The sequence below is a fragment of the Flavobacterium amylolyticum genome (assembly GCF_048284335.1).
GTDB lineage: Bacteria > Bacteroidota > Bacteroidia > Flavobacteriales > Flavobacteriaceae > Flavobacterium.
Genome location: NZ_JBLVPG010000001.1, coordinates 922,746 through 1,384,118, shown reverse-complemented (window position 1 = coordinate 1,384,118; position 461,373 = coordinate 922,746). Strand labels below are relative to the sequence as shown.

The window sequence follows — 461,373 nt, the reverse complement described above, 5'->3', positions numbered from 1 at the left end:
CGCCTTTTCCTGTAATTTGAAAGTCGTTTTCTCTACTTCACAAATAATATTCGTCTTCCCTTGAAACAATCCTTTTACCGCTGCCGAAGGTCCTGAAAACTCCGTTCCTGCAATAGGATGTGTTGCTATGAAATTTCTTCTCTTAGGATGATTGACAACCGCTTCGCAAATAGGAGTCTTAGTAGAACCCACCTCAAAAACAATTGTATTTTCTCCTATTACATCCAAAACTTTTGGCAAAACAGTCAATGCTACATCAACAGGAACCGAAACGATTACAAAGTCTGCATCAACTAAATCTTCAAATGTAGCACCGCCATCAACAACTCCTAAAGCTACGGCTTCCGCCAAATGACCTTCGTTAGTGTCAATTCCATAAATTTTGGCATCCGGATGCAGCGTTCTAATGTCCAATACCATCGAACCGCCTATCAATCCTATTCCTATTACAAATACTTTCATTTCTTGTTTTTTAGTAGCTAATCCTGCTATTCGTTTCAATCTTTTCCTTTTATAAAAAAAGGAAAAGGATTTTCTCTGCCATCAGGGCTAGGGCATCTCGTTTTTTAAAATTTTCTTTAAACGAATCTATTAGTTCTACATTACGCAAATCTATCAATTGCTTCTTGTACTTTTTCTTCTTTTACACACAGGGCAAATCGTATGTATCCTTCACCATTACTTCCAAAAATGGTTCCCGGCGTAATAAAAATAGATTTTTCATATAAAATTTCATCTATGAATTTCTCAGCCGATGTGATTCCGTCCGGCAACTTTGCCCAAACAAATAATCCAACTCCTTCCTTATATACTTTACAGCCTAATTTCTCCGCCAGTTGCTCAGTAAGGATTCTGCGTTTTCTATAAATCGCATTCATCGATTCAAACCAAGCCTTGTCACTTTTCAAAGCTTCAATTGCTCCTTTTTGAATACCGTAGAACATACCGCTATCCATATTGCTTTTTACTTTTAGCACAGCATCTATACAAGCTGTATTTCCTAAAACCATTCCAACTCTCCAGCCTGCCATGTTAAAGGTCTTACTCAAAGAATTCAATTCTAAACCCACTTCTTTTGCGCCTTCCACTTGTAATAAGCTTATCGGATTGTCGTTCAAAACAAAGCTATACGGATTGTCGTTGACTAATAATAGCTGGTGTTTTTTGGCAAAAGCCACCAATTTTTCAAACAACTGCAAACTGCCTCTTGCTCCTGTTGGCATGTGCGGATAACCCAACCACATGATTTTCACTTTCGACAAATCCAGTTTTTCCAATGCTTCAAAATCCGGTTCCCAATTATTTACTTCTTTTAAATCATAATAAACGGGGACTGCTCCCACTAAATTCGTCACCGAAGTATACGTTGGATACCCTGGATTGGGAATCAGCACCTCATCGCCTTCATTCAGGAAAGCCAGTGAAATATGCATAATTCCTTCTTTGGAACCCATCAAAGGCAAAATTTCGTTAGCTGGATTTAATGCTACTTGAAAGTTATTTTGATAAAAATCAGCCATGCCTTTACGCAATTCCGGCAATCCTTGATAACTCTGATATTGATGCGCATTATCATCTTGCATTGCCAGAACCACTGCGTCAACAACCGCTTGTGATGGTTGCAAATCCGGACTTCCAATTCCCATATTGATAATTGGTTTCCCTTCGGAAGCCAGTTGCCTCACTTCCCTCAGCTTTGAGGAGAAATAGTATTCTTCAATTATATCCAGGCGTTTTGCTGTAGTAATCATGATTTTATTTTTTTATGGCCTTGTCGCTATCCGAGTTTCTTCTTCTACGCTTTATAGTTTTGTGTTTTTATATTCGCCTAATACTTTGAAGTACTCTGCCATGATTAACAATAGTGATTTTGCTTTGGCATAATCCTCGTATCTATCAAAAGTAACATCCACAAAAAAAGAATATTTCCAAGGTGTTTCTATTTTTGGTAACGATTGAATTTTCGTTAAATTCAATTTGCAATCACTCATTACATTGAGTACTGCGGCCAAACTACCGCGCTTGTGATCCAATTCGAATTTAATGGACGCCCTGTTAATTTCGTTTTCTGGAACAAATGAATTCTCCTTTTTTATTATCACAAAACGAGTCATGTTGTTCTTAATCGTTTGAATTTCCGGAGCCAAAATTTCTAAATCATACATTTCGGAAGCCGTTCTACTGGCAATTGCAGCAATTCCTTTCAACTGCTTTTCCTGAATTCTACGCGCCGTTTCGGCAGTATCTTTGTCTTCGACTAATTTTATATTCGGATATTTTTTAAGGAATTCCATACATTGCAAAATAGCCATTGGATGGGAATGCACTTCTTGAATATCCTCTATTCTCTGACCCTTTAATGCCATCAAATTTTGGTGAATTCTTAAATAATGTTCTCCTATGATGTGCAAATTATTTTTATCAATTAAAGCGTAATTTGGTATAATTGGACCTGCAATAGAATTTTCTATTGCCATAACCGCCTGATCGGATTTACCTGACAGCAAATTGTCTACTAATTCTTCAAAAGACAAACACTCGTCAACAACAACCGCCTGATTGAAATATTCTTGAGCAACCTGATGGTGAAAAGAACCCGCTATCCCCTGTATTCCAATTATTTCATTCATTTTACAAACTTTTAAGCAAAAAAAAATCCCGATTTTCATCGGGATTGTATATTTATAGTATCAATTTAATTTTATAATCAAATAACCATACAACAATCCCTTACCACTTTCCAGAAGAAATAATAAGAGTTGCTAAAATAAAATCGGTTATTCAACATACTGTTGCTTTTTTGTATTTATTACTCTGCGAATGTATACATAATTTCCAGCTATCCAAAAAAAAAAGCTGATTTTGTTGAACAAAAAAAGGATTCGCTAAAAAACTGGCTATTAATTATGTAATAATTAAAAAAAGGCTTTTAAAATATTTTTTAGTTAGTACCCATTTAAGGTTTTAAGAAACTAAAACTCTATTTCTCAAAATTAAGCTTTAAATTAAACTACTAATTTTTCCGAAAGCCATTTTTTTCCTTCAGAAATTCGGGTTACAACCATTGCCGAAACCAAATCTCCATTCGCATTCAGCAAGGTCGCCATTGGGTCTACTAAGGTTCCCACAATCATTGCAGCCGGTAAAGCTTGCTCCATAGGAAATCCATACACCGTTATTGCCAAGATTTCTCCTATATATCCCCCGTTTGGAATTCCGCCTTCTACAACCGAAACAATTACTGTTATTCCTAGTGCCATCAGCAACGTATTTGGATCGTTGAAATCTTTGCCAAACATCGCAAAAATAACTGCAATTTTTATAATAGACGACATACTCGACCCATCTTTATGCAGAGGCGCGCCTAATGGAATAACTACATTACTGATATGACTCGGAATATTCATTCGTTCCGCTCCCTCCAGATTAGCCGGAATTGTCGCAATACTGCTGCAAGTTCCCAATGCGGTCAATGATGGGGTTATATTATTTTTCCAAAAAATACGGAATCCTTTTCTTCCTCCAGCCATAAAAGCATATAGACTAAAAAACACTACGAAATAAAAAGCACAAACCGCATAATAAAGCCCCAAAGGCTTTGCATAAGCACCAAATAATTGTGGTCCAAAAATCCCAACCTGATACGCAAAATAAGCACCCAGTCCTATTGGCGCTGTTTTCATAATCATATGCAACAATTGTTTCATCACTTCGTTTCCTGAATTCAAGAACCTACTGAAATCTTTCCCTTTCTCTCCGGAATTCAAACTGGCAAATCCTATTAAAAACGAAAATATAATGAGTGCTAACATATTTTTACGTGATAGCAATTCAAAGAAATCATTAGCAGTAAGCAACTGTGTGATTTGAGAACCCGCTGAACTTACCTCTACAGCTTCTATAGGCAGTTTAGAACTAATTATATCCTGGTGAATAGGAAAAAGCAAAACACCGATAATCATCAAAATAGCTGAAATCAATACCGTGCTTAGAAAAACGCCCATCACAATTCCAAATAATTTTCCGAGTTTTTCTGTTTTTTCTAAATTGGCAATTGAGGATGCAATGGTAAAAAATATCAAAGGAATGATCGCCGTAAACAATAAATTTAGAAATATATCGCCCAAAGGCTTAATCACTTCTACTCCTTTTCCAAAAACCAAACCCAATATACTTCCTGCCAGAATTCCGCCAAGCAGCAATAAAATACTTTGGTAGTTTTTCCAGAAACTACCCGACTGTATATTTTTTAAATTCATATTTACATAGTTTAAGGTAAATATATAAATCTAAAAGAGAATATCCTCTTGCTTAGTCAACTTTGATGAAGGCCTTTTATATATTGCTTTATAAAAACAATAAATCAATACTTTTTCTGTTTACTTTTGCAACAAAATATATTCCATGTCAATAGAAGTTAATAACATATCCAAAAGTTATGGTGCCCAAAAAGCACTAGATAACATTTCATTTTCCATTAATAAAGGAGAAATTGTTGGTTTTTTGGGTCCAAATGGAGCTGGAAAATCGACTTTGATGAAAATATTGACTACCTTCATCACTGCCGATGCAGGCATTGCACTAGTAAATGGAAATGATGTAAACACCCAACAAAAAGCGGTTCAGCTTTCTATTGGCTATTTACCGGAACACAATCCGTTGTATTTGGATTTGTATGTGAGGGAATATTTGGCTTTTAGTGCCGATGTCTATAAAGTAGCTAAATCCCGTATCGAAGAAGTAATTCAACTGACCGGTTTAAGCACCGAATGTCACAAAAAAATAGGGCAATTATCCAAAGGATATCGGCAACGTGTAGGCCTTGCCAATGCGTTATTGCACAATCCCGATGTTTTGATTTTGGATGAACCAACAACTGGTTTAGACCCGAATCAATTAATGGAAATTCGGAATGTGATTAAAACCGTAGGGAAAGATAAAACTGTTTTCCTCTCCACACACATCATGCAGGAAGTCGAAGCGATTTGTGATCGTGTGATTATCATCAATAATGGCAAAATTGTTACCGATAAAAAATTGGATCACTTAATTTCAGACGATAAAGAACAAGTTATCGAAGTAGAATTTGATTATAAAATAGAAGAACAATTAATTGCCAAAATTGAAAATCTTGTTTCTTATAAAAATACCCACGACATGATTTGGGAATTAACTTTTAAAGCTGACAAAGACATGCGCCCAGCTGTTTTTGATTTTGCGAATGCAAACGGTTTGAAAACGCTGCAAATCAACCAGAAGAATAAAAATTTAGAGGCTGTTTTTAGAGAGATTACAAAGTAAATTATTTATAAAAAAGCTCGTTTAAACTGAGTTTAAACGAGCTTTTTATGCTAATACCGTAAAATTAAAAAACCTTACTCGCTATTTGTCGAATATTTTCTGATTTTCCCATAGAATAATAGTGTAATACTGGAACTCCGGCTGCCTTCAATTCTAATGATTGTTGGATAGCCCATTCGATTCCTACTTGTCTGATATCCGCATTATTTCTACATTGATCTACCGCATGAATTAAATCTTCCGGCAAATCAATTCTAAAAATTTGTGGTAATACTTGTAAGTGTCTTTGCACTGCAATAGGTTTGATTCCCGGAATAATAGGAACCGTAATCCCCATTTCTCTGGCTTTGGAAACAAACTCGAAGTATTTCGCATTGTCAAAAAACATTTGGGTCACTACATAATCAGCACCTGCCTCTACTTTTTCTTTCAGCCTTTTTAAATCTGAAATTAAGGAAGGAGACTCCAAATGTTTTTCTGGATACCCAGCAACTCCAATGCAAAAATTAGCTTTGTTGTCAACATCCATTACATCGTGCAAATATTTTCCACAATTCAATTGGTTGATTTGTTTGACTAAATCAACGGCAAAATCATTACCTCCTTGTTTCGGAATAAAATATTGCTCATCTTTCATCGCATCTCCACGCAAGGCCATCACATTATCAATTCCCAAATAATGACAATCCACCAATAAATATTCTGTTTCTTCTTTGGTAAAACCACCGCAAAGAACATGAGGAACTGTATCTACCGTGTATTTATGTTTTATGGAAGCACAAATACCTAGTGTTCCAGGACGCATTCTGGTCAATTTTTTATCAAGTAAACCATTGCCTTTATCAACATAAATATACTCTTCCCGAGAAGTTGTTACGTCTATAAATGGTGGTTTAAATTCCATTAACGGATCAATATTGTCGTATAATTCCTGAATGCTTTTGCCTTTTTGGGGCGGAATAATTTCAAAGGAGAATAAAGTTTCTCCTTTGGCGGCTTCTATATGCTGTGTTACTTTCATCTTAAATCTTAAAGTTTGAATGTCGAAAGTCACGTCCTTTTGACTTTATGACTGTGTTTTTAATCTGCTACATTCGGGTTCAACCATTTCATAGCTACTTCTGTTGGTATGCTTCTTCGTTTGGCGTAATCAATAACTTGGTCTTCTTTTATTTTTCCAAGTCCAAAATACCTGCTTTCGGGATTTCCAAAATAATACCCAGAAACGGATGAAGCGGGCCACATTGCCATACTTTCGGTCAAGGTCACACCAATTTCGTCTGCAACATTTAGTAATTTCCAAATCGTTGGTTTTTCTAGATGGTCTGGACAAGCTGGATACCCTGGAGCTGGACGAATTCCTTTGTAATCTTCGGCAATCATTGCCTCTGTACTCAAAGCTTCATCTGATGAATACCCCCAAATTTCTTTACGGATTTTTTCGTGTAAATATTCCGCAAAAGCTTCAGCAAAACGATCCGCCAATGCTTTTACCATTATCGAATTGTAATCGTCTAAATCTCTTTCGAATTCAGCCGCCCATTCATCAACACCAAAACCGGTAGTCACACAAAATGCACCCATATAATCGATTTTACCGCTGTCTTTCGGAGCAATAAAATCAGATAAGGCAATGTTCGGAGCACCTTTCGTTTTCTGTGATTGTTGACGTAATGTCAAGAATTTCTCTAACACTTTCCCATTTTCATCACGCAATTCAATGTCATCATCATTCACCTGATTTGCTGGGAAAATTCCATAGATCCCTTTCGCAGTCAGTTTCTTTTCTTTTAAAATAACGTCCAACATTTCATTGGCATCAGCAAAAACGGAAGTTGCTTGTTCACCAACAACAGTATCCGTTAAAATAGCTGGGTATTTTCCGAACAATTCCCATGTTCTGAAAAACGGCGTCCAGTCAATATACGGAACCAAAACATCCAAGTCGACTTCAATTGTTTTTACTCCAATAAAATTAGGCTTCATTGGGGTGTAAGTGTCCCAATCTAATTTTAGTTTGTTGACACGAGCTTGCTCAATAGTCAAGAAGTTTTTGTCTCGCGAACGATTCAAAAACGTCTCTCTAAAAGCATCATAATCAGCTCTGATGTCGCTTGCATATAGCTTTCTATCTTTGTTCAATAAATTTCCGGCAACCGTTACGGCTCTCGAAGCATCATTTACGTGAATAACCGTTTCTCTGTATTGCGGTGCAATTTTCACAGCAGTATGCGCTCGTGAAGTGGTTGCTCCACCAATCATTACAGGAATTTTTATGTTTCGCTTGTCTAATTCTTTAGCCAAATAGACCATTTCATCAAGCGAAGGAGTTATTAATCCGCTTAATCCAATAATGTCAACATTGTGCTCAATTGCTGCTGCAATGATTTTCTCCGGCGCAACCATCACCCCTAAATCTATGATTTCATAATTGTTACAGGCTAAAACAACCGAAACAATATTTTTTCCAATATCATGTACATCTCCTTTTACAGTCGCCATCAAGATACGACCTGCAAAACTGGAGACCCCATCTTTTTCAGCTTCAATGAAAGGCAGCAAATACGCTACTGCTTTTTTCATTACTCGTGCTGATTTTACCACTTGCGGCAAAAACATTTTACCTGAACCAAATAAATCTCCAACGACATTCATTCCCGTCATCAAGTTGATTTCGATAACTTCGATAGGTTTGGTAGCTGCCAATCGGGCTTCTTCCACATCTAGTTCTATAAATTCATCGACTCCTTTTACTAACGAATGTGTCAATCGTTCCTGAATGGTTCCCGAACGCCATTCCTGTACCGCTTTTTCAGTACTCTTTACATCGCCTTTTACATTCTCGGCAAAGTCCAACAACCTTTCAGTGGCATCATCACGTCTGTTTAGAATTACATCTTCAACACGTTCCAAAAGATCTTTTGGAATTTCATCGTAAATAGAAAGCATTTCAGGATTCACGATTCCCATCGTCATTCCGTTTTGAATAGCGTGGTACAAGAAAACCGAGTGCATCGCTTCCCGAACCGTGTCATTTCCTCTAAACGAAAACGAAACATTACTTACTCCTCCACTAATATGTGCATGCGGAAGATTTTCTCTAACCCATTTCGTACCTCTAAAGAAATCCAATGCGTTATCGCGGTGTTCTTCCATTCCTGTTGCTACTGGAAATATATTCAAATCGAAAATAATATCCTGCGCCGGAAAACCAACTTGATTTACCAAAATATCATACGAACGTTGGCAAATTTCTACGCGGCGTTCGTAATTATCAGCTTGTCCCGTTTCATCAAATGCCATAATAATTGCCGCAGCACCATAGCGCTTAATCAACTTAGCATGATGAATAAATTGTTCCTCGCCTTCTTTTAAAGAAATCGAGTTTACAACACTTTTTCCCTGCACCACTTTTAGCCCCGCTTCGATGATATCCCATTTCGAGCTATCAATCATGATTGGAACTCTAGAAATATCAGGTTCGGCAGCGATTAAATTCAGGAATTTTGTCATGGCATATTCGCCATCGAGCATTCCTTCATCCATATTAATATCGATGATTTGCGCGCCACCTTCCACTTGCTCTTTGGCAATGCTCAATGCTTCTTCATATTTTTCTTCCTTGATTAATCGAAGGAATTTTCTAGAACCGGTAACATTGGTTCGTTCCCCAATATTTACAAAAACGCTTTGTGGCGTAATGATTAAAGGTTCTAATCCCGATAATACAAGGTTTCTTCTCTTTTCTGCGTGTGCCATTTTGTTTTATTTAATCCTTGCACCGTTTCAAAAACCGTGTAAGTCTAGCTTTTTTTATTTATTTCTACCTTTTTTAAAAACGTGTAGTTCGTTTTGTTTCTTTTTATTTTGGGCGTGACCCAAGGGTCGGGCTATTCGTTGCAAGTCCTCGACTAATTCCGTCCCGATAGCTATCGGGACGGAATTAGTCTGTGGGCTTTTCACTGCTATCCCTCACGCGGACACTGTTCAATTCAACACTATTTATATCCAACGGATCAATTCCATTGCTGCAAAATAGTTCGTTCCTACGCAACTTTTGTGCTTTTTTCGCTAGCGCGAGCGTTCCGCTCGTGCCCATTCTAAATTACAATTCTATTGTCAAACTTTTTTATCTTGCCTTTGTTTGTGGGCACGAGCGAGACGCTCGCGCTAGCCGATAACTAAACTAGTATTATGTTAGACACGATAAATCGCGTCTCTACGTTTTACATCGTCGCTGTCGAAACTCTGGGTTTATACTCCTTAGCGATATCAGCGATCAATTTGATGTGTTCTGGGGTTGTTCCGCAACAACCACCTATGATATTTACTAAATTATCGTCTAAATATTCTTTGATAAAGGCTTGCATCTGTTCTGGCGTTTCGTCATACTCTCCAAATGCGTTTGGTAATCCTGCATTAGGATGTGCTGAAACATTAAAAGAAGTGTTTTGTGAAAGGGTTTGCAAATACGGTTTTAATAAATCGGCTCCTAAAGCACAATTGAAACCTACACTCAACAAAGGAATGTGCGAAACTGAAACCAAAAAAGCTTCTACGGTTTGACCTGAAAGTGTTCTTCCTGATGCATCCGTAATGGTACCGGAAACCATGATAGGAATATCAATATTGCGTTCGTCCTTAACTTCTTCAATAGCGAAAAGTGCTGCTTTGGCATTTAACGTATCGAAAATGGTTTCTACTAAAAGCAAATCACTTCCTCCGTCAATCAAGGCTTCTACTTGTTGTTTGTACGCAATGCGCAAATCATCAAAAGTTACTGCTCTATAACCCGGATCATTTACATCGGGCGACATGCTCGCCGTCCTGTTTGTTGGTCCAATTGAGCCTGCTACAAATCGAGGTTTCTCTGGATTTTTGGCTGTAAACTCATCGGCTACTTCACGAGCAATTCGTGCCGATTCGAAGTTGAGTTCGTAAACAATATCTTCGAGATGGTAATCTGCCATTCCGATGGTGGTTCCAGAGAACGTATTGGTTTCAACAATATCCGCTCCTGCTTCAAAATAAGCGGCGTGAACAGCACGTATCGCTTGCGGCTGCGTGAGTGACAACAAATCATTGTTTCCCTTTAAAGAATGTGGAAAATCTCGGAAACGTTCCCCTCGAAAATCTTCTTCCGAGAAATTGTACCGTTGTAGCATGGTTCCCATAGCTCCATCGAGTATGAGTATGTTTTCTTTGATAGCTTCTTGAATGCTTGACATAACTTTTTATTTCTTGTAAATCGCGATACATATCGGGATTTATACTTTTGATTACTAACTCCAAAAGCTCACTATATTAGCTTTTTAGCCCCGAGTGCAGCGGCATCTTTTTTTTCTGGTGTTCAGAAAAAAGATATAGCGGAAAGCGGGAACAATATTGGCAAAAAAACGCCAATTGTTTGCTTCTGATACTGAAATTAATTCAGTAGGCTAAATATCGATATGTTGTCAAGAAAAGTTTTGAGAAATACTAAGTGAGTATTCGTGTGTTATCTATCTTAGATACTGAAACTGGTTCTGTATAAAGTAGAATGTAGCACCTTCTTTAAAGATAAAGGGTTGCTAAGGTTTCATTGGGTCATTCCCTCCGCCTTTCGTGATAACTGTCAATAAATATAGGAACACTGCAAAGTAAAGACAAAGCGCTAATACTTGCAAGTATTAGCGCTATATTTTTTAACTAGTTTCTAGTAAGTTGTTAAACAATGGCTTTGACTACAGCTTTTGGAGCCTCTTTACGAGTTCCGTCAAATCCGTCCACGCCAGAAACTGTAGTATATTTTAATACATATTTCTTACCTGGATTAATGATTTGGTAGGCTGCCTGACACATTAATGTTGCTTCGTGAAAACCACAAAGAATCAATTTTAATTTCCCTGGATAGGTATTTACGTCACCAATGGCAAAAATTCCTGGAATGTTCGTTTGATAATCTAAGGCATTGTTAACTTTAATAGCATTTTTTTCAATGTCTAATCCCCAGTCTCCGATAGGGCCTAATTTTGGCGTTAATCCAAAAAGCGGAATAAAATAATCTGTAGGAATGGTTCTGTGGGCTCCATTTTCTTCAATATCAATTGATTCTAAATGTTCGGCTCCATTTAAACCAACTACTTCTGCTGGCGTTATCATTTTTATTTTTCCTGAATTTTTTAATTCCTGCACTTTTTCTACAGAATCTAAAGCACCTCTAAATTCATTTCTTCTATGAATCAGAGTCACTTCGGAAGCAATATTAGATAAGAAAATACTCCAGTCTAAAGCGGAATCACCACCTCCAGCAATTACGACTCTTTTGTCTCTGAATTTTTCTGGATTTTTAATGAAATACTTGATTCCTTTGTCTTCGTAAAATTCGATGTCTTCAATTAATGGTTTTCTAGGTTCAAAACTTCCTAACCCACCGGCAATTGCTACAACCGAAGCATGGAATTTTTTTCCTTTATTCGAAGTCACAATAAAACTTCCGTCTTCTTGTTTTTCAATGGTTTCTGCACGTTCACCCAGCGTAAAACCAGGCTCAAATTGTTTGATTTGTTCCATTAAATTATCCACTAAATCACCCGCTAATACTTCCGGAAAACCTGGAATATCATAGATTGGCTTTTTAGGATACAATTCAGATAGTTGTCCACCTGCTTGAGGCAAGGCATCTAAAATATGACATTTTAGTTTTAACAATCCTGCTTCAAAAACGGCAAATAAGCCAGTTGGTCCGGCTCCTATTATAAGTATGTCTGTCTTAATCATTTTTTTTTCTTTATGTAATTATTTAATCCAAAGTAACGATTGCTTTTTACTGCTTTAAATGATAAATATCATTCGTTCTTTTGCAATGCTTTTATTCTTTATTTTTTAACGACTCGGTTATTTCATTCATTTTCTGCACTTTTTCCTCGAAATTCCCCTTGAGTGTTTTGCGATATTCATTTAGGTTTTCGACCATTTTATTGATGTCGTCTGGAATGATTTCTTCAAAAAGCTCCCGTAATCTTTTGGCTGTTGTTGGCGATTTTCCGTTTGTTGAAATGGCTATCTTGACATTTCCTTTAGTTACAATTCCGCCCAAATAATAATCGCATAAATCTGGCGTATCGGCAATATTGCAAATTAAGTGTCTTTTTCGACACAAGTCGAATACTCTTTTATTTACTTTCAAATCATCGGTACAGGCAATTACCATGTGGCGTTTGCGAAGCATCCAGCGATTAAACTTTTTATAGGTCAATTTTACCGAAGGATGTTTTTGCACTAGCGTTTCTAGTTCCGGTAAAAACCTTGGCGCCACAACCTCAACATTTGCATTTGGACTCGATTTCAACATGAAAGATAACTTTTCTAAACCCACATTTCCTCCACCTACAATCAACACATTCAGGTTGTGTAGTTTTAAAAAAACAGGATACAATTCATTTCTTTCCATTATTATGTTATTTTCCTCTCTACTGCAGAAACCTCTTAATTCTCTTGAGATGAGTCAACAAAGATTGTAATAATTTATACTTTATTTTTATACGATTTGCTTCCTACGAACTCCTCGTAAAATCCTTTCAACTTATTACTTTCTTTCACTACTTCTCCAATAACTATTATCGCTGGTGAACTCAAATTGTTCTCGGCAACAACTACTTGAATATTATTTATAGTTCCAACTCCAATTTTCTCATTTACAGTGGTTCCGTTTTGAATAATTGCAACAGGCGTTTCTCCTTTGGATTCCTTTTGAAATAAAGACACAATCTGTGATAGTTTACTCATTCCCATCAAAATTACAACTGTTGCTGATGATTGTGCTGCAAGCGCTACGTCATCTGACAAATTCCTATTAGAAGTAGTACCTGTAATAACCCAAAAACTTTCGGACACTCCTCTTTTTGTCAAAGAAATTCCTTGATAAGCTGGAACTGCAATCGAAGATGAGATTCCGGGTACTACAAATGTAGGGATTCCAAAACTTTCTGCGAATTCAATTTCTTCACTTCCACGTCCAAAAATAAAGGGATCGCCACCTTTCAATCGAACGACATTTCCATAGGTAAGCGCATTGTCTACAATCAACTGATTGATTTGGTCTTGCGTATATTCATGGCAGCCTTTTCGTTTCCCTACAAATATTTTTATAGCATCTTTGGGTGCATGAATCATTATTTCATCATTGGCTAGTGCATCATACAAAACCACATTCGCTTCCGCCAGCGCCTTTACTCCTTTCAGAGTAAGCAAATCTGGATCGCCAGGACCAGCGCCTACTAAAGTTACTTTGGGTTGAATTGTATTATGCATCAGCTAAATCTTTGGCTCTATATTTCTCTATTGTATCAAAAAACGCAACGCCTTGTTGGATGTATTTTTGTGCAAATTCGGCAGAAGGCTCATTATCTTTAATTTGATAAACCAAATCTTTAAAGCTTGAGTCCAATTCTATTTTTTTGCTATCGATAAAAACAGTATCAAACAAATCGATAATTCCAGCATGGTGATTTGTTTTTTCGTTTTCAGCCAATAATATTGCTTTGGCACCGTTTACAAAACCGGCGTAGGATAAATAAATCGCGTCCGACCATTTTTTATCTTCGAAAGCTTCCTGTGCAAAAGTCATTTTATCTTTGGCTTCTAATATTAAAGTAGCCACTAAATCAATTACTACACCTGCACATTCTCCTACTCCAACTGCTTTTACGTAGTTATCAGCATTTCCCCAATCAACAAAATCAGCCTCGGTAAGGTTTGTTATATCCGCTAATGGTTTCAAGAATTCGTAGAAATATTTTTCTCCTTTTGCATCGTAATAATTCAAGAATGATTGTCCGTTTCCATTCGCATCAAAGTCATTTAAGATAAAACGCAACGCATCAGGTCCTCTTCTACTTGGAATTTTGATTACTTTATCAGAAAATCTTCCGTTTCCATTTCCTAGATTTCCTCCGCCCAATAATACCTGAAGTGCTGGAGCAACTAGTTTTCCTGCATTAATTGACATTCCTTGGAAACCAATTTCGGACATATTGTGTTGTCCACAAGCATTCATACAACCGCTAATTTTAATGGCGATTTGTTGGTTGTTGCTGTATTGTGGATATTCCGTTTTTAATACTCTTTCTAATTCATCCGCGATACCAGTACTGCTTGCGATACCTAAATTACACGTATCCGTTCCTGGACAAGCCGTGATATCTCCGATCGTATCATATCCTAAAGCAACAAAATCTAATTTGGCTAATTCTTGGTAAAAGAACGCTAGATTTTCTTCTTTAATATTACGTAAAACGATGTTTTGTCGTAATGAAAAACGCAATTCATTAGCACCATAGTTTTTAATCAAATCGGCTAATAATCGTGCTTTATCTGTATAAAAATCTCCTAAAAGTACTTTAATACCAATAGCTACATATCCTGCTTGTTTTTGTACAATCACATTTGATTTTTTCCAAGCTTCAAAAGCTTCCACATCCTCAATTGTTACTGATGGCACTGCCAACAATGGTTCTGTAATTACTCCTTCAAATGCAGTAGTGTCTATTTCGTAAGTATGAAAAGGCAAGGCTTTTTTCTCTTCGTCAACCAAACGTAAAAACTCATCACGCCCTAAGTCTTTGATTAAGAATTTCATACGTGCTTTCAAACGTTTTGCTCTTTCTCCGTAACGGTCAAAAACCCTGATTATACCTTCGGCAGTTGGGATAATTTGGTTCACCGGTATAAATTCTGAAAGCAATTCAGCGTGACTTGGTTGAGAACCTAAACCTCCGGCAAACATTATTTTGAACCCTTTTTCACCATTTACAATCTTTGGAATAAATCCTAAATCATGCAAATAACTCAAAGCGGTATCTTTATCAGAAGAGGAAAAGGAGATTTTGAACTTACGTCCCATTTCTTGACAAATTGGGTTACGCAATAAATATTGAAACAAACCATGCGCATAAGGCGATACGTCAAAAGGTTCGTCAACATCTACTCCTGCTAATTCGCTTCCAGTAATATTACGCACGGTGTTTCCACAAGCTTCTCTCAAAGTGATATCATCTTTGGCTAATTCTGACCAAAGTTCAGGCGTTCTGTCTAAACTCACATAGTGAATTTGAATATCCTGACGGGTTGTAATGTGCAAACGTCCCGTAGAATATTTATCGGATACTTCGGTAATACGCTTCAATTGCTCGCTAGTCACTTTTCCGTAAGGTAATTTAATGCGAATCATTTGCACGCCTTCTTGACGTTGACCGTAAATACCACGTGCCAAACGAAGACTGCGAAAACGCTCATCGTCAATTTGTCCACTTCGGAAGGAATGAATTTTTTTCTCTAAATCGATAATCTCTTTTTGGACAATCGGATCTTCTATTTCGGTTCTAAAACTTTGCATCTTTTTTAGCTTTTAGCTATTGGCTTTGGGCTTTTAGCTGTTAATCTATATCTTTTAACTTATTTAATTTTTTAGCATAAGCTAAAAATTATTTTATAAAACCAACTCCTGCTGTTGTATTGGTTGCAGCATCTATTAAGATGAAGGCTCCGTTAGATTTATTATCCGTGTAAGCATCAAAATAAATGGCTTTGCTCAATTTGATAGTTACTTCTCCAATTTCGTTTATAGCTAATTGAGTCGCTGGAGTTGTTCCTGAATAATCGGTTGCGATTACATTTTTTACCCCATCAATTTTCGCCAAAACTCTATTGCTATTGTGCTGTACATAATATTTTGCACCTGGGACCAATTTTTTACTGTCCATCCAACAAACAGTTGTTGTGATGTCTTTTTCAATTTTAGGAAGTTCATTCGATTTTACAATCATATCCCCTCTGGTTACATTGATATCATTTTCCAGTTCCAAAGTAATAGAAGATCCTGCTGTCGCTTCATCAAATTGTTTGTCAAAAAAATGAATATTTGTTACTGTAGATTCTGTTAAAGAAGGAAGCACCGTTACAGCATCCCCAACTTTGATAGTGTTCCCGTATAATTTTCCTGCATATCCTCTAAAGTCATGGTACTCTTCCGTTTTTGGTCTAATTACTGTTTGAACAGGAAAACGTGCGATTCCGTTTTCATAGATATCATTTGGTTCCAATGCTTCCAAATGTTCCAAAACCGTCTGTCCAGTGTACCAAGGCATATTCTCCGATTTATCGGCAACATTACCACCATTGATTGCACTTAGCGGAATGTAACTTACATTTTGTTCTTTGAAAGCGCTTTTTGCATTTAATGCCTGAAAGTCTGCTTTGATTTTGTTGTATACTTCTTCTGAGTAATCAACTAAATCCATTTTGTTTACCGCAACAATAACGTCTTTTACTCTCAATAGATTATTGATAAAAAAGTGACGGTACGTTTGCTCAATAACTCCTTTACGGGCATCAATCAAAATGATTGAAACTTGTGAAGTTGAAGCTCCGGTAACCATGTTTCGTGTATATTCTACGTGACCCGGAGTGTCGGCAATGATGTAGCTCTTCTTGGCTGTCGAAAAATAAATATGCGCCACATCAATCGTGATCCCTTGTTCTCTTTCGGCAACTAAACCATCAGTAGCCAATGAAAAATCTAAATAATCGTATCCTTTCTGTTTGCTGCTTTTTTCTATTGCTTCAATCTTATCTGTAGTCAACGATTTTGTATCGTACAATAATCTCCCGATTAAGGTACTTTTTCCGTCATCTACACTTCCTGCTGTTGCTATTTTTAAAACTTCCATTCCTTATTTTTTATTTGAAGTCTAAAAGTTTAAGGTTTTCAAAACACCTTATGTAAACTTCTAAATTTGATTTTTTTATTTTAAATATTGAATTTTAAATTTTAAATGTCTCGGAACAATTCATAATTTATAATTCATAATTGTTTCCTAAAAGTACCCTTGTTGTTTTCTTTTTTCCATCGCGGCTTCAGAACGTTTGTCATCAATTCTGGCTCCTCTTTCAGAAATAGTCGAAGATCTAATTTCGCCAACTACTTCTTGAATCGTTGCTGCATAAGAATCAACAGCTGCTGTACAACTCATATCTCCAACAGTTCTAAAACGAACAATTCTTTCTTGAATTTCTTCATCTTCTTCTTGGTAAACAAATGGAGAATGCGACCAAATCATACCGTCTCTCAAGAATACTTTACGCTTGTGTGAAAAGTAAATCGATGGAATTTCGATTTGCTCTTGTTCGATATAACTCCACACATCCAGTTCCGTCCAGTTCGAAATTGGGAAAACACGAACGTTTTGACCATTTTCAATTTTTCCGTTTAAAATATCAAACAATTCCGGACGTTGGTTTTTTTCATCCCATTGGCCAAAATCATCCCGAACAGAGAAAATACGTTCCTTCGCTCTTGCTTTTTCTTCATCACGACGCGCACCACCGATACAAGCATCAAATTTAAACTCTTCGATTGCATCCAATAATGTTGTCGTTTGCAAACTATTTCTGCTGGAATATTTACCCGATTCTTCTACAACTTTCCCTTCGTCAATAGCATCTTGCACATTACGAACAATTAATTCCAATCCTAATTCTGCAACCAATTTATCTCTAAAAGCAATAGTTTCTGGAAAATTATGACCTGTATCAACGTGCAACAATGGGAAAGGAATTTTCGCAGGAAAAAAAGCTTTCTGTGCTAAACGCACCAATGTAATCGAATCTTTTCCACCAGAGAAAAGCAAAACCGGTTTGTCAAATTGAGAAATTACTTCTCTAAATATGTATATCGCTTCGCTTTCTAAAGCGTTTGTTTTTAATATGGTACTCATTATTTTAATTTAAAGATTTAAAGGATCGAAAAAATTAAAGATTCAACAATCCTTTATAATTTATATTCACAATTACTTTTGGTGTAAACCACATTCTTTATGGCTGGATTCCCACCACCATCTGCCTGCTCGTATGTCTTCATCTGCAGTAATTGCTCTGGTACATGGAGCACATCCTATACTTACAAACCCTTGTTTGTGTAGTACATTTTGTGGCACATTGTTTTTTTCTAAATAGGCTTCTACTTCTATCAAAGTCCATTTTAACAATGGATTGAATTTTATAATATCAAACTTTTCATCGTATTCAAAAAGATCTAAGGCATTTCTGTTTTCAGATTGTTCCGCACGTAAACCAGTAATCCAGATGTCATTCCCTTTTAATGCTTTGGTCAACGGCGCCACTTTTCGAATAAAACAACACTCTTTTCTATTCTCTACCGATTCATAGAAGCTGTTTGGACCTTTTTGATTTAACAACTCTTGCACCGCATTTGTTTCTGGGAAATAGGTCTTAATGTCTATTTTATATTTTCTTAAAGTTTTATGAAAAACATCATACGTTTCCTGAAATAATCTTCCTGTGTCTAAAGTAAAAATGGTAATTGGCAAATCATTTAGACCAATTAAAGCCGTAATCACCTGATCTTCCTGACCAAAAGAGGTAGAAAAAACTACGCTATCCTTATATTCATTGGCTAAAAAACGAAGCGTTTCCTCTATGGAAAAATCTTTGGTTTTATGCAATAAAGCTTTTACTGTATCTGTGCTCATAATTCTGTTTTTCTTTTACAACAATTTTGACAAGGTTCTTAAACTCAAAATAATAATTAAAATACCTACCAAAATCATCATGGGTTTCCTTTTAATTTTATTGACTAATAAAGCGGCGATTGGCGCGGCAATCACACCTCCTAAAATTAAACCTATAATAACCTGCCATCCTTGGATTCCTCCAAAAATCATAAATGTAATACCACTAGCAAAAGAAACCGCAAATTCAGCTGCATTCACAGAACCAATTGTGTATCTAGGATTTCTACCGCGTCCTAATAATGTAGAAGTAACAATTGGCCCCCATCCTCCACCTCCAACAGAATCCATGAATCCTCCAAAAGAAGCCAGAATATTCAATCGCTTCGTTTTCTTTTTAATAATGTTTTTTTGCATTGCCTTTCTGATAATTATAACCGCCAAAGCAATCATATACACCGCAATAAAAGGCTTTATTGCATCTCCATCAATTACATCTGATAACAAATAAGCTCCAGTAATCGAACCCAAAACTCCGGGTATCAACAAATGTTTTACTAATTTTTTATTGATATTTCCAAATCGATGATGCGAAATAGCAGAAGCACCGGTTGTAAACATTTCGGCAACATGAACACCTGTACTACTGATGGCTGGTGGAATTCCATACGCTAATAAAAAAGAAGTTGAAGTAGCTCCGTAGCCCATTCCTAAAGTCCCATCTACCAGCTGTGCAAAAATCCCAATGCAGAAAAAGATTAAAAATTCTTGATTCAACCCAGCAATCAAACTATTCCATGAAAATTCAGCGTGATGATTGTAAACCAATGTAGCAATTAATCCAATTAATAAGGCAACCGGAATAATAACCCACAAACGTTCTTTAAATGTAATTTCAGGTTTTAAGGAGACCCTATGTTCTACTGCTTCTTTATTCATATTCTATGGAAAATCAACTTTTATTAATAATTATCTATTACCCTATAGGAAAGCTAGATTAGTATGCAAAAATACTACTTTTTGCTTAACTACAAAACTTATTTAAAAAAATGTTTGTTAAAATGCAATATCCGCTAGGGTATTGTTTTCCAATATCATCAGGGTATTGTCTCGCACTTCGGTCATTAATTTCCGAACGGCGCAAGTAGTTTCATCGGCACAGTCTGCACAAGGCTCATAAAAATTATGGCTGGCACAAGGAAGTAACGCAATAGGTCCCTCTAGAGTGCGATACACATGGGCCATATTTATTTCCTTAGGATCTTTTATCAAATAATAGCCTCCGCCTTTTCCTTTTTTGGCTCCTAAAAAACCAGAATGGCGTAACAGTAGTAAAATACTTTCTAAAAACTTAATCGAAATAGTCTCGCTTCTTGCTATTTCAGCAATTTGTATCGGTGTTTGATCTTTCTGGCGTGCCAAAAAAGTCAATGCTTTTATTCCGTATTTAGTTTTCTTTGAAAGCATAATTGATTTTTGATTGAAATAAATGATTTCTGATTTTTTATGGTTTCAAATCAAAAAAACCATACCCTTTTTACAACAACAAAAATATACTTTTTGAATGAAGAATGGTGAATGTAGATTAACGATTGTTGTTGGATGAGAAATCTGCAATTTAAAATCGTCTATCTACATTCAAAAATCTTTATGAAAGCGCTTGTTCCAAATCAGCAATTACATCCTTCACGGTTTCCAATCCAACAGAAACACGCACTAAACCATCGGTAATACTTACCGCTAAACGTTCCTCTACAGATAATTTACTGTGTGTTGTTGATGCAGGATGTGTTACAATGGTTCTCGTATCGCCTAAATTTGGTGATAAAGAGCATAGTTTTAATTTATCCAAAAAATTTCTTCCGGCTTCAAGACCGCCTTTTATTTCAAAAGCAACAATGTTTCCTCCTAAAAGCATTTGTTTTTTGGCAATTTCATATTGCGGATGCGATTTCAAGAAAGGATATTTCACTTTATTAACCTGAGGATGGCTTTCCAGAAATTCAGCCACTTTCATGGCATTTTCACAATGCCTGTCCAAACGAATCGCTAACGTTTCTAAACTTTTTGATAATACCCAAGCATTAAAAGGCGATAAAGAAGGGCCAGTAAGTCGAGAAAACAAATAGATTTTCTGAATCAATTCTGCATCACCAACAGTTATTCCTCCCAACACTCTTCCTTGACCGTCCATTAATTTTGTAGCGGAATGCACCACTAAATGCGCACCCCACTTTATCGGTTGTTGCAGATAAGGTGTAGCAAAACAGTTATCAATTACCAAAATCAGATTGTGTTTTTTAGCAATAGTTCCTAACAGTTCTAAATCGATAATATCAACAGCCGGATTGGTAGGTGATTCAGCAAAAAGAATCTTTGTATTTGGAGTAATAAAACTTTCAATCGTTTCTGGCTTATTGATATCAAAATAGGAGGTTTCAATATTCCATTTTGGAAAATAATTGATGAATAAAGAATGTGTCGCTCCAAAAACACTACTGGAAGAAACTATATGATCACCCGATTTCAATAAAGCTGCCATGGTTGAATACACTGCTGCCATTCCTGAAGCAAAAGCAAAACCAGCTGCAGCACCCTCCATTTTACAGACTTTGTCTACAAATTCATTCGTGTTTGGGTTGCTGTAACGGCTGTAAATATTTCTGTCTTTTTCCTCAGCAAAAGAAGCGCGCATGTCTTCGGCATCTTCAAACACAAAACTGGACGTTAAGTACAAAGGCACAGAATGCTCTAAATATTGCGTTCTTTCTAATTGGGTGCGGATGGCTAAGGTTTCAAAACCAAATTCTTGTTCGTTCATTCTAATTGTTTAAAAAGTTTAAGGATTAAAGTTATTGGAGTAATATTTCACCAATCATTTTATCCAAACTATAATGGTTTATTGTTTAAAACTACTTTATAGTGTATCGTCGCTGTTGGCTCTAATGTTTTAGAAACCGAACAGTATTTTTCGAAAGAAAGCTGCGCTGCTCTGGCTGCTTTTTCTTCATTAATAGGCCCCTCCAAAAAGAAAACCACGGTAATTTCCTTGAATGGTTTTGCTTCTCCTACTTGTACCCGTTCCCCTTCAACCTCAGCCTTAAAAGAGGTGATTTCTTGTCTTTGTTTTTTTAGAATCGAAATCATATCAATGGCGCTGCAACCTGCAACACCCATCAATACTAACTCCATTGGACTTGCACCCATGTCATTCCCGCCAAATTCAGGTCGGCTATCAACGTTTACTATATGCCCACGCTCGTTTTTTAATTCAAAGTGGAAATTGTCATTTACTCTGTTTAATGTTATTTTCATCTTGTATTTTTTTTATCTGAAATCAAAAATCATTAATCTGCAATCTTAAAGTATTACCCTTTATCCGATAATCTCAAAATATCCCCAAAAACACCTCTCGCCGTCACGGCTGATCCTGCGCCTGCGCCTTGAATCACAATTGGTCTGTCGCCATACGATTCCGTATAAATTTCGAAGAATGAATCAGAACCTTTCAATCCTCCCAAAGCGGTATCGGAAGGTACCGAAACTAATTTCACTTCGAGATCACCTTTATCATTTTGCAAATCACCCGATAATTCACCTATGTATCGCAACACGTGGTTTGGTTTTTGGTCGGCCTTTATTTTAGCATAAATTGGGTCGAGCTCCGTCAGTTTATTTAGGAAATCAGAAACATCACCTTCACGTAAATGTTCTGGAATTAAATTCTGAATATTAATCTCTTCGAACTCATTTTGCAAGTCTAATTCTCTTGCTAAAATCAATAATTTTCTACCAACGTCGTTTCCACATAAATCTTCTCTTGGATCGGGTTCCGTATACCCATTGTCAATAGCTTCCTTTAAAATCTCGCTAAACGGAGCATCTTTGGCAGAAAAATTATTGAATAAATAACTCAATGTTCCTGAAAAAACACCCTTAATTTTCGTAATATTCTCTCCTGAAAGGTGTAGTAATTTAATAGTATCAATTAAAGGCAATCCCGCTCCAACATTGGTTTCATAAAGATAACTCTTTTGATTATCTGCCAATACTTTTCGCAATTTTTTATAAAAACTATAACTTAGTGTATTTGCAACTTTATTAGATGAAATCAAATCAAAACTGCTTTCTACTAAAGAAATGTAGTTCTCGACAAATGCAGTGCTTGCGGTGTTATCAATCGCAATTAGATTCTCCAAGTGATGCTCATTTGCATACGCAATCACATCGTTAATGGTATATGAAAAGCCGTTATTCTGGATTTCATTTTTCCAATTTGGCGTTACTCCATTTTTATTTAGAAGTACATTACTTGAATTGGCGATTGCAAAAACATTCAATTTGATGTCTTTCCTTTTCTCAATGGCTGCAGCAGATTCCAATATTTGGTTAATCAATGTTCCACCCACTAATCCGTGACCAAAAATGGCAATATTAATTTTCTTGGAAACTCCAAAAATCTCTCCATGAATTACGTTTAAGGCTTTGTGAAGTTGTGATTTTTTCACCACCAAACTCACATTTTTACCCGTAACCGTATTATTGAAAAGTATGGGAACAATTTTATTTTTTATCAACGCCGTGTAAGGCTTATGAAACGTACTTAAATCCTGACCAATGATAGAAATTACCGAAACATCATCGGTAACCGTAATTTTATTGACATCTTTCGAATAAAAATCATTTTCAAACTCTTTTTCCAGTTCAATCATGGCTAAAGTAGCTTTATCAGCAGCCACTACCAAACCAATTCCTCGTTCAGAAGAACCTTGAGAAATGATACTTACGCTGATATTATTGTCACCCATCACTCTAAAAATTCGTGCATCAACACCCGTTTTTCCAAGCAATCCTCTTCCCTCTAAATTCACTAAAGAAACATTTTCAAGCACCGAAAGTGTTTTAATCCCTTCTTTATTAGAATTGGATGTAATTAATGTCCCCTTATTTTCGTGGTTGAATGTATTCAAGATACGAAGCGGAATGCTTTTTTCTAGCAACGGAATTATAGTTTTGGCATGAAGAATTGTTGCACCAAAATTGGCTATTTCATTCGCTTCATTAAACGATAAATGATCGATTTTTTTTGCATCAATTACTAAATCCGGGTTGGCAGTATAAATTCCGTCAACGTGCGTGTAGTTTTGAAGCTCATCTGCATTCAAATAATTAGCAATTAATGAAGCCGTATAATTACTTCCATTTCTACCTAAAGTAGTGGTGTCATTATTAGTGTTGGAGCCAATAAAACCAGTAATTATATTTACTGTTGTACCATTATTTTGCTTGAAATAATGGATTACATTTTTCTTCGAAATTTGCTCCAAAGGTTGGGCATCGCCAAATTTAGAGTCGGTTTTTATTAATTCACGTGTATCGGCGAAACGAGCGTTTATTCCTTTTTCAACCAATATAGCTGTCAATAATTTTGCAGAAAGCAATTCTCCTTTTGACAAAATCTGATCTTTAATTTTATTGCTGTAATCCCCAATTAAACTTACTCCTTCAAATAATTTTTCTAAAACATTGAATTCCTCCGACAAGTCTACTGCATGGTATTCATCTTGTTGGTAGGATTTAAATCCTTCAAATAACGGTTTGTAAGCACCGTTTTTAGAAGCCATTTTTAAAATTTCGTCCAACTCATCTGTAGCGTTTCCTCTTGCCGAAACCACTATTGCAATTTCCTCTCCTTGACTCACTTTATCAACAATAATAGCAACTACTTTATTGATTCCCTCACCATTCGATAATGATTTCCCTCCAAATTTTAATATTTTCATTCTGTTCGTTTTTTGGCTTAGAATAAATCCTGAAGCAAATTGTCTAATTGTTTGTATTCTATCAAAAAAGCATCGTGGCCGTGAATGGACACAATTTCTTGATAGGTGACATTATTTTTATATTTTTTTAATTCCTCGTAGGTTGCTTTATTTTCATTTGCAGTAAAAAACAAATCTGAATTGATGCCGATGATATGAATATCAGCTTCAATTTTTGACGTTATTTCTTCAAATGAATTTCTTTTTCTGGTAATATCAATAGTTTTCAGCAATTGATTCATCATTTTATACGACGAAATTTGAAAGCGTTTTTGCAATTTTTCGCCATGATGCAACAACCAACTTTCTATATTGAAAATAGCTAATTCGGCATTGGTGGTTCGCTGAAATTTTGCTGCAAAAGATTCTGGAGTTCGGTAACATAACATGGCATGAATTCTGGCATCTTCAATAGGTTTTGAAGAATTATTCAATATTTGTTCCTGTAAAAAGCAATTGGCTATCAACCAATCCGTCGATTTCCAATCGGTTGCAATCGGAATTAAGTGTTGGGTTATTTTTGGCTCCAAGGCCGCAATTTCCCATCCAATCCCTCCTCCTACGGAACCACCAATAATTGCATACAGTTGTTTTATTTTAAGAAAACGTAAGCCTTCAATAAAAATTCTGGCAATATCTCTGGCATTAAAATCCGCGTAGTTTTCAATGATAAAATCATCAAAACCATTTCCTGGAACATTAAATGCGAGTATTGTATATTTAGTAGTGTCTATCGTTTTATTTACACCAATTAAATCGTTCCACCATCCGTTTTCTCCCACAACTTGGGAATTTCCGGTTAAGGCATGATTTACCAAAACGATTGGAGCGGTATGCAAAGCGGGACCAAAAACTTGATAACTTAAGTTTAAGGCGTCATGAAAACCCCCACTTTCGGTGGTGAAATTTTGTATAGTACTAGATGTTGGTTTATTTTCCAATTTCAAATCTTTTATGATTTTTGATTTGTGTCTGGAAATATTAGAAAGAAAGCTAGAAGTGAACTAGAAGAATTCTTAGTGTTATCTTTCCTTTAGATTCTGAAATGATTCAGAATAAAGGTAGAATGCAGCACCTTCTTCGATAAATCGAAGGGTTGCTAAGGCTTCATCGGGTCTAATCCCTCTGCCTTTCTTTATAACATTTCAATACGTTTTTGAACTTAAAGATGCAAATTAACTACTATTTTTTTTAACAACCAAATTTTCAAGCAGATTCATTTCTCGATTGGAATTAAATAAAATCCAGAAATTACAAATACATTATTGTTATTCTGACGAAATAGAAAGTATCCCAAATGTTTTTTCTATCTCGTCAAAACAACATATTTTCGTGCTTTCTCCAGATTCCCAAAACCGAAAATAAATTCCGATTTCTTAAATAAATAATGTTTCATTCTCTTTTGAATACATTAGAAAAAGCAATGAATTAGGCACTTTTTTTTGTGCCAAAGCGTCATTCTTAGAAATCTCGAATCTAGGATGAATCAATTCGTTTTTAGAATCGTACTCATTTTCGTTTTTTCTTCTGAAATTAATACTTCTTAATAACTGAAATGTCTTTGGAAAATACTTTGTTGTGCTCATAATTTTTTAGGTTTTAGGTTTTTAAACTCTCTCTAGGTTTCATTATATTTATTATTTTAAAATTTGAAATACGTTGATAAAACAAAAAACCCTTTTAGATCTGTATCCAAAAGGGTTTAAAGTCGTATTATAAACTTACACTTTTGGAATCAACAGACGTAAATACCCATAATGGCATTAACACAAATCATTGTAGTGACTGTTAAATTATTTATTTTCTGGTTTTTTAGGTTATTCATTTATGCTTTTATTACTGTAAAAATTCATTCTATTTACTTGTATTCAAAAAAAAAGCTTCCCTATTTTAGGGAAGCTTTTGCTATATAATTTTAATTTAAAACTATACAATAAACAACCCACAGGATTTTACCTGAGTGACTTTAAAAAAAGAATAGTTATTAAATTTCATCTTTGTATTTTTGATAATCAAATTTGCAAAATATTTTTTAAATATCCAAGTAAGTTTCAAAAAATAACAGTATAAATATTTTAATTCTTATTTTCTTTAATGAATGAAATGATGAAAAGATTTATACTCAAAAAAAAGTTAAGAATAATATGCAATTCAAAATGGTTTCATACATTTGCACCCGAATACAAGAGGAAAAATTTGAACTGATTGCAACCTCTTCATAATGAAATCAATTCATTATGAATACTGAAATTTTTTCAGTAGAAAAAATGCTAAAGCAGGAACCCTCCTTTAGTCCTTTTCAGCAATTATTTTTTCTCGCTTAATTTTAAAATAATAATTATTATGGCCTATTTATTTACGTCAGAATCTGTAAGCGAAGGACATCCAGACAAAATTGCAGATCAAATTTCAGACGCATTAATTGATAATTTTTTGGCATTTGATGCTGACTCAAAAGTAGCATGCGAAACTTTAGTAACTACCGGTCAGGTAATTTTGGCAGGTGAAGTAAAATCAAATACCTATTTAGACGTACAACAAATCGCTCGTGATGTAATCAAGAAAATTGGTTATACAAAAAGCGAATACATGTTTGAAGCCAATTCTTGTGGAATTCTTTCGGCGATTCACGAACAATCTGCTGACATTAACCAAGGCGTAGACAGAGCAAATCCTGAAGAGCAAGGTGCTGGTGACCAAGGAATGATGTTTGGTTATGCAACTAATGAAACGGAAAATTTCATGCCGTTGGCACTTGATTTATCTCATAAATTACTGCAGGAATTAGCCATTTTAAGACGTGAAAATAACGAAATTACGTATTTGCGTCCAGATGCAAAATCACAAGTAACTTTAGAATACAGCGATGACAACAAGCCAACTCGTATTGAAGCTATTGTAATCTCAACACAACACGATGATTTTGATGAAGAAGCAACAATGCTTGCAAAAATCAAAAAAGACATTATCGAAATATTGATTCCAAGGATCATTGCTAAAAATCCGGCACATGCGCATTTATTCAATGACACAATTCAATACCACATCAACCCAACCGGGAAATTCGTAATTGGAGGTCCTCACGGAGATACTGGATTGACAGGAAGAAAAATCATTGTGGACACTTACGGTGGAAAAGGCGCTCATGGTGGCGGTGCATTCTCTGGAAAAGATCCAAGTAAAGTGGACAGAAGTGCGGCTTATGCAACCCGTCATATCGCTAAAAACTTAGTGGCAGCGGGAGTTGCTGACGAGATTTTAGTACAGGTTTCCTATGCCATTGGTGTGGCAAAACCAATGGGTATTTTTATCGATACGTACGGAACATCAAAAGTGAATTTGACCAATGGTGAAATTGCCAAGAAAGTAGAAGCTATTTTTGATATGCGTCCGTACTTTATTGAACAACGTTTAAAATTAAGGAATCCTATCTATAGCGAAACTGCTGCTTACGGGCATATGGGACGTACTCCAGAAACGGTTACTAAGACTTTCTCTGCACCAGGTGGAAACGAAAAAACGGTTACTGTTGAATTGTTTACTTGGGAAAAATTAGATTTTGTTGACCAAGTTAAAACAGCATTTGGACTTTAATACGTTAGCATTTTATATTTAAACCCGCAATTCGATTGGATTGCGGGTTTTTTTTAGCCCTGATGGAAATGGAAATCCTTTGCTGAAAAAGATTGCAATATACAGTGGGATATTAGTTCCTACAAATTATACTTTAAAGAGAAGATCACATAGCGTGGCTGTACAATATATTGTGAGGTTCTGGTCGCAAACTGGCTGAAGTTATCGTCATTTAATGCAGTCGTATTCATTAAATTTGTTCCGCTTACTTTATATTCTAACTTGCTGCCTTTCTTTTGATAAATCAAGCTCGCACTTAAAAAATCATATTCATTATTGACCGTTTTAGTGTTGTTGTAATAATGATAAAATTCATACTCAGCCACAAAAGAAAAACTGTTCAGGAAAAAATAATCCAGTCTTGCAAAGGGTTTTTCCGTGTAAAAAATAGCATTATTATAATCATTCGTTACTACATTATATCCTAATTCCAGATTGGGCATATTCTTGTAATTTGTTGACGCTTTAAAAGTATAGTTTTGGGTAAAACTCTCGTTTGTTGATAACACATTATTTTGGATGTTATTGAATTTAGACCAATTAAGAGAAGCTCCAAAAGAGGCTTTGTAATTCTTCAAAAAGGAACGTCCGTACGAACCATTTCCGGACAAGGTTTCATCAGCAAAATCAGAATTGAATGGGGATGACGTTTGATTGACTCCGTTGAAAACGGCTCGGGTTTTTATAGCGTCTACCCTTTTAGAATACGTGGCAAAAGCAGTAATGTTCTCAAAATTGAACATGTTGTATTTAAAGTAACGCAACGAATGCACTTGTGCGATCGCGTTTTCTAAAAATCGATTTCCTTTGGTCAAGCTGTTATAATTGGAGAAAATAAATCCTTCGGCGAGTTGATTGATATCCGTAAAATTATTGGTGTACGAAAAATTATAGGTTAATGTTTCTGCTTTTTTAATTTGATAAATCGCTAACAAGTCTGGCAATACTCTGAAGAAATTTTGACTGTTACCGGTCCCTAATTGCTCATTTGTCATGTTATAACTATGCAAGCTCGCTCCGGGAGTAAAAGTAAATTTTCCACTCAAAATCTTATAATGCAATCCCAAAAAAGTATCATTGAAATTGTAATTCACATCATTTACATTGGCAGTATTTTTTAAATTATTGACTGTTTCGTTATCCAAAATTTGAAAAATACCAGAATTAAAATTTTGATAAGAATACGTATTTCCTAGCGTCATATTGATGTTGCTTTTTGGGGTTATCATATAATAATAATCCAATTTAGCATCCAGCTTGTTGGTTTTTACAAACCGACTTTGGTTGATGTCATTTCTATTTTGTCCCGAAATATATCCAGCCAAACTAAAGGGTTGTGATTGCAAATTAGCCTTGTAAAATGGATCTTCCTCTTGATACAAATGCTGCATTTCGAAAGCAAAAATATTTTTATCGCTTTGCGTGTAATACAAACTAAGATTCTGATTGAACGAAATTGGCTGTTGTCGTTTTACCGTATTTATATTTTCTGTATTGGCATTATTGTTGACAATAGATTCCCTTAATAACGAATTATTCTCGTCCTGTTTGGACAATTTAGCCAATATATCATAATCAAACTGAAACTTAGTAGTTGGTTTATAACTCGAGCTCAATTTGAATAATCCCAAATTACTTTTTTGATTTGCCGTTTCTTGACGATTTTCGGTAGAAAGAATTTCAGAAGAATTAGGTTGTAAAATATTCGTTTGCGATTTTGTTTCTAAATCCGTTAGCGAAGAGGAAAGAATCCCAAAACCACTTAAAGTCCACTCTTTATTTACATTGTAGGAGAAATTTGTAGCTCCAAACCTGGATTCAATTTCCTTGGCTCGGTTATTTCTAAGTAATGAAATTCCCAAATCATTTGAAGAAACATTAAAACTGGAACCGCCTTTTTGCATCATGCCTCTAAAACCACCCGTGAATTTAAAATAATCCTGAACGGTCAACGGCAATTCCCCAATATTATTAAAATTCGTAATTACGTTGATGCTGTATTTTGGGTTGTAATAAAACAATTTTGGATTTATTAAATAACGACTTTCTTCATGCGCTACTCCAATTGCTGCGGTCATATCCCCAAACCAGAAATTTTTCTTTCCTGATTTAAGTTTAATATTCATCGCAATATTATCCTGATTATTCTCTACTCCTTTTAACGCGCCAATTTCGCTATAGTTGCGTAACACTTGAATTTTATCAATGGCATCTGCCGGAATATTTTTCACCCCCAACTTGGTATCTCCATCAAAAAAGTCTTTGCCTTCTACCATTAATTTAGACACTTTTTTCCCTTCAACCTCAATTTCGCCATCAGCGTTGACCTCTACACCGGGTAATTTCTTGAGAATATCTTCTAGTTTCCGTTCCGTTCCAGATTTAAAAGAATCCGCATTATAAACAATAGTATCGCCTTTTATCGAAACAGGCATTTCCCGAACAATTTCAACACCATCCAATTCAATCCCGCCTTCTTCAAGGGTAATGTTTTTAAGGCTATTCTCTGAAGCAGTAATAATCTCCAGCTCTTTATTTTGCATTCCCAAATAACTAATTTTTAAACTATAGGCTGTATTTGGTTTTAAAGTAAGAAGAAACTTTCCCTTATCATTTGTTATGGCATAGGCATCCATTGTCTTTGTGGCTTTATTTACCGCCATCACATTGGCCATTTCAAGACCAACTGTTTTTGAATTAGTTATAAAACCTTCCAATTTAACGGATTGTGCAAAGGAAATTGAGGCAATAAAAAACAGGGCAACTACTATTGTATTTTTCATTTAATAAATTATAGATGAAATCGTATTGTAATGATTATAAACTCTAATTTGGCTTACTTTTAATTTCCAATTCTTATTCTCATTCCTCCATTTTCACCACGTCCTTGGTTCATGTCTCTGAACTCTTCCATTTTTTTCAATACAGTTTCATCAAATTCTTTTTGAGTCGTTACTTTTCCTTTTGTTGCTGCTTTTATTTCGGTTTTAACTTTAGGATTCAGAACCACTTTCGAACATAAAATAACTGTTTTACCGTCATTTACTTCTAATATTAAACCTGGTAATCCCCAATAATTTTCCGGCCCTTGATTCACTGGAATTTCTGGCGTATACCAAGCCGTAATGATCGTTTCTTTAGGCATCTCTAATGCATCCAAAAGACTTGTTTTCTTATTGGAATCTACTGATTTCGGGATTGCGATATCTTCTTTTTTGGGTCTGAAGTTCCTAAAATCTGTTTTGCTTGCAACACGTACAGCAGTGGCCTTAAAACAATTGTACCCACCAATAACGCGGGTTTCTACTTCCATTTTCCACTGTAAGTTAGGCAAGGAGTCCTTTATCAGAAACTCTTTCCCCATAAATTCTTTATCAATGGTATAGGATTTCTCTTTTACATTTTTATAATAGGTTCCTCCACCGCCCGTCATAGACATCATCATGCGCATTCCACCAGCACCTTGACCCGGCGTATCTAGCTTTTCTTCTTCTTTGTATATCGAAGCCGATTTATCAAAATTAAGAATAAAAGTTTTTTCGAACATTTTTTTCATACTTTCCTCAATCCTTTTTTGCATGTCAGGAGTCATCTCTTTATTGCCTTCCATGCGTGTTTTAAAATCGGAGGTACTTGTTTTAGATTCGTAAATTGCCATTCCTTGAAATTCCTGAGCATGAAGTCCCATAAATGATACGACTGTTACAACTAATGCGAAAATTACTTTATACATATTATTGGTTTTAAATAAATAAGACTGGGAAATAGTATTTTTGTTACAAGGATTCTGTTAAAATAACAGTAAGACACCCCTAATTATATTAGGTTTAATCGTAATTTCGCTTTTATGAAGAAAGTAATGCTATTGCTAATTATCGCTTCGTTTTCTGTCGTATCAAGTCAGAACCAAAAATTAACTGCTCATAAAATCGATTCTATTCGTTTTGATGGAGATCAGTTTTTAGGATACGATCCTTTTGGTTTTTATTATACCATTAAAAATAATGTCTTTTCTAAAATTAACACGATAGGTACTTTAGAATATAAAAATATTTCTTTGGGCAAGATCTCAAAAGTTGACTTACAAAACCCATTAAAAATTGTTTTGTTCTACGAAAATTTCAATACTGTTGTTATATTAGACAATCAATTGAATGAAATTCAAAAAATAAATTTTTCAGAAAATACAATTCCAATTGTAGCTACTGCTATTGGAATCGCATCAATGAATCAATTGTGGATTTATAACAGTATGAATCAGCAACTGGGACTGTACGATTATTTAAACAAGGAGTACAAAACCATTTCAGTTCCTTTTGTAGGAAGCATCCAGAATTACTCTTCAGATTTCAATTTCTTCCATTGGGTTGACACTAAAAATAATTGGTACACTTGTGATATTTTTGGAAGAATAACAATCAAAGGTAAAATTCCTGATTTTGAATCGATTGCAATTATAAATAAAAATCAGTTTATGCATTCGAAAGACTCCCGTTTGTTTCTGCAGGATTTTGAAAAAGGTAAAAAAACTGAAATTGAAATTTCAGAAAAAACGTTTAAAAAATTCTATTACAAGGACCAAATTTTATCTATTTTTACATTCGAAGGAATTACAAATTATAAAATCATAATACCGTAATGCACATAGCAATAGCAGGAAACATTGGCTCTGGAAAGACAACTTTAACGCGCTTGTTAGCGAAACATTTTAAGTGGGAACCACATTATGAAGACGTTGTCGACAATCCGTACTTAGATGATTTTTACCATCAAATGGAACGTTGGTCGTTTAATTTACAGATTTATTTCTTAAATAGCCGTTTCCGTCAAGTGATGCAAATCCGTGAAAGCGGTAAAAAAATCATTCAGGACCGAACTATATATGAAGATGCCCATATTTTTGCACCCAACCTATATGCCATGGGCTTGATGACCAATCGTGATTTTCAAAATTATTCTTCGCTATTTGAATTAATGGAATCTACGGTTAAAGCACCTGATTTATTGATTTATTTAAGAAGTTCTATCCCTAATTTAGTCGGGCAAATACACAAAAGAGGCCGTGAATACGAAAACTCAATATCCATTGATTATCTAAGCCGTTTGAACGAACGCTACGAAGGTTGGATTCAAACCTATGACAAAGGAAAACTATTAATCATTGATGTGGACAACATTAATTTTGTTGACAAACCCGAAGATTTAGGAACTATTTTTAACCGCATTGATGCTGAATTGAACGGATTGTTTTAGAACGCAGACTGCACAAATAATTACAGATTTTCATATATAAAAATGCCTCGCAATTGCGAGGCATTTATTATTTAACAACAAAAGATTTTATTTCACAGCATCAATCTTAGTTTGAACTTCTGCATCAGTTCCTTCATAACTCTGGATAACCACTTTACCGTTTATTATTGTTTTAATGGTCGCTTTTACTTTTCCATCAACATTCGTTTTTTCAATAGTAACTTCTTTCGAAATAATTTCAGTTACCGCTCCTGAAACATTCATAAATTTACACGTTTTACTGTCACATCCTTTCGCCAGACACTCTTCTTTCGACATTGACGTACACATTTCAGTCGAAGTGCAACACGCTGCTTTGCCGGAAATAGTATGACTTCCGTTTCCTAAAATTGGAGCTATTACAAGCCCAATCAAGCACGTTAATTTAATTAAGATATTCATTGATGGTCCAGAAGTATCTTTGAACGGATCACCCACGGTATCTCCTGTTACTGCTGCTTTATGCGCATCAGAACCTTTATAGGTCATTTCTCCATTTATTAAAACTCCCGCCTCAAAAGATTTTTTTGCATTGTCCCAAGCACCACCGGCATTGTTCTGAAAAACAGCCCAAAGCACTCCAGAAACAGTAACTCCGGCCATGTAACCGCCTAACATTTCAGCGATTAATTGATTATTATCTCCATAAACTAATTTACCCAAGAGAACAATAGCGATTGGAAACCCAATAGTCAAAATTCCAGGTAACATCATTTCGCGCAAAGCAGCCTTGGTAGAAATATCAACACATTTAGCATATTCTGGTTTTCCGGTTCCTTCCATAATTCCTGGAATCTCCCTGAACTGGCGCCGTACTTCATACACCATATCCATCGCTGCTTTTCCAACGGAATTCATGGCCAAAGCCGAGAAAACTACAGGAATCATTCCGCCCACAAATAACATCGCTAAAACAGGTGCTTTAAAAATATTGATTCCGTCAATTCCAGTAAAGGTTACATAAGCAGCAAATAAAGCCAGTGACGTTAATGCTGCCGAAGCAATAGCAAAGCCTTTTCCGGTTGCGGCAGTCGTATTTCCTACAGAATCTAAGATATCTGTTCTGGTGCGCACTTCTTTTGGTAATTCACTCATTTCGGCAATTCCTCCAGCGTTATCAGATATGGGCCCAAAAGCATCAATTGCCAATTGCATGGCAGTTGTGGCCATCATTGCGGATGCTGCTAAAGCTACCCCATAAAACCCTGCAAAAGCATAAGAAGTCCAGATTGCTGCAGCAAATAATAAAACCGTTGGGAACGTAGAAATCATTCCGGTTGCCAAACCTGCAATTACGTTTGTCCCAGCTCCGGTTGACGATTTTTGTACAATAGCCATAACGGGTTTTGTACCCAAACCTGTGTAATATTCTGTTACCGATGAGATAACAGCTCCAACCACTAACCCTACGATTGTGGCATAGAACACACGCATAGATGAAATTTCTTTAGTCCCTTCGCCAAAGAAATCCATTTTCATCGTTTCCGGCAACATATATTGTACCAAGAAGAAACACGCAATCGCTGTTAATATAATAGAAACCCAGTTGCCTATATTTAATGCTTTTTGAACTTGTGCTTCTTTAGCGTTATCATCTGTTATTTTTACTAACATTGTACCGATAATAGAAAATAAAATACCAAAACCAGCGATTGCCATTGGCAATAAAATAGGTCCTATTCCGCCAAAAGCATCTTGAATATTTCCGCCCATGTCTTTGATGACGTAATTTCCTAAAACCATGGCTGCTAAAACGGTTGCTACATAAGACCCAAATAAATCAGCACCCATTCCGGCTACATCTCCTACATTATCTCCTACGTTATCTGCAATTGTCGCCGGATTACGGGGGTCATCTTCTGGAATTCCAGCTTCTATTTTTCCCACTAAATCAGCTCCAACATCGGCCGCTTTGGTGTAGATCCCACCGCCAACTCTGGCAAACAAAGCGATAGATTCTGCTCCAAGAGAAAATCCGGCTAATGTTTCCAATACAATGGTCATGTCTTCTGTAGAAGTCCAAACTCCATTCATAAAAAAGTGAAAGAAGAAAATAAAGAAAGTGGTCAATCCTAAAACAGCTAAACCCGCAACACCTAATCCCATTACGGTTCCACCACCAAAAGAAACTTTAAGAGCTTGCGGCAAACTAGTGCGTGCCGCTTGCGTAGTTCTAACATTGGTTTTTGTTGCAATTTTCATACCCATATTCCCCGCTAAAGCCGAGAAAAAAGCACCAAAAATAAAAGCCACAACTATTAATATATGCGTAGTAGGGACGATAAATGAAATTCCGGCTAAAACAATACTTGCACCAATTACAAAGAAAGTCAATAACCTATATTCTGCTTTAAGAAAAGCCAAGGCTCCTTCGTAGATGTAATCCGAAATCTCTTTCATCTTACCGTCACCCGGATCTTGTTTTAAAACCCATGCTCGTTTTGTAAACATAAATGCCAGTCCAATAAATGCCATGGCTATTGGCAAATAAATCATTATTGTATTCATAATTTTGGTTTGGTTTTTGGTTAAAATCAATAGTGTAACAAAACGAATTTAAACAAAAAAGCAATACTCTTAACAGAATATTGCTCTTTTTGTAAAAATTATGGTATAAAATTATTTAATACTAAATAATCCCTCTGGTTTATTTTCGATTTGATTAAAACGCTCCGTACATTTTCTGATTATTTCATACGCTTCATTTACATCTCCCCAACCGCCTACATCAACTTTTTTGTTTTCAAGATCTTTGTACACTTGGAAAAAGTGTTCAATTTCTTTTAATAAGTGTGGATTCATATCCGACAAATCATTTAATGAATTCCAGATTGGATCAGAAACCGGCACACAGATTACTTTTTCATCTGGCCCTTTATCATCTGCCATGTGGAAAACACCAATAGGCTTAACCTCCATCACACATCCTGGAAAAGTAGGTTCATTTACCAAAACTAAGACATCTAATGGATCTCCGTCTAATGCTAATGTTTCTGGAATAAATCCATAATCAGCCGGGTACATCATCGATGAGAATAACATTCTGTCAAAACGCATTCTTTTTATTTCGAAATCATATTCGTATTTATTTCTACTTCCTCTTGGTATTTCGATTAAGACATCGAAAGTTGTTAATTTGTCTGCAGTCATTTTAGTTTTTTCTTATCTATAATTATGGTTGCAAAAGTAAGGAAACTATACGATTACACAATACGAAATTTATGTTATCTCTTGATTAAATTTTAACATACCGTACTTTAATAAACCACCGTTCTATTTCGTTTTTTCAAATAATGGTGCCACAAAAGATACGTTGCAAAAGAACGATACGGACTCCATTTCATCGTGTGTGCTTCCATGGCGCCTTTATCGTGAATACCTAACAATTCTTTTATCGTATTGACAACCGCAATATCTCCTAACGGTAATAAATCCGGTACTTGCAAACAAAACATCAAGTAAATATCGATGGTCCAGTTTCCTATTCCTTTGATCTTTATGAGTTCCTCGCGCACTTGCTCCGCTGTTTTAGCTGGCAAACTTTCCAAATCAATATCTTTATTTAGTATTGCTGTTGACAATGCTTTGATATAAGACGTTTTTTGACGGCTTACGCCAAGACTTCTAAAAACCTCATCCGATAAATTAAGGAGTACCTCAGGCGTTATGCTTTTTTGGCTGGCTTTTATTTTTAGAAATGTGGCTTTAGCTGAATCTATAGATACTTGCTGCTCCAAAATCAACAATACCAAAGTCTCAAAACCTTGTAGCCTTACAGGAATGGCTGGCAATCCGTACTGCTCAATAATTGATTTAAAAATGATGTCTTTTTCTAAAAGATAGTCGATGGCTTCTTGCATAATCTAATATTTTTTTAGCCCAGATGGAAACGGCATCCTTTTTATAAAGCGATTTTTATTCGCCTTATAAAAAGATATAGTGTACAGCTGGAATAGCTCCTAGAAATTAAACCCAAACGACCCTTTTACAGTAAAACGATTCGTATCCGGTGTATTGAGATAATTGCCTCTCCAAGCGAAATCGATGCGAAAAACTTTAAAAATATTTCCAATTCCGGCGCTGTATTCCCAATACCCTTTTTCGGGTGCGTTGTAAACTAAACCCGAAGCATTGATCGCTCTGTTCTCCTCTGATATACTGCCGTAGACTCCTTTTACCGAAACAATTTCTCTCCAATTGAGTTTTCGCATAAACGGAATTCTGGAAAAAAGTCGGCCATTGAAATTATGATTCCACTGCAAAGTCGCGTATTGATCCGACAAGAATTCGTAAAAATTAAGATTGCTAAAGGTATTTTCAAGGATGAAAAAAGTTTGATTCCCCGGAATCACACTCATTAATCCCAAAGGAACTGTCCCAAAGGTTTTCCCTACTTCCATAATGATATTGGTCCTTCCCAGTGGCCCAATAATAATAGGTTGCTTGTAATACAATTGTATTTTGTCGTATTTAAAATCGCTGTTTAATAGTCCTTTAAAACCATGGCTGTAATTGACAAAAAAGCGACTGTAGGGACTGTCTACATTTTCTCTTTCAACAGCAAACCCAATGGTTTTTCTTTTAGGAGTATATTCCACCTGAAAGTTAACTTCGGACTGTTTCACATCGCTTTTTATCACAGCATTTTCAATATCCGTATAATAATCCAAACTAAAAGTTGGCGATGCGGATTCTAAGGTACGATATGATATTCCGGTTTGAAAAATTAAATTTTTAATCGGCTCAATTTCCACCGCAATATTACTGAGGTTGATATTCGTCAATTTTCCATTATTTCCTGATGAAAACACAGACGAGGAAGCAAAACTTCGGCCTAAAATATCGTAGGTAGTCGTCAGACTCGCCCCAATTTGTTCAATATCGCGCCTGTTGCCTCCCGACAAAATGATTCTTTTCTTCTTATCGACCATCCATTTCCCAGAAAACCCATATTTGAATTTCTCATCCTTAAAGCCATACGCCGTGTAGCCTTGAATACGCCACGTATCATTTGTTCCAAAATACGTTCTCCCCCCCGCTCGCAATCGAATCCCTTCTACTTCGTTATAACCAAAAGTTGAAAAAAGAGGCCCATAATCAAAATTTCCAAACTGTAAAAAACCACTTGCCAAAACCTGTACTGTACTGTAAATTTGTTTAAATCTTTTGACTGTTTGCAACGTATCGAGCATTTTATAAACGCCTAATTCATCCTTAGTTAAATTCTCAAAACGGTTTTCAGTCCAAAATTCCTCAGACTTATTATAAACATCGGCATCCATATAATTGACCTCATCTTTATAAAAAGAAACTGGTTTTTCTATATTAAACTTGTGATTCCTATAATAGGAGGTTCGTTTTCCGTAAACACCTTTGGATTTTTCTTTTTTATTTAAGGCAAAGTCCGACATCAAATAATCCTTAGTTAACAAGAATACAGAATCACTGACCACTTCAAATTCCTGTTCTAAATAAATGTCTTTTACCCAATTGATATTAGCGCTTTTGGTAACTGCCATATTAATTTTCTTAATGGCAAAGGTGGAATCATTAACCCAAAAATCACCTTTAAAAGTAAGTTCATTTTTACGTCGGGGATAAAAGACAATATTATAGCACCATTTTTTATCAATATACGCACTGTCTTTCAACACATAATTGTATACATCAATCCCTGTTTTAGATAACGGACTGGTAAAACTTTTGTCAAAAAAAGTTAAGTAGTTATTGTAGATGTCGTAATTAGAATATAAATCTTTTACAAAGGTTAAAATTTGTTGGTTCCCATTAAAACCGGATGTTTTACTGGCTTTTATTTTTTCTTTAATTTTCTTCAATTTAGTATCCCCGTATACATCGTTCAATGATTCGTTAACAAAAATGGGTAAATATGTTTTACCAGTAATTTTTGAAGTGTCCATTTGATTAAAGATAAACTCCATCCCTTTAAAGAGAGTACTTTTCATGAAAGCACTATCAATAGAATTCATATCAAATTCTATTTTCTCATATTTCTCCATTTCGTATTGGTCAAACAGGCACAAGCCATTTTGACGTTTTCTTTCCCAAATTTTTCGAAGAATATCAAGAGCAGGATTATTCTTTTTTGATGTTTTACCGGCAAAAACCATTACTTCATTCAAACTTTCGGCTTCGTTTAGCTGAATTGTTAAATTGTAGTTCACTAATTTTTCTAATGTTATTTCTTTTTCAGAAAACCCAACGGAAGATATCAACACTGTACTATGTGTTTTCCTTGATTCCAAATAAAACCGACCATCCTCATTGGCAACAATTCCTTCACTTGAGTTTTTAAAAACTACATTAGCGAAAGGAATGGGTTGATTTCCTTTATCAACCACAACTCCGCTTATTTTTGTCTGTGCAAAAATCGTGTTCGCAAAAACAAACATAAAAAACAACAAAAACAAAAAATTATTTTTCATAGTCATTCAAAAAAAAACTCCATCAAATAGAAAATTGATGAAGTTTCAAATATAGTTAATTAGAACGTTTGATAATACGGTATTTAGAATCCCAATTGTTAATTTTTATCTAAAACCAAATGCATCAAAACGACTATTTTTTATACATTACTTTTTTAACTGCTTTTACAACATCACCTGCATTTGGCAACCATTCTTTAAGCAATACTGGAGAATACGGTGCTGGTGTATCCGCCGTTGTGATTCGTTGAATAGGCGCATCTAAAAAATCAAAAGCACGTTCTTGAACGATATACGTAATTTCAGAAGCAACACTTGCAAAAGGCCAGGCTTCCTCCAGAACTACCAATCGGTTTGTTTTTCTAACCGAAGTTAAAATTGTCTCATAATCCATCGGACGTACCGTTCTCAAATCAACAATTTCACAAGAGATCCCTTCTTTCGCTAATTCTTCAGCAGCGATATGTGCTTCTTTGATAATTTTTCCAAAAGAAACGATCGTTACATCCGTACCCTCACGTTTAATATCTGCAACTCCAAGTGGAATGGTATATTCACCATCCGGCACTTCCCCTTTGTCACCATACATTTGTTCTGACTCCATGAAAATAACAGGATCATTGTCTCGAATAGCTGCTTTCAACAAACCTTTAGCGTCATAAACCGTAGAAGGAACTACCACTTTAAGACCAGGAGTATTCGCAAACCAGTTTTCTAATGCTTGAGAGTGTGTCGCTCCTAACTGTCCTGCCGAAGCCGTTGGACCACGAAAAACGATTGGCACATTAAATTGCCCACCGGTCATCTGACGCATTTTGGCAGCATTGTTTATAATTTGATCAATCCCTACTAAACAGAAATTAAAAGTCATGTATTCTACAATTGGTCTGCATCCGTTCATGGCAGATCCTACTGCAATCCCTGTAAAACCAAGCTCAGCAATAGGAGTATCGATAACTCTTTTCTCACCAAATTCAGCAAGCATTCCTTTAGATGCTTTATAGGCACCATTATATTCTGCAACTTCTTCACCCATTAAGTATATGGACTCATCGTGACGCATTTCTTCACTCATCGCTTCACAAATGGCCTCTCTAAATTGTATCGTTCTCATATTATATGTTGTATGTGTCTAATTTTCGAAAAGCAAAAATAAATATTTTAAACCACTTAAAAGCATAAATTACTTTAAATTAATCAGGATTTATAGGGATAATTTTTAGGAGCTATTTCCGGCTCTCCGCTGTATCTTCCTGTGGCTAAAGGAACCACAGGAAGGATGCCGCTACTATCCTGGCTACGAAATCGAAATAGTAATCAAAAATATTATGCGCGCATAGTATATTATTCGAATTAATATTTTAAATTTGTAACAGAAATTACGAATAATTAAATATATAAGTATGAAAATATTAGTTTGCATCAGTCACGTTCCTGATACTACTTCAAAAATTAACTTTATCAATGGCGACTCTGAATTTGACACCAATGGGGTACAATACGTAATCAATCCAAATGACGAATTTGGTTTAACCCGTGCCATCTGGTTTCAGGAACAACAAGGCGCAACCGTTACCGTTGTCAATGTTGGAGGACCAGAAACCGAACCCACTTTAAGAAAAGCATTAGCGATAGGTGCTAACGAAGCTATTCGCGTCAATGCCACACCTACTGACGGATTTTTCGTTGCCAAACAACTTGCTGAAGTCATCAAAAACGGCGGTTACGACGTAATCATTGCCGGAAAAGAATCTTTAGATTATAATGGCGGAATGGTTCCGGGAATGATTGCCGGAATTTTAGGATACAATTTCCTGAATTCTTGTACCAACTTGACTGTTGAGGGAACTAACGTAAAAGCCGTTCGTGAAATTGACGGAGGAAAAGAAACCGTTGCTACTACTTTGCCATTAATCATTGGTGGACAAAAAGGATTAGTTGAAGAAAAAGACTTGCGTATTCCAAATATGAGAGGAATTATGACAGCCAGAAGTAAAGTATTAACAATCTTAGAACCAGTAGATGCTACGGTAACTACAAAAGCGGTAAAGTTTGAAAAGCCGGCTCCAAAATCAGCGGTACAATTAATTGCTGCTGACAATTTAGATGAATTAATTAATTTATTACACAACGAAGCGAAAGTAATCTAACCATTATAAAGCCGAATGTCTAAAGTCAAAAGGATATAAGTATACACTGATTTCCCTTCATGCCTTTGGATTTTAAAACTTTAAGACTAAAATAAAAAATTATGTCAATACTAATATATGCGGAATACGCAGAAGGAAAATTTAAAAAAGTAGCTTTTGAATTAGCTTCATATGCAAAAAAAGTAGCTGAAACTCTAGGAACAACAGTTACAGCGGTGACTGTAAATGCTGGGGATGTTTCGGAATTATCAAAATACGGGGTAGACAAAGTATTAAAAGTAAACAACGATAAATTATCCGGATTTACAGCTAAAGCATACGCTGATGTGATCAAACAAGCTGCTCAAAAAGAAAACGTAAAATTAGTTTTACTATCATCCACTACCGATAGTATTTACCTTTCATCTCTTGTTGCAGTAGCTCTAGAAGCCGGATACGCTTCAAATGTTGTTGGATTGCCCGTTTCAACCTCGCCTTTTCAAGTAAAAAGAAATGCTTTTTCAAACAAAGCGTTCAATATCACTGAAATTGCTACAGACGTAAAAGTGCTTGGACTGGCTAAAAATTCATACGGTGTTTTTGAAAATGCTTCTACCTTAATCCAAGAAGATTTTAATCCAACCATTGGAGAAAATGATTTTGGAGTAAAAGTAGAATCCGTAGAAAAAGGATCCGGAAAAGTTTCTATTGCGGATGCAGACATTGTAGTTTCAGCAGGTCGTGGACTAAAAGGTCCCGAAAACTGGGCGATGATCGAAGAATTAGCTTCTGTACTTGGAGCCGCAACAGCATGTTCTAAACCGGTTTCTGATTTGGGATGGAGACCTCATGGGGAGCACGTAGGACAAACGGGAAAACCGGTAGCAACAAATCTATACATAGCTATAGGAATTTCTGGAGCAATACAACACATTGCCGGAATCAACTCTTCTAAAATTAAAGTAGTAATCAACAGTGATCCGGAAGCGCCATTTTTTAAAGTAGCAGACTATGGAGTTGTAGGCGATGCTTTTGAAATTGTCCCTCAATTGATTGAAAAATTAAAAACTTTTAAAGCGCATAATTCATAATTCTAAAAATTCTCTTTAAAAATAATAGCTGCCAAAAAATAAGATATTCGTATCTTTGCTTTTGGGCAGCTTTTTTGTGTACTTTTTTTCATTAAAATCGCACCCTTTTTATCAAAAAAAGTACTTTGTACTTTCCCATAACAACAATTATGAGCTTAGTTAAATTATCCATAAAAGGAATTTCATACAGTCAAACTCAAAACGGAGCTTACGCTTTAATCTTGAATGAGGTTGACGGCGAAAGAAAGTTGCCTATCGTCATAGGCGCTTTTGAAGCCCAATCCATTGCAATTGCATTGGAAAAAGAAATAAAACCGCCACGTCCTTTGACACATGACCTCTTCAAAAATTTTGCGGAACGTTTCGAGATTATCGTTAAACAGGTAATTATTCACAAACTTGTTGATGGTGTTTTTTATTCCAGTATCATTTGCGAAAGAGATAAAATAGAAGAGATTATTGATGCACGAACTTCTGATGCGATAGCTTTGGCCTTGCGTTTTAATGCTCCCATATTTACTTATAAAAACATCTTGGATAAAGCCGGTATATATTTGAAAGCAAATCCTTTAGAACCCAATAAAGACTCTCAGGAAATTGATGATGTCCTTTCTAACCCAGATACATTTGGTCGTGAGGAAGAAAGCAATCAATCCGGAACAACTTATTCCAAACATAGCCTACAGGAATTGAACGAACTATTGGATCAAGCGGTATTGCACGAAGATTACGAAAAAGCAGCAAAGATTAGAGATGAAATTTCGAAGAGAGAATCGTAATTAAAGCTTGATTTGTTATCTCTTGACTAAAACTAGCAGTCATTTTACGTTTTAAATCAATTGATCTTAGATAAAATACGATTGAATTTTGTATTACCCTTTGCTATCCATTTTTACTTACAACTGATATAAAACCAATCTATGAAAACAAAACTTACCCTTGTTGCCGCAACCTTATTTATCTCGACAGTAGTATTTTCTCAAGACTATTATTTACATTGTGGCAAAATTCTAAATACAGTATCCGGTAAAGAACTATCGAACCAAACGATACTTGTTTCTAAAAACAGAATCTTAAAAATACAAGAGGGATTTGTATCTAAAGCCAAACCTGAAGACATTGAAATCGATCTTAAAAATAAATATGTTTTACCAGGCCTTATCGATCTACACGTACATATTGAAGGAGAAAATAACACTAAGAGTTACATGTCTAAATATTTAGATAATGAGGCTGATATTGCATTCCAAGCCGTTCGCTGTGCTGAAATCACGTTACTAGCCGGTTTTACAACCGTACGGGATTTAGGAGGAACCGGAGTAAATATATCTATAAGAAATGCCATTAATAAAGGAATCGTAAAAGGCCCAAGAATATATACTGCAGGGAAATCCATTGCTACAACTGGCGGACATGCGGATCCAACCAATGGAAGCAATAGAAAACTGGTAGGCGATCCAGGACCACATGAAGGCGTAATTAATTCTCCGGAAGAAGCAGTAAAAGCAGTTCGAGAACGCTACAAAGAAGGAGCTGATGTTATTAAAATTACAGCTACAGGCGGAGTTTTAAGTGTTGCTAAAAGCGGCAAGAATCCTCAGTTTTCTTTAGACGAAATAAAAGCCATTACTACAACTGCCAAAGATTACAACATGCTTACGGCAGCCCATGCTCATGGCGATGAAGGAATGCAACGCGCCATTATAGGTGGCATAAAGACCATAGAACACGGTACCTTTATGAGTGAAGAAACAATGGAGTTAATGAAAAAATACGATGCCTATTTAGTACCAACCTTGACTGCGGGAAAAGAAGTAGAGAAAAATGCAGAAATAACTGGTTTTTATCCTGACATTGTAGTGCCAAAAGCTAAAGAAGTGGGACCTCAACTCAAAGCAACATTTGCAAAGGCTTATAAAAAAGGAGTCAAAATTGCTTTTGGAACGGATGCCGGGGTTTTCCCGCATGGTATAAATGCAAAAGAATTTGGCTATATGGTTGAAGCTGGAATGCCTCAACTAGCAGCGATACAATCAGCAACTATTACTAATGCCATGTTATTAGGTATTGGAAATGAAGTGGGACAAATCAAAGAAAACTTTTATGCGGATATCATTGCAGTCGACGAGAATCCTTTGAACACAATCAAAACACTTGAAAATGTTGTTTTTGTAATGAAAGACGGAAAAATATATAAAAATTAAATCCATTATATAATACTATAAAAAAGGCAAAATGAAGCAATATTTAGATTTAGTGCAGCATGTAATGGAAAATGGTTGCCAGAAAGGAGATCGCACAGGAACAGGAACAAAAAGTGTCTTTGGGTACCAAATGCGTTTTGATTTGAATGAAGGTTTCCCAATGGTCACTACCAAAAAGTTACACCTGAAATCTATTATCTACGAATTGCTTTGGTTTTTAAAAGGCGATACAAATATTAAGTACCTTCAAGAAAACGGGGTTAAAATTTGGGATGCTTGGGCTGATGCCAATGGCGATTTAGGACCTGTTTACGGACACCAATGGCGCAACTGGAATAGTGAAGAAATTGATCAAATCTCAGAATTGATTATAGAACTAAAAACCAATCCTAACAGTCGCAGAATGTTAGTTTCGGCATGGAATCCTTCGGTTCTTCCAGACACTACAAAATCATTTGATGAAAATGTAGCCAACAACAAAGCGGCGTTGCCGCCTTGCCACGCTTTCTTCCAGTTTTATGTTTCTGAAGGCAAATTATCGTGTCAGTTGTACCAGCGAAGTGCTGACCTTTTCTTAGGCGTTCCTTTTAACATTGCTTCCTATGCATTACTCACCATGATGATTGCTCAGGTTTGCGACTTGGAACCAGGCGAATTCATCCACACTTTTGGTGATGCACACATTTACAACAATCATTTTGAACAACTCGAATTGCAATTGTCTCGTGAGCCAAAACCATTGCCTAAAATGATTTTGAATCCCAATATAAAAGACATCTTCGCATTCAATTTTGACGATTTCACGCTCGAAGGCTATGAACCACATGCCTTGATAAAAGGCAGTGTTGCGATATAACGCAATAAAAAAACGGTGTTTTAGCTAAACTACTAAAACACCGTTTTCATTTCCTGCAAACTCATTCCATTTGAAAGAATCTGCTTCTGGCTCATTTACGAATGTGCCATCAATAACGTATTTGAATTCATAGGCTGCATCTTTGTTTACATCGAATACTCCTTTGAAAGTACCATTTTTCAATTTACTCAAAGCACCTTCAGCAACATTCCAATTATTGAAATCTCCCACAACAGAGGCTTCACTCGCTTCTTTAGCCGCTACAGAAAAAGTAACTTTACAAACTGGCTTTGTTTTTATAAATTGTTTTTTAATTGCCATAACTAATTCATTTATAGGTTTATGAAACAAAGTACGTAAAACATTTCGGACTTTCAACAAGCTTTTAGAAGATTTAATGTAAAACTACAAACTATGTTAATTTTTAAATAATTTAATAATTTAAACAACGCAATATTTACTATTCAAAAAAGAGAAAACGTTTTCTCTATAAATAATCCAGAGCCACAATACTGACTTTCCAAAATAAATTTTATCTTTATAAACTAAAACTGAATCGATGGAAAAAGAATTACACGAACAATATGAGTATGCGAGAAGAAGAATAAAGCAAAAAAAGCGCCTGTATTTTCATTTTGTTCTTTTCGTTTTAGGAAGTTTATTACTTTTTGTGGCACACAATTTCCTTGATAGTATTGTAGTCTCCAATTGGTATCTTTGGATAATTACTCTATGGCTGTTCCTATTTATATTGCATTTTATAAAAATTTTCATCACCGATCGTTTTATGAATAAAGATTGGGAAAGAGAGCAAATAGACCGACTTGTCGCTTTGCAAAAAAAGAAAGTGGACCAGTTAGAGACACAAGTATCTAACGACGAAAACAAATAATAGCACATCAGTTATGATAATAATGATTGCGGCCGTAGCCGAAAACAATGCACTTGGAAAAGACAATAAATTAGTCTGGCATTTACCAAATGATTTTAAACGATTCAAATCACTTACAACAGGCCATCATATTGTAATGGGCAGAAAAACATTTGAAAGTTTTCCGAAACCATTGCCTAACAGAACGCATATTATAATCACCCGACAAAAAGACTATCAAGCGGAAGGATGTATTATTGTTGACAATATTGAAAAAGCAATACAAACCTGTCCCAAGGAAGAAATTTCATTTATTATAGGTGGTGGTGAAATATATAAATTAGGACTTCCTTACACGGATAAAATAGAAATTACAAGAGTACATAACAACTTTGAAGCTGACGCTTATTTCCCAGAAATCAATGAAGAAGAATGGAAGATGGTAACATCTAATTTTAATGAGAAGGACGAAAAACATCTCTTCGATTACACCTATCAGACTTTCATCCGAAAATAAACAAAAAAACATCCTTTTTACGGGATGTTTTTTTTAACCATTGATTTAGAGAAATGAACTACTCTTGAAAGAGTATTTGATAACATAAAATAAAAATTACAAATACTAGTAACACTCCAGAAATGGAGATTATAATATTTGATGTTTTTTGAGAATACATCTCAAAAAAACCTTTAGTACCAAATACCACGAAGGTACTAAAGACGAAAAAAATTAAAATTTCCAAAAACAAATTTAATCCTAAGAACGTATGTTGCGCTTTAACTACAATACTGCTATGTAAAACAATATTTTCAAAACAGCTAACAAGAACAAATGAGATAATTAGCGCTAAAAATATCCATTTGATTTGGTTCATTGATTCTCTTTTAATCATCTAACATGGTTATTTTCTTGAATAACAAATTTGTATAAATAAAACTGGAGTTACAATACCCACTTTTAGTGATATTTCAAATAAAAGTGAATTTTATTCTTTTGGTTGTTGCGGTACTATTAAATCGAAACCACTTTTTTAAAATAGCACTAAACTTAATTCTAATTTTTGAAACTCATTTTTAGTTGATCAAGTTTATCTTATATTTGTACAAACTAAAAAAATGTCAGAAAAGATAACACCCTATAAAGATTCTACCTTAGGCAAAAAAGAACAGGTTGCACAAATGTTTGATACTATTTCCGGAAACTATGACAACTTAAACCGCGTCATTTCTTTCGGTATTGATATAAAATGGCGTAAAAAAGTATTGCAAATAGTTTCAAAGTCAAACCCGAAGATTATTCTGGACATTGCTACTGGAACTGGAGATTTAGCCATTTTAATGGCACAAACCAATGCTGAAAAAATAATTGGGTTAGATATTTCAGCCGGAATGCTGGAAGTAGGCGAAAAGAAAATTATAGCTAAAAATCTTTCAAACACTATTGAAATGATTTTAGGTGATTCTGAAAACATGCCCTTTGAAGATAATTATTTTGATGCAATTACAGTTGCTTTTGGCGTTAGGAATTTTGAAACACTCGAAAAAGGATTAGCGGAAATTTTAAGAGTTTTAAAACCAAATGGCGTGTTTGTAATCCTAGAAACCTCAGTACCAGACAAAACGCCTTACAAACAAGGGTATACGTTTTACAGTAAGAATATCCTCCCATTAATAGGAAAATTATTCTCTAAAGATAATGTCGCTTATGGGTATTTATCAGAATCCGCAGCTGCATTCCCTTATGGCGAAGCTTTAAACAATATTTTGAAGAAAACTGGGTTTATAGATGTTGTTGCTTTACCACAAACTTTTGGTGTGGCTACGATATATTCTGCATCTAAAAAATAACACTCCACATTTTCAACTCCAATATGAGAAAAATAATTGTCTTACTTTTTTTTGCTTTTATTCTAAAGGGATACGCTCAGAACTCTAAAAATATATTTAGTAATGATCCCATCATCAATTTGGAAAATTTTCAAAAAAAAAGGGTCTACTATGGGTTCTATTTAGGATTCAATTCCTACGATTTTAAGATCGATTATAAAACTCAAACCCCGGATATTTTTGTCAAAAAAACTACTGGTTTCAATGTTGGGATTATTGGTGACTTAAAACTTCAAGAATACATTAACTTGCGATTTGAACCCGGATTGTATTATACTAAGAGAGAATTATTTTACCCTAATTTCACAAACAGCGGCGATGCGCTCAGGGAAGTTAATAGTACCTATATTCATTTACCTTTGCTACTAAAGCTTTCCTCCCTCAGAACTGGAAACATCCGTCCCTATGCCTTGGGAGGATTATCGGCTACTTTAAACTTGTCCAGCAATTCAAAATTGATGGATGATAATTTACAGCAACGTTTTCGAGTAAAATCATGGACTCCTAATTATGAGTTGGGTTTTGGAATCGACCTTTTTTCAGAATATTTCATCTTTTCACCATCAATAAGAGGGGTATTTGGATTAAATGATGAATTAATCCGAGACAACGATCCTAACAGTCCTTGGACAGGAAATATTGAATCGCTAAAAACCAGAGCTATTTTTATCAATTTTTCTTTCCATTAAATCTATTAATGCATTGTGTCTGCTGGAAGCTGGTATTACAAAAACATCAACCTCTACAAAACTCACTTAAAACGATCGCAGTGGCAGTAGCAACGTTCAGACTTTCTGTTTTTTGAACATGCCCAAAACGAGGAATTGCTAATTTAATTTTTACTAATTTTTCAAGTTCTGCTGATATTCCATTGGCTTCATTGCCCATAATTATAATTCCTTTTTGTGGCAAAACAGTTTTATAAATGTTAGCTCCATCCATAAAAGTACCAATTACTGGTAAATCTGTTTGTCCAACAAAAGTGTTCAAATCAATATAATTCACATTGACTCTAGCTATAGATCCCATAGTGGCCTGCACCACTTTTGGATTATAAACATCCACCGTTTCTGTTGAACACACAACTTGTTGTATTCCAAACCAGTCACACAAACGCAATATCGTCCCTAAATTTCCAGGATCTCTGATCGAATCAAGAGCCAAAATCAAAGGTGCTTCAAGTATTGGCTTTTCTTCAGGAATTTTGAAAATTGCTAAACAAGAATTAGGCGTAGCCAACGCACTGATTTTTTTTAAATCAGCTACTTGAATAACCGTTTTCATAAGATTAGATACTGCTTCAAAATCATTTTTGGTAGTATACAAATGTTCCAATTCAAAATTAGAATCCAGCAATTCCTGAATTCCTTTTACGCCTTCGGCAAAAAATAATTTAGTAGCTATTCTATATTTTTTTTGCTGTAAACTCGTTATAAGTTTTATTTGGTTTTTACTAACCATAAAATAATGTACTTTTGAATTAAATATTTTAGAACACTTGAAAAAAATTTCCACAAAAATAACAGCATTTATTCTAATTGCAACACTAATTTGTGCTTGCAATGCTGTAAAAAGAGTTCCAGAAGGCAAATTGCTACTTACAAAAAATGAAATTTCAGTAAATAACAAAACTATTAAAGACGAAAACGTCATTAATCAATTGTATCAAAAACCAAATAGTACTTTGCTGGGGTATCGCTTACGATTGAATCTTTACAACTTAGCCAATCTAAACCCAGACTCAACCTATCAAGCAAAATTTGCTAATAATCCAGAAAAATTTAAAAGAAAATCAAAATGGCTTTCTGAAAAACAAGTAAATCGGCTGGGCAAATCATTCTGGTATCGTGGGATACATGATTTCTTGAAAAGAACTGGAGAACCTCCCATAATCATTGATAAAGAAAGAAGTGATAAATCACTACTGCGATTGAATTACTATTATTTCAACAATGGTTATTTTAATGTAAAATCAGCTTACCAGATTGACACTTTAAGCATTAAAAAAGCTAAGATTAAATACGCGATCATTCCTGGAAATGCGTACTTTTTAGATTCATTACGAACAAGTATTCTGACCCCAGCGTTAGACTCTTTGTACCAAACTAATAAATCCAGCACCTTTATAAAATCCGGACAACAATATAAAACCGATGATTTTGAGAATGAAAAAAACCGAATTACCACTCATTTTAGAAACAATGGAGTGTATTATTTTCAACCCAATTATGTAACTTTTGACATTGATACCATAAAAAAAGTAAATCAGGCGAATATCAATTTGATGATTAATAATTACTCGTATCAGGAAGGCGATTCTACCAGAACGGAACCTTTCAAAATATACAAAATAAGTGATGTAAATATTTATACCGATTACTCTCCCAGTAATAATGCGTTAAAGATTACTGATAGCACCACTTATAAAAACTTTCATCTTTATAGTCAGGAAAAATTAAAATACAAACCAAAAGCGATAACAAACGCTATTTTCATAACAAAAGGAAGCTTGTATGCCGATAATAAAACCGTTTTAACAACGCGCTACTTGAATAATCTTAAAATATTCAACTATCCATCCATACAATATGAAGTTGATAAAAGAGATACTACTGCTCAGTCTTTGATTGCCAAAGTCTATTTGACACCAAGAAAAAAATATAGTTTCGGAACAACCCTGGATGTTACCCACTCAAACATTCAGGATTTTGGTATTGGTTTGAGTGTGTCTGAGACTATAAGAAACGTATTTAATGGTGCGGAAACTCTAGAAATAGCAGCGCGGGGTAATGTAGGCTCATCAAAAGATTTAGCGAATCCAAGAAATAATTTTTTCAATGTTTCTGAGTATGGATTGGATTTAAAACTAAACATCCCTCGTATTTTGATGCCGTTTAATACCGATAAAATTATCGCTAAAAGCATGATCCCTTCCACACTTATTACCGTTGGTTTTGCAAAACAAAGAAATATAGGATTGGATAAAGAGAATTTTACAGGAGCGCTTTCTTACAATTGGACTCCCAAAATAAATCATACCGCAAGATTTGATCTTTTTAACACTCAGTTTGTACGCAATCTAAACCCTAAAAACTATTTTAATGTATATGGATCTTCCTATAATGCATTAAATGAATTAAGCAAAGAATACAATACAAATCCTGCTTATTATAACAATGCAACAGATAAAGATTTGCTAGTTGAACAAGGAACGATTGGTTTTACAAATGATGTCCTTACTGGTAATGGGTCCTTTCTAAAACCATTAGAACCTACCGATATTCAAGCCGTAAGAAGTATTGAGGAACGAAGAATGAGACTTACAGAGAACGATTTTATTTTAGCCACCAGTTTTACTTTTTCAAAAACAACAAAAAAAGATCTAACTGATAATACTTTTTATCTTTTTAAAACTAAAATAGAATCTGCAGGAACTCTTTTATCTGCTTTTGCAAAAACGACCAATCAGAAAAAAAACTTCAGTGGGAATTATGAAATATTCAACTTGGAATATTCCGAATATATAAAAACAGAATTTGATTATATTAAACATTGGGATCTATCCAAAGAAAAAATATTCGCATTCAGATCCTTCTTTGGAATTGCCATTCCCTTTGGAAACTCAAATTACATTCCTTTTTCAAGAAGTTATTTTTCAGGCGGATCCAATGACAACAGAGCATGGCAACCTTACGGTTTAGGACCAGGAAGCAGCGGTGCTTTGGATGATTTTAATGAAGCAAACATGAAAATTGCTATTAGCGGCGAGTTTCGATTTAAACTTCTAGGCAGTTTAAAAGGCGCTGTTTTTGCTGATGCGGGCAATATTTGGAATGTACTGGATAATGTAGTCGATGAAAAATCAACATTTACGAGCTTTAGCGACTTAAAAGACATGGCATTGGGTACAGGTTTTGGAATCCGATACGATTTGAGTTTTTTCGTAATTCGTTTTGATTTAGGATTCAAAACCTACAATCCGGCCAATGAAACTAACAAAAGATGGTTTAGAGAATACAACTTTGCAAACTCCGTTTTAAATTTTGGAATAAATTATCCGTTCTAATGCTAATTAATTCTTATTTTTGCAAAACTAAAAACTAAAAAAAACAACTAAAAAAAGTACAATGGCACACAACATAAAACCAGGCGTAGCTACAGGAGATCAGGTTCAGGAAATTTTTAATTATGCTAAAGAAAAAGGATTTGCACTTCCGGCAGTAAATGTTACGGGATCAAATACTATCAATGGTGTTCTTGAAACTGCCGCAAAACTAAACGCTCCGGTAATCATTCAATTTTCTAATGGTGGAGCACAATTTAACGCTGGAAAAGGACTTTCGAATGTAGGCGAAAAAGCTGCTATCGCTGGTGGTATAGCTGGTGCATTACATATTCATACTTTGGCGGAAGCTTACGGAGCAACTGTAATTTTACATACCGATCATTGTGCAAAAAAATTATTACCTTGGATTGACGGTTTATTAGATGCTTCAGAAGCACATTTTGCTAAAACTGGAAAGCCATTGTTCTCCTCCCACATGATTGATTTATCTGAAGAGCCAATCGAGGAAAACATCAAAATTTGCAAAGGCTATTTAGAAAGAATGAGCAAAATGGGAATGACACTTGAAATCGAACTTGGAATCACAGGTGGTGAAGAAGATGGTGTAGACAATTCAGATGTTGATAGTTCAAAATTATACACCCAACCGGAAGAAGTTGCTTACGCCTATGAAGAACTTTCTAAAGTAAGCCCAAGATTTACTATTGCTGCTGCTTTTGGAAATGTTCATGGGGTTTACAAGCCCGGAAATGTGAAATTGACTCCAAAAATCTTGAAAAACTCTCAGGATTTTGTTCAAAATAAATTCAACACAGGACACAATCCAGTAGATTTTGTTTTCCATGGTGGTTCTGGTTCTACATTGGAAGAAATCAGAGAAGGTATTAGCTACGGTGTCATAAAAATGAATATTGATACTGATTTGCAATTTGCATTTACGGAAGGTATTCGTGATTACATGGTTAAAAATATTGACTATTTAAAAACTCAAATTGGCAACCCAGAAGGAGCTGATGTACCAAATAAAAAACATTACGATCCAAGAAAATGGTTGCGTGAAAGTGAAGTTACTTTCAATACAAGACTTGAGCAAGCATTTGCTGACTTGAACAACGTGAATACATTATAAAAATAGTGGTCAGTTTTCAGTTTTTAGTGTTCAGTTCTCAAATGCTGATAATGGAACACTAAAACTGATTACAAAACACTGGATACCTAATTACTGAACACTGAATACTTGAAAAATGGCTTGGTTTAAAAGAAAAGAAAAAGGGATTACTACTGCTACCGAAGACAAAATGGACATTCCAAAAGGGCTTTGGTACAAATCTCCAACTGGAAAAATTATTGATGCCGACGAACTAGCTCGGAACTTATTTGTAAGTCCCGAAGATGGTTTTCATGTTAGAATAGGGAGTGCCGAATATTTTCAGATCTTATTTGACAACAATGAATTTGTTGAACTAGATAAAAACATGACTTCTAAAGATCCTTTGCATTTTGTGGACACTAAAAAATATGCAGACCGATTAAAAGATGTAATGGAGAAAACCAAACTTAAGGATGCAGTGCGCACAGGAGTGGGGAAATCTAAAGGAAAAGATGTGGTGATCTGCTGTATGGACTTTGCCTTTATTGGAGGATCCATGGGAGCTGTCGTGGGAGAAAAAATCGCAAGAGGAATTGACCACGCTATTCAAAACAAGTTACCATTTGTAATGATTTCTAAATCTGGTGGAGCAAGAATGATGGAAGCTGCTTATTCATTAATGCAATTAGCTAAAACATCTGTAAAACTGGCTCAGCTAGCCGAAGCAAAACTACCTTACATTTCATTGTGTACAGACCCTACAACAGGAGGAACAACTGCGTCTTATGCCATGCTGGGAGACATCAACATTTCTGAACCCGGAGCACTCATTGGATTTGCCGGACCTAGAGTAGTAAGAGACACTACTGGTAAAGATTTACCGGAAGGCTTTCAAACTGCAGAGTTTCTTCTTGAACATGGTTTCTTAGACTTTATTACACCCCGAAAAGAATTGAAAGACAAGATTAACTTGTACATCGATTTGATTCAAAATAACAATATCAGATAAATGAAAATCCCGAGCAATCGGGATTTCTCATTTAAAATAAATAAATATTACTTTAACCCGATAGTACCAAAAACAGCTTCCAAAAATAGTAGAAACAATTTGTTACATTTTTATTGAGATTACGTATTCGGAAAACAGCATTTTCACTACGAGCATGAATACAACTCTGATTACATTCCAGTTCTAATGGCCTCTACAGGGTCTAATTTAGACGCAGCGATAGCAGGAAGTATTCCAGAGATCAATCCTATTATTGCGGCCAATCCGGTTCCTAAAATAATATTTCCCATCCCCAAGACGAATTCAAAATCTAATGCTTTCGTTAAAACTACCGAAATAATCCAAACTAATAAAAGTCCAATTACCCCTCCGATAACGGAGAGGATAACCGCTTCAAATAAAAACTGAAACAATATAAACCTATTTTTGGCCCCTAGCGATTTTTGAATTCCAATTAAGCTAGTCCGTTCTTTTACAGAAACAAACATGATATTAGCTATCCCGAAACCACCCACTAGTAATGAAAAACCACTAATCACCCAACCCACAAGATTCATTTGACCCAAAATACCATCGATAAGATCCGTGAAACCAGAAAATACATTAATAAAAAAATTATCTATTTCTCCTGCTTTTAAACCTCTAAAACTCCTTAATTTTTGAGAAATCTCGCCTTTGTAGGCCTCCATATCTACCCCTTTTTGTGGTTTTAAAATAATAACATTAGTTAGAGAAGTATTATTATCTCCATACAATTGTCGAACGAAGTTTACTGGAATATAAGCTGATGTATCATTACTGTCACCAAACAAACCGGAGCCTTCTTTTTTTAAAACGCCAATTACGGTAAAGCGTTTTCCATACAAACGTACATTTTTACCAATAGGTTCCGATTCTTCAAACAAGGATTTTGCAATTTCGTTTCCTAAAACAATGACCGTAGCACCCGAATTGGCTTCAGATTCATTATAAAATCGTCCTTTTTCAAATTCTAGACCCTGTATATCGATAAACTCATGAGAAACTGGAACAATATTCACATCACTAACCGTCTTTGAATCATACTTGATGGATTCCCTTCTAGTAAATATTTGGTAGCTCATTTGCTCCGTATTAGTCATCGCCCCTTTCATATACGTGTATTCATCGTATTTTACATTAGGGAACTGCTCTCTTTTCCATTGCGGAATATCAGAAGGGCCAAAAGAAAACTTCATCAAGTAAATGGTGTTTTTATCTAAACTACTCAAATCTTTAGTGATTTTTCTATCTAAGGAATCTACCGCCGCAAGTACTGCTATAATCGAAAAAATTCCAATTGTAACGCCTAATAAAGAAAGCAAGGTTCTTAACTTATTATTTTGCAAGGCACTCATAGCAAAACCAAAACTCTCTTTTAATAATCTTAGGTAAACTAACATACAATCTATTTTGTGTTAAAGTAAAATTCTATAAATATTATTCAAAAACCTAATGAATAATTGTTTGGTTATACTTATGGTCTATTATTTTTTATCCATCCATGAAATTGCAATAAAATTTACAATTATCTCAATTTCAAATGGCTTAATTTTAACATTAAAAAACTATTTTTGCATTTTATAATTATAACTACATAATGAGCACAACTAAAAAAATTCAATCGGCATTAATCTCAGTCTTTTCGAAAGAAGGATTGGAACCTATAGTAAGACAACTAAACAGTCAAAATGTTACACTTTATTCTACTGGAGGAACAGAGGATTTCATAAAAAATTTAGGGATTCCTGTAATTCCTGTTGAAGATGTGACTTCTTACCCTTCCATTTTAGGTGGTAGAGTAAAAACATTACACCCAAAAGTCTTCGGAGGAATACTAAATCGCCAAGATAATGAGAGTGATGTACAACAAATGCAAGAGTTTAACATTCCACAAATTGATTTGGTCATTGTTGACCTATATCCTTTTGAGAAAACGGTTGCATCAGGAGCTACTGAAGCAGATATAATTGAAAAGATAGATATTGGTGGTATTTCTTTAATTCGTGCTGCCGCAAAAAATTTCAAGGACACCGTAATCGTAGCGTCGGTTGATCAATACCCTTTACTACTAGATTTGATTACAGAGCAAAATGGCGCAACAACTTTGGAAGACAGAAAATTATTGGCTACAAAAGCATTTCATGTTTCGTCCCACTATGATACTGCTATCTTTAACTACTTCAACAAAGATGAAACCATTTATAAAGAAAGTATTGCCAATGGCCAAGTTTTAAGATATGGTGAAAACCCACATCAAAAAGGATTTTTCTTTGGTGACTTTGACGCGATGTTCAAAAAAGTTCATGGAAAAGAATTATCGTACAACAACTTATTGGATGTAGACGCTGCGGTAAATTTGATTAATGAATTCAAAAATGACGGTCCTACATTTGCCATATTAAAACACAATAACGCTTGCGGGCTAGCATCAAGAGCAAGCATTACCGAAGCTTATTTAGCCGCATTGGCGTGTGATCCTACTTCCGCTTTTGGAGGTGTTTTGATTTCCAATACCAAAATTGATATTGCAACTGCCACAGAAATAAACAAATTGTTTTGCGAGGTCGTAATTGCTCCGGAATATGATGATGAAGCTACGGCTATTTTACAAGAAAAGAAAAACCGAATCATATTAGTGCAAAACGAGGTTGCATTACCGCAAAAACTAGTACGAACTTGCTTGAATGGGATTTTAGTTCAGGAAAGAAACAACATCACTGACAATAAAGAAGCCTTAAGAACCGTTACAATACATACGCCTACAGAACAAGAAATTCAAGATTTAATATTTGCGTCTAAAATTTGTAAAAACACAAAATCCAACACGATTGTTTTTGCTAAAAACGGCACACTTATTGCTTCTGGCACAGGACAAACATCACGAGTTGATGCCTTGCTACAAGCTATAGAAAAAGCTAAAAATTTTGGATTTGATTTGCATGGAGCGTCAATGGCAAGTGATGCATTTTTTCCTTTTCCCGATTGTGTGGAAATAGCTAAAAATGCCGGAATAACTGCCGTAATTCAGCCTGGAGGCTCAATAAAAGACGAATTGAGCATCAATTATTGCAACGAAAATAAAGTTGCAATGGTATTTACAGGAACTCGTCATTTTAAACATTAATTTGTTTAACTTTGTCCGTCACAAATTTATAACTTTTAACCCTTAAAAAACTTATGGGATTTTTTGATTTCATGACCGAGGATATTGCGATAGACCTTGGTACCGCTAATACTTTAATCATTCATAATGATAAAGTCGTAATTGACAGCCCTTCAATAGTAGCTCGCGATAGAGTTTCGGGCAAAATCATTGCTGTTGGTAAAGAAGCCAACATGATGCAGGGTAAAACACATGAAAACATTAAAACAATAAGGCCTTTAAAAGACGGTGTAATTGCTGATTTTGATGCTTCAGAAAAAATGATCAGTATGTTTATAAAAAGCATACCAGCATTGAAAAAAAGAATGTTTACTCCAGCATTAAGAATGGTTGTTTGTATTCCATCTGGTATCACTGAAGTAGAGATGAGGGCAGTTAAAGAATCTTGTGAAAGGGTAAATGGTAAAGAAGTATATTTAATACACGAACCTATGGCAGCAGCTATAGGAATAGGTATTGACATTATGCAACCTAAGGGAAATATGATTGTTGACATCGGTGGGGGAACAACTGAAATTGCAGTAATCGCTCTAGGCGGAATTGTTTGTGACAAATCAGTTAAAATTGCCGGCGATGTATTTACCAATGACATCGTTTATTACATGCGTACCCAACACAACCTTTTTGTTGGAGAAAGTACTGCTGAAAAAATAAAAATACAAATTGGTGCCGCAATAGAAGATTTAGAAACTCCTCCCGAAGACATGTCAGTTCAAGGTAGAGATTTACTTACCGGTAAACCGAAGCAAGTTGAAGTTTCGTATAGAGAAATTGCCAAAGCACTTGACAAATCGATACAACGAATTGAAGATGCTGTAATGGAAACTTTATCTCAAACACCCCCAGAATTAGCGGCCGACATTTACAATACCGGTATCTATCTTGCTGGTGGGGGATCAATGCTTAGAGGTTTAGACAAAAGAATTTCGCAAAAAACAGATTTACCTGTTTATATTGCCGAAGATCCATTGAGAGCTGTTGTAAGAGGAACAGGTATGGCACTTAAAAATATCGTGAAATTTAAAAGTATCCTTATAAAATAACCAAAAAATAAATTCTAAATTCCAATTTTTACTTTTGATTATTAAAAAGAAGAATTTAGAATTTACTTTTTTTTGAATTATTTAATATTTAATTTTATACAATGCAGCAAATATTTAATTTTATTTTTAAAAACAGTAACAGAATACTGTTTTTGCTGCTTTTGGGTATCTCGTTATCACTCACGATTCAATCCCATTCCTTCCACAGAAGTAAAATAATAAGTTCCGCTAATTTTTTAAGTGGTGGTGTTTATGAAAGGGTGAATAATCTAAATGAGTATTTGAATCTAAAAACTCAAAATGATGCACTTGCTATTGAAAATGCTAAACTAAAAAGCCTTCTATTTAATAGTAAAGACACTACTGCCGTTAAAACATTAGACAGTTTAAAAGGCGTAAAACCTGAAGACATACTAGTGTCAAAAGTGATTCACAATTCTTATAATGTCTATGAAAATTACCTCACATTAAATTCTGGCGAAATAGACGGCGTGAGGCCAGATATGGGAGTGATTAACAGTTTAGGCATCGTAGGGATAATTGAAAACACCTCCCCAAAATATTCTACTGTAATAAGCATCCTGAATAAAAGATCTCAAATCAATGCCAAAATTAAAAAATCAGATCATTTCGGTTCGTTAAACTGGAATGGCAAGAGTACTGGCTTTGTTCAATTAACAGATCTTCCCCGATTAGCATTAATAAAAATTGGAGACACTATTGTGACCGGAGGACAGTCCGTTATTTTTCCAGAAAACATCAACATTGGTACTATCGCTAAAATTTACAGAGACACACAAACCAATTATTACACACTGGATGTAAAACTTTTTAACGACATGACAAATTTAGGCCATGTTTACATCATAAAAAGTAAAGATCGTGAAGAAATTACTAATTTAGAAAAAAAAGAAAAGGATGAATAGCACCTTGTTAGTCAATATTTTCCGATTTATTCTGTTGTTAGCACTTCAAATCATTATCTTCAATAACATGAATTTCTTGGGCTATATCAGTCCATTTCCATATATACTATTCATAATACTGTATCCTGTAAATGGAAATAAATCAGGCTTGGTAGCGGCTAGCTTCTTGCTTGGACTTATCATGGATCTGTTTACTAATTCCGGAGGAACACATGCGACGGCATGTTTAGTTTTAGCTTATATCAGACCTTCCATCTTTAAATTTGCATTTGGTCTGAGTTATGAATATCAAACCATAAGATTAAATGATGTTCTAACACCGCAACGCTTTTCATTTATATTACTTTCGGTAGTACTACATCACTTTACCTTATTTTTATTGGAAGCATTCCAATTGACCTTTATACTAGACACTTTAATAACTACATTATTAAGCACTGTATTCACAATCGTTATTTGCATTATCATAATATACCTCATTAAGCCAAACAAAAGATGAGAAAAGTCTTGTTGCCTTCCTTAATCATTCTTGCTACTACTTTACTTGTAATGCGAATCTTTTATTTGCAAGTGGTTGACGACACTCTAAAATTAAAATCCGAAAATAACGCTATTAAAAAAAAATATGAGTATCCGGAACGGGGCTATATTTATGACCGCAAAGGAAAGTTATTAGTTGCTAATCAGGCTTCTTATGACATCATGGTAATACCTCGAGAAGTAAAAAAAACAGATACTTTAGAATTTTGCCAGTTGCTGAATATTACTAAAGAAGATTTTATTAAAAAAATTGAAAAAGCGAAGGTTTACAGTCCACGCTTACCGTCTGTTTTTCTATCGCAGTTAAATAAAAGCGAATTTGCAGCTTTTCAAGAGAAAATAAGAAAATACGAAGGATTTTATTTTCAAAAGCGTTCTCTTCGTGATTATGAAGTTGGTTTTGGCGCTAATGTTTTTGGATTTATTACTCAAGTAAACGAAAAATTAGTTGAAAAAAACCCATACTATAATAGTGGTGATTTAATAGGAAGACAAGGTGTTGAAGAGAGTTATGAAGATCTTTTACGTGGAGTAAAGGGAGTAAAGTATTTTCAGAAAGATAAATACAATCGTGAAATTGGCTCCTACAAAGATGGAAAATACGATACTATTGCAGTTCAAGGCGAAGATATCAATCTAACAATAGATGCTGAATTGCAAAAATATGGTGAGGAATTAATGATCAATAAAAGAGGTGGAATTGTTGCCATTGAACCTAGGACGGGAGAAATTCTGGCATTGGTTACTGCGCCATCTTATGACCCTTCTATATTAGTGGGGAGACAACGCTCAAAAAATTATACTGAATTATACCGTGATTCCATTGCAAAACCGCTATATGATAGAGGTTTATTAGCCGAGTATCCTCCTGGGTCACCTTTCAAAATTTTAACCGGACTTGTTGCATTGCAAGAAGGTGTAATAGATGCAAACACAACCGTTAGTTGCAACCGTGGTTTTAGCTATGCACGAGGGCGATTCATGCGATGTCATTGTAGAGGTGGTAGCCTTCAGTTGCATAGAGGAATTTATGAATCTTGTAATTCCTATTTTGCTACAGCTTACATGAAAACAATAAACAAATATACTAAACCCGCACAAGCGGTAGATGTTTGGAGTAACCATATAAAAAGTTTTGGTCTAGGACAATTTATGGGCTATGATCTACCAACTGGTAAAAAAGGAAAAGTCCCCGATTCAAAAACATACAAACGCATATACCCGAATGGCGGATGGAGAAGCACCACTATCGTTTCTAATTCAATTGGTCAAGGTGAAGTCGTGATGACGCCTATTCAGTTAGCTAATATGATGGCAACAATCGCTAATGAAGGCTATTATTTTACCCCTCATATTATCAAAAGAATAGAAGGCCAAAGCATTGATAAAAAATTCACAACCAAGCATGTAACTACAATTGAGAAAAGACACTTCAAACCTATAATTAGTGGTTTATTTGACGTTTACAATATGGGAACCGCAAGTGCTCTTAAAGTGGAAGGAATTGATATTTGTGGCAAAACAGGAACGGCAGAAAATTTCGCTAAAATTGGTGGTAAAAGAGTCCAACTTAAAGACCATTCCATATTTGTTGCTTTTGCTCCAAAAGACAATCCTAAAATTGCTATTGCTATTATGGTTGAGAATGGAGGGTTTGGTGCAACAATAGCAGGACCTATAGCAAGTTTGATGATTGAAAAATACCTAAGACAAAAAATTACCAGACTTGATTTAGAAAAAAGAATACTTGCAACCAGCCTACAAAGTCAATATGCAAAATTAGGCGGACTTTCTGAAGCGGTAAAATTACAATTAAGAATTAGTGATTCTCTTCTAAAAAAGAAAACAATAATTCCCAATTTAAAAGTAAAAATTGATTCCACCAAAGAGAAAAAACAAGTTATTTAATTCAGATGAAAAATCAAAGTGTAACAAATAATATTGACTGGATAAGTATAATCATTTATGCCTCATTAGTTATTATGGGGTGGTTGAATATCTATTCTTCTTCTTTATCTTCAATGGAAGACACTTATGAAAAACAATTAATATTTATTGTACTTACCATTCCCTTGATTTTCATCGTACTCTCAGTGGACGGGAAATTTTATGAGAAATATGCAAGTATCATATTTGGTGTTTCACTACTATCACTTGCGGGATTATTTTTATTTGGAAAAACAATAGCTGGACAACGCTGTTGGTATGCTATAGGAAGTTTTACAATTCAACCTTCTGAATTTGCAAAAGCAGCAACAGCATTGGCTTTAGCAAAATATTTAAGTGACACCCAAATCAATCTTAAGGATGTAACCAGACAATGGCAAGCATTAGCTATAATCTTACTACCGGTACTACTAATTCTACCACAACCCGATCCTGGAAGTGCCTTAATTTACAGCATATTTATCATCGTTTTATATCGTGAAGGTCTTCCTGCTTGGTATGTATGGACTGGTTTTGTAACTATTCTTCTATTTGTCCTAACGTTAGTATTAGAACCACAATATGTAATTCTCATTGGATTTATCATTTTGTTAATCGTACATTTCAAATCTCGATTAGGTGATAGAAATATCGTTCTTAGCAGTATACTTTTTGTGCTAATTTCTGGATTTGTCTTATCAGTAGATTATGTGTTTGACAATGTGTTCAAACAACACCACAGAGATCGATTCAACATACTTTTAGGAAAAACCGTAGACATGAAAGGGATTGGATACAATACCAATCAGTCAGAAATTGCAATTGGTTCTGGAGGTTGGATTGGAAAAGGATTTCTCGAAGGCACCCAGACTAAAGGTGGCTTTGTACCGGAACAACATACCGATTACATATTTACTACAGTAGGAGAAGAATGGGGATTTGCGGGTTCATTAGTGGTTATCGCTCTTTTTACCGGCTTATTTCTTAGAATAATTTATTTGGCTGAAAGGCAAAAAACAAAATTTAGCAGGGTTTATGGCTATTGTGTTGCCGGTATTTTGTTTACACATTTCTTTGTAAATATTGCTATGGTAGTTGGAATTTTCCCAACGATTGGAGTACCGTTGCCCTTCTTCTCTTATGGAGGTTCCGGACTATGGGGATTCACTATTTTACTATTTATTTTTATCAAAATGGATGCTAATAAAGTAAACGAGTGGTAAAATTATATCTAAAGATTTATTTTGCTTAACATCAAAACACCTTTGTAAAGCTTAGTTTACTTTCAATAAATTAAACGTTAAATATAGCTTTCTGTTTTAAAAAATTAGCTAGCTTCAATAACACCCTTTTGCTAGTTTAATATAAACAGTTCCTTATTACATTCATAATGGTTTGAGTTAGATGATAGTTTAGTTGACTCAGTTACGATGCATGCACAACAAGAACTGGCAGAACAAAATCATCTATAGCAAATTACAATTAGTCCCTACTATTTACAAAATAGAAACGCCCAAGAAATTATTTAAATTTCTTGGGCGTTTCAGCTTACTATTATTATCTATTATAGATCTAACTTAAGATTTTGCCAATTTATCTTTTTTGATTTTAACCGGAACACTCTTTTTAGAAATTGCTTTTGATTGCAAATCATCCAAAACATTTAAGGCTTCCTCTACATAAATATCTTTAGATAGCGCTTCATGCCATCTTTCTCTCTTTTCTTTCAAAGTTATATCTTTACTCATGGCGTCTGCTTCATAAGGCAATGAAGTAAATGTTAATGCATTCTTATAGTCTATAATTGGTTTGTATTTTTTAGCTTTCTCTTCAATTTCTGATTGAGCGATTTTAAATTTATCAATATTCAAACTATAAACGTTTTCTTCACTTCTACTATCAATCCATTTTGCATTTTCTTCTATTAACTGAAATTGCGAATTTTCATTAATCCTGTTCTTACTATTAATGATCGCTTGGCTAAAATTAGCATTATTGTTCCACACGGTATAATCAGCCTGATCAATTTTGTCCCAAGGCATCGCATTATCAACATCACGCTCTCCCATTTTTAAATAGGCATAACGATCTGGCATAACAATATCGCTACGCACTCCTTCTAATTGTGTTGAACCCCCATTAATTCTATAAAATTTTTGGGTAGTAGTTTTAATGGCTCCCAAATCTCCAACGGAACTACTCCTTACAAATTGATTTAAATCAATAACATTTTGAACTGTTCCTTTACCATATGTCTGTTTACTACCAATAATAATTCCTCTTTTATAATCCTGTATGGCAGCAGCCAAAATCTCAGATGCGGAAGCAGAAAAACTATTTACCATAATTACCAAAGGACCGTCCCACTCTATTTTTGAATCTCGATCATAAAGCACTTCTTTTTTTCTACCGGCAGATTTAATCTGAACGATTGGCCCTTGCTCAATAAACAATCCTGCAATATCGACCACGGTAGATAAAGATCCACCACCATCATCCCTAACATCAAGTACAATACCGTTAACTCCTGCTTTTTTCAATCGATCAACTTCAATGGCAATATCTTTTCCCGCATCTCTCCCATTAGTGTTCTCAAAATCAATATAAAATTTCGGTAAATAGATAACCCCGTATTTCAATCCATTTTTATTTACAATACTCGATTTTGCATACGTTTCTTCTATTTCTACAATATCTCTAACAATAGAAATAACTTTAATTGTTCCATCCACTTTTTTAACGGTAAGACGTACTTCGGAACCTTTAGGTCCTTTAATTTTCTTTACAACGTCATCAAGGCGCATCCCAACAACATCAACAGCTTCTCCATTTCCTTGCGCAACCTTCATAATTAAATCTCCTGCCTCCAGTTGTTTTCCTCTCCAAGCTGGTCCTCCTGAAATAAGCTCAGAAATTTCAGTTAAATCGTTTTTCTTTTGAAGACGAGCGCCAATTCCTTCTAATTTACCACTAATACTCACATCAAAGCGCTCTTTTTCTTCAGCAGCAAAATAATTGGTATGTGGATCAAAACGAGCGGTAATTGAATTGATATAAACCGAAAACCAATCGTTTCTATCTAAATCCTTTATAAATCCAAAATATTCATCTAAGGATTTTACCGAACTTTCTCTGGTTTCTTTTTCTAAAACATCAAAAGACTTGATGCTGTAGTTTGTATCATTTTTCTTTTTATCCTGTTCTAATTTTTGTTTATCAATTAGAGATGATAGTGTTGATAATTTAATTTGCTTGCGCCATTTGTCCTTAAGTTCAGTTATATTTTTTGGGTAAGGAGCCTTCTCATAATCTATATTAAAACTTTCGTCAATAGTGTAATCAAAAGGAGTACTTAATACCTCTTTATAAATTTTAGTGCTTTCATTCATTCTTTTCATCAAACGATCGTAGGTTAAATTAAAGAATGACAAATCTTTATTCAACAACTGGTCGTCTAATTGCAACTCGAATTTTGAAAATTCTTCAATATCAGCTTGCATAAAAAAACGTTTGGAAGGATCCAACGCCTCTATATAATCTTTATATATTCCTTTTGAGAAAGCATCGTCAATTGTTGCAGGACTGTAATGCCCTTTTTCTATAACAAAGGTCAGTAACTCCAAAAGCAGTTTGTCTTTTTCTGGATCTGCCGTTTTTGAAGTATTCATTTTAAAGGCAAACAATGTCACCGAAATACATACGACAACAAGTATAATTTTATAATTTCTTTTCATAAAGTTAAGAATAGTATTCATGAATTTTTATTCTAAGTTACGGTAAAAACTATGCCAACAGCAGCGGAGTCTCCATAAATTTTTGTTAAAGATATAAAAAATGTTTTTTTTTATTATGCGAAATGTATCAAGATAACATATTTTTATCTTTTGTTTACTGAATCCCATTCGGTGTCATTACATTTGCCATCAAAATCATAAAAATCAAACTTTCTTTGCTAAATAATGAAAAAAATAAAACCCTTAATTTTAATAACTAACGATGATGGTGTTTCAGCACCTGGTCTTAGAGCATTAATTTCAGTTATGGCTGAATTAGGAGATATTGTTGTGGTCGCACCAGATACACCCCAAAGTGCCATGGGTCATGCCATTACTATAAACAGCACTTTATATTTAAATAAAATCTCAAAAGAAAACGATCCCTTTCTTGAATACAGTTGTTCCGGAACACCAGTAGACTGTGTAAAACTTGCGGTCAACGAAATTTTGAAACGAAAACCTGACCTGTGTGTCTCAGGTGTTAACCACGGTTCAAATTCTTCTATAAATGTAATTTATTCCGGAACAATGAGTGCCGCTGTTGAAGCAGGAATTGAGGGAATTCCAGCTATCGGTTTTTCGTTGTTGGATTACGATTGGAACGCTAATTTTGATGCTGTAAAATCTTTTATTCACAAAATTTCAGTAGAAGTTTTAGAAAACGGCCTGCCGGAAGGGGTAGTTTTGAATGTTAATTTCCCCAAATTAGAAAAAAAAAACATCAAAGGAATTCGGATCTGCCGCCAAGCAAAAGCTATTTGGGTAGAAAAATTCGATAAAAGAAAAACACCTCAAGGAAGAGATTATTACTGGCTTGCAGGTGAATTTGTAAACCAAGACAAAGGAGAAGATACGGATGAATGGGCCTTAGAAAATGGATTTATATCGGTTGTACCTGTTCAATTTGATTTGACAGCACATCATGCTATACAACAACTTAATACCTGGAAATGGAATGAATAAAAAAGATTTACTACTCGGCTTTTTAATAGGTTTTGCCACGACACTCTTTGGTTCGTATATTTTTATCACTTTTTTTACTGAATTCAAGTTTATTGCGGGGATCCAAATTATGAAATCACAAGGAAATTTGGGAAAAATAATCACATTAGGATCTATACTTGCCTTACTGACCTTTGGAATTTTGCTAAAAATAAATAAAGAAATAATGGCGCGTGGAGTAGTTTTGGCTGTAATTGTCTTGGCGATACTCACTATCTTTATTTGAATTTACTTTTGTTCTCGAAAAAGCAGGGGACGTTAAATATGATTTAATCCGTTTAAATTTTCTAACCGAAAAAAAATGAAATATTATATAATTGCAGGAGAAGCTTCAGGTGATTTGCACGGCTCTAATTTGATGAAAGAACTATATAAAAAAGATCCTACTGCCGAAATCCGTTTTTGGGGTGGTGAATTGATGCAAAGTGCTGGAGGGACATTAGTGAAACATTACCGAGAATTAGCCTTCATGGGTTTCATTGAAGTGATTTTCAACCTTAAAACCATTCTGAACAACATCAAGATATGCAAAAAAGATATTGTAGGGTTTCGGCCCGATGTTCTTGTTTTTATTGACTATCCAGGTTTTAATTTACGAATTGCAAAATGGGCCAAAAAATTAGGTATGAAAACGCACTATTATATTTCTCCTCAAATTTGGGCTTGGAAGGAAAGTAGAATTACAGAGATTAAACGCGACATTGATAAAATGTTTGTGATTTTGCCTTTCGAAAAAAAGTTTTACGAAGACAAACATCATTTCCCAGTAGAATTTGTAGGACATCCATTAATTGATGCCATTCAAAATCAACCTAAAATAGACCCTTTTATTTTCAGGAAAGAAAATTCATTAAACGACAAACCAATTATTGCTATTTTACCCGGTAGTAGAAAACAGGAAATTACTAAAATGCTCTCTGTAATGCTAAGTATTGTCCCTGATTTTCCAGACTATCAATTTGTAATTGCCGGAGCTCCTAGTCAGGAATTTTCTCTTTATAACACTTTCATTACTCAGGAAAACATAAAATTTATCTCTAATAAAACCTATGATTTATTGCGTAATGCAACAGCTGCATTAGTTACGTCAGGAACTGCTACACTTGAAACAGCACTTTTTAAAGTTCCAGAAGTAGTATGCTATAAAGGAAGTTGGGTTTCGTACCAAATTGCGAAACGAGTCATTACACTCAAATACATTTCTCTAGTAAATTTAATCATGGATGAAGAAGTTGTCACCGAGTTAATTCAAGAGCAATGCAATACAAGACGCATACGGGAGGAACTTCAAAAAATACTAAAAACCAACAATCGCAATACGCTTTTAGAAAAATATGCGTTATTAGAAGAGCAATTAGGCGGAATTGGGGCTAGTGAAAAAACAGCCACCCTTATTGTTAGTGATTTAAAATAAATCTTAATTTACTTTAAATTCTAAAATCAACTAAAAACAAACCCTTTTGAAACGTTTCCTGTATCTTTTATTGCTTGTTACTTTTTTTACCGCTTGTAAATCTACCTCCTCAATTGAACCTTCAAAAAAAGGCGCTACGAAAGAAAAATCATCTCGGTCCGATAAGAGAAAAAATAATCAATTAGCAGAACAATTAATAAATTCAGCCGCTGAAAATATTGGTACAAAATATAAATACGGGGGCACTACTAGTACCGGTTTTGACTGTTCCGGTTTGATGTATACTGTATTTCGTTCAGAAAACATAACCTTACCTCGCAATTCGTTTGAACAATCAAAAATAGGGATCGTATTAGATAAAAAACGAGATCATGCCCAAAAAGGAGACTTGATATTCTTTAAAACCAGCAAAAAAACACACATAAACCATGTAGGAATAGTGATAGAAGTCACAGATGAAGAAATAAAATTCATACATTCCTCTACTTCAAAAGGAGTAATTATTTCCTCAACTAAAGAGCCCTATTATAAAAAAACATTTGTTCAGATCAATCGAATACTTTAGCAATTAAATAGGCCCTAACCGAAATGGAATATTTAACTAAACAGATGCTCTAAAAATAAATCTATTTCTTACTAAAATTACGTACTTTAGGGTTATGAAAGTACTACGATTCCCTTTAGCAAGAATAACAATCGGGTTTGTATTAGGGTTGCTTTTCGCACATTACGTACAACCTTCTATTTCGTCAGTTTTCACTATTCTTTTAATCTCCATTATTCTTTTTGGAACACTGTACTTTTTCTCTAAAAGCAAAGGCTCCATTTATTTTGGTATTGGAACTTATCTTCTGTCTTTTATTATTGGTATTTCTAACCAAATAGTTCATACTGATTCTTTTCAGAAAAGCAATTACATTCATAACTTAGAAATTTTTGCACGACCCCTTTCAATTTCTATTACGATAAGAGAAAAACTAAAAAGTAATCTGTTTAGCGACCGATACATTGCCATTGTAAACCGTATAGATGGAAAAGAACAAACCGGAAAGATTATACTAAACATTCAAAAGAACAGTTCAAAACACGCAATTAAAGCAGGGAATTCTTTACTGATTAAAGGAATGCTAACGAGAAACAAACCGCCAAATAATCCTAATCAATTTGATTATAGTAAGTACCTGAAAAACAAACAAATTTATGCACAACTATATGCCAACGTTGACCAAATAAAAATTAGTACTGAAAGTGAGAAAAACATCTGGTACTATTCTTCTCAATTAAGAACTAGAATTATTAAAAATTTAGAGAAAAATAACTTTAAAAAATCCGAGCTGAATGTAGCTATTGCTTTAATCATGGGACAACAACAAGATATTGCTCCAGAAATTATTCGGGATTATCAATATGCAGGAGCCGTTCATATCTTATCCGTATCGGGATTACATATTGGATTTATATTGCTTTTTGTAACATATATGCTACAAGCAATTCCAAACACAAAGCGAGGTTCTTTTATCAAGTTACTCGTCATTCTCCTCTCCTTAGCCATGTTTGGAATCATTGCGGGTTTAGCGCCTTCAGTGGTTCGATCCGTAACCATGTTTTCCTTTGTAGCCATTGGAAATCATCTCCGGAGAAGTGTAAACATATACCACACTTTATTAGTTTCTGCGTTGTTGATTTTACTTTTTGAACCTTCTTTTTTATTTGATGTTGGTTTTCAATTGAGCTATATCGCTTTGTTTTTTATTGTTTGGTTACAGCCACTTCTGGCTTCGATTTGGTTACCTAAAAACAAAGTTTCAAACTACATCTGGAATATTCTAACCGTTTCTATTGCTGCACAAATAGGTACTTTACCACTAAGCATTTATTATTTTCATCAGTTTCCGTGCTTATTTTTTATAACCAATTTAGTTATTATTCCAGTATTAAGTTTCATTATGATTTTAGGAGTGCTTGTCATGCTTATGGCTGCATTCAACCTTATTCCTCCTTTTCTTTCTGACCTATTGGAATCAAGCATTTACTGTTTGAACAAAATTATCAACGCAATTGCTTCCTTCGAACAGTTCATCATTCAGGACATACCACTTCATTTTTATTTTTTACTGAGCGGTTATACATTACTATTTACAGTAATCATTTGGTTTAAAAAACCAAGCTTTAATAAATTGATTGCAGTCTTAATTTCCATAATTATATTACAACTTTCTTATTTTAAAATACATTGGAAAATCCTAAACGAACAGGAACTACTGGTTTTTAACAGCAAAAACAGCACTTTGATTACAGAAAGGAAAGGTGAACATATTTTACTATATGCCAATGACAGCCTTTTAAATACTGCTCAGCAAAACCGCCTTTTAAAATCCTATCGCATCGCACATTTAAGCACTTTATTACAAAAACGACAACTTTCTAACTTTATCTATTTTAATGGAAAAAAGATTTTTGTTTTAGACAGCTCCGGACTTTATCCGGAAAACAGCGCCCCAGATATTATCCTATTGACACAATCTGCTAAAATAAATTTAGATCGTATGTTACAAAAGATGAAACCAAAATTAGTCATTGCTGATGCATCCAACTTTAAAACCATTCAAAAAAAATGGAAAGCCAGTTGTGAAAAACAAAAAATCCCTTTTCACGCAACTGGTGAAAAGGGATTTTATAGATTGAATTAAACTTTTATTTTTTAAGAAAACTATTGGCTACAGCTAGCCAAGCGGAAGGTCCACCAGCGACGTAACCCGTACTGCCGATGCCTTCAAAACTCACTTTGCCTTCTTTTGTGACTCCATTTGCTAATATAATGGTTGGAAATCCTTGAATTCCAAAAGCCATTTGTAATTCGTTATTTTGCTTTTTTATCTCCGGCGTTTGTAGTGCTTTCCTTGGATAATCTAATTCTACTAAAACCACGTTTTCCTTGGCCCAAGCTGCAAATTCAGGTGTTCTCAACACTTCTTTCTGCAAACGGATACACCATCCACACCAATCGCTTCCGGTGAAAAATAACAATAATGGTTTTTTAGTTTCATTCGAAATTTCCATTGCCTTATTGACATTGGTCTCCCAAACTAACTCCTGTGCTTCGGCTGCAAATGATCCAGCAAAAAGTAATACGGCAACTATAATTTTCTTCATACCTATAATTTTAGTGATTCTAAATTCAAAAATGATGCCTAAAATTTATCGAACACCATGCATCAACTTTTTAATAACAGGAGTCATCGCAACAGAGAATAAAGCAACTACAATGGAAATTATAGTTAACATCCAGAAGAAGTAACTTAATCCATGTTCATTGGCTATTTTATCAATATTTTCTCCAAACATACCTGCACCTTTCATACCGATTGCTACTGCTAAATACCAAACACCAAACATGAAAGCAATCATACGAGCTGGAACTAATTTACTTACATAAGATAATCCTACCGGTGAGATACACAACTCTGCCATGGTATGGAAAAGATAGACTAAGATAAGCCAGATCATACTCACTGAAGCTGTTTTTGCTCCCGCTTCGATTCCACTTGCGCCAAAGGCGACACAAGCCATTCCAAGGGCTAACAATCCCATTCCGATTCCATATTTTAAATTTGCAGAAGGATTGTATTTGCTTTCCCACCATTTTGAAAATAATGGTGCCAAAGAGATAATGAACAAGGAGTTTAAGGTAGAAAACCAAGTTGCAGGAACTTCTGTCAAGGCAGTCGTTACTTTGTCAATTTTTAATGTTTGTAAAGTTGCATCTGATAATGTCAAATATCCAGCTGTGTAATAATCTTTAGTCAACATCCAGATTGCTATAACCCAAATAATAATAAAACTGATGCTCAGAATAATATTTGCAAGGGCATAAAACTGGAAGGTTTGTTTAAATAATAAAATTAAAACCCAAGTAATAATGACCAATGGTAAAATCGTAATCAAGGAATTCATTACTAGAAAAACCACGCTCCAATTACCTGTTAACACCCGATCTGTGTAATCATTCGCAAAAATGGTTAAACTGTTTGGAGATTGTTCAAAAATTGCCCAGAAGAAAATTGTCAAAAATGCAAAGAAAGTTACCGCTATTAATTTTTCCTTAGTAATTTTAGAATATTGGGTAAACCTATAAATCAACAATATAATAAAAACAACTAGTGCTGAAAGTATCGCAATAGCATTACCATCTTTTCCAAGGAATGAAAAAATATTTACTTTGCCCCCAGATATTTTGGAAGCAGGATCATTCACAAGCCATAATAACGCTAATATAGAAGAAAAAGCAATAGCTGCTAATTGTATTGGTGAAAAAGGATTTCTTTTATCCGTATCCAAAGCTTCTGCTTTCGCCTTGCTTTCTTTGTTTGGTTTTAAACCAATGTCTCCAAAGATATTTTGAGACAACCAAAACTGTAACATTCCGAAAAACATAAAAATCCCGGCTAAACCAAAACCATACGTCCAACCTACTTTTTCTCCTAAATAACCACAAAGTAAAATACCAAAGAAAGCTCCGGCATTTACACCCATGTAAAATAAAGTGTAGGCACCATCTTTCTTTTCAGGACGGTCTTTGTACATTTCAGACACGATTGATGTCATGTTTGGTTTAAAAAAACCATTCCCAAAAACCAATAATACTAATCCTAAATAAATAGAAAATTCTGTTTCAACAGCCATAGAAGCATGTCCTAAAGTCATTAAACTGGCTCCAACAACAACAGCCCATCTAAAACCAATTACTTTATCGGCAAAATAACCACCTAACATTGTGGATAAATAAACCAAACCAACATAGGATCCAAATAAAGCAGAAGCATTTTCACGAGTCCATTCCCAACCGCCATCTGTAAAGGAAGCTGTTAAAAATAATATCAGTAAAGAACGCATTCCGTAGAATGAAAATCGCTCCCACATCTCTGTGAAAAACAAAACGAATAATCCCGCTGGATGCCCTAATACGGTACTTTTAAAAAATTGATCTGTAGTATTTTCACTCATATTATTAATTGTTTAATTCTTTATCTACTCCGTGCATTAATTTTTTTATTACTGGCGAAAGTACCAATAACAGCAATCCGAAACCTAGTCCTGTATAAAACAAGTATTCAAAAAGTACTAAGTAACTCTGTTTTGCTAAGTTCAAATCAGGTGCTGTACCATTTGAAGTATCGACAGAAGCGATATTAGCCAAAATGGAAGCAATAAATTCGGAACTGGCTGTTGCTAAAAACCAAACGCCCATCATGAATCCCACAATTTTTGCTGGTGATAATTTAGTCACTGCTGAAAGGCCTACTGGTGACAAGCACAATTCCCCACAAGTATGCAAAAGGTACGTAAGAATCAACCAAATCATGGCTACTTTTCCCATCCCTGACAAACTAATTCCTAAAACCAAAGACCCAAAACCTAAACCTACCAACAGCAATGCTATTGAAAATTTCACGGCAGTATTTGGATTGTATTTCCCTAATTTTACCCACAACCAAGCAAAAACTGGTGCTAATAAAATTATAAACAAGGCATTAAAACTTAAAAACTGGCTAGCTGTTATGGTATACCCAAAAACCGTTCTGTCTAAAATGCGATCTGCAAATAAATTTAATGAAGTATATGCTTGTTCAAATAATGCCCAAAAGATAATCGTAAATACGATCAAAATGGTTAAAGCCATTAATTGCTCTCTTGCTTTTTTATCCAATTGAGTAACGGCATAATAGACTATATAAACGAACGAAACAGCACCGGCAACCATCAAGGAATAAGAAACCACTTCATGACGTTGCACCATTTGCCAAAAAATTAATGCCGAGGAAGCACTTAGCAAATAAATTAGCCATTCGCTTTTGACCCCGAATACTCTTTTTTCTAAAATTTCAGGCACGGTAGTTTCCCCTTTCCCCATTAATAATTTCCTTCCGGAAATAAAAGTCACTAATCCAAAAAACATTCCGACTCCAGCTGCTGCAAAACCATAGCTCCATCCATACGTTTCTCCAAGCCAACCACATATTAATGTAGCCATAAAGGATCCTAAGTTGATCCCCATGTAAAACAAAGTGAATCCAGAATCTCTTCTTTTATCACCTGTTTCATACAACTCCCCTACTAAGGAAGAGATATTGGCTTTTAGAAAACCTACCCCAACAATTATTAAGGATAATGAAAAATAAAATATTTGCAAGGCTGTTTCGTCCCGCGTAATCTCGCCAGTAATAGATTGTGTTGCGGCATTTCCTTCGTACGCCATCCCTATATGACCTAGCACCAGCATAATCCCTCCAAAAACAATCGCTTTTCTAAATCCTAGATAGCGATCCGCAATAAAACCGCCTAAAACGGGTACTGCATACACCAAGGCAGCGTAACTCCCAATCAGTAAATTTCCAGAAGTATCCGAAAACAAATGGTATTTTGTCAGATAAAAAATCAACAGGGCTTTCATTCCGTAGAAAGAAAACCGTTCCCACATTTCGGTAAAAAACAATATAAAAAGCGCCTTTGGATGTCCAAAAAATTCTTCCTTATTCAATGCATCGTTCGTCATAAAGCGCTATTATAAATTTTCTTTGATAAAATTAGTCATTTTGGTATACAATTGAATTCTGGTCTTTCCGCCATAAATCCCGTGATTATTGTCCGGGTAAATTTGAGAATCAAATTGTTTGTTGGCTTGAATTAAGGCTTCCATCATTTGCATGGAGTTCTGAACATGTACATTATCATCTCCTGAACCATGTATCAAAAGAAATTTTCCTTTCAATTTATCCACATGATTTATTGGGGAATTATCATCGTATCCACTCGCATTTTCCTGTGGTGTCTGCATGTAACGTTCTGTATACACACTGTCATAAAAACGCCAGTTTGTAACCGGAGCTACCGCAATTGCCATTTTGAAAATATCATTTCCTTTCATGATACAGTTAGACGCCATAAAACCACCATACGACCAGCCAAATATACCAATTCTAGCTTTATCAACAAATGCGTAATTTCCTATTACTTTAGCAGCGTCAATTTGGTCTTCCACTTCGTATTTCCCTAATTGCAATTGAGTCACTTTTTTAAAATCAGCACCTTTAAAACCCGTTCCTCGTCCGTCAACACACGCCACAATATACCCTTGTTGGGACAACATCATAAACCAATAATCATCTGTACTGTTCCACTCGTTATTCACTTGCTGCGAACCCGGACCAGAATATTGGTACATGAAAACAGGATATTTTTTTGCAGGATCAAAATCTTTAGGTTTAATCATCCAAGCATTCAGCTCATTTCCTTTTGCGGTTTTTAAAACAAAAAACTCTTTTCCAGGTAAATTATAGCTTTTTAGTTTTGAAGCTAATGCTTCATTGTTTTCAATGACTTGAACTTGTTTTCCAACTTTAGCTTCGTTTAATGTATACGTTGTAGGCTGAGACGCACTAGAAAACGTGTTGATGTAGTATTGAAAATTTGGACTGAAAGTTGCTGCATTCGTTCCTGTACTTTGTGACAAACGCACTTTGTTTTTTCCATCAAGTCCTATTCGGTATACATCTCTATTGATAGATCCGTTTTCTACAGACTGATAGAAAACCGTATTTGTCTTTTCGTCTAAACCATAATAATTCGTCACTTCCCATTTTCCTTTGGTAAGCTGGTTTTTCAATTTTCCGTTTTTATAATATAAGTAAATATGATTGAAACCGTCTTTTTCGCTGGTCCATATAAAACTGTTGTCTTTCAAGAAAGTCAAGTTATCCGTAACATCAACATACGCTTTGTCTTTTTCGTTCAAAACTACTTTTGCAGTTCCTGAATTACCGTCGATAAACAACAAATCCAAATTATTTTGATGACGATTAAATACTTGCGCAGACAATGAATTAGCGTCATTTGTCCATTTCATTCTGGCGATATAAAAATCAGTGTAATTCCCCAGATTTACTTTTTTTACTCCATTCGAATTTACATCATAAATGTGTAGAGAAACCAAAGCATTCTTTTCACCGGCCTTTGGATATTTGAATGTTTGCGTCGTTGGGTATAACTCTTTTCCAAACATAGACATTGAAAATTCCGGCACCTGACTTTCGTCAAAACGAATGTAGGCCACTTTTTTACTGTCAGCACTCCAATCAAAAGCTTTTACAAAAGCAAACTCTTCTTCGTAAACCCAATCTGTAATACCGTTAATAATGCTGTTTTTTTGTCCGTCTGTAGTTATTGGAGTCGATTTATTAGTAGCTAAATCATATACATACAGATTATTTTCTTTGGCGTACGCTATCTTTTTTCCATCAGGTGAAAAAGTAGGTTCCTGCACGGGAGAATCAAATAATTTTTTCAATTTTTTACTGGCTATATCGTACAAATAATAATCCGCAGTAAAGGAGTGGCGGAAGATTTGATTCGTATTACACGCTAGCAAAATCATTTTTTCTGAAGCATCAAACGTGTAACTGTCAATCCCGTTTGAAAGATCTTTGTGGGATTTTGTATCTATAAGTGTCGCTACTTTTTTTAAAGTTGCAAAATCATACAAATCAATTTGCATACTTCTGGACTGGTTGTCTAAATTCAATACCGTGTATTGATTTGTATTTTTCATAGACTGTAATTCATCCATTCCTTTGGCTCGAAATGTGCCGTTGTAAATTTCATCAATTGTGATTTTTTGCTGACCAACAACAGTAAAACTCAGGAATAAAAATAATGCAATAATTTTTTTCAAGTACATGATATTTATTTAAATATAAAAACCGTCAATTTTAGTGAAAAATTTACAATAATTTCACATTAAATGTGTTAAATCTTAAAAACAATATTTTAAACCCTCTTTTATTGAGGATACTATCATAGTCAATAAAACCGCTAAAAGCGTATCTTTGCAGGTATACATACTATAATCTATTGAGAATGAATAAGGCCATTAACGGATTTTCTAAATTATCCAAAGAAGAAAAAATTAAATGGATTGCCACTAACTATTTTTCAACACCTGTAGAAGCCACGGCCTTGTTGAAAAACTATTGGAATTCTGATGAAAAAATACAGAAATTACACGATGAATTCATTGAAAACACGATAACCAATTTCTACATTCCGCTAGGAGTTGCTCCTAATTTTCTAATTAATGGAAAATACTGTACCATTCCTATGGCCATTGAAGAAAGTTCTGTGGTTGCCGCTGCCGCAAAAGCAGCGAAGTTTTGGTCCACCCGCGGTGGGTTTAAAACAACCGTAATCAACACCGAAAAAATTGGACAGGTTCATTTCATTTATAAAGGTGAGGTTTCAAAACTGAATTTATTTTTTGCACAAAACAAAAATAAATTTTTCTCAGAGACAGAACTAATTACAAAAAACATGCAAAAACGCGGTGGCGGCATTTTAGACATTGTTCTAAATGACAAAACTGATTTATTACCCAACTACTTTCAGCTTCATGCTACTTTTGAGACTAAAGACAGCATGGGTGCTAATTTTATAAATTCATGTTTGGAACAGTTTGCTAAAACCTTAAAAGAAGAAGCACACGCCTATGATTTATTTACTGAAACTGAAAAAGAGATTGAAGTAGTCATGAGTATTCTCTCGAATTATGTCCCTAATTGCATTGTGAGAGCGGAAGTTTCATGCCCAATTGCTGATTTAGAGGACAAACACATTCCGAATCCTCAAGAATTTGCTGAGAAATTTATTCAAGCCGTTCAAATTGCCGAAGTTGAACCCTATCGAGCTGTAACACATAACAAAGGAATCATGAACGGAGTAGATGCCGTAGTTTTGGCAACAGGAAATGATTTCCGTGCGGTCGAAGCTGGAGTGCATGCCTATGCATCCAGAAACGGAAAATACACAAGTCTATCCCATGCCAAAATCGAAAATGGCATTTTTACTTTTTGGTTAGAAATCCCACTAGCATTAGGAACAGTGGGCGGACTTACTTCCTTACATCCATTGGTAAAATTGTCCTTAGAAATGCTAGAAAATCCAACAGCCAAAGAACTAATGCAGTTTGTAGTCGTGGCGGGTCTGGCACAGAATTTTGGTGCATTACGCTCTTTGACAACTACAGGAATTCAGGAAGGGCACATGAAAATGCACTTAAACAACATCATCAACCAGTACGAAGCCACTGTTGAAGAACGGGTTTTAATTCATAAATATTTCAAAAAAAATACCGTTTCTCATAGCGCCGTGGTGACTTTTATTGAAAGTTTAAGAAAATAACTTTGATTGTCGACAACCCTATCAAAGTTTATAACCCTGGCAGGGATTAAAATAAGAATAATGAAAAAAACATTCTACAGTAACGGAAAACTTTTAATAACAGGAGAATACTTGGTTCTTGATGGAGCCAAAGCCTTTGCATTGCCTACAAAAATGGGACAAAACCTCATTATAGAAGAGGGAAACAATCAGGAAATCGTCTGGAAAAGTTATGATGCTGACGGTAGTATTTGGTTTGAAGATACCATTCTATTTTTGGACATTTCAAAGAAAATAAATCCTGAAAGCGAATCGGTCAAAGCCATACTGACTAACATTCTACACGAAGCTTTCTTACTTAATCCGGACTTCATTACTAATTCAAACGGATACACCATTTCCACTGAACTTGAGTTTCCTAAAAACTGGGGCCTGGGAACGTCGTCAACTTTGATAAACAATATTGCTCAATGGCTGCAAATTGATGCTTTTACATTGCTTAAAAACAGTTTTGGAGGAAGTGGTTATGATATTGCTTGCGCACAAAACAACACTCCTATTATATACCGTCTGAATCAAGGTAATCCAACTGTAGAAAAGATCGCTTTTAATCCTGAATTTAAACAGCACTTGTACTTTGTGTATCTCAACAAAAAGCAAAGCAGTAAAACCGCAATAGCAGCATACAACCTGAACAAAAAAAACAACCTGGCAGCGACTATTGCTACAAATGATTTAATAACTTCTGAGGTTAACACAGCAACTACCCTTAAATCTTTTGCCGAGGCAATAGAAAAACATGAAGCTCAAATGAGTAGAATTCTAAAAATTCCTACGATAAAAGAATCTTTATTTTCAGATTTTGATGGAGCAATAAAAAGCTTAGGTGCTTGGGGAGGTGATTTTGTATTGGTAATTACTAGGGAGAATCCTGTAGAATACTTTACTGCAAAAGGATACTCTACCATTATACCATACACTGAAATGTTACGTTCTTAATCACCGTATTTATACCTTATTAATTAGTAAGTTCATCCTTTTTAAAAAAGAAACACAAAAGTAAAACCCCGATACATTCAGTAGATTGTATCGGGGTTTTTTATTGTGATTCTTACTTTCTTTAGTTTAGTAATTGAAATCTTGCCTGTTATCTTCGATTTTAGCGTTTCCTTTCAATGCTGGAATCACTCTATTTACTTCTGATGCATTTTGAGCTTTCAATTTAGCAACATAAGGAGCGTGACTTTTTAACGCGGGTGCATTTACTGTACTTGTATTTTTAACTACATAAACACCCGTATTACCTTCAATTGGAGCAGATACTTTATTTGCTACTAAAGCAAATGCATTTCCAACTACTCTTGGTTCAGGGCCTACATTTGGCAAGGTTGTATTTTCCATTGTTAAACCAGTAGCTTGTTGTACTTTTCCTCCTACTGCTTTAGCCATTGCTTCAAGTGAAGAACCAGTCATTTTAGCTTTAATTAATTCCGCTTTTTTCTTATTTTTAAGAATTTGTTCTACATAAGGTCTGGCAACTGAAACCGCTACTAAACCAGATTGATCAATACTTTTTACTTTTGCAATAACGTGTCCTACATTAGCTACTTCAAATCTTTTTACAGCACCTTCTTTAACTCCTTTTTCGAAAGCCCATCTTACAATAGCTCTTTGATTTCCTAATGAACCAAAATTCTCATCCATACCTTTAACAGTAACTGGAGTAGCAACAGTAAGTTTCATTTCTTTGGCTACTTTATTAAAATCTTTATCTACAGCATCCATTTCAAATTTAGTTGCTTGCGTAAATATTTTATCAGAAGTAGCTTCAGAAGCTTCAATTTTTTGCGCTACTGTAGCCAAACGAATTCCATCTTGTTTGTCTGTAATTTTAATAATATGAAAACCAAAATCAGTTTCAACTAAACCAACTTTACCAATACTGTTATTGAAAACAAAATCATTGAAAGGTTTTACCATTTGATTGGGACCAAAATAACCCAAATCACCACCTTGTTGTGCTGATGAATCATCAGATGCGGTGAAAGCCAACATTAAGAAACTGTCTGGATTTGCGTTCACTTGCGCTAAAAGACTTTCCGCTTTTGCTTTAGCTTGTTCTTTGGTTCTCTTTTCCTTTTGATTTGGAACTTGTGTTCCTTCATAGCCAATTAGAATATGACTTGCTTTAGCATTAACTCCTGATTTCATTCCCATAGATTTTGAAATGCAATAGTATTTACCAAACATGTATGGTCCATAGACTGCGCCTGGAGCAAGGTTGAATAATTTATCAGCATCTACAGCTGGTAAATCTTTCTTAGCGATGTACGTTGAATCATAAGGAACATCTGAATTTGAATTCACAAATTCTACTGTATTAGCAGTTGCTCTAAACCCTGGCAACGTATCGTTTTTACCTGTAGCTTGATTGTAAACAACACTTCCTGAAAGCAACGCGTTTATTTTGGTTTTTATTTCCGCTTCATCAGTCTTAGATGCTTTGTCTTCAATCAAAACATATTCTACTTCACGAGATTCGTCTGCTTTGTATTTTTTTTCATCTTTCTTCATGAAATCCACAATTTCTGCATCAGTCACTTTTACCTCACTGTCTTTAATTGTTGAATATAGACCCGCTACATAAGCAAAATTCACTGTATTCGCTTCCATTTCATATTTCATCTTCCCTTCGCTTTCAGTTGTATAAACTGCCGCTTTTATCATTGTATTATACATTTGATATTTGGCGTTTAAATCAGCGTCTTTTTCTCTGTCTTTTAAAAACTGAGCTTGTGCAGGATTTGCTTTAAAATATTCTTTGAATTTAACAACATCAAATATCCCGGCAGCATTTAAAAACAATGGATTACCACCAATATTTTGATCAGATTTCAATACTTCTAATAAGTGTTTTTCACCTACTCTAAGCCCTAATTTTTCAAATTCAGCACTTAATAAAGCAATAGAAACTTCTTGTTCCCATACTCTGTTCGCTGCTTCAGTTGACGTAATACCTTGTGTACTTTTTTCAACATTACTTACTTTGACTCTAAAATCTTCAAATGAAATGTCTTTTCCATCAATGCTTCCTACATCTTTTGAGGTACTGTTGAAACCACCACTATTGAATATATCGCCTATGATAAATGCTAATAAACAAAACCCGATAACAAGTATCAGAAGAAGTGAACGTTGTCTAATTTTTTGTAAAACTGCCATTTTATTGTTGTTAATTTTTATATTCAGGTTGCGAAAATACAATTATCTAATTAATAATTATACTAGTAGCGTTTTATTTTACAAGAAATTTTATTTTCTTAAAAAAAATTACTCTTGCACCGTCATTTTTACTAATTCTATTTTCTTATTTGTGGCTTCTTCAATTATAAAATGATAGAGACCTATGGTAATCGCATCTCCTTTTTGAGGAATTTCCTTTGTAAAATCGACAATAAATCCACCAAGTGTCCCATAAGAATCACTCTCAGGAATGGCAAACTTATAAGCGTCATTCAGGTAGGCTACATCCAGTCGAGCAGAAAGTACATACACCCCATTTTCCAATTCTTTCTCAATCAGTTCTTCATTGGAATCATGCTCATCCTCGATTTCGCCAAAAAGTTCTTCCACAATATCCTCAATAGTTATAATTCCTGACGTCCCACCATATTCATCTAAAACAACAGCAACACTTTTTCGTTTTTTGGTAAGCAAATTCATGGCATCTTTAATAAAAATTGTTTCGGGAACAAATTCTACCGGAATCACAATTTCTTTGATATTGTTAGGCTTTTTAAACAAGTCAAAGGAATGTACGTACCCTATAATATCGTCGAGCGAATTTTGGTACACCACTATTTTAGAATACCCTGTTTCTATAAATAATTGCTTCAATTCTTCGATTGAATCGAAGAGATCAACCGCTATTATTTCGGTTCGAGGACTCATCACATCCCTAGCCTTAACTCCTGAAAATTCTAGCGCATTCTGGAACATTAGTATTTCAGAATCTACTACTTCATTACCCTCAAAAGTACTCATTTGCTCCGTAATATAATTTCCAAGTTCAATTTTACTAAAATAAAGCTGAATAGTATCGCCCTGTGTTTTGAAGAATTTTTTTAAAATAAAATCTGAAATACAAATAAAAAATATGGAAATAAAATAGAACACTTTATAAAAAAGAAAAGCTGGAACTGCTAGAAATTTGAGTAGTGAATTGGCATAAATTTGAAAAAAAACTTTAGGAAGAAACGCTGCTGTAACCAAAATGATTATTGTAGAAATCAAGATTTGCACAACTAGATTCAACCAATCTGAAAAAAAATATCCCTGCATTGCCAACCAATCCATCAATACATCACCCATTAAAAAACCATAGACAACCATGGCTATATTATTGCCTATAACCATGGCAACAATAAAATTTGTGGGCTTTTCAGTAAGTTTTGTCAGTATTTTAGACAAAAAATTATCCTGCTTTTTTTCAATTTCAAGATATATTTTATTGGAAGATACGAAGGCGATCTCCATTCCTGAAAAAAAAGCACTTAGTATTAGACACAATATGATAATACTAATTTCCATCAACTAGGAATTTTTATTGCGATCTTCGAATTTTTTTGCAAATTTTCTTCTAAAAAAGAACATGAAAACTGCCAATCCAGCAATCATAAAACTCAGCCAAGGAGTTCCTAAACTAGGATCGTTTACCTTTGTAAAGCCATCATAAAGGAAGTAAGCTCCAAAAACAAGATAAACGTATTGTGTGTATTTTAGGTAATTCATAGTATAGTATTTTATTTTAATCGTTCGTTTCTACTTCGCCGGTTATTTTTTGAGAATTAATCACCTTAAAGTCTTTACTAAAATCTATTCCCTGTCCGTTTGACACTCCTTTTGGATCCGTAAATTTAAACTTTCTTTCGGTAAAAAACCATTCGTTTTTTTGATCAAAGTACAACTGCTCTGTTTCGAGTACTTGACCGTCTTCGGTGAAAATCTTTACTTTTCCTTGTAAATCAATAATGTTTGTGAACTTGTAAGAAATTGCATAATTGGATTTAATAAATGTTTTTTTGGCTTTTTTATCATATAAAGTAACATCGATCCCTTTTGGAAATTCCGTAAATGGAAAATCAACACTAGCGTAATCCAACATTTTTGAACTGATTAACACGGCGGTTATTCGGCCAGAATCCGTGTATTTTAGATTTACCATATCGGCATCACTGCTGGGAACAAATTCAGAAAAATTAATTTTCTGCACTTCTTTAAAATTACTTTCACATCCAAAAAACAGTGTCACAGTAAAAACCGTGACAACTAATTTAAAACCATATTTTTGGAATACCGTCATACGCTGAACTTACGAAAAAGCTTTAATGAAATGCGTCCTTTTAATTGAATTTTCTTTTGACAAACCATTGCTCGTTAAGTGAAAAACTAACACTAACATTTGCATAATTTTCTTCGACTAAATTTGATGCTGTAGTTCCTCTTTTACCAAATTCCAGTCCAACATTCACATTAGAAAATGTCCCTGTCAACGGCAGCCCTACTCCCACAGTCAAGGCCATATCATCAATAGGTTCAGAATTAATCACTAACCCGGTGTTTTCAAATCTAAAACCACCTCTGTATGTTACTCTTTTGCCATAACTTGTGAAGGAATTGTAATTTGGCAAATAATACCCTCCAATACTATACTTTGAATGCTTTTCATAAGTAACATTACCCATTGCGTTGTAATTGTTTCTTAAAGAACCAGCCTCCTGAAAAGTATATCCTATTCCAACCAACCATTTCCTCGCTTCACCAAAACCTGCTCCTGCAGCATACTTGCTAGGGATTTTCAAACTCGTTTCTGTTTTCATATCATCCAGAACATCAACAACGGACAAATCAAAATTTGAATTATAGAATACGGTAGCAATGTTTCTGGTGTTTTGGGAATTTAAAGTACTTTCCAGTGAATAATTTAAGCTACTAAAAAAAGATACTTTTTTGTAAATTTTGGCTTGGTACATCATCCCAATATTGAAATTAATTCCAGACAAATCAACTTTATTTAATTCTCGTGTACCAATAGGGATATCAGTAATAAACTCTAAATTATTGGTCTCAATTTTTCCAAAATTATAGTTCACATCGGCACCAATACTAAAATCGGGAGTTATTTTATAGCCTAAGCCAAGAAAAGCCTTATTCAAACCACCTGTTCCATTAAAACGTTGGTTATTTTCAGTGAGTGATCCTGGTGATTCAATTTTATAACCTACAGATGAATAGGGAATCAATCCAAAACCAAGTCCAAACTTACCTAAAGGCAGTCCTACTGCCAGATAATCTAAAGTTGTTCGTCTCGTATTTGCTGATTCCGTTTTATTTTTCAATTCTGTAGTAGCATAAGTTCCTCCCAAAGTAAATGTGGTCAGTTTCAAACTTGCATAACTTGCAGGATTCTGTAAGTTCATGTGAATACTATCTTGTTCAATAGCAATTCCTCCCATAGAACGATTTTCAAGAGTCCCTTTGAACCTTACATCACCTATTCCGTAAAAAGAATACGGAGACGATGTCCCTTCCTGAGCAAAAGTTACTAATGATAAAAGCAAACATGCACTTATTATAATTTTTTTAATCATTTTTGATTTTATATTGAAATGTTTGGTTCAAACTTTCTAAAAGAAAATTTGAATTGGCAAATATGGTATTTTTTAATCGTTTAGCCAAAAAATCTGTGTCCCCACCCGTTAAAATTATTATAAAATTTAAATACCTTAGTTTATATTCCTCAATAAAACCATCAATCTCATAAACCAGCCCATTGACCACTCCGGAATGAATTGATTCAGCCGTTGATTTTCCTATAAAATGCTCCGGATTACAAAGTGTCAGCAAAGGAAGTTTGGCAGTAAAATTATGTAATGCTTCGTACCGCAATCGAAGCCCCGGAGCAATAGCTCCGCCTAAATAATTATTCTCCTGATCAATAAAATCATATGTAATGCATGTTCCTGCATCAATTACCAGCCGGTTTTGATCAGGAAACTGAAGCGTTGCGCCCGCAGCTAAAACCATTCTGTCAATTCCCAAAGTTTGTGGCGTCGCATAGTTGTTTTGAAACGGAAAAGGATCTTTATTGGAAATAAAATGTACATTAAGCTCTTTTTCGAATACTAAAAATGATTGTTTTTCGACCTCCGTAACTGAGGAAACAACCAATTCACTTACTTTTTTAAACTTTTTCAAAATATTTTTAATATTTTTTTCTAGTTCTATTTTCGTGAAAACAAAAATTTCCAAAAGCATAGCGTCCTCAAAGACAGCTGCTTTAATTCTTGTATTTCCCACATCGACTACTAAATTCATAATTGATTTTTTGATGGTGCGAAGGTACGAATTGATTTTTTTTAAAAAATGTTTTGGATAAACTAAAAATCATTCTATATTTGCACCCGCAATAGCGAGGTACCTTAGCTCAGATGGTAGAGCAATGGACTGAAAATCCATGTGTCCCTGGTTCGATCCCTGGAGGTACCACAAAAAATTTCCCTAATCCTTTAATGAGGCTTTAGGGATTTTTTGTTTTTGGACCTATTCGACTACTGATAATTGCTTAGATCTTTTATTTGTCCTGTTTTACAACACAAACAATACTCTTTTACAGACCATCATTCAATATTATTTTGTCTATCAGCTACCGTGTTTAAAATAACCCTCTTGAAATATCAAAAATATTTTCTACTCATTATAAAATTAACGTAATTCCTGCTTTAGAATTACCTTGTGCATATTCCAAGAAATAAAAAACAATGAATAATACTACGCAGATTTCCCATACTTTTATATATTTACTAAAACCCAGGTCTCACCTTTATTCGATCAACACAATTAAAATTTGACACAGCACTACTTGTTGCAAATATTAGAAACGCGGCATCAAATAAAGTTTAGCTACAAAATTACAATTATGAGAAAACTTTCAATTTTACTGATTTTTATCACTACTCTACAATCTGCCATTGCTCAAAATGGGAAAGAGGCTATTAACCTGACGGATCTGTTAAAAATTAAGACTGTTGGAAATGTAACGCTCACTAAAGACGGGTCAAAAGCAGCCTTCACTGTTACCGTTATTGAAGCTGATGAAAACAACAAGTTAGATTACAAGTATCTGACCCAAATCTATAGTGCTTCTCCATCAAATACCTCACCCCCTTTACAACTCACTACTTCTAAAGAAGGTGCTACAAAACCTGCATGGAGTCCTGATGGGAAACAACTGGCTTTTACTCGAATGATAGACGACAACTCCCAAATTTTTATTTTATCCACTGAAGGAGGAGAACCTATCCAATTGACAAGCCATAAATATGGGGCAAACAATCCCAAATGGTCCCCTGACGGAAAAAAAATAATGTTTTCTTCCAATATCTCATTTCAAGAACTACTCAAAGATTCTACGTTAAACAAATCTTTTTCAATACCAACTTGGACAATGGAAAAACCAGGTTTTGACAAAAATGAATATTTGTTGCCTAATAAAGCCCGATTAGACCCCGACGGAAGTTTATCTGAAATAAGAGCTTATTTGGATAAAAATGCTACGGATAAAAAAGCTATTGTACTCCATAAATTAAACTTTCAAAATGAGTCAGTTATTTCTTCCGAAATGAATTTCACTCACTTTTTTGACATTAATACCACTGCAAACGCCAAACCCCGTTTATTAACAAAAGGCTTTTATAGTTTCACTAATGCTGAATACACACCAGACGGCAAACAAATTGTGTTTTCGGGAAATATTGATAGTACAGAGAACCCAGACCGTTCATTAGAAAGCGAAATTTATATAGCGGATAGTGATGGTGGTAATTTTAAAATGATTTTAGGCGAAAAAGATAAAAAATACAGCAACGCGTCTGTATCACATTCTGGCAAATGGCTGGCTTTCCTCTATAGCAACACCTCTTTTATATCTGTCCCTACCTTAGCAATTATACCACTTAATGGAACCCAAAAGGACATCAAAACCTTTCCTTTCGACCGCAACAAAACAAATCTTACCTGGAGTAAGGATGATAAATACCTATACTTCACAGGACAAAGTAATGGAGGTAACATCCTGAATAGGCTCAATATAAACACCAAAAATATAGAGCCGTTATCCAGTAGCGAAGTTGGTATTACAAGTTTTGATATTTCAAATAACACTCTTGTTTATTCTAAGACACAGGTATCAAATCCTTCTGAGCTGTATTTTTCAAATACTAATTTCAAAAAAGAAAAGAAGGGAAGCGATTTTAACAACTGGCTACTAAATAAGAAATTATCCTTTCCAGAAAAGAAAACTTTTATCAATGATATAGGAATGACAATTGAGTATTGGGTAATGAAGCCTACCCAGTATCAAGAGGGAGAAAAATATCCGTTATTGTTAGAAATTCACGGCGGCCCCTCAGCTATGTGGGGACCAGGAGAAGAAAGCATGTGGCACGAATACCAATATTTCTGCAGTAAAGGGTATGGTGTTGTTTACAGCAATCCAAGAGGTTCCGGCGGTTACGGATTAGATTTTTTAAGAGGTAATGTCAATGATTGGGGCAAAGGCCCTTCCAGCGATGTACTTACGGCTCTTGACAAAACGATAGATCAAGGCTGGGCTGACCCATCTAAATTATTAATAACAGGAGGATCGTATGCCGGCTATCTTACAGCATGGATTATCAGTCATGACAATCGCTTTAAAGCCGCCTGCGCACAACGTGGTGTTTATGATCTTACCACCTTTTTTGGCGAAGGAAATGCATGGAGACTCGTTCCAAATTATTTTGGGGGTTATCCATGGGAACCAAAAGTCAAGGAAATTCTAATACGAGAATCCCCTTTAACCTACGTTGAAAATATCAAGACACCATTTATTATTTTTCATGGAGGCAACGATCGTCGAACGGGGTTTGTTCAAGGAGAAATGATGTTTCGCAGTCTTAAAGTATTAGGCCGTCCTGTCGAGTATGTGGTACACCCTGGCGCAACACATGAAATTACCAGAAATGGGGACAACCGACAGCGAATGGACCAAATGTTACGAACATTTGAATTCTTCGAAAGATGGTTAAATAAAAATAAAGACAAGTAAAGTACACCTATGAATTTTATTCCAAAAGGCATGTCGATCAAAATGCATGCTTTCGCAAAATAGAAATAATTCTTTTAAAGGAATTCTACGTTCAATGGATACTATCGAAAAAAATAGACTGTTCAATTAAACCCATTTCTACTTATAAGCGGAGTAAATTTAAATAGTACGAATTGAAAATCAACTTACCCTTTAAAACTAGCGGATAGCAAAGTATTCATTGGCTTTTTGGATTAATAATGTACCTTTGGTTTTAAACATTTCAAATGACAAAATCACAATTTCAAAATACATCTGATTGGATTGACGCGGAAAATGCTCAAGATCCAAATATTGAAATTTATCAATCTTTACACTATCCGAAGGAATTATTATATTCTAATCGAATGTACCAAAGACTAATATCTTTTTATCCTGAAGCGTCTGAAGAAGTACAGATTGCTTCCAAAGCGCAACACATTTGCCGATGGGAAGTAGCACGAGAAACTTATCCAATGGACCGAGTGGGTTATTTAAAATGGCGTGAGGATCTAAAAAAATTCCACGCTAGCACTACTGCCATAATTTTAAAAAAAGCAGGCTATTCCGAGAAATTCATTGCACGTGTAACTTTCCTAATCGAAAAAAAATTACTCAAGAAAGACGCCGAAACACAGCTATTGGAAGACGTAATCTGCTTGGTGTTTCTAGAATACTATTTAGACCCTTTTGTTCTTAAACACGACAGGGAGAAACTAAAAAATATAATTCTTAAAACTTGGAATAAAATGTCTGAAAAAGGACATCAGGAAGCTCTAAAGATCAACTTCAGCACGACAAACTTTCAATTGATAAAAGAGGCTCTGGGATTGTAATTCGATTTCTATATCTAAAGAACAGCAATATCCACACACACCCTTTCCTTTAGAGAACATTAAAAACTGTATTCATTTCTCGCATATAGACATCGCCTTGACACTATTAACACAGCTTGTACATAGAGGAGGCACGGGTTACAAAAATCAAAAGGGGTTATTCCATGAGCATCAAAAAATTGGTCTATTACATCCAGTTTCGATGCTGTACTTCAATTACACTTTTACCACACCATCATTTCACATAACCCTTTTTGCAAAAATGCAATTTTAACTTCCGTAAAATATATTTTGTAGACAAAATGATTTCAAAACCAAACTAAGACCTTCAGGAAAGTCTTTATTTTAAAAGTCATAAAATTTATCAAACACCCATAGTTTTCTCAATAAAAATGCACCTTTCATAAAATTAAACCAATTTTATTGTGTAATTCTCTTTTGTATAGTTGCAAAATTACTATATTTATGCAAAATTTATATACATGGAGATTTTAACCTGCCCGAAATGCCAAAATAACCATATTATAAAAAGCGGCATCATCAACAGCAAACAAAGGTATTTGTGCAAAAAATGCAATTATTTTTTTACGGTAAATAAAATAGGAAAAAAGATTGACGATTACTATGTTACAAAGGCACTACAGCTTTATCTTGAAGGCTTAAGTTTTCGTGAAATTGAACGAATTATCGGGGTTTCCCATGTCACTGTGAGCAATTGGGTTAAGAGCTATAATATAAAAAAACCATCTCACGCCAATTACCATCCTACTTATAAGATTTTTAGTCATTTAGAGCTGGTCGAATATTTAAAAAACAAACAATTACTTTCCGGAGCTGGTATGATTATAACGGAGCTCGGGGATAAATTTATGCTCATAAAATGGGAGCGATTCAAAGATTAACTATAGTAATTTACACTAAAATATATCGTTTTTTTTTTCTAGAATTAAATAACTCAATTTGGCACTTTATTAACCAACCATTTAATACCCAAATTCTATTTATGAAAAAAATATTTTTTACTGCTGCAATATTATTATTGTCTCTGGAAGGATTTTCGCAAGGCTCCACCGATTACGGTAGCGGAATGAAATTCAATTTGAACGAAGATGGTTCAAAATACATGCGCTTCATTGCCTGGAACCAGATATGGTTTCGCTCCAGCCAAATGAATCCAGGAACAATGATAGGAGGCGAATCGGCTTCAACTGGAACGGATATAGGAAACAGGCGGTTGCGTTTTCTAGCCTATTCCCAAATATCAAAAAGATACATGATTGTGACCCACTTTGGTATCAACAATCAAACCTTTACCAATGGAGGCGCTGCAGGATCTGCAGGAACTGGAGGATATGGAGCCGGAAAAAAACCAGGGATATTTTTCCACGATGCCTGGAACGAGTACGCGTTAGTTTTACCTGAAAAAGACAAAAAATTCAGTATGACTTTGGGTGGAGGATTGCACTATTACATGGGATTATCGAGAGCCACAATGGCCTCTACATTAAACTTTTTAACTATTGACGCGCCTATCTTCAACTGGCCATTAATTGAAAACTCCGATCAATTTGCCCGACAAATGGGCTTATTTGCCAAGGGTAAATATGGAAAACTAGAATACAGGGTAAGCTATAACAAACCATTTGCAACCAACTTAGCGCCTACAAATGTAACTTCGGCTGAAAATGCCGTAGCGGTTGACAATAGTGGAAATACAAAATGGTCAAAAGCAGGATATTTTGAATACCAATTTATAGATCAAGAAGCTAATGTACTGCCGTATAAAGTGGGAAGTTACCTTGGAACTAAAAAAGTATTTAACATCGGTGCTGGTTTTTACACTGCTCCTGATGCAACTAAGTCTTCCGTTAACAACACTATTAGCAAACACAACATCAATCTTTTTGCGGTAGATGTTTTTCTTGATTTACCGGTTGGAAAAAAAGAAAACAAAATGGCCCTTACAGGATACAGTGTTTTTTATGATTATGATTTTGGACCCAATTATTTACGTAATGTAGCCATTATGAATATTGGCTCTGTTGACCCTAACTTTACAGGAAACAGAGCAATGGCTGGTCCTGGAAACGCACAAGCTACTATTGGATCAGGAAATATTTGGTATACTCAAGCAGGAATTTTGTTGCCCAGCAAAGCAGCCAAACCAAAAGTACGCGTACAGCCATTTGGAGCTTTTACGTACAAGAACTTTGATGCTTTAGATCAGTCCAGCACCCAATTTGACCTTGGAACGAACTTCTTCCTAGATGGGCAACACGCCAAAATCACGGCACAATATTCAACAAGGCCGGTTTACACTACTCCCTCAACTATCTCAGGATCTAAAGGGGAATTCGTAGTACAACTACAAATTTATCTATAAACTAATTCTAAAAAATAATTTATGAGTACTAAAGGAACAAAAGGAATATGGAAAGTCATTTCCGCATCCTCAATGGGCACAATGATTGAATGGTATGATTTCTATATCTTCGGAAGTTTAGCAGTTGTAATTTCAACAAAATTTTTCCCTTCAGACAATCCTACTGCAGCTTTTTTATCTACATTGGCAACATTTGCTGCCGGATTCGTAGTGCGCCCGTTTGGAGCTCTTTTCTTCGGGAGATTAGGCGATTTAATTGGTCGAAAATACACTTTCATGGTTACGTTGTTATTAATGGGTGGTGCAACATTCTTGATAGGGTGTATCCCGAGTTATGAAACCATTGGGTTTATGGCTCCATTATTAGTATTAATTCTTAGATTACTTCAAGGTCTTGCGCTGGGTGGCGAATATGGCGGAGCTGCCACTTATGTAGCTGAGCACGCACCAGTAGGACAAAGAGGGTATTGGACTTCTTGGATTCAAACTACGGCAACGGTTGGATTGTTTATCTCTTTGATGGTTATTTTAGCTACGAGAAATATTCTTACTCCAGAACAATTTGACGAATGGGGATGGAGAGTTCCATTTTGGGTTTCTATAATCATGGTATTTGTTTCCTATTTGATTCGAAAAAATATGGACGAATCACCCGTGTTTGCTAAGGCCAAAGCGGAAGGAAAAACAAGTACAAATCCATTGAAAGAGAGTTTTGGAAATCGTTACAATTTGAAATTTGTATTATTAGCATTATTTGGTGCTACTATGGGCCAAGGGGTTGTTTGGTACACGGGCCAATTTTATGCTATGAACTTCATGAAAACAGTAATGTCTATTGATTCATCACAAGTCGATACTTTACTAGGAATCGCATTAATCCTTGGCACACCATTTTTTATTCTTTTTGGTTGGTTAAGCGATAAAGTTGGTAGAAAATACATTATGATGGGTGGTATGCTACTCGCCATCCTATTGTACAGACCTATTTACAAAAGCATGTACGAAACCACATCAGTAAAAAATAAAACTGAAATGGTAGAAAAAACAACTCTAATCACTGAGTTGAAAGAAAACAAGAAACAAACTATGGATTCTATCTACACCACAAACAAAGAGTTTGCTGATGGAACCACTTTGCTTGAAGTGAAAACCGTATCTTTAGAAAACGGCAAGGCTATGATTGTAGATGGTAAAGCTAAAATAGAAACTAAAACAACTCTAAAAATCAACACAGCCGATGAATGGGCTTTGATCTTTTTAGTATTCATACAAGTCTTGTTTGTAACTATGGTTTACGGTCCTATTGCAGCATTCTTAGTTGAAATGTTCCCAGTTAAAATTAGATATACTTCTATGTCATTACCATATCACGTAGGAAATGGGATTTTTGGAGGGTTACTTCCTGCCATCTCGACTTATTTTGTTATCAATGCAAAAGAGGCAGGTGATCCGGAATTTTATCTTGAAGGGCTCTGGTATCCTATCGTTATTGCTTCCATCTGTTTTGTGATTGGAATGGTTTACATTAAAAACAAAGACAAAAACGCTCACATTTAAAAAACACAACTATGAATCAAATAAAAAGACTTTTAGGATTAGTCTGGATAGCGTTAGCAATCGCCGCTGCCTATTTTTGCATCTTCACCTTTGGATTACCAAAATTTGTATCCGGCAAGCAAGAGGATTTAGTATTCGGAATAATCATCCTTTTCATCCTTACGCCATTAATCGTTTTAGGATTAGGTACCTTTGGGTATTATGCCTTGATGGGAGATTACGATGAAAAAAACAATTAATTAAATCATTTCCAAGCAAACAATCTCTGCATTCATTTGTAGAGATTGTTTATTTTTTATACAATGAAAAAAAGACATGAACAAAAGTTGGTTATTCTTTCAGTGTTAATTCTATTAGCATTGAACATTCCGCTTTTGCTATTATTTGACAGTTCGAAACCTCTCTTTGGTTTCCCCATAATTTATCTTTACATTTTTTCGGCATGGTTGTTTTCAATTGCTATTACGTACTTAATTATAAAAAGGTATTATGAATAGTATTTGGCTTTTATTGATTTTAGCACTGTATGTCTCGATTTTATTTTACATAGCACATTGGTCCGAAAAAAGAAAACATTCTAAATGGACAAACAATCCTTATGTGTATTCTTTCTCATTAGCCGTTTATTGTACGGCCTGGACCTACTATGGCAGCATCGGTGTAGCGGCAGATACTGGATTGGGCTATTTACCTATTTATTTAGGACCCATAATTATTATACCCACTTGGATGATAATCCTGAAGAGAATTATTCGAATTTCGAGAGTAAATAAAATCTCAAGTATTGCAGATTTTATTTCTTTACGATACGGAAACAGTAGATTTTTAGGAGCATTAGTCACTATGGTTTGTATTTTTGGAATAGTGCCTTATATTTCTTTACAACTAAAATCCATTTCAGACACTTTTCATATTGTCAGTAAAACCCAATCAAGCGAAAATATTTTTACTGATACTACCACTTATGTTTGTATCGCTCTAGCATTATTTGCTTCGTATTACGGGACACGTTATGTTGACGCTTCCGAAAAAAGACGCGGTATCGTAACCGCCGTAGCCATGGAATCTATTTTGAAGCTAGTTTTCTTTTTAATGATTGGTATCTACGTCACTTTCTTTGTATTTGATGGATTTGATGACATTTACCAAAAAGCGGTTGTGCTTGAAAATTTCGAAAAAAAGAATACCATTGGAAGTATTACGGATGGGATTAACTGGTTTTTTCTGTGTGTGTTATCTATGTTTGCCATTTTTCTTTTGCCTCGACAGTTTCACGCAGCTATTGTTGAAAACAATAAAGAGAGTCACATCCGCACAGCAATGTGGCTTTTCCCATTGTATTTATTGCTTTTTAATATCTTTGTTTTCCCAATTGCCTGGGGAGGAAACATTCTTTTTGAAGGCCAAGGATACAATTCCGACACGTATTCCTTATTAATTCCACAATATTTCAATAATAACACACTAACTGTTCTAGTGTTTTTGGGAGGATTTTCGGCAGCCATATCAATGATTATCGTATCCTCTATTGCATTGGCAACCATGTTAAGCAACAACTTGTTAATTCCGTATGGATTCATAGGTTCACTTCAGAATTCTTCACAGGAAAAAAACAACAAGCGGATCTTAATTAGCCGAAAAATAGGAATTTTTTCGCTTATAATCTTGGCGTATGCCATTTATAGGATTTTCATTTTGGAGTACTCTTTGGTGTCCATAGGACTGGTTGCTTTTGTCGTTATAGCCCAACTGGCTCCTTCTTTTTTTGGAGCAATATTCTGGAAAAGAGGCTCTAAGAAGGGAGCCGTAACAGGAATTATTCTTGGCTTTCTAACTTGTTTTTACACGCTGTTAATTCCGTACGCTGTTGGGATAACTGAATCCACAAGCCTGTTTATTCAAGAAGGACCTTGGGGTGTTGAATTGCTGAAACCTTTTCAACTTTTTGGATTGGATTATTTAGAACCTATTCCCCATGCTGTTTTTTGGAGTTTGCTAATTAATATGATGAGCTATATGGCTATTTCCGTAAGTTTCAAGGGAAATTACAGAGAACGTAATTATGCTGAAATGTTTGTTGATATTGACAAATACATTACCAACCACGAAAATGCTTTTGTATGGAAAGGAACCGCTTACATCTCCGATATTCAAAAAGTGTTACAGCGATTTCTTGGTGAAGAAAGGACAAAACGTGCGCTTACAATATTCAATTTAAAATACAATATTGATAAGAATATTACCACCGCCGATGCACGTTTTATAAAGTTTGCAGAAAATCTATTGACCGGACATATTGGTACGGCTTCCGCCAAAATATTAATCTCCAGTGTAGTCAAGGAAGACAAAATAAGCCTGCCAGAAGTACTTCGAATTTTAGAAGAATCCAAGGAAAATATCATTATCAATAAAAAGTTAACTGATACTTCAAATGAATTAAAAAAAATATCCGAACAGTTGAAAAATGCCAATCAGGAACTGGTCAATAAAGACATTCAAAAAGACGAGTTTCTAGACACCGTTACCCATGAATTAAGAACCCCAATCACCGCAATACGTGCCGCAAGTGAGATTCTTCATGACGATGATGACATTCCGGAAGAACTGAGAAAACAGTTTTTACAAAACATAATATCCGAATCGGATCGCTTGAATCGTTTAATTGATAAAATTCTGGATTTAGAAAAATTCGAAACCGGAAAACAAAAAATTTATTTGTCTAAAAACAACATCACAAAAACCATTAAAAACACGCTGGATTCGCTGAATCAATTAATTAAAAACAAAAACATTAGTATTGAATTCGATGATTCTAATAAAGAAATAAAAGCCTTTTATGACGAAGAACGAATCATTCAGGTTATTCATAATTTAATATCAAATGCCATAAAATTTTGTTCTGAAACCGAGGGAAAAATAGTGATTTCCATTCATGAAAACAGAGACTATATTGAAGTCAAAATACACAACAATGGTAAGGGAATTAACCCCGAAGACTTTGAAGCCATTTTTGACAAATTCTTTCAGTCCAGAAACCAGAATGTAAAAAAACCAATAGGGAGCGGATTGGGTTTAGCCATTTGCAAACAAATAATTGAACATCATAAAGGCAAAATTTGGGCAGAAGAAAACATCACGGAGGGAGCCTCTTTTATCTTTAGACTGCCCAACTATAATACAACCGCAAACAGTTAAAAAATGAAGAAGATTTTAATAGTAGACGACGAACCAAACATTGTAATGTCACTGGAATATACTTTCAAAAAAAACAATTTTGAAGTTTTCATAGCGCGAGATGGTCAAGAAGCATTAGATATTTTGAAAAATCAATTACCCGATGTGATTATTCTGGATGTCATGATGCCAATGGTAGATGGTTTTGCCACATTAGAACAAATAAAAAAAGACGTCCGTTTACAGCATTGTAAAGTCATATTCCTGTCAGCAAAAAACAAGGAAATAGACATCGAAAAAGGACTTTCATTAGGCGCTAATTTATATGTGGTCAAACCCTTCTCCGTCAAAAAATTAGTAGAACAAGTTCAGGATTTAATTCAATAAGAGCCAAATTCAAACCATGAAATACGAAGATATTTATACCCAAAGCATAAACCAACCAGAAAAATTCTGGGCAGCTCAGGCCGATGCTATTGAATGGTACAGTAAACCAAAAACTATTTTATCGAAAGATAAAAACGGATACTCACTTTGGTATAACGATGGTGAATTAAACATTTGTTACCTTACATTAGACAAGCATGTTCAGGATGGACATGGGGATCAAGTTGCTTTTATTTATGACTCTCCGGTAACACAAACTATTAAAAAATACACCTATTCGGAAGTAAAAACCGAAGTAGCAAAACTGGCGGGAGGGATGCAATCACTGGGATTAAAAAAGGGAGATACCGCCATAATTTACATGCCAATGATTCCTCAAACTGCTTTTGCGATGCTGGCTTGTGCGAGAATTGGGGTAATCCATTCAGTTGTATTTGGTGGTTTTGCACCAAATGAATTGGCCATTCGAATCGATGATTGCAAACCTCGAGCAATTATTACGGCATCATCAGGAATCGAAGTTGATCGGTTAATTGCTTATAAACCATTGGTAGATGAAGCCATTGCACTTGCTTCACATCGCCCAAAAAAAGTAATTGTTTTTAACCGAAAATTAGGGGCCCGAATTCCGTTTAAAAAGTACGATGTGGATTATGACGCGTTGGTTTACGGGTCTGAAGAAACGCCTTGTATTCCTTTGAACTCCAATCATCCGCTCTATATTTTATATACTTCAGGAACTACGGGCAAACCAAAAGGAATTGTAAGAGATACCGGTGGTTATGCGGTTGCTTTGAAATTTTCAATGAGACATATTTATAATGTAAAGGAAGCTGAGACCTTCTGGGCTGCTTCAGATATGGGTTGGGCAGTAGGCCACAGCTACATCCTTTACGGGCCGTTATTGAATCGGAATACAACCATAATTTTCGAAGGAAAACCAATCAAAACTCCAGATGCAAGTACGTTTTGGAGAATAATTTCTGAACACAAAGTAGGTACGATGTTTACGGCGCCAACTGCCATTCGAGCCATCAAAAAAGAAGATCCTGACGGAATATTTATTAAACAATACGATTTAAGCGCACTAAAAAATCAATTCTTGGCCGGAGAACGTTGTGACAATGCCACTTTAGAATGGTATCAAAAACACATCCCAATACCGGTAATTGACCACTGGTGGCAAACTGAATCGGGCTGGCCAATGATTGCCAATTCACTTGGTATTGAAAAAATGCCCGTCAAATCCGGGTCAGCAACAAAAGCCGTTTGTGGTTATGACATTCGGATTTTTAATGAAAATGGAGAAGAATTAAATGCAAATCAAGAAGGTTTAGTAGTCGTGAAATTACCATTACCTCCAGGCAACTTGTTGGGCATTTGGGAAAACGAAACGCGTTTCAAAGCGAGTTATTTTAATAAATTTGAAGGATACTATCTCTCCGGAGATGGCGGTTATAAAGATGAAGATGGTTATATTTTTATAACCGGAAGAACGGATGATGTAATCAATGTAGCTGGACACCGCCTCTCAACAGCGGAGATGGAAGAAGTTGTTGCTTCACACTCATCTATTGCGGAGTGTGCTGTTATTGGAATTCACGATGAACTAAAAGGGCAAGTTCCTTTGGCATTAGTCGTAGTTAAATTGGGTGAAAAAATCGAACACTATCAATTAGAACATGAGATTATTAAACTGGTTCGACAGCAAATAGGAGCTGTAACTTCCTTAAAAAATGTAGTCATCGTGCAGCGACTACCCAAAACGCGTTCCGGAAAAATTCTTAGAAAACTAATGCGTAGTATTTCTGATGGTGCTGAATTCCAAATCCCATCTACTATAGATGATGAATCCATTGTAGCAGAAATCACCGCCACACTAAAAAAGTATAAAATAGGTATTTACAACATATAAAATTTATCCACAATCATGAGCTATTATAAAATTAATAATTTAGAAGAATACTTCAAACATTACAAAAAATCAATTCGCGAGCCTCGAAAGTTTTGGGATAAAATTGCTTCCGAAAATTTTACTTGGTACCAACAATGGGATAAAGTAGTTGATTTTAATATGGGAGATGCCGAAATTAAATGGTTTACCAATGCCAAGGTCAATATTGTAAAAAATTGTATTGACAGACATCTGGCCAAAAAAGGAGATAAAACGGCTATCATTTTTGAACCTAATGACCCAACTGAACAAGCGGTACACATTTCGTACAATGAGTTGCATGAACGGGTTTGTAAAATGGCAAACGTATTGCAAGAACAAGGTATAAAGAAGGGAGATCGAGTTTGTATTTATCTCCCAATGATTCCTGAATTAGCCATTACTACTTTGGCTTGTGCCAGAATTGGTGCCATACACTCGGTTGTTTTTGCAGGATTCTCTGCCTCGGCAGTGGCAGCTAGAATAAATGATAGCCAATGTAAAATGGTTATTACCTCTGATGGCGGATATCGTGGCAACAAAACTATCGATTTAAAATCAATCGTTGACGAAGCCTTATTGAGTTGTGCTTGTGTAGAAAACGTCTTGATTGTAAAAAGAATCAACACGATCATTCCTATGAAAGAAGGCCGTGACCAGTGGCTGCAGCCACTTTTAGACCAAGCATCAGATAATAATGTGGCCGAAATCATGGATGCCGAAGATCCTTTATTCATCCTTTATACTTCTGGTTCAACTGGAAAACCAAAAGGAATGGTACACACTACAGCGGGTTATATGGTATATTCCGCTTATACTTTTAAGAACGTTTTCAACTATGAAGAAAATGATATCTTTTGGTGTACCGCTGATATTGGCTGGATTACCGGACATTCCTATATTCTGTATGGCCCGTTATTGAACGGTGCCACCACAGTGATATTTGAAGGCGTTCCTTCTTATCCTGATTTTAGTCGTTTTTGGCAAACCATCGAAAAGCATAAAGTTACCCAATTTTATACGGCCCCAACAGCCATCAGGGCTTTGGCCAAGGAAAGTATCGAATACGTACAGCGCTATCAACTAGATTCTTTAAAAGTAATTGGTTCCGTGGGAGAGCCTATTAATGAGGAAGCTTGGCACTGGTACAACAACCACGTAGGAGATAAAAAATGTCCTGTTGTAGACACGTGGTGGCAAACAGAAACCGGGGGGATTATGATTTCGCCCATTGCTTTCGTAACCCCTACGAAACCTACCTACGCTTCCTTACCATTACCGGGAATTCAACCTGTTTTGATGGATGAAAAACGAAACGAAATTGAAGGCAACCAAGTTACCGGAAGTTTGTGTATTAAATTCCCTTGGCCAGGAATTGCAAGGACCATTTGGGGCGATCACCAGCGGTATAAAGACACTTATTTCTCTACTTTTCCCGGTAAATATTTTACAGGAGATGGTGCTTTACGCGATGAAGTAGGGTATTATAGAATCACCGGTCGCGTTGACGATGTCGTTATTGTTTCTGGACACAATCTGGGAACTGCGCCTATCGAAGATGCCATCAATGAACATCCAGCAGTTGCCGAAAGTGCTATTGTAGGTTTCCCACATGACATCAAAGGGAATGCTTTGTATGGTTTTGTAATTTTAAAAGAAACTGGAGAATATCGAGACCGAGAAAATCTTAGTAAAGAGATTAATCAACACATATCCGATCACATAGGACCAATTGCCAAACTCGACAAAATCCAGTTTGTTTCTGGTTTACCCAAAACCCGTTCCGGGAAAATCATGCGCAGGATACTGCGTAAGATTGCCGAAGGTGATTATTCTAATTTTGGCGACACCTCAACCTTGTTGAATCCTGAAATTGTGGAAGAAATTAAAGAGGGCAAAATTTAGATTTTAATTTTAATTGTGGTTGAAAACTGCTTCATTTATGGAGCAGTTTTTTTTACATAAAAAAAGCTGTCTTTTACGACAGCCTTTCAAATATTAAAACAAACACCATTTATTATTCTTTGATGAACTTCATCGTTTGAGTCCTATTGTTTTCATCGTAGGCCTTTACAAGATAAAGTCCTTGATTCAAATCACTAACAGAAAATTGATGTCCTGCCGATTGATCTCCATCAAAACTTTTTAGCAACTGTCCCGTTACTGAAAAAACATCTACTTTAGAAGTTGTTTCAGTTAATGTAAAATAGCTTGAAGTTGGATTTGGGTACAACAAAATCGTTGGCGTTTTTTCATAATCCACTATTGCCAAAGCTGCTGTTTTATTTCCATAAATTCGGTATCCTCCTGCTGAGATTGTTATTGGATCATTGACATTAGTAACGGTAATCGTAGTGTTATCCATCAAATTATACCACACCCCTGTATAAGGAAATCCAGCAGCCACATTTTGAGTGGTTACATTAAAATTAGCTAAGATCAATACATCTTTGAGTTGGCTTGACGCCAAAGCACTATTAGTAATTTTGATATTTGGATACAAAGAACTGGTATTCGCTATGGTCGCTGTTCCTGAAAAAACAGCCTCTACAGTTTTCATAGTAATCATTTTAGCCCAATCGTTATAAATTGCACTTCTGTTTGTATCACCAAGCCAATTACTGGCCCATTGTGGTTGGGGTTTAGTATCTAACTTACAATCTCCTGAGATTGCATCTGAAGGTGAATTTACACTTCCATTATTACACGTAAAAATAGACGATTCCCACCCTAGTTCTCCAAATTGCCAAATCATTTTTGGTCCTGGAACCAACAATGAAACAGCCCCTAAGGCAGACATTCTTGACAAGGCTACATTTAATGTTTTGACATCATGAGCCGCATTTGCACTATTACCAAATTGCAAATTTTTATACATCAGGCGTTCCTCATCATGACTCTCAGCATAACCCATAAGTCTATTCGTTGTAAATCCATGGCTGGAACTATTCATACGGGAAATATTTCCTGTATAGCCCATAGACAGTTCATTGTACTGACTGGTCATTATTCCCCACATCATAATACCTTTGCTTGGTGTTTCGTTCAATCTGTAATTGGCCCAAAGTTGTTCTTCATCATCATTCCCTAAATGTTCAAAAATAGCATAATGTGTTGGATCTAAACTCCAAGAATAATCGGCATACTTTCGCAATACATCCACTCGGTCTTGTTGTTTAACTCCGGTACAGGCTTCTTGTCCTCCGGCTACATTTGCAGGGCAATTCTGTGTAAACCCTTTGGTTAAATCCCAACGAAGGCCATCAATTTTGTATTCCTCAACCCATTGTTTAATAACACGTTGCACATAGTTTTGCGTTCTGGATTGTTGGTGATTAAAATCCTCCCCTACACTATAACTGTGCATCGCTGCAGTATTGAAATATGGATTTTCAACCGAAGGAGAACCCCAACCATCCCCATCAGGATCATTCATCCACATGCGCAGCATTGGGTTTCTTCCAAAAGCATGGTTCAATGCAACATCAAAAATAACGGCAATTCCGTTTTGATGGCATAAATCAATAAATTCTTTTAACTTTTCCGAAGTACCATAAAATTTATCTAAAGCCATGTGAAAAGAGGTATTGTATCCCCAACTTTCATTACCTTCAAATTCCATTACAGGCATCAACTCAATCGCATTTATTTTCAAATTTTTGAAATAATCAATTTTGTCAATCAAATTTTGATAGCTTCTATTGGCATCAAAATCACGCACCAACAATTCATAAACTACCAATTTCTCTTTGGCAGGCTTTACAAAATTAGTGGTTGCACTACTCCAGGCGTAAGGAGTTTTTCCTGTTTGCAAAACGGTAACTTCTCTTTCCTGTCCCACCGGATAAACTGGGAGATTGGGATAAGTCGATGCCGGAATATAAGGATCATCATTAGGAGACAAAACAAGTGTCGAATATGGATCGGCAGTTTTCACTAAAGAAGGGGTTCCTGCAGTAGGGGTTGCATCAACTACCCAATACTGATAGGTGTAATTTGTTCCAGGAACCAATCCAGTTAATTCTAACCAGAACTTGCCTGAACCAGAGTCCTTTTTCATCGCAAAAGAACCTGCAGGCTGCCAGTTGTTGAAACTTCCTGCTACATATACAAAATCTTTTAAAGGCGCATCCAGCACTAAAGTCGCTTTTGTTGCATCACCCGTATTGTAATTTATTCCGTCCAATAATCCCGCAGACATCGCTTCATTAACTGTACCCGGATTAACAAGTGCACTGAACTTTTTAGTAATTACGGTTGTTCCCTGAGTAACCTGCAATTCGTAATTTTGATTCCCGGTAATACTAGTATGATTGAAACTATAACTGGATGTACTAGTATTGGTATTGATAGTGTTTCCGTTTGCTTTCAATACATAGCTTGCATTTCCACCGGTATTAGTAGCAGCAATACTCAAACTACCTCCTGAAGCTATAATTGTTGCGCTATTTTCTGCAGGTGCTGTTAGGTTAACTTGATACGCGCCGACTTCAACAAAGTTGTCTTGGGATTTTTTATCTCCTGTTCCATCCTTTGCTTTAACAAGAAATCCTATTCTCCCAATTCCGGTTCTGTTATAAAAGGCATTTGGAGTAAATGTTTTAGTATAGGTATCTGAGGCTGACGTGTAAGTAAACCTATTAGCCTCGTTAGAAGCGGTCCATGAACCATTTGTTGGACAGTCAACGCTATTGGCATCATTGATATCTAAAGACCAAGTCCATAAATATAAAGAATGATCAGTAATTCCCCAACTTGCTTCATTTACACTACTTCCAGCAATAGTTATCGTAATGGATGTTGTTTCTTCAAAGGGATTAGGACTTATAGTGCTAGTTACTGTTTGTTGCTGAGCCAAGGAGATCAGTGACCAGAAAAGTAATAATAAAAGTATAGTTTTTTTCATAGCTATTTGGTTTTATAAAAAAAGGGCTATCCATGAGATAGCCCTACTAACAGTAAAAAATACTAATTTTTTGTAAGCGAATATTTGTAATTTCTAGGAGAACTTAAATCCAAGGTAATGGTATAATTTCCAGCAGAAGGAACTTTGATGTTATCGCTATTCAATTCTAATGTTCCATCAGCACCTTTATCACCATAATTAATGTCCCAAGCATTATTTGCTCTAAACTTCATCTCTTTTTGAGTAAGATTAGCAGTAAGAGTCCATACTTTAGTGGTTTTGTTGTAAGTCATAGCAGTACTATTGTCCCATCCTCCTGGAGTTCCATCTCCTATGATTCCCCATACAGTTGCTGTTGCTTTGTATGTTAATTTCTCTGTATCAACTACAATTTGATAATAACCAGCAGTTGGAATTTTAAAATTAGCGCCCTTTGGATCTAAAGTTCCAGCAGTTGCTCCAGCACCAAATTCACCTTTCCATTCCGGAAAGCTTGTAAACTTATATTCAGCGTTAGCATCATTAAAATTAATATACCCTTCAAAATCTACTTTCCCAAATCCTGAAGCAGAAAGTTGAGGAGACGTAGCGGGATCCCAATCTTTAGGATAACCTGAAGCAGCTGCATAACCACCAGGAACCCATAATTTAGGGCTTTCTGTGGTATAAGCGGTAACAACGATCCCTATTACACTTGAATACATGGCAGGTAAAGTTCCGGCAGTAGCTTTCACTCTCACTTCAAATTCAATTGGAGAAAAAGGAGTCGCTTTTAATACCAATGCAGCTCCATTCAAAGACTCTACAGAAACAGAAACTTGATTTTCCGAAGGCAATGCACTTCCTATTTCTTTAGGCGTTTTAAATTCATTTCCTTTTTTGTCCATTTCAACTACATAATTCACTTGAACATCTCCACCAAAATTAGCCGATTTCCAAGTAAAACGTTCTGCTTGTGCAGTGGCATTTTCTGGTTTTAACACATACCGCGCACCCGCGGTTGGAGCGGTCAACATTGGAGAATCTATTCCTTCGATAACAGGTCTGTCCTGTACATCTTCAACGCTGCAAGACAAAGCAACTATTGCAAATAAAGCAAGTATTGATTTAGTTATATTTTTCATTTGTATTGATTTTTTAAAATTATTTAATATCCTGGGTTTTGTTTTAATTTATTATTTGATGCTAACGCTGTAGCAGGAATTGGAAACAAATCTCTAAACGCTTGCGTTGGAGATCCACCAGCAGATCCTCCTTTGAAAGGCCATAAGTACCCTCCACCAGAAAATTTACCAAAACGAACTAAATCCGTTCTTCTTTGTCCTTCCCAGTGCAACTCTCTAGCTCTTTCATCAAGAATAAAATTCAAGGTTAAATCTCCTTGAGTAACCGAAGCTCCTTTGGCTCTTGTACGCAATGCATTTACGTATGTTGCTGCAGTTGGCAATGTCCCACCAGCTCCTCTAACAGCACATTCAGCATACATTAAATACGCATCCGCTAAACGGAAAATAGGAAAATCTGAATCCGAGAAATTCCCTGCTTTATCTGATCCTTGTACACCTTTTACATCTACATTTCTAAATTTTTGAATGGCATATCCATCGGTAAAAGATCCAATGTTTTTGATTTCTTTAGTTTGTCCATTTGTATAAAATTGTCCACGGGTATCCGTTGTATTGGGTGTGAATTTATCTACAAAGGCAGCAGTAGTTCTAATTCCAGCCCATCCACCATTAATTCCAAATTCACTCGCATTCATACTTCCTCCTACTGGCGCATGCGTTAAGAATGTTGTTCCTCCATAAGTTTGGGTGTGAATACCATCAAAACCTATAACAAATATGAATTCATTTTGAGCTCCATTCTTGTCATTGTCAGCAAAAAACAATTGGTTGTAATTGGTATGCAAAGCATACCCAGACCCAATCACTTTAGTGATTAATGGTACTGCTCCTGCATAGTTATCCGTTCCTATATATACTTTAGCATTCATATACAATTTTGCTTGAAGCATCCAAGCTGCAGCTTGATCTACGCGATATGCTTCATTTGCTTTTGGCGCTTTCAATTCCCCAGAAATTGCTGTTAATTCCTCATCAACAAATTTGTACAATTCAGCTCTTGTAGCATATTCCGGGTAAAAAAATGTGCTTGGTGAATTTTCAGTAACTAAGGAACCACCACCAAACAAATCGATTAGATGCCAGTAGGTTAAGGCGCGTAAGAAACGAGCCTCGGCTCTGTACGTTTTAATCTCCGCTATTAAAGCAGCATCAAGGCCTCTAGAGGCTAACTTTTCATCAGTAGTTTGTCTTAAAAACTCATTACAGTTTACAATTTGAAAAGAGAAACGTGCAAAAGTAGCTGTGATAAAACGATCCAAAGAAGTCCATGTTTGTGAATGCAGGTCTTTGATAGTTCCATCATTCCAGCCTATAACCGCTTCGTCTGTAGTTAATTCCTGCAGTAACCAAAATCCTCTTATATATTGACTTTCTCCTTCATCAATTCCAGAGATATCTGGAGATCCGGCTGCGGTTTGACCTGAAGTGGCAAATCCCGCATATAACTTAGCTAGATTTTGTTTGTACGATTCTGGGGTACTAAAAAACTGTTCTCCCGGAATGGCATTGGCACTCTCTGGAGCTTGGTTCAAATCATCTGTACAGGATGGGAATACCATCACCAACAGTAACAAAGAAATACCCAATAATTTTATTTTTGTCTTTTTCATTTTCTTGTTATTTGTATTAGAAATTAACGTTTAAACCTAACGTGAAAGTAATTGGTCGTGGGTATAAATTTCCATCAATACCTCCAGAAATTTCTGGATCTAATCCTTCATATTTGGTAATTACCAAAACATTTTGAGCTGACAATGTCAATTTAACTAATGAATTAGAATTCTCTTTTTGATTAAAAGTATAGCCAACACTTACGTTGTCTAGTCTAATAAAAGAAGCATCTTGAATGTAATAATCGGATTCAAATCTTTTGGTATCCGTCGATTTAAAATTGGTTTCTAAAACATTGGCAACACCATTCGCTAAATCTGTATCTCTAATTAAAATATTATTAAAAGAACCTTTACTAGAATCTACATTGTTGTAATTGTAATTACCCCAAGATCCTCTCCAGTTCATTCCCATATCAAAATTCTTGTAGGTAACACTAGTATTAAAACCATAAAAAACATCGGCTGCGGGTTTGTGAAAACGGTATTTATCTTGTTCCGTTATAATCCCGTCTTTGTTTCTGTCGATATAAATATCGTCTAATGGTTTACCGTTTGCATCATAAGCTTGTTCATATACATAAAAGGAACTTGGCGCATACCCTACTTGATGGTTTTGAATAAAATTTCCGGTTGCTCCTTCATAACCTCCTACATTAAGGCCTGGAGTGTTAGGCAACGCTGTGGTTAATTTCGTAATTTCAGAATTTTGGAAGGTTATATTTCCTCCGATTCTCCATTCAAAATCTTCTGAACGAACAGGAATTACTTCTGCAGCAATTTCGATTCCTTTATTTTCTATTGTCCCAATGTTATAATTGTCAAAATTAGAAAATCCGAAGAACGAAGGATTTTGTGTTTTTAACAATAAATCTTCTGTAGTTCTCTTGTACAAATCAACACTACCAGTAATCCTATTGTTCACAAATCCAAAATCTAAACCTGCGTTAAGGGTCGTAGTTTGCTCCCACTTCAAATTACTATTATACGGCTCTGGTCTATAAGTCGTGTAAAATTGATTTCCAAATTGGTATTGAGCAGCTGTATTAGACGCTAAATAAAATGGAATAGCGGGATAACTTACCCCAATATCTTGTTGACCTGTAATACCCCAACCGCCACGAAGTTTTAGGGTAGAAATACTAGCAATATCTTTCAAGAAATTTTCTTCATTTACTTTCCAAGCCAAAGCAACAGCAGGGAAATTTGCCCAACGAAATTCAGGTGTGAATCTCGAAGTACCATCTCGTCTGTAAGACAATGTTACTAAATATTTATCCGCAATACTGATGTTTGTTCTGGCAAAAAACGATTGCAAGTTGATACGTGAAGGAAAATTAGGATCGATAGTAGTATTTTTACTTTCGAAATTATAATTTTTAGCATATAGTGACTCTCTAAAATCTTGATAAGAATACCCTCCAGTAACATCAAAAACAGTATTGATAGACTCAACTTTTTTGTTGTAATTTAAAAACAAATCCATCAATTTATTAAAACGCGATTGCGATTTTTCAAAAGTATTATTAAATCCCGAGCCTTTCAAACCATTACGATAATCCGCAGCGATAACCTCATTATAAGTACCCCTCAGTTGATCGTAACCAAAATTAGCCACGGCTTTCAATTCCGGTAAAAAATGCATTTTATATTCAGTTTGAATATTTCCAATACTTCTGTATGCATTACCCGTTCTATTGATTTGATCAATCATAGCCAATGGGTTTGTTCCTGCTAATTGATTGATTTCAGTAGGAGACGTATACCATTGAAAAAAGGTACCATCAGGATTTCTTACTGCTTGTGTTGGGTCAAAACGAATAGCCGCACCAATTGCATCACGATTACTGTAAACACTATTAATAAGAGAGGTATTGTTATTCAATTCGATTTTCAAATGATTGTCTAGAAAGTTGCCTGTAATACCAATACCAAGCGTCGTTCTTTCCATATTATCTTTTTTCAAGATACCATTCAAGTTAGTATATCCTACAGAAGCTCTGTACACTACATTATCAGAACCTCCACTTAATGCAATGTTATGATCTGTACCAACAGCGGTTCTGTATATCTCCTCTTGCCAATCGGTATCTGCAGCACCAAGTAAAGCTTGTTGTGCCGCGTTACCATTTGCAGCTATAAAATCTCTGAATTGCATACTCGATAAAGCATCCACTTTGTTCGTGATTTCAGATACCTGAAAATTTCCGTTGTAATTTACTTGTAAATCGCCCGCTTTTCCTTTTTTGGTAGTAATAATAATTACCCCATTCGAAGCACGAGAACCATAAATAGCTGTAGCAGAAGCATCTTTCAATACTGAAATAGATTCGATATTGTTCTGATTGATAGTTGTCAATGGATTTCTACTTCCTTCTACTCCACCAGCCGCTACTGGCACACCATCAATTACATATAAAGGATCATTATTTGCTGATAATGAAGACCCACTTCTAATTCTAATAGTTGCCCCTTCTCCAGGAGAACCACCTCCATTAATAATTTGCAAACCGGCAACTTTACCTTGGATCATTTGATCCGCAGACGTTACAGGTCCTTTATTAAAATCTTTTGTAGTCAGAACCGTTACAGCACCTGTTGCGTCTTTCTTCTTAACGGTACCGTAACCCACTTGAACGACTACTTCTTGCAATTGATTCGCGTCTTCCTGCAAGGATACATTTAATGAATTTTGAGCAACATAATCTACAACAGTATTTGTGTAACCAATGTAAGAGAAAACGATTTTATCTCCACTTTTTACGTTAGACAACTGATATTTTCCGTCAAAATCAGTAGAAACACCATTTGTGGATCCTTGCACATTTACATTTACACCCGGAATAGGCTGCCCTGATGTTTTATCAAGAACAGTCCCACCAATAGTCTTCTGAGCCAGAATACTAAAAGGGAGTAGCAGTACTAAAATTAACAACTTTTTATAAATTGTTTTCATACTTTTTGTTTAAATTAATTTAATTTTTATTGAGTTTTTAAGCTTAACCATTACTTCGAATGTTAAATTTATGTAAATTTTGTCACCTCCGACAAGAGCCCTTTTTAATTGCGTTACGAAAACGTAATAGTGTTGAAAACTTTCTGATTTATTTAATTTTTTATTACTTTAATTACCATTTGTAAAATTAAATTTTATCTTTATTACGAAATAAATTAATACCACATCTTATCATGAAAAGGAAAATCACCCTCAAACAAATTGCAAAAGAATTAGATGTTTCCATTTCTACCGTCTCCAAATCATTACGAAACAGCTTAGAAATAGGCGAAGAAACCAGACTTAAAGTACAGGCTTTCGCCAAATTCTACAACTACAAACCCAATAATATTGCGCTGAGCTTAAAAAATAGAAAAACCAAAACCATAGGAATTATTATTCCTGAAATTGTGCATCATTTTTTCTCTACAGTGATTAACGGAATAGAACAAGTGGCCAATGAAAATGGATACAGTGTCATCATCTGTTTATCTGACGATTCATTTGACAAAGAGGTGCTTAACATGGAAATGCTTGCTAACGGCAGTATCGACGGATTCATTATGTCTCTTTCGAAAGAAACCCAATTCAGAGGCGATTTTCACCACATTACTGAAGTCATCAATCAAGGAATGCCTGTAGTCATGTTTGACCGTGTTACCAATGATATTCTTTGTGACAAAGTCATCATCGACGATCAATCGGCAGCTTATGAAGCAGTTCAGAGTTTAATCGATAAAGGACGAAAAAAAATTGCCTTAGTGACTACTGTAGATTATGTGAGCGTAGGTAAACTCCGCACTGACGGCTATATTAAAGCCCTTCTGGACAATGATATTCCTTTCAATGAAAATTTGATTATCAAAATAGAAGATGTTGATACTTGTGAAATCACGATTGGAAAACTACTGGAAGACAAAGCCATTGATGCTGTATTTGCTGTAAATGAATTATTTGCCGTTACCATAATAAAAACCGCAAACAAAATAGGACTAAATGTCCCGCGAGACTTAGCAGTTATTGCCTTTACTGATGGCATCATTTCAAAATATTCAACTCCTACAATTACTACTGTCAGTCAAAGCGGAATAAAAATGGGTAATAAAGCGGCAAAAATGCTTATTGAAAGACTCGAATCTGAGGAGGATGAAGAAGACGAAAATTACAAAACCGAAGTTATTGAAACGCATTTGATAGAAAGAGAGTCAACCAATTAGCTATTTTATTCCGAACTACAACCTTGTAGTGAAAAAAGTTATCTAATATTTGTTTCTGAAAAACAAAAGATTGAAATATATTTTTATATTTACCCCTCAAGGCTTTAACTTTTACTTCGAAAAATAAGATAAGTTTTGATAAGCATAGCGCTTATCGTATTAATTTTTTAAATTACGATAATGGAAAAGCGTAAATTAAGTTTCTGGGAAATTTGGAACATGAGTTTCGGTTTTTTAGGAATACAATTTGGTTTTGCACTGCAAAACGCAAACACTTCAAGAATTTTTGAAACATTAGGTGCAAAAGTTGATGAAATCCCTATTTTATGGATTGCTGCTCCTGTTACCGGCTTAATTATCCAACCCATAATTGGTTATTTTAGCGATAGAACTTGGACCAGATTAGGCAGACGCAGACCTTATTTTTTGATAGGAGCCATTTTATCATCGATAGCCTTGTTTATAATGCCCAATTCGCCTTCGTTGTGGATTGCCGCGGGCACATTATGGATGATGGATGCCTCAATCAACATTTCGATGGAACCATTTCGCGCCTTTGTGGGGGATAACCTACCCGAAAAGCAGCGTACTTTAGGTTTTGCTATGCAAAGTTTTTTCATTGGATTGGGTGCCGTTGTCGGCTCCTTACTTCCTTACATTTTCACAAATGTTTTTGGCGTAAGCAACACTGCTGCTGAAGGAATCATACCTGACTCTGTAAAATGGTCCTTCTATATAGGAGGAATTGTTTTTCTATTGGCTGTATTGTGGACTATTTTTAAATCTACTGAATATTCTCCTGCAGAATTAGAGGCTTTTGAACAAAAAGACAAAGACACTAAAGAAGTTGCTCCAATTGAAACTGAGTTTGAATCCAAAGCGAATATCAAAAGACAATTCAATCTAGGACTTGTAATGACTTTATTAGGAAGCATCATTTCGTTTATTATTTACGAAAACCAACTTACCAAAGAGCTCTACATTTTATTTATCGGGTTAATTGTTATTGGAATCTTATTCATGATTACGTCCCGACTTAGGGTTGTTCAAATAAAAAATGGTTTCACCATCATCATGACCGATTTATTGAATATGCCGACTACAATGAAAAAATTGGCTTGGGTCCAATTCTTTTCTTGGTTTGCACTTTTTTCTATGTGGATTTACACTACTCAAGCCGTTACACAGCATATTTTTGGAACAACGGATACGACTTCAAAAGTATATAATGATGCTGCCGACTGGGTATCAGTCCTTTTCACGGTTTATAATGGAGTAGCCGCTGCAGTTGCTTTTTTATTGCCTGTAATTGCAAAAAAAGTAGGGGTTCGATCCACACATTTACTAGCATTGTGCTCCGGTGGTGTAGGATTACTTTCTATTTATTTTATTGGAGACAAATATTTATTATTAATTCCAATGTTAGGAGTTGGTATTGCATGGGCCAGTATTTTATCAATGCCTTATGCGATGTTATCGGGCGCTTTACCAGCAGCAAAAATGGGATATTACATGGGCGTTTTCAACTTTTTTGTAGTTATTCCTCAAATTGTTGCCGCAACAATATTAGGTTTTATTGTCAAACAATTTTTTCAAAACGAACCTATTTACGCTTTATTAATTGGCGGAGTATCGATGATATTTGCCGGTTTACTTACCCTTAGAGTAAACAACAGAACAAAAATTGAAATTCATGAATAATAGAAAAGCATTCATATTTGACCTGGACGGAGTAATTGTTGACACAGCAAAATACCATTATCTAGCGTGGCAAAAAATCGCAAATGAGTTAAATATTGAATTTACACTGGAACATAATGAATTATTAAAAGGAGTAAGCCGTGTGCGCTCTTTGGATATTATATTAGAATTAGGAAAAGTGGAAGCTTCGCAAGAAGATAAAGACAGATGGTTGGTTCAAAAAAACGAGGAGTATTTATCCTATTTGGTCGATATGGATCAAAGTAAAATTCTTCCTGGAGTTTTTTCCGTTTTAAAATTTTTAAAGGAAAAAAATCAACCGATCGCTTTAGGATCTGCTAGTAAAAATGCCAGACCCATTCTTGAAAAGACCGGATTACTCTCCTACTTTGATGCTATTGTCGATGGGAATGATGTGACCAACGCAAAACCTGATCCGGAAGTTTTCCTGATAGCTGCAAAATTATTACATATCGAACCAGAGAACGCAATTGTTTTTGAAGATTCAGTGGCGGGAGTTCAAGCAGCTAATATTGGTAACATGACCAGTGTAGGAATAGGTGACTCTGGTATTTTACATGAAGCAAAATACATCTTCAACGATTTCACAGCAATTGACATCAACTTCATAGAAGATTTAATTAAAGAATAGAGTCAAAAAGAATTAAGAAACAAGATTCAAAAAAGTAAAAAAGAACAAAATTGGATCCGAATCACAACAATCTTTAAATTTTTAAATATATTGAATCTTTAAATTAGAAAAAATGAATCAAGATTATATAAAACCAGACAATTGGTCTATCATTGAAGAGGTATTTGATACCGAGAGCATAAAATCATCCGAAAGTCTTTTCAGTATTGGTAATGGTGCCATGGGACAGCGGGCTAATTTTGAAGAAAATTATACTGGAGCAACATTTCAGGGAAGTTATATTGCAGGAATCTATTATCCAGACAAGACTAAAGTAGGATGGTGGAAAAATGGATATCCAGAATATTTTGCTAAGGTTTTAAATGCTCCAAACTGGATTGGAATTGACATTGAAATCAACGGAGAAAAACTAGATTTGAACAACTGTTCAGCAGTCAATAATTTTCGCCGTGAACTGAATATGAAAGAAGGGTGGTACCATCGTTCTTTTGACGCGACTTTAAAAAACGGAACCGAAATTTCCGTAAATGTACGTCGTTTCCTTTCTTTGAACCTTGATGAAGTGGGCGTAATTAATTACGAAATCACACCCTTAAATAAAGATGCTAAAATAGTTTACAAACCCTATATCGATGCTGGGGTGACTAATGAAGATGCCAACTGGGAAGAAAAATTCTGGGAACCACTGGACGTCAAAAAGTCAGGAAATGAAGCTTTTGTAACGGCACAAACGTTCAAAACACATTTCAAAGTAACTACTTTTATGCAAAATAGCATTTTGAGCAATGGTGAAAAAACGGCTATTTCTCCCTCTAATATTGATGCAACTTCTGATAAAATTCAATTTAGTTACGATGTAATTGTGGCGCAAGGCCAAAAATCATCTATCCAGAAAATTGGTGGTTACACGGTTTCTTTAAACCATGAAAACACCATTGCTGCTGCGGAGAAAGTGATTCAATCCGCATTAGCATTAGGATACGAGAAAATGTTACAGGACCAGATCGATGCTTGGGCAAAAATTTGGGAGATGTCAGATATCACCATTGATGGCGATGTAAAAGCACAACAAGGAATCCGTTTCAATATTTTTCAATTGAATCAAACCTATTTAGGGAAAGACAGTCGATTGAATATTGGACCAAAAGGATTTACCGGAGAAAAATACGGAGGTTCTACTTATTGGGATACAGAAGCCTATTGCATTCCGTTTTACATGGCGACCAAAGATCAGGAAGTGGCTCGTAATTTATTGACCTACCGTTACAATCAATTGGACAAAGCCATTGAAAACGCTGCCAAATTAGGATTTACTAACGGAGCTGCTTTATATCCAATGGTAACAATGAACGGTGAAGAATGCCATAACGAATGGGAAATTACTTTTGAAGAAATTCATAGAAACGGAGCCATCGCATTTGCTATTTACAACTTCTACAGATACACTGGTGATTACAGTTACATTCCTGAAAAAGGACTGGAAGTATTAATAGGAATTGCGCGTTTTTGGCATCAAAGAGCCAATTTTTCGACTCATTTAAACCAATATGTGATTCTTGGCGTTACAGGTCCAAACGAATACGAGAACAATGTAAACAATAATTTCTACACGAATTATATTGCAAAATGGTGTCTGGAATATACCTACGAACAAATTCAGAAAGTATCTCTGGAATATCCTTCGGATCACAAAAGAATTACGGAAAAAGTAAAGATTTCGGATTCCGAATTACAATCTTGGAAAAAAGTTTCGGATAATATGTATTTCCCATTTTCGGAAGAACATAATGTATACTTACAACAAGACGGTTTCTTGGACAAAGAATTAGTTCGCGTAGCCGATTTGGACAAAAGCCAAAGACCCATCAATCAAAAATGGTCTTGGGACCGAATTTTACGTTCGCCTTACATCAAACAAGCCGATGTTTTGCAGTGCTTCTATTTCTTTGAAGATCATTTTTCGAAAGAAGAACTGAAAAATAATTTTGAGTTTTACGAATCTTTTACCGTTCACGAAAGTTCACTTTCGCCTTGTGTACACTCGATCCAGGCCGCTTTATTAGACAAAATGGATATGGCGTACACGTTCTATTTGAGAACTTCCCGTCTTGATTTAGATGATTACAATAAAGAAGTGGAAGAAGGCTGTCACATTACATCGATGGCAGGAACTTGGATGAGTATCGTGGAAGGTTTTGGCGGAATGAGAATTAAAGAAGATACGCTTCATTTTTCTCCAAAAATTCCAAAAGAATGGGAAGGATACTCGTTTAAAATTAATTTCAGAAATCAAATTTTGAAATTAGCGATTAATCATACGGAAACAACTTTTTCAATTGATGGTACCAAAGAATTGAACATCATAGTAAATGGTCAGCCTATAGTTGTTAAGTCTGAAAATTTAGTTACTATATAATAAACAATTGCTAGAACTTGTAGTTAATTCTATCATTTGAACCCTAGCCTAGTCAGGCTTATTAACAATCCCAATAAACATTGGGATTGTTTACTTGATAACACCACGTAGCAGTATTTTTGTATTGTTCCAAACAATAATTCCTTGAAAAGCACATCGACTTTATTTTAATATTGTTTAAAAATTTAATAAAATGTATTTCACAATGAATAAAATTATTCCTTTACCGTTCCTAAATAAGAGCTTTTTAAAAAAAACAACCTTATTCCTTTTTTTTATGTCTTTCACTATAAACGCTCAAATAGATAAAATTGAACCTCCCTTTTGGTATGCAGGAATGCAAAATCCAGAGCTGCAAATTTTATTTTATGGCAAAGACATAGCGCAATATCAAGTGACTGTTTCCAATGGAATAAAAATAACCAATGTAAAAAGAACGGAAAATTCCAATTACATTTTTGTTACCATTGACACCAAAAAAGTGGCGGTATCAGATTTCGTTTTTACTTTTAAAAACAACAACAAAGAAACATTCACACAAAAATATAGCTTGCGCCAAAGAAGAGAAAACTCCGCGCAACGCAAAAGCTTTGACTCTTCGGATATGATGTATTTATTGATGCCGGATCGCTTTGCTAATGGAAACAGAAATAATGACAGTGGGGACGCTACCAAAGAAAAATACAATAGAGAATTACCCGGCGGAAGACATGGTGGTGATATTGAAGGAATTATAAAAAATTTAGATTACATTTCTTCACTTGGCGCAACAACCATATGGAGTACACCGCTTTGCGAAGATAATGACGCTGCTTTTTCGTATCACACGTATGGTCAATCCGACGTTTACAAAATAGATCCCCGCTATGGTACCAATGCTGATTATGTTCGATTGGCTGCCGAAATGCACAAAAGAGACCTTAAACTGGTGATGGATTATGTGACGAATCACTGGGGCATTGAACACTGGATGATGAAAGATTTACCTACAAAAGAATGGATCAATCAATTTGACACATATACCCAAACCAATCACAAAAGAACGGTGATTCATGACACTAATGCTTCAGAAATTGATAAAAAAATCACAATTGACGGCTGGTTTGTTCCATCAATGCCCGATTTAAATTTGAAAAATCCTTTGACTTTAAAGTACCTGATTCAAAATGCGATCTGGTGGATTGAATATGCTGATTTGGACGGTTTTAGAGTAGACACTTATAATTATTCAGATCCTAAAGGCATTGCCAAATGGACCAAATCGGTAACGGATGAATACCCAAATTTTAATATTGTTGGGGAAGTATGGATGCAAAGTCAAGCGCAAATGGCCTATTGGCAAAAAGACAGTAAAATAGCTCAAATTCAAAATTATAACTCGTATTTACCAAGTGTAATGGATTTTACATTATATGAGGCGACCACTAAAGTTTTCAATGAAGATGAAGGTACATGGGACAAAGGAATGGCGAAATTGTATGACAATTTTACGAATGATTTTCTGTATCCAAACATCAATAACATCTTGATTTTTGTCGAAAATCATGATACCAATAGGATCAATCAAACCTACGGAAACGACATTAGAAAATACAAAATGGCAATGACTTTGATGGCTACCCTTCGTGGAATTCCACAATTGTATTACGGAAGCGAAATAGGTATGGCCGGTGATAAAAACAAAGGGGATGCTGCTATTCGTCAAGATTTCCCTGGCGGTTGGGAAGGCGATCAAAATAATGCGTTCATCAAGGAAGGAAGAACTCCGGGACAAAGCGACTATTTTGATTTTACTTCTAAATTATTTAATTGGAGAAAAACAAAAGCGGCGATTCATTATGGAAAAATGACACATTATATCCCGGAGAATAATGCCTACGTTTATTTTAGATACAATTCCGATGAAACGATTATGGTTCTAATGAACAACAGCAATGAAACCAAAACTATAAATACACATCGTTTCAAAGAAAACATAAAAGACTTTAAAACAGGAAAAGACGTGATTTCTGAACTTACATTTGACGTTACAAACGAAATTATAATAGAACCTAAGTCAGTTTTGATTTTAGAGCTAAAGTAATTTGAATCCTATCAAACAGCTAAGAAACCAAATCATTTAATGCTAAAAAAATGAAAAAATATTCAATCCCACTTTTACTATTAACCATGACAATAATAAGCAGTTGCTCCAGTACACAAACCGTTGCCGAGAGTACCAAAACGCCTTTCGTTTGGGAAGGAGCGAATGTTTATTTTCTAATGACGGACCGTTTTAATAATGGGGATACTTCCAATGATATAAACTTCAACAGGACCAAAACAACCGGAAAACTTCGTGGTTTTGAAGGTGGCGATATCAAAGGAATTTCTCAAAAAATTGACGAAGGCTATTTTGATAAATTAGGAATAAATGCCATTTGGTTTACACCAGTAGTGGAACAAATTCACGATGCCGTTGATGAAGGAACGGGTTTGAGTTATGCTTTTCATGGATATTGGGCAAGAGATTGGACGAACTTAGATCCTAACTTTGGAACCAAAGAAGATTTGGCTGCATTAGTTCAAAAAGCACACGCGCATGGAATTCGAATCATTCTTGATGGCGTCATCAATCATACCGGTCCCGTAACTCCCGAAGATACCGTTTGGCCAAATGATTGGGTGCGAACAGGACCAAATTGCGATTATAAATCGTTTGAAAACACAACCGCTTGTACGCTGGTTTCTAATCTTCCGGATATAAAAACAGAAAGCAATCAAAATGTGGAATTGCCTCCTTTTTTAATCGAAAAATGGAAAAAAGAAGGACGATACGAACAAGAAACTAAAGAATTGGATGCGTTTTTTGCACGTACCGGTTATCCAAGAGCACCAAAATATTACATCATCAAATGGTTGACGGATTATATTGTAGATTACGGAATTGATGGTTACCGAGGTGACACCGTAAAACACACGGATGAAACCGTTTGGGCCGATTTTAAAACCCAGTGTGATTATGCTTTTAAAAATTGGAAGAAAAACAATCCAACAAAAGTTTTAGACAACAATACTTTTTACACGATTGCTGAAGTGTACAATTATGGCATCAGCGGCGGACAAGATTTTGATTTTGGAGACAAAAAAATAAACTATTTTAAAAATGGTTTCAACAATATGATCAATTTCGAATTCAAATGGGATGCACAAAAAGACTACGAATTTATATTCTCCAAATATTCAAACAAGCTGAACAACGAACTAAAAGGATACAGTGTCTTGAACTATTTATCCTCGCATGACGATGGTGGACCATTTGATGCACAACGCACCAAAACCATAGAAAGCGGAACAAAATTATTACTGAGCCCTGGACTTTCTCAAGTGTATTATGGAGATGAAAGTGCCCGTTCCTTAGTTATTGAAGGAACGCAAGGCGATGCAACATTACGTTCCTTTATGAATTGGGAGGCTATCAAATCAAATCCTGAAACTCAAAAAACACTGTTGCATTGGCAAAAATTAGGTCAATTCAGAAAAAATCATCCTTCAATAGGTGCGGGAATTCACATGCAAATTTCGGCTCAACCGTATGTTTTTAGCAGAACTTTCTCTAAAGGAGATTTTACAGATAAAGTAGTTGTTGGATTGGATTTGGTAATTGGTACAAAAGAACTTGCTGTTGATTCAATTTTCGCAGACGGCACATCATTAAAAGATGCCTATTCTGGAAAAGAAGCAATTGTTTCCAATGGAAAAGTGACAATCAATACTGAATTCGATATTGTTTTATTAGAATTGAAAAAATAATTTTTAAAATATTTTAATCCAAACGCCTTTAGAAATGAAGGCGTTTTTTTTATGTTTACCTTTACCAAAAAACAAGAGGCAATGCTCAAAATTGGACATCGTGGCGCAAAAGGATATGAACCCGAGAATACCTTTGTTTCGTTCCAAAAAGCACTAGACATGCAAGTGGACGGCATTGAACTTGACGTGCATTTGAGTGCTGATGGCGAAATAATCGTTATCCATGACGAAACTATTGACCGAACGACCAATGGAAAAGGTTTTGTAAGTGCATTATCTTTGCGTGAATTGAAGGCTTTTCAAATTGAAGGCAATGAAATTCCAACACTAAGAGAGGTTTTTGATTTGGTTAACCAAGATTGTTTTATCAATATTGAACTCAAAAGCTATGAAGTAACAGATAAAGTGGTTTCACTGATTGAAAAGTATGTCTCTAAAAAAGGCTGGAAATACGAACGATTTTTAATTTCCAGTTTTGATTGGAACGCGTTGCAACAAGTGGCGTTTTTAAATGATAAAATTCCCATTGGCGTTTTAACGGAAACCGACTTAGACTTGGCTTTGGCTTTCGCCAAATTCATTCAGGCAAAATCCATTCATCCAAATTTTCATTTATTGACAAAAGAAAACACGGCAAAAATACAGGAAAAAGGATTACAAGTTTTTCCTTGGACCATCAATGAATTAGAAGACATTCAAAGAATAAAAACCTTCAACGTAAACGGAATTATCACTGATTTCCCAAATAGAATATGAACCAGAATTTCGATATAATAATAGTAGGCGGTGGCGCGGCAGGTTTTTTTACAGCGATTAATATTGTGGAGAAAAATCCAAAACTGAAAGTTGCAATTTTAGAACGTGGTACAGAAGTGCTGAATAAAGTTCGTATTTCTGGTGGTGGAAGATGCAACGTAACGCACGCTTGTTTTGAACCGAACGAATTAGTGAAGTTTTATCCGCGTGGCGAAAAAGAATTGCGAGGCCCATTTCATCAGTTTTGTTCTGGTGATACGATTGAATGGTTCGAAAAACATGGCGTAGAACTCAAAATCGAAGCAGACGGACGCATGTTTCCCGTTTCGAATTCCTCACAAACGATTATTGATTGTTTCCTGAAAGCCACACAAAAACTGGGAATTGCAGTACTTACGGGACAAAGTGTGCAATCTATTTTCAAGAAAGAAAATGAATGGAAAATTGAAACCCAAACTGAAAATTATCTTGCCGAAAAGCTAATTTTAGCCACAGGCAGTAATCCTAAAGTATGGGAAATGTTACAGAATTTTGGACACGCAGTTATTAGCCCAGTTCCTTCCCTATTCACTTTTAACATCAAAGATACCAGAATAAAAGAATTACCCGGAGTTGCGGCACAAGTGACTGTAAAAGTAAAGGATACCAAACTCAGCTCAACAGGACCGTTGTTAATTACCCATTGGGGAATGAGCGGACCTGCGATTTTGAAACTTTCCGCTTGGGGTGCCCGAATCTTGCATGACAAAAATTATCAGTTTACCATTTTCGTAAATTGGTTGAATGAGGAAGACACTGCTGATGTCGAGAAAAAGCTAAAAGACTTAAAACAAGAACACGCTAAAAAATCAGTTTCTAAAAAATCCCCTTTCGAATTAACCAATCGATTATGGGAAAGTTTGGTGCTCGCTTCCGGAATTGAAGTGGAAACCAAATGGGCCGATTTGTCTAAGTTACAATTACAAGATCTTGCGAATCAATTGACGAATGGGACTTTTCAAGTGAATGGAAAAAGCACGTTTAAAGAAGAATTTGTGACGGCAGGTGGCATTGATTTAAAAGAAATTAACTTCAAAACAATGGAAAGCAAATTGCATGAAAACCTTTATTTTGCTGGAGAAATCGTGAATATTGATGCCATTACCGGTGGATTTAATTTCCAGAATGCGTGGACAAGCGGATTTATTGTGGCAAATGCAGTTTAGACCAAAGTCATTACAGTATAAAAACTTTAATTAAGAGAACTTTAGTTTTTGATTAACATCAATTTATTATTCCATTTTCATTTTCACCAAATGATTTGAATATGTTTGTAATCAAAATATTACGAATGATTAAAAACTACTTTTTTGTTTTCTTACTTTTTTTTGTACTTCAATCTGGTTTCTCACAAACCGAAAAATTAATTCACGGGAAAGTTTTACACCAAGAATTTCCAGTAGAAAAAGTTGAGGTTGCTAATTTTAGTTCTAAAAAAATCACCCTTACTAATGCATCAGGTGAATTTTCTATTTGGGCAAAATCGGGTGACGAACTCATTTTTATTTCGAAAAATCATGATGTCAAAAAATTTGTTTTAGATGAAAGGACCATTAGCAAAAACAACCTCTTCATTTTATTAATCTTAAAAGCGGAACAATTAGAAGAAGTGGTAATTACAAAAATACCAGCTATAAAATTAAGTACAGATAAAGCGTATGAACAAGGCAAACTTGATAAACTCGCCCTAGAGAAAGCCGCAAGAGCTTTGAAAAATCCTGGAGTTTACCAAGGAACTATCGAAAATGGAATGGATTTAATGCGAATTGGCGGAATGATTTTAGGACTATTCAAAAAAGAAAAAGAGGAAGTTCCAGAAAATGAGCCACAAATTGAATTCAAACAATTGGCAAGAAGCTGCTGTGATGAAAAATTTTATCTTCAAACTTTAAAACTAAAACCAGATGAAATAGCGCTTTTCCTCGAATTTTGTGATGCAGATCCAAAATCAAAAGTAGTCCTCGAAAGCAACAATGTATTAAGTGTAATGGATTTTTTGCTTTCGAAAAATATTGAATTTAAAAAACTGTAACCTATAACTACCGATTCAACCACCAAATACTTCCATTTAAAACGGCGGAAAATTCCATAATGAAACACATCAACTTTTAGTTGCGAAAGAAACTTAAATTTTGAAGGTATAATTCTCTTTCAAAAACTAATAAAAACCAATTCTATTGATAGACTGCCCTCAAAAGTTTAAATAAATTTATAAATAACTTTGATAATAATACAAGAGCTAAAGCATAAAAAAGTAAAGTTGTAATATTTACACAAAAAAACTTAAGGCAAATGGACTTTAATTGATAAAATTTACTGTTATGTATTACGTTAACTCTAGTCAATCAGAAATATAAAAAATCTCAAAAAATTCTAATTCTCTTTCAAATCCTATTAAAAATCTTTTAATGACTTGAAACAAATTTGAGTCCGATAATAGAACTGATCAAAGTGGTGATAAAGAAAATCCTCCAGAAATCAGCCGGCTCTTTAAAAACAAATATTCCAACTAGTACGGTTCCTACTGCTCCAATTCCAGTCCAAACCGCATAAGCCGTTCCGATAGGCAAAGTTTGTGTAGCTTTGTAAAGCAATACCATACTTATTGTCAAGCAAATTAAAAATCCGCCCAACCACAAGGTTGCTGTCATACCAGTACTTTCTTTGGCTTTACCCAAACAAGTTGCAAAACCCACTTCAAAAAGTCCCCCTATAATTAATAAAATCCAGTTCATGTTAATGCTTTAAAATTAATACTGAAGGAACACCACTCAACCAACTGCTTCTGGAATCTACCAGTTGTTTCCAACTTTCCAAGCTTATTAGCATTAAATCCTGATGGTCCAAAAATTCTATTTTAATAGCTTCATCAGTAATTAAACCTATGTTATTAGGGTATTTTTGTTCTAAAGAATCAATAGCACTTTTCATCACAAAATTAGTTTCTACATGACCATTTACGTCCAAAATAATAATTTTAGAATTGTTATTGTAAATCAATTTTTGCACATAATCAATCAAAAAGGAATCTTCAGGACTGAAAATTGGAATAAAAACATGGTTTACATGCTGTAAATCTTTGTCTATCAAAATTCCTATTGGCATCTTGGTTTTAGAAATAATCTGTCTGGTTCTTTCGTCAAAAGGGGAGTTTTCAAACAACCCTTCTTTTCCGGTAAACTTATCAATCAATCGATCCGGATTGATGATTCTAGTTGTAAAACCAATTACTTTTCCAAGAATGGTACCTTCAAATATTGATTTTCCCAGGCCTATAAGCAATAAATCGTAATCCCCTTGGTTGGCAACTTCTGCAATTTCGGTCTCAATATCAAGTGTAGCTTTGAAAATGGTCGTAATGTCCTGATTCAACAGTTGTGATTCTTCTACAATTGGATAAAAACTATTTTTTTCTTTATCTTCCATATTAAAAGTATGCACCTCATCACTTAAAGATAAATGCATCACCGTAATACTGGATTGGCCTTTTTGTTTCTTTATAAAACTGTTCGCTAACCGCAATAAGGATTTCCCCTTTTCATTGTTGCCAAACGAAATTAGAATTCGGTATTTATTGTGGTTTGTTGGCTCTACAATTTCAATACCATCTTTTGTTTTAAAGATATAATTGATTAAATCTAAAGCGGGTCCCGTCATAAAAGTAGTGACCAAAGCCATGATGACCATCATGGTAAACACTTCAGGAGTCAAAACTTTGAGTTCTAAGCCTATATTTAAAACGATCAATTCCATCAGTCCTCGAGTATTCATCAAGGCGCCAATCGTCAAACTGTCACGCCAACTCTGGCCTACAAATTTTGCTGCTAATGCACTTCCTAAAAATTTTCCGACTACCGCCACTAAAATAATAAAACCGGTAACTTTCCACAAATACGGATCATTAAGAAGACCAATTTCAGTTTTTAAACCCGTGAATACAAAAAACAAAGGGAGTAACAGAATCAAGGCAACATCTTCTACTTTTTCAATGAATATTGTTCTTAATTTAGGGACATCCGGCATAATTGCACCTGCCATAAACGCACCAAACAACGCGTGAATACCGATAACCTCCGTTGCATAGGATGACAAAATCAATACCAGAAAAAAGATTGCCACAACCGGTTTTACAATACTGTCTTTAGAACCATATAAATCGCCAATTCGTTTCAAAAATGGTTTCACAATAAAAATCATGGCAACAACATAAAGTACTGCCAGCATAATAATATACAACGAACTCACAAAAGTCCCTGCTTTTACAATTGCAATTACTACCGCCAAAATACACCAAGCAGTAATATCATCGGCAGCAGCACACGTAATCACTATAGAACCTAATTTAGTTTTATGAATTCCTCTTTCCTGAACGATTCTGGCTAATACCGGAAAAGCAGTAATACTTAACGCAATTCCCATAAACAAACTAAAAGCTAAAAACGTAACTCCCTCAGGGGCAAACCGATTGTACACAAAATAAGCCAGACCAATCCCGAGTGCAAAAGGGATTACTATACTGGCGTGACTAATTACTACCGCTTCATTGGCTTTGTTTTTCAGCACTTTCAAATCGAGTTCCATGCCGATAACAAACATAAAAAGAATCAATCCTATCTGACTTAAAAATTTTAAATTTCCTAACGATTCAACAGGAAATAAAGCGCTGGAGAACTCCGGAAAATACAATCCCAGTAAAGAGGGTCCAAGCACAATACCCGCAATAATTTCGCCTATTACGGATGGCTGTCCAATTTTTTTGAAAACCCATCCAAAAAAACGGGCAACAAGAATTATTGTAATTATTTGTGCTAAAAGTATAGCCAACGGATCCTGAAAATTATGTTGCATAGAAGCTAAAAAATCATTCCAAGAACCATTGCCGCTCTCTGGCGAAACTATTGTTTCTGTTGCTTCTAAGTTTTTCCCTTTGGTTATAATCCAGTACATTAATGCAATAAAACCGCCAGTAACACTCAAATAAAATATTGTGTTTTTATAATTCTTCATATTAGTTTTTATATTGACTTTCCCTTCTTTCAAGAAACAAAGATGAGAAAATCAAATGTATAATTTATATGCCACAAAATTATTTTATTGTAAAATATAATATAGTAGAAATTGCCTCATCAACTTAACAAAAAGTTTAACTCAAAACAAATGATTTCTAGCGGTTTTGACTACCTTTGCGGCTGTTAAATATGAAATATGATCAAGTGGTTCAGTTTGGGATTTTGGGAATTAATTGCTCGAATTGTCCTTAGAAATAGAGTTTTAATGTTATCCATAATTATAGCGATAACAGCTATTTTAGCACTGCAGTGGAAAAACATTCACTTCGCGTTTACCGAAGCCAATTTATTACCAGATGACAATATTGTAAATATTGAGTACAACGCCTTTTTAAATAAATTTGGGGAAGAAGGAAATCTAGTCATCATCGGGGTAAAAGATAATGCCATATTTACTCCAAAAGCATATGCTTCGTGGAGTAAACTGATGAACACCCTCAAGGATGACAAGGCGGTAGATTTAGTTATTTCGTTAAATGACTTAAAGAAATTACAAAAAAACGATTCGCTGGAAACCTTCGAATTAGTGCCTTTTGTTGACCAAAGTAAAACCGTTGACCAAGCCTATCTTCAAAAGATTAAAAAGGAACTCTTCAATGATTTGCCTTTTTATGAAGGATTGCTTTTCAATAAAAGATCCGGATGCATTCGCTCTGCCGTTTACATGGATAAAAAAATTGTAAACACGGCAGCCCGAAAAGATTTTATCCTAGATAAATTAGTTCCCGCAGTCGAAACATTCGAAAAAGAAACCGGAATCGACCTACGTGTTTCCGGAATGCCTTATATACGGACGCTAAATGCAAAAACCGTCACTGATGAAATAAGCATCTTCATTGGAGCCTCATTATTAATCACCTCATTGCTTTTCTTTTTCTTTTTTAGAAGTTTCAGGGCGACGTTAATATCAATGATTATTGTCATTATTGGGGTAATGTGGTCTTTCGGGTTTTTAGGATTATTGAACTACGAAATCACGGTTTTAACCGCTTTAGTTCCATCTTTAATCATCGTTATTGGAATCCCGAATTGCATTTTCTTGACCAATAAATACCATCAGGAATATAAAATTCACCACAATAAAGCCAAAGCATTACAGCGTGTCACCACCAAAGTAGGAATGGCAACCTTGATGACGAATCTTACCACGGCTATAGGTTTTGCTACGTTTGTGGCTTCTAACAACCAATTATTATTAGAGTTTGGGGTCGTGACTTCCATCAATATTATGGCACTTTTCTTTTTGTGTATCATTGTCATCCCTATTTTTCACAGTTATATTCCGGCTCCAAAAGAGCGCCACATTGAGCACCTCGACCGCAATTACGTTACCGTTTTCATGGATTGGATTCTGAGAAACGTAAAACACAATCGCTTTTCCATTTATGTCGTTTCGGTTATTCTTTTAGTGATTAGTATCGTAGGCATCTATGAAATGCGCATTTCAGGTAGTTTGATAGAAGACATGCCTAAAAAAGAAGCCTTTTTTGAAGACATTGTTTTCTTCGAAAAAGAATTTGACGGGGTGATGCCGCTGGAAATAATGATTGACACCAAACGCAAAAAAGGAGTCATGAAATTGTCTACGCTTAGGCGAATGGATGAACTGGAGGAAACTATTGATGAAATCCCTGAATTATCAAAACCCATTTCGATTGTCAATTTAGTTAAATATTCCAAGCAAGCCTATTATAACGGAAATCCGGACTATTATGAATTGCCTACTTCGCAAGAACAGTCCTTTATTTTGTCGTATGCTAAAAATGCCACAAAAAACTCAAAAGATAATCTGATGAAAAGCTACGTGGATTCGACTGGACAATTTGCCCGAATCACCACTTTTATGCGCGATGAAAACGGTGATAATATTGCCAAAATTGAAGCTGAAATCCGTAAAAAAGCAGCTAGAATTTTCCCTGCTGATCAATACAAAGTCACCATCACCGGAAAAGCACTGGTTTTCCAGAAAGGAACTGGTTACCTGCTGGACAATTTGCTTTCATCGCTGGCTTTCGCCTTTTTCTTAACCGCGCTTTTGATTGGTTTTATGTTCCGTTCGTTCAAAATGGTGTTGGTTTCTATCATCCCAAATTTATTGCCGTTAATGCTAACCGCAGGAATAATGGGCTTTCTGGATATTCCGCTGAAACCGTCAACGATATTGGTTTTCGGAATTGCATTTGGTCTTTCTGTGGATGATACTGTTCGATTCCTGTCGCAATACCGTGAGGAATTAAAGAAAAACAACTGGAAAATACGCAAATCAGTTTATGCCACATTTACGGATGCCGGCTTGAGTATGTTCTATACTTCTATCGTGTTGTTCTTTGGATTTTCGGTATTTATGTTGTCCAGTTTTGGAGGAACGATTGCACTTGGCGGTCTGATTTCACTGACATTATTATTCGGGATGCTGTCTAATTTGATGTTACTGCCGGCTTTGGTATTGACCTTAAACAAAACACTGGCCAACGAACAGGATTTCATCGAACCCAAAATTGACATCATTGAACCTAGTGATGCTGAAATTGACGAGTTAGAGAAAAATAAGTAGCAGTATTTGGAGCTTTTTCGCGCTATTCGTTACAATCTTCCTGTTTTTTAAAGAAAAAAACAGGAAGGATTTCCACTCCTATCGGGGCTAGGGAATTGTGGAAATTAGAAACTTTTTTTTTCAAAACTTACCCGACAACTTGTAATTTCGGCAATAGAGAAAACTTACATATAGGAGCTGAACCTAGCGCGATTTTTCCTTCGTAGAAATGACAAAAAAGAAATAGAATAACAAAACGATGCAGGAAATTCACCCTAATATTTCTGAAAAATTCTAAATATTGCCATTCGTTTAGCCCCGATAGTAGCGGCATCCTTTTGCTTTTTCCTTTAAAAAGCAAAAGATATAGCGAATAGCGGGAAATAGCTCCTGAATACCCTATTTCTCACAATGACAATTACAAACAAATCCTTTATATTTGCAGTTCGATAAGAAGACACTATTTAATATCAATTATACACATAAAATGAGACATACAAAAGTTAAAGACTTACTAAACAGCACTACAACGCTTCATGAAGTGAATGCAAAAGGATGGGTGAGAACTTTTAGAAACAATCAATTTATTGCCTTAAACGATGGCTCGACCATTGATAATATACAGTGTGTGGTCGATTTTGAGAACACGCCAGATGAAACCTTGAAGCGAATTACGACTGGAGCAGCCATCTCAGTAACGGGAACTTTGGTGGAAAGTAAAGGTGCTGGACAAAAATTTGAAATTCAGGTCGCTCAACTGGAAATCCTTGGAGATTCAGATGCAGAGAAATTCCCGATACAACCTAAAAATAAACCGAGCTTGGATTTCTTGCGTGAAAATGCGCATTTAAGAGTGCGTACCAATATGTTTGGAGCGATTATGAGAGTACGTTCAGTATTGTCATTTGCCGTTCACAGTTATTTTCAGGAGAAAGGTTTTGTGTATGTAAATACGCCAATCATCACGGGTTCGGATGCCGAAGGTGCGGGTGAAATGTTTAAAGTGACCGCTTTGCCATTTGACGGAACGCCAAGAACCGAAGACGGAAAAGTGAATTATAAAGAAGATTTCTTCGGGAAAGAGACGAACCTTACGGTTTCGGGACAATTGGAAGGAGAAACTTTTGCCATGGCTTTGGGTCAGATTTATACTTTTGGACCAACCTTCAGAGCCGAAAACTCCAATACTTCACGACACCTTGCGGAATTTTGGATGATTGAGCCAGAAGTGGCATTCAATGATTTAAATGACAACATGGATCTAGCCGAAGATTTTATTCAATATGTAATCAAATATACATTGGACAAATGTCCGGAAGATTTGAAATTCCTGGAAACACGATTGTTAGATGAAGAGAAATCGAAACCAGTTGCGGAGAGAAGCGAAATGGCTTTACTTGACAAATTAAACTTTGTTTTGGAAAACAATTTCAAACGTGTTTCATACACGGAAGCAATTGATATTTTAAGAGATTGCACGCCAAATAAAAAGAAAAAATTCAACTATATCATCAACGAATGGGGTGCTGATTTACAATCAGAGCACGAGCGTTACTTGGTGGAAAAACACTTTAAATGTCCGGTAATCTTGTTTGATTATCCGGCAAATATCAAAGCATTTTACATGCGTTTGAACGAAGACGGAAAAACGGTTCGCGCAATGGATATCCTTTTCCCGGGAATTGGAGAAATCGTTGGCGGTTCACAAAGAGAAGAGCGTTTTGATGTTTTGGTCGAAAAAATGAAAGCCTTAGGAATTGATGAAGAAGAATTGTGGTGGTATCTTGATACCCGAAGATTCGGATCTGCTGTTCACTCCGGTTTCGGTCTTGGATTTGAAAGATTGGTATTGTTTGTAACTGGTATGACAAACATTCGGGACGTAATTCCTTTTCCAAGAACCCCAATGAATGCGGAATTTTAATAAAAAGTTGATTTGTGGATTTGGTTATTTGTGGATTCGATGCCAAATAACCAAATAAACGAATACCCAAATAAACTAACATGCTAAAGCAATTCTTAAATTTAAAATTATCACAGAAATTATCTCCTCAACAAATTCAGTTGATGAAGTTAATTCAATTGCCTACGCAAGCTTTCGAACAACGTTTATTGGAAGAAATGAACGAAAATCCAGCTTTGGAGGCCGGAAAAGAAGAAGAGGATTATGAAAAGGATGAGTTCGAAAACGAAGATTATGATGATTATGATGATTCGGAATCGGATAGAATTGAAGCCGAAGACATCAACATTGACGAATATTTAAGCAACGATGAAACTCCGGATTATAAAACACAGGCCAACAATTACAGTGATGACGATGAAGATCGCGAAACACCTTTTGCCGCACCAGTAAGTTTTCATCAAGATTTAATCAATCAATTGAATACCTTTATTCTCAATGATGAAGAACGCGAAATCGCTGAGTTTTTAGTAGGAAGTATTGATGACATGGGGTACATACGTCGCAGTGTTCCTGATATGGTAGACGACATGGCATTTACCCAAGGAGTCTATACCGATGAAAAAATGGTAGAAAAAATGCTGCAGGTCATCCATGAACTGGAACCATCAGGCGTTGGCGCACGAGATCTACAGGAATGTTTGTTGTTGCAATTAAAACATAAAACACCAACCGAATCTGTGGAATTAGCGACAGATATTATCGAAAACCAGTTTGATGCGTTTACCAAAAAACATTACGATAAGCTGCTACAAAAATACAATGTTTCCAATGAGCAACTAAAAAAAGCCATTCATGAAATAGAAAAACTGAATCCAAAACCAGGTGGTTCTTTTACCGGAAATAACAAAGTGACGGAAAATGTAGTGCCTGATTTTGCCATCCGTATTGTAGATGGCGAGCTGGAACTGACCTTAAACGGACGAAATGCTCCTTCGCTGCACGTTTCTAAAGAGTACCAGGAAATGATGCAAACCTACAAGGATTCCCGTGATAAATCTACACAGCAGAAAGATGCGGTACAGTTTATAAAACAAAAACTGGATTCGGCCAAATGGTTTATCGATGCGATACGCCAACGTCAGGAAACGCTTTTTGTAACCATGAATGCAATTATGCATTATCAGGAAGAATTTTTCCTGGATGGAGATGAAACCAAGTTAAAACCAATGATCTTAAAAGATATTGCCGATATGGTAGGTCTTGATATTTCGACGATTTCACGCGTGGCCAACAGCAAATATGTGGAAACGCCTTATGGCACGAAACTAATTAAAGAATTCTTCTCGGAAGCGATGAAAAATGACCAAGGGGAAGATGTTTCTACACTGGAAATCAAGAAAATACTTCAGAATACGATTGAGGAAGAAGACAAGAAAAAACCACTTCCAGACGACCAATTGGCGGAAATCCTTAAAGAAAAAGGCTATCCAATTGCAAGAAGAACGATTGCAAAATACAGGGAACAACTCGATATTCCGGTGGCGAGAATGAGAAAGAAAATGTAATCTGGAATTTAAAATACTAAAAAGGGGAAATTTGTTTTGAAACAAGTTTCCCCTTTTTTTATGGAGCAAAATTGCTGATTTACAGGGTGTTAAATATCACTAAATGTAGGTATTGTGTAGGGAATTGAAAATATAGATATTGCAAATTACGGTTTAAGAATAACTACAATACTAATATTCAATAGTGCTCAACTAAAAAATCAAAAAAAGCATGAAAATAATAAAAAAGAGAGTTAGAAATATCGAAAATTACTTATCAACAGTTAGAGATAAAGAAGAATTCCATATTGCGTTTTTAGATTTTGACAATAATATTAATAAATTAAATCAAATCGGATTCACTAACAATTTAAATATTGGAGAACAAGTTTTACCCATAATTTCAGGTCCAATTTCAAGGTTTAACTCTAATGGAAAACAAAATATTAGGCGAGATTTACCTAAAGAGGAAATTTTTATTGAGAGATATTGGAATAGACGAGATTACCAAGGCAATGAACATCCTGAATATTACTATATTAGAAGAGAAAGATATCCAAGAGAATTAGTTCCACCACCTTGTGAAGAATTATTAATACATTCTTATAATGATACCAAAATAATTGTTTCAAAATCATTTATTAAAAATGAGGCGAATTTGTCAGACATAAAACATACTTTAAATCTTTTTCTTGAAATTTTTGGAGAATGCGACTTGCTAAGAGAAAACTACGCACCTTTTTTATATGAAAATGTAACAAGATTAAACTGGAAAATTTTTCCAAGAGGAGAATATCCTTGGGAAACAGTGAGAGAAATTGCAACCGAAAGAATAGAAAGACAACCAAGAGGAAATAGACCCGTAATAAGTAATAGGTTAGAAAAAATAACATCTCACATTCCAAATTTTGTTGCAGTTGGTCAGGGTGGTTTCTATGATTATGTTGTATTCGGTTTCCCTGTAAAAAATATATTTATTTTAGAAAGCATCAAAAATGGTAATGCAACATATGTTTTCGACAAAAATTGGGAACAATTATCACAAATGACAAAAGCAGATATTTTAAACAATCAATTACAAATCGAAAGAATATTTCATAAACCTGGATGGGAAACAAGAGTAAATGAAATTTTGAATTAAAAATTATCTTTGAATCTATAGCAAACTAGTCAAAGAAAGTCCGGTGAATTCCAAAAATCAGCCGGACTTTTACTTTTATAATAAATTCTACTTCTCCTGATCTTTCCGCATCGCATGATAATACGCAGCACGACTCAACGGCTCGTACTCTTCGGTTTCGCCTAACATAACCAGTTTATCATTATCGGTTTTACGGAAACTGTAATTTGCCAGATTTCCGGTGCGTGTACATACGGCGTGCACTTTAGTCACATACTCGGCTGTAGCCATTAATGCGGGCATGGGACCAAAAGGATTTCCTTTGAAATCCATATCCAATCCGGCCACAATGACACGAATTCCCTGATTAGCCAAATCGTTGCAAATTTTAACAATTTCGTCATCAAAAAATTGTGCCTCATCAATGCCTACCACATCGCAACCTTGCGCCAAAATAGCAATATTTGCGGCAGCAGGAACTGGCGTAGAACGAATTTCATTAGCATCGTGTGACACCACCATATCATCATGATAGCGTGTGTCAATTTCTGGTTTGAAAATCTCTACTTTTTGCTTGGCAAACTGCGCTCTTTTCAGACGACGGATCAATTCCTCGGTTTTACCCGAAAACATAGAGCCACAAATGACTTCGATCCAACCAAATTGCTCTTTATGATTTACTGTATTTTCGAGAAACATTTTGTATTTTTCTGGCTTAAAAAATGAATAGTTTTTATTACTTTGTAATAGACAAACCGACTTAAAAATTGTATACTTTTACGTCGTTCCAAAAGTATAAAATATATATCAAATCGGAGATTTGCGAGCACTTATTTAAAAAAATAAAAAACGCGTTCACAAAGATTCCCATTTCTGGAGGTGATATAAAAAGAAATACAAAAACGCACTAAAAAGACCTGCCTAACCCCCTATAATTTCAACAGTTATGAAAAAAAAATTGGAAGCCGATTTAATCAGCATTGCACACAGAATTTTACAGCTAAAAAATAAATCTGATATCAATCAATTATATCTGGAAACGCAGAAATTATACGAAAAACTTTCTGTCTTGCGATTTGTAGAAGACCATTTCAGTGAAGCAAAACCAACAATTGGCATTCAGGAAATTAGCAGCCAAATTGAAACTATTTTTAACAAAACAGAATCGGTTGAACCGGAAGCAGAAAAAGCAATCGAAGCAACTGTTACCAAAGAAATCATTGGAACTCCCTTGGAACAAACGAAAGAAACGACTCCTTCAACAGAACAAGAACCAGTTGCTATGGAAGAAGAAATAGAAACTGAGGAAATTCCTTTAGAAGAAATAATTACCGAGAAAACTATTGAAACGCCTTTGAAGCAAACTGAAGCAATACTTTTGGAGAGCGATAAAGAAGAAGAAACAGCAGTCGAGAAAGAAATAGTTCCTACTACGGAAATGAAAGTGGAAGACAAAACATCAGAACCTGAAACTCCTTTTGAACCTGCTTTTGAATTATCCCAAGAAAAGGAAGTACAGACGGAGTTAGAAGTCCCAAAGAAAACGGAAGCTGTTCAAATCTCTTTTGAAGATTTATTAGGAGGGAATTATCATGACACTTTTTTTGTAAAAAAACAACAGGTAGACAATATCCCGACGGCCATTGTAATTGAAACTCCAAAAGAAGTCATACAACCGCAAGAACAAAACCCTGAAACTGCACAAACAGTACCAACCGAAAAAGCAGAACCAAAAATAGTTTCGCTAAATGAAAAATTAGCCAAAGGAATCAACATCGATTTAAACGATCGCCTTGCTTTTATAAAACATCTTTTTGGCAACAGTAGCGAGGATTACAACCGTGTGTTGAATCAGCTCATCACATTTGACACATTTTATGAAACAAGAGATTTCATTCAGGAAATGGTCAAACCAGATTACAACAACTGGGAAGGGAAACAAGAATATGAGGAACGCTTTATGGATATTATAGAGAAAAAATTCTTGTAAATTTCTTTGAACTTTTCTAAATATGCCTTTCAACGAATACAAATTTAACCTGAAATTTGTATTTAATTATTTATCTATGTCAAAATTATACATTGTTCCTACGCCCATCGGCAATCTCGAAGACATGACTTTTCGAGCCATTCGGATTCTTAAAGAAGTCGATTTGATTCTTGCAGAAGACACCCGTACGAGCGGAAAATTGTTGAAGCATTTTGAGATCGGCACGCACATGTACAGCCATCACATGCACAACGAACACAAAACCATTGAGAATTTAATTTCGAGGTTGAAAGCCGGAGAAAATATCGCTTTGATATCAGATGCGGGAACTCCTGCGATTTCTGATCCTGGCTTTTTATTGACTCGCGCTTGTGTTGAAAACGGAATCGATGTGGAATGTTTGCCAGGCGCCACGGCGTTTGTTCCAGCATTAGTCAACAGTGGTTTACCCAATGACAAATTTGTTTTCGAAGGTTTTTTGCCTGACAAAAAAGGACGCCAAACCCGATACTTAGCATTAGCGGAAGAAACAAGAACAATGATTTTATATGTTTCTCCCCATAAATTAGTAAAAACTTTAGCAGAATTCATTACCTATTTTGGCGAAGACCGTCAAATATCCGTTTCTCGAGAATTATCCAAATTGCACGAAGAGAATATTCGCGGGACCGTGAAAGAAGTGGTCGCTCATTTTGATAAAATAGCGCCAAGAGGGGAAATAGTCGTTGTGATCAGTGGAAAAATAATCACTAAAGAACCTAAAAAAAGTAAATTTTCAGAAGAAGAATAACCCATAAAAATACCATGAATTTAGAATCCTTTTTAGAAAAATTAAAGCAGACACCAGAATCTATCACTTTTATAGAAACCATCGCAACAATTGAAGAAAACTACGACTTTACTCCAACGGCGTTTGAAAACGGTTTGCAACACAATGCGGCTGGAGAAAATTCAGGATCTTGCAAGTTGTTTGCTTTCGCTGAAATTCAAAACCTACCAGAAGCAGCGACATTAGCCTGTTTTGGAGCCTATTATCACGAAGATGTTTTAAAAAATCCAAACGGAACAGATCATCAAAACATTCGCAATTTCATGAAAACCGGATGGGATGGAATTGCATTTTACGGAAGTGCTTTAGTATTGAAATAAAATAGCTAAACCGCTCATTCGCCAATGAACGGTTATTGCTTTTTAGAGTTACTAAAATCCTATTTTCAAAATCGAAAATCCTAAATTAATATGCGTTGGACCCTAAAACCAAAACCTTCTGAAGATACCGTTCAACATTTAGCGAAAGCATTAAATGTAGAAGATTTTGTGGCCACATTATTAGTACAACGCGGCATTGAAACTTTTGAAGATGCCAAACGGTTTTTTCGTCCGAGCTTAGATGATTTACATGATCCATATCTAATGAAAGATATGGAAAAAGCAGTTTCTAGAATCGAAAAAGCAATTGAAAATGAGGAAAATATTCTTGTTTTTGGCGATTATGATGTCGATGGAACCACTGCAGTTTCACTCGTCTCTTCCTATTTAAAAACCTATTACCCAAACGTGGCGACATACATTCCGGATCGCTATGATGAAGGTTATGGGATTTCATTTAAGGGAATTGACTTTGCTGATGACAATGGATTTTCACTCATCATTGCTTTGGATTGCGGTATAAAATCCATAGATCATGTGGCTTACGCCAAAGCGCGACATATTGATTTTATCATCTGCGACCACCACAGACCGGGAGATTTTTTACCAGAAGCCGTTGCCGTTCTCGACCCGAAACGAGACGATTGCAACTATCCTTATGATGAATTGTGTGGTTGTGGAATAGGTTTCAAATTGATTCAAGCTTTGGCCATCAATCGAAACCAGACCATCGAGGATTTGATTCCGTATCTGGATTTAGTTTCGGCTGCCATTGCTGCTGATATCGTTCCGATGACCGGAGAAAATCGGGTGCTGGCTTATTTTGGATTGCAAGTCATCAACACCGACCCAAGACCGGGAATCAAAGCAATAATTCACCAAATCAAAAAACAAATTTTAGACATTACCGATGTTGTTTTCATCATCGCACCCAGAATAAACGCTGCCGGACGCATCAAACACGGGAATCATGCGGTAGAATTATTAACCGAATTTGATTTTGAGCAAGCCAAACAATTTGCTTCCGAAATTGAAGCGTATAATTCAGAACGAAAGGATTTAGACAAATTAATCACCAAAGAAGCCTTACAACAAATTGAAACCAATCAAGAGAAAGAACGGTTTACTTCGGTAGTTTTTCAGGAAGATTGGCACAAAGGTGTTATTGGAATTGTCGCTTCCCGATTGATTGAAACGTATTATCGACCAACCCTTGTTTTTACAAAAAGTGGCGATAAATACGCGGCTTCGGCACGTTCTGTAAAAGGATTTGATGTGTATAATGCACTCGAAGCCTGTACGGAATATTTGGAGCAATTTGGTGGACACATGTATGCGGCCGGAATGACTTTAGCGGCAGAAAATTATCAGATCTTCAAAAACGCTTTCGAAAAAGAAGTCGAAAGAACCATTCATCCGGATATGTTGACACCAGAAATTGCGGTTGATGCCGAAATTGATTTTGCTGACATTACGCCCAAATTAATCCGAATCTTGAAACAATTTGAACCGTACGGACCACAAAATATGACTCCCATTTTCCTGACCAAAAACATCAAAGACACCGGTTATGGGAAGCCTCTTGGACAAGACGACGAACATTTAAAACTTTTTGTCAAACAAAACAACTCCGAAGGTATCGCAGCAATTGGTTTTAATTTGGGGAGTAAAATCGAATTGACTGCCCATCAAAAACCTTTTGAAGCCGTGTACTGCATCGATGAAAACGAATGGAAAGGGAAATTAAGTGTACAACTGCGATTAAGAGATCTTAAATAATAGATTACGATTATATGAAAAAGAAGGATCCGTATTCTGCACTGCGTTTTAAAGAATTTAATATTTTTTTGTTATTGCGTTTTGCCATGGTATTTGGCTGGTCCATGCAGTTTATCGTCATTGAATGGGAAGTCTACAGTTTGACCAAAAATCCATTATCGCTAGGAATCATTGGGTTAATGGAAGTCATTCCGGCAATATCGATGGCACTATTTGCTGGGCATATTGTCGATCAAAAAGAGAAAAAAGGATTGCTTTTCAAATGCATTTTAGGGTTTTCAGTCATCAGTTTAGGTTTGTTTTTATTTACGTGGCCTCCTTTTATAAAAGATTTTGCTACCCAAACTATTTTATATTCCATTTACTTTTTCGTGTTTTTAGGAGGGTTGGTGCGTGCTTTTCTTGGCCCGACGATATTTTCTCTTTTGGCACTGATTGTCCCTAAAAAAGAATATCCTAATGCTGCTACGTGGAGCAGTTCGGTTTGGCAAATAAGTTCGGTTTTAGGCCCTGCAGTAGCTGGTTTCTCGATCAATTGGATTGGCGTTCATTGGTCAATGTCCATCGTTTTGGGTTGTTCGCTACTTGCGTTAACCGCTTTAACCCAGATTGCAACGAAACCAATTTTAAATCCAAAGATTGGGGAACCCATTATGGAAAGTTTAAAGGAAGGTGTAAAGTTTGTTTTCAATAATAAAACGATTTTAGGCGCCTTATCACTGGATATGATTGCCGTCCTTTTTGGAGGAGCTGTAGCGTTGTTACCCATTTTCGCACAAGACATTTTGAAAGTAGGGCCACAGGGATTTGGTGTTTTGAGAGCCGCTCCGGCAGTTGGTGCTTTTTTGATGCTAATAATCTCCGCTTATATTCCTTTTACCAAAAATGCCGGTATGAAACTGCTGTCGGCAGTTTTTGCGTTTGGTATTTGTATTATTGTTTTTGGACTTTCGTCTATTTTTTGGTTATCCGTTGCAGCTTTGTTTTTAAGCGGTGTTTTCGATGGGATTTCGGTGGTGATACGCCAAACTATTTTGCAATTGAAGACTCCCGATCACATGCGAGGACGTGTTGCCGCAGTCAATTCTATTTTTGTAGGTTCTTCTAATGAATTGGGTGCTTTTGAAAGCGGATTAACCGCAAAACTGATGGGAACTGTTAGCGCAGTGGTCTTTGGTGGAAGCATGACACTGATCACCGTATTACTTACCGGAGCCGTTTCGCCTACTTTTAGAAAACTGGACTTGCAAAAAGACATTGAGGAACACGAAAAGAGCGAATAATAAATAGATTTAAAAAAGAATACACTTCCTGTAACCATATAGTAAAATAATCTCAAGATTACTTACCGACTTTTTTATATCTTTTTTATGTTTTATTATTTAGAATAAATATAAATAATACGTATTTTTGTTTCAAACTGATGACAGATGCAAGAAATAAAACAAATATATCATAACAATTTAGGCACAGCTTTCTACTGGAGAAAGGATAATGATGTGGTACTAGACAAAGTCCAACTAGTTTTTAGAGAAACGGGTTTTTATTTTACCCAACAGGAATTACAACTATTTAAGCGCTGTATTGAGGACAGTTATATCCAAAATAAATGTTGCGACGATTGTGAACTAAAAAATAAATGCCATAAATTTTTACTAAAAACACCTTGCTCCCAAATTGATTTGGCCGTTTCGATGGAAGAATTAGACGCCGTAAAAGACTTGGTGGAAGGGACTTTGTTTAAAATAAATCTGGATGCTTATTTGTACGGAGAGGGAATGAATTAGGGTTTAATACTTTTTGATTTCGAAATTATCGCCATCAAAAACGCCATAAGTAAAATATGTAATCCAGTCACCTAGATTGACATACTCGGCATTTTCTGCTACGGTTACTTTCATAGGCAAATGACGGTGGCCAAAAATAAGGTAATTATAATGTTTGGTTTCCAGTTTTCTTTTGGAATAGAGAATCAGCCATTCGTTGTCTTCGCCAAGAAAGGTCACATCTTCATCGCCAGAAATCAGTTTGTTTTTTACGGAAAGGTATTGCGCCAGTTTCACGCCAATATCCGGATGAAGCCATCTAAAAAGCCATTTGAAAAACGGATTTGTAAATATTTTTTTCATGCGTTTGTATCCTAAATCACCCGGGCCTTTTCCGTCACCATGGCCAATAAGGAATGTTTTATCTCCAAAAGTATATTCTTGATTGTCATGAAACACAGGAATATTCAATTCTTTCTGGAAATAATCGGTCATCCATAAATCATGGTTCCCTACGAAGAAATAAATAGGGATCCCTGAATCTCGGATTTCGGCCAATTTGCCTAAAATACGGACAAAGCCTTTTGGTACTACCGTTTTGTATTCGAACCAAAAATCAAATAAATCGCCCAATAGAAAAATAGCTTCAGCATCACCTTTTACCTCATCAAGCCAAGCCACAAATTTTTGTTCTCTCGGAAAACTCAATTCGGGTGTTGGTGCGCCAAAATGTTGATCGGAGGCGAAATATACTTTTTTGTTATTGAGTAATTGCATGGAGTTACAGTATAGATTTCATATTATCACTGGCAAACCATTCGGCGAAAGAAGATTCGGTTTCTTGTAATTTCAAAGAGAAAAGAGTGATTCCTTCCGGTAATCGGCTACTTATTCTTTGTGAAAAATCAACAACCATGTTTTCGCTCGTGGGTTGGTAGTCTACCAAAATGACGTGGTGTCCGCGACTTATTAATTCGTTTGCCAATTCGACATGAGGTGTTGTACCGTTGAAAACAGTCGCATGATCAAATTGATCTACTATTTCTTCTGTTACAATTTTTTTTAAATCTGTGAAGTCTATAACCATTCCAAATTTTACATTAGAGCGATCTGCAATTGGAGTTCCGATTACCGTTACTGACAATTTATAACTATGCCCGTGAACATTTTTACATTTCCCGTCATAGCCATATAAGGCGTGTCCGGTTTCGAAACTAAATTGTTTTGTAATTCTGATATTGCTCATCGGAGTATAATTTTGGTGCAAATTTAGCAAATTGATATGAGAAATAGGACGTAAATCTTTCCCTCCCCAAAGTGGAGGGAGATAGGATGAAATTATTTTGTTTGTAATCCGAATTTGATAGTTCCAAATACTCTAGCCCTGATGGAAACGGCATCCTTTTTATAAGGTGATTTTTCTTCACCTTATAAAAAGATATAGTGAACAGCAGGAAATAGCTACTGAAATAAATTCAGAATAAATCCTGAAAAATTACTTTTTGAATTGGGCCAATGCTTTTCTGGTAAAATCAGACAATACCAATTTACCCGAAATTGCGGCGCGTTCCAGCAACAATGCGTCCCATTGTTGTGTTCCTTGCCAGAAAACCTTTTTCATTTCCAGTAAAGCTTCGGGATTGTAACCGGATAATTTCCTGCTGAAATCAGCTATCGCGGCATCAAGTTCTACAATGGTTTCAAAGGTATTGGCGTATAATCCTTTAGCTGCCGCCCAATCAGCGGTTTTCCATTCGTGAGCTGCGAGCGTCATTTCGGCCATTGCCGTCTTTCCGATTTTCTTAGAAACTACCGGTTCTATTACAAAGGGACCAATGCCGATTGCCAATTCTGATAGTTTTATTGAAGCATTTTTTGTGGCCAGTGCGTAATCACAGGCAGAAGCAATTCCTACTCCGCCACCTACTGCTTTACCGTGAATGCGACCCACAATAAGTTTGGAACACGAACGCATCGCATTGATTAAATGTGCAAATCCAGAAAAAAATTGTGTTCCTGCTGCTTCATCCGAAACAGCCAAAAGTTCCTCAAACGATGCTCCTGCACAAAAAGCCCCTGAGCCTTCGCTTTGTATAACTATAACCGAAACGGCTGGGTTCGTACTCAAAGCATTGAACTCACTGGTTAAACGATTTAACAATTCTCTTGGAAAAGAATTGCTCGCAGGATGGCCAAATGTAACGGTTGCGATTTTATTTTCGATTGTTGTGAAGAGCGAACCTGCTGGGTTTTCTGATACCATAGTGGAGATTTTGATGTAAAGTTAAAAAAAGTAAAGGAGGTTTTAACTTTTTTTCAAATAGAATGGATTTGTAATTTGAAATTTGCTTTTTGGAAAATTTAAATGTTATATTTGCGCTCTAGTTTGGGGGATTAGCTCATTTGGCTAGAGTGCTTGCCTGGCAGGCAAGAGGTGACCGGTTCGAATCCGGTATTCTCCACAAAACAAAACCGTAAAATCTTTTAAGTAAGAGTTTACGGTTTTTTATTTTAAAAAATTGTTTGGTGCAGTTATGAGACTGCAACAAACTATTTTGGATATTCAATTTTCCCTACTTGACGCATCACGCGTACAATTTTAGCTTTTCGCCTGTTAATGTACGTGGAAGAACTTGTCGCCGAATATTTTCTTGGATTGGGTAAAATTGCTGCAATTCCAGCTGCCTGCATCGGCGTAAGACTAGAAGCATCCTTCCGATACCAATGCTCAGTAGCAGCTTGTGCTCCATAGACCCCATTCCCCATTTCGATACTATTCAAATAGACTTCCATAATGCGTTCTTTTCCCCATATAATTTCAATTAAAACAGTAAAATACGCTTCTAATCCTTTTCTTAAATAACTTCGGCCTTGCCAAAGAAATACGTTTTTGGCCGTCTGTTGCGATATTGTGCTTCCACCCTTTATTCTTCGGCCTCGTTCATTGCTTTTATACGCTTTTTGCATGGCTACAAAATCAAACCCGTTGTGTTTCAGGAAAGTTCCATCTTCACTGGCAATCACGGCTTTTTGAAGATTCATTGAGATATTTTCAATTGGTTCCCAGTCGTGGCTAAAGAAAACTTCTTTTCCAGTTACCTTATTTTCAATTGCACGAATTACCATTAATGGGGTAAACGGAACGGGTATAAATTTAAAAAACACCACAAAAAACAAAGATAGTCCAAGGAACCACAAGAAAATTTTGAATAAAAAACGAGTTAGTGTGCTCATAAAAGAGGTTGATTCTTTTTTAATTGGTTGTTTTGATTTTCTTGGTGTTATTTTCGTTGCCATTATACTAAATCTGCTAATTCTGTTCCAATTAAACTTCCTATCGCCACTCCCATTCCACCCAATCTCACGCCACAATAGACGTTATCGGATATTTGTGAAACAATAGGATTCTTGCTGTTACCAATACCCATGATGCCACTCCAACGGTGTGCAATTTGGAAATCCTGATGCGGCAAAATTACTTCTTTTAATAATTGTTCCAATTTTTTTTGGACGATTTCTGTTTGCCCAAATTCGGTTGTGTTCTCCGTTTCAAAATCGAGGTTTCTACCTCCGCCCAATAATATTCTGTCGCCAATATTCCTGAAATAATAATATCCTTTATCTAGGTGAAAAGTTCCTTTTATATCTAAATTTTTAATAGGCTCTGTTATTAAAACTTGAGCTCTTGCTGCTTTAACGGCTCCATTAGTCAATCCATTTGCAAAACCGTTCGTCGCAAACAGTATTTTTTGGCTACTAAAACTAAAATCCCCAAGTGCCACTTCCACTCCATTTCCTTTGTCTATATAAGAGGTAACGGTTTGTTGGTTTAGAATTAAAATATTTTTAGAAACTGCTTCTTTCAACAACGCCTGCATCATATTTCCGGTATCAATCTGTGCTTCAAAAGGATTGAAAACCAAATATTCTTGTATTCCGCTAAACCCAAAACGATCTATTTCCTTGGCAAAAACATCGGCTCTAAATAGTGGTTTTAAAATCTCATTGATGAAAGGTAATTTCCCTATACAATCCCCGTAACAACTATCATCGTCTTTTAAAAACAACTCATATCCGCCATATGGCTTGAAATCTATTGTGTCGTCCCCCAATCTTTTTCGCAGTAATTGCAGTCCTTTCCATCGTTTTTGAACGAGTTGCATCACTTCTTCTTCAGAATGGGATTTTAAATCATCGATAATTTCTGAAAGGCTTCCAAAACAAGCAAAACCGGCATTTTTAGTACTTGCGCCTTGCGGCAACATTCCTTTTTCTAACACCAATATTTTACTCTCCGGAAATCTCTCGCGCAAGCGTATTGCCGCATGTAAGCCTACAATACCACTTCCAACGATCGTATAATCTACCTCCGAAAACCAAGTTTCCAACTCCCAATAGCTCAAATCCATTTCGAAATATTTTTATAAAAATAATATTTTTTTTAGTTTTATTCTGAATTTATTTCAGAAGCTAATCCTCCTATCCTTTGCGCTCATTAATTTTTTAAAGGAAAAAACAAAAGGGATTTTAACTGTACCTAAAAATCAATGCTCTTCAGTAAAATAAAAATATCGAAATATAGTCAGGACTAAAAGCAAGTGTTAAAAACGAAAATCATCAGATTAAATTGGCTAATTTTAGCAATCGAAAAAATCAATTTTTACAATGAAAAAAATATTATTTATACCCTTATTAATGATGAGTTTAACTGCAATGGCACAAAACGTAATGACTCCAGAACTGCTTTGGAAATTAGGAAGAGTAACCCCTTTAGGCATTTCCAAAGATGGGAAAAATATAGTGTATAAAGTAACTATTCCCTCTGTTCAAGAAAACAAATCGGACACAAAACACTACACTTTGCCTGTAAAAGGCGGAAATCCAACCGAAGTAAAAGATACAGCAGCCCTATTAAAAGACAAAAACAGTTCTCCGGACGGGAAACATATTGTTTACAATCAAGAAGTAAAAATGGAGAACGTTCACGGAAAAGATTTTTATCCTGAACTAGAAAAATCAGATGTTCAAATCTACAATGGGTTAAATTACCGTCATTGGGATACTTGGAACGAAGGCAAGTACAACCATGTTTTTTACAGAGAAAACAAAGAAGGCGCTGTGGGAATTGACATTCTAAAAGGTGAAAATTTTGACAGTCCTCAAAAACCTTTCGGTGGCGATGAAGATTACATCTGGTCACCAGACAGCAAAAGCATCCTTTATGTTAGCAAGAAAAAAGCAGGAACTGAATATGCTGTTTCTACCAACACCAATATCTTCGAATACAATCTGGAAACTGGAAAAACCATCAATAGAACCGAAGAAAATTTAGGATATGATTCTGCTCCACAATTTTCTCCGACAGGAAACCTAACTTGGTTGCAAATGAAACGAGACGGGTATGAAGCCGATAAAAATGACCTGATGGTGAGTTTTAAAGGAATAAAAACCAATCTCACAGCAAACTGGGACGGAACGGTAGACAATTTTATTTGGAGTGCCGACGGACAAAAAATATTTTTTGTTGCTCCTGTAGACGGAACCAAACAATTGTTTGAAGTTAATTTTCCGGGTCTGACTAAAATTGCAATCACCGTTCGCCAAGTCACTACCGGAGAATTTGACGTCAATGATTTAGTTGGTTTTTCTGGTGACAACATTATTGTAACGAGAACTGATATGAATCATGCTGCGGAAATTTTTTCGTATAATTTAAAGAAAAGCACGTGGAAACAACTGTCCAATGTCAATACAACAACCTATAATTCTTTAGCGTTAAGCAAAACCGAAAGAAGGTATGTAACCACTACAGATGGCAAAAAAATGTTGGTTTGGGTCGTTCTTCCTCCTAATTTTGATGCTTCAAAAAAATATCCAACCCTATTATACTGCCAAGGTGGACCACAATCTCCATTGACACAATTTTATTCTTACCGATGGAATTTACAGTTGATGGCCGCTAATGGCTATATTGTTGTTGCCCCAAACCGTCGCGGTATGCAAGGCCATGGTGTAGCATGGAATGAGCAAATTAGCAAAGACTGGGGCGGACAAGTTATGAATGATTATCTATCAGCGATTGATGATGTGGTTAAGGAAGAATATGTTGATGCAACTCGTTTAGGATGCGTTGGTGCCAGTTACGGAGGATATTCGGTTTTTTATCTGGCTGGAATTCACAACAACCGATTCAAAACGTTCATTGCCCATGATGGTGTTTATAATACCCAAAGCATGTTTGGGACTACCGAAGAAGTTTTCTTTAGCAATTGGGATTTTGGTGGTGCGTACTGGGAAAAAGACAATGCAGTTGCTCAAAAAACCTACACGACGTTCAACCCAATGACCTTGGTAGAAAAATGGACTAAACCTATCTTAATTATTCAAGGTGGAAAAGATTTTCGTGTCCCAATAGGACAAGGTCAAGAAGCTTTTCAAGCAGCACAATTACGCGGAATAAAAAGCAGATTTCTGTATTTTCCAGAAGAAAATCACTGGGTACTAAAACCGCAAAATGCTCAGGTTTGGCAAAGTGAATTTTTCAAATGGTTGAAAGAAACCTTATAAAATACTTTTTAGACAAAATTGCAAACCTCACTTTTCAGTGGGGTTTTTTGTTAGCATTAAAATATTTTGAATAACTTAACTTTAAACACTTTTGTAATTTTTATCTTTGGAAAATGGAAAGCAAAAAAAGTTATATTCCGATAAAAATTTTTATAAGTTACCTGATATTGGCACTTCTTTTCGTGAGTGTTAGCTGGTTTTTATATACTGAAAACAAAAAATTTTCTAAAACTGAAAAGAGATTTACAGAGAAAAGTAGTTCAATATTGAAAGTTAGTAATTTATTATCTGACTTATACAAAACGGAGAGTTTAGCCCGCATTGCGGTTCAGTCTGAATCAGCAAAAGATTTTAAAAATTACGTTTTTAAAACCGCTTCTTTAAAAATGGATATTGATTCTTTGAAAACATTAGTCTCTACTCCATATCAAAACCAGTTACTCGATAGTGTTAAATATTTATTGTCTGAAAAAACTAAAAACATTCAGCAACTAAAAGCTATAAAAAACAAAACAGAAGATGAGCTTGCAGTTAGTAATGCAATTAATAATCTCACAAAGATGGAGTCTTCAATGAGAAAACTTCAATTAGAAGATTTTGTAAAAGATCCTTCATCAATGGGAGTATATGAACGCAACGTACTCAAGAAATATGTAGCCTATTTGAATCAAAATATTCCTGATGACAGTACCAATACATTAAGTAAAAAAGCATCCGATTCTATACTATCAGTTTCAAAGATGCTATTAAATGAGGTGCAAAAAGAAACAGCAAAAAAGAAACAATTATTAAATCAGGAGGAAAACAAATTGCTGGAAAACGAACTTTCAATATCCGATCAATTGAGAAAAGTACTTAGTACTATAGAACGGGAAATCATTCTAAACACAACCGTAAACTATCTCGAAAGAGAAAAATCCTTAAAAAAGACAAATCAAATCGTTACTACTGCAGCAATAATTGGATTACTGCTAACTTTATTTTTTTTAATTATAATCTTGAATGACTATTCAAAAACACAATCGTATAAAAAACAATTGGAGGTGGCCAATTCAAAAACTAAAAAACTATTAACCAGCAGAGAGCAACTTATTGCTACAGTAAGTCATGATTTAAAAACACCGTTGAGCACCATTGTTGGCTATACGGAATTATTAGGCAATTCTGATTTGACTAACAAGCAATTGTATTATACTAAAAACATCAAAGAATCCTCAGATTATATTGCACAATTGGTTCAGGATTTATTAGATTTTACTCAAATAGAAGCGGGGAAAATCACCATTGAAAAAATTCCGTTTTCCCTTTACAAAATCCTTAATGAGGTTGGGAATAATATCCAATCGGTTTACAGACAAAAACCTATTCGGCTGCATATCGAAATTGATCCAAACCTTAAACAAAGAATCGTTGGAGATCCATTTCGATTGAGACAAATTCTCTCTAATATCATTGGAAATGCTTTCAAATTCACCGAGAAAGGATTCATAAAAATTCAAGCCAAGATAGATCATGAGACCAATACAATAGCGGTACTTATTGAAGATTCCGGAATTGGAATTGAAGAAAAAAATCAGCAATTAATTTTTGAAGAATTTACACAAGCAGATGAAAGCATTGAAAAAAAATATGGCGGAAGTGGTTTAGGACTTACTATTTCTAAAAAAATGACTGCTATATTAGGTGGTCAATTGCATTTAAAAAGCGAATTGGGAAAAGGAAGTGTTTTTGAAATACTGATTCCCTTAAAATTTGACGATACGCTGATTCAAAAAAAATCAAACAACCATCCAGCTAAAAAAGAATTAACCGCTATTATCATTGATGATGATGAAAGTTTATTAAAGTTGACAACAGAAATTTTAAGGCAGCATCAGTATCTTGTTTACCCTTTTAACAATGCAAATGAAGCATTGGATTGGATTAAAACCTCTGTTTTTGACTTCATTATTACTGATATTCAAATGCCCGTTATAGACGGATTTTTATTCTTAGAAACCCTGAAAAATACGTCTGAGTACAATTATGAAAATCAACCTGTGATTGCAGTAACGGGAAGAAATGATTTGGATTTAGAACATTACAAAAAAGCTGGGTTCATAACTGTTATCTACAAACCTTACTCGCCAAAAGCGCTACTAAAAACCATAAAAGCAGTTTTAAATAAAAGCGAAATTCCTATTGAATCGCCTGTACCAATTAATATCACAGACGCAACAAAACCGTATTCATTAAAAGCCCTAAAATCATTCTTATCGAATGACAATGTTGCTTTGAAGGAAGTATTAATATCTTTTATGACTAGTACAAAGGAGAATTTAGAATTTTTAGAGCAAGCAGCATTAGCTATTAATTATGCCGAAATTAAAAATATCGCTCATAAAATGAATCCTATGTTTAAGCAGATAAAAGCCTCTGGTATTATTCCAATTTTAGACAAATTAGAATTAAAAGACTGTACCGTAATAGAAATGAGCACTGGTATTATTGATCTAAAAAATAAAATTTCAGCCCTTTTTGTATTACTAGAAAAGGAAATAAACTAATTGATACCGTACAATTTCAATTTATTATATAAGGTTTTCCTATTGATTTTGAGCAATTTTGCAGTTTCTGTTTTATTGTTGTTAGTTTTATTCAACGCTTCTTGAATAGTTTCTTTTTCGTTTTTTGACAAAGAAAATTCGGTAGTTATTTTCTCTTCATTTTGAAAAAACTCTAACGGTAGTGTTGTTTTTTCTATAAAATCTCCTTGTGATAATAACGTAGCCCTTTTAATGCAATTTTGAAGTTCCCTAAGATTTCCAGGCCATTTGTACTTTTGAAAAATAGTCATTACCTCCGAAGAAAACCCAATAACATTTTTATTTAATTCTAGATTTGATTTTTCAAGAAAAAAATCTGTAAAAACCATTAAATCTTCATTCCTTTCGACTAGCGAAGGTGAATGAATCGAAAACTCATTAATTCTATGGTATAAATCCTCTCGAAAATCACCTTTTTTAACAGCTTCACGCAAATCTTCATTTGTGGCAGTAATAATCCTGATATCCACCTCTATTTCTTTAGTACTCCCAACGGGTTTAATTTTTCGTTCCTGCAAAGCACGTAAAAGCTGAATTTGGTTTTCATAAGAAAGATTCCCTATTTCATCCAGAAAAATAGTTCCTCCATTTGCCGCTTCAAAAAACCCAATTTTGTCCTGTATTGCACCCGTAAAAGATCCTTTGATATGACCAAAAAACTCACTCGCGGCTAATTCTTTTGGAATTGAACCACAGTCAACGGCAATAAAACTAGTGTTTTTTCTAGAACTGTTTTGATGAATACTCTTTGCAATCACTTCCTTTCCCGTTCCGCTTTCGCCGATAATTAAAACCGACATATTTGTCGGACTTACCAATTGAATATATTCAGCAAGTTTTTGGGAAGCTTGAGAAATGCCCTGAATAAATTTAGTACTAACATCGTTTGCAATCAACTTTGTATTTTTGATACTGGAGATCCTTTTTTCGGGTTCTTTGTGATGCGCAATTTGCAAAGCATTTGTGATAACCAGCAACACTTCTTCCGGATTAAAAGGTTTAGAAATATAATCCGCTGCACCATTTTTGATTGCTTTCACAGCTGTACTCACATCAGAATACCCTGTCATTAATAGAACCGGAACATTAGGATGAGTTAATTTAATTTCAGACATTAGTGTGATTCCATCATAATCAGGGAGTCTTAAATCCGTTATGATGAGATCAAATTCAGTACTTTTTATTTTTAATTTTGCTTCTTCAGCAGAAAATGCTGTTGTTACTTGAAAAGATTTTTTTATAAGAAATTTTTCTAATAATTTACAAAAGGCAACATCATCCTCAATCAATAAAATCTTAGCCATTAGTTTTTTATCTTTAATGCTAAAATAAAGTTATTAAATTTGTATTGTCATAATTTTTTGCAAAAAAAAAGAGACTGTTAAAAACAATCTCTCTCCTTAAAAAAAACTCAACTAAATTATTTATTTATCATGTTCCCACTGGCATCTGCATAAACAGTAGCTTTCTGGTCTCCAACTGTAACTTCTAGCTTGTGCTCTTTTTTTGCATTTACATACGCCTTACCGATAATGGCTCCAGGATGTGCTGTTTCTAATGCTTTTTTTACTGCTGCCGGAACTGCTTCTACCTTTACTTCAGTATACTCCTCTTGAATCAATGAGGATTGAGTTACGGGATTTTGAACTGGAAGTGTTGTTGCATAAATTGATAAACTTCCTAATACGATTGCTGCTGATACCATTAATTTTTTCATAATATTTATTTTTAAATTATATTTTTATTTTTGAACTTTTATTTTATTTTTGAATCCAGTTTCCGGTAGCATCTGCAAAAAGGTTTCCTTTTTTACCCGCAATAGTTACATCTAATTTGTATTCTTTCTTTGCGTTTACATAAGCTTTGTCAAGAATTGCACTTGGATATGCCTTTTTAAAAGCCTCTGTTATTGTTACTGGAACTTCTTCAAGTTTCACGTCAGTATATTCCTCTTGAATTGTTAATATTTTCTCCACTCCATTTGCTACGGGAGCCGTAGTTGCGTATGCTGATAAACTTCCTAAAACGATTGCTGCTGATAAGATTAACTTTTTCATAATATTCTTTTTAAATTATTCATTTGTTATTGTTGTTTAGTATAAAGGAATAATCATACCGTTTTTCAAACACCACCATCAATAGCGTTAAAACCTTTATATACAGTGTTTTGAAAATATAAAATGATTACTTAAATTGGGAAAAGTGTGTATATTTGTGTGTGATATGTGTAATTTTTACCCGGCTTTATTACCCATCTGAAACCATTTCAAACAAAAAAACCTTGCATCACTGCAAGGTTCTATAACTTAAGGCTATTATTTTTATTCTGGATCGTTCATTTTAAAAGTATCCATAAATGCTGTTGTATACTCTCCAGCAATATAACGAGGATCATCCATTAACTGTCTGTGAAAAGGAATAGTAGTCTTTATTCCTTCGATTACAAATTCATCTAAGGCCCTTCTCATTTTACTAATGGCTTCTTCTCTAGATTGTGCAGTTGTAATCAACTTTGCAATCATAGAATCATAATTAGGAGGTATTGTATATCCTGAATAAACATGAGTATCTAAACGAACTCCGTGTCCTCCTGGCATATGTAACGTAGTGATCTTCCCTGGAGATGGACGAAAATCATTATAAGGATCCTCCGCATTGATACGGCATTCTATAGCATGTAATTGTGGCAAATAATTTTTTCCTGAAATAGAAACACCAGCCGCTACGAGAATTTGTTCCCGAATCAAATCGTAATCTATAACCTGCTCTGTAATAGGGTGTTCTACCTGAATACGAGTATTCATTTCCATAAAGTAGAAATTACGGTGTTTATCTACCAAAAATTCTACCGTTCCAGCACCTTCATACTTAATATATTCTGCCGCTTTTACTGCTGCTTCCCCCATTTTCTGACGCAATTCATCAGTCATAAATGGAGATGGTGTCTCTTCTGTCAATTTTTGATGACGCCTTTGTACAGAACAATCTCTTTCAGAAAGATGACAAGCTTTTCCATAAGCATCCCCTACAACTTGAATTTCGATATGACGAGGTTCTTCGATTAATTTCTCCAAATACATTCCGTCATTTCCGAAAGCTGCCGCAGATTCCTGACGTGCATCTTCCCAAGCTTTCAATAAATCTTCTTCTTTCCAAACTGCTCTCATCCCTTTTCCACCACCACCAGCAGTTGCTTTAAGCATTACAGGGTAACCAAAGTCTCTCGATAATTGCAAGGCTTGATCATACGATTCTAAAATTCCTACTGAACCTGGAACACAAGGAACACCCGCTTCAATCATAGTCGCCTTAGCTGAAGCTTTGTCTCCCATCCTATCAATCATCTCAGGCGATGCTCCAATGAATTTGATACCATGTTCTTGACAAATTTTAGAAAATTTAGAATTCTCAGAAAGAAATCCATATCCTGGATGTATTGCATCTGCATTGGTAATTTCGGCAGCCGCAATTATATTCGACATCTTCAAATAGGATAAGTTGCTTGGAGGTGGCCCAATGCAAACTGCTTCATCAGCAAACTTAACATGTAGACTTTCGGCATCAGCAGTAGAATAAACAGCTACTGTTTTGATCCCCATTTCCTTGCAAGTTCTAATTACGCGTAACGCAATCTCTCCTCTATTTGCAATTAATATTTTTTTAAACATCTTATTTTATATTTTAAATTTAAAATTCCAATAGTCAAAATTCAATTTACAATTGGAATTTTGGCTATTGGAATCTCAAAAATATTATGATGGATCTACTAAGAATAAAGGTTGGTCAAATTCAACTGGTGACATATCGTCAACCAATATTTTTACAATTTTACCAGAAACTTCGGATTCAATTTCGTTAAATAATTTCATAGCTTCAATTACACAAAGAACATCCCCTTTAGAAATTGTTTTACCTACTTCAACAAACATGGGTTTATCCGGAGATGGTTTTCTATAAAAAGTTCCAATGATTGGTGATTTTATAGTGATGTAATGAGAATTTTCTACTACTGGAGCTTCAGGTGCAACTGCTACTGGAGCAATTTGCTGTGGCGCTACTGCTTGTTGAAGCGCCCCTTGAGCAGGCATTTGTTGAACATACGTGGTTTCTGTTACATTTCCTTCTAAAGTAGTTCTGATAGTGATTTTTACATCATCCATCTCTAACTTAACTTCTGCAACTCCTGAATTTGCTACAAACTTGATTAGATTTTGAATTTCTTTTAAATCCATAATTATTTGTTTTTAGTTTAAATTTATTTTTTGTCGTATGCCCATTTTAGATAAATAGATCCCCAAGTGAATCCTCCTCCAAAAGCAGCTAAAATTATAGTGTCTCCTTTTTTGAATAAATGTTCAAAGTCACTTAGTACTAATGGCAAAGTAGCCGAAGTTGTGTTTCCGTATTTTTCGATATTCATTAACACTTTTGAATCTTCTAAATTCATTCTGTTAGCCGTTGCATCAATGATACGTTTATTCGCTTGATGAGGAACCAACCAATTTACATCTTCATTCGTCAAATTATTTCTTTTCAAAATTAATTCACTTGAATCTGCCATATTGGTTACCGCATATTTAAATACAGTTTTTCCGTCTTGGATAATATTGTGTTTATTGTCTTTTACGGTTTCAAAAGAAGTTGGGTTAAGCGAACCGCCTGCATCGATTTTCAAAAAATCTCTACCAATTCCGTCACTTCGCAAGTATTCGTCTTGCATCCCTAAACCTTCATAATTAGGCTCGAACAAAACTGCACCAGCCCCATCGCCAAAAATAATACAGGTTGATCTGTCCGTATAATCAACAATCGAAGACATTTTATCTGCACCAATAAGGAGTACCTTTTTATATCTTCCGGATTCTATATAGGCTGCAGCTGTAGACATTCCGAATAAGAAACTTGAACATGCAGCCTGCAAGTCATAAGCGAAAGCATTTGTAGCTCCAATTTGAGTTGCCACATACACACCTGTAGAAGCTACTGGCATATCCGGTGTTGCAGTTGCCATTATCAACAAATCTATTTCTAATGGATTTATATTAGCTTTAGCCAATAAATCTTGAGCAGCTTTTATGGCCAAAAAAGAAGTTCCCTTATCTTCGTCTTTTAGGATTCTTCTTTCTTTTATTCCTGTACGAGAGGTTATCCACTCATCATTGGTATCAACCATGGCTTCAAGAGCTTTGTTCGTTAGTACAAAGTCTGGAACATAGGCTCCAACAGCGGTTATTGCGGCTGTAATTGTATTCATCGTATGCGTTGATTTCTAGTCAAATGTTTCCATTTGAAAATTTTTTAAAAGACTTGAAAATTACAAAAAAAATTCCATTCTCTTTGATTTGGAACTTCTTATTTAATTAAATTATAGACAACAAAAAAACTCTCACGATGTGAGAGTTCGAATATCATTTACAAAAATGTATTAAGCAACAGCTACAGATTTATCTATAACAACTTGCCCTCTATAGTACATTTTACCTTCATGCCAATACGCTCTGTGGTATAAATGCGCTTCTCCTGTGATAGGACAAGTAGCGATTTGTGCTACAGTAGCTTTGTAATGTGTTCTTCTTTTATCTCTTCTTGTTTTGGAGATTTTTCTCTTAGGATGCGCCATTTTACTATATTATTTATCCGTTAATAGTTGCTTTAATTTGTCCCATCGCGGGTCAATATTTTCTTCTTCTTTATTTTCTTTTTTTTCTTCCTTTACTGTAAGTTCATTGAGCTTAGTCAAGGCTTCAGTCTTTAAACTTCCGTCTTTTATACCTGGATGAACACGCCTTAGCGGGACTGACAACACAATCATTTCATAAATATATTGCGCTACATCTATTTCAAACTCCCCATGAGGTAAAATTAATAATTCCTCATTGTCATTATTATACTCTTCATCAAAACGAACGATTAATTTCATCTTCCCTTTAATAGGCAGATCAAAATCCTCACTTGTCAGATCACACGGCACATTTACAACACCTTTATGCTTAAAACTCAACTCTAACAGCGTACTTTTTTTCTCTAAAACTACATTTACTTTGATATTTGAATCTTGATATTCATTATAATCAAAGATTTCAAAGAACGCATTACTGATTTGATACTCAAAATGATGTTTCCCTAGCTTTAATCCTATAAAAGGAATTAAATATTCTTTTGTGTTCTTCATTTCAACAACAATTTGCCCCTAAACTTCGGGAGTGCAAAGATATAAAATTATTGCAAATCTAATAATGTTATTCACTTTTTTTTGTTCACAACTGCTTTTCTTTTGTTTTCAATGGTTTCGCACTGATTTCGGCATGTTGATTTCTCGAATGATAAATATCGATTGCCAGATACACTGCCTCTTTAAATGAATTGAAATCTGCTATTCCCTTCCCTGCTATATCGTAAGCCGTACCATGGTCAGGCGAGGTTCTTATTTTATTTAATCCCGCAGTATAATTCACTCCTTTACCAAAAGACAATGTTTTAAAAGGAATCAATCCCTGATCGTGATAGGTTGCTATAACCGCATCATATTTCTCGTATTGATTACTACCAAAAAAACCATCCGCAGCAAACGGTCCAAAAACTAATGTTCCTTTATCAAATATTTTTTTTAAGGCTGGTTTCAATATCAGATCATCCTCTGTTCCAATAACTCCTCCATCGCCACAATGCGGGTTTAACCCCAGCACAGCTATTTTAGGCTTATTAATACTAAAATCTTGAATCAACGATTGCTTAATCGTTTCAATTTTTTTCCTTATTAACTCCTCTGTAAGATGCGAAGCCACTTCGCTTAAAGGGATGTGATCCGTCAATAACCCCACTCTTAAATTATCCTGAACCATCAACATAAGAGCATTGCCCTCTAATTCCTGATCCAGATAATCAGTATGACCCGGAAACTTAAATTCCTCAGATTGTATGTTGTATTTATTTATTGGCGCTGTTACCAGCACATCAACAAGCCCCTCTTTTAAAGCTTTAGTAGCAGCAACAAATGATTTTATTGCATATTCTCCAGCTTTCGAATCATTTACTCCTAGATTCAAATCCACACCTTCTCTCCAAAGATTCAAAACATTAATCTTGCCAGGGACAATTTGATCCAGCTTATCAATGCCATGCAATAAGGAAGTCGATTGAAAACCTTTTTTCACAAAGGACAATAACTTAACATTCGCAAAAATAACAGGAGTACACAACTCTAACATACGCATATCCTCGAATGTTTTTAAAACAACCTCGCTTCCAATACCGTTTAAATCTCCAATAGAAATTCCTACGATTATATTTTCTGCTTTTTTCATCATGACGTAACGTTATTTATTGCTAATTTTGAAGTGCAAATTTAGTAAAATAAAACAAGAAATGTTTACAGGAATTATAGAAACCCTTGGCACCGTCCAAGAAATAAAAAAAGAGAAGACCAACGCACACATAACGATGAATTCATCAATTGCCAGCGAACTTCGAATAGACCAAAGTGTCGCCCATAACGGAATATGTCTTACAGTAGTTGCCATAAAAGATACTTTTTACACGGTAACCGCGATAGACGAAACCATAAAAAAAACAAACTTATCAGACTGGAACGTCGGCGACAGTGTCAATCTGGAAAGAGCAATGAAATTAGGCGACCGACTTGACGGCCATATTGTTCAGGGCCACGTGGACCAAACCGGCATCTGTATCGCTACAGAACAAACAGAAGGTAGCTGGTATTACACTTTTGAATACGACGAAAATCTCAACAACATCACCATCGAAAAAGGATCAATTACCGTAAACGGAGTAAGCCTAACAGTAGTGAACTCAAAGAAGAATCAATTCAGTGTCGCTATCATTCCCTATACCCACGAACACACCAATTTCAAACACTTCAAAGTAGGCACAAAAACAAACCTTGAATTTGATGTCATCGGGAAATATGTTTCTCGATTGTATATCAACAAATAACAACCCTATTCTTAAAGCAAAAAACTCCAATTTAGATTGGAGTTTTTTGCTTTAATTTGAAATTATAAATACTATAAATTCCAAAAAGTGAAGCCAATACAACCAATACAAAAATATGCATATCAATAGAAACAACGGGAATTTCTTCCCCAGGTGGTGGTGGTGGTGGTGGTGCAACTTGAGCAAAAGTATTAAAAATACCCAGCAAAAATACCGTTGCAATAAAAAATATATTTTTTAAAAACTTCATAAAATTTAGAAAAATATAAAGATACAATTAATCTTATAAAACATTTTTAAAGAGATGCATTTCCTTGTAAAATAACCACATAGTTTTAACAAAAACAACAGAACGTATAATAAATGGGTGTTTTAGTGTAAAAAAACACTGTAAATTTAATATAAACAAAAAAAATCTTTCAAAAAATTGAAAGATTTTTTTATAGTGGTCCCACCTGATCCACATAAAACCCTATCAATTTTTATCGTATTTTACTGTATTTACTAGGCTTAACATTTGTAAATAGTACCTTAACAACAAATTTAAATCAAACAAAATTAGACCAAATTAAAAAAATTCGTCCCCTCATTCGTCCCCTATTATAAATTTATATATATTTGTTTCTATGGGGAAAGCTAAATTTATATTAAAAGAACCGAATTCAAAAACAGATACTTTAATCTATCTGATATACAATTATCAATATTCAAGATTTAAGTATTCAACTACAGAAAGAATAAATCCTAAATTTTGGAACCCAACTAATCAACGGTGCAAAGAAACAAAACAATTCCCAGAATACCCAGAGTTTAACACAAGGCTAGACAAAATCGAAAACGCCATCAAAAATGTATTTAGAAGACTACTAAATGATGCTATTCAACCGAATAATACTTTATTAAAAAAAGAAATCGAAAACGAATTGAGCGACCATCGTTTGAAACCCAAAAAGAAATCTTTTCTATCATTTGTTGAAAGCTACATAAAAGAAAGCGCTTTAAATAAACGTGAGGGAACTATAAAAGTTTACAATACTACTTTCAAATACTTAAAAGAATATTCTTCAAAATACAAAACTATTGATTTTGAAAATATCACTTTAGAATTTTACAATCATTACACTGCATTTCTCGCACAAGAACATTTATTATCAGCCAATACAGTCGGAAAACATATCAAGACTATAAAGTCATTTATGAATGAAGCTACTGAAAGAGGTATAAACGAGAATCTAGAGTTTCGAAAAAAGAAATTTAAGACTATCCGAGAAGAATCAGACACCGTTTATTTAAGTGTTAAAGAACTTCAACAATTTGAAAAATTAAAACTAAGTGCAACTCCTCGATTAGATAAAGTAAGAGATTTGTTTCTGATTGGGTGTTATACCGGTTTGAGATTTTCTGATTTCACACAGATACAACCCGAAAATATAAACAATGACAACACAATGCTTTTTATTAGAACTCAAAAAACGAGTGAGCGTGTTGCAATTCCACTGCACAAAACAGTTAGAACTATATTAAAAAAACACAACAACAAACTGCCTAAAGCATTTACTAATCAAGTAACAAATACCTATCTGAAAGAGGTCGCAAGTTTAGCAAACATAAAAGAGCTAATAGAAACCACAATAACCCGTGGAGGAAAAATTGAAAAATCAGTGTTGCCAAAATTCAAACTCATTTCAACACATACCGCTCGAAGAAGTTTTGCAACAAATTTATATATTGCGGATATTCCTGCTATTTCCATAATGAAAATAACGGGGCACAAAACGGAGCGTTCTTTTATGCAGTACATTAGAATAACTCAAGAACAAAACGCAGATAAACTATTAACACATCCATTTTTTAATTAAATCTTCTTTAGCTTTTGTACTACAAAAAATGTAAAAAAATGTAAAAAATTGTAAAAAATTGTAAAGGGGTATTTTCTAAACCCCACATATTTGCGCCATTATAAACTTAAATACAGTAAAATAATGGCAAATTTAACATTCCACACATTCGAGTTATCAGACTTCGAAAACGCATTTAACAAAGCTTTTGAAAAAGCAATCAAACAATTTATAAATCCTCCCGTATCTCAAGACAAGGATTTAAAATCAAGAAAAGAAACCGCTAGGATTCTAAACATTTCATTACCTACTCTTCATCTTTTTACCAAAGAAGGAATTATTCGAGCTTATCGAATTGGAAACCGAGTTCTATTCAAACAACAAGATATAGAAAACGCTTTGAAAGTTATTGTTTCACCTAACAAAAAAGGACACAATAATGGAAACTAATAAAAATGATTACTCAGTTATTGTGTTTTTAGAGCATGAAACAAAGCCTAAAAAATGGAATTATGTTCATAAATTAAATGGCTTCTCTATGTTTCTAAATAATTCACATCCAACTTGGAAATATATGAATGTTTACGAACGTAGAACAAGTAAATTTCTTAAACAATTTCACAAAGGAAACTTCATCCCTCCGTTTTTATAGACCTTTTTTTTTAACCTTTAAAAATAAGCACCTTCAATAAAAACCTTTAATAAATAACCTTTTAATGGTTTTAATTAATGTGCAACGATTCAGATTATGATAGTCAAAAACACATACGGCACTAGCGTTGCTTTTTCGGTTCGAGAGTTCGGCATAATACCCAAAGATGAGTTTACGGGTTCTTCACTTCAAAGAAAGAAACAAGAACCTAAACCAAAAATAGAAAAGAAACCAAAGCCAATAGACCATATTAAAAAAATGCGGTCTCTATCTCGTAAGTCAAAACAAAAAATCAGAAAGAAAATAATATGTTTTGCTAGATGCTACAAACGATTAAGTTTTGTTACTCTAACTTTTTTAAACAAAGTAACGGACGAACAAGCGGTAAACTTATTACGCAAGTTTGTAGATAACGTAAAAAAGAGAAGTGAGAACTTCCAATACATTTGGGTAGCTGAAAGACAAACCAAAAATGATTTTTTCAAGGGGAATATTCATTTTCATATGATAACCAACAAGTATTGGAAAATTGAAAAGTGGTGGAATTATTGGCTTGACCTACAAAAGAAAAATGGCATACTGCCGAGAGACGAGAACTACAAACCCTCTTCAGCATTTGATGTTAGGCAGTTAAACTCAAATAATATTCGCTCTATCGCTTCGTATGTAACAAAATACGTGACTAAAAACAGTGATAAGTTCGATTGTCAAGTATGGAATTGTTCAAGACAAGTATCAGAACTTTATACTGATTTTTACACTGATTCTAGTTTTGTAGATGAATTTAAAAAGCTAGATGCCGTACTCAAAGAATTTGAAGTAAAAGACCATAGCAATAGAATGATTATAAATATAAAAATGATAAACCTAAACAGACAAACATTACCACTGTACAAAAGACTAGACGATAAAAATAAAGCAATACCAAACTAAAACATTATGAAAAACAATAAATCAAATTTAAAGAAACTGCCAAAAGGAGTAAAATTCGCAACAATCAATTCATATGATTCAGAAGATATTATTTTAGAAAAACATATCGCAACATTAATTTATAACGGATACTCAAAAAACCAGATTTACAAATCACTTTCTAACCCTGAAAATGACGCAGATATGGAATTTATTGGAATTGTCGCCCAAGAAATGATATGTAAATTTATTGAATTAAATCCTGAATTTGCTATAATTCTTAAAACATAAGAACAAATCGAAAGAATTTTTAAAATCACTTGAGATAAAATAATTGCGAAATTTCGTAACAGTTCCATATATTTGAAGAATCATCTAAATTGATAACTATCAATTGTGATAAGATCTCTTTAAACAAATAAACTTTAAATGAAAATAATCTCATTATTTAATAATAAAGGCGGAGTAGGAAAGTCAACTCTAGGATTTCACTTAGGTTATGCTTTAAGTGAAATGGGTAAAAAAACCCTAATGATTGATTTGGATCCTCAGTGTAACTTAACAATCTGCGGGATAGAAACTGAATATCTTCATGAAATATGGGCTGAAGAGGATGACTATATTGAAGATTTCGAAAAGGCATTTAGAGAAAATCAAGAAGTTTTAAAAACACCACGAAGTATTCACTTTTTGCTAAAACCTACAGAAGACGGTATTAGTGATTTCGAAATTCTTCCTCCCACAGTTCAACTAAATGAAAATTTAGATTTAATACCTGGGAGATTATCTATTCATAAGTTTGAAAACAAGTTAGCTGAAAGATGGAGTGGAGCTTATCAAGGAGACAATCTTGCGATAAGAACAATAACTAAGATTAGAGAAATATGTAATTTGTATAACAGCCAAAATAACTATGAATATATTATAATAGACACATCTCCAAGTTTAGGAATCTTAAATAAAACTATAATTTCAACAGTAGATGGTTTTTTTGTCCCTGCACAACCAGACATGTTCAGTTTATATGGCATACGAAATATTGGAAGTTCATTGGATTTATGGAAAAGAGAATTTGAAACGATATATAATTTAATTTCAACAGACAAACGCAATAAATTTCCTGAAAAATTTGTACAATTTTTAGGCTTTACAATCTATAATGCAAAAAAATATACTGGATATAATGAATACGATTTAGCTAAAGCTCACTTTTCATATGTAAATCAAATACCTGATGTTATCAAAACCTATATTAAAGAACCAAATAGAGAATTATTAACTAATGAAGAACTGAAAACACCAATTGGAAAAAGCGCAGTAATACATTCACACAACACATTTCCATCAGTTTCGCAAGCGCTAAATTGCCCTTTATGGAAAGTTCCAGAAGTCTATTCACATTTAGAAAAAACAAATAAACAGTTCCTAGCTGATAGACAAATTGAAGTCAATAGAGGCTTCAATAATCTTTATCGAGAAACTAAAGATAAATATATTGAATTCGCAAATTCTCTATTGTTAAGAGTTGAAAAATTAAACTAATTTATCTATGGAAGGAGTTAAAGAAACCGTTGAATTATATAAAGATAAATTATTTGAGTTTGAACAATTCTTACCAAGTGTTCTTGCTTTTTTTGAGAAACACAGAAAACTCAACCGCAAGCCTTTGCCTATAATCCATTCTATAAAATCCAGATTTAAAGATCCAGAACATTTAGAACAAAAATTAATTAGAAAACATAAAAGTGGAAAAATAATAGATACAAATAATTTGTTTACAGAAATAACAGATTTCATTGGGGTTAGAATTCTGCATCTGTATCAAGATCAGTTTATTGATATCCACAATGCAATTCAGGAAAAAATTGACAATGGTGATTGGCTATATGTAGAAGCTCCAAAAGCAATGACTTGGGATCCAGAATCAGTTGAGTTTTTTACCAAACATAATATTGAAACAGAAGTAAGGGACACTTTTTATACTAGTATACATTATTTGATAAAACCCAATAATCCAACCGCTGTAGTTTGTTGTGAAATTCAAGTAAGAACATTATTTGAAGAAATTTGGGGAGAAATTGACCATACAATTAACTATCCAACAGCAACTGAAAGCATCGCGTGTAAAGAGCAGTTAAGAGTCTTATCAAAACTTGTGTCAACGGGAACTAGGCTCGCAGATTCAATATTTAGAAGTCACAGTGAATATATTGAAAAAGAACAAAATTAATTCAAAATTTTAACTTCTATGTTTTGAATTAGAATATAATCTATAAAAACACTACTTGCTTAAACCAATCATTTGTTGTTCTTATAAATTTACAAAAGCCTCTTTATTGAGGTTTTTTTTATTTACTATTCTAAACATTTCTAATACAACACTTGAAAATCAAGAATAATTCGTCCCCTCATTCGTCCCCTGAAAATAAAAAAGCCTTACAAACGCAATGTTTATAAGGCTTTTTAAACTTAAGATGTGGTCCCACCTGGGCTCGAACCAGGGACCACCTGATTATGAGTCAGGTGCTCTAACCAGCTGAGCTATAGGACCGGTTAAGAGTGTGCAATATTACCACTATTTTTCATTTGCTCCAAATATTTTTGACTTAGATTTTAATATAGTTTAATTATTAATTAATTTTAAACACAAACCAACTGAATATTAGAATACTACCCATTTACCTGTACTTAAATTATTTTATTTCCTGACACAATTCAATCAGAACGCCATTCGTGCTCTTAGGATGCAAAAAAGCGACTAACTTATTATCAGCACCAATTTTAGGAATTTCATTCAAAACTATAAATCCTTCGTTTTTTAAACGCGTAATTTCGGATACAATATCTTCAACATCAAAAGCGATATGATGAATCCCTTCTCCCTTTTTTTCTATGAACTTAGCGATAGGACTTTCTGGATTGGTAGCAGCAAGGAGTTCAATTTTATTGGGTCCATTCCTAAAAAAAGAGGTGGACACTCCTTCAGTTTCTACATCTTCAAATTTATAAGCTGGAGATCCTAAGAGTTTCTCGAAAATTAAATTTGACACTTCTAAGTCTTTAACAGCAATACCTATATGTTCTATTTTTCTCATCATCTATACTATCAATTCAACGTTTATTGTAAGTTTAATCAGCAAGCTTCAGCAATAAAATTTACTTGACGTAAAATTAAACATTAAAACCAAAAAAAGGCAGCCATTCTAAAAAGTTAGCAAAATTTAATCAGTCATAATAATTCATTAAAAAATTTCGATAGCAAGAATTATAATTGTTATTTTGTACATTCTAATTATGATTTGATATGTTGAAAAACAATTTAAAATACACCTTTTTTTTATTGCTTTTAATTCTTGTTGGATGCGCTAAAAGAGGCTCTATAACAGGTGGTTTAAAAGATACTATTGCACCGGTTTTGAAAATGAGTTTCCCAGAAAACTTCAGCACCAACTTTAAGGGAAGTGAAATTAAATTAGTGTTTGATGAAAATATTAAACTTAAAAACCTGAATAAACAATTAATCATTTCTCCTCCAATGAAAAATGAACCGTTGATTTTACCTACAACGGCGAGCAAAACGATATCAATAAAAATAAAAGACACACTACAACCAAATACCACTTACAGCTTTAATTTTGGCCAAAGCATCGTTGACAACAACGAAGGAAACCCCTTCAATCAATTCAAATACGTGTTTTCTACAGGCGACTATATTGACTCTTTAAGCCTTGGCGGAACGGTAAAAAGCGCTTATGACAAAGAAGTGGAATCATTCGTTTCGGTTATGCTTTATGACATAAATGACACTTTTAAAGATTCGGTAGTCTATAATGAGAACCCAAGATACGTGACTAATACTTTAGACAGCCTGAAGACTTTTCGTTTTGAAAATTTAAAAGCTGGAAAATACCTCCTTGTAGCTATGAAAGACTACAACAGCAACAACAAATACAACCCAAAAACAGATAAAATTGGATTCAGCAAAGAATTTATTATTATTCCTAACGATACCATTTATGAGTTGGAATTATTTAAGGAAACACTTCCATTTAAAGCTTTCAAACCAAGCCAAACGTCCGGAAATAAATTATTAATGGGATATGAAGGTAAAATAAATCATGCTAATGACCTACCGAAAATAACCTTGAAAAATAACAGTGACATCTTGTCTACGATCATTACTAAATTCCCAAAAAAGGATTCTCTTCAAATCTGGCACAAACCCATTAAGGTCGATTCATTAAATATAGTTCTTGCCAAAGACAAATACCAAACCAATTTCACCTTTAAAGTAAAAGATCAGAAAAAGGACACCTTAAGTATCTCTGCTATACAAACCAGTTCCTTAAACTTCCGAGAACGATTTACTTTAGAGAGCTCCACTCCATTAATTCGTATTGAGAATTCTAAAATAAATTTGATCAACAATGCCAAAACCATAGTGCCTTTTACCACTGAATATGACGAATTTAATCAAAAACTATATTTTGACTTTAAAAAAGAACCTTCAGAAAATTACACTTTTGAAATTTTGCCTGGAGCGTTAACCGATTTTTTTGAAAAGTCAAACGATACTTTGACCTATAAACTAAATACAAAAAGCTATTCTGAAACGGCAAATCTAAGGGTGCTATTACAAAACGTAAAACAATTTCCCATCATCGTGGAACTCGCTAACTCCAAAGGTGATATTTTAGCCTCTGAATATTCGGAAAATGGCACTACAGTCGATTTCAACTTACTGGAACCTTCTGTATTTTCGCTTCGGGTAATTTATGACACCAATAAAAATAAGGAATGGGATTCCGGTAATTATTTAGAAAAGCGTCAGGCTGAGGAAGTAATCTATTCTTCTAAAGAAATAAATCTACATGCTAATTTTGACTGGGAAGAGATATTTGACTTGAGCTTACCCTATAGCCCGGAACCTAAAAAGAAAACAGAAAAGATAAACTAGAGCTGTATCTTTTTTATTTCAAAAGAATCTCTGTCGTTTAAAAAACCTAATTTTTGTCGGGTTTCTAACATTTTTTCTTTGTCTAATACTACTGTAAAAACACCTTCAGACTCTTGCGGTTCTAAAACATAATTTCCGAGAAAATCGATCGCTTGTGAGTGTCCTATGTATTCATAACCATTCGCATCGGTTCCTATTCTATTAACACCAATTGCATAACTCATATTTTCTATTGCCCGTGCTTTCAATAAAGCATCCCAAGCATTAGTTCTTATTTTTGGCCAACTTGCAACATAAATCACCAAGTCATAATCTTCAGAATTTCTGGAAAATACAGGAAACCTCAAATCGTAACATATTTGAAGACAAATTTTCCAGTCTAAATAATCAACAATCGTTTTTTGGGTACCACTAGTATAAACTTTATCTTCGCCCGCCAATGTAAACAAGTGTTTTTTATCATAGCACTGAATTGCCCCAGAAGGAAAAACAAATACCATTCTGTTGTAAAAAGTATTATTTTCCTCTATAACTAAGCTTCCTGTAATGGCACTGTTTCTAGCTTGCGCCAAAGCCTTTAACAACACAATCGTTTCACCTTCCATTGTTTCTGCTACAATCGATGGGTCCATCGTAAAACCGCTGGTAAACATTTCTGGAAGAACGATTAAATCAACCTTCTCAGTAATGGCATTTATTCTAGCCTCAAAATAATCACGATTTGACTTTGGGTTTTCCCAAACTAAAGGAGCTTGAATCAGGATAATTTTCATTTTACTTTATTTTTTATAAAAATAAGAAATATCACAATACCATAAGTTCATTATATTAGCAAAAAATAATTTTATGAAAAATACATTCATTATATACTCGCTACTATTTTCTATTTTTATTTTTGGACAGGAAAAATCAGGGGCAAAAGAATTTTGGGAAAATCTACAAAACCAATGTGGCAAATCATTTGAAGGAGAAATACTAGCAGGCGCAACCAATGATACTTTTAGAGATAAAAAATTAGTGATGCACATTCGCAGTTGTGATACAAACTCAATTCGAATTCCATTTTTTGTAGGTGAAGACAAATCTAGAACTTGGGTATTGACATACCAAAACGACCGTATTCAATTGAAACACGACCACCGCCACGAAGATGGATCCGAAGACAAGGTTACACAATATGGTGGAACAGCATCTAATTCTGGTTCCCCTACGCTCCAATTTTTTCCAGCTGATCAAGAAACAGGTACTTTAATACCAAGTGCTTCTGCTAATGTTTGGTGGATTACTTTAGATGAAACTTCTTTTACCTATAACCTAAGACGCATTGGTTCAGACCGATTATTTACTGTAAAATTTGATTTAACAAAAACAGTCCCAACGCCCTCTGCACCTTGGGGATGGAAAAACTAAACATTCATAAATTAACTATTTATTTATAAAAAAACGCATTCAACTTTGACATTGAATGCGTTTTAAATTATTTTTTAATCTTTAGAATCTAAAGTCTAAACAAACGTATTATCCTTTCAAACTTGCTGATAAATATTCTCTATTCATACGAGCAATATTCTCAAGAGATATTCCTTTTGGACATTCCACTTCACAAGCTCCAGTATTAGTACAATTACCAAAACCTTCCGCATCCATTTGGCTTACCATGTTCAAAACACGATCAGTAGCTTCAATTCTTCCTTGTGGTAACAACGCATATTGAGATACTTTTGCAGCAACAAATAACATTGCAGAGGAGTTTTTACAACTCGCAACACAAGCACCGCAACCAATACATGAAGCCGCATCAAAAGCATCATCAGCATCTTTCTTATTGATAGGAATCGTATTTGCATCGATGGTATTTCCGGATGTGTTTACAGATATAAATCCTCCAGCATGTTGAATCCTGTCAAAAGAACTTCTGTCAACCACTAAATCTCTAATTACAGGAAAAGCTTTTGCTCTGAATGGCTCAATAAAAATAGTATCACCATCCTTGAACATTCTCATGTGTAATTGACAAGTAGTAACACCTCTGTCTGGTCCATGAGCTTCACCATTGATGTACAAAGAACACATTCCGCAAATTCCTTCACGACAGTCGTGATCAAATGCAACAGGCTCATCTCCTTTCATGATTAATTCATCATTCAAAATGTCAAGCATTTCAAGGAATGACATATCAGGCTCAATATGATCTATAGGGTATTCAACTATTTTACCTTCTGCAGCGGCATTTTTCTGGCGCCATATTTTTAATGTAAGTTTCATATTTTTAGTTTGAAAGTCATAAAGTCGAAAGTCGAAAGTCGATTGACATGGAGCCACTAGACCTTGGGACGTTAGACATTAGACTAAATTATTTATAACTTCTTTGAACTAATTTCACGTTATCAAATACCAGCGGCTCTTTATGCAAAATCGCTTCGCTTGGTTTTCCAGTATATTCCCATGCTGCTACGTAAGCAAAATTCTCATCGTCACGTTGCGCTTCACCTTCTTCGGTTTGGTATTCTTCACGGAAATGTCCTCCACAAGATTCATTACGATGTAAAGCATCTTTAGCAAATAATTCTCCTAATTCAAGGAAATCTGCAACACGAGTCGCTTTTTCCAATTCTTGATTCAAACCATTCGCATCACCAGGAACTTTAACTTCTTTGTAGAACTCATCTCGCAAAGCAGCAATTTCTACAATTGCTTCGTTTAATCCTTTTATATTACGAGCCATACCCACTTTGTCCCACATAATTTTTCCTAATTTCTTATGGAAATAATCAACAGAATGTGTTCCTTTATTGTTCATGAATCTTTCGATCTGATCTTTTACTGCTTTTTCAGCAGCAACAAATTCTGGCAAATCTGTAGATATTGTTCCCATTTTAATATCCGGTGATAAGTAATCTCCAATAGTGTATGGCAATACAAAATACCCATCTGCTAAACCTTGCATTAATGCCGAAGCGCCAAGTCTGTTTGCTCCATGATCAGAAAAATTTGATTCTCCAATTGAGAAACAACCAGGAATAGTTGTTTGCAAGTTATAATCAACCCAAGTTCCTCCCATAGTGTAATGTACCGCTGGGTAAATCATCATTGGAGTTGCGTATGGGTTTTCATCTACGATTTTCTCATACATCTGAAACAAGTTACCATATTTATTGGCAACCACTTCTGTTCCTAATTTAATAACTAGTGCAATGTCTTTCTCGTCTAAATGCTTGATTCTAGCTTGATCAACTCCATATCTTTGAATAGCTGCAGCGAAATCTAAATAAACAGCTTCTCCTGTTTTATTTACTCCAAAACCAGCATCACATCTTTCTTTAGCAGCACGAGAAGCAATATCTCTAGGTACTAAATTTCCAAAAGCTGGGTATCTTCTCTCTAAATAATAATCTCTTTCTGCTTCAGATAAATCCGTTGGTTTCTTTTTCCCTTCACGAATTGCTTTAGCATCTTCTAGTTTTGCAGGAACCCAAATACGACCGTCATTACGCAATGATTCTGACATTAATGTCAATTTCGATTGGTGGTCTCCAGAAACTGGAATACAAGTTGGGTGAATTTGTGTGTAACAAGGATTTGCGAAGAACGCCCCTTTTTTGTGTATTTTCCAAGCTGCTGTAGCGTTGCTCCCCATCGCATTTGTAGAAAGGAAAAAAACATTTCCATACCCGCCAGAAGCAATAACAACAGCATGAGCTGAATGTCTTTCGATTTCTCCAGTAACTAAGTTACGAGCAATTATTCCTCTTGCTTTTCCGTTTACGATCACTAAATCCAGCATTTCGTGACGGTGGTGCATTTTTATTTTTCCACGACCTATCTGGCGATTCATTGCTGAATACGCTCCTAATAAAAGTTGTTGCCCTGTTTGCCCTTTTGCGTAAAAAGTTCTAGAAACCAATGTACCTCCAAAAGAACGGTTATCTAACAATCCCCCATATTCACGGGCCAATGGAACACCTTGTGCCACACACTGGTCAATAATATTGGTAGAAACTTCAGCTAAACGGTGCACGTTTGCCTCACGAGCACGATAATCGCCTCCTTTTACTGTATCATAAAATAAACGGAAAGTTGAATCTCCATCTCCTTGATAATTCTTAGCAGCATTGATTCCTCCTTGTGCAGCAATTGAGTGCGCACGACGTGGTGAATCTTGAAAACAAAATGCTTTTACGTTATATCCTAATTCTGCTAATGTTGCTGCAGCAGAACCTCCAGCAAGACCTGTACCAACTATAATTACATCTAAATTACGTTTGTTAGCAGGGTTTACTAAATTAATATGATCTTTATAATTTGTCCATTTGTCCGAAATTGGACCTGTAGGAATTTTTGAATCTAATGCCATTATAATTTAATATTAATGATTAAAATGATGAAATAATGCAATGAAAATGAAACCAAAAGGAACTACAATTGCAAAAGCATATCCTAATGTATGCAAAGATTTTGAATATTTGTTATTAAAACCTACAGACTGAAAGGAAGAATTGAAACCATGCCATAGGTGCAAAGACATCAATAAAAAAGACAAACTGTACAATCCTGTTCTAACGGGACTTTCAAATTTTTCTGCTAATTCATGAAAATATCTAGTTTCATTCAATGGATTAAATTCTACATATTTATATACCATTTCAGGAACCCAAAAATCGTAAAAATGCAAGGCTAAAAATGCTAAAACAACTGACCCGGAAACAATCATATTTCTTGAAGCCCAAGAAGAATTTGCCGCCCCATTGTTCTTTGCATATGCAATTGGTCTGGCACTTCGGTTTTTAAAATCCAAAACAAAACCCATAATAAAGTGAAAAACAACCCCCACAATAAGAATTGGCTGAATTACAAACTGAACTAATGGATTATTTCCCATAAAATGAGAAATCGAGTTGAAAGTGTTTTCACTAAACACTGATGTCATATTGATAAAAAAATGCTGTGCTAGAAACAACATCAAAAAAAGTCCTGAAAGTGCCATAGCTACTTTTTTTGCTATTGACGATTTCAATAATGCAGATTTTGCCATAAGATTTATATAATTTGTTTTAAAAAATTATACAAAAATAGAGCAATTTGACAGTAACTACAACCTTTGCGCTGTTATTTATAATGATTTTAAAGTGTTTTACGCAAATCCTCACACAATCCCTAAATATCAAACACAAATCTAGAAACGATGTAAAATTAGTGAAATAAAAAAATAAAAAAAGCTTAAATAAAAAAATAAAATAAACTAAAATCAACCTTACTATTCAAAAGCAAAAATAGTATTTAAGCACTCTGTATTAATAATTTATAAATCAATCTCCACATCTTTAATTACTCTCGTGCGAAATTAAAACGTTTAAAATATAATAAAAAGCACTTTCCAGACTAAAATTTCTTTTACCAAAACAGAACTCTATATTAACTGAATTTGGTCATATATTGCTGCACCATTAAATCTGTATTTTCGTTACGCAATTTTTGCTCTAACTGAATTGGAGGAGAAGCTCTTTCTAAACAATTCTTAACCGCACAGGTTTCACAAGTAACCCCGACAATCTGTTTTTTAATGGAGTCATTTTCCATAAACTTGAATTTTTTCTTTACCGCCGGAGTGATTAATATCCCTACCGAAATACTACGAATACAATCTACCTTAAACGGATCGGGTGTTGCGGATGAAAAAACAAGATATTCATTTTTACTGTTTTCATACTTGGAGATCTGCGCATCAAAAAAGTGGTTTTTCTTTTGTTTCAAAGATTCCTCGATCGTACGTATCGAAACCCATCTTCGACAGTAATGCTCATTCATTTCATTCGCGTGCGGTTCCTGCTGATTGGTAATGTGTAATTCCTTTTTTATTTGATAGGTATCCGTACCTATCTGATGGGACAATCGTAGGAAAAAGAGGTTTTTCAGCTGAAAATCTTTTGGCAAAATATTAGTCAGCCTTTGGTAGAACGATTCTGGCGAAACATTAAACCCGCTCATCAAAGCAACCATCTCCTGGGGTTTAGGGTCTGTTTTGGACAAAAATAAATTCAGTTCATCTATCAGTTTTTGCCTTGGAATAAGTAATGCGCCGGCAAAATACGAAGCGTAAAAATTATTCAGAACCTGATCAAAATTATCAAATTTAATCCAACTGAACGTGTATAGCCTTTCGGTAATTTCAAGATAATTATAGGCAATTTCTTTTGCCAAGATAAAAGCTTTCTGAGGTTCGTCAATATCTAATGAAAGCAGTAACGTTTTACTTTTTGGCACAAAAATCGATCTCAAGTCCCCCAATTGTTCTTGTTCCGAAAAAATAAGTTCTTTGATAGTATACCCATATTCCTCCATTAAGATTGCGGTTAATTCTTCGATAGAAATTTTGGCATCAACATTTACATGAAACGCTTTAGAAAACTGCAACACCTTCTGTTCTAAATCTTCAAAATAGTTGGTATGTGCTTCTTGGTACGAACGTAACGAAGCCAAAAAGAAACTCTCTCTTGTCAAATTATAATGCTGCGCAATTTCAATAATCGTACTGATAAACGCATTGACTTTTGCAGGAGCATTAGCAATAATATCGATAAGATCATTTTCCTGAATCCCAAAAATCTCCAGAGGTATCTCTTTCAGAATCCCAGATTTCAGGATTTCCCCAATGGGTGCCAGATTATTATCCAGTTTCAACGAAACCATATTGTCATAGGAAACATCCAGTTTTTCAGACAGCAAAATAATTTTATCCGTTTTAGGATATTTTTTTCCTTTTTCAATTTCGTTCAAATACGATTTTGAAAGGTCTGTGATTTTTGCTAAACCAAATAACGACAGATTCTTATTGGTTCGAGCCTGCTTCAGTTTTAATCCAAAAATTAACTTGATATAATCCTTTTCTATATTCATATCTCAAAGATATGCTAAAAAAATATTTTCGCCAAAAAAAATATTTTACATTTTTAGCGTACGTTCGCTTGTTTTATAAAAAACTTTTTGTAACATTGTCTTGTAAAACATTTTAACCATGAAAAATAGTATTGAAACAACCGAAAAATCGTTACAGTTTTCTAATGAAACTAAAGAGTATTATCCAGCAATTTTGACGGATGCCGCTACTGATTTAATAACGGAATTGCACCACAGATTCAATGACAAAAGACTTTTTCTATTAGACGAAAGAAAAAATCAACAGCAATTATTTGATGCAGGCGCGTTACCAACTTTTCCTTCTGAAACAAAAAGCATCCGAGAAAGTAATTGGGAAGCTGCAAAAACTCCAGAGGATTTATTAGACCGAAGAGTCGAAATAACCGGACCTGTCGATCGAAAAATGGTAATTAATGCACTGAATTCAGGTGCAAAAACGTTCATGGCTGATTTTGAAGACAGCACTTCTCCTACTTGGAGCAACTTAATGACGGGTCAACAAAATTTGAAAGACGCCGTGAATAAAACTATCACTGTTGAAGACACCGTAAAAAATAAAAAATACAGCCTAAATGACCAAACTGCCGTACTGATAGTTCGTCCAAGAGGATTGCATTTGCAAGAGAAAAATATTTTGATTGACGGAGAACAAACTTCGGGATCGCTAATTGACTTTGGGTTGTATGCTTTTCACAATTACAAGCAACTTATTGAAGACGGATCAGCTCCCTATTTTTACATTCCAAAACTGGAACATTATCTGGAAGCGAGATGGTGGAATGAAGTTTTCGAATTCACACAGGAATATTTAGGCGTAAAAAATGGGACATTCAAAGCCACGGTTTTAATCGAAACCATAACTGCCAGTTTTCAATTGGATGAAATCATTTTTGAATTAAAAGATCATATTGTAGGTCTTAATTGTGGACGATGGGACTACATCTTCTCGTACATCAAAAAACTAAGAAAAAATCCCGCTTATATTGTTCCAAACAGAGATCAGGTGACAATGACTGCGCCATTTATGAGTGCGTATTCCCAATTGGTGATTCAACGATGCCACAAACGCAACATACACGCAATTGGGGGAATGGCAGCACAAATTCCGATAAAAAACAACGAAGAAGCCAACAAAATAGCTTTCAACAAAGTAATAGCCGATAAAGAACGGGAAGTTAAAAATGGTCATGATGGCACTTGGGTTGCGCATCCGGATTTAGTTTCGCTTGCCATGACAGTATTCGATAAAAACATGCCGACTAAAAATCAGATTCATGTAAAAAGAGAAGACGTACACGTTACTGAAAGCGATTTACTCGAAACTCCAAAAGGTACTATTACTGAAGAAGGCGTTCGGAAAAACATCAGCATTACCGTTTTATATATCGCTTCATGGCTCAACGGACAAGGCGCAGCAGCGTTGCATAATTTAATGGAAGATGCTGCTACTGCAGAGATTTCGAGATCTCAATTGTGGCAATGGTTACAAAACGAAGTGGTTTTAGACAATCAAAAAGTGTTGAATGAAAAGTACTATCACCGACTGGCGATGGAAGAATTTGAGAAAATCAGAAAGCTTGTTGGAAACGAAAATCATGAAAAAAATAAATACAGACTGGCGGAGCAATTATTAGACATTCTGGTCGTAAACGACAATTTTATCGAGTTTTTGACCATTCCCGGTTACAAATACATTTAAAAAAAATTGCAATATCTATTAACAAACAACCAAAAAAAAATGAAAACTACAGAAACAAGAATTCAAGAATTAGTTACTGACTGGATTACGAACCCCAGATGGAATGGCATTGAGCGACCTTACACTGCTGAAGAAGTGGTGAAATTGCAAGGTTCTTATCAAATAGAACATAGTGTTGCCAGAATTGGAGCCAATACTTTATGGAACAAACTAAATGCTCAGGATTTTGTAGCCGGACTTGGCGCGCTAACCGGAAACCAAGCCATTCAAGAAGTAGAAGCAGGATTAGATGCGATTTATTTGAGCGGTTGGCAGGTAGCTGCTGACGCAAATGTAGCCGGCGAAATGTATCCTGACCAATCTTTATATCCTGCTAATAGTGTTCCATTGGTTGTAAAACGTATCAATAATGCGCTATTGAGAGCAGACCAAATACAAGTGGTTAACGGAACCGCTGACAAAAAAGAATATCTGGTTCCTATCGTTGCAGATGCCGAAGCCGGTTTTGGAGGAAACCTGAATGCTTTCGAATTAATGAAAGCGATGATTGAAGCGGGGGCTGCCGGAGTTCACTTTGAAGATCAATTGAGTTCTGCCAAAAAATGTGGTCACTTAGGTGGAAAAGTTTTGGTTCCTACACAAGAAGCCATCAACAAATTGATTGCGGCACGTTTAGCAGCTGATGTAATGGGAACACCAACACTGATTGTTGCTCGCACCGATGCAGATGCTGCCAACTTACTAACTAGTGATATTGACCCACGAGATGCAAAATTTATCACCGGTGAAAAAACTGGAGAAGGTTTTTTCTATGTAAATTGTGGTGTGGAACAAGGAATTGACAGAGGATTGAGTTATGCACCTTATGCTGATTTAATTTGGATGGAAACCAGCAATCCAGATCTTGATTACGCAAGAAAATTTGCCGAAGGAATTCATGCGAAATTCCCGGGAAAAATGTTGGCTTATAATTGTTCCCCTTCTTTCAACTGGGCTGCCAAATTATCCGTTGCCGAAATGGAAACGTTCAGAGAAGATCTTGCCGCTATGGGATACAAATTCCAATTCATCACATTAGCCGGATTCCACGCATTGAATACTAGTATGTTCGAATTGTCTAAAGCCTACAAAGAAAGAGGAATGGCAGGCTATTCTGAATTACAGGAAAGAGAATTTGCTTTACAAAAATACGGTTTCAAAGCCGTAAAACATCAAGGCTTCGTAGGGACTTCTTATTTTGATGCGGTACAAAACACCGTGACAATCGGAAAATCTTCAACCACTGCCATGAAAGATTCTACAGAAGTAGCACAGTTTTAGAAAAGTAACATCCATAAAAAAACACGATTTCATCTGAAATCGTGTTTTTTGTTTTTAAAATAAAAGATCCGTTTATTTCGATTCTATAATTTCAAGATCCGTAACGACTTTCTGTTTTCCTTTTTGAATACTGATTGTATTGACTGAAACCGGAAGGTAAAATTTACCATTTTTAGCTGGTTCTAATTTTAATTTTTTATCTTTCTTTTTCCAATTATCTGCTGTTGCTTTCGTTATCGAAAGATCATAAACCTGCTTGTTCAATCCTTTTACGGCTTGCACTTTCTGAGAATAAACGACTTCTTTGAAGCTGTTTTCAATTTGTAAAAGCACCTCCGATTCCTCATTCAAATAATACCAAATCTCTGCTTTTGGTTCTGAAGCCTTAGCCCAAGAACTCCAGCTGTTGCCCCATTCTCTTGATTTTTTTATCTTTTTAAGTTCAAAAACATGAAGATTTTCTGCTATAATTTTATCATTCAATTGTTGCAGTTGATCCAAATTGACTTTATAAATAGAACGACCATGAGTTCCCACCACTAAATCTTTTGCTTTCTTTTGAATCACAGCATCGTGAACCGCAACGTTTGGAATTCCGCTAGAAAAATCATCCCAGCTCGTTCCTTTATTTAACGAAACATACAATCCGTTATCCGTTCCCAGATACAAAACATTCTCGTTGACATTATCTTCCACAATTACATTCACTGGACTTGTTGGCACATTATTGGCTAAATTTTTCCAGGTTTGACCAAAATCATCTGACACATACACATAACTAGTGAAATCATCATTTCGATAGCCGTTTAAAGTCGCATACACTCTTTCTTTCTTGTGTGCCGAAGCTACAACTCTGGAAATCCATCGGTTTTGAGGTAAATTTCCGGAAATTTTGTTCCAAGTCGCACCGCCATCTTTCGAAACATGAATTAATCCATCATCACTTCCGGTATAAAGCAAACCAAACTGCAATGGGCTTTCACTAACAACAGCAAGTGTTCCAAAAGCGACATTGCCTTCTTTCACTCCTTGCGTCAAATCAGGCGAAATAGTAGTCCACGTTTGTCCTTGATTCATCGATCTATGCAAGAAATTAGATCCCATGTATAAAATATCTTGGTTGTGCGAAGACAACAAAATAGGCGTTTGCCAATTGAATCGAAATGGTTTTTCGTCCTTTTTTGGCTTTGGCGAAACATACTCCCGTTTGTTATTGGCGCGATCAATTCGGTAATAATTTCCAAATTGAAACCCTGTAAAAACAATATTAGAATTCCTTTTGTCGATTTGAGTTTGCATTCCGTCTCCTCCCATCAAATTTTCGTACGGATATTTTCCGGTTTGATACCATTCTGAAGAGTATTTATAATCACTTGGTCCAACCCAAACCCCGTTATCTTGCATCCCGCCATAGATATTATACGGTTCCTGCTCATCGACATTCACCGCATAAAACTGACTTACTGAATGTGAATTACTTTTTACCCAATGCACTCCATCATCATACGAAATATTCAACCCGCCGTCATTTCCATTAATTAAATGCCCGGATTTATTTGGGTTCACCCAAACGACGTGATGATCTGCGTGAACATTCTCTTCGCTTATGGAGGTGAATGTTTTTCCGCCATTATTTGATTTTATAATGGGCACACCCGACAAATAAATTTTATTGACATCGTTTGGATCAACAGAAATAACACTGAAATAATACCCGTATGAATAAAAGAAATCATCAATAAAATCTTGATGGGTCTTCGTCCAGTTTTTTCCTCCGTTACTTGATTTGTATACTTCAGCTCCAATAACTTCTGTTTCCGCTAAACTATTTATCGCATCCAAAACTACTTTGGCAGCTTCATTCGGTTGCAAATATCCGTTTTGAACCCAGTGTTTTATATTTTCGGCTCTATATTTTTCGGTTAATCCATAATTCTTTAAAATAGAATTCAAACTTTTATTGGGTAATTTCAAGAATTCATCTCCCGGCACAGAAAATGCAGCCGGTAACGAATTACTTTTTTGGGTTCCTAACGGTCTTTTAAATTGGTTATCCAAAATAGCGTACACGTGATTATCATCATACACCGCTAAACCAATTCTCCCAACACCTTCGCCAACAGGAAATCCGCTTTCGGCAGTCGAAAAAAGTTTCCATGTCAATCCCGCATCTTCACTTTTATAAATTCCCGAAGTAGCGCCGCTCCCTATAAAATCCCACGCTTTCCTGTCTTTACTCCAAGAAGCCGCAAATTGAACCTTGAAGTTTTTTGGCGAAACAGCCACATCTATAATTCCGGTTTCATCGTCTATATAAAGTGTTTTATTCCACGTTTTCCCGCCATTTGTCGTTTTGAAAATTCCTCGTTCTTCATTTTTAGAATACAAATGACCCACTGCGCCCACTACAACCTCCTCAGGATTTGATGGATTTATCAGAATTCTGCTGATGTGATGGCTGTCGTGCAATCCCATATTTTGCCAAGTCTTTCCTTTGTCATCTGATTTCAAAACTCCAATTCCGGCGTAAGAAGATCGAGACGAATTTACTTCCCCAGTTCCTACCCAAATCGTTCCTCGTTTCCAGTCTATCGCGATATCACCTACATTTTGCGTAGGCGCCGCATCCATAACCGGCGAAAAACTCATTCCGTTATTATTCGTGTACCAAAGGCCGCCCGAAGCGTAACCCACATAAAACTCAGTAGGATTTTCCGGATTTACATCTACATCCACCACTCTGCCACTCATCACCGTTGGTCCCACATTTTCGAAAGCAACATGCTGAAAAAGAGATTGTTTCTCCATTGTTTTTTTGGCTTCCAAGGCTTGCTGAATTGCTTCAGTAGAAACTTGTCCCCAAGAGATGCTTTGTAGAATAAGGGCCGAAAAGAGTACTATTTTTTTCATGTAAATTGATTTGAATTGGAAAATTAATCATAAAAATAGTTATCTGAAAATTTTATAGTGTAATTAACATCCGTTTCTCTCAAAGTTACTATTTTTGAATATTCAATATAACAACTGAATTGTTATCAAATGAGCGTAGCGAGAAACGATTTCAAAACCAACACTAGCGCTCTGCGAATAACACTTGACCCATAAAAATCAACACATGAAATACCATCAAATTGACCGAGATTTATTTATAAAAAACAGAGCAAAGTTTATGGCTCAGATGAAGCCAAATAGCGTTGCCATTTTCAATTCTAATGATATTTATCCCGTTTCTGCAGATAGTACGTTGCCATTTGCACAACACCGTGACATCTTTTATTTGAGCGGAGTCGATCAGGAAGAAAGCATTTTATTGCTTTTCCCGGATGCGCCTTACGAGCACCAAAGAGAAATGGTATTCTTGAAAGAAACCAGCGAACACATTGCTATTTGGGAAGGTGAAAAACTGACTAAAGAGCGTGCTTATGAAGTAACAGGTATCAGAACTGTGTATTGGCTACAGGAATTTGAAAAAGTTTTATTCGAAATAATGACGCATGCGGATACCATTTACATCAATACCAACGAGCATTATCGCGCTACTGTAGAAACTGAAACGCGTGAAGCCCGTTTTGTAAAATGGTGGAAAGAGAAATATCCGGCACATGCTGTCGCAAAAAGTAATCCAATATTACAACGCCTTCGTTCTGTAAAAGAAACTGAAGAATTGGATTTAATCCAAAAAGCCTGTACTATTACGGAACTTGGTTTTAGAAGATTATTACCTTTTGTGAAACCAAACGTAACCGAATACGAAATCGAAGCCGAGTTGATTCACGAATTTGTTCGGAACCGTTCCAGAGGTTTTGCCTACACGCCAATTATCGCTTCCGGGAACAATGCCAACGTGTTGCACTACATCGAAAACAACCAACAATGCAAAGCCGGTGATTTAATTTTACTGGATGTAGCAGCCGAATATGCCAACTATTCGAGTGACATGACGCGTACCATTCCAGTTTCAGGAACGTATACCAAAAGACAAAAAGAAGTGTACAATGCCGTTTTACGTGTAAAAAATGAAGCAACCAAAATGCTGACAACAGGAACACTTTGGAAACAATACCATATCGAAGTGGGGAAATTAATGACTTCAGAATTACTAGGTTTGGGGCTTATTGACACAGCCGACGTACAAAACGAAAAGCCAGAATGGCCCGCATATAAAAAATATTTTATGCACGGAACATCGCACCACATGGGATTAGACACGCACGATTACGGAATCCTGACCAAGCCCATGCAAGCCAACATGGTGTTCACCGTAGAGCCTGGAATTTACATCCCTGCCGAAGGTTTCGGAATCCGTCTGGAAGACAACATTATCGTTCAGGAAAGTGGCGAACCATTCAACATGATGCGCAACATCCCAATTGAAGTGGACGAAATCGAAGAATTAATGAACAGTTAGTTCCATAAAACATACAACCAAATCGGTTTACAGCAATGTGAACCGATTTTTTTTTGGGCGCAACCCAGCCTCCGTAAACTCCGGCTGCGTCGGGCTATTCGCTGCAAGTCCTCGTCTCGTCAAAAAGACAAGACTGTGAGCTTTCCACTATTATCCCTTGCGCGCTACAACGAGAAAATCTGTAATTCCAAAACACGAATTCCAAAATTCATGGTAAAGCTGTAACTTTATAATCACCCTTCCGACTTATTTAAAACAACAACTATTTTTTAAAACATATACAATATGTAATTTAAACCATTAAGTAATTAAGAAAAATTAAGCTCTGATTCTTAATGAAACTTAATTCCTTAATGTAAAAATTTTTAAATAAAAACTTAAAACACAGAAATCATGCAAGCACACGAAATAGACTACCACATTTACGGCGAGGAAATGCAATATGTGGAAATAGAATTAGACCCACAGGAAATTGTAATTGCCGAGGCAGGAAGTTTTATGATGATGGACAATAATATCCAAATGGAAACCATTTTTGGAGACGGTTCCGAACAAGAAAACGGATTGTTCGGTAAACTTTTAAGCGCAGGAAAAAGAGTTCTGACAGGCGAAAGTCTTTTTATGACAGCGTTCATCAATCAAAACAATACCAAAAGCAAAGTTTCATTTGCATCGCCTTATCCAGGGAAAATTATCCCAATTGACTTAACACAATTTGGCGGAAAATTCATTTGCCAGAAAGACGCTTTCCTTTGCGCTGCCAAAGGTGTTTCTGTTGGAATCGAATTCTCTAAAAAACTCGGTCGTGGATTGTTTGGTGGAGAAGGTTTCATCATGCAAAAAATTGAAGGCGACGGTCTGGCGTTTGTACATACCGGCGGAACATTGGCAAAAAAAGAATTAGCAGCAGGCGAAATCCTAAAAGTGGACACCGGTTGCATCGTAGGTTTTACCAAAGATGTTGATTATGATATTGAGTTTATTGGCGGCATCAAAAATTCTATTTTTGGAGGCGAAGGTTTGTTTTACGCCACGCTTCGCGGTCCGGGAACAGTTTATGTACAATCCTTGCCTTTCAGCCGACTTGCGGACAGAATCATAGCATCTGCACCAAGAGCAGGCGGAAACAGTCGTGACGAAGGTAGTTTATTAGGTGGATTAGGGAGTTTGCTTGATGGAGATAGACGATTTTAGTATGTAATTTAAACTTTCCATTTCTCGAAATAGCAAAATAATAACGGCTTTCAAAAATGGAAGCCGTTATTGTTTTTATTAAGAGAAACCATGACTTTTTATATAAGTCTCTCTATTGAATTCTTTAGTAATATTTTCAATATTTAATTTAACAAAATAGAGTCTTCCAACCTTATTCATTTCTATAATAACATTCTTATCGATAATATTAAATAAATTTTTTAATTTATTCTCTCTATCATGATCATTCTGATAAAATACACATATTTTAGCTTTTTCATTCTTATCAAAATCAAGAAATTTAAATAAATCTTTAATATATTCTCTATCAGATTCGTCTAAAGAATGTCCAATTATATAAAAAACCGCTTCATTAAGTCGATTTGTTCTGTCTAAAGGAATTTTAATGAATTTTTTATTAGAGTTTTTCTTTATTCTCTGATAATATTTAGCAAAATCATATGCTTTGGCTAATTTAACATCTTCAGGAATTTCACTGACTCCAAAAACTAAATTTTGAATTTCGCTATTTTCATGCATTTCGCCATGTAAATAAACCACTTTTGACTTATCAATACCATAAAATTTTTCTAAGGTTGGTGTATAATTAAAAGTATATATTTCATTGATTAAATGAAAAGGAATAATTTGATCATGTGATTTATTTTCATAAAATACAGCTAATACATCAATAAGATATTGATTAAAAATAATTATAAAACTCTCAAATGAACTTGACAAATCACGCAATACATGCCCGATTTTAATACCTAATCTCCTTTTATCTAAATACACATCAGGAATACTAAAAAGTTCTTTATCATCATATTTATGCTCAATTATTCCAAATAAACAAAAATCAGAATAATTTATTGGCACATCTCTATAATTATTAATTTTTTTAAATTGGGGGGTTTCTGATTTAAGTAAAATTGATAATTGTTTCAAAACATTTTCAACTTCAACCTCAAAATCAATCCAGGTTTCTATCTCTATTACATTTTTAAAATATTTGTACCATAAATTATTATGTAATGAAACTTTCAAATCATTAATTTTATCTACTTCAAATTTAAATTCAGCAACTTTATAATTTTCAACTATTAACTTGTAATCAATCTGATTTTCATCTTTAAAAAACGAGCCAAATAAATCTTCAAATGAGATGTCTTTTGAAAAATTATTTCCCTCAATAGTTTTCATTATCGACATAAAATGTCCATACTTTGTTGGCAAATGATGAAATAAATCAAATCCATTTCCTGTAATTAAAATTTTGGCCATATTTATAAATTGCTTTTCTCAAATATACTATTTTTAATAAAATTGTTTACAGGAATTGCTTACAGGAACTTATATTTCTTAAATAGTTAAAAAAATAAAATGCTACTTTTGTAGACTAAATTTCCATTTTGAAACAAATTCTCTTTAAAAACACTAACATCTCCTATTCCGATACCGGGAAAGGAACCGCTATTGTCTTGCTTCATGGTTTCTTGGAAAACAAAGGCATGTGGGATTATTATATTCCGGAGTTTGCTAAAAAAAATCGCGTCATTACTATTGATTTATTGGGACATGGCGAAACGGAATGTTTGAGTTACGTGCAAACGATGGAAGATAATGCCGATGCCGTTCACGCAGTTTTATCGGAATTGCGCATCCGGAAAGCCATTTTTGTCGGGCATTCTATGGGCGGCTATGTTGCTTTGGCTTTCGCCGAATTGTATCCTGACACCATAAAAGGATTGGTTTTATTAAACTCAACGGCTAGAGCCGACAGCGCCGAAAGAAAAGTAAATCGGGACAGAGCCATTAAAGCGGTAAAACAATCTTTTATGAATTTTGTTTCACTTTCTATCGCTAATTTATTCAGCGAATCTAACAGAGAACGACTTTCATCAGAAATTGAAAGCGTAAAAAAAGAAGCTTTAAAAACACCGCTGCAAGGAATCGTTGCGTCACTGGAAGGAATGAAAATAAGACACGATCGGGAAGTGTTGTTGCACCTTACACCCTATCCAAAATTATTAATTCTGGGCGAAAAAGATCCTGTTTTAAATTACGAAGAAACCAAAGAACAGATAGAAAACACTGCAGTAAAACTGGTGACTTTTCCGGACGGACACATGAGTCATATTGAAAACCAGGACCAATTATTGATTGTATTGTTGGCTTTTTTTAAAAGCATCTAAATCATTCCTGATTTCAAATACCCTTTTTCAACCAATTCGCTTTTGTCTTTCAAGTGGTGCATTTTTCCTTCTTTCATTAACGCTAGTTTTGTGGAAACCTTAATCACATTTTCATAATTATGATCCGTGATAATAATACCTTTTACACTGGACATTTCTGTAATTAATTCATTTATTTTTTCAATCATTATGGGCGACAAACCATTGTAAGGCTCGTCCAGCAAAACAAATTTTGACGTATTATTCAGGATTAATTTAATTTCTAAATACCGTAATTCTCCGCCCGACAAATGCTTTATTTTTTTATCTAACATCGATTGAATCATTTCATCGGCATAAAATTCCTGCAATTTATCTTTGGTAATGGACAATAGAATAGTCTTTTTTATCGAAAATGAATTTGGAATAAAATTATCCTGAGGCAAATAACTGATTTCATTTAGCAACTCATTGGTTTTTGATTTCACGACGCCATCGACCCGAACAAATTTAAAATCGGCAGTTACAATTCCAAAAATGATTTTCAATAAGGTCGATTTTCCAGAACCATTTCTTCCTAAAACACCAATGATATCTGTGGTTTCACATTTCAAATACACATCGGAAACTATGATTTTTCCATCATATTGTTTTTGAACACTGTCTACTTCTAAAATATTTTTAGTCATACGAGTTTCAGTACTACATTAATGAATAAAATCAGCACCATCGAAAAAACAAAATTCATCAGAAAACCATACACAAACAATTGCATTTTTGAAATTCCGTTGTTGTAATAAAACAGGTATTCATTTTTTGCATTTACTTCTTTTATCAAAATACTGATGAAGAAACCAAAAATAATAAGCACATATTTGAAGGTTTCAAATCCTCCAAAAATCCATGCCAAAGCGCTTATTGACACGTTTATCGTCAAAGTGCTTTTGTAAAATTCAAAGATGTTGGCTAATTTTCTAATTGTGAATTCTATTTAAATTATTTTCTCTTCAAAAGGAATACTCTCGTCTAAAATTTCGCTCAATAAAAGAACCATTTGTTCTAAATAATTACTCAAAATTTCTTCATTTATAATCGAGTTCATTTCTTTGTCTTCTTTAAAATTAAACGGAAGAAAACCTGCCTTTAAATTCTTAAAAGAAATAATTCCCGCTTCAATTGGCTTACCTTTAGCTTCATGCTCATACATGTAAGCATACGCCAGTACCTGGATAATTTTATCGCTTTTAATATCTTCAGTCAGTCCTTTCCAAGATTTCAACGTGACACTTGCTTTCTCTACTTTACCCGTTTTGTAATCGATAATTCGAATGATTCCGTTACGCTCTTCAATTCGGTCTACATTTCCTCTTATCAATACCGGAAAAGGTAAATTAGGATGATTTAAAGTACGTTCAAATGTTTGTTCCAAAGCTAGAATTTTTATCGCATCGCCGCTCTTAATACTTTCCAGTTCGACTTTCAAGAAATTCGAAACATTACGTTTGGCGACTTCAAACGCCAATAAATTTCTTCCTTTTTTGATTTCGCCTTCTTTGTACACCAATTTGAATTGCTTCAAAACCTCAGCGTCAATTTGTTTGAAACAATTTAAAATAGCACTTTCCGAAATAAATTTATCAATGAATGGTTCGTATAAAACCTTCAACGTTTCGTGAATAATCGTTCCCAGCGTATTCAAGGCAATATTTTCTTCGACTTCTTCGACTTCACTGATGCGCAAAATCTTCTGGAAATAAAACTGAATCGGATTTCGGATATAACTCGTCAATGCCGATGGCGAAAAACCTTTTTCAGCAATCTCTTTCAATCGTACCATCACACTTTCGGATTTTGGAATTACCATCGGCTGATACGCCGTTTCTGGTAAAACTGCATTGTAGATTTCGTGCGTTAGTATATGATTTTTTTGCTTTTCGACTTCCAATTGCGTTATGAATCGGCTTTTTTCTCCCGCGTCTAAACCTTCACTTTCGGTATTATACAGTAAATAAATGTTTTTGGCACGTTGTAATAAATGATAAAAGTGATACGTATAAATAGCGTCTTTTTCTTTGAAAGTCGGCAATCCTAATTCGCGTTTCACATCATATGGAATAAAGGAATTTTGTGATTTCCCCGCCGGGAATTTCCCTTCATTCATTGAAGTGACAATAACGGTATCAAAATCCAAAACACGACTTTCTAACACGCCCATAATCTGCAAACCATTCAACGGTTCGCCTTCAAAAGAAACTTCTGCCAAATCAATTACTTGTTTGTAAATCGCATAAAGTGTTTCTATTTTATCAATGTGTTCATGCTTCGAATAATAATTAATTAGTTTATTAATGACTTTAAAAATGGCAAAAACAAAAGACTTCGTAACTTTTTCTTCTTCGTTATCGTTGCTTAAATTTTTTTTTATCGTTTGCAATAATGTAGAAATCGTTTCTAATACCGGAATAGAACCATTTTCCCATTTTTGAAATAGCAACAGAAACAACTCGCTTGGAATTGCATTCAATTCCATCAATTTATGATGGGTGATAAATGTGTAATTATTTTGATTAATGATTTTAACTAATACATTCGTACTTGCATACGGCTCCACCAAAGGATGCGTCAAAATATCCAAAACATCTTTGTAATACAACACATAGCTTTTGGCATTTCTAGACAATGCATTCGTATGCATTTTGAATAATTTAGCAATCAAAATCTGTGCTGGATTGTTCTTGCTCGAATACCCCATCGTTATATTCAAAGCCCCAACAGTTGACGGCAATGAATACAAAAGCGGAACCAAAAGATTTTCTTCACCAAGAACAATCGCCACTTTATCAAGTTTCCCTTCCGGATTTGTATTGATGACATTTTCAATGATACTTCCGGCTATTTTGGCCTGACCAATTGTTTTGGGTGTACCAATTACCTGAATGTTTTTAGTCTGTGAAAAATCATCTACAATCCACTCAAACGGATGCTGTTTGTAATGCTTCCAGGTTTCTTTGAAACGGCGTACAAACAGTCCTGCATCGTGATACGGATCGTTTAGAAAGGTTTGGTCTACATCCCAATATATTTTGGCCTGATCAGAAGCGATAAGATGCTGGATTATTTTTTCTTCGGCAGCATTCAACGCATTAAAACCGGCAAAGACAAATTGTTTGTCTTTGACAGAATCTATAAAATGATCCATATTTTTTACGGCTTCCCGATAAATAAGCCCTTGATATCCGATTCCTTTGTTCAGTAAATGAGTATAAAGGGATTGATAATAATTAGGAAGTAACTTCCAAAAATCAATATATTTCTCTAACAAAGCAGTTTTATTTTCGACTTCAATTCCCCATTTTTTGATATCTTCAATATCCTTCAAATACGAAAGAACATGAAGTGGTTCTAATAAATAGCGGTCTATTTCATTGAAGTCCTGTAATAGTGTTTTGGCCCAATTGGCAAACAATTCAAAGGATTGTTGGTTTGCTTTATCAGTAATAGACAAATAAACATCGTAGAATTCAAATAATAATTCTATAGGATCTATAGCTCGGATACCAGCTATGTTTTGAACAAAATCTTCAATACTTATAATTTCTGGAGAAAGAATATTAGTGCTAACTTGATTTCTCAACGCTTCAATCAGAAATATTTTGGCTCGTTTATTTGGTAAAACTACAATGGTATTCGAAAGATTCTCTAAATAATTTTCAATTAAAACCGAAGCTATTTTATCTAAAAAAGAAATATTTGTCATTTTATAAAAATAAAAAAAACGCCCCGATAAATCGAGGCGTTTTCTAAAAAAATTTTGAAGAAAATTATTTTTGCAAAATAACTTCTGTTCTTCTATTTTTTGCTTTACCAGCAGCAGTTTTGTTTGTTTCAACCGGAGTTCCTTCACCAAAACCAATAGCGTTTAAATTCTCAGCTTTAATACCTCTTTCTAACAAAGCATCTCTAACAACGTTAGCTCTATCTTCAGAAAGTTTTTGATTGAAAGCATCTGAACCATCACTATCTGTATGTCCTTCTACACTGAATTTAGCATTAGGATAATTTTTAAGGATGTTTGCCATTGCATCTAATCTAGCTGGAACATCTCCAACTTTGAAAGTAGCTTTACCTGAATTAAAATAGATTGCTCTAGCTTGAATTTTAAGATTGTCTAAAGCTTCAGTAGTTACTTCAGGACATCCTCTGTTGCTAGCTGGACCAGCTACAGTAGGACAATCGTCATCTTTATCTAAAACACCATCTCCATCAGTATCTGGCCATGGACATCCGCCATTTTCTTTAGGACCTGCAACTGTAGGACATTTGTCATCTTTATCAGCGATTCCATCTCCGTCAGCATCTGGACAACCATTTAATGCAGCAAGACCAAAAACAGTAGGACAAGCATCATTTTTATCAGCTACTCCATCTCCATCTGTATCAGGACATCCGTTTAATGCAGCTAATCCAAAATCATTTGGACATTCGTCAGCACTATCTTGAATTCCATCTCCATCAGTATCAGGACAACCATTGAATTCTTTTAAACCTGCAACTTCAGGACAAGCATCATCTTTATCATAAATTCCGTCGCCATCAGTATCTTTTCCACCAAATTTGAAGATAAGACCTGCTGAATGTTGAAAATGTGATGGTGCATCTGGAACACCAGCTGCATCTTCTCTATCTCCAAAAGATTTTTTATATCTTGTAGAAAGTTCTAGTCCAACATTTTCAGTAAACCATAATGTTAAACCAGCACCCGGATTTAAAGTTCCGTAACTGCTATCGCCAAAGAAAGTGTAACCTCCACCAACAGATAAAGACGGATCAATTATTTTTGAGTTAATCAAGCTCATAAAACTGTACTTGATAGTTGCATCCACACCGTAATACATTAAATCTCCAGGATTAGAAACTACATATCCACGAGAATCATGACCAACAGCATTTGGAGCAAATCTCACATACTTATCAATTTTGTTAACCGAACCAGAAAGTCCGAATGAGAAATTATCCCCTACATATCTAGATACACTAAGGTATGATACTGAAGGAAGAACATTCCAATTGTTTTTAACGTCAAATGGTTGAGAAAAATGGCGGTCTGCCCAATTTCTTCCTCCCCCAGCACTAGTTCTAGTGTCAACGGCATTAACTCCAAAAGAGATAGCCCATGGATTGTTACTGTCTTGTGCGTGAGAGCTTAAACCCATCACCATCATCACAGCAACTAAAATTTTGTTAAGATGTTTCATACTTAATTTTTTTAATTACAATTTAGTTAATTAGAAACAAAAGTAGTACGTAAATTTTAAACTACAAAATGAAATGTTAAAAAAAACTTATAAACTGAGTGAAAAGTGGGAATTATACAACATTTAACATTCTTCCAACCGCAATAAATGCATTTATTGCCTGATCTAAATGCGCTGTTGTGTGAGCAGCAGAGAGTTGAACTCTGATTCTAGCCTTATCTTTAGGGACCACCGGGAAAAAAAAGCCTACTACAAAAATCCCTTTTTTTAACAATTCATTTGACATTTCTTGTGATAATTTTGCATCATATAGCATTACTGGAACTATTGCAGAATCACCATCAATAATATCAAAACCAGCTTTTTTCATTCCCGCTTTGAAATAATTAGTATTCCATTCCAATTTATCTCGTAAAACAGTATCTCGCTCTAATATCTCAAAAACTTTTATGGAGGCCCCAACAATGGCCGGTGCCAATGAATTTGAAAACAAATACGGTCTGGATCTTTGACGCAATATTTCAATGATTTCTTTTTTGGCTGTGGTATATCCACCCATTGCCCCACCAAGTGCTTTTCCTAATGTTCCTGTAATAATATCAACTCGACCCAGCACTCCTTTGGCTTCGAGAGTTCCTTTTCCGGTTGCACCAATGAATCCAGCGGCATGACATTCATCAACCATGACCATCGCATCATACTTATCCGCTAAATCACAAATTTTATCTAACGGCGCTACTACTCCATCCATAGAGAAAACACCATCGGTAACTATTAATTTGAAACGTGCTCCAGCTTCCGTAGCCTTAATCAGTTGTTGCTCCAAATCATCCATGTTGCTGTTTTCATAACGATACCGTGCCGCTTTGCACAAACGAACACCATCTATGATAGAAGCGTGATTCAAACTATCTGAAATTATCGCATCGTTTTCTCCTAATAATGGTTCAAAAACACCTCCATTCGCATCAAAAGCCGCTGCGTAAAGAATCGTATCTTCGGTACCATAGAATTCTGCTATCTTTTTTTCTAAAGTTTTATGAATATCCTGAGTTCCACAAATAAACCGAACCGATGACATTCCGAAACCATGGGTGTCCAAAGCGTCTTTTGCAGCCTGAATCACTTCGGGATGGGATGACAATCCAAGATAATTATTAGCACAAAAATTCAAAACCGTTTCTCCTGTCGATATTGTGATTTCTGCACCTTGTGGTGAAGTAATGATTCTTTCTTTTTTGAAAATCCCATTGTCTTCAATAGTTTGCAATTCTGACTCTAAGTATTCTTTGATTTTTCCGTACATTTTTTCTTTATTTGTTTATGCTATAATTTGATTCATTCTCTTTTTAAGTTACAAACTTACTACATCGATTTCTTTTCCTATATAAATAAGTGCTTTTTTTACCACTTTATACCCCATCAATTCAATTGCAATTTGATAATTCTCCAACTGTAGCTTGTATTTAGGACGGTGTATTCCCGTTTTATAATCCAATAAAAAAACCTCTCTATCTTTAGTCATAACCATTCGGTCAGGCTTGATCGTTTTTCCTACTTTTTGAATAATTGTTTGCTCATTCAAAACTTCATTTCCTTCAGCAAAACAAATTTCTAATTCACTGTGATTTACAATTTCCAGAATTGTATTCAACACTGTATCTTTTTGAGCAAAAGTTATCAATCCATTTTCAATAGCCTTTGTAATTGCCAAATCAACATCGCCTTTAGTTTTTACAAAAGAAAGAATTTCGTGTATCACATTTCCATATTCTATAGCGTCCTGTTGGAGTGTGCCCCACATTAAAGCTTCACGTTGTGCAATTTTTATATTCTTTGGATTCAGAATTTCAGCAACTAGAGGAATCGTTTTTGAAGTATCGATGTGATGCTCTAAAGCAGATAACTTCGTTGCATTTCCAAACTCATATTCTAATTTATTTTCATCAAAACTACCTTTATTCTCCAAATAATTAATAAAAAAGCCACACATATTATTCTTTGGAATTTCTCCTTTACTGGATAAATTCATATTCGAAATTACATACAATTGTTCCTCCGCTCTAGTCAAAGCCACGTACAAAACATTAATATTATCTAATAATTCTTCCTGTTTCTTTTGATTGTAAACCTCAGCAGCTTCGACTCCAAATCCTTCTACGGCTTTACTATTGTCAATCAACACTTTTGGCAAACCAAAATCCTGTTCCTCGGCATTTAGCCATAACTTATCTTTGGGTTTTAGACTATAATCTTCTTCTGCAAAAGGAAAAATAACCACCGGAAATTCTAATCCTTTCGATTTATGAATCGTCATAATCCGCACTGCATCGGTCCCTTCCGGTGACGGAATACTGAATTTCTCTGCATTTTTATCCCAGAAATTCAAGAAATCCGAAATTCCTGCTTGGTTGCGAATATCACGCTCGAGCACAATGTCCAAGAAATATTGAACATAGGCGTTACTTATTTTTGGATTTAGGAATTTTGAAATTATAACCTCAACCGCCTCATACAATGATTTTTTTCTAATGTTTTGAAACGAAAGCGAAAAATCAAAACTCACCAACCACTGCTCGAATTCCGTTTCTTGAATCAATGCCATTCCTTGAGCAATAAAATCAGGAATCGGTAATTTATCCTGATTATGCTGCGCTAAATATTGAAGGAATTTTGCTTTGGATTCCAAATCAGAACTATTCTTCAAATATTTCAATAAATGAATAATCAACCGAACTTCGGTGGCATTTTGAATCATGAGGGTTTCCGATGACAAAAGCGGAATTCCTTGCTCCGTCAAATAATTAGCAATCGCAATTCCTTGACTCCTTTTTCGGGTAAGAATCACAATATCTTTGTATTGAAATCCTTGTTGTAGTGATTTTTGAATGACATTTAATGTTGCCAAAACATACAGATCAGTTTTATCCAATGTTTCTTCATCTTCTTCCGAAGTTTCCACTTTTGGGATAAAAGAAATATTTACGTAGCCGCCAATTTTATCATTTGACTTTTGGCGGCTGTGATTTTCATACAAATCTTTGTAATCCAAATGTTCGAATTCATTGGATAACAATTTAAAAAAATCATTGTTAAATTCAATTATCTGCGAATAGCTGCGGTAATTTTTATCTAAATGCTCCAGAACTTTCTCCGGATTATTGAATGGATTCAGGTCTTTACTCAATTCAATAAACTGTTCTGCCTTTCCGCCACGCCATCTGTAAATGGATTGTTTTGGGTCACCCACAATCATCAACGTGCCTTTTTCGCCGTCAATTTCACTAGAAGTAGCGTTGTCGATAAGCGGAATCAAGTTTTGCCATTGCATTTCAGACGTATCCTGAAATTCATCAATGAAAAAATGACGGTAGCGTTCCCCCAATCGTTCGTATATAAAAGGTGCAGGCTGGTTTTGGATCTCCCGATGAATAATCGCATTGAATTCTGAAATAGAGAGTACATTTTGCTCTTCTTGAATTTTGGCCAATTCATTGCTGACGGTATTTAGCAATGACAAAGGAGTAATGTTTTTCAGGAACGCTTTATAGAAATGTATCTTCTCGAAGGCACCATAAACCCTAGCCACTATTTGCAAAAATTCAGGAATTAGATTTTCAATAATCGCACGATCTTTAGCCGTTTTATTAATAGCAATATCATCAAACTCATGAAAAGTTTTATTCTTGGGATTGAACTTTCCCTGTTGAATACTATTAATATGGTTTGGAAAAGTACCTCTGGAAAAGGATTTTACATCAATTCCGTTGTTATCAATTAGAGTCAATGCTTCTTCTGCAAAAACAATAGTTTGTTTTACTAAGTCTTTGCAAGCTTCAGACAGTTTGTTTTTGATTTCGACAAATTCAGCGATGGATTTATCTTGAAAATGGGTGATTTCGTTTCGGTTATTTTCATTAAGAACCAAACGTCCGGTTTCGAGAATTTCACGAGAAATATCCCAAGATTTGTCATCATCCGTTTTCTCCATCGTGAAATCGATGAGTAGCTTTGTCAATGTTTCATCTTCTCCCGCTTGTGCGATGATGGCATCGACAGCTTCTATCAATAAACTTTCGGTGTCTAATGTAACTTCAAAAGTCATGGGCAAATTCAAATCATGGGCAAAAGCCCGAATTACTTTATGGGTAAATTTATCAATGGTCGAAATATCAAAAGCGGCATAATTATGAATAATATGCTTGATGATTTGCTGTGATTTGGTTTTGATTTCAATAATGGAAAGTTCCGTATCTATGGCTAAATCCTGCATTAAATCCTGGGCTTTTGAACTTGGTTCGGCTTTTGCAAATTCAGACAAACTGCCTACGATTCGGCTTTTCATTTCGTGTACCGCTTTGTTGGTAAACGTAATGGCGAGAATGTTGCGATAAGCGTCATTCTTTTTGGCAACAAGAATGATTTTTAGGTATTCTTTGACAAGCGCGTAGGTTTTTCCGGAACCTGCCGATGCGTCGTATATAGAGAAGGAAGGTCTTTGCATTACGATTTTAGATTTCTGATTAACGATTTTAGATTTCTGATTTAGAATTAGCGATCTAATTTCCCAAATCCCCTAGCCCTGATAGCGGCAACATCCTTATGTGGCGGGGTTCGACACTTAAGATATAGCGAATAACAGGAAATAGCTTCTAAAAACACAACAATTTCTAGGTAACTTTTAAAATTTGTTTGTATAAAACTTAAAAGTAGTATTTTTGCAGCATGGAAACAAATAGACAGAAAAAAATAGGTGGGGTGATCCAAAAAGATTTGGTTGACATTCTGCAAGGTGAAGTGAGAAAAAACGGAGTAGCTAATTTAATTATTTCGGTATCCAAGGTTGTTGTAACTTCAGATTTATCAGTGGCTACAGTGCATTTAAGCGTTTTTCCTCAGGACAAAGCAAAAGAGATTTTAGAGGCGGTGAAGTCCAATTCTAAAACAATAAAACATGATTTATCACAGCGTGTTCGTTTACAATTAAGAAAAGTACCGAATTTAGTTTTCTTTATCGACGACTCTTTGGACTATATTGAAAAAATTGACAATGCCTTAGCCAATAGAGACAATCCTATAGAAAACAGAGACCTTTTGGACAAACGCAGATTTCAATAAAACTTGAATTTCCCCCTTTACATCGCCAAACGTTACATTCGCAGCAACAGTAAAAATAATGCGATCAATATCATCAATCGGATTGCCAGCATGGGAATTATTGTTGGTGCCATGGCTTTGTTTGTAGTTTTATCTGTTTTTAGCGGGTTGAAAGTTTTTAGTCTTTCGTTTACGAATGACATTGATCCTGATTTAAAAATAAGCAGCACTTTAGGAAAATCTTTTTTAATTGCTCCAAATCAGGATAGCCAAATCAATAAAATTGAGGGTTTGGTTTCCTACACCAAAATCATTGAAGAACGAGTTTTATTTACTTTTGACGGTAAACAGGAAGTTACGTATTTAAAAGGCGTTGATTCTAATTTTAGCAAAGTAAATGCTATTGAAAAGAAACTTTTTAACGGACAATGGCTTAAACCAGATACCTATCAAGTGGTGGTTGGTTACGGAATTGCCCAAAAATTCTCGATGGGATTACTTGATTTCAATCGTCAATTGGAAGTTTTAGTTCCAAAACCAGGAAAAGGTGCAATTGAAAATCCGGAACAAGCTTTTAATAAAACCGATCTAATTCCTGTTGGGATTTATGCCATCAGCGAAGACCTTGATTCTAAATATGTTTTTGCCGATTTAGGTTTAGCACAAGAATTATTGGAGTACAAAACCAATCAGGTTTCTGGAATTGAAATCAAAGTGAAAGCTGGCGCTGATGAAAGTGCTATTACTGACGAACTTCAAACTATTTTCAATAATAAAATCACCGTAAAAAACAGGGCACAACTCAATGAATCGCTGTATAAAATGTTGAATACTGAGAATATTGCGGTGTATTTAATTTTTACTTTAGTTATTGTTGTGGCACTTTTCAACTTGATTGGCGCCTTGATTATGATGATTTTAGACAAAAAAGGAAACTTGAAAACCCTTTTTAATCTGGGAACGGAAATCAAGGATTTACGGAAAATATTTTTGCTTCAAGGCACTTTGTTGAGTGTTTTTGGCGGAATTATTGGACTGATTTTAGGAATTATAATTGTGTTACTGCAACAACATTTTCAACTGGTTATGATTACTCCTACACTGGCGTATCCTGTAGTTTTCTCTCTTGAAAATGTATTGATTGTTATGGGAACGATTGTCTCACTTGGTTTTATTGCTTCGCTAATTGCAAGCAGTCGTGTGAGTAAAAAGTTATTGGAGTAAGATTTTTGATTTCAGATTAAAAAATAAAACAAAAATTCCACTAATTTACACGAAATAACTTGTGCAAATTAGTGGAATTTTTGTTTGAAATATTTAGTTAAACAACCTCATAACCCGCATACGCTTCTTCGATTTCATTCAAAGCGGCGAACAACTCTTCCGGTCTATCTAAGGTTACTAATTGTTGTTTGTGGGGTTTAAAAGAATGAATCCCTTTGAAATAATTGGTGTAATGAGGACGCGTTTCCACAATTCCCAATCTCTCTCCTTTCCATTCCATTGCCCAAGTGAGGTGGTTTCTCACAGCTTCGACCCTGTCTACAACAGTGGGTTTTGCTAAATGTTCTCCCGTTTTGAAGTAATGTTTGATTTCGTCAAAAATCCAAGGATAACCAATGGCAGCTCGACCAATCATGATACCATCGATGCCGTATTCGTTTTTGTACTGCAATGCTTTTTCGGGTGAATCAATGTCGCCGTTTCCAAAAATAGGCATCGTAATTCTGGGATTATTTTTTACTCGTGCAATGTGGGACCAGTCAGAATGGCCTTTGTACATTTGGGCACGAGTTCTGGCGTGGATGCTCAAAGCGGCTACGCCAATGTCTTGCAAACGCTCTGCAACTTCATCAATATTAATGGAATTATCATCCCAACCCAAACGAGTTTTTACAGTTACAGGCAAATGCGTGCTGTCGATAACAGCTTTCGTTAAACGAATCATCAAATCTATATCTTTTAAAACACCGGCTCCGGCGCCTTTACAAACGACTTTTTTGACAGGGCACCCAAAATTGATGTCTATTAAATCCGGGTTTACAGCTGAAACAATTTTGGAGGACATCGCCATGGCTTCTTCATCTCCGCCAAAAATCTGGATTCCGACAGGGCGTTCATAATCGAAAATGTCTAATTTCATTCGGCTTTTGATGGCGTCCCGAATTAATCCTTCGGAAGAAATAAATTCCGAATACATCATATCGGCACCATGGGCTTTACACAACCTGCGAAAAGGCGGATCGCTCACATCTTCCATAGGCGCGAGAAGTAAAGGGAATTCGGGTAATATTATGTTGCCAATCTTGACCATCTTCATGTATTTTGGTGCAAAATTACGATTTTTAGATGAAAGGATAAAAGAAGAAAGAAGAAAGACTTAGTATTAAACCGATTAGTTTGCGAATTCGGGACTTTGAAACTGTTGAATTTAGCTTATATTTGCAGATTAATTGTCGCTGTTTGGCGATTGCGTGAGGGATTGCAGCAAAAATCCTTTTCCTTTTTTCTTTAAAAGGAAAAGATTGTAGCGGAAAGCCCGACCCTTGTGGTCACGCCCTGAAACAATTCAGGGTAAACCAAAATAAATTTGATACCAACGGAAAATGAAACATATACGGAATTTTTGCATTATTGCACATATTGATCACGGGAAAAGTACGCTTGCTGACCGATTACTTGGCGCAACACAAACGGTAACCGCTCGTGAAGAAAAAGCGCAATTGCTTGACAACATGGACCTAGAACGCGAACGTGGTATTACGATTAAGAGTCACGCGATTCAGATGGAATATACCTATAAAGGACAAGAATACATCCTGAATTTGATTGATACTCCGGGACACGTGGATTTTTCGTATGAAGTTTCCCGATCGATTGCGGCTTGCGAAGGTGCGCTTTTGATTGTAGATGCAGCGCAAAGCATCCAGGCACAAACGATTTCGAATTTATATTTGGCTTTGGAGAATGACTTGGAAATTATTCCCGTTTTGAACAAAGTGGATTTACCAAGTGCCAATCCAGAAGAAGTAAGTGACGATATTATTGATTTACTGGGATGTAAATTAGAGGATATTATTCACGCTTCGGGTAAAACTGGTTTTGGTGTAGAAAATATATTGGCAGCCATCATCGAAAAAATTCCACCTCCATCAGGAAGTGTTGACGAACCGCTACAAGCGTTGATTTTTGACTCGCATTACAATCCGTTTCGAGGAATCGAAGTTATTTTCCGTGTGAAAAACGGACAGATTAAAAAAGGCCAGAAAATTAAATTTATGGCTACCGGAAATGAATATTTTGCGGATGAAATTGGTACTTTGAAATTAAATCAAGTTCCGAAACAAGTCATTTCAGCGGGTGATGTTGGCTATTTAATTTCTGGAATTAAAGAAGCAAAAGAAGTAAAAGTAGGCGATACGTTGACGGATGCAAAAACGCCAACAACAAATATAATTAAAGGTTTTGAAGATGTAAAACCAATGGTTTTTGCGGGAATTTATCCTGTGGACACCGAAGATTATGAGGAGTTGAGAAACTCGATGGAAAAACTGCAGTTGAACGATGCTTCCTTGGTATTTTTACCGGAAAGTTCAGCCGCTTTGGGATTTGGTTTCCGTTGTGGATTCTTGGGAATGTTGCACATGGAAATTATCCAGGAGCGTCTGGAAAGAGAATTTAACATGACTGTAATTACTACCGTTCCCAACGTTTCGTATTTGGCTTACACCAAAAAAGATCCTACTACGCCACTTATCGTAAATAACCCTTCGGACTTGCCGGAGCCTTCTCGTTTAGACCATGTAGAAGAACCGTTTATTAAGGCAACTATCATTACCAAATCTGATTATGTGGGGAATGTAATGAGTTTGTGTATCGAAAAACGTGGGTTGATTACCAATCAAACGTATTTGACTACAGAACGCGTAGAGTTGACTTTTGATATGCCGTTGGCAGAGATTGTATTTGATTTTTACGACCGTTTGAAAACTGTTTCTAAAGGATATGCCTCGTTTGATTATACGCCAATTGGGATGCGAACTTCTAATTTGGTGAAAGTGGATATTTTATTGAACGCCACCATTGTGGATGCTTTATCATCCTTAATGCATGCCGACAATGCGTATCACATTGGTAAAAAAATGTGTGAGAAATTAAAAGAATTAATCCCGCGCCAGCAATTTGACATTCCAGTGCAAGCGGCTATTGGGGTAAAAGTAATCTCTCGTGAAACGATAAAAGCGTTGCGTAAAGACGTTACCGCCAAATGTTATGGTGGAGATATTTCCCGTAAACGTAAATTATTGGAAAAACAGAAAAAAGGTAAAAAACGCATGAGACTGGTTGGAAATGTTGAAATTCCGCAAGAAGCGTTTATGGCGGTGTTGAAGTTGAACGATTAAAAATTATTCTAAATTCTGACCTGAGCAAAGCAAACTGGCGAAGCAATTTTAAATTATAAATGGAACCTGACGATGTGAAAATTGTCAGGTTTTTTTGTTTCTATTTATTCTTCAACCATTCAAACAATCGTTTTGCATCTTCGAATTTAAACAATTGGGTTCCTTCATTCATCGTTGCTGCCGATCCGCAAGCAACTCCCCAACGGATTACTTCTTTTAAGCTTTTATTTTGCGAAAGCGCCCAAACCATTCCGCCTACCATACTGTCACCGGCACCCACAGTACTTTTTTTTGCAACATTAGGAGCAGGGACAAATTCATAGGAATCTTTGGTAACTAAAACTGCGCCTTGCGGACCAAGTGAAACAACTACGATTTCGGCGCCGCCTTTTGCAATGATTTGTTTGGCGGCTTCGTTTACTTCTTCCAGTTCCAATCGCTCCACGCCTATTAATTTTGCCAGTTCTCCAACATTGGGTTTGATCATATAAACACCAATTTCTAACGCTTTTTGTAATGATTCACCAGAGGTGTCCACAATTAACTTAGCATTTGATTTTTTTGCAATTTCTGCAATTTTTTGATAAAAATCTACTGACAAACCTTCATTCAAACTGCCACTGGCAACTAGGAATTTTAGTTTAGTATTAGCTATAGTTTCTAATATTCTTTTGCTTTCTTCGGTAGTAATTTTTCCGCCTGTAAACCCAAATCGGTATTGTGAATTGGTGTTGTCATCTACTGCGACAAAACTTTCTCTTGTCCAGGTTTGGACTTCGATTGCTTTAAATTCAACGGCTTCTTTACTCACCAATTCCTCCAGCATTTTACCCATTGGTCCACCAGAAGTAAAGACTGCTAAAGACGTCCCTCCTAGGCGGGAGATCGCCTTAGAAACATTGATTCCTCCACCTCCAGCATCATACCGAGGCTCATCACATCGTATTTTTTGTTCTGGTACTAATCCTTTAAAATGAGTGCTTTTATCTAAAGCAGGATTAACGGTAAGGGTAACGATATCAAATGTCTTCATTTTTCACGAATTTAATACTCTAAAGGTCGGATAAAATTGATAGAATTTGATAGAATTCAAGGCGAATATTTCTTTGTATATTTGCAACCTCAAAACAATTAAAATAATGATCGAAGATAAAACCCCACAACGCACAAGTATTGCTCAATTAGGAGAATTTGGATTGATAGACCATTTGACAAAAAACTTTGAAATCAACCAACCTTCGACTCTAAAGGGAATTGGGGATGACGCTGCCGTTTTGGATTTCAAAGATAAAAAAGTAGTCGTTTCAACAGATTTGTTGATTGAAGGTATTCATTTCGATTTGGCTTACATGCCACTAAAACATTTGGGCTATAAAGCGGTTGTTGTTAATGTTTCTGACATTTGCGCGATGAATGCCAAACCAACACAAATCACAGTTTCTATAGCGGTCTCTAATCGTTTTCCTTTGGAAGCATTAGATGAATTATTTGCAGGAATAACGCATGCAGCACGTGAATATAATGTAGATGTTATAGGTGGCGACACCACTTCTTCCCAAAAAGGATTAATCATCAGTATAACAGCTCTTGGCGAAGCTGATGAAGAAGAAATCGTTTATAGAAACGGTGCCAAAGAAACTGATTTATTAGTGGTTACAGGCGATATTGGAGCTGCTTATATGGGGTTGCAAGTTTTGGAAAGAGAAAAACAAGTTTTTCAGGTAAATCCAAATTCACAACCAGATTTAGATGCGTATACCTACCTAATAGAACGTCAATTAAAGCCAGAAGCGCGTAAAGATGTTCGTACTTTATTGCACGCTTTAGAAATAAAACCAACATCAATGATTGATATTTCTGATGGACTCTCATCGGAGATTATGCATTTGTGCAAGCAGTCTAAAGTGGGTTGTAATTTATATGAGGACAAATTACCAATCGATCCACAGTTTATTAACGTTTGTGAAGAATTCAACATCGATAGTACTACTGTTGCTATAAACGGAGGCGAAGATTACGAATTGCTTTTCACCATTGCTATGGAAGATTTTGAAAAAATAAAAGGAAATCCAAATTTCACGATTATTGGCCACATGACACAAGAAAGTGAAGGAATTCATTTAGTTACTCGGGCCAATACCAAAATTGCTTTAAAAGCGCGTGGCTGGGATGCTTTGAGTGAATAAAATCTCTTAATTAAACAATAAACGACACTTTTCAGTGTCGTTTATTGTTTGATTTAAAAAAGCAGGCCTCTTTTCTTTGCCTCCCGGACTAAATCAGCATCACTCCCGTGCTCTATTTTTAATAATTCTTTTAAGTTTAATTTTCTTCGTTCTATTGCTCCTAATGAAATTGGTATATATTGAGGTATATCATTCAACTTAGTCCCCTTTGAAATATGAAATAAAATTTGCTCATCAAATTGATCAATTTCGATAACATCTTCTTCTGCTTGATTTAACATTTTTAAAACCGATTGGCTATAATACTTTTCATCTTTTATAACTTTATCAAAAGCAAAAAGCAATTCATCAAATGTTAAGTCATTTTTAATAACCAGTCCATTTGGGTTTATCGTCTTGATGATGGTCTTTATCTTCAATAATTCAGTGTACATGGTAAGCAAAATAATTTTGCAACTGGGCATATGTTCTGATAATAGCTTTGCTAAATCCTCACCAGAATAAATATTTTTTTCTTCGTAAGCCGGCATACTAATATCTAAAAAAGCGATGTCAAATGTATCGTTATCTGGATTTGTGATGATGTGGTAGGCTGATTCACAATCTTTTGCTTGCGTTATAGAAAACTCAAACTCTTCAGGATTATATCTTGTTATTGCGTTTTTATACCCTTCAATAATAAAAGGATGGTCGTCAACTATTAATATTCTATTTTTTGTTATTACTTTATCAACTGAATCAATCGCCATTTTTGTATAGGTTCTAGGTTTATTTTTATTAGACTGGGATTTTAATGGTGAGAACTGTTCCGTCGCCTTTTTTTGATTTTAAATCAAAAAATCCTTCACATTCCTGGGTTCGAGAAAGTATATTTTGGAGTCCAATCCCTTTTTTTGCAGTTTTTACATTAAAACCAATACCATCATCACTTATTTTTAAAACCAAGTTATTCTCTTCTTTTTTTAGTTCGATTTTAATACTACTGGCATTGGCATACTTGTTCACATTTTGAAGGGATTCCTGAAGAATACGGTACAAATTAATTTTCACCGCGTTACTGACCAATTCCCATTTTATGGTTGAATCGATATTCGTTGTTAATTTTGATTTAAATGTCTTTTTTTGATCTTCAAATAAATCATCTACAATGGCAACAAAGTTATTGATTAATTCTGATTTTTCTCTATTCAAATCATGAGATATTTCCCGAATGTCCTGCTCGATATTTTTCAACTCTACTAAATAAGTGTTTCGTTGATTAATTGCAATTTCATCATTGAATTTATTTAAACCGTCCAGATTCATTCGGATGCCAAACATCCTACCCAAAACTCCATCATGGAGCTCTTGTGCTACTCGCTTCTTTTCTTTAACCCTATTGATCTCTATAGTACTTTGCTGCGAAATCATTAAATTATAAATTTCTTCATTCGCCTTTTGTTGCTCTTGCTTGAATAGCAACTCTCTATTTTTGGTTTTTTGGTTTTTTATAATAAATAGGAATAAAACAAGCATCGCTAATCCGCTGAAAATATATACTAAATTTCTGTTTGTTTCTACTAAATCAGTATTTTTACTCTTTATTTCCTCTGTTTCATATTCTATACGGGTGAATTTCTCTCCCATATTACGTTCCGATTTTTGTAGACTATCATTAATTTTAATATATTCTTTAGTGTAAATTGAAGCTTTTTTAGGATTAATTATCGCCAATTGTTTTAAAGAAGCTAAAACATTTCGATAATTTTTAGAACTTCTTGCTATTACAAGTGCTTCATTGGAAAATTTAAATGCCTTTACAGTATCTTTCCTATAAGCAAAATATTCCGCCAAATGAATTTTATTTGTAATTATCCCTGCCGTTAATTGTAAACTATCTCTAACCTTCAAAGATTGATAAAAAAGATCTGGAAGTTGATCCCATTCTTTCAATTTAAATTTAGAATAAGCTAAATTATCTAATAGCATTGCATATATAAATGGCTTATCATTTTTCAAGTTAACTTGTTTTAAACCATATTGAAAATAAGATTTTGCCTGTTTATGTTTATTCATGTTTTGAAAAACAAATCCGAGATTGTTTAATGAAGTAGCTTTGGATTGAAATACTTTTGAAATTAGTGTGTCATTTATACTTGCCAAGGCTTTATTATGAAACTCAATGGCTTTACCATATTCCTCACGTTCATTATAAATTATTCCTAGAAGATTATTTGAATCGTATAAAACATCACTAACTTTTTCGCCTCTCACTACTCTTAATGCGCTAAACGCTTCTATTTCACTACCAGAAAAATCTCCCTCATTATATTGCAAAAGTGCTTTGTTTAATATCGTCTTCGCTAAATTATATTTATCTCGAATAGATCTGTACATCTTTTCAGCCTTAGAATAATATATAAAAGCGCTATCAGAAACCACTTGAGAGCTATAATAATCTCCTAAATATGTATATCCTTTAGCCATATCTTTAAGATCATTATTATTTATTGAATTCTCTAAAACTAAACTGACAGTTTTTTTATATCCTTTCCAATCATTCATATTATAATAACGATTGGCTACTTTAAACAAATCTACCCTACTAATAGAATCATCTTGCTGATTCAAAATAAGAGTTAGTGCTTTTTGGTTATACTCTTGTTTCTTAACCAGGGATAGTTGATCATTATTGGCCATTGACAAATATGATGCGAGACTATCCTCTTGGTAATTAATTATGGAGTTTTCTTTTCCTTGCTTTACACAACCATGGAAAACAAACAAAAAAAAAACAAATATGTAATAGATTTTTTTCAATATACTTTTATGAATTTCATCAAAAATAACAAAATAAAACCATCGAGAATAAAAAAAGGCTGTCAAAAATTTGACAGCCTTTTTATTTACTTAAAAAGTTTAAAATAATGACTCTAAAATTAGTCTATCTTTTTATTTCCTCCAGCTCCTTGATTACCTGTTAAATCAATTTTTTTATTTCCTCCAGCTCCTTGATTACCTGTTAAATCAATTTTTTTATTTCCTCCAGCTCCTTGATTACCTGTTAAATCAATTTTTTTATTTCCCCCAGCTCCTTGATTACCTACCAACTCTACATTACCATTATTATCAATTGTTACAACAGGATCTGTTTCAGGTGTTGTAAAAGAAGTTAATACCATTATTAGAGAAAATAATCCGATTGTTAAAATTGCTTTTTTCATAATTTGGGGATTTTATGTTGTTGTTTGATTTTGTTTGTTTATGAACTCAGTTTCGCTGAATTCTTTTGTAAAACTACACAGACAACTTGATTTTTTCCTACAAAAAAAGACGTTTATGGTAGAATGCATCCGTTTGATAGTGGATGAACATCAAATTTAAGTAGGTAGCTGATTTTATATTTCTAAATAATTTCCGTTAGCAAATTCGGAGATAATAAGATCGATATTGACCTTATACGATTTAGAAAAAGGAAGTTTTTCAGTACTATTTTTAATATAACAGAGAGAGTTTCCACTATGAATTCTGGAAATATAGTTACGGTTCACAATATAACTATTATGGATTCTTATAAATGGATACGACAATGCGCCTTCAAAATGTTTCAATGTTTTAAAAGCAGTTATCATTTCTCCATTGTTTAGATAGATATCTGTTGAATTATTATCCGCTCGGAGATAACTTATGTCTTTTGCATCAATATAACGATAATCTCCATAAGACTTAATACATAAAGTCAACGAGTGCCCCGGACTTACTGTTTCTAGCTGTGGCAGACATATTGGTTTTTCCTCCAAAGTTATTGATTCGTTCAAGTCTACCTCATCTTCAACTTTTGCTTTATTTAATTTTAAAATCAATTTTACAAAATCGATTCGCACCAATGGTTTCAATATATAGTCTGTCACTCCATGTTGTATTGCCTCAAAAGCCAAATTTTTTTTACTAGTTGTCACAATAATTTTAGGAATAACTTTTAAATACCTGTGCAATTCATTGATAAGCGACAATGACAAATTACTAGCTTTGTTTACAGGATCAATTTCGAGAAAAACTAATTGCGGAGTATGCTCTAAAATAAGGTTTAACCCATCTGAATAATTATTTGCGGATGCCAAGAAGATAAGTTCTGAAAAACTATCAGCAATGCCTTTTGTTTTCAAAACACCTTCTGGATTGTCGTCAATAATAATGTACGAATAATTCATCAATGGCTTTTCCAGGAATTATTAGGCATAAATCATATATCCAAAATAAAAAATACTTTGGATCATTAAATTACTATTATAGTCTAGGGAAACTACTTATGCAAAAGCATAAAATATCAGACAAAAATGCTTGTTTAACATTCTAAAAATAAGCATTTAGCCTTTTTTATGTGGCTGTTGTTGATATGTTTTTAACAAATGTTGATACATTAAGATGAAATGCAAATATATCCGATTAAGAGCATTGGAGTTTTTTGAAAGAAATTGAAAATAAAAATTTATTTAAAAAATTATCCCAAAAAAATCTTCATTGTCAATCCTATAAAACGTATAATTTAGGAGTTGTAATGCCTCCTAGATCAAAAAAATACCTTATTTATCGATGATTTTTATATCAAAAATAACTGTTTCAAAATTAAATGCAAAAAACATTTTTTTTACAAATTTATCTTACTTTTATCGAAAAAAAACAACGCTATGAAAAAACTATTCACTTTAATGTGCTTATTCACTTATTTATTTGGTTTCAGCCAAGAAAATGAACCAACAAGTTTTAAGAAAAATGAAATTAAATTAAATGTTGCCTTTTTGGTTGCAGGTGGTTTCGAAGGAACTTTTGAAAGGATAATTAGCGAAGAATCTGCTTTTGGAGTTTCTTTATTTTTTCCTGTGATTGAAGACATTGAACCAAACTTTAGCCTGACCCCGTATTATCGTTATTATTTTGGAAAAAAACCTGCAGCTGGATTTTTTGCAGAAGGATTTGGAATGTTGAATTCTTATGATAGTTATATTTATAATGACAATTCATTTAATTCAGACATAGAAACCCGAACTGATTTTGCGCTTGGCTTTGGACTTGGGTCTAAATGGATTACCAAAAAAGGATTTCTTTTTGAAATAAATGCAGGTGTTGGACGAAATTTATTTAACAGCTCTGATACCGACTACGAAATTGTTGGTCGCGGTGGCGTAAGTTTTGGTTACCGATTTTAAAATAATAAAAAAAGGCTTCTCGATTCGAGAAGCCTTTCGTATTAAACAAACGATTTAATACATAATCGAGTTTACTTATTTATTACATTTTCATCAACCAGTTTTTTATTGAAACCTCATTTTCTATAATTGATTTCAAGTCTTCGATCGCTACACGGTCTTGTTTCATCGTATCTCTATGACGAATCGTTACCGTTTGATCTTCGATAGTTTGATGATCTACCGTAATACAAAATGGAGTTCCCAATGCATCTTGTCTTCTATAACGCCTTCCAACAGCATCTTTTTCATCATACGCCACGCTAAAATCCCAACGTAAATCGTCAATGATTTTATGCGCGATTTCTGGCAGTCCATCTTTTTTTACCAATGGCAAAATTGCCGCTTTAGTTGGAGCCAGAACAGAAGGCAATTTCAGAACCGTTCTTGTGGAGCCATCCTCTAATGTTTCTTCTTTTAATGAAGTTGCAAAAACTGCCAAAAACATCCTGTCCAATCCTACAGAAGTTTCCACTACATAAGGCACATAATTTTGATTCAATTCGGCATCAAAATACTGAAGTTTTCGGCCTGAAAATTGTTCATGTGCTTTCAGATCGAAATCGGTACGAGAGTGAATCCCTTCCAATTCTTTGAATCCAAAAGGAAAATTAAATTCAATATCAGCAGCTGCATTGGCATAATGTGCTAATTTTTCGTGATCGTGGAAACGGTAATTTTCTCTTCCTAAACCAAGTGATAAATGCCATTTTAAACGAGCTTCTTTCCAAAATTCATAATGCTTCATTTCTTCACCTGGACGTACAAAAAATTGCATTTCCATTTGTTCAAACTCCCGCATACGGAAAATAAATTGTCGGGCAACAATTTCATTTCTAAACGCTTTTCCGGTTTGTGCGATTCCAAAAGGAACTTTCATTCGTCCTGATTTTTGGACATTTAAGAAATTTACAAAAATACCTTGAGCCGTTTCCGGACGCAAATACAAATCCATTGCAGAATCAGCTGATGCTCCTAATTTTGTACCAAACATCAAATTGAATTGACGCACCTCAGTCCAATTTCTGGAACCTGATTCCGGACAAGCAATTTCCAATTCTTCAATTAATGCTTTCACATCTTCCAAGTCTTCGTTGCCAAGTGAACGCGCCATTCGCTCCAGAATTTCTCTTTCTTTAGCTTTATATTCAATTACACGGGCATTTGTAGTTATAAATTCCTGTTCGTTGAACGCATCCCCAAACCGAGTTCTTGCCTTTTCGATTTCTTTGACTGCTTTTTGATTCAGCTTTTCGGCATAATCTTCAATCAAAACATCCGCTCTATATCTTCTTTTTGAATCTTTGTTATCAATCAATGGATCATTAAAGGCGTCTACGTGACCTGAAGCTTTCCATGTAGTTGGGTGCATCAATATTGCCGCATCAAGACCTACGATGTTATCGTTCATTTGAACCATTGCTTTCCACCAGTATTCGCGTATGTTCTTTTTTAACTCTACTCCGTTTTGTGCATAATCATAGACTGCACTTAAACCATCGTAAATTTCGCTTGACGGAAAAATAAATCCATATTCTTTTGCGTGCGAAATTACATTCTTAAATAAATCTTCTTGTTTTGCCATAATGATGCAAAAATATAAAAAGTGAACTTAAAAAAAAGAAAATTGTTAAAGATTGAAGCATTGATTTGTTTATTTTTATAAATAAATCCCTGATTAGATGTTTGAAAGCCTTATAAATTTATTTTTTCCAAAAGTCTGTTCCGGCTGTAACTCCTTTCTACTGGTAAATGAAAATGTGATTTGTACGGTTTGCAGACACGAGATTCCACTGACCAATCACCATTTGAACCCTGAAAACGATGCTTTCAAAAAATTTTACGGACGGATTCCGGTACAACATACCTCGGCATTATTTTATTTCCATAAAAAAGGAATTGTCCAAGAACTTATTCATAATTTAAAATACAAAGGGCATGAGGAAATAGGAACAATTTTAGGCGAATGGTATGCTCAGGATTTAAAGAAAATCAAATTATTAGAATCGGTAGATCAGATTATTCCAGTTCCATTACACCGAAAAAAGTTAAAAGAAAGAGGATACAATCAAGTTACCGCTTTTGGAAAAGCACTTTCTTCGGTTTTAAAAGTCGGATACAATGATTCACTGTTGATTAGAAAGGTATATTCAAAAACCCAATCTAAGAAAAATTTATTAGGAAGAACCGAAGGAATCGAAATGATTTTTGATGTTGTGTTTACTAAAAAAGACTACAACAAACATTTCCTGTTAATTGATGATGTTATCACTACCGGAGCTACATTAGAAGCTTGTTCCAAAGTTTTACTTAAAATCCCCGGTGCCAAAATTAGCATTGTTTGTATGGCGATGGCGCAATCGTAACTCGGGACTAAATACATGTATTCAAAATCGAGTTACAATTTAAAGCATGAAGTTTTTTAGCACTCATGAGTTCTCTTAACTTTTATTCTACAAGGAGCTCCAGGTACCTCTTAAGAAGTAGTAGAATTTTTCATCCGTCTTTTGGGCGACTAAAAAGTTTAAAGCGAGAAGCAGCACGCGCAAAAACGAACTGACAAAGTGAATAACTCCTGAAAACAAGTTTGTTACCAGTTCAAACAGCACGCCATCAAATTAATTTAATGAAATTATAACCAAATAGAATTTCCGTTTCCAAAGTTTAATGTTTAAATTTGAATAAAAATTTTTATAAATCATTTAAACAATCATATTATGGCTTTTGAATTACCACAATTACCTTATGCGTATGACGCATTAGAACCTCATATTGATGCGCGTACAATGGAAATTCACCATTCTAAACATCACAATGCGTACACAACCAATCTAAATGCTGCAATTGTTGGTACAGATATGGAAGGCAAGACAATTGAAAATATATTGATTAATCTTGATATGAAAAACGCAGCTGTTCGTAACAATGGTGGTGGTTTTTACAACCACAACTTGTTTTGGAACGTAATGACTCCAAACGGAGGCGGACTTCCTACTGGAGATTTACTAGTTGCAATTGAAGCTGCTTTTGGAACTTTTGAAGAATTTAAAGCAAAGTTTAGCAAAGCAGGAGCAACACAATTTGGTTCTGGATGGGCTTGGCTTTGCGTTCACAAAGGCGGTAAAGTAGACGTTTGCGGTACGCCTAATCAAGACAATCCATTAATGCCCGGTGTAGGTTGTGCTGGAACTCCAATTTTAGGAATGGATGTTTGGGAACATGCTTACTATTTGCATTATCAAAACAGAAGACCCGATTATATCGAAGCTTTTTTCAATGTAATTAACTGGACGGAAGTTGCTAGAAGATATGCCTTAGAGAAATAATCTTTTCTCTTTTACACAAAAGCGCCGATTTCAAATTTAGAAATCGGCGCTTTTTTTATGGCATTTCTTCACTTTATTCCAATAAAAAAGGTGGAATCTCTTCCACCTTTTTTGCCCCAAATCTACCATAAATTTAACCTACTAATGTTATGGTGAGTCAAAATTATACTAGTTCTTCGTTGCTGCCAAATAAATTAGATGAATAACTTAGAAAACCGATTAAAAACCAATCAGTTCCAATTATTAATAGGCTCTTGCATCTTTCCCTTCATAAAAATTCATGAATGCACGATTTACCACTCGGTTGCCTCCTGGAGTAGGATAATCACCGGTAAAGTACCAATCTCCTAAATTTTTTGGACAGGCAGTATGCAAATCATCTACCGTTTGAAATATTATTTTTACTTCGGCTTTTATCTCCGGAGAACTTAACATTTGTGCAATTTTATCCGAAACTTCTTGTGGTTGAAAAGGTGCGTATATTGCTGTTACATAATTGACCACTTCAGTGTCATTGAAGTTTTCCTGTGCTTTACATTTCACATATACTTCATCAACAATATGGTACAAGTTTCTTTCTTTTAGCAATTCTAAAGCGGCTTTGAAAGCTACTAATCCTTCTAATTTTGCCATGTCAATTCCATAACAATCCGGATAGCGTATTTGTGGCGCAGAGGACACTACAACAATTCGTTTTGGATTCAAACGATCCATCATTTTGATAATACTCATTTTGAGGGTTGTACCTCGAACAATACTATCATCGATAATTACTAAATTATCCGTTGGCTTTATCACACCATATGTAACATCATACACATGGGCAACCAAATCATCACGGCTACTATCCTCTGTAATAAATGTTCTTAGTTTTGCATCTTTAATCGCTACTTTCTCGGTACGTATTTTTACAGACAGGAGCTCTTGTAATGATTCCTTAGTCAAGGTATTTCTATTCTGAAGAATATAATTGTTTTTTCTTTGATTCAGGAAATCTTGAGCTGCTTCTACTAAACCGTAGAAAGAGGTCTCGGCAGTATTTGGAATATAAGAAAAAACAGTATTGTCCGTATCCTCATCAATAGCGTCCAAAACAGCGGGTAAGATAAGCTTCCCTAATGTTTTTCTCTCCTGATATATTTCTGCATCACTTCCTCTAGAGAAATAAATTCGTTCAAAAGAACAGGCTTTTTTTACTGTTGGAGGAAGAATCTCTTCCATTGAAACCGTGCCATTTTTTTTAATTATTAATGCCGTTCCAGGTTCTATTTCTTGTACTTTTTCGAAAGGCACGTTGAAAACGGTTTGTATAACCGGTCTTTCAGAAGCAACAACAACTACTTCATCATCTTGATAAAAATAAGCGGGACGTATCCCGGCAGGATCTCTAAAGACAAATGAATCGCCATGTCCTAAAAGTCCAGCCATAGCATATCCCCCATCTAAATTTTTAGAAGAACGTCTCAAAATTTTAGCAATATCCAAGCGCTCGGCAATTACAGGAGAAGCTTCTCTTTTAGACAAACCTTCTTCTTTACAATCCTGATACAACTGCATCACTTCTTTGTCCAAAAAATGTCCTATTTTTTCCATAACGGTCACTGTATCTGCCATTTCTTTTGGATGCTGACCCAATTCTACCAAATTTTGAAAAAGTTCTTTCACATTGGTCATATTGAAATTCCCTGCCAATATCAGATTACGATGCATCCAATTGCTCTGACGCAAAAACGGATGAACGCTTTCGATACTATTTTTTCCAAAAGTTCCATAGCGCACATGGCCCAAAAACAACTCTCCTAAGTACGGAATATTCTCTTTTTGAAGCGCTACATCATCCGCATACTCCGGATGAGCTGCCATCTCCTCATTTATTCTTTCATTTATTTGTTTAAATACATCTTGAATGGGCTGCGAATGATTGGATCGCACGCGACTAATATACCGCTCCCCAGGTTCAACATCCATTTTAATACTTGCAAAACCTGCTCCGTCTTGCCCGCGATTGTGCTGCTTTTCCATAAGGAGATACATTTTTTGTATTCCGTAAAAAGCCGTTCCGTATTTCTCTTTGTAAAATTCAAGCGGTTTGAGTAGTCTAACTAGTGCTATTCCACATTCATGTTGTAAAGCGTCGCTCATTGTGTTGTTGTTTGTTGTTGTGTTATTCTAAAAATGAATTTGACTAATTTGTATGTATGACAATAATCAAACCAGATGCTATACCTTATATTTTTTTAACAAAAAAAACCCCGTTTCCGAGGTTTTCATGCATTATAATTCTATGTCAAACTGTGTCAATGATTTGAATTGTTGCAATCTTGACACAACTTCCTCTTTGTTTAAATTAACCATCCGTTCCGTTCCAAATTTCTCAACACTAAAGGAAGCTAAATTAGAACCGTATATAACCGCATTTTTCATGTTCTCAAAAGATATGTTTTCACTCTGTGTTAAATATCCTGCAAAACCTCCTGCAAAAGTATCTCCTGCTCCTGTTGGATCAAAAACTTCTTCTAATGGCAGTGCTGGTGCAAAGAAAACTTCTTTATTATGAAACAAAAGTGCTCCGTGTTCGCCTTTTTTAATTACTACATATTTAGGCCCCATATCCTGGATCTTAGCAGCCGCTTTCACTAGTGAATATTCTCCCGAAAGTTGTCTTGCTTCTTCGTCATTGATTGTAATTACGTCAACACGTTTCATCACATCCAATAATTCGGGCAAAGCACAATCCATCCAAAAATTCATAGTGTCTAGCACTACTAATTTTGGTTTCGTTTCCATTTGGTCAATTACACTACTTTGTACTAATGGATGTAAATTTCCTAGCATCACTATATCGGCATTTTTAAAATTCTGAGGGACTTTCGGTTGAAAATCACCCAAAACATTAAGTTCCGTTGCCAATGTATCTCTTGAATTCAAATCATTATGGTAAAGCCCGCTCCAAAAAAACGTTTTCCCACCTTTTACTACTTCAAGTCCAGAGATATCAATGTTTCTTGCTGTTAATAAATCTAAATATTCTTGTGGAAAATCATCGCCAACTACAGAAACTATGGCAGATTGTAAATTAAAAAAAGAAGCCGAAAGTCCTATATAAGGTGCAGCTCCACCTAAAATTTTATCCGTTTTACCAAAAGGCGTTTCTATGGCATCAAAAGCAACGCTTCCAACAATCAATAATTTATTCATTTTATGAGTTTCGAATTAAGGCGCAAAGATAGTTTATAAGTTGTAAAATTGCAACGGGTCTCAATTGTAAAATTTTACTAATTTAAACCATTCGCTTTTTAATAATTTACATTGTAAATAATTAAAAATCTCATTATTTACAATCTACAGATCTAATGAAAATGTCTTTATTTCAACCAGGAAATAATAGCCTCATTTTCTTGATTCACTGCATAATCCAAAGCCGTTTTTCCAAAAATATCCTTTTGATGCGTATTGATTTTATATTTCAACAAAATTTCTACACATTTTTCCTGACCAAAAGTGGCAGCAAAAAACAACGCATTGGCCTTATTATAATTTACTAAATCTGGACTCGCTTTGTGTTCCAACAACAATTCTGCTAAAGAAGAATACCCTTTGAAACACGCACCCATTAAAGCAGAATTACCAGAGGAATCCTGAATATCTAAATTTGCTTTTTGCGAAATCAAATAGGCTACAACATCATAATTATTATTGTAAACAGATAGAATAAGTAAACTATAACCAGAAGAATTTAATGAATTTATATCATTCCCTTCTTGTACAAAGCTTTCAATCGTTTTTACATCATTCGTTCTTGCCGCATCAAAAACAGCTGTGTTTTGCGCATTCAAAAAACCAGAAATTAAAACTACTAATATGGAAATTATTTTTTTCATTTTTTTAAAATTTAAATAACAAAGGAGCGCTAAAAAACGCTCCTTTGTTAATTTTTCTTACAATTATTGCATCATTAAAGTTTCTATCTCTTTACGATCCATTTTAAGTTCTTTTGCTAAACGCATTCCGTATTCACTGTCCGCTTGGTAAAAATGAGCAATCATTTTAGCAACAATCACTTTATTTTTCACTTGTTTCAATGCTCCAGATAAATTATAGATTAACGCATCTTGATCTTTTTTAGAAAAACTACGATACAAATCGCCTGCCTGAGCAAAATCATTTGGTTTCGAAATTTTTGCTTGAGCTGTTGTTACGTTAACAAATTCTGACTTTGAATATTTAAATTTCACATCATCCTTTACCTCCGGTTTATTCGTTGAAGGCTGATAATTTACATCACCCGTTTGAGGACGCAATGACATATACCCATTTTCATTGTATGTTGTAACTGCATTTTTAGGCATGTTTACAGGGATTTGTTGAAAATTGCCTCCTAAACGATGGCGTTGTGTATCAGAATACGAGAACAATCTCCCTTGCAATAATTTATCTTCGGAAGGCTCAATTCCCGGAACCAAAATTGCAGGCGAAAATGCCGCTTGCTCTATTTGTTGAAAATAATTGGAAGGATTTTGATTCAAAGTCATCGTTCCTACTTTGATCAGTTTAGCAATTTTTTCAGGCCAAATTTTAGTAGGATCAACAGCATTAAAATCCAAAGCCAAAAAATCTTCTTTTTTCAACATTTGAACATACAAATCCCATTTTGGAAAATTCCCTTTTTCAATTTCATTGCGCAAATCCAAAGTGGCGTGTTCAATTTGTGTGGATTGAATTGCATTGGCTTCGGCTTGCGATAAATTACGCACTTCTTGCTGTGGAACCCATTTGTATTTTACATAAGTCACTTCGCCTTTCGCATTTACCCATTTGTATGCATGTACTCCATTGCCTTCCATTTGGCGAAAATTTGCAGGAATTCCATAATCAGAAAATACCCAAGTCAACATGTGTGTTGATTCTGGAATATTGGAGAAGAAATCGAATACTCGATTCGGATCTGATGCGCCATTTGTTATTGGGGACGGTTTAAAGGCATGGACCATGTCTGGAAACTTCATCGCATCACGAATAAAAAAAACAGGCAAATTGTTTCCTACTAAATCATAATTCCCTTGTTCAGTGTAAAATTTAACAGCAAAACCTCGAGGATCACGGTACGTTTCTGGAGAACCCGCTTGGTGTGTTACAGTTGAAAAACGAACCAGTAAAGGTGTTTTTTTACCTGCTTTGTTTAAAAAATCTGCCATAGTAACATCCGAAAAATCAGAAGTTGCCACAAATTCTCCAAAGGCACCAGTTCCGCGAGCATGAACCACTCTTTCCGGGATACGTTCGCGGTCAAAAGCAGCTAGTTTTTCAATCAAATGAATATCTTCAAGCAGGACTTGCCCGTCTTGTCCAATGGTTTTTGAATTTTGATTGTCTCCTACCGGAGCTCCGGAATTTGTTGTCAGCGTTTGTCCAAATGTTAGCTGAGTTATCAATACTGCTATTGATAAAACGAGTACTTTTTGTTTCATAAAACTATTTTTAATTTATTTATTATTGCAAAAATATCTACAAAAAACATATTGACATAACTGAAAGTTTATATCTTTGTCATTGACAACATCTATATATATGAACATTCAACAATTAGAGTACATAATTGCAGTAGATCGCTTAAAAAATTTCACAAAAGCAGCCGAATATTGCAATGTCACCCAAGCAACATTAAGCACTATGGTCAAAAAATTAGAGGCTGAGCTTGGAATAATTATTTTTGATCGAAAAAAAAACCCAACGGAGACAACCGAAATTGGAATAGAAACGGTTGAAAACGCCAAAAAAGTAGTCCTTCACAGCCAGCTTTTAAAAGACAATGCTAAAAAGATTAATGGCAAAATTGAAGGGAAGATCAGAATTGGAATCATCCCCACAATTGCGAATTCTTTACTACCAAAAATTATAAAACCTATTTTAGAAAATTATCCTGATTTAAAATTAGAAATATCAGAATCAACAACTAATACCATTACAAAACAATTGAAGGAAGGCCAGCTTGACATGGGAATCGTGGCAACACCTTTGCAGGAGCCAGAAATTGAAGATATCATTTTGTTTTATGAAACTTTAATGGTGTATGGCGATATTGACCCCGGACAAAACTATATTTTACCTGACGAAATAAGAAATCATAAAATCTGGCTTTTGGAGGAAGGGCATTGCCTAAGAGAGCAATTTATTAAATTATGTTCTCTAAAGAAAAAAGAGAAAATGATTGGGAATTTAAAATTGGAAGCCAGCTCATTTGACACTTTATTGAATATGATTGACGAGTTTGGCGGATTAACTTTGATTCCAGAATTATATTATAATACCCTTTCCTCCGAAAGGAAACAACAAGTCAGTTTTTTTAATGCTCCCATTCCAGTGCGGGAAATGAGTATTATTTACCATCGCCCGTATGCCAAAATCCGAACAATAGAAGCGCTTGCCAAAATTATCCAAAGCACAATAAACAAAAACTTAATTTCAAATAAATACAAAAAAAGCGAATTAGCCATCACTCAAATTTAACGATCACTCACTCGTACTTTCATAAAAAGCATCTATAGAAAGTTGTTTTTGCATTGAAGCCATCACCGCTAACGCATCGCATCTTTCGTTTTGGATATGGTTATTATGTCCTTTGATCCATTTAAAATCTACTTTGTGTTTTCTATAAACAATTAAAAAACGTTTCCACAAGTCAGCATTTTTCCGATCTGCAAAGCCTTTTTTTTCCCAGCCCAAAACCCATTTTTTTTCTACTGAATCGACCACATATTTAGAATCAGAAATCACCAATACCCTAGTATTTGGATTTTTTAGTTTTTCGAGACCCACAATTACTCCCAGCAATTCCATTCTGTTATTTGTCGTTCGACGAAACCCTTCATAGAATTCCTTTTTATAGGGTTTTCCAACCCATTCCATAACTACTCCATAACCACCGTTTCCTGGATTACCCTTAGCAGCCCCGTCTGTGTAAATGTGTACGTCGTGAGAATTCAAAATTATAAATTATGCGTTAATAGTCTTTCAATCACTTCCGGAAAATACTTTTGTTCCAATTCATGAATTTTTTGGGCAACTTCTTCAGGAGTTTCATGTCCTGATAAAATTATGTTTTTTTGAAAAAGAATGTTTCCCTCGTCATAATTTTCATTAACATAATGAATCGTAATTCCGGTTTCTTTTTCTTTATTCCCAACAATTGCTCTGTGAATATGCATTCCATACATCCCCTTTCCTCCATATTTTGGCAACAATGCAGGATGAATATTTATTATCTTATGGGGATAGGCAGTAATGATATTTTCAGGGAATTTTAATAAGAATCCCGCTAAAATTATCAAATCAGGTTGAATTACATTTACTTTTTGTAGTACTTCGCCTTCAAAAAGTTGTTCTTTTGAGAAAACCTCTGTTGGTAAATCATAGTTTTTGGCTCTATCTAGCACACGAGCAGTTGGGTTATTTGTAAAGACCGCCACAACACTTCCTGTTTTTGTTTTTTCAAAATACTTTATGATGTTTTCAGCATTAGTACCCGATCCAGAGGCAAAAATCATAATTTTTTTCATAACCTAACATGTTTTAATGGTACAAAAAAAGGCATAAAAAATGAAAATAAATAACATTGCACCAGCTTTGTTAAAATAAATTTCATAAATTAGATCTCACATTTATTAACTAAATAGTTGTTTTAAAATAAAGTTTTTTATTTTTGCCAACAAATTAAATTCTAAAATTAAAGATTATGTCAGACATTGCATCAAGAGTAAAAGCGATTATCGTAGACAAATTAGGTGTTGACGAAAACGAAGTTGTAACAGAAGCAAGCTTCACTAATGATTTAGGAGCTGACTCATTAGACACTGTTGAGCTTATTATGGAATTCGAAAAAGAATTTGACATTCAAATTCCAGACGATCAAGCAGAAAACATCGCTACTGTAGGTCAAGCAATCTCTTACATCGAGGAAGCTAAAAAATAATAAAGTACACACCCGTTTACAGTTTTGTAAACGGGTGTTATTATTTTTTTTAAAATTAAATTCGAGATTGTATTTCAATCAAAATTATATTTATTGTATTACCCATGGCTCTTTTGTAATAGTTATACAATAAAGAAAGCATGGGTTTTATTTGTTTAAAGAACACAAAAATAAAGAATTTATGGTATTAAGACGAGTTGTTGTAACAGGTTTAGGCGCTCTCACACCCATTGGAAATAACATTGAAGAATATTGGAACGGGCTTATTAACGGCGTTAGCGGTGCAGCTCCAATAACCTATTTTGATGCTTCAAAATTTAAGACTCATTTTGCCTGCGAATTAAAAAACTTCAATGCAGAAGATTTTTTAGACAGAAAAGAAGCCAGAAAAATGGATCGCTATGCTCAATATGCAATGGTTTCGTCTGATGAAGCTGTACTTGATGCTGGTTTTAATTTTGAAAAATTAGACAAAGACAGAGTAGGTGTTATTTGGGGTTCTGGAATAGGCGGACTGGAAACGTTTCAAATTGAAATGTTGAACTTTGCAGCTGGAGATGGAACACCAAAATTTAATCCCTTCTTTATTCCAAAAATGATTTCTGATATTGCGGGTGGCCATATTTCAATAAAATACGGATTTAGAGGTCCAAACTTCACAACTGTTTCTGCTTGTGCTTCTTCTACAAATGCTATTATTGATGCGTTCAATTATATCAGGTTAGGCCATGCAGATGCTATGGTTACGGGTGGCTCTGAAGCTGCAGTAACAATTGCCGGCATGGGTGGTTTCAATGCCATGCACGCTTTATCAACAAGAAATGATGATCCTAAAACAGCTTCTAGACCGATGGATAAAGACAGAGATGGCTTTATTTTGGGCGAAGGCGCTGGAGCATTAGTACTAGAAGAGTACGAACATGCAATCGCTCGTGGTGCTAAAATTTATTGTGAAATAGGCGGTGGCGGTATGTCAGCAGATGCGTATCACATTACTGCTCCGCATCCTGAAGGACTTGGCGCTAAAAATGTAATGTTAAACTGCTTGAGAGATGCTGGTTTACAAGCGACTGATGTTGACGGTGTAAACATGCACGGAACTTCAACACCTCTTGGTGATATGGCAGAATCTAAGGCGATATTACATGTTTTTGGCGAACATGCTTATACCATGAATTTAAATTCAACTAAATCCATGACGGGCCATTTACTTGGAGCAGCTGGAGCGGTCGAAACAATTTCTTCGATCCTTTCGTTAAAACACGGAATAGTACCTCCTACAATAAATCATTTTACTGATGATGAAAACATAGATTCTAAGCTCAACTTCACATTTAATAAAGCGCAGAAAAGAGAGATGAATGTGGTTATGAGTAATACTTTCGGTTTTGGAGGTCACAATGCTTGTGTATTGGTAAAAAAATTAGAACTTTAATTCTATATGCGTATAATCAAAAAAATATTTTCAAAATCCCGTTCTCCAGAAGACGGGATTTTTTTTGATTCTATTCAGAAAATTTTAGGGTTTTCTCCTATAAATCTTGATTATTATAAAAAAGCATTTACCCATAGATCCTCCAATCGTCTTGATGTTTTAGGAAATCCAATCAATTATGAACGATTAGAGTTTTTAGGTGATGCAATGCTAAGTGCGGTTATTGCTGCCCATTTATTCAGTAAAGCCCCAGCAGGCGACGAAGGTTATTTAACAAAAATGCGTTCAAAAATTGTTAGCCGAGAACATTTAAACGAATTAGGCAAAGATCTAAATCTAGTACAATACATAGAAAGCAAGGTACCACTGCAGCATTTTGGCGAAAACATACATGGAAATATCTTTGAATCATTAGTTGGAGCAATATACTTAGACGGAGGTTATGCGTATTGCGAAAAATTCATTCAAAAGAGAGTTATCATTCCCTATGTAGATATTGCCAGACTTGAAGGAAAAGTAATAAGTTATAAAAGTTTAGTCATAGAGTGGTGCCAAAAAGAGAAAAAAATATTTCATTATGATATCTTTGAGGACAATGCCATTGATGGACAACGCTTATTTGGTGTCAAACTTAGTATTGACAATAAAGTGATTGCAAAAGCAAGAGCTACCTCTAAAAAGAAAGCCGAAGAAAAAGCATCCCAACGCGCTTATTTTGCATTTCAAGAAAAAATGGATAGAAAATAACTTCATATTCATAAAACTATATCGTTTTCGTTCATAAATTAACAAAAACATCCCGTTTTGGGGAGTTGATACTTCAGTAGAAATACTATATTTACAACTTATTTTTTCATGAAATGGCTATTCATAAACTGGATCTTGGCGAATTTGACGAAATAGATTACTATCTTATTGCCATTCATACTTCCTTAGAGGACTATCGATTGGCATTTTTTATTAATCAAAAGTTGCCTGTAAATCTAAGTAAAAGCGACGATGAAATTCAAATCAATATAAAAGAAGGAGAAACTAATTTTTCCAGATTTTATTATAACAATATCGAAAGTACCATTTCCTGGAATTTAATTCAAAATAAAAACGAGGTCGTCCAGTATAAAAAAGGAAACGCTACAAATCTATTTTCAGATGTAACCATGGAAGTAGCTACAAAAGTCTTTTTACTACCTGAATTTAAAAAAGTGGATTATTTTTTGAAAATAGAAAATAACGGCGATACGATGGATGTATCCAAAATTCAGCTCCTATTAAATACCATAGACAGCATATCAACTGTTTACATAGTAGATACAAATAAAATAAAATCTAAAAACAATTTAATTTTTTAATACAAATGCTTACAAACAAAAAAACTAAAATTGTAGCCACACTTGGGCCAGCATGTAGTACAAGAGAAATCATTAAAGACATGATTGACGCCGGTGTGAATGTGTTTCGAGTAAATTTTTCGCATGCGGATTATGAAGATGTGAAAGAGAAAATAAATCTGATACGAGGTCTTAATGAAGAATTTGGCTACACAACAGCAATTCTGGGTGACCTACAAGGTCCAAAACTTCGTGTAGGAATTATGGAAGAAGGAGTTGTAGTGCGAGATGGTGACCTAATTACATTTACCACTGCTGAGGACATCCTTGGGACCGCTAAAAAAGTATTCATGAAATACAAAAACTTTCCAAATGATGTAAATCCAGGGGAAAGAATTTTACTTGATGATGGTAAACTAATCTTTGAAATTGTTGAGACTGATAAAAAATCAGAAGTTATTGCAAGAGTAATTCAAGGAGGAGAATTAAAATCTAAAAAAGGCGTTAACTTACCCAATACAAAAATATCACTCCCGGCACTGACGGAGAAAGATATTGCAGATGCTATTTTTGCGATTGGCCAAAACGTAGACTGGATTGCCTTATCATTTGTAAAAACACCAAGAGATTTACAAGACCTACAGGAATTGATTGCAGAGCATTCTGAGTATAAAATTCCAATCATTGCCAAAATAGAAATGCCGGAAGCGTTAGAAAACATAGACAAAATTGTTGCCTATTGTGATGCATTGATGGTTGCTCGTGGAGATCTAGGTGTTGAACTTCCTGCTCATGAAGTACCTTTAGTCCAAAAAGAATTGATTCGCAGAGCTAAAACAGCTCGTATTCCTGTAATTGTGGCTACACAAATGATGGAAACAATGATCACCAGCCTTACGCCAACTCGTGCAGAAGTGAATGATGTGGCCAACTCAGTGATGGATGGTGCAGATGCAGTGATGCTTTCCGGAGAAACAGCAACTGGAAATTATCCCGTTCAAGTAATTCAAAAAATGGCACAAATCATTGAAGCGGTTGAAGATTCTCCACTGATTCAAGTACCCCAAAATACCCCACAGATAAAAACCAAACGCTTTATTACTAAAACAATATGTCATCACGCTGCAACCATGGCTAATGTAATCAAAGCTAAAGCAATTTGTACCTTGACAAATAGTGGCTATACCGCATTTCAAATTTCAGCTTGGAGACCTAATGCACATATTTTAGTGTTTACCTCAAACAAAAGAATCCTTACTCAACTTAATTTATTATGGGGTGTAAAATCGTTCTTCTATGAAAAAACAGTAAGTACTGATGATACAGTAACGGATATAAACGAAATTGTACGACAAAAAGGTTTTGTACAAAAAGGGGATTATCTTATTAACTTAGCAGCTATGCCAATTAAAGACAAAGGAATGGTTAATACCTTAAGGGTTTCTGAAATAGAATAAAAGCCATTTAAACAAATATTATAAATCCGTCTCGTTAGATAAACAAGACGGATTTATTGTTTTTCAGAAAATAAAAAACTCTATTTACTTCGAAAAATTTAAGAACAATTAAACAGTCTTCTGCAAAATAAAATTTACATTTGAATAACAAAAATTATATCAACCATGAGTTTTAATTCAAAAAATCCATTTTTAAATAACAAAACTTTTTCGGCTGCAGTCTCAAAAAAAGAGGAAATACATCAAGCGACGATTATTGATTATAACGACGAGATGACTTTATCAGGCACTATCAATAAGAGTTTAATCTTATTTCTACTCCTTACCGCTTCTGCAACAGTAATCTGGTGGTTAACGTTTAATGGCATGAACCCGATGGTTCCGGCCATAGGAGGCGCTATTGTTGGGCTCATTCTAGTAGTGACTGCTGCATTTAAACCACAATATTCTCCGTATTTAGCTCCCGGCTATGCGGTGTTTGAGGGTTTATTTATAGGTGGGATTTCTGCTATATTTGAAGCGATGTATCCCGGTATAGTACTCCAAGCCGTTGGAGCAACATTTATAACTTTTATGATTTGTCTGGGACTGTATAAATATAAAATTGTAAAAGTGACAGAACAATTCAAATCAGTAGTTGTGGCTGCTACTTTAGCCATCGCAACGTACTACCTTATATCGTGGATGTTTTCCCTTTTCACTAGTTTTGAACCGGTACATTATGGCAACTCCATGATGAGTATTGGAATTAGCGTTTTTGTTATAGTGATTGCGGCTTTAAATTTATTTTTAGACTTTGATCGCATTGAAAAAGGTGCTGAACAAAAAATGCCGAAATTTATGGAATGGTATGGAGCAATGGGATTAATGGTTACCCTGGTATGGCTATATATTGAGTTTTTACGATTACTTTCTAAATTGAACAGTAAAAACTAATAGCATGGTTTCATTAAAAAAGTAAAAACCTTTCTAATTGGAAAGGTTTTTACTTTTTTATGCAGCTTTTTCAAAAGCAATGTAATGACTTAGCTGTCCTTTAATATTGAAAACCGGAAATCCCTTTATCAAACAGGCATAAATATCTCCGTTTTTTTTATAATTCATAACCGTTTTCTCAAATGGCTCCTGGTCTGCTATTGCCTTACGGATCTCATTTGAAATGGTTAGATTTGTGGCCTTTCCTTGAAACATTTTTGGACTTTTCCCCAAAACTTCGGCTTCCACATATCCATTCATTTTTTCTATGTTATGTGAAGCAAAAACGATCTTAAATTTAGCATCTGTAACAATTATTACTTCTTCTTTAAGGCTGTTTCTTAAATCCCAGTTGTTATGAATCCACCTGTTTTGTGAAGCAATTGAATTGAGCTTGTTTATATCCAAAAAAAATTTTTTTACTGCTGTTAAAAAATTATTGTGAAAATCCCAGCAATAAACGGGAACCGTTTTAACACTCAAGCTATTGTGATACAAAGCTATAGCATCTTCATATTGTTTAAGATTAGTCATGATTTTTCTATTTAAAAGTCAAATGTAATTTTATTTACAAATATAAAATAACAATTATAAGACTTTAACCATTGTTGAACGCACCAAACACTAAATTAAAAATCAAATTTTAATTGCACCACAACAAATTTCTTCTCCTCAGTGTTTAAGTTACTTAATGATATTCCTAGTAAACGGACGGAATCCTTCATACGCTCCTGATATAGTAATTCCTTTACGATTTCTAAAATTAATCCTTTATCTGAAATAAAGTAGGGTAACGTTTTACTTCTAGTTTGTTGCGTGAAGTCACTATATTTGATTTTTAAAGTAATCGTTTTTCCTGCTATACTGTGTTTTTTTAATCTTTTTTCTAAGGTAGTCGCAATACTTTCTAATTTTTCTATCATAAAAATTTCAGATGACAGATTCACATCAAAAGTGTGTTCCGCAGCAACTGACTTTGTAATCCTATTAGATTTCACTTCACTATTATGAATTCCTCGAACCACGTTAAAATAAAAATTACCTGATTTCCCAAAATGTTTTTCCAAAAACTCTAAGGACTTCCCTTTTAGTTCCACTCCTGTAAAAATACCCAACTGGTACATTTTTTCAGTGGTAACTTTCCCTACGCCATGGAATTTCCGAATGGGTAATTCTTCCAGAAATAAAATAACTTCATCTGGAGTGACAGTTTTTTGTCCATTAGGTTTATTGAAATCACTAGCGATTTTTGCGACAAACTTATTAACCGATATTCCTGCCGAAGTAGTCAAACCTACTTCATTGAAAATACGTTGCCGTATTTCCTGAGCCAATAAAGTAGCACTTGGGTTTCCTTTTTTATTATTAGTAACGTCTAAATAAGCCTCGTCGAGCGATAATGGCTCTACCAAATCCGTATACTCATAAAAAATCTTTTGAATTTTATCCGAAATTTCCCTATACCGATCAAACCTTGGTTTTACAAAAATAAGTTCGGGACAATTTTTCTTGGCCATTATGCCACTTATTGCACTACGAACCCCGAATTTTCTGGCTTCATAACTCGCAGCAGCCACTACACCGCGATTTTCAGATCCTCCCACCGCAATAGGCTTACCTCGCAATGATGGATCATCCATTTGCTCCACCGAAGCGTAAAAAGCATCCATGTCAACGTGTATAATTTTTCTATTTGGAATTAATTCCTGCATGATAAACAAATTATTAATCGCTCCTTTTTCGACTCTCTTGTACCAACTTACAAATCTTTAGGCACTTCAGTATGTAAATAATTTTTGACTACAATGGATTTTTGCTTCTCTTCTGTGGGGAAAAAGAAACTTAAAGGTCTTGATTTAAAATGGATCCAAATAGAAATCATCACAAATCGTAATTCAAATAATGAGATGGCCCTAGAACGGAATGCAAGACCTAAAGAAAGACTGAAACTAACCATAAAGTTAACCAATCCCATTATTCCTATTCCGAAAATTCCCCAAAACAACATGGAATCACTTACTTCATAATTTGCTCCATATAATCCCAACGCTAAGTTTCCGCTACCAAAGGTTATATGCCTGACATCAAGGTTTAATCCCAAGAACAACCCAATCGAAACGGTACTCCCCATGAATATACCAAACCAAAAATTAGAAATAATACCAGCCCATCTTTTTTCATACAGTTTAGCTAGCTTCAAAGTGCTAGTTTTTCCAAAACTCCTTTTTAGCCAGGGATGCTCTATAATTCTGAAATAAACTTGATTGTGTTTGTCTCTGTTAGCTACACTCCCCGAAATAATTCCTGATAGAAACAGGAATACTCCTGCAATAGCAGCGTGAAAAATAGCCAATGAATGTATTGGACTTAAATCAATAAGCAACCTTTCCCACTTGGATGCGGCAATATTATAATCTAAAAAACAATCAATTAACCAAATGCCAAGTAATGATATTGGAAAAGCCATTATTACATTGCCTACAAAAGCAATGAACTGAGAGCGAAAAACACGTGCAAAAAGAATAGAAAAAGCTTTATATTTTTCGGAATCCTTACCTTGTTTTAAACCCCCTTCTTCAAGCGCTTTAATCAATGCCGAAGCCGTCATGGCCGGTTGCTTTGTTGCTAGAGTAAACCCTAATAGATAAATAGTGATAAATCCCAGAGCGTAGTTTACGCTATAAAGAAACGCATGTCCAAAAAAACTGGTATCCACCTTAGCAAGCATTACTTTAATAACACATAAAATACCCACTATCAAACCACCTCCTAATGCCGTTCGGAACATTTTAAAATATTCATGACGGTTTTCTGTAATATAATGTTCTCCCGTTTTAGCTGTATGCTGTGTTATTTCATACGATATCAATTGTGTGCTTTCACCAATGAATTTGCGAACATTATTCTTGTAACAATTGTATTTTATCAACTGCAACATTAATGCAATTGCATTACTCCTTTTTTGTTCCTCTTTATCTATTATTAACAACGGAATTAAATGCTTTAATCGATCTAATTGTTGCCTTATTTTTAATAAGTTTTGATTTACACGAAGCGAAATCCCATACTTTGAACTGTTATGAAACGCTTTGTCGACAAAACTTTCACATTGTTTATGCAAAACTAATAACTGAGCATAAGACAAATCATGTGAAGTAATAAAATGATTATCTGAATTTCTGATCTTATCTTCCAGATGAAATAATTCTTTTTCATAAGCAGAAAATGGGCTTGCATAATCATCAAACTCGGGTACCATTTTGATTACATCCGTTTCCATAGCCCGCCCACTAATGCGCTGAGTGATTAGGTACATTGCAAACAACAATTCTGACAAAGCTGAATTTTGTACCGGATTTTCATAAATGGATTTAAATTTTAGAAGACTGTATAATTCTTCCAACTGACCAACCGGAATCTTGTTCATCCAGATCGTATCTGTAGCTAAATAGAATACCTGATTAAGAATGTATTCTAAAGTATTTATTTGAGGCTGATAGGGCAAAACCTTCGCGAAAATTCTTTTTTTGACTTCAAAAATAAAATCTACATCTTGTAGAATAGCTGCGTCAGATAGTATTTTATTGAACTTTTTATCTTTTAAAATTTCTTTAAGGTAAATGGAAAGCTGTTTGCGACAAGAATAATTTTCTTTTAGAAAAGAAATAATTTCTTGTAAGTCTACCGTTTCTACTTTTTTAGCTTTCAACGGGCGAATGAGCCTTATCAACTCAATTAAGGGTACTAAACTGTCATTTGTTTCTCGCCAAGATTCTGCTTCACCAAAAAATTCAGTTAGTATTCCTGCTGGTGTTGACTTTGATTTTACTTTAAAAAATTCTATCATGACTCCATTCAATTTTTGTAAAAATACAAATCAAAAAAGAACTTTCAGCAACTTACTCATAAAATAGCGATTACAAAAAACCACGAAACTTTTAGTTTTTTATTTTAAATTGTTATTTTCTATTGGTTTAGAGAAGACTATCCAAGTCAAAATTTAAATTCTAAAAATAGGGACATAAAGCGTAAACCCAAAAAGTAAAATATTTGATACCTTTGAGCAAGGCATTCATCCTGTAAATTGAAAATAGTAGACTAAAAAACTTCTTTTTAATATAAAAAAGCGATTACAGAAGCTTTTCCCAATACAATTTTTATCCGTGCAAAACCAAAGCTGATTATCAAAATGAATGTTCAAGATATTTTAAAAACAACAAAGAAATGATTGAAATAGAAAGAAAATTTTTAGTTAAAAACGATTCGTTCAAAAAAGAAGCTTTCGCAGAAAGTCCTATTGCACAAGGTTATTTAAGTTCCGTTCCAGAGCGAACAGTACGTGTACGCATAAGAGCTAATAAAGGATATCTGACTATAAAAGGCGCTTCTAATAGTAATGGACTCTCTCGTTTTGAATGGGAAAAAGAAATTCCTGTTACCGAAGCTAAGGCACTATTGCTTTTATGTGAAAAAGGAGTCATCGATAAAACTCGTTTTGAGATAAAAAGCGGAAACCATATAATCGAAGTGGATGAGTTTCATGGCGAAAATGAAGGATTGTTAATCGCCGAAATTGAACTTGATTCAGAAACCGATGTCTTTGAAAAACCAAATTGGCTCGGGCAAGAGGTAAGTGGAGACGTACGGTACTACAATGCCTATATAAGTACTAATCCTTTTAAAAAATGGTAATTATTTTGCCATTATTTCTATGGTCACTTGCATTCCTCCGCTACTTTTATTAGACGTAATATCCATAAATGCACGTTTTGAAAGATCAATTTCTCTAGACTTTACAAAAGGTCCTCTATCTGTTATTTCGACAACCACAGATTTTCCGTTCTTCTCATTAGTCACCCTTACCTTAGTCCCAAAGGGCAACTTTTTATGTGCTGCCGTATATTTATTATTATCAAATTTTCGGCCACTAGTGGTTCTCCGCCCATTAAACTTATCCGCATAATAAGAGGCATGAGCCTCTTTCTTGAAAGGTTTGAAAACCGCTAATACATTAACCAGAGAATCTATTCTTTTTTCTTCAATATCAGGTGCCATTTTACTCTTTTTGATAGAGTCTCTTTGAAAGGAAGCTTTTTGTCTATCGCTCATAGAAGTTTGACTACTGACTAAGCTAATGACTGCCAGTAAAAAAAACAAAGTAATTGATTTTTTCATATATATTGTATTAGTTGAATCTATTTTACAAAAACCATACCTAGATAAAAAAAGCTCTATTTCTAGAGCTTAATTCGTTTTTTATAACCAGATATTCCATGGAATTCTACTCAAAATAAGGACTAAACCTAAACCATAAAAAATTGAAAAGGTTTTAAATTTTGATTCACTCGAAATTATTTTTTTATGTTTAGACCAACCTATTGTAATTAATACAATTGCAATAATATTTATTAATGGATGTTCCAATGAAGTCAGACGTAATGCCTTATCCGCCATTTGTCCTAAAGAAGCGAAACCTAACGGGGATACAAAATATAAAATGACACCAATCAATAATTGGATGTGGATTGCTATTAAAGCAAACAATGCAATTTTTCGATCTTTTGAAGCGAACTCTTTTTTAGAAAACAATCCGATGAAGGAGTTAACCACTGCAACCACTAATACCAAAAGCGCTAAATAAGCCCATCCAGAATGAAATTTTTGAATAAAATCGTACATAAATAATATTTTTGTTTTAACAAATATAAGAAAAAAAGGCATAAAAAAACCACGCTTTTCAACGTGGTTTTAAATATTCAATAGCTTAAAATACGCTTATTTACCAAAAATGTATCTAAGTGTGAATTGTGCTTGCCAAACATCAAAAGTTGAAGCATTTTTCTGGAAAGTATCTTTAATTAAAATTCTACTACCATCAGCTTCTACTTGAGTTGCTAATTGGAAAAACGGTACATTCACAGTAGCTGTTCTGTAATTCAAGACATTTGCATTAGTCACCCTTTGTGTAACTCCCCAATCTTTATTAATAAAATTGGTAAAGTTTAAGATATCTGCTCTGAATTGGAAATTGTTCTTTTTTCCTGCGATTGTAATATAAAAATCTTGAGTTGCTGATAAATCCAAACGATGTAACATAGGTAAAACCCCTCCGTTTCTCTGTGCATACTGCCCTCTTCTTGTAGAAAGATATTTATCTTGACTGATGTAAGAATCATACGCTTGTTGTTGTTGCGCTTCAGTATATGTAGTTACAACATTAACTCCATTTACAACATTTGTAACTGGCAATGGTTGAAAACGAATCTCATTTCCATTTTTAGGAACGTAAATCAAGTCATTATTGTTTACTCTATCTCCATTCATATCTCCTCCGTAAGAGTAAGAAAATGGTCCTGCTTGCTCTCCGATATACCCTAAGTTGATTGAAGTCGCCGCACCAACATTTTTACCATATTCGATTTTGTATCCTAAAATACCAACTAATCTATGTGGTGTGTTGTTGTTAGACAATGCTAATGGTAAATTGTTATTTCCATTTACAGATCTAGCACCAGTCCATGAACCAGAAGCAATAGAACCTGGAGATAATAAATCGTTAGCACTTGAATGTGTGTAAGCAAAAGATCCCCAAAGACCTTTTTTGTATGGATACTCTAATTTAAAAGTTGTAGAATAAAAATATCCTCTATCCGTATTAGTTAAAACTACCGCACTTGAAACATTGTCATTTACACGAACACCCGCATCCGTACGCGCATATCTTGGTCTGTTATCCGGACCACTGAAAGTTCCAACAGGCGCATCAAAATTACTGTTGTAATAATGGATCGCATTAATATTTCTTTGAAAAATCCCTTCTATAGTACCTACAAAACCTAAAGGAAGTTTTTGATCAACTGCAACATTGGTTTTCCAAACTTGAGGAAACTTAAATTTTTTATCGGTGAAAGCCAATTCAAATGTAGTTGGAAGAGTTGGTGTATTTGGAATAAAATAATCATTAGGATTTGGAGTAAAACCATATCCTCCTGATGCTAATGCTGTACCACTCACGTCAACAAATCCTGTAAGTACTCCATTATTACCAATCGCATTCGATAAATAAACAGAAGGTGCTCTACCGGTAAACACACCACTACCTCCACGAAGAAGCGTAGATGAATCACCGTTTAAATCTAAATTAAAACCAACTCTAGGCTCTAACAAATACTGTGTTTCAGGCATCTCCCCAGTATTAAACTTTTGCCCTTGTGCAAAAGTTAAAGCAGTAACTGCTGGATTTTCAAGAGCCGTATCAGCAAACCAAACTGCTGAAGCACGAAGACCAACTGTTAATTTGAATCTATCACTCAATTTCATTTCGTCCTGAGTATACAAATCTAATTTATTAGACTTAAATACTTGTAATGGTTCTTGAGCTCCCGGCAATGCAGAATATCTAAATTGGAAACGTGCAGGAAGTGCTGTTGTAGATGGCGCTCCTCCAGTATTTGCTGATTGATTAGCTGCTGCATAAAAATCAGTTAATGAATTAAATACATAAACACCATTAGAACCAGAGAAAAACAAATTACTTGATTTGAAATGCTCAAAATTAGAACCAAACAATAAAGAATGTTTACCTATAGTTTTGGTCAAATTATTGGTAAAGTGTAAAGTAGAATAAGAAAGTTTATTACCCTGTGTAAATGGATCTAAACCTGCAGAAATAAATGTGTTTGATCCATTTAATATATCAATTGTTGGGAACAAACCTCCACCTTGTAATGCTCTATCTTCAATTTGTTTGTCGTAACCCGCAATAAAGTTATTGTACCAAGAATTACTTAATTTACTGTTTAATTCTAAAACTGCTGATCTCGTATTATCTTGAATAACGTATCCGCTATTTTTGAAGGACATAGCAAGCGGACTTGTTCTTCTGTTTCCAAAACCTAATGAATTTGAGTTTGATGTCAACTCATCAGAATTTGAGTTATGAAAAACATAACGAGCCGTCAATTGATGATTGCTATTAATATTCCAGTCAACTCTGGCAAGGAATTTTTTTGAAATTCTTTCTGCATCATAATTTTCCCAAGGCCCAGTCGTGTAATTAAACTTGTCTCTTAAAAAATTAGAAAGTGTTTCCATTTGCGCATAAGTAGGCGCCGAAACTTGAGCACTTGGTTGTGGTGAACCTGTAGAAGTCCAAGTGGTAGCCGGGCTTATGTTTTCTATAGTTTCAAAATTTCCAAAGAAAAATAATTTATCTTTAATGATTGGTGCACCAATTCTGGCTCCCCAAATCTTTTCTTCAAATTTTCCAGGAATTACTGTTCTTTCTCCTGCTTTAGTTCCTATAAAGTCTTTCTTATTGCTTCGGAATGAATGGTAAACTGATCCTTCCACTTCGTTTGTTCCACTCTTAGTAACTGCATTTATTCCAGATCCTAAAAATCCTGATTGACGAACATCATAAGGAGCTATACTTACTTGCAATTGTTCGATTGCATCTAAAGAAATAGCTGTTGAACCTGTTCTTCCTCCTGCTTGTGAATCACTACCTAAACCAAAACCATTATTAAAAACAGATCCATCAATAGAAAAATTGTTTAATCTTGAATCTTGTCCTCCAAAAGTACCATTACTACCCGCATTGGCATTGTACTTTGTAATTGAGTTTATAGAACGTGCGCCTGTTACCGGTATAGCTGTAATTTCTCTATTTGTGAATTGTTGAGATGCTCCAGTTCTACCTTTATTAAAATTTCCTTTAGATTTTGTAGAAACAATTACTTCATTCAAAGCATTTGATTCTTCTTCTACTACAACATTTACAGTTAAATTATTTCCTAAAGGTGCATTGATTTCAGTAATTTCTGTTGTTTTATAACCTACGTAAGTTACTTTTACGGTGTAAGGACCACCTGGTCTAATTCCTTGAACTGCATACCCTCCATTAGCACTTGTCGTAGAAAAATATTTCGTTCCTGTAGGCTTATGAACAACCTCAACTGAAGCTCCAGGAAGAGTTTCTCCAGAATTTGATTTAACAGTACCAGACATAGCAGAACTAGTAACCTGCGAATGACCTACAACTGATAAAAAAATAATCAAAATAAAAATAATTCTTTTCATTTTTGTTTTTTTGTTTAGTTTATTAATTTTCAGCAAAAATAAAACATTTTTGCTTTAAAAAGTTAACATAATGTTAAGGATATCCTTTTTCAAAATAGGAATTTTAACTTTAAATGATTTTTCTTGTTTTTTGTTAAAAACTCCTATTATTAGGTATCATATTAATTTTTTATTAATTTTTTCATAAAAAAAGTTGAAATTTTACCTTAACTCACACTCCAATTTCTTCTAAAAAAGGATTACAACAGCGTTACTTTTACAAAAAAAAGCCCTAATTACTTAAAATCAGGGCTTTTGAATCTCATATGTTCTCATGAAAAGATCAAAAAGTTTAAATTACATTAAAAATTATTAAAAACAGTGATTAAAAAAATCCTATTTATTCAATAAAAAATGGTTTAGTAAAAAAGCCGTAGAACTATCATGGCTTTTAACTGTTTTCGTGTTAATTTCTTCTAAAATTGAATTCGCTAATTGTTTACCCAATTCAACTCCCCATTGATCAAAACTAAAAATATTCCAGATAACCCCTTGTACAAAAATTTTATGTTCATAGAGCGCAATCAGAGAACCTAAAGTTTCCGGGGTAAGTTTTTGAATCAAAATAGTATTGGTAGGTTTATTACCAGAAAAGACTTTAAAAGGCAGGAGAAATTCTGCTTTTTGTGCGGCAAACCCTTGTTGCTCAAATTCAGCTTGAACTTGCTCTTTTGATTTTCCATGCATTAACGCTTCTGTTTGTGCAAAAAAGTTAGACATTAACTTATCATGATGATCATTATCACCGTATAAAGGGGTTACAAAACCTATAAAATCCGCTGGGATCAACTTTGTTCCTTGATGAATCAATTGAAAGAATGCGTGTTGGGCATTAGTACCCGGCTCTCCCCAGATGATAGTTCCTGTTTGATAATTTACCGGCTTCCCATCGCGACCCACGCTTTTACCATTGCTTTCCATTGTACCCTGTTGCAGGTAAGGCGCTAGTTTTTGCAGATACTGTGTATAGGGAATTAAAGCTTCGCTTTCTGCCCCAAAGAAATTATTATACCATATACTCAATAAGGCCAAAATTACTGGCATATTTGTATCAAAATCAGTGGTTTTAAAATGATCATCCATTTTATTGGCCCCTTTTAAAAGTCCATTGAAATTGTCATAACCCACCGCTAAACTTATCGTAAGTCCTACTGCACTCCATAGGGAAAACCTACCTCCAACCCAATCCCACATAGGAAAAACATTGTCAGGATTTATCCCAAAATCTGTTACTTTTTGAATATTTGTAGAAACTGCAACAAAATGCTTAGCCACATCTTCTTGTTTTGCAGACTGTAAGAACCATTTTCTGATTGTCTCAGAATTAGTTAGGGTCTCTTGTGTGGTAAATGTTTTAGAAACAATTACAAAAAGAGTAGTTTCTGGATCTAATTTATTTATGATTTCATTTACATGATCTCCATCTACATTAGAAACAAAATGAACATTTAAATGATTTTTATAGAACTCTAAAGCCTCAACAACCATAGCGGGTCCTAGATCAGAACCTCCTATCCCTATATTAACAACATCCGTGAAGAGTTTTCCTGTAAACCCTCTTCTTTCTCCTGAAGTCACTTCATCCGTAAAGGCTTTAATTTTATTTTTTACATCATACACCTCAGGAATTATATCAATTCCGTCGACAGTAGTAACTGCTGATTCATTGGCACGCAAGGCAGTATGCAATACAGCTCTATTCTCTGTTTGGTTGATGAGTGCCCCATCAAAATAATCTTTAATCGCACTTTTCAAGCCAACTTCAGTAGCCAATTCTAACAATAGTTGAATTGTTTCTTGATTGATAATATTTTTAGAATAATCGATTAAAAAATCATTCCACTTCAAATTGAATTTTTCTGTTCTCTCTCCGTCTAATAAAAACAGCTCTTGCATAGAAGCTTTTTTCATCTCTAAGTAATGAATTTCAAGTTTCTTCCAAGCGCTTGTTTCTGTTGGGTTTATTGTATTTAAAGCCATTTATAAAAAAATTGTAGTAAGGTTAAAAATTTAGGCAAAAATACTCAAATTAGTTTTAATGGAAAAAGTGTTTCGAATTATATCACAATTTAACAACAAAACCACAAATTGTACCACTTTGAAATTGTCCCAAGCCCCTCATTTTCAAAAAAAATACGGTTAAGCTAGCGCTGTACAATTATAAATTAGCAACACTGTCTAATTGAAATTTTAATGGGGTGATTGTTTTAATAAAATGATTTTTATTACTACCACTCATTGGCTCTCCATTAGGCAATTTAAGTTTTAGTGCATCTACTTGTCTACCGTTTTTCCAGAAGCGATAACATACATGCGGTCCTGTAGCAAGACCTGTACTCCCTACTAAGCCAATAACTTGACCTTGATTGACCCGTTGTCCGCGTCTCACCAATATTTTGGACATGTGCAAGTACTGTGTCGAATACGTTCCGTTGTGTTTTACTTTTACAAAATTTCCATTTCCCGCAGTAAACCCACTTTGTTCTACAATACCCCCTGCGGTAACGGTAATGGGAGTTCCGCGAGGTGCAGCATAATCCGTTCCTTTATGTGCTTTCCAACGGTGTTGCACCGGATGAAATCGACTGGATGAAAACCGTGAGGATATTCTGCTGAATTTTATTGGTGATTTTAGAAAGAAATTTTTTAGTGTTTTCCCTTCTTCATTATAGTATTGTATTTTATCTGAATTAGGGTTCTGAGCAAAAGGAAATGCATAAATAATTTTCCCTCCATATTCAAAAAACGAAGCCTCAAGTTCCTCGACCCCATCATAAACCGTATCATTTATATACCGCTCCGTAAAAGTGATTGCAAAACGATCTCCTTTTTTAAGCTTCATGAAATCGATGGAATAGGCATAAATTTTGGCGATTTTGCTTGCTAGAGCCCCTTCAATTCTGGCATTTCCTAAAGTCTCAGACAATGATTCTTTTAAAACTCCGCCAATAGTGCGTCGTTTAATGGTAATGGGTTTGGTTTTTTTATAAACCACTAGTGCTGTATCACGGAAATCAACTACGTAATAACTTAAATTATCGGGTTGATAGATAAAAACCTCTAAATTATGTTTCTTGTTTTTAGATCGCAGGATTGTAAAAGGTTTATTTATCCTGATGCTTCTCACATCAAAACTGTCTCTTACTTTGGCAATAATATCATATACTTTTCGCTCTCCAATGTTCTGCTCTTCTAATAAGGTCCCAAAAGTATCTCCTCTTTTTATAGTATCGTGGACTACATTAAAATCAGCATATACAAATCCGAACTCACTTTTTTTAGGAACAACTTTCACTGTTTTCTCTGGCTCTATTTCCTTTTTTTTGTTACATGATATTAAAAAGAATAGTGCTATAATAACTATAAATATTTGTTTCAAACCTTGTTGTTTTTTATTCAATCTACATTTCTACTCCCCAATTGTCTAATTCATGGCTACTCCATAATTCCGGGAAGAAAATTCTTCTCTGGTATTTGGGATGCATGTATTTTTTCCAGTCACTTCCTCCAGTAGCTTCGCCATCTCCTTTCCCGCTTTGATCAATATATTTTTTTGCTGTATTCAAATGTTGCATTACCCACGTAATATTCACCGTATAATCATAATGGCGCATCGCTTGAATTAGTTCTGGATTTTTTTGATCTAATTCTGGTAATTGTTTGAATTTTTGCCAAATATTAATGGTATTGTATTCTTCCATATGGCTCAGGAACAAATTCTTATATTTTTTTTCAAACTCCTCCAATAAAAACGATTTTTTACCGGTGTGATAATCCTTACCTGCAGCTTGCCAATACAGGTGCTCTAAAGCAAAATCGTATGATGTGTTTCTATCTATTGAATCTCTATAACGGTGATCGATCAAATTTATTAGGTCAGTAGACGAAAATTCTATTAAACGATATTGTGCACTTTGAAAACCGCTAGCAGGAGTCAGCGTATTTCTAAACTTCATGTATTGTTCTACTTCCATTCCATCACCCATAATGCTAAAAGAGGTCGTTAACATATCAAAATAACGGCTGATTCTCATTAGTCGTTCTGTAAAAAAGACCGTATTGATATTCTCACAATATGAAATTTGCTTCATTTCCCAAAGTACCATCTTAAAAATCAATTCATTCACTTGATGGTACATAATAAAAACCATTTCATCAGGAAGCGTAGTTCGTTGAATTTGAAGACCTAACAAAGCATCTGTTTGAATATAATCCCAGTATGTAATGGGTTTTGACCACAACAATCCCTCTAACTGGGTCTCCGTTTTTTGATTTATTGCATCGTACTTAAGCTCAATTTCTTTTAAAATAGCTTCTGAATTTTCATTATTGTTCATTATTTTTTTGTTTTAAAAGGATTTTTCAACCCTTTGTATGCATCAAGATCTGCTTTAATTGAACCTACTGCCAGACTGGCTTTTATTCTTAACGGTACTTTATTATCATCATCCGAAATCCATACGGTAAGACTTTCTTGTTCTTTAAAAACCCGCCCGGATTGTACTAAAGGCCTAAAAATCATTGTAGGAACAACACCAAATTTTGTAGTTATGCTTTCTCGTCCGATAAATTTTAGTTTGAACTTTGTAGTCTCATCATCAAAAAACATATCGATTGCCACTGATTCCCCAATCTTTAACTTATCAATAGTAGGATAATTTCTTAAATAATAAAAGGTAGATAAAATATCTTGTGTGTTTTTTGGAATGTATAGCGTTTTTTCGGTCTTGTGTTTGTAATCTTTTACAACAACTTTATTGGTAGACTGATTAAAAAAGCCTTCTTGGTTTTTAGTATACCCGCCTTCATTAATTTTTCGGACAAACTGGTATGGATTTCTGGTTTCCTTATCAATATAGCTTTCATAAAGATCATCTACTTTGAAAAAAAAGCGTGACATTCCTGTTGTATAGCCTTTACCCACTACATGAAAAGTCTTTTTGTTATTGACAATTGCATCTTTTACCTCCAGGGTAGCATAACCCGCATTGACAATCCCGTAATGGATCCTAAATTTAAACCATTCCCCCACATCGTAAGCGTCCTCTTGGGGAGAATCAAAACTTACGGTAATAATCAATACAAAGAATAAGATTAGTTTTTTCATTACTTAATTTGTCAAGATACTGTCTGTAAGCAAATTTTGTTCCAAATATATTAAAACAAAAAAACTCAGTCAAATAATGACTGAGTTTTTATGCTATTAACTAACCAAAAAACTATAAACTATGAAATTTATATGAAATCAGGAAGGAAACCACCCCTTCCCTTTTTGCGAGTGCAAAGGTAGCTAACAAATTCAGTTATTTTAGTGAAAAATAAAGTTTAACACAACATTTACAAAAAAACACGCTATTCATCGATTATTTTTTCACTATCTATAAAAATAATGCTTTTTTATAACGTTCCTCGCAATTGCTGTTCTCTCTCAATTGATTCAAATAGCGCTTTAAAGTTCCCTGCACCAAAACCTTTGGCTCCCATTCTTTGTATAATTTCAAAAAACAAGGTTGGTCTGTCTTGGACCGGTTTTGTAAATATTTGCAGTAAATATCCTTCTTCATCAGCATCAACCATGATGGCTAATTTTTCAATTTCATTTAAATCCTCCTTCATCATTTTCATGTGATCGCCCAATCGCTCCGGTATTGCTTGATAATAGGTATGCGGAGGTGCCGATAAGAATTCGATTCCTCGCGCTTTAAGTTGAGATACTGTCTGGATAATATCATCGGTAGCTATTGCGATGTGCTGAATTCCAGGTCCACCATAAAAGTCAAGGTATTCCTCTATTTGTGATTTTTTCTTTCCTTCGGCAGGTTCGTTGATTGGAAATTTGATTCTTCCGTTTCCATTAGACATTACTTTACTCATCAATGCGGAATATTCCGTATTGATTTGCTTGTCATCAAAAGAAAGAAAATTCACAAATCCCATTACTTCTTCATAGAACTTCACCCAAGTGTTCATTTCGTTCCAACCCACATTTCCCACCATGTGATCAATGTATTTTAAACCGGTTGGTTCTGGATTGTAATCTGATTTCCATTCCTTATAACCTGGCAAGAAAACACCATTGTAATTTTTGCGCTCCACAAAAATATGCACGGTTTCCCCATAAGTATAAATCCCGGAACGCACTACTTCTCCATGCTCATCTTTCTCTACTGTTGGCTCCATAAAAGAGCGCGCACCCCGCTTCATGGTTTCTTCGTACGCACTAGTGGCATCTTCTACCCAAAGAGCGGCAACTTTCACGCCATCACCATGTTTTCTCAAATGCTCATGTATGGGAGAATCTTGCGTTAAGGGTGTGGTTAATACAATACGAATCTTATCTTGTTTTAAGACATACGACGTTCTGTCTCTCACTCCGGTTTCTAATCCGGCATACGCCAAGGATTGGTAACCGAAAGCTGTTTTATAATAATGTGCGGATTGTTTTGCATTTCCTACATAGAATTCTACATAGTCGGTTCCCAATAAAGGAAGGAAATCTTGTGCTCCTTCAAATATTTTTTCGAGTCCGTATTCTACTGATTTTACTTCTTTTGACATGGTATCTATTTTTTGATTCGGTATCGCTAATTCCAGAACGCCGTTGACGCTACTACAATAGATTTACACAGATTAAATTATTTAAAAAATATTATTGATTATAATAAAGCCAAGCCCTGATGGAAACGGCATCCTTTTTCTAGCTTCTTTAGTCAGGAAAAGATAAAGTGTACAGCAGGAAATAGCTCCTGATTATTCTACCCAAGATTTATAATACTGGCCATCATCAAGTCCCATAGCCACTTCGGTTACCATTAACGGACGGAATGTATCAACCATTACCGCTAATTCGTGGGTTTCAGTATGACCGATGCTGCGTTCCATTGCTCCTGGTGCGGGCCCATGCGGAATCCCTTTTGGATGCAATGTAATGTGCCCTTGCTCAATATTGTTGCGGCTCATAAAATCGCCATCTACGTAATACAACACCTCATCACTATCGATATTACTGTGATTATAAGGCGCCGGAATTGCTTTTGGGTGGTAATCATACAATCGCGGACAGAAGGAACAAACTACAAATGTCGAAGTTTCGAAAGTTTGATGGACTGGTGGCGGCTGGTGCACGCGACCTGTGATAGGCTCAAAATTGTGAATACTGAATCCGTAAGGGAAATTATATCCGTCCCAACCTACTACATCAAAGGGATGCGAAGCGTAAACGAATTCGTGTATCATTCCTTCTTTTTTGATTTTGATTAAAAAATCTCCTTTTTCATCGTGCGTTTCTAATTCTGTTGGCAAAATAAAGTCACGCTCGCAAAATGGAGAATGTTCCAAATGTTGACCTGATTCGTTTTTATATCTTTTAGGCGTATAAAATGGAGCAAATGATTCTACATAAAACAATCGATTTTCCGTTGTTTCAAAATCAATTTGATAGATTATTCCGCGAGGAATAATCAAGTAATCACCATATTCGAAAGGAATATTTCCCATCATGGTGCGCAATTTTCCTTTTCCTTTGTGAATGAAAATCATTTCATCGGCATCGGCATTTTTATAGAAATAGTTTCGTAATGATTGCCTTGGCGCGGCTAACCCAATAGTACAATCTTTATTGACTAACATCGCTTTGCGACTGTCCAGAAAATCATCTTCCGGTTTTAGCTCAAACCCTTTTAATAATAACGATTTTATGTTTTTTCCAATGGCAATTTTCGGCTCTACCGAATAGGATTTTAGAATTTCCTTTACCTGTGTTGGTCTGTGAACGTGATATAACAAAGCGGAGTGTCCGTGAAAACCTTCTGTTCCAAAAAGTTGTTCATAATACAATCCACCATTTGGCTTTTCGAATTGCGTGTGTCTTTTTTGGGGGAAATTTCCCAATTTATGATATAAAGGCATGATTTTTTTGTTTAAAAGTGATAGTCTTAAAGTTTAAAGTTTCATCGAACTAAACTTATTTAATTAAATCAAAAAAATGCAATCTATTCGGGATTCCTCTTGATGAGAAATTGCAGATATCCTAATAAACCGCTCCAAGTTGTTTTCATGATAACAAATATCGGAATTAATATTGAAATAAATTACAATTAAAACATAAACCCAATGCTGAACCAAGTAAAGCCTTTGGGCTGTTCTGGTGACCAGGAATATTTTATCTCTACAGGGCCAATTACGGTTTCTAAACCGTATCCTACTGCATATCCTGAGTATTTTGGAATAGAGATCCAATCTACAATCTCGAAAATCCGATCACCGATATTAGCAAAATTTGCCGAAAAATTGACATGATTTTTTTTATAAAATTCATAATCTACTGTTGCTGTCGATTTTATATAACTATTGGCAGCTACACTCAAGTAATCGTATCCATACAAATATTTGAAGTTATTAAGCGGATTATATCCATACCCTCCCAAAATAAAATTAAAAAACGAAACACTTTCCTGACCAAAAGAAAACCCAGCATCCGTTTGAAATTTTACTGTTGCGTTTTTGAATAAGGAAGCTGCTACACCAAAATCAGCTTTAGCAATCGAAAAGGGTTTGAAATCACCGGTATAATTAGACGAGAGCAAATATGATTGAATATCTCCGGTAAAATACCACCCGTTTTTAGGGAAATATTTATTATCAAAAGAGTCAAATTTCATATAGCCGAAAAGACTTAGATAGTTACTATTGTCAATCGTTGGGTCAACATTGGACAATGTTTCGGATTTTATCTTTAAATATTTCAACTCAACTCCTCCTCCAATTAAAAATTTTTGAACAAATAAAGATTGAAAATAAGCTTGATTCGTGAGATCCATGAAATCCACATTGATAGAATTAATCCCTAAACCTTCTAAATTCAAACTGCTTATTTCTCTGGCAATATTTCTATTAAATTGATTGTAATTCGATTTAAAACCAAAACTTAAATTAAATCCATTTTCAATATAGTAGTCTAAATTATATCTGATATTATCTCCTAAAACAACATCAAGAGAAGCGATATCGTTTTTAAAAAGTGTTTTTTTGCGGGTCAAATTTACCAAAACACCACTTTTGAACAAATTATCATAATGCAATCCGAATTTCAAATACGTTTTTGTTCCATTTTCTGTTAAACTGATATTCAGATCTACATTCTCTTTATTTGGTTCCAATGAATACGAGATAGCACTAAAATTTTGAGTGGCATTGATATTATTAATTCCCTTTAACAAATCATCATAACAGGTCTTTGTTCCTGGTTTGAATTTTAATTTACTAATGATATACTCTTTTGTATAATTATCTAATTCATTGCTATTTATAGCTCCTATCTGCAAGCTATCCGAATAAAATTTAAGCTTAGGCTTTCGATACGGATTGGACTCATCAACAATTTTTTTTATTTGTTCATAAACCGCAAAAGTAGCTTCTTCCCCTTTTCTAATTATTTCTTTTCCTTTGTCAAAAGAAATTACACCGTATTGTGTTACATCGGGTCTGATATAAATATCGGTGTCACTCACATTTCTCTTCATTCGCTCTATAGATTGAAGATTCGTAATTTGCACTAAAATCTTAGTCGCATCCTTGAGTTGTGTCCTGTCCAATAAATCATTTTGAACATCAACACCTATAATAATATCCGCCCCTAATTTTCGTACTTCCTCAATGGGATAATTATTAACAACTCCCCCATCAACTAAGATTTTTCCATCAATTTCAACAGGAGAAAACAAAGAGGGAAATGCAGAGCTGGCAATCATCGCTTGAGCTAAATTGCCTTTATTCAACAACACTTCTTCCCCTGTTTCTATGTTGGTACCAATACATAAAAAAGGAATTGGAAGCTGATTAAAATCCTTTACATCTCTTACATTTCTTGTTATCCTACTCAATAAGTTATAATTGTACATTCCTTTTGACAATGCCTCCGGAATTCCAATTTTCATTTTATTAAACGGCAAAACCAGCGCATACAATTCGTCGTTTCTTCTTTCGTAGAAATTTTTGGAAGATCTGGGAATAAAATCATTGATTAATTCATTGAAATTTGTGGCCTGAAAAATAGAATCAATCTGATTTGCATTGTAACCCGAAGCATAAAGTCCGCCAATAACAGCTCCCATACTGGTTCCTCCAATGTAATCAATCTTGACACCTGCTTCTTCTAATACTTTCAGAACTCCTATATGAGCAAATCCTTTTGCACCACCACCACTCAAAACCAAGCCTATCTTGGGTCTTTTTTGCGCTTGTGAAAAAACCGTTAAGCTGCTTAAAACAATCAGTAATAGTGTGATTTTCTTCATAAACAGCAATTTATTCCGTCATCAAATGCGGGTGTATTAATTTTCGTTTGTGGCCTTGTAAAATTCGGTAATTTTTTTGGCTTTTGATATACCTATAACGTCAGAAATTTCTTTTTCTGTCGCTAACTTTAATCTTTTAACACTTTTAAAGTGTTGGATTAAGGCTAACATCGTCTTTTCACCAATACCGGGAATGCTTTCAATGGAAGAGTTTAATGCTGCCTTACTCCTTTTATCTCTGTGATGTGTAATCCCAAATCGGTGCGCTTCATTTCGCAATTGCTGGATTATTTTGAGTGTCTCTGATTTTTTATCTAAATACAACGGAATAGAATCACCCGGATAAAACAACTCTTCCAGTCTTTTGGCAATACCAATTATAGCAATCTTTCCTCGCAAACCCAATTCATCAAGGCTTTTCAGCGCTGCTGATAATTGTCCTTTTCCTCCGTCAATAATGATTAAATTAGGTAAGGGTTCTTTTTCGTCCAGCAATCGTTTGTATCGTCTATAAACTACCTCGGTCATCGAAGCAAAATCATCCGGCCCTTCAACCGTTTTAATATTAAAATGACGGTAATCCTTCTTACTAGGTTTTCCATCTTTAAAAACCACACAAGCCGAAACAGGATTCGTTCCTTGAATGTTCGAGTTATCAAAACATTCGATATGCCTTGGCTCTACCGGCAAACGCAAGTCTTTTTGCATTTGAGCCATAATCCTTTTTGTATGGCGATCCGGATCTACAATTTGCAATTGTTTCAGTTGTTCGATTCGGTAAAACTTTGCGTTTCGAATGGACAAATCCAAAATTTGCTTTTTGTCCCCTAGCTGCGGAACGGTAATTTTTATATGTTCCCCTAAATCTACGTGAAACGGAACGATAACTTCACGAGACAGCAATTGAAAACGTTCACGTAACTCGACAATCGCCAATTCTAGTAATTCTTCATCGGGTTCATCCAATTTCTTTTTGATTTCCATCGTGTGCGAACGAATAATCGAACCATGAGAAATTTGCAGAAAATTTACATAGGCCGCACTTTCATCCGAGACAATTGAAAATACATCAATATTCGTAATTTTTGGATTTACAATCGTAGAGCGTGATTGGTAATTTTCGAGAACTTCTATTTTCTCTTTAATTTTTTGGGCTTCTTCAAAATGCATATCGGCTGCCAGATTCGTCATGACCCGTTTGAAATCCTTCATACTTTCTTTGAAATTTCCTTTCAGGATTTCGCGAATGGCATCCACCTGCTTTTGATAATTTTCTAAAGTTTCTAATCCTTCACAAGGCCCCATGCAATTACCAATGTGGTATTCGAGACACACCTTAAATTTCCCACTTTCGATATTGCTTTTACTTAAATCATAATTACAAGTCCGTAACGGGTACAACTCTTTGATGAGTTCTAAGATAGTGCTGACGGTTTTGAAACTGGTATACGGCCCAAAATATTCCGACCCGTCTTTGACCATTCTTCGGGTGGCAAATATCCGAGAAAAAGGTTCTTTCTTGATACACAACCAAGGATAACTTTTATCATCCCGCAACAACACGTTGTAACGGGGCTGCAGGGTTTTTATCAGGTTATTTTCTAGTAACAGCGCATCGGTTTCCGTAGGAACCACGATGTGCTTTATGGTTACAATTTTCTTTACCAGCACATTGGTTTTGGCCGTATCGTGAATTTTATTGAAATAAGAAGAAACTCTTTTTTTTAAATTTTTGGCTTTGCCCACATACAAAATTTTCCCTTCCTTGTCGTAATATTGGTATACGCCGGGCCCATCCGGTAACGTTTGAATTTGAAGCACTAAAGTAGTTGGATTCATGTAACAAAGTTAATCTCAAAAATCACGAAATACAAATCAATACTCTTGAAATCTTTCTGCCGAAATTTTTATCAGAATTGTAGTTTCTAATTCGTTATTATCGTTATTTTTATGGTTTCAAGAACCTATGATAAAAACCAATACCACCCCAATCGTAATTTTCGGCGAAAGCATTATTCCGGGCGAAAGCAAAACCATCAATGTCGAGATTGCCCGCTTACACACCACCACAAAACTAAACATCCCCGTTATTGTAAGACGCTCTAAAATTGATGGCCCGGTCGTGCTTTTCTCTGCAGGAATTCATGGAGATGAAATTAACGGTGTCGAAATCGTTCGGCAATTGATCAGCAAGAAAATAAACAGGCCAAAAAAAGGCACAATCATTTGTATTCCAATTATAAACGTATATGGATTTGTCAATAAATCCAGGGAATTTCCCGACGGAAGAGATCTAAACAGGGTTTTCCCAGGCAGTAAAACGGGTTCTTTAGCCAGTAGATTTGCCTTTCATATTTTAACAGAGATTATGCCAATTGTACAATATGCTGTAGATTTTCATGCTGGTGGTGCCAGTCGATTCAATGCGCCACAAATTCGTCTTACCCAGAACAATGAACAATTAAAAATATTAGCCGATGTTTTTAATGCTCCGTTTACGTTGTATTCCAAAAACATTTCAGGTTCTTTCCGAAGTTCCAGTGAAAAAATGAATGTAAAAATGCTGCTTTTTGAAGGCGGTAAATCACTTGATATTAATAATTTCGTTGCTGACGAAGGAGTTAATGGTGCAAAACGCCTGTTGTCTCATCTTGGTATGTTAGATCCAAAACATATCGTTATGAAACCAAAATCACCGTCAATCTATATTGAAAAATCAGGTTGGATTAGAGCCAAGTGCTCCGGATTATTACACGATTATAATACTATTGGTAATTTTGTACAAAAGGGAACAATTCTAGCTACTATAACCGATCCCTATGGGAAGTTTGAGCGAAAAGTTAAAGCGCCAAATGATGGTTACGTAATCAACGCCAATCATTCTCCTATTGTTTATGAGGGTGATGCTATTTACCACCTGTCAAACACTAATGAAGAAGATGAAGAATAAAACAGCCTTACGAAAAAAATACAAAGCCTTACGAAATTCCCTTTCTGAAAATGAAATTGACGAATTGAGCTTAGCGGTCTCCAATACACTACTAAAACTTCCCATTTGGGATAAAACGTACTTTCATATTTTCCTTCCCATTATGGAACATAAGGAAGTCAACACCGAATATGTTTTGCACGTACTATCGGGAAAAGACAAGGAAATTCTGGTTTCGAAAGCTGATTTCACGACCCGTAACATGACTCATTTCCTATTGACAGACAATACACGAATACAAAAAAACGAATACAATATTCCGGAACCTGTAGATGGAATTGAAGTGCCTTCAACTAAAATTGAGGTAGTTTTTGTACCACTTTTGGCTTTCGATAAAAAAGGACATCGCGTGGGGTATGGCATGGGGTTTTATGATACCTTTTTATCTAAATGCAAACCAGATGTAATCAAGGTAGGGCTTTCGCTATTTGAACCCGAAGAACTAATTACCGATATTTTTGAAGGTGATGTAAAGCTAGATTATTGTGTGACACCCGATTCCATTCACTCCTTTAAATTTTGAATTCGTACTTTCGCAACCGATAAAACCTAAATAAGTTATGAGAACATTTAAAAATTCAAGATTTGCCGTATCCCTTATGGTAATTCTATTTGCAGTTTCATTATCAAACTGCAGCATTCGTACTGGAACTAGCAGATCAACCTATAACGCTAAAAAACTTCCACCTGGACAAGCTAAAAAAATATATGGCGGCAAAAGTGCCAAACGTTATGCTCCAGGACAAAACAAACATTAATCTAAAAGACCTATTTCTATCCTGAAATAGGTCTTTTTTATTTTATAAATTTCTGATTGAAAAATTTATGCCGTTTTATGATGAAATGCTTTATTATTGAAAAAAATCAAAATACCAACCCCTGTTGAAATGGCAACATCCGCTATATTAAAAATAGCGTTAAAAAAAGTAAATTCTCTTCCGCCCCAAATGGGTAGCCAGCTTGGTAAATTTCCATGCCAAAAAGGAAAGTAAAACATATCGACTACTTTACCGTGAAACCAGGTTCCATAAGGCTGATCAGAGAACAAAGTGGCTAGTTGCTGTTGACTATCATCAAAAATAACTCCGTAAAAAACAGAGTCTATAATGTTGCCAAATGCACCGGCAAGAATTAATGAAATAGCTACAATCAAGTAATTCGAACTGTGTTTTCTCTCAACAGAGTCCCACAACCAGTATCCTATTCCAGCTACTGCAACCAGTCTAAACAAGGTTAGGACTAACTTGCCATAAGCACCTGGAATTTCAGTACCCCATGCCATCCCCTCATTTTCTATGAATAAGATTTTGAACCATTTGAACACTTCAACTTCTTCTCCTAAAATAAAATTAGTTTTTATGTATATTTTTGAAACTTGATCAACAAGCAATAGAATAAAAATAAGGAGATACGCTTTTCGTAATGACATTTTATAAATTTTAGTGGCGCAAAAATAGCAATTTAATCAAAAAAAACGCTCCCAATGGAGCGTTAAATAGTTTTTAACAAAGGGATTATCGTTGCAGGTTTTTCGCTTCGATACTCATTGTGGCGTGAGGAACAATTTTCAATCTTTCTTTTCCAATTAATTTGCCTGTAACTTTACAAATTCCGTACGTCTTATTCTCAACACGGAACAGAGCATTTTTCAAATCACGGATAAACTTTTCCTGACGAATCGCCAGTTGCGAGTTTGCTTCTTTAGACATCGTTTCGCTCCCTTCTTCAAAAGCTTTAAATGTTGGTGATGTATCATCAGTTCCATTATTTAAATCATTCATATAGGCACTTTTTATCAAATCTAAATCTAATTGTGCTTTTTGAATTTTACCAAGGATTATCTCTTTGAACTCTGCTAAATCAGCTTCTGAGTATTTTGCAATTTCATCTACCATTTTTATATTATTTTGAAATTAATATCATTGTTTTTATATCATCAAATTCTATCTCTGTACCGTTTTCAATTTCATCGACAAAAACCAAATGATTGGTTAATGTTTCTGATTTTATATACGCTTCATTTTTAATAATTGCCTCTTCTAAAGACCCATTTCTTTTCAGCTGAACTTTAATCTTGTCCGTAACTTCAAATCCTGAATCTTTACGAATATTCTGAATTCTGTTTACCAATTCTCTTGCAATACCCTCTTGTTTCAATGCTGGAGAAATTGTTATATCAAGCGCAACCGTTATGCCATTTGAGTTGGCTACCAGCCAACCTTCAATATCTTGTGAAGTTATTTCAACGTCTTCTAAAGTTAAAGTTACGTTATTTCCTGCAATTATAACATCCAGACTTCCTTTCTTATCCAATTGACTTATCTGAGCTACTGTAAAACCTTGTATCTCTCTGGAAACCAATCCCATATCTTTACCAAAACGGGGTCCTAGCGCTTTAAAATTAGGTTTGACTTGTTTTACCAAAACTCCTGAGGCATCGTCCAAAAGCACTATCTCTTTCACGTTAACTTCTGCTTTTATGAGATCAGAAACCGCCTCTATTTCAGCCCTTTGATTCTCATCAAGTACCGGAATCATTACCTTTTGCAAGGGTTGACGTACCTTTATCATTTCCTTTTTTCGAAGTGACAAAACCAAAGATGAAATGGTCTGCGCCTTCTGCATTTTGCTCTCTAACATTTTATTAACATAGTTTTCAACCGAAATTGGAAACTCCGCCAAATGTACACTGTCATATTTTTCTGACTGTGTTGCTAACGTTAAGTCTCTGTAAAGTTTGTCCATGAAGAAAGGCGCAATAGGCGCACCCAATTTACTTATGGTTAACAAACAGGTATACAAGGTTTGATACGCAGCGATTTTATCTTGTGCATATTCCCCCTTCCAGAAGCGTCTCCTGCACAAACGAACGTACCAGTTGCTCAAGTTTTCCTGTACAAATTCAGAAATGGCACGAGCAGCTTTAGTAGGCTCATAATCCGCATAAAAACCATCCACTTCTTGTATCAAAGTGTTCAATTCAGAAATGATCCATTGATCAATTTCCGGTCTTTCACTTAATGGAATCTCCGCTTCTTCGTATTTGAATCCATCAATATTCGCATATAAGCTAAAAAACGAGTACGTGTTGTATAGTGTTCCAAAGAATTTTCTACGTACCTCAGCAATTCCCTCTAAATCAAATTTCAAGTTGTCCCAAGGATTCGCATTCGCTATCATGTACCAACGCGTCGCATCTGGGCCGTATTCCTTTAATGTTTCGAATGGATCTGCTGCATTCCCAAGACGTTTAGACATTTTTTGTCCATTTTTGTCCAAAACCAATCCGTTAGAAACCACATTTTTATAGGCTACTTTATCAAAAACTAAGGTCCCAATAGCATGCAAGGTATAAAACCAACCACGCGTTTGATCGACTCCTTCAGCAATAAAATCCGCTGGAAAATCCTTATTCTCGTCAATTTTATCTTTGTTTTCAAAAGGGTAATGCCATTGTGCATAGGGCATAGAACCTGAATCAAACCAAACATCAATCAAATCAGCTTCTCGCGTCATTGGTTTTCCGGATGCAGAAACCAAAGTAATTTCGTCAACTACATTTTTATGCAAGTCCACTAAATCGTAGTTTTCTTCTGCCATATTCCCTATTTCAAACCCTTTGAAAGGATTTTGATTTTGAAAACCAGCTGCAATTGATTTTTCGATTTCGTTGTATAATTCTTCAACAGAACCGATTAAGATTTCTTCTTGTTTGTCTTCGGTTCTCCAGATTGGCAATGGAATTCCCCAAAATCTGGATCGTGATAAATTCCAGTCATTGGCATTTTTTAACCAATTTCCAAAACGTCCTTCTCCGGTTGCTTTTGGCTTCCAGTTGATGGTTTCGTTCAAGTCAAACATTCTATCTTTAACTTCCGAGATTTTTATAAACCAAGAATCCAGTGGATAATATAAAATAGGCTTGTCTGTTCTCCAGCAATGTGGATAACTGTGGACATATTTCTCTACTTTAAATGCTCGGTTTTCTTCTTTCAATCGAATGGCGATTTCAACATCTACAGACCGTTCTGGCGCTTCACCGTCGTTGTAATATTCATTTTTTACGTATTTACCAGCATATTCTCCCACATGTGAGGTGAATTTCCCTTGTAAATCTACTAACGGAACCGGAGTTCCATTTTCGTCCAGAACTAACATTGGCGGGATCTCTGGCGTAGCTTCTTTAGCTACCTTGGCATCATCAGCACCAAAAGTAGGCGATGTGTGCACAATTCCTGTTCCATCTTCGGTGGTTACAAAATCTCCAGAAATTACTCTAAAAGCATTTTCAGCATTTTGATACGGCAGCACTAATGGCATTAATTGTTCGTAACGAATATCAACTAAATCCGCTCCTTTGCATTCCGCCAAAACCTGATACGGAATTTTCTTATCGCCTTCTTTGAAGTTTTCAAAATCAGCAGGTTCACTACTTTCGAAGAACCCTTTCCCAAACTGTTTGGCTACTAATTTCTTAGCCAAAATCAATGTTGCCGGACGGAACGTATATTGATTGAATGTTTTTACTAAAGCATATTCAATTTTTGGACCTACAGTCAAAGCCGTATTACTTGGCAATGTCCAAGGCGTTGTGGTCCATGCTAAGATAAAGATTTCCTCTAAATCCAAAACTTCTAACTTATACTGTACTAAATTATGAGAACTGATGTAATCATAAAACTTAGAGAATAATAACTCTTTATGCGCATCAATCACTTTAAATTGTGCCACAACAGTCGTATCTGTCACATCTCTATAACTTCCCGGTTGGTTTACTTCATGAGAAGATAATCCTGTGCCTGCTTTTGGAGAATACGGCTGAATGGTATAGCCTTTGTACATCAAATCCTTATTGTAGATTTGTTTCAAAATCCACCAAACCGTTTCCATGTATTTGGATTTATAGGTCACGTATGGATCTTCCATATCCACCCAATAGCCCATTTTTTCAGTCAAATCATTCCATACGTCTGTGTAACGCATTACGGTTTTTTTACACGCTTCGTTGTATTCTTCGATGGAAATGGTTTTTCCTATATCTTCTTTGGTAATTCCTAATTCTTTTTCAGTACCCAGTTCCACAGGTAAACCGTGGGTATCCCAGCCCGCTTTCCGCTTCACTTGAAACCCTTTTTGAGTTTTATACCTGCAAAAAATATCTTTAATAGCACGTGCCATTACGTGGTGAATTCCTGGCAATCCATTTGCCGAAGGCGGCCCTTCAAAAAATACGAATGGGGTGTTTCCTTCACGAGTGGTTACGCTTTTCTCGAATATGTTTTCTTTCTTCCAAAAATCCAGAACTTCTGACGCCACAGTTGGTAAGTCAAGTCCTTTGTATTCAGTAAATTTTGTGCTCATTTTATCCTTTTCTAAATCGAATTGCGAAAGTAATAAATAGTTATGAGTAATGAGTAATGCGCGACGAATTTTTGCGTGAGAGCGTAACGGAATCCTTTATGGTGATTCAAAGGAGTGAAAACTTAAATAAAGACCACCAACGAAGTAAAATAGCTGCAAATATTTTTTAATCCCGAACAAAAAATAATCCATAAACTAGTCCTAAAAAACGCTCTAAAACAAATAAAAAGCATCTAGAATTCAAGATTCAGGATGCTTTTTAGAAAACTTACATTAAGCTATTGTTGTAAAAGCCAAACTATTTAAGTGCCTTTTTTAATTCCGCTGCAGCTTGCAACAACGCTGATTTTGTGCCGGGAATTGTACTTATTGCATTTAATAAACCCCAATCGTGGATCATTCCATTGTAACGAGTTGCTGTGACTTTTACTCCTGCTTCATCTAATTTACGGGCATACGCCTCTCCTTCATCTCTTAGAATATCATTTTCGGCAGTTTGTACTAATGCGGGTGGCAATCCTTTTAACTGGTTGGTAGTCGCTAGTAAAGGGGAAGCATAAATTTCTTTACGCTGTTTAGGATCTGTTGTGTAATTATCCCACATCCACATCATTAAGTTCTTAGTCAGAAATCGGTCTTTGCCAAATAAATTATAAGATTCTGTTTCAAAATTAGCATTGGTTACAGGCCAAAATAAAACTTGTAATTTAATCTCTGGTCCTTTTTTATCTTTAGCCATCAGTGCAACAACAGTAGCCATATTTCCTCCAACGCTGTTTCCTGCAACCGCTAGGCGTTTTCCATCAACACCAATTTCTTTCCCATGTGCTGCTACCCATTTTGTTGCGTTATAGGCTTGAGTAATGGCAACAGGATAACGTGCTTCTGGAGAGGGTGTGTAATTTACAAAAACGGCTACCGCACCAGAGGCAACCACTAAATCACGCACCATTCGTTGATGCGTAGGGAAATCGCCCAGCACCCAGCCACCACCATGAAAAAACATAAAGACAGGTAATGTCCCTTTTGCATTTTCTGGCTTCACTATATTTATTTTAATGCTTTCTCCGCCCTCAACAATTGTCTTTTCAGTAACAGTTATACCAGACATATCAACCTTAACAGATGCTTGAGCACCTACAAGCACTTTTCTAGCTTCGACAGGAGACAATTGCTCTAATGGCTTTCCTGTTCCCGAATTTAGCACTTTAAGAAACCCTCTAATATTGCTTTCAATGTTAGGATCCTGTGAAGCATCTTTTGTTTGTGCAGACACTTCACTAGAAAAAGCAATGGCTAACAATAATGTTCCTACTTTTTTGAATTTTGATTTCATTTGATCTTTTTTTAATTTAAAGGTATAATTAAACTCTGTAGGTGAATTCAAAAAAATGAGACGTGCTATTTAACAAATTACTCTTTAAGATATAGCCTTTTAAAACGCGACTAACAATATATTAGCAAGTTTACTTTAAAAGACTCGGGTAGTCAAAATTTTGATTTTCAGTAGGTTAAAAATGAAAAAAATTACTTATTTATATCAAATATAGTAAATAATTATTTGAGAATTTTAAAATTTATAAGTTCTTTAATAGCATTTTTAATAGTAAGCTAAATCAGAAAAAATAGTACTAATTCTTGACTGTCTGAACTATGTACGGTTTCTTATCAACTTGTAGTTATTACCTATTATTTTTCATCGCCTTCTAACTCAAAGAAATCATTAACCGATTTTTCAAATAACTTTGATAATTTTAGGGCAAGAACTGTTGATGGCACAAACCGATTGGTTTCAATTGAATTTATCGTTTGTCTAGAAACCCCTATTTTCTCTGCCAATTCCTCTTGAGTTAAATTTAAAATGGCGCGTTCTACTTTTAGTCTATTCTTCATTATACGCTTTTTTTAACTTACGGAAAGTAAGAATTTGCATGAACAATAAAAACCCAAATATTGGAATATCCTTAACACCTTCCATTTTTGGGGCATCAGAAAAACTAAAGGAAATTATATAATTAACAAATGGCAGTGATAAATAGCCTAATACCGTTCCAATAACAGCGTAATGGTAGGATTGCATCCTAATCTTTGCGATTAACTCATCTTCTACTTTTTCCTTAGAAATTGCAATCATGAGCAAACTTAAAATAGCTAGAGTCGAACCTATCCTTTGAAATAAATCTTGGTGTTTACTATTTTCTAAATAGATTGAAATAAGTGGAACAGAAAAGAATGACATAACAAACAATATTAATCCAATAATTTTAAATCTGTTGGGTAATTGATAACCTGTAAACTTATCAATTTTTTCAATATCTCCTTCTTGTTTTGCTTTTGGTTCCATAAAGTTAAGTAGTTAAAGCTTGCTTTCCATAAAGGACAACAAACTTGATTAAAAGACAAATATACTTTACTTTTTGATACAAAAATAAATTATGAAGAAATTTTTTCCACCTATGAAAAAACTTCTTTCAAAACGTCTAATGATTTTGGTTTTTTAAAGCCGTCCAAGTGAAAACTGTAGTAATCGATTAGAATTCGTAAAACGATTTGTCTTTCGATGACGTGGAATGTTTTTTGATTGTTATCGAATTTTAAATCAATCAGTTTTTTGAATAAATTACTTTCATGTTCCGTGAGCGAACTGATGGCATGAAAAGGGGTAAAAATACCTTCGGTCATTTCGAAAAAAGGCATGTCCATGTCAGAAATATCAGGATAAAAACCCAAATATTTTGTGGTTTCCAATAGTAAAATGAGATGAAAATTGGCAATTTCATCATGATTATCGAGCCAATGCAATGCCGTTTCCAGAAAAGTAAAAAGATGCTCGTTCGTTTCTTCTTCGTGAATGGAATGGTGCAGTATTTCAGAAATAAACATTACGATTGTGCTTTTATAAATATCCGAATGTATCGAATGGAAAGGTTCGGCAATTTTTATCTCTTTGAAGTTTTCTAAAGTGCCTTTGTTTTTATGAACCGCTTCAATTTCGAGAATCGTCAACGGTTGAAAATACGCGATTTTTTGATTGGATTTTCTGGAGGAAAAAGCATCTCGAACAAAATAGGATTTTAAACCATGCGACAACGTAAAACATTTTACAATCAAGCTTTTTTCTTGAAATTTTAAAGACGAAATGACGATGGCTTTGGTTTTTACGAGCACAGTTTTAATTTAAAGATTGAAAAAATTAAAGATTGAAAAATTCAATTTTCTGATTACCTTATAATCATTACTTTTTTAACTTTCGTTTCTACTCCGTCTTGTGCCGAAATAAATATCACGTACACTCCAGAAGCGACTTTGTATTTCCCAAAAGCAGTGGTGTCCCATTCTATTGTTCCACCTTCGGAAGTCGCCTCATGCACTAAATTCCCTTCAATATCGGTAATTTTAATGTTCGCTTTGTCTAGTAATCCGGCAATTTTAATGGTACCTTGGTATTCTGGTCGCACCGGATTTGGATACACATACGCATTACTTAAATCATCATTGGCAGCAGTCGAAACTCCTTTGAAAGAAACCAACCCTTTAGCAGTAGCGATAAAAACTTCGCCGGTAAGATTGTTTATATCGATGTCATTTATAACGTTACTGGGCAATGGCGAATTGTTTATTGTAAAATGGCACTTGGTTTCCTGTCCGTTTGGCGATACTAAAAACAAGCCTGAATCCGCAGTGCCAATCCATTTATTGTTGGCTCCATCAACAGCAATATCCGTAATAAATTGTTCGTACAATAACTCCTGTGCCAGATTATCCTCTAAAATTATTATTGGATTCGCTGTCATTTGGTCTTCTGTTTGAAAACTGCCTACATTCGGCAAAACCCGCAATCCTTTTGTCGTTCCTATCCAAAGCTGGTTTCTATTATCCACCGCGACCACCCTTACATTTGAAATTGGCAAATTCCCAGTATCGGGTCCTGTTGTTATTTTTTTAAATTTATTGTTACTTTCATTAAAACCAACAACCCCATCTTCACTGGTAGAAAGCCATTTGGTTCCATTTTTATCGATGGCAATTGTACCAAAATTATTATCTATCGCTGAAGTCAAAACAGCATCCATGGCATAACTTTGCCACTGCCCGTTTGGTTTTAATACTTTTAATCCATTTTTTATGCGGCTGGTAGTCACCCAAAGATTTCCTAATTTGTCAAATGCCGTTCCGTTAACCCTGATGTCTATATAATCAGGACCCACAAAGGTCAAAGACTCTAAACCGCTATTGGTTTGATTGTACAAAATTTTTGGTTTGTCATTTTCTATTTTTAATAATCCTGAAAAAAAAGAACTTGCATATACTTCGTTTTCATTGCTTGGATTAATTGTAATCCTTGTCATGGATTGCGCCCCTAAAACTTCTTTATACGGAATATTCAACCATCCTGCGGCACTCCATTTACTTAACCCGTAACTGTCTAACGGATACGGATTATAATCTCCGGTATAATCTCCGTAAACAGCCCATAGCACATTAGATGTGGCCTGAAGCGCAAATATATTGTTTCTGGAAGGGCCGGTAGGCGTTATGTTTTCAAAAGTTACGGCCGAAGAAAGGGAAGTCGCAATCAATCCATTTTCTTTTGTTCCAATAAAAACAGCATCTCCTATTAGGGTGGCACATGTAAAACTAGGATTACTTTCCATAATTTGGTTTGTGTTTATCTGACGGACCAAGGCCATTTGACTGTTGTAAATATAAATACGGCTTAGTGTCGTTACTATCAAATGATCTTTCACTGCCCTCATGTCTGACGAAGGTTGTGATTGCGAAATAAATCCTATGAAAGAATTGGAAACAGAATTAAATTTATGAATATATCCTGCTGAATTGATTGCATATAAATCCGCACCAAATGGAGTCACGCTAGACCAATTTCCCATTGCAACTGTTGCCCATTGATTGAAATCGATTAAGTTTTTATTAGAAATAGCCGCTCTTTTTATTCCATTGTTTGTAGCTGCGTAAATAAACCCATCGAATACTGCTGTTTGAGACACTATTATTTCAGCTCCATTATCCCCGATGAAATACGTATCGCCAAATTGCATGCTGACCAAATTGAATTGAACAATTCCAAAATCACAAGAGACATAAAGAATGCCCTCAAATTCCATAAAATGATTGATTTTTTTTATACCAGAAGGAAGTTGTTTATTAATAATATCCACTACATTCAGGATGCTTCCATCCGCTTCATTGACTATTATTATCAAGCCGTTTTCATAGCCTACAACTGTTTTATTGAATGACATGCTGTGGTATACTGAAGAGATGGTTTGCCCAGAGAGGCCATCTACAGTATTGGTGGTTTTAAGGAGATTTGTTGTCGTATTCTTGGAAAATAATGCATTTTCGGAAGCGGCAAAAACAGTAGTTCCAGATTGCGAGACATCTTTAATTTCATTGTAAGAGAAATAACCTTGCCACGACAAATCCTTTTGAGCTAAAGCCATTTGTACATAAAGCAGAAGCAAAAAATATAAAACGCTCTTTTTCATTATTTGCATGAATATTGGTTTACAAATATAGAACAATCGAAAGTATTAGCATTTTGTTACTTAAAAAAAATGCCTTCCACCAATATATCGGCAGAAGGCATTTTCATTTATAATCAGATTCGATTTATACTACTCCTTGAGCCAGCATAGCATCGGCAACTTTTACAAATCCGGCAATGTTTGCTCCTTTTACATAATTTACATATCCTTCTTTATCCGTTCCATATTTTTTACATTGATTGTGAATTCCAACCATGATTTCTTTCAATCTGGAGTCCACTTCTTCACTCGTCCAGTTTAAACGAATTGAGTTTTGAGTCATCTCTAATCCTGAAGCCGCCACACCACCGGCATTTGCTGCTTTACCTGGTGCAAAAAGTACTTTGGCTTTCAAGAATTGTTTGATCGCTTCTAATGTACATGGCATATTTGCAGCTTCGGTTACACAAATAACACCGTTTGCAATTAATTTTTTAGCATCTTCTTCATTCAACTCATTTTGAGTAGCACAAGGAATTGCAATATCAACTTTCACTTCCCATACGCTTTTGTCTTTATGGAAAACAGCTTTTGGGTATTTCTCTAAATACGCTTCGGCTCTGTTATCGCCTCTAGCTCTCATTTCAAGCATAAAATCGATTTTATCCCCTGAAATCCCTTCTTCATCATAAATGTAACCATCAGGACCCGAAATAGTAACTACTTTTCCACCTAGATCATTTACTTTCAAAGCTACTCCCCAAGCAACATTCCCAAATCCTGAAATTGAAACGGTTTTCCCTTTGATATTTTGACCAATGGTTTTAAGCATTTGTTCTGCAAAATACACTACCCCATATCCTGTTGCTTCTGGTCTTATTAAAGAGCCTCCATAAGCCAATCCTTTACCTGTTAAAACTCCGGTAAATTCATTTTTAATTCTTTTATACTGACCAAACAAATACCCTATTTCTCTAGCTCCAACGCCAATATCTCCCGCAGGAACGTCTAATTGTGGTCCAATATGCCTGCATAATTCCGTCATAAAAGACTGGCAAAAACGCATTACTTCACCATCTGATTTTCCTTGTGGATCAAAGTCAGAGCCTCCTTTTCCTCCACCCATTGGCAAAGTAGTTAAACTATTTTTGAATACCTGTTCAAAGGCTAAAAACTTAAGAACGGATAAATTTACCGTGTGATGGAAACGTATCCCGCCTTTATATGGTCCAATTGCAGAGTTCATTTGAATTCTAAAACCTCTATTTACCAGAATTTCTCCATTATCATCTACCCATGGAACACGAAATATAATCGAACGTTCTGGTTCAGCTATTCTAAGGAGCAAATTTTTTCCATCGTATTTTTTTTGCTCTGCAATAAATGGAATTACAGTTTCTGCAAATTCCCTAACAGCTTGAATAAATTCAGGTTCATTTGGATTCTTGGCTTCAACTTGAGCCATAAAATCATTTACTTTTAGTAACATAGATTATAAGTAATTAATTAAGAAAACGATTTCGTTATAATTCACAAAGATACATTTTATAAAAATATTCAGACTCAGTTTTTTTTATTTATCAATAGAATTATTTTTTTAGTACCCATTCGCTAACAATTATGTTTAAGACATACGCTTTTAAACCTAATGACCAACACTTTCGTAAATAAATAAGAATTTGTCTGCTTATTTTTAATTTTGCTTTTATTTTAATAAATGAATGATGTTTTTATATATTTGTCAGGATTTGAAAATTTTACCCATAATGATCAAACAAGCGACACTTCTTATATTAATTCTTATTGGATTTTCTAATAAAGCAAGTGCGCAATTCGGTGGTTTTTCACATGAGGTCGGAATTATTGCCGGTCCTATTGCTTTTCAATCTGACTATGGAGAACGCAATAACTTGTCTACAAATTCTGGGAATACTGGGATTGGGATTGGGATCATTCATTATTTAAATTTTTCGTACAAAGCCGAATGTAATTGTTACACGCCTGAAACGTATTTTAATGATCATTTTAAACTGAGATCTGAGCTATCGTATAACAAAACTAATTTAAAACATTTTGGCGAAGAAGTGGCTCCTGATAAAACGTCTTTGGATGCACAGCAATTGCGAGCCATGACCGGAAACACTGCCGTTACTAACTTAGGAATACAATTAGAATACTTCCCCTTTAGCATTCGGGATTTTACAGCCCGCACAGGAAGCTTAGGGCCCTTTATTAGCGTTGGAGGTCAATTTAGTTATTACACCTCAAAAGCTTCTTCAACATTAGGTCCTTTAGGAACACCATTGACTACTTTCCCAAAATATTTAACCCCAACAGAGGGTCGCCCTTATGGCTTTTCTAGCGAAAGTGATTCGGTATGGTCCATAGTCTCTAGTGTAGGAACCCGCTATAAACTAACCCCTTTATCGGATGTAATGGTTGACTTAAGAATGCAGTATTTCTTTTCTAATTGGGTAGATGGGTTAAATCCTAATCCGGAAATTTATAAAGAGAATAAGGCAAATGACTGGTTAGTGTGGTTCAATGTAGGTTATATCTATTATTTATAACGTTCAAGGAAATATTAGCTATTAAAGAAGATAAAACCCCAATTCTAAGTTTAGAACTGAGGTTTTTTTATGTCTGATTCCAATCGTAAAACACTTCAAAAGACAACGAAAGGAACTACATGATTTATTAAGCCAATGCTTGTTTCAAATCTGTTATTAAATCCTCAGCATCCTCAATACCAACGCTTAGTCGAACAAGATCATCAGTGATTCCAATTGCTGCACGTTTCTCTTCCGGAATGGAAGCGTGTGTCATTAAAGCCGGATGATTTGCCAGTGATTCAACACCGCCTAAAGATTCCGCAAGTGTAAAAACTTTTAATTTTTCCAGAAACGCTATGGCCTCTTCTTTTTTACCAGAAACAAAGGTAAAGGATACCATTCCTCCAAAACCACTCATTTGCTTTTTGGCAATTTCATGATATGGATGAGAGGGTAATCCCGGGTAATATACAGTTTTCACTTTTGGATGGCTATTTAAGAACTCCACCACTTTACCACCATTTTCACAATGCCTTTCCACACGCAAATGTAAGGTTTTTATCCCTCGAAGTACTAAGAAACTATCCATTGGTCCCAATGTAGCGCCTGTGGCAAATTGTTGAAAATGCAATTGTTCTCCGAGTGCTTCATCCTTTACAATCAAGGCTCCCGCGATCACATCCGAGTGCCCTCCAAGATATTTAGTAGCTGAGTGCATCACAATATCTGCGCCTAAATCTAATGGTTTTTGTAAATAGGGTGTAGCAAAAGTATTGTCAACTGCAAAAAGGATTTTATTGAGTTTTGTGATTTTAGCAATCTCCTGAATATCCGCTAATTTCATCAATGGATTCGTTGGTGTTTCTACCCAAACTAATTTCGTGTTTTCATTGATTAATGACTTAAATTTTTCTATGTCATTCATATCTACAAAATGGAATTTTATACCGGAATCTTTATAAATACGAGTAAACATTCTGTAGGTTCCGCCGTATAAATCGTCCATCGCTATAATTTCATCACCTGATTTGAAAGAACGCAAAACACAATCTGTGGCCGCTAATCCTGATGAAAAGGCCAATCCACGTGTTCCATTTTCTATACTCGCTAGCGCATTTTCCAAAGCACTACGGGTTGGATTTGCGGCCCTACTATATTCATAATCCGGATTTATAGGTTGCCCAGGACTTGTTTGTACAAAGGTTGACGTTTGGTATACAGGTGGCATTACTGCCCCCGTACTTGGGTCGTGGTGTTGTCCACCATGAATCACTTTAGTATTGAATTTCATAAGTTGAATTTTTAATGCAAAATTGTTTTACAAATTTACCTTTTAATTTATTTTAACCAAGCCACAAGTAGGTACCTTTGTATTTAATTAACAATTTTGTGATGAAACATTTTTTCATATATACTTTACTCCTTTTTTCAGCAGCCCAATGTTCTAATGAATTGGTTTTTGAAGAGGAAACTTTTCAAAAAAAAACAACAATACCTTGCAAGGAAAACTGCCCCTCTATTCTTGTAAAAATACCTGTTGCAAATGCCGTCCCTGTTGTGGCGGATAGCATCAACAAAAAAGTATTTTCAGTATTGAAAGAGATAATATATTTTGGTGAAAAGCCATACACCGCAAAAGACTACAACGGCTTATTGACTTCATTTATAGATTCCTATGAAAAACTTCAGAAAGAATTTCCCGCAGATAAATTTGGTTGGGAAGCGAAAATTGAAGGAACTGTGCTATACCAATCTGAAAATGTATTGAATATAGAAATAAAACATTACACGTACACTGGTGGTGCTCATGGTTATCAAGGATTACGCTCTTTGATATTTGATCCTAGTACTGGAAAATCTTTAGCAAATGACGAATTATTTAGTGACAAGGAGACTTTTACTGCTTTTGTCGAAAAAAAGTTCAGAACCAAATATAAAATTCCTGCTAATAAATCAATCAATGCAACTGGTTTGATGTTTGAAAAAGAAAAATTTCAACTTCCTCAAAATATTTTTTATACTGATAAAGGATTACTCCTGTATTACAATTCCTATGAAGCGGCGTCCTATGCTGATGGACCTAAAGAAATACTATTGCCTTATAAAGAAATAGAGGCATATTTAGTAATTATTTAAAATCCGTTTCCTTCTAAATACTATTAAAAATCCTTTTTTAAATTTTAGTTCAAAAAAGGATTTTATACACTTTTATTTGAAAAGCAATGCAATGAATTTAATGTGTCAAATAGCACATTTAAGTACTAAACAAACTTTTTAAGGTTCATCATAATACCGATATGAAGCCCTTCATGAAAATTATTAAATACTAAGGCATCTTCAACTCTTTTTAAAGTAAAACCCGTTGAAGTAGGATATTCATTATAATTTTTGAAATTTTTATTGTCAAAATCAGCTTTAGTTTGATGAATAGTTTCTAACAATAACGCATTTATTTCATCTACTTCAGCTTGCGTTACAATATGTTCCGGTTTAGTTCCCTTTCTATATTTTTCAACTAATTCCTCCGAAATCATCATAGGCAAACCCGAAAGCTTGTATACTAAAAGTTGTTGGGTAACGATAATGTGACCAATATTCCAAATTAAATTGTTCTTATATCCTTCCGGAATCCTATTGAGTTGCTCTAAAGTATGTGCCGTTAGAAATTTTGAAACCATATTTCTGCTGGTAGTGTTGAGATCGAATGTTTGATTCATTTTTCTAATTTTTTGATAAAATTAATCATTTTCCGTCTCAAATGATTTTTCTTTGCACAAATAAATCGCTCATTACATGGACAAAATATACTATCTCGCTTCTTGCGACACCTGCAGAAAAATTATAAAATCTTTACCGAAAGAATATGATTTTAAGTTTCATGACATCAAGCAAGACCCAATTACTCTAGCAGAATTAGAGCAAATGCGCGAACTTTCCGGAAGTTACGAAGCCCTTTTCAGCAAAAAGGCACAGTTGTATAAATCGATGGATTTAAAGAATAAAGCTTTAACAGAGGACGATTACAAGAAATACATTCTGGATCATTATACTTTTTTAAGCCGACCTGTTTTTATTATCAAAGACAAAATTTACATTGGAAATACACAACAAAACATGTTGCAGGTAATGAAAGCGTTGGTGTAATGTCGAAAAGAAATGGTGCGCTCATTGGCGCTACAATCGTATCGATAATTTACGGCGTTACATTTACCATTGCCAAGGATGTCATGCCCTTGTACATTGATGCTTATGGTTTTATTATGTTACGAGCTGGTGGTGCTATGCTTTTGTTTTGGTTGGTTTGGTTTTTTATGCCAAAAGAAAGAATTGCACTAAATGATTTTCCTAGAATTCTTGCAGCTGCCTTCTTTGGTGTAGCTTTTAACATGCTTACTTTTTTCAAAGGATTAAGCCTAACTTCGCCTATTAGTGCCGCGGTAATTATGGTATCTACGCCTATTATAGTTTTGACACTTTCGGCATTTATAATAAAGGAACGCATGCCAAAACGTATGGTTTTTGGGATCATCCTTGGCTTGATAGGCACCTCTTTTCTAATACTTTATGGAAAATCTATTGGCAGCGCAACAAACGCCGGATTGGGAAATTTTCTCGTTTTGGTCAATGCTATTTCTTATGGTTTTTATCTAATTATTGTCAAGAAATTAATGGACAAGTACAATGCTTTTACGTTTGTAAAATGGATTTATCTTTTAGGGTTTCTTATGGTTTTGCCTTTTGGATGGAGCGAATTTAACGCTGTTGAATGGACTTTATTACCAATAGACATTTGTTGGAAAATAGGATTTGTAGTTATTTTTTCGACTTTTCTTACCTATTTACTGAATTTACTTTCGATGAAAGAATTAAAACCTACGACCGTTGCCGTTTTTATTTATTTACAACCGCTATTCGCATCAGTTTTTGCAATTGGCTTGGGGAAAGATGAATTAAGTTTAGTCAAGATTGTATCGGCAATTTTAATATTTGTAGGCGTTTATTTAGTGACCCAGAAAAAGAGTATTCAGTAATCAGTGTTCAGTCGTTAATTTAATCTTCTAATTTCAATTCATTTACAAGTCCAAACCTATTTACAAAAAAAAGCACTAAATACTAAAAACGGACCACTGACCACTTTTTTAGTATCTTTGACCTCTTTTAGAAAAATATATGATACAATCAATGACGGGTTTTGGCAAAGCGACTTTGCAATTACCAACCAAAAAAATCACCGTGGAGGCAAAATCCCTGAACAGTAAAGGTTTAGATTTGAATGTGAGAATGCCTTCGCTGTACCGCGAAATGGAATTGGGTTTACGCAACCAAATCGCACTAAAACTGGAAAGAGGAAAAGTAGATTTTTCTATTTTTATCGAAAGTACCGCGGAGCAAACTTCTACGAAAGTGAACGTACCGATTGTTAAAGCATACATCAACCAGTTAAGAGAAGTCTATGCTGACGCTGATGAAACGGAACTTATGAAAATGGCTATTCGCATGCCGGATACTATGAAAATAGAACGGGATGAGATTGATGAAAACGATTGGATTCAAATCCAAACTGTTGTCGAAGAAGCGTTACAAAACATCTTGAACTTTAGAAAAGATGAAGGAATGTCTCTTGAAAAAGAATTTCAATTGCGAATAGGCAATATTCGTCACTACATGACAGAAGCTTTAGCACTTGATCCAGAACGCGTACAGGCCATAAAAGACCGTTTGCAAACTGCAATTTCAGAACTTAAAGTAAATGTAGACGAAAATCGTTTCGAGCAGGAATTGATTTATTATTTAGAGAAATTAGACATCACCGAAGAAAAAGTGCGTTTGACCAATCACCTGGATTATTTCCTGGAAACCATCAATGGAACTGAAGCCAACGGAAGGAAATTAGGCTTCATCACGCAAGAAATGGGACGTGAAATCAACACGATGGGTTCAAAATCCAACCATGCACAAATGCAAAAATTAGTCGTTCAGATGAAAGATGAATTAGAAAAAATCAAGGAACAAGTGCTTAATGTGCTATAAGGCTACACGCAAGATTTTAAATACCTTGTTGCTTTCTACAATAAATTAATTATACCTACACTGTTTCAAAATAACGTGTAGGAAAGGCATAAAATAATGAAAAAAGGAAAATTAATTGTTTTTTCAGCACCATCTGGTTCCGGAAAAACGACCATAGTTAGGCATTTATTAAACAAAGAAGATTTGAATCTAGAATTTTCTATTTCCGCAGCAACACGTGAAGCACGTGGCGAAGAAGTAAACGGAAAAGATTATTACTTTATGTCATTGGAAGAATTTAAAATGCACATCAAAAACGAAGATTTTGTAGAATGGGAAGAAGTCTATCGTGATAATTTCTATGGAACCTTAAAAAGTGAAGTGGAACGAATCTGGGCCAAAGGAAAAAATGTGATTTTTGATATTGATGTGTCTGGCGGATTGCGAATCAAACATAAATTCCCCGAAGAAACTTTAGCTGTTTTCGTGAAACCACCAAGTGTAGATGAACTAAAAAGAAGATTAAAGGAGCGCTCTACTGAAAGTGAAGACAAAATCAATATGCGTATTGCAAAAGCATCTGTCGAATTAGCCACGGCGCCGCAATTTGATGTTATTATAAAAAATTACGATTTAGATATTGCTTTAGAAGAAGCGTATCAATTGGTAAAGAATTATGTTAAGGATTAAAAGTTAAGAATTGAAAAAATCAAAGTTATTACCAATTTTTAAATCTTTAAAGTAATGAAAATAGGGCTTTATTTCGGAACCTTTAATCCCATACATATTGGACATCTTATCATTGCCAATCACATGGTGGAACATGCTGATTTAGAACAAGTATGGATGGTGGTTACACCACACAATCCTTTGAAGAAAAAACACACTTTACTCGATGATTACCACCGGTTGCAAATGGTGCATCTTGCCACCGAAGATTTTCCAAAAATAAAACCTTCGGATATTGAGTTCAAATTATCACAGCCCAATTATACTGTCAATACGTTAGTCCACATACAGGAAAAATATCCAAATTATGAGTTCTCCTTAATCATGGGCGAAGACAATTTAAAATCTTTACACAAATGGAAAAACTACGAAGTTATTCTTGAAAATCATGAGATTTATGTGTATCCTCGAATTTCTATAGAAGCAGAGAACCTAATGTTTAAGGACCATCCAAAAATCCACACGATTGATGCACCAGTTGTTGAAATATCGGCTACATTCATTCGGGATAATATTAAAAAAGGAAAAAACGTGCAGCCCTTATTGCCTGCGAAAGTTTGGAAATATATTGATCATAATAACTTTTACAAGAAATAATTACGACAAAACTCTTTTTAATTCTAGTTGAATATTATCAAAAACAGTACTTAGATTGTCATTTTTACCAGACATTAAAAACACTTCTGTACTTGGCATTTGACTGCTATCCCACAACAATTGTATTTTTTTTTCTGCTATTAAACTTTTCGCATTGCAATTCCATACAACCGCTACTCCACTGTTTTTAGAAATTATTTCGAGCATTTCGTATTCGGATGGAATGATATAATTAGGGATCATCGAAGGTCTTTTTTTATTAAAAACATACAACCAAAACAATTTGATGTGTGGAATCTGTGCGTTGTGGCTGAACCATTTTTGGTCGTTTAACCAATGTTCGACGGCATCTAAATTTTTAGTTTTAATTGTTGATTTTAATTCAGACGCATCGATGGCATTTGAACCTACAATTACTTGTTTAATTTCCCCAACCTTTTTTTGAATCGTGTCAAACGTATCATATTGTTTGGTAACAATCGCAAAATCGAGTTTCTTAGAATCGACCAATTCAAAGAGCGAATCATTTTCATGAAAGCTAAAATCAATAAATTCAAATTTAGAAACCAAAGAACTCCCTAAACTACGCATCAGATGTTTAGAAATTCCAATTGAAATTAATCGATTTGCATTGAATGCTTTGGCACGAAAACCATACTCCACATTTTCTAAACGGTCTAATGCCTCGATGATTAAATTATTGAGTAACTTAGCATATTCTGTTGGTTCTACACCTTTAGACTTTCTGTTGAAAAGTTTATACCCAACATGCGCTTCTAACATAGAAATATGTTGGCTTACCGCAGGCTGACTGATAAATAATTCTTTGGCTGCCAAAGAAAAATTTCCGTTTTTGTAAACCGATTTAAAGGTTCGATACCATTCGAGATTAACCATGATATAAGTATATTTATCACAAACATAATTTAAATTATTTTTACTAATAGCATATTCAAGCTAAATTTGCATAAAGTAAATTAGAAATGAATAAAATAGCACTATTTACCATTATAGCATTAACCGCAACTTGCATCATTGCAACTGCACAAAATAAAAAAGGTATGAAAAAAGTATTATTTGTTGTTACCAGTCACGATAAATTAGGTAACACGGGAGAGAAAACAGGATTTTGGACAGAAGAATTAGCGGCTCCATATTACGAATTATTGGACAAAGGTGTTGCCATTGACATTGCTACTCCACTAGGCGGACAGCCACCGATTGATCCAAAAAGCGAAGATCCATCAGCTGCAACTGATGACACCAAAAGATTTGATACTGACACGGAACTATTGACTAAACTTAAGAATACACATAAATTAGCAGATATAAAAGAATCTGATTACGATGCCGTTTTTTATCCGGGAGGTCACGGTCCATTATGGGATTTAGCCACAGATAAAAATTCTAGCGCATTGATTGAAGCATTCTATACTAATAACAAACCAGTTGCTTTCGTGTGTCACTCACCAGCAGTATTGAAAAACGTAAAAGTGAACGGCGAATTTTTAGTTAAAGGAAAAAAAATAACTGGTTTTTCTAATACAGAAGAAGCAGCTGTAGGATTAACTGATGTAGTGCCTTTTTTACTGGAAGACGCTTTGCAAGCGAATGGCGCAACCTATTCAAAAATAGGTGACTGGCAGCCTTATGCCGTAGAAGACGGTTTATTGATTACGGGACAAAATCCAGCCTCTTCTAAATTAGTTGCAGAAAAATTATTAAACCAATTGAATTCAAAAAAATAATAACATGTTAAATTTCGAACTATACAATCCTACCAATTTAATTTTTGGAAAAGGACAAATTGAAAAATTACCCACTTTAGTACCTAAAGGTGCAAAAATTCTCTTAGCTTATGGTGGAGGAAGTATTTTTAAAAATGGAATTCACGAACAGGTGATCAAGAACCTAAAAGGTTTTGATATTGTGGAATTTGCAGGAATAGAAGCAAATCCACATTTTGAAACATTAATGAAAGCCGTTGCTATTATTAAGGAACAAAACATTGATTTTATTCTTGCAGTAGGAGGAGGATCCGTAATTGACGGAGTTAAATTTATTTCGGCTGCGGCTCACTTTGACGGAAATCCAATAGATATTCTTCAAAAAAGAATAATGACTACTGATTTGACTACGATAATTCCTTTTGGGACCATACTTACCTTACCGGCTACAGGTAGCGAAATGAATTCTGGTGGAGTCATTACTATCGAATCCACTCAAGAAAAATTATCATTTGGCGGTAGCGCTTTGTTTCCAAAATTCTCTATCTGCGACCCAACCGTAATTGAATCTTTACCAAAAAGACAATTACAAAACGGAGTTGTGGATGCCTACACTCACGTTTTAGAGCAATACCTGACGTATCCGCACGAAGGATATCTTCAAGACCGAATTGCAGAAAGCATACTGCAAACCTTGATTCAAATTGGCCCAGATGTAGTAGAAAAACCTACTGATTACGCTTTAGCTTCTAATTTTATGTGGAGTTGTACTATGGCATTGAATGGATTAATCCAAAAAGGAGTTCCAAGTGATTGGGCAACGCACATGATTGGACACGAGTTAACAGCCTTGTACGGAATTGACCATGCGCGAACACTGGCAGTTGTTGGTCCAAATTTATACCGAGTAATGTTTGAGACAAAAAAAGAAAAATTAGCACAATACGGGAAACGTATTTTTAATTTGACTGGAACTGAAGATGAAATTGCTAATGAAGCCATCAATAAAACCGTAGCATTTTTCCATACTATGGGTATGCAAACCAAACTATCCGATTATACTAAAGATTATGATCATACCGCAGATTTCATTGTGAATCGTTTTGAGGAAAGAGGTTGGATCGGATTAGGGGAAAAACAAAATATTACTTTAGACAAACTGAAATCAATTGTTGAGATGAGTTATTAATTCAAATAAAACAATGTCAACTGTTATTAACAGCATAAAAAAAGGCGTTCTCATCTTGGGAACGCCTTTTAAAATTCTAAAATATAACTAACTAACTCAACTCACATAATTGTGTTAAAATACTAAACAATAGTTATATATAACGGAATACAGATAATTATATTGCAACGATAAGTCAAAAAAAATAATCCAAATATAAAATATTAGGAAAACCACACCCTAGAACTATGTGAATACTGGGCTTTTGGCATTAATTTAATTTGTTTAAGTACCAGTTTTTTAAGTACTTTTGATTAAATTCAATAAAAAAATGCCAGAAAATATAAAATTCGCAGTAATTGGTGGTGGAAGTTGGGCGACAGCAATAGCAAAGATGTTATGTGTAAATCTCACCGAAATTTCGTGGTACATGCGTAATGAAGCTGCTATAGAACACATTGTAACTTACAAGCACAATCCAAATTATTTAAGTTCTGTTGAATTTGATACCAAAAAACTAAAACTGACCAGCGATATTAATGAAGCTGTAGCGTATGCTGATTACATAATCTTTGCTATTCCTTCTGCTTTTTTAGATGCCGAATTAGAAAAATTAACCGTTTCATTAAAAGACAAAATAATCTTTTCAGCAATTAAAGGAATCGTTCCCGAAACGAGTTTGATTGTCGGGGAACATTTTCATGTAAAATATGACATTCCGTATTACAACATCGGTGTAATTACTGGCCCTTGTCACGCTGAAGAAGTGGCAATGGAGCGCCTATCATATCTCACTATTGCTTGTGGAGATCCCGATAAGGCAAAAATTGTCGCTAAAAATTTGTCTGGAAACTACATCAAGACAAAAATTACTGATGACATTATTGGAACAGAATATGCAGCCATGCTAAAAAATATTTACGCCATTGCTGCTGGTATTGCTCATGGTTTGGGTTACGGGGATAATTTCCAATCCGTGTTGATGAGTAATGGAATCCGTGAGATGAAAAAATTCATCAAAAAAGTCCACAAAATGAAACGCAACATCAATGATTCCGCTTACTTAGGAGACCTATTGGTTACGGGTTATTCCGTTTTTTCCAGAAATAGAATGTTTGGTAATATGATTGGTAAAGGCTACACGGTTAAATCAGCAATGATGGAAATGAGTATGGTTGCCGAAGGTTATTATGCTGCTAAAAGCGCCTATAAACTCAATCAAGCCTATGGCGCCAAAACACCAATTATAGATGCCGTTTACAATATTCTGTATGAAGGTCAGGACGCTAAATCCGTGTTTAAAAAACTTACTGATAAACTGGATTGATTTACCTGTAGGTGTAACAATTAAAATACAATCATTTCATGAGTGAAAGATGGAAATATCAAATTAAAACTGGCGGAATTTGGGGTATGTTTATGACAATTTTCAATGTTTTATTCGACATCAAAGAAATCCCTTTTTCGGAACAGGCTGCTACCGCTAATTTTTATATTCGAGCAGCTGCTTACATTCTTGTAGGGATATTTGCTTTAGGTTATTTCACTTGGAAATCCAAGGTTAAACAACAAGCCGCTAAATAATCTTTATGAATAAAAGATAGATATTTCAGATTAAATTGGGGTGATTTGGGGAGGCACTGTCTCTTTTACCATGGCTAATTTACCTTATTAGAAATGTCTTTTGAAGATGCTTTTTTGTCTAAAAAAATTTACTCCGAATAGTTTATTTGATTTTAGCCGGGATATTTGTGGTCGGTTATTTTAGTTGGAAGAAAAAAACAGGAATAGAAAATAGTACTGACCTACCTCACGATAACACCATCAACAAATAAAATAGGCACCTCTTCCACAAAATCCTCATGGATCGAATGTGCTTTGAAAATGAATTTTTTATCGTATAATTTGTCTCCAATAAAAAACGTAAGCATGAACTCATTGTTGAGTGCCAAAACACTTTTTTCAATCATTTCAATTTTTTTTACTGACACCGGAAGCACTGCTACAAAAGCGTGGCGCAAGAGTGATGTTTTTTTCATTTCGCCATCAATCGTTCCAAAAGCTTTAGAAACCACCATGACACTTTCAATAAGAAAATCACTGTCATTTACCAAATAGGCATACCACACTTTTTCCATAAAATCGTCACTCCATTCCTGAACTGCTGCCAGGAATACGTTTTCTACTTCGGGGATGATTATGTCTTTTTTCATACGTTATTCTTAATGCATTAGAGGCAAGTGAAATCTAAAACAGGTATTTCGTTCGACTTTATAATTTTTGACTAAATTGAGGATTTGAATTGTTCTAAGAAACGAACGTCATTTTCATAAAACATGCGAATATCGCCGATTTGATACAACAACATGGCGATTCTTTCGATTCCCATCCCGAAGGCAAAACCATTGTATTCATCAGGATTGATACCACAATTTTTCAAAACATTAGGATCGACCATGCCGCAACCCATGATTTCTAACCAACCGGTCCCTTTGGTAATTCTATAATCGGTTTCTGTTTTCAAACCCCAATAAATATCCACCTCAGCACTTGGCTCCGTAAAGGGGAAATAGGAAGGACGCAATCGTATTTTTGATTTTCCAAACATCTCTTTGGTGAAATACAAAAGTGTTTGTTTTAAATCGGCAAAAGAAACGTCTTTATCAATATACAACCCTTCGACTTGATGAAAAATACAGTGTGATCGGGACGAAACAGCTTCATTACGGAATACTCTTCCCGGAGAGATAGTACGAATCGGTGGTTTGTTTTCTTCCATGTAACGCACTTGTACAGATGATGTATGCGTACGCAACAAAATATCGGGATTCGTTTGAATAAAAAACGTGTCTTGCATATCACGTGCCGGATGGTATTCCGGTAAGTTTAATGCGGTAAAATTGTGCCAGTCGTCTTCAATTTCAGGACCTTCAGAAACATTGAAACCAATGTTTGAAAAGATATCTATAATTTGGTTTTTTACTAATGAAATAGGATGACGGGAACCAATAATCATAGGCTCAGCTGAACGGGTCAAATCGCCGTAAAACCCTTTACTTTCTTCTTTGTTTTCCAAAGTATCCTGTATGGCTTTTACTTTATCTTCAGCAGAAGTTTTAAGCAGGTTGATCACCTGTCCGAATTCCTTTTTTTGGTCATTAGGAACGTTCTTAAATTCAGCAAAAAGGTCTTTTAAAAGTCCTTTGCTTCCCAGAAATTTAATTCGAAATGTTTCTAATTCGGCTGTATCTTGCGTTGAAAAAGCTTGTGCTTCGCCAATATATTCTTTTATCTTGTCTATCATTTTCATCCAATAATTGAGAGTGCAAATTTAGGGAAAAGTTTTCAGTTTACCGTCTCAGTATTCAGTAGATTCGTTCTGAAAACAGAGACTGCGATTGCAAATTACGAAATAAGTTCTCTTTCCAGAAAATAATTCACAATGGCTTCTTTCATCAAAACCGATTGTTCTCCAGCTTTTAGTGGTGGTAGTTCCTCTTTTACTTTGTAATGGGGCCATCCTTCTTCATCAAAAAATTCGAATTCATAGAAACCATACGGCTCTAATAACCTACAAATGGCGATGTGCATCAGGTTTAGTTTTTCGTCTTTCTTGTATTCACTGTGTACTTTCCCGAGTTCTTGTACGCCAATTAGATAAATAATAGCGTCGAGATCTAAATCCTCACCTTGAGAAAATTGATTGGAAAGTATATTGACAAGCTGTTCCCAGCGTTCTTTAAGTTGTGTGTCTCTTGACATTTCTTTAGTTATGAGTTATAAATTATGAATTATGAATCCATATTTTATAAAATTATTTGGGCAAAGATAAGAACTTGAAAATTGGCAATGGTAAAGAAGAATTCTTTTATATTTGCAATTTTATTTTTCTTAATTAAGTATTATGGGATTTTTAGATATCATTTTGGGCGTACTGCTTGCCTTTGCTTTTTATAAAGGCCTGCAAAACGGTCTTTTTATAGAATTAGCTTCGTTGGTTTCGCTGTTGGCAGGAATTTATTTTGCAGTGAAATTTTCTTCTTTCATGAGGGATATTTTAGTAGGATTTGTGAAATGGAATCCCAATACCATTCAAGTTGTTGCCTTTATACTCACTTTTATTGCTGTGGTTGTAATGGTCTCACTATTAGGAAAATTCCTGACAGGAATAGCCGATTTTGCTTTTTTAGGGTGGTTGAATAAAGTTGGTGGTGGTTTTTTTAGAGTATTAAAAACAGTTTTGATTATCAGTATCGTCTTTGCGGTTTTCGAAAAAATAAATTTCAATCATATTTTAGCCAAAAAAGAAACATTGGACAATTCAATGTTTTACAATCCCATTCAAAAAACTGCCGGATACATGTATCCGTCATTAAAACAATGGTATAGTAGTTTAAAGAAGAAGTGATGAGCGTGTGGACTGGTAATATAAATAGTGCAATGTTCCTCTTTTTAGTTTCGGTTTTGTAAAGCCATTAATGATATTGCTTCTTGATTGATTTATTTTAACTGCTGAAGACTAAAGTTACTACTTCACTTCCTTAATTGCACTACTCTCGATCCAGCCTTCAGTTCCATCCGTCAGTTGTACTTTTTTCCATTTCCCAATGGCTTCCTCCACATATAATTTTGTTCCTTCGTGCAGCACAAATATTGGCTGACCGCCATCTCTGGGTTCACTTTTTACATTTGTTCTTTCGGCAAAAACGATCGCTGGTTTTTCTGTGTCAAAATGGCTTTTCTCAATAACTGCTGCTGATACTGTCATTAGCATTATAAAAATAACCAGAAACATACCCAGAAAGAAAATCCTTTTATACAGTGTTTTTTCTGAAAAATAATACCCAATAAAGAAAATTAGGAAAACTGAACTCAGCACTACAGAAATCCATCCCCAAGTATCGTAGTCATAAATCCCTGTAAAATCGCGAAGTAATTTTCCAAAACCTACTTTTGGGATTACTTTAATCTCATCGATAGTTCGCTTTTGAGCGAATTTCAGGTTGTTAATTGCATCGGTATTATTAGGATTTAAAACCAATGCTTTTTCATAATTGTAGATTGAAGGTGCTACTTGATTCAATTTATAATAGGCATTTCCTAAATTGAAATACAATTCAGAGGAGTGTTTTTTTTCTGTCAAAACGTTTTCATAAGCTGCAACAGCTTCACTATATTTTCCCTTTTGATAATACGCATTTCCTTTTTCAAAGCCGTTTTGAGCAAAGAAAATCTGGGTTGAAAGTAAGAGTATGTATAGTATGTTTTTCATCTTTATGTTTTTTAACCAAGAAGGCATAAATGGGTAAGTTTGTTTCCTTAAGATTAACTTTTGTCCTTATGTTAGGCCATTTGCTTCTCTAGTTCAGAGATTATAAATACCGCCTTATCAAAATCCTGTTGTATCGCAACACTTGACGAAGGCGCATAACGCGCTACCTCACAATTCTCGGTAAGCGTAATGAAATCATTAACCACCTCTGGTTTTACATTTCGAGACAGCAATAGGTCCTGAATATTATCCTTGCTCATTTCAGATGTTTCGATATGCAATTTTGCTTTTAGGAAATTGTGCATGGCTTTCTCCAACGCAATGTAAAACAGTTCTTTGTTGTTGATTTGTTTCTTAGCTTCAGATAAATATTTCTTAGCCAGTTTATTATTCATTCGGATTCTGTTCCCGGTAATATCCCCATCAATAGCTTCTTTTTTCTTTTTGAACACTATAATCAGAGGTACCAGTAAAAAAGGCAGCAATAGCAATCCGATAAATAGATTAGACCCAAAGAAATCCTTCTTTTCAATCGCAAATAGAGAGCTCTTTAGTTTAATAGATTTGAATTCCTCTACATTCGAAATTTTATTTTTGTTGCCATCAGTTGCAGAAGAATCAGCAGGTGTTGGGCCATCGAGGGCATTAATCATTATCTCTGGAGAACTTACTGTTTTATAGGTTCCTGAACCCAAATCAAAATATGAAAACTGCAATGGCTTTACTGGATAATTTCCTTTGTACTGTGGAATTATAGTATAGCTGTCTGAGATTTTTCCGCTCATGCCCATAAGTGAGGTACTGATGTCCTCACTGTGAATCGCATCGTACATCTCTAGTGCATTTGGCACGACCGGTTTTGGTAAACTAAATAATTTCAAATTTCCCTTACCCGTTACACTTACTACTAAATTAAGACTTTCTCCATTTTTTAAATTAGTCTTTGACGGGATAACTTTAAAGTCAAAATTCCCAACTGCTCCAGAAAAATTCTCTGGTTTTCCTGCCTCGGGAAGTGGTTTAACCGTGATGGTTTTGGCACCAGCCGAAACTCTTTTAGTAGTTTCCGTGAGCATCATTCGGCCAAAAACATCCCTGCGGTTCGTTGGCAATTGCACATCTACCGATAATGATAACGGCTCAATTTTAAGTCTACCAGATTTTTGTGGATAAAGCACTACTTTTTTCAGTACAATAAACCTGAAATTCTGGCCTTTGAAAATTCCTTCTTCAGCAGCCAGTTGTTTGATTTCGATATTTTGACTCCAAAAATCATTGTACTTAGGCTTACTTGATTCTCCTAAATTTGAAATTCCAATGTTAGCAAAATACAATTTGTACACTACCGTAATGGGTTCGTTGATGTATGGATTTGTTTTAGAAACATCAGCAACCAGATATAGGTTTTCATCCCCAGACATCTGAGAATCGTTAGGATCCTTAAGCTGTTCTGTGGCAGCGGTCACAATAATTCTTACAGGTGCCGTTTTGTAAATTTGACCGTTGTACTCAATCGCTGCCTGCTTGATAACAAATGTCCCTTTTTGATTTGGTACCAGAAAATAAGAGTACGCTTTTTCAAAAGAACTTCTTCCGTTTACCCACGACTGACTTACTTGCTGGCTCGGTCCAGCAATAATTCTGAATCCTTCAAAAGACGGCGGTACGAAATTATCTCCGTCTACATTCATCATAAAATCAATACGCAGCCTTTCATTCAAGCCTAGCGTAGTTTTACTTACTCGAGCCTCAAACTGAACCTGAGCGCTAAGCAAGTTGCTTACCAGTAAAACAATCACTGCTATATATTTCTTCATTTTCAAACTATCTAATTGAACTACCAATCCTTCTCTGTTCTAACTGGCTTTCCTTGAACTTTCTTAGCATTCACTTTATCCTGAACCTTCTTTTCTTCTCTGTTTACTGCATTTAGGAGATTTTCCAAGCGTTCTTTAGAAATCCCACCCGGTGCTAGTTTTGGCTCCCCATTTTCATTTGGTTTAGGATCTTTGTTCTGTTTGTCTTGATCGCCTTTGTCTTCTTTTTTGTCTTGGTCTTTTTTATCTTTTTCGCCGTCTTTCTTATCGTCCTTTTTATCTTCTTTTTTTTCTTTATCCTTTTTCTCGTCTTTTTTCTTATCGTCTTTTGGCGGATTGTCTTTCAACATTTTTTTGGCTAAAGCATAATTGTAACGCGTTTCCTCATCTGTCGGGTCATTCCTCAACGCATTTTTATATGCCTCCACTGCTTGTGTATAGTCTTTGTCGTTCATAAAAACATTCCCAAGATTATGAAAGGCACGGTGTTTCTGAGGTCTGGATGTTGAACTTTTTAATGCTTTCGCATACGCAAATTTAGCTTCTGAGGACTGTTTTTGTTTGTAAATTGTATTCCCAAGATTAAAAGGGGCAACTGATTTATTCGGAAATTTAGAATCAGAAATTCTGTACATGGCTTCTGCCTCTACAAATTTATTTTCGGCATACTCCTTGTTTGCTTTCGGCAAAATCCGATCTTTTTCTTGTGCATATACACCTGTAGTTCGTGAAAAAGCGAACATAAAAAAGGCAATTATTAAAATTTTAAATCTTTTCATTTATTGTATCTATAGATCCAAAAGGCTTTAAAACCCTTTAGAAATAATTATTTATTTTCGTTAAATAAATCCAATTTCTTAACCCAACTTGTTTTTCTTTCCAATAGAAAAACATCTACAAATAATAACAAAAAAGCAAACCCTAAAAACCATTGAAATTGTGATTGAAAATCGGCCATTTCAGTTGCTTCAAACTCTGTTTTTTGAATATTATCCAATGCATTCTTTACATAATCTAGGACTTCTTTCGTATTAGTACCGTTTACATAGCCTCCTTTTGTGGCTTTAGCAATAGCCATCAAGCTTTCTGGAACCAGTTTGGTTATAACAACCTCATTGTTATTATCTTTTTTAAATCCCTCAACAATACCATTTCTTTTCAATGGAATCGTACCCCCTTTTTCAGTTCCAACCCCAATAGTAATGATTTTTATACCTAACTTATTGGCTTCTTCGGCCGCTGCCTCTGCTCCTTCGTTGTGGTCTTCACCATCTGAAATCATGATCAATAACTTACTCGTTTTTTTATCATCAAAATAAGTTGCAGACAATTTGATGGCTTCGTTGAACGATGTTCCTACTGAGGAAACCATATCCGTATTCATACTTTGTAAAAACATTTTTGCAACGCTGTAATCCGTCGTAATAGGCAATACTGGGAAAGCACTACCGGCGTACGCAACAATTCCTATTCGGTCACTTCCTAATTGATTGATAATTTGCGAGACAATTTGCTTGCTTTTATCCAACCGGTTGGGAGCAACGTCTTCGGCCAACATACTTTTAGAGACATCAATCGCAAAAACAATATCGATTCCTTCTCGCTTTACGGTTTCCATTTTTGTGCCAATTTTTGGATTTACCAATCCCAAAATTAATCCAACCAACCCCAAGAGAAGTATTCCAAACTTTAAAACGGGTTTAAAAGCTGAACTTTCTGGACTCAATTTTTTAACCATTTCTAAATCCCCGAACTCGCGTTGCTTTTTTCTTTTCCAATATAAATTAGCCAGAAAAACAACCACCAAAAGCGGCAGTATCAAAAGAAGGTATAAATATTTTTTTTCGTCTAATTCCATTTTTTTAATTTTGAATACAGTTCCTTTAGAACTGAGACTGATGTTATATGAAGCTTTTAAAAACCGTATTTCGCAATCCTATTTCAAATAGCAATAAAAAACCTGCAAACCATATAAACGGTCTGAATTTTTCATCGTAATCATAAAATTTTAGTTCTTCAATTTCGGTCGTTTCTAACTTATTTATTGTTGCATAAATCTCGGCCAACTTATTATTACTGGTTGCTCTAAAATATTTTCCACCGGTATTGTTGGCAATTTTTTTCATCATTTGTTCATCAATCTCCACTTTCATCATTTGAAAGAGAAACTTCCCGTTAGGTGCAATTGCATAAGGAAACATTGCCATTCCATTTGTTCCAATCCCTATGGTATATACTTTTATTCCGTATTGTTTTGCAATATCTGAAGCAGTATCCGGCTCAATGAATCCAGCATTATTCACCCCGTCCGTCATCAGAATAACTACTTTGCTCTTCGCCTTACTGTCCTTTAATCTATTGACAGCGGTAGCTAATCCCATTCCTATTCCTGTCCCGTCTACTAAAACGTTGTCGTATTTAATACTCCTTATGGCATCAAGAATAACTGCTTTATCGCTGGTTACTGGCGTTTTTGTATAGGCTTCTGAAGCATAAACAACAAGGCCAATTCTATCGTTTGGTCTTTCCTCAACAAAATCTGCCGCTAATCTTTTAAGCGCTTGCATTCGATCTGGCTTCAAATCTTTGGCTAGCATACTTCCTGATACGTCTATCGCCATAACAATATCAATTCCTTTGGTCGTTTTTGTTTTATTACTTACATCAACGGTTCTGGGTCTTGCCATAGCAACAATCAAAGAGCATAAAGCCAAAATTCTGAACACATTCAACATCGGCTTCAACTTAGTCAAAGAGGAATTGGAGCCTTTAAATCCTTGCAATGAACTCATTTTTAATGTAGCTGATTGGTGGTTCTTTTTACGAAACAACCATACAACTGCTATTGGGATCAGGAGAAACAGCCAAAAAAACTCTGGGTTTAAAAACGTTATTTTGTCCATTATTTAGTTGCTTGTTTTAATTCGACTGAGTTCAAAACTCGTTCTGATATGGCATTAGCATAGGAATCCCCTTCTTCATGAAAAAGTAAAATTTGTTGCAATCCACCTTCTTGACTGAACAACAATGCTTCATAATACATTTTTGCACTTGACTTATTGTCCCCGTCAATTTGTGAAAAGGTACCGTATGCTTTTATTCCTTTAACCCCTTCTTTGGTTTCAAACTCTTCTTGCTTGACAATCATGTTTTGTGCGCCTTGAGATTCTAGAGATTGCAATGCTCCATCCATTGATTTTGCCAAATCAATTTCAGTCTCCTGTTTGTATTTTAATGTAGAAACCATCACGTAAAAACGATCCAGAACACTTCCATAAGCAAAAGATTGCATTTCTTTGATCAAGGCCATGCCTTCTTTAGGTAGTGTTTTAGTCAAGTCTACTCTTTTTAACACTTTTGGAGTTTCAATGATAATTCCCGGATTTCCATAATCACTTTTAACCCATTCGCCATCCAATAGTTCTTTAGTAGGATGCCCAATAACAGTGTCTTTTACATAACTAAATCCTTTAGTGACAATGAAAAAAGTAGTGGTTGCGGCTAATAAAAAAAGAACAACGACCAGAGCAGTAACAATACGCTTGTTTCTTTGTTTGCGCAATTGAATTTGGATCTGTTTTTGTCTTTGTGCCTCGTTCAATAACACATCTTGCTCCGCTGGCACTTCTACTGGAATCGAATTGTCTAATGTCAGAATTGCTTTTTCAATTTTGTTTCGGTCTTCGGTGATTTCAAAATCCAATGGTTTTGATTTGGCAAATTTTACCAAATCGGCTTGCTTCAAAACACGCTCTAAATTTTCGATGATTTCCTGCGAAAGCGTCATTTTCTTTTTTACAGAAGCCGCTCTAAGTCCCTGAATCAATTCCGAAGTAGTGCTTTCCATCGCTGGAATTTCTATGGCTTCTTCAATATAATTTCTGGCAATATCTGTTAATTCACTATAATAGGCTTTGACTTCTCCTTTTTGCCAAAGTTCTTTTTTCTCCAATGTATCCAGCAAACTCGTCGCTCTCTCTATTGGTGTTTTATATATTTCTTCTATTAATTTCTTTTCCTGACGTTTTTTAATAAACCAATAAATAAAAGATCCTATTCCAATAATCAAAGCCCCAATCAACAGGTATTTCCACCAGTCGCCTATTGTATTATCCGCTGGAGCAATATCCTTTATATCAAACATTTTTTGTTTCAAAGTATCCACTTGAACATTTGCCACTTCTACCAACAATGAATCCGTCATAAACGGCTTACTGTCGATAAAAATCTTGATACTTGGAACAACATATCTACCGGAATCAAACTGTGTTAAACCGTATTTTTTGATTAATTCATACCGGCCATCCATTTTTACAGTATCAATAGGATACGACTGAATCACCTCTAAAGCACCAAAGTTTTTTAATTTTGGGAAAATTACTTTAGACGAAGTGTCAACAGTAGTTTTTATGGACAGTTTAAATTCGGCACCAATTTTATTTTTAATCGTGTCAATACTTGTGACTACTTGCTTTTGTTGTGCAAAAACAGCCGTAGAAAGCAACAATAATAGTAGGTAAAGTCTAATTTTCATTTTTATATTAAATATTTTTTCCTCACCCCAGCACTCTCCAAAGGAGAGCGAGCCGAATCGTGAAAATTTTAATCCTCTATCATCTCCTCTCTTTCGAGGAGGCCATGAGCGGATTTATCTCGATTTAAAATAACTCAGCAATTTTGTCACATAACTCTCATCAACTCGTGTATTTACAACACCTGATCCTGATTTACTGAATGTTTCTTTGAAATAAATTACTTTATCGTGGTATTGTTTTTCATAATTCATTCGCACTGATTTTGAACCCGTATTTATCAATTCAATTGCTCCTGTTTCGGCATCAAGCATAGAAACCATCCCTAAGTCCGGCATTTTTTCTTCTCGAATGTCGTACACACGAATCCCGGTTATATCGTGTTTCTTGGATGCTATTTTCAAAGTTTGTTCGTAATCGTCTGACATGAAATCAGAGATTACAAACACAATTGCTTTCTTTTTTTGGGTTCCTGATAAAAACTTCAAGGCCTGTGCAATATCTGTTTTACGGCTTTTAGGCTGAAATTCTATCAATTCCCGAATAATCCGCAGCACGTGCGATCGTCCCTTTTTTGGAGGGATATACAATTCAATCTCGTCCGAAAACAAAATCAACCCTATTTTATCATTGTTTTGTGTCGCCGAAAAAGCCATTGTTGCGGCAATCTCCGTGACAATATCTTTCTTGAATTGGTTTTTCGAACCAAAACTTTCAGATCCTGAAATATCTACCATCAACATCATGGTCAATTCCCGTTCCTCCTCAAAAACCTTTACATGTGCTTCGTTGTACCGTGCGGTAACATTCCAATCAATAGCACGAATATCATCGCCGTACTGGTACTGACGCACTTCACTGAACGTCATTCCTCGTCCTTTGAAAGACGTGTGGTATTCCCCCGAAAAGATGTGATCGCTCAATCTTCGGGTTTTGATTTCTATTTTCCGGACTTTCTTTAAAAGGTCTTTTGTATCCATTTGATTGTTGATTGCTGATTAACGATTGCTGATTTCAGATCTAAAATCTAAAATCAGATATCAAAAATCTTAAATCTTTTTAAGGTACTTCTATTTCGTTTACGATTTTGTTAATGATATCAACCGAAGTAATGTTTTCTGCTTCCGCTTCATAAGTAACACCAATTCTGTGACGCAATACATCATGAACTACAGCACGAACATCTTCTGGAATTACATAGCCGCGACGTTTGATAAAAGCGTAACATTTTGCGGCATTCGCTAAATTAATACTTCCACGTGGCGAGGCTCCAAAACTGATTAATGGTTTTAAATCAGCCAATTTGTATTTCTCCGGGTACCTTGTGGCAAAAATAATATCAAGTATGTATTTTTCTATTTTTTCATCCATGTAAACCTCACGAACCGCTTCTTGAGCACGCAAAATTTGCTCTACTGAAACTACAGGATTTACTTTCTCATAACTTCCTTTTAGGTTCTGACGAATCACCAAACGTTCGTCTTCCATTTTTGGATAATCGATAACTGTTTTCAACATAAAACGATCGACTTGCGCTTCAGGCAATTGGTATGTTCCTTCTTGCTCAATTGGATTTTGCGTAGCTAAAACTAAAAATGGTCGGTCTAATTTAAAAGTAGTATCACCAATGGTCACTTGCTTTTCCTGCATCGCTTCTAACAATGCCGATTGCACTTTGGCTGGAGCACGGTTAATCTCATCAGCAAGAACAAAATTAGCAAAAATAGGACCCTTTTTTATCGAAAATTCATTTTGCTTAATGTTGTAAATCATGGTCCCTACAACATCGGCAGGCAATAAATCCGGTGTAAACTGTATTCTGCTAAAAGATCCGTGTACGGCTTGCGAAAGAGTATTTATGGCTAATGTTTTGGCTAATCCGGGAACTCCTTCCAATAAAATATGTCCCTGACCTAAAAGACCAATTAACAAACGCTCTACCATGTGCTTTTGACCCACAATAACCTTATTCATTTCCATGGTGAGAAGGTCTATAAAAGCACTCTCTCTTTCAATTTTTTCATTGATTGCTCTGATGTCTAAAGTTGCTGTATTATCTTCCATTTTATTGTTTTTATAACCTTAAATTAAATGCCTTAGTTTTGAAGGTGCAAATTGAATTTTTTTTTAGAAGTAAGATGTTAAAAATTGGTTAAAACTTCAATAAAAGTCCTAATTTTAAGGATGTATTGTGATACAATTTTTATATTTTTAAGAACTTTGAAAAAACTACTTTGAAATAGCAGAATTATCAATTTTAATAAAAAATAAAAACAATGAATAAAACAGAATTATCGCCTGTTGTAGCGGGTGTAATGAATTGGGGTATTTGGGATAAAAATCTCAATACTAAAGAAATGGAAAACATGATTAATGTGTGCTTAGAGAATAAAATTACCACTTTCGATCATGCCGATATATATGGCGATTACACCACCGAATCTGACTTTGGAAAAGCCTTTGCCTCAAGTAAAATTGACAGAGAAAAATTGCAATTGATCTCTAAATGTGGCATTCAAATGGTTACGGAAAACCGCATCAATACTATAAAACATTATGAATATTCAAAAGATTACATCATCTGGTCTGTTGAGAATTCCTTGAAAAATTTAAATACTGATTATTTGGATGTTCTTTTACTTCACAGGCCCAGTCCTTTGATGCAAGCCGATGAAATTGCCGAAGCCGTTTTAAAACTAAAATCAGATGGAAAAATTATCGATTTTGGGCTCTCTAATTTTACTGCAACACAAACAGAATTGATTCGTCAGAAAACAACAATTTTATACAATCAAGTCCAATTCTCAGCTACTAACTTCGAACCTATGGTTGACGGAAGTTTTGATTACATGCAAGCCAACAACATCCGTCCCATGTCGTGGAATCCGCTTGGCATCATTTTTAGACAGGATATTCCACAAACTAGACGTTTAAAAAAACTTTTAGCAACCTTAGTTTCAAAATACCATTTAGGTTCTGATACCATTTTACTTTCCTGGATTCTGAAACACCCAGCTCAAGTGATTCCTATTGCCGGAACGGTAAATGTTGCCCGAATTCAATCCCTGATGAAAGCTGTTGAGTTAGAATTGGAGCACGAAGACTGGTTTGCCATTTGGTCAGAAAGCATGGGTAATAATGTCGCTTAAAATTACATTTCAGGCCCCGTGTTCAGTCCAAAATTTTAGATGCAACAACTGCTAAATCTTTTCTATATATCAAAATTAGAAAAAGTAAATTTATCGTATTTAATGTTTTTATGAGACATTAATCCTAAATATAATACAATAGAACACATGAATAAAACAGCCTTAATAACTGGTGCCACCAGCGGAATTGGTAAAGCAACAGCACAAATATTAGCTAAAAATAATTATAAAATTATTCTTTGCGGCCGCCGCCAAGACCGATTATCAGCCCTAGAAAAAGAACTTCGGGAAGTTACAGAAGTCCATACTTTATCCTTTGATGTTCGCGATAAAAACGCTGTATTTGAAAGCATCAATTCCTTGCCGGAAGCCTTTTCTAAAATTGATGTCTTAATTAATAATGCCGGCAACGCACACGGGTTAGAGCCCATACAATCTGGAGATTTAGACGATTGGGATGCGATGATTGATATCAATGTAAAAGGGCTATTATATGTTTCGAAAGCCATAATCCCGCAAATGATCGAACGAAAATCAGGTCACATTATCAACATTGGTTCCATTGCCGGAAAAGAAGTATATCCAAATGGGAATGTCTATTGCGCCTCTAAACATGCCGTCGACGCCTTGAATCAAGCCATGCGAATAGATTTGAACCCATTCGGAATAAGGGTTGGCGGGATCCATCCTGGAATGGTACAAACGGAGTTTAGCGAAGTGCGTTTTAAAGGAGATACGGACAGAGCTGCAAATATATATAAAGGTTTTGACGTTTTGCAAGCAGAGGATATTGCTGATATCATCCATTTTGTGGTTTCTAGGCCCTATCACATCAATATTGCTGACTTAGTAGTAATGTGTACTGCTCAAGCATCATCAACAATTGTGAAAAAAAATTAATTTTATAGCCTCTTAGGAATCTCATTAATGGAATCGAAAAATACTTAGAACAACGCGAAATTAATAAAACGATAAAAGCAGCTGTCAGACAGCTGCTTTTTTTATTAAAATATTATTTAACTACAACTTAGGGTAATGGCGTAGCGCCCATATCAGTTACTTTGCCATTAATTACTACAACAGCAGAAACCGTTTTCATATATTCCACATTTGCCACTTTATAAGTTAGTTTCACATCATAAGTCCCTGCAGGAATACCATTTAATTGAAACATTTCCTGCTCGTTTGCAAAAGCAGAAACCGTTATGTCACCAACTTTAACGGATGCGGCTAAATCTGTAGCGCCTGCCGGAACTATACTTACAGTTCCTTTTATCACACCTGATGTTGCCGTACTCGATACTCTGATAACTGGGTGAAGATTATAATTTCCTGAAGATCCGGCTTGAACAACAACAGAGTTCTTCACGTCAAAATCTAACATAAACTCGTAGGTCGCACCAGCAACAAGGTCTTGCTTAATTTTTAGTTTTAATCCCGATTGTTGAGCACTTGGAGTTTTCAAATCGTATGTCATACCGTTTTTAACAACCGTATTTCTATCTCCCAAAAGCAATCGCATTTGCCCCAAGTATCCAGATGGAACAGTATTGTCAGCCAATAATACATTTACCCCACCAGTTAACTTCAGCAGATCATATATTCCTGGAGTTATGCTCCCTATGCTAACCCAACCTTTGCTATCATCAGTATCATCGGAGTTTTTTATCAAAACGTCTTTGACATCTACAAATACAGACTGATAATCTCCCGGCGCATCTGCCATTCTAACCTTAATATTTGATGTTCCTGATACATCATTGTTACTGTCGCATCCTGTGAGAAACAATCCCATTGAAGCCATAGCTAAAAAACCAGCTAGGTAAAATTTAATGCTTTTCATATTTTTCAATTATTAAAATTAGTATATTAACAACGTCAAAAAAGTATATAAATTACATAATAAAAATAAAATGTGATTTTCTTATCATCATGTCACATCATTAATAATCAAATGATCAACAAACGCATTCTTATTAAAAACCTGCTCGCTCACAATGATGAGAGTAGTTTTTATGATAAAAAGCGCCAGTTGAATTTGCATACACGGGAGGGTAAAGCTAAGTTTCTGAAACACATTTGTGCGCTGTCCAATTCAAATCCTTCGAACAATTCTTATATTGTTGTGGGTGTCGAAGATCAAGATAACACTATTGTGGGTGATGACTTTTTTGACGACAGTCGGATTCAGAATTTAGTGAATGCATACCTCGAAAATCCTCCCAAAATTCAGTACGAGAATGTCCCTTTTCCCAATTTGCCAAAAGATAAAGTTATTGGCCTAGTAACGGTCAAGCCAAAAAGCAAGACTTCCCACTTCAAAAAAGGAATCCATACGATTGCTGCTCAAAGTGTTTTTATACGGCGAGGCAGTAATACGATGCCAATTGATGGAGAAATCGAAAAGAATTACCAGAATATGGAAACCGTAATTGGCATCGAGAATAATTCTAGAAATAGCATTGAATATACACTCGATGGCGTGATCGATTTCATGAATTTCAGGCACAAGGATATGGCGCCAAAGTACAAAGTATTCAAAGAGTTATTCGTGATTTGCTGGGCAGGAATTGCCAAGAAATCCCGTGAAAAAACCTATCTTTCCCGCGTAGATATTGAACTTATAAACGAACAAATCAAGTTATTCTATTCGGCTCAGGATGTAGTTGAAATCACTTTCGATGAAGATACTTTTACCATTATTGAATACGTTCCGTTAGGCTTGAATGATAAAACGAGCTACTATCCTTTAGAAAAACAAACGATTCATTTTCATGACAATGGGTATTACAAAATAGAAAGAGAAATACTGTTTCAGCCACCGGAATTCAACAAAAAAATGCTGTTCCATATTTACAATGCCAATATTGCTTTGTTAAATAAACTCCAAAAAGGACTTTCGTTATCCGAGCGGGAACACAAAGATTTAGAAAACCTGCCTTCTACCTTCATGATTTGCTACCTCAACGGTTTTGATGAAGCCAAACAAAAATTGATTGACGCCAAGCTCCTTTTGAAACCCTTTGCCCAAGTGTATTTGTCTTTTAAAGAAGCCTTGCGAATTTTAAGAAAAATGAAATATGATGTACAATAATTACATCTATACACAAAAATTTATCCAGTGAAAAAAGCAATATATCAGTATGTATTGTATTTTCGAATGGATTATTTTCAGAAAACGGGATTAACGAGGACCTATTCTTGATTCAAATTACATCATTTGTAATAAATACATAAAAAACACTATTGACAGCATCTATTTTTAGAAATTTACACTGAATAGCACTATCAAACTTGATCTCAAATTCTTGGGTATTTGTTGTTTTTTTTGGAAACACAGGTAACCGAAAGAGATAAAAACAATCCCTTCCTCTTGGTTTTAAGCGTTTGTCAGACAAATTAAGAATGACTTGAAATATTTCATTATAGATGCTAAATCAAACCCAACAATTCCTTTACAACTTGACAGATTATTTTAGCTAACAGCAGCGATAGTGCGAAGATTGCATCCATTGGAAAATAATTTTATTTTTGTAAAACTAAATTGAAAAATCAAATAAAACAATCACTAAAAACAGTGATATTTTAGCTTTCTGTTAATGCGTTTTTAGTTTCAATTTTAGTAAAATAAGACCCTTTAAAATAGAATACCTTTTTATTTACTTAAAAAAGCGTAGTTCAGTACTCTTTTACCTAATTTTATAACTTGAAAAATAACACCCCCTTTTCTGTTATTTTTATATTAATAAAAGAACAAAGCATACATGAGAACACTTGTTATAGGCGATATCCACGGTGGGTTGCGCGCACTACACCAAATTATGGAGCGAGCCAACGTTACTAAAAATGACACCCTGATTTTTCTGGGTGATTACGTTGACGGCTGGAGCCAGTCCCCTCAGGTACTTGATTTTATTATTGATTTGAAAACCAAACAGAACTGTGTTTGTATTCGCGGAAATCATGATGATTTATTGCTGGAATGGCTTGACGAAAGCAAAGACAATCTGTTGTGGTACAAACATGGGGGCGAAGCAACTGTTTTGGCTTATGAAACTGTTAGTTTAGAAACCAAGAAAAAGCATATTGAATTTCTACAATCGCTAGAAAATTTTTATCTGGACGATCAAAGTCGTCTGTTTGTTCATGCTGGCTTCACAAATATGAACGGTGTCGATTTTGAATATTTTCCTGGACTTTTCTATTGGGACAGAACCTTATGGGAAACGGCTTTGGCATTAGATAAAACCATGAAAACAGATGACATTTTCTACCCAAAGCGCTTTACCTTATACAACGAAATTTATATTGGTCACACGCCCGTTACGCGAATAGGCGAAACAACCCCAATTCAAAAGGCAAATATTTGGAATGTAGATACCGGAGCGGCTTTCAAGGGACCGCTGACTATTATGGATGTTGACAGTAAGGAATTCTGGCAAAGCGAACCTTTGAACCAATTGTATTTTGACGAGAAAGGAAGAAATTAGATGTCCTATTTTCTTTAACCTGTGCAATAACGCGATCTTTCACTGTTACACTGACACTTGTACATACTTTAAAAAATAAAAAATAGTCTAAGTCTACTATATTTGTTGGAACATTTTTAATTTTGTTATTGCTGTAGAAAAGATTCCGTTTTTCAATGTGTACCACGGGTTAGATTGCCTTACAAAGGCCATGATGTTTTTTTACTACGTTTCCAAGGAATTTTAATACTAAAAAAGGCAATTTGATATTTTCAAATTGCCTTTTTTAATATGTTATAATTTGTTACTACAAATCAAATTTGATTCCTTGTGCCAATGGCAATTGTGTTCCGTAATTAATGGTATTGGTTTGTCTTCTCATGTAGGCTTTCCAGGCATCAGAACCAGATTCACGTCCACCACCAGTTTCTTTTTCACCTCCAAAAGCGCCCCCTATTTCTGCTCCGGATGTCCCAATATTTACATTGGCAATTCCACAATCAGAACCGGATTGAGATAGGAACAATTCCATTTCTCGCATGCTATTGGTAAAAATAGAGGACGAAAGTCCTTGTGGCACTCCGTTTTGCAACGCAATCGCTTCTTCAATCGTGCTGTATTTCATTACATATAAAATAGGCGCAAACGTTTCTGTTTGAACGATGTCAAAATGATTCTCAGCTTCAATAATACAGGGTCTCACATAGCAACCACTTTCATATCCTACACCTTCAACCAATCCGCCTTCAACGATGATTTTTCCACCTTCTTTTTTGGCACTTTCAATCGCAGTTAGATAATCTTGAACAGCACCTTTATCTATAAGCGGTCCAACGTGATTATTCTCATCCAATGGATTTCCGATTTGCAATTGACCGTACGCATTTTTCAATACGCTTATGGTTTTGTCATACACACTTTCGTGAATGATTAAACGTCTGGTTGAAGTGCAACGTTGTCCTGCTGTTCCTACCGCTCCAAAAACGGCTCCCACCAGTACCATACTGATATCCGCATGTTCCGAAACGATAATAGCATTGTTTCCTCCTAATTCAAGGATGGTATTTCCAAAACGCTCTGCAACGGTTTTTGACACGTGACGTCCTATTCTTGTTGATCCGGTAAATGAAACTAACGAAATTCGTTTATCATTATTGATTAAATCCCCGGATTCGTTTCCAGTTACCAAACAGCTTACGCCTTCTGGAACGTTATTTCTTTTTAAAACTGTTTTGATAATATTTTGACAAGCCACTCCACATAAAGGCACTTTTGAACTTGGTTTCCAAATCGCGACATCACCACAAACCCAAGCAATCATTGCGTTCCAACTCCACACTGCTACCGGAAAATTAAATGCTGAAATGATTCCGACGGTTCCTATTGGATGGTATTGCTCGTACATTCTGTGTAAAGGGCGTTCAGAGTGCATGGTTAACCCGTACAATTGGCGGGATAATCCCACCGCAAAATCACAGATATCAATCATTTCCTGCACTTCACCATATCCTTCTTGAAGACTTTTCCCCATTTCATAGGAAACTAGTTTTCCAAGAGGTTCTTTGAATTTTCTTAATTCATCTCCCATCTGACGAACGATATCCCCTCTTTTAGGAGCGGGAACCATGCGCCATTCTAGAAAAGCTTCCGATGCTTTTTGCATAGCAGTTTCATAATCCTCTTTAGAAGATGTTTTTACTTTTCCAATTAAAGTTCCATCTGCTGGTGAATAACTTTCGATGATTTTTCCGTTGGCAAAATTAGCTGCTCCAGTTGATGTTCCTTCGTTTATGGCTTCAATCCCTAATTGCTTGAGGGCTTCTTTGATTCCGAATTGATCTGCTATTGTTATCATTGTAACTTATTTATTAAAAATTGTTATATTTTTTTACAAATATATTGATTTAACGGGAAATACTAAACATTGCTCCTTTTATTTTACGCTTTTTAGCCCCGATAAAAGTGGCATCCTTTTGTGGCTTTCTTTAAGCCGTAAAAGATAGAACGTATAGCGGGATAGGCTCCTGATCGTAAAATAAATTCAGCATTAAATTATTTTTGGGCAACAAATCTAGGGTCGGTTTCCATTATGGTTCTACATTTTTCGCAGGTTCTCAAGTGTTCTGAATTATAGAAATGTTCAAAATGAGGCAAGAAATCTTTCTCAATATTATGCAGTTCAAAATAGACTTCGTGCAGTTTGTGATTACAAGAATCACAAAACCAAAGCAATCCGTCCGTGAATCCTTGTCCAGCTCTTTTTCGTTCGATGACAAGTCCTATAGAACCTTGGGAACGCACCGGAGAATGTGGCGTTTTAGCAGGATGCAGGTACATATCGCCCGGATGTAATTCCATTTCTTTGCGCTCGCCATCTTCTTGAATAATTATTTTGATCGAGCCTTCGAGCTGGTAAAACAATTCTTCGGTTTCGTTGTAATGGTAGTCTTTTCGGGCGTTTGGACCGGCAACAACCATCACGATATAATCCCCTGATTGAGCATATAAATTTTTGTTACCCACAGGCGGTTTAAGAAGATGACGGTTTTCATCAATCCATTTATTGAGGTTGAAAGGTTTTGCTATTGCCATTTTTTCTAATTTTTGAATGTAAAGTTATGAAATAGGTTTAAATTCCCTACAATGCATTTAATCCTGTTTATATTTTTTCCTTAATTAAATAAATATATACTGGAAAATGGTCGCTAAATCCTATTTCGGTGGTGGAATGTCGCAACGGATAGCCTTTGTATTGTCCGCTGGTTTGTATCAAAAACGATTTGTTGTAAATTCCGGCTTTCCAATATCGAAAACTCGTATAATCGGATTGCAGTAAGGTTTCAGAAACCATTATCTGGTCAAAAACATCCCATGCATCCCGAAATGCGATAGTTCCAAATCCTTTCTTGGCCATTTCTTCGAATGGATTGTAAATCCCAAAAGGAAGTACTTCCGTCTTTTTTGCTTTGGCGCCAAGCCCAATTTTGACACTTTTATTATATGGACCGTCATTCAAATCGCCCAAAATGATCAATTTTGCATTTGAATTTATGCGTTGCAACGAATCGATTATTTTTCGGTTTAATACTCCTGCGGCTTCGCGGAACGGGCTCGATTTTTTCTCGCCACCGGAACGGGATGGCCAGTGATTGACAATAATATTAATTTCCTCGCCGTCCAGAAAGCCTGTTACCAACAATTGATCTCGGGTATAAACCCGATAATTTTTGGTGCTAATTTGCAATTCATCATCTGTTTTTTCCTCTAAATTTACTTTAGAACTTTCATTTGTATTACCTCCTTCCTTATAAATGTAAAGCGGAATTGTGCTATAACTTGTAGGTTGGAACTTCTTTTTTTGATATAAGAGCGCCACATCGATACCTCTTTTGTCAGGCGAATCAAAATGGATGATTCCGTAATCTTTCTCGATCAGTTTAGGTTGCTTGACTAAATCTTCCAGAACGCCTCTGTTTTCTATTTCGCATCCCCCAATAAATGTGGGCGAATCGGTATTTTCACCTGACCCTATTTCAGCTAAAACGCGCGCTAAGTTCCCTAATTTTTTTTCATATTTATTAAATGTCCAACGCTGTAAACCCTTTGGAGTCCATTCTTCATCAAAAGTGGCAGGGTCATTTATGGTGTCAAAAAGATTCTCGAAATTATAAAATGCGACAGTATGAATGACATATTTTTTTTGTTGTGCATTGGATTTTACACTTGGAAGAAATAAAAATAGAATCGGAATCCAGAACGTAATTCTCATAAGTATCATTTATTTCCAGTCGTTGATCTGATTCGTTTTAGAATCTGTTTATTGTAAAAATAGTCATTTGATGGTAAACTTAAAATTATTTTCTAATTGTCTATCTTTGTTTTTTGTCTTTTTCAAGACCCCATGATTCCAATTATTTTAGAAAACAATACAACATGACTGCAAACCGATTTACTTTTATACTACGCTATCCTGTTTTATATCAATTTCTATTCTTTATTTTTGTTTTACAATCTTTCAACAGTCAAGCCCAATCACAAATGATCACACCACCACGTTTACAAAAAGGAGATACCGTAGCTATTTTGGCAACAGCTCGTAAAAATACGGATGATAACCTAAAACCCGCCATCGATCTGTTACACAGCTGGGGACTTGAAGTTGTTATTGGTAGCACCATCGGTTTAGACAACAATCAATTAGCTGGAACTGACGAACAGCGCGCAGCCGATTTTCAGCAACAACTAGACAACCCAAATATCAAAGCTATTTGGTGTGTAAAGGGTGGTTATGGTACCGTCAGAATGATTGACTTACTGGATTTTACTGCATTCAAAAAAAATCCGAAATGGATCGTTGGCTTTAGTGATGTCACCGTTTTACACAATCATTTGAATACTATGGGTTACAAATCCATTCATGCAATCATGCCGATAACTGCTCCTAGAGCAACTCTTCAAGCCATCGAAACCCTGAGAATTGCCTTATTTGGTGAAAAATTATCATACGAAATTGATTCATTCTCCATGAACAGACCCGGTAGCGCTACCGGAGAATTGGTGGGTGGGAATTTATCCATTTTATACAGTTTGTTGGGCTCACCATCCGCGATTGACTGCGTTGATAAAATCTTGTTTATAGAAGATTTAGACGAATACTTGTATCACATTGACCGTATGATGATGAATTTAAGACGAAATGGCTGCCTGGAAAGCATCAAAGGCATTGTTGTGGGTTCCATGACAAAAATGAAAGACAATGACATTCCATGGGGGAAAAACGCCATTGAGATTATCGAGGATGTTACCAAAAAATACACTATTCCTATCTTGTATAATTTTCCAGCTGGTCATATTCAAGACAATAGAGCACTAATTTTAGGGAATAATGTCATTATTAATGTCAATGAAAAATGCAGTACGCTGGTTTTTGAATAGAGGCAATTTTATTTTTGATTGCAGAAGTTTAAAAACTTGAAATCTTAAACTTAAAACAAAATTTTTCAATGGCAGAACACAATGAACTTGGAAAACTTGGAGAAGAAATGGCAGTCGAATTTTTAAAGAAAGACGGCTACACAATTATCGAAACCAACTGGACTTTCCAGAAGGCCGAAATTGACATTCTGGCCCAAAAAGAAAACATACTTGCTGTTGTTGAGGTTAAAACCCGCTCCTCAATTGAGTTTGGATTGCCACAGGATTTTGTGAAGCCTAAAAAAATTCAGCTTCTTGTAAAAGCAGTCGACGCGTTTGTTACCCAAAGAAATTTAGATATTGAAGTCCGTTTTGACATTATTGCAGTTCATAAGGAAGAGAAATCTTTTGTAATTGAGCATATTATAGATGCTTTTTATTATTTTTAATTGCTTTTTATCGATGTTATATTTGTAACAAATTGTTTTTTATTTATATTTGCGTCATATTTACACACTAACTACGCGTACGACTACAACCACTCAAATATTTACTTATGAAAACTGTTTCTTCTATTGTAGAAAATTACATTAAAACAAAGCCTTTTTTGTTGAATGCTTTATCATTAGGCATAATTAATTTGACTTCATTATCCCGAAACATAATGACCGAATTAGAAAGTGAATTTGGAAAGGAAGTGAAACAAGGTGCGGTTGTTATGGCTTTAAAAAGACTAACCGAAGAATTAGACTTCAGGTTAAATCACAAAATCAATAAAGTCATAAAAAACATTGGTGAAATCACCGTTCGTTCTGCATTGACTGATTATACCTTTGCCGCTTCTGACACTGTTTTAAACAAACAAGCCGATTTAATTACTGACATTAATTCTTTTCCGGATATTTTCTATACTTCATCCCGAGGAGTGAATGAAACTAACATCGTAGTAAGCAATAGTATTAATCATCTGGTGGACAAACATTTTGCTAATGAAAAATTGATTCAAAAACTAGACAACCTTGCTTCGATTACGGTGAAATTACCTAAAGAAAATATTGTTGTTCCTGGGATTTACTATTTTATTTTTCAACGTTTGGCCTGGGAAGGAATTATCATTAACGAAGTAATTTCGACTTCAAACGAATTCACTATCTTAGTGAGTGAAGAGCAAGTGGATGTGGCTTTCAAAGTTATTAAGGATCTTAAGAATTAAAAATCTGATTCTCTAACCTATTACTTTTCTAATTAAAAACACATAGCTCAAGGCAATACCATTGCAATAAACATCAAAGAAAAAAGTTCGTTGAACTTGAAGTTCAAAAACCTATTTCCTAAAATAAAAAGGGCCTAGTTTTCAATAAACTAAGCCCTTTTTATTTAGGAAAATTTAATTACAAATTCATTCCGCCTGAAACTTCTATACGTTGTCCATTCACCCATCTTGAATCCTCAGTACACAAAAAGGCCACTACACTACCTATATCTTCTGGCAGACCTACTCTTCCTAAAGCTGTCAACGAAGTAATATATTGATTTAGCTGCTGATTATCACGAACCGCACCGCCACCAAAGTCTGTTTCAATAGCACCTGGCGCTATTATATTGACTCTAATTTTTCTTTCGCCCAATTCTTTCGCTTGGTATTTAGTCAATGTTTCCATTGCTCCCTTCATACTCGCATAAGTTGAGTATCCTGGAAATGAAAAACGGGTCAATCCTGATGAAATATTTACAACCCCACCACCATCATTCATTATTTTTAATGCTTTTTGAGTCAAGAAAAAAGGCCCTTTGAATTGAATGTTTACCAAATCATCAAATTGAGCTGTAGTAGTTGTTGCAAAACTTTCATGAAGACTAACACCCGCATTATTAATTAAAAAGTCGAATTTATCAGTACCAAAAGTACCTTTCATAGCGGTTACAACATTTTGAAAAAACAAATCAAAACTAGCCACATCAGCGACATTTAATTGAAGGGCTACAGCTTTTTGCCCCAACTTTTCAATTTCTTTTACTACGGCTTCTGCTTCTGCTTGTTTACTGTTGTAGGATACTATTACGTCAAGCCCTTTTTGGGCGAGTTTTAAAGCCATATCTTTTCCTAAACCTCGGCTTCCTCCGGTAACTAATGCGATTTTATTGTTCTTGATTTCCATGTTTATTATAGTTTTTAATTAATACCACAAAATTAATTTAGAGGCAAAGCTTGTCAATTGTAAATATCAATCCAGAGTTTGCAAAATTCAAATCAATCTCTTCACATCCGAAAAGAGAGAGGTGTCAAAGTTGTTTGCTTTTTGAAAAAATTAGAAAAATGAGCCAATTCTTCGAAACCAAGTGAATACGCAATTTCCGAAATATTCCAATCGGTTTCTTTTAAAAGAATTTTAGCTTCTTTGGTCAATCGATTACTGATTAACTCGGTGGTAGTTTTACCTGTATTCTCTTTTAAAACTTTATTCAAATGATTAACATGAATAGACAATCGAGTGGCAAAATCTTTGGCAGATTTCAATTCCAATCGTTGTCGAGGCGACTCAATGGGGAATTGTCTTTCGAGTAACTCCGCAAATAAAGACGAAACCCTAGCTGCCGAATTGTGTTTAGAATATAAGGCTGTTACAGGTTGTAGTTTCTGTCCAAAGTGTATTAACTCCGCCACATAATTCCGAATCAAATCGTATTTATACACATAATCAGAGTTAATTTCTTTATGTATCTTTTTGAATATCAAATCAATTTCTTCGGCGTCCTCATCAGAAAGCTCAAAAACAGGATAACCGTCTGATTTAAAAATTGGGAGTTCGTCAAGCTCAATTCCGCTTTTATCTTTAGTTAGAAATTCGCTGGTAAAAACACAAAAATTTCCGGACTGCTTCGTGTCCTGAGGCACATAATGATAGGGGATTTTTGGCGTAGCAAATAAAAGAGCATTCTTTTCAATCTCAATTACTTTATCCGCATATTCCGCTCTATTTTTTCCTCGGATCAAGCTTATCTTATAATACGCTCTCCGGTCATAAGGCATAAAAGACTTATCCTTTAGTCTTTCGTACAATTCTTTGATGTTGAAAACATTGAAATGACCAATTTCTTTTTGGATTCCATTGGGCAATAATGTACTCGGTTCTGTACCGGAGTCTCCAGAGATTTCCTGGTAGAACTGGTCAATTGATTTTAGTTTCATCGAGAATAAATTTGTAAAAATCAAATATAGAGATTGTTTACAAAGCTTGCCATTAAAAAAATAATTTTTTACGTTTTTCTATCTGATTAATGAAATGACTGGATCGAAGGAATGAATTTAAAATTAAGTAAAAGCCTATAAAAATATACAATAACCTTTTACATTTGGCAATTAGTTGACATTTATGTATATTTATAATACATTTGTCAACCAAATTAAAATCGTTATGAAAGAAATAATCGCACAAAAAATTAAAAATGCTAGAGCACTGAAGGGTATTTCTCAACAGGAACTAGCCGATATGATTGGTGTTTCTAAACAAATGATTAGTAAATATGAAAAAGGAGAATCTATTCCAACCAGCCCAAACATTTTAAAATTAGGAAAATCTTTAAAAGTAAAAGTTGATTATTTTTTTAAACCAAGCAAAATTGAGTTAGGTATTTTAAATTTCAGAAAGAAAAGCTCCTTTTCCAATAAAAAACAAGAATCGTTAGAGCAATTAATAAAATTAAATCTTGAGAATTATCTTGAGGTTGAAGATTTGTTGCAAATTGACTATTCCTTTAAAAATTCGATAGGTAATGAGAAAGTTAATTCTATTGAAGATATTGAGAAAATAGTTTTATCATTACGAAATGAATGGGAAATTGGACTTGATCCAATACACAATATCATCCAACTTTTGGAAGACAACGAAATAAAAGTCGTTGAATTATTTGATGTAGAAGAAAGCTTCGACGGTTTAGCAACTTTTGTAAATAATAAATTTCCAGTTATTGTTGTTAATGGTAATTTTCCAGTTGAAAGAAAACGTTTTACTCTATTACACGAATTAGGTCATTTACTTCTTAACCTACCTGAATGTAACTTAAAAGAGGAGGAAAATTATTGCAATAAATTTGCTTCTGAATTTCTTTTTCCTAAAAAATTGGTACTAAAAGAGTTTGGTGTAAAACGAGATTTAATTTCTTTGAATGAATTTATTGAAGTCCAAAAAAAATACGGAATAAGCATTCCTGCTATTATTTTTAGGTTAGTAGATGCGGGAACTTTTACTGAAAACAGAAAAACTGATTTTTATAAAAAAATTAATTTTAATCCAAGCTTGAAAAGAGAAGTGAATTTATCACGATTTCAAACTCCAGAAAAATCAAACAGATTTGAACAATTGGTTTACAGGGCTTTGTCCCAAGAAATAATCTCGATTAGCAAGGCATCATCCTTGTTAAATCAAGATATAAACTTATTAATTGAAAATTCATTGTTATAAAATTCAATAGATGAGAGTAATAATAAACGATGCCAATATTTTAATTGATTTAGTTCTTTTAAACTTGATGAATGAATTTATTCAATTAGAAATAGAGTTAAAAACAACTGATTTTGTCTTTGAAGAACTCAATGAAGACCAAAAAATCATAATTGAAGAATTTATCAACTCTGGAAAAATTGAATTAATAATAACGGAAAAAGAAGAAGATTTTATAAGTATTGTTACCATTTTAGACAATAGCTCCGGCTTAAGTTTTGAAGATTGTTCCGTTTGGCATTATGCTCATAAACTTGATGGTATTTTACTTTCTGGGGATGGAAGATTAAGAAAACAAGCAACCGCAAATGGAATTTTGGTAAAAGGAATTTTATATGTTTTTGACCAATTACTCCTCAATAATTTAATTTCTTTTGATTATGCAATTGAAAAATTAGAGCAGCTGTATGAAATAAATCCAAGATTGCCCTCTAATTCAAAAAATGAGCGAATTACTAGTTGGTCTTCGCACAAAAACATTTCTAACTAAATAACTTAACCCAAACATTTTTCATTCACTTCCCTAACATCTCCATCAATTCCAAAGCAGTCCTAGTATTCTTCACATTGTCAAAGGTTAACAATAATCGCAAACCAGCTGGCGTTTGTTTTTCTTTCATTTTACAAATAGAACTGTGTTTTTGCACAAACTGCAAAACCTCCTGAAAACGCTTTGACTGGTAATAATCCGATTGTTGATCTGAAATAAAATACCCAATCATCTTACCTTGTTTCATCACCAGTTTCTCGATTCCAATACGGGTAGCAATCCACTTGATACGAATACTATTCATTAACGCATTAGCTCGTGGTGGCAAAGGACCAAAACGGTCAATCAATTTATTCTGGAAAACAATCAGTTCTTCTTCGTTTTTCACAGTACCCAATTCATTGTACAAACTCAATCGCTCCGAAACATTATTGATGTATTCATCCGAAAACAACAACTCAAAGTCGGTGTCGATTTGCAAGTCTTTGACGTATTCTTTGGTCTCCAAATTATTTTCCTCCGGATACAAATCCTTAAATTCGTTTTCTTTCAATTCGTCGATGGCTTCATTCATGATTTTTTGATAGGTATCAAAACCAATCTCGTTGATAAAACCACTTTGCTCGCCTCCCAATAAATCTCCGGCACCACGAATCTCCAAATCTTTCATGGCAATGTTAAATCCACTTCCCAATTCGCTGAATTGTTCCAAAGCCTGGATTCTTTTCCTCGCATCATCGGTCATGGCGGAATACGGCGGACAGATAAAATAGCAAAACGCTTTCTTGTTGCTACGCCCTACCCGACCGCGCATTTGATGCAAATCAGATAATCCAAAATTATTCGCATTATTGATAAAAATCGTATTCGCATTGGGAACGTCCAAACCGCTTTCGATAATGGTGGTCGCCACCAAAACATCAAATTCTCCGTTCATGAAAGCCAACATCAATTCTTCCAGTTTTCGTCCTTCCATTTGGCCGTGACCAATTCCTACTTTGGCATTGGGCACCAAACGCTGAATCATTCCGGCCACTTCTTTGATGTTTTCTATTCTGTTATTGATAAAGAAAACCTGACCGTTGCGCTGAATTTCATACGAAATCGCATCTCGAATCAACTCTTCACTAAAACCAACTACATTCGTTTCAATAGGATATCTGTTTGGTGGCGGTGTTGTAATTACGGATAAATCGCGCGCTGCCATCAATGAAAACTGCAACGTTCTCGGTATAGGTGTTGCGGTCAATGTTAGCGTATCCACATTGGCTGCAATGGTTTTGAGTTTGTCTTTTACGTTGACACCAAATTTTTGCTCCTCATCCACAATCAACAATCCCAAGTCTTTGAAAACTACATTTTTGTTTACTAGTTGGTGTGTCCCGATTACAATATCCAGTTTTCCTTCGGCCAATAATTTTAGTGTTTCCGCTTTTTGTTTGGCCGTTCTAAAACGGTTTAAATACCCCACAGAAACCGGCATGTCTTTCAATCGTTCCGTAAAAGTTCTATAATGCTGGTATGCCAAAATAGTTGTAGGAACCAGAATTGCAACTTGTTTGCTGTTATCCACTGCTTTGAAAGCCGCACGAATAGCGACTTCGGTTTTACCAAAACCCACATCACCACAAACCAAGCGATCCATTGGGCGGTCGCTTTCCATATCCGCTTTTACTTCGGCCGTTGATTTGGTTTGGTCCGGCGTATCTTCGTAAATAAACGAGCTTTCCAGTTCGTTTTGCAAATAACTGTCCGGCGCAAACTGGAATCCTTTTTCGAGTCTTCTTTTGGCATACAATTGGATCAAATTGAATGCAATGTGTTTGACGCGGGCCTTGGTTTTTTGTTTTAGAATCTTCCAGGCGTTCGAACCCAATTTATAAATTTTGGGTGGCGTTCCGTCTTTTCCGTTGTATTTTGAAATTTTGTGTAGCGAATGAATACTCACATACACAATGTCATTATCGGCATACACGAGCTTGATGGCTTCTTGTGTTTTGCCTTCAACTTGTATTTTTTGTAACCCTCCAAAACGCCCAATCCCGTGATCGATGTGTGTCACATAATCCCCTACGGATAAGGTTGTCAACTCTTTTAAGGTAATATTCTGTTTTTTAGAATAGCCATTTTTGATGCTGAATTTATGATAGCGTTCAAAAATTTGATGGTCGGTATAACAAGTGATTTGGTTTTCTTCATCAATGAATCCTTGGTATAACGGCAAAACAACGGTATGATATTGCTTGCGGATATTCTCCGAATTGGCTTCATCCAAGGTTTCAAAAATATCATGAAATCGTTTGGCTTGGGCATCATTCGAACAAAACAAATAGTTTTTGTACCCATTGAAATGATTTTCATTCAGATTATTCAACAACAAATCAAATTGTTTATTGAAAGACGGTTGAGGTTGAATGTGAAATTCGATTTTTTTGGTAGTTCTAAAAATAGGTTTCGAACTCAATTCTACAATCGAGAAATCCAACGCTCTTTTTATAAACCCTGCTTGATTCAGGAACAATTCTTCAGGTGTAGCTCGTTTTATTTCCTGCGATAATTTTGCGAAAGCTTCTTCGGCTTTGCCAAATTGTTTGTCTAATTGAGATAAAAAATCTTCGGTGTTTTGGATAAAAATTACTGTTTTCTCTGAGATATAATCTAAGAAACTTTCTCTATTTTCCTGAAAAACTTTGTTCTCCACATTTGGAATTATTGTAATTTTTTTCTGTTGTGCAATCGATAATTGGGTCGCAACATCAAAACTGCGAATACTCTCCACTTCGTCTCCAAAAAACTCAATTCGGTACGGATTATCATTCGAAAAAGAAAACACATCAACAATTCCACCACGAACCGAAAATTCTCCGGGCTCTGTAATGAAATCAACTCTTTTAAATTCATATTCGAACAATACTTCGTTGATAAAATCAATAGAGATTTTGTCACCAACCGATACTTTCAACGTGTTTTTATCCAATTCTTTTCGAGTCACCACTTTTTCGAATAATGCTTCGGGATAGGTGACAATAATGGCCGGTTTTTTACGGGAATTAATTCTGTTCAGGACTTCGGCACGAAGCAAAACGTTCGCATTATCCGTTTCTTCAATTTGGTAGGGACGGCGGTAAGAACCAGGATAAAACAAAACATCCTGTTCACCAACCAGCTGTTCGAGGTCATTCAAATAATACGCTGCTTCTTCTTTATTGTTTAAAACAATCAAAAAAGGAAGTTCGGATTTCTTAAAAACCGATCGAATTACAAATGAAAGTGCGGAACCCAACAATCCAGAAAAATGTATTTTTACTTGATTATTTTCTAATAAGCGAGCAACAATTTGCTTGGTTTTGGCAGAATTATCGTAGGTATTGTATAAGGCTGTTTTACTCAACGCGTGGTATATTTGGATCTATGATCGGTGTATTAGGAATGGCTCTTGCGGTGTCCATCATTCTTCTTAATTCAGATTCTCCTTCTTCAACTGGAATTTTATTTTTTTCTGTGATCTTATCCATTTGTCTTTGTAAGGAAACCAGTTCTAAATTGATTTCTGAAACCAGTAGTATCACTTTTTTATCAGGGATATTATCCAGATTAATGAATAAATTCAACAATCGCACCTTAGTGATTAATGTCGAAATTCTACTTTTTATTGGTGGCTTATTATATTCAAAAGGAACATTATCATTTAAAACCATTACTTTTTTAGATAAAGCTTTTGATTTTTGCTGGAAAGCCCTGATATTTTTTTTGGGTTTCTGAGCTAATTCAGCTAAGAAAATTCGCCATTCGTTCCAAGTGGCGATACTTTTTTCTGACGACTCCGTTACTGGCGTATCGTAAAAAACCCAACCTTTCTGAATATTTGTTAATATGACTTCTCTTTTTTGTCTCTCTTTCTTATTTTCGGCAATGCGTTTTTCATTGTCGTTTTTACAGGAAAGCAAAACAAAAATAAGAGAAAAGAAAACCGCTATATTGTATTTCATTTTAATTTCATTAAAGGACAAAGTTACGAAGTAAATTCACAATACCGAATTACCTCTTAAGAATATCAACCGTATCTATTGCGCAACAGCTAAGGCAAAAAGTAAGCTATTCAAAGGGTATACGTTGTTTAAAGCTGACACAAATGTGCAATTAAATTTGACCTGGTAAATTAAACCTTTAATACCTTTCGCCAAATAGAATAATAATTTAATATTACAGAGGCCTATTTTATATTTAAAAAAACAATAATTAAGAAATTTAACTTCGTTTTAATCACTATTTTATGATATTTATAATCATTTTTATTAAAATTATGGTATTTACGAAAACGTTATCTTTGTTTTTTAAATAGACAAAAATGAATACAAAAATATTGATCATAGGCGCTTGCGGACAAATTGGAACGGAGCTTACCCAAAAGTTACGAAAAATATACAGAACAGAAAATGTAATCGCTTCGGATATTCGGAAATTGAATACTGATGTGGTTAATTCAGGTCCATTTGAAGTGGTCAATGCGCTAGATTTTAATCAGATTGAACATCTTGTAGAGATCCACCAAATTGATGAAATCTATTTGATGGCCGCATTATTGTCGGCTACAGCCGAGAAAAACCCTGCATTTGCTTGGGACTTGAATATGAATTCATTGTTTCATGTTTTGAATTTGGCAAAAGCTGGAAAAATAAAAAAAATATTTTGGCCTTCGAGTATTGCGGTTTTTGGACCAACAACTCCTAAAGAAAATACGCCACAATACACGATAATGGAGCCATCAACAGTGTACGGAATTAGCAAACAAGCCGGCGAAAGATGGTGCGAATACTACCACAATATCTTTGGTGTAGATGTAAGAAGCATTCGTTATCCGGGTTTAATCAGCTGGTCATCGCCTCCTGGTGGCGGCACTACGGATTATGCAGTAGATATCTATCACAAAGCGCTTTCGGATAAAACATACGAATGTTTTTTATCCTCAGAAACTAAAATGCCAATGATGTATATGGACGATGCCATTGCTGCTACCATCCAAATTATGCAAGCGCCGGCAGACCAAATAAAAATTCATTCTTCGTATAATTTAGCCGCCATGAGCTTTACACCAACTGAGATTGCTGCCGAAATCAAAAAACACATTCCTGAATTTACCATCACTTATGAGCCTGACTTCCGTCAAAAAATAGCCGACAGTTGGCCAGCAAGTATTGATGATGCTGAAGCCAGAAAGGACTGGGGATGGAAACATGAATTTGATTTGGAGACGATGACTACAGATATGCTGGAACATTTGAGATAGGTTGTTACCACAAAAAAAGCCACAAAATAGATGTTTTGTGGCTTTTTTTAAAATAAGTTAAACCTTTCAATTTTTTTTAGGTTTATAGCATACAGTAGTATTGTTACTGCTTAATCATTAAGTATTCGCCGGTATTTATACTGGCAGGAGTAGGCGCAAGATCTCCCTCTTTGCGGGTTATAAATCCATCCCAAAATATTTTTACTAGTAATGCAGCAACACCATTTGTCGTTGTTTTACGTATGTCTATACCAGCAATATTTGGCGATTTATTATCTACAAAACTAAGACGTAAACGTTTTTCTGTTGGTGAACAACTAGGACAGCCCAACTGAGTGCCAATGATAATTGTATTTCCTGTTATGATATGATTGATCTCTTCATCAGTATAATTGACATTTATATTGGCTAATGTATTGCCTTTTTCTACTCCATCCTTGATGAATTGAAATTCTCCAACAATAAGGTCAGTATAATAATATCCATATGATTTTATTTTTTTCTTTAATACAAATTTCAAAGAGGTACTCCCACTAGTATATAAATATGTACCGTCATAACCATCAAGTACGCCATTGATGTCTTTATAATAGGCTCCTTGAGGCTTCCATCTTGTAGGTTCTGAAATATCGTACACTGGCGATTGGGCTGTACAAGCAGTTAAGAAAAGGAAAAATGCGAAATAGTGAATGTATGTTTTCATGATTGTTTATTTATTAGTTACGAGGAGTTTGGGTTATTGTTGAATTATTTAAGGTAAGTTTATCAAAATTATCGGTTGTAGCATCAGCTTTTAAAAGTACTATACCAAAATCTTTAAATTGCTCTAGGAAACTTTTCTCTAAGTTTCCATTGCTTTTGGCATAGATTTTTGCTTGATCTTCGTGAATTTTTTTAATACGTTCATCTTCACTTTGAAATTTGGTATAATTGGGGTCGTTCCAAACAGAATTAATCTGAGTTCGCAGTGATTCAATATTTTCTATTTTTAGCATGTAGGTATTTGTATTTCCTAAAGCGTCTTTGCAAACTAAACCATTAAAAGCTTCTTGTTTTCTGCTAGAGCTGGCCTCATCGTACACGCTTAACAAAAAGCGAATATCTTGAAAAGAAAACATAGCATGACCATCAGAGGGGTGAGAATGCAATCCCCCAACATAACCAAACCCTACTGACATCGGTATTGAAAATTGATCGTTAGACAAAACTTGGGTAAACTCATATTTAAAAGTTTCGTCTGGATTCATTACTTTTTTTACTTCAACTCCTGCTTCTTTATTATTTACGGTTGCGTTAACTTTGTCTTTGAGCCAGTTTATACCAGATTTTAAACTGTTAGACGAATTAAGATTATAATTCATTAGATTTCCTAAATCAAGACAAGGATTTGGCAGTTCTTGCTCATTCTTAATCCAAGACTCATCACCTGTTGTACCGCCACTACCCAATGAGTTCCAACTAATCGCTATTGGTACTTCTTTCCCCATCTCATTTAGCGAAACAAAAGTACTAGGGTCTTTATAGCTATTGATTATTATTACTTCATGTAAATCGCCAGCATCAATAGTCCTACTCGTATTTTGGATTCCTTTTTGTTCTGATTGATTTTTTTTATTTGGTACCAAATCAACTACATACTTATTATTTTTTAAACGATATGCTCTAATAAAGTCGCCATTTAATCGCGTCATTAGTATAATACCATCGAAAGAATTTTGTGTAGATGAAACTTCAGCAAATTCATTATAAATCATAGACTCAATTTGCGCTCCTACCCGCAAAAAAAGAGCACGACGGTGCTGCTGTTGTGCTTTTGTTTTTATAGGGATGACTGTCAATAACTCAGTGGTATTGGTTACTTTCTCTTGGGTAATTTTATCAAAGTCAAAATCATTTTGCAAACCACTACTTTTAGCTGTTGTTCTTTGTTCATCATAAAGATTTTTAACGAAAGAAACTGCCTCGTTTTTAGAAACGGTTTCAATAGTCGATTGTTGTTCAATTGCTATATCTTCGGTACTACAAGACTGCATAAAACAAAGGGAAAAACTCATAAAAAATACAAGGACTTTATGCTTTATTTCGTTTGTTTGTTTGTTTTCATATTTTTTTGGTTAGTTTATATTTTCTAAAAATAGGGGATATTTTACAGTTTACTATACCCACTTTTAGTGATATTTAAAAAAATTTACAGCAAAAAATTACTAGACTGGAATCATGAATTTGACCTAAAGACAATGACTAAAGATATGTTGAAAAATTTGAGTACCGAAAAAGCACAATGCCTTTATTTATATAGAATTCGGGTTTTAAAAAATCAAGATGAAAATCTAATTTTTTGAAACCCGAATTTTTTTATTTGTATTTTATATTTTTTCTTTTAGCATCATGTAAAAAGATATTTTTGCTAAATTTGATAAAAACCTCAGCACCATGAAACTTAAATCAAGTGAACCCTTTTGGTTGGTGAAAAATGGAATCATCAACTCCTATCCTTCCTTAAGAGAAAACTTAGAAACAGAAATACTTATTGTAGGAGGAGGGATTACTGGCAGCCTTATTGCTCATCAATGCATTGCAGATGGCTACAAAACCATGCTGATAGACCGCCGAGAAATTGGTCACGGAAGCACGTCGGCCACGACATCAATGCTACAATACGAAATTGATGTTCCGTTGTACCAGCTTATGGATTTAATTGGCGAAAATGCCGCTGCTGACTGTTATTGGGCGTGTTATAACTCAATTGATGATCTAAAGAAAGTAGTACAACAGGTAAAATCAGATTGTGGATTCAAGAAAAAAGAATCTCTTTATTATGCGGCTGTAAAAAAAGATATTGGTTGGTTAAAAAAAGAATTTGAAGCGCGAAAAAAAATTGGAATACCCGTAAAATGGCTGGAGGCAGATGAAATTGATGAAAAGTATCAACTTAAAAACACACATGGCGGAATCTTATCCGAGCAAGGCGGAAGCATTGATGCGTTTAGATTAGCGCATGATATTCTAGCGTACAATCTCGAAAAAGGGCTAAAAATCTTCGATAAGACCGACATAAAAAAAGTCACCTACAAACAAAATGGCGTAACGGTTGTAACTGAATATGGAACTACCATTGCCGCAAAAAAAATAATCTACTGCAACGGTTTTGAAAGTACTGAAATTATTAAAGATAATTTTGTGAAATTACTTTCTACTTATGCTATTGTTGGCGAACGATTTGAAGACGACCAATCCTATCTTCACAACACCCTATTTTGGAATACAGCAAAACCATATATCTATATGCGAACTACGGATGATAACAGACTACTTATTGGTGGCGAAGATGAAGATTTTGTCAATGCTAAAAAAAGGGATTCATTACTCAACGTCAAGTCTGGTAAGCTGACAAAATATCTGCAGAAAATTTTACCAAATTATGATTTCCGGATGGATTTTGTCTGGGCTGGTACTTTTGGTGAGACTAAAGACGGCTTACCTTACATTGGCAAGCATCCCAATTTCCCAAGCACTTATTTTGTTTTGGGTTTTGGTGGAAATGGCATCACATTCTCAGTGATTGGAATGAAACTGGTTTCAGAGATGCTGAAAAACAGGAATCACTCCTTAGCGAAATATTTTAAATTCAGAAGGTAACTACACTGTTTTTTCCATACAAATACATCATTGAAACGCATAAAAAAAGCCCTTTTCAGGGCTTTTAAAAAAATCACTTTAATTCATAGGTATTGTTTTCCTTCTTGATATCGGCCATTAAACCACTAGGATCAATAGTAATTTTCTTGATGGTATTTTTTGGCTTCGCAATCATGAATTCCATTGTAGGATAAGCCCAAGCCCAATCCCCCAAAACAGTTCGTTTTATTGCTGGATTCGGATTTTCTTTTTCGAAGCTCATCATGCGCAACGGGATGTAAAAACTCTCCTTAGTACCGTCAGTATATTCTACTAACAAATCAATTGGCATTGGCATCCTGCCTATTCGCTCTAATGTTACAATCGTTTTACCTCCGATATCTCTTGGCTCTCTGATGCCGTAATCAATCGTGCTTGTCGTTTGTGTCCAATCCGTCAAGTACCAATCCAGATTTGCTCCAGAAATTCTTTCGGCTGATCTTTTGATGTCATTCGGTGTAGGATGCTTGAATTTAAAATCGCTGTAATATTTTTTCAACGTTTTCATCAGATTTTCTTTTCCAATCAAATAAATCAATTGCGTTAAGAATAATTCTCCTTTACTATAAGAAGTAATACTGTAGACTCTGTTTTCATCAAAACGATCAGCATGGGTGGTTTGTGGCAATTCTTTTCCTGAATTAACCATAGAAAAATACCCCGCATACGCTCCCGCAAATGGATTTTCTGCCTTTTTATCAGCGATTTCATTCATTCCTAAATCTTCCAGAAAAGAGGTGAACCCTTCATCCATCCATCCGTGTTTAGATTCATTGGAAGCCAAAACATGTTGAAACCAAGAATGTGCCATTTCGTGAGCCGTTACCCCAAGCAGCCCATCAAAACTGCCTTGTCCCAAAATTAAGGTACACATAGCATACTCCATTCCGCCATCACCTCCCTGAATAACGGAGTATTGCTTGTAAGGATAATCTCCAACCGTTTTATTATAAAAAGCCATTAACTGTACCGTTTTTGGTTGTAGTTTTTTCCAATTTTCAATGTATTGTGGATTGTTTTTATACAAGAAATGCAAGTCTACATTGTTAGGACCCTTAACAACATCATGGATGTAATTTTTATCAGCCGCCCACGTAAAGTCATGTACCATTGGCGCATTAAAATGCCACGTTAACGTTTTAGTTCCCTTTGGAAGAGTCACCACAACTCCTTGATCTTGATATCCGTGTCCAATTGTGTTTTTATTTTGCAAATACCCTGTACCACCTAAAACGTATGCCGCATCAATGGTAATATTTACATCAAAATTTCCCCAAACTCCGTGAAATTCTCTTGCAATATATGGATCCGCATGCCAACCTTCAAAATCGAATTCAGCCATTTTGGGATACCACTGCGCCATTGACAGTTCTACCCCTTCAGCATTATTTCTTCCGGAACGACGAATTTGTAGGGGAACCTGACCGTCAAAATCTAATTTCAAGGTAGTTTTTGAATGGGGTAAAATTGGCTTAGCCAAAGTGACTTCAAGAATTGTTCCTACTGCTTTTACCGGAATACTTACTCCATCTTGCCTGAAATTAGTTATGTTTAAATACCCCGTTTCGTTAGGTTTTAAATTTTTTATTCGGCTTTCTTTCAAGCCATTAACACCCGTATTGGTTTTGTTAATCATTCTGGCGTCAGGATCTTTTATACTTTGAATTCTGGCGTCCATCTCGCTGCCGGGCTGAAAGGCATTGTTGTATAAATGATAATACACTTTATTTAGCGTATCCGAAGAGTTATTCGTATAAACCAATTCTTGCTTTCCTTTGTACTCATATGTCTTAACATCCATGGTAACGTCCATTTTGTAATCAACATGCTGCTGCCAATAAGAGGTGCTTTGAGCAAATAAATTTGCAAAACTTAAAGTACAAAAAGATAATAAAAGAAGTTTTTTCATATTAGATAAAATAAAAAATGGAAGAACAAAGTGCTCTTCCATTGATGAATATTTGAATTGTTATTTTTTAGACATTTTTTCTGCCATCAGTAAAGCATTGTATGCATTTACGATTTTCCCTGATTTTGACAATGCAGTAAAAGAACGAATATCATTTGCTTTTCCACCTACTACTACATCTGTTGTTATGGCAACTCCTGAATCCATCAAAATATGTTTTACTTGCTGAGCAGATAATTTGGGATAATACGAACGAATCAATGCGGCAACCCCAGCAACGTTTGGCGCAGCCATTGAAGTTCCTTGTAAATACTTGTAGGTATTATTTGGAGTTGTAGCATAGATTTTTACTCCTGGAGCAAAAACGTCTACATTAATTTTTCCAATATTAGAAAAACGAGCCACTACTTTATTCCCATATTCAAAATTTAAAGCTCCAATGGTGATTAAATTATCGGCAAACTCAGTCACTTTATCTTCTGAATCATTAGGGAAGTTTTCAGCAAAATCAATATCTTTTGCATCATTACCTGCTGCATGAACAATTAAAACATCTTTTTTTTCTGCATATTTTATAGCATCATATACCCATTGTTTGTGTGGAGAAAAACTTTTTCCAAAACTTCCGTTAATTACTTTGGCTCCATTATCAACCGCATATCGAATTCCAAGGGCAATATCTTTATCATACTCATCTCCATCCGGCACTGCACGAACGGTAAGAATTTGAACATTATTAGCAACACCATCGCCTCCTAACACATTGTTTCTGCTTTGCGCTACAATTCCTGCTACGTGTGTCCCATGAAGAATTTCGTTCTTATCAGGTCCCATTACATTGTTGTTTCCGTATTTAGTGTCGGTAATATCGTTTGGATTATCTCCTACTACTTTACGGTAATCTGTTTTTAAGTTGTCTCCGTTTATAAGTGCAATCTGATCGTCTAATTGTTTTTGAACCGCCACTTTTAGTTCTGCTATAGGCAAACCATAAGAAAGCATCTGTTGCATGGCCGCTTTGCTTTTTTGTGTTGCTGTTTCTTGTGAAACAATAGCATTTACCTCCTCGATAGTATAGACTTGCTTACCAAAATGCTTCACTAAAGTTGCATCACTAGTTGTAAGGGTCTCTAACATTTGCTCTGAACGTATTTGCCCCGCTACTGCATCCGCAACTTTTTTGTCATTTAATGCTTTAGCGGCCTGATACGTCGCTTGATCCACTAAAGTTTTATCTTTGATGATTCTTTCGTATTCCAAATTCTCTTTGGTACTATCCCCCAGAAAATTCCATCCGTGAATATCATCGATGTATCCGTTTTTGTCATCATCAATTCCGTTTCCCGCAATTTCTTTCAAATTGGTCCAAAGCACCGATTTTAAATCCTCATGTTCGATATCTACACCTGAATCTACAATTCCAACAATAACTGGCACCCCTCTTTTACCTTTCAATAGTTCAGCATACGCCTTGTCAACACTCATCCCAGGAATGGTATCAGTCACTATATCTAAATGACTCCAACGCTTCAAATCATTTTCAGTTATTGGTGCCTTTTTTTTAATGTTTAAAGGAGCGCTTACAGCTACCAGATCCGAATTAGAAATATTTGAAACTTGTCTTGAAGCGCCACAACCTGCTAATGCTAAAAAAGCAAAAGCAGAAATGTAAATGGGTTTAATAGTATTCATCGAAAATGTTTTTTATTAGTTTTAAAATATTTGTCTAAAATAATTTTTTTTGTTACAACCGGAGTTATTATTAACACTATGTTAAGATTTGTTCGCAAGTAAAAACTGCTGCTAGGCGAACCCCTTTTTCGGTTTTCTCTACTGTTATGATTTCATTATGTGCATCGTGTTCTAAAAACAAATAGTAATTATTATCCGCTGCAGCATTCATGAATTTTGATTTTTCGTCTAATGTCAGTAGTGGTCTAGTATCATAGCCCATAACGTAAGGAATAGGAATGTGTCCAGCTGTAGCCAATAAATCCGCGCAAAAAACAATCGTTTTGTCTTTGTATTGAATGTGCGGAATCATCTGTTTTTCAGTATGACCATCTGCAAAGAAGATGCCAAAACCCAATTCTGATGTTGTAAGAAAATCGCCTTCCGGTCTTTGAATGAAATTCAATTGCCCACTTTCCTGCATGGGTAGAATATTTTCCGACAAGAACGATGCTTTCTCTCTAGGATTGGGCTTCGTAGCCCATTGCCAATGATTTTCATTGCTCCAAAATTTGGCATTTTTAAACGCAGGCTCGTAACCCGTTTTATTTGTATTCCACTGCACACTGCCCCCACAATGATCAAAGTGTAAATGTGTCATAAAAACATCAGTTACATCCTCGCGATGAAAACCATATTTAGCCAACGATTTATCCATAGAATGCGTTCCCCAAAGCGAATAATACCCAAAAAACTTCTCTGATTGCTTATTTCCCATCCCGGTATCAATCAAAATCAATTGATCCCCATCTTCAATCAACAAGCACCGTGCGGCAATATCAATTAAATTAGTTGAATCGGCTGGATTGGTTTTATTCCAAATCGTTTTTGGCACAACGCCAAACATAGCACCTCCATCCAATTTAAAATTTCCGGTTTCTATGGGATATAATTTCATGTTTTTTATATTTTTTTGAGAAGTTTCAAAGTTAAGGAATTCAAATCCTTTTACTGGTTACAAATAGCTTTTTTCTATTTTTGCATTGGTTATAAAAATGTCATCAGTTATGGAAAAAGCATTTTATACACTATCTTTGTGCTTAATTTAGACAAAATCAATATAAGCTATGATAAAAGTTTCTGACACTGCAAGAAAAAAAATCATCGATTTAATGAAAGATGATGGTTTTGACGCAGCAACTGACTACGTAAGAGTCGGTGTAAAAAGCGGCGGATGTTCTGGATTGTCTTATGATTTAAAATTTGATAAAACAAAAAGCGATGACGATAAAATTTTTGTAGACAATAATATCACTATTGCTGTTGAAAAAAAATCTTTTTTGTACTTAGCCGGAACAATATTAGAATTCTCAGGAGGTATTAATGGCAAAGGGTTTGTTTTTAATAATCCAAATGCCAATAGAACTTGTGGATGTGGAGAATCATTTTCACTATAGTCGAAAATCAAAAGTCATAAAGTCGGAAGGCAAAAAATGACTTTTCACATTGGACTTTTAAACTTTAAGACTAAAAAAACATGTCAAAATACACTGAAGACGATTTAAAAATCGAACTCGAAAACAAAGAATACGAATACGGATTTTACACCGAATTAGAATCAGAAACGTTTCCTATTGGTTTGAATGAAGATATCGTTCGCGCTATTTCGCACAAAAAAGGAGAGCCACAATGGATGACGGATTGGCGTCTGGAGGCATTCCGTGCTTGGGAACTAATGATAGAGCCAGAGTGGGCTAATGTGCACTATACTAAACCTGATTTTCAGGCCATATCCTATTACTCCGCGCCAAAAGCGGTAGATCCTAATAAAACATTGGATGATGTAGATCCTGAACTTTTAGAAATGTATAAAAAGTTAGGCATCTCTGTCGATGAGCAAAAAATGATGAATAATGTAGCTATGGATATTGTTGTTGATTCCGTTTCGGTAGCAACGACTTTCAAGAAAACATTAGGCGAAAAAGGAATTATCTTTATGAGTATTTCTGAAGCTATCAAAGAGCATCCAGAATTAGTACGTAAATACTTGGGAACCGTTGTACCACAAAAAGATAACTTTTATGCGGCTTTGAATTCAGCCGTTTTCTCTGATGGTTCGTTCTGTTATATTCCAAAAGGCGTTCGTTGCCCAATGGAACTTTCGACATATTTCAGGATCAATCAAGCCGGAACAGGACAATTCGAAAGAACATTATTAGTGGCTGACGAAGGTAGTTATGTATCCTACTTAGAAGGCTGTACTGCACCAAGTCGTGACGAAAATCAATTGCACGCTGCTGTAGTTGAACTGATCGCTTTAGAAGGCGCCGAAATCAAATATTCTACCGTACAAAACTGGTATCCTGGAAACAAAGAAGGCAAAGGTGGCGTTTATAATTTTGTGACCAAAAGAGGAATCTGTGAGAAAAACGCAAAAATTTCTTGGACTCAAGTAGAAACCGGATCCGCTATAACTTGGAAGTATCCTTCTGTCATTTTAAAAGGAGACAATTCAACAGGAGAATTTTATTCGATTGCTGTAACCAATAATTACCAACAAGCCGATACCGGAACCAAGATGATTCACCTTGGAAAAAACACTAAATCGACCATTATTTCTAAAGGAATTTCTGCTGGAAAATCACAAAATAGTTATCGCGGTTTGGTTAAAATTGGACCAAATGCAGATAATGCCCGAAACTTTTCACAGTGTGATTCCTTATTAATGGGGAATAATTGCGGCGCACATACGTTCCCATATATCGAAAATAAAAATCCATCGGCAAAAATCGAACATGAGGCTACGACAAGTAAAATTGGCGAAGACCAAGTTTTTTATTGCAACCAACGTGGAATCCCGACAGAGAAGGCTATCGCCTTAATCGTAAATGGTTTTAGCAAAGAGGTCTTGAATAAGTTACCAATGGAATTCGCAGTGGAAGCACAGAAATTATTAGAAATTTCTCTTGAGGGAAGTGTAGGATAATTTGATTATGGGAAACACAAAGGTTATTATTGTCGGTTCTTCCAGAAGCAATGGAAATACTTCAAAAATAGTTGCTAAAATTTCCACCCAAATAAATGCTGATGTTATTGATTTAAGAAATTATTCTATTTCCTATTATGATTATGAAAGTGACAATAGAGCCGATGATTTTTTACCTTTAATAACTTCAATTATTGAAAAATATGACACACTAGTTTTTGCAACACCCGTTTACTGGTATGCAATGAGCGGAATAATGAAGGTGTTTTTTGACCGCTTTTCTGATTTAATCAGAATCGAAAAAGAATTAGGCCGGAAATTAAGAGGTAAAAATATGTTTGTAATTTCAAATTCTGATGAGGATGAATTAGATTATGATTTTTATTTACCCTTTCGATTATCTGCGAAATATTTAGGAATAAAATATTTAGGAGAAAAGCATTTGTCCTATCTAACAATGAAAGACCAAGAACATATCAATAGTATTTTAGAATAAAAGAGAATTTAAATCCTTTTAAAATTAAAGAAACAAATGTTAAGTATAAAAAATTTACACGCCTCCATTGGAGACAAAGAAATATTAAAAGGAATCAATCTTGAAGTAAAAGCAGGAGAAATTCACGCGATTATGGGACCAAACGGTGCTGGAAAAAGTACACTGGCTTCCATCATTGCAGGAAACGAAAATTATGAGGTTACTGAAGGCGAAATCTCTTTAGATGGAGAAGATCTTTCGGAACTGGCGCCAGAGGAAAGAGCACACAAAGGTGTGTTTCTTTCGTTTCAATATCCAGTGGAAATTCCAGGCGTTTCGGTAACCAACTTTATGAGGACCGCAATTAATGAAACGCGTAAAGCAAACGGTCAGGAAGAAATGCCTGCCAATGAAATGCTGAAAGTGATTCGCGAGAAATCTGAATTATTAGAAATCGATAGAAAATTTCTTTCTCGTTCTCTAAACGAAGGTTTTTCTGGTGGAGAAAAAAAACGGAATGAAATTTTTCAAATGGCAATGTTGGAACCTAAATTAGCCATTCTTGATGAAACTGATTCTGGACTTGACATTGATGCCTTGCGTATTGTAGCTAATGGAGTCAATAAATTGAAAAGCGACAAAAATGCAATTGTAGTGATCACACACTACCAACGATTACTAGATTATATCGTTCCTGATTTTGTTCACGTATTGTACAATGGGAAAATTGTAAAGTCTGGCGGAAAAGAACTAGCACACGAACTAGAAGAAAAAGGATACGACTGGATTAAACAAGAACAAGAAGCTTAAAATTTTGTTTGAAGTTTAAAGTTTAAAGTTGCCACGAGATAACTTTAAACATTTAAACCTTAAACTTTAAACAATAAAGAAAATGGAATTGAAAGAAAAATTACTATCGTCTTTTATGGCTTTCGAAGAGCGCATTGATGTTCACTCCGAACTACATGATGTGAGAACGGCTGCCATAAAAAACTTTGAAGATAAAGGCTTCCCAACCAAAAAAGAGGAAGCTTGGAAATACACGTCACTAAACGCCATCCTAAAAAATGACTTTACCGTATTTCCTAAACATGAAGGTTTAATTGAATTTGCCGATGTAAGAAAATATTTTTTACATGAAATTGACACCTATAAGGTCGTTTTCATTGACGGCGTTTTCAGCTCGTTCTTATCATCGACTACGCATGAAGGTATAGATGTTTGCTTAATGTCATCCGCATTAACCAAACCAAAATACAAAATGGTGATCGATACTTACTTTAACCAAATTGCAAGCAAAGACGAAAGTTTGACTTCATTGAATACGGCTTTTGCCAATGAGGGAGCGTATATCAATATCCCAAAAAGTAAAGTAGCTGACAAGCCTATTGAAATCATGTATTTCTCTACAGGAAATGAAGCGGCGCTTTTGGTACAACCAAGAAACTTGGTGATTGTTGGTGAGAATTCTCATGTGCAAATTATTGAGCGTCATCAAAGCTTAAATGAAAATCCGGTATTAACGAATTCCGTTACCGAGATTTTTGCTCAAAAAAGTGCTGTTGTAGATTATTATAAAATTCAAAATGACAATTTAGATGCAAATCTTATTGATAACACCTATGTTTCTCAAGAACAAGAAAGCAGTGTGTCGGTAAACACGTTTTCTTTTGGTGGAAACCTGACCCGAAACAACTTGAATTTTTATCATTTTGGAGAAAGAATTGTAAGTTATCTTAACGGAATAACAATAATTGGAGAGAAACAACACGTAGATCATTACACTCTAGTGCAGCACTCTACTCCTAATTGCGAAAGTCATCAAGATTATAAAGGAATCTATTCTGATCGTGCAACTGGTGTGTTCAACGGAAAGATTTTTGTAGAGAGAGAAGCCCAAAAAACAAATGCCTTTCAGAAAAGCAATAACATTTTATTAAGCGACAAAGCGACAATCAATGCCAAACCGCAACTAGAAATTTTTGCTGATGATGTAAAATGTTCTCATGGCTGTACTATTGGACAATTGGATGAAACCGCAATGTTCTACATGCAAGCGCGTGGAATTCCTAAAAAAGAAGCCAAAGCGTTATTAATGTACGCCTTCTCCAATGCGGTAATTGAAAGCATTAAAATACCGGAACTCAAAAAACGAATTACTACGATTATTGCAACTAAATTAGGGGTAAAAATGGGATTCGATTTGTAATTTTTAACCATAAGGTTCACTAATATTTACGCAAAGGGCGCAAGGTTTTTACTAAACTTTGCGCCCTTTGCGGTTAACTTTTTAGTCTTTAACTGCAATAATAAACATTATAATTCCTATAAAAAACAATACAAGACCTCCCAAAAAACAAAATGTATTTATTATTGAGTAACCTAGATTCGTAGAATAACCTAAACCTATTAAAACCAACCTCCAATTATCATTAAAACTGATTGTAAAACTTTATTCTTTATCATAAAAATTATTTCTTCACACTTTCAATTATCCCACGCAACATCCCGTTAAAATCAAATTCAGGTTCTTCAATCAAACCCAGTCGCACAATTACTAAATCCAGTGAAGGAATAATCGCTACCATCTGACCTTGAAAACCACTGCAGTAATACATATCTCTTGGAACATCGGGAAAATGCCCGCCTGCATTGAGCCAAAAGTGTCCGCCATACCTTCTATTAGAAGTATTGGTAGGAGTTGCAGTATATTTAGCCCAACTTTCGTTAAAAATTTGTTCCCCGTTCCAGTTGCCTTTGTGCAAATACAACAACCCAAATTTTGACCAATCTCTAGTTGTTGCCCAACCATAGGATGACCCCACATAATTCCCGGCCATATCCGTTTCGACAACCATCGAGTTCATCCCTATTTTATCAATCAAAGCAGCATACCAAAAATCTAAGTATTCTTGATGCGTTTTGAATTGCTTGCGCAAAATCCCAGAAAGTAAATTTGTCGTTCCTGAAGAATAATTCCAATGCGTATTGGGTTGAAAGGTCGCCGGTTTAACCAGTTGTTCCCGTGACATGTCTTCGGCTTGAAAAAGCATTTTAGTGGCATCACAAATTTTATCATATTGCTCATCCCACTCCAAACCAGAATTCATGTGCAATAGATCATTTGTAGTAATAATTTTGCGTTTGTCATTTTGCCATTCCGCAATGGGAGCGGGTTTATAGATGTCGAATTTTCCTTGTTTTTGAAGAATTCCAAATAAGGCACTCGTAATACTTTTGGTCATCGACCAGCCCAGTAATTTACTGTTTTTATCGAAACCAGTGTCGTATTTTTCGGCAATGATTTTATCTTTATAAAGCACCAAAAGCGAACGCGTTCTTTTTTTAATTTGTCCATTTGCATCAAAAGCATTGGCCACAGCTATATTCAATTTAGTATAATCAACATTTGCAAAAACGGTATCTTTGAGTTCCTTGCTTCCATATGGAAAAGGTAAATCATTGTTTATTTTTGTTCTTTTAGGAACTAAATACGATTTTGTAACATCAAAAGCATCGTTGATTAAAGTAGCGCCCAAACCTTCTCGATAAATAGCTTTTCGCTCTTTCAAACCATAAACCGAAGCCACTGCAAATCTTCTGCTTTCTTCAATTTTATTTTTGGCTAAATCAATCATATCGATATCATTGTCCCCTTTCTCCATCATTCCCTGTGAACGATTGTCAATAAAATGTCCCGAAGCGATACTTTTGGCTGAAAAACCAGAAATTAAATCCAGTTTTGGATAAGTCGTGAATCCAAAATAAGAAACACCAATGAGAATGGCTAAACCAAATAATCTGAAAAAAATTTTCATATAGAATTAATTTGGAGCAATTTAACAAAAAACAATTAGAAAAATTGGAAGCATTAAGACATGAAGAAAAATAAGTTTTAAAACTAAACCTAATTCCGCAATGCTTTGATTATATTAACAAGTGTTTGCAGAAAATTCGCTTCAATTTTAGTACTTTTGTATTTAGAAAAATTCTAAATAAAGAAATGTTAGATATAAATAAAATCAGAGCTGATTTTCCTATTCTTTCTCAGAAAGTAAACGGAAAACCATTAGTTTATTTCGACAACGGAGCTACTTCGCAAAAACCACAAGTGGTGATTGACGCTATTTCAAAATACTATCAGGAAATTAACGCCAATATTCATCGTGGTGTTCATACGTTGAGTCAATTAGCCACGGACGCCTATGAAACTTCTCGAGGTAAAATTCAACATCATATCAATGCCAAGTTTGCTCACGAAGTCCTCTTTACTTCGGGTACAACGCATGGAATTAACTTAGTGACCAACGGATTTGCTTCGATTTTAAAACCCGGTGATGAGGTTTTAGTTTCGGCGTTGGAACACCATAGTAATATTGTGCCTTGGCAAATGTTGTGCGAGAAAACTGGTGCTACTTTGCGCGTAATTCCTATGAATGAAGAGGGCGAACTGATAATGTCTGAATACGACAAATTACTTTCGGATAAAACTAAAATCGTAACCGTAAATCATATTTCAAATGCGCTTGGAACAGTGAATCCTATCAAATACATGATTGACAAAGCACATGCGGTTGGCGCCGCAATTTTGATTGATGGAGCGCAAGCCGTTCCGCATTTGAAACCCGACGTACAGGAATTAGATTGTGATTTTTATGCTTTTTCAGGACATAAAATGTGTGGCCCTACGGGAACTGGAATTTTATACGGAAAAGAAGTCTGGTTAAATAAATTGCCACCTTACCAAGGTGGAGGTGAAATGATTAAGGATGTAACTTTTGAGAAAACAACGTATGCTGATTTACCTCATAAATTTGAGGCAGGAACACCAAATATAGCTGGTGGAATTGTACTGGGAACAGCTGTAGATTATATGAATGAAGTTGGCTTTGAAAACATTCAACAACAGGAGTTAGAATTACTTGAGTATGGAACAAAACGTTTATTAGAAATTGAAGGTTTGAAAATTTTTGGCACAGCCAAAGAAAAAACTTCCGTAATTTCGTTTAATATTGAAGGCATTCACCCGTATGATATTGGCACCATAATTGACAAATTAGGGATTGCAGTAAGAACAGGACATCATTGCGCGCAACCCATCATGACATTCTTTTGTATACCAGGAACGATACGAGCATCATTCTCTTTTTACAATACCAAAGAAGAGATTGACAGTATGGTGCAAGCGATTAAAAAAGCGCAACTCATGTTGTCATAAAAAATAACATTATGAAGATTCTATCACTATTATTCTTGACTATTTTCCTAGGCAACGGTTGCGATAGTGCCAAAGCCCAAGATATTGAAACTGTTGTTATTGAATACACGGCCAATACCAGAGGCTTTTATCAAAAAATAACAATCAAAAATAAAATGGTAACTGTTTCAAAAGACAGGGAGGGAAACGACAAACCAGTACCGACAAAAATATCAGATGCCAACTGGAAAGAATTAGTCACGTGCTTTAAAACCGTTCCATTAGATACTTTGGGTAAATTAAAAGCACCTACTGATAAACGTTTTTATGACGGTGCAGCAATTGGTAATTTGAAAATTATCGTTAAAGATAAAATCTATGGGACAACCGGTTTTGACCATGGTTTTCCACCAAAAGAAATTAAAAAATTTATCAATATAATAACTTCATTAGTTAAAAAAGAATAATGAAAATTAAAGAAATACAAAAAGAAATCGTTGACGAGTTTTCTATGTTTGACGACTGGATGGAGCGGTATGAATACATTATCGAACTAGGGAAAAAACTTCCTTTAATAAAAGAAGAATTCAAAACAGAAAACAACCTGATTAAAGGCTGCCAATCGAAAGTTTGGCTGCAAGGGGAGAAAAAAGACGATGCAATCGTTTTCACCGCCGATAGCGATGCCATTTTGACCAAAGGAATTATTGCCATTTTGATACGTACTTTTTCAAACCAAAAAGCAGCTGATATCCTGGAAGCCGATATGAATTTTATAGACGAAATAGGTTTAAAAGAGCATTTATCCCCAACTCGTGCTAACGGATTAGTATCGATGATAAAAAATATAAAAATGTATGCTTTGGCATTCAACACACAAAACTAGAACAATGGAACAACAAATAGACACTGCCGAATTAGGAGAATCAATCGTAAAAATATTAAAAACAATTTACGATCCCGAGATTCCTGTAGATATTTACGAATTAGGATTGATTTATGACGTAATGGTAAACACCGATTATGAAGTAAAAATCCTAATGACGCTAACCTCCCCAAACTGTCCCGTTGCGGAAAGTTTACCCCGAGAAGTCGAAGACAAAGTAAAATCATTAGAGAATGTAAAAGACGCTGAAGTAGAAATTACTTTTGATCCGCCTTGGAGCAAAGATTTAATGAGTGAAGAAGCAAAATTAGAATTGGGAATGCTATAAAATGGCACGTAATCAACCAAAATCTTTAAACGATCAAAAAATTGGATTAAAATCATCTTTTGATTCGCTTTTTTTTATTCCCCGCTTTTTTAAAGAAATTTGGCGTACTAACAAAACGTTATTCTTGACATCAGCTTTTTGCAGACTCGTTGCGGCTTTGTTGCCTGTTGCAATTTTATGGGTTGGAAAACTCATTTTTGATGCCATCATCCAAATTACAACACATGGCGAAAAGGATTATACTGCGCTTTGGCATTCTGTAGCAATAGAATTTATTCTTGTCGTATTATCTGATTTGGTAAGTCGTGCCATCTCACTTACAGACGGAATTCTTGGAGATCAGTACAATATCAACAGTTCGATTAAAATCATCAAAAAGACTAATGAAATCGATATTAGTCTGCTGGAAAATTCTGAATTTTACGACAAGCTTGACCGAGCAAGAACGCAAACGGCCGGTCGTGTCGATTTAATGTCGAATGTTTTAGGGCAGGCGCAAACTACTATTTCCATCTTTTCGCTTGTGATAGGATTAATTTATTTTGAACCTTATTTAATTGTCTTATTAATTTTAAGCATTTTTCCATCCTTTATTAATGAAGTCCGTTTCAGCCAACAACAATATTCGCTGGCTAGAAGCTGGACTTCTGAAAGAAGGGAATTGGATTACCTTAGATTTATTGGCGCCAATGATAAAACGGCAAAGGAAATTAAGCTTTTTGGATTAACTGGCTTTCTAGTAGAAAGATTTGAAACCCTTGCAACACGTTATTTTAAATTAAATAAATCGCTCGTTGTAAAACGTTCCAGTTACGGGTTTTTATTTAATGTTTTAGGATCAATTAGCTACTATGCAGCGTATGTTTTTATAATTTACAGAGTCCTTTCGGGCGGAATTACACTGGGTGAATTAACTTTTTTATCCGGGAGTTTCAATCGTTTAATGAGTAGTCTGCGCGATTTTTTTTCAAAATTTACTCGGATATCCGAAAGCGCTTTATATCTGAAAGATTATTTTGATTTTCTTGACATTTCATCTGAATATAAGAATAAAAACGAGGTTCCGTTGCCAGAAAAAATCAAAACCGGATTTGAATTTAAAAACGTTTATTTTGCGTATCCGGAATCTGACAATCAAATATTAAAAGACATTAGTTTTGATATAAGAGTAGGAGAAAAAATAGCATTCGTTGGGCAGAATGGTGCCGGAAAAACAACACTGACCAAATTACTACTTCGGTTTTATGAGCCAACATCGGGTGAAATTTTGCTTGACGGCATCAATATAAACCAATATAACAAGGCCGCTTATCAGGAGTATTTTGGAGTCCTTTTTCAGGATTTTTTCAAATATGAATTTTCAGTGAAAGAAAATATTGCTATCGGAAAAATTGATGAAATTAATAATTACGAACGAATACAAAAAGCGGCTGAATTGAGTTTGGCCACCGACGTTATTTCTGAATTAAAGTATGGCTACGAACAGCAACTAGGAAAACGATTTGCCAAAGGTCAGGAACTATCCGGCGGACAATGGCAAAAAATTGCGTTGGCACGGGCATATATGAAAAACGCTGAGGTTATGATTCTAGACGAGCCCACATCGGCACTGGATGCCAAAGCCGAAAGCGAAGTTTTTGAACGGTTTATAGGATTAATAAAAGATAAAACAAGTGTGATAATTTCTCATAGATTTAGCACAGTGAGACAAGCAGACCGCATTTTAGTCTTACAAGAAGGTAAGATCATAGAATCAGGAACGCATAATGAGTTAATGGAAAACAATAAATTATATGCCCAGCTGTTCACATTGCAGGCTGAAGGCTATCTATAAAAAAATAGGATGGAACATGAAATTATAAATAAAGTTGCCAATAGTATTTTGGAAGTTTTCGATCTCGAAGATTATTATCCAAAAGGAATTCGCACACAAATAGATCTTTCACAATGGCTTTTAGAAGGGTTTTTATTGAGAGAGCAAGAATTTAGAGCAGCTCTGAAAAGTCATGATTGGTCACAATATCAAGATCAGTATGTTGCTATTCATTGCAGTACCGATGCCATAGTTCCAGCTTGGAGTTCTATTTTAGTGGCCATTCAATTAGCCCCATTTGCAAAGAAAATAATCAATGGTACTGTAGAAGATTTAGATGCTTCTCTTTATGAAGAATTGTTGCCTAAAATTGATTATTCGGTTTATAAAAATAAGCCCGTTATTATAAAAGGATGCTCTAGAAAACCAGTTCCTATGCGAGCTTATGTGCTAGCCGCACAGTATCTGTATCCCTTTGCACGAAGCATTATGTATGGTGAAGCATGTGCTGCCGTTCCATTATATAAAGCACATAAGAAAGAGTAGTTTGTTTATGTTTATTTTGTACTTTTAAAGTAGAATTTAAATCTAAAGCCATGAAAAAAATCGTATTTTCTTTAGTGTTGCTCCTAGTTGCGAATTTCGTTAAGGCACAGGAAACTACAAATGACACTATAAAACTTTGGACAAAAAAAGGGAATATTTCTTTGCTTTTTAATCAGACTGCTTTCAACAGTAAATGGTTGGGCGGTGGGACTTCAAACCTTGCCGGAAATTTTGGACTGAATTATGATTTCAATTATAAAAATGGAGCTGTGATTTGGGACAATAAATTCATAGCCGCTTACGGATTAACCAAAGTAACCGGTTCAAAAATATCAAAGACAGATGACCGGTTAGAATTGAATTCCCTTTGGGGTAAGAAAGCCAAAGGAGATTGGAATTACTCGCTTTTTTTTAATTTCAAAACACAAATGGATGTTGGTAATGATAACAACGGCACTACCATTTCTCATTTTTTATCCCCTGCTTATTTCCAATTTGGACCCGGAATGTGGTGGAAAAAAAGCAATAATTTAAGCGTTAATTTTTCTCCAGCTACCGCAAAATTAATTTTAGTTCACCCACATTTTACTGATTTCGGCTCTTCTTTTGGAGTATTGCAAGGCGATAGTTCCCGACTTGAATTTGGGGCCAGCATTTCAGCTTATTATAAATTCAATGTAATGGCTAATATTTCTGTTGAAAACCGATTGAATTTATACTCCAATTATTTAGACCAACCAGAGAATATTGATGTTGATTATCAAATGAACATTCTCATGAGAATCAACAAATACATAACGGCCAATTTGGCCTTACAAGGAATATACGATCACAACACAATCAAAGCGGTACAAGTACGAGAAGTATTTGGATTAGGTGTTAATTATGGTTTTTAGAAAAAGGTCTATTTTATTATTCTGTCGCGCCTTAAAATAACTTTGTTTTAGCAATCCGCGTTGCAAACGCTATAATTTGTTTCTTAATTTAAGTAGGTACTCGTTGCAAACGAGCACCAGAAAATGTGGACAAACGAGCGCTAGTGGGTGTAGTTACTCTTCTTCTTCTTCTTCTTTCAATTTTGATTTAGTTTTTATTATGGTTTCAATTTTTGCTGAACCTTCTTTCGCTATTGAAATAAATTTTTCTTTTAATTCTGGCACAATATCCATTGCCTTTAAAAAAGCTGGAGAACTTAATAACTCTTGCCAAGGACTACCGTGATTTTCATTCTCAACTAATCTTAATGGAGCTTCTTCAAGTCTAGATAATGCAGAACTAAAAAGTCTAGCTTCGAATGCTTCATCTATCCTAGAAGCTTCTTTACGATAACCTTCATAAGCTTTTGCGACAGATGATTTAAATGCATAATCTTCAGCTAATCGAAATCTTTGGTTTATTTGTTTTGTTGCGATCCAAGCGAACCAAATAGGTGCAGCCAAAGCAAGAATTGATAATGTAATGTCAATCCAAATTATTCCCCAATTTGGACTGGAGTCTTTTAATGCTTCTGTTAAAGTTTCAAATCTTGAAGTACCAATTAAACTTCCTGCTACTAAAGTTAGAATTAGTCCAACAACCCAAATCCACATTGTATTAGACAGTTTGTTAGCTCTTTGTTCAAATGATGAAGCTAAACCTTTAGTTGTTGTTATTCTATATGCTTCTTCACATTGTTCAACTAATAAATCCGTTTCTTTTTTCTTATCTAATATGTTGTTTGATAATTCTTGAATATCTTTGTGATAAGTTTCTATTTTACCAAATAGTTTTGCAGAATCACTTGAAAACACATCAACTTTTTTTCTTGCTTCTTTTAAACTTTCTAAATCAGTAGGCAGAGATTCAGCAGCTTCAGTTGCATTTTGAATCAATTTAATTTGTGATTCAATTTTTAATTTATCGGGAACAATATTATCGATTTCAAGCTGTATTGATCGAAGTTTTCTAGTAAGTTGTGTTGGTAATGCTTTATTATCTTGTAAAACTTCCCAACTAAAAATTGGTTCAATAATAGTATTAATCCATTGAATTAATGCCATATAAGATTGTATTGCATTTACGCAGTTCGAATTGAACATTTGAGGAAGTGTATGTACTTTTAATAGTTCAATTTTTGCAGGAATTAATTCAATTAATGCAGTTAAATTTTCATCAATTGTATCTGGATTTAACTTTTTTATTTTAGTTGAAATTTCACTTGATAAATTTGCAATATCTAAACGATTTAATGCTGGACAATTCCAACCAAACTGTTCTGTTAAAGTTTGATTACTTGAGGAAGCTGTTAGAATAGCGTTTGCCAAATCATCTAAAGAATCACATAATTCTTGTAAAGTTGAATCCATTTTTTTATTGTTTTTGTATAAATTTCAATTTTTGCAACTAATTTATTCTGTAATTTTTCCCACGATATATGCTAATTACACCCAACTAGTATATAGCCGCTACAAAGTAGCCCGTATACCTCTCATTTTGGATAGATACACGCTACTTCATAGCGTATCCCTTTCAAATATACACCTTAATAATTATCTTACAAATAATCAACTGGACATTCATTTGTAAATTATCGTTATCGTTATTCCGCATGAAGGATGGCAGCGGAAATCCTTTTATGCAGCGCAGCGAAATAAAAGATTGAAACGAACAACCTGACGCAGCTGTAACGCAGAGGAAGCTGGGACATGCCCAAAAAAAAATCCCTCTTGAAAATATCAAAAGGGATTCTGTAAGTGAACTTGCTTTGTTCTCGACTACGCTCGAACTGACAGCTGTGTACTCTATAAATTGAAAATTATTCGGTTTCTTCGTCGTCTTTTTCTTCTTTCTCCACCGCGTCTTTATAATCCGGATATAAAAACTTATTGTACGGAAAACGGGTGATGTGAATGTGTCGTACCGCTTCGTAAACACGTTCTCTGAATTCCTCGAAATTTTCTTTGTTAGTAGCCGAAATAAACAACGCATTTTGCGCTCCTACCCTACTCATCCAAGTTGATTTCCATTCTTCAAGCGTGTAATGTCTTGGCGTTTTTTCGGTCATTAAATCATCTTCATCAATGGTCAAATGCTTGTAAGCATCGATTTTATTGAAAACCATAATAACGGGTTTGTCATTAGCCTTGATGTCCAATAACGTTTGATTTACCGATGCAATATGATCTTCAAATTCAGGATGCGAAATATCAACTACGTGCAATAATAAATCAGCTTCACGAACCTCATCCAGCGTACTTTTGAAAGAATCAACCAATTGTGTTGGCAATTTTCTGATAAATCCTACGGTATCCGAAAGTAAGAAAGGCAGGTTTTTGATGACTACTTTTCGAACGGTGGTATCCAAAGTGGCAAAAAGTTTGTTTTCTACAAAAACATCACTTTTCCCGACAGCATTCATTAAAGTTGATTTCCCAACATTGGTATACCCAACCAAAGCTACACGAACCATTGCGCCCCGATTGCCACGTTGGGTTCCCATTTGCTTGTCAATACTTTTTATTTTTTCTTTCAATAACGCAATTCGATCACGAACAATACGCCTGTCGGTTTCGATCTCCGTTTCTCCTGGTCCACGCATTCCAATTCCTCCTTTTTGACGCTCCAAGTGCGTCCACATTCCGGAAAGTCTTGGTAATAAATATTGACATTGTGCTAATTCTACTTGCGTTCTGGCATACGAAGTCTCGGCACGTTGCGCAAAAATATCCAAGATAAGGTGCGTTCTGTCCAGAATTTTACATTCTGTAATGATTTTAGATATATTTTTTTGCTGTGAAGGCGATAATTCATCATCAAATACCAAAGTTGAAATCTCATTTTCTTTAACAAAAAGATGAATCTCTTCAATTTTTCCCGTACCAACGAACGTCTTGGGATTGGGACGCTCCATCTTTTGCGAAAAGCGTTTCACCACGCGACCACCAGCGGTAAAAGTCAAAAACTCTAATTCGTCAAGATATTCACGTAGTTTCTCTTCACTTTGGTTTTGAGTTACAATACCAACTATAGCCGTTTTTTCGAAATTTATTGTTTCTTTTTCTAACATGTCTTTGAATAAGCTACAAATTTAATGATTTGTCAGGGACTTATGGAGTTCTAGGTTTATAAAAAATTAGAAGCCGTGAATAATGATAGTTTTTGGATACAACCGAAAATCAGTCCAAAGAAGTACAAAAACAAATTAACGATTTGCTTTTATTTTGAAAACTCTTACTTTAGCATTTCATACTTTTGAACTTCCTTTGGATTTTTAATTATTTTTACACCCATATAATTCCATTGAAATGAATCGCGTTTTGAAATTCCTTATTGCATTCCTATTTCCTGCTTTTCTTTTTGCCCAAAATAATTCGGAAGAATTGCTGAAAAAATTGGATCAAACGATAGTGGATTATGCTTTTTATTCCAATAAAAAAGAGCGCGAGATAAACAAACTCAAAGAATTGTTGTCAAACTCTTCTACTGAAATTCAAAAATACAATACATATGGGAAATTATATGTTGAGTATAAATCGTATCAATCGGATTCAGCGTTGGTTTACGCTCGAAGGAGTTTTCAAATTGCTACGAAACTAAAGGATAGCCAAAAGAGTAATCATGCGCGATTAAGTTTAGCCTCTATCATGGGAACATTAGGGATGTACAAGGAAGCAACCGATATTCTTAACCGAATCAATATTAATACTTCGCCTGATCTTAAAGGCTATTATTATACCGTAAACAGTGTGGTTTATGGCTACATGTCAGATTATGCAGCTTCACCTCAGGAAAAAGAAAAGTATTTACTACTAACCAAAAAACACCGTGATTCCTCCTTAATTTGTTATGCACCGCAATCAGGCGCTTATGTTATGGCAAAATCCAGTACGCTTCTTGATGCCGGGAAACACGATGAAACGCTGACTTTATTACTGAACTATTTTCCAAATATTGCGCACAACAGTCCAGATAAAGCGGTTATTGCCTATATTATATCGCAGGCGTATCGCCAAAAAAAAGATGCTAAGCTGGAGAAAAAATGGCTAACCATTTCTGCTATTTCTGATTTGCAGTTGGCCAAAAAAGAATATATATCGTTGCGTTCCTTGGCTTTTCTAATGTATGAAAAAGGTGATATTGACCACGCATATACATACATCAAACGCTCCCTCGAAGATGCTCTTTTTTGTAACGCCCGACTGAGAACTTATGAAATATCAAAGATGCTGCCCATTATCAACGAGGCGTATCAAAAACAAAATGAAACCAATCAATTTCAGTTGGTACTGTTTTTAACAAGTGCCAGTATATTATCAATATTCTTGTTGGCTGTGCTTTTTTTACTTTTTAAACAAATGAAAAAATTGTCTAAAGCAAAACAGGATTTGAGTTTAGCTAACGGCAAACTTTCGGAATTAAATACTGAATTAAAAACCTTCAATGAAACGTTAAACGAGACCAATTATACGCTGAGCGAAGCCAATCTTTTAAAAGAAATATACATTGGCCGCTACATGGATCAGTGCTCCGATTACATCGGAAAATTAGACGAATACCGCCGAAAATTGAATGTCATGGCTACAACAGGAAAAATGAACGACCTTATCAGTGCCGTAAAATCAAAACAGTTTGTCGAAAATGAGCTTAAGGAATTTTATAGCAATTTTGACAAAACGTTCTTGCAACTCTTTCCTAACTTCATACCAGAATTCAGCGCTTTATTGATTGATAACGAAGTAACACAATTAAAGGAAGGCGAACTGCTGAATACGGAACTAAGAATCTTCGCCCTCATTCGTTTGGGCATTAAGGACAGCGCAAAAATTTCAACTTTCCTCCGGTATTCGGTATCCACCATTTACAATTACCGTTCGCAACTTAAAAACAAAGCAGCTGGTCCACGAGAAGATTTTGAAGCTAAAATAATGCGAATAGGAACAAATTTAAAATAGCAAAATTCTTTTTTCAAGGGAATCTTAAAGTCTAAAACAATCTTAGCACCCTTTTTTTAATTAAAAAAACACTACTTTTTTTAAGTTCTAAATTTACATAAAATAAACATATTCAGTATCTTGCGTATAAAAAATAGAGGGTCTATCTACTTTTTTAGAATGACAAAAATATGTAATGCGAAAAGCGTATACTTTTACTTTCTCGAAGTCGGGAAAAATTTGGATTTTTCAATAAATCGATTTCGTGAAAATCATGTTCTATTACCAAATCTGAAAAATTAATTTATCAAATTCTATTTAAAAAATGAAGCAATTTCTTTTCACAGCCCTTGCGTGGCTCGCGTTTTTTAGCCCTGCAAAATCGCAGCAGTTAAAATCACCAAACGGAAAATTTGTAATGGAATTCTCCTTACAAAAGGACGGAACTCCAAGCTACAGTTTAACTTACAAAAATAAAGCCGTTGTAAAACCAAGTAAATTGGGTATTGAATTAAAAAACGACAAAAAATCGTTGTTAAATGATTTTACTGTTGTTGATACAAAAACTACAACTTTTGATGAAAATTGGAAACCCGTTTGGGGAGAAGTTACCTCCATTCGCAATCATTATAACGAATTGGCAGTAACCTTAAATCAAAAAGAAACGGACAGACAAATTGTTATTCGTTTTCGTTTGTTTGACGATGGCTTAGGATTTCGTTATGAATTCCCTTCACAAAAAAACCTTACATATTTTGTAATTAAAGAAGAAAGAACCCAGTTTGCCATGGCGGGTGATCATACTGCATTTTGGATTCCAGGTGATTATGACACTCAAGAATACGATTACACCACATCAAAATTATCAGAAATTAGAGGCTTGTCAGAAAAAGCAACTACAGCAAATGTCTCTCAAAAGTCTTTTTCTACAACAGGAGTTCAAACTTCGCTAATGCTGAAAACAGCAGATGGATTGTATATCAATTTACACGAAGCGGCATTAATCAATTATTCCTGTATGCATTTGAATCTGGATGATGCAACTATGGTATTCGAATCTTGGTTGACACCAGATGCCAAAGGCGACAAAGGATACATGCAGGCTCCAAATCATTCGCCTTGGCGTACCATAATTGTTAGTGATGACGCAAGAGAAATTCTGGCTTCAAAAATGACGTTAAACTTGAATGACCCTTCTAAAATTGAAGATACATCATGGATAAAACCCGTTAAATATGTAGGGGTATGGTGGGAAATGATTGCTGGGAAAAGCTCTTGGGCGTACACGGATGAATTTCCTACTGTACAACTTGGCGTTTCTGATTTTGCAAAAGCGAAGCCAAATGGAAAACACGGTGCTACTAACACTAATGTAAAAAAATACATTGATTTTGCAGCTAAACACGGTTTTGATGCCGTTTTAGTCGAAGGGTGGAATGAAGGTTGGGAAGACTGGTTTGGACACTCCAAAGATTATGTTTTTGATTTTCTGACTCCATACCCTGATTTTGATGTCAAAGGATTGCATGAATACGCCAAATCAAAAGGCATTAAAATGATTATGCACCACGAAACTTCTGGTTCGGTACGCAACTACGAGCGCCACATGGACAAAGCGTATCAATTTATGAAAGACAATGGATATGACGCTGTAAAAAGCGGTTATGTAGGAGATATTATGCCAAGAGGCGAAAACCACTACAGTCAATGGATTGTCAATCATTACCAATATGCTTTAGAAAAAGCAGCCGAGTATAAAATTATGTTGAATGCGCACGAGGCGGTTCGTCCAACAGGAATTTCCAGAACCTATCCCAATTTAATTGGTAACGAAGCGGCAAGAGGAACTGAATACCAAGCTTTTGGAGGTTCTAAACCAAATCACGTAACGGTATTGCCATTCACCCGTTTAGTGGGTGGACCGATGGATTATACTCCGGGTATTTTCGAAATGGATTTAAACAAATTGAATCCGGATAATAATTCTCATGTCAACAGTACGATTGCGAATCAATTGGCATTGTACGTAACAATGTACAGCCCATTACAAATGGCAGCTGATACACCCGAAAATTACGATCGCTTTCCTGATGCTTTTCAGTTTATCAAAGATGTTGCAGTAGATTGGTCTGATAGCAAATACCTTGAAGCAGAACCAGGACAATATGTGACCGTTGCGCGTAAAGCAAAAGTGACTAACAATTGGTTTATCGGTAATGTAAACGGCGATACTTCTCGTACCTCAACGATAAAATTTGATTTCTTGGAAAAAGGAAAAAAATATGTAGCCACCATTTACGCAGATGCCAAGGATGCACATTATAAAACCAATCCGCAAGCCTATACGATTCGTAAAATGACGGTGACCAATAAATCAAAACTGGCACAACTCAGTGCTCCGGGTGGAGGTTATGCGATAAGCATCGTTGAAATCAAAAAATAAATAACTAAAAAAGGCTGTCCAAATAGACAGCCTTTTTTGATTTTATAATAGTCTTAAACTAATTTACTTTAATCAGTTTGACATTGAAAATAAGAACAGAGCCTCCTCGAATTGGTCCGCTACCGTTGCTTCCATAACCCAGATGAGAAGGAATCAAAAGAACTCCGTTTCCACCTTCTTTAAAAAAGGGAATACCTTCTGTCCAACCTTTTATAACTTGATTCAATCCAAAAGAAATACCTTCTGCTTTACTTTCATCAAAAACATTTCCATTAGTAAAATACCCTTTGTACGCTACCGTAACATTAGAGGAGGCTGTTGGTTGAGCGCCAGTTCCTGCTTCACTAATCACATAATACAAACCTGAATCGGTTTTTGTGGCAGTTAATTTATTTTTGGCAATATAATCCACGATTTCTTTTTCATTTTGAACCGTGTAATCAACAGGTTTAGATGCTTCATTATCCGATAAACAAGAAACAAATAATAAAGAAACTAATGCTAATAAAGTAGATTTCATAATTTAATTTAAATGTTAAGGCTGCAAATATAGTAATTCAAGTAAAGCCTTTTATAAAAATCATTTTACACCAAAAATCTGGACGTCATCTACCTGAAAAGCACCATCCAAAGCTAGGTTTTTTCCGGAACCGGTATACTTAAAAGCAAGGTTGATCTTACCTTTATAAGAAGACAAATCTACTCCACCACTTCCTATAAATTGATGCCAAGGCGTTGCTTGTTTGGGCAGATTAATAACGAGCGGAATCCAAGTGGTAGTTGTTACGTTCAATCCGTCAAAATTAGTAGAAACATACACTTCCAGAGAATTCAACTGGGAATCGACGTCTAAATGATGCTGGGCCGTTCTAAAAGTCAAGACTTCTTTCGTGTGAACGTCCATATCTATTTTTGGCGAAATCAGCCAAGCCACATTAGAAGCTACTTTTGTTCCTGAAATATTAAATTCGGCGTACCCGTTTCCGGAATAGACTATGCCTTTCCAGAAAAGGGCTCCTTTCTCCACCATATTGAACCATCCTGGTAGACTTAAGTTCGATTTGTCAACTACCGTTTCAAAATCTTCAGAGAAGAACGGAACCTCTCTACTTCCCGTCATCACCACATCTTTTTCGGAACGCGGTAATAATTGGTAATCCGTTCCATATTTCGTTAAAATTCCCCTCACTTTTCCACTTCCGTTGGGAATTACTTTACTTGAAAAATCAGAAAAACTACTGGTTCTAAAATAGATTTTATTTCCCAACTTATCCATTAAACCCCAATTTGTCGCTCCACCCACATTATTGGTTTCTTCAAAATAATGACGTCCTATTGCACCCGCTGTAAATTGAACATCGGACACTTCGACCAAGGTATTCAAATTCGAATCATTCAACAATTCGGACATTGTTAAGGACCGAATCAAAACCGCTTCCTTTACCGTTGTACAAGAAGCGTTGAGCACTTTTTTATATTCATTTTGTGAAAGGCGCCCTACTCCACCTTCATTATAGGAATTCACAAATAGGCTCCCAAGGCGCATGCCGCCAAACGAGATATCCGTATATTGGTCCTTCAGCTTAATATATACTTTATTGCCCAATCGGTAATCAATGTACAAATTTGTAGCATCTATGGGTACACTAAACCCCTGGGCTGGTGTTGTGGCTGTTGCCAAAGTTTGAAAAGAAATCGACTTAAAAAAATTTCCCGATTCATCGCTGGAAACTACATACGCCTCAATAACATCATCGTACTTGTATTGCGTTACAATGGCATTTGCAGTAGCGCGCACTTCGCTGATGGTTGTATTAGTCACTAAATCCGGTTGTGTACAAATAAGTTTTGGAGCAGCAACCTCATCCGTTACACAACTACCAAATGTGATTGTCAACAGCAATAATAAAAAGGATTTGTAAAATGCTAGTTTCATTTACTTTAATTTATAGATTGATATAAAGATTTACGAAATACGTTCTGCCGTATCCGTAGAAATATTTTGGACCAAAAGAAGGTGTGCCGCTGGAAACATCTTGATTGATTTGCCTGAAATTAGCATTTCGGGCTTGTTCGTAGCCACCGGTTTTATAGGAAACATCAAGTACGTTATTGATACTGGCAAAAATCCCAACATTCTTTCCATAAATGCGCCATGATTTTCCACCCACGAGATTTAATAACATTGTAGGGTCAAATTCTTCTTGTTTTAATAGTGTTGCTGCCCGTTCTTCCGTAGCCTCCGGAAAATTAAAACCGCTTGCGGGATTTTTATAAAATATTTCGGTTCTGGAAATGGGAGAAACATCACTATAACTATTGGTGAGGTAATTTACATTAGCACTAATCCACCAATATTTTGGATCTCGATATTCAATTCCCACGGAATAGGCGCGTTGTGGCATTCCTGCTTGTTTGTGATTTTTGAGTGCAGCCTTTCCAAAATCAAAAACAGGTCTAGTGTTTTCTAAGGAAGCCTCGGCATCATTTGTCAACGTCACTTTTGGATTACTGTCAAAAGTATATTCGCCAAAAGCCGCTGAAAAAGTAGTTTTAAAAGTTTGGCTTAATTGATATTCTAAACTGAATTCGGCACCAATATTCTTCTTATTCAGCTGAGTTAAGGTTTGACTGACAAAAGCATCGGTGTTTAAATAACCCGCTCCGTCATCAAAAATTCCCTCAGCATAAAAAAAGGAAATTTGAGTCGCGTTTTTAATTAGCGCATAATAGGCCGTCAATCGGGCTTTCAGTTTTGGGGAGCGATAGACATAACTGGCGTCCAAACTGCTAATATTCTCACTTTCGAGTCCGTCTACAATCGAATTATTCAGTCGGGAATTAGCAAACGTATTTCTCAAAGAAGGTGCTTTGGTCAAATGTGCCGCATTAAAAGTCATCAACTGTTTGCCGGATATTTTGAAGTTGATTCCGGCTTTGAAGCCAAAATTTTCGAAGACCGCCTTTTCACTTTGCCCGAAGGAATTGGTTTCGTAGATTCCGTTTTTGTACAAACCTTCTCTTTGATAATTGGCAGTTGAAAAATTCTGAGCCAGATAAAAATCTACTTTATTGTAGCTCAATTTAAATTGGGTAAACGCTTCTAAAGTAGTAGCAAAATAATTATAGTTGTATCCGTACGTATCTCCAACAACTACTTGACGGTCGGGATGATTCAAATCAGACTGGGATTGATTTCCGCTGTAAAAAGCGTCGATGTCTTCAAAATAAGAACCGCCAAGCAAGTCCAACAATTTTTGAGAATTATGTGATTTCAATTTTTTGAATGATGCTCCGGCATTCAGATAGATATTTTCTGACAGTTGCGCACTCAAATTTGTTGTGGCAACCGCCATTTGGTCTTCTACTTGATCTTCGTATAAAACGTACTTGCTTTTTTCAGGTTCATAACCCGTAATCGTTCCATTGGAATCAAAAACTGGCTTTTGATTGGCTTGGTACAAAGCCGTCCAATCGATTCGCAAATGGGCTAAAAATTCTGTTTTACTTTTGGCTGCATTTTCATAATCCGGAGTAAATGCTCCCGAGAATTCTCCGTTATCCGGTGCGTAAAGCGAGCTGTAATAACTGGGCAAATTTCGATAATAGGTTGGATCCGGACTATTCGCATTTTGATAATCGATGTTGCTGTTGGCAATTTTTCCAAATTGATACATCACACTAGAATTCAGATTGGTCTTATCATTAATTTTATAATAATGATTCAACATTATCGTTGGTTCTGCAATGGTTTTCATACGGGCATTCCTTTTTTTACCGCCTTGAAAACCCCAATACGAATTGTATTTTACGTTTGTCAATTGCGTGACTTCGGCAGTGTTCGGAGAATTTTTGGCTCTGGAATTGGGTGTGTACAGTGCCGTTAAGTTGAAGGAATGCTTCTCGGTTACCTTTTTTTCGAGGCTTATAAAAAAGGAATTCGCATCATAATTTGTCCCTTCAAAATAGCCTTCTTGCGCCCAGCGCTTGCCTACCGAGACCACAAAAGCCCAACCACGGGTATTCATCCCGGAAGCATGCGTTGCCATGGTACGCCAGCTGTAATTGGTATTGGTTGTTGAAAATGAGATTCGGGAACCGGGTCTGTAAATTGAAGCCCGTGTGTTAATTTCTTGAGTACCTAAAATTCCACCAAACGTATAATCCGAAGGCGCTGTTCCGAGTGTAAATTCCTGATTGCGTAGCGCATCATTTAATCCGCCCCATTCCCCCCATTGTGGTCTACCATCATAAATTTTATTCATGGAAACGCCATTGATCATCATCGTGGAGTGCTCGCTGTCTAATCCGCGGACTCTAAAACGGGCTTGTCCCCAATTGAAGGCGGCGGCTTGTAAAAAAGCATCCCGGGAGGATTGCAACAACCCGGAGGTACTTTCGGAACTGCTGTTATCCTCGCCAAAATCACTTTCGATAAGTGTTATTATACTATTTTGCTGTTCTGTAGATTGGTCTTCTTCTAAAATTATAGTTCCTAAATCTAGCATTTGTCCTTGAGTAATTGCTAGAGGATATAGGGACTCTTTGAATCCCTGACTGTGTATCAGAAGCAATATATTTCCAGATGGAACTGCATCAAAACTAAAATTTCCATCTACCGTAGTAAGTTGCATACGATTCGTATTCTGAATACTAATCACTACAAACCCCAACGGATTTTGCGTTTTGGAATCGATGACTTTACCAAAAAATCCCGTGTTATTTTGTGCTATAACGCATCCTATTTGAACGATAAAGAAAAAACAGATGTGAAATTTATTCATATATTTAAATGATGATGATGGTATATCGGTACTGAAATTTGGGTCGATAGGATTTTATTTCCTAGCGAAAAGTTCCACCGTTAAAATTCCTTTACGGTGGAACTAAAAGCATAGAAAGCGTCATCCGAAATGGGACAACAACTTGAAAATAATTAAAATGAATTTTGGAAAAATGGGACGTAAATCCCAAGAGGAATACTTATAAAAAGTGGTATTTGAAATTCTTGATGCTTTATAAATTCTTTATTGAAAGAATAATAATATTAAATATACAAAAAAAATAACATTCAGGTAATTTTAAATAAAAATTTTCTTATAAAATAAAAAAGAAATTATTAGCCCCGATAGAAGCAAGTATCCTTTTTATAAACGCTTTATATTCATAGTTTGGACTTCGAATTAGGTTGCGTTTAAAAAAAGATACTGCGCAGAGCGGGAAGATCTGTTGTTCGGAAAACGAAATGTAGTGCTCCTAAAAACTTCTATTTATTCGATTGCTTTAATTCGGGAAACCATTAATGCGATAAGAATCCCAAAAATACCGATGAATGCGAATGAAAATCTGAGGCTTGATAACTCCGCGATGTAACCAATAATAGGTGGTCCCATAAGAAAACCCAAAAAACTGACACTAGAAACCGTAGTTAGCGCCACGCTAGGAGAAACGTTTGGATTTTTTCCGGCAACGCTGTATACTGTAGGCACTATCGTGGAAACTCCTAATCCGACAAACATAAACGCAATGGTTGCTGGGATTACAAACGGGAAAAATACCGCTGTAAAAAGTCCTGCAGAAATCATGACACCACTAATTTGCAAGACCGTTTTTCGACCAAATTTATGAATAAGACCATCTCCTAAGAATCGTCCTCCTGCCATCATAATCATAAAGGAAGTATATCCTAAAATAACTAATGGACCGGGAGCTTTGATGACATCTTTGAAATACACACCACTCCAGTCAAACATAACCCCTTCGCTGGCCATACAACAAAAACCAATGATGCCTAGCCAAACTAAACCACTATCCGGTTTCGAAAATAATTTCTTCTTTTCGGTTTGAATGGTTTCCTTTGCTTTAATTAAAAATTTATAGTTAAAAGCCATCATCAAAAGAACGATTACGGCAACAATGAGAAAATGAGTGTAAGGGGTCAGCTCAAAAGCTAACATTCCCAATCCTACCAGAGCACCCGTGAATCCTGCAAAACTCCACATCCCATGAAAAGAGGACATAATCGTTTTCTTAAAAAGGACTTCGGTATAAACACCTTGCGTATTTACAGCAATATTAGATAAATTTCCAAAAATTCCAAAGACGAATAAGCCTAAGGACAATTGCCAAGCCTGAACAGCCAGGCCCAAATTTGTCAAACTAAAAACATAAAATAACAGTGAAAACAGTAAGATTTTGTGACTACCAAAACGGGTGACCAATTTACCAGAAAAAGGCATGATGACTAATTGTCCTAATGGTAAGGCAAATAATATAGTTCCTAAATCACCTTCACTCAACTGTAAAGCGGTTTTAATATCCGGAATTCGGCTAGCCCAAGTGGCAAAACACAAACCCATTCCAAAATAGAACGTAGAAACCGCCCAACGGATTCGATTCAAATAGGTAATTTTAGCATTTTTATACGTTTTCTTGTATTTCGCTTTAGTTTTAAATCGGGATATAAAATGGAGATCAATCAAGATGGTTGAATTTGTTGTTTAATGCTCAAAAATACAAAATGCAAGGTTCATTATGTCAAATCAACACAGTTCTCTGAAAAATACAACGTTATTGTTGATAAGAAATCCAGAATATTGGATTTCTTATCAACAATAACGTGAAACTTTATAGCGTCATTCTTTAACTCTTTATACAGACACCTTAAAATTTAAAAAATCAGGAATTCCCCTATATCTCAATTACTTGCTTTTGAGCACTGCTTTGTATAGCGGCTTCAATAATTTGCATAACTCGAATACCATCAGCTGCAGTTACCGGTTCAATAGTATTATTAGTAATTGAATTATAAACACCATCAAAAAAATCATAATAATTCCCTTGAAGTGTAGGTATAATTTCTTGAACAATTACACCCTCAATTTCCGTGTGTAAAAGCCCCCGTTTTTCAATAGATTCCGTTCCCCAAGCCTCTAAGTTTGGTTTCATTCCCAATTTTAATTCGTCTTCCTGTACATCCCCACGCGGTTTTAAAAACGATCCTTTTTTACCATGAATGACATACGCCGGAATGGCTTCTCGGACAAAAAAACCGGCTTTCAATCGGACACGAAAATTAGAGTAATACAATAAAACATCAATATAATCATCAACTAAAGAATGTGCTCTAGTAATGCGAATATCCGCAAAAACAGATTGAGGCGAACCAAATAAACACAAGGCCTGATCAATTAAATGAGGGCCTAAATCTTTCAGAATTCCGGCACCGGGATTAGCCGTTTCTTTGTGTTGCTTTGGACTCAAAACTGGGTTGTAACGATCAAAATGAAATTCCACTCCCACAATATCACCCAGTAGTTTATCTAAAATTATTTTTTGTACGGTTTTAAAATCACTGTCCCATCTTCTATTTTGAAAAACAGCCAATTGCAATCCTTTTTCTCTTGCCAAGGCAGCTAATTCCTGGGCCTGCGCAACAGTTGTCGTGAATGCTTTTTCTACAATAGCATGTTTTCCAGCCAGCAAAACCTTTTTAGTATATTCATAATGAGTTTCCACCGGCGTATTGACTACTACCAAATCAACATCCTCTTCTAATAATTCCTCTATTGTGGCATAGCTTTTCAGTGAAGGATAATCCTGATGGATTACTTTTTTACTTCTTTCCCAAGAACCAAGCAGTTCAAATCCAGGATGAAAATTTAAAAAAGGAGCATGAAATACTTTTCCTGACATTCCATAGGAAAGCAAAGCAGTTTTAATTTTTTGCATAGTATTATTTTATAAAATACGAATTTATACTTTTTAATCTTAAAACTTATATTCGAATTTTAACCCCAAAAGGAATATAAATTCATTGAAGAGATAGGCTTTGTTATTTAAGTTTAGCCCTTTCATATTGTTTTGGCCATTGGATATCCGCCTGAAGTTCCTCGGCAAATTTCAATCCCAAATTTGGATTTCTAAGGGATTCTCTAGCGAATAATACTAAATCGGCTTTACCTGAAGCAACAATTTCCTCGGCTTGAGCGACTTCGGTAATTAAACCAACTGCGCCAGTGAGGATTCCGGTATCCTTTTTGATACTTTCCGCAAAAGGAACTTGGTACTTTGGACCCAACGGAATTTGTTGGTGCGAGACTAATCCACCTGAAGAAACATCGATTAAATCCACTCCTTTTTCTTTTAATATTTTCGAAAGCTGTACCGATTCCTCCAAGTTCCATCCGCCTTCTGCCCAATCTGTAGCCGAAATTCTAACAAATAAAGGCAAGTTTTCGGGCCATTCTGATTGAACAGATTCTACTACATCAAGTGTCAAACGGATTCGATTTTCGAAACTTCCACCGTAAGCATCCGTTCTAAAATTGGACAAAGGCGAAAGAAACTGATGCAACAAATAACCATGTGCTGCATGGATTTCCATCACCTGAAAACCCGCTTGAACCGCTCTTTTTGTGGCTGATTTAAAGTCGGAAATAACTTTTTGAATTCCACTTTCATCTAATACAACAGGTGGTTCTTCTGTATGGTGATACGCAACAGCGCTTGGCGCTACAGTTTCCCAACCGCCTTGGGTATCGTCTAACTTTTTTCCTCCTTCCCAGGGAGCAGCCGCACTTGCTTTTCTTCCAGCATGGGCCAATTGGACTCCTGGAACCGATTTTTGATTGACAATAAAACGATTAATTTGCTGCATTTTTTCAATTTGTTCGTCTTTCCAAAGTCCTAAATCACCTGGAGAAATTCTGCCTTCGGGAGAAACTGAAGTCGCTTCCTGAATGATTAATCCCGCTCCTCCGGAAGCACGGCTGCCTAAATGTACCAGGTGCCAGTCATTGGCAAAACCATCTTGTGCAGAATATTGGCACATGGGAGAGATTGCAATTCTATTTTTGAACGTGATGCTCTTTATTTGGAGTGGTGAAAATAATTGAGATAGCATAGTATAAATTTAAGTGTATTAATTTGAATGAAGATAAATAGAATTTTATTTGAAAAAAGTAAAGTTAAGGGACAGCAACGAAAGGAGAGATTGAATTTCCATTAATTAACAAACATTTAAAGTCTTATGGAACAATATTTGCAAATTAAACAAATAGAAAACCTTACTTTTGTGAGTTGTAAAAGAACTAAAATTAAAAAATGGACATAGTTATCAAGCTTTCTCAATTTTTATTGAGCTTATCATTACTTATTATACTTCACGAATTAGGACATTTTATTCCTGCTAAATTGTTTAAAACCAGAGTCGAAAAATTTTATTTGTTTTTTGATGTTAAATATTCCCTTATAAAAAAGAAAATTGGCGAAACCGAATACGGTATCGGTTGGTTGCCTTTGGGCGGTTATGTAAAAATTTCCGGAATGATTGACGAAAGCATGGACAAAGAACAAATGGCTTTACCTCCACAACCATGGGAATTTCGTTCTAAACCGGCATGGCAACGTTTGATTATTATGTTGGGTGGCGTTACTGTGAATTTCATTTTGGCTTTTATCATTTATATTGGAATGGCATTTGTTTATGGTGATACTTATGTTGCTAATGCAGATTTAAAAGACGGTTTATTAGTAGAAAACAAAGCCATGCAAAACGTGGGGTTTAAAACTGGTGATCGCATCGTATCTGTAGATGGTGAAAAAATCGTAAAATTTGATAATGACCTTACTATGAAAGTTATCATGGCAAAAGAGGTACTTATTCAGAGAAATGGAGCCGAAGAAGCTATCAAAATGCCCAATGATTTTGTGGATCAATTATCCAAACAGGAAAAAAGTGTGCTACTGGATATCCGAACGCCATTTGTAGTGGGAGCAGTTTCTCCAGATTCTAAAAACACGGCTCTGCAACCAAAGGATATCATCGTTTCGCTCAACGGACAACTTACCAAATATTTTGATCAAGCTAAAACGGTTTTGGAGAACAACAAAAACAAAACGATTATAGCTACTGTTTCAAGAGATCAAAAAGAAATTCAAATACCAGTTATAGTTTCTAATGATGGTAAATTAGGTATCGGTATTGGACAATTAAGCATGACTTCGCTTGAAAAATTAGGATACTATAAAATCAGCAAACAGGAATTTGGCTTTTTAGAATCCATTCCAGTAGGAATTACAAAAGGGAAAGATCAATTAGTAGGGTACGGAAAACAATTAAAAATGATTTTTAGCCCAAGTACCGGTGCTTACAAACAAGTAGGTGGCTTTAAGGCTATTTTTGATATTTTTCCTAATACATGGAGCTGGGAAGTTTTCTGGAACATCACCGCCTTGTTATCTATCATGCTTGGTGTAATGAACTTATTGCCTATTCCAGCACTTGATGGAGGCCATGTAATGTTTTTATTATATGAAATCATTAGTGGAAAAAAACCAAGTGATAAATTCCTTGAGAATGCTCAAATGGTTGGTTTTGTATTACTTATAACGCTGTTGTTATTCGCTAATGGAAACGACATTTACAAGGCAATTGTAGGGAAGTAAAAAAAAATGAAAAAAGTTTAAATTTTGTTTGCAAAAAACAAATTAAGCCCTATATTTGCACCGCTTTAGAAGTGAAACACACATCACTAATAAACACCTAAAAACGTTCATTCAATACTAGAATAAGACATACAGTTTCCTTCTTAGCTCAGTTGGTTAGAGCATCTGACTGTTAATCAGAGGGTCCTTGGTTCGAGCCCAAGAGAGGGAGCTTTTTAAAAAGACTTTACAGTGATGTAAGGTCTTTTTTGTTTTTAGGCAGTAATGAAAGCGGGACTTCATGGTGATTCAGTAGAGAAGAGAGATCTAAAGAGTCGAAGAAAATACCCGATAGAAAATTCGCTAGAAAGTAACCGACCCCGCTACTTTTTTTAAAAACCGAATCCGCACAAGAAAAGGGATTCAAAACTACATGTTTTGAATCCCTTTTCTTATGCGTTAGATTTTATTAAATAGATTAAGGAATCAGCCGATCTACACGAAGCTGTTCAAACAAATCGTAAAAGGAGTCTTCCGTTTTTTGAAAAACCGTAAAGCCGAGGGTACGACTTTTAGACATATCAGTCATTACCTCTATTGGACGTCCTAAATCAAGATCGGTATGCCACGGAGAGGCCAATTTAGTTATGTCACACTCTTCAAGACCATGTTGAACGGAAATTTCTCTCCAAACCAGAGCTTCCTCTTTCATTTGTTCCTCAAGAGAATGAATCGTGCCGTCATAGCCTAATGCTTCAATACCAAATGATGTCGCTAATTTTTTCCAAAGCCATTTCCAGCGAAAAAAATCGCCATTGACAACGTTGAATGCTTCGTTACGAGCCGCTTCTGTAGTGGAAGCCCATATTAAATGTTCTGCCAATACTCTAGCATCCGTAACATCTGAAAGTCCATCCCATTGTGCAGCTGAACCTGGCCACTGAAATGGTTTTCCTGTTTCTTTACAAATGCTGGCATACACCGCAAGCGTGGTGCCAAGATTCATTAAATTACCTACCGCTTTCCCTATAACCGTATGCGGGCGGTGGATGCTCCATGTAAAACCATCTCGCGCAGCAGCGGCGTACACTTCATCTTCCTGGGCATAATAAAAGTTTTCTATGTCTAGACGCGGTTGCTCTTCTCTAAGTGGTGTTTCGGGCAAAAATCCTTCTTTGGCATACGCCTCAAACGGTCCAAGATAATGTTTCAGTCCGGTAACAAGCGCTACGTGTTGCACTGATTTTTTAGAAGATAATGCTTCGAGAAGATTTCTAACCATTAGGCCATTTACACGTATGTTTTCGGCTTCAGAATCTTGGCGCATCCAACTTGTAATGTAAATGTGTGTGGGAGAAATATCTTTTAAAGCTATTTTTAAATGCTCCAAATCCAAAAGATCTGCAGCAACCGGCTGAAGATTTCCTATATCTTTTCGTGGGTTTCTAGCTAAACCAAAAGTGGTCCAGCCTTTAGCAATAAGTCTTTCTGCGAGATTACTGCCTGTTATTCCAGTCGCTCCAACTACTAACGCTATATTTTCCATAATTCTATTTTAAAATTTTATAAAGTACAAAATTCGAAAACATTCTATAGAGTATAAAGGACATACCTCACATATAATTTGTGATCTATATCACATCAATGCGACAGCCTACTTAATGTTTCTCTTGAAATACCAAGGTAAGACGCTATCAAGGTTTTAGGAATACGGTGAATCAAATCTGGATATAATTGGATAAATTGCGTGTACCGTTCCTCAGAATTCTTGCTCATTAGTGACAGGATTCGGTTTTGAAGCGCAATATTACCGGCAGTCATTTTTTGCAAAAAGAAGAATTGCATTTTCTGTAACTCGGCACACAATTTTTCTCTGTTACCAAGAGTAATGTAATAGGTTTGTGCATCTTCTAAACAGTCAATATTGAGCGTGGCATTCTGTTCATTATAAAAACCCTGATTATCGGTGATCCACCAGTCTTCCATGGCAAATTGCAAAATATGATTCTTGCCCGATTTGTCAATATAAAAAGATTTCAACAGCCCTTTTACAACAAAATGAACATACGGAACAGGATTTTGCTGCTGAATAATATATTGATGTTTTTTATAGTTACCAACCGAAAAGTGAGAAAGTACAAATTGAAATTCATCATCTGTTAATGGTACAATTTTCTCTATTTGTTGTCTTAAAATTTCTTCCATAACTCCATGTGTTATTACCGGGATAAAAATACGATTAAAAAAGAATGATTAAAAATCTTTACAATCGCAAACATAAATAACAGAAAATTTTTGTACAATTTTTTGATCAAATTGAAAACTACATTCTCGGTTATTTTATTTTAATAAAACTGCGAATCTTGTGCATTCAGGAGAATCCATTTTTTATCACTATTCAGTTTAAAGGTCCCAATATGTTCCTTGTTCCATTCATTAGGCCCTATCAATGAAAGAAAATTTACGCCTGTGGCATCTCTGTACAAATGATAAATTTCACCAATAACAGGCTCAAATGAAAATTTAGCGCTGTACACTAATTCATTCCATTCGTATTCTTGCATCAACTTTTCATATTGGATCTTGAGTTCGTTAAACTTATTTCCAAGCTCTTTATTCACATTGTCAATCCCTCTACTTTTCCAAGAAACCACATCGTCAACCCTGATTACCGGGGCTCCAACATTGGTAGCGTAAGGCAATACATTCGCATTAAAACCTTTTTCAACTGAATAGACTACATTATCTGGTTTTTTATTTTTCATCAAATTTTAATTTATTTTTTCCAATTACGTACTAAGGAATAAATCACTACCGTTTCATTTATAATTTTCACAATAAGTTTAAAATGTTTATTGCTGAAACACTTTTCTATGTTTATCGATATTTTGTTTAATAATTTTTATACAAAGTTAAACAAATAATTCAAGTTGCCAGTACAATTAAACTTTTGAATGGCGATAATTAATTTTGTCTAAACTTCTTATTCCCAAACTAAAAAAAATATTTTTTTTCAATGTGTCGTAACAACACATTTATTTTTTACATTTGGAAGACTATAAAAAGCTATCAGACTGATAAATAAACCATCATGAAATCAAAAATCCTTATTCTCCCTTCTCTGCTATTAGTAGTTTTCTCTTTAAAAGCGCAAACCAAATGGACCGAAACGATTAAAGACTCTCATACTATTATTCAAAATAAAGGAGGACAAACATTAGGCTATTCGCCAAAATCAGGTATTATAATCATCCAAATAGACGGTTTGGCTTTTAAAGACCTTAACAGAAATGGGAAATTAGATATTTATGAAGATTGGAGAAAACCGGTAGCAGAACGGGCCAAAGATCTTGCCTCTAAAATGACGGTAGAGCAAATGGCCGGATTAATGTTATACAGCAGGCATCAGGCTATTCCTGCACAGGAAGCCGGAATGTTTGCCGGGACGTATAGTGAAAAACCATTTTCTAAAAGTGGTGCAAAATCATCTGATTTGTCTGATCAGCAAATTGCATTTTTAACCAAAGACAATTTGCGTCATGTGCTTATGACTTCAGTTGAAAGCCCTATAATTGCGGCAACATGGAGTAATAACATACAAGCTTTAGTCGAAGGAATTGGAATGGGTATTCCTGCTAATAACAGTTCTGATCCAAGAAATGGAGCCAATAAAGATGCCGAATACAATGCGGGTTCCGGTGGAGCTATTTCACAATGGCCTGAGGAATTAGGGTTAGCTGCTACTTTTGATGCCACAATTACAGAACAATTTGGTGCTATTGCGGCCAAAGAATACCGAGCCATGGGAATCACCACTGCGTTATCGCCACAAATTGATTTGGCAACTGAACCAAGATGGAATCGGTTTGTGGGTACTTTTGGGGAAGACCCAAAACTTGCAACTGATATGGCAAGAGCTTATGTAGACGGATTTCAATCATCTCCAAAACCGATTGCTGCGTATAAAGGATGGGGAAATCAAAGTGTCAACGCTATGGTCAAACACTGGCCAAGCGGGGGTCCTGAAGAAGGAGGTCGTGATGGACATTTTGCCTATGGGAAATTTGCCGTCTATCCTGGTAATAATTTTAAGACTCATTTAAAACCATTTTTAAATGGAGCTTTTCAATTAAAAGGAGCCACTAAAAAAGCATCCGCAGTGATGCCGTATTATACAATTTCATATGGTCAGGATAAAAAATACGGTGAGAATGTCGGAAACGGTTTTAGTAAGTACATCATTACTGATTTATTAAGAAACCAATACCATTATGATGGAGTAGTTTGTACTGATTGGCTGATAACAGCCGATGAAGGACCTAAACCAGATATTTTCGCAGGAAAATCTTGGGGTGTTGAAAAATTAAGTGTTGCCGAAAGACATTATAAAGTGTTGATGGCGGGAGTGGATCAATTTGGCGGAAACAATGATATCAATCCAGTACTTGAAGCGTACCAAATGGGTATAAAAGAACATGGTAAACCATTTATGCGCAAGCGTTTTGAGCAATCAGCGGTTCGGTTGCTTTTGAATATTTTCAGAGTCGGATTGTTTGAAAATCCCTATTTAGATCCTACTGAAACCAAAGCTATTGTAGGAAAATCTGATTTTATGAAGGCCGGATATGACGCGCAATTGAAATCTGTTGTGATGATTAAAAATAATAATAAAACTTTACCGATTCAAAAAGGGAAAACAGTATACGTTCCAAAAAGAGTGACTCCGGCGGGAATCAACTTTTTTGGTCAGCCCTCTCCTGAAAAAATTGAATATCCGGTAAGTTTAGAATTGATTAAAAAGTATTACACGGTAACGGATGACCCGACTAGAGCGGATTTTGCTATTGTATTCATCAAAAGTCCTATCAGTGGTGGTTACAGCAGAGCTGACAGAGAAGCTGTTGAAAATGGATATGTACCCATAAGTTTGCAATTAAAAGACTATACCGCTACAGAGACAAGGGCGAAAAGTATTGCTGCAGGAGATCCAGTGATTGACCCCACGATTACCAACCGTTCGTATTTAAATAAAACGTCAAAATCAAACTCTTACCCAGATTTAAACACTATTCTGGAAACTAAAAAGGCGATGAACGGAAAGCCGGTATTGGTTTCTGTGAATATTTCTAATCCCATGGTTTTTGGGGAATTTGAAAAAGAAGTCGATGCTATCGTGGGAGAATTTGGCGTACAACTTGAAGCCTTACTAGATGTTGTTTCGGGTAAAACAGAACCTTCCGGATTATTGCCATTGCAAATGCCATTGAACATGACAACTGTTGAAAAACAATTGGAAGATGTTCCACACGACATGACTCCCTACAAAGATACTACTGGAAATGTATATGATTTTGGTTTTGGACTAAACTGGAAAGGAGTCATCAAAGACGCCAGAACTGCAAAATACAAAGTCAAGAAATAAATATAAGTCACTTAAACCATCTAAATTTTAGGTGGTTTTTTTAGATTTAATTTAAATCTTGGGAGAAAAACCAAAATTACAATCACTTTATTTGTTAATAATAAGCAAAATTAAAGGCATATTTGTCTTTTTAAATCCTCTTTTACTACCTTTAAAAACATTCCTTGTTTAAAAGATTAAATATCATACTCATGAAAAAAACAGCAATAATCTCTCTCTCGATTCTTTCATTCTTCACTTTCAGTTGCGAAGCACAAGTAAAACCAAATGACATTTCTATTAAAGATGAGGTGAAAAATTACACACTTGAAACCGTAGCATCGGATATTGCTATTCCATGGGGAATGACTTGGTTGCCTGACGGCACTATGTTAGTAACTGAAAAAAGCGGTATCCTATATCATATTAAAAACGGAACAAAAACGGAAATTAAAAATGTTCCTAAAGCTTATTCTCGTGGACAAGGTGGATTGTTAGACATTGTTCTGCATCCTGATTATGCCAAAAATGGCTGGATTTATATGACATATGCTTCGGATGAAGGCGAAGGCCCAGGTGGCCACACCAAACTCATTAGAGCAAAGTTATTGGATGGTAGTCTGACACAAATCGAATCGCTTTATAAAGCTACGCCGAACACAACAAAAGGACAACATTTTGGTTCCAGAATTGTATTTGACAACGATGGTTATTTGTATTTTTCAATAGGAGAGCGTGGCGAACATTTTGTAAATCCCCAAGACATTAAACGCGATGGCGGGAAAATATACCGTTTAAATGATGATGGAAGTATCCCTAAAGACAATCCATTTGTAAGTCAGACTGGTGCAAAAGAAGCGATTTACACTTACGGAAATCGCAATCCGCAAGGAATGGCAAAAAACCCTGTAACCGGAGCGATTTGGGCACATGAACACGGTCCTCAAGGTGGAGATGAAATTAACATTATCAAAAAAGGAGCTAATTATGGATGGCCAGTGGTTACCTATGGAATTGATTATGATGGCACAACCATTAGCAAACAAAACGAAAAGCCGGGAATCGAGAAGCCAATTTATTATTGGTTGCCTTCTATTGCACCCAGTGGTATGACTTTTGTAACTAGTGATAAGTATCCAGATTGGAAAGGGCATTTACTGGTTGGATCTTTAAAATTTCAATATCTTGAATTGCTAAAGTTGAAAGGCAATGAAGTTATCGGCCGACAAAAAATCGCAACCGATATTGGGCGTGTACGTAATGTGGCACAAGGTCCGGATGGCTATATTTACATGGGCGTAGAAGGAAAAGGAATCATCAAAATTATACCGAATTAAACTATGTTGACAACAAAATTATTTTTAGGATTTGGAGTATTTGTATTGGGAAACTTCTCCTACGTAAACCCAGCTTCTACAGAGAACTATATTGACTTGAATGCTGAAACTGCTGTTTTTACAAAACTTCAGTCACCCGGAAAAGAAATTTATGCTGATTTTTGTATGCAATGTCATGGCGCAAACGGCAAAGGAGACACTAAAAATTTCCCACCTCTAGCAGGCTCTGATTGGCTAAAGAGCAAGCGAAATCAGAGTATTGCTGCTGTAAAATTTGGGCAAAGTGGCGAAATAATTGTCAATAAAATAAAATACAATAGCAGTATGCCATTGATGGGTCTTACAGATCAAGAAGTAGCCGATGTGATGAACTACGTGATGACTTCATGGGGTAATACACAAACCAAAATCGTAACCGAGAAGGAAGTAGCAGCAATTAAAAAATAACAGATTTCTCCTAAAGCACCACTACAAAAAGAGATAGGTAACGGAGAAACCACCATAAAAATTTACGGGATTTCCAGGATAGAAATATCTTGGAGCTGCAGTGCCAAATCCTACTGCGTTAGGTAAAATATTAGCTGCATATTTGGCATCTAAAACATTATTAACACCTGCATTTAACTCGGTTTTAAGGATCTTAAGAATCGTAAAAATATACGTAGTTTTTATATCGAGCAACGAATACCGCTCACTGTATTTTGTATTGGAATCATTTAACGGAATCTTTCCCGTCGTTCGGAAAGAGGTATTGACACTAAATCCGTTTTTGGTGTTTAAATCCACTCCAAAATTAAATTGCTTTTCGGGAACGCCCGTAAGTTGGTTTCCTGAATAATCAGCATCGCCATCCAAGAAAGATTTGAATTTAAAATTATTTAACGCTCCAGAAAAATAGGGTGTGATTTTAAATTTGAGGGATTTTAAAAGTGTGTAATTAATCAAAAACTCTAAACCGGTATGCGAACTGCTCCCTGCATTAATACCTACAAATTGATCTTCGGCAGTGCGTCGTGCCACCAATAAATTTTCGATCTGTGTAGTATAAAACGTTGCTTCTGTGTATACTTTGTTTTTCAGCCAATTTCCTTTGAAACCCAATTCGTAATTCCAACCTATTTCTGGTTTTAACTCTGTATTTATTTGGCCTTCAGACGTTAGTGTTTCAGCAACTGAAGGAACCGAAAACCCTTTGCTTACGGATGCAAATATGTTTTTTTCATTACTTACTTTATAAGACAAACCAAGTCGTGGTGACCAAACATTCCCAAAAGTAAATGGGACTTTTTGATTGTTCGTATTATTTGCAAAAACATCTTTCAAAGAATACATTGTGGTATTCCATGCAATTCCGGTTTCTACGTGGAGCTTTTCTGAAATCCAAAGTTCCATTTGCATAAAATAATTGATGTAATTCCGGTTTTGTTTGACAGCACTAAACTCCTCACCCGCTATACTTCCTTGCCCTGGTTGTGATTGGTATAAATTTTTAAAAAGAGAATATTGATATTTTTCCGTTAGTAGTTCAGTACCCATACTCAGTTCAAAAGACCTGGAAAACAATTGATCTTTATAATTCACATTGGACCGAAAACCGATCGAACTTATTTTTTCATCTAAAATATCAAAGGGTCTGGGTTCGTATGCGTCTTTGAAATTAGAAAAAATACTCGATTGTATGGCCCATTTCTCAGAAAATTGATGGTCATATCCTAACCCAATCATAAATTTATCATACGATTCAAAACCTTGTGCCGCCGCCCAATTATTAGCCGCTTTTTCAGGATTATTCTTCAAATCCGCCTCATTAATAGAACTTGGAATAAAGGCTTTCAAACGGGTAAAAACACCCACGAAAGATAAACTGCCATTGGGAACGATTTGTTGCTTACCATGCACATTAAATGATTTCCTGCTGTAAGAACTATTTGCTCTGAATCCATCACTGTATAAATCCGTATAACTTGTCAATAAATTTGTCTTAGAATCACTGTATCCTGCCGAAAGACGTTGTTGCAAGAGACCAAAACTCCCAAAAGTGATTGTAGATTTTCCAAACGATTCTAACAAAGGCGTTTCCCTTGAAAACAACTGGATGACTCCGCCCAAACCAGAACCAAAACTAGTGGAATTTGGTCCTTTTATAATTTCAATTTTTTCAATTGAAGCTAAATCAATGTTGTCAATAGTGGTTTCACCCTCACCTGAACTCAAGGGAATCCCATCAAAATAGGCTTTTATTTTATTAGTTCCATACTGCGAACGGGCGCCAATGCCACGAATCGTAATCCTATTGGTATTCAAAGCACCTTGTTGCATCGTAACGCCCGGAATTTTGTTTAAAACCGGAGTCAGTATAATTCCGTCACTTTTATTGATGTCAGCAGCAGTAATCACTGAAACCGAAGCGGCAACATTTTGAAGTACATTTTTAATCGGTGAACCCTTCAAAGTGATTCCAGAAAGGGCTATAGTATCTTTTTTAACTTGACCAAAAAGAGACGTAATACTCAAGGAAAGGAGTGAAAAAGTGAGAATAAAAAAAGAATTTTTAAACAATTGATTGCGTATTTAAATGAGTAAAAAAGATTTATAAAGTTAGCTTTTTCTTTTAATACCCAAAAAACATTTTTAAACGAGCATTGATTAGATAAAATCATGGTTCTTATATGAGCTGTAATTTATATTCGGTTTCTATCTGATTATAGTTATAGAATTGCATATGGGTCTTGTTAAACCGTAAATTATATAAAAAATACCCCTTGAAAACACTACTTGGTGAAATATGACGTTCTTTAAAAATCATACCTTTGTCGTAAGAAACAAAAATTAAAACTATCTTTAATTGCTTTATTTGTATTATACTAAAAATAACAGGATCAACTTATGAAAAAATTAGCACCGGCATGCATCGCAATCCCTTTATTGTTGTTCACTACAATAGCCTGCAATCGCGGCAAAGCAGCTGATGCTGCAGAAGGGATTGAAAAAACAGAGCTTATAAAAGCAGATTCTATAGAAAAAAAGAAAGCGCTTACCATTGACACTCTTGATTATAACAAAAGAATGGTGGCATTAAGCAACAATGACACCACGGGTAAGTGGCCTGTAAAAGCGCCTTATCCTTTGCCTGGAGCGCTCCTGCCTTACAACAGAATTATTGCGTATTATGGAAATTTATATTCCACCAGGATGGGAATTTTAGGAGAGATTCCCCGAAAACAAATGTTGGCAAAGTTACAAGGCGAAGTCGCAAAATGGCAAGCAGCTGATTCTACTGTGAAAGCAATTCCTGCTTTGCATTACATCGCTGTTACCGCTCAAGGCGAACCTGGAAAAAACAACATGCACCGCTTACGGATGCCTTTTAAACAGATAGATACAATTATCAGTTGGGCAAAACCAATCAATGCGTTGGTGTTTCTGGATATTCAAGTAGGACACAGCACCGTTAAATCTGAAGTAGCGGAACTAGAAAAATACCTTTCCATGCCGAATGTACATCTAGGAATTGATCCCGAATTTTCGATGAAAAACGGGGAACGTCCAGGTTCCAAAATTGGGCATTTTACTGCTGCTGATATTAATGACGCCATTACTATTTTGGCAAACATCGTGCGCAAAAATAAACTTACCCCAAAAGTATTGGTGGTACACCGTTTCACACAAGGAATGGTGAAAAATTATAAAGAAATTAAAACGGTACCCGAAGTTCAAATTGTAATGGATATGGATGGTTTTGGAAGTAAAGTATTAAAGAAGGATTCCTATAGAAGTTATATTTACAAAGAACCGGTTCAATTTGCCGGCTTTAAATTGTTTTATAAAAATGATAATAAAAACGACTGGAAAATGTATAGCCCGGAAGAATTAGTAAAATTCACTCCAAAACCCATTTACATTCAATACCAATAATTTACGATTCGATTTATGAAAAACCTTCTTTACTCCATTTTTTTTGGACTCTTTTTAGTGCAAGGCTGTCAAACAGAACCGCGTAAAAAAACTTCTAAAACCCCGGTAGTTCCCGCTTCGGAGAAAATAGTACCGCTCAAAAAAGTGCTGGCGGATGCACCTACTATATTATCAAAAAAGGAAGTTCCTATTTTATGCTACCATAACATCAAAGATTTTAGTAGCAGTGCCAGCGGAAACATAAAAACCTACACAGTAAAACCGGTTGCTTTTGCAGAACAAATGAAAGCCTTAGCCAATGCAGGCTATCAAACTATTTTACCGGAACAACTGTATGACTATTTAGCCTATAATGGTCCGTTACCGGCAAAACCTATTATGATCACCTTTGATGATACAAGGGAAGAACAATTTACCATTGCCGCAGCCGAAATGAAAAAATACGGTTTCAAAGGTGTGTTTTTTATCATGACGGTATCAATTAATCGTCCCGGCTACATGAGTAAAGAGCAAATTAAAAACCTATCTGATAGCGGAAATAGTATAGCCGCACATACATGGGATCACCACATGGTTACTAAATATACCGGAGATGACTGGAATACACAATTAGTAAAACCTAAAGCAAAACTCGAGGATATCATTGGAAAATCAGTTACGGATTTTGCATATCCTTTTGGTTTATGGAATACAGCGGCAATCCCTGAAATAAAAAAGAGTGGCTATAAAATGGCTTATATATTATCTACCAAAAGAGATCCTATAGATCCATTGTATACCATTAGACGTATTATTGTTTCCGGAATTTGGTCTACTGAAGGAATGGTGAATTCTATTAATTCTTCCTTTAATAAAACTGAATAATCTATTAAACACGGCGTTTTTTAAAACCTAAAATTAGATGCTCGCCTGTTAACAAAGGATTCTAGAGAACCTTTTATTATTCTTTTTAAACTATTTCCAGACCAAAACAACTTTCATAAAAAAAGCACTATTGTATTCCTAGGAATACAGTAGTGCTTTTTTTTACATAAATAACGCTTCTTATCTTGGGGACAACCAACCTTCTGGATTGTTATAAGTAGTGTTTTGAAGAATTAAAAATTTAATAATTGTTTTCCCAGTCTCTCCATTGGTCCTTACTCTTCCTAAATTTTGCTTTATACTCACCTTATCGCCTTTACTAACACTAACAGAACTTAAGTTTTGATAGACCGTAAAGTAATCTCCGTGTTGTATCATAACTGCTTTATTCACCGGTGATAAAACAATAACGCTGGTTACTTCGCCTCCAAAAACAGCTCTTGCGTTTGCACCTTTGTCAGTGGTTATTTCTACACCACTATTGTGAACGGTAATCGTATTAAATAAAGGATGCGTTTGATTTCCATATCCTAATGATACGTATCCTTTTTCAACAGGGTATGGCAATCTTCCTCTATTGGCTCTGAAATTATCTGCAATTATTTTAGATTCCGGAGTCAACTCAATTTTAGAAGATGACACAGCGGCTTTGGAAACCGGGGCATTAGGATTGGCTTTTGCTTTTTCCAAAGCGGCTTTTCTATTAGCAGCAGCAATAGCTTCCCGAATTAATTTATTGATTTGTCGGTCAATTGTTCTGTATTCTTGTTGTCTTTTTTTAATTTCTTGGGAAATCTTATTTTTATCTTTTTTGATAACACTTACGAGCTTCAATTGCTCTTTCTTCTCTTTTTCGAGTGACAACCGCTCTTTTTCGTTTTCAGCAATCAGTTTTTGTTTTGCTGTTTTTTGTACATTTAATTTTTGATTAAAATCCGTAAGCTTGTTCGACTTTGATTTTATTTCTTCACCCTGCATTTTTCTGTAACTGGTGTACTGTTTCATGTACTGGGCTCTTTTATAAGCCTGTAAGAAATTTTCAGACGACAATAAGAACATCGCTCTGCTTTCTGATGAACGACTTTTATATGATTTTACAATCATCTGAGCGTAATCCTCCTTAAGCTCCGTTAATTCTTTTTTAAGCTTATTAATCTGCACTTGATTAATATACATGTCATTATTAAGCAACTTGGTCTGCTTTTCAGTCGTATTAATTAATTTTTCTTTCAGCTTTATTTTAGTGCTTTGAATGATAACTACATTAACCGCAGATTTTTCTTTTTTCTTTACGTTCTGTAATAATTTTTCGTTTTCTCGAATTTCTTTTTGAATTTGAGCTTTACGTTGTTCAAGTTTTTCTTGTTGGGATTCTTGGCTCCACAACAATGAAGTCATACAGATAAAAATTAGGCTAAGGAGAAATTTTGGCATATTGAAAAAATATTTTTTGCGAATTTACTTAATTATAATTCTTTTGTACCCATTTGGAACACTATAAGGAAAAGAAAGTTCTTCATTGAAAGTAACCGAGTTGTATTCCAGATTGATTTCGGTGTTTCCTTTCTTCTGAAACGTATTAATAAGAACACTAGTTGGCAATATAGCCTCGTTGTATACTTTATTAGCTGCGTAAGCCACTTTGATCATCCGCTCTTCGGCGGTTTGTGTTATTTCTTGTTTTTGAACTAAAAACTTATCGGCATCCAAAAAGAATGATTTTTTAGTGTTTTTATTTGAAGTATCGTCTAATCGATAGGTTTGTTCCAGTAAAGATTCCAAGTATTTTCCCTTTGTTAAATCATCAATCGCTTGACCTAATAACATGTTTTGAATTTTATTGTAATCCAGATCAGTTCCCAGCCATTGGCTTAAACTACTAAAATCTCCCTCAAAATATTTCCCATTTATCTTTTCGTAATAACTTACCTTAGTGGGCGTGATAAGTGCTTTTGCCATTGTAATTCCCAGAAAACGAATGCTTACCAAAATTTGCTCGTCTTTCTTAATCTTGATTTCAGCGGTGACATTTTGAGTTTGTTTGTCATCGGCGTAACGCGCATTTGACTTAATATATAATGTAGAAAATTCATTTTTATTGTTGTAATGATTTTCTATTATTTTTTTGGCTGACATGTAGCCTGCCTCTGCCATAGGCTCATTGTTTGCTGAAACCGCAATTGCTTTCGTTTTACACGATACGAGCGTGAGCGAAGCAGCAAAGCAAACTATAAAAACCCGACGTAACACTAGTATTGAATATTTTTTCATTATTTTTTTTCTTTTAATAATTGATTGGCTTTAGAGAAAAACAAGTCTTTTTTCTTGAAATCTCCCAAGCCATTATAGGCTTCTCCAAGTTGGATATTGAAATTTATTTCCAATTCTTTATTCTCTACTACATAATCCATGCCTATTTCGAGAAAATCCTTCGCTTTTTTAAATTGTTGGAGTTGATTGTTGGCCAAACCAGCATAATAATAAAACTGTGGTTGTGTTGGAAAAGTCTCTACCATTACAAGTGCTTTTTTGGCTACGACCTCAAATTGTTTCTGTTCTGTATACGCTTGTAACAAAAGTAAATTCGATTCGATGACATCTTCTGACCCATTATCTGCTGATTTCTCATAATACGCAATGGCCTTGTCCCATTGTTTTTTAGCCTGGAAAAACTTTCCTATTTCTTTGGCTACATTTACAGAAGTGTCGTTGTCGAAATAACTGACAGCTTTCTCTAAATCAGTCGAATATTCCGGATTCTTGTGTGTGAAAATCAGAAACTCATTCAGAATTCTGTGTTTGATTTTCGAATCTATTTTAGCACTAGCCAAAACAATATTCATTGCTTTGATGGCTTTTGGTACATCATTAGCATCCAAATAATTCTTGAACAAACTTACTTGAGCCCACTCCGAATTTGGAATCGCTTTTTCAAGTTTTTTGACTGTATCAAAAGCTTTTGATTCTTCATTATTTTTAGAATACAAAAATATCAAACTGATATAATTGAACTCGTCTTGTGGATTTTTTGCAATCAGATCTTCCAGATTGGTAATCTCCATATTCTGAAATTTCCCTACGGATAAAATCTGGCTCTTGTATAATTCCCTACGATCCGTTTTTCCAAAGGTTTCGTTGAGTTCCTGAATCAACGCCAAAGCTTTTTCATACTGATTGGTCCCCATATACAATGAGGTCAAGTCCTCTTTGTATTTCGGATCAAATTCAATCAGCTTATTAATAACACCAATACCCTGAGTGAAATTTTTAGTTTCGTAACTCACATCATACATTCCTATCCAGAACCATTTATTTTTAGGATCAATTTTGGTAGCAATTTCAAAGGAGTTATAGGCACTTTTATACTCTTTTAAGGCTAAATAATTCTTCCCTAGTTCATAATAAACGGTTGCATCATTGGGTTTGATCTTGTTAGCTTTGTCCAATGCCACTATCGCTTTATCATAATTTTCAATCCCTTTTTGAAGCAAGGATTCGTAAAAAAGCTCCTCAAACTGATCTGCATCCAGCTTAATTTCCTCTGGTTCCGTTTGTGCCCATAGCAAAGCTGAATTGCATTGCAAAGATAGAAATAGCAGTATGAAAATGCTTTTTTTCATTTTAAAATTAATTCGCTACGTTACCAAATAGTACCCCAATAAAAGGGACTTTTTTATTCTAACACTGAATAATCTCCGATGCTGATGCTCATAAAATTCCCATTGAAACTGGCGTGATTTCCGATCATTGCATTATCTAAATCTGCATTTTTTATATGAACATGGGTTTGTACCAAACTATTTTTAAGTGTACTGTTTTGTACGTGACATCCATTTCCTAGGGAAACATTAGGTCCTACCGTGGTATTTATCAAAACCACATCTGTACCGATATAACAGGGCGGAATTATAGTCGAATTTTCTAACTTGACATCAAAGTCAACTAAATGCGCTCCATCATTATACAGGAAGCCCAACATTCTGGAATTGGTTTCTACGGTCACATTTTTGTTGCCACAGTCCATCCATTCGTCTACTTTACCAGGAACAAATTTCATGCCCTTGGCCATCATTTGTTTGATTCCATCGTTAATTTGATATTCTCCACCGTGAATAATATTATTATCTAAAACGAATTGAAGTTCGTTTTTTAATACCTCTACCTCTTTAAAGTAATAAATTCCAATAACGGCAAGGTCTGAGACAAATTCCGTAGGCTTCTCAACCAGTTCGACTATTTCATTCGCATCATTCAAATTAATAACTCCAAAAGCTTCTGGATGCTCCACTTGTTTTACCCAAATAACGCTGTCAGCATTTGTATCTAAATCAAAATCAGCCCGAATTAATGTATCTGCATACGCAATAACGGCAGGTCCGCTTAAAGAATCTTTAGCACACATGATGGCGTGACCGGTTCCTAAAGCTTCGTTTTGATAATAAATAGTGCCTTTGGCGCCTAATTTTTGTGCGATAGCGATTAATTCCTCTTCCACTTTCTTGCCAAAACTTTCATGGATGATAAAAGCAACTTCTTCGATATCTTGATTCAATACCCCGGCAATATCCTCAACCAGACGGTGAACGATTGGTTTTCCAGCAATAGGAATTAATGGTTTTGGAATAGTTAAAGTATGTGGGCGAAGACGTGAACCACGACCAGCCATTGGGACAATTATTTTCATGTTTTTTTATATTAAAAGATTGAAAAATTAAAAAATTAAAAATTAGAATCAAAAATCTTTGAATTATTAAATCTTTGAATTATTAAATTAAATTATTTTACTCCAGTACTCCCAAATCCACCTTCGCCTCTAGAAGTTTCTGAAAGCTCCTGGACTTGGATCCATTCTGCACGCTCGTGTTTTGCAATGATGAGTTGGGCAATGCGTTCTCCATTTTCAATAACAAAATCTTCATTGGATAAATTTACTAAAATAACTCCAATTTCACCCCGATAATCAGCATCTACTGTTCCCGGAGCATTCAGGACGGTTATTCCATTTTTAGCCGCCAAACCGCTCCTTGGCCGTACTTGTGCCTCGTACCCGATAGGTAGCGCTATGAAAAGACCTGTTTTTACAATGGCTCTGCCTAGTGGTTTTAGTGTTATGGATTCGGTTAGATTAGCACGTAAGTCCATTCCTGCCGACGCTATAGTTTCATAGTTTGGCAAGGAGTGCTGTGATTTGTTAATTATGTTTATTCTCATTTTTTTTATTTTAAAATATGGATGTAGAAGCAACAAGTCGGGGCTTGCTAGTATTTGTTTGTAGCTGTTGTTTCGTATTAATATAGATTTTTAATAGCCCTGATTGCAGCGGCATCCTTTTCTTTTTTTCTTTAAAAAGAAAAGATACAGCAAAAAGCAGGAAATAGCTCCTGAGAACTCTATTCTAGTTCTTTCTTCGGGTTACAATTTTAGTTAATAATTCTTTTTCATTATGGTATATAAAATACATAAATACGAGTAATAATGGGATTCCGATGTAATAATTCTCTCTAAAACCGTAAAATGAAATAGCCGAAAACCCTATCGAAACCAATAGATACATACTGATTTTGTTGGTGTCGTAAGGGATAGGATAGTATTTATTACCAAAATAATACGAAATCATCATCATACTTCCATAGGCAGCAATAGTGGCAATCGCTGAGCCATAATAGCTCATTGTTGGTATTAACAGATAATTTAATACGAGTGTAATTATGGCTCCCACAATGGAAATGTAAGCACCAATGTGAGTTTTGTCGATTAATTTGTACCACACAGAAAGATTGGTGTAAATCCCTAAGAAGAAGTTGGCCAGTATAATCAGCGGTACTACTTTCATGGCTTCCCAGTAGGACTCGTCCTGAATCATGATGACTTTAAGTACATCTGCAAAAACGATAACGGACAACAATATAAAAGACCCGAAAATAACAAAGTACTTGGTAATTGTCGCGTAGGTTTGTGGCGCATCCTCGCTTTCAGAGTGACTGAAAAAGAAGGGTTCGATTCCTAAAGTGTAGGCTGTACGGTATAAAACCATGAACAAACCCAATTTGTAACAGGCAGAATACACTCCTACTTCAGCAGCAGCGCTATCAGGAGGCAATAAATAGCCCAATAAAATTTTGTCAAATTGCTCGTTGATCGCAAAGGCAACCCCAGCAATCATGATTGGCATACCGTACTGCATCATTCTTTTCCAGAGTTGGTAATCAAAATGCCATTTTAATTTGAAATAATTGGGCGACAGCAGTATAAATGTAAGTAAGCTGGCAACAATGTTGGAAACAAATATATAGCCTATCTGAAAATCTTCCAGGTATAGAGATCGTAAGATACTGTCAGGATTTGATTCTGCAATCGCGGGTAAATAACTTAAAAAGAAAAGATTCAAAAACAGATTGACAGCTACATTTCCTATTTTGATTATCGCATATTTTACGGGTTGCTGATTGACTCTTAATTTAGAGAATGGAACAATCACCAAAGCGTCGAGCACTAAAATCCAAATCGTGTAACTAATGTATTGTAGGTCTATTTCAGCCCAACTAGATAATGTATTTCGGAATAATAAAGCTCCGAATAAAAACGCTATGGAAGTCCAAAAAATAGAAACGGAGGTGGTTTCTACTACTGAATTCTTATTGGTTTCTTTGTTGTAAAACCTAAAAAAAGCAGTTTCCATTCCGTAAGACAGAATAACATTAAAAAAAATCATTCCAGCAAAAATGATGGAAACCTTTCCATACGATTCTTTTGGAAGTAAATCCGTGTATAAGGGCACTAGTAAAAAACTGAACATTCTTGGTATCACCGTAGCCAATCCATAAATGGCAGTCTGTTTAAAAAGATTTTTATATAATCCCAAAATGGTATGTCTATTAAAATTAAGCAAACAAAAATAACTAATTCTTTGGTTTAATCCGCTGAAGTGAATATTAGTTTTAAAACCGAAACACCTACAATAAAGACTAATTCATTTTCCACCGAAAATAGCTTTATGGCTTTTCTGTGACATTCGATATTTTAAAAAAATATAGTTTATTCTCTTTCTTGTATTCTAAAACTGCTTCGTTGCGTTTTAAATCAAATTTAGATTTTTGAATAACCGGTGCTTTATTCCCATATTCTTTGGCAAGATTACTATCCAGAATCAAATCTTCTTGTTTATTGCTTTCATAAAAATGTGCTACAAAAGTATTTCTAGTGATTTCTTCAACCTTAGATTCTTGATTGTGAAAATAGATTTTCTTCAGTTTGATATTTGCCGCAAGCGGTTTTTTGAAGTCAATATAAAAATGCATGACAGTCCTTTCCTTAACGTTTTTATCTTTTTGATAAAAAACCGATTGCATTCCTTGAGGAAATTCCGTTTGGATTTCTTGTTTCATGGCACAAAAAGTAAGGCTTAATGCAGAGCTAAATAAGAGGCCAATTATTTTATATCCTTTCATAATAGCCATTTTAACTTAATCCGTCTTCGTTTAGAATCTTAAGAAAGTGAAATCCTTTTGGAACATAACCTTGATTATAATAGAAACGATGTGCCGTGAAATTTCCAGTAAAAGCATCTAAAACAATCATCGTACAACCAGTTTCCTTGGCCAAAACATCAACATAATCCGTCATCATTTTGCCCAATCCTTTGGAACGATGCTCCGGATGAACGATAAAATTATCAATCTCTATGTATTTTCCTGACCAAAGTTTTGTCCCTGACCAAAATCCAGAAACCGCCACACAAACCTCGTTTTCAAAAATGGCAACCTGTTTGTAATTATGGGGAATCATCTCGATAAGATACGATTCATATTTTTCTACCGTAAAAGTGGGATATAAAAATCGCATTACATCAATATTACCAAGCATCTCCGCTACTGTGGTTAGTTCTCTAATTTTTAATTGCATACTTTCTAGTATTATTTTTAACGATAAAATTAAACAAAAAAAGAGCCAACATCTGTTGGCTCTTAGAATATATTTTGAATCAATACTTTATTATCCATTCAATGCTTCTGCTCCACCAACAATCTCTAATATTTCGTTAGTAATAGATGCCTGACGTGCTTTATTGTATGTCAATTTCAATTGATTTCTCAATTCAGTTGCATTATCCGTGGCTTTGTGCATGGCTGTCATACGCGCTCCGTGTTCTGAAGCAAATGAATCACGAATTCCTTTATACAATTGTGTTTTTAACGATTTTGGAATCAAAGTCAACACGATTTCTTCTTTTGAAGGTTCAAAAATATAATCTCCAGTCGAAACTGCAACATCGGATTTTATCGGTGCTAAAGGCAAAAATTGTTCCGTTTGAATGATTTGTGTTGCGGCATTTTTAAATTGATTGTAAATCAACTCTATTTTATCATATTCACCAGAAAGAAATTTATGAGTCAAAAGATCTGAAATCTTAGCTACGTTATCAAAAGTCAAATCATCAAAAATAGCGCTTTGATTGTCAACTACTGAAAGTGTTTTACTTAAAACATCGTTTCCTTTTTTACCAATAGCAAAAACGTCTACTTGTTTGCCTGCGTAAAATTCAGCACGGTTTTTAGCACCTTTAATTGCATTTGTATTAAAAGCACCAGCTAAACCTCTGTTTGAAGTTATCACTACTAATAATACCTTCTTGATTTCGCGTTGGGTTGTAAATTCTCCACCGGCATCACCTTCCAGTGTAGCAGAAAGATTTTGCAATAATTCCGTTAATTTTTCGGCATAAGGGCGCATTGCTGTGATTGCATCTTGTGCTTTCTTTAGCTTTGCTGCAGAAACCATTTTCATTGCCGATGTAATTTGCATCGTAGATGAAACGGAAGTAATTCTATTACGGATTTCCTTTAAATTTGCCATTTTATATTAGTCTAATGTCATAAAGTCATAAAGTCTAAAGTACTTAAAAGCCGATTAACTGACTTTAGGACTTTGGACTTTACAACTTTGGACTATTTTTAGTTATATTTTGCTGATAATTCTTTTGCTACAGTTTCGATTACATCTGTAATTTCGTCTGTCAATTTTCCTGCTTTCAACGCATCAAGAGTTGCTCTGTGTTTGTTGTTCAAGAATTCCAAGAAATCTTTCTCAAATTCTCTTACTTTGTTCACAGGAACATTTCTCAACAAGTTTTTAGAACCCGCATAGATAATTGCAACTTGATCTTCAACAGTATAAGGATCGTTCAAACCTTGTTTCAAGATCTCAACGTTTCTTCTTCCTTTTTCAATTACATTTAAAGTAACGGCATCAAGATCAGAACCAAATTTAGCAAACGCTTCCAATTCACGGAATTGTGCTTGATCCAGTTTCAAAGTACCTGCTACTTTTTTCATTGATTTAATTTGTGCATTTCCACCAACACGAGATACCGAAATACCTACGTTAATTGCTGGACGAACCCCAGAGTTAAACAAATCTCCATCCAAGAAAATTTGACCATCTGTAATCGAAATTACGTTTGTTGGGATATAAGCAGAAACGTCACCAGCTTGAGTTTCAATAATTGGCAAAGCAGTAAGAGAACCACCACCTTTAACAATTGATTTCAATGAATCTGGTAAATCGTTCATGTCTTTAGCAATTCCATCATCTGCAATTACTTTACAAGCACGTTCTAATAACCTACTGTGTAAGTAAAAAACGTCTCCAGGATAAGCTTCACGTCCCGGTGGTCTTCTCAATAAAAGAGAAACCTCACGGTATGCAACAGCTTGTTTAGATAAATCATCATAAACAATTAAAGCCGGGCGACCTGAATCTCTAAAATATTCTCCAATTGCAGCACCCGCAAAAGGAGCATATACTTGCATCGGAGCTGGATCAGAAGCATTAGCAGCAACAATAATGGTATACGCCATTGCTCCTTTTTCTTCTAACATTTTAGCAATTCCCGCTACAGTTGACGCTTTTTGTCCAATGGCAACATATATACAGAATACAGGTTTTCCTGCATCATAAAATTCTTTTTGATTTAAGATCGTATCGATACAAACCGTTGATTTACCTGTTTGACGGTCACCAATAACTAGCTCACGTTGTCCACGACCCACTGGAATCATAGCATCTACTGCTTTAATACCTGTTTGTAATGGCTCAGTAACGGGTTGACGGAAGATAACTCCAGGAGCTTTTCTCTCTAAAGGCATCTCGTATAAATCTCCACCGATTGGTCCTTTACCATCAATTGGAAAACCAAGGGTGTTTACTACACGACCTACCATTTGTTCTCCTACTTTAAGAGAAGCAATACGTTGTGTTCTTTTAGCAGTTGAACCCTCTTTGATTCCTGTAGATGGTCCTAAAAGTACCACGCCTACATTGTCTTCTTCAAGATTCAAAACAATAGCTTCTAATCCATTGTCAAATTCAACTAACTCTCCATATTGAACATTCGAAAGCCCGTAAACACGAGCAATACCATCTCCAACTTGAAGTACTGTTCCTACTTCTTCTAGTGTAGCACCAGATTCAAAACCTTCTACTTGCTTTCTTAATATTGCTGAAATTTCAGCAGGTTTGATTTCCGCCATCTTAATTTATAATTTAGACACTTAAATGTGCAATAAAACTAATTACTTAACTCTCTTTTTAATACTTGTAATCTGTTGGCTACTGAAGCGTTGTACTGCTTGTCGCCTATTCTTAAAATAAATCCTCCAATGATAGAAGCATCTACTATATTTTCGATTGTGATTTTTTTATCCGAAAGGGTTGCGATTTTAGCCAAAACTTTAGCTTCTAACGCTGCATCCATAGGAATCGCTGTAGTAACCTGCGCTACTTCAATACCATTCATAATATCCGATAATTTACTGTACTCTATTGCAATTGCTTCTAGAATTTCGAATCTTTTGTTTTCAAATAACAAATGAAACAACCCTTGGGTCACACCATTGCTATCGGCAAAAACTTCTAACAGTGCTTTTTCTTTAACTTCCACTTTCATGGTAGGATTTTGAATAAAAGTACTCAATTCCAAATTACCATTAATTGTTGAAGCAATCAATTTCATATCGTTATTTACAACTTCGGCAACACCTTTTGAGTTTGCTAAGTCTAGAATTGCTTTTGCATAACGAATTGCTGCTCTTGTACTTGCCATAATTGTTAGTTTAACTTTACGTCACCTAACATTTTCTCAACTAATTTAGTTTGAGCTTCTTTGTTAGATAATTCGTCTTTCAATATTTTTTCTGCGATACTCAATGATAATGTTGAAACTTGTAATTTCAATTCTGCCATAGCTGCATTTTTTTCACTTTCAATTGCTGCTTTGGCTTGTTCAATCATTTTCAGACCTTGAGCTTGTGCTTCGTTTTTAGCATCAGCAACCATTTTCTCTTTCATTTCACGAGCATCTTTAAGCATGTTGTCACGCTCTAATCTTGCTTCTTGTAAAATACGTTGATTGTCTGCTTGCAGGTTTTGCATTTCTTTTCTAGCATTTTCAGCAGATAACAAGGCATTTTTGATTCCTTCTTCTCTATCATTAACGGCATCCAGAATTGGTTTCCAAGCGAATTTTTTTAACAAGAATATCAATCCAACAAATATTACTATTTGCCAAACAAACAAACCAAACGAAAAATCATTTATTAACTTATCCATTATATCTAATTATAAATTTTAAAGTATGAATTGCTTTTTATCGCAATTTGTAATGTTTTAATTTTAAAAACACTAGTTACAACCAACCGTTGTTAACTAGTGTTTTTTTTAAGTTTTTAATTAAGATGCGAATAACGCAGCAAAACCAATACCTTCAATAAGTGCAGCTGCGATAAGCATAGCTGTTTGGATTTTTCCAGAAGCTTCTGGTTGACGAGCAATAGCGTCCATTGCTGAACCACCAATTCTACCAATACCTAAACCTGCTCCGATAACAATCAATCCTGCTCCTACAATAGTTGGAATTTCCATAATATATAAATTAAAAATTAAACATTCTTATTAAGAGTCTACTGTCATAAAGTCAAGCTGACTTTTAAACTTTCGACTTAATGGTGAGCCTCGTCGTGATGATGCTCTTCGTTTCCTGCTCCAAAATAAAGCGCAGATAACATGGTAAAAATATATGCTTGTAAAAATGCAACCAATATTTCAAGAATAGAAAGCGCAAATGCCAATCCGAATGACAAAGTACTTCCAATCCAACTTTTAAAAATAAACATTAAACCAATGATACTCATCAAAACAACGTGTCCTGCTAAAATGTTAGCATACAAACGGATCATTAATGAAAATGGTTTGATGATAGTCCCTAATAATTCAATAGGAGCCAGAATAAATTTCATTGGAGTCGGCACGCCTGGCATCCAGAAAATGTGTCCCCAATAATTTTTATTAGCGGTAAAAGTGGTGATTAAATAGGTCAACAAGGCCAATGATGCTGTAATTGCAATATTTCCTGTTACGTTAAATCCTAGCGGTGTTAATCCTAATATGTTTAAAAAGAAAATAAAGAAAAATATAGTTAACAAATAACTCATGTATTTTTTATATCCTTTTTCTCCAATATTTGGAATGGCGATTTCGTCTCTGATGTACAGTACAAGAGGCTCAAAAAAGCGTCCAGCTCCAGATGCTATTCCGTTATTTTTACCGTACGATTTTGCTAAACCTGTAAACAGTACAAACATTAAGACTGCTATTCCTAAAATACCGATTACACTTTTCGTAATCGATAAATCAAGTGGAGTTGCATTTGTAGGATGACCGTGCTCTTCTGTCAAAGCTCCATCCGCCTCCGTTTTGTATATTTTTTCGTGGTGCAATACGTAGAAGTTTCCATTGTGTTCAGCAACTTCTTCTCCATGATGAAATTTTGATGATGAAAATACTTGCAATCCATTATCCCAGAGTATAACAGGCAATGAAAAACCATAATGCACTCCTGTTTCTTCATTTACTGAAAAAGTAAAATCATGCGCATCCAAAAGGTGATGGTTAATAAATGCCTTAATTTTAGATTTTACATCCGTTGGCTCTACATGAGTTCCTTCGGCTGCAACAGGAGCAACTTCCGTTTTTACTTGCATAGTATCCACTTCAGGATTTGCAAAACTGATTAGAGGAAGACACGCTACCAAGGCTACTAATATAAATCTAAGTGGTTTGTTTGAAATCACCATAACAGTTAATTATCTTAATTTATTACGTTTCTGAAATTTGGTGCAAATGTACATCTTTTATTAATATTCAAAAGAATATAAAAAATTATTTTTGATGGATTTGTTCCTTGAATCACATATTTATTGCTTTTCGTTTAATATACGTATTGTTAATATCGTTTCAATTGCTAAAAAGAGAATAAACATCATAAAAAAATTAATTTTCTCTATTGCATTGTTTTGGGCTGCAGCCTGCAATATAGGCTTTAAAATCAGATAACAAACTATCATTTTAATACTGGTACTCAAAAGAAAGGACATGCCCACATTATCGAAACTGCGTTCTTTGACTTTAAGCAAAACCACAAATACCACAATAGATAAAACCAGAAACAACAAATAAAGGGTTTCTATAGAATAATGGAAAGCGGTATCATTTATATGTAAAACATAAAAAACAGCCCTGTGAATACCGTAAGCCAATCCCGCAAGTACTAGTAAGGGCAAAAGTGGTTTGTAATTTTTTAAATTCATTGTATTAGTTTTTAACCCTAAAGGCACTAAGATAAAAAACTGTTCTATCTATAAGCGCAACAATTACTGGTTGATCTTGCGAGTTGTGGTTATTAATTATTTTGTCTTGTTGATTTCGTTTACTTGTCGGATTACGTTATATAAAGACAAAGCAACGCCAACCATCACTAAAACTTTACTGTAATATACTTTTGGATGAGGATGGTTTTCGTCTAACCAGTCACCGAGATAGGAAAACAGAAAAATAATGGCGCCCATCTGAATCGGAATATTAATCAGCTGAAGCCATTTATTCGCTCTTTTTTGAGGTGTTTTGTTGTCCATCGCTAAGGGTTTGGTTTTTTATATGTGGTTTCATAACACAAGATGCACTAAAGTCAGCACCCGGTTCTACGGATAACTTTCCTACGGTAACTTCGCCATGGATACTGGCCTTGGATTTTACATTCATCACTTCAGTCACCTGAATCTTACCATCAAATTTACCTTCAATATCGGCATTTTTGCATACAATATCTCCGGTAACGCTTCCAGCTGGACCTATGACAATTTTTCCACCGGACTGGAAATTACCAATCAAGTTTCCGTCCATTCTAAAATCAGCCTGCGAGATAATATCCCCTTTTATAGTTGTTCCTTCAACAATTCTATTGGTCTTTCCCAAAAGATCAGTGTATGATTTTTGCTTTTTATCAAACATATTTATTCTTTTTTTAGTACTAAATACGCTTCAAGATTTTTCTTGATTTGGATCACTTTATAATTCTCTCCCGAAACGACAATGCCGACATCCACAATTTTATATTTTGCATTTTCTTCTAAAACTACTGCTATATCATTCGCATAAACCTGTGATTTTATTCCGTGTAGGGTAATAAAATTTTCGTTTACGGTATAAATATCATACGAATAATATAATTTTTGAAGGTTTTCACTGGCTATGAACATTTTGATTTTTTCTTCCAAAAATTTTGTGTTTTTATCCTCACGGGAACCCACTCGATATAGAATTTTCCAATTATTTGAATCTGTTGTACTGAACTCCATTTTTTCTAAAAACGGAATCTGATCATTAAGGATTAGCTGTGCGTTTTTCCCTTCTTCACTGTTTGGATAATTATCCGCGATCTCTTGAAGAGCCTTTTTGTAGGCCAATACCCCTTTAAGCTTCCCGATGGTGTTTGCTTTAAGCAATTCGAACTTTGATACAATATCGTCTCCAGAAAACTGATTGATCAAACTATCTGAATTTTCCAAAACTGTAGCAAATTGTTCTTGTTGGAATAATTTATACCATTTACTATAGACACTTTCCGGCGTTTCATTTTGATTGATGGCACTTGGATCGGTATTGTTAATTATCTGTGCATAACGCGATTCCGGAAACTGCCCCGATATCCTTTTTTTCATTTCCTCTGCTTTATCTGCATCCGTGATTTGGTATAATTTATACAAATTATACATCACAGGAAGAACGAGTTTTTCCTCGGGATTGTTTTTTAATATTTGTTCCAGTTTAGCGATAGCCAAATTATTTTCTTTGAATTTTTCCTTATAAATAACGCCCAATTGGTAGTATGCAAAATTTCGTTCTTTCCTAATACTATCCAATTCTATTTGTTCAGTCGGAAGTTGTTTCAAGTAAAAATCTGTAGTGTATCGCTCCACTATTTTAATTGTTTTTACTTCCTTATCAGAAGCTGCTTTATCCACATTCAGAGAATCAACCAAAGTTGGGTTTGTATTCCCCGAAGAAATCCTCCAATTACCATTTAAAGTCCTGTCACCCCATATTCTTTTGAATTCAACTTTCCCAAAAGCCACTGTGGTAGGATTATAAAAATAGAAAATACTAGTTGCTGGTTGCGAACCCACACTCGCAATAGTGGGTGGTGCCATAGGTGATTTGCGTGCTAATTGTATCGGCTCTTGACTGGAAGCCGCAGCAATTAAACCAGTCGAACTGTTTCTTTCTCTATTTTCTTGTTTTGCTTTGTTTTTTTCTTCTAGAAGTATTTTGACTTCATCTTCCTTTTTAAGTTTACCAATATACTTTTCAAAATAGTCCATTCGATCCGTTGGATGCATCGCAACCACATTTAAAATACTGTCATTTCTTTTTGCCAGCGCTTCATACAAAATAACCTCATCGAGATTGCTTCGTATTTTTTGAATTTTATTAAACTCCCTTGTTTTGTTATTCAGTTTGACCAGCGTGCTGTCGTAATATTTTGCCGCTGTAGGATATTCTGCAGTTCTAAAATACAAGTTGCCTAAATTTCTATAATTGGAGGCAACTAAATACGTGTCTTTTGAATTTGTTCTTAACGATGCGTTGTAGAAATCCAAAGCCCCTTTTTGATTGTTTTGCTTTTCCTGAAACACTGCCATTTGATGAAAAATCAAATCTTTGTACGGCCGATTTTCCCTGTCTTTAATCAGTTCGTCAAATGTTTTTACAAAAGAAACCGAATCTCCAGTTTGATAATTAAATAATGTAGCTTTTTTAGCATGCGCCTGAATTACAAACTTTCGCTCCGCTTTTCTGTTCATTTCAATCACTGATTGATAGGAAGTAACGGCACTGTCCTGGTATCCCAATTCCTGGTACAATTGCCCTAAAATAAAACGATACCGAGCTTTTTCTTGATTTACTTTGGTAAATTCAACTGCTATTTTTAGTTTGGAAACGGCACTGTCTTTTTCTTCTAAATTTAAAAAGGATGCTGCTAAAAGTGCGTTTGCATCTGCAAAAACTTGGTTTTTTACATCGTGATCTTCCAATAGCTTACTGATGTTTTTTATAACCAAAGCATCATTTCCCAGACGCATGTTGGTTTTTTCACGCCATATTTTAGCTTCATAAATCTTGCTACTGTTGGGATATTTGTAAAGAATGTAATTGAATGCCTCTAGAGCAGGTACAAAACGTTGATCATAATAGCGAGACTTGCCAAGCATGAGATAGGCCTCATCAATTTGAGTGTTTTTTTCTCTTCCGCCAATATTCATAGAGTGTTTTTGAATCGCTTTAGTAGCTTTGGCTTCTGCCAATTCAAAATCGGCATTGATTGGTATTGCAGTGCTTGTAATATCTTCTAAAATTTGCATTTTTTCTGGTGGCAACAATTGCCAAAAATCATCATCACTACTGGATTTTATAGCCTGAACTCCTTTATCCAAGCCTACTTGTCCATTATATAAAATATTATATTTTGTGCTCAACGCATGAGAATTTCTGGCTATAAAGGTGTCTTTCTTAGTAGAACAAGCTACCAGAAAGATAAAAAATAACAAGAAAAATAACTGCTTAAATATATTGATTTTCAATGGAAAACGTTTTTATCAATTAACTATTAAATACACTTTTTAGTATATTGACTGGTAAAAATACGTTTCTTTTTGATATCGTGAAGATTATGGTGTTATATTTAAATATTACTCTCTTGCGTAAGGAATGGAAGCGGCATCCTTTATTTTCTTTCTTTAAGAAAAAAAGATACAGCGCACAGCCCGACCCGAAGTTTTAACGTAGGGTTACGCCCGAATTAAACCGCTAATTAAATAAACATATTGGAGAATACAATTAGCGAATTAGCGGTAAAAAGTTTTGGCTACGACTGTTGTGTTGACTTTTAAACGGCAAAAAACAATTCTAATTCCTGCAACGTTTCTTGAGAAGTTTGAATGTCTTTGACGACCTCCCCTTTGTGCAAAGCCACTATCCTGTTACTAACCTCAACGGTATGCAACAAATCATGACTGGAAACCAGTACGGTTATTTCTGGATTATCGGCTAAATCCTTGATGATTTTCTTTAATCGAAATTGTGTGGTGGGGTCTAAATTAGCAAACGGCTCATCAAGAATAATCACTTCTGGATTCCCGATTAAAGTAGCAATGATTCCCACTTTTTTCTGATTCCCTTTGGATAAATCGCGTAAGTATTTTTTGTTATTAAGGATTTCTCCATTGAAAAATTCTTCATGGGTAGCCAATAATGCATCTACATCGGCTTTGTTCTGTCCACGTAAATCCCCTATGAAATAAAAATATTCTTCGGGCGTTAAGTAACCTATCAGGAAGCTTTCGTCAAGGAAAGAAGCGGTGAATGGTTTCCAGTTTTCGCTGGTATTTACCTGTACCTCGTTATTGACAATATTTCCTGTTGATGGCTGGATTAAATCCAATAAAAGGCTGAAAAAAGTGGTTTTTCCAGCTCCGTTATTTCCCACTAATCCAAAGCTTTCGCCTTTTTTTATTTCTAAAGTATCTATTTTTAATACGGTTGTTCCGTTGTATGTTTTCGAAAGGTTGTTTACTTGTATCATTTTTGAAAAAGTTTATTCGGTTATTTGTTGATTTCGTTAATCGCTTGATTATCCTTTTTGTTTGTATGCCGCTAGGGTCGCGTATTTTTCGGATTTATAGATTTTCTCAATCAAGGAGAAAACTTTGTTTTTTAATGCAAATCCTATTACTCCCATCGACGCTACTAATGCTAATCCCACATTGGGATTGCCTAATTTAGCACCTAACCAATACATTAAAACGGGCAATCCTAATTGCGGCAGTGAAATTAGCATGGTTTTGATATTGAATGCTTTTTTGTCGCCAAAAGCGCCTTTGCCAGAACTCAAATCGATTGGCGTTTTGGTATATGCGCCACCGAGCAAGACCAAATGAGAATTGACTCCAATGTTATAAATTGCACCCACAACGATGGTTAAATACACCTGCCACCCAAAATAAAGATAGAAAGAGGCAATGGTTGTGGTGACTATTGTGGCAATCACCATCAGCCACCATTTAGAACTCAAATAGCCTTTGTAAGGAATGTTTTGCGTCATCATTAACGGATAATACGCACTATCCCAGCTGGGTACAAACTGTCCGAAAGTGATAAGGAATCCTCCCGAAACAAAAATCCCGGCAAAAATGTGCATTACAGGATTGTTGTACACTTCAATTGCATTGGTAAAAAAAAGAAAGCCATAAAAAAGGAACATCACGCTCAATCCTACTGTGGTTTTAGATCGTTTGTTTCTTTTGATTAATTTAATGTCATTTTTCAAAAAAGTTCCAATGGTTCCAAATTGGTTCAACCAAGTCAACTCCTCCGTTTTGGCAACATCGTGTTTGTTTGACAATCCCGCATCCAGGTATAAATTCTTTTTGAAATACAGGAATGTGACATAATATATACCGATTAAAGCCAAAACCAGTATGGCAAAAGCCCAATACGTATTGAAAATAGCATCGAAAAACGGAGCGGTATAATCCGTAACATTAAAAAATCCATAATAATGCAACCCTCCTAAAACGGCTACTATTGCTAAAAAAATGGCAAATAAATTGTCTTTATTACTCAGTAGAATATTTAGAAAATTATTGATGAATATCAAAGAAGACAGCGCGGCATACCATAGTACCACTGACACCACATCATAGCCTTCAATAATTAAAACAACACAAAACGGAATTAAGAAAAAACCATGCACCAAATTGAAGAAGGACAAAACGGTTTTTCCCAAGGAAAAATGAACAATGGTGGCTTTTTTTATGGGGAAAATCAACATCGGGCGAATGTTCATCACCGGAATTTTTTGCAACAGCAATCGGATGATTAAATCCATCAATACATAATAAATCATGAATTTGTTTACCGTTACGATTGGGTCCAGATTCATTTTCTTTAGAATATAAAAGGCCCCAACTCCTAATGCCAAGAAAATTAAAATGAAATAAACGGCGACAAAGCCCATCAGAATTTTCAAAGCCAGATTAGTTGCAAAGGAAGCTGATCTGGTAAAAGCTTTCCATTCCAGATAAATAAATTTTTGAATCATAGTTTGGTCGTTTTGGTTTTATAGTATGTAGTCAAAATAAGAAAACGTTACAAATTTTCTAATTTATATTCCGGGTAGGTTTGTTTTAAATAGGCTTCAGCCTTGGAAGGGATGACTCTGAATAAAATATAATTTAAAATTCCAAAAAGTACTATCATAAAACTTACTGAGAAAATCCAGTACTCATTTACTAAATATCTTTCAGCACGACTGCTTATTTGAATAAAAAAATAAAATGGAACCGAAAAAGCGCCTGAGGAAACACCGTATTGGTTGATAATTTCTTCAAACAACCATTTCTTTTTATTGGTCTCTTTTTGTGTCTTTTTGATTTTCTTATTCTTGTAAAATTCATGAAAAATAAATCCAAAATAACTCATACAAATGGCAATAAAAATATAGTCGTTGTAAATACTTGTTTTCAGAATATTAAAAAGTAAAAAGGTCATTACTATTGTTAATAGAATTTTTGGCAGTTTAAAAAACGTTTTAAAATGTTGAAAGACTAACCGATTGTACTTTTTATGAAGAACAGCTTGACGACTTTCTACCACATCCATAAACCCAAAAACGCCAAACTTCCTGAATTCCTTATTCAGGACTTCGTCAAAAGTAAGCTTGGGATTCTGCTGCCATTCGGTTTCTATGGCGTTTGCCAAATGATCGACTAATTCCGTTTGTAGATCGTAATATTCCACATAATGCTGACGGGTAAAAAGGTAGAGATGGTCTATTTGTTGCGCAGTTAGTTTCATGATTTAGGAACTGATAGTTTTTTAATCACTCGTATATGCTGAAATACCAAAACAAAATCAATCATGAAAAACAAAAGGATCAGAAAAAAGACATATACAAATCCCATTTGAACATCTGTCTCAATATTTATAAGTTTAATAGGCACTAATCCAACTCCCAATAACAAAGGTTGAAAAAACACTAGAATACTTCTTTTTTTAAAAAGATAGCTAAAAGTGGTTTTGTGCTTATATTTCCAAATTATTATCCAAGCTATTGTTACCAAAAAAACTTCCGTTACAAAAAGAGTTCTTAGTGCTTTTGTGAAAAAATAAGTAAATGTTTCGGTATTAAAAAAATGAATAAAAGCTGTTACAATTAAAGTCAAAGGAATTGCCCCTAAAGTAATATACCAAAATCTTGATTTAGTATATCTAGCTATTTTATCCATTATTATTTTTGGTCCGGAATAACCTCGACCGAGCAATAAACCATAAGAACTTAGTCTTAATTCTGGTTTCCATTTTTTAAAAACTTCTTTGAAAGCAACTTCAAAAGAATTCGTTTCATTACATATTTTTTTTTCAATTTCCGAAGCGATATGGTCTAATAATTCCAGTTTGACATCTTGATAAACGAGTCCATTTAAAACTAAAGTTTCTTCTATTTGAGCTACTTGTTCGGTGGTTAATTTCATCTTCAAAAAATTAAAATTCTAATTTTGGACTGGGGTTCACTAAACTCTGCATGTTCCGGATAAAATCTTCAAGTTCTGAGAGTCGGTTTACGGTTTCTTTCTGACCACTTTCGGTGAGTTTGTAATATTTACGCATGCGATTATCCACTTTTTCAATCTCGACATCCAATAAACCTTCGGCTTCCAGTTTGTGCAAGGCCGGATACAAAGCGCCTTCGGTGATGTTGAGTTCGCCTTGGGTAATTGTCTTTACTTTCTGGGTAATTTCATAGCCGTACATCTTGCCGTTTTCTTCCAGCAATTTCATTATAATCGTATTCAGGCTACCTTTGTATAATTGTGAGTTTTTCATGATTGAATCGGCGCAAGTTTTGTGGTATTTCTTACTTTAAAATTCAAATATACATAAGATTCTTATACATAACAATTTTAGGTATATAAATTTTCAAATAGTTTGAATTCAAAAAACCTATTCTGTTTCCTATCTTTGTAAAAAAATAATCACATGTCATCCTTTTTAAAATTAATCATAAAAGAAGTAAAACGCGAAACTAAAGACGCTGTTTCGATACTTTTTAACGTTCCTGCAGAATTAAAACCGATCTATACTTTTATTGCCGGTCAATACATCAATTTGAAATTAACACTTGATGGTGAAGAAATTCGTCGGGCATATTCTATCTGTTCCTCTCCGGAAAGTGGCGAGTTGCGCATTGCAGTAAAAGCAGTAAAAAACGGTGCTTTTTCTCAATTTGCTAACACAAAACTGAAAGCAGGTGATGTTCTTGAAGTAGGAAAACCAGAAGGAAAATTCACTTTTGAACCGCAAGCGGACCGACAAAAAAACTACGCTTCTTTTGTAGCAGGAAGCGGAATCACACCGGTACTTTCCATCTTAAAATCGGTCTTGAAAAATGAACCTAAGAGTTCTTTTGTGTTGGTTTACGGAAACAAAACGCCTGAAGAAACCATATTCCATCAAGAATTACACGATTTGCAATTGCAATATGTGGGCCGCCTTTTTGTACATTATGTTTACAGTCAAGCCAAAGCAGAACATGCTTTGTTTGGGCGGATTGAAAAATCGACTGTAAATTTTGTTTTGAATAATAAACACAAGGAATTAGAGTTTGATAAGTTTTATTTATGTGGTCCGGAAGAAATGATCAATACCGTTTCTGCGGTTTTGAAGGAGCACAACGTTAAAGAATCCGCGATAAAATTTGAACTATTTTCTTCTTCTACTAAAGAAAATAAAATAGAAAAATCATTAGGAGGCCATTCTAAAATCACTATTATGGTTGATGACGAGGAAACGACTTTTGAAATGTCACAAAAACAAACCGTACTTGATGCTGCTTTAAAACAAGGCATTGATGCTCCATATTCGTGCCAAGGCGGAATTTGCAGCAGCTGTCTCGCTCGTGTTACCTCCGGAACTGCCGAAATGACTAAAAATTCCATTCTTACCGATAAAGAAATCGCCGATGGTTTGATTCTTACCTGTCAAGCGCATCCAACCTCTGAAACTATCTATGTAGATTATGATGATGTTTAGGAAACTCTTCCCTTTAATAGCGGTATTCCATTAAAAAAAGAGTTTGCTCTGTGCAAACTCTTTTTTTAATGGAATGTTGTAAAACATCTTGTGATGCATCATTAAGACTTAATTTTTCTAAATTCCTTAACGGTTCAAAACAATTTTAATTTTTTCAACTATATCTTCAACAGCAATCGTGCGCATGGCATCTTCATAACCTGCAACTTTTTTATTTCCATACACCGAAGTGGGCAATTTTGGAAACTGATTCCTATCCGAAAACAAAGCATTTTCTAAAGGTTGATTAAACGGTAAAAATCCCGCATATGGATGCGTAGCGCCCCAAAGCGTAATGACTTTTACACCCAACATTGCCGCAATATGCGCATTCCCGGAATCCATGGAAAGCATCACATCCAGATTACTAATGAGCTGTAATTCATGCGAAAATTTGATTTTTCCCGCCATATTGATGACATTTTCTTTGTTGGAAGTAAACACATCCAGAATTTCGATTTCCTTTTTTCCACCGCCAAAAAGCACAATAGTATGACTTGTATCCAAAGCTAATTTATCAATCACTTCCTGCATTAAATCCAACGGATACACCTTAGAATCGTATTGTGCAAAAGGAGCAATTCCTATTAGTTTGTGATTTTTATCTCCAATTAACCCTATAATTTCTGGGCTCAAAATTGCTTTTTGAGGAAAAACTGCATGCGATAAATCAACAGTAAAACCAAGTTGTTCAAATACTTTGACGTGTCTTTCAAACATCGTTGGCAGTTGCTGGAACACTTTGTTTTCGGACTGCGTCAATGCTTTTTTTTCTGCTCTTCCTTTATCTACCGAAGCTACTTTTTTTCCGCTTAAAGCAAAAAGGTTTCGGATGATTTTAGAGCGCAAAACGTTGTGTAAATCCGCAAAAGCATCAATGTTTAAACGTTTTAAATCTTGGAACAAACGCAACAATCCTAAAAATCCTTTGTGTCGTTCTTTTTCATCGAAAGCAAAAAAAGCAATAGTAGGAATTCCTTCAAAAAAAGGTTTGAAAAAAGGTCTGGAAATGACCGTGATTTTAACTTGTGGATGCTGGTTTACAAAAGCACGTAAAACAGGAACCGTCATGGCGACATCTCCCATTGCGGAAAGTCTCATGACGGCTATATGTTTAATGGTAGTTGACAATACTGGATTTGTCAAAAATTACTTCTTGTTTTGGTACAAAACAGGATTCAAATCATCATCATTGTACATTTTCATTTGTTTGTACACTTTCATGAATTTATCTCCGTTTTCAATGTCTGTCAATAAATCATCAATCGCCAGAGACAAATCGGTTCTTTGTTCCAATAAAATATTCAATTTTGCCTGACATTTATCTCTATGTTCTTGTGAAGCCTCTTTACGAGTGGCTTCTTCGTTCATGTGATAAATCTTCAAGGCTAAAATTGACAATCGGTCAAATGCCCAAGCAGGACTTTCTGAGTTGATTTTTGCATTGTCTTTTACTTTTACATGACTGTATTTTTGAAGAAAATAACTGTCTATATATTCCACCATATCCGTGCGTTCTTGATTAGAAGCATCGATTCTCCTTTTCAATGTCAAAGCAGCTACAGGATCAATATTTGGATCACGAATGATATCTTCAAAATGCCATTGAACCGTATCAATCCAGTTTTTGTGATACAATAAATGTTCAAATTTATCTTTTTGAAAAGGATTGTTAATGGGTTGGTCAACATTATCAAATTGATGATAATCTTTAATACTTTGTTCGAATACGGAGTACGCTAATTTTGAAAACATATCTTAATATTTTAAAGGACAAAGATACTTTTTTATACTTTTATAGATTAATAAAATTAAGTATAAGTTTAATTACAAAATATAAATATGCAAATTCATTATTTATCAGAAAACAATAGCATCCTAAATCATTTTTTAGGCCAAATTCGGAATGTAAATGTCCATAATGACAGCATGCGTTTCCGACGAAATATTGAACGTATTGGCGAAATAATGGCCTATGAATTGAGTAAAGAATTGCAGTATAAGATTGTAGAGATCCAAACACCATTAGGCATAAAAAAAACTTCTGAAATTAAGGATCAATTGGTTTTATGTTCCATTTTGCGTGCAGGACTGCCCTTACACATCGGTTTTCTGAATTATTTTGACAATGCAGAGAATGGTTTCGTGTCTGCTTTTAGGCACCACCCTAACAATGACGATTATTTTGATATAGTAGTGCAATACCAAGCCATTGCCGATATGAATAACAAAAACCTCCTTTTAGTAGATCCCATGCTGGCCACCGGACAGTCAATCGTGGCAGTGTTTAACAAACTAATGGAAAGTGGAAACCCTAAAGAAATTCACATTGCCGTTGTGATTGCAGCGCCTGAAGGAATTGCCTATCTGGAGCAACACTTACCTCAAAACTGCCATCTTTGGGTAGCATCATTAGACGAAAAATTAAATGAACACAGTTACATCGTTCCTGGATTGGGAGATGCCGGTGATTTAGCGTACGGTAAAAAATTATAATTGAGAGAAAAAAGCAAACAGACTACACGTAATAAGTACAAATAGAACCATTTCCTGCTTCAACCTAAGCTGAGGCATTTCGATATGACTTGTGGCCATTATTGCTAAAGGGGCAAACGTAAACACTAACAAATCATTACTTTTATTAGCCGATATCACATAAATAAGAATTCCAATAAAAAAAGAAGCTATAACTTTTTTAAAGGAAGTGTGCAACAATTGTGGCCTATTTGATAAAGTAACAAACATAGAAACCACAAAAAACAATGCAATTGTAGCATAAATTGATAAAGCACCATTTTGATAATTATTAGTGAAATAATTAATTTCAAAATTTACTTCTATACTTTTAATAATGTATTCAATGACGTTTAAATTAAAGATTGTTGCGTAAAGCAGGAACATAATTCCCGCTACAAAAAAAGCAATAAAGGGTAATATCCAGTTCCTGTAATCTCTGGAAACATGGAAAATTATAGATATAAAAACCAATACAATAAAGACTATACTCCAGAAATGAAATAGTGCCGCCAGAAAAATCCATAAGGAAGCATCAAATATTTTTTCTTTCGAGGCTTTCAAAGATTGTAACGAAATCAATCGGCGAAGAGCTAGTAAAATAAAAAAATTAGAGATAATGAGATTCGTATTATCTAATACCGAAGGAAAGAAAAGTAAGAACAAAACGTAAAAAAAAACCGTGTAGGTACTGTCTTTACTAAGTCCGTTTTTCTTGGCCACAAAACTTGTAATAAAAATAGATGCCAGTAAAATGCACAACAAACTTCCCTTTTTAAGAATTAAAAAAAAGGACTTTATCCAGGATAAATCTTGAAATTGGAATATTAAAAAGAAAAAAAGCATTAAAATTACGACTAAAGAAAAATTTAATGGTGTAGATTTTCTAAAAACACTTGTTATCATACGGATATTTTATACTTTTGTGTTTGTAAATATAATACTTGTTTAAAAAGTAAACCCTGCAAGTTGAAAAAGATTCTTAGCAAGAAGAACTTTTAATATCCTGAGTTACTCCAAACAATTAATACAATTAATTTTATACATTATGAAAGCATTTTTCGAAGGAATTCAATACTTATTTGTAAATATCTTTTTTGCACCGCTAGATTTTTTACGCTCCCTAGAGCTTACTTCTTGGTTTGCAGCGAACACAATTAACTGGATTTTCATGATTATTTGTGCCTCGGCTATGGTATACTGGATCAAACAATTGAAAATTTTTGAAGATGCAGGTACAGAAAATCAAGATACTACCGCTCACTCTTTCTTAAAGTAACAATTAAAAAAAAGTGAACGATAATTGGAAACTATTTTAAATCGTTCCCGATATCTTTTCTAAAATACATCTTATCAAAATTTAGCTTAGCTATGTTTTGGTAAGATTTTTTTATGGCCTCTTCGAAATTATTTCCATACGACGTTACAGTTAAAACCCTTCCTCCATTAGACACTACGTTGCCATTTTCTAGTTTAGTCCCAGCGTGAAAAACAATAGAATCTTCAATGTGCTCTAATCCTGAAATTACTTTTCCTTTTTCAAAATCCTCTGGATATCCGCCAGAAACGAGCATAATAGTAGTCGCACTTCTTTCGTCAACTTCCAGTGTGATTTCATCTAGTTTCTCATTGGCTACAGCCAAAAACAACGCCACTAAATCCGTTTTGAGTCTCGGAATCACTACTTCTGTTTCCGGATCACCCATTCTCACATTGTATTCTATTACTATTGGCTCGTTATTCACATTAATCAGTCCAATAAAAACAAACCCTTTGTATGGAATTCCGTCTTTCTGAAAACCATCAATTGTAGGTTTTACAATACGTGTTTCAATTTTTTCCATCAAAACCGCATCAACATAAGGAACGGGAGAAACAGCACCCATACCACCCGTATTTAATCCGGTATCCCCTTCGCCAATGCGTTTATAATCTTTGGCGGTCGGCAGAATTTTATAATTTTTTCCATCGGTAAGAACAAAACAGCTTAACTCAATACCGTCAAGAAATTCTTCAATCACCACTTTTGAACTAGCAACACCAAATTTTTGATGCACCAGCATGTTTCTTAATTCTTCTTTGGCTTCTGCCAAATCCTGAATAATCAAAACACCTTTTCCGGCAGCCAGCCCATCTGCTTTCAAAACATACGGCGGTTGCAGTGTTTCTAGGAATTCACATCCTTTTTCCACCGTTTCAGCAGTAAAACTGTCGTAAGCAGCTGTTGGAATGTTATGTCTGATTAGAAATTCTTTTGCAAATTCTTTACTTCCTTCCAACTGTGCACCCATTTTTGAAGGGCCAATCACTGGAATATGCTTTAAGTCCACATCGTTTAAAAAGAAATCATATATTCCTTTTACTAAAGGATCTTCGGGACCAACTACAACCATTGCTACTTTTTCCTGAATAACAAACGATTTTATAGCTTCAAAATCCGTTGGAATAATGTCAACATTGATAGCTATAGAAGCAGTTCCTGCATTTCCTGGCGCTACAAAAAGTGTGTCACAAAGCGGGCTTTGAATCATTTTCCACGCAAAAGCATGTTCTCTTCCGCCCGAACCCAGTAGTAAAATTGTCATGTGTGTTGTGTTTAGTTGTGTTGCAAAAATAATTGCTTTTAAACTTAAAAAATAATTATTTTTTAAAAAGTTGTTGGTTCTCCTTCATTAGTTGGTGGTAAATATTATTTTTGATGAAATATACCTTTAAAATGGTTCCTCTATTCGACTTATCCTTACGGCTAAATGGCTTTCCTATGAAGGAGGCTAAAGCCGAATTGCACAAAATTGTAGCATTTTCTGAAAAAGAATATGCGTTTTTTATTGAAAATAAAAAGCTAGAGATTGTCAATTTTCATTTGCAAAACAATACTTTTTACAGCGATTTAGCTCGAATGAAAACTTTTACAAACTGGGAAGATTTACCTGTTTTGAATAAGAAAAACTTACAAAAACCATTACTGAAAAGGCTTTCGAAAGGTTACTCTCTTAAAAACAGTTACATTAATAAAACGTCCGGTTCCAGTGGAACCCCGTTTATTTTTGCCAAAGACAAATATTGCCATGCGTTGACATGGGCTTCAAATATGCTCCGTTTTGGTTGGTACGGCATAGATTTTAATACATCCTTCCAAGCGCGTTTTTATGGCATTCCAATGAATTATATTGGATATAAAAAAGAAAGGTTTAAAGATTTTTTGAGCAATCGGTTTCGCTTCGCTATTTTTGATTTATCGGATGACGTTTTAGAAAAGATTCTTAAAAAATTTCAAAACACGAAATTTGATTATATAAACGGTTACACGAGTTCAATTGTTTTGTTTGCCAAATTTTTACAAAAGAAAAACATAATATTAAAAGATATTTGTCCAACTTTAAAAGTAGCCGTGGTGACGTCTGAAATGCTTTTTGAAAAAGACAAATTTCTTTTAGAAAAACAATTTGGAATCCCTATTATCAATGAATACGGAGCTTCGGAACTGGATTTGATTGCCTTCCAGAACCCAAGTCAAGAGTGGCAAGTCAATTCTGAAACATTGTTTGTGGAGATTTTAGACGAAAACAACCAACCGGTTCCAAACGGTACTGCAGGCCGAATTGTAATAACTTCCTTGTTCAATAAAGCACATCCTTTTATTCGATATGACATTGGCGATGTTGGAATTCTAGACGATAAAAGTACATTACAGAAACCGATTCTCAAAAAATTAATAGGTCGAACCAATGATGTCGCTCTTTTGCCAAGTGGAAAAAAATCACCTGGATTGACATTTTATTACGTCACAAAAAGCATAATTGAAGACGAGGGTAATGTAAAAGAATTTGTGATAAAACAAACCAAAATAGATACTTTTGAAATTGAATATGTCAGCGAAACGGAATTAAGTTTAGCACAAATAAAAAAAATCGAAAAAGCGATCGCTTTATATCTTGAACCAGATTTGAAATTTAGCTTTACCCGAAAAAAAGTACTAGAAAGAAGCAATCGTGGCAAATTAAAGCAATTTAAATCGATGCTTTAATGGTCTTGGAATAATGTGGCTTTAAGATTAACTGGGTACATAAAAAACCAACCATACAAAGCATAGAAACAACTAAATTCAACCGATGAAACGTTCTGTATACGGCAAAATTGTGTTTTAACAACTCATATTTTGAAGCAGATATTGAATTTTCTCTAATTCTATAAAAAGCCAAACTTTCAGGAATAGGTTGTGCGGTTCTTATTTTTTTTAGAATGGTAAGCCATAGCATCCAATCCTGTCGTTTTCGAATAGCCGAAATGGGTATTTTGCCAAAGTATTTCACCTCATAGATTCCAGTTAGATTGCCAACGTAATTACAAAAAAATAACTGCCGGAAAGAAAGATTTAAAGGCGCTTCAATTCTTTTGTTAAGCGATTGTCCGGCTTCATTAATACATTCGTAAAAAGAGAACGTAAAAGGAAGATTGTATTGTTTCAGAAATTCCATTTGTCGTTCTAATTTCTGAGGTTTCCACAAATCGTCTGCGTCTAAAAAGGAAATATATTTACCCGTTGCTTTGTCCAGCGCAGTGTTTCTGGCAATTCCAGTTCCAGAGTTTGTCTCGAGTTGAAAAAGTTTTATCCTATTATCTTGCTTAGAAATTTCTTTTATTATGGAAACCGTTTGATCCGTAGAGCAATCGTCTACAATAATCATTTCCCAATTTTTATAGGTTTGATTCAGAATGGATTTCATTGTTTCCAGAATGAATTTTTCAGAATTAAAAGAGGGCGTAATTATCGATACAAGTGGTTTTTCCATTTTTAATACGCTTTTTCTTCTCCCTTAAAAATATTGATAACTGTTTGAGTAATTATTTTTAAATCTAAAATTAAAGACCAATTTTCAATATAGAAAACATCAAATTTTATCCTATTAATCATATCCGCTTCTGTCTCAATTTCGCCACGAAAACCACTCACTTGGGCCAGTCCCGTGATTCCTGGTTTGACACAATGACGTACCATATATTTTTTAACTTTATTACCATAGGCTTTGTTTTGAGCCCAAAGATGCGGACGCGGACCTACAACTGACATGTCACCCAGTAAAACATTTAGAAATTGAGGCATTTCGTCTAAACTTGTTTTTCGCATAAACCGCCCTATTTTGGTAACCCGCGGATCGTTTTTTGAGGCTTCTATTTCTGTTGTCATATTCATTTTCATAGATCTCAGTTTGTAACAGAAAAATTCATTTTCATCAATTCCAGGTCTTCCTTGTTTGAAAAAGACAGGACCTCTAGATTCTAATTTTATTAAAATTGCTAATAATGGAATCAACCATGATAAAAAAATAAAAATAATTACAATGGCAAAAATAACATCAAAAATTCTTTTAAATACCATAGTAACAGGTTCATGCAGCATCGTTTTTTTTAAAGAGAGTACTGGAAAAAATTCGTAATAGTCAATTTTTAAATTTTTTGAAAAAATCTCTTTTGTATCTGGTATAAATTTTATTGTTTTATTGTTTTCATCTGCAAAATCAATTAGATCTTTTAAATCCTCATTGGAAATCTCGTTTAAAGAGCAATAAATTTCATCTACACAATTTTCAAGTACAAAAGGCTTCAAATCTACCAATTTCCCTTTAATGTTTTGATTTGATTTCTTATCCGAAAAATAGCCCAAAAAACGATACCCATAATCACTTCTCGTTTCAAAAAGATTTTTTAATTCTATAGCCTCAGGAGTATATCCAATTATGACTGCGTTTCTATAATTACTTCCTGTTAATATTCTATATTCTTTTAAATAATAAAACAATAAAAATTTCGAAATCGTAATTAATAATATAACCGAGCCTATAAATAGAGCAACCACTATTCCGTTAAAAACGACTTGTTTTGAAAATGGAAAAAAAGCTATGGTTATTAAAAGAAATAAAATGCCCTGTTTGACTATTTTTGAGATTATTTCAAGCGGAGTCGTAAAACGATATATACCATAGAATCTTATAAAAAAAGCAACGGTAACCCATCCAGTTACCTGATAAATAAGAAAGTGTTCAATCTTAAAATTAAGGTCTTTAAAAAAGAAAAAACCAAGAATCAAAATAACAATTAGATCTATTGAAATACTAATGGGTCTAATGTACTTTGAATACCTTCCTGTTTGCGATGCGGTCATAATTAACGTATATACCCTTTTGGGTGTGCTACCGGTTTCAAAAAAACCTGTTACTTTATATAACTGGAAAAATCTTTGTGTTCTTCTTTAGAAAGTTCCTCTTTGGACAACGATTTAAAATAGTCATACGTTATTTTCATTCCTTCTGTACGACCTATTTTGGCTTCCCATCCCAGCAATTCTCGTGCCTTGGTAATATCAGGCTGACGCTGCAAAGGGTCATTTACAGGCAATGGATGAAAGACTACCTTTTGATTAGTACCGGTCAGTTTTATAATTTCATCTGCAAAATCCTTAATGGTGATTTCATCTGGATTTCCAATATTTACTGGATAGACATAATCGGAATGTAATAACTTGAAAATACCTTCTACTTGGTCGTCTACATAACAAAACGAACGGGTTTGCATTCCGTCCCCAAAAATAGTTAAGTCTTCCCCACGAATTGCCTGACCTATAAAAGCCGGAATTACTCGGCCATCATTAAGACGCATTCTGGGTCCATAGGTATTGAAAATTCGGACAATTCTGGTTTCAACGCCATGAAACGTATGGTACGCCATAGTTATAGATTCCTGAAACCGTTTGGCTTCATCATAAACACCTCTTGGTCCTATGGTATTTACATTTCCATAATAATCTTCTGTTTGAGGATGAACCAATGGATCTCCGTACACTTCAGAAGTAGATGCAATAAGAATTCTGGCTTTTTTAACACGTGCCAATCCTAAAAGATTATGCGTTCCAAGTGAACCCACTTTTAAGGTTTGTATTGGAATTTTCAAATAATCTATGGGACTTGCGGGTGAAGCAAAATGAAGGATATAGTCTAGTTGACCCGGAACATGGACAAATTTGGTGATATCATGATGATAAAATTCAAAATGTTCCAGTTTGAACAAATGCGCTATATTTTTTAAATCCCCGGTTATGAGATTATCCATTCCAATAACAAAATAGCCTTCTTTAATAAAACGGTCACAAAGATGTGATCCTAAAAATCCAGCGGCCCCGGTGATAAGTATTCTTTTCATATCGATTTTATAGTTTGTGTAATATGGAATAATTTATCTATTAAAAAGCGAATAAATTACTTAAAAGTACGACTCTCTTTGCCCACTCAGAGAGGATGCCGTCAAAAATAAACTTATCATTAGAATTGTGAAAGAAATAAAAGCAAAATATTTTTTTCACAACCTCTTATGTTCAATTATTGGCGAAGTAACTCTTATTATTCTACTTTTTCAAGAAAAAACACATTGTTGAAATAAGCTGTTTTATCAACTGGCAATAAGAGACTGAACACAATACCAAAAAAGTTAATACTGAAGATAAAAGGAATGAGAAAAACCTGCCTTACATATTTATTGCCAGGAAGGATATTCTTTATATAATTTAAATTAAATTGGAAAATCACTTCGATATAATTTCCTGTTTTAAAATGATCAACCACCTTAAAACCATTTTTTTGATACAAATATTTTAAAGCTGGTGTTGTGTATCTTGCAAAATCATAGGGCATTTCGTGTTCTTCCCACATAAAAGGAGTCGTAATTAAAGCCGTACCGTTTTTCTTTAAGACTCTATTGAATTCCTGCAATAACTCCTCAATATTAAAAACATGCTCTAAAACCTCCGTACACAAAAGAGAATCGAACCGTTCATTTTCAAATGGTATTCTTTTGCCATCATAAAACTCATCTACTTCGTTATAATTTTGTTCCCTTCCTTCAATCTTGTAATCTACACCAATATATTCCTTTACGTTTACAAATAGTTTTTTATAGGGTTTGGTTCCACAACCAAAATCCAGCAAAGAACCATTAAGTTTATCCGCATTTTTTTCTATGGCGCTTCGAATTGCTTTTCGGATCAGAAAATTATAATTAATGAAAAAACCAATAACTCCAGGATGAAACTTTTCTTTCTTAATCTTTTGTTTAATAGACTCTTTATACATTAATTTTTTTTCAATATTATTCTAAATAAATAGATTCCAGTTCATAAATATTTTTTTTGATATTATAGCTTTCGGAAAACAAATTCAAAGCATTTTTTGAAAATTTATCTAATAATTCTTTATCAGTCAACAATTTTAAAATTTTACTTTTAAAACCCATTACATCCTCATTTTCAATAACAAATCCATTGTAATTATCAATAATCAAATCTTTATTTCCATCACAATTAGTAACAACGCAAGCTTTAGATAACGCCAAACTTTCAATAATAGAATAAGGCATTCCCTCATATCTGGATGTTGAAATATAAAACTTAGATTGACTGATGATATTAAAAACATCGGTTCTTTCGGTCCAGTTTAAAAGTGTTACGTCATTGCACATGTCTAACTCCTGAATCAAATTTTTAACGGACGCTAACTGACCTGACACGGGTCCCACTCCCATTACAATTAAATGAATTTTAGCTTCTTTATTCACTTCGTGCAACACCTGTATCATTAGCTCTATATTTTTTTGATATGATGGGCGTCCCACGGTACAAATATAATCTTGAGGCCATGTTTTAGTAATGGTTAAGGGTTGAATTGTAAGTATGGGTTCAATACAATTGTTGAATACAATTGCATTTTCTGGCTTATAACCAACCTCCTTTATAGCACGTTCTTTTTCAGATTGTGATGTTGCTAAAAGAACCGTATTTCTATTGGCAAGAATCTTTTCTATATTCAAAAAAAGATTTCTTTTTAAACAGTTTTGTGTACTTAAATAGGAAAATGCGTGTGGCGTATAAATCACTTTTATCCCTAATACTCTCCCTATAATTCGTCCAACAATTCCTCCTTTAGCACTGTGCGCATGTATTAAATTTGGCTTTTCTTTTTTTAAAATTTTATACGTTTGAAATAATGATTTAATATCATTGACTATTGAAATATCTCTAAAAAGAGAAACTTTATATTCTTTTACTTTATCCCCATTTTTATCAAAAAAAGGTTTTTCGGTGTCTTTAGTTCCATGAATAACAATATTTTCAAATAAACCAGCATTTATATTAGTTAAAGCAAGTTTTAAATGTACCTCGACTCCACCAATAGAATGCAATATATGTGCGATCTTTTTTCTGGCCATTGTATCTGATGCAAAGGAATAATAATCATCCTTAATTTATTAGTGTTTTGTTGAAAAGTCAAATGTATTACTAATTTAATAATTACAAAGTATTGCTCTTGATTTTATCCAAAACACCTTACTTACACCACATCCCTATATACTTCAAGTGCATTTCTTTGAATATAAAAAACATCGATTTTTACAAAAATTCTAATTTCTTTTATTTAAAATAAAAAACGTTATTGATTGTGACGCTTGTTGCTTTATTTTTATAGTCTAGTGGGAAAAAGGAAACGACACAACAAGATACCATTGAAGAGGTTACGCCAAAAAGTTTTTACTGAAGAGAAAGTTGAGCTAACTGACTTTTTTGTTGCAATCTATAACTGGCGAAGATACAAATCCATAATCCGCTGAAAACAATTCCATCAAAGCGAAGGAGAAAGTCATCTGTAAGATTCGATGTGAAAAACAAGAAAAAGAAAGAAATAATTACTGGATTTTTTGTCTTAATTCCCAGATAAGCAATAAAACCAATATAAAATAAGACAGCAATAGGACCCATTATTCCAAATTTCAATAAATAATCTAAAAATTGATTGTGTGTTGGAAATTCATATTTTGCTAGAAATATCTGATTCGTTTCTTTAAAATACTTGACTAATTCAATCTTACCATCCGATGCTCCCACTCCAAAAGGAAGGTTTTTAACGGACAATTCCCATGTTGCTTTCCAGATGGATACTCTCGTTACAAAAGAACTATAAACCGCTATTTCAGGATGATCTATTTCATCTAATTTCCCTACTTTGTCCATATTCGAAAAAATTTGAGTCGAATACTTTTCTTTCATGTAAGGATTCTTTTGTAGGAACAAAAATAAAACGGAACCAATCAATAGTACCAAAATTACAGCTCGTTTAAAGATAATTTTATACCCATACGTTTTGGACATTTGGAAATATCCTACGGTAATAAAGCCAACCAAACTACCCAATAAAGCCATTCTAGTATTGACATATAAAACAAAAAAGAAAGAGCTGATAAAAAGCGTTAAATCTCTAATTTTGGACCATTTATCATACTTTTTTGAAGTTTGCAACAAAAAATAAAGATTAGAAAAAGCGACAAAAGCCAGGTGCATATTAAGCGCCGGTGCATGAATACCGATACTCTCAGAAAACACATAACCCATTTCCCAAAGGTCAACCCCCTTGAGGTATTTAAAAAAATGCTCGGGATCCAGTATTATGAAACGTACAAAAAAAAAGGTCATAATAAGCGTTGTTCCGATGCTGTAAGCTTTCAAAATTTTAATGAATTGAACTCGCTGATAATTCCCAATTATAAACAGTGGTAAAAACAATAAAGAAAGGCTTTTCTCTACTGATTTTAAACCGAGAGCATATGAGTCATTATTTACAAAGAATATCATTTCCATCAAAAATGGAGCTGCTATTAGCACAATTATTGGTAACTGGCTTTTTGAAATTTTTATTTTTTTAAAAAAAAATAAATTAAAAACTACAAAAATAATCAACAAAACAGTACATAGTTTCCTGAAAATTAAAGTAATGGCAATTAATAATACTAATAAATTAAATACTTTGTTGAATGTCTTTTCTGAAATTTTCATAATACAATGCAAAATATATTAAAGGAAAAAGGCCTATTTTATGTCGGATGGAAGTCCCTAAATCGGGTTCAAATATACCTTGAACAATAAAATAAGCAAACAAAATTAATAAAGTCCACAACTCAAATTGATATTGTTTTCTGTTTTTTAAACATCTAGAAAACCGAACAAATAAAATATAAAAAATCAATAATTGCCAGATTACAAAAGCTAGTACCTGCGGAGCTAAAACATGTTTAACGGCCTCCACTACAGGCACGTTTACTGCCATAAAACCGTATACAATACCAAATGCTTCACCATACCAGGTGTCTTGTGCTATTGGCGATACAATTGCCGTGTTTATATTGTTCTTATTTATGTTGTTTATGACATAATTTTCCCGTGTAAGTTTCGAGATGTATTCACCTCTGATAATTCCATGACTCAGTGATAAAAAAATGGCAATCAGTAAACCGTAAAAGACAGTTGAAAATGTTTTGTTTTTAAATTTGATGTAGGACAATAGATACATTGCTATTGCTAAAATGGGCAGCAATGCATAATAGGGCCTGAAAAACGAAAAACAAGCGATTAAAACCAGTGAGAGAATAATTTTAAATGTTGGTTTCCTATTAGATTGAAATATGAAAGGAATAGTACAAAAAAGTAAAAAAGTAATGAATTCCTTAGTAGGCATAGACATGTATATTCCTGAAAGCAGCAACGCAATATAAACCAATATATTTTTCACGTTTACCTTATGGAAGTTTGAAGGCACTCCAATTTTATACAATAGGTACGTAACTATAGGAAATTGAATCAGCGCTATAGCAAAAAAAGGAAGCAGACGCAGACCTGTAAGTTTATAAAACATAATGGCAAAAGGATAACTCCCAAACCAGCCTATTTCATGGCCTTTGTCAAATACTATTATTATTGTATCATTAAAATATCTTTCCGGTAAAATATAAGGCGTTAATAAGGCCACGATTAAATTACAAAAAAACAACCCTATAAATACCGCTTTGTTTGTCTTTACTACTATTTTCATCGATGCTTTTGGTGTAAAAAAAGTACTTAGTCCATAAATATTATATTAAAAAGATACTCTTTCTTTCCTTTTATTTTAATGGAATATTATCAGTAATCTATCTTTCCTGTAGACAATTATTGCAGTAACGATATTCCAAAAGAGCAAACTTGAAACAAAAGCAATTGCTGCTCCCGTCATAGAATACATTGGGATTAATACTATATTTAAAATTAAGTTGAGTAGAACCGCAACAACTAGCACCATTTGAAAAATACTTTGTCTACCTGTCATATTCAAATATATAGCGGATACTCCAAAAAAAGAAGCCAACAATTGTCCCACCATTAATATCAAAAGTGCTTGTTTACTTTGAATGTAATTTTCTCCAAAGAAATATAAAATATTTTCAGAAAACAAACAAACCAATACAACTACCGGTACAGTCAGCCAAACAATCATCCGGGCACTGTGTTTCAATGCTGTTAATAGTTCTTTTTTATTGTTAACCGTATAAAGTTGTGCGATTTTTAATGAAACTGAAATATAGACTGAATTATTGATCATAAACAAAATAGAAACTAACTTCATCGCAATAGCATAATAAGCAACCGCTTCATCACCTTTAAATTTTTTTAAAAACACAATATCAAAAGTCATCATTAAAAAAATAGCTAAACTGCTTATAGCCATAGGGTAGGATTTGTATGCAATAAAAGAATACGTAAAAGGATTTGTGACAGTAGGGTGAACGGAATCGTCTTTTTCTTTTTTGAAAAGGCGAAAAATAATAACCGTTGTTATACTCCCAAGTGCAACAAATCCTATCAAAAAAGTATCTACTAAATAGCGTTCCTGATGATAATAAAACAAAATTACAGCCCCAAAAATAACGGAAACATACTTAAACGTATTTCTAAATAATTCAGCAATATAAATCTTATCCAAGGCTCTAATTGTTTCCGTATTAAACAAGGTTATTGAATAGAAAAACAACGTAATAATTGCTTTTGCTATCAAAACATAACTGCTTTTATCATTAAAGAATAAATTAATCTTATTTTGACCAATGCTAAAAAACACAAGCAATACGAGTAAACACAGCAACAAAATAAGTAAAACAATTTTTTTATAAATCGACTTTAATTTTTCTAGTTCATTTTTACTTTTTAAAATCCCTGTAAAATATAATATGGATTGATCCGTACCAAGAACACAAATGCTGCTTAAAACTAATAAAACCATTCGTATAAAGTCAAATTGACCAATGATTTTCGGGTCGTAATTATGGGTTAAAAACAATGAAAAACCAAAAAGAGTAATTACACCTATAATTCGTAACAACATCGTTTTTATACTCTGCAAGACAAATGGATTTTTTTTTATTTTACTGAAACCCATATTTATTTTTTCAAAATTGCAGGAAAAAACAGCAACTGATTAATTAAAATTATACTTGATTATATTGAGTTTTAAAAGTATTAACTCATTTTTGATTTCATCATTTGATTTTTATAGAAATCTGAAAATAAACGAATTATAATAAAAATAAAAACCAATAAAATTGGTAAAATCAATTTTAGTCTTCCATTAACTGAAGTGGTGTTTTCTATATTTAATGTTGAACTGTTGTCTTTAATGATCTTATTTAAACCCACCAGTTCTACTCTAGAATCTCCTTGTTCATTAATTAAAGCCTCTTTCGTTTTAATAACATCATTCAGTTGCGTGTTCTCATTATAGTACACTAGATTATTGCTTTTAGCTCCTCTTATGGTATTCGAAAAGCCGTTTAAAACAGCATCTATTTGGGCTATAATTGTATCATTCTGAACTGTTTTTAACTGAATATTATTAACCATTTCTTGCTGTACTTTCGAATAGTATTCTGATTCATTTAAAAAATGCAACAATGGCTCAATGGCAGATTTTTCCGTTGTCACTTCTTTTGTTTGGAAAAAAATCGTGTGAAATTTATAATTCTTACTTGTCAAATTGTCTTCAAGAATATTTTTTATTTCTCCGCCCTCTGCCATTAACTTGATTAATTCGAAGTTTTCAGTTTTATTTTCAATAAATTTATAAACATCCGTTATGGGTTTGATTTCCATTTTCACTAACTTATTGGGCTCTTTTATCCCTACAATTTCTTTAAGAAAAAGAGTATCTCCTTCTTTGATTTTGGATTCAATTAAGTCTATTTTGGAATATAAATAATCCGTACTCCCAAAATTTGGAGTAACAATGATTTTGTGATTATAGATTTTTTTTGTCGCATCTAAATAAGACCCTACTCCTACTCCTACTACCAACAAAATCAAAATTACAACCGCACTTTTCACAAAAAACCGAATGCATCTGAATAAAAATGTATTAAAATCTTGGAATAAAACCCGTATTTTTCTAGAAATTTGCATCAAATCAATTTCTTGATCGTCTTGATTATTGGGTACGTTTGTACTCATTTATATCTTTATTTTACGTTGAAAATTTGTTCTAATATTTTAATCGTAATCAAATAGGTGGGTTTTACACCTGAAGTTCCCAAACCGCCTGAAGCCAATGTGCTTCCGGTTTCCAAAGGATTGTCTGAGGCATAATACGCATACCTTACCTTTACATCATGAGGAACGCTCTTTCTAATTTTTGATGCGGATTGAATGGCTTTCTGATAATAGGAACCTTCCATTTCTAACCCAATAATTCCCCAAGTCGATTCATGGAAAAACTTTAATAAATCTCGATTTTGCAAGGAAGTTCCCAAAACCGTGACCATTGGCCCTGCAAAAACTGCAATGTCATTTCCTTCAAACATTTCAGCCGTTAATTCATTTTTAAAAAAATAATTATCAGCGGTTCCTTCGTTAATGTGAGCATTTGGAATCATAATATCTCCTTTCCCGCCCTCTAGAATTCCCGCTTTACCCATTATAGAAACTGATTCTACATTCAATAAGGTGTCTTTTTTAAACGGTTTCAATAACTCATCAATGGTTTCGTAAGCCTGTTCCCCAAATGCATAATCCATGACAATTAGTACCGGTTTTTTAGCTCCCGTATTGGCTTTAGGAAATGCAGTTTTGGCCCATTCAATTTTGGCTGTATCAAAAATCTGAACATCAATATTTGTACCTGAGGTATCCGGCAAGGAGATCATTCCATATTTCAAGGCCATGTCTTCTACTTGATTTCTGACCTCATGAGCCCCTGACTTGCTCAATTCCTCATAAATATAGAAATCCGATTTGTCTTTGAACTTGGTTTTTAGGACTTCAGTAGCAAAAATAGAATTCATCACACTGTGCATATTCGCACTAATTACATGGATTGGACGGTCCAAAAGTTGGTTTTCTTTTAAAACCTCCTTGATATTAGTCGCCCATATTTCTCCGTGAATGTGGTGTCCCAATCGTTCTCGTAGTATGGGACTAAAGGTAATCGTTCTTTTATTATCGTCTACAATTTCTTCAATGGCGAGTTTCCCCAACCAAAATATAACATGCAAAAAGCGATCTGGTGCAGCTGCTGACCCAAAAGCGTCATAAATATCCAGCACTTCTTCAAATGTTCGTCCCAGAATATTCGCAGCATGGGAAATGGCTTTCTCTTTTTCTACCAGAGTCAGTTTTTTCTTTTGAGAAACAGCCTGCTCTAGTTTAAACCAGTCGCGGGAAACTTCACCGGCATCATCCAATAAAACCCTGTTTCTAATTTTGTGGGATTCAATAAATATAAAGGTCAAATGCGTCAAAATATCATAAATATCCGAGCGTCCGCGAGTAATCTCCACATTCATTTGTTCCTCATCAATTCGGTAACAATTACGGCGTCTTTTTGGCGGTACAATCGCTTGAAAATGCGATTTAGAATAGCCTTCTTCCGAAGTCAAATTTATAAAACGGCATTCTTCGATTCCTACCGGAAGACGCTCAATAACATATAAAAGTCCGTTCAGTTCTACTTTTTCCTCGGCAATATTTCCATAAATTTCTGGTCGTAATGCTAATAATGCTTCCCGCAATGTATCCCCAGAAATTCCCATCGGTTTGTAAAATCCTCTGTTAAAAAGGTGCCGCATGGTGATGTACATTTTTTCAATTGCTGCCGATGATTCTTGTGCTCTGGAGCGTGATATATTTTTGGTTTCTTTCATTTTCTATTTATTTCCTAACCTTCAAAGGTATGGTATTTATTTACTTCTTAATAAATCTACTATGTTTCTGTCATTAGAGAGCCTTGGAATTTTATTTTGACCACCCAGCTTGCCGATGGATTTCATATACTCCTGAAAACCATTTTTGGCTACTTTGGTGACTACCACTTTTTGGAGCACTTTGCCCACAATTAGATCATCATAATACATATTCTGTTTTCGCATCGCATTGTCGAGTGCTTCCGCAAAAGATAGGCTATCTTCGGGTTCGTTCTCAAATTCTATATACCATTCATGATACGGCAACCCTTTAGATGGATTAATTTGTGGCGCCACTGTAAATTCATTAATTCGAATTGTAGTCCCTACAATAGCCTCCTGCAATGCACTTTCTACCTCTTTGCCAATTACATGTTCCCCAAAAGCCGAAATATAATGTTTGATTCTTCCCGAAACAATTATTCGGTATGGTTTTAAACTGGTAAATTGTACCGTATCCCCAATATTATACCCCCAAAGTCCCGCATTAGTGGAAATAATTAAAACATAATTCACGCCTAGTTCCACTTCTCCAATTGTATATCGTGTAGGATTTTCGGTGTGAAATTCATCGCTTTTTATAAATTCATAAAAAATTCCGGAGTTCAACAACAATAACATCCCTTTCTCTTTTTGGGAATCCTGGTACGCAAAAAATCCTTCGGAAGCTGGAAATAATTCAATACTATCTACTTTTCTACCTATCAGATTTTCAAATTTAGCGCGATAGGGCTCGTAATTGACACCGCCGTAAATAAACAAATTGAAATTTTTAAAGATGTCCCCAACTGGCTTTCCTCCTTTTTGATGCAATTTTTCAAAATACATTTGTACCCAAGATGGAATCCCGGAAATTACTGCCATATTTTCGTTGAATGTCTCTTCAACAATGGCATTCACTTTGGTTTCCCAATCTTCAATACAATTGGTTTTCCAGGAAGGCATTCTATTTTTTTGAAGGTATTTTGGAACAAAATGGGCTACAATACCTGACAATCTTCCTAGTTTAACTCCGTTTTTTTCTTCTAAGATTGGACTCCCTTGTAAAAAAATCATTTTGCCGTCAACAAAATCTGCGTTTCCAGTTTCATGAATATAATGTAGAATTGCATTTCGGGCTGCCTCAATATGAAAAGGCATGGATTCCTTGGTCAACGGAATGTATTTAGCCCCAGAAGTAGTCCCGGAAGTCTTAGCAAAATAAAGAGGTTTTCCTTTCCAAAGAACATTTTCTACACCTTGTACAGCTTGATCAACATAAGGTTTCAGTGCTTCATAATCCCGAATAGGAACTTGTTTTGCAAAATCCTTTACCGTTTTTATTTGGTCAAAATGATGATCAATCCCAAACTGCGTTTTCTTCGCTTCTTTGATTAATTTTTGCAAAACCTTCTTTTGAGTTTCGATTGGATTATTGGCCCAAAGTTGTGTTTTCTTGTATATTTTTTGTGCAAATAATTTTGCAGCAATTGCTTTTATTGACATTTTAATTTTTGTTCTTATAAAATTGAAAGATGCTTTTTATTCTGTTTTTCTACTTCTTCCCAGCCGAGGTTGAGATGTAATTTTTTTCTTCTTTCGCTACTTGTTCTCTCAATTCCAATTCCTGTTTTGATGCAGATAATTTAGTTTTAGAAGGTACGTCATCTGCTGCCGAAAGTATCGAATCTTTATTGAATTTTGTATATTCTAACTCGCCTGTCAATACTTTTTGAATGGATTGGATATACACTTCGTTTTTCTTTAAGGCTCGGGATAAAGAATCTGATTTCAAAGCCAGTTCCATGGCATCCTTCTTCAATTTTGAGGAAGAGTAACCGGGTATAAATTCTCGTAAAGGAGTAAAAGCAATAATTAAAGTTGTAACAAATATAATAATTATTGCTCCTAAAGTCGCTACCACAAAAACATTCATTAAGGTCAGCTTCAATGAAAAAGTTTCTTCAAATGTATCTTCGTTTAGAATTATTAAACGGAGTTTATTGAATAGTTTTTCCTTTATTTTACGCCGTTTTAGCCTTTTTTTAGACATGTTTTTTTATTATTGAACAAATATAACAATTATTGTCATTGATTGTATTCGGTTATTATAGGCAACTATTCTGAACCATAATATATTTTTAATAAATTTTTAACGCTTTTGAAACCAAATAAATGCAACAAAATGAGTTAGTGTTAACTTATTCTATATACCTTTGCTCTTAGGTTTATTACAAATTTGCTTCGGCAATAAATTATTCTATCATGGGAAGATTAGGTGTTACAGAAATCCTTGTTATATTGGCCATTGTTTTATTACTTTTTGGAGGTAAAAAAATCCCAGAATTAATGAAAGGTCTAGGAAGCGGAATAAAAGAATTCAAAAACGCAGCCAAAGACCCACAACCAGCTGATAAAAAAGAAGAAGAAGAAACAAAATAAAAAAAATGCTTTTCAATCGAAAAGCATTTTTTTTGTTTTAAAGTATCATACTCAACTGAATTCTCTTTCTGTCCTCATCTACTTCCGTTACTTTTACCTCAACGTGTTGATGTAATTTCACCACTTCATTCACATCGCTTACAAAACCTGCTTTGAGTTGTGAGATATGAACCAAACCGCTTTCTTTGACTCCAACATCTACAAAACAACCAAAATTGGTAATGTTATTCACTATTCCAGGCAAAATCATTCCTGTTTTTAAGTCCTTAATCGTTTTTACATTGGGGTCAAATTCAAATACTTTGGCTGATTTTCTGGGGTCTAATCCCGGTTTTTCGAGTTCTTTGATAATATCTTTTAAACCCAATACCCCAATCTCAGGCGTAATGTAATTTTCTGTTTTTATTAAAGCGGTTTTTTCTTTATTAGCAATCAAATCATGCACCGTCAATTTCAAATCTTTTGCCATTTTCTCCACAATTGCATACGCTTCCGGATGCACTGCTGAATTATCCAATGGGTTTTTTGCATTCGAAATTCGGATAAAAGCAACACCCTGTTGATAGGCTTTTTCGCCCAAACGCGGTACTTTTTTCAATTGTTTTCGATCTGTAAAAGGGCCGTTTTCTAAACGGTAGTGTACAATATTTTCAGCTAGCTTCTCTCCTATTCCACTCACATAACTCAACAAATGCTTGCTTGCCGTATTGATATTTATTCCAACCGAATTCACACAACGAATCACCGTATTATCTAATTCTTCTTTTAATTTATTTTGATCTACGTCATGTTGGTATTGCCCTACGCCAATGGCTTTTGGGTCAATTTTTACCAACTCTGCCAAAGGATCTGAGAGTCTTCGTCCGATTGAAACTGAACCACGAACCGTCACATCATAATTCGGAAATTCTTCTCGAGCGATTTTTGAAGCGGAATACACCGATGCTCCAGCCTCAGAAACGATAAAAACCTGAACTGGTTTATCAAAAGCTATTTTCTTGATGAAGAATTCAGTTTCTCTTGAAGCCGTTCCATTTCCTATTGAAATCGCATCAATTTTATACGAATTGACCATCGAACGGATTTTTTTCATTGCCATTGCCTCCTCTTTTTGAGGGGCATGCGGATAAATAGTTTCGTTATACAACAAATCCCCTTTTTCGTCCAAGCAAACAATTTTACAACCACTTCTAAATCCGGGATCAATTGCTAGAATTCGTTTTTCACCCAAAGGCGGAGCCAGTAATAATTGACTCAAATTATTCGCGAAAACCTGAATAGAATTGGCATCAGCCTTAGCTTTCGCTTCTTGCAATGCTTCATTTGAAATTGCTGGATTCAGCAATCTTTTGTAACTATCCGCTATAGCTAATTGTATGTGAGGTGTTGTGCTGTTTTGACTTTTTAGGATTAATGCATCAATACTATCATAGGCTTCATCCGCATCAACTGCTACTTTACACTTGATAAAACCTTCATTTTCGGCACGAAGCATGGCTAATAATCGGTGTGAAGGCGCTTTAGCTAGTGGTTCTGACCAATCGAAATACTGACTGAATTTCTGCCCTGCTTCATCATCCTTTTTAGCTTTTACTACTTTGGTGGTAATGGTGGCTTTGCGTTCGTACAATCTTCGGAGTTGCTTACGAACATAAATATTTTCATTAATCCACTCTGCAATAATGTCTCTCGCTCCTTGCAGCGCAGCTTCTTCATTAATGATATTTTCATTCAAATATTGGGTGGATATAAAATCGACATCGTCATTATTTTGCGCCATAATGATTTTTGCTAACGGTTCCAATCCGTTTTCACGGGCAACATCAGCTTTGGTTTTTTTTTTCTTTTTAAAAGGCAGGTAAAAATCTTCCAATTCTTTCAAATCAAAACTTTGCTGGATTTTTTTTTCTACTTCTAGACTAAGCGCATTTTGTTCCTGAATCGATTTTAAAATCGCTTCTTTACGTTTTACGATAACTTCGTATTCTTTTTGAAGCTTTGCAATTTGCTCAATAAAAACCTCGTCTAGATTTCCTGTGGTATCTTTTCGATACCGCGAAATGAATGGAATCGTACAATCCTCTTGTAATAATTGAACGGTATTTTGAATGTTTATCGCTGCTGTAGCAACGGACTTCGAGATAAATTGTATGTTGGTCATTTTAAATGTCGGATTATAAAATCATGTTGCTAAAATACTACCTTTGAGTCAAAACTCCTTATTCATGTCTTTTTTATTCTGGTATTTTCCGCTGATTAATGTAGTTGCCTTTTCAATAACAGCACTAGATAAATGGCTCGCTATACAACAAAAATGGCGGGTTTCAGAACGTAATTTATTGTTTACGAGTGTAATTGGCGGAACAATTGGTGCTGGATTAGCGATGCTTTTTTTCCGACATAAAATTTCAAAAATATCTTTTTTATGGAAGTTTTTTTTAATTATTGTACTGCAGTTTTTTACAGCGTATTTCTATGTTATAAAATCTAAATAATTACTCTTGTTGATTGCTTCAAAAGTAGCATCTGGTTAGGCTTTGGCGAAAGCAGCAGGAATTTTAACTTTTTTGGTTTCATTCCACTTAAACTCAAATTCAGCCAGTTTTTCTCCCTTTTCTTCAAGCCAATCTAGTTCTTGCCAATCTTAAGTGCGCCAGAAATAATTATTCTTTATTTTTAGATAATTTTGTTATTTAACGCGTTCTGCTGCCAAGTAATTTTCTTGCATTGAAAACTCCATTTATGCCAATGGAAAAAGATACAAAGTATTTTTTCGTCCTACTAGTGGTTCGCCAAGAATATTGTTTAAATCAAATAGAGAAGAACTTGTCGCAATGGTTTTGATTGCTTCAATAGAATCCACAATTAATTTTAGAATCAAACCAATATTTGGAATTGTTTGAGCTTCGTCTGTAAGCAGCAAATCAATATTGAGTAATAACCGCTTGTAATTTGCTACTGAACGTTCCTTGAGTATATTAATATCATTCAGATCTTCTCGTTCAATTACCAATAGCTTCCCGTAGGAATAGTTTCAAGGTACTTTTTTATTGGTTCCGTTTTTTCAACTTAACGAGAACCACTAAAATCAATACTTTATTAGGAAGTACTTTTTTATAAAAATCTTGAAATAGTGTTTTTTTTAAATATTTTTCTATTGTATTTGGTTTAGAAATCTAAACCAAATACAATAGAAAAATAGTAATTCAGTCAATGCGTTAACTAAATTTATATAAATCCAGTCAATAAAAATTCTTAATAAGAAATTTTATCGACTCTATTTTGGTGTCTTCCACCTTCAAATTCGGTGTTCAAGAATGCCTCAACCATTTCTATTGCTTGTGGAATTGAAGTGTAACGAGCGGGAATACTAATAATATTTGCATCATTGTGTTGGCGAGCCAAAACCGCAATTTCTTTCATCCAACATAAAGCCGCACGTACTTTAGACTGCTTATTAACCGTCATGGAGATACCGTTACCACTACCGCAAATAACAATTCCAAAATCAGCTATTCCTTCTGAAACATCCATAGCAACGGGACGCCCAAAATCAGGGTAATCCACACTCTCTACTGAATCTGTTCCGTAATTAATTACTTCATGTCCTTTTGCTTTAAGCATTTCAACAATTGCCTTTTTATAATCTGGGCCTGCATGATCGTTTCCTATTGAGATTTTCATAGTATATGTATAAGTTGTGTGATGCAAATTTAATAAAGTAATCTATTTTGATTCATTTAAATCTCTATTCTTTATTAGATTATTTGTTTTTAAATAAACTTTTAAAATTAAATGCATACAATGGTTTATAACTACCACATTATTATTTAATTAGTAGTAGGGATCTATTTTTATTAAATCTATAAATAACTGTAAATCAATAGGTAATCTTTAGACTAAATGTTAAAAATTTACATTGTTAATAGCAAAATGCAATTGCTTGATATTCAGTTAACTTTAAATTAACAGTGAGTGTTCATAACTTTAGATAGATTCTGAGAAGTATTTTTGTGTTATAAATAAAAAATAAGTAATCCAAAACCCAACTTTTATATCCTAGTTTATTTACTTGAATTTTTAGAATAGTTATTAATACTAAAAAGTAGGTTATCAACAAAAAAAGGTAAACCAAGTTATTTACAAAATCAATAGCTTTTAGGTTATCAACCATTGTTAATTAAAATATAAAAAGGGTTTAAAACGAATACATTACACTACAATAACTATGTTGATAAGTACCAATAAAATCTTTTTTCTTGATTATAATACAAATTAAAATAAATTTATTGCCACTATTAACAAGCTATAATAACAACCAAAAAATAATTTAAATTTAATTTTTCTTTTTGTTTATATTAATATATGTTGACAACTTTCAAAAAAATAAGACTTTCAAAAATTAGATTTTAATCGGATTATACATTTAAACAATTGTCAAATTATTATTTAAGTTATCTAATAATTGTTGAACTGTAACAAAATCATTGAAGTGAATTTTAAGTTTGATTCCACCGTATGCAAAACTGCCAAACGGATCGATTGAGACTAATGTTTCGTTTTCAAAAAAATAATTTATGTTCTCTTGCTCTAATAAATGCTTTAAAACTATAATTTCATGAGAATAATTAAAAATAGCAATTGTTTCAAATTCTTCCATTTTAGATTCTTTTTATAAAGATACAACTATTCTTTAAAGTTATATTTTCTTTAAAACTAGGTATGGAGTACTGAAAACAGTTTAGTATTTTGTAATTTTAGACTTTTAAGAACAGATTTATGAGTAAAAGATTAAGAAAGCCGATAAAAAAAGAGAAAGACTTCTCTGATAAAATACTAAAGATATTATCGCAAAGTGCTAATAAAGCATTCAATTATAAACAAATAGGAGCAAAGCTGGAGTTGGATGACACCGAAAGCAGAAATCAAATTATCAAAGATTTGAAGATTTTAGCTTCGCAAAATAAAATTATAGAATCAGAACCGGGTAAATACTTAGTGAAAGCGGTAAGTAAGGATTATTACGAAGGTAAAATAGATATGACCGGACGTAAAACGGCTTATTTTGTGTGTCCGGAAATGGACGAAGATGTCTTTATTCCAACCAATAATCTGAACCATGCTTTAGACAAAGATATTGTAAAAGTTTATGTTTATAACCGTAGAAAAGGAAAAAGACCTGAAGGTGAAGTGATTGAAGTAGTTGAAAGAAATAAAACCGATTTTGTTGGGGTAATTGACATACAGGCAAATTTTGCTTTTGTTTCTACGGCAAATCCGAAAATGTATACTGACATTTTTATTCCAAAAGATAAAATAGGCGAAGCAGAACAAGGTGATGTAGTTTTAGTTCATATCGAAGATTGGCCGGCTAAAGCAGATAGTCCTTTTGGTTCCGTAATAAAAGTTTTAGGAAAACCAGGAGAGCACGATACAGAGATTCATGCCATTTTAGCGGAATACGGTTTACCATCAGAGTTTCCCATAGAAGTAGAAACCTTTGCTCAAAAAATAGATACATCAATAGCAGAAAGTGAAATTGCCAAACGCCGCGATATGCGCGATACGTTGACTTTTACCATTGATCCAAAGGATGCTAAGGATTTTGATGATGCCTTATCATTTAAAAAATTAGAGAATGGCAATTACGAAATTGGTATTCATATTGCCGATGTTTCCCATTATTTGCAAGAAGGAACGATCCTGGATGATGAAGCGTATCAAAGAGCGACTTCCGTTTATTTAGTAGATAGAGTAGTGCCAATGTTGCCTGAAGTACTATCAAATTTTGCATGTTCTTTACGCCCAAATGAAGAAAAATATACTTTTTCAGCAATATTCGAAATTACTGAAAAGTCACAGGTAGTGAATCAATGGTTTGGTAGAACTGTAATTTATTCGGATCAACGATTCTCATATGAAGAAGCGCAGTACATCATAGAAACGAAAGACGATGTGATTCCAGAAGAAATTTCTATAACTGGAAGTTCCTATCAAGTATCGGAAGCAATCGTTGCTGCTACACTAAAAATGGATGAATTAGCTAAAATATTTAGAAAAAGAAGAATGGCCGATGGAGCCATTTCTTTTGATAAAGTAGAAGTAAAATTCAATTTAGATGAAGCTGGTGAACCAAAAGGCGTGTATTTTAAAGTTTCTAAGGATGCCAATCATTTAATTGAAGAATTTATGCTTTTGGCTAATAAAAAAGTTGCTGAGTATATTGGTAAACAGACAAAAACTTTTATCTACAGGATTCATGATGAACCTAATGAAGATAAATTAATTGCTATGCAAACGGTAATTGCTAAGTTTGGTTATAAAATAGATTTTAGAAATAAAGGCGATATTTCAAAATCTCTAAATGCATTAATGGAAGAAGTGAATGGTAAAAAAGAGCAAAATTTAATTGATACTCTTGCGATTAGAAGCATGAGTAAAGCTAAATATTCTACGGATAATATTGGTCATTATGGTTTAGCTTTCGATTATTATTCCCATTTTACCTCACCAATTCGTCGCTATCCCGATGTGATGGTACACAGATTGTTACAGCATTATCTGGATGGCGGTAAATCTGTAGATGAAGAAACCTATGAAACAAAATGTTTGCATTCCTCCACCATGGAAGGTTTAGCTACAAATGCGGAACGTGATTCTATCAAATACATGCAGGTAAAATACATGCAAGATCATCAGGATCAGGAATTTTTGGGCGTAATTTCAGGTGTGACAGAATGGGGGATTTACGTGGAAATCATTGAGAATAAATGTGAAGGTATGTGCAGAATACGCGATATTAAAGACGATTATTACACTTTTGATGAGAAACAATATGCACTAACTGGCGCAACTTCTGGTAAATTATTACAATTAGGAGATGAAATTTACGTTAAAGTAAAAAATGCCGATTTAGTTAAAAAACAATTGGATTTTAATTTTTTAAGAAGAATTGAAGAACCATCAAAATAAAATGAAATGAAAAAAGTACTTTTTTTTGCATGTGCGTTGGTATGCCAACTAACATTTGCACAAGTGTCAAGAAATTTAGGTGATTTTAACGAATTGAAAGTATTTGATAAAATCAACGTAAAACTAATTGCTGCCTCAGAAAATAAAATAGTTATAACCGGAGCTCGAGCTGACGAAGTTGAAACAGTAAATAAAAATGGAGAATTAAAAATAAGAATGCCTTTTCCACAATTACTTTCAGGGGAAGATATTTCTGTAAAATTATATTTTAAAGCGCTTGAAAGTATTGCTGTCAGTGAAGGAAGTTATGTTTCAAGTGAAACTATTGTAAAGCAAACCATTTTAGATTTGAATGCTAAATCAGGAGGAGAAATAAAGTTAGAAATAGCAGTTGATAAAGTAAATGTAAAAGCAAACGCAGGGGGAATAATTGATTTGTCAGGCAAAGCTGTTAACCAAAATGTAGGGATCACTTCAGGTGGAATTCTAAAAGCAATGGATTTACATACATCTCAAACGACAATAAGCGTTGCAGCAGGAGGAAAATCAGAAATCTATGCTACTACATTAGTGGATGCAAAAGTAAAAGCTGGGGGCTCTATTTTTATCTACGGGAAACCAAAACAAATTAACAAGGAAGTTTTCATTGGTGGTACTATTTTAGAAAAAAATTAGTACTTTAGTTTAGATACTATAGAAATAAATTTAAATTATTAATGATAAACGATATTTTATCCGGTATTCCTTGGGGAATTTTTTTGAGTTTTATGATTGGACCTGTCTTTTTTATTTTATTGGAAACAAGTATTATAAAAGGATTTAGAGCCGCTTTAGTGTTTGATTTAGGCGTTATTTTAGGAGATATTATTTTTATAGGTATAGCTTATTTAGGAAGTTATAGATTAATTCAAAGTTTAAAAGATCAACCTGCACTTTTTATTTTTGGAGGAGTATTAATGGTAGTTTATGGTATAATTTCTTTCATTCAATTAAAAAAAGAAGAGAAAATTAATACAGATATTATCGACAGAGAAATAGTCAAGAAAAATTATTTAAGCCTTTTTATAAAAGGATTTTTATTAAATATTATCAATATTGGTGTCCTTGGTTTTTGGTTGGCAATCATTATTTCAGTAGGACCTAAATTAGATATGCAAACACCAAGAATGGTCACGTTCTTCATTACTGTAATTAGTACTTATCTATTTATTGATTGTATTAAAATACTATTGGCAAAGCAATTAAAAACAAAATTAACTCCAGTAAATATTCTCAAAATAAAAAAAGGAATCAGTATTGTAATGATGGTATTTGGTATAGTACTAATCACCCAAGGCTGGTTCCCGGAAGAAAAAGAATTAGTTAAAAAAGCATTTGAAAAAATTGATTAAATAAAAAGGAAGCGCTGTTTTTTAAAATAATAAAGCCTTACTCCTAGACATATAGAAGTAAGGCTTTATTATTTTATTATTTTCCAAAAAACGCCTATTATTTTAAATCTTCTCCTGAAGCCTTTGGACTCGCTTGTCTAAAGATATAATTACATGATTTTTCTTTAAAGCTTAGACATAAAAAAAACCTCCAAATTGCTTTGAAGGTTCTTGAGGCATCGTCCGGATTCGAACCGGAGTAGGAGCTTTTGCAGAGCCCAGCCTAGCCACTCGGCCACGACGCCATTATTGAATGGACGGCAAAAGTACTTAAAAAGTTTAGAGTTTAAAAATTTAAAGTTTAAAAGTTTAAAAAAATATTTTAAAAATAGTTAATTTTTTTAAAAATTAACTTCTGTATTCTTCCATTTCAATAGTAACTGCTTCAACATCACCACCAATAGGTGGATTTAGTTTAGAAACCGCTACATTAATTCTGGAAATCTCAGGAATTTCTTCAAAAATCCGAGTGATGATTCGGTGCGCCACATGTTCTAGTAAATCGGAACGTATGGCCATTTCTTCCACTACAATTTGATTTAAAAGTACATAATCCACCGTATCTTTCAAATCATCTGTATTACAGGATTTTCTAAGATCAGTCTTAACTTCTAAATTTACGGTATAATCAGACCCAATTTTTCCTTCTTCGATTAAACAACCGTGGTAGGAGTAGGTTCTGATATTTTTTAGTTTTATAATTCCCATGTATCTTTTTGTTTATTGTTTAAAATTTAAGATTAGCGGCACTTTCTTCTAACTTTTAATAGGTTTCTAGTGAACTTTAAACCTTAAACCTCAAACTTTTTTTATCTTTGCTAAAATAAAACAAAAAAATGTCAACTGAAGAAAAATCACTCCATTTTATAGAACAAATCATTGAAGACAGTTTATCAAACGGTTTTCCTCAAGATCAATTACGTTTCCGATTTCCACCAGAGCCTAATGGGTATTTGCATATAGGTCATGCTAAATCGATTTGTTTGAATTTTGGTTTAGGGTTAAAGTACAATGCGCCTGTTAACTTGCGTTTTGACGATACAAATCCTGCTAAAGAAGAGCAAGAATATGTAGATGCTATTAAGGAAGATTTGCAATGGTTGGGTTTTAATTGGACAGAAGAATTGTATTCTTCTGATTATTTTCAGCAGTTATATGAATGGGCCGTTGCCATGATTAAAAATGGAAAAGCATACATAGACAGTCAATCCTCTGAAGACATGGCGATTCAAAAAGGAACGCCAACGCAACCTGGAGTTGATGGACCTTTCAGAAACCGTTCTATTGATGAAAACCTTACGTTATTTGAAGGTATGAAAAATGGCGATTTTGAGGAAGGAAGTCATGTTTTACGGGCCAAAATTGATATGACCTCGACTAATATGTTGATGCGGGATCCCTTGATCTATCGTGTTTTACACCGGCATCATCATAGAACTGGAAACGATTGGAAAATTTATCCCATGTATGATTATGCACACGGGGAAAGTGATTACATAGAACAAATTTCACATTCTATCTGTACGTTAGAATTTGTAATGCACCGTGAATTGTATAATTGGTTTTTGGATCAAATTTATGATGACTCAAAAGTAAGACCACATCAATATGAATTTGCGCGTTTGAACTTGAATTACACGGTAATGAGCAAGCGAAAACTATTGCAACTGGTTCAGGAAAATATAGTAAATGGCTGGGATGATCCTAGAATGCCAACTATTTCAGGATTGAGAAGAAGAGGATATACAGCTAATTCTATTCGTAAATTTTGTGATATTATTGGTGTTGCCAAAAGAGAAAATATAATTGATTTTTCACTTTTAGAATTTTGCTTGCGCGAAGATTTGAATAAAACAGCTCCAAGAGTTATGGCGGTTTTAGATCCAATAAAATTGGTGATCATTAATTATCCTGAAGATAAAGAAGAATGGTTGGAAGCCGAAAACAATCAGGAAGATGAAAGTGCAGGATTTAGAAAAGTTCCTTTTTCAAAAGAATTATACATCGAAAGAGAAGACTTTCTAGAAGATGCTCCAGCGAAGTTTTTTCGATTGAGTTTAGGCAGAGAAGTACGCCTTAAAAATGCCTATATCATCAAAGGAGAAAGTATTATAAAAGATGCTGCTGGAACTATTACAGAGATTCATGTGAGGTATGATGAAGACAGCAGAAGCGGTAGTGGGAGTGAAGCGAGTCAAAGGAAAGTGGCTGGAACGTTGCATTGGGTTTCTATACAACATGCTTTAGAAGTGGAGGTTCGTCTCTACGATCGCTTGTTTATCGATGAAGCACCTGACAGTCATAAAGAGAAAAATTTCTTGGAATTTATGAATCCTAGTTCGTTACAAATTGTGAAAGGATTTGTAGAACGAAGTTTGTTAACAGTTCAATCTGGAGATAAATTCCAGTTTCAACGGTTGGGTTATTTCAATGTGGATAAAGAAACTACCGAAGGTAAAATTGTCTTTAATAAAACCGTTGGATTAAAAGATGCTTGGGAAGAAAAAGGGAAAAAAGAAGAAAACTTATTGATGAATACCCAAAAAGAAATCAATAAATATGTAAAAGAAAAAGAGGAAACCAATGCCATTTTGATTCTAAATAGTATTGTTGCAACTATTAAGAGTATCGATAATTACAGTTTAATTATTCAGACGATTATAAAAAACTGTAAGAATGACAATAATGCGTTGTTGTTTTCTAATTTAATTTTACATCATTCCGATAAGGTAACAGTAAAGGATATTGAAGAAGAGTCTTTGATAAAATTATACACGATGTCTTTGAAAAGTCAGATGACTGCCGTTAGAATTCTGGCTCTTGAAAATTTACAAAACGACTTGGATAATTTTAGTGCTTTCCAAAAACAACTTTCAGAAATGAAAAATAATGAAAAAAACGAAAAAGTGTTGCAATTATTAAATGATCTTAAAGTTTAATAACTACTTTTTAAAATAGATTTTAGCAATCAAAAGCACTCTAAAAAGAGTGCTTTTCTTATTATAGTAATTTCTTATAAAAATACTTTTTTTAATATTTTTATCCAATCAAAAACGACTTCCATACGTTGATTTTAAGATTGTTTTTTAGAATATATGACACACAACATAAAATTGAAATAAACACGGCACAGCGCGTTTTTATTTGCTTTTTGTCTTGTATAATTACACTTTAACGAGTTGTTAACGGGATTTTACTAATAATTTTGTAACTTTATAAAACTAACTTTATAAAACTAACTTTTAAAATTTACAATTATGTCGAATAATGCAGGAAATACATTGGTGGCTGTTTTAACCGGAGTAGTTATTGGGGCTGGAGTAGGAATTTTATTTGCGCCTGATAAAGGATCTAAAACCAGAGAAAAATTAAAAGATGGTTTTGATGGTGCCAAACATGATTTACAAAATAAATTGGAAAGTGTCTCTTTACAACTAAGTGATCAATTAACAACAGCTAAATTTGATTTAGAAGGAACTTATCAAGAGTTGGTTTCAAACATGAGTCACAAGACCGAAGAGGTAATTTCTTTTTTAGAAGAAAAATTAGCAGAGTTAAAAAGACAAAACGCCAAACTTCAAAAATAATCTCGATTTATCGAATTAATAAATCTTAAATCTAAATACATGGCTTTTGAAGAATTAAAAGAAAATACGGAAGATATACAGGACCAAATACAAGCCTATATCCAAAGCAATGTGTCTTATTATAAATTATGGGGTTTCAAAGTAGCAATGAAGTCTACTACTATGATTCTTAAGTTTTCATTGATTTTTTTGTGTTTAAGTATGGTTTTGTTATTTTGTTCAATTGCAGGAGCTATGGCTATTGGTAAATATTTAGATAATTATCCAATGGGGTTTTTAACAATAGGGGGAATTTACCTTGTGGTAACAAGTCTTTTGTTTTTAATAAAAGATAAAATTATTGAGGGACCGATACTAGAGAAATTTTCTGAAATATTTTTTAACGATTAAATTATGGAAACAAAAAAATATTCTTCTTACGCTCAAATCGATAGAGAACTTGAAATTTTAAAAATGGAAAAAGAAATTAGTTATCAAAAACTAATTTTTGGAGTAAATAAAACAAAAGAAAGTTTTTCACCTCAAAATATTGTAAGTGATTTGGTAGGATCGTTTAGCACTGCTATTCCTTATGGAGCAATAGTTTCAACAGCGGTTCCTTTTATATTGAATAAAGCAGTTCCTTTTATTAAAAATTGGATATCAAAAAGAAAAAGAGGCTTGTAAAAGCCTCTTTTTTTATGGATTTAAAAAAATTATTCTTCTGGATCCGGAGCTTCTAGTTTTTCAGGTAATTGATAATCCGTTTTATCTTCTTTTTTAGCACTCCCTTTTCCATTTTTCTTTCGCATCATTTCACCCACTTGATTTGAAGCGCTGAAAGAAGCGATCATATTATTAAGCATGTCACTTCCGGCTTGGGGTGAATTAGGCAACAAAATTAAGTTAGAATTCGCATCAGCACCAATAGCTTGCAGTGTATCATAATGTTGTGTGACCACAATCAATGCAGAAGCTTCCTGGGAATTTATTCCAACTCTATTTAAAACATCTACACTTTCTACTAAACCTTTGGCAATTTCTCTTCTTTGGTTAGCAATACCTAGTCCTTGTAATCGTTTGCTTTCAGCCTCAGCTTCGGCTTTGGCTACAATTCTTATTCTGGAGGCTTCCGCTTCAAATTCGGCCACTGTTTTTTCTCTATCAGCCGCATTAATTCTGTTCATAGCATTTTTTACTTGAATATCTGGATCAATATCCGTTACCAAAGTATTGATAATGGTATATCCATACGTAGTCATAGCCTCATTTAATTCCCCTTTTACTGCAATGGCAATGTCGTCTTTTCTTTCAAAAACATCATCCAATTTTAATTTTGGAACTTCAGCACGAACCACATCAAAAACATAGGAAGTAATTTGATCGTGGGGATATTCCAGTTTATAGAAAGCATCGTAAACGGTTTCTTGAATTACCATAAATTGAACTGAAACTTTAAGTTTAACAAAAACGTTGTCTTTCGTTTTTGTTTCAATGATAACGTCTAGTTGTTGAATTTTAAGATTCACACGTCCTGCGATTCTATCTATTAAAGGAATTTTTAAATGCAAACCAGATTGTCTGATGCTTAAAAATTTTCCAAATCGTTCTACAACAACAGCAGTTTGTTGTTTTACTGTAAAAAATGAAGATAATAAAATGAAAAACCCAAAGACTAATAGGATGATTAAAGCAATGTTCATAATATTTTTATTTAGTTAAAAATTATCTCACAATTTACAAAAAAACTTTAGGTTTGTCTTTGTAATTTCCAATTATATGAGAAAGATAGTACTTTGTTTAGTTTTTGCTTTTGTTTAAACAACAACTTTCTCCCAGTATAAACAATTGGATTCTAACAGGATGGGTATCATTTTTGGAGTCAATCAATTCACTTTAAAAACAAATAACTTTGAGACTAAACAAGGACTGTGTTGGAATACAGGATTTACTATGAGAAAAAATTTATATATTAGTTGGGATAGTGTATAACATTTAATTTAGTTTAAATAATTTTCCTGTTGCAACAACCACATAGACCTTGATACAGGAAGATATCAACTATAAATTGGCATCGGCACAAGGGTTTTTACAAGTAAGTTATAAACTTGTCTAAAATCATTTTAGTATTGGTTTTGGACCTGTGAACAGGTAAATGGAAAATTAAGTAAGATAGTACGGATGAAAATAAAGGTACTTCTGGTACAACGTTGTTAGCCAAAGATAGTAGGGAGATTTCTAATTTTAATTTTTATCCAAAGGTTGAATTGCTTTTGGCGTTCGTCATTTTAGAGCAAATGTTTCCTATCAATTTACAGTCAATACTATGCTTGAATACTTATACAACAAGAATTTAGGTGTCAATTTCAAATTAAATTCAGGAATAGTAACTGAGAATTTCTGTTTATATATAGCTAATCTCACTAGTTAATAAGAAGAAGGCTCAATGTTTACTAAATAATATGTAGTAAATATTGAGCCTTCATGGTGATTATATGTTTGAAAAATTACAAAGTAGCTATTGCTTTTTGAATTCTGTTAATCGTTTCGTCTTTTCCAATTATTGCAACGATATCAAATAGGTGAGGACCTTTTAGGGCTCCAACCAAACTCAAACGAAATGGTTGCATTACTTTTCCCATTCCAATTTCATTTTTCGTCATCCAGTCTTTCACAATGGTTTCGATATTCATAGAAGTAAAATCGGTAATTTCTTCTAGGACAGAGATTAATTCCTGCATTAATGCCGGTGTTTCTGCCTTCCAGTTTTTGCTGGCTTTTTCATCATAGGCTGTTGGAGCTACAAAAAAGAAATCGCTCATTTCCCAAAATTCTGAAACGAAATGCGCACGTTCTTTGATTAAAGAAACTACTTTTGTTAGAACAGTATCAACTACAGAAAACCCTTTTTCAGCCAAAATAGGAGCATAGGCTTCCGCCAAAATCGCATCTTCTTGCTTAATTAAATATTGGTGATTGAACCATTTGTTTTTTTCCGGATCAAATTTAGCACCAGCTTTATGAACTCTATTCAAGTCAAATGCTGCAACTAATTCTTCCAGCGTGAATAATTCTTTATCGGTTCCGTCATTCCAACCTAATAATGCTAAAAAGTTGATTACGGCTTCTGGTAAAAATCCTTTTTCTCTGTAACCCGATGAAATGCCTTCTGTAGTTTTCCAATCTAATGGAAATACAGGAAACCCCAGTTTGTCACCGTCACGTTTGGATAATTTTCCGTTTCCAACAGGTTTCATAATTAATGGTAAATGTGCAAATTGAGGTGCTTCCCAACCAAATGCTCTGTACAATAAAACGTGTAAAGGCATTGATGGCAACCATTCCTCACCACGAATTACGTGAGACGTTTCCATTAAATGATCATCCACAATATTAGCCAAATGATAGGTTGGCATTCCGTCGCTTTTAAACAATACTTTATCGTCTAAAAGATTCGTTTCAAATTTCACCTCGCCACGAATGATGTCATGTAAATGCAATGTTTCATTCACCGGTGTTTTAAAACGGATTACATAATGCTCTCCATCAGCAATTCTTCTGGCAGTTTCATCTGCAGAAATCACCAATGAAGTGTCCAGTTTTTCTCGATTATGGTGATTGTATATAAAGGTTTTTCCTTGTTCTTCCTCTAATTTTCTTGCTGCGTCCAAAGCTTCTGCCGTATCAAAAGCATAATAGGCATTCCCAGAATTGATTAATTCAGCAGCATATTGTTGGTACAAATCTTTTCTTTCGCTTTGACGATAAGGGCCAAATTTTTCATTTTTACCAATGGTCTCATCGGGCGCAATTCCTAACCATTCCAGTGCTTCCATAATATATTCTTCAGCACCTGGAACAAAACGATTTTGATCCGTATCTTCAATTCTCAGGAAGAAAACACCATTGTTTTTTTTGGCAAACAAATAATTGAATAATGCGGTACGAACGCCGCCAATATGTAAAGGTCCAGTTGGACTTGGTGCAAAACGCACCCGAACTTGTTTAGACATTGCTGTAATTTTTTTGCGAAGATACAAATTCGATTACTCAATTGGATTATCTGAAAATGAGATAATGTAAGATTAGTGAGTTTGTTGATTTTAACATTTCTTTGTTCATATAAATTAGTACTTTTATTGGTTGTAATAAACAAAGCATACATTTTGGAAACGCAACAATTTATTTATCAAAAATTAGAAGCTTTCATCAGAAAGTTTTATACCAACGAATTGATACGGGGATATATTTTCTTTATCGGTTTAGGATTGTTATATTTCCTTTTTACGCTTTTTGTCGAATATTTTCTTTGGCTTAAGCCAATGGGAAGAACCATTTTATTTTGGACTTTCATTGGAGTTGAAGTGTATTTGTTGTTCCGTTTTATTTTGTTCCCCATTTTTAAATTATTCAAAGTCCAAAAAGGAATCGATTACAATCAGGCTTCGGCAATTATTGGAAATCATTTTACAGAAGTGAGCGACAAGCTGACTAACTTTTTGCAATTATCAAATCCGAATGAACATCAAATCAAATCGGAACTATTAGCCGCATCAATTGAACAAAAAGCCAATGCGTTGCAACCAATTCCTTTTGGGAATGCCATAAATTACAACCGAAATAGAAAGTATTTTCCTTTGGCTTTAATTCCTATAGTATTATTTGCTTTCTTTTATTTTTCTGGAAACAGCAGCATGATTTCTCAAAGTTTGAATAGAGTAGTGCATTTCAATTCGGCTTTTCTGCCACCTGCTCCTTTTAAATTCGTGGTTCTAAATTCGAATTTGCAAACGGAGCAAGGAAAGGATTTTATTCTTCGAATAAAAACCCAAGGAAAAATTGTTCCTGAAAATGCGATGATTTTTATTGATGATGAAAGTTATTTTATGGAATCGACTAAAGCGGGTGAATTTCAATTTAAGTTAGCAAAGCCTTTGGAAAATATTTTGTTTCACGTGGAGGGAAATGCTATTACTTCACCGGATTATGAATTGAAAGTGATAACCGTTCCTTCGATTGCTAATTTTGAAATGCAGTTGAACTTTCCTTTGTATTTGAATAAAAAATTAGAAACAATCAAAGGGACAGGAAATGCGGTTATTCCGGAAGGAACGCGAGTGACTTGGAAAATGAATACGCAAGCGACACAAAATGTAACGTGGATAGACGGAATTTCAAAAGCTTTTTTTTCGAAAACAGAAAACACCTTTATTTTATCTAGAAATATTAGTCAAAACACAGATTATCAAATATTTACTTCAAATGATAAGGTAAAAAACCACGAAAAATTAAATTATCAGCTAACTATTGTCAAAGATCAGTTCCCAACGATCAATGTAAACTATGCGCCGGATAGTTTGAAGGTGGCTAAGGACTATGTTTTAGGTCAAATATCAGATGATTACGGTTTTTCTAAACTTCAGATTGTTTATTACGAAAGAGAGAAGTCGAAAACTGCTAAACGTGGAACAATTGCTATTAAGAAAAGTGTTTTTGATCAATTCGTATTTTGCTTTCCAAGTAATCTTCCGGTAGAGCAAGGCGTGTCTTATGATTATTATTTTGAAGTTTTTGATAATGATGCGATGCATAATTTTAAAAGTGTCAAGTCTTCTGTTTTCTCTAACCGGGTGGCTACTGATGAAGAAAAGGAAGATCAAATTTTGCAACAGCAAAATGACAACATCAACAGTTTAGAGAAGTCTTTAAAAAATCAGGATAAGCAGATTTCTGAAATGGAGAAATTGCAGAAAACTGGAAAAGAGAAAGAAAATTTGGATTTCAAAGATCAGCAAAAGGTAAATGATTTCATTAAACGTCAAATGAAACAGGATGAGATGATGAAAGAATTTACCGAAAAAATGAATGATAATTTAGAGCAATTAAAAACCGATAAAAAGGATGAGTTGAAAGAGGAGCTTCAAAAACGAATGGACAAAGCCGAAAAGGAAATGGAAAAAAACCAGAAGCTTTTAGATGAATTGAAAGAACTAAACGATAAAATTCAGAATGAAGAGTTGTTGTCAAAATTAGATAAATTCAAACAAAACAGTAAAAACCAAACCAAGAATTTAGAACAGTTAGTGGAATTGACAAAGAGGTTTTATGTAGAAAAGAAAGCAGAACAACTAGGAGGCAAACTGGACACACTTTCTGAAAAGCAAGATATATTATCCAATGATGAAAAGGAAAATAAACTAGACAAACAAGAAGACATCAATGCTGAATTTGACAATATCCAAGAAGATTTAAACGATCTTGAAAAAGAAAATAAGGAATTGAAATCACCTTTGGACTTGCCTAAAGATGATGCTAAAGAAAAAAGCATTGACGAAGATTTAAAGAAAGCTTCTGAGGAATTGAAGAAAGACAAAAAGGATAAAGCCAAACCTAATCAGAAAAGTGCTTCTAAAAAGATGAAAGCGATGGCGCAAAAAATGGCACAGACTTTGGAGCAAGGTGAGATGGAACAGTTGCAGGAAGATGTGGCAATGTTGCGACAAATCCTGGACAATTTGTTAGCTTTTTCTCTATCACAAGAAGACTTGATGAATCAGTTTAAAAAGCACAAATCCGGATCTCCGGCGTTTAATAAAAACATTAAAATTCAACAGGATTTAAAACAACAGTTCAAGCATGTTGACGACAGTTTATTTACGATGTCATTACGTAATCCAAAAATTGCGGAGGACATCACCAAAGAAATTGGCAATGTAATTTACAACGTTGATAAGTCTTTATCAAGTTTAACGGATGCTCAAGTGCCAAAAGGATTGTCACACCAGCAATATACTGTTTCAGCGGCTAACAAACTTGCAGATTTCCTAAGTGATATGCTTAACAATATGCAAATGCAAATGTCAGGAATGGGTTCTGGGAAACCGAAACCGGGTCAAGGACAAGGAATGCAATTGCCAGATATTATCAAAAAACAAGAAGGTATTGGAGAGAAAATGAAGGACGGAATTAAAAAAGGAGAGAAGCCGGGCGATGGTGAAAAAGGACAAAACGGGAAACAAGGTAAGCCTGGCGAATCGGGTCAAGAGGGTGAGAGTGGCGAAGGTGATGCGCAAGCTATAATGGAAATTTATAAAGAGCAAAAGCAATTACGCGAAGCATTGCAAAACGAATTGAACAAACAAGGATTGGGCGGTAATGGACAAAGTGCTTTGGAACAAATGAAGCAAATTGAAAAACAATTATTGAATAACGGTTTTAAGAACGAAACGCTTCAAAAGATACTGAATGTGAAACAGGAATTATTGAAATTGAATTCCGCCATTCAACAACAAGGCGAAGAAAACAAGCGTCAATCTGAAACCAATAAAAAGGAGTTTAATAATCAATCTAATGGGCTGCCAGCTGCTTTATTAGATTATTTGAATAGCATAGAAATATTAAATAGACAATCCTTACCTTTGCGCTCGAATTTTAATCAAAAGGTTCAAGAATATTTTAATAAAAAATGATCAATTTTAATTACGAAACCGACTTTACTTTAGACAACGAAGAAGCTATCGCAACTTGGTTGGGAAATGTTATTACTTCGGAAAACAAAAAAGAAGGAGAGATAAACTATATCTTTTGTGACGATGAGTATTTACACAAAATCAATGTAGAGTATCTTGATCACGATACCTTGACAGACATTATCAGCTTTGATTATTCTATGGGTAATGAATTGCACGGAGATATTTTTGTTTCCGTTGAAAGAGTAAAAGACAATGCTGCTGATTTCAATGTTTCTTTTGAGCAGGAATTAAAACGCGTACTGGTTCACGGTATTTTACATTACTGTGGTTATAAAGACAAAGGCGAAGTTGAAGAGCTTTTAATGCGAAGTAAAGAAGACGAAAAAATCACTATGTTTCACGTGGAACAATAGTTTTTTTTGTTTTAACCCAAATGTTTCACGTGGAACATGTGGTGATGGTTTAAAAATAGGTTTACATTGTTTCACGTGGAACAAAAATAGAATTCAAAATTACAATCCTGAATAGGGATTAAATTATAAAAGAAGATGTTTCTAAATGAATATGATGTAATCGTTGTGGGCGCAGGGCATGCGGGTTCAGAAGCTGCTGCTGCTGCTGCAAATTTGGGTTCCAAAACTTTATTGGTCACAATGAGCTTGCAGAACATTGCCCAGATGTCATGTAACCCAGCGATGGGCGGAATTGCCAAAGGACAAATTGTGCGTGAGATTGATGCACTTGGAGGATACTCAGGAATTGTTTCGGACAGGACTGCAATCCAGTTCAAGATGCTGAACAAATCCAAAGGTCCTGCTATGTGGTCGCCGCGTGTTCAAAGTGATCGCATGCGTTTTGCAGAAGAGTGGAGAATGATGTTAGAAGGAACTCCAAATCTTGATTTTTATCAAGAAATGGTGAAAGGTTTGATTATTGAAAATGGAAAAATAAAAGGAATAAGAACTTCACTTGGAGTGGAGATTCGGTCTAAATCGGTTGTGTTGACCAATGGAACTTTCCTGAATGGTTTGATTCATATTGGTGAGAAACAATTTGGTGGTGGACGAGCAGGCGAGAGTGCTGCCTATGGAATTACCGAAGATTTAGTTGCTGCAGGTTTTCAATCTGGACGTATGAAAACAGGAACGCCTCCAAGAGTCGATGGACGTTCTTTGGATTATTCGAAAATGAACGAAGAAAAAGGTGATGCTAAGCCGGATAAGTTTTCCTATTCGGATGTGACGTCGCCGTTGATTCATCAAAAATCATGTCACATGACGTATACTTCTTTGGAAGTTCATGATATTTTGAGAGAAGGTTTTGATCGCTCCCCAATGTTCAACGGAAGAATTAAAAGTTTAGGTCCAAGATATTGTCCGTCAATTGAAGATAAAATTAATCGTTTTGCTGACAAGGAAAGGCATCAATTGTTTGTGGAGCCGGAAGGATGGAATACGTGTGAGGTTTATGTAAATGGATTCTCAACATCGCTTCCTGAAGATATTCAGTTCAAAGCGTTGAGTTCTGTTGTGGGATTTGAAAAAGTAAAATTCTTTCGTCCGGGGTATGCAATTGAATATGATTATTTCCCCCCGACACAATTGAAGCACACTTTGGAAACAAAACTGGTAGAAGGATTGTATTTCGCTGGACAAATAAATGGAACAACAGGATATGAAGAAGCAGCATCTCAAGGATTGATGGCTGGAATAAATGCGCATTTAAAAGTGCATGAAAAAGCGCCTTTAATTTTAAAAAGAGACGAAGCCTATATTGGAGTTCTTATTGATGATCTAATTACCAAAGGAACAGAAGAGCCTTACAGAATGTTTACGTCTCGTGCGGAATATAGAACGTTGCTGCGTCAAGATAATGCTGATTTCAGATTAACTCCAATGTCCCATGAAATAGGTTTGGCTTCTGAAGCGCGTTTGCGTAGAATGGAACACAAACTAAATGAATCTGAAAAAATGGTCGCCTTCTTCAAAGAAACAAGTGTTTCGGTTGCGGAAGCAAATCCTATTTTAGAATCAAAAGATACGGCCTTGATTACACAAGGCGATAAAATGTTCAAAGTATTCTCTCGTCCGCAAATTGATTTAGACGACATGATGAAATTTGATAAGGTAGCGGCTTATGTTGCGGAAAATGATGTAGACCAAGAAATTTTAGAACAGGCCGAAATCCAAGTGAAGTATTCTGGTTATATCGAAAAAGAAAGAAATAATGCTGATAAATTGCTTCGATTGGAAGATGTAAAGATTCCTGAAAATTTCGATTATGATAAAATCAAATCGATGTCAATCGAAGCCAAACAAAAATTAAGCAAGATTCGTCCGGTAACCATTTCTCAAGCGTCAAGAATCAGTGGTGTGTCGCCAAGTGATGTTTCGGTGTTGTTGATTTATATGGGACGATAAGATTTGTGGTTGCAGATTTAAGATTAACAATCTTTGATTTTAAATCTGCAATCACAAATGGTTAATCTTAAATCTACAATCAATTGTTCCACGTGAAACCACGTTGTGAAGCATTACAATCATTGAAGAATCAGAAAAATAAATTATTCAACCTTGAAAGCATCCGTTGGTTTTTTCAAGGTTTCGTTTTAAATTAAAATATAAAAGCACTATTAATTAATGGACATTTCAAACCAAGAGCCTTTTTTAACCGTTAAAGATTATTCTGTTTCTCAAGAGATTTTCGACTTGTATCATGATGAAAAATTTGACATGCTGATTACGTCTCCACAACCCAGCTTAGAAAACTTAGGCAAGTATTACGAAAGCGTGGATTATATTTCACACACGGATAGTAAAAGATCCTTGTTTGAAAAAGCATATCATTTTGTAAAAACCATTGCGCTTAAAAATAAATTGAATTTAATCAATTCATTGCAATCTAATAAAGGAAGCATTTTAGACATTGGTGCTGGAACCGGAGATTTTTTATCTGTGGCCAAAGATAATGGTTGGAACACGATAGGAGTGGAACCAAGTGAAAAAGCAAAAGCGATTGCAAAAAAGAAAGGTGTTTCATTTGTTGGAGAAACCAGCGAATTAGACGATCATTCTTTTGATTTGATTTCAATGTGGCATGTTTTGGAACACGTTCCTAATTTGGGAAACCAAATCAAAGAATTGAAACGATTATTAAAACCAAATGGAACTTTAATAATTGCGGTTCCAAATTTCAAATCTTTCGATGCAAAACATTACGGAACGTTTTGGGCTGCTTATGATGTGCCCATTCATTTTTGGCATTTTTCTAAAACGGCTATAAAAATGCTTTTTGAAAAAGAAGAAATGAAATTGGTAAAAGTGCTTCCTATGAAATTTGATTCTTTTTATGTAAGCTTACTTTCGGAAAAATACAAAACCGGTAAAATGAATTATATAAAAGCCTTTTTTGTTGGATTGCAATCAAATTGGAAGGCTAAGAAGAATTTAGAGTATTCGTCACACATTTATATCCTAAAAAACGACCAAAAATCATTTTAAGCTCATATAAAGGGCTTTTTTGAAGAAAGGTAATGTATTTGTTGGATTTTCGAACTAATTCGTTTGTTTGGCAAATATAGAACCCGTTTTTAATAACTATAAATTATATTTTTACTAATTACAATAAGAAAATCTTATATCATAAAAATGTAGCATTTTTTAAACTTTATGTCAATGCTATCAAATTTTTTATATTTTTGTCAACAATACTCAAAACTAGAAATTCATCAAAATGAAAAAAGCATTAGTAATTATCGCATTATCAATTTCACTTGTAGCTTGCAATAAAACTGCAGAAAAAGTTAAAGAAGTAAAAACAGCTTACGTAGATACTTCTGAATTAATGAAAGAATATACAGAGGCAAAAGACCTAGAAGCAAAATATAAAGCGAAAGCAGAGGAAAAAGGAAAACAATTAGAAGCTGAAATTACTCGATTTAAACAAGAAGCCGCCGGTTTTCAAGCGCAAGCACAAGCTAATGGTCAGGCGTGGGCACAACAAAAAGGGGCTGAATTGCAAAAAAAAGAACAACAATTGGGTTATGCGCAACAAGCCTTATCACAAGAATTGCAACAAGAAAGCGGTAAAGAAATGGATTCTTTAGTAAGCGGAGTAAAAAAATTCATCAAAACGTACGGAAAAGAAAAAGGATATGCATACATCTACGGTACAGGCGATGCAGCTTCAATTTTATACGCTGAAGATAAATTTGATATTACAAAAGAAATCATCAAAGCCTTGAACGACAAATACAAAGCACCTGCGAAAACGGAAGAAAAAGCAGCAGCCAAAAAATAATTTTTCTATATTAATTCAAAACATTGCCTTCGTCTATAGTTAGATTGAAGGCATTTTTTTTGAAGCTATTTCCCGCTATCCGCTATCATCTTTCGTTTAGAAAGTGGTTTTTCTTACCCATAAAAGGAGCTTCTTTTAGTCGCTCTTTTCTGACCAGAAAAAAGCACTTTCTAAATCTCGATGATTTTCGCTTTTATCGGGGCTAAAAATAGTTGAATTATAATCCTAAAATGTTTTCCAAAAATTAAAATAGTATTCCTAATTTTCAATACTTTAGCTTTATACATACACGCCTAATGCAAACCATTTCAGAAGCAGCCGCTTACACCTTGCGATTCATCAATCAAACCCAACGATCCGTTTTCCTTACCGGGAAAGCAGGTACAGGGAAAACTACCCTTTTACGGGAAATTATCGAAACCACACACAAGAATACTGTTGTTGTGGCACCAACGGGAATTGCGGCTTTAAACGCGGGTGGTGTAACGATACATTCCATGTTTCAGTTGCCGTTTGGAGGATTTATTCCGGATAATTCATCGCCTCAATTTTCTGAAAGCACTAAATTTGAAACCAAAGCTACCTTGCGCAGGCATTTCAAAATGAGCGGTTTGAAGAAATCAGTAATTCGCAATATGGAATTGTTGATTATCGATGAAGTGAGTATGTTACGCGCGGATTTACTGGACGCTATGGATTATATGATGCAAACCGTGCGCAAAAAAAGTACTCCTTTTGGGGGCGTTCAAGTCTTGTATATTGGCGATTTATTGCAATTGCCTCCGGTAATTCGGGACGAAGAATGGCGTACGCTGAAAACCTATTATAAAGGAAAATTCTTTTTCCATTCGCACGTGGTACAGCAAAATCCACCTTTATACATTGAATTATCCAAGATCTTTCGCCAGACTGACGATACGTTTATATCGGTTTTGAATAATCTTCGTAATAATGAGATTTCGCAGCAAGACATTCAAACCTTAAACCAATATGTAAAACCTGATTTTGATTTAAAAGCCAATAAAGGATATATTACATTAACCACACACAATAATAAAGCCGATTCAATGAATGCGCAGGCTTTGGAAGATTTAGAAGGAAAGTCAGTGGTCTATAAACCGGAGATAACCGGAGATTTTCCGGAGAAAATATTTCCCGTGGAACAACAATTGCAGTTGAAAGTAGGCGCGCAAATCATGTTCGTAAAAAACGATTTGTCCTTTGATAAAAACTATTTCAACGGAAAAATGGGCGTTATCAAATCGCTTTCGAGTCAGGAAATCCTGGTTCATTTTCCGGAAGAAAACAAAACTATAGAAGTCGAAAAATACGAATGGCAAAACATTCGGTACAAAGTAGACGAAACCACCAAGGAAATTGAAGAAGAGGTTTTGGGGACTTTTGTGCATTATCCCATCAAATTAGCGTGGGCGATTACGGTTCATAAAAGCCAGGGATTGACATTTGATAAAGCGGCGCTTGATGTTTCGCAAGTTTTTCTTCCGGGACAGGCGTATGTCGCATTATCGCGTTTGCGCTCGTTAGAAGGACTTATTTTACTTTCTCCGCTACGCATGAATGGCATTTCAAACGATCAGGATGTGATGGATTATTCATTAAACAAAGCGTCGGATTCGTTTTTAGAGAATGCCTTGCATTTTGAAACTAAAAACTTCATCCATAACTATTTGATAAACACGTTCGAGTGGAATGATTTGGCTCAAGAATGGCGCAATCATAAATTCAGTTACAACGAAAATTCAGAGATTTCAGAGAAATCCAAACATGCCGTTTGGGCCAGAAAGCAAACGGAAATCATCGAACAGCTTTTGGATCCCTCCAAAAAATTCATTTCGCAATTGAATAAACTTTTTGCTCAGGAAACCGTCGATTTGAATCATGTTTCCGAAAGAATTCAAGCTGCTTTTGGTTTTTTTTTAAAACCAATGGACGAGTTGGTTTTTGAGATCCTTTGGAAAATTGAAGAAGTAAAACGCATCAAGAAAGTCAAAGCGTTTTACGATGAATTAATCGTGTTGGAAGAATTGCAGACGAAGGCCGTTTTGCGCTTAATGAAAGCCAAATTATTGATAGAAACCGTTGTTGCAGGAGAAACCATTTCGAAAGAGAAATTGACATCCTCAGAAATAAAAAAATACATCATCCGAAAAACGGAAGCCATACAAAATCAATTCAAAGAATTAAATATTACGTTGATTGAAGATGATAGGTACGTGGAACGTTATGCTTCGAAAAAATCTAAAACTGCAGCACCTAAAAAATCAACGGTGAAGGAAACCTACGAATTGTGGGTGGAAAAGAAATCAATTGAAGATATTGCAACAATCAGAGTCTTGACCAAACAAACGATTTACTCCCATTTTGTAAAACTGATACAAACTAAAGCGGTATCCATTTCAGAGGTTTTACCGGAGGATAAAATGCAGGATTTAGCAACTGCTTTTGCCGGATACAAAGAAGAATCACTAAATGCTTTGATGGAAAAATACGGTCATAAATTCTCTTGGGAAGAAGCGAGGATGTACAAAGCGAGTCTGAATTAAATAGAACAAAGTGCTAAAACTAAAAAACCCTATTCGGTATGAATAGGGTTTTTGTTTTATAGTGTTTGAATCAGTATCCAAGCCTCTGGATTGTGCTTTTCATTGATTTCTTTTTTTGCTTTTTCTGCTTCAGCAAATGTGGCGTAACTGCCATACAAAACCGGAAAATAACCGTTTCTGTTAGGAGCAATTCGTTTGGCATTGTATCCTAAGCGACTTAAAATTCGCAGCGTTTTGTTAGCGTTTTTTTCTTCCCTATAGACTCCAGCCATAATGTGATACGGCATTTTTATTTCCTTGGTAGATTTTACGGAAAGTGTAACAGCCGGAACCGGACTTTCGATGAAGAAAGTGGCTTGCTGAATTTTATTTTGAACTTGTTTTTGAACGGCAGTTTCAACAAGAATCGTTTCTGAAGCGATTTGGTTTTGATACATTGGATAACCCACACTTCCTGCAAGTCCCAATCCTAATACAAAAATAGCAGCGTATTTTAAATATGGATTCGCTGTTCTGGTTTGTTCAGGAACCATTGTGATGGTGGCTTTTTCTTCAATTGCTTCTACTTCTTTTTCGAAAATAGCTCTTTTTACAAGTGGTGAAACAAAAGGAGCCAACCCAAAAGAACTGGTTAAATAATTGGTTTGATCATAAGGCGTGAAAACGATATTGTGATCCGCGTTCAAACGAAGGTCCCCAACATTTTTAATAGAAAAAAGTTGGTTTTCTTCTAAAGCTTTTTTCCAATTAAAAACCTCATATTGAATGGCGCTTACGGCATATTCGTAAGACGTTTTCTCTGCTAAAGCAATATGATTGGCTAGTAAACCATCATTGTTTTTCAGATTTGCATTGAAAGCAATCATTTTTTTGGGTGGAGAAAATGAATTTGTACTTTCGTTTAGTTTAGCCGATTGGATTTCGGTCAAAAAAGCTCCAAAACCAGGAACGGTAACACATTGATAACGGTATAAAAGCTGCGCGATGTATAGTTCGATTTTCATACTTACAAAGTTATACAACGAAAATAGTTATCAAAATTTTATTCACAATTTTTATTAACAATCCGCATAAAAATTTATACATTTCAGTCTCAAATAATTAGCATGAAAGAGCAGGATTTATTTTATTTATTGGCTTTGCAAAGAATAGAAGGCGTGGGCGATATCATGGCTAAAAAACTGCTGACCCATTTTGGAACTGCAGAAGCCGTTTTTAACACAAAAGCTTCGCAACTCGCTGCTATTGATGGAGTAGGATCTGTTTTGATGAAAAATTTAAAAGATAAATCCGTTTTCGAAAAAGCAACTCAGGAGCTGGAATTTATAAAAGCGAATGAAATCAACGCGGTTTATTTTCAGGACGAAGACTATCCGGAACGCTTGAAACATTGTATTGACGGACCACTTTTATTATTTACTTCTGGAAATATTAATTTAAAGAACAGAAGAATAATCAGCATTGTAGGAACGCGCCAAATTACCTCGTACGGAACTGAATTTTGTAGAAAACTGATCGAAGATCTGGCTCCGTTGGACCCTATAATTGTCAGTGGTTTTGCCTATGGCGTCGATATTGTCGCACACCAACTGGCAATGGAACATAATTTACAGACTATAGGTGTGGTGGCGCATGGTTTGAACCAAATTTACCCGAAAATCCATAAAAAATATGTGACCAAAGTCGAGCAGAACGGTGGTTTTATGACTGAGTTCTGGAGTTCCTCCAATCCCGATAAAGAAAATTTCGTTCGAAGAAACCGAATCGTTGCTGGTATGTCTGAAGCGACAATAGTAATTGAATCAGCCGATAGAGGCGGATCACTCATCACAGCCAATATGGCCAATGATTACAACCGGGATGTTTTTGCGGTTCCGGGGCGTGTTACGGATAAGTACAGCCAAGGCTGCAACAACCTGATAAAAACCCAAAAGGCAAATGTCTTGACCAGTGCTGCCGATTTGATTTATATTTTGAATTGGGATATTCAAAAAGAAACGAAAACGGTACAAAAACAATTGTTTGTAAGCTTAGAGGAAGACGAGCAAAAAGTATATGATTACCTCCTTAAAACGGGAAAAGAATTGATGGATATTATTGCCTTGCGCTGTGATTTCCCTATTTATAAAATTTCTGGAATGCTGTTGAATATGGAACTCAAAGGTGTGATTCGGCCTTTGCCTGGGAAATTGTTTGAGGCGATATAGTAATTAAATGAAAAGAAAGAACAGCAGATTCACAGATTTTAAATAATCTATGAATCTGCGGCCAATCATTTTATAAACTTAAGAATTGAAATCAAAGTTTTAATTAACCTCAAATCCTAATTTTTCTCTCACTCTTGCCAGAACGCCATTGGCAACAGCCGAAGCTTTTTGAGCACCAATCTTTAAAAGCGCATCTACTTCGGGAAGGTTGTTCATGTAATACTTGTATTTTTCTCTTTCGGTTTTGAAGGTTTCTGTGATCAATTCAAACAAGGCTTGTTTGGCGTGACCGTAGCCATAATTTCCACCAAGGTAATTAGCAGTCATTGTGGCAATTTGTTCTTCATTTGCTAATAAAGAATAAATAGCAAAAGCATTACATGTTTCTGGATTTTTTGGGTCTTCCAGCGGTGTGCTATCGGTTTCAATACCCATCACTTGTTTGCGTAGCGCTTTGTCATCCAGAAATATATTGATAATATTATTGGCTGATTTACTCATTTTTCCACCGTTTGTTCCTGGAATCAACATGCTGTCTTCCTGAATTTTGGCTTCAGGAATCACAAACGTTTCTCCCATTTGATGATTGAAACGGGACGCTACATCACGTGTAATCTCAAGGTGTTGCAATTGGTCTTTTCCTACCGGGACAAGCTGGGCATCGTATAATAAAATATCGGCAGCCATCAACATTGGATACGAAAACAAACCGGCGTTTACATCTTCCAGTCTATCGGCTTTGTCTTTGAAGGAATGTGCTAATGTCAAACGTTGAAAAGGAAAAAAACAACTCAAATACCACGATAATTCTGCTGTTTGTGGCACATCAGATTGTCTGTAGAAAACTACTTTGTCCACATTCAAACCACAAGCAAGCCAAGCTGCTGCAGTACTGTAGGTATTAGTTCGTAAGGTTTCACCGTTTTTTATTTGTGTTATCGAGTGTAAATCGGCAATGAAAAGAAAGGATTCGTTTTCCGGTTTATTTGATAACGCGATCGCTGGAATGATTGCGCCAAGTAAGTTGCCTAAATGCGGTGTTCCGGTACTTTGAACGCCTGTAAGTATTTTTGCCATTATGATTTTTTCTGAAGCGCAAAGTTCGCAAAGTTTTTTATTTTTTACCGCAAATTCGCAAATTATAAAAATTAACTTGTTCGAAGTTGGATTAGCAAAATTTTATTTTAGCCATATCAGTCATTTATATTAATAAAACGGTGATGATTAAAAGAATGAGGTATAATTGCCCAGCAACATAAAAATACAGATGACTTATATATTGAAAAACACAAGAATGTTTTTTGAGCATCATAACGTCTGATTTCTTACTTTTGAACTCATGAGAGGATTAAAAATTATTTTTTGGGCGCTATGGCGTGTATGGTTTTATATTTTGATGACCATTCCCATAGTGGTGATGTTTCCTTTTTTGATCTTGTCTATTTTGACGGAAAGTGGCTACCCATATTTTTTTAAAATGGCTCGTATTTGGGCAAAATTTATTCTTTTCGGGATGGGATTTTATTATAAAATAGATAAAAGCCAAGAAATGAAATACCAAAAAAGTTACATGATTGTGGCCAATCATACCTCAATGGCCGATATTATGCTGATGCTTGCCTTGACTCGAAATCCGTTTGTTTTTGTGGGTAAAAAAGAACTTTCAAAAATTCCCTTGTTTGGGTTTTTCTACAAAAGAACCTGTATTTTGGTAGATAGGAATTGTTCGAAAAGTAAAATGGAAGTCTTTAATCGTGCTCAAAAAAGAATTAATCAAGGATTGAGTATCTGTATTTTTCCTGAAGGTGGCGTTCCAGATGATGAATCAATTTTATTAGACACGTTTAAGGATGGTGCTTTCCGTTTGGCCATTGAGCATGAAATTCCTATTGTTCCGATCACTTTTGCCGATAATAAGAAGAGATTTCCGTATACTTTTTTCAGCGGTAGCCCTGGAATTATGCGCGTAAAAATGCATTCTCACATAGAAACATTGGGAAAAACGGGTGTTCATCGAAAAGAAATTCGGGAAGAAGTTCGCGGGATAATATACAATCAGTTAATAGCGTACGATTCAATCCCCATTAAAAGCTATAGCTAATGCCAGAATACAAACCAATAAACAGAGGTTTAAAATCACCCGAGTTGTTTGAAAATGTATTCAATTGATATTTAACCATTGGTTCAAAATTAATTTGGAATGATTTCATGATTTGGTATTTGAATCCGAAACCTACATTCGTGCTAAAATGAATTTGATTCAAATTTCTTGCTTCGCCTAATTTTAGATTAGTTTCATCTGAAACTAATGATATTTTGTTTTGGTTGAGAAACAAAGTACTTACTCCGCCAATAATATTAATCCCTAATTTACTGTCCAAAACGGTATAGGAAAGTTCTAACGGCACTTCATAATACCCCATTTTCTGATTTAATGCACCCGTATTTGTTTTTTGCAGGTCTTTTTCTAAAGACGTTAATACATTTAAAGCGGCCTCATTTTTAATCTCAATCAAAGCATTAGTAGTATAGTTAATGTTTGCCAGGTTATTATTCGCTAAGCCTGTTGAATAAATAACGTTATTTGTATTGTATCCGATCGAGAGCTTATTAATCCCGGAGCGTATGGCTATTTTTTTAGACATGGCATAATTGACTCCAATCCCAAAACTTAAACTGTTATCAGCTGATTTCTGGTTTTCGGAGAATTGTGCATCAATAGGAGATCCTCCCGAATTTGAATTTAGATACACAGCTCCGATATTTGGCGTAATTTGCCATTTATTTTTTTGATTAAGAACTAAAATTTGTTTTTCGGAAGCTTTATTTTTTAGAATTTCCTCTAATTCATTGGGCGTTTCGGTACTAGTCGAAATTTGGTTGTTAGGCTCTACCTGGGCAATTAGAGTACTTTCATTTTCTTTAAAAGTATTTTTTTCTACAACTTTACCCTGAATATTCTTAAACGGATGGGATGTTGTCGTGCTATTTTTTTCGGGGATAGCCATGTAAGATTGGTGGACTTTATTGTTTGATTTTTGTTTTATCGAAGGATGATTTTTTTGTAAATAAACAATAGGATTAGTTGCAGTAGTCTCTTTGTTCGAATTGATTTCAGATTCGTTAGCGGTTGTGAATTCTTTCCCATTTTTTTCGCCTGTATTAACTTTGTTTACGAGGATTGGAGCTCCTTTTTCAATTTTCAAGGAATTGATCTTTTTCTCTGTATTATTAAGAATAGAATCGTTGTTTTGAGAAGATTTTTTCAACATTTTTGGTTCTAAAACTATGCTATTCTCCTTGCTGGTATTGGTGTTCAAAAGAGCATTCAACGCAAATACACCCAGAAGAAAGGCTGCTGCAATTCCTGGGAATTTTATCCAGAACGGAATCGTTCTTCGTTCTTTTTTCTTTTTTTTCAATTTGGTTTGAATATTGATCCAAACTTGCTCATTTGGATCTATTTCAAAATCGTTGAATTGCTCTTGAAAAAAGCGGTCGATATTTTTTTTGTCGTTCATTTTGCCGATGACTTTGTTTTAATTCTGGAATAAACTTCGATTTTTTCTTTCAAAATCAATCTTGCTCTAGCAAGATTAGATTTTGTTGTTCCGGTGGTGATTTTGAGCATTTCTGCTACTTCTTTATGGGAATATCCGTCTAGTACGTAGAGGCTGAAAACGAATCGATATTGATCTGGTAATTCCTGAATAATCTGCAATAAAAAGGCAATAGATATGTGCTCGTCGTCAATTTCAATTTCTTCATCAGCAATAGTATCATCTAAAACCTCCATAAACCGAACCTCTCTAAACTTTTGCAGGGCATTGTTGATTAGTATTCTCTTTGCCCAGCCCTCAAAAGAGCCTTTGAAATTGAACTGTTTTATTTTTTCGAAAATTATCAAAAAACCATCTTGTAAGTTGTCTTCTGCATCGGCATAATTGCTGGAATATTTTAAACAAACACCAAATAACTTTTTAGAAAAAATTTGATATACTTGCTGCTGAGCTTTTGGGCAGTTTTTTTTACAATCAATAATTAATTGGTCTAAGCCCACAATTTCATTCAAGAATTAATTAGTGACGGGAACTTCTACTTCCTCAAAAATATTAGCTCCATTAGCATCTTCTCCCTTATAAAATTTAAAAATATACGAACCGGTGTTTGTTACGTAAAAGTTGAACGAAACCGCAATAGGCTCCGTAGTCAATGGTTTGCATTCGGCATTTTCCAAAACGCCCGTTTGAATTCCAATGGTCCTGATATTTAATTCCTTGCTGTAATATATGCCTTGGAAATAATGGCAGTCGGAAGGTTTTTTGTACTTCAACTTTATCTCATAGGTTTGTCCCAAAGTAAATGTTTGGGGTAATGTATAACTGTCTATAGGAAGTACTTCATAACTGTAATTTGATTGATCATCATCCATACTGCAAGACATCAGTGTCAATAAAAACAGGGTAAGTAAAATAATTTTTTTCATCTTCTATTGTTTAAAAGTTAATAAACACCATCGAGAAATATTCTTAAGACGGTTTCTTCTTAAGATGATTTTTTTATAAAAAGGTTGCGTCAACAAGGATTCTTTTTTTAATTAAATTAGTTAGTGTACTAAACTACTCTTTTTTGGCTTCAGAGTATTCATAAAATCAAGAGTATATCCTTTTAGAAAACAAGAAGCTGTCGTTTGAGACAGCTTCTTATTGAAATTTTAGCTTGCGGAGCTTACAACGATCGTTTGTGTTATAAATTCAGTAGCCGATTTCTTAAATTTAAAAAGATATGTTCCAGCCGCTGTTGCTTTAAATTTGTAGGTAGTGATTTTAGACACAGGTATAGTACCGCAATCAACTCCTTCTAGTTTTGTTTCTACTTCAATAACCTTTGTGTTATCAGTAGCTATTTCAATAAATTTATTAAAAACGCTACACTTATTTTCAACATCAAAAGTAACACTTAAGACCAGTTCTTGATTTACAGTTCCAGTTGTTGGTCCGGTTACGGCACTAACAAAGGACTTTTTGGTTATAATTACTTGTTGGTCATCATCATTACTGCAGGAAGCAAATCCTGATGCTACTACTAATACTAAAGCAATCACTTGTAATTTAATTTTTTTCATCTCTTTAAAAGTTATTAAGTTATTAATTTTATAAAAGATGGTTTAAAGTTAAAAAGGTTGCTTAGGGAGAATCTTTTTTTATTTAATAGAAATCATAATTAGCATTTTTTCCAGAATATCTGACCTGTATTGTATTATTATTTTCCCAAAAGGAGTACATCGTTTACCACGACTTCAGTCACATAGCGTTTTTCGCCATTTTTATCCTCATAGCTTCGATGAGCCAATTTACCTTCAATCGCAATTTCTTTTCCTTTGGCAACATATTTTTCTATAATATCAGCGGTTTTACCCCAAGCGATGAGTTTGTGCCATTGTGTCTCTTCTATCTTTTCTCCTTTGTCGTTTTTGTAGCTTTCGTTAGTAGCTAAAGTGAAATTGGCTAATTTTTTTCCTCCGTCAAAAGTTTTGATTTCCGGATCATTCCCAACGTGTCCAATTAACTGAACTTTGTTTCTTAATGTGCTCATGGCGTATATTATTTATAGGTTAGTGTAAGTTGTGTTGAATTGGTGTTTCAAATCAACAGGGCAAAGATGCGATGACTTAAAAAAAGTATTCGGTTGGTAACTATTTACTTTCGGTTGTAACTATTTGTAAGCGTTTGTAAATGGAAAAATTTAATTATATTTGATTAAAATCAAATTCTTATGCAAGCCAAAATAAACAAAGTAGAATTACGAAATTTGAAATTTGAAGACTACAAAGAACTGAAAAAATCAATGGTAGAATCGTATCCTGAGATGGTAGGCTCTTACTGGAGAGAACATCATATTGAAAAACTATTAAGTATTTTTCCTGAAGGACAGTTAGTGATCCTAGTAGATGGAAAAGTGGTAGGTTCCGCACTATCATTGCGAGTGGACGAAAGTTTAGTCGATAAAAACCACAATTATTCTCAAATAACCGGTGGATATACTTTTTCGACTCACAACCCTCTAGGAGATGTCTTATATGGTATTGATATTTTCATTCACCCAAGTTATAGAGGATTGCGTCTAGGAAGACGATTGTATGACGCCCGAAAGGAGTTGTGCGAACAATTGAATTTGAAAGCAATTGTTTTTGCAGGAAGAATTCCTAATTATGGACAGCATGCTAAGAAACTCACCCCCAAAAATTACATTGAGAAAGTAAAAAGAAAAGAATTACACGATCCGGTACTTTCTTTTCAGTTGAGTAATGATTTTCATGTAATCCGAATAATGAAAAATTATCTTGAAGGTGATGCCGATTCTAAAGAATTTGCTGTTTTACTGGAATGGAATAATATTTATTATGATGAAAGCCCAAAATTAATCAATCTCGAGAAAAGTGTCATCCGATTGGGATTGGTTCAATGGCAGATGCGTCAATTGAATAATCTGGAAGCGCTATTCGAACAGTGTGAGTTTTTTATAGACGTAGTTTCTGGTTATGCCAGTGATTTTGCACTATTTCCAGAATTATTCACAGCACCACTAATGGCTGATTACAATCATTTATCAGAAGCCGAAGCCATTCGGGAATTGGCCAAACACTCTGAACCCATTCGGAAACGTTTCCAAGAATTCGCTATTTCCTACAACATTAACATCATTACAGGAAGCATGCCTTATTTAGAAAATGGGACTCTTTACAATGTAGGTTTTCTTTGTAAAAGAGATGGTACATCAGAGATGTATGCTAAAATTCATGTGACACCAAATGAAGTTCAGCACTGGGGAATGACCGGGGGATCACAAATCAAGACTTTTGATACGGATTGCGGAAAAATAGGCATCATGATATGTTATGATGTAGAATTTCCAGAATTATCCAGATTAATGGCAGATGAAGGAATGAATATTTTATTTGTACCGTTCTTGACGGATACCCAAAACGCGTATACCAGAGTCAAACATTGTGCTCAAGCCAGAGCTATTGAAAACGAATGTTATGTTGCTATAGCAGGATGTGTTGGGAATCTCCCAAAGGTGAATAACATGGATATTCAATATGCGCAATCCGCGGTGTTTACACCTTCTGATTTTGCGTTTCCTAGTAATGGGATTAAAGCCGAAGCGACTCCAAATACGGAGATGACGCTTATCGTTGATGTGGATCTAAATTTATTGAAAGAACTTCACGAACACGGAAGTGTACGCATCCTCAAAGATCGGAGAACAGATTTGTATGACATTAAAAAAATCAATCCATGAATAAAACCTGTTTAGAATGTGGAGAGAAAATTGTAGGCCGAGAGGATAAAAAATTCTGTAGTGATGGTTGCCGCAATGCTTATAACAATAAAATAAACAAAGACAGCACTAATTTTATGCGCAACATCAACAATAAGTTGCGCAAGAATTACCGTATTTTATCCGAGCTGAATGTGGAAGGAAAATCAAAAACTACTCGGGCAAAACTGCTTAGTAAAGGTTTTGATTTTGAATTTTTCACGAATATTTTACAAACTAAAACAGGAAATACCTACTATTTCTTATACGACCAAGGCTATATGCTTTTGGATACTGATTTTTACATGCTTGTCAAAAAAGATATTTAAATACCACAACCCCTAGCTACTTACCTACCATGAAAAAAGATTATTCCTCTATTTTTGCCAGTTTATTTATCCTAGGAATTCTAGGATTGATTTACTTTACAATGATGCCACATTGGACTTCAGATGAAGCAGGTTCTCTTTCTGAATTTTCAACTAAAAGAGCTTTGTCGCAAGTGAAAGCCATTTCGAAACAACCGCATTATGTAGGTTCAAAAGAACACGCAGTGGTTGCTGATTATCTCGTAAAAGAGTTAAATAAATTAGGATTAGAAACAACTATTCAGGAGGGATACACCTTAAGTGATTGGGGAAATTTAGTACACTCAAAAAATATATTGGCTCGCATAAAAGGAACTTCTAGCGCTAAAGCTTTGTTGTTGCTTTCCCATTACGATAGCGCACCACATTCCTACTCTAAAGGGGCAAGCGATGCTGGTTCTGGTGTGGCTACGATCCTAGAGAGTGTCCGTGCTTTTATATACTCTAAAACCCCTCATAAAAATGACATTATCATTCTTTTTTCAGATGCGGAAGAATTAGGATTAAATGGTGCAGCTTTATTTGTAACCAAACACCATTGGGCAAAAGAAATTGGCTTGGTGCTTAATTTTGAAGCCCGAGGTTCCTCAGGCCCAAGTTATATGTTAATGGAAACGAACACTGGAAATGCAGGATTGGTAAGAGAGTTTGCTGCCGCAAATGTGACTTTTCCAGTTTCAAATTCCTTGATGTACAGCATTTATAAAATGTTACCCAATGACACTGATTTAACTGTTTTCAGAGAACAAGGCAATGTTCAGGGATATAATTTTGCTTTTATCGATGACCATTTTAATTATCACACGGCCCAAGATGATATAAATCATTTAAACAAAAATACCTTAGCACATCAAGGGACATACTTAATGCCATTATTGAAATATTTTTCGAATGCTGACTTGAAGGTTACGCAAGCTAGCGAAGATTATGTCTATTTTACCATTCCGTATACTTTCATAAGCTATCCTTTTAGTTGGGTTTTGCCCATGGTAGTACTGGCATTAGGGTTGTTTATTGGGCTCATATTCTTGGGAAGAGCCAAGCGTATTTTATCATCCCGAGAAATAGGAAAAGGATTTATTCCGTTTTTAGGATCCTTTATCAGTACGGGATTAATTACTTTTTTTGGTTGGAAGCTTATGCTAATCAGCTATCCTCAATACAATGATTTACTCAACGGATTTACGTACAATGGGCACGCGTATATAGCAGCATTTGTGCTACTGGCCTTGGCAATAACGCTAGGGTTTTACCACCGTTTTTCTGCTAGTAAGGTTACGATGAATCATTATGTAGCCCCACTATTTATTTGGATTGTGATAAATGGAGCACTTGCTTTTAGTTTGCCTGGAGCTGGATTCCTGATTATTCCAGTATATTTCGGACTATTTCTGTTTGCGGCATTTATCATAACTCAAAAATACCGCAAAATACTAAGTCTTGCTTTTAGTATTCCGGCTTTAATAATTATAGCGCCTTTCATTCAAATGTTTCCTGTAGGGTTAGGGTTAAAAGTATTGTTTGCAAGTGCAATGCTTACTGTTTTGACCTTTGGATTATTGTTGCCTGTTTTTGGAACTTTCGCAAAAAAAGGAATCTGGGCTGTAGTGTTTTTTGTGCTTGCCATCGGCTTTTTTGCCAAAGCACATTCTGAATCGGGGTACGAATATGGTAAAGCTAAATCAAACAGCTTGCTCTACATCTACGATGCTGATACAAACCAAGCCCATTGGGTTACCTACGACACCAATCTTGATTCCTGGACCAAAGGCTATTTAGGTGAAAACCCTAAAGAAGCATTAGCGTTGAATGAAACCCCTTTGTTTAGCAAGTACAATTCAGGATTCAAGTATTTGGCTAAGGCTCCTAAAAAAGACATTATAAAACCTAATGTCGTATTTCTGGAAGACCGGGTGGTAGGAAATGAAAGGTATTTGAAAATAAGAATTTCTCCTAATCGAAACGTAAATCGGTATGATATCTTTGCCAATGAAAAAATGGCTATTCATAATTTCAAAGCAAATGGTGTGACCACATTAGGCCAGAAAAACTCATTATACCAACGAAAAGGAAAGAAAATATTGAGTTATTATGTGGTTGATAATGCACCTCTAGAAATGCAGTTTAGCGTGAATTCCTCAACTGTTTTAGATATGGAACTAATGGAAAGCTCTTTTGATTTAATGACGAATCCTTTATTTGAAATAACAAAAAGAGAAAACTGGATGATGCCAACGCCTTTTGTTTTGAATGATGCTGTGGTAATCAAGCAAAAAATAAAGCCAACTCAGGTAGAAATAGGGCCTTCAGATAGCAGTATGGAAAATCCAATTGTAAAAGATACTTTAACAATTACGAAGAACAGTTTGAAAGCAAAATAATTTAAAAATAATATGACAAAAATTAGTATTCTGGGTTGTGGTTGGTTGGGCTTGCCTTTGGCGAAAGCCTTATTAAAAAATGATTATTTAGTAAATGGGTCGACAACGTCAGAAGGTAAATTAGCGGTACTGGAAAATGCAGGAATTAAGCCTTTTTTAATTGTACTTTCAGAAAATAAAACTATTGGGGAATTAAGTGAATTGCTAAAAAACTCTGAAACTTTAATCATTGATGTTCCACCTAAACTTCGTGGTTCAGGGGCAGAGAATTTTGTTTCAAAAATTAGAAATATAATTCCGATTATAGAAAATTCGTCTGTAAAAAAAGTACTTTTCATCAGTTCATCTTCTGTTTATGGAGATACGGATACTCTTGTTTCCGAAGAAACACCTCCAAAACCGGATACGGAAAGCGGGAAACAACTACTAGAGACCGAGCAGCTTTTGCAAAGCGCTGTAAATTTCCAAACTACAATATTGCGTTTTGGTGGCTTAATTGGCGAAGACCGGCATCCGATACATTTTCTTGCGGGTCGTGAGAATTTAGATAATCCTGATGCACCTATAAATTTAATTTATCAGGAAGATTGTATAGGTATAATTTTAAAGATAATAGAATTGAATATTTGGAATGAAACTTTCAATGCGGTGACTCCCTGTTATCCTTCCCGAGAAATGTATTACACACAAAAGGCTGAAGATTTAAATTTAGCGTTACCAAAATTTACTCATGAAAATCCTTCTGTAGGAAAAACAATTTTAAGTACTAAAATAAAAACCGTTTTAAATTATACTTTTACCAAACCAAATTTATAACGTGAGAACTAAAATTAAGAATGCTGTTTCGTCTAAGATCAATGCCATCGGATTGCCTATTTTGGCCTTGTGCTGGGTCAGTTTTTTTTGGGGAACAACTTGGATTGCTTCAAAAGAAGGTGTAAAACACATGCCCGCATTACAGCTGGTTGCCATTAGACAATTTCTGGGAGGATTGCTGTATATTTCTTTTTTTCTATTTAAAAAAGCACCTTGGCCAAAAGGAAAACAATGGAAAACGATTGTTATCTTGAGTATTTTGAACTTTATGTTGAGCAATGCGTTAAGTACTTGGGGCGTTAAGTACATTAGCAGCGGACTAGGTGCTATAATTGGAGCAATTGTTCCTTTATGGATTGTTATTATTACTTTTTTTAGAGGAGAGCGTTTGTCCAGCATATCGGTTGTAGGCTTGATCGTAAGTTTTAGTGGAGTGTGTGTTATTTTTTACGATCACTTGAGTGATTTTTTAATCCCAAATTTTAGATTTGGAATCATAATTTCTATAGTTTCTACTTTAACATGGGCTTTTGGAACGTTGTATACTAAGAAAAAAGCAGCAACTTTTAATCCGTATTTTAGTTTAGGACTACAAATGTTTTTGTCCAGTATATTGCTTTTTGCCTATACAGGCGCAACTGGAACTTCTGTTAGTTTAAGTGCTATTCCCGCGATGTCGTGGTGGTCTATTGGTTATTTGGTTGTTTTTGGTTCGATTCTTACCTTCATTGCTTTTATTTATGCACTTCAAAATCTTCCAGCTGAAATTAGTAGTGTTTATTCTTATATCAATCCGATTGTTGCGGTACTACTGGGCGCCCTGATTTTTGGTGAACCGCTTAATGCTGCTATTGCAATAGGAGGTGGGGTTACTTTATTTGGCTTGTATATGGTCAATTATTCCCTGAGGCGAACGCGTAAAAACACTATAAAACAATAAATCCCATTCGATTTAACGAATGGGATCTATTTTAATTTTTAAACAACTGTTTACCAAATTCGAACTCTTTTTTCAGGGGTAATATACATTCCGTCATTTGCTTGAATATCGAAGGCTTTATAGAACGTATCAATATTTTGCAAAGGAACATACGCGCGGTACATGCCTGGAGAATGTGGGTCTGTTTTTACTTGATTTTTCAAGGCTTCATCTCGCATTTTTGAACGCCAGATAGTTGACCAAGAAATAAAGAAACGTTGTTCCGGAGTGTATCCGTCAATCAATCCCGGGTTTCCGTTTTCTTTCAAGTACAATTGCAAACCATCATAAGCGGCATTTACTCCACCTAAATCTCCAATGTTTTCACCCAATGTGAATTTACCATCAACAAAAGTTCCTGGAATAGGTTGTAAAGCGCTGTATTGAGCGGCAAGTGCACCTGTTAAAGCAGAGAATTGTTTCAAATCTTCGGCTGTCCACCAGTCTACTAAGTTTCCATCAGCATTGTAACGGGAACCTGAATCATCAAAACCATGTGAAATTTCGTGACCAATAACACCACCGATTCCACCATAATTTACCGCTTCGTCCGCTTGATAATTGTAAAACGGCGGTTGTAAAATTGCTGCTGGGAATACGATTTCATTATTAGATGGATTGTAATACGCATTTACCGTTTGTGGAGACATTCCCCATTTTTCTTTATCAACTGGTTTGTTTAATTCGGCTATATTTTCATTGAAACGCCATTGCGACATGCTTTTAGCGTTTTCAAAATAAGTTCCGCCTTCTTTTGGACTTTTGATAGTCAAGGCTGAATAATCTTTCCATTTATCCGGATACCCTATTTTAATTCTAGATTTATGCAATTTGGCAAGGGCACTCACCTTAGTTTCTGCCGACATCCATGATAAATTATTGATTCTGTTTTCGAAAGCAATAAATATATTTTTGATCATTTTCTCTGCTTTAGCCTTGGCTTCAGCGGGAAATTTTTTCTCAACATATAATTTTCCTAATGCTTCTCCAACCGTTCCATTAATAGTTTGAAGTGCTCTTTCGTCACGAGGTCTTTGACTTACGGCACCCGTTAACGTTCTTCCGTAGAACTCCCAGTTTGCGTTTTCAATTTCTGTCGATAATTGGCTTGAAGCACTATTCAACAAACTCCAGCGCATGTAAGCTTTCCAATCTTCTACTTTGTTTTCTTTAAAAATAGTTTCTAGCGCCGTCATGTATTTTGGTTGTGATACGATTACGGTATCTACTTTAGCCAATCCAATTTTTGTAAAATAAGCATTCCAGTTAATTGAGGGAGTTAATTTGCTCAAATCAGCTAATGTCATTGGATTGTATGACTTACGACGGTCTCTGCGTTCTACTCGGTCTAATCTTGGTTTAGACATGGCAATTTCAAGAGCCAGAATTTTCTCGGCATTTATTTTAGCAATTGCGGGTTTATCCCCTAAGTATTGCAGCATTTTGGCCACGTGTAAAACATATATAGCACGTTTTTCTTTTGAATCGGCATCCTCAGAAACATAATAATCTCTGTCTGGTAAACCAACGCCTCCGGGACCTAAATTAATGACGTTCCTGCTGCTGTTCTTTGCATCAGTTCCTACACCAGCACCTATAAAACCAATGCCACCAACAGGTTCCATTTCGATTAATAATGCTTCTAAATCTTTGGTATTTTTAACCGCGTCTATTTTTTTTAAATACGGTTTCAAAGGGGCTATACCTAGTTTGTTTCTACCAACAGTATCAAGAATAGATTGGTATAAATTAATCGCTTTACCTTGATCAGTATTCGATTTGTAATTGGGATTTGTAGTCGCTTCTTTAAGAATGGCTAAAGCATCTGCATCTGTCTTTTGACGCAATTCATCAAAACTACCCCAACGGGTTCGATCACTTGGAATTTCTGTATTGTCCAACCAGGTTCCATTTACATAGCGAAAGAAATCATTACTTGGTTTAACGTCCTTATCCATGTAATTCACATTGATTCCCGGTTCTTTAGCTGCCGGAGCATTCTGAGCTTGACTCACCGCAAAACCCATAATTGCAGGAATCACAAAAAGCAATTGCTTATTGCAAGTTTTTTTCATTTTTTTTAGTTTTTTAGTTATGTTAACAAAGCTATTAATAAATAATTTGATTTTTAGTTAAAATCTATTAATTACCAATAGATTTTTATTAGACCACTGAATATTTAAAAGGTTTAATTACGAAAGGCATTAATTTGATCTCTTTTTTGAAGGAATACTTCTGAGATAAGATTGTGTTAATTTGAATTAAAAACAAATCCCGTTTCGTATTTTTGTATCAAAATAGCATCATGTTAGAGTTTTTCAAAAAATACCGACTCTTTTTAGGAGTTTTCATTGTACTTTCGGCAATTATATTATCCTTGTTTTATTCGGCTTTAAAGCCAAAAAAAACACTTCCCATTTACAATCCTGCAGATGTAAATCCGGAATTAGTAGACAGCACCATTCAATACAAAAGCAAGTACCACACAATAGCTGATTTTTCGTTTGTCAACCAAGACGGGAAAATTATCACGCAAAAAGACTATGAAGGAAAGATATATGTTGCTGATTTTTTCTTTACTACTTGCGGTTCCATTTGTCCAAAAATGACAACCAATTTATCGGGTATTCAAAAAGTCTTCATCAATAATCCTAAGGTAAAGTTATTATCCCATACTGTTTTTCCAGAAACCGACAGTGTTCCCGTATTGAAGGCTTATGCCAATAAACACCATGTTGATGCCAATAAGTGGAATTTAGTTACAGGAGATAAAAAAGAAATTTACGCAATGGCCAGAAAATCCTATTTGGCAGTTAAACTGGGGAAACCAAGCGAACTGTACGATATGGTGCACACCGAAAATTTTGTGTTGGTTGACACTAAAAAGAGAGTTCGTGGTTTTTATGATGGCACTAATAAAGAAGACATGAAACGATTAATAGACGATATTACTTTCCTGAGCAATGAATAAGTCACTTTCAAAAGGACATTTTTTTAGTTTTATATTCTGTTTAAACACAACTGCTTGTTTTAAGTAATAATAGTATAAATGTAATGGTTATGATTTTTGTTTGTTTTAAAATGTGTATTTTTGCAATCTTAATTTAATCTAAATAAGGTTTGCAAACAACGATACATTCTCTAAAAAAAGGCGAAAAAGCGATCATAAAAGACTTTGACATCGATACGGTTCCCTTAAAATTATTGGAAATGGGTTGCTTGCCCGGTAACTTGGTAGAATTGCTTCAAGTAGCTCCATTTGGAGATCCTTTATATTTAAACATCAATGGTTCACATGTTGCAATACGGGTGGAAACTGCAAAAGAAATTGAAGTCGACATCCTTAAAACCAACTTATGGTAAGCAAGCAAAACATAAATGTCGCTTTAATTGGGAATCCTAATACAGGAAAAACTTCTGTTTTTAACCAGTTGACAGGTTTGAATCAGCAAGTGGGAAATTACCCTGGAATTACAGTGGAGAAAAAGATAGGTTTTTGCAAATTACCGAATAATGTAAAAGCCAATATTCTGGATTTGCCAGGCACTTATAGCCTCAATGCAAGCTCTATTGATGAAAATGTAGTCATAGAATTGTTGCTCAATAAAAACGATAAATTGTATCCGGACGTAGCGCTTGTTGTGACGGATGTTGAAAATCTAAAACGAAATTTACTTCTTTTTACTCAAATAAAAGATCTTGAAATCCCTACAATCCTTGTGATTAACATGGCGGATAGAATGAAATTTAAAGGGATTACGCTAGACATTCCCTATCTTGAAGAACATTTAAAAACCAAAATTGCGTTGATCAGCTCCAGAAAAGGATATGGAATTGATGAATTGAAAAAGTTAATTGTAAGGTATCGCACGATTTCAAGTGAGCCCTGCTTGAATGCTTCGATAATTGATACCGACTATTTTAATAGTTTGCGTAAAGCATTTCCCAATCAATTGCTCTACAAATTATGGCTGGTAATCACACAAGATGTAAATTTCTTAAATTTAGATCGAAATGAAATCCGAAGTTCTTTTACTAAAACGCATTCGGATTTAAAGCGTTTGCAGCAAAAAGAAACAATAAAACGGTATCAATTCATTAATGATGTTTTGAAAATAGGATTGAAAGTAGACGAGACAGTCGCTAAAGATTTTCGCAGCAAACTGGATCGCGTACTCACCCATAAAATTCTGGGGTATGTTATTTTCTTTTTAATTTTATTTGTTATTTTCCAATCTATTTTTGAATGGTCTAAAATACCAATGGATTTTATTGATACTTCATTTGCAGCATTGAGTTCATTTGCAGCTGAACAATTACCTGCTGGAGTTTTGACTAATCTAATATCGCAAGGAATTATTCCGGGGATAGGAGGAATATTGATATTCATCCCACAAATTGCTTTTCTATTTATGTTTATTTCAATTCTGGAAGAAAGTGGCTATATGAGTCGGGTAGTCTTCTTAATGGATAAAATCATGCGAAAGTTTGGTTTGTCTGGTAAAAGCGTAGTTCCACTGATTTCAGGTACAGCCTGTGCCATTCCAGCAATTATGGCTACTCGAAATATCGAAAACTGGAAAGAACGATTGATCACTATTCTGGTAACTCCATTCACCACCTGCTCCGCACGACTTCCTGTTTATGCTATCATTATTGCATTGGTAATTCCGGATACTCGGGTTTTTGGATTTCTAAACATGCAAGGAATGACTTTGATGTTGTTGTATCTTCTGGGTTTCGGGATGGCTATATTTTCAGCCTATATTTTGAATAAAATCTTAAAAATAAAAGGGAAAACCTATTTTGTAGTAGAAATGCCCAATTATAAATTACCGCTTTTCAAGAACGTAGGTATCAATGTTATTGAGAAAACAAAAGCTTTTATTTTTGGTGCTGGAAAAATTATATTGGCAATATCTATTGTTTTATGGTTTTTGGCATCATACGGTCCTGGTGAAAAATTTAACAATGCCAAAACAATTGTTACTGAAAACACCAAGCAAAATCCGTTATCAAAAGTGGAATTTGAAAATGCAGTGGCTTCTCAAAAATTAGAAAATTCGTATATTGGTATTATGGGAAAAACCATAGAGCCGGCTATTTCTCCTTTGGGCTACGACTGGAAAATAGGAATAGCTATAATTAGTTCCTTTGCTGCAAGAGAGGTATTCGTAGGCACATTGGCCACGATTTATAGTGTTGGCGGTAGTGATAACGAAACTACAATCAAAAATAAAATGGCTGCTGAAATCAACCCAGTAACTGGAGAAAAAATATTTAATTTTGCCTCCGGAATATCGTTGCTTTTGTTTTATGCTTTTGCTATGCAGTGCGCCAGTACACTTGCTGTGACTAAAAAAGAAACCAATTCCTGGAAATGGCCTGCGGGACAACTGATATTTATGTCTGGATTTGCCTATGTAGTTGCTTTAATTACCTATCAAATTCTCAAATAATAGAGTTTTGATAATTTAAGGACTTATTTTGTTTGATTATAATGGAGGAAAACCTCAGTAAAGCGTTCAAAGCATAATCAACAAATGTTAAACTTTGAATTTATATTATTTTTAATTTGTCTAAATAAGATTTAGAATTTACATTTGCAATGTAGAATAAATCTAAATAAAAATGAGAAAGATTATAATTGTAACTTCACTATTTGTCACTTCACTAGGGTTTTCGCAACAAAAGGAACTATCAAAAAATCAAAAAGACAGTATTGAAAGTTTGAAGGAAGTTATAATTACAACAGATGCAATTGTTGGAAGTAAATTTAAAGCCAAAAACAAAGCAGGAGCAACTTATTTTATATCTCCAAAAGAACTAAAAACTTTCAATTACGATGATGTATCCAGAATATTAAGAACCGTTCCTGGACTTAATATTCAAGAAGAAGAAGGTTTTGGTCTTAGACCAAACATTGGAATGCGCGGTACCAGTCCGGATCGTAGTAGTAAAATTACGCTAATGGAAGATGGTGTTCTAATTGCTCCCGCTCCTTATGCAGCACCCGCAGCGTATTATTTCCCCACTGTAAATAGAATGCAGTCTTTTGAGATCCTAAAAGGAGGTAGCCAAATTCAATACGGACCTTACACAACCGGTGGTGCTATTAATATGGTTTCAACACAAATTCCCAATCGTTTCTCTGCTAGAGTTGTTGCGAGTATTGGTAGTTTCAATACTAAAAAAACGTATGTAAATATAGGTGATGAAAGGAAGAACTTCGGGTACGTTTTAGAATACAACAACCGAAATTCAGATGGATTTAAGAAAATCGACAATAGCACTAAAACTACTGGTTTTCAAGGAAATGATTATGTTGCAAAATTTAGAATTAATACGGATGCAGATGCTAAAATTTTTCAATCCCTGACTGCAAAAATCCAGTACAGCGAAGACTTGGCAAACGAAACCTACTTGGGTTTAACAGAAACGGATTATAATAATAATCCCTATAGAAGATATGTAGGGTCAAACGAAGATTATATTGATACGGAGCATAAGCAAATTATGTTCACTCATTACATAAAACCATCTCAGAAATTTAATATAACTACCAAAGCCTATAAAAATAATTTTGCTAGGAATTGGTATAAACTGGATGCCTTAAAACTAGGAACAACAAAAGTGGGAATCAATTCTATATTGATTGATCCAACCACTTACAATGCGGAATATTTAGCTTTAACCGGTGCAAGCAATACTATTGACAATGCTTTAATTGTAAAAGCTAACAATCGGGGCTATGAAGCAAAAGGAATCCAATCTGTTGCTAATTATGATTTTGGAACAGGGGTTCTGAAACATGATCTAGATTTTGGTTTTCGTTACCATGAGGATTATGAAGACCGTTTTCAATGGGTTGACGGATACGCTATTCAAAACGGAGTTATGAACAGAACTTCTAACGGAACTCCTGGTACAGATGCAAATAGAATTACAAAAGCCGAAGCAGTTGCTGCTCATATTCTTTACACGTTAACCTATGATAAATTTACTTTCTCACCAGGAATTAGATATGAAAATATCAATTTAGAATCTATTAATTATGGCAGTAACGATATAACAAGAGTAGGAACGAGCGTTGTAAAAGCGAACAACCGTTTGGATGTTTGGATTCCTGGAATGGGAATTCTATATAAAATCAATGCGGATTATAATGTGTTTACTAGTATACACAAAGGATTTTCTCCTCCGGGTGCTAAGGTTGGAGAAGATGCCGAGAACAGTATCAATTCTGAACTTGGATTTCGCTTTCGTAAAAATGCTTTCTACGGGGAATTAATTGGTTATTATAATGATTTCTCAAATTTGCAAGGTGCTGATAATATGTCAGGAGGAGGAACCGGAACGGGAGATCTATTTAATGCAGGTGCAGCGATAGTTAAAGGTGTTGAATTTTTAGCGACATATGAAGTACTTAATAATCAGGAAAAAGGATATAAACTTCCTATTAGTTTTTCCTATACTTTAACAGATACGAACTTAAAAAGTGATTTTAATAGTCCAATCTGGGGGGATGTAAAGAGTGGAGATGAGATTCCTTATATTGCCAAAAATCAATTTGCCTTAGTGGTAGCTTTCGAAACAGAAAAGTTTAACCTTGCAATCAGTGGGAAATATGTAGATGCCTTTAGAACATTGGCAGGAACAGGTGCTATTCCATCTCAAAATAAAGTAAACAGTAATTTTATTGTTGATTTATCAGCTAAATATCACTTGACTCAAAAAGTGAGTTTGATGTCTAATATTATTAATTTGCTGGACAAGGAATATGCGGTATCAAGAGTTCCTGCAGGATTAAGACCAGGAATGCCTTTTAGTATTAACTTTGGAATAATGGCACAGTTGTAAAAATATTTTGACATTAGTTTAACTCTTAAAAGCAATCTATTTTGATTGCTTTTTGTTATTTTTATACTATGGATATTCAAGAAATTATAGCGTTTGGGGCTCTAGGCATAGCATTGTTTTTTTTGATTAAAAAATTCTTCTTCAAAAAGAAAAGTTCAAATAAAAATTGTGGTAGTGGTGATGATTGTGGTTGTCATTAGGCTATTTATCAAACTTTACGATTGTAGATTCCTTTAGGATCCTTTTACACTATAATGCATTCTCATTAAAGTGTAATGCCTATCCTCCTTATTCAAAAAAACCAGCCTTTAAGTTAAATTAGTTACTTTTTTTAAGTAAATTTACATAGTATAAGAAACTAGTTTTAGACTTAAGTTAGGTCGTTTTCATTTTTATATTTAAAAGAATAAATTGCGATTTAACTTTAATCAAAGCTATCTTTTGAACCTAATTTCAGCTTCACCCTTGTTTAAGCAATTGAAATTATAGAACTAATATGAATTGATATTCCATAAGGAAGTAAATATTCATAGTTTTTAGAAAAATCTAACATGTAAGGCTTGTAATTTTAATCCCAAATAAAATTTTGCCTTTTATGATTGTTCCAATGATCTTTTTTATTGATGATTGTTTGATTGTAAAAAATTTAATGAAAACAACAGTTAATATCTATCCGATATGAAAACAAGAACGCTGCGTTTTAATTTCATAAATATTATTTTTAGGAACTACTTTATCTCCAGTAAATAATGTAAAATAATTCCAGGAAAAGTTCTTACAATTAGTATGTTGCAATTGATTTCAAACCACAGATGAACCAATAACAACTAATCATGAAAAAGCTTGCCTCCATATTAGTACTCACCTTAAACATTACGTTTCTTTTTGCTCAGAAGGAAATTTCGGGTTTTGTGATAGACAATGCGGGCGTGGCTATTTCTGGGGTTAATATTACGGAAAAAGGAACAAATAACAGCGTATCTACGAATAGTATTGGAGCCTATACCATTAATGTAAAAGAAGGAGCCATTTTAATTTTTAGCTACTTCGGTTTTCCTAAGCAAGAGCATGACACCACGGATTCTATCCTAAATGTTGTTTTATCGGAAGGCATTGGACAAAATCTTACTGAAGTTATGGTTACTGGAACGCGCGCGATCCCTCGAAGCAATACTACAACAACGCTTCCCATGGATGTAGTATCAGCTGAGGAACTGATGTTTACTGGACAAGCCACTTTAGACAAAGCGTTACAATACAAAATCCCATCATTTAACACGGTTCAAACTCCTGTAAATGATGCGACTTCCTTGCTCGATCCTTACGAAATTAGAAACATGGGTCCCAGTAGAACCTTAATACTTATTAATGGAAAAAGGAAAAATGTAAGCGCTTTACTGTATGTTCAAACTTCTCCAGGACAAGGAGAAACGGGTGTTGATATTGCTGCAATACCAATGGATGCTATAGAAAGAGTAGAGATTCTTCGTGATGGCGCCTCTGCTCAATATGGCTCGGATGCAATTGCAGGAGTATTAAATATTATTTTAAAAAAGAAAACAAATGAGGGTTCCATTACAGGAAGAACTGGTATTACCGCTAAAGGCGATGGAGAAATGTTGGGTGTGAGTCTGAACAATGGATCTGCTGTAGGCGACAAAGGTTTTGTGAATTACACGTTAGATTTCTCAAAAGTTACGCTTTCCAATAGGCCAGGAAAAGTAGCTCCAGAGGGAGATTTCACTGATTTTGGGGGCACTATTTTAGGTATCAATACCTTACCAGATATTAAAGCTTTTCTAACCAAGTATCCAGATGCTCGAAATAGCAATGGATCTCCAGAAACCGCTGCTGCAAAATTTTTAGTGAATGGGGAATTTCATTTATCGGATGAAACACAACTGTATTATAATGCTGCTTATGTGTACAAGAAAGTGAATTCTTTTGCTAATTATCGGGCCCCATATTGGGGTTTTGGAGAAGGGATAACTTTAAACGATCTACCTTATTTATTAGACTTTTTTGCAGAAGGAACGATTACTTCATACAAAGGGTATATTCCCACATTTACGGGTAATTTAAACGATTACCATGCAACATTAGGTTATAAAGTAATAAAGAACGGATGGAATGTTGATGCTAGTATAACAGTTGGTGGCAACAAACAGGATTATGTTATAGAAAACTCACACAATAGGTCCGAAATTCAAGATGGAAATGGCACTAATTTATATCGTGAAAATAGTCCTATTTTTTTCAAACCGGGCGGAGCTTCATTTAATCATGTGGTAGGGAACTTAGACATTTCGAAGGTTCTGTCTGATAAAATCAGTATTGGTTTTGGCTCAGAAGTTAGGACTGAAACTTTTGTAATTTCTGAAGGTGATACCGCATCCTGGGATGGTTTCGGCGCAGACTCATTTTCTGGAAACAGGCCTGAAGATTCCGGAAAATGGAATCGTTATAATTTAGGAGGATACTTTGATATTGCCTATGACTTTTCTAAAGATTTCTTGATAAACGGTACGGTACGGTATGAAGATTATAGTGATTTTGGGGCAGCAACGGTATGGAAATTAAGTACCCGGTATAAATTTTCTAATGATAAAATTACTTTACGAGGCTCCGTCTCCTCTGGTTTTAGAGCACCTACATTGCACCAAATTTACACCCAAAAATCACAGTATTCCTTCGTAGCAGGCCAAGGAATACAAATCAATGGCTTAATTAATAACATTTCTGCACAAGCCCGTATTTTAGGCATTCCTAAATTAGATGCTGAAAAATCAACAAATGTAACTTTTGGATTGGGAGCCAATACTTGGAAAAATTTAATTTTCACGATAGATTATTACACTATAAAAGTAGAGGACCGAATTATTTTGGGAGACAAAGTAAACACCCAATTTGGGAGTGTTGCTTGGTTTGAAAACTCATTTGACTCAAGAACTTCAGGGATAGATGTGGTTTTAAATTACAGCACTATTGCAGTAGGATATGGAGTCTTGGGATTTAATTTATCAGGAAACGTAACTTTGGAAAACAAAAGAATTTCTCCCGTTGCGAGTGCTAATTTTGGGCCAACACTGGAGGCTTTGATGTTTACTTCCAGACCCGAGACAAAATGGATTTTGGGAGCAGATTATAAAATTAAAAAATTTGATCTATCCCTCAATAACACGTATTTTGGCAAAACAACTTTCAAACAAGAAGGTTTAAATACAAACTTAAGAACAGAATTTACGCCAAAAATAGTCACTGATTTAGGAATTAATTACGCTGCAACGGATCAATTATCTGTTATGTTCAATGTGAATAATATATTAAATGTACTACCCCATTGGAAATTTAAATCCGAAAACGCAGCTGGACAAGCAATATTGAATGATCCAATTCAAGTTAAATCGCAATTCAACCTGATTACATTCAATGGGCGCTACTCACAAATGACTTATCAAGGATATCATTTTAGCCAATTAGGAACTTTATTCAGTTTGTCGCTCGCTTATAAATTTTAAAACACTTTTCTAATTAGGACAGAAATTCGTTAAAAACAGAAGGATGAAAACTAAAAATCACATACTTATTTTAGGCGTATTTTTCATGCTAATGGGGGGAAATACTATTTCGGCCCAAGAGAATACCGAAGGAAAGGAATACGCTTTGAAAGCTGATTTTCTATACCGCTTTATAGATTATGTTTATTGGAAAAATTATTCTAAAAAACAAACGTTCAAGATCGCTATTCTGGAAGAAAGCCCAATAACTTCTTCATTACGGATTCTTTCTAAAAATAAAAAAATTGAAGTAAAGGAATACAAAGAATTGAAAGAGTTAGGGTTTTGCAATATTTTATTTGTTCCCTATAACTGCACCATTCCTGTAGAAACGATCCTTTCTAAACTTTCCGGTAAACCAGTATTAATTGTGACGGAACAAAATGGGTATGGAAAAAAAGGCGCACACATGAATTTTATCATGGTTGAAAATAAATTAAAATTTGAAGTAAATCTAAAAGCAATTAATAAAGCGGGAATCGGAATCAGTTCATTTTTATTACAGCATGCAATTATTGTACAATAATAGGATCATATTAAACACCTCTATTTCTTTAATTTATTTTTGAATTGGAGATAAGAGAATTAAAAATTAGAAAACCACATAGTTTTAGTGTAACAAAGCCGTTTTTACATCAAAAAACAATACATACATGATGAATCTAAGGAACATATCAATTAAAAATAAGCTGGTACTCATGCAGGTTTTTACCTCTGCTTTTGTATTAGGACTTTGTATTGCTGCTTTTGTATTAATAGATATCAAAGGCTTCAAGGACAGAAAAGTAATAAGTTCAATAGCGATTGCAAAAGTTGTAGGGTTCAATACGGTATCGGCACTTGAGTTTTTGGATAATGCTGCCGCCAATAAAATTATCTCGGAATTAAACGTACAGAATGATATTTTAAATGCAAGTATTCTAGACAAAAAAGGTACCGTGTTTGCTTCGTATGCAAAACCTGGCAGTATTGCAAATTATCGGTTTACAGTACCGGCAATGGACCAGAAAAACTTCCTGTTTACCAAAGAAAATCTGTTTGTTTATAGCCAAATCAAAAAGGACAATAAAACAGTAGGTTTGGTTTGTCTCCGATTTGAATTATCAGAGCTCAATAAAATAAAAATGGGCGTTTTGCGTCTGGGAGTAGTCCTATTATTAGTGGGAATAGGATTGGCATACCTGATTGCAATGGTTATCAAGAAATACATTTCAAAACCATTACTCAATTTAGTAACAGGGATACAACAGATAAGAGATACGGGTGATTATAAAACGCGTATGGTTGTAGAAGGAAAGGATGAAATTAGTATTCTTTCCTTGGGCCTTAATAATATGCTGGACAATATTGAAAAAAGAGACAATGAAGTAGCACAATCTAAAGAGCAACTAAATAAGCAGAATACACTCCTGCAATCGGTTATTCAAAATATGGGCGATGGATTAATTGTTGCTGATGAGAACAGAAAATTTATCCTCTGGAATACTGCTAGTGAACGAATAATTGGAATTGGTCCTATGGATATTCCTATTGATCGATGGGCAAGTACCTATGGCTTCTTTTTGCCGGATACAAAAACAATTTTTGATACAAATGACATTCCCTTAGTGAAAGCATTAAATGGAGAAGAAGTAGATAATGTGGAACTATTTATTCAGAATTATAAAAAACCTGAAGGTCTCTTTGTAATTGTTACAGCCCGCCCACTAAAGAACGCCCTTGGAGCAATTACGGGCGCAGTGCTGGTTATTCATGACATCACAGCATTGAAAAATTCAGAAAACGAGATTAAAAAACTCAATGAGGAGCTCGAACACAAAGTAACGGAACGTACAGCTCAATTGGCGGATGCTATAGAAACACTTCGTAAAAGCGAGGAAAAATATCGTGAAATTGTGGAGAACATAAGCGATGTAGTTCATACATCAGATTATAAGGGTTATTTTACTTACATCAATCCCGCATGTAAAAAACTTACGGGATATAGCCAAAATGAAATTATAGGAAAGCAATTTTCAGAAATTGTAGCTCCCGAATGGAGAGACCGTGTCGCAGAATTTTATTTGGATCAGTTCAAACATAAAATAGACGAAACATTATTTTCCTTCCCCATTATTACTAAAAACAGAGAACAAAAATGGGTAGAACAAACCGTAATGCAGTTAAGAGTTGGCAATAGAATAACCGGACATAAGGCGATTATGCGAGATATTACGGAACGGAAAGCAGCCGAACAAAAATTAAAAGAAAGTGAAGGGCAGTTGCAAACCATATTCAATGAAGCTCCGGATGCTTTGATTGTAATAAATGATGAGGGAAATATTATTCGATGGAACCCTCAAGCCGAAAAAGTGTTTGGATGGTCATTAGTTGAGGTGATGGGAAAACCAATGCACCACTTAATTATTCCGGAGCAACACAGAGAAAATCACATCAACGGATTTAAAAATTTCCTCATAAATGGGGAAGGTGCGTTTATAAATAAAACCATAGAAATTACAGCTCTTAATAAAAAGAACGAAGAATTTGATATTGAGTTAACCATATCTCCAGCAACCATTCTTGGTAAATATATTTTCATTGCTTTTATCAAAGACATATCTCTCAGAAAAAAAATGGAAAATGAGAAAAGAGAGGCCGATAAATTAATGCATCTTAATGAACTTAAATTGAAATTAATTTTAGAAAACATTGGGGAGGGAATCATTGTAACAGACAACCAAAAAAGAATTGTTTTGTCCAATCACATGGCGGAAGAAATTATTGGAATAAAAGAAGATTCTTTAACGCCCACTACATTGGATTGGTCCACTAAATATGATTTGTATTATCCTGACGAACAAACTGTATTTCCTGCTCAGAACCTTCCATTGGAGAAAGCATTAAAAGGGGAATCAACGGATGATGTTGAGATCATAATTGAAAATTCAGAAACTAAAACAAAAAAACGTGTGGTCATTAGCGGCAGACCAATAATTGATGAAAATAACTATGTAATTGCTGCTGTTGCCAATATAAGAGACATTACCTCTTACAAAGAGCTGGAGGTTGCTTTAGAGGAAAGTGAACAGAAATACCGAAAATTAATTGGGTTCAAAAGTGATAAAAAATAACACGATACTAACCAATTAAACATTGAAATTATTTCAAGTATTTAATTTGTATGTGATAATCTTTCGGATCAATTTTGACTCCTTCTTTTGGATAAGGTAAAACACTAAAGTTTTTTATGTTTTTATGTTTTTCAGGTAAATATTTAGCAAACCACTGTTTGTTTGCATCAACGTTTTTCATCGAGAATACCATCGTGTGATCCTCAACTAATTTTGAATTTTTGTACACTGAAATAATAACGGATACTTCTCCAGCCCAGATGCAAGTCACGCCTTTGGGACATCTGGAGTCTGAAACAACTGCTGCCAAAACCAGATTAAATCCCTTTTTAGTAAGACACTTTTTCTGGGTTATGGTTGCGGTTTGAACCTTTTCTGTTTTCAGATTTTGTGCGAAAGTTATTGTACTAAGAATCAAAATAAACAATAATAAGGCATTTTTCATCTTTTTTTTTAATAGTTTATCCAAAGATAGAACCAAAATCACTACATCACTTTTACAAATAGATTACTGGCAATTTTATTGGATATTGTTAAATCTTGGTGGTCTACTTTTATTTTTAATGACAAATCGAAACTTTCTCTTCCGATGATTTCAATTTTAGAACCCAATGCGATTCCTTGTTTATCCAAATATTTCAGAAACTCTGATGAGGTATCTTTAACGCCAACACAAATCCCTGCTTGATTTTCCTGCAATTCTGAAAGCAATTGTTTTTCAATTTTAACGATTTGTCCATTGGCATCAGGAATAGGGTCACCGTGTGGATCTTCGGTGGGATTTCCTAGAAAATCATCTAGTTTATTAATGAGTTTTTCGGATTTAATATGCTCTAATTGTTCTGCAATATCATGCACCTCATCCCAAGAAAAATCGAGTTTGTCTACTAAAAAAACTTCCCAAAGCCGGTGTTTCCTTACAATCATTTTTGCTGCTATTTTCCCATGGTCTGTCAAAGAAACGCCTTGGTACTTTTTATAATTAACCAAATCTTTTTCGGCTAATTTTTTAAGCATATCCGTCACTGATGAAGCTTTGGTTTCCATTTTTTCCGCAATGGCATTCGTGCTTACTTCTGAATCTGAAATAATCGTTAAATGATAGATGGTTTTAAGATAGTTTTCTTCTGAAAAAGTCATTGAATTTTAGATTGGTGATTTGTTATTTTGATTCCAAATGCCCTAGCCCTGATTATTACAGTTATTTTATAATTTCATTAGAGTTCGGTGAACTGCGTTTGAAGCGATACCCTTTTCCTGCTTTTTTAAATAACAAAAGATATAGCCAATAGCAGGAAGCAGCTCCAAGTACTTTTAATTCTTTACAATAAGTAATGGAATAGCAATTTTGTGACGCAATTTGTCAACGGTAGTTCCAAAGACTAAATCCTTGAATCCTGTATGACCGTGGGTTCCCATTACTAAAATATCAAATTTTCCTTTATTGATGATTTCAGGAATTACTTTATTAGGTTTTCCAAATCCCAATTGCGTTGTTACTGTAAATCCTTTATCAGTAAGCATGACTTTGTATTGCTCTAGTAATTTTTCGTCAATTAAGGTTTCGTGATCATCTACGTTTTCGCCATAAAGCATCGCACCAACGGTTTCTACCACATGAATCAACGTATATTGTGCTTCTATTCCGCCTAATTCAAAAGCGTTATTAAGCGCTACTTCATCAGCGCTGGAAAAATCTACCGAAATGGCAATATTCTTTTTAGTATAAGTACCTGATTTTGAAAATCGCAATTTTAAACTATGTGGCGAATGATTTTGAATGTCTATTTTTGTCTTCCCGAAAAAGGGCTGAAATACAATATAAAGCAACAAGATCAAGAAACCAATGGCTAATGGAACCACTGTCAACCATAATAAAATGGGATTATTAGAAGTTTCAAGCCAGCCATTTATTTCGTCAAAAACCAATTTAGCGTTTAGGGAAACAATGATGGTCGCAATAAGCCAGGAAGCTATTTGAGTAATTTTACCAATATGAAATCCTTTCATCTTTGATTTATCACTTACAAAATGAATTAGCGGAATAATGGCAAATCCCAATTGTAAACTTAGGATGACCTGGCTCAAAATCAGTAATTTACCGGTTACACTTTCTCCATAAATCGTAATTACAATAACAGCAGGGACAATGGCGACTAAGCGTGTGATTATTCTTCGAACCCAGGGCTGAATGCGTAAATTAAGATAGCCCTCCATTACAATTTGACCCGCTAGCGTTCCTGTAATTGTAGAACTTTGCCCAGCAGCAATCAAGGCTACTGCAAATAATATAGGTGCAAATTTACTTCCTAAAAGCGGTTCTAGAAATCGGTGGGCATCTTGAATTTCAGCCACCTCAAACATTCCATTTTTATAAAATGTAGCCGCAGCCAGTATCAAAATGGCGGCATTTACTAGAAAAGCAAGGTTTAATGCAATAGTAGAATCTATAAAATTGTATTTTAAAGCTTGCTTAATTCCCGCTTTACTTCGCTCGAAGTTTCTGGTTTGTACTAGCGAGGAATGCAAGTATAGGTTGTGTGGCATCACTGTGGCGCCAATAATCCCTATAGTGATATACAATGCGGCCTCATTAGGCATTGAAGGAATTAATCCAAAAAGCACTTTGTCGAGTTCTGGTTGAGCAAATATCATTTCGAAAATAAAGGAGAATCCAATGATGGCTACTAACACGATGATGAATGCTTCCATTTTTCGGATCCCTTTGTTTATTAAGAATAGCAACAAAAAAGTATCCAAAACCGTAATTAATACCCCTTCAATTAACGGAATATCAAATAGTAAATTGATTCCTATGGCCATTCCCAAAACCTCGGCAAGATCACAAGCCGCAATAGCAATTTCGGCAAGGAAATACAATATATAATTGATAAATGGCGAATAAGTTTCCCGGGAGGCCTGCGCTAAATCACGTTGCGTAACAATACCCAATCGAGCACTTAAACTTTGCAACAACAACGCCATGATATTGCTCATTAATAAAACCCAAAGCAAGGCATACCCAAACTGGCTGCCACCTGCAATGTCCGTAGCCCAGTTTCCTGGGTCCATATAACCTACACTAATTAAATATGCCGGTCCGAAAAAAGCCAGAATTTTTCTAAATACCGATTTCTTGTTTAGTGTTGAAACGGATTGGTTTACTTCTTCTAAAGATTTACTCATATCATTATGTTATTGACACAAATGTAATTAAAAAATTTGTTTTGCAAAATATAATTTTTAGATTTGCCTAAATTTAATTTAAGTACTGTGAAAAAATTATACTCATTATTGGTTTTTCTGATGGTTCACTTTAGCTACGCTCAGGAAAAAACGAGTCTTTCGGGGTCCGTTTCATCAGAAAAAAAAGGAATTTCGGAGGCTCGTGTTTTTTTAATTGGAACAAAATACGCCACCCAAACGGATAGTTTAGGAAATTACAACATAGCGAATATTGCTGAGGGAAATTATAGAATTCAGATTACGGCAAGCGGTTTTCAAACTTTAAAAAAGAATATAACGGTCAAAATTAATGAAAACACTATTCTGGATTTTGAACTTTCAAATAATGAAAACCAACTTAACGAAGTCGTGGTTTCTGGAACTTTAAAACCTGTAAAAAGACTGGAAAGCCCCGTTCCGGTAGAAGTTTATTCTCCTGTGTTTTTTAAGAAAAATCCAACGGCGAGTATTTATGAAGCCTTACAAAATGTAAATGGGGTGCGACCGCAGCTTAATTGCGGCGTTTGCAATACGGGTGACATCCATATCAACGGCCTCGAAGGTCCCTATACACTAGTTTTAATAGACGGAATGCCCATTGTGAGCAGTTTGTCTACGGTGTATGGATTATCCGGAATTCCAAATTCATTAGTGGAACGAATTGAAATTGTAAAAGGTCCTGCTTCCTCCTTATATGGCAGTGAAGCCGTGGGCGGTTTAATTAATATCATTACCAAAAATCCTACAAATGCACCTTTATTTTCTGCCGATGTGTTTTCTACTTCTTGGTTGGAAACTAATATTGATTTAGGCGTAAAACTCAATGTAGGCCAGAGAGCCACGGCACTTATAGGTTTGAATTATTTTAGCTACAATCAAAAAATAGACAACGACGGCGACAATTTTACCGATGTTACCCTTTCTGACCGAATTTCCCTTTTTCAAAAATGGACTTTTGACAGAAAAGAAAACCGATTGTTCACCATTGCGGCGCGCGGCGTTTATGAAGACCGTTTTGGTGGCGATGTGCGCTGGGAGAAAAAACACCGTGGTGGAGACGAGATTTATGGCGAAAGCATTTACACCAAACGAGCGGAATTAATAGGAAGTTACCAATTGCCTTTTCCTGAAAAACTGATGCTTTCTTTTTCTGGAAATGTGCATTATCAGGACAGTCGTTATGGTACAACCAGTTATATTGCCAATCAAAAAATTGGTTTTGTACAACTAACTTGGGATAAAAAAATAGGAAAAAATGATATGCTAGCAGGAATTGCCACGCGGTATAATTATTATGATGACAATACGCCGGCAACTTCAAAACTCGGAAGTAACAACCCAGAAAAAACTTGGTTACCTGGTATTTTTATTCAAAACGAAATTGCATTTACTGAAAAACACAAACTTTTATTAGGAATGCGGTACGATTACAATTCTTTTCATGGAAATATTATAACGCCAAGGCTAGCCTATAAATGGAAATTAAATGACAATAATATTATTCGGCTGAACACAGGAACAGGGTTTAGAGTCGTTAATTTATTTACCGAAGACCACGCCGCTTTAACTGGAGCGCGTGAAATTGTAATCGCAAATAATTTGAAGCCCGAGCAATCGATAAACGCCAATTTGAATTATATCAAAAAAATAAATTTTAATAACGGGACATTCATAGGAATTGAAACCTCACTATTTCATACCAGATTTAGTAATAAAATTGTATCGGACTACATTACAGATCCTAACAAAATCATCTATGACAATATCAATGGTTATGCAATAAGTCAAGGTCTTAGTATGAATATTGATTTCAATTTTCCGAATGGATTAAAAATCATAACAGGTGCTTCCCTGCTTGACAATAAAAACGTTCAAAATGGCCGAAAAGAAACACCTTTTTTGACCGAAAAATTTACTGCAACTTGGAGTGTTTCCTATAAATTTAGGGCTTTAGATTTGAATGTAGATTATACTGGAAATGTGTACAGCCCTATGCAATTGCCACTTTTGAGTACTCTAGATCCTCGTGCTCCAGAATCGCCATGGTACAGTTTACAAAACGTTCAATTCACGTATTCCGGTTTAAAAGATTTTGAATTCTATGCTGGGGTCAAAAACCTATTGAATTTTTTGCCGAAACAAAACAACCCGTTTCTGATTGCAAGAACCAATGATCCTTTTGATAAAAATGTAGTATATGACGGTAACGGACAAGTACAGGCAACACCTGAAAACCCGTATGGATTAACGTTTGATACAACGTATGTGTATGGACCGAATCAAGGAATCAGAAGTTTTTTCGGACTTCGATATACGCTGCGATAATGATAAAAAAACAGGTCATACTATTACTTTTATGCTGTGTGATTCCGTCCGGATTTGCACAGTTGCATTCGGTTTCGTTCGAACAAATAGACAGTTTACAAGGTGTTGAAAAGCGAAAAACAATCGTTTTTATTCAAACCGACTGGTGTCAATTTTGCCATGCGATGAAAAACACGACCTTTAAAAACGGAGAAATCATTACCGAACTCAACAGTGCTTTTTATTTTGTTGACTTGAATGCCGAAGAAGAAAAAACAATTGTTTTTAATAAAACCACTTTTCAGTTCAAACCCACGGGAAATAGCTCCGGAACGCACGAACTGGCCATCGCATTAGGAACAATAAGCAAGCAATTGAACTTTCCTGTTTTGTGTGTTTTGAATAGTAAAAATGAGATTATTTTTCAACACAGCGGGTACTTAAAACCAAAAGAATTAAAGCTGATTTTAGCCAAACTAAAAGAATAAAATTGTCTATTTTTGGGGAAATGTCAAATTCCCAAATGAAACACTACGATTATATTTTTACTGGCGCAGGATTATCTGCTTTGATGACCGTCTATAAAATGGTGCAATCCGGAAAATTTAAGAATACAAGTATTTTATTATTGGATGAAAATGCCAAAAAAACCAACGACAGAACGTGGTGTTTTTGGAAAACCAATGATTCGGTTTGGGAACAATCCATTTCCAAAAAATGGAATTCGGCTTTGTTTGCCAATCAAGATTTTCGCAGGGATTTAGATTTGAAACCATACCACTACAATATGGTGAAAGGGTTGGATTTTTACACGCAAGTATTTGATTTGCTTTCGAAACAAGAAAACATCACATTTATCCATAAAAAAGTATTAGAAATCGAAGAATCGGTAACTATAATTCTGGTACAAACTGAAACTGAAAGTTTTTCCTGCTCGAAATTGTTTAACAGTATTTATAACAATCAAAAAGCAGAAAGTCAGACCAAATATCCTGTTTTACAGCAGCATTTTATTGGTTGGTGTATCAAAAGTGAACAAGCTATTTTCAATTCGGAGCAAGCTACTTTTATGGATTTTTCAGTGGAACAAAAAGGGAATACCCGATTTATGTACGTGTTGCCGACATCCAAAACCGAGGCTTTACTAGAATATACTTTGTTTTCCCACCAGCATTTAAAGACCGAGGAGTACGAAAACGAAATCAAGAAATACATTGAAAAGCTCGGCATTACAAATTATGAAATCGTCGATAAAGAGCAAGGCAGTATCCCTATGACCTGTTATCCTTTTTGGAAATCGAATACTAAAAATGTACTTAATATAGGAACTTCCGGCGGTTGGACGAAAGCCAGTACGGGCTATACTTTTAATAACTCTGATAAAAAATCAAGTGAATTGGTAGCCTTTCTGCAAAGAGAAACCGACTTCACAAAATTTCATAAAAGAACTAAATTCTGGTTTTACGATTTGCTTTTGTTAGACATTTTAGACCGAAAAAATGAATTGGGTTCTACTATCTTTTCTTCGATGTTTAAGAAAGGAAATCCAACTTTGATTTTTAAATTTCTAGACGAAGAGACGTCATTAAAACAAGATATTCAGGTTATCCTAAAATGTCCAAAAATGCTATTTATTAAAGCTATTTTTCATGTGGCTTCAAAAGCAATGAAACAACAATAAAACTATAACAAAACTTTATAATTCAACTCCTGTTCCTGAATGTAAACTTTGTAACTTTGCAACTTAGAATTAGTATTGATTTAAAACAAAAAAGATATGTATCCAGAAGAAATGGTAAAACCTATGCAAGCAGAACTAACTGCTGCAGGTTTTCAAGATTTACATAGTGCTGAAGCAGTAGAGAACGCAATGAAATTAGAAGGAACAACGCTTGTAGTTGTAAATTCGGTTTGTGGTTGTGCTGCTAGAAACGCACGTCCCGGAGCAAAAATGAGTTTAGATGGCGCTAAAAAACCAGACCATTTAATTACGGTTTTTGCAGGAGTTGACAAAGATGCAGTTGATGCTGCCAGACAACACATGTTCCCTTTCCCTCCATCATCGCCAAGTATGGCTTTGTTCAAAAACGGAGAATTAGTGCACATGTTAGAGCGTCACCACATTGAAGGTCGCCCAGCAGAATTGATTGCTGAGAACCTGAAAGACGCTTTCAACGAGTATTGCTAATACATGCCAAAGCATAAAATTTAAAACCACGTCTCGGCGTGGTTTTTTTATTTGGAGCTATTTCCAGCTATTCGTTTCAATCTTTTTCCTCGCTAAAAAGCGGATAAAAAAGGATTTCTACCGCTATCTGGGCTAGAAAAAATTTAGAGTAGAAAAAGATGTAAATATTTGAGGAAATTTAAAATAAAGACACAAGTAAGTATGGAAAAAATTTTAGAGCACAAGAAAGAAATAATGATTTCATTAGGAACAAGTGTTTTTATTTTTTATATACAACCAATATTGGAATACTTAGGGGTTTTTTTTATTAAAGTTTGTGTTCAAGCAAGCGATAAATATTCTAAGAGTTATTATTCTGCTATTGCACAAAATGACACAGCCACTTTTTCGGAATTCAATGGTTTAATATTAATTTATATTTTTACTATTATTTGTATAACTTTTATTTATTATTTTATAATAACAAAAGATGATTTACGAAGCAAAGCCGATGAAATATTACGAACTATAATAGTTCAAAAAGAGGAACTAGAAGCAATTGAAAATAAAGACACTGATAGAAAGGAGTATTCAATTGAAGAATTATTTGCTAAAAAAGAAAGTCAATTAATAGACTTAACAAAAATTGAACAAAGAGCATTAAAATTAAAAGAGAGACTTTATAAGGGTGATAATTATATTATTTTCACTACTATTTTAACAATAACTTTAGCTCTTATTATTTATACAAGTTATGCGAAAACTGTTTCTGTTTCCAAACAGAACTTAGTTTTTAAAAATGATTTGATTAAAATAAGTCCATTTGTTCAAGATTCAACTATTAAAATATTGCAATCCGATTGGGCTAGAATTAAAAATGTTAATGACCTTGAAAGAATAAAAGTAAAAGTTGACTCTATAAAACAAAAAAATAATATAAAATAACATTATCCCCCGCTCTGGCACGAATCCTTTCGTGTGGCTCGAAGCGATAATTACAATTTTGAAAAACTAAACCTTCTATTTACCACAAATACCTTAGCCCAGATTGCAGCGGCATCCTCTTGTTGTAGCTATACCGAAAACAAGAGATACAGCGAAAAGCTGGAAACAGCTCCAAGAAATCAAACCATTCATAAACTTTGCGACTTCTTTTTGAACTTTGTGGTTAAATTATATACTTTTGCAAAAAATATATTTCTCAACTTAAAACTGTTTATAGCATGCAACTGTATAACACATTAAGCGCAGAGGAAAGAGCCATCATGATTGATGATGCCGGAAAACAACGTCTTACGCTGTCTTTCTATGCTTATGCGCAAATCTCAAATCCAACACAATTTCGTAACGAATTATTTCTGGCGTGGAACTCACTTGAAGTTTTGGGCAGAATTTATGTAGCCAGTGAGGGAATCAACGCCCAATTATCATTGCCTGCCGATAATTTCTATGCGTTTAAAGATTCCATTGAAGTCTATGATTTCATGAAAGGAATGCGTTTGAATATTGCCGTAGAACAAGACGATCATTCGTTTTTAAAACTGACTGTAAAAGTCCGTGACAAAATTGTAGCTGACGGTTTAGTCGATGAAACTTTTGATGTGACGAATATTGGAATCCACTTAAAAGCGGCGGAATTTAATGAACTTCTGGAAGATCCAAATACGATTGTAGTCGATATGCGAAATCATTACGAAAGTGAAATTGGACATTTTACCAAAGCTATCAAACCAGATGTGGATACTTTTCGGGAATCATTGCCCATTATCGAAGAGCAACTTACGGAACACAAACAAGACAAAAAAATATTGATGTATTGCACCGGAGGTATTCGCTGTGAAAAAGCCAGTGCTTATTTCAAACACAAAGGTTTTGAAAACGTATACCAACTGGAAGGCGGAATTATTGAATACACACGTCAGGTAAAAGCCGAAGGTTTAGAAAGTAAATTCATCGGGAAGAACTTCGTATTTGATCACCGCTTGGGCGAAAGAATCACAGACGATATTGTTTCGCAATGCCATCAATGTGGCGCGCCTTGTGATGTGCATACGAATTGCGTGAATGAAGGCTGTCATTTACTTTTTATCCAATGTGATTCTTGCAAGGAAAAAATGGAAGGTTGTTGTTCTGCTGAATGTGTAAGTGTGATTCATTTGCCGGAAGAAGAGCAAAAAGCCATTCGCAGAGGAATTAAAAACGGAAATAAGATTTTCAAAAAAGGAAAATCAGACGTTCTGACTTTCAAAAATCAGGAAGAGACACACGGTGTTTTTGTTGCAGAAAAACCAGCCAAAAGCTTTGGGTCTGCAGCTAAAAAAGAACCAAAAATCAAGAAAATTTATATTGGAAAAGGAACCCATTTCTTTCCAAAAGCGAGTATTGGCCAATTTTTAATTGAAGAAAACGAAATCAAAATTGGCGATACGATTTTAATTAAGGGCGCTACAACAGGCGAGCAAAAACTGGTAATTGAAGAAATGTTGGTGAACGATTTAGCGCAAGAAAAAGCAGTTCCTGGAGACACTTGTACTTTTAAATTGCCTTTTAGAATTCGATTATCTGATAAATTATATAAGATTCTAGATTAAATATTTAGGATAAAATCACACGAAATAAACCCATTACAAGCTCATTTGTAATGGGTTTATTTATTAGAAATTTATGAATTATTGACGCTTTTATGCGTTGTGCTGTAAAATTAAAAAATACTATCTTTACAAATTAAACGTTTTAAGAACTTAAGTTGTGCGAGTCGCAACACTACATATAAGATTATGGCATGTACAAGTTGTTCAACTTCGGATGGTGGCGCACCTAAGGGTTGTAAAAATAATGGGACTTGCGGCACCGATAGCTGCAATAAATTAACGGTTTTCGATTGGCTTTCTAATATGAGTTTGCCTAATGGCGACGCTCCTTTTGACTGTGTTGAGGTACGCTTCAAAAACGGCAGAAAAGAATTTTACCGAAACACTGAAAAATTAACGTTAAGCATTGGCGATATCGTTGCTACTGTTGCTTCTCCAGGACATGATATAGGGATTGTTACTTTGACCGGAGAATTGGTTAAAATCCAGATGAAGAAAAAAGGAGTCAATCACTTGAGTACTGATGTTCCTAAAATTTATAGAAAGGCATCTCAAAAAGATATTGATATTTGGTCAACGGCAAGGGACAAAGAAGAGCCAATGAAGGTTCGTGCCCGCGAATTAGCGATTGCTCAAAAACTGGAAATGAAAATTTCCGATATTGAATTTCAAGGAGATGGATCAAAAGCTACGTTTTATTACACCGCAAATGATCGTATTGACTTTCGTGCGTTAATTAAAGATTTCGCTAAAGAATTCAGTACTCGTATTGAGATGAAACAAGTAGGTTTTCGTCAAGAAGCAGCCCGTTTAGGAGGGATTGGTTCCTGCGGTAGAGAATTGTGTTGCTCAACTTGGTTAACGGATTTTAGAAGTGTAAATACTTCTGCAGCACGGTACCAACAACTGTCTTTGAATCCACAAAAACTGGCAGGACAATGCGGAAAATTAAAATGCTGTTTGAACTATGAGTTGGATACGTACATGGATGCGTTGAAAGATTTTCCAGATTTCGAAACAAAATTGGTGACGGAAAAAGGAGATGCAATTTGCCAGAAACAAGATATTTTCAAGGGGTTAATGTGGTTTGCTTACACTAATAATTTTGCGAATTGGCATGTACTGAAAATTGATCAAGTCAAAGAAATTGTTGCTGAAAACAAACTAAAAAATAAAGTTTCTTCGCTGGAAGATTTTGCAATAGAACTAATTGTTGAACCAGAGAAAAACTTCAATAATGCAATGGGACAAGAAAGCTTAACCCGTTTTGACCAACCCAAAGCAAAGAAAAAACCCAATAAAAAACGCAAACCGGCAGGAGAAAATGCAATTGTTGCAAATAACAACAAGCCCGCTAATAATAATAACCGTCAGACTCCAAATGACAAAAAGCCTGCCGAACCAAGAAAACCAATAATTATTACTAAAAATGTGGATAAAAAATAGCACTTTACTCCTTTTAGTGGTAATCCTTTTTGCTTCCTGTGATAAAAAAAGAGTTTTTGATGAGTATAAATCTGTTGGAAGTGATTGGCATAAAGACAGTATTGTAACCTTCAATTTACCAGAATTGGACTCCACTAAGCGGTATGATTTATTTGTAAATTTGAGAGCCAATAACAAGTATCAATACAATAATTTGTTTTTAATAGTGGCATTGGAATTACCTAATGGTTTTACAAAAGTGGATACGCTCGAATACCAAATGGCAGATCCAGACGGTACATTATTAGGCGATGGTTTTTCAGATATAAAAGAGAGTAAACTGTTTTATAAGGAAAATGTGCGGTTTCGATCAAAATACAAAGTCTACATCAAACAGGCAGTTAGAGAA

At 34.9% G+C, this 461,373-nt stretch carries 388 protein-coding genes, 5 tRNA genes and 2 riboswitches (2 of these 395 running past the window's edge); of the genes, 180 read left to right on the top strand and 213 right to left on the bottom strand.

The window, feature by feature from the left end; translation table 11 throughout:
* From ACNQF9_RS06105 to ACNQF9_RS06090, 4 genes are all read right to left on the bottom strand, one after another.
* Positions 1 to 462 carry the 5' portion of a prephenate dehydrogenase gene (locus ACNQF9_RS06105; RefSeq protein WP_417959410.1) on the bottom strand. 396 nt of this gene lie to the left of the window's left edge, so only the first 462 of its 858 coding nucleotides appear in the window; the start codon lies at positions 460 to 462; its stop codon lies beyond the left edge, outside the window.
* A 140-nt stretch (positions 463 to 602) separates the two neighbouring features.
* On the bottom strand, positions 603 to 1,751 hold the full coding sequence (locus tag ACNQF9_RS06100; protein ID WP_417959348.1) for a pyridoxal phosphate-dependent aminotransferase: 1,149 nt from the start codon (positions 1,749 to 1,751) through the stop codon (positions 603 to 605).
* Positions 1,752 to 1,802: 51 nt separating this feature from the next.
* Positions 1,803 to 2,630: a prephenate dehydratase gene (locus ACNQF9_RS06095; protein ID WP_417959347.1), complete on the bottom strand. Its 828-nt coding sequence runs from the start codon at positions 2,628 to 2,630 to the stop codon at positions 1,803 to 1,805.
* Between the two features lie 375 nt (positions 2,631 to 3,005).
* Positions 3,006 to 4,259 (bottom strand): dicarboxylate/amino acid:cation symporter, encoded by a 1,254-nt coding sequence (locus tag ACNQF9_RS06090; RefSeq protein ID WP_417959346.1) that lies wholly within the window; start codon positions 4,257 to 4,259, stop codon positions 3,006 to 3,008.
* Positions 4,260 to 4,404: 145 nt separating this feature from the next.
* Here ACNQF9_RS06090 and gldA point away from each other — a divergent pair, with 145 nt between their 5' ends.
* A complete protein-coding gene (gene gldA / locus ACNQF9_RS06085; RefSeq protein WP_417959345.1) occupies positions 4,405 to 5,301 on the top strand; it encodes a gliding motility-associated ABC transporter ATP-binding subunit GldA in 897 nt (298 codons plus the stop codon).
* Positions 5,302 to 5,365: 64 nt separating this feature from the next.
* Here gldA and metF read toward each other — a convergent pair whose 3' ends face one another.
* The 17 genes from metF to ACNQF9_RS06000 all read right to left on the bottom strand — a co-directional run bounded on the left by metF (position 5,366) and on the right by ACNQF9_RS06000 (position 26,217).
* A complete protein-coding gene (gene metF, locus ACNQF9_RS06080) occupies positions 5,366 to 6,322 on the bottom strand; it encodes a methylenetetrahydrofolate reductase [NAD(P)H] (protein ID WP_417959344.1) in 957 nt (318 codons plus the stop codon).
* Positions 6,323 to 6,381: 59 nt separating this feature from the next.
* Positions 6,382 to 9,060: a methionine synthase gene (gene metH, locus ACNQF9_RS06075; RefSeq protein ID WP_417989837.1), complete on the bottom strand. Its 2,679-nt coding sequence runs from the start codon at positions 9,058 to 9,060 to the stop codon at positions 6,382 to 6,384.
* Positions 9,061 to 9,527: 467 nt separating this feature from the next.
* Positions 9,528 to 10,529, bottom strand: coding sequence for a homocysteine S-methyltransferase family protein (locus ACNQF9_RS06070; protein WP_417959341.1), 1,002 nt, complete (start codon positions 10,527 to 10,529; stop codon positions 9,528 to 9,530).
* 266 nt (positions 10,530 to 10,795) lie between these two features.
* Positions 10,796 to 10,915, bottom strand: a riboswitch (SAM riboswitch).
* A gap of 92 nt (positions 10,916 to 11,007) precedes the next feature.
* Positions 11,008 to 12,060: an NAD(P)/FAD-dependent oxidoreductase gene (locus ACNQF9_RS06065; protein ID WP_417959340.1), complete on the bottom strand. Its 1,053-nt coding sequence runs from the start codon at positions 12,058 to 12,060 to the stop codon at positions 11,008 to 11,010.
* A 91-nt stretch (positions 12,061 to 12,151) separates the two neighbouring features.
* Entirely contained in the window at positions 12,152 to 12,733 is a 582-nt protein-coding gene (locus ACNQF9_RS06060; protein WP_417959338.1) for a precorrin-2 dehydrogenase/sirohydrochlorin ferrochelatase family protein, read from the bottom strand.
* A 74-nt stretch (positions 12,734 to 12,807) separates the two neighbouring features.
* Positions 12,808 to 13,593, bottom strand: coding sequence for a uroporphyrinogen-III C-methyltransferase (gene cobA / locus ACNQF9_RS06055; RefSeq protein ID WP_417989836.1), 786 nt, complete (start codon positions 13,591 to 13,593; stop codon positions 12,808 to 12,810).
* Positions 13,586 to 15,676 (bottom strand): nitrite reductase, encoded by a 2,091-nt coding sequence (locus tag ACNQF9_RS06050; RefSeq protein WP_417989835.1) that lies wholly within the window; start codon positions 15,674 to 15,676, stop codon positions 13,586 to 13,588. Before ACNQF9_RS06050 ends, cobA begins: the two co-directional genes overlap by 8 nt.
* 88 nt (positions 15,677 to 15,764) lie before the next feature.
* Positions 15,765 to 17,009: a sulfate adenylyltransferase subunit 1 gene (locus tag ACNQF9_RS06045; RefSeq protein WP_417989834.1), complete on the bottom strand. Its 1,245-nt coding sequence runs from the start codon at positions 17,007 to 17,009 to the stop codon at positions 15,765 to 15,767.
* A gap of 147 nt (positions 17,010 to 17,156) precedes the next feature.
* Positions 17,157 to 18,056, bottom strand: coding sequence for a sulfate adenylyltransferase subunit CysD (gene cysD, locus ACNQF9_RS06040; RefSeq protein WP_417989833.1), 900 nt, complete (start codon positions 18,054 to 18,056; stop codon positions 17,157 to 17,159).
* Positions 18,057 to 18,128: 72 nt separating this feature from the next.
* Positions 18,129 to 18,830 carry a phosphoadenylyl-sulfate reductase gene (locus tag ACNQF9_RS06035; RefSeq protein WP_417989832.1) on the bottom strand — a complete coding sequence of 234 codons (702 nt, stop codon included), beginning with the start codon at positions 18,828 to 18,830 and terminating at the stop codon, positions 18,129 to 18,131.
* A 15-nt stretch (positions 18,831 to 18,845) separates the two neighbouring features.
* Positions 18,846 to 19,748, bottom strand: coding sequence for a sulfite exporter TauE/SafE family protein (locus ACNQF9_RS06030; protein WP_417959331.1), 903 nt, complete (start codon positions 19,746 to 19,748; stop codon positions 18,846 to 18,848).
* 117 nt (positions 19,749 to 19,865) lie between these two features.
* The gene (locus ACNQF9_RS06025; protein WP_417959330.1) at positions 19,866 to 20,276 is read right to left on the bottom strand and encodes an RrF2 family transcriptional regulator; all 411 of its coding nucleotides are present in this window, start codon (positions 20,274 to 20,276) and stop codon (positions 19,866 to 19,868) included.
* A gap of 181 nt (positions 20,277 to 20,457) precedes the next feature.
* The gene (locus tag ACNQF9_RS06020; protein WP_417959329.1) at positions 20,458 to 21,630 is read right to left on the bottom strand and encodes a trans-sulfuration enzyme family protein; all 1,173 of its coding nucleotides are present in this window, start codon (positions 21,628 to 21,630) and stop codon (positions 20,458 to 20,460) included.
* Between the two features lie 68 nt (positions 21,631 to 21,698).
* Positions 21,699 to 22,124, bottom strand: a complete 426-nt coding sequence (locus tag ACNQF9_RS06015; RefSeq protein WP_417959328.1) for an OsmC family protein — start codon at positions 22,122 to 22,124, stop codon at positions 21,699 to 21,701.
* Positions 22,125 to 22,177: 53 nt separating this feature from the next.
* Positions 22,178 to 24,592: a bifunctional aspartate kinase/homoserine dehydrogenase I gene (gene thrA, locus ACNQF9_RS06010; protein ID WP_417959327.1), complete on the bottom strand. Its 2,415-nt coding sequence runs from the start codon at positions 24,590 to 24,592 to the stop codon at positions 22,178 to 22,180.
* 17 nt (positions 24,593 to 24,609) lie between these two features.
* Entirely contained in the window at positions 24,610 to 25,572 is a 963-nt protein-coding gene (locus tag ACNQF9_RS06005) for an alpha/beta fold hydrolase (RefSeq protein WP_417959326.1), read from the bottom strand.
* Positions 25,573 to 25,650: 78 nt separating this feature from the next.
* A riboswitch (SAM riboswitch) is annotated at positions 25,651 to 25,775 on the bottom strand.
* 232 nt (positions 25,776 to 26,007) lie between these two features.
* The gene (locus ACNQF9_RS06000) at positions 26,008 to 26,217 is read right to left on the bottom strand and encodes a hypothetical protein (RefSeq protein ID WP_417959325.1); all 210 of its coding nucleotides are present in this window, start codon (positions 26,215 to 26,217) and stop codon (positions 26,008 to 26,010) included.
* A gap of 757 nt (positions 26,218 to 26,974) precedes the next feature.
* On the opposite strand from ACNQF9_RS06000, the gene metK reads away from it, so the two are divergent.
* Positions 26,975 to 28,225 (top strand): methionine adenosyltransferase, encoded by a 1,251-nt coding sequence (gene metK, locus ACNQF9_RS05995; RefSeq protein ID WP_417959324.1) that lies wholly within the window; start codon positions 26,975 to 26,977, stop codon positions 28,223 to 28,225.
* A gap of 119 nt (positions 28,226 to 28,344) precedes the next feature.
* Here the strand turns inward: metK and ACNQF9_RS05990 are convergent, their stop codons facing one another.
* Both ACNQF9_RS05990 and ACNQF9_RS05985 read right to left on the bottom strand, forming a co-directional pair.
* Positions 28,345 to 31,047: a carboxypeptidase-like regulatory domain-containing protein gene (locus tag ACNQF9_RS05990; protein WP_417989831.1), complete on the bottom strand. Its 2,703-nt coding sequence runs from the start codon at positions 31,045 to 31,047 to the stop codon at positions 28,345 to 28,347.
* Between the two features lie 59 nt (positions 31,048 to 31,106).
* Positions 31,107 to 31,997 (bottom strand): GLPGLI family protein, encoded by an 891-nt coding sequence (locus tag ACNQF9_RS05985; protein ID WP_417959322.1) that lies wholly within the window; start codon positions 31,995 to 31,997, stop codon positions 31,107 to 31,109.
* 114 nt (positions 31,998 to 32,111) lie between these two features.
* Here ACNQF9_RS05985 and ACNQF9_RS05980 point away from each other — a divergent pair, with 114 nt between their 5' ends.
* Both ACNQF9_RS05980 and ACNQF9_RS05975 read left to right on the top strand, forming a co-directional pair.
* Entirely contained in the window at positions 32,112 to 32,903 is a 792-nt protein-coding gene (locus ACNQF9_RS05980; RefSeq protein WP_417959321.1) for a hypothetical protein, read from the top strand.
* Positions 32,903 to 33,517 (top strand): deoxynucleoside kinase, encoded by a 615-nt coding sequence (locus ACNQF9_RS05975; protein ID WP_417959320.1) that lies wholly within the window; start codon positions 32,903 to 32,905, stop codon positions 33,515 to 33,517. The genes ACNQF9_RS05980 and ACNQF9_RS05975 overlap by 1 nt, the downstream gene beginning before the upstream one ends.
* Positions 33,518 to 33,604: 87 nt before the next feature.
* Here ACNQF9_RS05975 and ACNQF9_RS05970 read toward each other — a convergent pair whose 3' ends face one another.
* From ACNQF9_RS05970 to ACNQF9_RS05950, 5 genes are all read right to left on the bottom strand, one after another.
* Positions 33,605 to 36,064, bottom strand: a complete 2,460-nt coding sequence (locus tag ACNQF9_RS05970) for a sodium-translocating pyrophosphatase (protein ID WP_417959319.1) — start codon at positions 36,062 to 36,064, stop codon at positions 33,605 to 33,607.
* A gap of 111 nt (positions 36,065 to 36,175) precedes the next feature.
* Entirely contained in the window at positions 36,176 to 36,706 is a 531-nt protein-coding gene (locus tag ACNQF9_RS05965; protein ID WP_091173192.1) for an inorganic diphosphatase, read from the bottom strand.
* Between the two features lie 107 nt (positions 36,707 to 36,813).
* The gene (locus tag ACNQF9_RS05960) at positions 36,814 to 37,416 is read right to left on the bottom strand and encodes a DNA-3-methyladenine glycosylase family protein (protein WP_417959318.1); all 603 of its coding nucleotides are present in this window, start codon (positions 37,414 to 37,416) and stop codon (positions 36,814 to 36,816) included.
* A gap of 99 nt (positions 37,417 to 37,515) precedes the next feature.
* The gene (locus tag ACNQF9_RS05955; RefSeq protein ID WP_417989830.1) at positions 37,516 to 40,002 is read right to left on the bottom strand and encodes a DUF5686 and carboxypeptidase-like regulatory domain-containing protein; all 2,487 of its coding nucleotides are present in this window, start codon (positions 40,000 to 40,002) and stop codon (positions 37,516 to 37,518) included.
* A 133-nt stretch (positions 40,003 to 40,135) separates the two neighbouring features.
* A complete protein-coding gene (locus tag ACNQF9_RS05950) occupies positions 40,136 to 41,116 on the bottom strand; it encodes a pyruvate dehydrogenase complex E1 component subunit beta (RefSeq protein WP_417959316.1) in 981 nt (326 codons plus the stop codon).
* A gap of 289 nt (positions 41,117 to 41,405) precedes the next feature.
* Between ACNQF9_RS05950 and ACNQF9_RS05945 the strand changes: the two genes are divergently transcribed.
* The 5 genes from ACNQF9_RS05945 (at position 41,406) to ACNQF9_RS05925 (ending at position 46,282) form a co-directional block, all read left to right on the top strand.
* Complete coding sequence (locus ACNQF9_RS05945; protein WP_417959315.1) at positions 41,406 to 42,152, top strand: electron transfer flavoprotein subunit beta/FixA family protein; 747 nt, start codon at positions 41,406 to 41,408, stop codon at positions 42,150 to 42,152.
* 101 nt (positions 42,153 to 42,253) lie between these two features.
* Entirely contained in the window at positions 42,254 to 43,222 is a 969-nt protein-coding gene (locus tag ACNQF9_RS05940; protein WP_417959314.1) for an electron transfer flavoprotein subunit alpha/FixB family protein, read from the top strand.
* A 149-nt stretch (positions 43,223 to 43,371) separates the two neighbouring features.
* On the top strand, positions 43,372 to 44,001 hold the full coding sequence (locus tag ACNQF9_RS05935; protein WP_417959313.1) for a bifunctional nuclease domain-containing protein: 630 nt from the start codon (positions 43,372 to 43,374) through the stop codon (positions 43,999 to 44,001).
* A gap of 141 nt (positions 44,002 to 44,142) precedes the next feature.
* Positions 44,143 to 45,426, top strand: coding sequence for a metal-dependent hydrolase family protein (locus tag ACNQF9_RS05930; RefSeq protein ID WP_417959312.1), 1,284 nt, complete (start codon positions 44,143 to 44,145; stop codon positions 45,424 to 45,426).
* A gap of 31 nt (positions 45,427 to 45,457) precedes the next feature.
* Positions 45,458 to 46,282, top strand: a complete 825-nt coding sequence (locus tag ACNQF9_RS05925; protein WP_417989829.1) for a thymidylate synthase — start codon at positions 45,458 to 45,460, stop codon at positions 46,280 to 46,282.
* A gap of 24 nt (positions 46,283 to 46,306) precedes the next feature.
* On the opposite strand, the gene ACNQF9_RS05920 is transcribed toward ACNQF9_RS05925, so the two are convergent.
* Complete coding sequence (locus ACNQF9_RS05920) at positions 46,307 to 46,603, bottom strand: isoamylase early set domain-containing protein (protein ID WP_417959310.1); 297 nt, start codon at positions 46,601 to 46,603, stop codon at positions 46,307 to 46,309.
* Positions 46,604 to 46,841: 238 nt separating this feature from the next.
* Here ACNQF9_RS05920 and ACNQF9_RS05915 point away from each other — a divergent pair, with 238 nt between their 5' ends.
* The 4 genes from ACNQF9_RS05915 to porT all read left to right on the top strand — a co-directional run bounded on the left by ACNQF9_RS05915 (position 46,842) and on the right by porT (position 49,729).
* Positions 46,842 to 47,174 (top strand): 2TM domain-containing protein, encoded by a 333-nt coding sequence (locus tag ACNQF9_RS05915; protein WP_417959309.1) that lies wholly within the window; start codon positions 46,842 to 46,844, stop codon positions 47,172 to 47,174.
* A gap of 13 nt (positions 47,175 to 47,187) precedes the next feature.
* On the top strand, positions 47,188 to 47,670 hold the full coding sequence (locus tag ACNQF9_RS05910) for a dihydrofolate reductase (protein WP_417989828.1): 483 nt from the start codon (positions 47,188 to 47,190) through the stop codon (positions 47,668 to 47,670).
* Between the two features lie 599 nt (positions 47,671 to 48,269).
* Positions 48,270 to 49,001, top strand: coding sequence for a bifunctional demethylmenaquinone methyltransferase/2-methoxy-6-polyprenyl-1,4-benzoquinol methylase UbiE (gene ubiE / locus ACNQF9_RS05905; protein ID WP_417989827.1), 732 nt, complete (start codon positions 48,270 to 48,272; stop codon positions 48,999 to 49,001).
* A 23-nt stretch (positions 49,002 to 49,024) separates the two neighbouring features.
* The gene (gene porT, locus ACNQF9_RS05900) at positions 49,025 to 49,729 is read left to right on the top strand and encodes a type IX secretion/gliding motility protein PorT/SprT (protein WP_417989826.1); all 705 of its coding nucleotides are present in this window, start codon (positions 49,025 to 49,027) and stop codon (positions 49,727 to 49,729) included.
* Between the two features lie 46 nt (positions 49,730 to 49,775).
* Here porT and ACNQF9_RS05895 read toward each other — a convergent pair whose 3' ends face one another.
* A complete protein-coding gene (locus ACNQF9_RS05895) occupies positions 49,776 to 50,501 on the bottom strand; it encodes a TrmH family RNA methyltransferase (protein WP_417989825.1) in 726 nt (241 codons plus the stop codon).
* Between the two features lie 37 nt (positions 50,502 to 50,538).
* Between ACNQF9_RS05895 and tamL the strand changes: the two genes are divergently transcribed.
* The 3 genes from tamL to accD all read left to right on the top strand — a co-directional run bounded on the left by tamL (position 50,539) and on the right by accD (position 55,205).
* The gene (gene tamL / locus ACNQF9_RS05890; RefSeq protein ID WP_417989824.1) at positions 50,539 to 53,106 is read left to right on the top strand and encodes a translocation and assembly module lipoprotein TamL; all 2,568 of its coding nucleotides are present in this window, start codon (positions 50,539 to 50,541) and stop codon (positions 53,104 to 53,106) included.
* A 61-nt stretch (positions 53,107 to 53,167) separates the two neighbouring features.
* A complete protein-coding gene (gene fbaA / locus ACNQF9_RS05885; protein ID WP_417989823.1) occupies positions 53,168 to 54,235 on the top strand; it encodes a class II fructose-bisphosphate aldolase in 1,068 nt (355 codons plus the stop codon).
* A gap of 115 nt (positions 54,236 to 54,350) precedes the next feature.
* Positions 54,351 to 55,205, top strand: a complete 855-nt coding sequence (accD, locus tag ACNQF9_RS05880) for an acetyl-CoA carboxylase, carboxyltransferase subunit beta (protein WP_416854355.1) — start codon at positions 54,351 to 54,353, stop codon at positions 55,203 to 55,205.
* A 170-nt stretch (positions 55,206 to 55,375) separates the two neighbouring features.
* Here the strand turns inward: accD and ACNQF9_RS05875 are convergent, their stop codons facing one another.
* Positions 55,376 to 56,626: an ABC transporter permease gene (locus ACNQF9_RS05875; RefSeq protein ID WP_417959301.1), complete on the bottom strand. Its 1,251-nt coding sequence runs from the start codon at positions 56,624 to 56,626 to the stop codon at positions 55,376 to 55,378.
* Positions 56,627 to 56,823: 197 nt separating this feature from the next.
* Between ACNQF9_RS05875 and purH the strand changes: the two genes are divergently transcribed.
* The 6 genes from purH (at position 56,824) to rodA (ending at position 64,047) form a co-directional block, all read left to right on the top strand.
* Positions 56,824 to 58,350, top strand: a complete 1,527-nt coding sequence (gene purH / locus ACNQF9_RS05870; protein WP_417959300.1) for a bifunctional phosphoribosylaminoimidazolecarboxamide formyltransferase/IMP cyclohydrolase — start codon at positions 56,824 to 56,826, stop codon at positions 58,348 to 58,350.
* A 53-nt stretch (positions 58,351 to 58,403) separates the two neighbouring features.
* Positions 58,404 to 59,432 carry a rod shape-determining protein gene (locus ACNQF9_RS05865; RefSeq protein ID WP_269686529.1) on the top strand — a complete coding sequence of 343 codons (1,029 nt, stop codon included), beginning with the start codon at positions 58,404 to 58,406 and terminating at the stop codon, positions 59,430 to 59,432.
* A 101-nt stretch (positions 59,433 to 59,533) separates the two neighbouring features.
* Positions 59,534 to 60,358, top strand: a complete 825-nt coding sequence (mreC, locus tag ACNQF9_RS05860) for a rod shape-determining protein MreC (RefSeq protein WP_417989822.1) — start codon at positions 59,534 to 59,536, stop codon at positions 60,356 to 60,358.
* Complete coding sequence (gene mreD / locus ACNQF9_RS05855) at positions 60,351 to 60,857, top strand: rod shape-determining protein MreD (protein ID WP_417959298.1); 507 nt, start codon at positions 60,351 to 60,353, stop codon at positions 60,855 to 60,857. The genes mreC and mreD overlap by 8 nt, the downstream gene beginning before the upstream one ends.
* Positions 60,854 to 62,806, top strand: a complete 1,953-nt coding sequence (mrdA, locus tag ACNQF9_RS05850) for a penicillin-binding protein 2 (RefSeq protein WP_417959297.1) — start codon at positions 60,854 to 60,856, stop codon at positions 62,804 to 62,806. Before mreD ends, mrdA begins: the two co-directional genes overlap by 4 nt.
* A gap of 5 nt (positions 62,807 to 62,811) precedes the next feature.
* Entirely contained in the window at positions 62,812 to 64,047 is a 1,236-nt protein-coding gene (rodA, locus tag ACNQF9_RS05845) for a rod shape-determining protein RodA (protein WP_417959296.1), read from the top strand.
* 354 nt (positions 64,048 to 64,401) lie between these two features.
* On the opposite strand, the gene ACNQF9_RS05840 is transcribed toward rodA, so the two are convergent.
* Entirely contained in the window at positions 64,402 to 66,579 is a 2,178-nt protein-coding gene (locus ACNQF9_RS05840; protein WP_417959295.1) for a carboxy terminal-processing peptidase, read from the bottom strand.
* A gap of 204 nt (positions 66,580 to 66,783) precedes the next feature.
* On the opposite strand from ACNQF9_RS05840, the gene surE reads away from it, so the two are divergent.
* The 5 genes from surE to ACNQF9_RS05815 all read left to right on the top strand — a co-directional run bounded on the left by surE (position 66,784) and on the right by ACNQF9_RS05815 (position 71,706).
* Positions 66,784 to 67,563 (top strand): 5'/3'-nucleotidase SurE, encoded by a 780-nt coding sequence (gene surE, locus ACNQF9_RS05835; protein WP_417959294.1) that lies wholly within the window; start codon positions 66,784 to 66,786, stop codon positions 67,561 to 67,563.
* Positions 67,556 to 67,828, top strand: a complete 273-nt coding sequence (locus ACNQF9_RS05830) for a hypothetical protein (protein WP_417959293.1) — start codon at positions 67,556 to 67,558, stop codon at positions 67,826 to 67,828. Before surE ends, ACNQF9_RS05830 begins: the two co-directional genes overlap by 8 nt.
* Before the next feature lie 75 nt (positions 67,829 to 67,903).
* Positions 67,904 to 69,016, top strand: a complete 1,113-nt coding sequence (gene lpxB / locus ACNQF9_RS05825; RefSeq protein WP_417959292.1) for a lipid-A-disaccharide synthase — start codon at positions 67,904 to 67,906, stop codon at positions 69,014 to 69,016.
* A 46-nt stretch (positions 69,017 to 69,062) separates the two neighbouring features.
* Positions 69,063 to 69,581, top strand: a complete 519-nt coding sequence (locus tag ACNQF9_RS05820) for a C40 family peptidase (RefSeq protein WP_417959291.1) — start codon at positions 69,063 to 69,065, stop codon at positions 69,579 to 69,581.
* 94 nt (positions 69,582 to 69,675) lie between these two features.
* Entirely contained in the window at positions 69,676 to 71,706 is a 2,031-nt protein-coding gene (locus tag ACNQF9_RS05815) for a ComEC/Rec2 family competence protein (protein ID WP_417959290.1), read from the top strand.
* Between the two features lie 4 nt (positions 71,707 to 71,710).
* Here the strand turns inward: ACNQF9_RS05815 and ACNQF9_RS05810 are convergent, their stop codons facing one another.
* From ACNQF9_RS05810 to ACNQF9_RS05795, 4 genes are read right to left on the bottom strand one after another with little or no spacing between them, the layout of a single operon-like run.
* Positions 71,711 to 72,169 (bottom strand): thioredoxin family protein, encoded by a 459-nt coding sequence (locus ACNQF9_RS05810; protein WP_417959289.1) that lies wholly within the window; start codon positions 72,167 to 72,169, stop codon positions 71,711 to 71,713.
* 45 nt (positions 72,170 to 72,214) lie between these two features.
* The gene (locus ACNQF9_RS05805) at positions 72,215 to 74,020 is read right to left on the bottom strand and encodes a peptide MFS transporter (protein WP_417959287.1); all 1,806 of its coding nucleotides are present in this window, start codon (positions 74,018 to 74,020) and stop codon (positions 72,215 to 72,217) included.
* Between the two features lie 4 nt (positions 74,021 to 74,024).
* Complete coding sequence (locus ACNQF9_RS05800; RefSeq protein WP_417959286.1) at positions 74,025 to 75,569, bottom strand: peptide MFS transporter; 1,545 nt, start codon at positions 75,567 to 75,569, stop codon at positions 74,025 to 74,027.
* A 9-nt stretch (positions 75,570 to 75,578) separates the two neighbouring features.
* Positions 75,579 to 77,750, bottom strand: coding sequence for a S9 family peptidase (locus tag ACNQF9_RS05795; protein WP_417959285.1), 2,172 nt, complete (start codon positions 77,748 to 77,750; stop codon positions 75,579 to 75,581).
* A 179-nt stretch (positions 77,751 to 77,929) separates the two neighbouring features.
* Here ACNQF9_RS05795 and ACNQF9_RS05790 point away from each other — a divergent pair, with 179 nt between their 5' ends.
* Positions 77,930 to 79,246 carry a hydroxymethylglutaryl-CoA reductase, degradative gene (locus tag ACNQF9_RS05790; RefSeq protein WP_417989821.1) on the top strand — a complete coding sequence of 439 codons (1,317 nt, stop codon included), beginning with the start codon at positions 77,930 to 77,932 and terminating at the stop codon, positions 79,244 to 79,246.
* Positions 79,247 to 79,306: 60 nt separating this feature from the next.
* The gene (locus ACNQF9_RS05785) at positions 79,307 to 80,224 is read left to right on the top strand and encodes a GYDIA family GHMP kinase (RefSeq protein ID WP_417989820.1); all 918 of its coding nucleotides are present in this window, start codon (positions 79,307 to 79,309) and stop codon (positions 80,222 to 80,224) included.
* A gap of 126 nt (positions 80,225 to 80,350) precedes the next feature.
* Here ACNQF9_RS05785 and ACNQF9_RS05780 read toward each other — a convergent pair whose 3' ends face one another.
* The 6 genes from ACNQF9_RS05780 to ACNQF9_RS05755 all read right to left on the bottom strand — a co-directional run bounded on the left by ACNQF9_RS05780 (position 80,351) and on the right by ACNQF9_RS05755 (position 86,602).
* Positions 80,351 to 82,447 (bottom strand): peptidylprolyl isomerase, encoded by a 2,097-nt coding sequence (locus tag ACNQF9_RS05780; protein WP_417989819.1) that lies wholly within the window; start codon positions 82,445 to 82,447, stop codon positions 80,351 to 80,353.
* A 108-nt stretch (positions 82,448 to 82,555) separates the two neighbouring features.
* Positions 82,556 to 83,815: a hemolysin family protein gene (locus tag ACNQF9_RS05775; protein WP_417959281.1), complete on the bottom strand. Its 1,260-nt coding sequence runs from the start codon at positions 83,813 to 83,815 to the stop codon at positions 82,556 to 82,558.
* A 3-nt stretch (positions 83,816 to 83,818) separates the two neighbouring features.
* A complete protein-coding gene (locus ACNQF9_RS05770) occupies positions 83,819 to 84,016 on the bottom strand; it encodes a hypothetical protein (protein ID WP_417959280.1) in 198 nt (65 codons plus the stop codon).
* A 16-nt stretch (positions 84,017 to 84,032) separates the two neighbouring features.
* Entirely contained in the window at positions 84,033 to 84,587 is a 555-nt protein-coding gene (gene lptC / locus ACNQF9_RS05765) for an LPS export ABC transporter periplasmic protein LptC (protein WP_417959279.1), read from the bottom strand.
* Between the two features lie 40 nt (positions 84,588 to 84,627).
* Positions 84,628 to 85,875, bottom strand: a complete 1,248-nt coding sequence (locus tag ACNQF9_RS05760) for a BamG family beta-barrel-assembly machinery protein (RefSeq protein WP_417959278.1) — start codon at positions 85,873 to 85,875, stop codon at positions 84,628 to 84,630.
* The gene (locus ACNQF9_RS05755) at positions 85,868 to 86,602 is read right to left on the bottom strand and encodes a type III pantothenate kinase (RefSeq protein ID WP_417959277.1); all 735 of its coding nucleotides are present in this window, start codon (positions 86,600 to 86,602) and stop codon (positions 85,868 to 85,870) included. The genes ACNQF9_RS05760 and ACNQF9_RS05755 overlap by 8 nt, the downstream gene beginning before the upstream one ends.
* A gap of 98 nt (positions 86,603 to 86,700) precedes the next feature.
* Here ACNQF9_RS05755 and ACNQF9_RS05750 point away from each other — a divergent pair.
* The 11 genes from ACNQF9_RS05750 to acs all read left to right on the top strand — a co-directional run bounded on the left by ACNQF9_RS05750 (position 86,701) and on the right by acs (position 101,565).
* A tRNA-Phe gene (locus tag ACNQF9_RS05750) sits at positions 86,701 to 86,773 on the top strand.
* A 430-nt stretch (positions 86,774 to 87,203) separates the two neighbouring features.
* Positions 87,204 to 89,372 carry a S9 family peptidase gene (locus ACNQF9_RS05745; protein ID WP_417989818.1) on the top strand — a complete coding sequence of 723 codons (2,169 nt, stop codon included), beginning with the start codon at positions 87,204 to 87,206 and terminating at the stop codon, positions 89,370 to 89,372.
* Between the two features lie 266 nt (positions 89,373 to 89,638).
* Positions 89,639 to 90,226: a DUF4202 domain-containing protein gene (locus ACNQF9_RS05740; RefSeq protein ID WP_417959275.1), complete on the top strand. Its 588-nt coding sequence runs from the start codon at positions 89,639 to 89,641 to the stop codon at positions 90,224 to 90,226.
* Between the two features lie 482 nt (positions 90,227 to 90,708).
* A complete protein-coding gene (locus tag ACNQF9_RS05735) occupies positions 90,709 to 91,128 on the top strand; it encodes an IS1/IS1595 family N-terminal zinc-binding domain-containing protein (RefSeq protein ID WP_417959274.1) in 420 nt (139 codons plus the stop codon).
* Between the two features lie 101 nt (positions 91,129 to 91,229).
* Positions 91,230 to 92,609, top strand: coding sequence for a porin (locus tag ACNQF9_RS05730; RefSeq protein WP_417959273.1), 1,380 nt, complete (start codon positions 91,230 to 91,232; stop codon positions 92,607 to 92,609).
* A gap of 21 nt (positions 92,610 to 92,630) precedes the next feature.
* Positions 92,631 to 94,166, top strand: coding sequence for an MFS transporter (locus ACNQF9_RS05725; protein ID WP_417989817.1), 1,536 nt, complete (start codon positions 92,631 to 92,633; stop codon positions 94,164 to 94,166).
* Positions 94,167 to 94,177: 11 nt separating this feature from the next.
* Entirely contained in the window at positions 94,178 to 94,405 is a 228-nt protein-coding gene (locus ACNQF9_RS05720) for a DUF6814 family protein (protein WP_417959271.1), read from the top strand.
* 250 nt (positions 94,406 to 94,655) lie between these two features.
* A complete protein-coding gene (locus ACNQF9_RS05715; protein ID WP_417989816.1) occupies positions 94,656 to 97,361 on the top strand; it encodes an ATP-binding protein in 2,706 nt (901 codons plus the stop codon).
* 3 nt (positions 97,362 to 97,364) lie between these two features.
* Entirely contained in the window at positions 97,365 to 97,727 is a 363-nt protein-coding gene (locus ACNQF9_RS05710; RefSeq protein ID WP_417989815.1) for a response regulator transcription factor, read from the top strand.
* 7 nt (positions 97,728 to 97,734) lie between these two features.
* Entirely contained in the window at positions 97,735 to 99,642 is a 1,908-nt protein-coding gene (locus tag ACNQF9_RS05705) for an acetate--CoA ligase (protein WP_417989860.1), read from the top strand.
* A gap of 15 nt (positions 99,643 to 99,657) precedes the next feature.
* Entirely contained in the window at positions 99,658 to 101,565 is a 1,908-nt protein-coding gene (gene acs / locus ACNQF9_RS05700; RefSeq protein ID WP_417959268.1) for an acetate--CoA ligase, read from the top strand.
* A gap of 112 nt (positions 101,566 to 101,677) precedes the next feature.
* On the opposite strand, the gene ACNQF9_RS05695 is transcribed toward acs, so the two are convergent.
* The 4 genes from ACNQF9_RS05695 to ACNQF9_RS05680 form a co-directional block, all read right to left on the bottom strand.
* Positions 101,678 to 104,566 (bottom strand): alpha-amylase family glycosyl hydrolase, encoded by a 2,889-nt coding sequence (locus ACNQF9_RS05695; RefSeq protein WP_417959267.1) that lies wholly within the window; start codon positions 104,564 to 104,566, stop codon positions 101,678 to 101,680.
* A 62-nt stretch (positions 104,567 to 104,628) separates the two neighbouring features.
* Positions 104,629 to 105,690 (bottom strand): SusE domain-containing protein, encoded by a 1,062-nt coding sequence (locus ACNQF9_RS05690; RefSeq protein ID WP_417959266.1) that lies wholly within the window; start codon positions 105,688 to 105,690, stop codon positions 104,629 to 104,631.
* A 23-nt stretch (positions 105,691 to 105,713) separates the two neighbouring features.
* On the bottom strand, positions 105,714 to 107,303 hold the full coding sequence (locus tag ACNQF9_RS05685; RefSeq protein WP_417989814.1) for a RagB/SusD family nutrient uptake outer membrane protein: 1,590 nt from the start codon (positions 107,301 to 107,303) through the stop codon (positions 105,714 to 105,716).
* A 16-nt stretch (positions 107,304 to 107,319) separates the two neighbouring features.
* Positions 107,320 to 110,259 (bottom strand): SusC/RagA family TonB-linked outer membrane protein, encoded by a 2,940-nt coding sequence (locus ACNQF9_RS05680; RefSeq protein WP_417989813.1) that lies wholly within the window; start codon positions 110,257 to 110,259, stop codon positions 107,320 to 107,322.
* A gap of 233 nt (positions 110,260 to 110,492) precedes the next feature.
* Between ACNQF9_RS05680 and ACNQF9_RS05675 the strand changes: the two genes are divergently transcribed.
* The 9 genes from ACNQF9_RS05675 (at position 110,493) to ACNQF9_RS05635 (ending at position 122,903) form a co-directional block, all read left to right on the top strand.
* Complete coding sequence (locus ACNQF9_RS05675; protein ID WP_417959263.1) at positions 110,493 to 111,515, top strand: LacI family DNA-binding transcriptional regulator; 1,023 nt, start codon at positions 110,493 to 110,495, stop codon at positions 111,513 to 111,515.
* Positions 111,516 to 111,695: 180 nt separating this feature from the next.
* Positions 111,696 to 113,216, top strand: a complete 1,521-nt coding sequence (locus ACNQF9_RS05670; RefSeq protein WP_417959262.1) for an MFS transporter — start codon at positions 111,696 to 111,698, stop codon at positions 113,214 to 113,216.
* A complete protein-coding gene (gene pgmB / locus ACNQF9_RS05665) occupies positions 113,209 to 113,868 on the top strand; it encodes a beta-phosphoglucomutase (RefSeq protein WP_417989812.1) in 660 nt (219 codons plus the stop codon). Before ACNQF9_RS05670 ends, pgmB begins: the two co-directional genes overlap by 8 nt.
* 112 nt (positions 113,869 to 113,980) lie before the next feature.
* Entirely contained in the window at positions 113,981 to 116,284 is a 2,304-nt protein-coding gene (locus ACNQF9_RS05660) for a glycoside hydrolase family 65 protein (RefSeq protein WP_417959260.1), read from the top strand.
* Positions 116,285 to 116,561: 277 nt separating this feature from the next.
* Complete coding sequence (locus ACNQF9_RS05655) at positions 116,562 to 118,367, top strand: glycoside hydrolase family 13 protein (protein WP_417959258.1); 1,806 nt, start codon at positions 116,562 to 116,564, stop codon at positions 118,365 to 118,367.
* 50 nt (positions 118,368 to 118,417) lie between these two features.
* Positions 118,418 to 120,076 carry an alpha-amylase family glycosyl hydrolase gene (locus ACNQF9_RS05650; protein ID WP_417989811.1) on the top strand — a complete coding sequence of 553 codons (1,659 nt, stop codon included), beginning with the start codon at positions 118,418 to 118,420 and terminating at the stop codon, positions 120,074 to 120,076.
* 81 nt (positions 120,077 to 120,157) lie between these two features.
* Positions 120,158 to 120,832, top strand: a complete 675-nt coding sequence (locus ACNQF9_RS05645) for a glycerophosphodiester phosphodiesterase (protein ID WP_417989810.1) — start codon at positions 120,158 to 120,160, stop codon at positions 120,830 to 120,832.
* A complete protein-coding gene (locus ACNQF9_RS05640) occupies positions 120,829 to 122,037 on the top strand; it encodes a BaiN/RdsA family NAD(P)/FAD-dependent oxidoreductase (RefSeq protein WP_417989809.1) in 1,209 nt (402 codons plus the stop codon). The genes ACNQF9_RS05645 and ACNQF9_RS05640 overlap by 4 nt, the downstream gene beginning before the upstream one ends.
* 125 nt (positions 122,038 to 122,162) lie before the next feature.
* Positions 122,163 to 122,903, top strand: a complete 741-nt coding sequence (locus ACNQF9_RS05635; RefSeq protein ID WP_417989808.1) for a hypothetical protein — start codon at positions 122,163 to 122,165, stop codon at positions 122,901 to 122,903.
* Between the two features lie 373 nt (positions 122,904 to 123,276).
* On the opposite strand, the gene ACNQF9_RS05630 is transcribed toward ACNQF9_RS05635, so the two are convergent.
* Both ACNQF9_RS05630 and ACNQF9_RS05625 read right to left on the bottom strand, forming a co-directional pair.
* Positions 123,277 to 123,606 (bottom strand): DMT family transporter, encoded by a 330-nt coding sequence (locus ACNQF9_RS05630; RefSeq protein WP_417959253.1) that lies wholly within the window; start codon positions 123,604 to 123,606, stop codon positions 123,277 to 123,279.
* A 1-nt stretch (position 123,607) separates the two neighbouring features.
* Complete coding sequence (locus ACNQF9_RS05625) at positions 123,608 to 125,878, bottom strand: cation:proton antiporter (protein WP_417989807.1); 2,271 nt, start codon at positions 125,876 to 125,878, stop codon at positions 123,608 to 123,610.
* 198 nt (positions 125,879 to 126,076) lie between these two features.
* Here ACNQF9_RS05625 and ACNQF9_RS05620 point away from each other — a divergent pair, with 198 nt between their 5' ends.
* The 4 genes from ACNQF9_RS05620 to ACNQF9_RS05605 all read left to right on the top strand — a co-directional run bounded on the left by ACNQF9_RS05620 (position 126,077) and on the right by ACNQF9_RS05605 (position 133,064).
* Positions 126,077 to 128,494: an efflux RND transporter permease subunit gene (locus tag ACNQF9_RS05620; RefSeq protein ID WP_417989806.1), complete on the top strand. Its 2,418-nt coding sequence runs from the start codon at positions 126,077 to 126,079 to the stop codon at positions 128,492 to 128,494.
* Positions 128,495 to 128,960: 466 nt separating this feature from the next.
* Complete coding sequence (gene asnS / locus ACNQF9_RS05615; protein WP_417989805.1) at positions 128,961 to 130,397, top strand: asparagine--tRNA ligase; 1,437 nt, start codon at positions 128,961 to 128,963, stop codon at positions 130,395 to 130,397.
* An 80-nt stretch (positions 130,398 to 130,477) separates the two neighbouring features.
* Positions 130,478 to 131,944 carry an RNA polymerase factor sigma-54 gene (gene rpoN, locus ACNQF9_RS05610; RefSeq protein WP_417989804.1) on the top strand — a complete coding sequence of 489 codons (1,467 nt, stop codon included), beginning with the start codon at positions 130,478 to 130,480 and terminating at the stop codon, positions 131,942 to 131,944.
* 211 nt (positions 131,945 to 132,155) lie between these two features.
* Positions 132,156 to 133,064 carry a hypothetical protein gene (locus tag ACNQF9_RS05605; RefSeq protein WP_417959248.1) on the top strand — a complete coding sequence of 303 codons (909 nt, stop codon included), beginning with the start codon at positions 132,156 to 132,158 and terminating at the stop codon, positions 133,062 to 133,064.
* 87 nt (positions 133,065 to 133,151) lie between these two features.
* Here the strand turns inward: ACNQF9_RS05605 and ACNQF9_RS05600 are convergent, their stop codons facing one another.
* Complete coding sequence (locus ACNQF9_RS05600; RefSeq protein WP_039108599.1) at positions 133,152 to 133,742, bottom strand: thymidine kinase; 591 nt, start codon at positions 133,740 to 133,742, stop codon at positions 133,152 to 133,154.
* A gap of 247 nt (positions 133,743 to 133,989) precedes the next feature.
* Between ACNQF9_RS05600 and ACNQF9_RS05595 the strand changes: the two genes are divergently transcribed.
* The 6 genes from ACNQF9_RS05595 (at position 133,990) to ACNQF9_RS05570 (ending at position 139,748) form a co-directional block, all read left to right on the top strand.
* Entirely contained in the window at positions 133,990 to 135,033 is a 1,044-nt protein-coding gene (locus tag ACNQF9_RS05595; RefSeq protein ID WP_417959247.1) for a hypothetical protein, read from the top strand.
* Positions 135,034 to 135,109: 76 nt separating this feature from the next.
* The gene (rsmI, locus tag ACNQF9_RS05590; RefSeq protein WP_417959246.1) at positions 135,110 to 135,823 is read left to right on the top strand and encodes a 16S rRNA (cytidine(1402)-2'-O)-methyltransferase; all 714 of its coding nucleotides are present in this window, start codon (positions 135,110 to 135,112) and stop codon (positions 135,821 to 135,823) included.
* A 14-nt stretch (positions 135,824 to 135,837) separates the two neighbouring features.
* Entirely contained in the window at positions 135,838 to 136,182 is a 345-nt protein-coding gene (locus ACNQF9_RS05585; RefSeq protein ID WP_417959245.1) for a HopJ type III effector protein, read from the top strand.
* Positions 136,183 to 136,272: 90 nt separating this feature from the next.
* Positions 136,273 to 137,961, top strand: a complete 1,689-nt coding sequence (recJ, locus tag ACNQF9_RS05580; RefSeq protein WP_417959244.1) for a single-stranded-DNA-specific exonuclease RecJ — start codon at positions 136,273 to 136,275, stop codon at positions 137,959 to 137,961.
* A 14-nt stretch (positions 137,962 to 137,975) separates the two neighbouring features.
* Positions 137,976 to 139,244 carry an MFS transporter gene (locus tag ACNQF9_RS05575; protein WP_417989803.1) on the top strand — a complete coding sequence of 423 codons (1,269 nt, stop codon included), beginning with the start codon at positions 137,976 to 137,978 and terminating at the stop codon, positions 139,242 to 139,244.
* 147 nt (positions 139,245 to 139,391) lie between these two features.
* Entirely contained in the window at positions 139,392 to 139,748 is a 357-nt protein-coding gene (locus tag ACNQF9_RS05570) for a hypothetical protein (protein ID WP_417959242.1), read from the top strand.
* A gap of 3 nt (positions 139,749 to 139,751) precedes the next feature.
* On the opposite strand, the gene ACNQF9_RS05565 is transcribed toward ACNQF9_RS05570, so the two are convergent.
* The 3 genes from ACNQF9_RS05565 to ACNQF9_RS05555 form a co-directional block, all read right to left on the bottom strand.
* Positions 139,752 to 140,504 carry a UDP-2,3-diacylglucosamine diphosphatase gene (locus tag ACNQF9_RS05565; protein WP_417989802.1) on the bottom strand — a complete coding sequence of 251 codons (753 nt, stop codon included), beginning with the start codon at positions 140,502 to 140,504 and terminating at the stop codon, positions 139,752 to 139,754.
* A 4-nt stretch (positions 140,505 to 140,508) separates the two neighbouring features.
* Complete coding sequence (locus ACNQF9_RS05560) at positions 140,509 to 140,973, bottom strand: 6-pyruvoyl trahydropterin synthase family protein (protein ID WP_417989801.1); 465 nt, start codon at positions 140,971 to 140,973, stop codon at positions 140,509 to 140,511.
* Between the two features lie 249 nt (positions 140,974 to 141,222).
* On the bottom strand, positions 141,223 to 141,990 hold the full coding sequence (locus ACNQF9_RS05555) for an enoyl-CoA hydratase/isomerase family protein (RefSeq protein WP_417989800.1): 768 nt from the start codon (positions 141,988 to 141,990) through the stop codon (positions 141,223 to 141,225).
* A gap of 125 nt (positions 141,991 to 142,115) precedes the next feature.
* On the opposite strand from ACNQF9_RS05555, the gene ACNQF9_RS05550 reads away from it, so the two are divergent.
* Positions 142,116 to 142,189 (top strand) — tRNA-Ala (locus ACNQF9_RS05550).
* Positions 142,190 to 142,277: 88 nt separating this feature from the next.
* Here ACNQF9_RS05550 and mtgA read toward each other — a convergent pair.
* Together mtgA and ACNQF9_RS05540 are read right to left on the bottom strand one after the other, a co-directional pair.
* Positions 142,278 to 143,024 carry a monofunctional biosynthetic peptidoglycan transglycosylase gene (mtgA, locus tag ACNQF9_RS05545; RefSeq protein ID WP_417989799.1) on the bottom strand — a complete coding sequence of 249 codons (747 nt, stop codon included), beginning with the start codon at positions 143,022 to 143,024 and terminating at the stop codon, positions 142,278 to 142,280.
* Positions 143,024 to 144,136 (bottom strand): NAD(P)/FAD-dependent oxidoreductase, encoded by a 1,113-nt coding sequence (locus ACNQF9_RS05540; RefSeq protein ID WP_417989798.1) that lies wholly within the window; start codon positions 144,134 to 144,136, stop codon positions 143,024 to 143,026. The genes mtgA and ACNQF9_RS05540 overlap by 1 nt, the downstream gene beginning before the upstream one ends.
* Before the next feature lie 256 nt (positions 144,137 to 144,392).
* Between ACNQF9_RS05540 and ACNQF9_RS05535 the strand changes: the two genes are divergently transcribed.
* Both ACNQF9_RS05535 and ACNQF9_RS05530 read left to right on the top strand, forming a co-directional pair.
* Positions 144,393 to 146,294, top strand: a complete 1,902-nt coding sequence (locus ACNQF9_RS05535; RefSeq protein ID WP_417989797.1) for a S9 family peptidase — start codon at positions 144,393 to 144,395, stop codon at positions 146,292 to 146,294.
* 113 nt (positions 146,295 to 146,407) lie between these two features.
* Positions 146,408 to 148,840 (top strand): ATP-binding response regulator, encoded by a 2,433-nt coding sequence (locus ACNQF9_RS05530; RefSeq protein ID WP_417989796.1) that lies wholly within the window; start codon positions 146,408 to 146,410, stop codon positions 148,838 to 148,840.
* Here the strand turns inward: ACNQF9_RS05530 and ACNQF9_RS05525 are convergent.
* The 9 genes from ACNQF9_RS05525 to pdxA form a co-directional block, all read right to left on the bottom strand.
* Positions 148,837 to 150,183, bottom strand: coding sequence for a sigma-54-dependent transcriptional regulator (locus ACNQF9_RS05525; RefSeq protein WP_417989795.1), 1,347 nt, complete (start codon positions 150,181 to 150,183; stop codon positions 148,837 to 148,839). The genes ACNQF9_RS05530 and ACNQF9_RS05525 overlap by 4 nt on opposite strands.
* A 116-nt stretch (positions 150,184 to 150,299) precedes the next feature.
* Entirely contained in the window at positions 150,300 to 150,596 is a 297-nt protein-coding gene (locus ACNQF9_RS05520; RefSeq protein WP_417959233.1) for a hypothetical protein, read from the bottom strand.
* 43 nt (positions 150,597 to 150,639) lie between these two features.
* Positions 150,640 to 150,936 carry a hypothetical protein gene (locus ACNQF9_RS05515; protein WP_417959232.1) on the bottom strand — a complete coding sequence of 99 codons (297 nt, stop codon included), beginning with the start codon at positions 150,934 to 150,936 and terminating at the stop codon, positions 150,640 to 150,642.
* Positions 150,937 to 151,200: 264 nt separating this feature from the next.
* A complete protein-coding gene (gene accC, locus ACNQF9_RS05510; protein ID WP_417959231.1) occupies positions 151,201 to 152,547 on the bottom strand; it encodes an acetyl-CoA carboxylase biotin carboxylase subunit in 1,347 nt (448 codons plus the stop codon).
* 84 nt (positions 152,548 to 152,631) lie between these two features.
* Entirely contained in the window at positions 152,632 to 153,111 is a 480-nt protein-coding gene (gene accB, locus ACNQF9_RS05505; RefSeq protein WP_417959230.1) for an acetyl-CoA carboxylase biotin carboxyl carrier protein, read from the bottom strand.
* Positions 153,112 to 153,134: 23 nt separating this feature from the next.
* Positions 153,135 to 154,133, bottom strand: coding sequence for a beta-ketoacyl-ACP synthase III (locus tag ACNQF9_RS05500; RefSeq protein WP_417959229.1), 999 nt, complete (start codon positions 154,131 to 154,133; stop codon positions 153,135 to 153,137).
* A 171-nt stretch (positions 154,134 to 154,304) separates the two neighbouring features.
* A complete protein-coding gene (gene rpmF / locus ACNQF9_RS05495; protein ID WP_007137315.1) occupies positions 154,305 to 154,499 on the bottom strand; it encodes a 50S ribosomal protein L32 in 195 nt (64 codons plus the stop codon).
* A gap of 9 nt (positions 154,500 to 154,508) precedes the next feature.
* Positions 154,509 to 155,051, bottom strand: a complete 543-nt coding sequence (locus ACNQF9_RS05490) for a YceD family protein (protein ID WP_417959228.1) — start codon at positions 155,049 to 155,051, stop codon at positions 154,509 to 154,511.
* Positions 155,052 to 155,136: 85 nt separating this feature from the next.
* A complete protein-coding gene (pdxA, locus tag ACNQF9_RS05485; protein ID WP_417959227.1) occupies positions 155,137 to 156,186 on the bottom strand; it encodes a 4-hydroxythreonine-4-phosphate dehydrogenase PdxA in 1,050 nt (349 codons plus the stop codon).
* Between the two features lie 58 nt (positions 156,187 to 156,244).
* Here pdxA and ACNQF9_RS05480 point away from each other — a divergent pair, with 58 nt between their 5' ends.
* Positions 156,245 to 156,832, top strand: coding sequence for a riboflavin synthase (locus ACNQF9_RS05480; RefSeq protein ID WP_417989794.1), 588 nt, complete (start codon positions 156,245 to 156,247; stop codon positions 156,830 to 156,832).
* Positions 156,833 to 156,863: 31 nt separating this feature from the next.
* Here ACNQF9_RS05480 and ACNQF9_RS05475 read toward each other — a convergent pair whose 3' ends face one another.
* The gene (locus ACNQF9_RS05475; protein ID WP_417959225.1) at positions 156,864 to 157,082 is read right to left on the bottom strand and encodes a hypothetical protein; all 219 of its coding nucleotides are present in this window, start codon (positions 157,080 to 157,082) and stop codon (positions 156,864 to 156,866) included.
* 376 nt (positions 157,083 to 157,458) lie between these two features.
* Between ACNQF9_RS05475 and ACNQF9_RS05470 the strand changes: the two genes are divergently transcribed.
* The 7 genes from ACNQF9_RS05470 (at position 157,459) to ACNQF9_RS05440 (ending at position 162,464) form a co-directional block, all read left to right on the top strand.
* Positions 157,459 to 158,691 carry a site-specific integrase gene (locus ACNQF9_RS05470; protein ID WP_417989793.1) on the top strand — a complete coding sequence of 411 codons (1,233 nt, stop codon included), beginning with the start codon at positions 157,459 to 157,461 and terminating at the stop codon, positions 158,689 to 158,691.
* 123 nt (positions 158,692 to 158,814) lie between these two features.
* Positions 158,815 to 159,120 carry a helix-turn-helix domain-containing protein gene (locus tag ACNQF9_RS05465; protein ID WP_417989792.1) on the top strand — a complete coding sequence of 102 codons (306 nt, stop codon included), beginning with the start codon at positions 158,815 to 158,817 and terminating at the stop codon, positions 159,118 to 159,120.
* The gene (locus ACNQF9_RS05460; RefSeq protein WP_417989791.1) at positions 159,110 to 159,322 is read left to right on the top strand and encodes a hypothetical protein; all 213 of its coding nucleotides are present in this window, start codon (positions 159,110 to 159,112) and stop codon (positions 159,320 to 159,322) included. Before ACNQF9_RS05465 ends, ACNQF9_RS05460 begins: the two co-directional genes overlap by 11 nt.
* 96 nt (positions 159,323 to 159,418) lie before the next feature.
* Positions 159,419 to 160,255, top strand: coding sequence for a rolling circle replication-associated protein (locus tag ACNQF9_RS05455; RefSeq protein WP_417989790.1), 837 nt, complete (start codon positions 159,419 to 159,421; stop codon positions 160,253 to 160,255).
* 6 nt (positions 160,256 to 160,261) lie between these two features.
* On the top strand, positions 160,262 to 160,525 hold the full coding sequence (locus tag ACNQF9_RS05450; RefSeq protein WP_417989789.1) for a hypothetical protein: 264 nt from the start codon (positions 160,262 to 160,264) through the stop codon (positions 160,523 to 160,525).
* Positions 160,526 to 160,663: 138 nt separating this feature from the next.
* Positions 160,664 to 161,776 (top strand): ParA family protein, encoded by a 1,113-nt coding sequence (locus ACNQF9_RS05445; RefSeq protein WP_417989788.1) that lies wholly within the window; start codon positions 160,664 to 160,666, stop codon positions 161,774 to 161,776.
* Positions 161,777 to 161,783: 7 nt separating this feature from the next.
* Positions 161,784 to 162,464: a RelA/SpoT domain-containing protein gene (locus ACNQF9_RS05440; RefSeq protein ID WP_417989787.1), complete on the top strand. Its 681-nt coding sequence runs from the start codon at positions 161,784 to 161,786 to the stop codon at positions 162,462 to 162,464.
* Between the two features lie 247 nt (positions 162,465 to 162,711).
* Here the strand turns inward: ACNQF9_RS05440 and ACNQF9_RS05435 are convergent.
* Positions 162,712 to 162,785, bottom strand: a tRNA-Ile gene (locus tag ACNQF9_RS05435).
* Between the two features lie 142 nt (positions 162,786 to 162,927).
* Entirely contained in the window at positions 162,928 to 163,329 is a 402-nt protein-coding gene (gene mce / locus ACNQF9_RS05430; RefSeq protein ID WP_417959408.1) for a methylmalonyl-CoA epimerase, read from the bottom strand.
* Positions 163,330 to 163,538: 209 nt separating this feature from the next.
* Between mce and ACNQF9_RS05425 the strand changes: the two genes are divergently transcribed.
* Positions 163,539 to 165,191, top strand: a complete 1,653-nt coding sequence (locus ACNQF9_RS05425; protein WP_417989786.1) for an Ig-like domain-containing domain — start codon at positions 163,539 to 163,541, stop codon at positions 165,189 to 165,191.
* Here ACNQF9_RS05425 and ACNQF9_RS05420 read toward each other — a convergent pair.
* Positions 165,188 to 165,964, bottom strand: a complete 777-nt coding sequence (locus ACNQF9_RS05420) for a nitrilase family protein (protein ID WP_417959223.1) — start codon at positions 165,962 to 165,964, stop codon at positions 165,188 to 165,190. The genes ACNQF9_RS05425 and ACNQF9_RS05420 overlap by 4 nt on opposite strands.
* A 73-nt stretch (positions 165,965 to 166,037) precedes the next feature.
* On the opposite strand from ACNQF9_RS05420, the gene ACNQF9_RS05415 reads away from it, so the two are divergent.
* Complete coding sequence (locus ACNQF9_RS05415) at positions 166,038 to 166,601, top strand: hypothetical protein (protein ID WP_417959222.1); 564 nt, start codon at positions 166,038 to 166,040, stop codon at positions 166,599 to 166,601.
* A gap of 108 nt (positions 166,602 to 166,709) precedes the next feature.
* Here ACNQF9_RS05415 and ACNQF9_RS05410 read toward each other — a convergent pair whose 3' ends face one another.
* The 4 genes from ACNQF9_RS05410 to ACNQF9_RS05395 form a co-directional block, all read right to left on the bottom strand.
* Positions 166,710 to 167,456 carry a succinate dehydrogenase/fumarate reductase iron-sulfur subunit gene (locus tag ACNQF9_RS05410; protein ID WP_417959221.1) on the bottom strand — a complete coding sequence of 249 codons (747 nt, stop codon included), beginning with the start codon at positions 167,454 to 167,456 and terminating at the stop codon, positions 166,710 to 166,712.
* Between the two features lie 88 nt (positions 167,457 to 167,544).
* Positions 167,545 to 169,545, bottom strand: coding sequence for a fumarate reductase/succinate dehydrogenase flavoprotein subunit (locus tag ACNQF9_RS05405; RefSeq protein WP_417989785.1), 2,001 nt, complete (start codon positions 169,543 to 169,545; stop codon positions 167,545 to 167,547).
* 12 nt (positions 169,546 to 169,557) lie between these two features.
* Positions 169,558 to 170,223 (bottom strand): succinate dehydrogenase cytochrome b subunit, encoded by a 666-nt coding sequence (locus tag ACNQF9_RS05400; protein WP_417989784.1) that lies wholly within the window; start codon positions 170,221 to 170,223, stop codon positions 169,558 to 169,560.
* A 380-nt stretch (positions 170,224 to 170,603) separates the two neighbouring features.
* The gene (locus ACNQF9_RS05395; RefSeq protein ID WP_417989783.1) at positions 170,604 to 172,085 is read right to left on the bottom strand and encodes a helix-turn-helix domain-containing protein; all 1,482 of its coding nucleotides are present in this window, start codon (positions 172,083 to 172,085) and stop codon (positions 170,604 to 170,606) included.
* 118 nt (positions 172,086 to 172,203) lie between these two features.
* On the opposite strand from ACNQF9_RS05395, the gene aceB reads away from it, so the two are divergent.
* Positions 172,204 to 173,805 carry a malate synthase A gene (aceB, locus tag ACNQF9_RS05390; protein ID WP_417989782.1) on the top strand — a complete coding sequence of 534 codons (1,602 nt, stop codon included), beginning with the start codon at positions 172,204 to 172,206 and terminating at the stop codon, positions 173,803 to 173,805.
* 39 nt (positions 173,806 to 173,844) lie between these two features.
* Positions 173,845 to 175,125, top strand: coding sequence for an isocitrate lyase (gene aceA / locus ACNQF9_RS05385; RefSeq protein WP_417989781.1), 1,281 nt, complete (start codon positions 173,845 to 173,847; stop codon positions 175,123 to 175,125).
* Between the two features lie 72 nt (positions 175,126 to 175,197).
* Here the strand turns inward: aceA and ACNQF9_RS05380 are convergent, their stop codons facing one another.
* Positions 175,198 to 178,035: a WD40/YVTN/BNR-like repeat-containing protein gene (locus ACNQF9_RS05380; RefSeq protein WP_417989780.1), complete on the bottom strand. Its 2,838-nt coding sequence runs from the start codon at positions 178,033 to 178,035 to the stop codon at positions 175,198 to 175,200.
* Positions 178,036 to 178,240: 205 nt separating this feature from the next.
* On the opposite strand from ACNQF9_RS05380, the gene ACNQF9_RS05375 reads away from it, so the two are divergent.
* Positions 178,241 to 179,533, top strand: a complete 1,293-nt coding sequence (locus tag ACNQF9_RS05375; protein WP_417989779.1) for an aminopeptidase P family protein — start codon at positions 178,241 to 178,243, stop codon at positions 179,531 to 179,533.
* Between the two features lie 393 nt (positions 179,534 to 179,926).
* Complete coding sequence (locus ACNQF9_RS05370) at positions 179,927 to 180,727, top strand: TIGR00266 family protein (RefSeq protein ID WP_282744109.1); 801 nt, start codon at positions 179,927 to 179,929, stop codon at positions 180,725 to 180,727.
* Between the two features lie 78 nt (positions 180,728 to 180,805).
* Here the strand turns inward: ACNQF9_RS05370 and ACNQF9_RS05365 are convergent, their stop codons facing one another.
* Positions 180,806 to 182,011, bottom strand: a complete 1,206-nt coding sequence (locus ACNQF9_RS05365; protein ID WP_417989778.1) for an AbiH family protein — start codon at positions 182,009 to 182,011, stop codon at positions 180,806 to 180,808.
* Positions 182,012 to 182,139: 128 nt separating this feature from the next.
* On the opposite strand from ACNQF9_RS05365, the gene ACNQF9_RS05360 reads away from it, so the two are divergent.
* Positions 182,140 to 182,922, top strand: coding sequence for an alpha/beta fold hydrolase (locus tag ACNQF9_RS05360; protein WP_417989777.1), 783 nt, complete (start codon positions 182,140 to 182,142; stop codon positions 182,920 to 182,922).
* On the opposite strand, the gene ACNQF9_RS05355 is transcribed toward ACNQF9_RS05360, so the two are convergent.
* From ACNQF9_RS05355 to ACNQF9_RS05330, 6 genes are all read right to left on the bottom strand, one after another.
* On the bottom strand, positions 182,919 to 183,590 hold the full coding sequence (locus ACNQF9_RS05355) for an ATP-binding cassette domain-containing protein (RefSeq protein ID WP_417989776.1): 672 nt from the start codon (positions 183,588 to 183,590) through the stop codon (positions 182,919 to 182,921). The genes ACNQF9_RS05360 and ACNQF9_RS05355 overlap by 4 nt on opposite strands.
* Complete coding sequence (locus ACNQF9_RS05350; RefSeq protein ID WP_417989775.1) at positions 183,587 to 183,838, bottom strand: hypothetical protein; 252 nt, start codon at positions 183,836 to 183,838, stop codon at positions 183,587 to 183,589. Before ACNQF9_RS05350 ends, ACNQF9_RS05355 begins: the two co-directional genes overlap by 4 nt.
* Before the next feature lie 54 nt (positions 183,839 to 183,892).
* Entirely contained in the window at positions 183,893 to 186,658 is a 2,766-nt protein-coding gene (locus ACNQF9_RS05345; RefSeq protein WP_417959209.1) for a PD-(D/E)XK nuclease family protein, read from the bottom strand.
* Between the two features lie 64 nt (positions 186,659 to 186,722).
* Positions 186,723 to 188,156 (bottom strand): OmpA family protein, encoded by a 1,434-nt coding sequence (locus ACNQF9_RS05340; protein ID WP_417959208.1) that lies wholly within the window; start codon positions 188,154 to 188,156, stop codon positions 186,723 to 186,725.
* A gap of 112 nt (positions 188,157 to 188,268) precedes the next feature.
* Entirely contained in the window at positions 188,269 to 189,462 is a 1,194-nt protein-coding gene (gene kbl / locus ACNQF9_RS05335; RefSeq protein WP_417989774.1) for a glycine C-acetyltransferase, read from the bottom strand.
* Positions 189,463 to 189,510: 48 nt separating this feature from the next.
* The gene (locus ACNQF9_RS05330) at positions 189,511 to 192,660 is read right to left on the bottom strand and encodes a UvrD-helicase domain-containing protein (RefSeq protein ID WP_417989773.1); all 3,150 of its coding nucleotides are present in this window, start codon (positions 192,658 to 192,660) and stop codon (positions 189,511 to 189,513) included.
* A 221-nt stretch (positions 192,661 to 192,881) separates the two neighbouring features.
* Here ACNQF9_RS05330 and rbfA point away from each other — a divergent pair, with 221 nt between their 5' ends.
* A complete protein-coding gene (gene rbfA, locus ACNQF9_RS05325) occupies positions 192,882 to 193,274 on the top strand; it encodes a 30S ribosome-binding factor RbfA (protein ID WP_417959205.1) in 393 nt (130 codons plus the stop codon).
* Between the two features lie 3 nt (positions 193,275 to 193,277).
* The gene (locus tag ACNQF9_RS05320) at positions 193,278 to 194,477 is read left to right on the top strand and encodes an ABC transporter permease (protein WP_417989772.1); all 1,200 of its coding nucleotides are present in this window, start codon (positions 193,278 to 193,280) and stop codon (positions 194,475 to 194,477) included.
* Positions 194,478 to 194,574: 97 nt separating this feature from the next.
* Here ACNQF9_RS05320 and dusB read toward each other — a convergent pair whose 3' ends face one another.
* Positions 194,575 to 195,567 (bottom strand): tRNA dihydrouridine synthase DusB, encoded by a 993-nt coding sequence (gene dusB, locus ACNQF9_RS05315; protein WP_417989771.1) that lies wholly within the window; start codon positions 195,565 to 195,567, stop codon positions 194,575 to 194,577.
* A gap of 292 nt (positions 195,568 to 195,859) precedes the next feature.
* Between dusB and lepA the strand changes: the two genes are divergently transcribed.
* Entirely contained in the window at positions 195,860 to 197,656 is a 1,797-nt protein-coding gene (lepA, locus tag ACNQF9_RS05310; protein WP_417959202.1) for a translation elongation factor 4, read from the top strand.
* A gap of 100 nt (positions 197,657 to 197,756) precedes the next feature.
* On the opposite strand, the gene ACNQF9_RS05305 is transcribed toward lepA, so the two are convergent.
* Positions 197,757 to 198,689, bottom strand: a complete 933-nt coding sequence (locus tag ACNQF9_RS05305) for a 1-phosphofructokinase family hexose kinase (protein WP_417989770.1) — start codon at positions 198,687 to 198,689, stop codon at positions 197,757 to 197,759.
* 106 nt (positions 198,690 to 198,795) lie between these two features.
* Here ACNQF9_RS05305 and thiL point away from each other — a divergent pair, with 106 nt between their 5' ends.
* Positions 198,796 to 199,842, top strand: a complete 1,047-nt coding sequence (thiL, locus tag ACNQF9_RS05300; RefSeq protein ID WP_417989769.1) for a thiamine-phosphate kinase — start codon at positions 198,796 to 198,798, stop codon at positions 199,840 to 199,842.
* A 53-nt stretch (positions 199,843 to 199,895) separates the two neighbouring features.
* Here the strand turns inward: thiL and ACNQF9_RS05295 are convergent, their stop codons facing one another.
* From ACNQF9_RS05295 to ACNQF9_RS05280, 4 genes are all read right to left on the bottom strand, one after another.
* A complete protein-coding gene (locus tag ACNQF9_RS05295) occupies positions 199,896 to 200,591 on the bottom strand; it encodes a response regulator (RefSeq protein WP_417989768.1) in 696 nt (231 codons plus the stop codon).
* 28 nt (positions 200,592 to 200,619) lie between these two features.
* Positions 200,620 to 202,521, bottom strand: coding sequence for an ATP-binding protein (locus ACNQF9_RS05290; RefSeq protein WP_417989767.1), 1,902 nt, complete (start codon positions 202,519 to 202,521; stop codon positions 200,620 to 200,622).
* 239 nt (positions 202,522 to 202,760) lie between these two features.
* Complete coding sequence (locus tag ACNQF9_RS05285) at positions 202,761 to 203,045, bottom strand: 3-oxoacyl-ACP reductase (RefSeq protein ID WP_417989766.1); 285 nt, start codon at positions 203,043 to 203,045, stop codon at positions 202,761 to 202,763.
* Positions 203,046 to 203,219: 174 nt separating this feature from the next.
* On the bottom strand, positions 203,220 to 204,032 hold the full coding sequence (locus ACNQF9_RS05280) for a LytR/AlgR family response regulator transcription factor (RefSeq protein ID WP_417989765.1): 813 nt from the start codon (positions 204,030 to 204,032) through the stop codon (positions 203,220 to 203,222).
* A gap of 477 nt (positions 204,033 to 204,509) precedes the next feature.
* Between ACNQF9_RS05280 and ACNQF9_RS05275 the strand changes: the two genes are divergently transcribed.
* Complete coding sequence (locus tag ACNQF9_RS05275) at positions 204,510 to 205,028, top strand: DUF3575 domain-containing protein (protein ID WP_417989764.1); 519 nt, start codon at positions 204,510 to 204,512, stop codon at positions 205,026 to 205,028.
* 82 nt (positions 205,029 to 205,110) lie between these two features.
* Here ACNQF9_RS05275 and ACNQF9_RS05270 read toward each other — a convergent pair whose 3' ends face one another.
* Positions 205,111 to 206,652, bottom strand: coding sequence for a glycine--tRNA ligase (locus ACNQF9_RS05270; protein WP_417989763.1), 1,542 nt, complete (start codon positions 206,650 to 206,652; stop codon positions 205,111 to 205,113).
* A 97-nt stretch (positions 206,653 to 206,749) separates the two neighbouring features.
* Here ACNQF9_RS05270 and ACNQF9_RS05265 point away from each other — a divergent pair, with 97 nt between their 5' ends.
* Together ACNQF9_RS05265 and ACNQF9_RS05260 are read left to right on the top strand one after the other, a co-directional pair.
* Positions 206,750 to 207,433, top strand: coding sequence for a ComF family protein (locus ACNQF9_RS05265; protein ID WP_417959193.1), 684 nt, complete (start codon positions 206,750 to 206,752; stop codon positions 207,431 to 207,433).
* 351 nt (positions 207,434 to 207,784) lie between these two features.
* Positions 207,785 to 208,393 (top strand): superoxide dismutase, encoded by a 609-nt coding sequence (locus tag ACNQF9_RS05260; protein WP_417989762.1) that lies wholly within the window; start codon positions 207,785 to 207,787, stop codon positions 208,391 to 208,393.
* A 243-nt stretch (positions 208,394 to 208,636) separates the two neighbouring features.
* Here ACNQF9_RS05260 and ACNQF9_RS05255 read toward each other — a convergent pair whose 3' ends face one another.
* From ACNQF9_RS05255 to ACNQF9_RS05240, 4 genes are all read right to left on the bottom strand, one after another.
* On the bottom strand, positions 208,637 to 210,535 hold the full coding sequence (locus ACNQF9_RS05255; RefSeq protein ID WP_417989761.1) for an amidophosphoribosyltransferase: 1,899 nt from the start codon (positions 210,533 to 210,535) through the stop codon (positions 208,637 to 208,639).
* Between the two features lie 132 nt (positions 210,536 to 210,667).
* A complete protein-coding gene (locus tag ACNQF9_RS05250) occupies positions 210,668 to 211,591 on the bottom strand; it encodes a PfkB family carbohydrate kinase (RefSeq protein ID WP_417989760.1) in 924 nt (307 codons plus the stop codon).
* Between the two features lie 167 nt (positions 211,592 to 211,758).
* Entirely contained in the window at positions 211,759 to 212,274 is a 516-nt protein-coding gene (locus ACNQF9_RS05245; RefSeq protein WP_417989759.1) for an ankyrin repeat domain-containing protein, read from the bottom strand.
* Between the two features lie 63 nt (positions 212,275 to 212,337).
* Positions 212,338 to 213,861 (bottom strand): catalase, encoded by a 1,524-nt coding sequence (locus tag ACNQF9_RS05240; protein ID WP_417989758.1) that lies wholly within the window; start codon positions 213,859 to 213,861, stop codon positions 212,338 to 212,340.
* 100 nt (positions 213,862 to 213,961) lie between these two features.
* Here ACNQF9_RS05240 and ACNQF9_RS05235 point away from each other — a divergent pair, with 100 nt between their 5' ends.
* On the top strand, positions 213,962 to 214,900 hold the full coding sequence (locus ACNQF9_RS05235) for a hydrogen peroxide-inducible genes activator (RefSeq protein ID WP_417959186.1): 939 nt from the start codon (positions 213,962 to 213,964) through the stop codon (positions 214,898 to 214,900).
* Between the two features lie 3 nt (positions 214,901 to 214,903).
* Here ACNQF9_RS05235 and rnhA read toward each other — a convergent pair whose 3' ends face one another.
* Together rnhA and purN are read right to left on the bottom strand one after the other, a co-directional pair.
* Complete coding sequence (rnhA, locus tag ACNQF9_RS05230; protein WP_417959185.1) at positions 214,904 to 215,377, bottom strand: ribonuclease HI; 474 nt, start codon at positions 215,375 to 215,377, stop codon at positions 214,904 to 214,906.
* Positions 215,378 to 215,379: 2 nt separating this feature from the next.
* On the bottom strand, positions 215,380 to 215,949 hold the full coding sequence (purN, locus tag ACNQF9_RS05225) for a phosphoribosylglycinamide formyltransferase (protein WP_417959184.1): 570 nt from the start codon (positions 215,947 to 215,949) through the stop codon (positions 215,380 to 215,382).
* Between the two features lie 176 nt (positions 215,950 to 216,125).
* On the opposite strand from purN, the gene ACNQF9_RS05220 reads away from it, so the two are divergent.
* The 6 genes from ACNQF9_RS05220 (at position 216,126) to ACNQF9_RS05195 (ending at position 221,518) form a co-directional block, all read left to right on the top strand.
* A complete protein-coding gene (locus tag ACNQF9_RS05220) occupies positions 216,126 to 216,362 on the top strand; it encodes an acyl carrier protein (RefSeq protein ID WP_007137004.1) in 237 nt (78 codons plus the stop codon).
* Between the two features lie 181 nt (positions 216,363 to 216,543).
* Positions 216,544 to 217,797: a beta-ketoacyl-ACP synthase II gene (fabF, locus tag ACNQF9_RS05215; RefSeq protein WP_417959183.1), complete on the top strand. Its 1,254-nt coding sequence runs from the start codon at positions 216,544 to 216,546 to the stop codon at positions 217,795 to 217,797.
* 6 nt (positions 217,798 to 217,803) lie between these two features.
* Positions 217,804 to 218,544 (top strand): ribonuclease III, encoded by a 741-nt coding sequence (gene rnc, locus ACNQF9_RS05210; protein WP_417959182.1) that lies wholly within the window; start codon positions 217,804 to 217,806, stop codon positions 218,542 to 218,544.
* 113 nt (positions 218,545 to 218,657) lie between these two features.
* The gene (locus tag ACNQF9_RS05205; protein WP_417989757.1) at positions 218,658 to 219,146 is read left to right on the top strand and encodes an IPExxxVDY family protein; all 489 of its coding nucleotides are present in this window, start codon (positions 218,658 to 218,660) and stop codon (positions 219,144 to 219,146) included.
* A gap of 5 nt (positions 219,147 to 219,151) precedes the next feature.
* Positions 219,152 to 220,582 (top strand): pyruvate kinase, encoded by a 1,431-nt coding sequence (gene pyk / locus ACNQF9_RS05200; RefSeq protein ID WP_417989756.1) that lies wholly within the window; start codon positions 219,152 to 219,154, stop codon positions 220,580 to 220,582.
* Positions 220,583 to 220,747: 165 nt separating this feature from the next.
* A complete protein-coding gene (locus ACNQF9_RS05195; RefSeq protein WP_417989755.1) occupies positions 220,748 to 221,518 on the top strand; it encodes a Bax inhibitor-1/YccA family protein in 771 nt (256 codons plus the stop codon).
* Positions 221,519 to 221,575: 57 nt separating this feature from the next.
* Here ACNQF9_RS05195 and ACNQF9_RS05190 read toward each other — a convergent pair whose 3' ends face one another.
* From ACNQF9_RS05190 to ACNQF9_RS05180, 3 genes are all read right to left on the bottom strand, one after another.
* On the bottom strand, positions 221,576 to 222,091 hold the full coding sequence (locus tag ACNQF9_RS05190; RefSeq protein WP_417989754.1) for a PAS domain-containing protein: 516 nt from the start codon (positions 222,089 to 222,091) through the stop codon (positions 221,576 to 221,578).
* 95 nt (positions 222,092 to 222,186) lie between these two features.
* On the bottom strand, positions 222,187 to 223,269 hold the full coding sequence (dinB, locus tag ACNQF9_RS05185; RefSeq protein ID WP_417989753.1) for a DNA polymerase IV: 1,083 nt from the start codon (positions 223,267 to 223,269) through the stop codon (positions 222,187 to 222,189).
* 47 nt (positions 223,270 to 223,316) lie between these two features.
* The gene (locus ACNQF9_RS05180; RefSeq protein ID WP_417989752.1) at positions 223,317 to 225,404 is read right to left on the bottom strand and encodes a recombinase; all 2,088 of its coding nucleotides are present in this window, start codon (positions 225,402 to 225,404) and stop codon (positions 223,317 to 223,319) included.
* Positions 225,405 to 225,781: 377 nt separating this feature from the next.
* Between ACNQF9_RS05180 and ACNQF9_RS05175 the strand changes: the two genes are divergently transcribed.
* Positions 225,782 to 226,249, top strand: coding sequence for a CYTH domain-containing protein (locus tag ACNQF9_RS05175; RefSeq protein WP_417959175.1), 468 nt, complete (start codon positions 225,782 to 225,784; stop codon positions 226,247 to 226,249).
* On the opposite strand, the gene ACNQF9_RS05170 is transcribed toward ACNQF9_RS05175, so the two are convergent.
* From ACNQF9_RS05170 to uvrC, 11 genes are all read right to left on the bottom strand, one after another.
* Positions 226,250 to 226,666, bottom strand: coding sequence for a septal ring lytic transglycosylase RlpA family protein (locus ACNQF9_RS05170; RefSeq protein WP_417959174.1), 417 nt, complete (start codon positions 226,664 to 226,666; stop codon positions 226,250 to 226,252).
* 147 nt (positions 226,667 to 226,813) lie between these two features.
* A complete protein-coding gene (locus tag ACNQF9_RS05165) occupies positions 226,814 to 227,236 on the bottom strand; it encodes a hypothetical protein (protein WP_417959173.1) in 423 nt (140 codons plus the stop codon).
* A gap of 96 nt (positions 227,237 to 227,332) precedes the next feature.
* On the bottom strand, positions 227,333 to 230,638 hold the full coding sequence (locus tag ACNQF9_RS05160) for a TonB-dependent receptor (RefSeq protein WP_417989751.1): 3,306 nt from the start codon (positions 230,636 to 230,638) through the stop codon (positions 227,333 to 227,335).
* A 375-nt stretch (positions 230,639 to 231,013) separates the two neighbouring features.
* Complete coding sequence (pgi, locus tag ACNQF9_RS05155; protein WP_417989750.1) at positions 231,014 to 232,657, bottom strand: glucose-6-phosphate isomerase; 1,644 nt, start codon at positions 232,655 to 232,657, stop codon at positions 231,014 to 231,016.
* 178 nt (positions 232,658 to 232,835) lie between these two features.
* Complete coding sequence (locus ACNQF9_RS05150) at positions 232,836 to 234,056, bottom strand: M23 family metallopeptidase (protein WP_417959170.1); 1,221 nt, start codon at positions 234,054 to 234,056, stop codon at positions 232,836 to 232,838.
* A 22-nt stretch (positions 234,057 to 234,078) separates the two neighbouring features.
* Entirely contained in the window at positions 234,079 to 235,014 is a 936-nt protein-coding gene (locus tag ACNQF9_RS05145) for a tryptophan 2,3-dioxygenase family protein (protein WP_417989749.1), read from the bottom strand.
* A complete protein-coding gene (locus ACNQF9_RS05140; RefSeq protein ID WP_417959168.1) occupies positions 235,014 to 235,784 on the bottom strand; it encodes a DUF3108 domain-containing protein in 771 nt (256 codons plus the stop codon). The genes ACNQF9_RS05145 and ACNQF9_RS05140 overlap by 1 nt, the downstream gene beginning before the upstream one ends.
* A 290-nt stretch (positions 235,785 to 236,074) precedes the next feature.
* Positions 236,075 to 237,235: a 4-hydroxyphenylpyruvate dioxygenase gene (hppD, locus tag ACNQF9_RS05135; protein WP_417959167.1), complete on the bottom strand. Its 1,161-nt coding sequence runs from the start codon at positions 237,233 to 237,235 to the stop codon at positions 236,075 to 236,077.
* Between the two features lie 192 nt (positions 237,236 to 237,427).
* On the bottom strand, positions 237,428 to 238,585 hold the full coding sequence (locus ACNQF9_RS05130) for a homogentisate 1,2-dioxygenase (protein ID WP_417959166.1): 1,158 nt from the start codon (positions 238,583 to 238,585) through the stop codon (positions 237,428 to 237,430).
* A 188-nt stretch (positions 238,586 to 238,773) separates the two neighbouring features.
* Positions 238,774 to 240,972 (bottom strand): patatin-like phospholipase family protein, encoded by a 2,199-nt coding sequence (locus tag ACNQF9_RS05125; protein WP_417989748.1) that lies wholly within the window; start codon positions 240,970 to 240,972, stop codon positions 238,774 to 238,776.
* A gap of 36 nt (positions 240,973 to 241,008) precedes the next feature.
* Complete coding sequence (gene uvrC / locus ACNQF9_RS05120; RefSeq protein WP_417989747.1) at positions 241,009 to 242,811, bottom strand: excinuclease ABC subunit UvrC; 1,803 nt, start codon at positions 242,809 to 242,811, stop codon at positions 241,009 to 241,011.
* A 127-nt stretch (positions 242,812 to 242,938) separates the two neighbouring features.
* On the opposite strand from uvrC, the gene ACNQF9_RS05115 reads away from it, so the two are divergent.
* From ACNQF9_RS05115 to ACNQF9_RS05105, 3 genes are read left to right on the top strand one after another with little or no spacing between them, the layout of a single operon-like run.
* Positions 242,939 to 243,922, top strand: coding sequence for a succinylglutamate desuccinylase/aspartoacylase family protein (locus ACNQF9_RS05115; protein WP_417989746.1), 984 nt, complete (start codon positions 242,939 to 242,941; stop codon positions 243,920 to 243,922).
* Positions 243,912 to 244,484 (top strand): 5-formyltetrahydrofolate cyclo-ligase, encoded by a 573-nt coding sequence (locus ACNQF9_RS05110; protein ID WP_417959162.1) that lies wholly within the window; start codon positions 243,912 to 243,914, stop codon positions 244,482 to 244,484. Before ACNQF9_RS05115 ends, ACNQF9_RS05110 begins: the two co-directional genes overlap by 11 nt.
* A 37-nt stretch (positions 244,485 to 244,521) precedes the next feature.
* The gene (locus ACNQF9_RS05105; RefSeq protein ID WP_417959161.1) at positions 244,522 to 244,719 is read left to right on the top strand and encodes a hypothetical protein; all 198 of its coding nucleotides are present in this window, start codon (positions 244,522 to 244,524) and stop codon (positions 244,717 to 244,719) included.
* Between the two features lie 65 nt (positions 244,720 to 244,784).
* Here ACNQF9_RS05105 and ACNQF9_RS05100 read toward each other — a convergent pair whose 3' ends face one another.
* From ACNQF9_RS05100 to gdhA, 9 genes are all read right to left on the bottom strand, one after another.
* Positions 244,785 to 245,390, bottom strand: coding sequence for a lipoprotein signal peptidase (locus ACNQF9_RS05100; RefSeq protein ID WP_417959160.1), 606 nt, complete (start codon positions 245,388 to 245,390; stop codon positions 244,785 to 244,787).
* An 85-nt stretch (positions 245,391 to 245,475) separates the two neighbouring features.
* The gene (locus ACNQF9_RS05095) at positions 245,476 to 245,856 is read right to left on the bottom strand and encodes a TraR/DksA family transcriptional regulator (RefSeq protein ID WP_417989745.1); all 381 of its coding nucleotides are present in this window, start codon (positions 245,854 to 245,856) and stop codon (positions 245,476 to 245,478) included.
* A 7-nt stretch (positions 245,857 to 245,863) separates the two neighbouring features.
* Positions 245,864 to 249,322, bottom strand: a complete 3,459-nt coding sequence (gene ileS, locus ACNQF9_RS05090) for an isoleucine--tRNA ligase (RefSeq protein ID WP_417989744.1) — start codon at positions 249,320 to 249,322, stop codon at positions 245,864 to 245,866.
* Positions 249,323 to 249,620: 298 nt separating this feature from the next.
* Positions 249,621 to 250,658, bottom strand: coding sequence for an alpha/beta hydrolase (locus ACNQF9_RS05085; protein ID WP_417989743.1), 1,038 nt, complete (start codon positions 250,656 to 250,658; stop codon positions 249,621 to 249,623).
* 353 nt (positions 250,659 to 251,011) lie between these two features.
* Positions 251,012 to 251,215: a helix-turn-helix transcriptional regulator gene (locus tag ACNQF9_RS05080; RefSeq protein ID WP_417959155.1), complete on the bottom strand. Its 204-nt coding sequence runs from the start codon at positions 251,213 to 251,215 to the stop codon at positions 251,012 to 251,014.
* Complete coding sequence (locus tag ACNQF9_RS05075) at positions 251,205 to 251,666, bottom strand: hypothetical protein (RefSeq protein WP_417989742.1); 462 nt, start codon at positions 251,664 to 251,666, stop codon at positions 251,205 to 251,207. Before ACNQF9_RS05075 ends, ACNQF9_RS05080 begins: the two co-directional genes overlap by 11 nt.
* A gap of 110 nt (positions 251,667 to 251,776) precedes the next feature.
* Positions 251,777 to 252,490: a DNA repair protein RecO gene (gene recO / locus ACNQF9_RS05070; protein WP_417989741.1), complete on the bottom strand. Its 714-nt coding sequence runs from the start codon at positions 252,488 to 252,490 to the stop codon at positions 251,777 to 251,779.
* 53 nt (positions 252,491 to 252,543) lie between these two features.
* Complete coding sequence (gene porZ / locus ACNQF9_RS05065) at positions 252,544 to 254,832, bottom strand: type IX secretion system anionic LPS delivery protein PorZ (protein WP_417989740.1); 2,289 nt, start codon at positions 254,830 to 254,832, stop codon at positions 252,544 to 252,546.
* Between the two features lie 124 nt (positions 254,833 to 254,956).
* Entirely contained in the window at positions 254,957 to 256,300 is a 1,344-nt protein-coding gene (gene gdhA, locus ACNQF9_RS05060; RefSeq protein ID WP_417989739.1) for an NADP-specific glutamate dehydrogenase, read from the bottom strand.
* Positions 256,301 to 256,577: 277 nt separating this feature from the next.
* Here gdhA and ACNQF9_RS05055 point away from each other — a divergent pair, with 277 nt between their 5' ends.
* Positions 256,578 to 257,381 carry a THC0290_0291 family protein gene (locus tag ACNQF9_RS05055; RefSeq protein WP_417959407.1) on the top strand — a complete coding sequence of 268 codons (804 nt, stop codon included), beginning with the start codon at positions 256,578 to 256,580 and terminating at the stop codon, positions 257,379 to 257,381.
* A gap of 127 nt (positions 257,382 to 257,508) precedes the next feature.
* On the opposite strand, the gene ACNQF9_RS05050 is transcribed toward ACNQF9_RS05055, so the two are convergent.
* Positions 257,509 to 258,654, bottom strand: a complete 1,146-nt coding sequence (locus ACNQF9_RS05050) for a cystathionine gamma-synthase (RefSeq protein ID WP_417989738.1) — start codon at positions 258,652 to 258,654, stop codon at positions 257,509 to 257,511.
* 101 nt (positions 258,655 to 258,755) lie between these two features.
* On the opposite strand from ACNQF9_RS05050, the gene ACNQF9_RS05045 reads away from it, so the two are divergent.
* A complete protein-coding gene (locus tag ACNQF9_RS05045) occupies positions 258,756 to 259,499 on the top strand; it encodes a DUF3298 and DUF4163 domain-containing protein (RefSeq protein ID WP_417989737.1) in 744 nt (247 codons plus the stop codon).
* A gap of 125 nt (positions 259,500 to 259,624) precedes the next feature.
* Here the strand turns inward: ACNQF9_RS05045 and ACNQF9_RS05040 are convergent, their stop codons facing one another.
* Positions 259,625 to 260,080, bottom strand: coding sequence for a DinB family protein (locus ACNQF9_RS05040; RefSeq protein WP_417989736.1), 456 nt, complete (start codon positions 260,078 to 260,080; stop codon positions 259,625 to 259,627).
* Between the two features lie 76 nt (positions 260,081 to 260,156).
* Here ACNQF9_RS05040 and ACNQF9_RS05035 point away from each other — a divergent pair, with 76 nt between their 5' ends.
* From ACNQF9_RS05035 to nadD, 5 genes are all read left to right on the top strand, one after another.
* Positions 260,157 to 260,507: an arsenate reductase family protein gene (locus ACNQF9_RS05035; RefSeq protein WP_417959147.1), complete on the top strand. Its 351-nt coding sequence runs from the start codon at positions 260,157 to 260,159 to the stop codon at positions 260,505 to 260,507.
* A complete protein-coding gene (locus ACNQF9_RS05030) occupies positions 260,507 to 261,394 on the top strand; it encodes a DMT family transporter (protein WP_417989735.1) in 888 nt (295 codons plus the stop codon). Before ACNQF9_RS05035 ends, ACNQF9_RS05030 begins: the two co-directional genes overlap by 1 nt.
* A gap of 139 nt (positions 261,395 to 261,533) precedes the next feature.
* Positions 261,534 to 262,394, top strand: a complete 861-nt coding sequence (locus ACNQF9_RS05025; RefSeq protein WP_417959145.1) for a YicC/YloC family endoribonuclease — start codon at positions 261,534 to 261,536, stop codon at positions 262,392 to 262,394.
* Between the two features lie 96 nt (positions 262,395 to 262,490).
* A complete protein-coding gene (gene gmk, locus ACNQF9_RS05020) occupies positions 262,491 to 263,063 on the top strand; it encodes a guanylate kinase (protein WP_417959144.1) in 573 nt (190 codons plus the stop codon).
* A 54-nt stretch (positions 263,064 to 263,117) separates the two neighbouring features.
* Positions 263,118 to 263,699 carry a nicotinate (nicotinamide) nucleotide adenylyltransferase gene (nadD, locus tag ACNQF9_RS05015; protein ID WP_417959143.1) on the top strand — a complete coding sequence of 194 codons (582 nt, stop codon included), beginning with the start codon at positions 263,118 to 263,120 and terminating at the stop codon, positions 263,697 to 263,699.
* Here the strand turns inward: nadD and ACNQF9_RS05010 are convergent, their stop codons facing one another.
* Entirely contained in the window at positions 263,700 to 264,596 is an 897-nt protein-coding gene (locus ACNQF9_RS05010; protein ID WP_417959142.1) for a LysR family transcriptional regulator, read from the bottom strand. It lies immediately after the preceding gene.
* 86 nt (positions 264,597 to 264,682) lie between these two features.
* On the opposite strand from ACNQF9_RS05010, the gene ACNQF9_RS05005 reads away from it, so the two are divergent.
* The 4 genes from ACNQF9_RS05005 to ACNQF9_RS04990 all read left to right on the top strand — a co-directional run bounded on the left by ACNQF9_RS05005 (position 264,683) and on the right by ACNQF9_RS04990 (position 268,178).
* Positions 264,683 to 265,447, top strand: a complete 765-nt coding sequence (locus ACNQF9_RS05005) for a type 1 glutamine amidotransferase domain-containing protein (protein WP_417959141.1) — start codon at positions 264,683 to 264,685, stop codon at positions 265,445 to 265,447.
* A 4-nt stretch (positions 265,448 to 265,451) separates the two neighbouring features.
* A complete protein-coding gene (locus ACNQF9_RS05000; protein WP_417989734.1) occupies positions 265,452 to 266,615 on the top strand; it encodes an iron-containing alcohol dehydrogenase in 1,164 nt (387 codons plus the stop codon).
* 310 nt (positions 266,616 to 266,925) lie between these two features.
* A complete protein-coding gene (locus ACNQF9_RS04995) occupies positions 266,926 to 267,921 on the top strand; it encodes an NAD(P)H-dependent glycerol-3-phosphate dehydrogenase (protein ID WP_417959139.1) in 996 nt (331 codons plus the stop codon).
* A 38-nt stretch (positions 267,922 to 267,959) separates the two neighbouring features.
* The gene (locus tag ACNQF9_RS04990) at positions 267,960 to 268,178 is read left to right on the top strand and encodes a hypothetical protein (RefSeq protein ID WP_417959138.1); all 219 of its coding nucleotides are present in this window, start codon (positions 267,960 to 267,962) and stop codon (positions 268,176 to 268,178) included.
* 221 nt (positions 268,179 to 268,399) lie between these two features.
* Here ACNQF9_RS04990 and ACNQF9_RS04985 read toward each other — a convergent pair whose 3' ends face one another.
* The 3 genes from ACNQF9_RS04985 to ACNQF9_RS04975 form a co-directional block, all read right to left on the bottom strand.
* Entirely contained in the window at positions 268,400 to 268,807 is a 408-nt protein-coding gene (locus tag ACNQF9_RS04985) for a hypothetical protein (protein WP_417959137.1), read from the bottom strand.
* A gap of 71 nt (positions 268,808 to 268,878) precedes the next feature.
* Positions 268,879 to 269,898 (bottom strand): phenylalanine--tRNA ligase subunit alpha, encoded by a 1,020-nt coding sequence (gene pheS / locus ACNQF9_RS04980; RefSeq protein ID WP_417959136.1) that lies wholly within the window; start codon positions 269,896 to 269,898, stop codon positions 268,879 to 268,881.
* A gap of 101 nt (positions 269,899 to 269,999) precedes the next feature.
* Positions 270,000 to 270,356, bottom strand: a complete 357-nt coding sequence (locus tag ACNQF9_RS04975; protein ID WP_131990612.1) for a hypothetical protein — start codon at positions 270,354 to 270,356, stop codon at positions 270,000 to 270,002.
* A 142-nt stretch (positions 270,357 to 270,498) separates the two neighbouring features.
* On the opposite strand from ACNQF9_RS04975, the gene ACNQF9_RS04970 reads away from it, so the two are divergent.
* Positions 270,499 to 271,002, top strand: coding sequence for a CvpA family protein (locus ACNQF9_RS04970; RefSeq protein ID WP_417959135.1), 504 nt, complete (start codon positions 270,499 to 270,501; stop codon positions 271,000 to 271,002).
* A gap of 120 nt (positions 271,003 to 271,122) precedes the next feature.
* Here ACNQF9_RS04970 and ACNQF9_RS04965 read toward each other — a convergent pair whose 3' ends face one another.
* From ACNQF9_RS04965 to ACNQF9_RS04930, 8 genes are all read right to left on the bottom strand, one after another.
* A complete protein-coding gene (locus ACNQF9_RS04965) occupies positions 271,123 to 271,866 on the bottom strand; it encodes a tetratricopeptide repeat protein (protein WP_417959134.1) in 744 nt (247 codons plus the stop codon).
* A 71-nt stretch (positions 271,867 to 271,937) separates the two neighbouring features.
* On the bottom strand, positions 271,938 to 273,683 hold the full coding sequence (locus ACNQF9_RS04960) for a BatD family protein (RefSeq protein WP_417959133.1): 1,746 nt from the start codon (positions 273,681 to 273,683) through the stop codon (positions 271,938 to 271,940).
* Between the two features lie 20 nt (positions 273,684 to 273,703).
* Positions 273,704 to 274,462 carry a tetratricopeptide repeat protein gene (locus tag ACNQF9_RS04955; RefSeq protein ID WP_417989733.1) on the bottom strand — a complete coding sequence of 253 codons (759 nt, stop codon included), beginning with the start codon at positions 274,460 to 274,462 and terminating at the stop codon, positions 273,704 to 273,706.
* A 47-nt stretch (positions 274,463 to 274,509) separates the two neighbouring features.
* Complete coding sequence (locus ACNQF9_RS04950; RefSeq protein WP_417959130.1) at positions 274,510 to 275,541, bottom strand: VWA domain-containing protein; 1,032 nt, start codon at positions 275,539 to 275,541, stop codon at positions 274,510 to 274,512.
* Between the two features lie 43 nt (positions 275,542 to 275,584).
* Positions 275,585 to 276,586, bottom strand: coding sequence for a vWA domain-containing protein (locus ACNQF9_RS04945; protein ID WP_417959129.1), 1,002 nt, complete (start codon positions 276,584 to 276,586; stop codon positions 275,585 to 275,587).
* On the bottom strand, positions 276,586 to 278,217 hold the full coding sequence (locus tag ACNQF9_RS04940) for a hypothetical protein (RefSeq protein WP_417959128.1): 1,632 nt from the start codon (positions 278,215 to 278,217) through the stop codon (positions 276,586 to 276,588). The genes ACNQF9_RS04945 and ACNQF9_RS04940 overlap by 1 nt, the downstream gene beginning before the upstream one ends.
* A gap of 114 nt (positions 278,218 to 278,331) precedes the next feature.
* Complete coding sequence (locus ACNQF9_RS04935) at positions 278,332 to 279,195, bottom strand: DUF58 domain-containing protein (protein WP_417959127.1); 864 nt, start codon at positions 279,193 to 279,195, stop codon at positions 278,332 to 278,334.
* Between the two features lie 79 nt (positions 279,196 to 279,274).
* On the bottom strand, positions 279,275 to 280,279 hold the full coding sequence (locus ACNQF9_RS04930; RefSeq protein ID WP_417959126.1) for an AAA family ATPase: 1,005 nt from the start codon (positions 280,277 to 280,279) through the stop codon (positions 279,275 to 279,277).
* Between the two features lie 212 nt (positions 280,280 to 280,491).
* Here ACNQF9_RS04930 and ACNQF9_RS04925 point away from each other — a divergent pair, with 212 nt between their 5' ends.
* Positions 280,492 to 281,364 (top strand): aldo/keto reductase, encoded by an 873-nt coding sequence (locus ACNQF9_RS04925; protein WP_417989732.1) that lies wholly within the window; start codon positions 280,492 to 280,494, stop codon positions 281,362 to 281,364.
* A gap of 147 nt (positions 281,365 to 281,511) precedes the next feature.
* Positions 281,512 to 282,264 carry an SDR family NAD(P)-dependent oxidoreductase gene (locus ACNQF9_RS04920; protein WP_417959124.1) on the top strand — a complete coding sequence of 251 codons (753 nt, stop codon included), beginning with the start codon at positions 281,512 to 281,514 and terminating at the stop codon, positions 282,262 to 282,264.
* 127 nt (positions 282,265 to 282,391) lie between these two features.
* Here ACNQF9_RS04920 and ACNQF9_RS04915 read toward each other — a convergent pair whose 3' ends face one another.
* Positions 282,392 to 283,207, bottom strand: a complete 816-nt coding sequence (locus ACNQF9_RS04915; protein WP_417989731.1) for a DUF4382 domain-containing protein — start codon at positions 283,205 to 283,207, stop codon at positions 282,392 to 282,394.
* A gap of 111 nt (positions 283,208 to 283,318) precedes the next feature.
* Here ACNQF9_RS04915 and ACNQF9_RS04910 point away from each other — a divergent pair, with 111 nt between their 5' ends.
* On the top strand, positions 283,319 to 284,458 hold the full coding sequence (locus tag ACNQF9_RS04910; protein WP_417959122.1) for an ATP-binding protein: 1,140 nt from the start codon (positions 283,319 to 283,321) through the stop codon (positions 284,456 to 284,458).
* 670 nt (positions 284,459 to 285,128) lie between these two features.
* Entirely contained in the window at positions 285,129 to 285,854 is a 726-nt protein-coding gene (locus ACNQF9_RS04905; protein WP_417959121.1) for a metallophosphoesterase family protein, read from the top strand.
* Positions 285,855 to 286,140: 286 nt separating this feature from the next.
* Here the strand turns inward: ACNQF9_RS04905 and amaB are convergent, their stop codons facing one another.
* The 3 genes from amaB to ACNQF9_RS04890 all read right to left on the bottom strand — a co-directional run bounded on the left by amaB (position 286,141) and on the right by ACNQF9_RS04890 (position 289,602).
* On the bottom strand, positions 286,141 to 287,688 hold the full coding sequence (amaB, locus tag ACNQF9_RS04900) for an L-piperidine-6-carboxylate dehydrogenase (RefSeq protein WP_417989730.1): 1,548 nt from the start codon (positions 287,686 to 287,688) through the stop codon (positions 286,141 to 286,143).
* Between the two features lie 197 nt (positions 287,689 to 287,885).
* Entirely contained in the window at positions 287,886 to 288,425 is a 540-nt protein-coding gene (locus tag ACNQF9_RS04895; RefSeq protein ID WP_417959119.1) for a 3-hydroxyanthranilate 3,4-dioxygenase, read from the bottom strand.
* 67 nt (positions 288,426 to 288,492) lie between these two features.
* On the bottom strand, positions 288,493 to 289,602 hold the full coding sequence (locus ACNQF9_RS04890; protein ID WP_417959118.1) for an endonuclease/exonuclease/phosphatase family protein: 1,110 nt from the start codon (positions 289,600 to 289,602) through the stop codon (positions 288,493 to 288,495).
* Positions 289,603 to 289,871: 269 nt separating this feature from the next.
* On the opposite strand from ACNQF9_RS04890, the gene ACNQF9_RS04885 reads away from it, so the two are divergent.
* The 3 genes from ACNQF9_RS04885 to ACNQF9_RS04875 all read left to right on the top strand — a co-directional run bounded on the left by ACNQF9_RS04885 (position 289,872) and on the right by ACNQF9_RS04875 (position 291,960).
* The gene (locus tag ACNQF9_RS04885; protein WP_417959406.1) at positions 289,872 to 290,768 is read left to right on the top strand and encodes a S66 peptidase family protein; all 897 of its coding nucleotides are present in this window, start codon (positions 289,872 to 289,874) and stop codon (positions 290,766 to 290,768) included.
* Positions 290,769 to 290,836: 68 nt separating this feature from the next.
* Positions 290,837 to 291,196: a YraN family protein gene (locus tag ACNQF9_RS04880; protein WP_417959117.1), complete on the top strand. Its 360-nt coding sequence runs from the start codon at positions 290,837 to 290,839 to the stop codon at positions 291,194 to 291,196.
* Between the two features lie 107 nt (positions 291,197 to 291,303).
* Positions 291,304 to 291,960: an aspartate kinase gene (locus tag ACNQF9_RS04875; RefSeq protein ID WP_417959116.1), complete on the top strand. Its 657-nt coding sequence runs from the start codon at positions 291,304 to 291,306 to the stop codon at positions 291,958 to 291,960.
* Between the two features lie 178 nt (positions 291,961 to 292,138).
* On the opposite strand, the gene ACNQF9_RS04870 is transcribed toward ACNQF9_RS04875, so the two are convergent.
* Both ACNQF9_RS04870 and ACNQF9_RS04865 read right to left on the bottom strand, forming a co-directional pair.
* Positions 292,139 to 292,906 carry an SDR family NAD(P)-dependent oxidoreductase gene (locus ACNQF9_RS04870; protein WP_417959115.1) on the bottom strand — a complete coding sequence of 256 codons (768 nt, stop codon included), beginning with the start codon at positions 292,904 to 292,906 and terminating at the stop codon, positions 292,139 to 292,141.
* A gap of 101 nt (positions 292,907 to 293,007) precedes the next feature.
* Positions 293,008 to 293,937: a helix-turn-helix domain-containing protein gene (locus ACNQF9_RS04865; RefSeq protein WP_417959114.1), complete on the bottom strand. Its 930-nt coding sequence runs from the start codon at positions 293,935 to 293,937 to the stop codon at positions 293,008 to 293,010.
* A 226-nt stretch (positions 293,938 to 294,163) separates the two neighbouring features.
* On the opposite strand from ACNQF9_RS04865, the gene ACNQF9_RS04860 reads away from it, so the two are divergent.
* Both ACNQF9_RS04860 and ACNQF9_RS04855 read left to right on the top strand, forming a co-directional pair.
* Entirely contained in the window at positions 294,164 to 295,210 is a 1,047-nt protein-coding gene (locus ACNQF9_RS04860) for a helix-turn-helix domain-containing protein (RefSeq protein ID WP_417959113.1), read from the top strand.
* Positions 295,211 to 295,220: 10 nt separating this feature from the next.
* Complete coding sequence (locus tag ACNQF9_RS04855; protein ID WP_417959112.1) at positions 295,221 to 295,739, top strand: PIN domain-containing protein; 519 nt, start codon at positions 295,221 to 295,223, stop codon at positions 295,737 to 295,739.
* A gap of 25 nt (positions 295,740 to 295,764) precedes the next feature.
* Here the strand turns inward: ACNQF9_RS04855 and mfd are convergent, their stop codons facing one another.
* On the bottom strand, positions 295,765 to 299,130 hold the full coding sequence (gene mfd / locus ACNQF9_RS04850) for a transcription-repair coupling factor (protein ID WP_417959110.1): 3,366 nt from the start codon (positions 299,128 to 299,130) through the stop codon (positions 295,765 to 295,767).
* Positions 299,123 to 299,728: a hypothetical protein gene (locus tag ACNQF9_RS04845; protein WP_417959109.1), complete on the bottom strand. Its 606-nt coding sequence runs from the start codon at positions 299,726 to 299,728 to the stop codon at positions 299,123 to 299,125. The genes mfd and ACNQF9_RS04845 overlap by 8 nt, the downstream gene beginning before the upstream one ends.
* A gap of 359 nt (positions 299,729 to 300,087) precedes the next feature.
* On the opposite strand from ACNQF9_RS04845, the gene ACNQF9_RS04840 reads away from it, so the two are divergent.
* Entirely contained in the window at positions 300,088 to 301,026 is a 939-nt protein-coding gene (locus tag ACNQF9_RS04840) for an L-threonine 3-dehydrogenase (RefSeq protein WP_417959108.1), read from the top strand.
* 103 nt (positions 301,027 to 301,129) lie between these two features.
* Here the strand turns inward: ACNQF9_RS04840 and ACNQF9_RS04835 are convergent, their stop codons facing one another.
* Entirely contained in the window at positions 301,130 to 301,729 is a 600-nt protein-coding gene (locus ACNQF9_RS04835) for a DUF6705 family protein (protein ID WP_417959107.1), read from the bottom strand.
* A 13-nt stretch (positions 301,730 to 301,742) separates the two neighbouring features.
* Positions 301,743 to 303,080: a hypothetical protein gene (locus ACNQF9_RS04830; protein ID WP_417989729.1), complete on the bottom strand. Its 1,338-nt coding sequence runs from the start codon at positions 303,078 to 303,080 to the stop codon at positions 301,743 to 301,745.
* Positions 303,081 to 303,459: 379 nt separating this feature from the next.
* Between ACNQF9_RS04830 and ACNQF9_RS04825 the strand changes: the two genes are divergently transcribed.
* Positions 303,460 to 304,665, top strand: coding sequence for an NAD(P)/FAD-dependent oxidoreductase (locus ACNQF9_RS04825; RefSeq protein ID WP_417959105.1), 1,206 nt, complete (start codon positions 303,460 to 303,462; stop codon positions 304,663 to 304,665).
* Positions 304,666 to 304,738: 73 nt separating this feature from the next.
* Here the strand turns inward: ACNQF9_RS04825 and ACNQF9_RS04820 are convergent, their stop codons facing one another.
* The 3 genes from ACNQF9_RS04820 to ACNQF9_RS04810 form a co-directional block, all read right to left on the bottom strand.
* Entirely contained in the window at positions 304,739 to 306,613 is a 1,875-nt protein-coding gene (locus tag ACNQF9_RS04820) for a M1 family metallopeptidase (RefSeq protein ID WP_417959104.1), read from the bottom strand.
* Between the two features lie 60 nt (positions 306,614 to 306,673).
* Positions 306,674 to 308,305, bottom strand: coding sequence for a S8 family peptidase (locus ACNQF9_RS04815; protein WP_417959103.1), 1,632 nt, complete (start codon positions 308,303 to 308,305; stop codon positions 306,674 to 306,676).
* Positions 308,306 to 308,381: 76 nt separating this feature from the next.
* Positions 308,382 to 309,242, bottom strand: a complete 861-nt coding sequence (locus ACNQF9_RS04810) for an MBL fold metallo-hydrolase (RefSeq protein WP_417959102.1) — start codon at positions 309,240 to 309,242, stop codon at positions 308,382 to 308,384.
* 169 nt (positions 309,243 to 309,411) lie between these two features.
* Between ACNQF9_RS04810 and ACNQF9_RS04805 the strand changes: the two genes are divergently transcribed.
* From ACNQF9_RS04805 to sufD, 5 genes are all read left to right on the top strand, one after another.
* Positions 309,412 to 309,741 (top strand): HesB/IscA family protein, encoded by a 330-nt coding sequence (locus ACNQF9_RS04805; protein ID WP_417959101.1) that lies wholly within the window; start codon positions 309,412 to 309,414, stop codon positions 309,739 to 309,741.
* 80 nt (positions 309,742 to 309,821) lie between these two features.
* A complete protein-coding gene (gene sufB, locus ACNQF9_RS04800) occupies positions 309,822 to 311,270 on the top strand; it encodes a Fe-S cluster assembly protein SufB (RefSeq protein ID WP_417989728.1) in 1,449 nt (482 codons plus the stop codon).
* A gap of 7 nt (positions 311,271 to 311,277) precedes the next feature.
* Complete coding sequence (locus tag ACNQF9_RS04795; protein ID WP_417959099.1) at positions 311,278 to 311,766, top strand: flavodoxin family protein; 489 nt, start codon at positions 311,278 to 311,280, stop codon at positions 311,764 to 311,766.
* A 36-nt stretch (positions 311,767 to 311,802) separates the two neighbouring features.
* Entirely contained in the window at positions 311,803 to 312,555 is a 753-nt protein-coding gene (gene sufC / locus ACNQF9_RS04790) for a Fe-S cluster assembly ATPase SufC (RefSeq protein WP_099714056.1), read from the top strand.
* Between the two features lie 82 nt (positions 312,556 to 312,637).
* Positions 312,638 to 313,954, top strand: a complete 1,317-nt coding sequence (gene sufD, locus ACNQF9_RS04785) for a Fe-S cluster assembly protein SufD (RefSeq protein ID WP_417959098.1) — start codon at positions 312,638 to 312,640, stop codon at positions 313,952 to 313,954.
* Positions 313,955 to 314,216: 262 nt separating this feature from the next.
* Here the strand turns inward: sufD and ACNQF9_RS04780 are convergent, their stop codons facing one another.
* Positions 314,217 to 315,563 (bottom strand): serine hydrolase domain-containing protein, encoded by a 1,347-nt coding sequence (locus ACNQF9_RS04780; RefSeq protein ID WP_417989727.1) that lies wholly within the window; start codon positions 315,561 to 315,563, stop codon positions 314,217 to 314,219.
* Positions 315,564 to 315,748: 185 nt separating this feature from the next.
* Here ACNQF9_RS04780 and ACNQF9_RS04775 point away from each other — a divergent pair, with 185 nt between their 5' ends.
* The 7 genes from ACNQF9_RS04775 to ACNQF9_RS04745 are packed head-to-tail and all read left to right on the top strand — an operon-like array spanning position 315,749 to position 321,411.
* Positions 315,749 to 316,963: an aminotransferase class V-fold PLP-dependent enzyme gene (locus ACNQF9_RS04775; RefSeq protein WP_417959097.1), complete on the top strand. Its 1,215-nt coding sequence runs from the start codon at positions 315,749 to 315,751 to the stop codon at positions 316,961 to 316,963.
* A gap of 11 nt (positions 316,964 to 316,974) precedes the next feature.
* On the top strand, positions 316,975 to 317,409 hold the full coding sequence (locus ACNQF9_RS04770; RefSeq protein WP_417959096.1) for a hypothetical protein: 435 nt from the start codon (positions 316,975 to 316,977) through the stop codon (positions 317,407 to 317,409).
* On the top strand, positions 317,409 to 317,828 hold the full coding sequence (locus ACNQF9_RS04765; RefSeq protein WP_417959095.1) for a SufE family protein: 420 nt from the start codon (positions 317,409 to 317,411) through the stop codon (positions 317,826 to 317,828). Before ACNQF9_RS04770 ends, ACNQF9_RS04765 begins: the two co-directional genes overlap by 1 nt.
* A 4-nt stretch (positions 317,829 to 317,832) precedes the next feature.
* Positions 317,833 to 318,156 (top strand): SUF system Fe-S cluster assembly protein, encoded by a 324-nt coding sequence (locus ACNQF9_RS04760; protein WP_417959094.1) that lies wholly within the window; start codon positions 317,833 to 317,835, stop codon positions 318,154 to 318,156.
* Position 318,157: 1 nt separating this feature from the next.
* Positions 318,158 to 319,990: an ABC transporter ATP-binding protein gene (locus tag ACNQF9_RS04755; RefSeq protein WP_417959093.1), complete on the top strand. Its 1,833-nt coding sequence runs from the start codon at positions 318,158 to 318,160 to the stop codon at positions 319,988 to 319,990.
* 9 nt (positions 319,991 to 319,999) lie between these two features.
* The gene (locus tag ACNQF9_RS04750) at positions 320,000 to 320,515 is read left to right on the top strand and encodes a DUF2480 family protein (protein WP_417959092.1); all 516 of its coding nucleotides are present in this window, start codon (positions 320,000 to 320,002) and stop codon (positions 320,513 to 320,515) included.
* 50 nt (positions 320,516 to 320,565) lie between these two features.
* Positions 320,566 to 321,411 carry a DUF3078 domain-containing protein gene (locus tag ACNQF9_RS04745; RefSeq protein WP_417989726.1) on the top strand — a complete coding sequence of 282 codons (846 nt, stop codon included), beginning with the start codon at positions 320,566 to 320,568 and terminating at the stop codon, positions 321,409 to 321,411.
* A gap of 153 nt (positions 321,412 to 321,564) precedes the next feature.
* On the opposite strand, the gene ACNQF9_RS04740 is transcribed toward ACNQF9_RS04745, so the two are convergent.
* On the bottom strand, positions 321,565 to 322,860 hold the full coding sequence (locus tag ACNQF9_RS04740; RefSeq protein ID WP_417959090.1) for a hypothetical protein: 1,296 nt from the start codon (positions 322,858 to 322,860) through the stop codon (positions 321,565 to 321,567).
* A gap of 449 nt (positions 322,861 to 323,309) precedes the next feature.
* On the bottom strand, positions 323,310 to 324,560 hold the full coding sequence (gene hflX / locus ACNQF9_RS04735; RefSeq protein WP_417959089.1) for a GTPase HflX: 1,251 nt from the start codon (positions 324,558 to 324,560) through the stop codon (positions 323,310 to 323,312).
* Positions 324,561 to 324,798: 238 nt separating this feature from the next.
* Between hflX and ACNQF9_RS04730 the strand changes: the two genes are divergently transcribed.
* Positions 324,799 to 326,445, top strand: coding sequence for a DUF6377 domain-containing protein (locus tag ACNQF9_RS04730; RefSeq protein ID WP_417959088.1), 1,647 nt, complete (start codon positions 324,799 to 324,801; stop codon positions 326,443 to 326,445).
* A 304-nt stretch (positions 326,446 to 326,749) separates the two neighbouring features.
* Positions 326,750 to 328,867 (top strand): glycoside hydrolase family 97 protein, encoded by a 2,118-nt coding sequence (locus ACNQF9_RS04725; protein ID WP_417959087.1) that lies wholly within the window; start codon positions 326,750 to 326,752, stop codon positions 328,865 to 328,867.
* Between the two features lie 58 nt (positions 328,868 to 328,925).
* Here the strand turns inward: ACNQF9_RS04725 and ACNQF9_RS04720 are convergent, their stop codons facing one another.
* The 6 genes from ACNQF9_RS04720 to ACNQF9_RS04695 form a co-directional block, all read right to left on the bottom strand.
* The gene (locus ACNQF9_RS04720; protein WP_417959086.1) at positions 328,926 to 329,387 is read right to left on the bottom strand and encodes an FKBP-type peptidyl-prolyl cis-trans isomerase; all 462 of its coding nucleotides are present in this window, start codon (positions 329,385 to 329,387) and stop codon (positions 328,926 to 328,928) included.
* Positions 329,388 to 329,447: 60 nt separating this feature from the next.
* Positions 329,448 to 330,803: a DUF5689 domain-containing protein gene (locus ACNQF9_RS04715; protein ID WP_417959085.1), complete on the bottom strand. Its 1,356-nt coding sequence runs from the start codon at positions 330,801 to 330,803 to the stop codon at positions 329,448 to 329,450.
* A 10-nt stretch (positions 330,804 to 330,813) separates the two neighbouring features.
* Positions 330,814 to 333,651, bottom strand: a complete 2,838-nt coding sequence (locus ACNQF9_RS04710; protein ID WP_417989725.1) for a carboxypeptidase-like regulatory domain-containing protein — start codon at positions 333,649 to 333,651, stop codon at positions 330,814 to 330,816.
* A 486-nt stretch (positions 333,652 to 334,137) separates the two neighbouring features.
* A complete protein-coding gene (locus ACNQF9_RS04705; protein WP_417959083.1) occupies positions 334,138 to 335,349 on the bottom strand; it encodes an MFS transporter in 1,212 nt (403 codons plus the stop codon).
* A 208-nt stretch (positions 335,350 to 335,557) separates the two neighbouring features.
* Complete coding sequence (locus tag ACNQF9_RS04700) at positions 335,558 to 336,598, bottom strand: Gfo/Idh/MocA family oxidoreductase (protein WP_417959082.1); 1,041 nt, start codon at positions 336,596 to 336,598, stop codon at positions 335,558 to 335,560.
* 103 nt (positions 336,599 to 336,701) lie between these two features.
* The gene (locus tag ACNQF9_RS04695) at positions 336,702 to 337,772 is read right to left on the bottom strand and encodes an NADH:flavin oxidoreductase/NADH oxidase (RefSeq protein WP_417959081.1); all 1,071 of its coding nucleotides are present in this window, start codon (positions 337,770 to 337,772) and stop codon (positions 336,702 to 336,704) included.
* A gap of 200 nt (positions 337,773 to 337,972) precedes the next feature.
* Between ACNQF9_RS04695 and rseP the strand changes: the two genes are divergently transcribed.
* Positions 337,973 to 339,316, top strand: coding sequence for an RIP metalloprotease RseP (gene rseP / locus ACNQF9_RS04690; RefSeq protein WP_417959080.1), 1,344 nt, complete (start codon positions 337,973 to 337,975; stop codon positions 339,314 to 339,316).
* 137 nt (positions 339,317 to 339,453) lie between these two features.
* Positions 339,454 to 339,527 (top strand) — tRNA-Asn (locus ACNQF9_RS04685).
* Positions 339,528 to 339,773: 246 nt separating this feature from the next.
* On the opposite strand, the gene ACNQF9_RS04680 is transcribed toward ACNQF9_RS04685, so the two are convergent.
* From ACNQF9_RS04680 to ACNQF9_RS04670, 3 genes are all read right to left on the bottom strand, one after another.
* Positions 339,774 to 340,841, bottom strand: coding sequence for an SDR family oxidoreductase (locus tag ACNQF9_RS04680; protein WP_417959079.1), 1,068 nt, complete (start codon positions 340,839 to 340,841; stop codon positions 339,774 to 339,776).
* Between the two features lie 95 nt (positions 340,842 to 340,936).
* Positions 340,937 to 341,500: a Crp/Fnr family transcriptional regulator gene (locus tag ACNQF9_RS04675; RefSeq protein ID WP_417959078.1), complete on the bottom strand. Its 564-nt coding sequence runs from the start codon at positions 341,498 to 341,500 to the stop codon at positions 340,937 to 340,939.
* A gap of 140 nt (positions 341,501 to 341,640) precedes the next feature.
* Positions 341,641 to 342,060, bottom strand: a complete 420-nt coding sequence (locus ACNQF9_RS04670; RefSeq protein WP_417959077.1) for a DUF2452 domain-containing protein — start codon at positions 342,058 to 342,060, stop codon at positions 341,641 to 341,643.
* A gap of 326 nt (positions 342,061 to 342,386) precedes the next feature.
* Here ACNQF9_RS04670 and ACNQF9_RS04665 point away from each other — a divergent pair, with 326 nt between their 5' ends.
* The 3 genes from ACNQF9_RS04665 to ACNQF9_RS04655 all read left to right on the top strand — a co-directional run bounded on the left by ACNQF9_RS04665 (position 342,387) and on the right by ACNQF9_RS04655 (position 346,480).
* On the top strand, positions 342,387 to 344,717 hold the full coding sequence (locus ACNQF9_RS04665) for a glycoside hydrolase family 3 protein (protein ID WP_417959076.1): 2,331 nt from the start codon (positions 342,387 to 342,389) through the stop codon (positions 344,715 to 344,717).
* Between the two features lie 191 nt (positions 344,718 to 344,908).
* On the top strand, positions 344,909 to 346,033 hold the full coding sequence (locus ACNQF9_RS04660) for a PQQ-dependent sugar dehydrogenase (RefSeq protein WP_417959075.1): 1,125 nt from the start codon (positions 344,909 to 344,911) through the stop codon (positions 346,031 to 346,033).
* Positions 346,034 to 346,036: 3 nt separating this feature from the next.
* The gene (locus ACNQF9_RS04655; RefSeq protein WP_417959074.1) at positions 346,037 to 346,480 is read left to right on the top strand and encodes a c-type cytochrome; all 444 of its coding nucleotides are present in this window, start codon (positions 346,037 to 346,039) and stop codon (positions 346,478 to 346,480) included.
* Between the two features lie 21 nt (positions 346,481 to 346,501).
* On the opposite strand, the gene ACNQF9_RS04650 is transcribed toward ACNQF9_RS04655, so the two are convergent.
* Positions 346,502 to 348,592: a TonB-dependent receptor family protein gene (locus tag ACNQF9_RS04650; protein WP_417989724.1), complete on the bottom strand. Its 2,091-nt coding sequence runs from the start codon at positions 348,590 to 348,592 to the stop codon at positions 346,502 to 346,504.
* Between the two features lie 327 nt (positions 348,593 to 348,919).
* Between ACNQF9_RS04650 and ACNQF9_RS04645 the strand changes: the two genes are divergently transcribed.
* Positions 348,920 to 349,948 carry a hypothetical protein gene (locus ACNQF9_RS04645; protein WP_417959072.1) on the top strand — a complete coding sequence of 343 codons (1,029 nt, stop codon included), beginning with the start codon at positions 348,920 to 348,922 and terminating at the stop codon, positions 349,946 to 349,948.
* 15 nt (positions 349,949 to 349,963) lie between these two features.
* The gene (locus ACNQF9_RS04640) at positions 349,964 to 350,812 is read left to right on the top strand and encodes a polysaccharide deacetylase family protein (protein ID WP_417959071.1); all 849 of its coding nucleotides are present in this window, start codon (positions 349,964 to 349,966) and stop codon (positions 350,810 to 350,812) included.
* 180 nt (positions 350,813 to 350,992) lie between these two features.
* On the opposite strand, the gene ACNQF9_RS04635 is transcribed toward ACNQF9_RS04640, so the two are convergent.
* The 23 genes from ACNQF9_RS04635 to ACNQF9_RS04525 all read right to left on the bottom strand — a co-directional run bounded on the left by ACNQF9_RS04635 (position 350,993) and on the right by ACNQF9_RS04525 (position 372,088).
* Positions 350,993 to 352,210, bottom strand: a complete 1,218-nt coding sequence (locus tag ACNQF9_RS04635; RefSeq protein WP_417989723.1) for a murein hydrolase activator EnvC family protein — start codon at positions 352,208 to 352,210, stop codon at positions 350,993 to 350,995.
* Positions 352,211 to 352,270: 60 nt separating this feature from the next.
* On the bottom strand, positions 352,271 to 353,083 hold the full coding sequence (gene lolB1 / locus ACNQF9_RS04630; protein ID WP_417989722.1) for a lipoprotein insertase outer membrane protein LolB1: 813 nt from the start codon (positions 353,081 to 353,083) through the stop codon (positions 352,271 to 352,273).
* Positions 353,083 to 354,432, bottom strand: a complete 1,350-nt coding sequence (locus tag ACNQF9_RS04625; RefSeq protein ID WP_417989721.1) for a tetratricopeptide repeat protein — start codon at positions 354,430 to 354,432, stop codon at positions 353,083 to 353,085. Before ACNQF9_RS04625 ends, lolB1 begins: the two co-directional genes overlap by 1 nt.
* Positions 354,433 to 354,485: 53 nt before the next feature.
* Complete coding sequence (locus tag ACNQF9_RS04620) at positions 354,486 to 355,496, bottom strand: sugar phosphate nucleotidyltransferase (protein WP_417989720.1); 1,011 nt, start codon at positions 355,494 to 355,496, stop codon at positions 354,486 to 354,488.
* Positions 355,497 to 355,588: 92 nt separating this feature from the next.
* Entirely contained in the window at positions 355,589 to 356,023 is a 435-nt protein-coding gene (gene dut / locus ACNQF9_RS04615; RefSeq protein ID WP_417989719.1) for a dUTP diphosphatase, read from the bottom strand.
* A 184-nt stretch (positions 356,024 to 356,207) separates the two neighbouring features.
* Complete coding sequence (locus ACNQF9_RS04610) at positions 356,208 to 357,674, bottom strand: lipopolysaccharide biosynthesis protein (RefSeq protein WP_417989718.1); 1,467 nt, start codon at positions 357,672 to 357,674, stop codon at positions 356,208 to 356,210.
* 130 nt (positions 357,675 to 357,804) lie between these two features.
* A complete protein-coding gene (locus tag ACNQF9_RS04605) occupies positions 357,805 to 358,260 on the bottom strand; it encodes a hypothetical protein (RefSeq protein WP_417959064.1) in 456 nt (151 codons plus the stop codon).
* Positions 358,261 to 358,270: 10 nt separating this feature from the next.
* On the bottom strand, positions 358,271 to 358,714 hold the full coding sequence (locus ACNQF9_RS04600; RefSeq protein ID WP_417959063.1) for a GNAT family N-acetyltransferase: 444 nt from the start codon (positions 358,712 to 358,714) through the stop codon (positions 358,271 to 358,273).
* 90 nt (positions 358,715 to 358,804) lie between these two features.
* Positions 358,805 to 359,665, bottom strand: coding sequence for an ATP synthase F1 subunit gamma (atpG, locus tag ACNQF9_RS04595; protein ID WP_417959062.1), 861 nt, complete (start codon positions 359,663 to 359,665; stop codon positions 358,805 to 358,807).
* 98 nt (positions 359,666 to 359,763) lie between these two features.
* Positions 359,764 to 361,341: a F0F1 ATP synthase subunit alpha gene (gene atpA, locus ACNQF9_RS04590; RefSeq protein WP_126455013.1), complete on the bottom strand. Its 1,578-nt coding sequence runs from the start codon at positions 361,339 to 361,341 to the stop codon at positions 359,764 to 359,766.
* Between the two features lie 38 nt (positions 361,342 to 361,379).
* The gene (gene atpH / locus ACNQF9_RS04585; RefSeq protein ID WP_417989717.1) at positions 361,380 to 361,913 is read right to left on the bottom strand and encodes an ATP synthase F1 subunit delta; all 534 of its coding nucleotides are present in this window, start codon (positions 361,911 to 361,913) and stop codon (positions 361,380 to 361,382) included.
* Between the two features lie 5 nt (positions 361,914 to 361,918).
* On the bottom strand, positions 361,919 to 362,419 hold the full coding sequence (locus ACNQF9_RS04580; RefSeq protein WP_417959060.1) for a F0F1 ATP synthase subunit B: 501 nt from the start codon (positions 362,417 to 362,419) through the stop codon (positions 361,919 to 361,921).
* A 120-nt stretch (positions 362,420 to 362,539) separates the two neighbouring features.
* Positions 362,540 to 362,731, bottom strand: a complete 192-nt coding sequence (gene atpE, locus ACNQF9_RS04575; protein WP_073353856.1) for an ATP synthase F0 subunit C — start codon at positions 362,729 to 362,731, stop codon at positions 362,540 to 362,542.
* A gap of 77 nt (positions 362,732 to 362,808) precedes the next feature.
* Complete coding sequence (atpB, locus tag ACNQF9_RS04570; protein ID WP_417959059.1) at positions 362,809 to 363,942, bottom strand: F0F1 ATP synthase subunit A; 1,134 nt, start codon at positions 363,940 to 363,942, stop codon at positions 362,809 to 362,811.
* A 120-nt stretch (positions 363,943 to 364,062) separates the two neighbouring features.
* Positions 364,063 to 364,455 (bottom strand): DUF6168 family protein, encoded by a 393-nt coding sequence (locus ACNQF9_RS04565; protein WP_417959058.1) that lies wholly within the window; start codon positions 364,453 to 364,455, stop codon positions 364,063 to 364,065.
* A gap of 96 nt (positions 364,456 to 364,551) precedes the next feature.
* Positions 364,552 to 364,779, bottom strand: coding sequence for an AtpZ/AtpI family protein (locus ACNQF9_RS04560; protein WP_417959057.1), 228 nt, complete (start codon positions 364,777 to 364,779; stop codon positions 364,552 to 364,554).
* Positions 364,745 to 365,155: a bactofilin family protein gene (locus ACNQF9_RS04555; protein WP_417959056.1), complete on the bottom strand. Its 411-nt coding sequence runs from the start codon at positions 365,153 to 365,155 to the stop codon at positions 364,745 to 364,747. The genes ACNQF9_RS04560 and ACNQF9_RS04555 overlap by 35 nt, the downstream gene beginning before the upstream one ends.
* Before the next feature lie 2 nt (positions 365,156 to 365,157).
* A complete protein-coding gene (gene porW, locus ACNQF9_RS04550) occupies positions 365,158 to 367,785 on the bottom strand; it encodes a type IX secretion system periplasmic lipoprotein PorW/SprE (RefSeq protein WP_417989716.1) in 2,628 nt (875 codons plus the stop codon).
* A gap of 305 nt (positions 367,786 to 368,090) precedes the next feature.
* Positions 368,091 to 368,786, bottom strand: coding sequence for an ABC transporter ATP-binding protein (locus tag ACNQF9_RS04545; protein ID WP_417959054.1), 696 nt, complete (start codon positions 368,784 to 368,786; stop codon positions 368,091 to 368,093).
* A gap of 48 nt (positions 368,787 to 368,834) precedes the next feature.
* Positions 368,835 to 370,304, bottom strand: coding sequence for a DUF5687 family protein (locus ACNQF9_RS04540; protein WP_417959053.1), 1,470 nt, complete (start codon positions 370,302 to 370,304; stop codon positions 368,835 to 368,837).
* Between the two features lie 47 nt (positions 370,305 to 370,351).
* The gene (locus ACNQF9_RS04535; protein WP_417959052.1) at positions 370,352 to 371,059 is read right to left on the bottom strand and encodes a hypothetical protein; all 708 of its coding nucleotides are present in this window, start codon (positions 371,057 to 371,059) and stop codon (positions 370,352 to 370,354) included.
* Positions 371,056 to 371,736: a hypothetical protein gene (locus ACNQF9_RS04530; RefSeq protein ID WP_417989715.1), complete on the bottom strand. Its 681-nt coding sequence runs from the start codon at positions 371,734 to 371,736 to the stop codon at positions 371,056 to 371,058. The genes ACNQF9_RS04535 and ACNQF9_RS04530 overlap by 4 nt, the downstream gene beginning before the upstream one ends.
* Before the next feature lie 10 nt (positions 371,737 to 371,746).
* Positions 371,747 to 372,088, bottom strand: a complete 342-nt coding sequence (locus tag ACNQF9_RS04525; RefSeq protein ID WP_417959050.1) for a PadR family transcriptional regulator — start codon at positions 372,086 to 372,088, stop codon at positions 371,747 to 371,749.
* A 153-nt stretch (positions 372,089 to 372,241) separates the two neighbouring features.
* Here ACNQF9_RS04525 and ACNQF9_RS04520 point away from each other — a divergent pair, with 153 nt between their 5' ends.
* Positions 372,242 to 373,294 (top strand): 2Fe-2S iron-sulfur cluster-binding protein, encoded by a 1,053-nt coding sequence (locus ACNQF9_RS04520; protein WP_417989714.1) that lies wholly within the window; start codon positions 372,242 to 372,244, stop codon positions 373,292 to 373,294.
* Positions 373,295 to 373,420: 126 nt separating this feature from the next.
* Here the strand turns inward: ACNQF9_RS04520 and ACNQF9_RS04515 are convergent, their stop codons facing one another.
* Positions 373,421 to 374,434, bottom strand: a complete 1,014-nt coding sequence (locus tag ACNQF9_RS04515; protein ID WP_417989713.1) for a glycosyltransferase family 9 protein — start codon at positions 374,432 to 374,434, stop codon at positions 373,421 to 373,423.
* A 48-nt stretch (positions 374,435 to 374,482) separates the two neighbouring features.
* Complete coding sequence (locus ACNQF9_RS04510; protein ID WP_417959047.1) at positions 374,483 to 375,088, bottom strand: DUF4254 domain-containing protein; 606 nt, start codon at positions 375,086 to 375,088, stop codon at positions 374,483 to 374,485.
* An 87-nt stretch (positions 375,089 to 375,175) separates the two neighbouring features.
* Between ACNQF9_RS04510 and upp the strand changes: the two genes are divergently transcribed.
* On the top strand, positions 375,176 to 375,829 hold the full coding sequence (gene upp / locus ACNQF9_RS04505; RefSeq protein ID WP_417959046.1) for a uracil phosphoribosyltransferase: 654 nt from the start codon (positions 375,176 to 375,178) through the stop codon (positions 375,827 to 375,829).
* Here the strand turns inward: upp and ACNQF9_RS04500 are convergent.
* Positions 375,824 to 376,693, bottom strand: coding sequence for a DUF6427 family protein (locus ACNQF9_RS04500; RefSeq protein ID WP_417959405.1), 870 nt, complete (start codon positions 376,691 to 376,693; stop codon positions 375,824 to 375,826). The two genes, upp and ACNQF9_RS04500, sit on opposite strands and share 6 nt — an antisense overlap.
* A 202-nt stretch (positions 376,694 to 376,895) precedes the next feature.
* Between ACNQF9_RS04500 and ACNQF9_RS04495 the strand changes: the two genes are divergently transcribed.
* Positions 376,896 to 377,126, top strand: coding sequence for a DUF6341 family protein (locus ACNQF9_RS04495; protein WP_417959045.1), 231 nt, complete (start codon positions 376,896 to 376,898; stop codon positions 377,124 to 377,126).
* 31 nt (positions 377,127 to 377,157) lie between these two features.
* Here the strand turns inward: ACNQF9_RS04495 and purD are convergent, their stop codons facing one another.
* Positions 377,158 to 378,432, bottom strand: a complete 1,275-nt coding sequence (gene purD, locus ACNQF9_RS04490; protein ID WP_417989712.1) for a phosphoribosylamine--glycine ligase — start codon at positions 378,430 to 378,432, stop codon at positions 377,158 to 377,160.
* A 131-nt stretch (positions 378,433 to 378,563) separates the two neighbouring features.
* Here purD and ACNQF9_RS04485 point away from each other — a divergent pair, with 131 nt between their 5' ends.
* Complete coding sequence (locus ACNQF9_RS04485) at positions 378,564 to 379,874, top strand: phenylacetate--CoA ligase family protein (protein WP_417989859.1); 1,311 nt, start codon at positions 378,564 to 378,566, stop codon at positions 379,872 to 379,874.
* Here ACNQF9_RS04485 and ACNQF9_RS04480 read toward each other — a convergent pair.
* The 12 genes from ACNQF9_RS04480 to ACNQF9_RS04425 form a co-directional block, all read right to left on the bottom strand.
* Complete coding sequence (locus tag ACNQF9_RS04480) at positions 379,858 to 380,640, bottom strand: glycosyltransferase family 2 protein (RefSeq protein WP_417989711.1); 783 nt, start codon at positions 380,638 to 380,640, stop codon at positions 379,858 to 379,860. The two genes, ACNQF9_RS04485 and ACNQF9_RS04480, sit on opposite strands and share 17 nt — an antisense overlap.
* Positions 380,641 to 380,642: 2 nt before the next feature.
* Positions 380,643 to 382,010 carry an exopolysaccharide biosynthesis polyprenyl glycosylphosphotransferase gene (locus ACNQF9_RS04475; protein WP_417989710.1) on the bottom strand — a complete coding sequence of 456 codons (1,368 nt, stop codon included), beginning with the start codon at positions 382,008 to 382,010 and terminating at the stop codon, positions 380,643 to 380,645.
* A 50-nt stretch (positions 382,011 to 382,060) separates the two neighbouring features.
* The gene (locus ACNQF9_RS04470; RefSeq protein ID WP_417959041.1) at positions 382,061 to 383,044 is read right to left on the bottom strand and encodes a UDP-glucuronic acid decarboxylase family protein; all 984 of its coding nucleotides are present in this window, start codon (positions 383,042 to 383,044) and stop codon (positions 382,061 to 382,063) included.
* Between the two features lie 197 nt (positions 383,045 to 383,241).
* On the bottom strand, positions 383,242 to 383,970 hold the full coding sequence (locus ACNQF9_RS04465) for a class I SAM-dependent methyltransferase (protein WP_417959040.1): 729 nt from the start codon (positions 383,968 to 383,970) through the stop codon (positions 383,242 to 383,244).
* 16 nt (positions 383,971 to 383,986) lie between these two features.
* A complete protein-coding gene (locus ACNQF9_RS04460; RefSeq protein WP_417959039.1) occupies positions 383,987 to 385,102 on the bottom strand; it encodes a glycosyltransferase in 1,116 nt (371 codons plus the stop codon).
* Between the two features lie 319 nt (positions 385,103 to 385,421).
* Positions 385,422 to 386,525, bottom strand: coding sequence for an O-antigen ligase family protein (locus ACNQF9_RS04455; RefSeq protein ID WP_417989709.1), 1,104 nt, complete (start codon positions 386,523 to 386,525; stop codon positions 385,422 to 385,424).
* A 157-nt stretch (positions 386,526 to 386,682) separates the two neighbouring features.
* On the bottom strand, positions 386,683 to 387,753 hold the full coding sequence (locus ACNQF9_RS04450) for a hypothetical protein (protein WP_417959037.1): 1,071 nt from the start codon (positions 387,751 to 387,753) through the stop codon (positions 386,683 to 386,685).
* Between the two features lie 75 nt (positions 387,754 to 387,828).
* The gene (locus tag ACNQF9_RS04445; protein ID WP_417989708.1) at positions 387,829 to 389,133 is read right to left on the bottom strand and encodes an MATE family efflux transporter; all 1,305 of its coding nucleotides are present in this window, start codon (positions 389,131 to 389,133) and stop codon (positions 387,829 to 387,831) included.
* 80 nt (positions 389,134 to 389,213) lie between these two features.
* Complete coding sequence (locus tag ACNQF9_RS04440; protein WP_417959035.1) at positions 389,214 to 390,197, bottom strand: hypothetical protein; 984 nt, start codon at positions 390,195 to 390,197, stop codon at positions 389,214 to 389,216.
* 8 nt (positions 390,198 to 390,205) lie between these two features.
* Positions 390,206 to 391,885, bottom strand: coding sequence for a DUF6909 family protein (locus ACNQF9_RS04435; RefSeq protein WP_417959034.1), 1,680 nt, complete (start codon positions 391,883 to 391,885; stop codon positions 390,206 to 390,208).
* A 36-nt stretch (positions 391,886 to 391,921) separates the two neighbouring features.
* The gene (locus ACNQF9_RS04430) at positions 391,922 to 393,409 is read right to left on the bottom strand and encodes a GH3 auxin-responsive promoter family protein (protein WP_417959033.1); all 1,488 of its coding nucleotides are present in this window, start codon (positions 393,407 to 393,409) and stop codon (positions 391,922 to 391,924) included.
* Positions 393,410 to 393,458: 49 nt separating this feature from the next.
* Positions 393,459 to 393,956, bottom strand: coding sequence for a peptidase (locus ACNQF9_RS04425; protein ID WP_417959032.1), 498 nt, complete (start codon positions 393,954 to 393,956; stop codon positions 393,459 to 393,461).
* A 212-nt stretch (positions 393,957 to 394,168) separates the two neighbouring features.
* Here ACNQF9_RS04425 and tatA point away from each other — a divergent pair, with 212 nt between their 5' ends.
* Complete coding sequence (tatA, locus tag ACNQF9_RS04420; RefSeq protein ID WP_417959031.1) at positions 394,169 to 394,345, top strand: twin-arginine translocase TatA/TatE family subunit; 177 nt, start codon at positions 394,169 to 394,171, stop codon at positions 394,343 to 394,345.
* 37 nt (positions 394,346 to 394,382) lie between these two features.
* On the opposite strand, the gene ACNQF9_RS04415 is transcribed toward tatA, so the two are convergent.
* Positions 394,383 to 396,506 carry a Tex family protein gene (locus ACNQF9_RS04415; RefSeq protein ID WP_417989707.1) on the bottom strand — a complete coding sequence of 708 codons (2,124 nt, stop codon included), beginning with the start codon at positions 396,504 to 396,506 and terminating at the stop codon, positions 394,383 to 394,385.
* A gap of 64 nt (positions 396,507 to 396,570) precedes the next feature.
* Here ACNQF9_RS04415 and ACNQF9_RS04410 point away from each other — a divergent pair, with 64 nt between their 5' ends.
* Positions 396,571 to 396,840, top strand: a complete 270-nt coding sequence (locus tag ACNQF9_RS04410; protein ID WP_417959029.1) for a DUF1294 domain-containing protein — start codon at positions 396,571 to 396,573, stop codon at positions 396,838 to 396,840.
* 245 nt (positions 396,841 to 397,085) lie between these two features.
* On the opposite strand, the gene ACNQF9_RS04405 is transcribed toward ACNQF9_RS04410, so the two are convergent.
* From ACNQF9_RS04405 to ACNQF9_RS04395, 3 genes are all read right to left on the bottom strand, one after another.
* On the bottom strand, positions 397,086 to 397,358 hold the full coding sequence (locus ACNQF9_RS04405; protein ID WP_417989706.1) for an AAA family ATPase: 273 nt from the start codon (positions 397,356 to 397,358) through the stop codon (positions 397,086 to 397,088).
* A gap of 242 nt (positions 397,359 to 397,600) precedes the next feature.
* Positions 397,601 to 398,029 carry a ribose 5-phosphate isomerase B gene (gene rpiB, locus ACNQF9_RS04400; RefSeq protein WP_417959027.1) on the bottom strand — a complete coding sequence of 143 codons (429 nt, stop codon included), beginning with the start codon at positions 398,027 to 398,029 and terminating at the stop codon, positions 397,601 to 397,603.
* 742 nt (positions 398,030 to 398,771) lie between these two features.
* Positions 398,772 to 399,005 carry a DUF2007 domain-containing protein gene (locus tag ACNQF9_RS04395; RefSeq protein WP_417959026.1) on the bottom strand — a complete coding sequence of 78 codons (234 nt, stop codon included), beginning with the start codon at positions 399,003 to 399,005 and terminating at the stop codon, positions 398,772 to 398,774.
* Positions 399,006 to 399,124: 119 nt separating this feature from the next.
* On the opposite strand from ACNQF9_RS04395, the gene rnr reads away from it, so the two are divergent.
* The 3 genes from rnr to ACNQF9_RS04380 are packed head-to-tail and all read left to right on the top strand — an operon-like array spanning position 399,125 to position 402,708.
* Positions 399,125 to 401,317 carry a ribonuclease R gene (gene rnr, locus ACNQF9_RS04390; RefSeq protein ID WP_417959025.1) on the top strand — a complete coding sequence of 731 codons (2,193 nt, stop codon included), beginning with the start codon at positions 399,125 to 399,127 and terminating at the stop codon, positions 401,315 to 401,317.
* Between the two features lie 6 nt (positions 401,318 to 401,323).
* Positions 401,324 to 401,992, top strand: coding sequence for a head GIN domain-containing protein (locus ACNQF9_RS04385; protein WP_417959024.1), 669 nt, complete (start codon positions 401,324 to 401,326; stop codon positions 401,990 to 401,992).
* 41 nt (positions 401,993 to 402,033) lie between these two features.
* Complete coding sequence (locus tag ACNQF9_RS04380; RefSeq protein ID WP_417959023.1) at positions 402,034 to 402,708, top strand: LysE family translocator; 675 nt, start codon at positions 402,034 to 402,036, stop codon at positions 402,706 to 402,708.
* Between the two features lie 213 nt (positions 402,709 to 402,921).
* On the opposite strand, the gene ACNQF9_RS04375 is transcribed toward ACNQF9_RS04380, so the two are convergent.
* Positions 402,922 to 402,992 (bottom strand) — tRNA-Cys (locus ACNQF9_RS04375).
* A gap of 103 nt (positions 402,993 to 403,095) precedes the next feature.
* The gene (folB, locus tag ACNQF9_RS04370) at positions 403,096 to 403,455 is read right to left on the bottom strand and encodes a dihydroneopterin aldolase (protein WP_417959022.1); all 360 of its coding nucleotides are present in this window, start codon (positions 403,453 to 403,455) and stop codon (positions 403,096 to 403,098) included.
* 128 nt (positions 403,456 to 403,583) lie between these two features.
* Here folB and ACNQF9_RS04365 point away from each other — a divergent pair, with 128 nt between their 5' ends.
* The 4 genes from ACNQF9_RS04365 to ACNQF9_RS04350 all read left to right on the top strand — a co-directional run bounded on the left by ACNQF9_RS04365 (position 403,584) and on the right by ACNQF9_RS04350 (position 407,000).
* Positions 403,584 to 405,686 carry a glutamine--tRNA ligase/YqeY domain fusion protein gene (locus ACNQF9_RS04365; RefSeq protein ID WP_417989705.1) on the top strand — a complete coding sequence of 701 codons (2,103 nt, stop codon included), beginning with the start codon at positions 403,584 to 403,586 and terminating at the stop codon, positions 405,684 to 405,686.
* Positions 405,687 to 406,004: 318 nt separating this feature from the next.
* Positions 406,005 to 406,334 (top strand): YtxH domain-containing protein, encoded by a 330-nt coding sequence (locus tag ACNQF9_RS04360; RefSeq protein ID WP_417959020.1) that lies wholly within the window; start codon positions 406,005 to 406,007, stop codon positions 406,332 to 406,334.
* A 39-nt stretch (positions 406,335 to 406,373) separates the two neighbouring features.
* The gene (locus tag ACNQF9_RS04355) at positions 406,374 to 406,724 is read left to right on the top strand and encodes a competence protein (protein ID WP_417959019.1); all 351 of its coding nucleotides are present in this window, start codon (positions 406,374 to 406,376) and stop codon (positions 406,722 to 406,724) included.
* Positions 406,725 to 406,727: 3 nt separating this feature from the next.
* Complete coding sequence (locus ACNQF9_RS04350; RefSeq protein ID WP_417959018.1) at positions 406,728 to 407,000, top strand: DUF6327 family protein; 273 nt, start codon at positions 406,728 to 406,730, stop codon at positions 406,998 to 407,000.
* A gap of 29 nt (positions 407,001 to 407,029) precedes the next feature.
* Here ACNQF9_RS04350 and ACNQF9_RS04345 read toward each other — a convergent pair whose 3' ends face one another.
* The gene (locus tag ACNQF9_RS04345; RefSeq protein WP_417959017.1) at positions 407,030 to 408,016 is read right to left on the bottom strand and encodes an SPFH domain-containing protein; all 987 of its coding nucleotides are present in this window, start codon (positions 408,014 to 408,016) and stop codon (positions 407,030 to 407,032) included.
* Positions 408,017 to 408,820: 804 nt separating this feature from the next.
* A complete protein-coding gene (gene gltX / locus ACNQF9_RS04340; protein WP_417989704.1) occupies positions 408,821 to 410,326 on the bottom strand; it encodes a glutamate--tRNA ligase in 1,506 nt (501 codons plus the stop codon).
* 309 nt (positions 410,327 to 410,635) lie between these two features.
* Between gltX and ACNQF9_RS04335 the strand changes: the two genes are divergently transcribed.
* From ACNQF9_RS04335 to ACNQF9_RS04310, 6 genes are all read left to right on the top strand, one after another.
* Positions 410,636 to 413,782: a hypothetical protein gene (locus ACNQF9_RS04335; RefSeq protein WP_417989858.1), complete on the top strand. Its 3,147-nt coding sequence runs from the start codon at positions 410,636 to 410,638 to the stop codon at positions 413,780 to 413,782.
* Positions 413,779 to 414,198 (top strand): rRNA maturation RNase YbeY, encoded by a 420-nt coding sequence (ybeY, locus tag ACNQF9_RS04330; RefSeq protein WP_417989703.1) that lies wholly within the window; start codon positions 413,779 to 413,781, stop codon positions 414,196 to 414,198. The genes ACNQF9_RS04335 and ybeY overlap by 4 nt, the downstream gene beginning before the upstream one ends.
* A gap of 135 nt (positions 414,199 to 414,333) precedes the next feature.
* Complete coding sequence (mnmG, locus tag ACNQF9_RS04325; protein ID WP_417959013.1) at positions 414,334 to 416,205, top strand: tRNA uridine-5-carboxymethylaminomethyl(34) synthesis enzyme MnmG; 1,872 nt, start codon at positions 414,334 to 414,336, stop codon at positions 416,203 to 416,205.
* Positions 416,206 to 416,424: 219 nt separating this feature from the next.
* A complete protein-coding gene (locus ACNQF9_RS04320; protein WP_417959012.1) occupies positions 416,425 to 417,285 on the top strand; it encodes a class I SAM-dependent methyltransferase in 861 nt (286 codons plus the stop codon).
* Between the two features lie 232 nt (positions 417,286 to 417,517).
* On the top strand, positions 417,518 to 418,084 hold the full coding sequence (locus ACNQF9_RS04315; RefSeq protein ID WP_417959011.1) for an OmpH/Skp family outer membrane protein: 567 nt from the start codon (positions 417,518 to 417,520) through the stop codon (positions 418,082 to 418,084).
* 296 nt (positions 418,085 to 418,380) lie between these two features.
* A complete protein-coding gene (locus tag ACNQF9_RS04310) occupies positions 418,381 to 420,648 on the top strand; it encodes a helix-turn-helix domain-containing protein (protein WP_417989702.1) in 2,268 nt (755 codons plus the stop codon).
* Between the two features lie 56 nt (positions 420,649 to 420,704).
* On the opposite strand, the gene ACNQF9_RS04305 is transcribed toward ACNQF9_RS04310, so the two are convergent.
* Positions 420,705 to 421,652: an HU domain-containing protein gene (locus ACNQF9_RS04305; protein WP_417989701.1), complete on the bottom strand. Its 948-nt coding sequence runs from the start codon at positions 421,650 to 421,652 to the stop codon at positions 420,705 to 420,707.
* 102 nt (positions 421,653 to 421,754) lie between these two features.
* Between ACNQF9_RS04305 and dprA the strand changes: the two genes are divergently transcribed.
* Positions 421,755 to 422,855, top strand: a complete 1,101-nt coding sequence (gene dprA / locus ACNQF9_RS04300) for a DNA-processing protein DprA (protein WP_417959008.1) — start codon at positions 421,755 to 421,757, stop codon at positions 422,853 to 422,855.
* A 99-nt stretch (positions 422,856 to 422,954) separates the two neighbouring features.
* On the opposite strand, the gene trpS is transcribed toward dprA, so the two are convergent.
* Positions 422,955 to 423,932 (bottom strand): tryptophan--tRNA ligase, encoded by a 978-nt coding sequence (gene trpS / locus ACNQF9_RS04295; RefSeq protein WP_417989700.1) that lies wholly within the window; start codon positions 423,930 to 423,932, stop codon positions 422,955 to 422,957.
* 262 nt (positions 423,933 to 424,194) lie between these two features.
* On the opposite strand from trpS, the gene ACNQF9_RS04290 reads away from it, so the two are divergent.
* Positions 424,195 to 424,956 carry a lysophospholipid acyltransferase family protein gene (locus ACNQF9_RS04290; RefSeq protein ID WP_417989699.1) on the top strand — a complete coding sequence of 254 codons (762 nt, stop codon included), beginning with the start codon at positions 424,195 to 424,197 and terminating at the stop codon, positions 424,954 to 424,956.
* Here the strand turns inward: ACNQF9_RS04290 and ACNQF9_RS04285 are convergent.
* The 5 genes from ACNQF9_RS04285 to ACNQF9_RS04265 all read right to left on the bottom strand — a co-directional run bounded on the left by ACNQF9_RS04285 (position 424,940) and on the right by ACNQF9_RS04265 (position 428,450).
* The gene (locus ACNQF9_RS04285; protein ID WP_417989698.1) at positions 424,940 to 426,376 is read right to left on the bottom strand and encodes a hypothetical protein; all 1,437 of its coding nucleotides are present in this window, start codon (positions 426,374 to 426,376) and stop codon (positions 424,940 to 424,942) included. The genes ACNQF9_RS04290 and ACNQF9_RS04285 overlap by 17 nt on opposite strands.
* On the bottom strand, positions 426,373 to 426,915 hold the full coding sequence (locus tag ACNQF9_RS04280) for an RNA polymerase sigma factor (RefSeq protein WP_417989857.1): 543 nt from the start codon (positions 426,913 to 426,915) through the stop codon (positions 426,373 to 426,375). The genes ACNQF9_RS04285 and ACNQF9_RS04280 overlap by 4 nt, the downstream gene beginning before the upstream one ends.
* Positions 426,916 to 426,930: 15 nt before the next feature.
* Positions 426,931 to 427,341, bottom strand: coding sequence for a hypothetical protein (locus ACNQF9_RS04275; RefSeq protein ID WP_417989697.1), 411 nt, complete (start codon positions 427,339 to 427,341; stop codon positions 426,931 to 426,933).
* Between the two features lie 228 nt (positions 427,342 to 427,569).
* Positions 427,570 to 427,980, bottom strand: a complete 411-nt coding sequence (locus ACNQF9_RS04270) for a hypothetical protein (RefSeq protein ID WP_417989696.1) — start codon at positions 427,978 to 427,980, stop codon at positions 427,570 to 427,572.
* A gap of 137 nt (positions 427,981 to 428,117) precedes the next feature.
* The gene (locus tag ACNQF9_RS04265; protein WP_417989695.1) at positions 428,118 to 428,450 is read right to left on the bottom strand and encodes a single-stranded DNA-binding protein; all 333 of its coding nucleotides are present in this window, start codon (positions 428,448 to 428,450) and stop codon (positions 428,118 to 428,120) included.
* A gap of 180 nt (positions 428,451 to 428,630) precedes the next feature.
* Here ACNQF9_RS04265 and ACNQF9_RS04260 point away from each other — a divergent pair, with 180 nt between their 5' ends.
* The 5 genes from ACNQF9_RS04260 to ACNQF9_RS04240 all read left to right on the top strand — a co-directional run bounded on the left by ACNQF9_RS04260 (position 428,631) and on the right by ACNQF9_RS04240 (position 434,683).
* Complete coding sequence (locus tag ACNQF9_RS04260; protein WP_417959001.1) at positions 428,631 to 430,160, top strand: GNAT family N-acetyltransferase; 1,530 nt, start codon at positions 428,631 to 428,633, stop codon at positions 430,158 to 430,160.
* Positions 430,157 to 430,507 carry a hypothetical protein gene (locus ACNQF9_RS04255; protein ID WP_417959000.1) on the top strand — a complete coding sequence of 117 codons (351 nt, stop codon included), beginning with the start codon at positions 430,157 to 430,159 and terminating at the stop codon, positions 430,505 to 430,507. The genes ACNQF9_RS04260 and ACNQF9_RS04255 overlap by 4 nt, the downstream gene beginning before the upstream one ends.
* Positions 430,508 to 430,608: 101 nt before the next feature.
* Complete coding sequence (locus ACNQF9_RS04250) at positions 430,609 to 432,927, top strand: M28 family peptidase (protein ID WP_417989856.1); 2,319 nt, start codon at positions 430,609 to 430,611, stop codon at positions 432,925 to 432,927.
* A 12-nt stretch (positions 432,928 to 432,939) separates the two neighbouring features.
* Entirely contained in the window at positions 432,940 to 433,743 is an 804-nt protein-coding gene (locus ACNQF9_RS04245) for an SDR family oxidoreductase (protein WP_417989694.1), read from the top strand.
* Position 433,744: 1 nt separating this feature from the next.
* Positions 433,745 to 434,683: a DMT family transporter gene (locus ACNQF9_RS04240; RefSeq protein ID WP_417958998.1), complete on the top strand. Its 939-nt coding sequence runs from the start codon at positions 433,745 to 433,747 to the stop codon at positions 434,681 to 434,683.
* A 50-nt stretch (positions 434,684 to 434,733) separates the two neighbouring features.
* Here ACNQF9_RS04240 and ACNQF9_RS04235 read toward each other — a convergent pair whose 3' ends face one another.
* Positions 434,734 to 436,797 (bottom strand): M13 family metallopeptidase, encoded by a 2,064-nt coding sequence (locus ACNQF9_RS04235; RefSeq protein ID WP_417989693.1) that lies wholly within the window; start codon positions 436,795 to 436,797, stop codon positions 434,734 to 434,736.
* A gap of 230 nt (positions 436,798 to 437,027) precedes the next feature.
* On the opposite strand from ACNQF9_RS04235, the gene ACNQF9_RS04230 reads away from it, so the two are divergent.
* The 7 genes from ACNQF9_RS04230 (at position 437,028) to ACNQF9_RS04200 (ending at position 449,252) form a co-directional block, all read left to right on the top strand.
* On the top strand, positions 437,028 to 437,693 hold the full coding sequence (locus ACNQF9_RS04230) for an SCO family protein (RefSeq protein ID WP_417958996.1): 666 nt from the start codon (positions 437,028 to 437,030) through the stop codon (positions 437,691 to 437,693).
* Positions 437,694 to 437,842: 149 nt separating this feature from the next.
* Positions 437,843 to 438,085 (top strand): FeoA family protein, encoded by a 243-nt coding sequence (locus ACNQF9_RS04225; RefSeq protein ID WP_417958995.1) that lies wholly within the window; start codon positions 437,843 to 437,845, stop codon positions 438,083 to 438,085.
* Positions 438,079 to 440,181: a ferrous iron transport protein B gene (gene feoB / locus ACNQF9_RS04220; protein ID WP_417958994.1), complete on the top strand. Its 2,103-nt coding sequence runs from the start codon at positions 438,079 to 438,081 to the stop codon at positions 440,179 to 440,181. Before ACNQF9_RS04225 ends, feoB begins: the two co-directional genes overlap by 7 nt.
* A gap of 172 nt (positions 440,182 to 440,353) precedes the next feature.
* Positions 440,354 to 442,582, top strand: a complete 2,229-nt coding sequence (locus ACNQF9_RS04215) for a TonB-dependent receptor family protein (protein ID WP_417958993.1) — start codon at positions 440,354 to 440,356, stop codon at positions 442,580 to 442,582.
* A gap of 833 nt (positions 442,583 to 443,415) precedes the next feature.
* Complete coding sequence (locus ACNQF9_RS04210; RefSeq protein WP_417989692.1) at positions 443,416 to 446,100, top strand: TonB-dependent receptor; 2,685 nt, start codon at positions 443,416 to 443,418, stop codon at positions 446,098 to 446,100.
* A gap of 43 nt (positions 446,101 to 446,143) precedes the next feature.
* Positions 446,144 to 446,665: a YfiR family protein gene (locus ACNQF9_RS04205; protein ID WP_417958991.1), complete on the top strand. Its 522-nt coding sequence runs from the start codon at positions 446,144 to 446,146 to the stop codon at positions 446,663 to 446,665.
* Between the two features lie 127 nt (positions 446,666 to 446,792).
* Entirely contained in the window at positions 446,793 to 449,252 is a 2,460-nt protein-coding gene (locus ACNQF9_RS04200; RefSeq protein WP_417958990.1) for a PAS domain S-box protein, read from the top strand.
* A gap of 28 nt (positions 449,253 to 449,280) precedes the next feature.
* Here the strand turns inward: ACNQF9_RS04200 and ACNQF9_RS04195 are convergent, their stop codons facing one another.
* The 3 genes from ACNQF9_RS04195 to ACNQF9_RS04185 form a co-directional block, all read right to left on the bottom strand.
* Complete coding sequence (locus ACNQF9_RS04195) at positions 449,281 to 449,697, bottom strand: hypothetical protein (RefSeq protein WP_417958989.1); 417 nt, start codon at positions 449,695 to 449,697, stop codon at positions 449,281 to 449,283.
* 41 nt (positions 449,698 to 449,738) lie between these two features.
* The gene (locus tag ACNQF9_RS04190) at positions 449,739 to 450,392 is read right to left on the bottom strand and encodes a metal-dependent transcriptional regulator (RefSeq protein ID WP_417958988.1); all 654 of its coding nucleotides are present in this window, start codon (positions 450,390 to 450,392) and stop codon (positions 449,739 to 449,741) included.
* 174 nt (positions 450,393 to 450,566) lie between these two features.
* Positions 450,567 to 452,438 carry an Nramp family divalent metal transporter gene (locus tag ACNQF9_RS04185; RefSeq protein WP_417958987.1) on the bottom strand — a complete coding sequence of 624 codons (1,872 nt, stop codon included), beginning with the start codon at positions 452,436 to 452,438 and terminating at the stop codon, positions 450,567 to 450,569.
* A gap of 120 nt (positions 452,439 to 452,558) precedes the next feature.
* On the opposite strand from ACNQF9_RS04185, the gene ACNQF9_RS04180 reads away from it, so the two are divergent.
* From ACNQF9_RS04180 to ACNQF9_RS04145, 8 genes are all read left to right on the top strand, one after another.
* Complete coding sequence (locus ACNQF9_RS04180; RefSeq protein ID WP_417959401.1) at positions 452,559 to 454,802, top strand: TonB-dependent receptor; 2,244 nt, start codon at positions 452,559 to 452,561, stop codon at positions 454,800 to 454,802.
* Entirely contained in the window at positions 454,802 to 455,269 is a 468-nt protein-coding gene (locus tag ACNQF9_RS04175) for a thioredoxin family protein (RefSeq protein ID WP_417989691.1), read from the top strand. The genes ACNQF9_RS04180 and ACNQF9_RS04175 overlap by 1 nt, the downstream gene beginning before the upstream one ends.
* A 20-nt stretch (positions 455,270 to 455,289) precedes the next feature.
* Positions 455,290 to 456,462: a lycopene cyclase family protein gene (locus ACNQF9_RS04170; RefSeq protein ID WP_417989690.1), complete on the top strand. Its 1,173-nt coding sequence runs from the start codon at positions 455,290 to 455,292 to the stop codon at positions 456,460 to 456,462.
* A 96-nt stretch (positions 456,463 to 456,558) separates the two neighbouring features.
* Complete coding sequence (locus ACNQF9_RS04165; protein ID WP_091172289.1) at positions 456,559 to 456,969, top strand: BrxA/BrxB family bacilliredoxin; 411 nt, start codon at positions 456,559 to 456,561, stop codon at positions 456,967 to 456,969.
* A 201-nt stretch (positions 456,970 to 457,170) separates the two neighbouring features.
* Positions 457,171 to 457,893, top strand: a complete 723-nt coding sequence (locus tag ACNQF9_RS04160) for a hypothetical protein (protein WP_417989689.1) — start codon at positions 457,171 to 457,173, stop codon at positions 457,891 to 457,893.
* Between the two features lie 278 nt (positions 457,894 to 458,171).
* Positions 458,172 to 459,539, top strand: a complete 1,368-nt coding sequence (gene trhO, locus ACNQF9_RS04155) for an oxygen-dependent tRNA uridine(34) hydroxylase TrhO (protein WP_417989688.1) — start codon at positions 458,172 to 458,174, stop codon at positions 459,537 to 459,539.
* A gap of 186 nt (positions 459,540 to 459,725) precedes the next feature.
* Entirely contained in the window at positions 459,726 to 460,985 is a 1,260-nt protein-coding gene (locus ACNQF9_RS04150) for a PSP1 domain-containing protein (RefSeq protein ID WP_417958982.1), read from the top strand.
* A protein-coding gene (locus ACNQF9_RS04145) for a gliding motility lipoprotein GldH (RefSeq protein ID WP_417958981.1) crosses the window boundary here: on the top strand, positions 460,969 to 461,373 show its 5' portion. 75 nt of this gene lie beyond the right edge of the window; the window shows 405 of its 480 coding nt (coding positions 1-405); the start codon lies at positions 460,969 to 460,971; its stop codon lies beyond the right edge, outside the window. The genes ACNQF9_RS04150 and ACNQF9_RS04145 overlap by 17 nt, the downstream gene beginning before the upstream one ends.

Coding starts and splice junctions, on each gene's coding strand:
- ACNQF9_RS04780 (WP_417989727.1), bottom strand. CDS start 315,563: ATGAAAATTTTTTTCAGATTATTTGGTTTAGCCATTCTCATTGGTGTT.
- ACNQF9_RS05000 (WP_417989734.1), top strand. CDS start 265,452: ATGTTAAATTTCGAACTATACAATCCTACCAATTTAATTTTTGGAAAA.
- kbl (WP_417989774.1), bottom strand. CDS start 189,462: ATGTACGGAAAAATCAAAGAATACTTAGAGTCAGAATTGCAAACTATT.
- ACNQF9_RS05180 (WP_417989752.1), bottom strand. CDS start 225,404: ATGATAGAATTTTTTAAAGTAAAATCAAAGTCAACACCAGCAGGAATA.
- ACNQF9_RS05375 (WP_417989779.1), top strand. CDS start 178,241: ATGAAATACCATCAAATTGACCGAGATTTATTTATAAAAAACAGAGCA.
- ACNQF9_RS05125 (WP_417989748.1), bottom strand. CDS start 240,972: ATGAAGAAAATCACACTATTACTGATTGTTTTAAGCAGCTTAACGGTT.
- ACNQF9_RS04530 (WP_417989715.1), bottom strand. CDS start 371,736: ATGAAATTAACCACCGAACAAGTAGCTCAAATAGAAGAAACTTTAGTT.
- rpoN (WP_417989804.1), top strand. CDS start 130,478: ATGCTAAAGCAATTCTTAAATTTAAAATTATCACAGAAATTATCTCCT.
- ACNQF9_RS04865 (WP_417959114.1), bottom strand. CDS start 293,937: ATGAAACTAAAATCAATTGACCAGTTCTACCAGGAAATCTCTGGAGAC.
- ACNQF9_RS06060 (WP_417959338.1), bottom strand. CDS start 12,733: ATGGAAAGAAATGAATTGTATCCTGTTTTTTTAAAACTACACAACCTG.
- ACNQF9_RS04565 (WP_417959058.1), bottom strand. CDS start 364,455: ATGAATTTAAAAAATTACAAACCACTTTTGCCCTTACTAGTACTTGCG.
- ACNQF9_RS05425 (WP_417989786.1), top strand. CDS start 163,539: ATGTTGAAAAACAATTTAAAATACACCTTTTTTTTATTGCTTTTAATT.
- ACNQF9_RS04710 (WP_417989725.1), bottom strand. CDS start 333,651: ATGAATAAATTTCACATCTGTTTTTTCTTTATCGTTCAAATAGGATGC.
- ACNQF9_RS04435 (WP_417959034.1), bottom strand. CDS start 391,885: ATGAAAGAAACCAAAAATATATCACGCTCCAGAGCACAAGAATCATCG.
- ACNQF9_RS04230 (WP_417958996.1), top strand. CDS start 437,028: ATGTTAGAGTTTTTCAAAAAATACCGACTCTTTTTAGGAGTTTTCATT.
- fabF (WP_417959183.1), top strand. CDS start 216,544: ATGGTATTAAGACGAGTTGTTGTAACAGGTTTAGGCGCTCTCACACCC.
- ACNQF9_RS05790 (WP_417989821.1), top strand. CDS start 77,930: ATGAATAAGGCCATTAACGGATTTTCTAAATTATCCAAAGAAGAAAAA.
- ACNQF9_RS05525 (WP_417989795.1), bottom strand. CDS start 150,183: ATGGCTAAGATTTTATTGATTGAGGATGATGTTGCCTTTTGTAAATTA.
- ACNQF9_RS05400 (WP_417989784.1), bottom strand. CDS start 170,223: ATGGCAAAATCTGCATTATTGAAATCGTCAATAGCAAAAAAAGTAGCT.
- ACNQF9_RS04795 (WP_417959099.1), top strand. CDS start 311,278: ATGGGAAACACAAAGGTTATTATTGTCGGTTCTTCCAGAAGCAATGGA.
- ACNQF9_RS04355 (WP_417959019.1), top strand. CDS start 406,374: ATGGCTTTTGAAGAATTAAAAGAAAATACGGAAGATATACAGGACCAA.
- ACNQF9_RS05160 (WP_417989751.1), bottom strand. CDS start 230,638: ATGAAAAGAATTATTTTTATTTTGATTATTTTTTTATCAGTTGTAGGT.
- ACNQF9_RS05170 (WP_417959174.1), bottom strand. CDS start 226,666: ATGAGCGATAGACAAAAAGCTTCCTTTCAAAGAGACTCTATCAAAAAG.
- ACNQF9_RS05690 (WP_417959266.1), bottom strand. CDS start 105,690: ATGAAAAATATAACTAAATCAATACTTGCTTTATTTGCAATAGTTGCT.
- ACNQF9_RS04415 (WP_417989707.1), bottom strand. CDS start 396,506: ATGACCAACATACAATTTATCTCGAAGTCCGTTGCTACAGCAGCGATA.
- ACNQF9_RS05365 (WP_417989778.1), bottom strand. CDS start 182,011: ATGGCCAAAATTTTAATTACAGGAAATGGATTTGATTTATTTCATCAT.
- ACNQF9_RS04880 (WP_417959117.1), top strand. CDS start 290,837: ATGGCAGAACACAATGAACTTGGAAAACTTGGAGAAGAAATGGCAGTC.
- ACNQF9_RS05660 (WP_417959260.1), top strand. CDS start 113,981: ATGAATCAAGATTATATAAAACCAGACAATTGGTCTATCATTGAAGAG.
- upp (WP_417959046.1), top strand. CDS start 375,176: ATGCAAATTCATTATTTATCAGAAAACAATAGCATCCTAAATCATTTT.
- ACNQF9_RS05460 (WP_417989791.1), top strand. CDS start 159,110: ATGGAAACTAATAAAAATGATTACTCAGTTATTGTGTTTTTAGAGCAT.
- surE (WP_417959294.1), top strand. CDS start 66,784: ATGAAAAAAATAAAACCCTTAATTTTAATAACTAACGATGATGGTGTT.
- ACNQF9_RS05960 (WP_417959318.1), bottom strand. CDS start 37,416: ATGCAAGAAGCCATCGACTATCTTTTAGAAAAAGACATCATTTTTAAA.
- ACNQF9_RS05830 (WP_417959293.1), top strand. CDS start 67,556: ATGAATAAAAAAGATTTACTACTCGGCTTTTTAATAGGTTTTGCCACG.
- ACNQF9_RS04290 (WP_417989699.1), top strand. CDS start 424,195: ATGAGAGGATTAAAAATTATTTTTTGGGCGCTATGGCGTGTATGGTTT.
- ACNQF9_RS04515 (WP_417989713.1), bottom strand. CDS start 374,434: ATGAGACTTTCCGCAATGGGAGATGTCGCCATGACGGTTCCTGTTTTA.
- ACNQF9_RS04745 (WP_417989726.1), top strand. CDS start 320,566: ATGAAAAAAATCGTATTTTCTTTAGTGTTGCTCCTAGTTGCGAATTTC.
- ACNQF9_RS05815 (WP_417959290.1), top strand. CDS start 69,676: ATGAAAGTACTACGATTCCCTTTAGCAAGAATAACAATCGGGTTTGTA.
- dinB (WP_417989753.1), bottom strand. CDS start 223,269: ATGCAGGAATTAATTCCAAATAGAAAAATTATACACGTTGACATGGAT.
- ACNQF9_RS05455 (WP_417989790.1), top strand. CDS start 159,419: ATGATAGTCAAAAACACATACGGCACTAGCGTTGCTTTTTCGGTTCGA.
- ACNQF9_RS05025 (WP_417959145.1), top strand. CDS start 261,534: ATGATACAATCAATGACGGGTTTTGGCAAAGCGACTTTGCAATTACCA.
- porT (WP_417989826.1), top strand. CDS start 49,025: ATGAGAAAAATAATTGTCTTACTTTTTTTTGCTTTTATTCTAAAGGGA.
- purD (WP_417989712.1), bottom strand. CDS start 378,432: ATGACAATTTTACTACTGGGTTCGGGCGGAAGAGAACATGCTTTTGCG.
- ACNQF9_RS05950 (WP_417959316.1), bottom strand. CDS start 41,116: ATGAGAACGATACAATTTAGAGAGGCCATTTGTGAAGCGATGAGTGAA.
- ACNQF9_RS05535 (WP_417989797.1), top strand. CDS start 144,393: ATGAAAAAAATATTATTTATACCCTTATTAATGATGAGTTTAACTGCA.
- ACNQF9_RS04185 (WP_417958987.1), bottom strand. CDS start 452,438: ATGAGTAAATCTTTAGAAGAAGTAAACCAATCCGTTTCAACACTAAAC.
- pgi (WP_417989750.1), bottom strand. CDS start 232,657: ATGGCTTTAAATACAATAAACCCAACAGAAACAAGCGCTTGGAAGAAA.
- ACNQF9_RS05570 (WP_417959242.1), top strand. CDS start 139,392: ATGCAAGAAATAAAACAAATATATCATAACAATTTAGGCACAGCTTTC.
- lpxB (WP_417959292.1), top strand. CDS start 67,904: ATGAAATATTATATAATTGCAGGAGAAGCTTCAGGTGATTTGCACGGC.
- nadD (WP_417959143.1), top strand. CDS start 263,118: ATGAAAATAGGGCTTTATTTCGGAACCTTTAATCCCATACATATTGGA.
- metK (WP_417959324.1), top strand. CDS start 26,975: ATGGCCTATTTATTTACGTCAGAATCTGTAAGCGAAGGACATCCAGAC.
- dprA (WP_417959008.1), top strand. CDS start 421,755: ATGAAAGAGCAGGATTTATTTTATTTATTGGCTTTGCAAAGAATAGAA.
- ACNQF9_RS04525 (WP_417959050.1), bottom strand. CDS start 372,088: ATGAAAAACTCACAATTATACAAAGGTAGCCTGAATACGATTATAATG.
- ACNQF9_RS04855 (WP_417959112.1), top strand. CDS start 295,221: ATGAGAGTAATAATAAACGATGCCAATATTTTAATTGATTTAGTTCTT.
- pdxA (WP_417959227.1), bottom strand. CDS start 156,186: ATGATGAAAAAAGCAGAAAATATAATCGTAGGAATTTCTATTGGAGAT.
- ACNQF9_RS05440 (WP_417989787.1), top strand. CDS start 161,784: ATGGAAGGAGTTAAAGAAACCGTTGAATTATATAAAGATAAATTATTT.
- ACNQF9_RS05255 (WP_417989761.1), bottom strand. CDS start 210,535: ATGAGCGACGCTTTACAACATGAATGTGGAATAGCACTAGTTAGACTA.
- ACNQF9_RS05575 (WP_417989803.1), top strand. CDS start 137,976: ATGAAAAAGAAGGATCCGTATTCTGCACTGCGTTTTAAAGAATTTAAT.
- ACNQF9_RS05710 (WP_417989815.1), top strand. CDS start 97,365: ATGAAGAAGATTTTAATAGTAGACGACGAACCAAACATTGTAATGTCA.
- porZ (WP_417989740.1), bottom strand. CDS start 254,832: ATGAAAAAGAGCGTTTTATATTTTTTGCTTCTGCTTTATGTACAAATG.
- ACNQF9_RS04255 (WP_417959000.1), top strand. CDS start 430,157: ATGAATAAAACCTGTTTAGAATGTGGAGAGAAAATTGTAGGCCGAGAG.
- ACNQF9_RS04425 (WP_417959032.1), bottom strand. CDS start 393,956: ATGTCTAAAAAAAGGCTAAAACGGCGTAAAATAAAGGAAAAACTATTC.
- ACNQF9_RS04455 (WP_417989709.1), bottom strand. CDS start 386,525: ATGGAAATGATATTCTTTGTAAATAATGACTCATATGCTCTCGGTTTA.
- ACNQF9_RS04660 (WP_417959075.1), top strand. CDS start 344,909: ATGAAAAAAACAGCAATAATCTCTCTCTCGATTCTTTCATTCTTCACT.
- ACNQF9_RS05420 (WP_417959223.1), bottom strand. CDS start 165,964: ATGAAAATTATCCTGATTCAAGCTCCTTTAGTTTGGGAAAACCCAAAG.
- ACNQF9_RS05895 (WP_417989825.1), bottom strand. CDS start 50,501: ATGGTTAGTAAAAACCAAATAAAACTTATAACGAGTTTACAGCAAAAA.
- ACNQF9_RS05105 (WP_417959161.1), top strand. CDS start 244,522: ATGAGAACATTTAAAAATTCAAGATTTGCCGTATCCCTTATGGTAATT.
- ACNQF9_RS04620 (WP_417989720.1), bottom strand. CDS start 355,496: ATGAAAATAATTGTCCCAATGGCTGGTCGTGGTTCACGTCTTCGCCCA.
- ACNQF9_RS06100 (WP_417959348.1), bottom strand. CDS start 1,751: ATGATTACTACAGCAAAACGCCTGGATATAATTGAAGAATACTATTTC.
- ACNQF9_RS05925 (WP_417989829.1), top strand. CDS start 45,458: ATGAAGCAATATTTAGATTTAGTGCAGCATGTAATGGAAAATGGTTGC.
- ileS (WP_417989744.1), bottom strand. CDS start 249,322: ATGAGCACAAAATTTACTGAATACAAAGGACTTGACTTACCAACTGTG.
- ACNQF9_RS04170 (WP_417989690.1), top strand. CDS start 455,290: ATGTCAAATTCCCAAATGAAACACTACGATTATATTTTTACTGGCGCA.
- ACNQF9_RS04635 (WP_417989723.1), bottom strand. CDS start 352,210: ATGACTTCATTGTTGTGGAGCCAAGAATCCCAACAAGAAAAACTTGAA.
- ACNQF9_RS05940 (WP_417959314.1), top strand. CDS start 42,254: ATGTCAATACTAATATATGCGGAATACGCAGAAGGAAAATTTAAAAAA.
- ACNQF9_RS05115 (WP_417989746.1), top strand. CDS start 242,939: ATGATAAAAACCAATACCACCCCAATCGTAATTTTCGGCGAAAGCATT.
- gmk (WP_417959144.1), top strand. CDS start 262,491: ATGAAAAAAGGAAAATTAATTGTTTTTTCAGCACCATCTGGTTCCGGA.
- ACNQF9_RS06035 (WP_417989832.1), bottom strand. CDS start 18,830: ATGAGCACAGATACAGTAAAAGCTTTATTGCATAAAACCAAAGATTTT.
- ACNQF9_RS05355 (WP_417989776.1), bottom strand. CDS start 183,590: ATGACTAAAAATATTTTAGAAGTAGACAGTGTTCAAAAACAATATGAT.
- ACNQF9_RS04670 (WP_417959077.1), bottom strand. CDS start 342,060: ATGAAAAATAAAAAACCAGATAATGTAGTCTATTCAGTTGAAAAAGGT.
- ACNQF9_RS04215 (WP_417958993.1), top strand. CDS start 440,354: ATGAGAAAGATTATAATTGTAACTTCACTATTTGTCACTTCACTAGGG.
- ACNQF9_RS04410 (WP_417959029.1), top strand. CDS start 396,571: ATGTCTTTTTTATTCTGGTATTTTCCGCTGATTAATGTAGTTGCCTTT.
- ACNQF9_RS05370 (WP_282744109.1), top strand. CDS start 179,927: ATGCAAGCACACGAAATAGACTACCACATTTACGGCGAGGAAATGCAA.
- ACNQF9_RS04935 (WP_417959127.1), bottom strand. CDS start 279,195: ATGGATACAAAAGACCTTTTAAAGAAAGTCCGGAAAATAGAAATCAAA.
- ACNQF9_RS05680 (WP_417989813.1), bottom strand. CDS start 110,259: ATGAAAACAATTTATAAAAAGTTGTTAATTTTAGTACTGCTACTCCCT.
- ACNQF9_RS04605 (WP_417959064.1), bottom strand. CDS start 358,260: ATGAAAGGATATAAAATAATTGGCCTCTTATTTAGCTCTGCATTAAGC.
- rpmF (WP_007137315.1), bottom strand. CDS start 154,499: ATGGCGCATCCTAAGAGAAAAATCTCCAAAACAAGAAGAGATAAAAGA.
- ACNQF9_RS05530 (WP_417989796.1), top strand. CDS start 146,408: ATGGAAAGCAAAAAAAGTTATATTCCGATAAAAATTTTTATAAGTTAC.
- ACNQF9_RS04440 (WP_417959035.1), bottom strand. CDS start 390,197: ATGAGTACAAACGTACCCAATAATCAAGACGATCAAGAAATTGATTTG.
- sufB (WP_417989728.1), top strand. CDS start 309,822: ATGTCAAAATACACTGAAGACGATTTAAAAATCGAACTCGAAAACAAA.
- ACNQF9_RS05270 (WP_417989763.1), bottom strand. CDS start 206,652: ATGGCAAAACAAGAAGATTTATTTAAGAATGTAATTTCGCACGCAAAA.
- ACNQF9_RS04560 (WP_417959057.1), bottom strand. CDS start 364,779: ATGGACAACAAAACACCTCAAAAAAGAGCGAATAAATGGCTTCAGCTG.
- atpB (WP_417959059.1), bottom strand. CDS start 363,942: ATGGTGATTTCAAACAAACCACTTAGATTTATATTAGTAGCCTTGGTA.
- ACNQF9_RS05250 (WP_417989760.1), bottom strand. CDS start 211,591: ATGAATAAATTATTGATTGTTGGAAGCGTTGCTTTTGATGCCATAGAA.
- ACNQF9_RS04655 (WP_417959074.1), top strand. CDS start 346,037: ATGTTGACAACAAAATTATTTTTAGGATTTGGAGTATTTGTATTGGGA.
- ACNQF9_RS04750 (WP_417959092.1), top strand. CDS start 320,000: ATGGAACATGAAATTATAAATAAAGTTGCCAATAGTATTTTGGAAGTT.
- ACNQF9_RS05695 (WP_417959267.1), bottom strand. CDS start 104,566: ATGAAAAAAACTATACTTTTATTATTACTTTTCTGGTCACTGATCTCC.
- ACNQF9_RS04430 (WP_417959033.1), bottom strand. CDS start 393,409: ATGTCAATAAAAGCAATTGCTGCAAAATTATTTGCACAAAAAATATAC.
- ACNQF9_RS05585 (WP_417959245.1), top strand. CDS start 135,838: ATGAATTTAGAATCCTTTTTAGAAAAATTAAAGCAGACACCAGAATCT.
- ACNQF9_RS04645 (WP_417959072.1), top strand. CDS start 348,920: ATGAAAAAATTAGCACCGGCATGCATCGCAATCCCTTTATTGTTGTTC.
- ACNQF9_RS05990 (WP_417989831.1), bottom strand. CDS start 31,047: ATGAAAAATACAATAGTAGTTGCCCTGTTTTTTATTGCCTCAATTTCC.
- ACNQF9_RS04675 (WP_417959078.1), bottom strand. CDS start 341,500: ATGGAAGAAATTTTAAGACAACAAATAGAGAAAATTGTACCATTAACA.
- gldA (WP_417959345.1), top strand. CDS start 4,405: ATGTCAATAGAAGTTAATAACATATCCAAAAGTTATGGTGCCCAAAAA.
- gltX (WP_417989704.1), bottom strand. CDS start 410,326: ATGTCTAAACAAGTTCGGGTGCGTTTTGCACCAAGTCCAACTGGACCT.
- ACNQF9_RS05330 (WP_417989773.1), bottom strand. CDS start 192,660: ATGCAAAGACCTTCCTTCTCTATATACGACGCATCGGCAGGTTCCGGA.
- rnc (WP_417959182.1), top strand. CDS start 217,804: ATGCGTATAATCAAAAAAATATTTTCAAAATCCCGTTCTCCAGAAGAC.
- trhO (WP_417989688.1), top strand. CDS start 458,172: ATGCAACTGTATAACACATTAAGCGCAGAGGAAAGAGCCATCATGATT.
- ACNQF9_RS05725 (WP_417989817.1), top strand. CDS start 92,631: ATGAGTACTAAAGGAACAAAAGGAATATGGAAAGTCATTTCCGCATCC.
- ACNQF9_RS06030 (WP_417959331.1), bottom strand. CDS start 19,748: ATGAATAAAGAAGCAGTAGAACATAGGGTCTCCTTAAAACCTGAAATT.
- ACNQF9_RS05235 (WP_417959186.1), top strand. CDS start 213,962: ATGAACATTCAACAATTAGAGTACATAATTGCAGTAGATCGCTTAAAA.
- lepA (WP_417959202.1), top strand. CDS start 195,860: ATGAAACATATACGGAATTTTTGCATTATTGCACATATTGATCACGGG.
- ACNQF9_RS04260 (WP_417959001.1), top strand. CDS start 428,631: ATGCAAGCCAAAATAAACAAAGTAGAATTACGAAATTTGAAATTTGAA.
- ACNQF9_RS05650 (WP_417989811.1), top strand. CDS start 118,418: ATGAAAAAATATTCAATCCCACTTTTACTATTAACCATGACAATAATA.
- ACNQF9_RS05415 (WP_417959222.1), top strand. CDS start 166,038: ATGAAAAATACATTCATTATATACTCGCTACTATTTTCTATTTTTATT.
- ACNQF9_RS04760 (WP_417959094.1), top strand. CDS start 317,833: ATGGAACAACAAATAGACACTGCCGAATTAGGAGAATCAATCGTAAAA.
- ACNQF9_RS05500 (WP_417959229.1), bottom strand. CDS start 154,133: ATGAATACAATTACAGCCGCAATAACCGCTGTTGGAGCCTATGTTCCA.
- ACNQF9_RS06090 (WP_417959346.1), bottom strand. CDS start 4,259: ATGAATTTAAAAAATATACAGTCGGGTAGTTTCTGGAAAAACTACCAA.
- ACNQF9_RS04730 (WP_417959088.1), top strand. CDS start 324,799: ATGAATCGCGTTTTGAAATTCCTTATTGCATTCCTATTTCCTGCTTTT.
- ACNQF9_RS04465 (WP_417959040.1), bottom strand. CDS start 383,970: ATGTATAAAGAGTCTATTAAACAAAAGATTAAGAAAGAAAAGTTTCAT.
- ACNQF9_RS04535 (WP_417959052.1), bottom strand. CDS start 371,059: ATGAAACTAACTGCGCAACAAATAGACCATCTCTACCTTTTTACCCGT.
- ACNQF9_RS04890 (WP_417959118.1), bottom strand. CDS start 289,602: ATGAGAATTACGTTCTGGATTCCGATTCTATTTTTATTTCTTCCAAGT.
- ACNQF9_RS05480 (WP_417989794.1), top strand. CDS start 156,245: ATGTTTACAGGAATTATAGAAACCCTTGGCACCGTCCAAGAAATAAAA.
- ACNQF9_RS05985 (WP_417959322.1), bottom strand. CDS start 31,997: ATGTATAAAGTAATTTTCGCATTAGTTGTAACAGTCGTATCATTTATG.
- ACNQF9_RS05760 (WP_417959278.1), bottom strand. CDS start 85,875: ATGATTAAAAAAATTATAATAAGTGCATGTTTGCTTTTATCATTAGTA.
- ACNQF9_RS05100 (WP_417959160.1), bottom strand. CDS start 245,390: ATGTCATTACGAAAAGCGTATCTCCTTATTTTTATTCTATTGCTTGTT.
- ACNQF9_RS05450 (WP_417989789.1), top strand. CDS start 160,262: ATGAAAAACAATAAATCAAATTTAAAGAAACTGCCAAAAGGAGTAAAA.
- trpS (WP_417989700.1), bottom strand. CDS start 423,932: ATGGCAAAAATACTTACAGGCGTTCAAAGTACCGGAACACCGCATTTA.
- ACNQF9_RS06045 (WP_417989834.1), bottom strand. CDS start 17,009: ATGGAAGTTTTAAAAATAGCAACAGCAGGAAGTGTAGATGACGGAAAA.
- ACNQF9_RS04905 (WP_417959121.1), top strand. CDS start 285,129: ATGAGAACACTTGTTATAGGCGATATCCACGGTGGGTTGCGCGCACTA.
- ACNQF9_RS04805 (WP_417959101.1), top strand. CDS start 309,412: ATGATAAAAGTTTCTGACACTGCAAGAAAAAAAATCATCGATTTAATG.
- ACNQF9_RS04860 (WP_417959113.1), top strand. CDS start 294,164: ATGAAAGAAATAATCGCACAAAAAATTAAAAATGCTAGAGCACTGAAG.
- ACNQF9_RS04495 (WP_417959045.1), top strand. CDS start 376,896: ATGAAAGCATTTTTCGAAGGAATTCAATACTTATTTGTAAATATCTTT.
- ACNQF9_RS04770 (WP_417959096.1), top strand. CDS start 316,975: ATGAAGATTCTATCACTATTATTCTTGACTATTTTCCTAGGCAACGGT.
- accD (WP_416854355.1), top strand. CDS start 54,351: ATGGCTTGGTTTAAAAGAAAAGAAAAAGGGATTACTACTGCTACCGAA.
- ACNQF9_RS04895 (WP_417959119.1), bottom strand. CDS start 288,425: ATGGCAATAGCAAAACCTTTCAACCTCAATAAATGGATTGATGAAAAC.
- rseP (WP_417959080.1), top strand. CDS start 337,973: ATGGACATAGTTATCAAGCTTTCTCAATTTTTATTGAGCTTATCATTA.
- ACNQF9_RS04500 (WP_417959405.1), bottom strand. CDS start 376,693: ATGCTTTTTTTCTTTTTAATATTCCAATTTCAAGATTTATCCTGGATA.
- ACNQF9_RS04725 (WP_417959087.1), top strand. CDS start 326,750: ATGAAGCAATTTCTTTTCACAGCCCTTGCGTGGCTCGCGTTTTTTAGC.
- folB (WP_417959022.1), bottom strand. CDS start 403,455: ATGGGAATTATAAAACTAAAAAATATCAGAACCTACTCCTACCACGGT.
- tatA (WP_417959031.1), top strand. CDS start 394,169: ATGGGAAGATTAGGTGTTACAGAAATCCTTGTTATATTGGCCATTGTT.
- cobA (WP_417989836.1), bottom strand. CDS start 13,593: ATGCATAATACAATTCAACCCAAAGTAACTTTAGTAGGCGCTGGTCCT.
- ACNQF9_RS05075 (WP_417989742.1), bottom strand. CDS start 251,666: ATGGAACCAAAAGCAAAACAAGAAGGAGATATTGAAAAAATTGATAAG.
- ACNQF9_RS05165 (WP_417959173.1), bottom strand. CDS start 227,236: ATGTACGATTTTATTCAAAAATTTCATTCTGGATGGGCTTATTTAGCG.
- ACNQF9_RS04960 (WP_417959133.1), bottom strand. CDS start 273,683: ATGAAGAAATATATAGCAGTGATTGTTTTACTGGTAAGCAACTTGCTT.
- metH (WP_417989837.1), bottom strand. CDS start 9,060: ATGGCACACGCAGAAAAGAGAAGAAACCTTGTATTATCGGGATTAGAA.
- aceB (WP_417989782.1), top strand. CDS start 172,204: ATGAAAAATAGTATTGAAACAACCGAAAAATCGTTACAGTTTTCTAAT.
- ACNQF9_RS05085 (WP_417989743.1), bottom strand. CDS start 250,658: ATGAAATCAAAATTCAAAAAAGTAGGAACATTATTGTTAGCCATTGCT.
- ACNQF9_RS05865 (WP_269686529.1), top strand. CDS start 58,404: ATGGGATTTTTTGATTTCATGACCGAGGATATTGCGATAGACCTTGGT.
- ACNQF9_RS05670 (WP_417959262.1), top strand. CDS start 111,696: ATGGAAAAGCGTAAATTAAGTTTCTGGGAAATTTGGAACATGAGTTTC.
- ACNQF9_RS05045 (WP_417989737.1), top strand. CDS start 258,756: ATGAAACATTTTTTCATATATACTTTACTCCTTTTTTCAGCAGCCCAA.
- asnS (WP_417989805.1), top strand. CDS start 128,961: ATGAGACATACAAAAGTTAAAGACTTACTAAACAGCACTACAACGCTT.
- ACNQF9_RS05685 (WP_417989814.1), bottom strand. CDS start 107,303: ATGAAAAAGACAAAAATAAAATTATTGGGTATTTCTTTGTTACTGTTG.
- ACNQF9_RS05600 (WP_039108599.1), bottom strand. CDS start 133,742: ATGTTTCTCGAAAATACAGTAAATCATAAAGAGCAATTTGGTTGGATC.
- ACNQF9_RS04640 (WP_417959071.1), top strand. CDS start 349,964: ATGAAAAACCTTCTTTACTCCATTTTTTTTGGACTCTTTTTAGTGCAA.
- ACNQF9_RS05260 (WP_417989762.1), top strand. CDS start 207,785: ATGGCTTTTGAATTACCACAATTACCTTATGCGTATGACGCATTAGAA.
- ACNQF9_RS05965 (WP_091173192.1), bottom strand. CDS start 36,706: ATGACTGCAGACAAATTAACAACTTTCGATGTCTTAATCGAAATACCA.
- ACNQF9_RS04540 (WP_417959053.1), bottom strand. CDS start 370,304: ATGATTCAAAAATTTATTTATCTGGAATGGAAAGCTTTTACCAGATCA.
- ACNQF9_RS05275 (WP_417989764.1), top strand. CDS start 204,510: ATGAAAAAACTATTCACTTTAATGTGCTTATTCACTTATTTATTTGGT.
- ACNQF9_RS05930 (WP_417959312.1), top strand. CDS start 44,143: ATGAAAACAAAACTTACCCTTGTTGCCGCAACCTTATTTATCTCGACA.
- ACNQF9_RS05805 (WP_417959287.1), bottom strand. CDS start 74,020: ATGAGTGAAAATACTACAGATCAATTTTTTAAAAGTACCGTATTAGGG.
- ACNQF9_RS04475 (WP_417989710.1), bottom strand. CDS start 382,010: ATGACCGCATCGCAAACAGGAAGGTATTCAAAGTACATTAGACCCATT.
- ACNQF9_RS04265 (WP_417989695.1), bottom strand. CDS start 428,450: ATGAGCACATTAAGAAACAAAGTTCAGTTAATTGGACACGTTGGGAAT.
- ACNQF9_RS04235 (WP_417989693.1), bottom strand. CDS start 436,797: ATGAAAAAAACTTGCAATAAGCAATTGCTTTTTGTGATTCCTGCAATT.
- ACNQF9_RS05465 (WP_417989792.1), top strand. CDS start 158,815: ATGGCAAATTTAACATTCCACACATTCGAGTTATCAGACTTCGAAAAC.
- ACNQF9_RS06070 (WP_417959341.1), bottom strand. CDS start 10,529: ATGTCAAGCATTCAAGAAGCTATCAAAGAAAACATACTCATACTCGAT.
- ACNQF9_RS05055 (WP_417959407.1), top strand. CDS start 256,578: ATGATCAAACAAGCGACACTTCTTATATTAATTCTTATTGGATTTTCT.
- ACNQF9_RS06050 (WP_417989835.1), bottom strand. CDS start 15,676: ATGCAAAGTTTTAGAACCGAAATAGAAGATCCGATTGTCCAAAAAGAG.
- ACNQF9_RS05245 (WP_417989759.1), bottom strand. CDS start 212,274: ATGAAAAAAATAATTTCCATATTAGTAGTTTTAATTTCTGGTTTTTTG.
- ACNQF9_RS04555 (WP_417959056.1), bottom strand. CDS start 365,155: ATGTTTGATAAAAAGCAAAAATCATACACTGATCTTTTGGGAAAGACC.
- rnr (WP_417959025.1), top strand. CDS start 399,125: ATGAGTAAAAGATTAAGAAAGCCGATAAAAAAAGAGAAAGACTTCTCT.
- ACNQF9_RS05040 (WP_417989736.1), bottom strand. CDS start 260,080: ATGAATCAAACATTCGATCTCAACACTACCAGCAGAAATATGGTTTCA.
- ACNQF9_RS05145 (WP_417989749.1), bottom strand. CDS start 235,014: ATGAACAATAATGAAAATTCAGAAGCTATTTTAAAAGAAATTGAGCTT.
- ACNQF9_RS05980 (WP_417959321.1), top strand. CDS start 32,112: ATGAAGAAAGTAATGCTATTGCTAATTATCGCTTCGTTTTCTGTCGTA.
- mreC (WP_417989822.1), top strand. CDS start 59,534: ATGCAGCAAATATTTAATTTTATTTTTAAAAACAGTAACAGAATACTG.
- dusB (WP_417989771.1), bottom strand. CDS start 195,567: ATGGTCAAGATTGGCAACATAATATTACCCGAATTCCCTTTACTTCTC.
- ACNQF9_RS04990 (WP_417959138.1), top strand. CDS start 267,960: ATGAGTGAAAGATGGAAATATCAAATTAAAACTGGCGGAATTTGGGGT.
- rodA (WP_417959296.1), top strand. CDS start 62,812: ATGAAAAATCAAAGTGTAACAAATAATATTGACTGGATAAGTATAATC.
- ACNQF9_RS05205 (WP_417989757.1), top strand. CDS start 218,658: ATGGCTATTCATAAACTGGATCTTGGCGAATTTGACGAAATAGATTAC.
- ACNQF9_RS05080 (WP_417959155.1), bottom strand. CDS start 251,215: ATGAAGAATAGACTAAAAGTAGAACGCGCCATTTTAAATTTAACTCAA.
- feoB (WP_417958994.1), top strand. CDS start 438,079: ATGGTAAGCAAGCAAAACATAAATGTCGCTTTAATTGGGAATCCTAAT.
- aceA (WP_417989781.1), top strand. CDS start 173,845: ATGAAAACTACAGAAACAAGAATTCAAGAATTAGTTACTGACTGGATT.
- ACNQF9_RS05775 (WP_417959281.1), bottom strand. CDS start 83,815: ATGGAAATTAGTATTATCATATTGTGTCTAATACTAAGTGCTTTTTTT.
- ACNQF9_RS04210 (WP_417989692.1), top strand. CDS start 443,416: ATGAAAAAGCTTGCCTCCATATTAGTACTCACCTTAAACATTACGTTT.
- ACNQF9_RS05095 (WP_417989745.1), bottom strand. CDS start 245,856: ATGGTAGATGAAATTGCAAAATACTCAGAAGCTGATTTAGCAGAGTTC.
- ACNQF9_RS04275 (WP_417989697.1), bottom strand. CDS start 427,341: ATGAAAAAAATTATTTTACTTACCCTGTTTTTATTGACACTGATGTCT.
- rbfA (WP_417959205.1), top strand. CDS start 192,882: ATGGAAACAAATAGACAGAAAAAAATAGGTGGGGTGATCCAAAAAGAT.
- ACNQF9_RS04580 (WP_417959060.1), bottom strand. CDS start 362,419: ATGGATAAGTTAATAAATGATTTTTCGTTTGGTTTGTTTGTTTGGCAA.
- ACNQF9_RS05565 (WP_417989802.1), bottom strand. CDS start 140,504: ATGCAATTACTCAATAACAAAAAAGTATATTTCGCCTCCGATCAACAT.
- ACNQF9_RS04915 (WP_417989731.1), bottom strand. CDS start 283,207: ATGAAAAGCATTAAATTTTACCTAGCTGGTTTTTTAGCTATGGCTTCA.
- ACNQF9_RS05770 (WP_417959280.1), bottom strand. CDS start 84,016: ATGAATTACCTAAAATACACACAATACGTTTATCTTGTTTTTGGAGCT.
- ACNQF9_RS05265 (WP_417959193.1), top strand. CDS start 206,750: ATGTTTGAAAGCCTTATAAATTTATTTTTTCCAAAAGTCTGTTCCGGC.
- rsmI (WP_417959246.1), top strand. CDS start 135,110: ATGTCAAAATTATACATTGTTCCTACGCCCATCGGCAATCTCGAAGAC.
- ACNQF9_RS06095 (WP_417959347.1), bottom strand. CDS start 2,630: ATGAATGAAATAATTGGAATACAGGGGATAGCGGGTTCTTTTCACCAT.
- ACNQF9_RS05410 (WP_417959221.1), bottom strand. CDS start 167,456: ATGAAACTTACATTAAAAATATGGCGCCAGAAAAATGCCGCTGCAGAA.
- ACNQF9_RS05305 (WP_417989770.1), bottom strand. CDS start 198,689: ATGAAGACATTTGATATCGTTACCCTTACCGTTAATCCTGCTTTAGAT.
- ACNQF9_RS05720 (WP_417959271.1), top strand. CDS start 94,178: ATGAATCAAATAAAAAGACTTTTAGGATTAGTCTGGATAGCGTTAGCA.
- ubiE (WP_417989827.1), top strand. CDS start 48,270: ATGTCAGAAAAGATAACACCCTATAAAGATTCTACCTTAGGCAAAAAA.
- ACNQF9_RS04950 (WP_417959130.1), bottom strand. CDS start 275,541: ATGGAATTAGACGAAAAAAAATATTTATACCTTCTTTTGATACTGCCG.
- ACNQF9_RS05470 (WP_417989793.1), top strand. CDS start 157,459: ATGGGGAAAGCTAAATTTATATTAAAAGAACCGAATTCAAAAACAGAT.
- ACNQF9_RS06015 (WP_417959328.1), bottom strand. CDS start 22,124: ATGAAAATAACATTAAACAGAGTAAATGACAATTTCCACTTTGAATTA.
- pheS (WP_417959136.1), bottom strand. CDS start 269,898: ATGATAGACAAGATAAAAGAATATATTGGCGAAGCACAAGCTTTTTCA.
- ACNQF9_RS04775 (WP_417959097.1), top strand. CDS start 315,749: ATGTTAGATATAAATAAAATCAGAGCTGATTTTCCTATTCTTTCTCAG.
- ACNQF9_RS04910 (WP_417959122.1), top strand. CDS start 283,319: ATGATCAACAAACGCATTCTTATTAAAAACCTGCTCGCTCACAATGAT.
- ACNQF9_RS05915 (WP_417959309.1), top strand. CDS start 46,842: ATGGAAAAAGAATTACACGAACAATATGAGTATGCGAGAAGAAGAATA.
- ACNQF9_RS04510 (WP_417959047.1), bottom strand. CDS start 375,088: ATGTTTTCAAAATTAGCGTACTCCGTATTCGAACAAAGTATTAAAGAT.
- fbaA (WP_417989823.1), top strand. CDS start 53,168: ATGGCACACAACATAAAACCAGGCGTAGCTACAGGAGATCAGGTTCAG.
- cysD (WP_417989833.1), bottom strand. CDS start 18,056: ATGAGTACCATATTAAAAACAAACGCTTTAGAAAGCGAAGCGATATAC.
- ACNQF9_RS04380 (WP_417959023.1), top strand. CDS start 402,034: ATGATAAACGATATTTTATCCGGTATTCCTTGGGGAATTTTTTTGAGT.
- ACNQF9_RS05795 (WP_417959285.1), bottom strand. CDS start 77,750: ATGTACTTGAAAAAAATTATTGCATTATTTTTATTCCTGAGTTTTACT.
- ACNQF9_RS05745 (WP_417989818.1), top strand. CDS start 87,204: ATGAGAAAACTTTCAATTTTACTGATTTTTATCACTACTCTACAATCT.
- ACNQF9_RS04845 (WP_417959109.1), bottom strand. CDS start 299,728: ATGAAATACAATATAGCGGTTTTCTTTTCTCTTATTTTTGTTTTGCTT.
- ACNQF9_RS05515 (WP_417959232.1), bottom strand. CDS start 150,936: ATGAAAAAGTTAATCTTATCAGCAGCAATCGTTTTAGGAAGTTTATCA.
- mreD (WP_417959298.1), top strand. CDS start 60,351: ATGAATAGCACCTTGTTAGTCAATATTTTCCGATTTATTCTGTTGTTA.
- ACNQF9_RS05620 (WP_417989806.1), top strand. CDS start 126,077: ATGATCAAGTGGTTCAGTTTGGGATTTTGGGAATTAATTGCTCGAATT.
- ACNQF9_RS05975 (WP_417959320.1), top strand. CDS start 32,903: ATGCACATAGCAATAGCAGGAAACATTGGCTCTGGAAAGACAACTTTA.
- ACNQF9_RS04920 (WP_417959124.1), top strand. CDS start 281,512: ATGAATAAAACAGCCTTAATAACTGGTGCCACCAGCGGAATTGGTAAA.
- mtgA (WP_417989799.1), bottom strand. CDS start 143,024: ATGGCAACGAAAATAACACCAAGAAAATCAAAACAACCAATTAAAAAA.
- pyk (WP_417989756.1), top strand. CDS start 219,152: ATGCTTACAAACAAAAAAACTAAAATTGTAGCCACACTTGGGCCAGCA.
- ACNQF9_RS05640 (WP_417989809.1), top strand. CDS start 120,829: ATGAACCAGAATTTCGATATAATAATAGTAGGCGGTGGCGCGGCAGGT.
- ACNQF9_RS05405 (WP_417989785.1), bottom strand. CDS start 169,545: ATGGCATTAGATTCAAAAATTCCTACAGGTCCAATTTCGGACAAATGG.
- ACNQF9_RS04445 (WP_417989708.1), bottom strand. CDS start 389,133: ATGGGTTTCAGTAAAATAAAAAAAAATCCATTTGTCTTGCAGAGTATA.
- ACNQF9_RS04310 (WP_417989702.1), top strand. CDS start 418,381: ATGCAAACCATTTCAGAAGCAGCCGCTTACACCTTGCGATTCATCAAT.
- accC (WP_417959231.1), bottom strand. CDS start 152,547: ATGTTTAAAAAAATATTAATTGCAAATAGAGGAGAGATTGCGTTACGC.
- ACNQF9_RS05030 (WP_417989735.1), top strand. CDS start 260,507: ATGTCGAAAAGAAATGGTGCGCTCATTGGCGCTACAATCGTATCGATA.
- ACNQF9_RS04485 (WP_417989859.1), top strand. CDS start 378,564: ATGGTTCCTCTATTCGACTTATCCTTACGGCTAAATGGCTTTCCTATG.
- ACNQF9_RS05445 (WP_417989788.1), top strand. CDS start 160,664: ATGAAAATAATCTCATTATTTAATAATAAAGGCGGAGTAGGAAAGTCA.
- ACNQF9_RS05635 (WP_417989808.1), top strand. CDS start 122,163: ATGATTAAAAACTACTTTTTTGTTTTCTTACTTTTTTTTGTACTTCAA.
- uvrC (WP_417989747.1), bottom strand. CDS start 242,811: ATGAATCCAACTACTTTAGTGCTTCAAATTCAAACGTTACCGGATGGG.
- ACNQF9_RS04955 (WP_417989733.1), bottom strand. CDS start 274,462: ATGAAAAGATTTAAAATTTTAATAATTGCCTTTTTTATGTTCGCTTTT.
- ACNQF9_RS06025 (WP_417959330.1), bottom strand. CDS start 20,276: ATGCTTTCAAAGAAAACTAAATACGGAATAAAAGCATTGACTTTTTTG.
- ACNQF9_RS04830 (WP_417989729.1), bottom strand. CDS start 303,080: ATGAGTTTTTCCCTTTGTTTTATGCAGTCTTGTAGTACCGAAGATATA.
- ACNQF9_RS05810 (WP_417959289.1), bottom strand. CDS start 72,169: ATGAAGAAAATTATAGTTGCCGTATTACTTTTTGCTGGATCATTTGCA.
- mrdA (WP_417959297.1), top strand. CDS start 60,854: ATGAGAAAAGTCTTGTTGCCTTCCTTAATCATTCTTGCTACTACTTTA.
- gdhA (WP_417989739.1), bottom strand. CDS start 256,300: ATGTTACTAAAAGTAAATGATTTTATGGCTCAAGTTGAAGCCAAGAAT.
- ACNQF9_RS04885 (WP_417959406.1), top strand. CDS start 289,872: ATGATCACACCACCACGTTTACAAAAAGGAGATACCGTAGCTATTTTG.
- ACNQF9_RS06000 (WP_417959325.1), bottom strand. CDS start 26,217: ATGAGCACAACAAAGTATTTTCCAAAGACATTTCAGTTATTAAGAAGT.
- ACNQF9_RS04245 (WP_417989694.1), top strand. CDS start 432,940: ATGACAAAAATTAGTATTCTGGGTTGTGGTTGGTTGGGCTTGCCTTTG.
- ACNQF9_RS04190 (WP_417958988.1), bottom strand. CDS start 450,392: ATGACTTTTTCAGAAGAAAACTATCTTAAAACCATCTATCATTTAACG.
- pgmB (WP_417989812.1), top strand. CDS start 113,209: ATGAATAATAGAAAAGCATTCATATTTGACCTGGACGGAGTAATTGTT.
- ACNQF9_RS05190 (WP_417989754.1), bottom strand. CDS start 222,091: ATGACTAATCTTAAACAATATGAAGATGCTATAGCTTTGTATCACAAT.
- thrA (WP_417959327.1), bottom strand. CDS start 24,592: ATGAAAATATTAAAATTTGGAGGGAAATCATTATCGAATGGTGAGGGA.
- ACNQF9_RS04385 (WP_417959024.1), top strand. CDS start 401,324: ATGAAAAAAGTACTTTTTTTTGCATGTGCGTTGGTATGCCAACTAACA.
- ACNQF9_RS05290 (WP_417989767.1), bottom strand. CDS start 202,521: ATGGCCAATAATGATCAACTATCCCTGGTTAAGAAACAAGAGTATAAC.
- ACNQF9_RS04450 (WP_417959037.1), bottom strand. CDS start 387,753: ATGAAAATAGTAGTAAAGACAAACAAAGCGGTATTTATAGGGTTGTTT.
- ACNQF9_RS04930 (WP_417959126.1), bottom strand. CDS start 280,279: ATGGAAGATAATACAGCAACTTTAGACATCAGAGCAATCAATGAAAAA.
- ACNQF9_RS05595 (WP_417959247.1), top strand. CDS start 133,990: ATGAAAAAAAAATTGGAAGCCGATTTAATCAGCATTGCACACAGAATT.
- sufC (WP_099714056.1), top strand. CDS start 311,803: ATGTTAAGTATAAAAAATTTACACGCCTCCATTGGAGACAAAGAAATA.
- ACNQF9_RS04825 (WP_417959105.1), top strand. CDS start 303,460: ATGAAACTTAAATCAAGTGAACCCTTTTGGTTGGTGAAAAATGGAATC.
- ACNQF9_RS04345 (WP_417959017.1), bottom strand. CDS start 408,016: ATGAACATTGCTTTAATCATCCTATTAGTCTTTGGGTTTTTCATTTTA.
- ACNQF9_RS05910 (WP_417989828.1), top strand. CDS start 47,188: ATGATAATAATGATTGCGGCCGTAGCCGAAAACAATGCACTTGGAAAA.
- ACNQF9_RS05955 (WP_417989830.1), bottom strand. CDS start 40,002: ATGAAAAATAATTTTTTGTTTTTGTTGTTTTTTATGTTTGTTTTTGCG.
- ACNQF9_RS05005 (WP_417959141.1), top strand. CDS start 264,683: ATGAATAAAATAGCACTATTTACCATTATAGCATTAACCGCAACTTGC.
- thiL (WP_417989769.1), top strand. CDS start 198,796: ATGATCGAAGATAAAACCCCACAACGCACAAGTATTGCTCAATTAGGA.
- ACNQF9_RS05945 (WP_417959315.1), top strand. CDS start 41,406: ATGAAAATATTAGTTTGCATCAGTCACGTTCCTGATACTACTTCAAAA.
- ACNQF9_RS05755 (WP_417959277.1), bottom strand. CDS start 86,602: ATGAATTTAGTAGTCGATGTGGGAAATACAAGAATTAAAGCAGCTGTC.
- ACNQF9_RS05935 (WP_417959313.1), top strand. CDS start 43,372: ATGAGCTTAGTTAAATTATCCATAAAAGGAATTTCATACAGTCAAACT.
- amaB (WP_417989730.1), bottom strand. CDS start 287,688: ATGATAACAATAGCAGATCAATTCGGAATCAAAGAAGCCCTCAAGCAA.
- ACNQF9_RS04680 (WP_417959079.1), bottom strand. CDS start 340,841: ATGGAAAATATAGCGTTAGTAGTTGGAGCGACTGGAATAACAGGCAGT.
- ACNQF9_RS04815 (WP_417959103.1), bottom strand. CDS start 308,305: ATGAATACTATTAAACCCATTTACATTTCTGCTTTTGCTTTTTTAGCA.
- ACNQF9_RS04150 (WP_417958982.1), top strand. CDS start 459,726: ATGGCATGTACAAGTTGTTCAACTTCGGATGGTGGCGCACCTAAGGGT.
- dut (WP_417989719.1), bottom strand. CDS start 356,023: ATGAGAATAAACATAATTAACAAATCACAGCACTCCTTGCCAAACTAT.
- ACNQF9_RS04160 (WP_417989689.1), top strand. CDS start 457,171: ATGGAAAAAATTTTAGAGCACAAGAAAGAAATAATGATTTCATTAGGA.
- metF (WP_417959344.1), bottom strand. CDS start 6,322: ATGAAAGTAACACAGCATATAGAAGCCGCCAAAGGAGAAACTTTATTC.
- ACNQF9_RS04305 (WP_417989701.1), bottom strand. CDS start 421,652: ATGAAAATCGAACTATACATCGCGCAGCTTTTATACCGTTATCAATGT.
- ACNQF9_RS05630 (WP_417959253.1), bottom strand. CDS start 123,606: ATGAACTGGATTTTATTAATTATAGGGGGACTTTTTGAAGTGGGTTTT.
- ACNQF9_RS04965 (WP_417959134.1), bottom strand. CDS start 271,866: ATGAAAAACATACTATACATACTCTTACTTTCAACCCAGATTTTCTTT.
- ACNQF9_RS05340 (WP_417959208.1), bottom strand. CDS start 188,156: ATGAAACATCTTAACAAAATTTTAGTTGCTGTGATGATGGTGATGGGT.
- ACNQF9_RS05555 (WP_417989800.1), bottom strand. CDS start 141,990: ATGGTATCAGAAAACCCAGCAGGTTCGCTCTTCACAACAATCGAAAAT.
- ACNQF9_RS04395 (WP_417959026.1), bottom strand. CDS start 399,005: ATGGAAGAATTTGAAACAATTGCTATTTTTAATTATTCTCATGAAATT.
- ACNQF9_RS04720 (WP_417959086.1), bottom strand. CDS start 329,387: ATGAAATCTACTTTATTAGCATTAGTTTCTTTATTATTTGTTTCTTGT.
- ACNQF9_RS04700 (WP_417959082.1), bottom strand. CDS start 336,598: ATGCAAAAAATTAAAACTGCTTTGCTTTCCTATGGAATGTCAGGAAAA.
- ACNQF9_RS05780 (WP_417989819.1), bottom strand. CDS start 82,447: ATGGCAGTTTTACAAAAAATTAGACAACGTTCACTTCTTCTGATACTT.
- ACNQF9_RS05970 (WP_417959319.1), bottom strand. CDS start 36,064: ATGAATACAATAATGATTTATTTGCCAATAGCCATGGCATTTATTGGA.
- ACNQF9_RS04285 (WP_417989698.1), bottom strand. CDS start 426,376: ATGAACGACAAAAAAAATATCGACCGCTTTTTTCAAGAGCAATTCAAC.
- rpiB (WP_417959027.1), bottom strand. CDS start 398,029: ATGAAAATCTCAATAGGAAACGATCATGCAGGCCCAGATTATAAAAAG.
- ACNQF9_RS05715 (WP_417989816.1), top strand. CDS start 94,656: ATGAATAGTATTTGGCTTTTATTGATTTTAGCACTGTATGTCTCGATT.
- ACNQF9_RS05195 (WP_417989755.1), top strand. CDS start 220,748: ATGAGTTTTAATTCAAAAAATCCATTTTTAAATAACAAAACTTTTTCG.
- ACNQF9_RS04350 (WP_417959018.1), top strand. CDS start 406,728: ATGGAAACAAAAAAATATTCTTCTTACGCTCAAATCGATAGAGAACTT.
- ACNQF9_RS05560 (WP_417989801.1), bottom strand. CDS start 140,973: ATGAGCAATATCAGAATTACAAAACAATTTAGTTTCGAAACCGGACAC.
- atpH (WP_417989717.1), bottom strand. CDS start 361,913: ATGGCAAGTACAAGAGCAGCAATTCGTTATGCAAAAGCAATTCTAGAC.
- ACNQF9_RS04365 (WP_417989705.1), top strand. CDS start 403,584: ATGTCAACTGAAGAAAAATCACTCCATTTTATAGAACAAATCATTGAA.
- acs (WP_417959268.1), top strand. CDS start 99,658: ATGAGCTATTATAAAATTAATAATTTAGAAGAATACTTCAAACATTAC.
- ACNQF9_RS04970 (WP_417959135.1), top strand. CDS start 270,499: ATGGGATTTTTAGATATCATTTTGGGCGTACTGCTTGCCTTTGCTTTT.
- ACNQF9_RS04665 (WP_417959076.1), top strand. CDS start 342,387: ATGAAATCAAAAATCCTTATTCTCCCTTCTCTGCTATTAGTAGTTTTC.
- sufD (WP_417959098.1), top strand. CDS start 312,638: ATGGAATTGAAAGAAAAATTACTATCGTCTTTTATGGCTTTCGAAGAG.
- ACNQF9_RS05130 (WP_417959166.1), bottom strand. CDS start 238,585: ATGCCTTTATATCATAAATTGGGAAATTTCCCCCAAAAAAGACACACG.
- ACNQF9_RS05735 (WP_417959274.1), top strand. CDS start 90,709: ATGGAGATTTTAACCTGCCCGAAATGCCAAAATAACCATATTATAAAA.
- purH (WP_417959300.1), top strand. CDS start 56,824: ATGAGCACAACTAAAAAAATTCAATCGGCATTAATCTCAGTCTTTTCG.
- ACNQF9_RS04460 (WP_417959039.1), bottom strand. CDS start 385,102: ATGGCCAGAAAAAAGATCGCACATATATTGCATTCTATTGGTGGAGTC.
- ACNQF9_RS06065 (WP_417959340.1), bottom strand. CDS start 12,060: ATGATTAAGACAGACATACTTATAATAGGAGCCGGACCAACTGGCTTA.
- ACNQF9_RS04250 (WP_417989856.1), top strand. CDS start 430,609: ATGATGCCACATTGGACTTCAGATGAAGCAGGTTCTCTTTCTGAATTT.
- lolB1 (WP_417989722.1), bottom strand. CDS start 353,083: ATGAAAAAATATTCAATACTAGTGTTACGTCGGGTTTTTATAGTTTGC.
- ACNQF9_RS05730 (WP_417959273.1), top strand. CDS start 91,230: ATGAAAAAAATATTTTTTACTGCTGCAATATTATTATTGTCTCTGGAA.
- ybeY (WP_417989703.1), top strand. CDS start 413,779: ATGATCAATTTTAATTACGAAACCGACTTTACTTTAGACAACGAAGAA.
- mnmG (WP_417959013.1), top strand. CDS start 414,334: ATGTTTCTAAATGAATATGATGTAATCGTTGTGGGCGCAGGGCATGCG.
- ACNQF9_RS04625 (WP_417989721.1), bottom strand. CDS start 354,432: ATGAAAAAAAGCATTTTCATACTGCTATTTCTATCTTTGCAATGCAAT.
- ACNQF9_RS04520 (WP_417989714.1), top strand. CDS start 372,242: ATGTCATCCTTTTTAAAATTAATCATAAAAGAAGTAAAACGCGAAACT.
- ACNQF9_RS04755 (WP_417959093.1), top strand. CDS start 318,158: ATGGCACGTAATCAACCAAAATCTTTAAACGATCAAAAAATTGGATTA.
- ACNQF9_RS04695 (WP_417959081.1), bottom strand. CDS start 337,772: ATGCTATCTCAATTATTTTCACCACTCCAAATAAAGAGCATCACGTTC.
- ACNQF9_RS05625 (WP_417989807.1), bottom strand. CDS start 125,878: ATGAAGAATTATAAAAACACAATATTTTATTTGAGTGTTACTGGCGGT.
- ACNQF9_RS04985 (WP_417959137.1), bottom strand. CDS start 268,807: ATGAAAAAAGACATAATCATCCCCGAAGTAGAAAACGTATTCCTGGCA.
- ACNQF9_RS05380 (WP_417989780.1), bottom strand. CDS start 178,035: ATGAAAAAAATAGTACTCTTTTCGGCCCTTATTCTACAAAGCATCTCT.
- ACNQF9_RS04335 (WP_417989858.1), top strand. CDS start 410,636: ATGGGAAGAACCATTTTATTTTGGACTTTCATTGGAGTTGAAGTGTAT.
- ACNQF9_RS04820 (WP_417959104.1), bottom strand. CDS start 306,613: ATGAAAAAACTTCTTTTATTATCTTTTTGTACTTTAAGTTTTGCAAAT.
- ACNQF9_RS04945 (WP_417959129.1), bottom strand. CDS start 276,586: ATGGACAAAATAACGTTTTTAAACCCAGAGTTTTTTTGGCTGTTTCTC.
- atpE (WP_073353856.1), bottom strand. CDS start 362,731: ATGGAAATTCCAACTATTGTAGGAGCAGGATTGATTGTTATCGGAGCA.
- ACNQF9_RS04200 (WP_417958990.1), top strand. CDS start 446,793: ATGATGAATCTAAGGAACATATCAATTAAAAATAAGCTGGTACTCATG.
- ACNQF9_RS04925 (WP_417989732.1), top strand. CDS start 280,492: ATGAATAAAACAGAATTATCGCCTGTTGTAGCGGGTGTAATGAATTGG.
- mce (WP_417959408.1), bottom strand. CDS start 163,329: ATGAGAAAAATAGAACATATAGGTATTGCTGTTAAAGACTTAGAAGTG.
- ACNQF9_RS04320 (WP_417959012.1), top strand. CDS start 416,425: ATGGACATTTCAAACCAAGAGCCTTTTTTAACCGTTAAAGATTATTCT.
- ACNQF9_RS04315 (WP_417959011.1), top strand. CDS start 417,518: ATGAAAAAAGCATTAGTAATTATCGCATTATCAATTTCACTTGTAGCT.
- ACNQF9_RS05475 (WP_417959225.1), bottom strand. CDS start 157,082: ATGAAGTTTTTAAAAAATATATTTTTTATTGCAACGGTATTTTTGCTG.
- ACNQF9_RS04545 (WP_417959054.1), bottom strand. CDS start 368,786: ATGATACAAGTAAACAACCTTTCGAAAACATACAACGGAACAACCGTA.
- ACNQF9_RS05645 (WP_417989810.1), top strand. CDS start 120,158: ATGCTCAAAATTGGACATCGTGGCGCAAAAGGATATGAACCCGAGAAT.
- ACNQF9_RS04940 (WP_417959128.1), bottom strand. CDS start 278,217: ATGAAAATTAGACTTTACCTACTATTATTGTTGCTTTCTACGGCTGTT.
- ACNQF9_RS05110 (WP_417959162.1), top strand. CDS start 243,912: ATGAAGAATAAAACAGCCTTACGAAAAAAATACAAAGCCTTACGAAAT.
- ACNQF9_RS04975 (WP_131990612.1), bottom strand. CDS start 270,356: ATGTCAAGAGACACACAACTTAAAGAACGCTGGGAACAGCTTGTCAAT.
- ACNQF9_RS04470 (WP_417959041.1), bottom strand. CDS start 383,044: ATGAAAAGAATACTTATCACCGGGGCCGCTGGATTTTTAGGATCACAT.
- ACNQF9_RS05140 (WP_417959168.1), bottom strand. CDS start 235,784: ATGAAAAAACTAATCTTATTCTTTGTATTGATTATTACCGTAAGTTTT.
- ACNQF9_RS04715 (WP_417959085.1), bottom strand. CDS start 330,803: ATGAAACTAGCATTTTACAAATCCTTTTTATTATTGCTGTTGACAATC.
- ACNQF9_RS04835 (WP_417959107.1), bottom strand. CDS start 301,729: ATGAAAACATACATTCACTATTTCGCATTTTTCCTTTTCTTAACTGCT.
- ACNQF9_RS04480 (WP_417989711.1), bottom strand. CDS start 380,640: ATGGAAAAACCACTTGTATCGATAATTACGCCCTCTTTTAATTCTGAA.
- ACNQF9_RS06020 (WP_417959329.1), bottom strand. CDS start 21,630: ATGAACGAACAAGAATTTGGTTTTGAAACCTTAGCCATCCGCACCCAA.
- ACNQF9_RS05395 (WP_417989783.1), bottom strand. CDS start 172,085: ATGAATATAGAAAAGGATTATATCAAGTTAATTTTTGGATTAAAACTG.
- hppD (WP_417959167.1), bottom strand. CDS start 237,235: ATGTCAAAAGAAGTAAAATCAGTAGAATACGGACTCGAAAAAATATTT.
- ACNQF9_RS04270 (WP_417989696.1), bottom strand. CDS start 427,980: ATGAAAAAAATTAAATTACAAGTGATTGCTTTAGTATTAGTAGTAGCA.
- ACNQF9_RS04840 (WP_417959108.1), top strand. CDS start 300,088: ATGAATACAAAAATATTGATCATAGGCGCTTGCGGACAAATTGGAACG.
- purN (WP_417959184.1), bottom strand. CDS start 215,949: ATGAAAAAAATTATGATTTTTGCCTCTGGATCGGGTACTAATGCTGAA.
- ACNQF9_RS05035 (WP_417959147.1), top strand. CDS start 260,157: ATGGACAAAATATACTATCTCGCTTCTTGCGACACCTGCAGAAAAATT.
- ACNQF9_RS04870 (WP_417959115.1), bottom strand. CDS start 292,906: ATGGAAATCAAGAACAATAAAATCGCATTAGTTACCGGAGGAAGCCGA.
- ACNQF9_RS05285 (WP_417989766.1), bottom strand. CDS start 203,045: ATGAAAAAAGCAATTTTAACAATCGGATTATTTTCTCTAATAATGGTA.
- ACNQF9_RS04875 (WP_417959116.1), top strand. CDS start 291,304: ATGAAAACTGTTTCTTCTATTGTAGAAAATTACATTAAAACAAAGCCT.
- ACNQF9_RS05840 (WP_417959295.1), bottom strand. CDS start 66,579: ATGAATACTATTCTTAACTTTATGAAAAGAAATTATAAAATTATACTT.
- recJ (WP_417959244.1), top strand. CDS start 136,273: ATGCGTTGGACCCTAAAACCAAAACCTTCTGAAGATACCGTTCAACAT.
- ACNQF9_RS05740 (WP_417959275.1), top strand. CDS start 89,639: ATGACAAAATCACAATTTCAAAATACATCTGATTGGATTGACGCGGAA.
- ACNQF9_RS05280 (WP_417989765.1), bottom strand. CDS start 204,032: ATGAATTATTCGTACATTATTATTGACGACAATCCAGAAGGTGTTTTG.
- ACNQF9_RS04195 (WP_417958989.1), bottom strand. CDS start 449,697: ATGAAAAATGCCTTATTATTGTTTATTTTGATTCTTAGTACAATAACT.
- ACNQF9_RS04765 (WP_417959095.1), top strand. CDS start 317,409: ATGAAAATTAAAGAAATACAAAAAGAAATCGTTGACGAGTTTTCTATG.
- ACNQF9_RS05920 (WP_417959310.1), bottom strand. CDS start 46,603: ATGGCAATTAAAAAACAATTTATAAAAACAAAGCCAGTTTGTAAAGTT.
- ACNQF9_RS05785 (WP_417989820.1), top strand. CDS start 79,307: ATGAAAAAAACATTCTACAGTAACGGAAAACTTTTAATAACAGGAGAA.
- lptC (WP_417959279.1), bottom strand. CDS start 84,587: ATGACGGTATTCCAAAAATATGGTTTTAAATTAGTTGTCACGGTTTTT.
- ACNQF9_RS04175 (WP_417989691.1), top strand. CDS start 454,802: ATGATAAAAAAACAGGTCATACTATTACTTTTATGCTGTGTGATTCCG.
- ACNQF9_RS05050 (WP_417989738.1), bottom strand. CDS start 258,654: ATGAAATTCAATACTAAAGTGATTCATGGTGGACAACACCACGACCCA.
- ACNQF9_RS05345 (WP_417959209.1), bottom strand. CDS start 186,658: ATGACAAATATTTCTTTTTTAGATAAAATAGCTTCGGTTTTAATTGAA.
- ACNQF9_RS04205 (WP_417958991.1), top strand. CDS start 446,144: ATGAAAACTAAAAATCACATACTTATTTTAGGCGTATTTTTCATGCTA.
- ACNQF9_RS05490 (WP_417959228.1), bottom strand. CDS start 155,051: ATGAAGAACACAAAAGAATATTTAATTCCTTTTATAGGATTAAAGCTA.
- ACNQF9_RS04740 (WP_417959090.1), bottom strand. CDS start 322,860: ATGGATTCAACTTTACAAGAATTATGTGATTCTTTAGATGATTTGGCA.
- ACNQF9_RS04600 (WP_417959063.1), bottom strand. CDS start 358,714: ATGCAATTAAAAATTAGAGAACTAACCACAGTAGCGGAGATGCTTGGT.
- ACNQF9_RS05605 (WP_417959248.1), top strand. CDS start 132,156: ATGAAAATAATAAAAAAGAGAGTTAGAAATATCGAAAATTACTTATCA.
- atpG (WP_417959062.1), bottom strand. CDS start 359,665: ATGGCAAATTTAAAGGAAATCCGTAATAGAATTACTTCCGTTTCATCT.
- ACNQF9_RS04165 (WP_091172289.1), top strand. CDS start 456,559: ATGTATCCAGAAGAAATGGTAAAACCTATGCAAGCAGAACTAACTGCT.
- ACNQF9_RS05540 (WP_417989798.1), bottom strand. CDS start 144,136: ATGGATTTGAGCTATTGGGAGTTGGAAACTTGGTTTTCGGAGGTAGAT.
- ACNQF9_RS05655 (WP_417959258.1), top strand. CDS start 116,562: ATGTCTTTCACTATAAACGCTCAAATAGATAAAATTGAACCTCCCTTT.
- ACNQF9_RS05220 (WP_007137004.1), top strand. CDS start 216,126: ATGTCAGACATTGCATCAAGAGTAAAAGCGATTATCGTAGACAAATTA.
- ACNQF9_RS05520 (WP_417959233.1), bottom strand. CDS start 150,596: ATGAAAAAATTAATGGTATCAGCAGCAATCGTATTAGGAAGTTTATCA.
- hflX (WP_417959089.1), bottom strand. CDS start 324,560: ATGTTAGAAAAAGAAACAATAAATTTCGAAAAAACGGCTATAGTTGGT.
- ACNQF9_RS05010 (WP_417959142.1), bottom strand. CDS start 264,596: ATGGTTAATCTCGAATGGTATCGAACCTTTAAATCGGTTTACAAAAAC.
- ACNQF9_RS04995 (WP_417959139.1), top strand. CDS start 266,926: ATGCCAGAAAATATAAAATTCGCAGTAATTGGTGGTGGAAGTTGGGCG.
- ACNQF9_RS05800 (WP_417959286.1), bottom strand. CDS start 75,569: ATGACGAACGATGCATTGAATAAGGAAGAATTTTTTGGACATCCAAAG.
- accB (WP_417959230.1), bottom strand. CDS start 153,111: ATGGATTTAAAAGAAATTCAAAATCTAATCAAGTTTGTAGCAAATTCA.
- ACNQF9_RS04810 (WP_417959102.1), bottom strand. CDS start 309,242: ATGAAATTATATCCCATAGAAACCGGAAATTTTAAATTGGATGGAGGT.
- ACNQF9_RS04360 (WP_417959020.1), top strand. CDS start 406,005: ATGTCGAATAATGCAGGAAATACATTGGTGGCTGTTTTAACCGGAGTA.
- ACNQF9_RS05295 (WP_417989768.1), bottom strand. CDS start 200,591: ATGGCGATTGATTCAGTTGATAAAGTAATAACAAAAAATAGAATATTA.
- ACNQF9_RS04180 (WP_417959401.1), top strand. CDS start 452,559: ATGGTTCACTTTAGCTACGCTCAGGAAAAAACGAGTCTTTCGGGGTCC.
- ACNQF9_RS05175 (WP_417959175.1), top strand. CDS start 225,782: ATGATTGAAATAGAAAGAAAATTTTTAGTTAAAAACGATTCGTTCAAA.
- ACNQF9_RS05875 (WP_417959301.1), bottom strand. CDS start 56,626: ATGTTAGTTTACCTAAGATTATTAAAAGAGAGTTTTGGTTTTGCTATG.
- ACNQF9_RS05240 (WP_417989758.1), bottom strand. CDS start 213,861: ATGAAACAAAAAGTACTCGTTTTATCAATAGCAGTATTGATAACTCAG.
- atpA (WP_126455013.1), bottom strand. CDS start 361,341: ATGGCGGAAATCAAACCTGCTGAAATTTCAGCAATATTAAGAAAGCAA.
- ACNQF9_RS05675 (WP_417959263.1), top strand. CDS start 110,493: ATGAAAAGGAAAATCACCCTCAAACAAATTGCAAAAGAATTAGATGTT.